Here is a 408,935-nt window from a genome sequence, read left to right as displayed (position 1 = left end):
GTGTCCGTGGCGGCGGCCGTCTTGGCGGCGGCGGTCTTGCGGGTGCGGCGGGGCTTGGTCTCGGCCACTGCCTCGGGGGCGGCGGTCTCGACGGCCGGCGCGGTCGCCGGTTCGGCGGCCTTGCGGGTGCGGCGGCGGGGCCTGGTCTCGACGACCTCCGCCGTCTCGGCCTGCGGGGCGACCTCGGCGTTCGCCACGACGGGGGTCGCGGTCTCGGCGGCCGGCGCGGTCGCCGGTTCGGCGGTCTTGCGGGTGCGGCGGCGGGGCTTGGTCTCCACCACCGCCTCCACCACTGCCTCGGGGGCGGCGGTCTCGACGGCCGGCGCGGTCGCCGGTCCGGCGGCCTTGCGGGTGCGGCGGCGGGGCCTGGTCTCGACGACCTCCGCCACCTCGGCCTGCGGGGCTGCCTCGGTCTGCTCGACCGTCACCGGCACGGCGGCCGGGGCGACGGGCGTCACCGGCGCGGCCACGGCCGCTGCGGAAGCGCCCGAACGGGTGCGTCGACGGCGGCGCGGGGTGCGCGGCTCCACCGCCTCGGCGGTCTCCTGGGCCGGAACCGCAGCCGTGGTCGCGGCCGTGGCCGCAGCAGCGGAGGCGCCCTCGGCCGACGGGGCACCGCCCCGGGTGCGGCGGCGCTGGCGCGGCGTACGGGTGCGCTCGGGACGCTCCTCCGTGCGCTCGTTGCGCTCGTTGCGCTCCGGACGACGGCCACGGGACGAGCGGCCGCCCGTCTCGCCCAGGTCCTCCATGACCTCCGCGTACAGACCCGCGCGGGTCCGCTCGGCACGGGGCAGGACGCCCTTGGTGCCCGCGGGGATGTCCAGCTCCTCGTAGAGGTGCGGGGAGGTGGAGTACGTCTCGACCGGATCGTTGAACTTCAGGTCGAGCGCCTTGTTGATCAGCTGCCAGCGCGGGATGTCGTCCCAGTCGACCAGCGTCACCGCCGTACCGGTCTTGCCCGCGCGGCCCGTGCGGCCCACCCGGTGGAGGTACGTCTTCTCGTCCTCCGGCGACTGGTAGTTGATGACGTGCGTCACGCCGTCCACGTCGATGCCGCGCGCGGCGACGTCGGTGCAGACCAGGACGTCGACCTTGCCGTTGCGGAACGCCCGCAGCGCCTGCTCGCGCGCGCCCTGGCCCAGGTCGCCGTGGACGGCGCCGGAGGCGAAGCCGCGCCGCTCCAGCTGCTCGGCGATGTCGGCCGCCGTGCGCTTGGTGCGGCAGAAGATCATCGCGAGCCCGCGGCCGTTGGCCTGCAGGATGCGCGAGACCATCTCGGGCTTGTCCATGGAGTGCGCGCGGTACACCCGCTGGGTGATGTTCGCGACGGTCGCGCCCTCGTCGTCCGGCGCGGTGGCGCGGATGTGCGTGGGCTGCGACATGTAGCGGCGGGCCAGGCCGATGACCGCGCCCGGCATGGTCGCCGAGAACAGCATGGTCTGGCGCTTCGCCGGAAGCATGTTGATGATCTTCTCGACGTCGGGCAGGAAGCCCAGGTCGAGCATCTCGTCCGCCTCGTCGAGCACGAGGGAGCGGATGTGGGACAGGTCGAGCTTCCGCTGGCCTGCCAGGTCGAGCAGGCGCCCGGGGGTGCCGACGATCACGTCGACGCCCTTCTTCAGGGCCTCCACCTGGGGCTCGTAGGCACGACCGCCGTAGATCGCGAGCACGCGGACGTTACGCACCTTGCCGGCCGTGAGCAGGTCGTTGGTGACCTGGGTGCACAGCTCGCGGGTCGGAACGACCACCAGTGCCTGCGGGGCGTCGGTGAGCTTCTCGGGCGCGGCGCGGCCCGCCTCGACGTCGGCCGGGACGGTGACCCGCTCCAGCAGCGGCAGACCGAAGCCCAGCGTCTTGCCCGTGCCGGTCTTGGCCTGGCCGATGACGTCGGAGCCGGAGAGCGCGACCGGAAGGGTCATCTCCTGGATGGGGAAGGGGGAAACGATGCCGACGGCTTCGAGGGCCTCGGCCGTCTCGGGAAGGATCCCGAGCTCTCGGAAAGTCGTAGTCAGGGTGCTGCCTCTTCTGTGAGACGCGGCATGAGGCGAACGAAGGGGGTCTTACCGTGCCGGTCCTGCCGACCGCCGCCTGTCAAGACCGCGGGCCGGGTGGCGCGGGACCACTGCCGTCGCTCGAGCGTCATACCGCTGAGGGTCCCCCATGCGATGCGCACGGAGGGCTGTCAGGTCGGAGCCGATCGGGCCACCGACCGGGCATCCTCATTCATGAGATGGCCCGCCGAGTCGGTACGGAAACACTGACTACTCAGCAGGCGCATTACCACTGTACCCCGGAATCGCGCAGGCGTGTTGGGCCGATTCACAAGGAGGGGGAGGTCACAGTGACTGGCCAGGACCTTCTTGAGGGTGTAGCGCGGGCTATTGTGCGCTTCATGGAGACGCCTGACAACGCCACTGCCACCGAAGAACCGACCGGGATCGCCGCCCAGGACTGGGCCGGGGCCTCCGCCGAGCCCCAGTACCGCGCGGCGGTCGTGGATCTGCTCGGCGCGCTCGCCTACGGGGAGCTGGCGGCCTTCGAGCGGCTCGCCGAGGACGCGAAGCTCGCGCCGACCCTGGCCGACAAGGCGGAGCTGGCGAAGATGGCGTCCGCCGAATTCCACCATTTCGAGCGGTTGCGGGACCGGCTGGCGGCGATCGACACCGAGCCGACGCAGGCGATGGAGCCGTTCGCCAAGGCGCTGGACGACTTCCACCGCCAGACGGCGCCGTCGGACTGGCTGGAGGGTCTGGTCAAGGCGTACGTCGGCGACTCGATCGCCAGCGACTTCTACCGTGAGGTCGCGGCCCGCCTGGACTCCGACACGCGCGCGCTGGTCCTGGCCGTGCTGGACGACACCGGGCACGGCAACTTCGCCGTGGAGAAGGTGCGCGCCGCGATCGAGGCGGACCCGAGGGTCGGCGGGCGGCTCGCGCTGTGGGCGCGCCGGCTGATGGGCGAGGCGCTGTCGCAGGCCCAGCGGGTGGTCGCGGAGCGCGACGCGCTGTCGACGATGCTGGTCGGCGGGGTCGCGGACGGGTTCGACCTCGCCGCGGTCGGCGAGATGTTCTCCCGGATCACCAAGGCCCACACCAAGCGCATGGCCGCTCTGGGGCTCGCCGCCTGACGGGCACCTCCGGCCGTGCGGGCCGAGGGCCGCACGGGACGGGGCCGGGGCGTATGCGGAAGGTCTCGCCCGGACCGCGGCGCCCTGGACACCCTCCCCCGTAGCCCTCCGACGGGGGGGAGACGCCCCCACCGCCATGACTCCCTCGGCTCCTCCTCCGCCGTGCGAGCGCACGCACCGGACGCCGGGGCCTCCGCCTCCGGGCGGACGCCGGCCTCTCCGGGCGCTCCCCAGGGGGTGAGGGCTCAGGAAGAGGGTGCAGAGGGTTCAGAAGAAGCGGCGGCGTGCATCACGTCGCCGCTGATCGGCGCAGGCGGTGGCCCGGGCGGATCAGCAGGGACAGGACGACGGCGTCGACCACGGCCGCGCCGATCAAGGTGCCCGGCGCGTGCCCCGGGCCGAGCGCCGCGTGGGTGAGCAGGGCGCCGAACAGGGCGCCCAGCACGCCGGTGACGACGACGACACGGCGCGAGGGGAGCCGGTCGGGCAGGCGCCGGGCCGCGGCCCAGGACAGGGCGAGTCCGAGCGCGACGGAGCCGAGAGCTTCCCAGAACACTGATCACCTCGCGGACGGCGGGGCGGGCAAATCGGTCGTAGGCCGTACTACCCGAAGCGGGCGGCGGGCAATCCTCCCCGGGGCCCATGGGACCCGGGAGCGACATCCGTCGCCCCCGCGGCCCACGCATCCACGCGCCGCAATCCGCCGCCATCCGCCGTCATCCGCGATCACCTGACGTCGCCCGGCGTCGGGAACCGGGTCGCGGCCCCTGTCGCAGGACGTACCCAGGACACGCGAAGGGCCCGGTGGGGGTGACACCCCCACCGGGCCCTTCCCGGTCGATACCGCTCGGTGCGCGCGCTCCGGTCCGTGCCGGAGCTCCGGCTCAGAGCGCTCCGAAGCCCACCCGGCGCACCGCGGGCTCACCGAGCTCCACGTATGCGATCCGCTCGGCCGGCACCAGGACCCTGCGGCCCTTCTCGTCCGTCAGGCTGAGCAGCTGCGCCTTGCCGGCCAGCGCGTCGGCCACCGCGCGCTCGACCTCCTCGGCGGACTGCCCGCTCTCCAGAACGATCTCCCGGGGCGCGTGCTGCACGCCGATCTTGACCTCCACGGCTATGTCCCTCCGAACGGTCAGCGTTGCGCGGTCAGCCGCGCCGTACGCAGCACACATTAGCCCGGAGAGGGGACACGTCATGGCCCACCCGGGCACGCCATGAGCGAACAGCCCTCGTGGCGAACGTCCGGGGAAGCCCGGCGGGCACCCGACGAGTGGCCGGAAGCCCGCCGGTGCCCCGTCAGCGCCTCGTCAGTGCCTCGTCAGTGCCCGTCCGTGCCGTGCAGCGGGAAGCCCGCGATGCCGCGCCAGGCGAGGGACGTCAACAGCTCCACCGCCTTCTCACGGGGGATGGTCGACTCGCTGGAGAGCCAGTACCGGGCGACCACCTGGGAGACGCCGCCCAGGCCCACGGCGAGCAGCATCGACTCGTCCTTGGACAGCCCGGTGTCCTCGGCGATCACGTCGGAGATGGCCTCCGCGCACTGCAGCGAGACCCGGTCGACCCGCTCGCGCACCGCGGGCTCGTTGGTCAGGTCCGACTCGAAGACCAGGCGGAACGCGCCGCCCTCGTCCTCCACATAGGCGAAGTAGGCGTCCATGGTCGCCGCCACGCGCAGCTTGTTGTCGCTGGTGGAGGCCAGCGCCGTACGGACCGCCAGGAGCAGCGACTCGCAGTGCTGGTCGAGCAGGGCCAGGTACAGCTCCAGCTTGCCGGGGAAGTGCTGGTAGAGCACGGGCTTGCTGACTCCCGCACGCTCCGCGATGTCGTCCATCGCGGCCGCGTGGTAGCCCTGGGCCACGAAGACTTCCTGGGCAGCGCCCAGAAGCTGATTGCGTCGGGCTCGGCGCGGCAGGCGCGTACCCCTAGGGCGCGCCGCCTCGGTCTGCTCGATGGCTGTCACGCCGCCTCCCAAAGTCGATCCATGTGCGCTGTGCGCCGCCCGCCATCGTACTTTTGGGTAACCCGGCTGTGCGCGGTGCGAGCGCAGAATTTCACGTACCGGACGCCCGTGGTAGCAGGAGATTCAACGTTAAACCGAACAAATCAGCGGTAGTCGTCCTCGTCCAGGGCGACGACGCGCGCCTGTTCGAGCGCGTCCGCCTCGTTCGCGGTGTCCGGATCGATGCGGGGCAGCGGGTCGTCCTCGTGGGGTCGCAGCTCCGTGTGCTGTTCGGCGGCGTCGGCCTCGGGGGTCTCCTCGTCCAGCCCCTCGGTCTCCACGTCGTCCGCGAGCTCCATGAGCTCCTCGAACGTCTCCGGTTCGGTCGGGTCGACGGTCATGTGCGGCCTTTCGTGTAAATGCCCATATGTACGAGCGTAGGAGGTACCTCTTCGGGGCGCTATGCGATCTGTGACGGCGAACACAGCGAGTGGCGCGTGATCGTCTCGTAACATTGCCCGCATGTCTTCGACCGAGCTGCCGGAATCGCCGACCGCCGCCGCGGCGGTGCCGCGGGTCAGCACCGTGCGGGTCGCCGAAGGCGAGCGCCTGCGCTCCGTGCCACTACCCGGTCTGACGCTCACCATGCGGTACCGGCCCTCGCGGCGCACCGGTCTGGCGCCCGCGCTGTACGTGCACGGACTCGGCGGCTCGTCGCAGAACTGGTCGGCGCTGATGCCGCTGCTGGAGGACGTGCTGGACGGCGAGGCGGTCGACCTGCCCGGCTTCGGCGACTCCCCGCCGCCCGACGACGGCAACTACTCGGTGACCGGACACGCGCGCGCGGTCATCCGGCTGCTGGACGCCTCCGGACGGGGCCCGGTCCACCTCATCGGCAACTCGCTGGGCGGTGCGGTCTCCACCCGGGTCGCGGCCGTGCGGCCCGACCTCGTGCGCACGCTGACGCTCATCGCGCCCGCGCTGCCCGAGATCCGCGCCCAGCGCAGCGCCTGGCCCACCGGACTGCTCGCGGTCCCCGGCGTCGCGCAGTTCTTCGCCCGGCTGACCAGGGACTGGACGCCGGAACAGCGGGTCAGGGGCGTGATCTCCCTCTGTTACGGAGACCCCGGGCGGGTCACCGACGAGGGCCTGCGCAACGCCGTGGAGGAGATGGAGCGGCGGCTGGCCCTTCCGTACTTCTGGGACGCCATGGCACGCTCGGCCCGCGGCATCATCGACTCCTACACGCTGGGCGGCCAGCACGGGCTGTGGCGTCAGGCGGAGCGGGTCCTCGCGCCGACCCTGCTCGTGTACGGGGGCCGGGACCGGCTCATCTCGTTCCGGGTGGCCCGCAAGGCGGCCGCGGCGTTCCGCGACTCGCGGCTGCTGACGCTTCCGGACGCCGGGCACGTCGCGATGATGGAGTACCCGGAGGCGGTCGCGCAGGCCGTCAGGGAACTGATCGACGACAAGGGCGGGAGCTGATACGGCGCGTGGGACGACATAGTCGCAAGGGCCCCGCCCCCCAGGCCGCCGAACGCCCGGCCGCACCGCCCGCCCCGGCCTCCCCGCCGGAGCCGGGGGCCACGTCCTTCGGGGAGGGCCCGGCAGGAGGTGACCGGCCCGGCACCGGACGACGCCGCCGGTCCGCCGGCACGGCGCAGGAGCAGTACCGGTCGGCCGGCGACCAGCAGACCGCGACCCCTCCCTACGGCACGCCCTACGCCCGGCCGTCGGCCGGTGCTCAGCCGTCGTCGTCCCCCCGGCCGCAGGTGCGCGGCGGCCACCCGGAACAGCGGGAGCAGGGCGGTGCCTGGGGCGAGGCCGGGCGGTACGGCGAGTGGCGCGGGACGCCCCGCGCCCCCTCCGCCCCGGGTACCGCCTCGGCCCAGGGCGTGTGGACGGCTCCCCGTCCGGCGCCGGGCGCGGGGCGGGCGGCCCGGATCCCCGGCCCCCGGCGCGAGTTCGTCGAGGCGTTCGACCAGGCCGCGCCCCACGCCCCCGACGGGTCCGACGCCCCCGACGCACCCGGCACGGCCGACGCACCCCGCACGGCCGCGAGGCGTTCCTCGCTCGGCACACGGGACCCCCGGCCGCAGGGCGCGGGCCCGAAGCCCCCCGGCGCCGACGCCCCCGCCGCGGCCCCCGGGCCCGGGCCCGAGGAGGAGGGAGCGCCCGGGCCGGCCGCCAGGGGCGGCAAGGGCCGGACCTTCACCGGCATCGCGGCCGCCGCGGTCACCACCGTCCTCGCCGTCGTCGTGGCCGGTCAGGTCACGGACACCGGACCGGACGCCTCCGGTGCCCGGTCCGCGGGCGAGGCCGCCGACCGCGACGGCGAGGACGACGCCGCGTCCCGTTCCGACGAGCGGGTCGCGCCGCCCCAGGCCGCGAAGCCGGCCGCCCCCCTGACCTACGACCAGCGGATGTCGCTCCAGGTGCCCCTGGACGCCGCCCTGCGCGGGTCCGGTGAGTTCCAGGCCGTACCCGGACTCGCCGCGGCGCCCGGCAAGGGCCGCAAGATCCGCTACCGGGTCGACGTCGAGAAGGGGCTCGCCCTCGACGGCGCGCTCTTCGCCGAAGCCGTCCAGAAGACCCTGAACGACGAGCGCAGTTGGGCGCACGGCGGCGCCATGACGTTCGAGCGGATCTCCAGCGGGGAGCCGGAGTTCGTCATCACCCTGGCCAGTCCGGCCACGACGGCCGTCTGGTGCGCCAAGTCCGATCTGGACACCACGGTCGACAACGTCTCGTGCGACTCGGCCGCCACCGAACGCGTGATGATCAACGCGTACCGCTGGGCGCAGGGCTCGGAGACGTACGGCGACAAGGCGATGTACACCTACCGGCAGATGCTCATCAACCACGAGGTCGGGCACCGGCTCGGACACAACCACGTGAGCTGCCGCACGCCGGGCGCGCTGGCGCCGGTGATGCAGCAGCAGACCAAGTCGCTGGAGGTCGACGGAATCAAGTGCCGTCCCAACCCCTGGGTGTTTCCCGGCGGTTGAGCCGGAGCGTCCGTCCGGCCGTCACCTCCGCGTTGACATCGGGCGGGCGTTCGTAGATATTTCTCGGCATGTCGCACCGCCCTCTCGCCTCCGAATGCGCCGCCATAGAGCTGGCGCTCATCGGCGTGACCGGGCACACCGTGGCCGACATTCTCTGTAGCTGACGCCTGCCCGAGCGCGCGTCGGCACCTTCCCGCCGTCATCGCCCGTATGCCCCGCACGAGGTCGGCCCGGCCTCGGCCCCGGCGCACGGACCGTCCGTGGACGGCCCGTTCGCCGCGGCGGTCCCCGTACACCCGCACACCGGTGTCCGGTCGTCCCGTGCGAAGGCATCCGAACCGCGCCCGGGTGTCCTTCCCGAGCTTCTCCCGCAGGCGCGGCATTCCCTGTGCGTACCCACTCGGGTGCGCGTCTTCCCGTTGTCGCTGCCTTCGCGGAACAGCTCGCCACCGCACCTGCCGCTTCCGATCGCAGTACACCGAGAGGTCTCCTCCCATGCGTCAACCGTCCGTCATATCGCGCCGCGCGGCCGCGGCCGCCATCAGCCTCGTCGTCGTCTCGGGCGCCGTCGCCTGCGGCCCCGAGGGCGCCGGCGCCGGGGGAGGCGGCGCCGCCGGCGCTGCGGGCAAGCCGCAGAAGGGCGGCACGCTCACGATCCTCAACAGTGAGGCGCAGAGCGACTTCGACCCGGCGCGGCTCTACACCTCGGGCGGCGGCAACGTCCCCTCGCTGGTCTTCCGCACGCTCACCACCCGCAACCGCGAGGACGGGGCGGAGGGGGCCAAGGTCGTCCCCGACCTGGCCACCGACACCGGCCGCCCCAACAAGGACGCCACGGAGTGGACGTTCACGCTCAAGGACGGCCTGAAGTACGAGGACGGCACGGCGATCACCACGGCCGACGTCAAGTACGGCATCGAGCGCTCCTTCGCCGCCGAACTCTCCGGCGGAGCCCCGTACCTGCGCGACTGGCTGATCGGAGGCGACACCTACGAAGGCCCGTACAAGGCCGGCGCCGACGGGAAGAAGGGCAAGGAGCTGGCGTCGATCGTCACGCCCGACCCGAGGACGATCGTCTTCAAGCTGAAGAAGCCCGAGGGCGAGTTCCCCTTCGTCGCCACCCAGACGCAGTTCGCGCCCGTGCCGAAGGCCAAGGACACCGGGGTGAAGTACGAGGAGCACCCCGTGTCCTCGGGCCCGTACAAGGTCGTCAGGAACGAGAACGACGGCGAGCGCCTGACGCTGGAGCGCAACCCGCACTGGTCGGAGAAGAACGACGAGGAGCGCAAGGCGTACCCGGACCGGATCGACGTCAGATCCGGCCTGGACGCGGCCGTCATCAACCAGCGGCTGTCGACCTCCTCCGGCGCCGACGCCGCGGCCGTCACCACGGACACCAACCTCGGCCCGGCCGAACTCGCCCAGATCGGCTCCGACAAGGCCCTCGCCGCCCGCGTCGGCACCGGCCACTTCGGCTACACCAACTACCTGGCCTTCAACCCGAAGGTGAAGCCGTTCGACGACATCAGGGTGCGCCAGGCGATCTCGTACGCCATCAACCGCACCAGCGTCGTCAACGCGGCCGGCGGTTCCGCGCTCGCCGAGCCCGCCACCACCTTCCTGCCCGCGCAGAAGTCCTTCGGGTACACCCCCTACGACCACTTCCCGGCCGGGAAGACCGGTGACCCGGCCAAGGCCAGGCAGCTGCTGAAGGAGGCGGGCCACCCGAACGGCCTCGCCATCACCCTGACGCACTCCACCGCCCAGAACCGCGAGACCAGCCCCGAGGTCGCGACCGCGGTCCAGGAGGCCCTCAAGCAGGCGGGCATCACGGTGAAGCTGGAGGGCCTGGAGAACAACGCCTACAACGAGAAGCGCCGCAGCGCCAAGGACGCGCCCGGCTTCTTCCTCTCCCGCTGGGGAGCGGACTGGCCGGCCGGCGGCCCGTTCCTGGCGCCGATCTTCGACGGACGGCAGATCGTCACCGACGGCTCCAACTACAACCACGCCCAGCTGAACGACCCCGCGGTCAACAAGGAGATCGACGAGATCAACAAGCTGACCGACCTGTCCGCCGCCGCCCAGCGGTGGGGCGCCCTCGACAAGAAGATCGGCGAGCAGGCTCTGGACGTGCCGCTCTTCCACCCCGTCTACAAGCGCCTGGTCGGCAAGGACGTCAAGAACGTCGTCATCAGTGACTGGACCGGTGTCCTCGACGTCTCGCAGGTCGCGGTCAAGTGACCACGCTGCAAGAAGCCCTGGCGCCCCCGGCGGGCCACGTGCCCGCCGGGGGCGCCGCCCGCCGGATATGGCGGCGGCTGCGGACCCGCCCCTCCGCGATCGCCGCGGCGGGCGTACTGACCCTGCTGGTGGTCCTGGCGGTGGCCGCGCCGCTCCTGGCGGCCGTCGCGGGCCAGGACCCGTACACGTACCACGACGACCTCGTCGACTCGGCCCGTGGCGGTGTGCCGGTCGGCCCGTTCGGCGGTGTCGGCGCCGACCACTGGCTCGGTGTGGAACCGGGCACCGGACGGGACCTGTTCGTCCGGCTGCTGTACGGAGCGCGGATCTCGCTGCTGGTGGCCGTCGGGGCGACGGCCGTCCAGGTCCTGATCGGTGTGGGCGTCGGGCTCCTCGCCGGGCTGGGCAACCGCTGGGTGGACGGCGTTCTCGGCAGGCTCACCGAGGTGATGCTCGCGCTGCCCATGCTGGTGCTGGCCATCGCGCTGACCGCCGTGGTGCCCCCGGACTTCCCCCGGCCCCTGCTGCTGATCCTGGTGATCGGGGTCCTCGGCTGGGGCGGTACGTCGAGGATCGTGCGGGCGCAGACCCTGACCCTCAAGTCCCTGGACTTCGTGGCCGCCGCGAGGCTGAGCGGCAACGGCCCGCTGCGGGTGGCACGGCGCGAGCTGCTGCCGTCGCTGGCCGCCCCGGTCATCACGTACGCGGCGATCCTGCTGCCGACGAACATCGTCGTCGAGGCGTCGCTCTCCTTCCTGGGCGTGGGGGTGAAGCCGCCGACGCCGTCGTGGGGGCAGATGCTCTCCACCGCGCAGATCTGGTTCCGGGCCGACCCGATGTACGTCCTCCTGCCGGCCGGGCTGCTGTTCGTCACCGTCCTCGCCTTCACGGTGCTCGGGGACGCGGTACGGACCGCACTCGACCCGCGGGAGGCGAGCCGGCTGCGCGTCGGCACGCGCAAGGAGTCGGGGACGCCCGGCAAGGAGCGGGGCGGGGCGCCGGGGGCCGGCTCCCCGACGGCGGCCGCCACCACGGACGGGAGGAGCGGGTCATGACGCGTTTCGTGCTGAAGCGGCTGGCCGGCGCGGTCCTCGTGCTGCTCGCGCTCTCGGCCCTGGTCTACGGGCTGTTCTATCTGGCGCCGGGCGACCCGGCCCAGCTGGCCTGCGGCGACCGCTGCACGCCGCAGCAGGTGGCGCAGGTGCGCGACCAGCTCGGACTGAACGATCCCGTGCTGACGCAGTACGGCCACTTCCTCCAGGGCGTCGTCGCCGGGCGCGACTACAGCTCGGGCATCGGCGCGCTGCACTGCGACGCGCCCTGCCTCGGGCTCTCGTACCAGACGGACCAGCAGGTCACCGACGTGATCGTGCAGCGGCTCCCGGCCACCGCCTCGCTCGCCCTCGGCGCTTTCGTCGTATGGCTGGTCGTCGGCGTCGGCACCGGGCTGCTGTCCGCGCTGCGGCGCGGCGGCCTCACCGAGCGGGCCCTGACCGTCCTCACGCTGGCCGCCACGGGCATGCCCGTCTTCATCCTGGGCCTGCTGCTGCTCATGGCCGTCTGCGCCTACCTGCAGTGGCTGCCCTTCCCGACCTACGTGCCGCTGACCGAGGACCCCGAGCAGTGGGCGTGGAACCTGCTGCTGCCGTGGCTGACGCTGGGGCTCTACGAGAGCGCCAAGTACGCCCGGCTGACCCGCAGCTCGACGCTGGAGACGCTCGCCGAGGACCACATCCGTACCTTCCGGGCGTACGGGGTGGGGGAGCGGGCCGTCGTCGCACGGCACGCGCTGCGGGGTGCCGTACCGCCCGTCATCGCGCTCAGCGCGTACGACCTGGGCACGGTGTTCGGCGGTGCCGTGCTCACCGAGTCGCTGTTCGGCATCCCCGGTCTCGGCAAGACGCTGATCGACGGGGTGCGAGTGATCGATCTGCCGGTGGTGGTGGGGGTGGTGCTGGTGACCGGCGCCGCCGTGGTGGTGGCCAATGTGGTCGCCGACCTGCTGTACGCCGCCGCCGACCGAAGGGTGGTACTGACGTGACGCCGCTGGTGGAGGTCGAGGACCTCGTCGTCCGGTTCCCGGCGGGGGACGGGGAACTGCGCGCCGTGGACGGACTCTCCTTCGAACTGGCACCCGGCCGCGCGCTGGGCCTCGTCGGCGAGTCCGGCAGCGGGAAGAGCACCGTCGCCGGCGCGCTGCTGGGCCTGCACCGGGGAACCGGGGCGCGGGTCGACGGCACGGTGGTGGTGGGCGGCACGGACGTCGGCGCGGCGGACCCCCGCCGGCTGCGGGAGCTGCGCGGCGGCATCGCCGCGATGGTCTTCCAGGACCCCCTGTCGTCCCTGGACCCGTACTACGCCGTCGGCGACCAGATCGCCGAGGTGTACCGGGTGCACACCGACGCCTCGCGCAAGGCCGCCCGGGCGCGCGCGGTCGAGGTGCTCGACCGGGTCGGCATCCCGGACGCGACCAGGCGCGCCCGCTCGCGTCCGCACGAGTTCAGCGGCGGCATGCGGCAGCGGGCCCTGATCGCGATGGCGCTCGCCTGCGAGCCGAGTCTGCTGATCGCCGACGAACCGACGACCGCCCTGGACGTCACCGTCCAGGCCCAGATCCTGGACCTGCTGCACACCCTGCGGCAGGAGACCGGCATGGGCCTGCTCCTGGTCACCCATGACGTGGGTGTCGCGGCGGAGAGCGTCGACGACGTCCTGGTGATGCGCGCGGGACGGGAGGTGGAGCGGGGGCCGGTGGGCGACCTGCTGTCCGCGCCGAAGGCGCCGTACACCCGGGAGCTCCTCGCGGCCGTGCCGCGCCTGGACGGCCCGCGCGCGGCCCGCGTCGTGGAGCGGGGAGCCGGGCCGGGGGCCGGGGAGCGGGAAGCGGCGGCCGGGCCGGCCGGCCCGGGACCGCTGCTGGAAGCCGTCGGGCTGCGGCGGGAGTTCGGCCGCGGCGGACAGCGCGTCACCGCGGTCGACGGGGTCTCCCTCACCGTCCGCGCGGGCGAGACGCTCGGCATCGTCGGGGAGAGCGGCAGCGGCAAGACCACGCTCGGGCGGATGCTCGTGCGCCTGCTCGACCCGACGGCGGGAGAGCTCCGCTACCGGGGTACGGAGATCGGCACGCTGTCCGACAGGGCGCTGCGCCCCCGGCGGCACGAGCTGCAGATGGTCTTCCAGGACCCGGTCTCCTCCCTCAACCCCCGCCGGTCGGTGGCCGAGTCCGTGGCCGACCCGCTCAGGGCGGCCGGCGTCCGGGACGAGGAGCGGATCACGGCCAGGGTGCGCGAGCTGCTGGGACGGGTCGGACTCGATCCCGACCGGGCCGACCGCTACCCGCACGAGTTCAGCGGCGGCCAGCGCCAGCGGATCGGCATCGCCCGCGCCCTGGCGGCCGAGCCGAAGCTCATCGTCTGCGACGAGCCGGTGTCCGCGCTCGACGTGACGACCCAGGCACAGGTCGTCGGGCTGCTCGCCGAACTCCAGCGCGAGCTCGGCCTCGCGCTGGTCTTCATCGCCCATGACCTCGCGGTGGTACGGCAGGTCAGCGACCGGGTGATGGTCATGCGGCGTGGCCGGGTCGTCGAGGAGGGCGGCGTGGACGAGGTGTACGGGTCGCCCCGGGACCCCTACACGCGCGAGCTGCTGGCCGCCGTACCGGCGCTCGATCCCGCGCTCGCGACCGCGCGCCGGTCCGCCCGCCGCGCGCTGGGCGCGCCCGGCAAGGAGCTGTCCGTCGTCTGAAGGGCCGACGGGCCGAGGAGCCGAGGGGCCGAGGGGCCGACGGTTGAGCGTTGAGGGGCCGAAAGGCTTCTGACGTGGCCACCCTTTAGCGCGATGAAACGTGATGGGGGGAGGAAAGTTACGTGCATTCACCCCTTCCGGTGGCGCGACGGACAACCGTCCGTCGCGCCACCGGCATATCCGCTTACGGTCGTCCCGCTGTGAGTCGCCGGACCAACGGTGGCCGCGCACAAGGGAGATCGGGGGTGTGCTCGTGCGGATCGGACTGCTCACCGACGGTGGTTACCCGTACGCGACGGGTGAATCCAGGCTCTGGTGCGACCGGCTCGTGCGCGGGCTCACCGGGCATGAGTTCGACATCTACGCCCTGAGCCGCACCGCTCAGCAGGAGGACGGCGGCTGGATCCAGCTCCCCCCGCAGGTCCGGCGCGTGCGCACGGCTCCCCTCTGGGCCCCCGGCGACGACGGCCGCAGCTACGGCCGGCGCGACCGCCGACGCTTCGCGGCGCACTTCATGGAGCTGGTCAGGGCCGTCACCGGCGCCGACGAGGCCGTCCCCGCCCCCACCGGCTCCGGGGGACACACCGGTGGGGCGCCCCGCGCGGGCGAGGCCGGTCCGACGGGCGCGGCGGCCTCGGCGGGGTTCGCCGAAGGGCTGTACGGCCTGGCCGGACTCGCCAGGGAGCGCGGCGGCCTGTACGCCGCCCTCCGCTCCGAAGTCGCCGTCCGCACCGTGGAAGCCGCCTGCCGTGCGCCCGGCGCACGCCGCGGCGTGCGGGATGCGACCGTCCCCGACTACCTGACCTTCGTCGACCGGCTGGAGCGCGCACTGCGCCCCCTCTCGCCGGACTGGTACGGCCCGGAGGGCCTCGGCGCGGTCGACCTCTGCCACGCCGCGTCCGGCGGCGCCGCGGCGCTGCCCGGCCTGCTGGCCAAACGCTTCTTCGGTGTTCCGCTGCTGGTCACGGAGTACGGCGTACAGCTGCGGGCGCACTACCTCGCGACCGACGCGCCCCGGGCCGCCCCCGTGCGCGCCCTGCTCGCCGCCTTCCAGGGGCGCCTCGCCGCCGAGGTGTACCGACAGGCCGCCGTGATCACCCCCGGCAACACCCACGCCCGCCGCTGGCAGGAGAGGTGCGGCGCCGACCGCGCCCGACTGCGCACCGTCTACCCCGGCATGGAGGCGGAACGGTTCGCGGCGGTCGGCGAGGGCGAGGACGGGGGAGAGCCCCACACCCTCGTGTGGGTGGGCCGCGTCGAGCCGGCCAAGGACCTCTTCGCCCTGCTCCACGCCTTCGCGGCGGTGCGCGAGGAGGAGCCGGCCGCGCGGCTCAGGATCGTCTGCGCCCCGGTCCACGAGCCGGAGGCCGCCGCCTACCTCACCCACTGCAAGGCGCTGTCCGCCCAGCTGTTCCCGGACGAGGCGGCCGACGCGCACGCCGTGGGCGACAACCCCGTCTCCTTCGAACAGATCGGCGGCCCGGAGGCACCCGATCTCGCCGAGGCCTACGCCTCGGCCGGCGTCGTCGTGCTCTCCAGCGTCGTCGAGGGCTTCCCCATCAGCCTGGTCGAGGCGATGTTCTGCGCCAGAGCCACCGTCTCCACGGACGTGGGCGCCGTCGTCGAGGTCATCGGCGGTACGGGACTGGTCGTGCCCCCGCGCAATCCGCGGGCGCTCGCCGATGCCTGCCTCGCGCTGATGCGCGACCCGGCGCGCAGACAGCGGCTGGGCGCCGCCGCGCGCGCCCGCGCGCTCGAACTCTTCACCGTCGAGCAGAACCTCACGGCATTTCACGGCATTTACCTGGAGCTCATCTCGCACGCTCCCGTGCGCCGCGACGCGGAGGGCGTCGACGCCGACGGCGGGCCCCGGCCCTTCGCGTACCCGGCCGAGGCCCGTGTCCCCGGCCACTGGACGGGCCGCGCCCCCACGCCCGGCTGGGCCCACCGGACAGCGGGCGCCTTCTCCGGAGCGGGAGGCGGCGGCGATGCCTGACGAAGGCAGGACCGCCCCGGTCCGCCCCGCCACCGGCTCCGCTGCCGCGTCCGGCACCCCCGCCCCCCGCCGGGGCCACGCGGATCCCGTCAAGGCGCTGCTGCACCGCCACCGGGAGCTGTGCCGACGGGCCGTCGACCCCCTGGAGATCGCCGCGGGTCTGGAGGCCCACGGTGTCACCGACCGCACCGCCGCCCGCTTCCGGCACCGTGACGTCTTCTCGCTCGCCGAGGAGCTCTACGCGCGTGTGCCGCGCGGCGACGGTCCGGCCGGCCCCCACGCCGCACCGGAAGAGCCGGCGCCGAAGGCCCGCTGGGTCCTGCCGGCCCTGCTGCCCGGCGCCGTGTGCGTCCTCGCCGCCGCCGCGTCGACGGCGGTCGACGGCCCGGCGCGGCTCGCGACCGGAGCCGCCGGCGTGCTCGGCCTCTGCCTCGCCCTGCGCGCCGCACTGCGCCACGGGCCGCTGAGCACCAGGCGCCGTACCGTGCCCGGCGCGCGGGTGTACGTCTGCCTGCTCCTGGTCCACTCCGTGTACGGCGACGGCCTGCTGGAGCGGCTCGTGGCGGGCGGCCCGGACGGCCCCTGGCCCCCGCAGACCGGTGCGCTGACCGGACTGGCGCTCGCGGTGGCCCCCGCCGCCTGGTGCGCCCGGCTGTTCGCCGACAGGGCCCGGCGCGGGCTCGTCGGCAGCCGAGGCCTGGCGGACTTCGCCGCCCGGACCAGGCCGCTGCTCCTCGGCGTCGTCGCCCTGCAACTGGCCGCTCTGGCCGGCCTCCTGGCGCTCGTGGGACTGGTGGGCCGGCTGCCCGTACCGTACGGCTCCGACGGCGCGGGCCCGGCTCCCGGCTCCGGTTCCGGCGGCGCGGGCCTCCTCGGGGCGCCGGGACCGCCGGGAGCGCTGTGGGCCGCCCTCGCCCTGGGCATCCTGCTCTTCGTCGCCCGGCTGCTCACCGTCCACGGCTTCCCGGAACCGGCCGCCGCCGCCCTCCTCGCCGCCTGCGCGGCCCAGACGCTGGCCCTCGCCTCCGTGCTCGCCGGCCGTGTGCCCGGCTGCGACTGGCTCGCCCGCCCCGTCCAGGCCGTCATCGACACCTGGGGCACCCCCGCAGTGCCCGCCCTCGTCTGCGGTGTCGCCGCCCTCGCCCTCCTGGCCCGCGCCGGCGCCGCCCTCACCCGGGCATCCGCCCACGCCACCCCCTGACCCCCTGCCGGGCGACGTACCCGCGGAGCCGACGCCGCAGGTGCACAGCCACATCATCAGCACTTCGCGATTCCCAAGGAGAAAACAGAGATGACCCCTCGATCCTCAGCAACGGCCGGTCGGCGCGAAGGGGCCGCGCGATGAGGGTGCTGCTGCTCGGTGCCAATGGGTTCCTCGGCCGTTTCGTCGCGGACCGGCTGCTCGCCGACCCGGCCGTGCACCTGACCGCCCTCGGACGCGGCGACGACGCCGACGTGCGCTTCGACCTCGCGGGCGGCAGCCCCGGCGCGCTCACCCGCTTCCTCGACGCCGTCCACCCCGGGGTCGTCATCAACTGCGCCGGAGCCACCCGTGGCGGCGCCCGCGAGCTGACCCGGCACAACACCGTGGCCGTCGCCACCGTCTGCGAGGCGCTGCGGCGCAGCGGCTGCGGGGCGCGCATGGTCCAGGTCGGGTGCGCCTCCGAGTACGGCCCCTCGCAACCGGGCTCCTCGACCGCCGAGGACGCGGTGCCGCGCCCCGGCGGCCCGTACGGCGTCTCCAAGCTGGCCGCCACCGAGCTCGTCCTCGGCTCCGGCCTGGACGCCGTCGTCCTGCGCGTCTTCTCCCCGGTCGGCCCCGGCACCCCGGCCGGGTCCCCGCTCGGGCGGCTCGCGGAGGCGATGCGCCGCGCCATGCAGTCCGGCGACGGCGAGCTGAAGCTCGGCGGGCTCGGGGTGCAGCGGGACTTCGTCGACGTACGGGACGTGGCCCGCGCCGTGCACGCCGCCTCCCTGTCGGCGGCCCAGGGCGTCGTCAACATCGGTACCGGACGCGCGGTACGGCTCAGGGACGCCGCCGCCGTCCTGGCCCGCGTCGCCGGGTACACCGGCGCCCTGCACGAGCTGGACGCGCCGCCGGCGCGGCCCGCCATCGGCGTCCAGCGCGGCGAGTCCCTGCCCGACCACCACGCGGTCGGCCCCTACCCCTACCCGGACGGCTGCGGCAGCTGGCAGCAGGCGGACGTCCGGACCGCGCGCGACCGGCTCGGCTGGCGGCCCCGGATCAACCTGGAGGAGTCCCTCGCGGACATCTGGATGGAGGCGGCGTGCCGTATCTGATCCGGCCGGGCACCGCGCCGGCGGCGACCGAGGCCGCCCGGCTCGGCTTCGGTGTCCCCGGCTACGCCCATCCCCTGGTCGCTCCCGTCGAATGGGCGGAGCTGACCCGCCCCGGCACGCCGCTCCACTGGGCCGTCCTCAACGTGGCCGACGGACCCGGCTACCGGCCTGACCCGCACTGCCTGGAAGCGGCGGGCAGGCTGAGCAACGCGGGTGTACGGGTCCTGGGCCATCTCGACCTGGCGCACGGGTCGCGGCCCTTCGGCGAGCTCGTCTTCGACGCGCGCCGCTACCTGGACTGGTACCGGGTGGACGGCTACCTGCTGGAGCGCTGCCCCTCCGACCGGGCGGGCCTGGCCGCCGTACGGCGCACGACCGCGGCGCTGCGGGCGCTCCTCGGCGAGGCGGGCGGCGGCCATCTGGTGCTGGGGCACGGCACCCATCCGCATCCGGGCTATCTGGAGACCGCCGACCAGCTGGTGACCTTCGCCGGGCCGTGGACCGATTACCGCTGGTCGCAGGTGGCGGAGTGGACGGCGGACCATCCGCCCGAGCGGTTCGCGCACCTGGTCCACGGGGTGCCGCGCAGCCATCTGCGGGAGGCGATGCGCATCGCCCGCTGGCAGGGCGCCGGAACGATCTTCTTCACCGACCGGACCGGACAGAGCGGCCCATTCGAGGCACTGCCCGGCTACTGGGACGAAATCGTCTCGCAGATCGGACCGGGTGTCTCGGAATGAGAAGGGGCGTGGCAGTGTTACGGAAGAACGACCGTACTGACTACCGACCAGCTGTATTGATGAGGTCTCCGTGTCGCTGCCACCCCTGGTCGAGCCGGCTGCCGAGCTCACCGTGGACGAGGTTCGCAGGTACTCCCGCCACCTGATCATCCCCGATGTCGGGATGGACGGGCAGAAGCGGCTGAAGAACGCCAAGGTGCTCTGTGTGGGCGCCGGTGGCCTGGGCTCGCCGGCGCTGATGTACTTGGCTGCGGCGGGTGTCGGGACGCTCGGCATCGTGGAGTTCGACGAGGTCGACGAGTCGAACCTGCAGCGCCAGATCATCCACAGCCAGTCGGACATCGGCCGCTCCAAGGCGGCGTCCGCACGCGACAGCGTTCTCGGCATCAACCCGTATGTGAACGTGATCCTTCACGAGGAGCGGCTCGAGGCCGACAACGTGATGGAGATCTTCGGCCAGTACGACCTGATCGTCGACGGCACGGACAACTTCGCCACGCGCTACCTCGTCAACGACGCGTGCGTGCTGCTGAACAAGCCGTACGTCTGGGGTTCGATCTACCGCTTCGACGGTCAGGCCTCGGTCTTCTGGTCCGAGTACGGTCCCTGCTACCGCTGCCTCTACCCGGAGCCCCCGCCGCCGGGCATGGTCCCCTCCTGCGCCGAGGGCGGCGTGCTGGGCGTACTGTGCGCGTCCATCGGTTCCATCCAGGTGACCGAGGCGATCAAGGTCCTGGCCGGTGTGGGCGACCCGCTGGTCGGCCGGCTGATGATCTACGACGCCCTGGAGATGCAGTACCGCCAGGTGAAGGTCCGCAAGGACCCGGACTGCGCCGTCTGCGGCGAGAACCCGACCGTCACCGAGCTCATCGACTACGAGGCCTTCTGCGGCGTCGTGTCCGAGGAGGCCCAGGAGGCGGCGCTCGGCTCCACGATCACTCCCAAGCAGCTCAAGGAGTGGATCGACGGGGACGAGAAGATCGAGATCATCGACGTCCGCGAGCAGAACGAGTACGAGATCGTCTCGATCCCGGGCGCCAAGCTGATCCCGAAGAACGAGTTCCTGATGGGCAACGCCCTCCAGGACCTCCCGCAGGACCGGCGCATCGTCCTGCACTGCAAGACGGGTGTCCGCAGTGCGGAGGTCCTCGCGGTGCTGAAGTCCGCGGGCTTCGCTGACGCGGTGCACGTCGGCGGCGGCGTCATCGGCTGGGTCAACCAGATCGAGCCGGAGAAGCCGGTCTACTAGCCCGCCTTCCGCGCAGCCTCCACGTGAGGAGGGGCCGGACCCGCCGGGTCCGGCCCCTCCTCACGTGCGTCCCCCGCTCTACGAGGAGCAGGCCGTGCCGCTCGGCGGGACCTTGCCGTCGAGCAGATAGCCGTCGACGGTGCCGGTCACACAGGACGACGTGCCGTACGCGCCGTGCCCCTCGCCCTCGTTGCTGATCAGCACGCCGACCCCGGCACCGAGCTCGTCCGCCATCCTGCGGGCTCCCTCGTACGGCGTGGCGGGGTCCCCCGTGGTGCCGATCACCAGCACGGGGCCCGCGCCGGGAGCGCTCGTCCCGGGGGTGACCGACTCGCCCTTCACGGGCCAGTCCGCGCACCAGCCCGCCGTGTCCCACGCCAGGAACTCGCCGAAGACCGGGGAGATCCGCCGGAACTCCGGCAGCAGCGCCCTCGCGTCGTCGGCCGTCGGCCGCTGCGCGCTGTCCGCGCACGAGATCGCGCGCTGGGAGTGGCTCTGCGTGCCGTAGTGCCCCTTCCCGTCCCGGTCGTTGTACATGTCGGCGAGCCGCAGCAGCCCGTCGCCCGTGCCCTGCTCCGCCTCCTCCAGTGCCGCGGTCAGCGTCGGCCAGCTGCTCTGCGAGTACAGCGGCATCACGATGCCGGCGAGGGCCAGGCTCTCGGTGAGCCTGCGGCCGCCCCCGGCCGGCAGGGGCTCGCGGTCGAGCCGCTTCAGCAGCCGCGCCACACGGGCGGTGCCGGCTTCGGCGCCCTCGCCGGTGGAGTCGAAGTAGTTGTTCAGCGCCCGCTGGAAGCCGGTGGTCTGGTTGCGGGCGTGACCCGCGGTGTCGGCGGTCGGGTCGACGACCGCGTCCAGGACGGTCCGCCCCACGCGCTCCGGGAACAGATGGGCGTAGACGCCGCCCAGCTGGGTGCCGTACGAGATGCCGAAGTAGTGGAGCTTCTCGTCCCCCAGTGCCTTGCGGACGAGGTCCATGTCCCGGGCGGCGGCGGTGGTCGCGACATGGGCGACCACCCTGCCGCTGCGGGTGGCGCAGCCCTTGCCGAAGGCCGCGCCGTCCGCGAGGAAGGCGGCCGTCTCGGCGGGCGTGTCCGGGGTGATGTCCACCGTCGTCTCGGCGGCGGCCGCCTCCGCGTCGTCACGGCAGACGATGCCCGAGCTCCGGGCGACCCCGCGCGGGTCGAACCCCACCAGGTCGTAACGGCTGTTGAGCTTCTCGTACGCACCGGCCGCCCGCGGCAGGACGCTCACGCCCGAGGCGCCCGGGCCGCCGAAGTCGAACAGCAGCGAGCCGAGGCGGCGGTCCTTGTCGCGCGCCTCCTTGCGGATCAGCGCGATGTCGATCGTCCCGCTCCCGGGCCGGTCGTGGTCGAGCGGCACCCGCACGGCCGCGCAGCGCCACTGCGAGCCGGGCTCCTCGCCGCCCTCCGGCGCGGTGCACCTCTGCCAGTCGAGCCCCTGCCCGGACCGGGACGCCGGCCCCGGACCGTCGCCGGACGCGTCCGGACCGCCGCTGTCGCAGCCCCCCAGCACCCCCGTGAGCAGCGCCGTCGCCGCGGCCAGTGCCCCCGTCCGTATGCGTATGGGCAAGCGCGTGGACATGAGGGCCCCCTGCATCCGTAGCGGACCGCCATCCTACGGAGTGCCCGGGAGCGCCCGTCGGCAGCACCGTCCGCCCGCACGGCCGGGCCCCGCGGGCAGAGGGATCCGGGAGACGGCCGGGGGCTACGGGCAGACGGTTCCGCCCGCCGGGACCTTGCCCTGGAGCAGGTAGGCGTCCACCGCGCGCTGCACACACGCGTCACCGCTGTTGTACGCGCCGTGGCCCTGGCCCTTGTACGTCAGCTCGACGCCGACCCCCGGACCCAGCGCGTCGGCCATCGCCCTGGCGCCCGCGTACGGGGTGGCGGGGTCGCCGGTGTTGCCGATGACGACGATGGGGGCCGCGCCCGGGGCGCTGACGTCGGGGTGGGCCCAGGTGCCCGGGACGGGCCAGGCGGAGCAGCCCAGCAGTCCCCAGCCGAGGAAGTCGCCGAAGACGGGGGACGCCTCGCGGAAGGCGGGCAGCCGCGCCCGGGTCTGCTCCACCGAGTAGCGCGCCTTGTCGTCGACGCAGTTGATGGCCGCGTTCGCCGACTGGCTGTTGCTGTACGTGCCGTTCTGTTCGCGTCCGTTCATGGAGTCCGACAGCGCGAGGAGCAGGCCGCCGTTGCCGCCGTCCGCCTCGTCGAGGCCCTGCTCCAGGTAGGGCCAGTACTCCTTGGAGTACAGGGCCTGGGCGATGCCGTTGGTCGCCTGTGTCTGGGTGAGCCTGCGCTCGCCGATGCCGTCGATGGGCCTCTTGTCGAGCTCGGCGAGCAGCCCGACGACGAACTCCTCGATCTCGGCGGGGGTGCTGCCCGGCAGCCGGCAGTCCTCGGCGCGGGCCACGCAGTCCTTCGCGAAGTTGCCGAGCGCCAGCTGGAAGCCCTTCGCCTGTCCGATCGAGCCCTGCTCGGCCGTCGCGGTGGGGTCGACGACCGCGTCGAAGACGGCCCGGCCCACCCGTTCGGGGAACAGATGGGCGTAGACGCCGCCCAGCTCGGTGCCGTAGGAGATGCCGAAGTAGTACAGCTTGTCGTCGCCGAGGACCTCTCGCATCAGGTCCATGTCGCGGGCCGCGTCGGCCGTTCCGACGTGCGGCAGGTCGGCGCCGGAGTTCTTCTCGCAGGCGTCGGCGAACTTCCGCAGCCCCTCCTGGTAGGTCTTCACCTCGGCGTTGTCGTCCGGTGTCGAGTCCAGCGCGAAGAACGCGTCGAGGGCGCGGTCGTCCTCGCACTCCACGGGCTGGCTGCGGCCGACCCCGCGCGGGTCGAAGCTGACCAGGTCGTAGCGGGAGCGGAGCTTCTCGTAGTCCTGGGCGAAGGACGGCAGGGCGGTGATGCCGGAACCCCCGGGCCCGCCGAAATTGAAGAGGAGGGAGCCGATCCGCTTGGCCGGATCGCCGGCCCGGGCGCGGATCAGGGCGAGCTCGATGGTCTCGCCGTCGGGCCGGGAGTAGTCGAGGGGGGCGTCCATGAACGCGCACTCCCAGGTGCCTCCGCCGGGCAGCGGGGAGGGGGAGGGGCCGCCGCCCTCCGCGACGGACGGGGCCATGCACTCGGACCACTCCAGTTCCTGCGCGGACAGGTCCTGGGCCCGGCCCCCGTCGCTGCCCTGCCCGCCGCCGCCGGAACAGCCGGCGACCACGAGGACGGCGGCGGTCGCGGCGGCGACCACGGCGGCCCGGCGCCGGGTGGCGGGTCGGTGGGCGGTACGCCGGACGGGGCGGCTGGTCGCAGGCATGTTCCCATGGTGCTCCCGACCCGCTCTCCCCGCCTGCGACGGCCGTCCATGCGGGTGGCCGCGCGGCGGCGGGGCCGGAGGCGGTGCCCCTCCGGCAGCCCCGGCCCCCCCGCCGGCCCGCGTGCGGGGCGTCGCGGTCCGGGCGGGACTTTCCGGGCGCTCCCTAGAGCGCGCCCTTGCGGGTCAGGTGGTTGAACGAGAACCACCCGGGCAGCACCGGCAGCCACAGCGTCAGCAGCCGGTACAGCAGCACCGCGGGCGTCGCGACCTCCAGCGGCAGCCCCACCGCCACCAGACCGAACGTCAGCGCGCCCTCGACCGCCCCGACACCGCCGGGCGTCGGCGCCGCCGAGCCCAGCGCGTTGCCGGCCAGGAACACCACGGCGAGGCTCGCGTAGCTCAGCTGCTGCTGCCCGCCGTCGAAGGCCCGGATGGACGCGTCGAGGCACAGCACGAACGCGCAGGTCAGCAGCAGCATGCCGCCGATCCCGGTGACCAGCTTCACCGGCCGCTGCAACACGTCCAGCATGCGCGGCACCACTCCCGCGAACAGCGAGCGCAGCCTGGTCGAGACGAACTTGCGCAGGAACGGGATGGCCGTGACGACCAGTACCAGCACCGCGACCGTCAGCAGACCGGCGATCACCGTGCGGGAAGGGGTGAACGACGAGGTCTTCTCCGTACCGGTCAGATAGCCGAAGGAGAGCAGCAGCAGGATGTGCGCCCCGAGCCCGAAGAGCTGCGAGGCGCCCACGCTCGCCACCGCCAGTCCCGGCCGTACGCCGGAGCGCTGGAGGAAGCGGGTGTTGAGCGCCACACCGCCGACCGCGGCCGGGGCGACCACCTTGACGAACGATCCGGCGACCTGCGCGACGACCGTGCGCAGGAACGACACCCGCTCCGGTACGAAGCCGAGCAGGCTCATCGCCGCCGCCACGTAGCTGACCGCCGAGAACAGCACGGCCGCCGCGACCCACGCCCAGTCCGCCTGGGCGATGGTCGACAGCGGGGTGCGGGCGATCTGCGAGAGCAGGAAGTACGCGGCGATGGCACCGGCGATCATGCTGATCAGCGTGCGCGGCCTGATCCGCTCCAGCCGCGCCGGTTCGACCGGCGCCTGCGGCCTGATCAGCAGCACCTGCCGGCGGATCTGGGAGAGCAGGTCCTCTTCGCGGGCCTCGTCCAGCGCCTCGTCCAGGGCCCGCTTCTCGGCCTGCTTCTCCGCGCGCACCGCCTTGCGGTCCGCCTTCTTCCCGGCCCTCGGGCTCTCCCCGTCCGCCGTGGGCGGGCCGTCCGTCGCGCCTTCGAGGCGGGCCTGCTTGGCGGCCTCGGACGCCGCGAGCACGGCCTCGCGCTCGCGCTGCGAGCGTTCACGCGCCAGCCTGCGCAGGGTCGCCCGGGTGGAGCGGCTGAGCGCGATCGGCTGGAGCAGCGGCAGGCAGTCGGCGACCGCGTCCGGACCGAGCTCGCGCACCGCGGCGGCCACCGCCCGCTCGGCCCCGGCCCGCAGGCCGAGCGTCGTCAGCAGCTGCGCGATGTCCATGCGCAGGACCAGGTCGCCGGCGGCGATCTCACCGCCCCGGAGATCTGTGATGATCACTTTGCCGGAACGATCCACCAGAAGCGCGTCACCGGTCAGCCTGCGGTGCGCGATACGCCGCGACTGGAGCGCCCGCACCTGCTGCCAGGCGCCCACGACCACCTCGTCGGTGATCTCCTCGTCGGTCAGCGAGTCCAGGGAACGCCCGCCCAGGTGCTCGTACACGAGCATCACGGCGTCCGGGCCGAGCTCGGAGGTGGCGATCAGCTTGGGCGCGTTGGCGCCGGCGGCGATCGCCGCGTACGCCAGGAGCGCCTCCTGCTCCAGGGCCTGGCGCAGCGACTGGAGGGAGCGCCGGGTGGTGATGCCCCGCAGCGTCAGCCGGCGCCACACCCGGTAGAAGAACCCCTGAGCCTGCTGCTCGCGGTCCACGACGGTGACGTCGAGCGGCGGACCCTCCTCCAGGGTGACCAGATAGCGGCGGCCCCGGTCGCCCTGCTCGGCCGCGTCCGGGACGCCCTCGGCCCGCATCGCCGTCACCGGGTGGAAACCGACATGGCGCAGACCGGCCAGCAGGTTCTGCCCGGTCGGGCGCACGTTGGGGGAGCCGACGGCGTACAGGGTCCCGTACGCCACGGTCCAGCCGATCAGCACCGTGAGAATGATCGAGAACGCCGTGGTGTAGCCGGCCACCAGCATGGCGAACGCGTCGAGCAGCAGGACCATCCACAGCACCACGCGCCAGCGCGGGCGGCGGGCCATGCCGACCGCCGTCATATAGGCGATGACGGGCGCCAGGTAGCCGTGCACCGGATCGGTCAGTCCGCCCCCGGACTGCGGCTGCGTCAGCGCGTCCTGGATGGTGCCGGGGGCGGCCTTGGCGACCCACAGGTCGGTGGCGAGGGTGACGCCGTGCGCGAGTACGGCGGCGAGCACGCCGTCCGCGATCCGCAGACCGTCGCGTTTGATCAGCCGCTCGATCGCGAAGGCGACCGGGACGAGCAGGACGGCGATGCTGGAGGCCAGTCCGGCGATCTTGACGAAGACGTCGGGGGCCTGGCCGGTCCCCTTGTTGATGTCCGCCTCCAGGCCGGAGGTGGTGGCATGGGCGAAGGCGGCGATGGCGATGACGACCGCGATGGCCAGGATGCCGATGAGCAGCCGCAGCAGATCGGACGGGCGGTGCACCCGGGCGGCCAGCAACGGCTCGTCACCGGAGACGCGCTCGGTGGTCTCCGCCCCGGTCACCCGTGCCGGGTCCGGACGGCCCGGCTCGTCCCGGTCCTCGGCGGCACCGGCACCCGCATCGAGCCCCGCCGGGGACTTCGCCCGCGCCCTGCCGGCGCTGACGCCGGGATGCGGGGAACCGGCCCCCGGGCCGTCGTCGGGCCCGGGCCCGGACCGCTGGGCGGGTTCCGGCGTGTGCGCGGGCTCGCGCGTGTGCTCCTGCTTCTCGTGCCCGCCCGCGGGCCGCTGTGGGCGCGACTCGGCGTCAGGAGTGCTCGCCACCTCGGAAGGCCGCACATCCTGCCCCTTCGTCGTCTCTGTCTCTTCTTGATCTCGTATCACCAGTCACCGCCCGGAAGATGGTGGCATGACCGGACGGCGCACGGAGGCATCAGGGTGCGCCGTGACGTCGCGCGGTGCGTGGGAGCGGCCGTCGGCCGCCCGGCGCACGTCCCCGGACGACCGGTCGTCGGGCGTTGTCGGTGCCGTGGTGCAGGATGGACCGGATGAGTGCTGAGGACCTTCCCGAGTACGCGGAACGGGTACTGGAAGTCGCCGAGCTGATCCCGCCCGGCCGGGTGATGACGTACGGGGACGTCGCCGAGTGGCTCGGTGAGGGCGGGCCCCGCCAGGTCGGCCGGGTCATGGCGCTCTACGGCGGCGCGGTGCCGTGGTGGCGCGTGGTGCGGGCCGACGGACAGCTGCTGCCCGGCCACGAGCTGCGCGCGCTCGGGCACTACCGGGAGGAAGCCACGCCGCTGCGGGAAGCCGCGCGCACCGCCGAGGGGCACCTGCCGCGCCTCGACATGAGGCGGGCCCGGTGGGACGGCGGCGAAGGCGGCGGAAGCGCCAGTGCGATGACTCACAGTTGACAGCTTGGTCCATCCGGGGCCCCGGCGGGCACTCTGGAGACGGTGACGGCCGATCCGGCGGTGTCCACGGTGTCCACGGTGTCCACGGCCGTCCCCGCGACGGCACGCGGCGCCGCGACCGCCGGGGGCGCGCCCGTCGGGCCCGCCCCGGGCGGGCACTGGCGTAGCGTCGTCGCCGCGGCACGAGCCGAACCCATACCCGTACCTGTACCCGCACCCTCACCACCAGCACACCACCAGGACCGGCGATCCACGTGAGCTCCTCCTCCACCACCCGGCGTATGCCGTACCAGGACCAGGTACGGCAGCGGACCCCGGGCGTGTACCGACTGGTGCGTACCCCGCCGACTCCCGCGCATCCCCCCCTCCTGGACGCATCGCAGCGCGCGGTGGTTGACCACGCGGGGGGACCGCTGCTGGTCCTCGCCGGACCCGGCACGGGCAAGACCACGACCCTGGTGGAGGCGGTCGCGGCGCGGATCGCACAGGGCACCGACCCCCAGCGGATCCTGGTCCTCACCTTCAGCCGCAAGGCGGCCGTGGAACTGCGGGACCGGATGGCGGGCCGGCTGGGGGGCGCGTCCGCCCCGCAGGCCACCACCTTCCACTCCTTCTGCTACGCCCTGATCCGGGCCCATCAGGACGCGGACCTGTTCGCCGAACCGCTCCGGCTCCTGTCCGGTCCCGAGCAGGACGTCGCCGTCCGGGAACTGCTGGCGGGCCAGCTCGACCTCGAACGGGACGGCCTGGCACGCGTGCACTGGCCGGACGAGCTGCGGGCCTGTCTGACGACGCGCGGCTTCGCCGACGAGGTGCGCGCGGTGCTCGCCCGCTCGCGCGAACTGGGACTCGGGCCCCGCGCCCTCGCGGACTTCGCCGCCCGCACCGGCCGCCGGGACTGGTCGGCGGCGGCCGGGTTCCTGGCCGAGTACCTCGACGTGCTCGACATGCAGGGCGTGCTGGACTACGCGGAGCTGGTGCACCGCGCGGTGCTCCTGGCGTCCGGGCCCGAGGTGGCGGACCGGCTGACCGCGCGGTACGACGCCGTGTTCGTCGACGAGTACCAGGACACCGACCCCGCCCAGGTCCGGCTGCTGCGGGCGCTGGCCGGCCACGGGCGGACGCTGTACGCCTTCGGCGACCCCGACCAGTCGATCTACGCCTTCCGCGGCGCGGACGTCAACGGCATCCTGGACTTCCCGGACACCTTCCGCCGCGCGGACGGCACGCCGGCCCCGGTCGCGGTCCTGTCCACCTCGCGGCGCTCGGGCGCCGGCCTCCTGTCCGCCACCCGTCTGATCACGGCGCGGATGCCCCTGTCCCGGCTCCCCGCCGACCGGGCGAGGGCCCACCGTGACCTCTCGGCCGTCCGGGACGGCGGCCAGGTGGAGGCGTACACCTTCCCGACCGCCTCCACCGAGGTCGACAACATCGCCGACATCCTGCGCCGCGCCCATCTGGAGGACGGCGTCCCGTGGAGCGACATGGCGGTCCTGGTCCGCGCGGGCGGGCGCACCATCCCCACCCTCCGCCGGGCCCTGACGTCCGCGGGCGTGCCCCTGGAGGTGGACGGCGACGACGTACCCCTGCGCCACGAACCGGCCGTCGCCCCGCTCCTGACCGCCCTGCGGGCCACCGCCACGGCCTCGGCGACCGCCACCGCCACCGCCACGGCCGCGCTCGCGGCTGTCGAGGGACGCGACGGCGACGGCACGGCGCACGAGGACGCCGGGAGGACCCGGGAGGGCGCGGGTGCCGATACCGGGGCCCCCGCCGAAACCGGAACCCCTGCTGAAGCAGGAACCCCTGTCGCAGCCGACGCCGACGCCGACGCCGACGCCGACACCGGTACCGACACGACGGCGGAGGCGGACGGGGCGGAGGCCGGGGCGGCGCACACGGACCGCTTCGGAGGTGCCGGGGAGCCGTCCGGAGCCGAGGGCCCGGCGGCCGCCGCCTGCTGGCTCGACACCGAGACCGCGTTCACCCTGCTCACCTCGCCGCTCGGCGGCATGGACACCGCCGACCTGCGGCGGCTCGGGCGCGCCCTGCGCGACGAGGAGCGGGCCGGGGGCAACAGGGTCCCCCCGCCGTCCGACATCCTGCTCGCCCGGGCCCTGGCCGAGCCCGAGCGGCTCGTCGCCCACGACCCCGCGTACGCCCGGGGCGCCCAGCGCCTCGGCGACCTGCTGCGCAGGACCCGCGAGCTCCTCGCCGCCGGCGGCACCGCGGAGGAGGCCCTGTGGCTGCTCTGGGACGGCACCCCCTGGCCCACCCGTCTGCACCGCACCGCCCTGCGCGGCGGCGCGGCCGGCCGCAACGCCGACCGGGACCTCGACGCGGTGTGCGCGCTCTTCGACACCGCCGCCCGCGCCGAGGAACGCACCGGCGGCCGGGGCGCCCTCAACTTCCTCGAGGAGCTCGACGCCCAGGACATCGCCGCCGACACCCTCTCCACGCGTCCCGTGCGCCCCGACGCCGTACGCCTGATGACCGCGCACCGCTCCAAGGGCCTCGAATGGAGCCTGGTCGTCGTCGCGGGCGTGCAGGAGGGCCTCTGGCCCGATCTGCGCCGCCGCGGCTCCCTCCTCGAAGCCGACCGCATCGGCCGTGACGGCCTCGCCGAGCCGCTCACCCCCGGCGCCCTGCTCGCGGAGGAGCGCCGGCTCTTCTACGTCGCCGCCACCCGCGCCCGCGACCGCCTCGTCGTCACCGCCGTCAAGGCACCCGCCGACGACGGCGACCAGCCCTCCCGCTTCCTCACCGAGCTCGGCACCGAACCCCGCGACATCACCGGCCGCCCCCGCCGCCCCCTCGCCGTCGCCCCGCTCGTCGCCGAACTGCGGGCGACGACCGTCGACCCCGCGGCGTCCCCCGCGCTGCGCGACGCCGCGGCCAGGCGCCTGGCCCGGCTCGCCGCGCTCACCGACGACGAGGGCCAGCCCCTCGTACCGGCCGCACACCCGTACCGCTGGTGGGGCCTGTACGACCCGACCCACTCGGCCGTCCCCCTGCGCGACCGGGACCACCCGGTCGCGCTCTCCGGCAGCGCCCTGGACCAGCTGGCCAACACCTGCGCCCTCCAGTGGTTCCTGGGCCGCGAGGTGAAGGCCGACGCGCCCGCGACCGCCGCCCAGGGCTTCGGCAACGTCGTGCACGTCCTCGCCGACGAGGTCGCCTCCGGCCGCACCCCGGCCGACCTCGCCGTCCTGATGGAGCGACTCGACTCCGTCTGGGACGCGCTCGCCTTCGACGCCCCCTGGAAGTCGGCGCAGGAGAAGGAGCACGCGCGCGTGGCGCTGGAACGCTTCCTGCGCTGGCATGTCATGGACCGCGGTGGCCGCACGCCCGCCGCCACCGAGCACGACTTCGACGTGACCCTCGAAGCGGGGGAGTACGCGGTACGGATCCGGGGCTCCATGGACCGCGTCGAGGCCGACGCGCAGGGCCGTGCGTACGTCGTCGACTTCAAGACCGGCAAGCAGACACCCACCAGGGACGAGGTCGCCCAGCACCCCCAGCTCGCCGTCTACCAGCTCGCCGTCCGTGAGGGAGCCGTCGACGAGGTGTTCGGGGGCCGCCGCCCCGAGCCCGGCGGCGCCGAGCTCGTGCAGCTGCGCCAGGGCGCCCCGAAGAAGGAGGGCGGCGAGGACCTGCCCCGCGTCCAGGCCCAGGAGCCCCTGGCGGGGGAGTGGGTCGGAGACCTCCTCGCCACCGCCGCCGGACGCGTGCTCGACGAACGGTTCACCCCGTCCGCCGGGCAGCACTGCGGGCACTGCGCGTTCCGGGCCTCGTGCAGCGCCCGGCCCGAGGGACGGCACATCGTCGAATGAGGATTGTCGGTGCGGCCGGTTAGCCTCTCTGGGGTGACCGCTCGCATCACCGACCCGGAGCAGCTCAAGGAGCTCCTCGGCATCCCGTTCACCTCGGAGCAGACGGCCTGCATCACCGCGCCGCCCGCCCCGCAGGTCATCGTGGCCGGAGCCGGCTCCGGCAAGACCACGGTGATGGCCGCCCGGGTGGTCTGGCTGGTCGGCACGGGACGGGTCGCACCGGAGCAGGTCCTCGGCCTGACGTTCACCAACAAGGCGGCCGGCGAGCTCGCCGAGCGCGTGCGCACCGCCCTCGTCCGGGCCGGTGTGACCGACCCCGACGTCATCGACCCGGACGATCCGCCCGGCGAGCCGCGCATCTCGACGTACCACGCCTTCGCCGGGCAGCTGCTCACCGACCACGGCCTGCGCATCGGCCTGGAGCCGACCTCACGGCTCCTCGCCGACGCCACCCGCTACCAGCTCGCGGCGCGCGTGCTGCGCGAGGCCCCCGGGCCCTACCCGGCGCTGACCAAGTCCTTCCCGACCCTGGTGGCGGACCTCCTCGCGCTCGACGCCGAGCTCGCCGAGCACCTGGTGAGCCCCGCCGACCTGCGGGCGTACGACTCCGCACTGCTCACCGCCCTGGAAGGCGCCCGCCTCAGCAACGCCGATCTGCGCAAGGTCCCCGAGGCCGCCGCCGCACGCCGGGAGCTCCTGGACCTGGTCGTCCGCTACCGGGACGCCAAGCGCCTGCGCGACCTGCTCGACTTCGGCGACCAGATCGCGCTCTCCGCCGAGCTCGCCCTCACCCGCCCCGAGGTGGGGGCGATCCTGCGGGACGAGTTCCGGGTGGTCCTCCTCGACGAGTACCAGGACACCTCCGTCGCCCAGCGGCTGCTGCTGTCCGGCCTGTTCGGCGGCGGCACCGGCCACCCGGTCACCGCCGTCGGCGACCCCTGCCAGGCGATCTACGGCTGGCGCGGCGCCTCCGTGGCCAACCTGGACGACTTCCCCGAGCACTTCCCGTACGGCGACGGCAGCCCCGCCACCCGCTTCTCGCTCAGCGAGAACCGCCGCAGCGGCGGCCGCCTCCTGGACCTCGCCAACGGACTCGCCGCACCCCTGCGGGCCATGCACGAGGGAGTGGAGGCCCTGCGCCCGGCGCCCGGCGCGGAGCGCGACGGCAGCGTGCGGATCGCCCTGGTGCCCACCCAGGCGGAGGAGATCGCCTGGCTCGCCGACTCGATCGCCCACCTCGTCCGGACCGGCAAGGAACCGGGCGAGATCGCCGTCCTGTGCCGGACGGCCACCGACTTCCCGGAGATCCAGGCCGCGCTGGTGGCCCGGGACGTCCCGGTCGAGGTCGTGGGCCTCTCCGGGCTGCTGCACCTGCCCGAGGTCGCCGACCTGGTCGCGGTCTGCGAGGTCCTCCAGGACCCGGGCGCCAACGCCTCCCTGGTCCGGCTGCTCACCGGCCCCCGCTGGCGCATCGGCCCCCGGGACCTGGCCCTGCTGGGCCGCCGGGCCCGGCTGCTCGTCCACCGTCCCCGCGGCGCCGAGGACGACGCCGACGCCGACGAGCGGCTGGCCGCCGCCGTCGAGGGCGTCGACCCGGCCGAGGTCGTCTCGCTGGCCGACGCCCTGGACACCTTCCTCGACGCGACCGGCCAGGACGACGGGCTGCCCTTCTCCGCGGAGGCCAGGGTCCGGTTCGCCCGGCTCGCCACCGAGCTGCGCGACCTGCGCCGCTCCCTGGCCGACCCCCTGATGGACGTACTGCACCGGGTCCTCGCCACCACCGGCCTGGAGGTCGAGCTCTCCGCCTCGCCGCACGCCCTGGCCGCCCGCCGCCGCGAGACGCTCGCCGGGTTCCTGGACGTCGCCGCCGGGTTCGCCTCGCTGGACGGGGAGGCCACCCTCCTCGCCTTCCTCGGCTTCCTGCGCACGGCCGCGCAGTACGAGAAGGGCCTGGACAACTCCCTGCCCGGCGGCGAGAACACCGTCAAGGTCCTCACCGCCCACAAGTCCAAGGGCCTCGAATGGGACGTGGTCGCGGTCCCCGGACTGGTCACCTCCCAGTTCCCGAGCACCAGGTCCCGCGAGTCCTGGACGGCCCAGCCCCAGGTCCTGCCGCACGCCCTGCGCGGTGACGCCCCCACCCTCCCCGCGATCGAGGGCGGCTGGGACGCCAAGGCCCTCAAGTCCTTCAAGGACGCCATGAAGGACCACCAGCACACGGAGGAGCTGCGCCTGGGGTACGTGACCTTCACCCGCCCGCGCTCGCTGCTCCTGGGCTCGGCCCACTGGTGGGGCCCGTCCCAGAAGCGCCCGCGCGGCCCCTCGCCGTTCCTGCACGCGCTGTACGAGCACTGCGCGGCGGGGTTCGGCGAGATCGAGGCATGGGCGGACGAACCGGAACCGGACGCGGAGAACCCCGCCCTCCAGGAGTCCCTCGCGGACCGGGCGTGGCCGCTGCCGCTGGACCCGGTCTCCCTGACGCGCCGCCGCGCGGCCGCCGAGAAGGTCCTCGCCCACCTGGAGTCCGCCCACCTGGAGTCCTCGCAGCCGGGGGCCGTGCCGGGGGAGGACGACGCGGACGCCCGCGTCCGTCCCGCCGCCCCGCACGGCCCGGCTGTCCTTGAGGACCCGGGCGGCCTTGCGGACCCGGATGTCCTCGAAGGCCCGGAGCCGGAGTACCCGGAGGATCACCCGGAGCCGCCGGAGGACCTGGCGGACTGGGACGACTGGCAGCCGGCTCCCCACCCGGACACCGCACCCGCCCCCGGCACCGACACCGCCCCCGGCACCGCGTCCGCACCCGACCCCGCGTCCGGGGCGCACTCCACGCCGTCCGGGAACGGGGCGGGCGACCTCCCGCACGTACCCGCCCCCCGCCGGCACGGGCAGACCGGGCAGACCGGGCAGCCCGCAGCGCATCCGCAGCCGCACCCGGCCGGGCCCGGCGGACCTACGGAAGGCCCCGTCGAACGCCTCACCCCCGAGGAGTCCCGCGCCGTCGCCTCCTGGGACCGGGACCTCGACGCCCTCGCCGGCGAGCTGCTCCGTACCCGCGCCACCACGCGTGAGGTGCTGCTGCCCGCCTCGCTCTCCGCCTCACAGCTGCTGCGCCTCGCCGCCGACCCCGACGGCTTCGCGCAGGAGCTCGCCCGGCCCATGCCGCGTCCGCCCCAGCCCGCGGCCCGGCGGGGAACCCGGTTCCACGCGTGGGTGGAGGCACGGTTCGAGGAACTGCCGCTGCCGATGCTCGGTCCCGACGAGCTCCCCGGCGGCGAGGCGTACGCCGACGAGCCCGAGATCGCCGACGAACGCGACCTCGCCGCGCTGAAGGAGGCGTTCGAGAACACCCCGTACGCCCACCGCACGCCCCACCGCGTCGAGGCGCCCTTCCAGCTGGTCCTCGCGGGCCGGGTGGTCCGGGGCCGGATCGACGCGGTGTACCGCGACGCCGGCACCGGCGCGTACGAGATCGTCGACTGGAAGACCCACCGCGCCCCGAACGCCGACCCGCTCCAGCTCGCGGTCTACCGCCTGGCCTGGGCCGAGCAGCACGGGCTGCCCCCGGAGGCGGTCACCGCCGCTTTCGTCTACGTCCGCACCGGCGAGGTCGTCCGTCCGCCCGGCCTCCCGGGGCGCGCCGAGCTGGAACGGATCCTGCTCCTCGGGACGGCCGACGAGCCCGCCCCCGACGCCGGATAGGCTCAGGAGTATGAGCGACACCCCGGACAGCGCCGTCCAGACCGTACGCACGTACATCGATCAGCACCGCGAGGCGTTCCTCGACGACCTCGCCGAGTGGCTGCGCATCCCGTCCGTGTCGGCTCAGCCCGACCACGCCCCGGACGTGCGGCGCAGTGCCGAGTGGCTTGCCGCGAAGCTGCGCGAGACCGGCTTCCCGGTCACCGAGACATGGGAGACCCCCGGTGCTCCGGCCGTCTTCGCCGAGTGGCCCTCCGGCGACCCGGACGCGCCCACCGTGCTCGTCTACGGCCACCACGACGTCCAGCCGGCCGCCCGCGAGGACGGCTGGGACACCGAGCCCTTCGAGCCGGTGATCCGCGGGAACCGGCTGTACGCGCGCGGAGCCGCCGACGACAAGGGGCAGGTGCTCTTCCACACCCTGGGGGTCCGCGCCCATCTGGCCCTCACCGGCCGCGGCGCCCCGGCCGTCAACCTCAAGCTGCTCGTCGAGGGCGAGGAGGAGTCCGGCTCCCCGCACTTCCGGGCACTGGTCGAGGAGCGCCGGGAGCGTCTCGCCGCCGACGTCGTGTTCGTCTCCGACACCGGCATGTGGTCCGAGACCACGCCCACCGTCTGCACCGGCATGCGCGGTCTCGCCGACTGCGAGATCGAGCTGTACGGCCCCGACCAGGACATCCACTCGGGTTCCTTCGGCGGCGCCGTCCCCAACCCGGCCATGGCGGCCGCCCGGCTGGCCGCCGCGCTGCACGACGAGAACGAACGCGTCACGATCCCCGGCTTCTACGACGACATCGTCGAGCTCACCGAGGCCGAGCGCGCGCTCATCGCGGAACTGCCCTTCGACGAGGCGTCCTGGCTGACCACCGCCAAGTCCCACGCCACCCTGGGCGAGGCCGGGTACTCCACCCTGGAGCGCGTCTGGGCCCGCCCGACCGCCGAGGTGAACGGCATCGGCGGCGGTTACCAGGGCCCCGGCGGCAAGACGATCGTTCCGTCCTCGGCCCGGTTGAAGCTGTCGTTCCGGCTGGTCGCGGGCCAGGACCCCGACAAGATCGAGCTCGCGGTACGGGAGTGGGTGGAGGCGCGCGTTCCGGCCGGCATCCGCCACCGGACCGTCTTCGGCGGCGCCACCCGCCCCTGCCTCACCCCGCTCGACCACCCGGCCCTCCGGTCGGTCGTCCGGGCGATGGGCCGGGCCTTCGACGGGGCGAGGATCCTCTTCACCCGTGAGGGAGGCTCGGGCCCGTCCGCCGACCTCCAGGACGTGCTGGCGGCGCCCGTACTGTTCCTCGGCATCTCCGTACCGTCCGACGGCTGGCACGCACCGAACGAGAAGGTCGAGCTGGACCTGCTGCTCAAGGGCGTGGAGACCACCGCCCACCTGTGGGGCGACCTGTCCGCCGCACTCCGCTGAAGAGACACCCAATGACCCGGGGGAGATGGAAGCACCAGTGAGCACCATCAGTAACGAGGCCGGCCACCGTCCGATCGGTCTGACCGCGCCGAGCGGCATCGACCGCGCCGCCCACCACCGTCTCGACGAGGCGTGGCTGGCGGCGGCGTGGAGCCACCCGACGACCCGGGTCTTCGTGGTCTCCGGCGGGCAGGTGCTGATCGACGAGCCGGCGGACAGCGCCGACGGGCGCACCGAGCTCGTGATGACGCCGGCCTTCGAGGCCCCCGTCACCGAGACCCACCGCTACTTCCTCGGCACGGACGCCGACGGCGTGAGCTACTTCGCGCTCCAGAAGGACGCGCTGCCGGGCCGCATGGACCAGTCCGCCCGCCCGGCGGGCCTGCGCGAGGCGGGGCTGCTGCTCTCGCCGCGGGACGCGGGCCTGATGGTCCACGCCGTCGCGCTGGAGAACTGGCAGCGGCTGCACCGCTTCTGCTCGCGCTGCGGCGAGCGCACGGTGATCGCGGCGGCGGGCCACATCCGCCGCTGCCCCGCCTGCGGCGCCGAGCACTACCCCCGTACCGATCCGGCGGTGATCATGCTGGTCACCGACGCGGAGGACCGCGCGCTGCTGGGGCGCCAGGTGCACTGGCCGGAGGGCCGCTTCTCGACCCTCGCGGGCTTCGTCGAACCGGGCGAGTCGATCGAGCAGTCGGTCGCGCGGGAGGTCTTCGAGGAGGCCGGTGTCACGGTCGGCGAGGTCGAGTACGTGGCCAGCCAGCCGTGGCCGTTCCCCTCCAGCCTCATGCTGGGCTTCATGGCGCGCGCCACCTCGTCGGAGATCGAGGTCGACGGGGACGAGATCGAGGAGGCCCGCTGGTTCTCCCGCGAAGAGCTGCGGGCCGCGTTCGAGTCCGGTGAGGTGCTTCCGCCCTACGGGATCTCGATCGCGGCCCGACTGATCGAGCTCTGGTACGGCAAGCCGCTGCCGAGGCCCGGCAACGTCACCTGACGGTCCTCGCCGTCAGGCGCCGATCTTCTGCTTGACCTGGGCCAGCGAGGGGTTGGTCAGCGTCGTTCCGTCGTGGAAGAGCACGGTCGGGACGGTCTGGTTGCCCCCGTTGGCCTTCTCCACGAACGCGGCCGACTCGGGGTCCTGCTCGATGTTGATCTCGGTGTACGCGATGCCCTCGCGCTCCATCTGGCTCTTCAGCCGACGGCAGTAGCCGCACCACGTGGTGCTGTACATCGTCACAGTTCCCTGCATCGTCTCTCGCGCTCCTTGGATTCGCCGGCGGGTGCGTTCTCGCACCTCCAGAACGTACGGGCCCGGCGCACCATTCCCGGAACAGTACGACTGCGCCGGGACGGCTGTGGACAACCCGCCCACCCACCTCCGGCGACCTGGCAGCATGGCAGGGTGACAGCAGCAACGCACTCCACTCTCTTCCCGCAGGTCCCCGAATCGGCCGACGCGGTGCTCGCCGGGCTCGACCCCGAGCAACGCGAGGTGGCGACGGCCCTGCACGGTCCGGTGTGCGTGCTGGCAGGCGCCGGCACGGGCAAGACACGCGCGATCACGCACCGCATCGCGTACGGCGTGCGCGCCGGGATAATCCCGCCCGCCGGTGTGCTGGCCGTCACCTTCACCAACCGTGCCGCCGGCGAGATGCGCGGCCGCCTCCGCCAGCTCGGCGCGGGCGGGGTCCAGGCCCGGACCTTCCACTCCGCCGCTCTGCGCCAGCTCCAGTTCTTCTGGCCGAAAGCAGTCGGTGGAGAGCTGCCCCGGCTCCTGGAGCGGAAGATCCAGCTCGTCGCCGAGGCGGCCGCGCGCTGCCGTATCCGGCTCGACCGCAACGAGCTCCGCGACACCACCAGCGAGATCGAGTGGGCCAAGGTCACCCAGACGGTGCCCGCCGACTACCCGGCCGCGGTCGCCAAGTCCGATCGGGACGCCCCGCGGGACCCGGCGGAAATCGGCCAGATCTATGCCATGTACGAGCAGCTCAAGCGCGACCGCGGGGTCATCGACTTCGAGGACGTCCTGCTGCTGACCGTCGGCATCCTCCAGGACCGGCACGACATCGCCGACCAGATCCGCCGCCAGTACCAGCACTTCGTCGTGGACGAGTACCAGGACGTCTCCCCGCTCCAGCAGCGGCTGCTCGATCTGTGGCTGGGCGACCGGGACAGCCTGTGCGTCGTCGGCGACGCGAGCCAGACGATCTACTCCTTCACCGGGGCGACCCCCGACCACCTGCTGAACTTCCGCACCCGCCATCCCAACGCCACCGTGGTGAAGCTGGTCCGCGACTACCGTTCGACGCCCCAGGTCGTCCACCTGGCCAACGGTCTGCTGGGCCAGGCCCGCGGCCGGGCCGCCGAGCACCGCCTGGAGCTGGTCTCCCAGCGCGACCCGGGCCCCGAGCCGGCCTACACGGAGTACGGCGACGAGCCGAGCGAGGCCGAGGGCACCGCCCGGCGCATCCGGGACCTGATCGCCGCGGGCGTCCCGGCCGGCGAGATCGCCGTGCTGTACCGGATCAACGCCCAGTCGGAGGTCTACGAGCAGGCGCTGGCCGACGCGGGCGTCCCCTACCAGCTGCGCGGCGCGGAGCGCTTCTTCGAGCGCCAGGAGGTCCGGGAGGCGGGCGCGGCCCTGCGCAGCGCTGCCCGCTTCGGGGACAACGACTCGCTGCTCGACGATGTCGTCGACCTGCCCTCCCAGGTCAGGGCCGTGCTGTCCACCAAGGGCTGGACCACCGAGCCGCCGGCCGGCTCGGGCGCGGTCCGCGACCGCTGGGAGTCCCTGGCGGCGCTGGTCCGCCTCGCCGAGGACTTCGCCCGGGCCAAGCCGGCGGCGACGCTCGGCGATCTGGTCGCGGAGCTGGACGAGCGGGCCGCCGCCCAGCACGCCCCCACCGTCCAGGGCGTCACCCTCGCCTCGCTCCACGCGGCGAAGGGCCTGGAGTGGGACGCCGTGTTCCTGGTCGGGCTCACCGAGGGCATGATGCCGATCACCTACGCCAAGACGGACGAGCAGGTGGAGGAGGAGCGCCGCCTGCTGTACGTGGGCGTCACCCGCGCCCGGCTCCACCTCTCCCTGTCGTGGGCGCTCTCGCGCGCTCCCGGGGGGCGTGCCTCCCGGCGCCCCACTCGTTTCCTCAACGGCCTGCGGCCGGGCTCCGCCGCTCCCGGGGCCCGCTCCGGCGCCGGTGGGGGCGGGGGCGTCGAACGGGGCGGCGGCTCCCGGCGGGGACGCCGTGGACCGGTCCAGTGCCGGGTGTGCGGTTCGACGCTGACCGACGCGGGCGAGATGAAGCTGATGCGCTGTGAGGGCTGCCCGTCCGACATGGACGAGGCGTTGTACGAGAGGCTGCGCGAGTGGCGCTCCGACCAGGCCAAGCAGCTCGGCCAGCCCGCCTACTGCGTCTTCACCGACAAGACCCTCATGGCGATCGCCGAGGCGGTCCCCTCCAGCGACGGCGAGCTCGCCTCCATCTCGGGCGTCGGTGCCCGCAAGCTGGACCGTTTCGGCACCGATGTCCTGGCCATCTGCGCAGGCCAGGAGGTCGGGGAGGACGGCGATGAGGACTGATGGAAACTCGTCGCGAAAATAGTTTGCGCCCGCCCGGGGAAGCCCCATAGGTTCTTAACCACGGAAACAGCGGCTTCTCCGAAGCCCTGTCCTCGTGCTGTACTTATCCGAATACGTGCGGGACCGGTTCCGGCCGGTCCCCTCCCGAGACGCCGAGAGGAGGCGATTCCAGTGATCAGCATCAACGCCAGCTTCATCAGCACCGCCAAAATGACCGATCCCTCGGTCGTCTCCGCCTGCTCGCTCGGTCTCTCCGGTTCGGCGTTCATCGGCAGCGGCATGTCCGGCCTCGTGGCCGAGCGGCCCGTGGCCCTCCTGACGGCTCTCCCCGTCCTGGAGCGCAATGAGCGACCGACCAAGGCACTGGAAGCAGGAGTAGCAGCGGCACAGGCCCATGCCTATGCCTTTGCGGCGACCGGTGCCGAAACGAAGCAGACGCAGCAGCACCACCTGATGTGGGCCTTCCGTGGGCTCGAACCCTGGAGCGATCCAGTCTGATCCGAGATCAGGCCGGCGCCTTCAGGGCCGCGGAACCCCACCCGGGATCCGCGGCCCTTCTGTTTTGCCCGAACGGGCTCAGCAGAGCGAAGGGGCCTCGGGACAAACAGGACCCGGTACCAGCCCACCGGCCAACAGGCCGGACCGACAAGACGAGGAAAAAAGAACCGTGCAACTCGAAGCGCACGCCCCGTCCGTACCGCTTTCCGGAACGATCTCCCCGCCCGGCCTCACGGAGGACTCCACCTTGACCCCCCTCACCGCGCTCACCGCGCTCGATGACGCCATCGAGAACCTCGGCGTACCCGTTCCCTGCCGTGCCTTCGACCCCGAGGTCTTCTTCGCCGAGTCGCCGGCCGACGTGGAGTACGCCAAGTCCCTCTGCCGCACCTGCCCGCTCATGGAGGCGTGCCTCGCCGGCGCCAAGGAGCGGCGTGAGCCGTGGGGCGTCTGGGGCGGTGAGCTCTTCGTCCAGGGCGTGGTCGTCGCCCGCAAGCGGCCGCGTGGTCGCCCGCGCAAGAACCCGGTCACGGCATGAACATCACCGGAACCATCGACCGCCCCCTCACGCACGATCCCCAGAAGCAGGCCCCGATGACCTCTTCCGCCAGCGAGCCGTCCGGCTCCGCTACCCCAGCTGTCACCACCATCGGCGCGAACGCCTCGCGTCAGAACAGGACCCGTGAGATGCAACTCATCCAAGAAGCCTTGGCTCGTGCCCATATGCACGAGCGCATGCGGGAAGCCGACGCGGAACGCCAGGCCGTGCGCCTGGTCGCCGCCCGGCGCATGCAGCGGCGCGCCGAGCGCGTGTCCCTGCGGGCCCGCCGCGCGCTCGCCATGGCCGTCATGCACTGAGGCGGTGTCCGCGACGTCACGCACCCTCCGGGTGGACGACGCCGCGCCGATACGCCCAGGCCGTAAGGCGCTGACCCACACAGAGTGGACCCTCGCGGGGGCCGGTCCGAACGGACCGGCCCCCGCGGTGCGCCTCGCGCGACCGAGACGCCGGCCGGAGTTATCGTCTGGTGGTGGACGAGCGGACTTCCGACCCCGCGCAGCCGGGCACGCAGAGCGTGGTGTGCGAGCGCTGCGGCACGACCGCCGAAAGCCTCCCCGTGACCTGGACCTGTTCCGTGGAGAACGGCGGCCGCCACTACTTCTGTGACGACTGCGCCCGCGCGCACCTCAGAGCCATCGAGAGCAGACTCGACTCCTCCTGGTGGTGACGGCCCGCACGCCGCGTGGTCAGCCCTTGGCGGGGGCCGCGTCCCCGTCGCCCCGGCCGCTGGCGACGCCCGCGTCGCCGATGCCGTCCGCGGCCTCCAGGCCGGAGCCGGCCTCCGCGTCCACGCCGACCGAGGCGCCGCCGCCCGCGACGCCCGCGCCAGCTGTGCCGGCCGTGCCCTGCGGCGCGCCGGGCCCACCGTCCTCGGGAAGGAACCCCGGCAGCCACGACTCGAGCTCCTCGCGCAGCCGCACGGTCGCGTTCAGCTGGCACAGCACCCCGATGGTGCTGAGGGTCACCCGGTGGATGAGCAGATAGGAGGGCGGCAGATTCAGCTGCTTGCCCAATTGATGGGCAGGCGAGCGGACATCCGCGATCCGGGCCGCCTGCGTACGTATCCACCCCCGGGTGAATGTGAAGACATCCACCTCGGCCGGCTCGATGATCGGTAGCAGATAGTCCAGTACGGCGTCCGGATCCAGGTCGATCGTGTCCTTGACGAACCCCTCCGCCCGGAGCAGCTCGTACACGGTCTCGGCCTCACCTTCCAGGGTCATCCGCAGACACGTGCCGATGGTCACCGGCAGACCGCCGGGCAGCCGGTCCACCGTGCCGAAGTCCAGCACGCCCAGCCGCCAGCCGGCTTCGCCGCCGCTCTCGTCCCCAGCTCCGCCTCGGCCGCCCTCGTCGCTCTCCCGTACCCGGTCCGCCTCCTGGGCCGGCAGCAGCCGGAAGTTGCCCGGATGCGGATCCGCGTGGAGCAGTCCCGTGCGGGCGGGGCCGGAGAAGAGGAACCGCGCCAGCAGCTGGCCCGCCCGGTCACGCTGCTCCGGCGTGCCGTTCGCGATGATCTCCGCGAGCGGTATCCCCTCGATCCACTCCGTCACCAGGATCTGATCCGCCCGGTGGACCACCCCCGGCACGACCACGTCAGGATCGTCCGCGAAGACCTCGGCGTGCTTCTGCTGCGCGCGTGCCTCCAACTCGTAGTCGAGCTCCTCCGACACCCGGTCGCGGAGTTCGGCGATGAGCGGCTTGATGTCCATGCCGGGGATCAGCGGCCCCAGCAGCCGGGCGAAGCGGCTCAGCTGGGTCAGGTCCGACAGCAGCGCCTCGCCCGCTCCCGGGTACTGCACCTTCACCGCGACCTCGCGCCCGTCGTGCCACACGGCCCGGTGCACCTGCCCGATCGACGCGGCCGCCGACGGCTTGTCCTCGAACTCCAGGAACAGCTCGCGCCATTCCTCGCCGAGCCGCTCCGCCAGCACCGAGTGGACCGTCCGCGTCGGCATCGGCGGCGCGGCCTCCTGCAGCTTCGTCAGCGCGGCCCGGTAGGGCCCGGCGACCTCCTCGGGCAGTGCCGATTCGAAGACGGACAGCGCCTGGCCGAGCTTCATCGCACCGCCCTTCAGCTCTCCCAGGACCTTGAACAGCTGGTCCGCGGTGCGCTGTTGGAGCTCGCGCGCGACGATCTCGGCGGACTTGCCCCCGATCCGCTTGCCCAGGCCCCACGTGGCGCGGCCGGCGAAGCCGAGCGGCAACGCGGCCAACTTGGCGGTACGGGTTACCGCCTTCCGGGGAAGATCAGACATGCGCCCCTCCAAATCCCAGACTGCCGTGCCGCGTTTGCCTTCGGCGTGAATCCTTCGGCGGCGGTTTCCCCGCCATTGTGTCCTGCCCCGTTCCTCCGGCCGAGGGGTGCTCCCCTTCGCCGCGCCCGGCAGCTCCGCACGGGCAGCCGGGATGGGCCGTAACGCGCTGCGTGTGCCAGTCGAGCAGAGGGAGCGCGGCCTCCCAGCGGGCCCCCGTGCTCGTCGGCAGGCCGCCGTCCAGGAACGACAGCGCGTGCGCCGCCGCGAGCCCCGCCACCATCGTCGCCAGCCCCGGATCACAAGGGGGCACGGCGCCGCGCCGGCCCGAGCGCCACTGCGCCACCATCCGCGGCCAGGCGGGATCGCGGTCGGCCCGCCCCATGTCAAGACAGCGCGCGCAGGCCGTGCCGCCCGGGAGGACCAGCGGGCCCACCACACCGGTGGCCTCGGCCACCCCCGCGTACAGATGGGGAGTGCCCGTGGCGACCCAGTCCTCGGCCGGCATCGGATCGGGGGCGTAGGCGGCCAGCCCGTCCCGAGGGGCCACCACGATCAACGACAGCCCGGGCTCCGACCCGGCCACCGCCCGGCCGGGGACCGTGCGGGGCGGCCGGCCCCCGGGGGCCGACCGCGCCACCAGCCGGCGGGCCGCCGTGTCGCGCCGCTCGCCCACCGCCGCCGCCGGCGGACCGCAGGGCGTCACGTCCCAGGGCTCCACCCGCCCGCTGTCGAGAACCTCCACCCTGCCCACCCCCGAGGCCGACAACAGCGCCGCGATGCCCGCCCCCACCCGGCCGGCGCCCCGCACCTGGACCCGCATGCCCCGACGAGCCGCCACGCGCCGCAGCGCACCGCCCGGCTCGCCGTGGACGACGGAGAGCGACGCCACGTCGGCCCGCAGCCGGTCGAGTGCTCCGGCCTCGTTCCGCAGCACCTCGACCGCCGGATCACCGGCCGCCGCGTCGTCCATCAGACCCGCGGCCTCCATCCGGGACAGCAGGGCCTCCAGCCGTCCCTCGGGCAGTCCGAGCGCGCGGGCCTCCTCCCGCAGCAGATCCAGGCCCCGCGTCCCGTCGAAAAGGTCGAGCAGGCTGCCCGTCGCCGTGTCGAGCGGGCCCAGCACCACCGCGTGGGCGGGTGTGACCCCGAATTGCACGAACTGGAGATCGCGCCAGGCACGCCGCAGTGCGGGCTTCACCTTCGGATGCATTTCCGCCCCCCGTGATCTTCGTCGACCGGCGTCGGTGTGCGCCGCTCTCCGTGGCCAGAATGCCGACGGCGGACGAAACCCGCGGAAAGTTGTCCACAGGGTCGGAGTATTAGTCATTCAAATGGCGCGAGCCCTGGAGCGTTCGTGCGTGAACCGTTCCGGTGGGAAGACTTCCCCCGCCGGCAGCGGGTAACGTCGGGGCGTGCCCGCCGACCCACAGCGCAGTCTGACAAGCGATCCGACCCGCGGTCCGGGGACGGGTGCGGTCGAGGTCCGAAGGAGCTCCCGGCGCCGCAGAACGGTCTCCGCCTACCGCGAGGGCGACCGCACCATCGTCCTCATCCCCGCCCGTATGTCGGAGGCGGAGGAGCGCCGCTGGGTGGGCGTGATGCTCGACAAGCTGGCAGCCCAGGAGAGCAGGCGCGTCCTCGGCGACAGCGCGCTGGCCGAGCGCGCCGAGCGTCTGTCCGCCCAGTACTTCGACGGCCGGGCCCGGCCGACTTCCGTGCGATGGGTGACCAACCAGAACACCCGGTGGGGCTCCTGCACCCCCATGGAGGGCAGCATCCGCCTGTCGCACCGGCTGCAGGGCATGCCGGAGTACGTCGTCGACTACGTGCTGCTGCACGAGCTGGCGCATCTGCTGGTGCCGGGTCACGGCCCCGGCTTCTGGCGGCTGCTGGAGGCGTACCCGCGCACCGAGCGCGCCCGCGGGTACCTCGAAGGGGTGGTCGCCGCGGGCCGCCTGCCGCACCTCTCCGCCGCCGACGACGACGAGTGACGTCCACCGATCCTGTACCGAATGTGTCCCGGCTTGGCTCGATGTCGTCCCCAGCCGTTAGCCTGGCGCGACGGATTCACCTTTCGGGATGGGGGACGGTCGTTACGCATGGCCAGGGAATTCCAACGCGGCCACAAGGCCAAGATCAGTGATCTGACACCGGGAACCGACCTGTACGTGGGTGTGCAGATCGCGGCTCCCGGTCTGACCTTCGACATCAGCTGCTTCGGTCTCGACGCCGACGAGCAGCTGTCGGACGACCGTTATTTCGTGTTCTTCAATCAGCCGAAGTCGCCCGAGGAGTCCATTCAGCTGCTCGGCGCGCAGGCCGGTGACACCGAGTCCTTCCGTGTCACGCTCGACCGCGTCCCGGCCGGCATCCACAAGCTCTCCTTCACCGCGACGATCGACGGCGCGGGCCAGATGTCCCAGGTGGGGCCGGGTTACCTCCGTATCGTCGCGGGCGGCGAGGAGGTCGCGCGGTACGCGTTCACCGGTGCCGAGTTCAGCACCGAGCGCGCGGTGATGCTCGGCGACTTCTACCTCAAGGACGTCTGGCGGTTCGCGGCCGTCGGGCAGGGCTTCGACGGTGGACTGGACGCACTGCTGAAGAACTTCGGCGGAGAGGTCGCGGAGGAGGAGCCGGCCGCCCAGCAGCCGCAGGCGCCGCCCGCCTTCGCACCGCCCGGCCAGCCGGCCGCTCCCGCCTTCGGTGTTCCGGCCGCCCCTCGGACGCCCCAGGCACCCGCACCGTCGTTCGGAGCGCCCGCCCCGGCCCCCGCGCCCGCCCCGTCGTTCGGAGCGCCCGCCCCGGCCCCCGCGCCCGCCCCGTCGTTCGGAGCGTCCGCCCCGGCCCCCGCGCAGCCGATGCACTCCGCGCCGACCATGGCCGCCCCGATGGCCCCGCCCGTCGCACCGTCGCCGTACGGACAGCCCCCGGCCCCCCAGCCGCCCCACCAGCCGCAGTACGGCCAGGTCCCCGGCCAGACGCCGCCGCCCGGCGCCCCTTCGCCGTACGGCCAGCCCGCCCCCTCCCCCTACGGCGGCCAGCAGCCGTACGGTCAGCATGCTCCCGGAGGCGGCCACCAGGGCGGCGTCCCGCGGACCGGCGCCGGGCTGGAGGCCGCGCTCAAGCAGTACCGCGAGACCGCCACCGGCCAGCGCTGGACCCCGCAGAACCAGCAGCTGATGCGGGTCGACCTCGCCATGGGCGGCGTCCCCGTCCTGGCCCGCCAGGGCAGCATGGTCATGTACCAGGGCAAGGTGGAGTTCGGTTACAAGGGCGCGGGCTTCGCCGGCCGGATCGTCGGCAACGCGACCGGCCAGGAGATGCAGCTGATGCGTTGCAGCGGCCGGGGACAGGTCTTCCTCGCCGAGGACGCGGCCCAGCTGCACCCCATCGAGCTCCAGGGCGACGCCATCTGTGTCTCCGCGGAGAACGTACTGGCCTTCGACGAGTCGCTGCAGTACGAGGTCCGCCGGATCGAGGGACACGGAATCCCCGGCGGCGCGCTGTTCACCATGCAGTTCCAGGGCACCGGCACGGTCGTCGTGAAGACCCACGGCATCCCCGTCGTCCTGCCGGTCACGCCGACCACGTTCGCCGACTGCAACGCCGTGGTCGCCTGGTCGGCCGCCTCCCAGGTGATCCTTTCCAGCCAGGTCCGGCTGCGCCGCAACGCGTATCCGGGCCATAGCGGGGAGACCGTCAACCTGCAGTTCCGGGGTGCCCCCGGCAACTTCGTCATCGTCCAGCCGTACGAGGTCTGAGGGAGCCCGAAGAATGAACCAGCAACTCGCGGGCTACGCCCCGACACCGGTCGCGGCCCGGATGGAGAACCATGGCCGCTCCATGCTCAAGGCCGCCATGGTCTCGGGGCAGGACCTGTACGCGCGCACCGGCTCGATGATCGCCTACGAGGGCTTCGTCCAGTACGAGCCCAACCCGCCCGCCGTCCGCCAGGTCGCCTCCCAGTGGGTGACCGGTGAGGGCGCGCCCCTGATGAAGTGCTCCGGCGACGGCCTGCTCTACCTCGCCGACTACGGCGCCGACGTCGTCGTCGTCAACCTCGACAACGACTCGCTCTCCATCAACGGCTCCAATGTGCTGGCCTTCGACGCCCACCTCCAGTGGGGCGTCGAGAAGGTGAAGGGCATGGCCAAGTTCGCCGGTCAGGGCCTGTGGAACGTGCAGATCTCCGGCACCGGGTGGATCGCCCTCACCTCGCGCGGGACCCCGATCGTCGTCGACTGCGGCCGTGGTGACGACGAGACGTACGTCGACCCCGACGCCCTCGTCGCCTGGTCGCCGTCGCTCAAGGTGAAGGGCAAGCGCAGCTTCAAGGCCTCCTCCCTGATCGGGCGGGGCAGCGGAGAGGCGTACCAGATGGCCTTCTCCGGACAGGGGATCGTCGTCGTACAGCCGAGCGAGGACAGTACCGACCGCCTGCGGATCCGGCACTGAGGGGGAGGGCAACACCATGCAGAGTCCGCTTTTCAGCCACACGGAACAGCAGACCCAGGACCGCTACGTGGTCCAGAACCCGCAGCTCCTGCGGGTCGCGCTGACCGGCCACGACGACGTCCTCGCCCGCAAGGGCGCCATGGTCGCGTACCAGGGGCTCATCGACTTCGACGGCGAGTACAAGACCGACGGCCAGCGCCGCGCCCGCGCGAACACGGGCGAGGGGCTGGAACTGATGCGCTGCTCCGGGCAGGGCACCGTCTATTTCGCCAACCTCGCCCAGTACATCCACGTGGTGGACGTCGACCAGGAGGGCATGACGGTCGACAGCGCCTATGTGCTGGCCCTCGACTCCACCCTGCACACCGAGGTCATCGCCGTGGACAGCCAGTACGGCATCTCCGGCTCCGGCAAGTACCAGCTCAACATCTCCGGCCGGGGCAAGGTCGCGCTGATGACCTCGGGCCAGCCGCTGATGATGCGTGTGACGCCCGACACGTACGTCAACGTCGATGCCGACGCGATCGTTGCCTGGTCCTCGTCGCTGCGGGTGCAGATGCAGGCCCAGACGCACTCCTCGAACGTCCGGCGGCGCCGCGGCACCACGGGAGAGGGCTGGGAGCTCAGCTTCCTGGGGCAGGGCTTCGCCCTGGTCCAGCCCAGCGAGGTCATGCCGCCGCAACACGCGGACCTGGGGCAGGGCGTGCGAGCCCAGTTCGGGGTGGGACAGAACGGCGCCCACGCCCAGAACCAGAACAACGCCTGGAACTGAGCCCTCCGCGCCCGCCTGCGGTCGGGTGGGGCGGCGGGCATGGCCGGGGGGCGGTCGCCATCGGCGCCCGCCCCCCGGCCGTTCACCGCCCGGCTACAGCGCCGCGCGGGCCGCGTCGACCAGCCGGACGACCGACGCGTCGGCGACGTCCGCCACCTCGTCGTACCCGAACCAGCGCAGGTCCAGCGACTCGTCGCTGATCGCCTCGACCGCGTCCGACGGCGCGAGCGCCACGTACTGGACGTCCAGATGCCAGTGGCAGGGCGCCGGGATCGCGTGCCGGTCCAGCCGCACAGGCCCTCCCGCCAGCAGCTCCAGCCCCGCGATGCCGGACTCCTCGGCCGCCTCGCGCAGCGCGGCCCTCTCCACGGTCGCGTCCCCGGGCTCGCAGTGGCCGCCCATCTGCAGCCACATGCCAAGCTTCCGGTGCAGCGTCAGCAGCACCCGGCCGCGCTCCGGGTCCACGACCAGCGCGCTCGCCGTCAGATGCCCGGCCTCGCACGCCTTCCACATGCCGTCGGGGTGCGTGTCCAGGTGCTCCAGGTACGTCCGGCGCAGCTCCGGCTGGTCCCCGTACCCCTTCAGTACGAGGACGGCGTCATCGTGCAGGCTCACTTGTCGGTGTCGTCCTCGTCATCGGCGCCGTCCGTGTCGGGCCCGGCCCCCTTCGGGCGGTCCTGGTTCCCGGCCGCCTCGCCCAGCATCTTGTCGAGCTCGGAGAAGTCCAGGTGCTCCCGGTGGACGAAGCCGTCCGGGTCGTCCAGGTCGGTCGCCGTCGGCAGCATGTCGGGGTGCTCCCACAGCGCGTCACGCCCGTCCATGCCGCGCGCGTCCGTGAGGGAGGCCCACAGCCGGGAGGCGTCCCGCAGCCGGCGCGGGCGCAGCTCCAGGCCGATCAGCGTCGCGAAGGTCTGCTCGGCGGGACCACCGGAGGCCCGGCGCCTGCGCAGCGTCTCGCGCAGTGCCCCCGCGGAGGTCAGACGGGCCTTGGCGGCCTCGTGGACCACCGCGTCGACCCAGCCCTCGACGAGGGCCAGGGCGGTCTCCAGACGGGCCAGCGCAGCCTTCTGCTCGGGCGTGTCCTCCGGCTGGAACATGCCCTGCTGGAGCGCCTCCTGCAACTGCTCCGGGTTGGACGGGTCGAGCTGCCCGACCGCGTCCTCCAGCTTGGAGGTGTCGACCTTGATGCCCCGCGCGTACCCCTCGACCGCGCCGAAGAGGTGCGAGCGCAGCCAGGGCACATGGGTGAAGAGCCGCTGGTGGGCCGCCTCGCGCAGCGCCAGGTACAGCCGCACCTCGTCCTTGGCCACGCCCAGGTCCTTGCCGAACGCCTCCACGTTCAGCGGGAGCAGCGCCGCCTTTCCGGCCGGGCCCAGCGGAAGCCCGATGTCGGTCGAGCCGACCACCTCGCCCGCCAGCGTGCCCACGGCCTGCCCGATCTGCTGGCCGAACATGGCTCCGCCCATCGAGCGCATCATGCCGATCAGCGGGCCCGCCATGGCCTGCATCTCCTCGGGCAGCACATCGCCCATGGCCGCGCCCACCCGCTCGGCGACCGGGTCGACCAGCTGCTGCCACGCGGGCAGCGTCGCCTCGACCCACTCCGCGCGGCTCCACGCCACGGAGGTGTTCGCCCCGGAGGGCAGTGAGGTCGCGCCGTCCAGCCACAGGTCGGCCAGCCGCACGGCCTCCTGCACGGCGGACCGCTCGGCCGGACCCACGCTGGCGTCCTTGGTGCCGTCGGAGGTGCCCTGGGCGACCGTCTGGCGGGCGATCTGCTTGGCCATGTCCCAGTTCACGGGACCGCCCTCGTAGCTGAGCATCTGGCCCAGCTGCTGGAAGGCCGCGCCCAGGTCGGTGGGGTTCAGCGAGCCGAACATGGCCGCGAACGGATTGTCCGCGCCGCCCGGCAGCCCGCCGAACCCGAAGGGGTCGCCACCCTGGCCACCACCGGCGGGTCCCTTCTTCTTGCCCTCGTCGCCGTTCTCCGGCTCCTCCGGCGGAAGGCCGAATCCGAATGGGGTGTCACTCACGGGTTTCCTCGGCTCGTAGGGCCGCCGGCTTCCTGCCGGCGGCGACTGCCCGACAACACCACCCAGGGTAGACATCCGGGCCGGATAAGGGCTCGGTGCTCCACTGGCTCGTGGCCTGCGGCAGGATGGACGCCACCTGGTACGTACGCGTCATACGCGTACGTACTGAAGACAACCGCTGGAGACGCCCGGTGAGTTCCCCAGATCCGCAGGTTCGCGCAGCGCGAAACCACTCGACCCAGTCAGTCGGCCGAGGACCCGTCGTCGCGGTCACCGGCGCCGCATCCGGCGTCGGCGACCTGCTGACCCGGCGCCTCGCCGCGTCCGAGGAGATCAAGCAGGTCATCGCCATCGACGAGCGCCGGGGCGAGGTCTCCGAGGCGCAGTGGCACATCCTCGACGTCCGTGATCCGGCCATCGCCGAGAAGCTGCGCGGCGCGGACGTCGTGGTGCACCTGGCGCTCGATCTCGATCTGGAGACCGACTCCGCCGCCCGCACCGCGTACAACGTCCGCGGCACCCAGACGGTGCTGACCGCGGCCGCCGCCGCGGGGGTCCACCGGGTCGTGCTGTGCACCTCCGCGATGGTCTACGGCGCGCTGCCGGAGAACGAGCTCCCGCTGTCCGAGGACGCCGAGCTGAAGGCGACCGCGGAGGCCACCGGTGTGGGCGACCTCCTGGAGATCGAGCGCCTGGCCCGCCGGGCCCCCCGCGCCCACCCGGGGCTGAACGTCACGGTGGTGCGGCCGGCCGTTCTGGTCGGCGGTACGGACACGGCGCTGACCCGCTACTTCGAGTCGCCCCGGCTGCTGGTGGTCGCGGGATCGCGGCCCGCCTGGCAGTTCTGCCACGTCGAGGACCTCGTCAGCGCGCTGGAGTACGCCGCGCTGGAGAAGGTCGAGGGGGAGCTGGCGGTCGGCTGCGACGGCTGGCTGGAGCAGGAGGAGGTCGAGGAGCTCAGCGGCATCCGCCGTATGGAGCTGCCCTCCGCGGTCGCGCTGGGCGCGGCGGCCCGGCTGCACCGGATCGGTCTCACCCCGTCCCCGGCCGGCGACCTGGCGTACACCATGCACCCGTGGGTGGTCAGCGTGGGCAGGCTGCACGACGCGGGCTGGCGCCCGCGCTGGACCAACGAGGAGGTCCTCGCCGCGCTCCTGGAGGAGGTCGAGGGACGCCATACGGTCGCGGGCCGCCGCCTGGGCCGCAAGGACGCCACCGCGGCGGGCGCGGCGGGGGCGACGGTCGCCCTCCTGGGCACGGCCGCCCTGGTGCGGCGCGTCCGCAAGCGCAGGGGCCTGTGAGCACGGCGTCCCGGGCGCCGTGAAGGCCGCCCGCGCACCGGCGCCACCGCTCTGTAGGAGGCTCCAACGCGCGCGGGCCCGGGCAGGGCGAAAGATCTATTCCGCGATGTCCGTCCCGTGCGGCACGATGGCTGTATGGCACCCATGTACGACCACCCCGGCGAGCACGGTGCGGACGACCCGATCCGGCTGCTGGCCATCCGCGACACCCCGCTCTCCCTCGACGAGGTCTTCCGGGCCGTCGGGGACGACGCCGCCGGCGGGACCGCGCTCTTCGTGGGCACCGTCCGCAACCATGACGCGGGGGCCGACGTCGACGCCCTCGGGTACTCGTGCCACCCCACGGCCGAGGCCGAGCTGCGCCGGGTGGCCGAGAAGGTCGTCGCGGACTTCCCCGTCCGGGCCCTGGCGGCCGTGCACCGCGTGGGCGATCTGGCGGTCGGCGACCTGGCGGTGGTCGTGGCGGTGTCGTGCCCGCACCGCGGTGAGGCCTTCGAGGCATGCCGGAAGCTGATCGACGATCTCAAGCACGAGGTGCCGATCTGGAAGCACCAGCGCTTCTCGGACGGCACGGAGGAGTGGGTCGGCGCCTGCTGAAACGGCTCGCGCGGGGCCCTCGGCGGCCACCACCCGGTGCCTGCCCAAGCGCCCGATTTGCGTAACCGCACCCCGGGCACGAGCGTTGAGACGGCGGATGGTTAATCTGCTGATCGGTCAGTTCGCTCACTCATGGGGACGGGAGGTCGCGATGGCAGTGCTCGCGTGGTTGCTGATCCCGCTCTTCGCCGCCATCGGCGCGGCGATATGGGGCGGCTGGGCCTCGAGAAGCCGGACCACGGAGGACGTGGCGGAGCTGGCGGGCTACGCACGCTTCCGCGACGCCATGGAGAAGTCCCGCACCGGCGGCGGCCCAGTCGGATGATCACCCCGTACGGACCGGCCCCACAGGTGCACTGACGGACCCGTCCCGTACTGTCGTTCCATGCCACGCCGCACCGCGACGATGCTCGCCTCCACCCTCGTTCTCATCGCGCTGCTCTGTGCCGGGGTCTTCATCAAGGTGCCCTACTCGGAGATGAGCCCGGGACCGACGGTCAACACGCTCGGCGAGGTGAGCGGCGAGCCGGTGCTTCAGATCTCCGGCCACCAGACCTACCCCACGACCGGTCATCTCAATATGACGACGGTCAGGGTCACCGGTGCGGACTACAGGATGAACCTCGCCGAGGCGGTCTACGGCTGGCTCGCCCACGACAGCGTGGTGGTCCCGCACGAGACGCTCTACCCGGACGGCCAGACCGAGGAGCAGTCCACCCAGGAGAACGCCGAGGAGTTCAGCCAGTCGCAGGAGAGCGCCAAGGTGGCGGCCCTCGACCAGTTGGGCATCCCGGTGACCTCACGCGTGATCGTCTCGTCCGTGCAGAAGGACAGCCCCGCCGAGGCGCTGCTGCACGCGGGCGATGTGATCAAGGCCGTGGACGGTACGGCGGTCAAGGCGCCGCAGGACGTGGCCAAGCTCGTCACCAAGCACCAGCCGGGTCAGGACGTGGTCTTCACCGTCGTCCCGGCCAAGGACGCGGCCACCGCCGAGAAGGCCGGCAAGGAGGCGACCGCCACCGAGCGGATCACCATCACCACCAAGCGGTCCGGCGAGGGCGGCCGCGCCATCGTCGGCATCCAGGCGGGGACGGACCACACCTTCCCGTTCACCGTCGACATCAAGCTGGCCGATGTGGGCGGACCGAGCGCGGGCCTGATGTTCTCCCTCGGTCTCGTCGACAAGCTGACCCCGGGGGACCTGACCGGCGGCAGGTTCGTCGCGGGCACCGGGACGATCGACGACACGGGCAAGGTCGGGCCGATCGGCGGTATCGCCATGAAGCTGGTCGGCGCGCGGAACGCCGGGGCCCGGTACTTCCTCACGCCCGCGGACAACTGCGCCTCGGCGGCGGCCGACACCCCGGACGGGCTCACCCTGATCAAGGTGAAGACGATCGACGACGCCGTGAAGGCGCTGGAGAAGGTGCGCGAGGGCGAGACGGCCGGCCTGCCGAGCTGCTCGACGGGCTGACGCCGCACGCCGGCCGGTGGGCCCCGGTCCCGCAGCGTCGCCCGCCGGGTGCGCCCGCGCCCTGTCCGCGGCCGTCCTCGGCCGTCGTACGCCCCGCCGGGCGTAGGACGTCGGACGGGCGCGTCCAGGGCCCGGGCACGGGGCCGGGCGCCCGGGCTCAGCCCTCGAAGGTCGCGGCCAGCGCGTCGGCGAGGCCCGGAACCAGGTCGGAGCCGGTGAGGACCTCGGTGGGGGAGTCCTTCTCCCGCAGCCGCAGCGCCGATTCGCGCGCGCCGTCACGCAGGACGGCGACCGTCATCCGGACCTCCTGGCGGTCCGGGTGGGCGGCCACCCACTTCGCCAGGCCGGCCTCGTCCAGCCCCTCGGGCACGGACGCCTCGGCCGACGGCGGCAGCATCAGGCGCTCCACCGTCATGGCGCACCCGGCCACCGCGTCGGGCCAGGCGACCGTGCCGAGGAACTCGTCCAGCGGCCGGTCGGAGGGGATCTCGTCCTGTTCGATCGGGGTGAGGGGGGCGGCGGCGTCCTCGCGGTCGAGGCCGAGCTGGGCGGCCAGGCCCGGCTCCTGGGTGCGCAGCCGCGCGGTGTCTACCAGGGCGAAGAGCCTGGCCGGCCGGTCCCAGCCGAGACCGGACGCGTACTCGTCGATTTCGAGCACCGCGCGCGTCAGCGGGCTCGCGGCCATCGGGGGACCTGAGGGGGAAACGTTGGACATGGGCAACATCCTGCCTCCTTTCGCCCCGGAGACGGGAACTAGGTAAAGCCTCAGTAAGTTGCATGAGTGGGCTCTACGATCGCTGGGCCTGCTTCAGGTGCTGCACAAGGCTGCACTCACTGCTTCCACACGACCGCGAACTTCGAGGGGCGCACGTTGGCTTTCCAGATGCCGGACCGCGGCGGAGGCCCGACCGGGCCACGGATCAGAGTCGGCCGGCCGTCCCGGCGGGCCCGCACGTTGCTCATGACGCTGGGCGTCCTGGCCGTCCTGGCCATGCTCTTCGTCATGTTCGCGGGCTTCTGGACGGACTGGCTCTGGTACCGCTCCGTCGAGTACTCGTCCGTCTTCACCACCACCCTGTGGACCAAGGTCGGGCTGTTCGCCGTCTTCGGTCTGCTGATGGCGCTGGCCGTCGGACTGAACATCTGGCTCGCGCACCGGCTGCGGCCGCCGCTGAGCGCGATGTCGCTGGAGCAGCAGAGCCTGGACCGCTACCGGATGAGTCTGGCGCCCTACAAGAAGTGGGTGCTCCTGGCGATCACGGCCCTCGTCGGGCTGATCGCCGGTGCCTCCGCGTCGGGGCAGTGGCGCACCTGGCTGATGTGGGTGAACGGCGTCCCCTTCGGCCAGAAGGACCCGCAGTTCAAGATGGACGTCGCGTTCTACGCGTTCGACCTGCCCTGGTACCGCTTCCTGCTGGGCTTCGGCTTCGCGGCCACCGTGCTGTCGCTGATCGCCGCCGCCCTGACGCACTACCTGTACGGCGGACTGCGCGTCACCAGCCCGGGCGCCCGGGCGACCGGCGCGGCCACCGGGCACCTGTCGGTGCTGCTGGGTGTCTTCGTCTCGCTGAAGGCGGTCGCCTACTGGCTCGACCGGTACGGCCTGGCCGTGAAGTCGAGCGACTTCAAGGCCACCGGAAACTGGACGGGCCTGCGGTACGTCGACGCCAACGCCTACCTCCCGGCCAAGACGATCCTCTTCTGCATCGCGGCGATCTGCGCCGTGCTGTTCTTCGCGACGCTCTGGCGCCGCACCTGGCAGCTGCCGGTGATCGGCTTCGGCCTGATGGTGCTGTCGGCGATCCTGATCGGCGGGCTCTACCCGGCGATCGTGCAGAAGTTCCAGGTCCAGCCGAACGAGCAGGCCAAGGAGGCGCCGTACATCGAGAAGAACATCGACGCCACGCGCAAGGCCTACGCCATCGACGGCACCAAGCCGGAGAACTACTCGGGCAAGTCCACGGTGAAGGCCAAGGACCAGCTGCGCAACGACGCCGACTCGGCGGCCAGCTACCGGCTGGTCGACCCGAACATCGTCTCGCCGACGTTCCAGCAGCTGGAGCAGAAGCGGAAGTACTACCAGTTCCCCACCACGCTCGATGTCGACCGGTACCAGGGCAAGGACACGGTCGTCGGTCTGCGTGAGCTCAACATCAAGGGCATCCCGAAGCGGAACTGGATCAACGACCACTTCACCTACACCCACGGCTATGGCGCGATCATGGCCACGGGCACCGGCACGGACGCCAACGGTTCGCCGATCTTCACCGAGTCCGGGCTGCCGACCACCGGCCAGGTCGGGAAGTACGAGCAGCGGATCTACTACGGCGAGAAGACCGAGCAGTACTCGATCGTGGGCGGCCCGCAGAAGGAGCTCGACTACGAGGAGAACGGCGAGAAGTCCACCAGCTACAAGGGCGACAGCGGGGTCAACCTCTCCAACGCCTTCAACCGGGCGGCCTACGCGGTGGCCTTCAGCGAGCCGCAGATCCTCTACTCCGGAGCCATCGGCGACGGTTCGCGCATCCTCTACAACCGCACGCCCAAGCAGCGCGTCGAGGCGGTCGCCCCGTGGCTGACCATCGACGGCGACGCCTACCCGGCGGTCGTCGACAACCGCATCCAGTGGATCGTCGACGCGTACACGACGACGAACGGCTACCCGTACGCGTCCCGCACGACGCTGGGCGACACCACCACGGACTCGCTGACCGCCGGCAACGACACGCGCGCCGTGGTCGCCCAGCAGAACCAGGTCAACTACATCCGCAACTCGGTGAAGGCCACCGTCGACGCGTATGACGGCACGGTGAAGCTGTACGAGTGGGACACCGAGGACCCGGTCCTCAAGACCTGGATGAAGGCGTTCCCCGGCACGGTCGAGTCGAAGGAATCGATCAAGCCGAGCCTCAAGCAGCACCTGCGCTACCCCCAGGACATGTTCAAGGTCCAGCGCGAGCTGCTCACCCGCTACCACGTCCAGGACGCCGCGCAGTTCTACAGCGGCAGTGACGCGTGGCAGGTGCCGGACGACCCGACCAACAAGGACGGCAACGCCGTTCCGCCCTATTACCTGAGCATGAAGATGCCCGGGGACAAGGCGCAGCAGTTCTCGCTGACGACGACGTTCACCCCCAACGGGCGGCCCAACCTGGGCGGCTTCATGGCGGTCGACGCCGACGCCAACAGCAAGGAGTACGGCCGGATAAGGCTCCTGAGAGTCACCTCCGACGTACCGGGGCCCGCGCAGGTGCAGAGCAAGCTCAACGGCCTGCCCTCCGTCGCCCAGTTCGTCCGGGACATGAAGGGCGCCGACTCCGACATCCAGTACGGCAACCTGCTCACCGTGCCGCTCGACGGCGGCTTCCTGTACGTCGAGCCGGTGTACGCGCAGGGCCGCAACGCGCTCTATCCGCTGCTCAAGAAGGTGGCGGTGTCCTACGTCGACGCCGATCAGCCGGAGGGCGACACGACCAAGGACACCACGGTGTTCGAGGACAACCTCGCCAAGGCACTGAACGCGGTCTTCGGGGTGGAGGGCCAGACGCCCACCACGCCGCCACCGCCGGGCGACACCACCAAGCCGCCGGCCACCGGTGAGGCGGCGCTGCAACAGGCGATCGCGGACGCGCAGAAGGCGTTCGCGGACGGCGAGGCGGCGATCAAGAAGGGCGACTGGACGGCGTACGGCAAGGCCCAGGCCGCCCTCGCGGAGGCGTTGCAGCGGGCCGCCGCGGCGGACGCCCAGAACAAGGCCCCCGCCCAGGGCGGTACCGGTACCGGCAGCGGCGACTCGGGCAGCTGAGCCGCACGCGGGGCGGGCCCGGGAGGGGTCCGCCCCGCGTTGTGGTACGGTTGGAACACAACGACGCGGGGTGGAGCAGCTCGGTAGCTCGCTGGGCTCATAACCCAGAGGTCGCAGGTTCAAATCCTGTCCCCGCTACTGAAGGCAAGGGCCCGGATCTTTCGAGATCCGGGCCTTTGTCGTGTCCGGGATGACCAAGGAAACCGTGGGGGGAAGAGGGTTCGGGCGGAGGGCAGTTGGGGTGAAACGTGTTTGACTTGTCTCCCTGTGGGCATGTCGACAAAACGCTGAAGTGACCTCACTGGCTGCGGTATACCAGGTGTACGCGGGTTGCGGGTGGTGCGACGATGGAATTTATGGGGGACAGGGCAACTCTGTTGGAGACAGGGCGGTTTGTGCACGGGCACACCGAGGGCGCCGTAACGGCGATGAGTGGCGTGACCATGGATGCCACCGCGATGGACGCCACCGCGATGGACGCTGCCACGATGGACGGCGTGGACGGCGGGGACACCGTCGAGACCGAGGCGCGGCACCGCAGCGCCGCCGAGAGCGGCGACACCGCGTCGATGAGCGTCCTCGGCGCGACACTGCTGCGCCGCGGCGACCTCGACGGGGCGGAACCCTATCTGCGCGCGGCCACGGCCGAGGGCGACCGTGCCGCGGCCAACAATCTGGGCGTACTGCTGCACCAGCGCGGGTACGCCGACGAGGCCGCCGGCTGGTGGCGTATCGCCGCCGTGGCCGGATCCGCGGCCGCCGCGCACGCACTGGGCCGCCACCACCGCGAGCGCGGTGACGAACCCGCCGCCGAGTACTGGCTGCGCCAGTCCGCGGAGCAGGGCCACGCCCTGGGCGCGTACGCCCTCGCCGACCTGCTGGAGCACCGCAGCGACGTCGGCGCCGAGCGCTGGCTGCGGGCCGCGGCCGAGCAGGGTCACCGTGAGGCGGCGTACCGCCTGGCGAGGGCCCTGGAGCGGCAGGCGCCGGAGGCCGGCCCGGACGCCGTGGCGGGCACCGACACGACGGGCGGGACGGACCTCGCCGACACGGCCGAGCAGTGGTACCGCCAGGCCGCCGCACGCGGGCACCGGCGCGCCGCGCTGCACCTCGGAGCGATCCTGGAGAAGCGCGGCGAGCTCAAGGAGGCGGGCCGCTGGTACCTCACGTCCGCCAAGGACGGCGAGGCCAGGGCCGCCTGCGCGCTCGGCTTCCTGCTGCGGGACGCGGGCGACGAGGAGAGCGCCGCCGTGTGGTGGCTGCGCGCCGCCCAGGACGGGGACGGCAACGCGGCGAACGCGCTGGGCGCCCTGCACGCCGCCCGCGGCGAGCACCAGACCGCCGAGCGCTGGTACCGCGCGGCCATGGACGCCGGGGACGTCAACGGCGCCTACAACCTCGGGCTGCTGTACGCGGCGCAGGACCGCACGGCCCAGGCCGACCAGTGGTACCGCCGCGCCGCCTACGCGGGGCACCGCGAGGCCGCCAACGCCCTGGCCGTCCTGCTCCTGCAGAACGGCGACCCGAACGGCGCCGAGCCCTGGTTCTCCAAGGCGGCCGAGGCGGGCAGCGTGGACGCCGCCTTCAACCTGGGCATCCTCTACGCGGGCCGGGACGACGACCGCGCGGCGCTGGTGTGGTACGAGCGCGCGGCGGCGGCCGGCCACACCGAGGCCGCGCTCCAGGTCGGCATCGCCCTGCTCCGCGACGGCGACGAGCAGGCGGCGGAGCGCCATCTGCGGTGCGCGGCGGGCGGCGGCAGCGCCGAGGCCGCCTACCGGCTGGCCACGGTCCTCGACGCGCGTCAGCCGCCGCCGGGGCCGCCCCCGCTCGGGGAGCCGCAGGCGCCGAAGACCGAGTGCGAGGAGTGGTACGAGCGGGCGGCCGAGCAGGGCCACCGCCGCGCCCAGGTCCGGGTCGGCATGCTCGCCGCAGCCCGCGGTGACATCGCCGACGCCGGGCGCTGGTACCGGGAGGCCGCGGAGGCGGGCAGCCGCAACGGCGCGTTCAACCTCGGTCTGCTGCTCGCCCGGGAGGGGAACGAGCGCGAGGCGTCGCTCTGGTGGACCAGGGCGGCCCGCGCGGGACACGGCCGGGCCGCGCTGCGCCTGGCGCTGCTCGCCGCCCGTCGGGGCGAGCTCACGGAGGGCCGGCGCTGGTGCGCCCGGGCCGTCGAGCTCGGCCCGGCCGAGGTGGCGGAGAGGGCGGCTCGCCTGAGCGAGGCGCTGCACCAGGAACTCACCGCGTGATCTGCCCTCCCACCTGCGGCGGGGAAGAGATTTGCTCTGGTCCATGTGGTCCCGTAAGGTGGTGTTCACCGACGCGGGGTGGAGCAGCTCGGTAGCTCGCTGGGCTCATAACCCAGAGGTCGCAGGTTCAAATCCTGTCCCCGCTACTGAAGACCTGAGGCCCGGATCCATCGAGGATCCGGGCCTCAGGTGTTTTCGTATCTCCACGCTTCCGTGTGACCGCGCCTTCCGCGCCTTCCGCGTCTTCGGTGCCTTGCGCGCGAGTACGGCTTCGCGGCCGGGCGTGCGGGTTGCGCGCGCGGAGGCGGGCGAAGGGCCCGATGGAGCGGCCGGGGCATGCGAAGAGCCCCCCGCGGGTGCGGGGGGCTATTCCTGGACCGGTTCCCGAATGCCCGAGGCCCGAAGGCTCAGGCGGTGACGCAGTTCGGGCAGATGCCGCGGTAGGTGACCTCCACGTCCGAGACCGTGAAGCCGAAGCGCTCCGCGTCCGGGAGGTCCGCCAGCGGGTTGCCCGACGGGTGCACATCGCGGATGGCGCCGCAGCGGGCGCAGACGAGGTGCTGGTGGGGCCGGTGGGCGTTCGGGTCGTAGCGCTTGGCGCGGCGGTCCGTGGACACCTCCAGGACCTCGCCCAGGGTCACCAGTTCACCCAGCGTGTTGTAGACCGTCGCCCGGGAGATCTCGGGAAGCCGCTCGACGGCGCGAGCGTGGACCTCGTCGGCCGTCAGGTGTACATGGTCCCCGTCGAGGACCTCGGCCACGACGCGCCGCTGCGCGGTCATCCGCCAGCCGCGTCCGCGCAGCCGTTCCAACAGGTCGCTCATGAAGACCAGCCTAACAGGGAGGGGACCCAGTCCCGAACGGGTGTGGCTTTGGATAGGGGCTTGACTTAGACAATGTCCATTGTAGGATCGGGATCGGCATTAGCCAAGGGACAGGACTTGCAGGAATTACGCAGGAGGCGCACGTGACGCAGGGACCGCTCACCACGGAGGCCGGGGCGCCGGTCGCCGACAACCAGAACAGCGAGACCGCGGGCCTCGGCGGTCCCGTTCTGGTGCAGGACCAGCTGCTGCTGGAGAAGCTCGCGCACTTCAACCGTGAGCGCATCCCGGAGCGGGTCGTCCACGCGCGTGGCGCGGCCGCTTACGGCACCTTCACGGTGACCGCCGATGTCACGCGGTACACCCGCGCGAACTTCCTCTCCGAGGTCGGCAAGCAGACGGAGACCTTCCTGCGCTTCTCGACCGTCGCGGGCAACCTCGGCTCGGCCGACGCGGTGCGCGACCCCCGGGGCTGGGCGCTGAAGTTCTACACCGAAGAGGGGAACTACGACCTCGTCGGCAACAACACCCCGGTGTTCTTCATCAAGGACGCCATCAAGTTCCCCGACTTCATCCACACGCAGAAGCGCGACCCGTACACGGGCTCGCAGGAAGCCGACAACGTGTGGGACTTCTGGGGGCTGTCCCCGGAGTCGACGCACCAGGTGACGTGGCTCTTCGGTGACCGCGGCATCCCGGCCACCTACCGTCACATGAACGGGTACGGCTCGCACACGTACCAGTGGAACAACGAGGCCGGCGAGGTCTTCTGGGTCAAGTACCACTTCAAGACCGACCAGGGGATCAAGAACCTGACCACCGACGAGGCCAACCGCCTCTCCGGTGTGGACCCGGACTCCCACCAGCGGGACCTGCGCGAGTCGATCGAGCGCGGTGAGTTCCCGTCCTGGACCGTCCAGGTGCAGATCATGCCGGCGGCCGAGGCGGCCAACTACCGCTTCAACCCGTTCGACCTCACCAAGGTGTGGCCGCACGAGGACTACCCGCCGATCGAGATCGGCAAGCTGGAGCTCAACCGCAACCCGGAGAACATCTTCGCCGAGGTCGAGCAGTCGATCTTCTCCCCGGCGCACTTCGTGCCCGGCATCGGCCCGTCGCCCGACAAGATGCTCCAGGGCCGTCTCTTCGCGTACGGCGACGCCCACCGCTACCGCGTCGGCATCAACGCCGACCACCTTCCGGTGAACCGTCCGCGTGCCACCGAGGCGCGGACCAACAGCCGGGACGGCTTCCTCTACGACGGCCGTCACAAGGGTGCGAAGAACTACGAGCCGAACAGCTTCGGCGGCCCGTTCCAGACGGACCGGCCGCTGTGGCAGTCCACTCCGGTCACCGGCGGCACGGGCAACCACGAGGCGCCGAGCCACGCCGAGGACAACGACTTCGTACAGGCGGGCAACCTCTACCGCCTGATGTCGGAGGACGAGAAGGGCCGCCTGATCGACAACCTGGCGGGCTTCATCTCCAAGGTCTCGCGTGACGACATAGCCGACCGCGCGATCAACAACTTCCGTCAGGCCGACGGAGACTTCGGCAAGCGGCTGGAGGCCGCGGTCCAGGCCCTGCGCGGCTGAAAGCACTGGATCGCTTGTCGTTGACGGAGGGCCGGATCCCCAGGGGGGTCCGGCCCTTCCGCGTGTCCTACCCGGCCATGGTGGCGGCCGGCCGTCGCACCGGAACCCAGCAGCGGATGATGTCGCGCACGGAGACGATGCCGACGGGGCCGTGGCCGTCGAGCACGATCAGATGGCGGAAGCCGCCGTGGGTCATCGCTCCCGCCGCGTCCTCCAGGGTCCAGCCCGGTGCCGCGAAGACGACGTCGGTGGTGGTGTGCGCGCCGGCCGTCTCGATGTCCGGGTTCTGGCCGGCGCCGACGGAGACGAGGATGTCGCGCTCGGTGAGTATGCCGAGCCCGCTGGTGTCACGGTCGAGGACGACGGCGGCGCCGACGCGGCGCGCCGCCATCAGCGCGGCCGCCTGGCGAAGGGTGTGCGCGGGTCCGATGGTGAGGACCACCGTGCTCATGGCGTCACGGACGAGCATGGACGGAGCCACCTCCTTGAGGAGTCCTGTGATCCCGTGACCCTCCGTGCGTCCCGACAGCGGACCGGACGGCCGCCGGTCTCCCGGATCGGCCACCCTGCAAACAGAAAGGATTCACAAGTTCACAAGTGGGGGTGCCTTCAGAGTGGCAGCCATTCGCGGTCTCAACAAGGGGCCGTGCGCAACAGGCGCACACTCGCCACGAGGCGAGCGGCGCCTGGTCGTCACCGTCAGTAGCGCTGGTTCAGATAACCGAGCAGCTCCTCGTGGAGCAGGCCGTTGGACGCCGCCGCGTTGCCGCTGTGCGGTCCGGGCTTCCCGTCCAGGCCGGTGAACGACCCGCCCGCCTCCTGCACCACGATGGCGGTCGCCGCCATGTCCCACAGCGACAGCTCCGGTTCGGCGCAGATGTCCACGGAACCCTCGGCGACCATCATGTACGGCCAGAAGTCCCCATAGGCGCGCGTCCGCCAGCACGCCCGCGAGAGGTCCAGGAAGCCGTCCAGCCGGCCCTGCTCCTCCCAGCCGGTGAGCGACGAGTACGAGAACGAGGCGTCCGACAGCTCGGACACCTTGGAGACCTGGAGCCGCGTCGCCGACGCCAGACTCCGGCCGGCGTAGGCGCCCAGCCCCTTGGCCGCCCACCAGCGGCGCCCCAGCGCGGGGGCCGACACCACGCCCACGACCGGCTGGAAGCCGCCTTCGCCCGCCTCCATCAGCGAGATCAGGGTCGCCCAGACGGGCACCCCGCGCACATAGTTCTTGGTGCCGTCGATGGGGTCGATCACCCATCGGCGCGGGCCCGTGCCCTCCACGCCGTACTCCTCGCCGAGGATCGCGTCACGCGGCCTGGCCCTGTGCAGATGGCCCCGGATCAGCTCCTCGGCGGCCTTGTCGGCCTCACTCACCGGCGTCATGTCCGGCTTGGTCTCGACCTTGAGGTCGAGAGCCCTGAACCGGTCCATCGTGGCGGCGTCGGCGGCATCCGCGAGAACGTGGGCAAGACGCAGATCATCGTGGTAGTCGGCCATGTGCCGCACTCTATCCCGGAGGATCGACGGGTTCCGCGGGGACTCTTGACAGTGCGTGGCGAGGCGTCAACTCTGAGCGCAGAGCCGGTTGGCCTGGAAGGCGGCCGCCTGGGAGGCGACGATGCCCACCGCGCGAGAAGCACTGCTGGACGCCGCTTCCGCGGCGCTCGCGGGACTGCCGTGGTCGGCTGTCCGGATGGTCGACGTCGCGTCGGCCGCGGGGCTGTCCCGGCAGACCCTCTACAACGAGTTCGGAAGCAAGGACGGCCTCGCCCGCGCCCTGGTGCGGCGTGAGGCCGACGCCTATCTGCGCGGGGTCGAGCACATCCTCGCGGACCGGCCGCACCGAACCGACCCGCTCGTCTCGGTCGCCGAGTGGACCGTCAGCCAGGCGCACGGCAGACCGCTGCTGCGCGCCCTGCTCACCGGCTGCTGGGGTGAACGGCTGCCCGCGCCCCGGCCCGCCCGGACGCCGGGCGCCGCACCCGGGCCGCCCCGCGCCCGCGCGCAGCGCCGGGCGGACGCCGGGCCGCCCGCCCCCGGTGAGCTCGCCGCGGAGGTATGGGAACGCTCGCGCGCCGCCCTGGAGCGGGGCGGCGCCCACGGGCGCAGCGTGCAGGAGACGTGCGCGCTGGCCCACCGCTGCGAGCTGGCCGTCCGGCTCGCCCTGTCCTATGTGGTCGCGCCCGGCGGCGAGGGCGTCGGCGTGCTGGTGCGTACCGCCTGCGGAGGCCCGGACGTCAGTGGGACGAGCCCGAGAGCTGGAGACCGATGACCCCCGCGATCACCAGCGCGATCGAGACCAGCTTCAGGGTGGACGCCACTTCGCCCAGGAAGACCATCCCGTAGATCGCCGTGCCCGACGCGCCGATGCCGGTCCACACCGCGTACGCCGGGCCGACGTCGAGTTTGCGCAGCGACAGCGTCAGCAGGCCGAAGCTCCCCAGCGCGAAGCAGGCGAAGGCGATCGTCGGCCACAGCCGGGTGAAGCCGTGCGAGAGCTTGAGGCAGACGGCGAAACCGGTTTCCAGCAGACCAGCGACCACGACCAGCAGCCACGCCATAGCCAGAGCCTCCCGCGTCGATGACTGCTTCGTCTCACTTGGTGCGATTATGCACTTACCAAGCGTGGCCACCCGCAAACGTGCGCGAGTCAGTCGCCCTCGCGCCGCTCACGGGTCGACAACAGCCGCCGCAGCGAATAGAGGCGGGCCGGATCCGCGTGCCCCTCGGCCACCCAGGCGTCCAGCGCGCAGTCCGGTTCGTCGTGGCTGCACGCGCGCGGGCAGTTCTCCGTGCCCTGCCGGAGGTCAGGGAAGGCGAGGATGACCCGGGACGGATCGACGTGGTGGAGCCCGAAGGACCGCACGCCCGGAGTGTCGATCACCCAGCCCCGCGCGCCGTCGAGCGGCAGCGCGAGGGCGGACGTGGTGGTGTGCCTGCCGCGCCCCGTCACCGCGTTGACGATGCCGGTGGAGCGCCGCCGCTCCTCCGGCACGAGCGCGTTCACCAGGGTCGTCTTGCCGACGCCCGAGTGGCCCACGAAGGCGGTGGTGCGGCCGCCGAGGTGCTCGCGCACCCGGTCGGCGGCATGCCCGTCGTACAGCTCCTCGCGGTTGGTCACCACGTACGGGATGTCCAGCGCGCCGTACAGCTCCAGCAGCTTCTCGGGCGGGGCGAGGTCCGACTTGGTGAGCACCAGCAGCGGCTCCAGGCCGCCGTCGAACGCCGCCACCAGGCAGCGGTCGATCAGCCGCGGCCGCGGCTCGGGGTCGGCCAGCGCCGTGACGATGGCCAGCTGGTCGGCGTTGGCGACGACCACCCGCTCGTAGGGGTCGTCGTCGTCGGCCGTGCGGCGCAGCACCGAACCGCGTTTCTCGATCCGGACGATGCGCGCCAGGGTGTCCTTCCTGCCGGACAGATCACCGACCAGGGACACCCGGTCCCCGACCACGGCGGCCTTGCGGCCCAGCTCGCGCGCCTTCATCGCCATGACCGTGCGGTCGTCGACCAGGCAGGTGAGGCGGCCGCGGTCCACCGTGAGGACCATCCCCTCGGAGGCGTCCTCGTGCTTCGGCCGGATACTGGTCCGAGGCCGGTTGCCCTTGGGGTTGGGACGGGAGCGGATGTCGTCCTCGTCGGGGTTCTTGCCGTAGCGGCGCATGTCGTCAGCCCTCGAGCATTCCGGTCCACATCTGCGGGAAGTCCGGCAGGGTCTTGGCGGTGGTCGCGACGTTCTCGATCCGTACGTCCTTGACGGCGAGGCCGATGATCGCGCCGGCCGTCGCCATCCGGTGGTCGTCGTACGTGTGGAAGACGCCCCCGCTCAGCGGGCGCGGGCGGATGTGCAGTCCGTCGGCCGTCTCCGTCACATCACCGCCCAGCTCGTTGATCTCCTTGGTCAGGGCCGCCAGGCGGTCCGTCTCGTGGAGCCTGAGGTGGGCCACGCCGCGCAGCGTGGACGGCGAGTCGGCGAGGGCGGCGACCGCCGCGATGCCGGGGGTCAGCTCGCCGACCTCGCCCAGGTCCACGTCGATGCCGTGGATGACGCCCGTGCCGGTGAAGGTCAGGCCGCGCTCGGTGAGCTCGCAGGCTCCACCCATCTCGGTGAAGATCTCGCGCAGCGCGTCACCTGGCTGGGTGGTGCGCTCGGGCCAGTCGGGGATGGTGACCCGTCCGCCGGTGACCAGCGCGGCCGCCAGGAACGGCTGGGCGTTGGACAGGTCCGGCTCGACGGTCAGGTCCCGGCCGAGGAGCGCGGAGGGGGAGACCCGCCAGACGTTCGGCTCGCCGCCGGTCTCCGGCTCGTCCACCTGCGCGCCCACCGAACGGAGCATGTCGACGGTCATCCGGATGTGCGGCATGGAGGGCAGCGTCGCACCCGTGTGGCGTACCTCGACACCCTGGTTGAAGCGCGGCGCCGAGAGCAACAGGGCGCTGACGAACTGCGACGACGACGAGGCGTCGATCTCGACGGGACCGCCGTCGAGGGCGCCGCTCCCGTGCACCGTCATGGGCAGCGAACTGCGGCCGTCGTCGTCGATCCGGGCGCCCAGGGCGCGCAGGGCGTCGATCACGCCGTCCAGGGGCCGCTCGTAGGAACGCGGGTCGCCGTCGAACCTGACCGGGCCGTCCACCAGCGTGGCGACCGGCGGCAGGAAGCGCATGACCGTGCCGGCGTTGCCGACGTCGATGGTGGCCGGGCCGTGCAGGCCGGCCGGGATGACGCGCCACGCCTCGCCGGAGCAGCCGGGGTCACCCGCGCCGGCGGAGCTCGACGACACCGTCTCCTCGATGCCGACACCGAGCGTGCGCAGCGCCGCCGCCATGAGCAGGGTGTCGCGGGAGCGCAGCGGGCGGCGCAGCCAGCCGGGCTCGGAGGCGAGGGCGGCGAGCACCAGGCCGCGATTGGTGACCGACTTGGATCCGGGCACGGTGACGGTCGCGTCGACGGGACCGCTCGCGTGCGGGGCGGGCCAGAGGTCGGGGTGCGCGGGGCTTTCGGTCATGCCCCTCACTCTAGACGGGCCTTTCGGGCAGCTCGGCTCAGAGACCGAGCAGCCAGCGGCCGCCACCGGTCAGCGAGCAGAGCGATACCGCGTGGAAGAGGAAGAGCCACAGGGGGGCCGGAACGTTCGTGAGCCGCGAGAGCTGGTCCGCGTCCGAGTCCGGCGCCCCGCCGTGGCGGCGCTTGGCCTGGAGCTCGAAAGCGGGGCGGACACCGCCGAGGAGCAGGAACCAGACGACGCTGTACGCGAAGGCGGCCTGCACGACCGGTTCGGTCAGCCAGGAGATCAGCAGAAAGGTGGCACCCGTCAGGATGACGGTGAGGGCCCCGTACGCGTTGCGGATCATGACCAGCATGACGATCAGGAGCGCCGTCGCCACCCACAGCAGGAGCGTGATCCGGTGCGCGGCGAGCAGCCACGCCCCGCCGAGGCCGAGCAGCGACGGCGCGGTGTAGCCCGCCGCCGCGGTGAGGATCATGCCGAGCCCCGTCGGCCTGCCCCTGCTGACGGTGAGGCCGCTGGTGTCGGAGTGCAGCCGGATGCCGTCGAGGCGGCGGCCGGTGAGCAGGGCGACCAGGCCGTGACCGCCTTCATGGGCGATGGTGATCGCGTTGCGTGCTGTCCGCCACACCGCGTGCGGCACGGTCACGGCGAGGGCGGCGACGGCCGTCGCCACGACGAGCCACACGTCCGGGGCGGGCTGGGTACCGAAGACGTCGGTGCTGGCCATTTCTCGGACGGCTCCTCAAACGGGTCGGGGGTCGTGGCAGTGTTGGCAGGTATGTGCGGACGTTATGCGGCGAGTCGCAGGCCCGAGGACCTGGCAGGACTCTTCCAGGTCGAGAAGTGGGAGCCGGAGGAGACCCTGGCCCCCGACTGGAACGTGGCCCCGACCAAAGAGGTGTACGCGGTACTGGAACGCCCTCTGAAAGACGCGGATTCACCACGTCCGGTTCGGCAGCTGCGCGCATTGAAGTGGGGACTCGTGCCCTCCTGGGCGAAGACGCCCGAGGGCGGCGCCCGCATGATCAACGCCCGGGCGGAGACCGTCCACGAGAAGCCGTCGTTCAGGAGGGCCTTCTCCGCGCGCCGCTGCATCCTGCCGGCCGACGGCTATTACGAGTGGGTGACCGGCGCGGGCGAGCGGCAGCTGGAGGAGCAGGGGAGGAAGAAGCGGCCCCGCAAACAGCCGTACTTCGTCCTGCCCGCCGACGGGTCGGTCTTCGCGATGGCCGGACTGTACGAGTTCTGGCGTGACCGCACGCTGCCCGACGACCACCCGGCCGCCTGGTGGGTGACCTGCTCCGTCATCACCACCGAGGCGGAGACCGGGCCGCTCGGGGTGGCACCCGCCGACGGCCCGCGGGCACTGGCGGACATCCACCCGCGGATGCCGCTGATGCTCCCCCCGGACCGCTGGGACGCCTGGCTGGACCCGGCCCGCACGGACCCCGACGACCTGCGGGGACTGCTGGCGCCGCCGCCGGAGGGCCTGATGCGGGCGTACCCGGTGGCCACCGCGGTGAGCAACGTCCGCAACAACGGTCCCGAACTGCTGAAGGAGCTCGCCGCGCCCGAGGAGGAGACCCTCTTCTGAGGCCGCGGGCGGCCGTCCGGGACCTCGTCGGGGCTCCCGGGCGGCCGTGGACGCCGTCCCCCCGCCGGATCACGCGCGGGCGGCCTGCCCGGGAGACGCGCCGGTGAGCCCGTCGGCCTCACGCGCGCGCGGGGGCGGCCGCGCGGGATCATGGCACCGTGAGCAGTCCCATGACCCACCGTGACCTCGTGCCGACCTCCGTCGGTGACGCCCGCGTCACCTGGTACGCCGCCGATCGCGAGCCTCGCCTCCTCCTGGCCCTCGGCCACGGCGCCGGCGGCGGCATCGAGGCGCGTGACCTCCAGGCCCTCGCCGCGGTCCTGCCCGCCTCCGGGGTGACCGTCGCGCTCGTCGAACAGCCCTGGCGGGTGGCCGGCCGGAAGCTCGCCCCGGCGCCCAGGACCCTCGACGAGGGCTGGCGGGACATCTGGCCCGCCCTGCGGGCGCCCGGGCTCCCCGTGGTGGCCGGCGGGCGCAGCGCCGGCGCCCGGGTCGCCTGCCGGACCGCCCGTGCCCTGGGCGCCCACGCCGTGCTGGCCCTGAGCTTCCCCCTGCACCCGCCGGGCCGGCCGGAGAGGTCGCGCGCCGACGAGCTGCTCGGCACCGGGGTGCCGACCCTGGTCGTCCAGGGCGGGAACGACCCGTTCGGCAGGCCGGCGGAGTTCCCGGCGGGCGACCACGAGCTGATCGAAGTGCCCTTCGGGGACCACGGCTTCGCCGTGCCGAAGAGGGCCACGTCCACCCAGGAGGAAGCACTCCGCGTGATCACCGACGGCGTCGGGAAGTGGCTCGGCGGACCGCGGGAATGCTGAGCGCGCGGTGTCTGTTGTGACGGGCGTCGACAGAGACGGTCGACAGGGAAGGTCGACAGAGAAGCCGGCGGTGACGTCATGCCGGTGCCGTCGGCAGGGAACACAGAAGCTCGCACCTGAGCCAGGAGAGGGAGTCCGTCGAATGAGTTCGACCATCTGCCCGGGTCGCTCGCACGCCGCCGCGCTGGACTGGACGGTACTGCCTGCGGCCGGCAACGCCCCTGTCCGGGCGGCGGGCGGAAAGAATCGGAAGGGACTGTCACCGGAAGGTCGACTATTCTCCGATTCGAGCGGGTCCGCACTCGGCCTCGCCACAGCGCTGGAGGAGGTGGGTCCGGTCACTGGGACCGACGCAGGGACCGACGACGGCCCCGAGGAGACGACGGTCGAGCGCAACGCGCGCTTCGAGCGCGACGCCCTCGGCTACCTCGACCAGATGTACTCGGCAGCGCTGCGCATGACGCGCAACCCCGCCGATGCCGAGGACCTGGTCCAGGAGACGTATGCCAAGGCGTACGGGTCCTTCCACCAGTTCCGCGAGGGTACGAACCTCAAGGCGTGGATGTACCGGATCCTCACGAACACCTTCATCAACTCGTACCGCAAGAAGCAGCGCGAGCCCCAGCGCAGCGCCGCCGAGGAGATCGAGGACTGGCAGCTGGCGCGTGCCGAGTCGCACATGTCCACCGGTCTGCGGTCGGCCGAGTCCCAGGCGCTGGACCATCTGCCCGACTCCGACGTGAAGGAAGCGCTCCAGGCGATTCCCGAGGAGTTCCGCATCGCCGTCTATCTGGCCGATGTCGAGGGGTTTGCGTACAAGGAGATCGCGGACATCATGGGTACACCCATCGGTACGGTGATGTCCCGACTGCACCGTGGCCGCCGTCAGTTGCGCGGCATGCTCGAGGACTACGCCCGCGATCGCGGACTCGTACCCGCGGGCGCCGGAGAGTCGTCGAACAACGGGAAAGGCTCGGGCTCATGAGCTGCGGAGAGCCGCACGAGACGGATTGCTCTGAGGTCCTGGATCATCTCTACGAGTTCCTGGACCACGAGATGCCCGACAGCGACTGCACCAAGTTCGAGGTCCACTTCGAGGAGTGCTCGCCCTGCCTGGAGAAGTACGGGCTGGAGCAGGCCGTGAAGAAGCTGGTCAAGAGGTGCTGCGGGCAGGATGACGTGCCGACCGACCTACGGGCCAAGGTCATGGGGCGGATCGAGTCCATCCGGTCGGGGCAGGTCGTGTCCGACCAGGACGTGACCGCCGCCACGCAGGAGTAGCACCCGCCGGCACACGCGGAAGGGGCGCGCCACGATCACCGTGGCGCGCCCCTTCGCGTCACCCGAATGTGCTAATCCCTCGCGAGCCGCCGTCATGCGGGGGCCGACTCGTTAGCCTTGGCGCTCTGTTCGGCCAGTGGAAGGGCGGCGGGAGGGCGGCACACCGTGGCGGGGATTCCGGCAGCGGCGCGCGTGTACATCGCCTGTGCCGCGCTGTGTGCCATCTGGTGCGTCCTTCCGGCCCTCGTCTCCGCCTGCGTGCTCCTGGCCGGTCCCCCGGACCGGCCCGGGTCCGTGGTCTCCGTGCTGTCCGTGCTGACAGGGCCGGCGGAACCGGCCGGTCCGGCGCCCTCGGCCGCCCCTCTACCGGCGTTGCTTCCCGCCACGGGGGCGGCCGCGACGATCGTCGGCCCGGTGATCCCCTGGGGTGCCCTCGCGCTCCTCGCGGTGCTCCACGCCGTCTGCGAGCGGCCCCCGCGGCGCCCTTTCCCCGGCCGGACGGCGGGCGGCCCCGTGCCCGCCGGTTCCGTGCCCGAGAGGTCCGACGCGGTCACAGCCGTATCGTTCTTCCCCGTGCTGCTGGCCGCCGCACTGCTCCTGCCGACCTCCGCCGCCGCCCTGGCGGCCGTGCCCGGCGCACTCCTCGCCCGTGTCGGACGGCGGCCGGCCGCGCCCCGGCGGATCTGGCGGGCCGCCCGTCTCGCCCTCGCCGTCTGGGTGGCCGCGCGGGCCGCGGCACTCACCGGAGGGACCCTCACGCTCGACGGCGGCGCCCCGGGAGCACCGGCGCCCGGCTTCCCCGCGCTGCTGCTGCCGGCCGGGGTCGCGGCGCTCGCCCTGTGCCTGGTGCTCACCGCCCTGGACGGCGGCATCCTGGCCACCGCCGAACGGGTGCCGGCGCGCGACGCCTGGCGGGGCCTGCTGACGCGCTCCCTCGCCCCGCACGCGCTGCACGGACTGGCCGGGCTGATGATGGCGGTGGTGTGGCGCAGCTCGTACGGCTGGCCGGCGGCGCTGCTCGTCCTGCTGCCCACGTACGTCTCGTGCCGGGTCTTCGGCCAGTACGACCGGGAGCGCGCCGCCCACCGGACGACGATCCGGGCGCTGGTCCAGGCCGTCGGCATCAAGGACGCGTACACCCGCGGCCACAGCGAGCGGGTGGGCCGCGCCTCGGAGCTGATCGCCCGCGAGCTCGGCATGGACGAGGACCGCCTGGAGGTCCTGCGGTTCGCCGGGACCCTGCACGACGTCGGCAAGCTGGGGGTGCCCACCCGGCTGCTGCGCAAGGACGGGCCGCTCACCCCCCAGGAACGGCGGACGATCGAGCTGCACCCGGAGTACGGGCACGAGATGGTGCGCGGCATCGGATTCCTCGGCGAGGCGCGCGCGGCGATCCTGCACCATCACGAACGGCTGGACGGCAGCGGCTATCCGTACGGGCTCAGAGGCGGCCAGATCCCCGAGTCCGCGCGCCTGGTCGCCGTGGCCGACGCCTTCGACGCCATGACCTCGACCCGTTCCTACCGGCGGGCCCGGCCCGTGGCCACCGCGGTGGAGGAGCTCAAGCGCTGTGCGGGCACCCAGTTCGACCCCCGGATGGTGGGCGCGCTGGCCCGCGCCCTGGACCGGCACGGCTGGCGGACCGGGGCCTCCTCCGACACCGCGCCCCCGGCCCCCGCCGGCCCCCGCCCGGTGGCGGGGCCCGGCGCGGGCGCCCCGGGCGCCGAAGCCCCCCGCGGAAACGTCCCTCCGGGCCGCCACCAGGACACCCACGCCCAGCACGCGCGCCGCGGCGGGACCCCGTGACGGCCCCGGCGGCGCCCCGGGCGCTGGGCGCGGCCGCCGTCCGCGCGGCCGCCGGAGCGCTCGCCGCCGCCGGACTCGGCTGGACCCTCTGGCACGGGATCGCCGAGCCGGGCAACGCGCTCGCCTTCGGAGTGCTCGTCGCGGTCGGCGAGCTCGCCCGCGGGGGCACCCCGCCCGGGGAGCGCGAACCCGCGCCGCTCGCCGCCGCGGGCACCCTCGCGTACGCCCTGCTCGGCGACTCCGGCGGGCAGCCCACCACCCACGGCGTGCTCCAGACCGTCGCCGTGGTCGTCGCCGGGACCCTCGCCGGGGCCGTGCCGCACATCGCCCGCGGCAGGGGCCCCGAGCTCGACCACCTGGCCCGCCGGGTGCTCACCGCAGGGTTCGCCGCCGTCTGCTTCCAGCCGCTGTACAACTCGGGCGTGTGGGAGCGGGCCGTCGGGGACGGGCCGCGCTTCGCGCTGCTCCTGCTCCTGCTCACCCTGCTGACCGCCCTCTGCGACGTGGTCCTCGCCGCCCTGACGCTGCACGCCCGCACCCGTCGTCCGTACGGCCCGCTGCTCCGCGACGAGTTGCGCGCCCTGCTCGGCGTCGGCTCCGCGGTCCGCGCCAGCGGAGCCGTGACCACGCTGGCCGTGGCCGTGGCGGGACTGTGGGCGCTGCCCGCCCTGTGCGGTCCCCTGCTCCTGGCCCAGCGGTCCCTGCGCCGGTACGCCGCCGCGCGCACCACCTGCCGGCAGACCGTCGCCTCCCTCGCGCGCGCCACCGAGATCGCCGGGTACACGCCCCCGGGCCACGCCCACCGGGTGGCCGTGCTCAGCCGGGAGGTCGGGCGTGACCTCGGTCTCTCCGAGCCCGACCTGACCGTCGTGGAGTACGCCGCCCTGATGCACGACATCGGGCAGCTCTCGCTGGTCGACCCCGTGCCCGACGGCGCGACCGCGCTCCTGCCCGCGGCCGAACAACGCCGGCTGGCGCTGCTGGGCGGCGCCGTCGTCCGCCGGACCGGCGTCCCGGCGGCCGTCGCCGTCGTCGTGGAGCGGCAGGCCGACCCGTACCGGGAGCAACCCCTGCCCGCCAGGATCGTCCGCACCGTCAACGCGTACGACGACCTGTGCGGGGAACGCGCATCGAAGGCGCTCGGCGCACTGGAGCAGCTTCGCCTCGGCACCGCCAGGGACCACCACCCGGCGGTGGTGGAATCCCTCGCCAGGGTCCTCTCCCGGGGCGGCGTTGCGGGGCCGGGGCCGGGGTAACCCATGGGTAATGAGCGGGCGTGCGACCGGGCATGGTTGGATGCGAACAAGAGGGTGTCCGGGGGCAGAGACCTTCAGCGACCGGCAGGCGGGAATCGTGAGGATCTTCGGGAAGGTACGGCATCGGCCCTCCGCTTCGTGGCGGCAGGCCACCGACCGCGCGTTCACGCTGATCGGGGACGGGCGGTACGAGGACGCGGGCGCGTTGCTGACGCGAGCGGCGGACCTGGAGCCCTGGCTCTCGGAGTCGTGGTTCAACCTGGCGCTGCTGCACAAGTTCCGGCACGACTGGGAACAGGCGCGCACGGCGGGCCTGCGGGCCGTCGCACTCCTCGACAGGGAGACCGGCGCGCCCGACTGGTGGAACGTGGGCATCGCGGCCACCGCGCTCCAGGACTGGCCGCTGGCCCGCCGGGCCTGGCAGGCCTACGGGCTGAAGGTGCCGGGGGCGGCGGCGGCCGGTGGTGAACCGGCGGGGATGGAGCTCGGCAGCGCCGCCGTACGGCTCTCGCCGGAGGGCGAGGCCGAGGTGGTGTGGGGCCGCAGGCTCGACCCGGCCCGGATAGAAGTGCTCTCCATCCCGCTGCCGTCGTCCGGGCGGCGCTGGGGCGAGGTCGTCCTGCACGACGGGGTGCCGCACGGCGAGCGGACGACCGCCGCCGGGCACAGCTTCCCCGTGTTCGACGAGATCGAGCTGTGGGCGCCGTCCCCCGTACCGACCTGGGTGGTGCTGCTGGAGGCGGCCACCGAGGCCGACCGGGACGCCCTGGAGCAGCTCGCCGCGGACGCCGGCTTCGCCGCCGAGGACTGGTCCTCGTCGGTGCGGCTGCTGTGCCGGGCCTGTTCGGAGTCGCGGATGCCCAGCGCCGAGGGCGAGGGCGAGCACCTGGACCCGCACGACCACAGCGAGCCGGGTCATCCGGGACCGCTCGGTCACCGTTCCCCGGGCGAGCTGTGGGTGCCGGAGCGCGAGTGCGGCATCGCGGCGCCCGCCGGGCTGGTGCGCGGTCTGCTCGACGGCTGGGTCGCGGACAGTCCCGACAGCCGCGAATGGCGGGACCTCGAAGAGGTCTGCTGACGCCCCGCCGCCGGTCCGTCCTGCCCGTAGGCTGTACGAGCACAACCCATCGGGTACTCAGGAAGGCGCAGAAGCGGACATGTCGCAGCAGGAGACGGACGAGCAGGTCAACGACGGCTTCGTCGTGGACACGGAGGACTGCGAGGAGCGCGAGCTCGCGCACCGCGAGCGCGGCACCTCCCACCCGATCACGGTCGTCGGCAATCCGGTGCTGCACAAGGAGTGCAAGGACGTCACCGAGTTCGACGACAAGCTCGCGCAGCTCATCGACGACATGTTCGCCAGCCAGCGGACGGCGGAGGGCGTGGGCCTGGCCGCCAACCAGATCGGCGTCGACCTCAAGGTGTTCGTCTACGACTGCCCGGACGACGAGGGCGTGCGGCACACCGGCTATGTGGTCAATCCGGTGCTGCGCGAGCTCCCGGCCGACCGCCGCGTGCTGGACGACTCCAACGAGGGGTGCCTGTCCGTCCCGACGGCCTACGCCGCGCTGGCCCGCCCCGACTACGCCGAAGTGCACGGCCAGGACGCCAAGGGCAACCCCATCAAGGTGCGGGGGACCGGCTACTTCGCCCGGTGCCTCCAGCACGAGACGGACCACCTGTACGGCTACCTGTACATCGACCGGCTCTCCAAGCGCGACCGCAAGGACGCCCTGAAGCAGATGGCCGAGGGGACCCCGCGCTACCCGATCGTCCCGAACGACTGATTCCGTGGCCGTGGCCCCGCCCTCCGGCGAGGGGGACGGGGCCCCGTCACCGCCACCGGTCCGACGAATGACGGTGGCACGGCCCTGTTGACGCGCGTCGACCCGGGCGGCCAGTCTCGGCACAGTCCCCCTCGCAGATGGAGGTCAGATGCTGAGATCAACCGCACGTCTTCTGGTGTCGTTTGTCATGGTCATGGCTGCTGCGTGCGCCGGTGTGGTCGCCACGGCGGGAACCGCGCAGGCCGACGGCTGCTACACCTGGTCGCGCACCCTCTCCCAGGGCGCGTCCGGAGCCGACGTCACCCAGTTGCAGATCCGGGTCGCCGGATACCCCGGCTACGGCGGGGTCCTCGCCGTCGACGGCGCCTACGGCCCGGCGACCACCGCCGCGGTCAAACGCTTCCAGTCGGCGTACGGCCTGGCCGCCGACGGCGTCGCCGGCAGCGCCACGTTCGCCAAGCTCTACGCGCTCCAGGACGACGACTGCACGCCGATCCACTTCGCCTACGCCGAGCTCAACGACTGCAACTCCACCTGGGCGGGCGGAGCCGTCAGTGCCGCCACCGCCAAGGCCAACGCCTTGCGCACGATGTGGAAGCTGGAGGCCGTGCGACACGCGCTGGGCGACCAGCCCATCACCGTGACCAGCGGTTTCCGCTCGGGGGCGTGCAACGACGCGGTCGGCGGGGCGTCGGGCAGCAGGCATCTGTACGGCGACGCGGCCGACCTCGGCGCGGGCCCGCACTCCCTGTGCAAGCTGGCCCAGACGGCCCGCAACCACGGCTTCAACGGCATCCTCGGGCCGGGCTATCCCGGACACGGCGACCATGCCCACGTCGACCACCGCGCGAGCCGCTTCTGGTCGGCCTCCAGCTGCGGGATCTGACGCCGGGCCGCGTCCCTCCGCCCGCCCGGCCGACCGGACCGCCCGACCGGACCGCCCGACCGGACCGCCCGGCGGACGGTCCGGCGGACGGTCCGGTCAGGCGGGGCGGGGCCGGGTCCGGCGACGGCCCATCCGGCGGCAGCCCGTCAGCACCGCCCAGCCGGCCGCCCCGCCCACCGCGTACCAGAGCAGGTCAGGGGCGTTGAACGAGGTCCCGAGCACCAGCCGGGCCGCGGTGCTGCGCAGGGCCAGCTCCGCCGGGACACCGGTCAGCTGGAACAGCTCCACCGCCCAGGAGAGGACCACCGCGACCCCGGCCGCCGCGGCCGGCCGCAGCCGGGGCGCGACCAGCACCACCAGCGCCAGGACCAGCACCGTGTAGAGCGCGTCCCCCGCGTACTTGGCGGCATCGCCCGCCGCCGCGGACCTGATCCCCAGGCCCGCGGCGACGGTCACGGCGGCGGCGGCACCGGCCGCCCACCGCGTACGGGCCATGTCAGAAGTCCTCGTCGAGGTCGACCGAGCCCTCCACCGCGACCTGGTACGCCGACGGCCGGCGCTCGAAGAAGTTGGTCAGCTCCTGGACGCCCTGGAGCTCCATGAACGCGAACGGGTTCTCCGAGCCGTACACCGGGGCGAAGCCCAGACGCTGGAGGCGCTGGTCGGCGACGCACTGGAGGTACTCGCGCATCGACTCGGTGTTCATGCCCGGCAGTCCGTCACCGCACAGGTCCCGGCCGAACTGCAGCTCCGCCTCGACGGCCTCCTTCAGCATGTCGGTCACCTGCCGCCGCAGCTCGTCGTCGAACAGCTCCGGCTCCTCCTTGCGGACGGTGTCCACGACCTCGAAGGCGAAGTTCATGTGCATCGTCTCGTCGCGGAACACCCAGTTGGTGCCGGTCGCCAGGCCGTGCAGCAGACCGCGCGAGCGGAACCAGTACACGTACGCGAAGGCGCCGTAGAAGAACAGCCCCTCGATGCACGCCGCGAAGCAGATCAGGTTCAGCAGGAAGCGGCGGCGGTCGGCCTGGGTCTCCAGACGCTCGATCTTCTCGACCGAGTCCATCCAGCGGAAGCAGAACTGCGCCTTCTCGCGGATCGACGGGATCTCCTCGACGGCGTCGAACGCGGCCGCGCGGTCGTCCGGGTCGGGCAGATAGGTGTCGAGCAGTGTCAGATAGAACTGGACGTGCACGGCCTCCTCGAACAGCTGACGGCTCAGGTACAGCCGTGCCTCGGGGGAGTTGATGTGCTTGTACAGCGTCAGCACCAGGTTGTTGGAGACGATCGAGTCACCGGTGGCGAAGAACGCGACCAGCCGGCCGATCATGTGCTGCTCGCCCGGCGTGAGCTTCGCGAGGTCGGCGACGTCGGAGTGGAGGTCGACCTCCTCCACCGTCCAGGTGTTCTTGATCGCGTCCCGGTAGCGCTCGTAGAAGTCCGGGTAGCGCATGGGGCGCAGGGTGAGCTCGAAGCCCGGGTCGAGAAGGTTCTTGTCACTCATGGTCACTGGCACGCCTCGCAGGACTCGGGGTTCTCAAGGGAGCAGGCGACGGCCTCTTCCGGCGTGGCCTGTACGGGGATCGGGGTCGCGGCCGCCGCGCGGGCGATCCGGGTCGCCGGGCGCGAACGCAGGTAGTACGTCGTCTTCAGGCCCTGCTTCCAGGCGTACGCGTACATCGAGGAGAGCTTGCCGATCGTCGGCGTCTCCAGGAACAGGTTCAGCGACTGCGACTGGTCCAGGAACGGGGTGCGCGCCGCCGCCATGTCGATCAGGCCGCGCTGCGGGATCTCCCACGCCGTGCGGTACAGCTCGCGGACGTCGGCCGGGATCCAGGTGAAGCCCTGTACCGAGCCGCTCGACTCGCGCAGCGCCTCACGGGTCTGCGCGTCCCAGACGCCGAGCTTCTTCAGCTCGGCCACCAGATAGGCGTTGACCTGGAGGAACTCGCCGCTCAGCGTCTCGCGCTTGAAGAGGTTGGAGACCTGCGGCTCGATGCACTCGTACACGCCCGCGATCGAGGCGATCGTCGCGGTCGGCGCGATGGCCAGCAACAGCGAGTTGCGCATGCCGACCGAGGCGACGCGCTCGCGCAGGGCCGCCCAGCGCTCCGGCCAGTTCAGCTCGACGCCGTAGTGGTCCGGGTGCAGGACACCGCGCGCCGCACGGGTCTTCTCCCAGGCCGGGAGCCTGCCGTTGCGCTCCGCGAGATCGCAGGACGCCTCGTACGCCGCGAGCATGATCCGCTCGGCGATGCGCGTCGAGAGGGCGCGTGCCTCGGCCGAGTCGAACGGCAGCCGCAGCTTGAAGAAAACGTCCTGGAGGCCCATGGCGCCCAGACCCACCGGCCGCCAGCGGGAGTTGGACCGGCCGGCCTGCTCGGTCGGGTAGAAGTTGATGTCGACGACCCGGTCGAGGAAGGTGACGGCCGTGCGGACGGTCTCGTCCAGCCGCTCCCAGTCGATCCCGCCGTCGGCGCCCTCCTCGACGAACGCGCCCAGGTTGACCGAGCCCAGGTTGCAGACCGCGGTCTCCCCGTCGTCCGTGACCTCCAGGATCTCGGTGCACAGATTGGACGAGTGGACCGTGTGGCCCGGCTCGGCGGTCTGGTTGGCCGTGCGGTTCGAGGCGTCCTTGAAGGTCATCCAGCCGTTGCCGGTCTGGGCCAGGGTCCGCATCATCCGGCCGTAGAGGTCGCGGGCCGGCATGGTCTTGCGGGCCAGCCCGGCGGCCTCGGCCGCGCGGTACGCGGCGTCGAACTCGTCGCCCCACAGGTCGACCAGCTCGGGTACGTCCGCCGGGGAGAACAGCGACCACTCGGCGTCAGCGTTGACGCGGCGCATGAACTCGTCCGGGACCCAGTGCGCCAGGTTGAGGTTGTGCGTACGCCGCGCGTCCTCGCCCGTGTTGTCGCGCAGCTCCAGGAACTCCTCGATGTCCGCGTGCCAGGTCTCCAGGTAGACCGCCGCCGCGCCCTTGCGCCGCCCGCCCTGGTTCACGGCCGCCACCGAGGCGTCCAGCGTCTTCATGAACGGCACGATGCCGTTGGAGTGGCCGTTGGTGCCCCGGATGAGCGAACCGCGGGCGCGGACGCGGGAGTACGACAGGCCGATGCCGCCCGCGTGCTTCGACAGGCGCGCCACCTGGTGGTAGCGGTCGTAGATCGAGTCCAGCTCGTCCAGCGGCGAGTCCAGCAGGTAGCAGGACGACATCTGTGGGTGGCGCGTGCCGGAGTTGAACAGCGTGGGGGAGGAGGGCAGGTAGTCGAGCCGGCTCATCAGGCCGTACAGCGCCCCGACCTCGTCGAGCGCGCGGACGCTGTCGTCCTCGGCGAGCCCTGCGGCCACCCGCAGCATGAAGTGCTGCGGGGTCTCGATCACCTTGCGGGTGATCGGGTGCCGCAGGAGGTAGCGGCTGTAGAGGGTGCGCAGTCCGAAGTAGCCGAAGCGGTCGTCGGCCGCCGGGTCGATCATCGCGTCCATCCGCTCCGCGTGGACGCGGACGAAACCGGCCGTACGGTCGGCGATCAGGCCCTCCCGGTGACCGACGGCGACCGACGCGGAGAACGACACCGAGCCCTGCCCCGCCGCCTCGGCGGCGATGGTGCGGGTGAGCAGCCGGGCCGCGAGGCGCGAGTACGAGGGGTCCTCGGAGATCAGACCGGCGGCCGCCTCGGTGGCGAGCTCACGCAGCTCGGCCTCGTCCGAACCGGCGTGCCGGCCGCGCAGCGCGGCGGCGGCGACCCGGCCGGGGTCGGTGTCGGGCAGATCGGCGGTGAGGTCGGTCAGGGTCCGCAGCAGGACGGTCCCGGGACCGTCGCCTTCCGCGGCCGTGGTTCCGGCTCCGACGGTCTCCGTGTCCGCGACTGCTGAGGCCGGATCGGCTGGCGCGATGGTCACGTGGGGGCTCTCCCTCGCTCGGCTCGGGGCCGGCGGGCGGGCAGGAGAGCGGGGCACCCGCGCGAACAGGGGGTGCGCACCGCGTCCTCCGGCCCACTCCGCGAGGCCCGGACGTCTGGGCACCCGGGCCGGACGGCTCGGGTGCGCTGCGGCAGGTCTTCGGACTCATAGGTGCGCAAAGGCGCACCTGTACACCGTTGCGGGACAGTTCCGGATTCGCACCGGATTCCCCTGCGACGACAGCGAGGTTGAGCATACATGTGGGGGGCTCCCCATGCCGCACCCCCCACATCTTGTGTGTCGGTCCGGGGTGACGACCCATGGCACATCCGGCCGGAGGAGGCCGGGCGGGGCTTCGGGAGGGCCGGGAGGGCCGGCAGGGGCGCGCCGGCCCGCCGCCCCGTGCGCTCGGTGCGGGCCCGCGCGGGGGCTCCCGGGCGCGGTGGCGGGCCGGACGCGCGGCCTTCCCGGCGTCGCGGCCGACCGTGGGCGGGCCCGGTGTGGCCGGCGCGGCTCCCCGGGGAGGCCGGCGGCTCCTGCACCGGATCCCCCCACGGGCCGCGGGGTCCGTCCGGCAGGAAGCACCCGGGTCGCGATCGGACCGGCCGTGACGGGACCGGCCGCGATCGGACCGGCCATGTGACGGGACCGGCCGTGCGTGCGCCGGCCGTGAGGGAACCCGCCGTGCGCGCCGGCCGTGAGCGGTCGGCCCGCGCCCCGGACGGGCACCGCGTGCCCTCGCGGCCCCGCCGCCCCGCCCGCGCGCCGGCGGCGAGGGCCGGGAGGGGCGGGAGACCGTACGGCCGGGTCAGCCGCCGGCACCCACCCCGTTGTCGGGGGCACCGTCGCCGACCGGCGGAAGGTCCCCCCGCTCGACGGGCCCGGCCGGCGCGGTGTGTTCGGGCAGGACCTCGTCCAGCTCACGGTCGTCCGCCCGGTGCGCCGACCCGGCGGCCGCGCGCAGGACGTCGCGGGAGACGGCGGAGGACTCGGCGGAGATCTGGACGCGCAGGCCGTTCTCGGTCAGGGCGTACTCGTGCGCGGCCCCGGAGGAGCGGTACCACCCCGGACCGTCCTTCTCGCAGGACCGGCTCACGGGCGGGATCGCGGGGCAGCTCCCGTCGTCCACCGTGCCGCGGTCGACGGAGACGGTGATCCGGCCGCCGCCCGTGGCGACATAGGTGCTCTGGAAGCCGTCATCGCCGAGGACGCCCACGGACTGCTTCGCCAACTCGAACCCGTCCGCCTCGATCACGTACACGTGCTCGGTCCTGGTCTGCGCGGCGGCTGCCCGCGCCTCCAGCGTCCCGCGGTCGGGAGCGGAGCCGCCGGCCGTCTCCGTGCCGCACGCGGCGGTCAGGGCGATGAGCGGCAGCAGGAGCAGCGGCAGGGGGCGTGTACGTGTCATGCGTACATCCTTTCGTGTGCGCACCGCGTACACGCCCCCGGGGGCTCAGCAGCAGCGGAAACCCTTCCGCGGATCGGCCTCACGGGCATCCGTGCGGCTGCGTTCGAAGGCGCGCCGCGTCATCACCTCGGCGGCCGGATCGCACGTCCGGGCGTGGGCGACGTACCGCTCGTAGGCGGTCTCGCCCGAGAACTCCCGGACGTACCAGCGCAGCCACCGCACGGCGCGCCCGGCGAGGGCCGTGGCGCTCACGACGGGTCGCCGCCCCGGCCGGACCCGGAGACGGCCTCCCGGCCGGTCTCGCCGGAAGCGCCGGTCTCGCCCGAAGCGCCGGTCGGGCCCGCGCCGCCCGCGCCCACGGCGGCGAGCTCGGCCTTCTCCTCGGGGGTGACGAGGAGTCCGGCCGGGGCGACGATGCGGGACCTGGTGTACGGCACCTCGGCGAGGCGCACGGACTCGGGGCTGCTGACGGCCTTGTAGCAGACGCGTGCCGCGTCGGCGATGACGACGATGATCAGCAGGGCGAACAGGGCCGACAGGACGCCGTCGACGGTCGAGTTGGTGACGACGGTGCGCATGTCGTCCATGGACTTGGCCGGTGCCAGCAGCGTCCCGGCGTCGATCCCGTCCTGGTACTTGTCGCGCTGGGCGAAGAATCCCACCCGCGGGTCGGCGGAGAAGATCTTCTGCCAGCTGGCGGTCAGGGTGACGGCCACGTCCCAGGCCAGCGGAACCGCCGTGACCCAGGCCCACTTGAGGCGCCCGGACTTCACCAGCAGGGTCGTGCAGACGGCGAGGGCGACCGCGGCGAGCAGCTGGTTGGCGATGCCGAACAGCGGGAAGAGCTGGTTGATGCCGCCCAGCGGGTCGTGGACGCCGACCCAGAGGAAGTAGCCCCACCCGCCGACGACGACCGCGCTGGCGAACCAGACGCCGGGCTTCCAGCTGACCCGGCGCATCGGCTTGTAGACGTTGCCCAGCATGTCCTGGAGCATGAAGCGCCCGACCCGGGTGCCCGCGTCCACGGTCGTGAGGATGAACAGCGCCTCGAACATGATGGCGAAGTGGTACCAGAAGGCCTTCATGGCGCCGCCGCCCACGACGGCCGAGAAGATCTCGGACATGCCGAGCGCGAAGGTCGGCGCACCGCCGGTCCGGGACAGGAGACTGGTCTCCTCGACGTCCTTGGCGGCCTGGGCCAGCTGGTCGGGGGAGATGGAGAAGCCGAGGTTGGCCACCGCCTGGGAGGCGGACTCCACGGTGGTCCCGATGACGCCGCCGGGGGAGTTGATGGCGAAGTAGAGGCCCGGGTCGATGATGCAGGCGGTGATCATCGCCATGATGGCGACGAACGACTCGGTCAGCATGGCGCCGTAGCCGATGAACCTGACCTGCGTCTCCTTCTGGATCATCTTCGGCGTGGTGCCGGAGGAGACCAGGGAGTGGAAGCCGGAGAGCGCGCCACAGGCGATGGTGATGAAGACGAACGGGAACATCGACCCGGCGAAGACGGGCCCGTCGCCGCGGCCGGCGAACTCGGTCACGGCGTCCATCTTCAGGGTGGGCAGCGCGATGAAGACGCCGAGCGCCAGCAGCACGATCGTGCCGACCTTCATGAAGGTCGACAGGTAGTCACGAGGGGCCAGCAGCATCCACACCGGCAGGACGGACGCGAGGAATCCGTAACCCACCATCCACACGACGAGCGTGCCGGGCTCCAGGGTGAAGGTGTCGGCGAGCGAGGACTCGGCGACCCAGCCGCCGGCGACGATCGCGAGCAGCAGCAGCGCGACACCGATGACGGAGACCTCGGTGACCCGGCCCGGGCGCAGGATGCGCAGGTAGAACCCCATGAACAGGGCGATCGGGATGGTCATGCCGATGGAGAAGACGCCCCACGGCGAGTGGGCCAGGGCGTTGACGATGACCAGGGCCAGCACGGCCAGCAGGATGATCATGATCACGAACACCGAGACGAGCGCCGCCGCGCCGCCGAACGGCCCTATCTCGTCACGCGCCATCTGGCCGAGCGAACGGCCGTCGCGGCGGGTCGAGAAGAACAGCGTGACCATGTCCTGGACCGCGCCGGCGAAGATGACGCCCGCCACCAGCCAGATGGTCCCCGGCAGATAGCCCATCTGGGCGGCGAGGACGGGACCGACCAGCGGGCCGGCGCCCGCGACCGCCGCGAAGTGGTGCCCGAAGAGCACCCGGCGGTCGGTGGGGTGGAAGTCGACACCGTTGTCGAGCCGTTCGGCCGGGGTGGCGCGGGTCTTGTCGACCTTCAGCACCCGGTTCGCGATGAAGCGCGAGTAGAAGCGGTAGGCGATGGCGTACGAGCCGAGCGCGGCGGCCAGCATCCAGGCCGCCGAGATCTCCTCGCCGCGTGAGAGCGCGAGGACCGCCCAGCCGACGGCGCCGATGATCGCGACGAGCGACCACACGGCGATCGACCGGGGGGAAAGCTTGGTTGGTGCGGTCGTGCCGGGTGGTGCTGACGGCTGCGTCATGGCGTGTCGCCCCCTCGTTGTCCCCTGTGTGACGTGCGGGAAATCTAGGGGAGCGTCCCGCTCCATGGAACCCCTGTCCGGATAACGGACCCATCTCGACCGGGCCGCCGGACACGGCGTTCGTGCGCCACCCGGTGGCGACGTCGCAGCGTACCCGGGGCGTGTGGCCCACGTCACCCGTTCGGTCACCCCCGAACGGGGGGGCGTGCGACGGCCCCGCGGGAAGGCGCTCCCGCGGGGCCGTCGTGAGTGCCGCCGTTCGGCGGCGCGACCTGGGGTCTTTCGCCCGGATCGAGCCGGGCTCGCGTGCCCCGGGCACCGCGCCTCGCCGCGTTGTCCTCGGTCACCGACGCTCCGCGTCGACTCCCTCCTCCGCCTTGCGATGCACGGCACCGGACCCCGCTCACCCGTCCGGCGCGATCCGGGCGAAAGACCCTAGCCGTTCGGCCGCTTCAGCCTGGCGACGAACTTGTAGCGGTCGCCGCGGTAGACCGAGCGCACCCACTCCACCGGCTCGCCGTTGTCGTCCAGGGAGTGGCGGGACAGCATCAGCATGGGCAGGCCCACGTCCGTGCCCAGGAGGCCCGCCTCGCGCGGGGTGGCGAGCGAGGTCTCGATCGTCTCCTCGGCCTCGGCGAGATGGACGTCGTACACCTCCGCCAGGGCGGTGTAGAGAGAGGTGTACTTGACCAGCGAACGGCGCAGCGCGGGGAAGCGCTTGGCCGAGAGGTGGGTCGTCTCGATGGCCATCGGCTCGCCGCTGGCGAGGCGCAGCCGCTCGATCCGCAGGACCCGCCCGCCGGCCGAGATGTCGAGGAGCCCGGCGAGCGTGTCGTCGGCCGTGACGTAACCGATGTCCAGCAGCTGCGAGGTGGGTTCCAGGCCCTGGGCGCGCATGTCCTCGGTGTACGAGGTGAGCTGGAGCGCCTGGGAGACCTTCGGCTTGGCCACGAAGGTGCCCTTGCCCTGGATGCGCTCCAGGCGCCCCTCGACGACGAGTTCCTGGAGCGCCTGGCGCACGGTCGTGCGGGAGGTGTCGAACTCGGCGGCGAGGGTACGCTCCGGCGGGACCGGCGTGCCGGGCGGCAGCGTCTCGGTCATGTCGAGCAAGTGTCGCTTGAGCCGGTAGTACTTGGGCACGCGAGCGGTACGGGTCGCCGTCCCGCTCTCGGTCTCGGTACCGCCCCCGTCCGTGGCCATGGCCCGCCTTCCCGACTCCTGTGCTGCTGCCGTCACCGGCTCCTCCGTCTGTCGCGGCTCACATGGTGGCACGGACCGGTCACGGGTCGTCGCCCCTCCTCAGGTGTCGGTCCGATAACGGACGCGACTGCCCTTCTTATACACCCTTGACACCCCTAAAGGTCTAGGCCAAGCTCCGGGTTACTGGTCTAAACCATTAAAGACCAGGTCCCAGTCCCACGAGCAGTACTGGTCGTATGGCTTCGCGGTGGGCAGGGGTTGCAGGCATCCCTGAGGAGGGTGGCGTGAAGCGCAAGCTCATCGCGGCGATAGGCGTCGCGGGCATGATGGTCGGCATTGCCGCATGTGGTACCGACGAGGGCGGCAACAAGGCCGGCGGCGACGCCAAGGAGCTCACCGTCTGGCTGACGGTCGACGCCCAGAACAACTGGCCGGACCTGGTGAAGGCGGCCGACGACGCGGTGACCAAGAAGCACCCCGGCATCAAGATCAAGCACGAGTACTACGGCTGGCCCGACAAGAACACCAAGCTCGACGCCGTCCTCGCCACGGACAAGGCGCCGGACGTGGTCGAGATGGGCAACACCGAGATGCTCGGCTACATGGTCAAGGGCGCCTTCGCGGAGGTCGACCCGAAGAAGTTCGAGCAGTCGGACCAGTGGCTGGACGGCCTCAAGGAGTCCGTCTCGTACGAGGGCAAGACCTACGGGGTCCCGTACTACGCCGGTGGCCGTGTCGGCACCTGGCGCAAGGACATCGCCGCCGAGGTCGGGGTGAAGGCCGCTCCGAAGACCTTCGCGGAGCTGACCGCCGCCCTGGACAAGATCCAGGCGAAGAAGGGCGACAAGTTCAGCGCCTGGTACCAGCCTTCGCCGGACTGGTACGCCGCGATGTCCTTCGTGTACGACGCCGGTGGCTCCATCGCCAAGAAGGACGGCGACACCTGGAAGGCCAACTTGTCGTCGCCCGAGTCCCTCAAGGGCCTCAACGCGTACAAGACGATCGTCGACAAGTACATGCACGGCGACAAGACCAAGGACGAGGCCGACCGTCCGGTCGTCTTCGGCCAGGGCAAGTCCGCCACGATCTTCAGCGCGGCCTGGGAGGGCGGCACGGCGGCCGACCCGAAGAACGACAAGGTCGGCAAGCTCGGCGAGAAGCTCGAGAACTTCGTGATGCCCGGCCCGTCCGGCAAGGCCCTCCCGGTCTTCCTCGGCGGTTCCGACCTGGCCGTCCCGGTCAAGTCCAAGGCGCAGGACGTCGCCGCCGAGTGGATCAACGCCTTCACGGGTGCCCAGGGCCAGAAGGGTCTGCTCGCCAAGGGCAACCTGCCCAACAACAAGACGGACCTGGCGACCCTGAAGAACGACCCGAAGACGGTCGTCCCGGCCACGGCGGCGGAGTCGAACTGGTTCGTCCCGATGGCGCCCGGCTGGGGCCAGGTCGAGAAGGCGCAGACCCTCAAGACCATGCTCCAGGAGATCGGTACCGGCAAGAAGACGGTCGAGGCCGCCGCGAAGGACGCGGACGCCGCGATCGACAAGGTCATCAACACCAAGTGACCTGACGGCAGGGCCCCGTCGCCCGACGACGGGGCCCTGCCGCCCGTACGAGAAGAGGGACCGCTGAGGAGCGCGCGATGAGTGCCGCAGACACAACCACTGCCAAGGTGCCGCCGAAGCGGCCATCGCCGACACCGGGAGCCGCGGCCGGTGACTCCGGAAGACCCGGCAGGAAATCCACCGCCGTCGGAGCGGGAGTGCCCTGGGCACTGCTCGCCCCCTGTTTGCTCGTCCTCCTGCTGGTCCTCGGCTACCCGCTGGTCCGGCTGGTCACTCTCTCCTTCCAGAAGTTCGGCCAGCCCCAGCTGTGGGGCTTCCAGGCGCCCGAGTCGGTCGGCTTCGACAACTTCAGCAAGATCCTCGGGGACGGCGAGTTCTGGGCCGTCGTCGTACGGACGGTGGTCTTCGCCGCGGGCGCGGTCGTCACGACCATGGTCCTCGGCATGCTGATCGCCCTGCTCCTCCAGCGGGTCTCCGGCTGGGTCAAGGCGCTGGTCAACGTCGCCCTGATCGCGAGCTGGGGCATGCCCATCATCGTCGCGACCGCCATCTTCAAGTGGCTGTTCGACACCGACTACGGCGTCCTGAACTGGCTGCTCAGCCAGTTGCCCGGGGTCGACATGGTCGGGCACAACTGGTTCGCGAGCGGCCCCCAGGGGCTCGCCGTGATCATGCTCCTGGTGGTCTGGGGCGCGGTGCCGTTCGTCGTCATCACCCTCAGCGCCGGTCTGACCCAGGTGCCCAAGGAGCTCGAAGAGGCCGCCCGGCTCGACGGCGCGGGCGCGTGGGGCGTCTTCCGCTTCGTCACCCTGCCGATCCTCAAGCCCATCATCGTGATGCTCACGACCCTGTCGGTGATCTGGGACATGGGTGTCTTCCCCCAGGTCTTCGTGATGCGCAACGGCCACCCCGAGGCCGAGTTCCAGCTGCTCACCACGTACTCGTACGACAAGGCGTTCGTGGTCAACGACTACGGCGGCGGCTCGGCGATCGCCCTGGTCACCGTGATCCTGCTGCTCGGCGTGGTCGCCGTCTACATGCGCCAGATGCTCAAGATCGGAGAAGTGGAGTGAGCGCAGCGAACGCACAGGGTGGAGTGAGCGCGGCGGACGCACAGGGCGGAGTGAGCGCGGCGGACGCGCAGGGTGGAGTGAGCGCGGCGGACGCACAGGGCGGAGTGAGCGCGGCGGACGCGCGGGGCGGGGTGGCCACGAAGGCCGCGGCACCCGCTGGCGTGGGCCGTTCCGGCGGGCCGCAGGCTCCCGGGAGCGCGGGCGGTACGGGGGCTCCCGTCAAGGCGGCCGGGCCGTCCCGGACGGCCGGGCCCCGCAGGAGCAAGCTCGGCTGGAATCTGCTGGGCATCCTCGTCTTCGTCGTCGCGGGCTTCCCGGTCTACTGGATGCTGAACACGGCGTTCAAGCCGGCCAAGGACGCCATCGACCCGGACCCGCACTTCTTTCCCCGGGTCTTCACCCTGGAGAACTTCGACCGCGCCTTCCAGGTTGCCGACTTCTGGGGCCCGGTGGGCCGCAGCCTCGTCGTCTCGCTGATCGTGGTCCTCATCGGGATCGTGGTCGGCATGCTGGCCGCGCTCGCCATCTCGCGGTTCGCCTTCCGGGGCCGCAAGATCGTGATCGTCGGCATCCTCGCGGTCCAGATGGTGCCGCTGGTCGCCATGATCATCCCGGTGTTCCTGCTGCTGAACGACCTCGGTCAGTACGACAAGCTCACCGGCCTCATCATCACGTACCTGACCTTCATCCTCCCCTTCACCGTGTGGACGCTGCGCGGCTTCATCGCCAACATCCCCAAGGAGCTGGAGGAGGCGGCGATGGTCGACGGCTGCACCCGCACCGGCGCCTTCGTCCGCGTGGTCTTCCCGCTGCTCGCCCCGGGCATGGTCGCCACCTCCGTCTACGGCTTCATCCAGGCGTGGAACGAGTACCTGTACGCGCTGATGCTGATGAGCCAGCAGAACCAGACGGCCACCGTCTGGCTGGGCAACTTCACCACCAAGAACGGCACCGAGTACGCCCCGATGATGGCCGGCGCCACCATGATGGCCGTCCCCATCGTGATCCTCTTCCTCCTTGTCCAGCGCAAGATGGCCGCGGGTCTGACGGCCGGCGCGGTGAAGGGATAGCGGCTCTCATGACGACTCTGGTACGCGGGTCGGACACCCTCACCCGCGACGCGCTCACCGTCCTCCAGCCCGGCTTCGTCGGCACGGTGGCCCCCGACTGGCTGCTGCGCCGCATCGGCGAGGGCCTCTCCTCGGTCGGCCTGTTCGGCCGCAACATCACCACCCCCGGCCAGCTGGCCGCGCTCACCGCCCAGTTGCGGGCCGAGCGGGACGACGTCCTGGTGGCGATCGACGAGGAGGGCGGTGACGTCACCCGGCTGGAGGTGCAGACCGGTTCCTCCTTCCCCGGCAACTACGCCCTCGGTTCGGTGGACGACACCGGGCTGACCGGCGCGGTCGCACGGGAGCTGGGACGCCGGCTCGCCGCGTGCGGTGTCGACCTCAACTGGGCGCCCTCCGCCGATGTCAACTCGAATCCGGGCAATCCGGTCATCGGTGTACGGTCCTTCGGCGCCGACCCGCACCTGGTGGCGCGGCACACCGCCGCGTACATCGAGGGGCTCCAGTCCGTGGGGGTCGCCGCGTGCACCAAGCACTTCCCGGGCCACGGCGACACCAATGTGGACTCGCACCTCGCGATGCCCCGCATCGATGTGGATCTGGACACACTGCACGCCCGTGAGCTGGTGCCTTTCCGCGCGGCCATCGCAGCGGGTTCCAAATCGGTGATGAGCGCGCATATCCTTCTCCCCGCGCTCGATCCCGAACGTCCGGCCACCCTGAGCCCGCAGATCCTCACCGGTCTGCTCCGTCAGGAGCTGGGCTATCAGGGCCTGATCGTCACGGACGCCGTGGAGATGCAGGCCATCGCTTCCGCCTACGGCATCGAGCGCGGCTCCGTCCTCGCGATCGCGGCGGGCGCCGACGCCCTGTGCGTCGGCGGCGGCCTGGCCGACGAGGTGACCGTACTGCGTCTGCGCGACGCGCTGGTGGAAGCGGTACGGACCGGTGAACTGTCCGAGGAGCGGCTGGCCGACGCGGCGGCGCGGGTACGCGCCCTGGCGTCCTGGACCCAGGCGCACCGGGCCAGGGGGGCCGAACCGGAGCCGGGCGCGGCTTCAGAGGAGGGGACCGCGCCCGGCACCGATATCGGCCTGGTGGCGGCGCGCCGCGCCGTGCGGGTGACGGCGGGGGAGCGGCCGTACGCGCCGATGACCAGCGCTCCCTACGTGGCCGCCTTCGCACCCGTGGCCAATATCGCCGTGGGGGACGAGACGCCCTGGGGCATCGGGGCGGAACTGGCCCGGATGCTTCCCGGCACGGTCACGGGCACCTACGCGGACGCCTCCGTGGAGCACGTCCTGCGGGAGGCCGGTGAGCGGCGGATCGTCGCGGTCGTCCGTGACGCCCACCGCCACCCCTGGATGACCCGGGCGCTGGACGGGCTGCTCGCGGCCCGGCCGGACACGGTGGTCGTCGAGATGGGCGTGGACCAGGCCCCGCCGCGCGGGGCCCTGCACATCGCGACGCACGGCGCGGCGCGGGTGTGCGCGGTGGCGGCGGCGGAGGTCATCACCGGGGCGTGAGGGCCCGGGTGCGACGGACCAGGCCGCCCGGGCCGCGGGACGCGCGCACGGCGCTCACATCGCGGTCGACGAGGGGGCCGGTACCCACTGGGTACCGGCCCCCTCTCGCCGTCTCGGATGTCCTGCCTCAGATGCCCTGCCAGGAGGGCTTGTTGGCGTAGGTGTGACGGAAGTAGTCGGCGAGCTTCAGCTTGGACGCGGCGGCCTCGTCTACCACGACCGTCGCGTGCGGGTGCAGCTGGAGCGCGGAGGCGGGCACCAGCGCGGCGACCGGGCCCTCGACCGTCTGGGCCACGGCCTCGGCCTTGCCCTCACCGGTGGCGAGCAGCACCAGGTGACGGGCCTCCAGGATGGTGCCGATGCCCTGGGTGATCACATGGTGCGGCACCTGGTCGATGTCGTCGTCGAAGAAGCGCGCGTTGTCCACCCGGGTCTGCTGGGTCAGCGTCTTGATCCGGGTGCGGGAGGCCAGCGAGGAGCACGGCTCGTTGAAGCCGATGTGGCCGTCGGTGCCGATGCCGAGGATCTGGAGGTCCACACCGCCGGCGTCCGCCAGCGCCTGGTCGTACGCCTCGCATGCGGCCTGGACGTCCTCGGCGGAGCCGTCGGGGCCCATGAAGGCGTCGGGCCCCAGGCCCAGCGGCTCGACGACCTGGCGCAGCACCGTGGACCGGTAGGACTCGGGGTGGCCGGCGGGCAGGCCGACGTACTCGTCGAGCTGGGCGATCCGGGCACGTGAGGCGTCCACGGCACCGGAGCGGACCCGGGCGGTCAGGGCGTCGTAGATGGGCAGCGGAGTAGAGCCGGTGGCCACGCCGAGCAGGGCGTCGGGCTTGCGGCGCAGAAGGCCGGCGATGCCCTCCGCGATGAGTTCGCCGCCCGCCTTGGCGTCCTGGACGATGACAACTTCCACGCTGGGCCTGCCGATCTTGAGTGGTCTCATGTGGTATAGACCAATCTAGCAGAACGGGGCTCTTCCGGGCCCCTACCGCTGGCGGCCGTGGGCGCTCCCTGTTCGACTGTGGGCATGAGCGAGCAGCCGGGCCGGATCATGTCGGGCGAGATGGCGGAGCAGCCTGCCGTGCTGCGCCGGATCCTGGAGCTGGGCGCGGCGCCGATCCGCGCGGTCGCGGACGCGATCGGCGCCCGCGAGCCGCGCTTCGTCCTGCTGACCGGGCGCGGCACCTCGGACCACGCCGCCCTGTACGCCAAGTACCTCCTGGAGATCCGGCTGGGCCTGCCGTGCGGCCTCACGTCCATGTCGACGACGACGGCCTACGGGGCCAGGTCCCGCCTGCGCGACGTCCTGGTCGTCGCCGTCAGCCAGTCCGGCGGCTCGCCCGACCTGGTCGCCTCGACAAGGGCGGCGCGCGAGGCGGGGGCGATCACGCTCGCCGTGACGAACAACGCCGACTCGCCCCTGGCCGCCGTGTCCGAGTTCCACATCGACATCCGCGCGGGCGCCGAGAAGGCGCTGCCCGCGACCAAGACCTACACCGCCTCGCTGCTGTCCCTCTACCTCCTCGTCGAGGGGCTGCGGGGCGGCGACGGCGCGGCGGCCGGGGCGCTGCCGGACCTGGCGGCCCGGGTGCTGGTGCGCCAGGACGAGGTGCGCGCGCTGGCCTCGCGCTACCGGTTCGCCGAGCGGATGGTGATCACCTCGCGCGGTTACGGCTACCCCACCGCCAAGGAGGCGGCGCTGAAGCTGATGGAGACCAGCTACATCCCGGCCCTCGCCTACTCGGGCGCCGACCTGCTGCACGGCCCGCTCGCCATGGTCGACAACATCTCGCCGGTCATCGCGGTCGTTCCGGACGGCAAGGGCGGCGAGGCGCTCCAGCCGGTCCTCGACCGGCTGCGGGGCCGTGGCGCCGACCTCTGCGTGGTGGGACCCGCGCTCCAGGCCGAGGCGGCGTCCGTGGGCTTCGCCCTGCCGACGGAGGGCGTCCCCGAGGAACTCCAGCCGATCCTGGAGATCCTCCCCCTCCAGCTCCTGGCGTACGAGGTCACCATCGCGCGCGGCCAGGACCCGGACGCCCCCCGTGCGCTGGCCAAGGTCACCGAGACGCATTAGGGGGTGTCCCGCCGGCCGCGACGCGCGGTCCCCGGGCGGGGGCCGGCGCGTTCCGCACGCCCCCCCGGGGCCGGGCGGAGCGGCCCGGAAAGACCCGCGGGCCGCGGCGCCAGGACGGGACCCTCAACCCGTCCGGCACCGCAGCCCGGAGTTGCCCGGCCGGCGGTGTGCGGTTCCGCGGCCGTGTGAGAGGTGCGGCGCAGTCAGGGCAGAGAGCGCCGGTACCTCGGTCCACCCTCCTGTGCGGGGAGGGCGGAGGCTTTACGCATTGATTGTGGACTAGACCATTCTGGTCTGTCCATCCGTGCGACGAGCCTACTTGCGGGCCCCATCCTCCACCACGGACCGCCGGCGCGCCAGGTCCAGGACCACCGGTACGCTCGCACATGTGCCCTCCATGAACGACCTCGTACGCCAGCACACCGCTCTGAGTGAGTCCGACCTCGAGTGGCTGCACCTGCTGGTCTCGGAGTGGCAGCTGCTCTCCGACCTCTCCTTCGCCGATCTCGTGCTGTGGGTCCCCACGCTCGACGGCACCCGCTATGTCTCGGTTGCCCAGATGCGCCCCAATACCGGGCCGACCTCCTACCAGGACGACATGGTGGGCCATCTCGTCCCGCGCGGCCGCCGTCCGCTGCTCGACGCGGCGCTCGACGAGGGCCGGATCGTGCGCGAGGGCGACCCGGAGTGGCGCGAGGAGGTCCCGGTACGGGTCGAGTCCATTCCCGTGCGCCGTGAGGGCCGCGTCCTCGGCGTCATCGCCCGCAACACCAACCTGCTCACCGTCCGCACCCCCAGCCGGCTGGAGCTCACCTACCTCCAGTCCGCGTCCGACCTCGCCCAGATGATCGCCGCGGGCACCTTCCCCTTCCCGGGGCAGCAGGTCGACATGGACGCCTCGCCGCGCGCCGGTGACGGACTGATCAGGCTCGACGCGGACGGCATCGTCCAGTACGCGTCCCCCAACGCCCTCTCCGCGTACCACCGTCTCGGTCTCGCCGCCGACCTGGTCGGTCAGCCGCTCGGTCAGATCACCGCCGAACTCGCACCCTCCCGGGGCCCGGTGGACGAGGCGCTGGCCAAGCTGGCCAGCGGCTACGCCCCGCGCGAGGCCGAGGTCGAGGGCAACGGCGGTGTCATCCAGCTGCGGGCCATCCCGCTCAAGCCCAAGGGCACCCGGATCGGTTCGCTGGTACTGCTCCGTGATGTCACCGAACTCCGGCGCCGCGAGCGGGAGTTGATTACCAAGGACGCCACCATCCGGGAGATCCACCACCGGGTGAAGAACAACCTCCAGACGGTCGCCGCCCTGCTGCGGCTCCAGGCCCGGCGGATGGACGGCGCCACCTCGGGGGGCCGGAGTGCCCGCGAGGCGCTCAACGAGGCGGTCCGCCGGGTCGGCTCGATCGCCATCGTGCACGAGACGCTCTCGCAGAACCTGGACGAGCGGGTGGAGTTCGACGAGATCGCCGACCGGGTGATCTCCATGGTCGCGGAGATCTCCCCCGGCAAGGTCACCTGCCGCCGCACCGGCCGCTTCGGCATCCTCGACGCCGAGGTCGCCACGCCGCTCTCCATGGTCCTGACCGAGATCCTGCAGAACGCGCTGGAACACGCGTTCGCGCAGGGTGAGCTGGGCGCCGTGGAGGTGTCGGTCGTCCGCGGCGAGTCGCGCGGCGCCGACGCCCGGCTGCTGATCACCATTCAGGACGACGGCCGGGGACTGCCCGAGGGGTTCGACCCGCAGCGCGCCGGAAATCTGGGCCTGCAGATCGTACGGACCCTGGTGGAAGGGGAGTTGGGCGGCACGTTCGACATGCAGCCGGCTCCCGGCCGGGGCACCCGGGTGGTCCTCGACGTCCCCGTGCAACCGCAGAAGTAGGGCCGCCCCGGTCCCCGGAGCGCCCTGCGGGGGTGGCGGACCCTCGGTCCGGCCGCTGCGGCACTCCCGAAAGCGCCCGGACACAGCAGCGAGCCCCGGACCGTGGAGACGGTCCGGGGCTCGAACGCTTTTGGGTTACTGCTGCGCGCTGCGGCTCGGGAGGCGGGTCATTGCGTACACGGTGTACGCGCCGCCAGGCTCAGGCTCGTAGCGGTGGCACTCGCTCAGGCGCTGGCGTTGCGCGCCCGGTTGCGGGCGGCGCGGCGCTTCATCGCGCGGCGCTCGTCCTCGCTGAGGCCACCCCAGACGCCGGAGTCCTGGCCGGACTCGAGCGCCCACTGCAGGCACTGCTCCATGACGGGGCAGCGTCGGCAGACAGCCTTGGCTTCCTCGATCTGCAGCAGCGCAGGACCGGTGTTGCCGATGGGGAAGAACAGCTCGGGGTCTTCCTCACGACAAACGGCGTTGTGACGCCAGTCCATGGCTGCTACCTCTCCTTGGTGTTGCATGCAAGTTGCTTGTGAATGTGAACGCTTTCACGAATCCCTCAACAAGTGAAGGGCCGACTGCCAGACAAGCTGGTGTGGTCCTTGAATGAGGAGGGGTTCTGGCTCTCATGGATGCCGGTTCTGCGGGCCGTCCCGATCGCCATGTAGAGATTCGCAAACCTCGGCGGCGGATACAACCCCTTCCGGAAAGTTTTTTTTGATTCCTCGGTGTCGGCTAGGTCACAGCCGTACTTCTATGGGGTGGACCCACGCCCATACGTTCGAGATAAAGGACTAACGGCCCTTCCACTCACACAATCACACGCAGTGCACGGCGAACGCCTGTGAACGTCACGCTGGTGCGCAGACCCAGGTGGTCTCCGTCCATCTGGAACGGGAGCGGCACCTTCGAATGCAAGGTGAAGTCCGTCAGATCGTGGAGGGACAGCGCGTGCTTGCCGCGCGGACCGCGCTCGGGGCTGGAAGTGAGCAGCTGGGTCGCGTAACGCGCCACCGCCGAGGTCGACAGCCGGCTCAGCGCGAGCATGTCGAGCGCGGTGTCGAAGGACGCCTCCGGTGACGCGTACACCGGACGATTGCCCAGGTAGGTCCAGGGGGCGGTGTTGCAGATTATCGACAGCAGGAGATCGTCGACCGGATCGGCCCCGGGACGCTCCAACGTGATCGTGCCGTGGCGGCGACGCGGCTCGTCCAGGAACTGGCGCACCACCTGACGCAGATAGAGCGCGTGGGTGGATCTCTTGCCCCGCTCCCGGTGCTGTTCGACCCGGCCGATCACGCCCGCGTCGAAACCGAAGCCGGCGCAGAAGGTGAACCAGCGCGCCGGGACCGACTCGTCCTCGCTGCCGGGCGTACCGGCCGCCAGGCCGAGACCGACCGTACGTTCACGGTGCTCGCGCAGGGCGTCCAGGATCGCGCCGGTCGCCTCCACGGCGTCGTTCGGCAGGCCGAGGGCCCGGGCGAACACATTGGTGGAACCGCCGGGGACGACCGCGAGGCGGGGCAGCCGCTCGGGGTCGGGACCGCCGTGGAGCAGACCGTTGACCACCTCGTTGACGGTGCCGTCGCCGCCGAGGGCGACGACCAGCTCGATGTCGTCCGATTCCGCGGCCCGCCGACCGAGATCACGGGCGTGGCCCCGGTACTCGGTCGTCACCGCCTCCAGCTTCATCTCGCTGGCCAGCGCGTGGATCAGGACATCGCGGGTGCGGGCACTGGTGGTGGTGGCTGCCGGGTTGACCACGAGGAGTGCGCGCATGGCGCCAGGTTACCTACCGCGCGGTACCCGGCCCAGAGGGCCCCGCGCCCCGTCCGGTCCGTGGACGGGCACCGGCCGCTACCCTGCAAGGGTGAGCAGTACTGAGCAGAAGATCGTCGAGATTTCCGTCACCGCCCCGCGTCCCGCCCGTCTGACGGCTGCCGCGGCCCTGTCGGGACTGGAGGCCCTCGCCCTGTTCGCCGGCGGCGGCTATGTGCTCGTGACCACCCTGACCGGCCGGCCCGACGGCCTCACGCAGGCGGTGACCGGCGGTGTGACGCTGCTCGCTCTCGGGCTGATCCCGCTGTTCGCCGCGCGGGGCCTGCTGCTGTCCCGCCGATGGAGCCGGGGCCCCGCGATCATCACCCACCTGATGGCCCTGCCGGTGGCCTGGACCCTGCTCCAGGCGACGAGCGTGGCGATCCCGGCCGGCATCGTCCTGGCGATCGTCGCGGTCATGGGGCTGGTGCTGCTGGTGAACCCGGCGACCACGGAGGCCCTGGGCATCCGGGGTCGCGCGGGCGGGGCGTAACGCCTACTCCTCCACCAGGAGCTTCTCGCGCAGCTGCGCGAGCGTGCGGGCCAGCAGACGCGAGACGTGCATCTGCGAGATGCCCACCTCCTGCGCGATCTGCGACTGGGTCATGTTGCCGAAGAACCGCAGCAGCAGGATCCGCTTCTCCCTCGGCGGCAGGTCCTCCAGCAGCGGCTTGAGCGACTCCCGGTACTCGACGCCCTCCAGCGCCTCGTCCTCCGCGCCCAGCGTGTCCGCGACCGCGGGGGACTCGTCGTCCGTGTCGGGGACGTCCAGGGAGAGCGTCGAGTACGCGTTGGCGGACTCCAGCCCCTCCAGGACCTCCTCCTCCGAGATCCCGAGCCGCTCCGCCAGCTCGTGCACGGTCGGTGAGCGGCCGTGCAGCTGGGAGAGCTCCGCCGTGGCGGTGGTGAGCGACAGGCGCAGCTCCTGGAGCCGGCGCGGGACGCGCACCGCCCAGCCCTTGTCCCGGAAGTGCCGCTTGATCTCGCCGACCACCGTGGGCGTGGCGTACGTCGAGAACTCGACACCGCGCTCCGGGTCGAACCGGTCCACCGACTTGATCAGACCGATCGTGGCGACCTGGGTCAGGTCGTCCAGGGGCTCGCCGCGGTTGCGGAAGCGGCGGGCCAGGTGCTCGACGAGCGGCAGGTGCATCCGTACCAGCTGGTTGCGGAGCTCCGCCCGCTCGGGCGAACCGTCCGGCAGCTCGCGCAGCTCGATGAACATCGCCCGCGCGCCGCTGCGGTCATGTGGGTCGTGGTGATGGGCCTGCTGCTTCTCGTGCTGATCCTGCTCGCTCATCTGGGCCGCCCGCTCTGCCTGCGCCTGCTCCGGCGCGTCCAAAAGGCCGTCCACCGGGTGCGGCCGCGCCTGCTGCTCCGGGATGCCCGCCGCCGCGCTCACAACCCGTGGGCCGCGCTCCTCGTCACGCACCGGACCGTCCCCGTCCCTCACGCCGGCCCGGGTCCCGCGCCGCGCTGTTTGTACAGGCTGATGGAGACCGTCCGGTCGTCGGCGACGGAGGACTCGACCTTCCCGGCCAGTGCCGACAGCACCGTCCAGGCGAAGGTGTCGCGCTCCGGGGCGCGGCCGTCGGTCGTGGGCGCCGACACCGTGACGTCCAGGGAGTCGTCGACCAGGCGGAACACACAGCTGAGGACGGAGCCGGGTACGGCCTGCTGCAACAGGATCGCGCACGCCTCGTCGACGGCGATGCGAAGGTCCTCGATCTCGTCGAGGGTGAAGTCCAAACGCGCCGCCAGGCCGGCCGTGGCCGTACGCAGCACGGACAGGTAGGCACCCGCAGCGGGCAGCCGGACTTCCACGAAGTCCTGGGTCCCGGGCTCGCCTGCGATCTGGGACACCCTCACCTCCAAGGTGGCACAAGCTCATTCGGGGCCCGGGGAGGGAATTCCCCCTCCGGGCCGTGCGGTACGCGGGTGTGCGTAGTCCGCGGTGACGCTATCGCGATCCATGGTGCCGTGTCGCAGGGCCCCCTGGTCCGGTGGCTGTCACTCATGGTAAGCACATGAGTACGCACAGTGGCTAGAGGTCTGAGGCGGCCAATCGCGAGAATCCGGCGGAGGGTTGACGTACCCAGCCGTCAGACGATCGAACCGTCCACGAAGCACCAACGCCAGCTCTCACCCGCCTCGAAGGTCCGCAGCACCGGGTGACCGGTGTCCTTGAAGTGCTTCGTGGCGTGCTGTCCGGCGGAGGAGTCGCAGCAGCCGACGTGGCCGCACGCCAGACACAGCCGCAGTTGTACGGGGTGCGTCCCGGCCACCAGGCACTCCGGGCAGGTGTCGGTCAGCGGCCCGGGCTCGGGGCGCGGCAGTTCGGCAACATGCGGACACTCGCTCATGATGGCCAGGTTACGACGGCCGTCGCCCGAAGACCGCCGGCGGACGGAGCGGAGGGACGATGGACGCACTGGAACTGGTGGGGCTGGTCGCGGCGAGCGCCGCGATCGCGGGGGCGGCCCAGCGGACGCCGGTGCCGGCGCCGCTGCTGCTGGTGGCGGCCGGACTGTTCGGCTCGTACCTGCCGGGGGTGCCGGACTACACGCTCGACCCGCACGTCGTGCTCCCGCTGGTCCTGCCGCCGCTGCTGTACACGGCCGCCGTCGACTCCTCGTACCTGGACCTGCGGGCCAACCTCCGGCCGGTCGCCCTGCTCTCCGTCGGCTACGTCCTCTTCGCGACCCTCGCCGTGGGCTGGCTCGCCTATCTGCTGGTGCCCGACCTGCCGCTGACCGCCGCGCTGGTGCTGGGCGCGGTGGTGGCGCCGCCGGACGCGGTGGCGGCCACGGCCATCGCCCGGCGGATCGGGCTGCCCGGGCGGATCACCACGATCCTCCAGGGCGAGTCCCTGGTGAACGACGCGACCGCGATCACCGCCTACAAGGTGGCGCTGGCCGCCGCGGTCGGCGAGGGCATCGGCTGGGCCGGGGGGATCGGCGAGTTCGCCGTCGCCGCGCTCGGCGGCATCGCCGCCGGACTGCTGCTGGCGGTGCCGATCCACTGGCTCCGCCTGCGGCTGGGCGAGCCCCTGCTCCGCAACACCCTCTCCCTGCTGATCCCCTTCGTCGCCTACGCGGCGGCCGAACGGTTCCACGCCTCCGGTGTGCTCGCGGTCGTGGTCGTCGGCCTCTACCTGGGACACCGCGCCTGGCAGGTGGATTTCGCCACCCGCCTCCAGGAGGAGGCCGTGTGGAAGATGGTCGCCTTCGTCCTGGAGTCGGCGGTCTTCGCCCTGATCGGGCTCCAGCTGCCCTACGTGGTGGGCGGTCTCGGCCGGTACGGCGTGGGGGAGGCCGCCTGGTACGCGCTGGGCGTCTTCGTCGCGGTCGTGGTGGTGCGGTTCCTCTGGGTGTATCCGGCCACCTACCTGCCGCGGCTCTCGCCGCGCGTCAGGCAGCGGGAGGGCGACCTGGACCGGTCGGCGCCGCTGATCGTCAGCTGGGCGGGGATGCGCGGGGTCGTCTCGATCGCCATCGCCTTCTCCATCCCGGTGGCCACCGACGGCGAGCCGTTCCCGGCCCGCAACCTCGTCCTCTTCCTGACCTTCACCACGGTGATCGCCACCCTGGTGGTGCACGGCCTCACCCTCCCGCCGCTGATCCGGTTGCTGAAGCTGCCGGGACGCGACGTCCGGGCCGAGACGCTCGCCGAGGCCCAGGCGCAGTCCCAGGCGTCCCTCGCCGCCGAGCGGCGGCTGGACGAGCTGCTGGCGGACGAGCGCAACGCGCTCCCGCAGCCGCTCGCCGACCGGCTGCGCACGGTCGTGGAGCGGCGGCGCAACGCCGTCTGGGAGCGGCTGGGCGCCGTCAACGAGATCACCGGCGAATCCGCGGACGACACCTACCGGCGGCTGGCGCGCGCGGTCATCGCGGAGGAGCGCGACGTGTTCGTACGGCTGCGCGACGAGCGCCGCATCGACGACGAGATGCTGCGCACCCTGCTGCGCAGGCTGGACCTGGAGGAGGCGGCCGCCTACCGGGAGGGTGGGTCCGGCTGACCGGTGATCACCGCGGCGAGGACGGTCCCGGGCGGGAAGGCGCCCTCCTCGGTGAGGGCGAGCAGGCCGTACAGCATTTTGGCGACATAGATGCGCTCGATGGCGAGTTCATGCCGCTGCTCGAATAGATCGGTGAAGTCCTCCAGCTCCGGCGTCGTCCGGGCGTAGCCGCCGAAGGTGAAGCGCTCGTCGAGGCTCCAGTCGCCCGCCGGCCCGCCGAAGGCGCGCTCCTGCAGGGCGCGCACCTCGGCGCCGATGAACCCGCCCTTCAGCACGGGGAAGCCCAGCGCCCGCTGTCCGGGCCCGAGCCCCGCCGCCAGGCCGGCGAGCGTGCCGCCGGTTCCGCACGCCACCGCGACCACGTCCGCCCGGCCCCGCAGCTCCTGCCCCAGCGCGGCGCAGCCCCGGGCGGCGAGGGCGTTGCTGCCGCCCTCCGGCACGACGAAGCTGCCCTCGGGCGCGTCGCGCAGGAGGGCGTCCAGCACCCGGGGGTCCCCCTTCGAGCGGTACGTCGTCCGGTCCACGAACAGCAGCCGCATCCCGTCCGCCGCGCACCGCGCCAGCGACGGGTTCAGCGGCCGGCCGGCCAGCTCGTCGCCGCGTACGACCCCGGTGGTCCCGAAGCCCAGCAGACGGCCCGCCGCGGCGGTGGCGCGCAGATGGTTGGAGTACGCGCCCCCGAAGGTCAGGATCGGCCGGCCGGCCGCGGCGGCCAGGTTCGGGCCGAGTTTGCGCCACTTGTTGCCGGGCAGGTCGGGATGGATCAGGTCGTCGCGTTTGAGCAGCAACTCGACCCCGTGCCGGGTGAAGCGCTCGTCGTCGACCGGCTCCAGGGGGGAGGGGAGCTGCGGTCCGAGGGAGGACAGGTCGAGCGCGTTCACCCGGCCATTGTCACCGCAGGCGCTTCTCGACCCGCGCGCGCATCGACGTCATGGAGAAGCCGCGGGGGTCGACCTTGCCCGGCTGCCACTCCAGGTGGCCGATGACCGACCGGGACGTCCAGCCGTGATGGCGGCAGATCGCCGCCGCGGCCCTCTCGATGGCCTCCAGCTGGGCCTCCGGCCAGGGGTCCTCGCCGTCGCCGAGGTTCTCGCACTCGAAACCGTAGAAGTACCGGTTGCCGTCCGTGTTCGACTCGTTGTCCTTGGGCAGGCCCTTCTCCGCGATCACGGCTCGCAGGACCTCGTCGTCGCCGGCCCCGGCGTGGTTGGCGCGGCCGTGGCCGACCAGATGGACCGTGCCGTCCTTGGCGATCATGCCGTGGCAGAGCGGCCCCGGCAGGGACTCGCGGCCGTCCCGGACGAGCCGGACGGTGCGCTCGGTGCCCGAGGTCGCGGTGTGGTGGATCATCACTCCGTGGACCGGGCCCCAGGGGCCCTTGTGATTGCGGTTGTGGGTGCGCCAGTCGCCGACCTCGACGACGGTCAGACCCTCGTCGCGCAGGGCGTCGATGAAACTGCTCGCGGACATGGGTGGGGCCATGGCCGCCTCCTTCTGGGTTGGGCGGGTGCGCCGGCGGTGGTGCCTGGAGGGCGAGCCGAAGGGCTCGTACGGCGCTTGTACCGGAGCGTGCGTCGCGGCGGCCATCGGCCCCGGAGCCGGGCGACTCGATCAGGACAACCTCGTGACACTGCTCCGCGCGGGTGGAAACCCTGTGACATGCCCCGAGGATCCTCGTTCAGTCCCACTCATTTGTGTAATGGCACCACTACGCCACGTGCTGAAAGGCTTCTCCGGCAGGCAGTCCTTGATCGAGAGGTACGTACATGTCGGTTGGTTCGGTTGGCGACGAGGTCCGCTCCGAGCAGGCGCGGCCGCAGCAGAGTCTTGGCACCGATGCCGCGCGGAACCTGGCGACCACCACCAAGTCGGCTCCGCAGATGCAGGAGATCACCTCACGGTGGCTGCTGCGGATGCTGCCGTGGGTGCAGGTGCAGGGCGGCACCTACCGGGTGAACCGGCGGCTGAGCTACGCGGTCGGGGACGGGCGGGTGACGTTCGTGCAGACCGGCGACCGGGTCGCGGTCATCCCCGCGGAGCTGGGAGAGCTGCCCGCCCTGCGCGGGTTCGCCGACGAGGCGGCCCTGGCGGAGCTGGCGCAGCGGTGCACCCAGCGGGAGTTCGCGGCGGGCCAGATCATCGCCACGGCCGGCGAGGAGACCGACCGGGTCTACCTGCTGGCACACGGCAGGGTCGAGCAGATCGGCACCGGCCCCTACGGTGACGAAGCGGTCCTCGGCGTCCTCGCCGACGGGGCGTACTTCGGTGAGGCGTCCCTGCTGGACCCGGACGCCAGGTGGAAGAGCACGGTGCGCGCGGCGACCGCGTGCACCGTGCTGCAGTTGACCCGGGCCGACGTGACCAACCTGGCGGAGCGGGCCGAGTCCCTCGCCGGGCACCTGGCGGGGGTGGCGGCGCTGCCGAGCCGGCGCACCAACCGGTACGGCGAGGCGGCCATCGACCTGTCCGCCGGCCATGTCGGGGAGGCCGTCGTCCCGCACACCTTCGTCGACTACGACGCCGCGCCGCGCGAGTACGAGCTGAGCGTCGCCCAGACCGTGCTGAAGGTCCACACCCGGGTCGCCGACCTCTACAACCAGCCGATGAACCAGACCGAGCAGCAGTTGCGGCTCACGGTCGAGGCGCTGCGCGAGCGCCAGGAGCACGAGCTGATCAACAACCGGGAGTTCGGCCTCCTCGCCAACTGCGACTACGGCCAGCGGCTCCAGCCGCACGACGGTGTGCCCGGCCCGGACGACATGGACGAACTGCTCTCCCGCCGCCGCGGCTCGAAGATGTTCCTGGCCCACCCCCGCGCCATCGCCGCCTTCGGGCGCGAGTGCAACCGGCGCGGACTGGTCCCGCAGAGCGTCGAGATCGGCGGCAACCAGATCCCCGCCTGGCGCGGAGTGCCGATCTTCCCGTCCAACAAGATCCCGATCACCGGGGCCCGCACCACCTCGATCATCTGCATGCGTACCGGCGAACAGGAGCAGGGTGTCATCGGCCTGCACCAGACCGGCCTCCCGGACGAGATCGAGCCGAGCCTCTCCGTCCGCTTCATGGGCATCGACGAGCAGGCCCTCATCTCCTACCTGGTCACGGCCTACTACTCGGCGGCGGTCCTCGTGCCGGACGCCCTCGGCGTGCTGGAGAACGTCGAGATCAGCCGCTGGCAGTGACACCCGGTGACGGGCCGGGGGCACCCCGCGCGGGGCGCCCCGGCCGTCCCCTTTCCGCGCAGAGGAAGTGACCGTGACCATGACCAGCACGGACGCAGTGACGGAGGGTCAGGGAGCGGCGGCGCTCCTCGACCGGACCCGCGGCGTCGTGGACCCCCGGCTGCGCTCCACCGTCGAGTCGTTGCCCGGCGCCATACGGCGGGTGGCGATGTACCACTTCGGCTGGGAGCAGGCCGACGGCACGCCGGCCACCGGACAGGCCGGTAAGGCGATCCGGCCCGCCCTCGTCCTCGCCGCCGTGCGGGCCCTGGGCGGCGACCCGGCCCTCGCCGTGGGGGCGGCCGCCGCCGTGGAGCTCGCCCACAACTTCACCCTGCTCCACGACGACATCGTCGACGAGGACGCCACCCGCCGGAACAGGCCCACCGCGTGGACCGTCTTCGGCATGCCGGACGCCCTCGTCACCGGCGACGCCATGCTCGCCCTCGCCCTGCGGCTGCTCGCCGAGGACGGGCACCCGGCCTCCGGCGCCGCGTCGGCCCGGCTGGCGACCTGTGTCATCGAGCTCTGTGCGGGCCAGCAGGCGGACTGCGCCTTCGAGGGGCGCGGTCCGCACGAGGTGTCGCTCGACGAGTGCCTCGCCATGGCGACCGCCAAGACCGGGGCGCTGCTGGGCTGCGCCTGCGCCCTGGGCGCGCTGTACGCGGGGGCGGGGGAGGCGGAGGTCGCGGCGATGGACGCGTTCGGCAGGGAGGCGGGCCTGGCGTTCCAGCTGATCGACGACCTGATCGGGATCTGGGGCGACCCGGAGCGGACGGGCAAGCCCGCCGGGGCCGACCTGGCCGCCCACAAGAAGTCGCTGCCGGTGGTCGCCGCGCTCGGGTCGGGCACGGCGGCCGGCGCCGAGCTGGCGGAGCTGTACGCACGGCCGGCCCTGGACGCGGAGGACATCCGGCGCGCGGCGGACGCCGTGGAGCGGGCGGGCGGACGCGACTGGGCGCAGGTCCAGGCGGCCGACCGGATGTCGCGCGCGGTGCACCAGCTCTCGCGTGCGGTGCCGGACCTTGCGGCGGCGGGCGATCTGCTGGCGCTGGCGGAGTTCGTCACCCGGCGTACCCGCTGATCCGCCGAGCCGCGCCGTAGGAAGCGGGCCGGGCCCGTCCGGTGGACCTCGCGGTCACCGGGCGGGCCCTTCCGTGCCCCCGGGGCCGGCGGGCCGGGCGGGCCCTTCCGCCATGCCCCCGGGGGCCGCGGGGACGATCCTTTCGACGACGGTCCGCACCACCGCGTCGAGATCGGCGCCGGGCAGCAGCCCGGGCAGGGTGAAGTGCTCCAGCAGCACCCCCGTCATCGCGAGGTAGAGCACGAGCACGGTGTCGGCGTCCCCGGGCAGCCCGGCGTCGAGGTGGAAGCGGGTGTTCTGTTCCAGGTCCTCGCGCATCACCCGGTGCAGCTCGGCCTGGAGCGCGGGGCGCCGGGTGCCCTCCAGGCGCAGCTCCTGCATCGCCAGGTACCCGGTGCGTTCCTCGGCCATCCGCCGTACCAGCCACTGCATGAGCTCGGTGACCAGTTCCCGGCTGGGCTCGGGCCGCATCGCCGTGTCCACCTGTGCGGGGTCGGGGATCATGCGGGCCTGGATGCGCGAGCCGGCCTGGGTGAACAGATCGTCCCGGCTGGCGAAGTAGTTGGAGGCGGTGCCTGGCGGGACCCCGGCCTCGGCGTCCACCGCCCGGAAGGTCAGCCCCCGCGCCCCTTCCCGCGCCAGTACGTCGATGGCGGCGTCGAGCAACGCCGTCCTGCGCTCCGGATTCCTCGCCATGACTGCCTCCCGGCCGTTCGGAAAGTGGCTCTTGCGTAACCACTACAGATGGAGCACTATAGCCGTCGTGGTTGCGGCCGGGATGCGTCGCGGCCACCCCCCTAGACCCCAAGAAAAAGGACAGATTTGCGCAAGCTCACGTACTTCGTCGCCTGCTCCATCGACGGCTTCATCGGTGACCCCGACGGAGACGCCTCCTCGATGTACAAGTTCGTCACCGAGGAGTTCCTGGAATTCCTGAAGGCCGAGTACCCGGAGACCGTCTCGGCCGAGGGCCGCCGGCACCTCGGTTTCGAGGGCCTGGCCAACCGGCGCTTCGACACCGTGATCCAGGGCCGCGGCAGCTACCAGATCGGCCTCGACGCCGGCCTCCCCAGCCCCTACGGCCACCTGCGCGAGCTGGTGGCGTCCCGCTCCATCGGGACGTCGCCGCACCCCAACGTCGAGATCGTCCACGACGACGTGGCCGGACGGGTCCGCGAGCTCAAGGCGGAGGACGGCGCCCTCGGCATCTGGCTCTGCGGCGGCTCGGGGATCGCCGGCGAGCTCATCGAGGAGATCGACGAGCTGGTGATCAAGACGTATCCGGAGGTCTACGGCTCCGGGATGCCGATGTTCGGTTCGGGCTTCGCCCTCACCGAGTTCACCCTGGACGCGGTGCGCGTCTTCGACAACGGCGTGATCGTCCGGTGGTACAGCAGGAAGAGGTGACCGCGCCGGGTGCCGGCCCGCGCAAACCGCCCTACCCTGGAGGCATGGGCAGCGAAGGCAGCGAAGGCACTGAGAAGCGCCGGACCGTCCGCCGCCCGCAGGCGGGCCGCGAGCCCGTGTGCCCCGCCTGTGGACAGCCCGTCGGTACGGCCATCCAGCGACACAAGGTCCTCGGCGCGTGGGTTCCGGTATGGCGCCCCCGTCCCTGCGCCAACCCCGCTTGCGCGCTCCACGCCGACGAGGCGCGGGACCGGGCGCGGGACGGTACGCGGGACGAGCCGGGCAAGAGCACCAAGACCGGTTGAAGTCCGGCCCGGGGGGTGACCGGCCGCACGGCGGAGCCGGTCATACCGCTACAGTCCGCGCCATGTCATCGGAGTCGACGGAAGTCTGGACCGGCTGGTACCGGGACCGCCGGGGTGCGGAAGCGATCGTCATCACGGCGGACGGGCGGCGCATCGCCACCCGCATCAGGGGCGTGGAGTACACGGGGGGCGCCGGTTTCGCCGCGCTGCGCGCGGCCGAGGAGAGCGGTGGCCTGCCGCTGGCGGGCTGCGTGCTGGAGTGGGACCTCCCGCTGCCGGTCGTCGTGGACGGCACGCCCCAACAAGCGGGCCTCAGTTGCCTGTTGGCGCTGGGCGAAGCGCTGTCCGACGGCTCACCCGAGCGGGTGGACCTGCAACTCACCCTGCACTGCGGGGGAGCGGCGTACGAGTCCGGTCTCGCCGGCGGCGACTTCGACCAGGCCCTCGACCGCATCCTGCGCCAGCTGCCGCCCGGCGCGAGCTTCGGCCGCAGGCTCCTGGAGGCCGCCTGACCCGACCCGGCCGCCTGAGGGCGGAGTGCGGGTGTGACCAGGACGGGCGAGGGCGCCCCGCTCGACGGCGGGGCGCCCGTTTCCGTACCGGCTCGCGCTCGGAGGGGCCGGTACGGCCGCGCTGGTGGGTCTCCGGTGCTCCGGAGGCCCGGTGGCGGGGCGCTCGGGAGACCCGGTCTGCCGGTGGTCCGGTCAGGAGACCTTGGCCACGGCGGCGGCGAGGCCGTTCTGCCACAGGGTGTTGACCCGTGCGCGCTCCTGGGCGTTGGGGGTGGCGTTCTGGCAGGAGGTGCCGGGGCCGCCGCCGGACATCAGCTCGCTGCACGGACCGGAGTAGTGGTCCGGAAGGCCGAGGACGTGACCCGTCTCATGGGCGGTGACGCGGGTCGAGTTGTACTGCTGGTTCTGCCGGTAGTCGAGGAAGATGTAGCCGCGGCCGTGCCCGTCGGTGCTGGCGTACGAACCGCGCGAGTCGTTGCCCTCGTAGTACTGGAAGTCGGGGCTGCTGCCCTCCTGCAGCTTCACGTTGCTGACCGAGCTGTTCCAGATCTGGGTGGAGCGGGCTATCTGGGTGCGGAAGCTCGGGGCGTTCGACGCCGAGTAGACGACGGTGACGGCCAGGGCGCCGGGGTTGGCGGCCCGCTTCTCGGCGACCGACTCCATGACGGCCTCGAAGAAGGCCTTGTTGGCCTTGGCCTCCTGCGAGGATCCGGCGTAGGCGGCGTAGCCGGCGGCGGCCTGGACCGACGCCGGGGCGGGTGCCGGGGCTGCCGCGGCGGTGGTGGCGGGTACGGCGGCGAGAGCGGCGGTGAGGCTGAGCGCGGCGGCCAGTACGGCCCTGCGGTGTCTCATGGGGGGCTCCTACTCGTCCTGAACGGTTGGGTAGACACGTTCGGTTGACGAGAGTGTCGAGGAGCCGACGCCCGTACGGATGATGTCAACCGCTGATAGGACGAGAGCATCATCGTTCCCAACTGCCTTTCTGTGTCTGGTGTGGCGCAAGGTGCGGCCCTACGCTCGGCACATGGAGCTGGAGGTGAGGCATCTGCGGGCGCTCTGCGCCATCGCCGATACGGGCAGCCTGCACAAGGCCGCACGCGAACTGGGCATGACCCAGCCGTCGTTGACGACCCAGCTCCAGCGCATCGAGCACGCGCTGGGCGCCGAGCTCTTCACCCGGGAGCGCACCGGATGCCGGCCCACCCCGCTGGGCCGCGCCGTACTGAGCCGTGCCCGCCCCCTGGTGGCCCAGATGGCCGTGCTCATCACCGAGACCAGGGCCGCCGCCGCGCGTGCGGACGGGGCCCGGCTGCGCATCGGCTCGACCGCCAGCCGGGCGCTGGCGGGATGGCTGCGCCGGCTGCGGCAGCGACTGCCGGGCACGGACATCTCCCTGCACATGGACGTCTCGGCCAACGCCCTGCTGCGGGCCCTCGCCACGGCGCAGCTCGACGTCGCCTTCGTGCACGAGGTGGAGGGCTTCCCGCTGCGGGTGCCGGAGGGGCTGGAGCGGCGCGTCCTGGTCGAACGGGAGCCCCAGTTCATCTCCATGTCGCGGGACCACCCGGCGGCCGCCGCGCCCGTCGTGGAGCTCGCGGACCTGGCCGCCGACCGCTGGATGGTCGACCCGACGGTGGACGGGGAGTGGGACGGCCTGCGCCGGGTGCTGGGGGCGGCCGGCATCGACCCGCCGCTGCTGCACGGCGACTACCACACGGCCGCCTCGCTGATCGTGGCCGGCGAGGTGGTGGCCCCCTGCCAGCCGACCTCGGGGCCGCGCGACGACATGGCGATCCGCCCGTTACGGGACGACCCGCTCGCCGTTCAGCTGCTCCTGTACCACCGTCCGGGGACGGACGTCGAGGCCGTCTTCACCGAACTGGCGGCGGCCTACCGGGAGGCGGCGCTGCGCACCTCGGCGTACCGGCACTGGCTGCTGCGGAACGGGAGCCCGCTGCTCTGCGCGGCGTGAGGGCGCGGGGCGGCGCCGTGCGCCGCCACCGGGGCGGGCCGGTGGCCCCGGTCGGACGCGCGCCCTGTGCCGGGGCGGGCGGACGGTTCCCGGGCGGGTGGCGCCTGTGCCCGGGGCCGGCGGGCGGTCCCCGGGCGGGGGCGGCGGGCCGTGACCGTACCGGCCGGGTCGGGGCCAGGCGTCCGTACGCGGGCAGCGCGACGTGCCGGCCGGTAGCGCTCCCGGCCGGCACGGGGGCCGGTTTCCAAGGGGACTCTGGCTAGGACTCGGTCACCGGCTGCTTGGGGGCGGTCTCGGCCGCCGCGGGCTCGCGGCTGGTTCCCGTGCCGGTCCCGCCGCGCCGTGCGGCGATCGCCGCGACGACGGTCAGGAGGGCCGAGACCCCGGCGACGACGATGATGACCCAGACGCCGCTGTGGTACCCGGACAGGGTGATCGCCTCCTCGTCGGTGGAGCCGCCGGTCGCCATCTGCGCGGTGACCACCGCCAGGACGACCGCCGCGCCGACCTGGTAACCGGTCTGGAGGATGCCGGCCGCCAGGCCCTGCTCCGACTCCGCGACACCCGACGTCGCCTGGACGTTGGCCGCCGTGAAGGCGAACGGGAAGCCCGCGCCGATGAGGATCATGCTCGGCAGGACCACCGCCCAGTACGAGGAGGTGTCACCGACGCGCAGGAAGAGGAAGAACGCGATGGTGTAGGCGAGCATGCCACCGAAGATCATCCAGGGGATGCCGATGCGTCCGAGGAGCTTGCCCGCCCGGGGCGCGAAGAACATGATCAGCAGGCCGATGGGCAGGAAGGCGAGCGCCATCTCCAGCGGCGACCAGCCCCGGTAGGTCTGCAGGTACAGACCGCCGATGAACTGGTAGCTCATATAGGTGCCGAGGATCGCCGCGGCGATCAGGCTCGCCCCCACCAGCCCCTTGTTGCGCAGCAGGCCCAGGCGGAGCAGCGGTTCGGCCGAGCGGCTCTCGATCACGGCGAACGCGGCCAGCAGGAGCACCGCGACGGCCGCGCCGCCCAGGGTCCGGCCCGAGAGCCAGCCCGCCGTGGGCGCCTCGACGATCACGTACACGAGCAGCAGCATGGCCGCGGTGACCGTGACGGCACCCGCCACGTCGTAGCTGCGCTTCCCGGTGCCGCGCGCGGGGTCGCGGGGGATCAGGAGCACGCCGCCGACGAGGGCCGCGATCGCCACCGGCACGGGAAGCATGAAGGTCCAGCGCCAGCTCAGCTCGGTGAGCAGACCGCCGACGATGACACCCGTGGAGTACCCGAAGGCTCCGCAGGCCGTGTAGATGCCCAGGGCGCGGTTGCGCTGGGGGCCCTCCGGGAACGCGGAGATGATGATGGACAGGGCGGACGGGGCGGTCATCGCGGCGCCCAGGCCCATCACGAAGCGGGAGACGATCACCAGGAAGCCGTCGGTCGAGACGCCTCCGAGCAGGGATCCGGCCGCCAGGATGGCCAGTCCGGCCAGGAACACCCGGCGCCTGCCGAGCAGGTCGGACATCCGGCCGCCCAGCAGCAGGAACCCGCCGAAGCCCAGTACGTACGCGCTCACGACCCACTGGGCGGAGGCGGTGGTCATGCCCAGATCGGCCTTGATCTGCGGTACCGCGATGCCCACCATGATGTTGTCGAGGGCGTCCAGGGAGAAGGCGCCGCAGACCACGACGAGCATGGCCCACGCCTTGAAGCCCCACGACGGGGTGGCGTCCTCCGTCCCCACCTTGGTCGACGTGCCGTCCCCCGGGACGTCGTCTGCGATAGCCATGAACTCTGCTCCTAGTCTTCGCTGGCCGTAGCCCTGCCGCTGATGAGGCTGATATGTCGGGGAGTCGTCGAGTCGTAGAGTCGTGGCATGAACGGCTTCTCCCCGCGACGGCCGGGGCCCGCCCTCTTCCGGCTGTTCGGCGTGCCGGGCCCGGTCCGCCGGGCCCGGCACGCTCCCCGGGGTAAGGGGAGGGCGGGACGCCGGGCGGCCGAGCCGGATCCACTTCCGTCGCGCGCGCACTCGCGAAAGCGAATCCGGGGTCGTCCGGGTCGCTGTCCAGGCTGTCGGGTGTCTGCTGTGTCCACGGGCATACGGGTCCTCGCAGGGGGCGGATCCGACCACTGGATCCCACCCCTGGATTTCCGTGTCGAGCATTACATAAATTAGTAGGTCCCGCCACCCATGGCAAGGAGAACGATGAGCCCGCGAGGACGACCCCGTACCTTCGATCGCGGCAAGGCGCTGCACGCCGCCATGGTCGTGTTCTGGGAGCGCGGCTTCGAAGCCGCCTCGATGTCCGACCTGACCCAGGCGATGGGTATCAACTCACCAAGCCTCTATGCGGCGTTCAAGAGCAAGGAGGACCTCTTCCGGGAGGCGATCGAGCTCTACGAGAACACCGAGGCCCAAGGCGCGCGCCGGGCCCTCGCCGAGGAGCCCACCGCGCGTGACGCGATCGAGGCGCTGCTCCGCGAGAGCGTCCTCAGCTTCACGGCCGAGGGCAAGCCGAGCGGCTGCATGATCGTGCTGGCCGCCACCAACTGCACGTCGGACCATGAGACGATCCGGGACTTCGCTCTGCGCTGCCGCAAACGGACCGAGGTCGCGATCCAGGCGCGTCTGGACCGGGGAGTGGCCGAGGGCGACCTCCGGCCGGGTACCGACACCCGTCGGGTCACGACCTTCTACGGCACCCTCCTGAACGGGCTGTCGGTACAGGCCCGCGACGGGTCCACCCGGGACCAGCTCCACGCCGTGGTGGACATGGCGATGGCCGCCTGGGACGCCCCGCAGCCGGTGGGATGAGGACGGCTTCCGCCCCGCGTACGCGACGGGCCGGCGCGGCGCCGGGCGGTGCGTGGGACGCACCGCCCGGCCCCGTCCGGCCCGCTGATGTCCGTCCCGCCGGCATCCGGCCGGCCGGGCCGCCCCCGTCCGCCGGCCCGGCCGGCGTTCACCGGCCCCTGTTCACCGCCACCCCGGTGACCGGCCGTCACCGGCCACCGGGGCGGGTGGCCCGGAGGCGAGGGCTCAGGACCCGGCCTTGATGCCCTTGATCCAGGAGGCGGTGTTCTCCGGGGTGCGCATCGCCTCCCACATCGCCCACGGGTCGTTGAAGTTGTCGACGAACGCGTCCCCGACCCGGTTGTCCTCGGTGGCCGCCATCATGACCTCCAGCAGATGCGGCTGGGGCGGCCCGACGTTCATGTTCGACCAGGCCACGACCGGACCGGCGACCTTCCACAGCTCGCTCTCCACCCGGCGGCAGAACGCCTCGTCGAACTGTTCCCCGCCCGCGATGAGTTCGGCCATGTCGAAGGCGTTGCGCGAGCCGAGGTTCGCGCCCTGGCCGGCCAGCGGGTCGTTGACGATCCAGGCGTCGCCGAGTGCCAGCGCGTAGCGTCCGCCGGACAGCTCCGCCCAGCCCTTGCGGACCGTCGGGGTGATGCCGCCCTGGAGCAGGTCGAGCGGGCGGGTCAGTCCGAACTCGCTTTCGTCGATCCGCTCCCGCAGGGGCGGGGCGTAGTCGGCCAGCAGCTTGAGCAGGGTGCGCTCGAATCCGGCCGGGTCCTCGTTGTAGTGCAGATAGGTCATCTGCTCCAGCGGGCCGCCCGGGATCGCCTCGATCACCATCCCGTGCACCGGGCCGTCGAAGGACAGCAGCCGGGTGGAGAAGATCTCACCCGCCTCGGGCACCAGCTGGAAGTGGATCCACGGCGGGTCGCTGGGCGCGATGCCCCGGAAGAGCCCGGCCGCCAGCAGCCGCTGCGGTTCGCTGTACGGCGATCGCGCGGCGTCGCGCGGGAAGAGCTCGCCGAAGGCGCGCCGGCCGGTCGCGACGACCACGAGGTCATGGCGGCGGGCCAGCCGGTCGATCACCGACACCTCGGGGGCGATCAGCTCCATGGAGCCGCCGCGGTCGAGGTAGTCGGAGATCAGGCGCGGCAGGTAGATGCGGAAGTCGACGCCCTGGCCCGGCTGCTGGAGCCGGCCGAAGAAGCCGACCGCCGGGTCGATGTCGGCGGCGATGTTCACGCCGTGCGTGTCGAGCCCGGGCTCTTCCCAGTGGGCGACTCCGAGCGAACGCTCCCGCTCCCTGGTGCGGCCAAAGCGGACCACCAGGTTGGACGGGCGTCCGGCAGCCAGCTCCTCGACGCTCCGCTCGGCATAGAGCGTGGTGGACACGCCGAGTTGCTGCAATCGCAGTGCTAAGTGCAGGCCCGATATCCCGGCACCCACAATGGCGATGTTCGGCATTGCGCTCCTTGGGTAGTCAAGGCGTTGCGGTGACGGGACCGCAACGGAAACCGGTTCGCGGTGCTACGCGAACCGCGGGATGACGTGCTCGGCGAAGCGTTCGAGGGAACGCCGTGCCTTTTCGATCGGAAGGCCGGGGGCCCGGCCGAAGAAGATCACCCGGTCCACGTCGCCGAGTGCCTTGACGCGCTCCTGGATTCCCTCGGCGATGACATCCGGGGGACCGACGAGGAACAATTCCCGGGGAAGATCGTCGGCAGAGGGGATCGGCGGGTTGCCGAACCACTCCATGAACGTGCTGAGCAGATAGTGGTAATGCTCCTTCACCTCCGCCCAGCCTTTTTCCGCGTCGTCGCAGACATAGATTCCCGGCGTCACGATCGCCGTCACCTCGAATGCCGCGGGGTCATGGCCGTTGGCGGCCAGTGTCGAACGGTAGAGGTCGATGATCTCCGGGGGCGTGCCCAGGTCCGGAAGGAAATGGCAGCCGTACCGGCCGGCCCGGATCGCCGCGGCCCTGCTTCCGCCGCCGACCCACAGCGGAAGGTCGGACTGGTGCGGCCGCGGGGTGACCGTCACCTCGTCGAAGGAGAAATGGCGCCCCTCGTGCGTGAACGGCTCACCGGTCCACGCCTTGCGCAGGATCTCGACCGTCTCGTCGGTGCGGGCGCCCCGCTCGGTGCGAGGGATTCCCAACGCCCGGAACTCCTGCTCGCGGTAGCCCGGCGCGATGCCGAGCTCCAGCCGCCCCGCGGTGAGCAGGTCGGTGACCGCGGCGTCCTCGGCGAGGCGCAGCGGGTGCTGGAGCGAGGCCAGCACCATGGCCGTACCCAGGCGGATCCGCTCCGTACGGGCGGCTATCGCGGCGAGCGGAGGGAAGACCGAGGGAAGGTAGCCGTCGGCTGTCAGATGGTGCTCGGACATCCACACCGACTCGAAACCGGCCGTCTCGGCCAGCGTGGCGAGCGACAGGGATTCCTCGTAGACCTCGGGCCACGGCTGCTTCCAGCGCGGCGGGTTGCGGAATTCCAGCCAGATACCGAACTTCACCCGATCCTCCTCGACATGGGAATCTCTTTCCGCCGTCGCCCGGACGGGCCCGGGCGAACGGTGTCGCGCATCGCCGTCAGGCGTCCTCCATCGCGTGGAACTTTCCGTGCACGAAGATCAGTGGAGGCCGTCGCCGCTGTCCGCCCGCGGCCAGCACTTCGCCGATCACCACCGTGTGGTCGCCGACTTCCCGCTGGTCCCGCAGGGCGCATTCCATCCATCCCAGGGAATCGAGCACGAGCGCCCCGGTGTGCTCGCCCGGCGACCTGGACAGGGCCTGGAGCGCCACCGACCGGATCTCCCGGCTCCGGGCGAACGATTTCGCTATGTCGTCACCGGCCACATCGAGGATCGACAGTGCCCATACCTTTGTCGCCAGCAGGTCCTCAAGGAAGAGCGAACCACGGCGCAGGCACACCGATACGAGCGGCGGATCCATCGAGACCGGCATCACCGAATTGACCGTCAGTGCATCGTGACGGCGTTCGCCCTGTTCCTCCGCGTAGGTGGTCGCGACACATACCCCGGTCGCGAAGTTGCGCATTGTGCCGCGCAGGTCGACTTGCACCTTCCGACCTCCGTAGTCGGTGTTTTTCCCGGGTGGTTCCGTGGCTCTCTGTCTCTTTCAGCGTATCGACGCAATTCACGGGGAACTCTCGCGTCCGCGCACACGGTGTGTGGAATTCGCGCACCCCGTGAGCCGCTCGGCCAGCGCCCCGCGACGGAGTTTGCCGGTGCTGGTCTTCGGCACCTCGTGCTTCTCGACCGGTTCCACGTGGCTCGCCTCCACCCCGAACCGCTCCCGGATCCGGCGTCGTATCTCCTCGGCCGTCGCAGCCGGCGACGCCCCGGGCCTGGGATGGAAGAACACCGCCAGCCGGCCGGGGCCGCCCGCGGTGGCGGGGACGGCGCAGGCGACGGTGAAGGACGGCTCGACCGAGGGGAGTTCCTCGACGGCGGCCTCGATCTCGTGCCCGTGGTGGTGCGCGCCGCCCACCTCGATGACGTCGTCGGCCCGCCCGGTCACCGTCACCAGGCCGTTCTCGATGAACGCCAGGTCGTCGGTGGTGAACCAGCCGTCGGGGGTGAACGCCCCGCGGTTGTGCGCGGGGTCGCCGAAGTAGCCGGGGGTGACCGGCGGTCCGGTGATCTCCAGCCGGCCGAGGGCCCCCTGGGGCCGCACCCGGCCGTGCTCGTCGACGATCCGTACCGACACCCCCGGGTGCGGGGCTCCGACGGGTACGAACCGGCCCGTCGCGGTCTCCGGCGAGAAGACGCAGTCGATCACTCCGGCGGAGGTCTCCGACATCCCCCAGCCCGGGTGGATCGCGGTGGGCCGCAGCCCGTGGGGCGCCAGTGCCTCCAGGAAGCGGCGGGCTACCCGGGCCTTGACCGCCTCGCCGCCGTTCATGATGTAGCGCAGCCGGCGCAGGTCCCAGGCCCGCCCGGGGGCCCGCTCCACCCGTTCCGCGATGAGGCCGAACGCGAAGTTCGGCGCCCAGGTGGTGTCGGAGCCGTACCGGCTCATCGCGTCGAGCCACCGCAGCGGCTCGTCGAGCACCCAGCGGGTGGGGGCGTGGACCTGGTGGCAGCCGAGGAAGACGTCCCGGACGTGGAACATCACCAGTCCGCCGACGTGCTCCAGCGGCATCCAGTTGAACGACCTGGTGCCGGGGGAGAGGCCGCGCGCCAGCGACGTCGCCAGTGACCTGCTCATGACGTTCCGATGGGTGAGCGTCACCGCCTTCGGCCGGCCGGAACTGCCGGCCGTCAGCATCAGCAGGGCCGGTTCGTCCGGGTCGGCCCGGTAGCGCGACCGGTCCGGCGCCGCGCCGCGCAGACCCTCCACCCCGCCGAGCCAGCGGCCGGTGAACGGCGTCCCGGCCGGCGGCTCGTCGGAGATCAGCCAGGCACCGTCCACGGTCTCCCAGACCCCCGTGAGCAGCTCGGCCACCGACGGGCCGTCCGGCGCGGGGGTGCCGCTCATCGGAACCGGCACGAACCCGCCCAGCACACAGGCCCAGAAGGCGGTGAACAGGTCCGGGGAGTGCGCCGGCCGCAGCACGACCCGGCCGCCCTCCGGCACCCCCGCCGCCCTGATGCCCGCCAGCACGTGCTCCGCCTCGGTCAGCAGTCCCGCGTAGCTCTGGCGGTGCTCCGCACCCTCCGCGTCCAGATGACGGATGTCGCCCGGGCCGCCGAGCCGGGCCGCGCGCACCAGGGCCTCCCCGAGCGTGGGCACGGTCAGCGGCGGCAGCGGGCCGCCGTGGAGCAGAGCGGGTGGAGCGGTGTCTCGGCCGGTCACGATGTCCCCTCGCCCGAACGGTGGAAGGTCAGTTGACGATGCCCAGGCTGAACGGGTTCTGCGGCGTCCCCCCGAGCAGATGCGCCCCCACGGACTGGAGCACCTGGTCCTGCGCGATGACATGCTGGCGGATCGTCGTCAGGTCGCGCAGCCAGCGGTCGAGCGGCGACGGCTGGTAGATGGCCACCGTCCCCACCAGCTCGTACAGGCGCGAGACGATGGAACGGGCGACACGGAACGCGTTGACCCGTGCCAGCACCGTCGCCACCCGGTCGTCCTCGTCCAGTTCGGCACCCGCCGACAGCAGGTCCCACTGGCGCCGCAGACTCCCGTACACCGCGTGCCGGGCCGCGCCCAGCTCCATCTCGGCCTCGGCGACGGTCATCTGCACCCGGTACGTCTCGGCCCACGGCTGGCGGGTGGCCCGCTCGACCCGCCCGTCGGCCAGCTCCCTGACATGGTCGAGCGCGGCGCGGGCGACCCCCAGCGGAACCCCCGGCATGTTGCGCAGGATCGCCTCGGGGGTGGCCAGCGGCCCCGTCCGCCGCGGATCGGCGAAGCTGAACGAGTGCTCCTGCGGGACGAACAGGTTCTCCGCCCGGTAGTCCCGGCTGCCGCTGCCCGCCAGGCCCGTGGTGTACCAGGTGTCGAGGATCTCGAACTCCGAGCGGGGCGCGAGCATGATCCGCCAGTGCGTCGGGTCGCCGGCCGGACTGCGCTCCGGCTCCCCGTCCTCGTACACGAAGCACCCGGCGACCACCCAGTCGGCGTGCGTGATGCCGCTGCCGAACTGCCACCGGCCGCTGACCCGGAACCCGCCCGGGACCCGCTCCGCCCGGCCCACCGGCAGGATCAGGCCCGCCGTGATCAGGTCCGGGTCGGCGAAGGTCGTCCGCGCGACGGACTCGTCGAGGAAACCCGCGTACAGCGGGGTGTCCATGCCGATCATCGAACACCACGCTGCGGAGGCGTCACCCCTGGCCAGCGTCTCGATGACCTGGGTCTGCTCCACGGAGTCGAGCTGCGGACCGCCCCAGGACCTGGGCACGCCCATACGGAACACACCGGCGCCGCGCAGCAGTTCCACGACGTCCGCCGGAAGGTGCCTGGCCTTCTCGATGTCGTCGGAGCGCTCGCGCAGCACGGGCACGAGCGCCTCCGCACGCGACAGGATGTCGTCCGCGGTGACAGGCTTCGTTCCGGTGGCACGGATGGTCTGCGTCATTTCCCACCTCTCAACATGGAAGTCCTCGCATCGGCCCGGCGGCCGGCGGCCACCGGACGGTGTCAGCGGTAACGGCCCGCCGCGATCGCGTTGTTCGGGTCGATGACGTTCTTGAGCTTCCTGGTCAGCGCCAGGGCGTTCGGATCGACGGCGAAGTCGTCCATCCGGTGGGCATGGTCGATGTCGAGCCGGTAGGGAAGGAATCCGGCCTCCCCGTACCACCGGTACATCAGCTCCAGCGCGCGGTGCGCCTGCCGCGCCCCCTCCCCGGAGTCACGGTCGAACTTCAGCGCCACGACGCAGTCGATGAGATCCGGCCCCAGCAGGTGCAGCGTGGCGCTGCACCTGACGCCGGTCTCCTCGCGCACCCGGCCGAGGAGACCGTCGGCGCGCTCGACCGCCCGCGCGTCGAACGGCAGCAGGGGCAGGAAGAAGAGGAAGCCGACCCGCTCGTCCACCTGGTCGGCCGACTGCCCCAGCTTCGCCTCGAACAGGGCGTCGGTCACGTCCGGATCGCCCGCGTACGCCCGCTCCACCAGGGCGGCCACCGCGTGGTCGGGGCGCGAGGTGTCCGTCGCCTCCTCGTGCGCCACGTCGGTGAACAGCCCCGAGCCGTGCGCCCCGGCGACGATCTCGGCCACCAGCGCGCCGACCGCACCGGGGGTGCCGTCCACGCAGATGTGCACCAGGAACTCGCCGTCGCGGCCGCCGTACGACGCCGCGGCCGCCGGGTCGTACACCCGCGGCACCCCGCGGGTGAGCCCCTGGCCCACCCAGCGCCGCAGCAGATCCGTGACCCTGCCCAGCTCGGCGGGGCGGAAGCCCAGCCGGACCAGCCGCAGCGCCTCGGGGCGCGGCAGCAGCCGGACGACGGCCGCCGTCACCACGCCGAGGTTCGACTGGAGGAACAGCGGCAGCGCGGAGGGCCCGAGCCCGTGCGGGTAGACGGGCGTCGTGCGGTCGGCATCCGGCCACCATCCGACGTGGACCAGCTCGCCGCCGGGCAGCGCCACCTCCAGTCCGATCAGGTCGTCCACCCGCTGCTGGCGCAGCCCGACGCCCCGGTCCAGCGCGTTGCCTATGACGCTGGTGGCCGCCGCGGAGACGGTGACGTTCACCATCCGGCCGGTGTCCGCGAGCCGCTGCGAGAGGACGCCCTGGGTCACCCCCGGCTCGATCACGGCCCAGCCGCCGTCCAGGTCCAGGGTCCGTATCCGGTCCAGGTCCCTGAGGTCGAGCACGACCACGTCGTCCTGGGCCGGCTCGTGCGAGCCCAGGCCCCAGTTCCGGCCGGTGCTGATCGCGTGCAGGGAACCGGCCTCGGGAGTGCGCCCGAAGGCCGCGACCACCTCACGCACCTGCTCGACGGTGGCGGGGCGCACGACCCCGTTCATCCGCCGGGACCGGAACACGCTGGTGTTCGGCCCGAGCAGACCCGGCCGCGCGCCCTCCTCCGGCAGCAGGACCCGGTCGGGCCCGACGATCCGGGCCGCCTCCTCCAGGGTCTTGCGCACCTCGGCGTCGTCGGGCGTCGGGCCGGCGTTCGTGGTGGCGCGTGTCTCGGACATGGTTCCTCCCACGGGTCGTACGGTCAGCGGATGTCCCCGGTGGGGACGGGCGGCGCGGCCGTCCGCGGCGCCCCGGTGGCGTGGTACCTGCCGTGCAGACTGATCAGTGGGGAGCGCCGCTCCTGAGCGCCTGTCGCCAGTACCTCACCGATCACCACAGTGTGGTCGCCGGCGTCGAACTCGTCACGCAGTACGCACTCCAGCCACCCCAGGCAGTCCAGCACCAGGGCTCCGGTGCTGGGTCCCGGCGCCGCCGTGAGCGAGGGGAGCGCCGCCATCCGGCTCTGCCGATCGCTTTCCAGGATCCGGGCCACCTCGTCCCCTCCGGTGTGGAGAATGGACACCGCCCACAGATTCGAGGACCGCAGAGCGGAGAGGAAATCGGAATTCCCCGGCAGGCAGATGCAGATCAGGGGAGGTTCCAGCGACACCGAGGTAAGGGAATTGACGGTGATCGCGTCGTGCCGCCGTCCGTCCGGCGTATCCGTGTACGTTGCCGCCACGCATACTCCGGTCGCGAACGAACGTATTACCTTGCCCAGTTCATGTCCCACTGCCGACCCCCGGCTGGATAGTGGACGGGCTTCACGGAATTCCGGGGCCGCCGAAAATGGCCCGGCCGCCGGCTGGTCATACCAAACTAATGTCCCGGTGGACCTGACGGTGCTCCGGGAGCGCATCCGTACTACGTGGTTCGCGCATGCGCGGCTGCCGAATTCGCCGCTCCGGCGGGAGGGGAGAGCGGCTCCGGCCGCGTCGTCGCGCCCCCGGTGCCGGCGGTGGCGGCGGGTTCGGGCCGCGCGATACGGGCGTTCCAGCCGCCTTCCGCCAGACGGCGCCGAACCGGGTCGGCGACGGCCGCCGCGACGCCGATGTCGGCGCCGAGAGCGGTGTCCCCGGCGGCTTCCGGGACGGGCCGGACCTCCATCTCCTCCACGCCGATCCCGAAGTCCGCCACCGCGTCGAGCAGCCGGGCCAGTTCACCCGGCCGGTCGCCGATGACCACCCGTACCGTGAGCGGCTGCGCGGGCCTGCCGCCCGGCCTGGCGCGGATGTCCTCCCAGCCGGTCCGGCCCCGGGCCAGCAGATCGGCGACGGCCGCCGTGTCCGGGGAGCCGGGGCCGCCGTCGAGGACGGCCAGCGAACGCAGCGCGCCCTCCACCGCGTCCAGGTCCTTCAGCAGATCACCGAGCACATCGGCCACGGCCGCGGCGTTGGAGCGCAGGATGTCCGACCACAGCAGGGCGTCGCCCCCGGCGATCCGGGTCACGTCCCGCAGCCCCTGCCCCACCAGGCGCAGGGCGTCCTTCGGCGCACCGGGCAGCCGCGCCGCCATGGCGGAGGCGACCAGGTGCGGTACGTGGGAGGTGAGCGCGACCGCCCGGTCATGGGCCTCGCTCTCCATCACCACCGGCACCGCACCGCACGCGGACACCAGCTCCAGGGTGCGGTTCAGGGTCGTGCGGGAGGTCTCCGGTCCCGGGGTCAGCACCCAGGAGCGGCCTTCGAAGAGGTCCGCGCTGGCACCCAGCGGGCCCGAGCGCTCCCGCCCCGCCAGCGGGTGCCCGCCGATGTAGCTGCCCGGGTCGACGGCGCCGGCCAGGATCGCCTGCCGGGTCACCGACTTCACGCTGGCCACATCGGTGTAGCTGCGGGCCAGCCCGCGTTCCTGCTGCTCGGTCAGGACCGAGCCGACCAGGCTGGGCGGCACCGCCAGGACCGCCAGGTCCACCGGCCCGGCGGGCGCGGCGACCGTACCGGCCCCCAGGGCGGCGGCGGTCCGCGCGGCCGTCCCGTCCAGGTCGCTCAGGTGCACGCCCACCCCGTGCCGGGTCAGCGCCAGCCCCACCGACGTGCCGATCAGGCCCGTGCCGACGACCGCGGCCGTGCGGATCACGTCTCCTCCAGCAGGTCCGGCTGCTCGTGCACGATCTCGTCCCACAGCAGCTGGAAGCTGAACCAGCCCAGCTGCGGGTCGCCGAACCCGTCACGCGCCGCCCTGGCCTGCTTGTCGTCCATGGGCCGCGGGGTGCCCGCCATGGACGCCAGCAGCTGGACCTTGGCGCAGCCCTCGTAGGTGAAGAACCAGTGCACCGCCTCGTCCACCGAACCGCCGACCGTGATCAGCCCGTGGTGGCGCAGCAGGATGGCACGCTTGTCACCGAGGTTCTCGGCGATGTCCTGGCCCTGTTCCAGGGAGATCGAGGGCCCCTCGTACGCGCTGTAGAGCACCTGGTCCCCGTAGAAGGCCGCCGACTCCTGGTCGAGGGGCTCCAGCAGCCGCCCGAGGGTGCCGAGCGCCCGCGAGTACGGGGTGTGGCCGTGCGCGGCGGCGGTGGCGTCCGGACGCAGCTCATGGATCCTGGAGTGGATGACGAACGCGCTCGGGTTCACCCGGTGGCGCCCCTCCACCACCTTGCCCTCGGTGTCGACGCAGATCAGGTCGCGCACCTTGACCCGGCTGAACGAGACGCCGAACGGGTTCACCCAGAACTGGTCCAGGTGCTCGGGGTCGCGCACCGAGATGTGCCCGGAGATGCCCTCCCCGAAGCCGTACTTGCCGAACAGGCGGAGTGCGGCGGTCAGCCGCTGCTTGCGGTGCCGGCGCGTCTCGTCCACCGAGCCGAACTCGGGCTCGGTGGGCAGCGGCAGCCCGGTGTTCGTGTCGGCCAGATAGCTGGCACGCTCTTCGACGGCGTGGTCGGACATCTGTGTTCCTTCCGTGGATCGGTACGGGTCGAGGCAGAGGTCGGGGAGGTGCGGACCGGGTCCGGCCCCTGGACGGGACGACGGCCGGGCCGGGACGTGCGGGAGCGGTTCCCGGGCCCCGCGACCTGGGTCCGGCGGCGCGTCGGGCCGTGGACCGCGCGGGACGCGTGCCGGTGCGCCCTGGCCTCGTACGGCGTGCCGGAGCGGTCGGGTGCCCGGCCCGGAAGGGGCGGCGGTGGCGGCGTCGCGGGGAGCCGGTGGATGAACCGGTGGTGCGTGCGGCAGGGGGTGCGAGGAGGGTCAGGCGGTCTGCATGACGTCGTCACCGTCGCGGACCGCGCCGGTCCCGGCGTGCCGGGAGACCGCCTCGGCGATGTCGTACGCCCGGTCCACCAGCGAGGGCACCCCGAACGTGAAGAACAGCGACCCGGAGGCCAGTTCGCCCAGTGCGTACAGCCGCGGCCACGTCCGCCCCCCGGCGACGAGCCGGCTGGTGGCCCGCTCCACGTGCACGCCGCCGCGTGGATGGCGGGCCGCCATGCCGGCGGCGACCAGCGAGCCGATCAGCCCTTCGGCCTTCGGCGGGATCCGGTGGGCCGGCGCGTTGACCGCGTTGACCACCACGTCCGCCGGACGGTCGCCGCCCGCGGTCCTGGCCAGGAAGCCCCCGCCCGGTTCGGCGGTGACGCGCTCGACGCCCCGGACGATCTCCAGCCGGCCGCCGTCGATCAGCTCCAGCAGCGCGGTGGCGCCGGCCGGGGGCATCGGGCAGCACAGGCTCATGATCGTGCGGTAGTGGTCCCTGATCAGCGCGGACCGGTCGGCCTCCGGGAGCAGCGGCCAGACGTCGGGCCCGGTGTCCGGCACCGCCCGCTGGAGGATGCGCAGCCCCAGGTCGCTGTCGTGCACGCCGGACAGATGGCGCCGCATCCGGCCGACCGGGTGCTCGGTCCCGGCGCCCGAGATCTCCTCGACGAGGGCGTCCCAGTCGGCGCCGGCGTCGGCGATCTCGGCCCGCATCACCTCCACCGTCTGCGGCAGGGTGCGGGTGCCGCCCCGGGCCGCCAGGTCCCTGAAGTGGGCCGGGGTGAAGTGGCGGAGCCGGTGTTCCACCGGCCGCTGCCGTACGGCGGGCAGGACCCCGCGCCGGGACAGCAGGGTGATCCGGCCGCGGTGCCCCCAGTTGGCGAGGGTGAGGACCACATCGGCCGCGGTGAGCCCGCTGCCGATGACGGCCACGTCCGCGTCGCGCGCGATCCCGTCCAGCCGGCACACCACCGGATACGGGTCGGGTACGAAGCCGGGCGCGCCCGTCAGCCCGTACGGATCCGCCGGCCGGCCGCCCCCCACGCACAGCACGGCGTAGTCGACGGTCCGGACGTCGCCCCGGTCGGTGCGCAGACGCAGCAGGTCCTCGGAGGGATCGGCCGCGACCACGCCCTCACGGACCTGTTCGATCCGGCAGCCCCGGCCCGCCAGCCGCGTCAGCGCGGTGCGGGCCGTCTGCTCCAGATAGTCCCCGTAGACCGCGCGGGGCAGGAAGGGGATGGCGGCGTACGGGTCCAGGTAGTCGGTGTCCGGGTCCCCCAGGACCCGGCTGCGGGTCCCGACCCAGTTCTCGAAGTGGTGCGTGTCGCCGAAGCACAGGGACATGTCGTCCGGCGGCACGTTGACCCGCAGGGTCGTGGAGTCCGGCTGGTACGCGCGACCGCGCCACAGGTGCGGGCCCGGCTCGAAGACCGTGACGGACTCCGGGACCTCCTCCCGCCGGCTCAGCGCGTCGAGCAGACTGACCGCCGACGCGCCCCCGCCGATGACACCTATTCTCGACGACCTGGACATACGAAAACCCCCGCCCGTAATGACGTCACGTCAATGGGAAGCTGACGAGCCGGTCCACCGGTGTGACGTCGGTCCGCTGAAAAAGAAATTGTTCAACTCGTAACCAGGAGCCGTTCGTTGTAGCCGGAGTTTGCTCGTCCAAGAGTGATCGGTCGCAGCGGGCGGGGTTCGTATGAACACGCATGGGCTCTGACAAGTCTGCGCATGGCGTCACGCATTTTGTCTTGTTCCGGCGGTAGGTCGGTGGGCCGGGTTCCGCTTACCCGTCGCGGTTCCCGGTTCGCCGATGACCGCTCGGTCTAGGAATCCCGTTGCGTGCGTTGCCTGCGCCACTCTCTCGGTGTGACGTGATAGCGCTCGCGAAAGAGCCTGCTGAAATGCGAGGCCCCGGGCAGTCCCCACCGCTCGGCGATATTCGCCACCGCAAGGTGGGAGAATCGGGGATTGCCGAGATCGTCGCGGCAGCGGTCGAGCCTCTCGTTGCGGATCCACCGCGCCGGACTGGCGTTCTCCTCCTGGAACAGCATCTGGAGATAGCGCAGCGACATGTTGTGCTGCCGGGCCAGCCTCGCGGGACTGAGGGCCGGGTCCCCGAGGTGCTCCCTGGCGTAGGCCTGGACCCGTTGCAGCAGGGCCCGGCGGGCCACCGCCGGAGGAGCGACGGCCCCCCGCAGGGAGTCGGAGCACATGGCCGAGATCAGGCTGGCCACACTGTCGCCCAGCCGGTCAGCATTGGCGGTGTTCAGATCGGTCATGTGATCTGCGAGACCTGCCAGAAAGTGCGCCAGCAGCATGCCTATGCCGTGCTGCCCCGACCACGCCGCCGCTTTCAGCGGGTGCTCCTCGCCGGGCACCAGACCGAGCAGCCGATGCTCGAACTTCACCGTGACCATACGGATCGGCTGACGCATCGTGAGGGTGAAGGGCCGGGAGCTGTCGAAGGCGATGAGGTCACCGGTGCGCGCGCTGGTCTCCTGACCGTCCTGGTCCACCCGCACCTCGCCCGCGATGACGCAGCACAGGTACAGAGGCGTCCAGTCGGCGCACCTGATCAGGTGCTCCGTGCACTCCACCGCGTGAGGATCCGCATCGATCAGAGCCACCTGCACGGCACCGAACTTGCCACTGACGATCAGCCCGTTGAATCCCTCGTCACTGCCCGGTACGACCCGCAGCGGTCCGCAGGCCAGATGGACGAGGTCGCCCCACGCGCGTAAGCGGCGGGCGGGGTGCGCCTCCTGGATGTCGAAGACCTCGACGAACGCGGGTCCGGTGGTGTCCGGTATGTCCAGGACGGGCAGTGTGCTCGGGTCCGGCCCCGGCGGGTGGAGGGTGCCCTGGGGCGGACCCGCCAGGTGCACCGGATCCTTCGGGTCGGCGGTGCGGGCCGGCCGTCCCGCCGGACCGGTCAGTTCGACGGCGGGTACACGTGCTTCAAGCCTCATGACGTTCCCCTATGCCTGGATGCCTGCTCGCTTCGGAATCAGGAGTCGCTGGACGCGCATTCGGTCTCGTGGCGCAACTGAGCACGAGGTGTGGTGTCGATGGAGGTCTTTCCGGGGTGCCCCGTCCGGTCCGCCCGGGCACACGGGGAAGCCGGCCTTCGGCGGTCATGCGTGCCCGCCGGACGCCGGCGGCTCCCTGGGCGGTCCGGTCCGTCCCGTCGTCCCGGGAGGGGGTGGGACCGGAGGCGCACGGGTGAACCGGCCGGCGTGCCGTGACGGCTCCCGGGCCCGGGGGGCGGGCCGGGAGCAGGGGTATCGCCCTCTCTACGCGCGATGCGGCCGGCCGGTCATGCGGGCACGGCCCCGCGCGGGGACTCGCTCGGGAGGATGCGCGGATTCGGGCGATACGCGGGGCTGCCGGCGGACTCTCTGGCCACTCGCCGGCCGCGGTCCCCTAGCGGGGCAATACATGGACCCCCCGTCCTGTGCTCTATGGAATCAAACGCACGTGCAGCACTCTAGAAACGCGAGCGAAAAACACTCAACCGGCCGACCAGGTCGACATATCTCTTTCGGCCAGTGGCGCCGTGCGGGCGAGCGGGCGGGAAACCGGCCCGCGACGGGTCTTGGGGGGCGCCCCGGCGGCCGTGCGGGGCCGGGGAGGCGTGGCGGGGACCCCCGGGCGGCCGACCGCATCCGGCCGGGGTAGGGCGCGCCGCCGGGCGGGCGGCGGTGCGAGGCGGCCGGCCGCCCGGCTCCGGCGGCCTTCCGGAGGCAGCGATCCACCGCTCGCCGCGCAGGCGGTCCCGCTCGTCACGCACACCGCCCCTGCCGTCCTCCGCCGGGCGGCGGACAGCGGCAGACGCTCGTACGTACGTGAACTCCCGTACCGGGATGAGTACGTCTACTCATCCCTGAGCGCGCCCCGGGGGCCACCGTAGAGCCCACGAAGCCCGACCGATCCCCACCGACCCGAAGGAACCCCGGATGCCCAATGCCTCCCGCCCGCGCCGCCTCCCGCGCCGGCTCCTCGCGCTCGCCACGGACAACTGGCTCGCACGGGGGTACCTCGTCGTGGCCGGGGCGGCGCTGGGATTCTTCCTGTACGCCGTGTTCGTGGCGTCGGACCCGGGCTTCGCCGGGATCTGGCCGCTTCTGGCGACGGCGCCGTTCAGCGTCGTCGCCCTTCTGGCGGCGACACCCGCGATGGACTCCTCGCCCGCCTGGCTGCACCCGCTGGTCTTCTCGGCCGGGGTGGCCCTGTCGGCGCTGATCAACGCCGTACTGCTCGGCGGGCTCGCCCGCTTGGCGCGTGGACGGGACGCCCGCCCGACCGCCTGAGGCGGATACCGGACCGGCCGCCTGAGGCGGATGCCGGACCGGCCGTCCGGGTGCGGGCCCGGAGGAGGGACTCGGGACAGGGCCCGGGGAGCCCGGCGACAAGGGCCCCGGAGACAAGAACGCACCCGGCCCGCGGGACGCCGAGGTCGTCGGCGGTCCTGCGGACCGGGTGCGGACAGCCGGGCGGTGCGACCCGCGCAGGGCGGGGCGGACGGCCGGGCGCAGATCAAGCCTTCTTGGTCTCCCAGAAGATCTTGTCGATCTGGGCGATGTAGTCCAGCGCCTTCTGGCCGGTCGCCGGGTCGGTCGACGCCTTGGCCGCGGACAGCGCCTTCAGCGTGTCGTTGACCAGCTGGTGCAGCTCCGGGTACTTCTCGAAGTGCGGGGGCTTGAAGTAGTCGCTCCAGAGCACCGAGACGTGGTGCTTGGCGAGCTCCGCGCGCTGCTCCTTGATGACCGTGGCGCGCGCCTGGAAGTGCGGGTCGTCGTTCGCGGCCATCTTGTCCTGGACGGCCTTGACCGACTCGGCCTCGATGCGGGCCTGGGCCGGGTCGTATACGCCGCAGGGCAGGTCGCAGTGAGCGCTGACCTTCACCTTCGGGGCAAACAGGCGGGAGAGCATTGAGCTGTCCTTCCTCGTGATCGTCTTCTCAGGTGGGACATTACTCCGTGAGAGATGGGATTTCGCGAGTGCCCCCTTGGGCTTAGGACAAAAGTCCGGGGTCACCATGGGACTCGTGGAGGAAGGGCCAGGAGGTACCGGGATGACGGACCAGGGGCGGGAGGCGCGGGTGCCGTTCGGGATCGCCGAGGTGGCGGGAGTCTCCATGGTCCCGACGCTCCGCCAGGGCGACCAGCTGCTGGTGCACTACGGGGCGGAGCTCAGGGCCGGGGACGTGGCCGTGCTGCGCCATCCGCTCCAGCAGGATCTGCTGATCGTGAAGCGGCTGGTCGAGCGGCGCGAAGGCGGCTGGTGGGTGCTCGGGGACAACCCGGACGACGAGGTGGTGGACAGCCGGGCGTTCGGCGCCGTGCCGCAGGAGCTGGTGCTCGGCCGGGTGCGGGCCCGCTACCGGGGTATCCGCCCGGGGCGTCAGCGCTCGGTCGGCGTGCTGCTGTCCTGGCTGCTGTCCGCCGTGCGGCCGGTGTCGGCCGACCGTTCCGTCTCCAGGCGCTTGCGCGCCCGGTAGGCCGCCACGTTGGCGCGCGTCGCGCACCGGTCCGAGCAGTAGCGGCGGGACCGGTTGGTCGAGGTGTCCAGGTAAGCGTTGCGGCAGGGCGACGCCTGGCACAGGCCGAGCCGGTCCGCGCCGAACTCGGTGAGGTGGAAGGCCAGCCCCATCGCGGCGATGGCGGCGTAGCCGGCGGTCGCGTTGGAGGGGTGGTCGGCGAGGTGCATGTGCCAGCGCGGCGAGCCCGTCTCGTCGAGGTGGTCGTGGCCGGAGATCTGCGGGCTCACCGGGAACTCCAGCAGCAGGGAGTTCAGCAGGTCGACCGCCTGGGTGTGGTCCCCCGAGTCGGCGGCGGCGAAGACCGCCCGCAGCCGCGCCCGCACCGAACGCAGCCGGGTCACATCCGCGTCGTTCGCGCGCCGTGCCATCTGCGAGGCCGCGCCGAACAGCTCGCGGACCGCCTCCACCGACGTGAGGGAGTCCTTGTTGCGCGCCGGTTCCTCGGTGTTCACCAGACGTACGGCATAGTCCGAGTAATAGGCCAGTTCCACTTGTAGTCCTTACGGCGGCGGTCTAGGGTCGAATGGCGCTGGAGTAAGAGACGAGTCTCTTACGAGGGTATTACGGACCGGAGGATCATGGTGGCTGGGACAGCGGCGGGAACCGACTGGCGGGCCTGGCAGGAGAGCTGGGACCGCCAGCAGGAGTGGTACATGCCGGACCGCGAGGAGCGGTTCCGGGTCATGCTGGACATGGTCGAGGCCCTGGTCGGCCCGGCCCCGAGGGTCCTCGACCTCGCGTGCGGTACGGGAAGTATCACGGACCGGCTCCTCAAGAGGTTCCCGGGCGCGGTCAGCACCGGCGTCGACCTCGACCCGGCCCTGCTCGCCATCGCGGAGGGGTACTTCGCCGGGGACGAGCGCGTCACCTTCGTACGGGCCGACCTCAAGGACCCCGCGTGGGTCCGGGCGCTGCCGTACGACTCGTACGACGCGGTCCTCACCGCCACCGCGCTGCACTGGCTGCACGAGGGGCCGCTCGCGACGCTCTACGGCGAGATCGGCGGTCTCGTGCGCGAGGGCGGGGTGTTCATGAACGCCGACCACATGAAGGACGGGTCCACGCCCCGCATCAACGCGGCGGAGCGGGCCCACCGGCACGCCGGTATGGACCGCGCCAGGGCCGCGGGGGCGCTCGACTGGGCGGACTGGTGGGAGCTGGCGGCCAAGGACCCGGTGCTGGCGGGGCCCACCGCCGAGCGGTTCGCGATCTACGGGGAGCACGCCGACGGGGACACGCCGTCCGCGCAGTGGCACGCGCGCACCCTGCGCGAGGCCGGGTTCGCCGAGGCCCGTCCGGTGTGGGCGTCGCCCTCGGACGCCCTGGTGCTGGCCCTCAAGTAGCCCGCGTACCGGAGGCCGCGCGAGGAAGGGGCGGTACGGAGGACCCGTACCGCCCCTTCCTCGTGCCCGCTCCGGGCCGGAGGCGCTCAGAGCACCTTCGACAGGAACGCCTTCGTCCGGTCGTGCTGGGGGTTGGTCAGGACGTCGCGCGGGTGACCCGACTCGACGACCACACCCTGGTCCATGAAGACCAGCGAGTCGCCGACCTCCCGGGCGAAGCCCATCTCGTGCGTCACGACGATCATCGTCATGCCGTCCTCGGCGAGACCCCGCATCACGTCCAGCACGTCGCCCACCAGCTCCGGGTCGAGGGCCGACGTCGGCTCGTCGAAGAGCATCAGCTTCGGCTCCATCGCCAGCGCACGGGCGATGGCGACCCGCTGCTGCTGACCGCCGGAGAGCTGCGAGGGGTAGTTGCCGGCCTTGTCGCCCAGCCCCACCCGGTCCAGCAGCTTGACGGCCCGCTCCCGGGCGACGGCCTTGGACTCGCGCTTGACCTGGACCGGCGCCTCCATGACGTTCTCCAGCGCGGTCATGTGCGGGAACAGGTTGAAGCGCTGGAAGACCATGCCGATGTCGCGGCGCTTGAGGGCGACCTCGCTGTCCTTCAGTTCGTACAGCTTGCCGGCCTTCTCGCGGTAGCCGACCAGGTCGCCGTCGACGTACAGCCGGCCGGCGTTGACCTTCTCCAGGTGGTTGATGCACCGCAGGAAGGTCGACTTGCCGGAGCCGGACGGGCCGATCAGGCAGAAGACCTCACGGGGCGCCACCTCCAGGTCGATGCCCTTGAGGATGTGCGCGTTGCCGAAGGACTTGTGCACGTCCTCGGCCTTGACCATGGCGGTCATCGGGCCACCTCCGGACGTCGCAGGGTCAGCAGATTCTTCTTGATCTTCTGCCAGGGGGTGAGGGGCAGCTCGCGCAGCGAGCCGCGGGCGTAACGGCGCTCCAGGTAGTACTGGCCGACGCTGAAGATGCTGGTCAGCGTCAGGTACCAGAAGGAGGCCACGAAGAGCATCTCCATCACGGCGTAGGTGCGGCCGGAGATGATCTGCGCACTGCGCAGCAGGTCCGGATAGGACACCACGGCCACCAGCGACGAGGTCTTCAGCATGTTGATGAACTCGTTGCCGGTCGGCGGGATGATCACTCGCATCGCCTGCGGCAGCACCACACGGCGCATGGTCTGCGTGCTGGTCATGCCCAGCGCGTGCGACGCCTCGGTCTGGCCCTGGTCGACCGACTGGATGCCGGCCCGGACGATCTCCGCCATGTAGGCGCCCTCGTTGAGGCCGAGGCCCAGCAGTGCCACGACCAGCGGGGTCATGACGTCCGTCATCTCGTCCTTGTAGATGAACGGGATCTCGAACACCGGGAAGATCAGCGCCAGGCTGTACCAGAGCAGCAGCTGGACGTAGACCGGCGTGCCGCGGAAGAGCCAGATGAAGAGCCAGGAGACGCCACCGGTCACCGGGTTCTTGGACATCCGCATCACGGCCAGCACGACGCCGAGCACCAGACCGATGAGCATCGACAGCACGCTGATCATCAGGGTGCGGCCCATGCCGGCGATGATGTCGCCGTTGGTGATGTAGTCGCCCACGGTCGCCCAGCGGACGTTGCCGTTGGCGAAGGCGAGCACCAGCCAGACCAGGACGGCCAGGACCAGGGCGCCGCTGATGTAGCGGCCGTAGTGGCGCACCGGGATCGCGCGGATCGGATCGGGCCGGTCCTTGGTGACGGTGGTGCCTTCGGAGGGCCCCTCCGGTGGGGTGTCGGAGGACGACGCCTTCTTTTCGAACTTCTCAGTCATGATGACTGCCCTTCGGAACGTGCGCGAGGATCACTTGCCGCCGTTGATGACGGCCTTGTCGATCGCGCTCTCCGAGGCGCCCCACTTGTCCAGGATCTTCTTGTAGGTGCCGTCCGCGATGATCGCGTCCACGGCTTCCTTGATGGCGTCACGCAGCTGGGTGTTGCCCTTGTCGACGGCGATGCCGAACGGTCCGGCGTCCACCGGCGCGCCGGCGATCTCGAAGGCGGTGCCGCCGTCGGCCGTCTTCGCGACGTGCGCGGCGACCGGGAAGTCGTTCAGGTCGGCGACGGCGCCGCCGGCCTTGACCCGCACCTGCGCCTCGGCGTCGGTGTCCGGGGTCTCGATGATCAGCTCGGGCTTGCCGTCCTTCTTGCACTTGGCGGACTGGGCCTTGGCGGCGTCCGCGTACGTCGTGCCGAGCTGGACCGCGACCTTCTTGCCGCACAGGTCGTCGAGGGTCTTGATGCCCTCCGGGTTGCCCTTCTTCACGAGGATGGCGGTGCCGGACTGGAAGTAGTCGACGAAGTCGACGCCCTTGCCGGTCTTCTTGCCCTCGTCGAGGCCCTGCTGGCGGTCCTTGTTGTCCGTCATGCCCGACATCACGATGTGGACGCGGCCGGAGTAGAGGGAGCCGATCAGGCCGTCGAACTTGCCGTTCTGGAAGTCGAACTTCACGCCGAGCTTCTCGCCGAGAGCCGCACCGATCTCGGGGTCGATGCCGACGACCTTGTTGCCCTCCATGGACTCCATGGGGGCGTAGGCCGCGTCCGTGCCGACCTTGATGACGCCGGACTTCTTGATCTCCTCCGGCAGCTTGGCGAACAGTGGGGCGCTGCTGCTCGCGCCGGCGCTGGAGCCCGCGTCCTTCTTTCCGGCCTCGGTCTGGTCACCGCAACCGGTCATCAGCATGGAGCCGGCGACCGCGATCGCGGCGACCGCGGCCATCCTGGACGTCCTGGACGTCCGGGTCTTCGCGGCGGTCGTACAGCGGGTGGTGCTTGCGGTCATGGTCGGGTTCCTCCGGCGGGTGAGGGAGATGCCAATCGGGTCGGGCACGCACCTTCGAGTGTCGCGACCTCGTGTGATTACGGCATCTTGCCATTCGGACTGGCCTGAATAGGGGGCCACTCATGTCAAAATCGGGTAACGGGTCACCCCCGAACCTCAAGAGGCCGGTACATCACGGCCGGACCTTCTGCGGGTTTGCCTTCTGCCGGCCGGAAAATCTCCGGCCCATCTCGTCATACGGACGCAATAGTGGCCGCAATCCGGATGCAGTGCGGACTTGTCCCGTTTTCGGGCCACGAGTCACGATGCGACGACGGAGTGTGAGCAAGGCTTGAGTGGGACGTGACATATGGACTCGTCGGCAGTGCCGTCCGTCCGGTAAGAAGGATCCTTACACCCCTCATCCGGGGCTCAGGGCGCGTGTGCGGCGCGCCCGCGCGTACGTACCTCCCCCTGCCAGGGCGGGCCAACCGCTTGGCGCAGGGCACGTGCGCGGTGCCGGCCCACCCCTCCTCAACCAGGAGTGGCCACCCTCAACTGATGAAGACTTAAGGGGTCAACAGAGATGGCAGCGGAGATCGTCAATCCTCGCAGCGACAGCGGTACGGACAGTGCTCCCGACGAGCCCTTCGATCCGGCCTTCGCCCTGCACCGGGGCGGGAAAATGGCCATTGCGGCCACGGTGCCCCTGAGGGACAGGGATGACCTGTCCCTCGCGTACACCCCCGGCGTCGCCAAGGTGTGCACCGCCATCGCCGAGCAGCCCGATCTGGTCCACGACTACACGTGGAAGTCCCAGGTCGTGGCCGTCGTCACCGACGGCACAGCGGTGCTCGGCCTCGGCGACATCGGCCCGGAGGCATCGCTTCCGGTCATGGAGGGGAAAGCGATCCTCTTCAAGCAGTTCGGTGGCGTGGACGCGGTGCCCATCGCGCTCGCCACGACCGACACGGACGAGATCGTGGAGACCGTCGTCCGCCTGGCACCCTCCTTCGGAGGGGTCAACCTGGAGGACATCTCGGCGCCCCGGTGCTTCGAGATCGAGCGCAGGCTCCAGGAGCGCCTCGACATCCCGGTCTTCCACGACGACCAGCACGGCACGGCCGTGGTGACACTGGCCGCCCTGCGCAACGCGGCCAAGCTGTCCGGGCGGAGCATGGGCGAGCTGCGCGCCGTCATCTCCGGCGCCGGGGCGGCCGGGGTCGCCATCGCCAAGTTCCTGCTGGAGGCGGGGCTCGGCGACGTGGCGGTCGCGGACCGCAAGGGCATCGTGAGCCGGGACCGCGAGGACCTGACGCCGGTCAAGCGCGAGCTTGCCGAGATCACCAACCGCGCGGGGCTCGCGGGCTCCCTGGAGACCGCCCTCGTCGGCGCGGACGTCTTCATCGGCGTCTCCGGCGGTACGGTCCCGGAGGCCGCGGTCGCGTCCATGGCGCCGGGCGCCTTCGTCTTCGCCATGGCGAACCCGAACCCGGAGGTCCACCCCGACGTCGCGCACAAGTACGCGGCCGTCGTGGCGACCGGAAGGTCGGACTACCCGAACCAGATCAACAACGTGCTGGCCTTCCCGGGGATCTTCGCCGGGGCGCTCCAGGTGCGTGCCTCCCGGATCACCGAGGGTATGAAGATCGCCGCGGCGAACGCGCTGGCGGACGTGGTGGGCGACCAGCTGGCCGCCGACTACGTGATCCCGTCGCCGTTCGACGAGCGGGTCGCCCCCGCGGTGACGGCCGCCGTGGCCGCCGCCGCGCGGGCGGAGGGCGTCGCGCGCCGCTGACGCGCCCCCGTGGTTCTCCGGGCCGCGCCGTGCTCCCCGCCGGGAGCGCGGCGCGGCCCTTCGCGTTGCCGGGTCCGGGTCGGGGTCGGGGTGGTGTGGCCGGAGTGGCCGGGGTCGCTGAGGTGACCGAACTGGGCAGCGTGGCCGGAGCGGCCCAAGTGGCTGGAGTGGGCGGCGCGGGACGGGGGCCGGCGGGGCCCGGGGTGGCCGGGCTGCCGGGGGCCGGGGCATGCGCCGATGAAAGGCGTGTCACATCCGTGCGTGGTTCCGCCGCGTCCCGCGCCCGCCCTATGGTCGGTCCATGTTCGCCGCATACGCCGCACGCATCGACCGCGATCAGCCCCTGAACGGCCTGGAACTGGGTGAACGCCCGGATCCCGAGGTCCGTCCCGGCTGGACCACCGTCACCGTCAAGGCCGCCTCCCTCAACCACCACGACCTGTGGTCGTTGCGGGGTGTCGGCCTCTCGGAGGACAAGCTCCCGATGATCCTCGGTTGTGACGCCGCGGGCATCGACGAGGACGGCAACGAGGTGGTGCTCCACTCCGTCATCGGTCAGACCGGGCACGGCGTCGGCCCGCGCGAGCCCCGCTCGATCCTCACCGAGCACTACCAGGGGACGTTCGCCGAGCGGGTGTCCGTACCCGCGTGGAACGTGCTGCCCAAGCCGAAGGAGCTCTCCTTCGAGGAGGCCGCCTGCTTGCCCACGGCGTGGCTGACCGCGTACCGGATGCTCTTCACCAACGCCGGTGTCCGCCCCGGCGACTCGGTCCTGGTGCAGGGCGCCGGAGGCGGGGTCGCGACCGCCGCGATCGTGCTGGGCCGGGCCGCCGGACTGCGCGTGTACGCCACCAGCCGTGACGAGGCGAAGCGCAAGCGCGCCGTCGAGCTGGGCGCCGTGGAGGCGTACGAGCCGGGGGCGCGGCTGCCGCAGCGGGTGGACGCGGTCATCGAGACCGTCGGCGCGGCCACCTGGTCCCACTCGGTGAAGTCCCTGAGGCCCGGCGGCACGCTGGTGATCTCCGGTGCGACGAGCGGCGACCGGCCCTCGCACGCCGAGCTGACCCGGATCTTCTTCCTGGAGCTGAAGGTCGTCGGCTCCACCATGGGTTCCAAGGACGAGCTGGAGGACCTGCTGTCCTTCTGCGCGGCGACCGGGGTGCGGCCGGTGATCGACGAGGTGCTGCCGCTGGACCGGGCCCGTGAGGGCTTCGAGAAGATCGCGTCCGGTGACCTCTTCGGCAAGATTGTCCTGACCAACTCTTGATGGGCCGTCAGACGGACTGATGGGATCTCCGGCACTGCCGATCCGCGCCGTGCCGGAGGTCGCCCATGCACCGCATCCGCTCCCGTGCCCGCAACAGCAACAGCAACAGCAACAGCAATCGCGTCCGCAACCGCGTCCGCGTCCGGTTCGCCGCCGGCCTGGTGTGTGCCGCCCTGCTGGCCCTGAGCACCCCCGCCCGGGCGGACGCCGGCGCCGGTGACATACCGCGGCTGACCGACGAGCACGGCCGCGTGCTGACGCTGCGCGGCTGGAACATCGAGGACAAGGCCCACCGCGGCGATCAGGCGCTCTCGGCGATCACCGAGAAGCATCTGCGCGACATGCGCGCCCAGGGCTTCGGCTTCGCCCGGCTGCTGGTCTTCTGGGACGACCTGGAGCCGCGCCCCGGCCGGTACAGCCAGGAGTATCTGCGCAAGGTGGAGCGGATCCTGGACTGGGCGCACCGGTACGACATCCGGGTCGTCATCGACGCCCACCAGGATGTCTTCGGCCCGGCGTTCGGGCACCGGGGCATTCCCGAGTGGGCGACCCGCACCGACGGTCTGCCCTTCACCCCGCACCCCGGCGACTGGTTCGCCGAGTACTTCGAACCGGCCGTCCAGCGCGCCTTCACCCATCTCTACGAGGACGAGGACCTGCGGCGGGCGCAGGAGCGGATGTGGCGGGTGCTCGCCGACCGCTTCGAGGACCACCCGGCGGTGCTCGGCTACGACCTGGTCAACGAACCGATGGGGGAGCTCGGGGACGGCGAGGACCTGCCCGCGGCCGCCCGCCGGATCGAGGCCGAGCAGCTGACGCCGATGTACAACCGCCTGGCGGACGCGATCCGCACGGTGGACGACGACACCTGGCTGTTCGTGGAGCCGACCCCGATCGTGGGCGAGGGGGTGCCGACCGGTCTGGGCCGGATCGAGGACCCGAAGGTGGTGTACGCCCCGCACTTCTACAACGCGGCGATGGAGGCGGGCGCGGACTACGAACCGGACGCGGGCTGGATCGAGTCGTACGAGGCCGCGGTCACCGTGTATCCGAGGGAGTACCGGGTGCCGGTGGTGGTGGGGGAGTGGGGGCCGCTCGACAGCTCCCTGCCGAACATGGGGCGTTTCTACCGCGAGGCGCTGGACTCGCTGGCCCGCTACAGCTCGGGGTGGGCGGGCTATGTGTGGTGCTACGGGGGCGGCTACTGCGCCGTGGACCGCTCGGGGGCGCTGCGTACGAACAAGGAGCTGACGGCCGCGCCGTACGCGCCGGCGGTCGCGGGGCGCGTCCGCGCCGAGAGCCGCACCCCGGACGGTGTCCCCGGCGATGGCCGGGACGCCTACCGGCTCGCCTGGACCGCCGGGCGGGGGGTCACCGAGCTGTCGCTGCCGCCGAGTGCGACCGGCTGGCGGGTCGAGGTGTCCGGGCGGGCGTGGCCCCGCACGCGGGTGGTGGCGCCGGGCGGTGCGGTACGCGTTCCGGTGCGCGCCGTGCCGGGGGCGGAGGTCACGCTGCGCGTCAACCGTGGTTGACGTGTGGCGGTCGTCAACGTAAGTTGACGTCATGACGGAAGCGACCGATCTCGCCGCGCGTGCGGGCGACCGTGACCCCCGGGTCGGACTGCGAGCCGTGGCCGCGCTGCGGCGGCTCCTCGAACAGCTGGAGGCCGTACAGGTCAGGAGCGCCCGTGCGCAGGGCTGGTCCTGGCAGGAGATCGCGGCCGAACTGGGTGTCAGCCGCCAGGCCGTGCACAAGAAACACGGGAGGCATTGATGTTCGAGCGGTTCACCAGGAGCGCCCGGGACGTGGTCACCGGGTCCGTCGTCCACGCGGAGCGCGAGGGCGCCGACCGCGTCACCGAGGAGCACATGCTGCTCGCCCTGCTCGACCAGGAGGGCACGCGGTCGTCGTTCGCCTTCTCCGTGCTCGGTGTCACCGAGCGGCGTTCCTCCGTGGAGGGCCTGCTGGCGGACGCCCGCCGTCGCGGGGGGCTGACCCGCGCGGACGAGGAGGCCCTCGCGGGCATCGGCATCGATGTGACGGAGGTCGTCTCCAGGGTCGAGGCGGTGCACGGGGAAGGGGTGCTGCGCGCCGGCCGGACGGCCCGGCGCCGGTGGTCGGGGCACCGGCCCCCCACCCGCGCGGCCAGGAAGGCGCTGGAGAGGTCGCTGCGGATCGCGGTGGGCCGGGGAGACCGCGCGATCGGTGACGAGCACATCCTGCTCGCCCTGGTGGCGAGCCCCGGCGTGGTGGCCGATGTCCTCGCCGACCACGGCGCGACCTACGCCACGCTGGAGCGGGCGATGTTCGGGGCCGGGGGCGAAGGGGTGGCCAAGGCCGGCTGACCGGGCCGGACGCGCCTCGCGCGCGGGCGCCCCGACGGTGACCCGTGGTCCGTGTCCCGTGTCCCGTGTCCCGGGATTCGTGATCCGTGACCGGTGTTACGTGACGGGTGACCGGTGACCCGTGCGCCGGGCGGCCGGACGGCCGGGCGGGCGTGCTCCGAGGGGCGGTCCGCTCGCGGGGTGCCGGGCCCGGATAGGCCGGCCGCAGCGCGCCGAGCCGGGCGCCGGGGCGGTTGCGGGCCGCCACCGGGCCGGGCGACGGGGCGGGGCCCGGCCGCCGAACCGGCCCGCGCCCCGCCCGCCCCTTACTTCTCCTCGCCCCGCAGCAGCGTGTCGAGGTGGACCGCGGCCGTGGAGAGGTGGCGCCGGGCCTCGGCCAGCTGGGTCCGCGTCACGCCGTGGTCCCGGGCCGCGTCGCGGACGTCGTCGCGGAAGCGGTCCAGCAGCCGCTCCAGGTCGCGTGCCGGGTCGTCCGTGCCTTCCACGTCCTCGGCCCACTCCGGGGCCCCGGCCGGATCCGGCTTCACGTACGGCGGCCAGGCGGACGTCGACGCCGCGCCGGCGACCAGCCCTCCCAGCCTGCTGGTCAGGTCCGACAGCCCCTCGCGGACCCCCGTCGGCCAGTCGCCCCGCGCGATGTGGTCCTGCACCTGCTCCTGGACCTGCCGGGCGACCCGCTGGATGTCCTGACGGGCCTTCTCCTGGGCCTCCCTGGCCTGCCGCCGGGCGGTCTGCGCGTCCTCACGGGCCCGGCGGGACTCGTCCTTCGCCCGTCGCGCCTGCTCCTTCCACTCCTGCTTCGCCTTGCGCAGCTCCTCCTTCGCGCTGCGCCACGCCTCGCCCTCCTCGCCGCCCTGCGGGCGCAGGCTCTCGCTCGCGGCCGCCCGCATCTCGCTGCGCAGCTTGCCCGCGGCGCCGCGTACGTCGTCGCGGATCTCGGCGGCGAGCCCGGAGACGGACTCGCGGATCTCCAGCTCCAGGTCGGCCAGCTCGCCGCTGCGTCCGGCCAGTTCGGCGCGTCCGGCGTCCGTGATCGAGTACACCTTGCGCCCGCCCTCGGTGGCGTGGGTGACCAGGCCCTCGGCCTCCAGCTTGGCCAGCCGGGGATAGACGGTGCCGGCCGAGGGCGCGTACAGCCCCTGGAAGCGTTCCTCCAGGAGGCGGATCACCTCGTAGCCGTGGCGGGGCGCCTCGTCGAGCAGCCCCAGGAGGTAGAGGCGCAGGCGGCCGTGGGCGAAGACGGGAGGCATGTCAGAGCACCTTTCCGGAGGGGGTTTCGGGGTCGGGCGCCGCTTCGGGGCCCGTTCCCCGGTGTGTTCCGGCTCCGCCGTCCGGGTCGGGCCTGCGCAGCAGGGCGATGGAGCCCGACACGGTCGTCGCCCGGAGCGTGCCGGTGCCCGCCCCGAGCGTGCCCGTGATCTTCTTGGTGCCCCACTGGCCGCTGACCCGCAGGTCCTCGAAGGCGCTGGAGACCGCGCCGCCGGCGGTGTTCGCCTCCACCCGCGCGTCCGTCCAGCGCGGCAGCCGGATCGCGACCTCGCCGGAGACGGTGGTGAGCCGGATGTCGGTCGGCCTCGGGACACCGGCCCCGGCCCCGTCGGCCTCGTCACCGTCCGGGTCCCCGGTGCGGGGCGCGGCGAGATCGACGACCATGTCGCCGCCGACCGACTCCGCCCGTACGGACCGGCCGGCGCCCTCCATCACGGTGAGGTCGCCCGACACGGACGTGAAGCGGAGGTCGCCGGTGACCGACTGCGCCTCCACGTCGCCCGAGACGGTCTCCGCGCGGACCGGACCGGAGAGGCCGACGAGCGTCGAGTCGCCCGTGACGCCGCGCACCTCCGTACGTCCCCTGATGCCGGAGATCACCGCTCCCGCGCCGATCACCCCGACCTCCACCGTGGCGGTGGCCGGGACGGCCAGGGAGACCACGGCGCTGCGACGCCGGTTCCTGGGGTCGAGCCACTTGAGCAGACCCGGCCAGGGCAGGTCCTCGTAGGCGACGGTGAGCGTCGAGCCCTCCTGGGTGACAAGGAGCGGGGGACCCTCGATCCGGGAGATCTCCAGCCGTGCCGGTCCCCCGTCGGTGCCCACGACGTTGACGGCCCCGTCGGCGACGCGCACATGGAGCGCCGTCACGGGGTCGTCGAGGGTGAGCTTCGTCGGCTCGGTGACGGACCACTCTGTCATGGTGCTGACCTCCCGGAACGACGGCGACACAACATATCGCGTCTTCTGAAGAACACGATATATCGCGGCCAGGGCAAGTCAAGGGGAAGGCCAAGGGGACATCTATGAACAAATTGGCCTAGCGTAAGGGGCATGACAGCCTCTTCCCCGGGGGCGCTGCTGCTGTGCCGTGCGGAGCCGGCGGCGGTACGCCCCGTCGCCCATCTGCTGCGCGAACGGCTGCTGCTCGCCCCGGCGGGCCGTGACTGGAGCGTGCTCGTCCCCGAGGGCGGGCCCTGGCAGGACGGCGGCGAACCGGTCGACCGGGTCGTCTCCGGCTGGGCGGCCGCCCTCGCGGTCGGCGCGCACTGGCCGGTGCTCGCACTGTGGTGGGACGTCCACCACGCCGGCTGCACGCTCGCCACCGGCTTCCGCCGCCCGGTGGGCTACACCTGGCTCGCCGACGGGACGCCCGTGGGGGAGCAGGAGGCGATGCACACCCTCGCGGACCGGCTCGGGCTCGACCCCGTCCTGGACGTCCAGGCCCTCTCCACCCTGACCAGGACCGATCCGGACGCCGACGCCGCGGCCCGGCTGCTCGGCCTGACGGCCCTCCTCACCGGCCAGGGCCTCGCCCTGCCGCCGGGCCTCGCCCCCGGCGAGCCGGCCGGCCGGCTCCGTACGACCGCCCACACCCATGGCGCCGACCGGGTCGACCGCGCCGACCGGCCCGGCGGGGCCGACGCGGTGGCGCCGCCCGGCCGGCCGGGCGCCGACCGTGGAGCCCGGAACGGTCCGGCGCGAGGGCTCGCGACCGCTCAGCTGGTGACGGGCGTCCCCCTGCTGGTGTGGGCGCTGACCCGCCGGAGCGCCGGCTGGGCCGCGGCGGGCACGCTGCTGATCGCCCACGGGGCGCTGGGCCTCGCCGTCGAACGCCCGGGTGGCCGGAACCCGGCGCCCTGATCCCGGGCGACGCCCGCCCGGCACCCGTCGTCCCGGCGCCCCGACCACCGCTTCTGCCCTTGCCGCGCCCTGACGCGCCCTGACGCGCCCTGCCGGGCCTGCCGCGCGGCCCCGCCGGGACTCCCCGGCCGACCGGCTCCCCGCCCGCTCGTCTGCTCGCCTACTCGTCCTCGTCGTCGTCGTCGAGCCGCGCCAGCCAGGTGGCCAGGCGCTCGACGGGAACCTCGAAGTCGGGGTTGAGGTCGACGAACGTACGCAGCTGCTCGGCGAGCCACTCGAAGGTGACCTCCTCCTCGCCGCGTCGCTTCTCCAGCTCCTCGATGCCACGGTCGGTGAAGTACAAGACATGCTCCTGGTGCCTACGGGGTCTTCCCCCTCAGATTACGGCTGCATGTGGTCTCCCCGATGACCGCTCCGTACCAGTAGCCTCGATCACCGGATCGATCGGCTTGGCGTGGGGGAGCGGGCGATGAACGGACAGATCCGCAGAATCGAGCTCGGCGACGGCGAGGTCGTGTACGCGCGCGTGAGCGCCGCCGACGGATACGGCTCGACCGACCGGGACGTCGGCACCGGCCTCGGCGAGCGGGCCGCGGCCAAGCTGGAGGAGCTCAACGAACTGATCCGCCGGGTCGGCGTGAACGTCCTGGACGCCGCCGCGGCGGTGAAGCCGGACACGGCCACGATCTCCTTCGGTGTGGAGCTCACGGTCAAGGCCGGCAAGGCGGTCGCCGTGCTCGCCGAGGGCGAGGCCACGGCGTCCCTCCAGGTGACCCTCGGCTGGCAGTTCGCCGACGGCCGCGAGCGCGGCGCGGACGGCGCCGGCCCACCGAACGCGAATGGCTGACGCGCACACCGACCTCGACGCCCTCGTCCGCGCCGCCACCGTCCGCTTCCTGCCCGCGCGCCCCGACGCCACCGCGATGTGGGGCAGCGGCTTCCTGGTGGCGCCCGGCTGGGTGCTGACCGCCGCCCACGTCCTCCTGCCGTACCTCGCCGACGACAGGAAGAGGACCTTCCGGGTGGCGGGCTCGCCGACCCACCACGGCATCGGACCCGTCGAGGCCCGCCTGGAGGCCTGGCTGGTCAAGGACGTCCACGCCGGCAGCGTGCCGCCGCAGCAGGACGTGGCGCTCGTCCGGCTGCTCGACGAGACGGTCGACCACGAATGCGTCTGGATCGGCGACCAGGCGGTGCCGCCGGTCGGGGAACGCCGCCATGTGTACGGATTCCGGCCGGAGCCGGACGACTCCCATCCGTACGAGCTGTGGACGAGCGACATCGTGGGCAACGTCCGGGACGGCCGCTGCTCGATCCGCTTCACACCCACCGCCGACTTCCCCCCGGGGGTCTCCGGCGGGCCCGTCCTCGACCCGGTCTCCGGAGCCGTCGTCGCCCTCACCAAGTCCGGCCGGGTCGACAAGGACGGCGGACGGGCCGTGCCCCTGCTCGCCCTGCGCGCCTTCGGCCCGCTGTACCGGGAGGTCCTGGCCGAGCACGACCGCTGGCACGCCGAGCGCGCGGACTCCACCCCCGGCAGCTGGCTCACCCTCCAGGAGCGGCTGCCCGGCCAGGCCCGCGCCGGCGGCGACGTCTGGTCGCCCGCCGACCGCGTCACCGCCCTGCGGCAGCTGGCCCAGCTGACGGACCCGCCGCCGAAGGGCGCCGTCGAGGCGCTGGTCGAGCACGTCACCAACGTGCGCCAGGAGCTCGCCTACCCTCCGCTCGCCTCCTGGCGCGACGGGCACGGGCTGCTGTACGACGGCGGCAGCCCCCTGCCCGCCATCGTGTTCCTGCACTATCTGCGGCTGGTGTCGCTCCTCGTCGAGAGGAGCGGGGGCGGGGACGCCGGGACGAGCGCCGCCGAAGAGCTCGAACGGTGGACCGCCAAGAGGGTCCACCGCGTATCGCCGTACCAGATGGGGCTGGTGACGGGGGCCCGGTTGCCGGCGTCCGTCCTCGCCGGTACCGCCGACGGCACCGGCGCGGACTCCGCCGGCCCCGGCGCGTCCGGCCTGGCCGGCGGACCCGGGAGGAGCTCCGCGTCCGACCGCGGCGGCGCGACCCTGGCGGGGGCCGCCGCCGAGGACCGGGTCGTCATCCCGTACCCCGGCCCCGGCGACGGCGTCCACATCGTCGTGGTCGAGATCGAACCCCTTCCGTACCGGACCGTGCACTGGCAGATCCGGATCGACGACGGCAGCGGGGACGACGAGATCTTCGACTCGGAGAAGGACCCGGACGGCGTCGAACCGGCCAAGCTGCTGCAGCGCCTGCGCGGGCCCCTCGACGAGGCCTTCCAGATCGCGGACGCCGCCAACAGCCACCCGGCCGCCTGCGAGGTGGTCCTGCCCGCGGACGCCTTCGACACCCCCGTGCACCGCTGGCAGCTCGCGGAGATGGCCCGGCTCGGCGACGAGGCGCACCTGCCGCTGGGCGCCCGCCGCCGCGTGGTGCTGCGCGACCTCTCCCGCAGGGGCCGCCCCGACGACGAGTGGGCCGGGCGCTGGGACGCCGTGATGGCCGCGGACCGGCTCTCCGCCGTGCGCACGCCCCCCGTCCAGCAGGCGCCCCGCCGCCAGCACCTCAAGGACATGGCCGCCGGCGCCGTCCCGGTGCTGTGCCGTCCCGCCGGGCGCGGACCGGGGCGCAAGGCCATGGAACTGGCGCTCGAAGCCGGACACGGCATCGCCCTGTGGCACATCGAGGGCCACCCGGGATCGGTCGCGTGCGGGGGCGACTGCGACGCCTTCCACCAGGCCGCGGCGGAACTGCTCACGGAGGCCGCGTCCGCCGGTGAGCTGCCCGACCTCCTGCGCCGTATCAGAGAGGGCATACACGAGCGCCGGGACCGGGGGCACTGGGCCGAAGCCGTCGCGGTGCTCTACGACGACCCCGGTCGGCCGGTGCCCGCGGGGCCCATGGGACTGTGGAGCTCACCAGCATGAAACGTACGGGCAGTTGGCCGGAAAAGGGCCTTGGGAAGCCGTACCAGGGGTACGTTCTCAGGGGCCCGTTGTGGGTGCGTCCTGCCCCCGTCGGCCAGTACGCGGGTCCCGACCGAGAGCCGACGAGGAGCAGGCCATGGACAGCTGGCTGATTTACCGGGGCCAGGGAGAGCCCGACCCCGAGCGGATCGGCCGCCTCCCGGACCCGCCGCGCTGGCGCAGGTTCAGCGGGGATCCGCTGCCCGACGCCGTGCCCCCCGTCGACCACAGCACCGAACGCCGGCTCGGGGAGCGCGCCCCGCTGCCCATCCAGGACGACGAGTCCCTCCAGCTCATCAACGCGGCCCTGTACCTGCGCCGGCCGCTCCTGGTGACCGGCGAGCCCGGTTCGGGCAAGAGTACCCTCGCCCACGCGGTCGCCCATGAACTGGGCCTCGGCCGGGTGCTGCAGTGGCCGGTCGTCAGCCGCAGCGAACTGCGCGACGGCCTGTACGCCTACGACGCCATCGGCCGGCTCCAGGACGCCCAGCTCTCCCGTGAACGGGCCTCCGGGACGGGCCCGGTACCGGACCGGGCCCGGGCGGGTGACCGCACGCGGCCGGACGGCGCCGATCCCGTCGGCGGCGCCGATCCCGCCGGTGCCGCCGAGGACAACGCCATCGGCCGGTACATCAGACTCGGCCCGCTCGGCACGGCCCTGCTCCCCAGCGTCCGGCCGCGCGTCCTGCTCATCGACGAGCTGGACAAGAGCGACATCGACCTGCCCAACGATCTCCTCAACGTGCTGGAGGAGGGCGAGTTCCGCATCCCGGAGCTGGAGCGGATCGCCGACCGCGAAGGGCAGCGGACCGTCCACGTCCTGGACGAGGACGGCCGCCGCGTACCGGTCACCGACGGACGCGTACGCTGCCACGCCTTCCCGTTCGTGGTGATGACGAGCAACGGCGAACGCGACTTCCCCGCCCCGCTGCTGCGGCGCTGTCTCCACCTCAAGCTGGAACCACCCCGCAACGAACGCCTCGCCGCCCTGGTCCAGGCCCACTTCGGCCCCGGCGCCGACGAGCTCCACCACGACCTGCTGCAGAGCTTCGTCGAGGGCGACGACGGCGGCGAGCTGCGTCTGACCGACCAGCTCCTCAACGCGATCTTCCTCACCCAGTTCGCGGCCCGCGAGGACCGCGTGCGGCGCGGGGAGATCGCCGACCTGCTGATGCGCCCCCTCGACCAGCAGCACCCCCGGCGGTGACCTGGCAGTGACCACCGTCTCCCCCCACGCCCCCGGCTTCCTGAGCGGACCGCTCACCGAACTGGTGGCGCGGCTGCGGGAGGCCGAACTCGGGCCCACCGCCGAGGAGGTCGCCGACGCGCTCTGGCTCGCCCAGTGGGTCACCCCCGCGGGCCCGCCCGTCTCCGCCCACCACACCGGCGCCGCTCTCCCGGACCCGCTGCCCGGCCCGTCCGGCGCCGACGGCCCGCCGCAGCCCCCGCCCCGGCGCCCGGGCCCCAGGGGCGGCCCGGCGCGGGAGGGCCGGGCCGGACTGTCCGCCCCCGGCTGCGCCGGAGCGCAGGGCGAGGCCGCGGACTCCGACGCCCGGGTGTGGGTGCCCACCGCCGACACCCTGCCCGACCCGCAGGCGCTGCAACGCGCGTTACGCCCGCTCCAGCGGTACCGCGCCCCCGGGGCGCCCGTCCGGCGGGTGATCGACGAACGGGCCACCGCCGACGCCGCCGCCGACAGCGGCCTCACCGTGCCGGTCCTGCGCCGCGAACGTCGCCGCGAGGCGCGCGTACAGCTGCTGATGGACGTGTCGTCCTCCACCGTCGTGTGGCACCAGACCCTCGACGAACTGCGCGGCGTGTGCGAGCGCGCCGGGGCCTTCCGCACCGTGGACCTGCTCTATCTGCACACGGCCCCGGACGGCAGGCCCGGCATCGCCACCACCGCGGCCCGCGGCACCGCGCCGCTGCACTCGCCCGCGCAGCTCGCCGATCCGACCGGCCGCCGGCTGACCCTGCTGCTCAGCGACTGCGCCGGGCCCCTGTGGCGCAGCGGCGAACTGCACCGGCTGCTGCACCGCTGGGCGGCCACCGCACCCGTGGCCGTCGTCCAGCCCCTGCCCCAGCGGATGTGGCGCAACGCCCACCTGCCCGCGTTCCCCGGCCTCCTGCGCAGACCGGAGGGCCCGGCGGCCCGGCTGGAGTTCACCGGCCGCGCGCTCCCGCCGCGCGGGGCCGCCGCCATTCCCGTCCTCGCGCCGAACCGGGTGGCCCTGGAGACCTGGGCCCGCCTGCTCTCGGCGCCCGGCCGGCTGACGCTGCCCGGCGCCGCCGGCTGGGCCGTCGCCGACCCGCCCCCCGCACGCCCGGCCGCGGCCGGCCCCACGACCCCGCCGACGGCCGCCGAGCGGGTCCGCGCCTTCCGCCGCCACGCCTCGCCCTCCGCCGTCCGGCTCGCCGAGTGCCTCTCCCTGGCCCCCCTGGTGCTGCCCGTCATGCAGCTCGTGCAGCGGGCGATGCTGACCGGCAGCGGACCCGACGTACTCGCCGAGGTGCTCCTGAGCGGGCTGCTCAAACGCAGCGACGACGAGACGGACGACGTCACGGAGCCCGTCTACGACTTCCTCCCCGGCGTCCAGGAGGAGCTGTGGACCCGCCTGGAACCCGGCGACGCCCACCTCGTCCTGAAGAACTGCTCCCAGTACCTGGAACGGCGCTTCGGCACCGGCGTACGGAACTTCCCCGCGATGGCCGCCGCCTACCTCGCGGGCACCGTCGAGCCGCAGAGCGGGCCCGACGACCCCCGGCTGCGCCGCTTCGCGGTGGTCTCCACCCAGGTGCTGCGCCACTTCCTCGCCCCGGCGCCCGCGGTCCCGGCCGCCCCCGACGCCGGGCCCGCGGATCTGGCGGCCCTGGCCCGCGAGAGCCTGGAGCGGTTCCGCAGCCAGGGCACGGCCCGCGACCTGGACGCCGCCGTCGACCTGCTCGCCGCCGCCGCCCACGGCGCCGGTGACCGCACCCGGCAGGCGGCCCTCCAGGACGAACTGGCGCAGGCCCTGCTGGAGCGATGGGAGGCCCGGCGCCTCGGGGAGGACCTGCGCGGGGCGCTGGCCGCGGCGGAACTGGCAGCACCCGACGAGCCGGGCGCCTACTGGACCCTGAGCCAGGTGCTGGACCGGATGGCCGACGAGGTGCGGGCGGCCGGGCCCGGGACGGACGCGGTGCCCGAGCGGTTCCGCCAGCAGGCGGCACGCGGCATCGACGGCGGCGGCACGGATCCCGAGGCGATCCGCTTCCTGCTGCTCGTGTACGCCGACGAGCGCCTGAGCCGGGCACCGGCCGGCGGGGGCGAGAACCACAACCGGATGCGGCTGAACCACGTCCACGTGCTCCTGATGCTGGCCACGGAGTACGGCGACTACGCGGCCCGGCTGCTCAGCCCGCCGCCCGAGGACCCGGAGCGGTGGTACGGCGCCATGGGCGGCCGCGCCGTGCGCGTACTGGACTCGCTCGTCGACGCCGACCCCACCCCCTCCCTGCTGCACATGCGCGGCGTGATGACCTTCCTGGTCGCCCGCAGCCACGCGCTGAGCGGGCACGCCGCACCGGAACAGGTCCGTTCGCTGGCCCGGCGGGCGAGCGAGGACCTGGCGGAGTCGCTCGCCCTGCTCGAAGCGGTGGAGCCGGCCGAGCGGGAGGAGCGCGGGACACCCGACGACGACCCCTGGGGCTGGACACCGGCGCCCAGGGACCTCTTCCTGGGCTGGACGCGGGCCGCCTCCGCGATCGAGCTCGCCGAGGACGCCGGGGACGGCCGGGAAGCGGGCCTGCGGGTGCTGGCGGCCCTGGAGGAGGCCCGCGCGATCGCCGAGCGGTACCTGCCCTGGCCGGACCGGGACGAACAGCTCGCCGACTGCCTGCTCCGCATCGGGCGGCTGCGCCTGTCGCTCCACGGGACCGGGGAGCTCGACGACATCGTCGAGCTCCTCGCGCGGGCGGTGCGGCTCACCCCGCTGGGCGCCCCCCGGCACGTCGAGACCCTGAGCACGTACGCGAGCACGGTGCTGCTGCGTGAACCGGCGCGGCCGCACGAGGTCGAGGCGGTGGTCCGCCTCCACCGCGAGGCGGTCGACGCCACCCCCGAGAGCTCGGCCGATCTGGCCGTGTACCGGCTCCAGCTGGGTCAGGCCCTGCTCAAACGGTTCCAGCTGCGCGGCGCCCTCACCGACCTCCACGAGGCGGACTGGATCCTGGGCGCCGTGGCGCGAGGCACCGACTCCCGGGAGCTGTCCGCGCTCGCCTGGATGTTCCGCGGCCTGGTCTCGCACGAACTGGGGCGGACGACCGGCGCCACCGTCCGGTACACCGAGGCGGGCGACCACTACCGGCGGGCGGTCGACGACGCGGTCGGGACGGGGAACACCACCCTCGCCGCGACGGCCACGCGCAGCCGCGCCAAGCTGCTGGAGCGCACCGCCGGGGCCCCCCGTGCCCTCGCCGAGTACCGCAAGGCGCTGCGGCTGCTGACGGAGGCGGGCGCGTCCGGCTCGGCCGAGACCGACGCGCTCCGGCGGGACATCGCGCGGCTGGAGGCGGAAGAGGCATGACCGCGCCCCGTGTGCCCGGTGACATACCGCTGCCCGAATTCCCCCGGCTCGCCGAGCTCACGGCCGGGGAGGCCGGGACGACCGGCCACGCCGTCCTGGACGCGCTGCTGGCCGGACTCAGGGAGCGGGCGGCCGCCGAGACCGTCGTCGCCTACTACGACGACGCGCCGTGACCGCCGCCGGCGTGCCGCTGTGGCCGCACCGCACCCTGGACACCTCGGCCCCGCCCGCCGTCCCGCTGCGGCAGTTCGTCCTCAAGGTACACAGCCGCTGCAACCTCGCCTGCACCTACTGCTACATCTACCAGGGCCCCGACAGCAGCTGGCGCGAACGCCCGGCCCGCGTCGACGCCCGCACGATGTGCCGGACCGCCCACCGCATCGCCGAGCACGCGGCGGCCCACCGGCTCGACCGGGTCCGGATCGACCTGCACGGCGGCGAGCCGCTGCTCGGCGGCCCGGACACGGTGCTCGCCTACGCCCGGGCCGTCCGCGACGCGCTGCCCGGCCACTGCGCCGCCGACATCTGCGTGCAGACCAACGGCACCCTCCTGACCGACGCCGCGCTGGACCGGCTGGCCGCCGCCGGGATACGCGTCGGCCTCAGTCTCGACGGCGGTACGAAGGCCCTCAACGCCCGCCGGGTCGACCACGGGGGCCGCCCCTCCTGGCCGGCCGCGGCCCGCGCCGCCCGGCTGCTGTCCGCCCGCCCCGCCCAGTACGCCGGGGTGCTGTGCACCGTCGACCCCGCCACCCGGCCCGCCGAGGTCTACGCCTCGCTGGCCGCGCTCGGCGCCCCCGGTATCGACTTCCTCCTCCCCCACGCCAACTGGGGCTCCCCGCCTCCCGGCGTGCGGCCCGCGCCACCGGGCCGCAGGCCGCGCCCGACTCCTTACGGGGACTGGCTGGCAGAGGCGTTCGACCTGTGGTGGGACTCCGGCCGGATGGTCACCAAGGTCCGGATCTTCGGCGAGATCCTGGCCCTGCTGCTGGGCGCCCCCAGCGCCACCGAATCCGTCGGCCTCTCGCCGATGACCGCCGTCGTGGTCGACACCGACGGCGCCGTCGAACAGGTCGACTCGCTGAAGTCGGCCTACCCGGGCGCCCCCGCCACCGGGCTCGACGTCTTCCACCACTCCTTCGACGAGGCCCTGCGCCACCCCGGCATCGCCGCCCGCCAGCTCGGCGCGGCCGGGCTCGCCGCCGACTGCCGTAGCTGCGCCCTCCTGGAGGTGTGCGGCGGCGGCAACTACGCCCACCGGTACGCCCCGGGCACCGGCTTCCTCCATCCCAGCGTCTACTGCGCGGACCTGGAACGCCTCGTACGGCACATGGCCGACCGGCTGTGTGAGATGGAAGACATCCGTCACTGTTCGCCAACTGCTCCTCCATGACCAGGATCTGACGCACAATCGAATGGCTTGCGTACAGAGCCGACCCTTTCAGTGAGGGAGACCTCCGCATGACCGAAGGCTCCGAGCACATCACGGTGGTCTTCGCCGCACAGAGCGAGCGCTGGGCCACCTGGGTCGAGGAGGAACTCGCTTCCGCCGGATTCCGCACCGGCCTCGTCCGCTGGGACCCGCTGCGCCGCCCCCCGGAGGGCTCCGCGCTCACCGAGCTGCTCGCCGTGCCCGGCCGCATCCTGCTGGTGCTGGACGACTGGTACCTGCGCTTCGACGCGGGCCGCTACCGCGCCTGGGCCGACGTGCTGCGCACGGTCCTGCCCGGACACGAAGGCCGCCTCGCCGCCCTCAGCGTCACCGACCGCCCGCTCCCCGAGGCCGTCAGGGACCTCGACCCGGTGGAGCTGCGCGGCGTGGGCGCCGAGGAGGCCCGGCGCCGGCTCCTCGCCCTGGTCGGGATCGACGCCCCCAGGGTCGTCTCCGGCGTCCGGCTCACCCGCCGGCGCAGCTTCCCCGACGACCCGCCGCCCGTCTGGAACGTCCCGCGCCGCAACCGCCGCTTCACCGGCCGCAGGGGCATCCTGGAGGAGCTGCGCACCTCCCTCACGGCGGACCGGGACGGCACCGCGATCGTCGCCGTCCACGGACCGGGAGGCGTCGGCAAGACCCAGCTCGCCATGGAGTACGCCCACCGGTACGCGGGCGAGTACGACCTCGTCTGGTGGGTCCGCGCCTCCACCACCAGCACCGCCCGGGAGAACTTCGCCGCCCTCGCCACCGAACTCGGACTCGGCGGCGGCGCCGAGCTCCGGCCCCTCATCGACGCCGTCCACCGGGTCCTGGGCACCGGCGACCGGCGCTGGCTGATCGTCCTCGACGGCGCCGAGGACCCCGAGCGGCTCGCGGACCTGCTGCCCGAGGGCCCCGGCCACGTACTGATCACCAGCCACCGCACCGCCTGGTCCGCCCACGGCGCCGACCTCCTGCGGGCCCCCCGCTTCCACCGCGACGAGAGCGTCGCCTACGCCTGCCGCCGTGCCACCCGCCTCACCGAGCAGGAGGCCGACCAGCTCGCCGACGCGCTGGAGGACCTGCCGCTGCTCGTCGACCAGATGGCCGCCTGGCTCGACGCCCACCCGATGAGCCCGGTGAGCGGCTACGTCGAGGAGATCCGCCACGGCAGCCCCAGCGTCTTCGGCGTCGTACCGTCCGGCGAGGACCCCCGCCCCTTCCAGGCCGTCTGGTCCATGGCCGTCAACACCCTCCACGAGGACGCCCCCGAAGCGCACGAACTGCTCAAGCTGCTCGCCTTCTTCTCGGCCGACATCGTGCCCGTACGCATGCTCCAGGCGGCCCGCTCCGCCGACCTGCCGCCGCACCTGGCCCGGATGGCCACCGAACCGAGCAGCTGGAACACCGCGCTGCGCAGGCTCTCCGAATCGACGGCCATGTGGCTGGAGTACGAGACCGGGCCCCGCGCGGACACCCTGACCGTCGGCACCCTGCGCATGCACCGGCTCTTCCACCGCTTCGTCCGCGACAGCCTGCCCGCCGCCGACCGCGCGACGGCGTCCCTCACGGCCTGCCGGGTGCTGGTCGCCGCCGACCCCCGCGAACCCACCCGGCCCCGGCACTGGGCGCGCTACGCCGAGCTCATCCCGCACCTCGTGCCCTCCGGCGCCCTGGAGTCCGACGACGACGACGTCCGGCGCCTCGTCCTCAACTGCGTGGAGTACCTGCGCACCCGCGGCGAGTACCACGACGGGCTCGCGCTCAGCCGGGCCGCGCTCGACCACTGGTCCGCCACCTCGGGACGCACCGACCGCCGGGTCCTGGAGGCCGGTCTCCAGCACGCCAACATGCTGCGCCGCCTCGGCCGTTACGCCGACGCCGAGACGGCCGGCCGCGCCGTCCTGGGCGACCTGGAGTCCGCCGGGGCCGACGGACACGGCGTCGAGACGCTGCGCGCCCTCAACGGCCTGGGCGGCACCCTGATGGCGCTGGCCCGCTACGACGAGGCCGGGGCCCTCTACCAGCGGGCCGCGAAGGACGCGGTCGAGCTGCTGGGCGAGCAGGTGCCCCTCACCCTGCGACTGCGCACCAACCTCGCCACGGCCACCGGCCTCCAGGGCCGCTACGAGGAGTCGCTCGCCGAGCACCGGCACGTCTTCAGGGAACGCGTCGGGCTCCTCGGCGAGCGGGACTCCCTCACCCTGCTGTCCGCCTTCCACACCTCCTGGACGCTGCGCCTGCTGGGCCGGTACGCGGACGCCCTCGCCATCCAGGTGCGCAACGTGCATCTGCACCGCCAGACCCTGGACCGGTCCCACTCCCAGACCCTGCTCGCCGAACACAACCTGGCGCTGTGCATGCGGCGCGAGGGCGACATCGACTCCGCGAAGGCGATGATGCGTTCGGTCCACGAGCGGCTGGTCCGCAGGAGGGGCAGCCGCCATCCCGAGACGCTGCTGGTCGCGACCGACTACGCCATGCTGCTGCGCGGGGCGGGGGAGACCGAGGAGGCCCGCGCCCTCGCCGAGCGGACGGCCCGGCTGTACGCGGCCGTGCTCGGCGAGAACCACCCGTACGCCATCGGCGCCCGGGACAACCGCGCGCTCATCCTGCGCGACCTGGGCCGGCCACGGGCGGCGCTGTCGCTGGCGGAGGAGACCATGGCCCGGATGGACGCCGTGCTCGGTCCCGCCCATCTGTGGAGCGTCGGCTGCGCGATGAACACCGCCGGGGCGCGGGCGGCGGCCGGGGACGTGGCGGGCGCGGTGGCGCTCGGCCGGGACGCCCTGGAGCGGGCCCGCGCCTGCGCCGGCGACTCCCATGTGCTGACGGTCAACGTGCAGGCGGGCCTCGCCCAGGACCTGCACGCCGCCGGCCGGCGGGACGAGGCCGGACGGCTGGGGCGGGACGCGCTGCGACGGCTCGCCGGAGTCCTCGGGGAGGACCATCCGCAGGTCGCCCATATGCGGGCCGGGTCGCGCCCGTACTGGGACTTCGAACCCCAGCCCTACTGACGCCCCGGCCCCGCGGGCGCCCCGGCCGGCGGACGGTTCCGGCCCGGCCCGTCCGGACACGCCGGAGGGCCCGGCTCCGCGTCACCGCGGGGCCGGGCCCTCCCGACGTACGTACCGCTCGGCCGGTCAGGCCTCGAAGACCTCGTTGACCAGCTGCTGCTGCTCCGCCTGGTGGCGCTTGGCCGAGCCGACCGCCGGGGACGAGCTGTGCGGCCGCGAGATGCGGCGCAGGCGCTCGGCACCGGGGATGTCGGCGCCGACGGCCAGGTCCAGGTGGTCGATCAGGTTGAGCGCGATGAACGGCCAGGCACCCTGGTTCGCCGGCTCCTCCTGGGCCCACAGGTACTTCTCGGCGTTCGGGTACTTGGAGATCTCCGCCTGGAGCTCGGCACCCGGCAGCGGGTACAGACGCTCCACACGGATGATCGCCGTGTCCGTGACGCCGCGCTTGGTCCGCTCCGCGTCCAGGTCGTAGTAGACCTTGCCCGCGCAGAAGACGACCTTGCGGACCGCGTTCGCGTCCACCGACTCGTCGCCGATCACCGGACGGAAGCCGCCGCTGGTGAACTCCTCCGCCTTCGAGGCCGCCGCCTTCAGACGCAGCATCGACTTCGGGGTGAAGACGATGAGCGGCTTGTGGTGCGGGTTGTGCACCTGCCAGCGCAGCAGGTGGAAGTAGTTCGACGGCAGGGTCGGCATGGCGACCGTCATGTTGTTCTGCGCGCACATCTGGAGGAAGCGCTCGGGGCGGGCGGACGAGTGGTCCGGGCCCTGGCCCTCGTAGCCGTGCGGCAGCAGCAGCGTGACGCCGGAGGTCTGGCCCCACTTCTGCTCGGCCGAGGAGATGAACTCGTCCACGACGGTCTGCGCGCCGTTGACGAAGTCACCGAACTGGGCCTCCCACATGACCAGCGACTCCGGGCGGGCCAGCGAGTAGCCGTACTCGAAGCCCATCGCCGCGTACTCGCTGAGCAGCGAGTCGTAGACGTTGAACCGGGCCTGGTCCTCGGAGAGGTACTGCAGCGGGGTGTGGTCCTCGCCCGTCTCCTGGTCCACCAGCACCGCGTGGCGCTGGCCGAAGGTGCCGCGGCGGGTGTCCTGGCCGGACAGCCGGACCGGGGTGCCCTCCATCAGCAGCGAACCGATGGCCAGGGTCTCGCCCATGCCCCAGTCGATCGTGCCGTCCTCGACGGAGGCCGCGCGACGCTGCATCTGCGGCATCAGACGCGGGTGGACCGTGATCCGCTCCGGGATGCTGACCTGGGACTCGGCGATCCGCTTCACGACCTCCTGGGAGACCGCGGTGGTGATGGCGACCGGGAACTCGGCCTGGGCCTCGGGGCTGTGCGCCGGGCCGGGCTGCGAGGTGGCCTCGCGGACCTCCGCGAAGACCTTCTCCAGCTGGCCCTGGAAGTCCTGGAGCGCCTGCTCCGCCTCTTCCAGCGTGATGTCGCCGCGACCGATGAGCGATTCGGTGTACAGCTTGCGCACCGAACGCTTCTTGTCGATCAGGTTGTACATCTGCGGGTTGGTGAACTGCGGGTTGTCGCCCTCGTTGTGACCGCGGCGGCGGTAGCAGATGAGGTCGATCACGACGTCCTTGTTGAACGTCTGGCGGAACTCGAAGGCGAGCCGCGCGACGCGGACCACGGCCTCCGGGTCGTCGCCGTTCACGTGGAAGATCGGCGCCTCGATCATGCGGGCCACGTCGGTCGCGTACATCGAGGAACGCGACGACTCCGGGGCGGCGGTGAAGCCGACCTGGTTGTTGATGACGATGTGGACCGTTCCGCCGGTGCGGTAGCCGCGCAGCTGCGACATGTTCAGCGTCTCGGCGACGACACCCTGGCCGGCGAAGGCCGCGTCACCGTGGAGGGCGACCGGCAGGACGGTGAAGTCCGTGCCGCCCTTGTTGATGACGTCCTGCTTGGCGCGGACGACACCCTCCAGGACCGGGTCGACCGCCTCCAGGTGCGAGGGGTTGGCGGTGAGCGAGACCTTGATCTGCTCGCCGTCCAGGCCGGTGAAGGTGCCCTCGGCGCCCAGGTGGTACTTCACGTCGCCGGAGCCGTGCATCGACTTCGGGTCGAGGTTGCCCTCGAACTCCCGGAAGATCTGCGCGTACGACTTGCCGACGATGTTCGCGAGGACGTTCAGACGGCCGCGGTGGGCCATGCCGATGACGACCTCGTCCAGGCGCGACTCGGCGGCCGAGTCGATGACCGCGTCGAGCAGCGGGATGACGGACTCGCCGCCCTCCAGCGAGAAACGCTTCTGGCCGACGTACTTCGTCTGGAGGAAGGTCTCGAACGCCTCGGCGGCGTTCAGACGGCGCAGGATGCGCAGCTGCTCCTCGCGCTCCGGCTTGGAGTGCGGGCGCTCGACCCGGTCCTGGATCCACTTGCGCTGCTTCGGGTCCTGGATGTGCATGAACTCGATGCCGGTGGTGCGGCAGTACGAGTCGCGCAGGACGCCGAGGATGTCGCGCAGCTTCATCATCGACTTGCCGCCGAAGCCGCCGACCGCGAACTCGCGCTCCAGGTCCCACAGGGTGAGGCCGTGCTCGGTGATGTCCAGGTCGGGGTGCTTGCGCTGGCGGTACTCCAGCGGGTCGGTGTCGGCCATGACGTGGCCGCGGACCCGGTAGGAGTGGATCAGCTCGAAGACGCGGGCGGCCTTGGTGACGTCGTCGTCGTGCGACGCGTCGATGTCCTTCAGCCAGCGGACCGGCTCGTAGGGGATCCGCAGCGCCTCGAAGATCTCGTCGTAGAAGCCCTCGTCGCCGAGGAGGAAGTTCGCGACGATGCGCAGGAACTCGCCCGACGCGGCGCCCTGGATGACCCGGTGGTCGTAGGTCGACGTCAGGGTCATCACCTTGGAGATGCCCAGCTTGTTCAGGGTGTCCTGCGAGGTGCCCTGGAACTCGGCGGGGTAGTCCATCGATCCGACGCCCATGATGACCGACTGTCCGGGCATCAGGCGCGGGACCGAGTGGACGGTGCCGAGGCCACCGGGGTTGGTCAGCGAGACGGTGACGCCGGTGAAGTCGTCCATCGTCAGCTTGTTGTTCCGGGCGCGGCGGACGATGTCCTCGTACGCCTGCCAGAACTCGAAGAAGTTGAGCGTCTCGGCCTTCTTGATGCCCGCGACGACCAGCTGACGGTCACCGTTCGGCTTCACCAGGTCGATGGCGAGGCCGAAGTTGACGTGCGGCGGCTTCACCAGGGTCGGCTTGCCGTCCTTCTCCGCGTAGGAGTGGTTCATCGACGGCATGGCCTTGATCGCCTGCACCATCGCGTACCCGATGAGGTGCGTGAAGGAGATCTTCCCGCCCCGGGCGCGCTTGAGGTGGTTGTTGATGACGATCCGGTTGTCGAAGAGCAGCTTCACCGGGACGGCGCGGACCGACGTGGCGGTCGGCACCTCCAGCGAGGCGTTCATGTTCTTCGCGACCGCGGCGGACGGGCCGCGCAGCGGCACCAGCTCGGGGGCGTCGGAGGCCTCGGTGGCGGGCGCGGCCTTGGCGGCCGGCTTCGCGGCGGCGGGCTTGGCCGCCGGGGCCTGTGCGGCCGGCTTCGCGGCCGGGGCCGGGGCCTGCGCGGCCGGCTCGCCTGCCGGGGCCGGGGCCGGGGCCTTGGCGGGAGCGGCGGCCTGCGCCGGGGCGGCAGGGGCCTTGGCCGGGGCGGCGGGCTGTGCGGTACCCGCAGCCCCCGCGGCTACGGCACCCTCGCCCGCGGGCTTGTCCGCCGAGCCGGACGCGCCCGGCTTGTAGTCGGCGAAGAAGTCCCACCAGGCACGATCGACCGAATTCGGGTCCTGGAGGTACTGCTGGTAGATCTCGTCGACGAGCCACTCATTGGGACCGAACGCGGCGGCAGGGTTCTGACCCTGCCCGTCTTGGTCGGTCGAGATGCTCGAGTTACTGGGGGACTGAGACGACACGGCGGCAACCGCCCTCTTCCGCTTCACAAGGTGATGGACAGCGGAAATAAAGGCTACGCCTCCCTGGCGTGGAGGTGCAGACCGGGCGTGCCATCGTCGCCTAAGTCACACCAGAAGCCGGGTTTCGCGGGAAGAAATGGCGGGAAACAAGCGTGGTTCAGCCGTGATCGGGTACGCCGGAGCGCGGCGACGGTCCCCGATGGACCGCGACCCTGATCACGTCCCGCGTACGTACGTCCCGGTGCGGGCGCCGGTTCCACCGGAGCGGCCGACGCCGTGCGGACATCGCCGTTCCGGTTCGAACCCTACGTCAAACGCGTGACTGAGAGATGCCCGGAAGAGTGACCTGTATGCGGCATCCACGTGCTGATTCGGCCACTCCGATGCGGCCCCCGTGCAGATCGACGGCCCAGCGGGCGATCGCCAGCCCCAGCCCCGTACCGCCGTCGCTGCCCGGCCCGTGCGGGGCCTGGACGCTGCCGCGGTTGAACCGTTCGAAGACCTTGTGCCGCTCCGACTCCGGGATCCCCGGGCCCTCGTCGACCACTTCCAGGTCCAGCGACTCCGGCAGCCGCCCGCGCCGCGCCCGTACCGTCACCCGCCCGTGCGGCGGCGAGTGCTTCACCGCGTTGTCGATGAGATTCGCCACCACCTGGTGCAGCCGCTCCGCGTCCGCGTGCGCGGTCAGCTCCGGCGGCGACACGTCCAGGTGCAGATGGACGTCCGTACGGGTGTGATGGCCCGAGCCCGAGCTCAGCGCCCGCTGCGCGGCGGCCAGGTTGGCCTCCTTCAGTACGCCCGAGAGATAGGGCCACACCTCGAAGCGCCGGGACTTCAGCGGGACGACGCCGTTGTCCAGCCGGGACAGGTCCAGCAGCGTCTCGACCAGCCGGCCCAGCCGCTCGGTCTGCTTCAGCGCGGTCCGCATGGTCTCCGGGTCGGCCGCCGAGACGCCGTCCACGACGTTCTCCAGCACCGCCCGCAGCGCCGCGATGGGCGTGCGCAGCTCGTGCGAGACATTGGCGACCAGCTCCTTGCGGTGCCGGTCCACCGCCTCCAGGTCGTCCGCCATGCGGTTGATGGTGGAGGCCAGGTCGCCCAGCTCGTCGCGGCGCCCCGCGCCGCTCACCCGGCGCGTGTAGTCGCCGTGCGAGATGGACTTGGCGACCGTGTTCATCTCGTCCAGCGGCGCGGTCAGGCCGTGGGCCACGAACTGGGTGATCAGCAGCGTGGCGATCACCGAGAACACCGTGATGAAGCGGAGCTCGGTCTCGGTGCGCAGCGCGACCATCAGCAGACCGGTCGTGATGAAGACCGAGACGACCACGAGGGTGCCCAGCTTGGTCTTGATCGAGATCGAGATCGACCGGAGCCTCGACCGCAGCGAGGTCATGGCGCGGGGGTCTCCAGCGCGTAGCCGACCCCGTGGACCGTGCGGATGCGCTCGGCGCCGATCTTCCGGCGCAGCGCCTTGATGTGGCTGTCCACGGTGCGGGTGCCGGAGGCGTCGGCCCAGTCCCACACCTCGGCGAGCAGCTGCTCGCGGGAGAGCACCGCGCGGGGCGTGTTCGCCAGGCAGACCAGCAGGTCGAACTCGGTCGGCGTGAGGTGCACGTCCTCACCGCGCACCCGTACCCGGCGCTGCGCGTGGTCGATCTCCAGCTCGCCCAGCCGCAGGATGCCGCTGCGCGGCGTCACGGCGGCCAGCGCCGCCCGCTCCACCCGGCGCAGCAGCACGTGCACCCGGGCCGCCAGCTCCCGCATCGAGAACGGCTTCGTCATGTAGTCGTCCGCGCCGACCCCGAGCCCGACCAGCATGTCGGTCTCGTCGTCCCGGGCGGTCAGCATCAGCACCGGGACCGGACGCTGCGCCTGTACCCGCCGGCACACCTCCAGGCCGTCGAAGCCCGGCAGCATCACGTCGAGGACCATCAGGTCGGGCTGCCATGCCTCGGCCGCGTCGACGGCCGCGGGGCCGTCCGTCGCCGTCTGGACGAGGAAGCCCTCGGCCCGGAGCCGGGCGGAGATGGCCTCGACGATGGTGGTGTCGTCCTCGACGACCAGCACCCGGCGCTGGGCACCCTGTGTGACCGCCGTCCCGGTGTGGCTGGTGTGTGTCTGCTCCATCGCCCCGCCCCTGTCGCGTCCCGCGCGAGCCGCGTGTAGATCCGTGTGTTCGGTCAGCAGCGTAAAGGCACCGACCGCGTCCCGGCTACGCAGGGCGAACGGCGAGGTGGACCACGTCCGGGACGCCCCGGGCAACCGGGATCTCTTCGGTTGTTACCCCGCTGAACCCGGCATTCCGCAATGACCTCTCGAAATCCGCGGAGGGCCGGGCGGACCAGACGGCGAGGATTCCGCCCGGGTGGAGGCGGGCCGCGCAGGCGGCCAGACCGGACGGCGAGTAGAGGCCGCCGTTGTCCTCGGTGACGGTCCAGTCCGGGCCGTTGTCGATGTCCAGGCAGAGCGCGTCGTAGCGGTCGGGCGAGGTGTGGAGGTACTCGATCAGGTCGGTGTGGAGCAGCGCCGTGCGGGGGTCCGCGAGGGCCCGGCCGGAGATCGCCGAGAGGGGGCCCTCGCGGTGCCAGTCGATGATCGCCTGCTCGCGCTCGACCACCGCGATACGGCCCCAGGGGCGGTTCTCGGCCGCCACCGCGTGGGCCAGCGAGAAGCCGACGCCGAGGCCGCCGATGAGGACGGCGGGGGCCGGCCGGCCGTCGAGGGCCTCGCGGGCCGCGTCGACCAGGAGCCGCTCGGAGCGGCCGTCGGACGTGTCCATCAGGAAGGTGCCGTTGGCGATGATCTCGAAGCGGTCGCCGCGCTGCCGCAGCACCACTTCGCCGTAGGGGCCAACACGCCGATCGAGCGTCAGAACCATGATCCTCAGCGTACGGCGGGGCCCGGGCCCGGGGGGCGTCTTCGGGATGTTTACCGAAGACGCCCGGTCCGGCCGGAAGGTTGTGCCGCGGGACGCACGTGTGAGGAACCTCACCGAGATGCGGGCCGGTGATCGTGTGGGGTAGGGCAAGGTTGATCGCGGGGTCGTCGACACGGAAGGGCCTTGGGGGCGGTGCATCGGCTGGAGGCGCGCGGGGCGCGCGGTGACATCGGGCCGGCGCACGGCGTTCCGCCCTCCGGGCCGGTCCCGGTGGAGGTGGCGCCGGGCGCCGAGGTGCCGGGGCCCGGCCCGGACGCGACCGCGGCCGCCGGACCGGCCCCGGCCGTGCCGGGAGGCCGGGCCGGGTGGCGCCGTTGGACGCGGCTGCTGCCCACGCCCACCGGTACGCCCTTCACCTTCGGCTACGCGCTCGTCCTGCTCGCCACCTCGCTCTTCGCCGAGTACGGCGATCCGGCCACGGTCTCCGCGCTGCTGCACGGCTCCAGTACGGATGTCGCCCATCTCGCCAGGACGCCGCTGCTGGTGCTGGTGGCCAGTGCGCTGTGGGTGGCGGGCGGGCTGTTCTCCCCGTACGCCATCGGCTTCGTCGTCGTCCTCACCGCCCTGGAGCGGCGCACGGGCGCGCGGCGGACGGCCGCGGTCTTCGTGCTCGGGCACGTGGTGGCGACGCTGGCCACCGAGATCCCGGTCGGGCTGTCGGTGCTGGCCGGGTACCTGCCGGGGAGCTCGCTGCACCGCCTCGACTACGGCATCAGCTTCGGGCTGATGGCGAGCGTCGGCGCGCTGGCCGGGCTGCTCGGCCCGGTGGGACGGGGCGTCGTGCTCGGCTCGGCGTCCGTGATGCTGGTCCAGGACCTGCTGGCGCTCGAGGACCCGCTCGCCGACTGGGGCCATCCGATGGCGCTGTTGATCGGGGTCGCGTGCTGGCCGCTCGTCCGGCTGCGCGCGAGCGGGAGGGGGCCGGGCGGGTGAGCGACACCCCGATACACGCCGAGACGTGGAGCAAATACGGGCAAAAGCGACTTTAGGGGCGCATTGTAAAGGCGTCCGAGTCGCTTCGCAACAGGAGATCCCCATGCCCCGACTGCAGCGCACCGCCGCGCGCCGCCTGGCTCTGACCGCCACCGTTCTCGCCGTCGCCTCCTTCGCGGCGGGCCCGGTGCAGGCCGATGACAGGCTGCCGTCCCATCACTGCGTGGTCAACGGCGCCGCGGTGCCCCCCGGCGAGACCGTTTTCGGTACGGCCGGCAACGACATCATCGAATGCGAGAACGATGTCGAGAACGTCATCGTCTGGGGCGGCGGGGGTGACGACAACATCCGCGTCAAGGGCCTCATCATCGACTCCCAGGTCCTCGGCGGGGACGGGAACGACACCATCCAGACCAGCCAGCTGCTCCCGCGCGAGGCATCCAGCACCCTGCGCGGCGGTACGGGCGACGACACCATCATCGTCCCGACGGTGATCGGTACCACCGAGCACGGCGCCACGGTCTACGGCGACCAGGGCAACGACAAGATCACCACCGGTAGCGTCTTCGGCTCGCCCGGCGACCACGCCCGCGGTGGCGGCCAGGTCTTCGGCAACGACGGCAGCGACCGCATCTACACCGGTGTCGTCGACTTCGGCGGCCGGGTGCTCGGCGGCAGCGAGAACGACCTCATCGAGGCCAAGGGCGTCGGCAACGAGACCGGCGGCACCATCCAGGGCGGCCCCGGCCAGGACACCATCCGCGCCACCGGCGACAAGGTGCTGCTCGCCGGCCCCGGCTGGGGCGTGGTGGACGGCGGCCTCGGCCAGGACACCTGCAAGGTCGAGCACGCCAGCCCGGACCGCGCCCGCAGCTCCATCTCCGGCTGCCCCTGACGGTACGCCGCCGCGCGCCCCTCGTCGGGATCGGGCCGGATCGAGCCCGGCGGGATCCGGACGAGGGGCCCGGGCGGTCACCGCACCGGGTGGCCCTCCGTCGACGGGACGGAGGGCCACCCGGCGTCATGTCCGCACGATTCCCGTCAAGGGCCCCTGGTGGTGCCAGCCCAGCGCCTCGTAGAGCGCCCGGCCCTCGACGGTCGCGCCCAGGACGCCCGTGCGCGCGCCCGCCTCGAAGCCCGCGTTCTCCAGGGTCCGTACGACGTGGCGGCCCAGGCCCTTGCGCTGGTGGCCGGGGCAGGTCTCGATCAGGTCCACCACCGCCGTACGGCCCGTCGGCGCCGTCTGGCCGCGTGCGGCGAGTGATCCGTCCGGCGCCGAGATCCGCACCCGCACGACCCCGTCGGAGGCGTCGACCTCCCGGGTGTACCCGGCGGGCAGCGCCGGGGGCCGGGTGGCGCGCAGCTCCGTGTACATCATGAATCCCGGATCGTCGGGGACGGTCCACCCGGGCGGGATCCAGTCCGCCGCCTCATCGGGCCCGGCGAGCACCTTGAGCCAGACGTCCGGCTCGGTGATCGACGCGCAGAGCTCGCGCACGGACCTCTCGTCCGGCTCCGGAAGGACGTGCCGCAGCACGTGCCGCGGCAGCCCGACGTCGATGCGGTAACCCCACGGCTCCTCGATGGGGGCGGGCGTGCCCCGGGACACGGCCCACCCCCGGACCCAGGCCGCTGTAATAGCTGAACTGTCCATGGGGTTATTACACACGCGGAACCGGCCGTTCGGAAGGGCCCCTTCGCGGTGATCGCCGAAGCGGCGCACCCGGGCCGGTGAGTGCCGCGCGTGCGCGGGGGCGGGCCACCCCTCGGGGAATGGGCGGGTGCCGGCGGGCGCTGACCGGGGCACATACGGCGAAGACGTGATCGCTCAGAGCGAACGCGATGGGGGAACACTCCCGGGCGCAGATGCATTGAGTCTGTACAGCTCAACTTCACTGCCTTAGGGGAGATCATGGCTTCGACGACCACACCGCTCACCCTGCCTGTGCTGCCGCTCGACAACGAGGTCGTGCTGCCCGGGATGGTGGTACCCCTCGACCTGTCCGACGCGGATGTACGGGCCGCGGTGGAGGCCGCCCAGGCCGCCGCGCGGTCGACGCCGGGCAAGCCGGCCGTGCTGCTCGTGCCGCGCGTCGACGGGACCTACGCCGCCACCGGCGTCCTCGGCACCGTCGAGCAGGTCGGCCGGCTCTCGGACGGCGACCCCGGCGCGCTCATCCGGGGCCGCGGCCGGGTGAGGATCGGCGCGGGCACCACCGGCCCCGGCGCGGCGCTGTGGGTCGAGGGCACCACCGTCGAGGAGAGCGTGCCCGATCCGCTGCCCGGCGCGGTCGCCGAGCTCGTCAAGGAGTACAAGGCGCTCGCCACCAGCTGGCTGAAGAAGCGCGGCGCCTGGCAGGTCGTGGACCGGGTCCAGCAGATCGACGGGGTCTCCGCCCTCGCCGACAACTCCGGCTACTCGCCCTTCCTGACCCTGGAGCAGAAGGTCGAGCTGCTGGAGACCGACGACCCGGTCGCCCGCCTCAGGCTCGCCACCGAGCAGCTCCGTGAGCACCTCGCCGAGCAGGACGTCGCCGAGTCCATCGCCAAGGACGTCCAGGAGGGCGTCGACAAGCAGCAGCGCGAGTTTCTGCTGCGCCGTCAGCTCGAAGCGGTGCGCAAGGAGCTGCGCGACCTCAACGGCGAGCAGGCGGGCGACGAGACCGACGACTACCGGGCCCGCGTCGAGGCCGCCGACCTGCCGGAGAAGGTGCGCGAAGCCGCCCTCAAGGAGGTCGACAAGCTGGAGCGGTCCAGCGACCAGAGCCCCGAGGGCTCCTGGATCCGCACCTGGCTCGACACGGTGCTGGAGCTGCCGTGGAACGAGCGCACCCAGGACGAGTACGACATCCGGGGCGCCAAGGCCGTCCTGGACGCCGAGCACGCGGGCCTCGACGACGTGAAGGAACGCATCACCGAGTACCTGGCCGTGCGCAAGCGGCGCTCCGACCGGGGCCTCGGCGTGGTCGGCGGGCGGCGCGGCGGCGCGGTCCTCGCGCTGGTCGGCCCTCCCGGCGTCGGCAAGACCTCGCTCGGCGAGTCCGTCGCCCACGCGATGGGGCGCTCCTTCGTCCGCGTGGCCCTCGGCGGGGTGCGCGACGAGGCGGAGATCCGCGGCCACCGGCGCACCTACGTCGGCGCGCTGCCCGGCCGGATCGTGCGGGCCATCAAGGAGGCCGGATCCATGAACCCGGTGGTCCTGCTCGACGAGATCGACAAGGTCGGCTCCGACTTCCGGGGCGACCCCGCGGCCGCCCTGCTCGAAGTGCTGGACCCGGCCCAGAACCACACGTTCCGCGATCACTACCTGGAGGTCGAACTCGACCTGTCGGACGTGGTGTTCCTCGCCACGGCGAACGTCCTCGAAGCGATCCCCGAGGCGCTGCTCGACCGCATGGAGGTGGTCCGGCTCGACGGGTACACCGAGGACGAGAAGGTCGTGATCGCCCGCGACCACCTGCTCCCGCGCCAGCTGGAGCGGGCCGGACTGGAGCCCGGCGAGGTCACCCTGGAGGAGTCGGCGCTGCGCAGCCTCGCGGGGGAGTACACCCGGGAGGCGGGCGTACGGAACCTGGAGCGGGCCGTGGCGCGGCTGCTGCGCAAGGTCGCCGCCCAGCACGAACTCGGCGAGCGCGAGCTGCCGGCCGTCCTCACGGACGCCGACCTGCGCGGACTCATCGGGCGCCCGCACCACGTGCCCGAGTCCGCCCAGGACCCGGCCGAGCGCCGCACCGCGGTGCCGGGCGTGGCCACGGGGCTCGCGGTCACCGGCGCGGGCGGCGACGTCCTGTTCGTCGAGGCGTCGCTGGCCGACCCGGAGACGGGCGGCGCGGGGCTGACGCTGACCGGCCAGCTCGGTGACGTGATGAAGGAGTCCGCGCAGATCGCGCTCAGCTTCCTGCGCTCGCACGGCGCCGAGCTGGAGCTCCCGGTCACCGGCCTCAAGGACCGGGGCGTGCACATCCACTTCCCGGCGGGCGCGGTCCCCAAGGACGGGCCGAGCGCGGGCATCACCATGACGACGGCCCTCGCCTCGCTGCTCAGCGGCCGCCAGGTCCGTACGGACGTGGCGATGACCGGTGAGGTGTCCCTGACCGGACGGGTGCTCCCGATCGGCGGGCTCAAGCAGAAGCTGCTGGCGGCCCACCGCGCGGGCGTCACCACGGTGGTGATCCCCAAGCGGAACGAGGCGGACCTGGACGACGTCCCGGCCGAGATCCTCGACAAGCTGGAGGTCCACCCGGTGGCGGACGTACGGCAGGTCCTGGAGATCGCCCTCTCGCCGGCGACGGCGGAGATCCCGGTGGCCGCCGCGGCCTGACCGGCGGACCGCGCGGACGCTCCGGCCCGCGACCGCGCCGCACGGCGCGGCCGCGGGCCGCTCGCGTACGGCGGCCGAAGCGCGCCGTACGCGAGCGCGCCCGCCCCCGGAGCCGCGGCCCGACCCGGCGGCGAGCACTCCTCCCGGGAGCCGTGGCCCACCGCCGGAGGCGAGACACCCCCAGGCCCGGGGCGGCGGGCCGCGCGGGTTCAGGACGCCGGTGCCGCCGCCCGGGTGTACAGCTCGCGGGCCCGCGCGTCGAACAGCACCGCCGTCGACTCGGTGTCCGTGTCACCGCCGCTCAGTACGCCGATCAGACGGCCCGGCCGCTTCGGGTCCCGCTGGTCCGCCAGCCAGGGGCTGCCACTCGTGCCGTCCCAGAAGCCGGCGCACTCCATCACCATGGAGCCCGCGAGGTCCGGGTCGGGCACCGTGTCGGTGGTGCAGGAGATGGGGCCGTTGGCCGGGTTGTGGTCCTGGTTCGGATAGCCGACGACCGTCACCCGGCGGCGCGGCCCCGACTCCCAGTCGGGCACCGCGGCCCCCACCACCCGCTGCACCTCGCGGCCCCGCCCGTCCGGTTCCAGGGTCAGGAAGGCGTAGTCACGGGCGTCGTCGGCGTCCTGCTCCCACGCCCGGTCCACCTCGACCGCGCGGACCCGCCAGGTGCCGTACGGCGCGGTGCCCTCGCCCGCCCCGTGGAACCCGGGCGCGAACGCGACGTCCCGTACGGCGCCCTCGTCCCCGTACACACAGTGCGCGGCCGTCGCCACCACGTTCCCCCGGGGGCTGTCCACGACGCTCGCCGTGCACCAGTGGCCGTCCGCGTCGAGCAGCACGCCGACCGACGGCAGCCCGCCGGACGGGGCGGCCGTGCGCTGCGGGGCCGGGCCCGTCGGCGGCGACGCGTCCGCCGCCCGGCCCGACGCCTCGCCCGCCCCTCCGCGCGGCGCCGGGCGCGAGAGCCCCGCGCATCCGGTCGCGCAGGTCAGCACGGCGACGGCGGCCCACACCCACAGCTTCCGACAGCGCATACGGCCCATCCTCGCCCACCCGCGCGGGTTCAGGAGTCGAGCCAGCCGCGCGACGTCGCCTGAGCGCCCGCCTGGAACCGCGTCCGGGCGTCGAGCGACTCCAGCAGCCGGCTGATCCGGCGGCGGGCCGTGTGGACGTGGACGCCCAGCCGGCGGGCGATCGCCTCGTCCTTGAGCCCGGCCGCCAGCAGCGCGAGCAGTTCCCGCTGCGGCCCGGGGGGCGCCACCCCCGGCGCGTCCGCGCCCCCGAACGGCGTCGCCCGCTCCCACACCGTGTCGAACAGCGGCACCAGCGCGTCGCGCAGCAGCGGGTCGCCGACCAGCAGGGCGGACACCGCGGTGCCGGCGGTGTCGGCGGGCGGCAGCAGGGTCAGGCGCCGGTCCACCGCGACCAGCCTGGTCGGCACACCGGTCGCGATCCGCAACCGCAGCCCCCGCTGGGCCAGAACGGTCAGCGCGCGCGCCCGCCCCGGCAGGGCGAGCCCCGTCCGGTCCACCACGGCCCGCACCTCGACGCCCCGTGCCAGCAGCGGTCCGACGTCCAGCCCCGGACGGCCCGGGCACCCGGTGGCCCCCAGCCCGGCCCGCGCCCAGGGGGGCCGGTCCAGGATCAGCACCTCGCGCCGGGCCCCCGCCAGCAGGTGGTCGGCCCGCTCGTCGATGGCCGCCCGGCCGGTCAGTACCTCGATACCGCGATCCGCGGCCGCGGCCACGGGAGAGCCCGCCGTCAGCCGCCCCGCGAGCTGGTCGGCGGCCATCCGCAGCCGCTCCAGCTCCGCCGACCTCTGGTGCAATTCCGCCTGGCGCCGGTGGATCAGCGTACGGATGGCCACGGCGGGTGCGGCCGGGTGCGGCAGGCCGTCCTCGTCCCCCGGATCGGGCGGCCGGGCGAAGCCGTGCTCGACGAGCCGGTCCAGCGCGGCGTCGAGCCGCTCCCTCGGCAGGCCGAGCTGCCGGGCCAATTGGTCGGTTCCTTCAGCCTGTTCCTTGAGCAGCGCTTCGTAGGCGCGTTCCTCGGTCCTGCCCAGGCCAAGAGTGGTCAGTTCCCCCTGGATCATGCGTCGGATTCTCACTCCGTCTTCACGGGACACACAAGTGGGGGTGTCCACTTCTCAACGCCCTTGTCTCATTGCCGCCTTGGATCCCCGCCTATTGCATGGGCATGACCACTGAACGTCTCACCTGCACGTGGGAGGGGTACGGACTGTGCGCGAACCCAGGACATACGCAGCGAGATCCGGCATGGGGACGGGGGCCGGAGCGGCGGCGCTGCTCGCCGCCGCGGGACTGCTGATCACCGCTGCCACGGCCCAGGCGGCGCCCGCGCCCGCCGCGGCGCCGCCGGCCGACGTCATCCCGGGGGCCGAGACGGCGACCCCCGCCCTGGTCGAGGGGATCCGCGAGGCGGCCGATGCCAAGGCGAGCCCGGCGGACGCGGCACTCGGCCATCTCGCCGCCAAGGAGGGCCGCTACAAGATCACCGATCCTGGGCGTGATCTCGCCCCCGTGCAGACCGTCGAACGGGGTGAGGACGAGACCGTACGGCTGCAGCAGAAGCACCGGGGCGTCCCGGTCCTCGGCGGTCAGTACGTGGTGCGGATGGAGGCCGAGGACGGCAAGCGGGTCGTCACCGGCACCTCGGGCAAGTACTTCACGGGCCTGCGGACCGGCACGGAGCCGTCCGTCGCCAAGGACGTGGCCGTGCGGCGCGCGGTCGCCGCGACCCTGGAGCGGCTCGGCGGCAAGCGGCTCACCAAGGCCGACGCGGTACGCCGGAAGGGCGCCCCCTCCGAGAACGCCGGGGCTCTGAGCGGCACCGCCGGGGGCCTGGTGGTGATCCCGCGCGGCGAGGGCGTCCTCACGTACCACGTGACCGTGCGCGGCACGGACCCGTCGACCGGTGAACCGGTGCTCCAGCAGGTGTACGTCGACGCCCGCGCCGGCTTCCCGGTCCTCCAGTTCAGCGGCATCAGGACGTTCACGCCGCCGAGGACCGCCCCGGCGGCCGGACCGGCCCCGGCGGGCCGGGCGGCGGCCGGCGACCCCGCCCCGCACCCGGGCACCACGGGCGGCGGCAAGCTCCTCGACGGGACCAGGGTCGACCTGAACGTCCGCCGCTCGGAGGCCCGTGGCCAGTACGTGCTGGCCGACCACGCCCGCATGGCCGACAGCAGCAGGAACAGCCTCAGCACCTGGGACGCGCGGGGCAAGGACGTCAACGACGTCGCGGGCGTCTGGCCCACCGGCATCGGGGAGTTCGGCTCCGCCACCGCGGAGTTCGGGACGGAGGCCACGGACTCGGGCGCGATCGACGCGCACTGGGCGGCCGGGCGGGTCTACGACTACTACAAGCAGCAGCACGGCCGCAGCGGCCTCGACGGGCGCGGCACGTCCGTCAACTCGCTCGTCGGCGTCACCGAGTCCGGCATGCCGTACGTGAACGCCTTCTGGGACGGCACCAAGATGGTGTACGGCTCCGGGGACAGGGAGTACAAGCCGCTCTCCGCCGACCTCGACGTCGTCGGCCACGAGATGACGCACGGGGTCGTCGAGAACACCGCCAACCTGGTGTACGCGGGTCAGTCCGGCGCCCTGAACGAGGCGATCGCCGACTACTTCGGCAACGCGATCGACATCACCGCCGCCGGCGTCTCCATGGACGACCGCGACTCCGGCCTGATCGGTGAGAACCTCTGCCGCACGGCCGCGCCGCGCGCGTGCGCCCTGCGCGACCTCAACGACGGAGCGACCACCTCGAAGAACTTCCTGGGCGTGGCCTTCGGCACCGACAACGGCGGCGTGCACCTCAACTCGACCGTCTTCTCCGGCGCGCTGTGGGACATGCGCCAGGACCTGGGCGGGGAGCTCGCCGACCGGATCGTCTACAAGGCGCTGTCCGAGTACCTGACCCCGCTCGACGGCTTCACCGACGCCCGCAACGCCGTGCTGTCCGCGGCAAAGGACCTGGGCGTCACGCCGCAGCAGCTCAACACCGCCAAGCGGTCCTTCAACGCCCACGGCGTCGTCGCGGGCTGGGAGGACGCGCTGGGCGTCGACTCCGACGAGCTGTTCGGCAAGCTGAACACCGGTGGGACCGGGGTCCAGGCGGGCGGAGGCTGGTGGACGGCCTCCCGGTCCAACGACGACGGCACGGAGCCGTACTCCGTCTACGCGGGCCGCGCCGACGGCACCGGAACGCCCAGGCTGATCAGCCCCAACGACGGCCGCTACCACGTCTCCCCGGCGACCGACGGCAGGACGGTGGTGTGGGCGGCGTACGGCGCGACCGGCGTCGACGTCCTGTCCCGCCCGCTCGCGGGCGGCCCCATCAAGAAGCTGTACACCTCCGACTCCGAGGTCTCCGGACTGCGGGTCGACAGCGGTGTGACCGTCTTCGAGGCGTCGGACGGCTTCGGCGGCCGTCACGTCGGCTTCCTGCGCCCGGGCGACACCCGTCCCACCTTCGTGGACGGCGGCCGCTTCGAGCTCGGTACGGCCCTGCCGTCGATCGCCCACGGCAGGCTCGCCTACGCCAAGCTCTACCCCGGCAAGGACGACTACCTGCTCGGCGTCGAGGTCTACGACCTCACGACCGGCCGGACGACCCTGACCGAGACCCTGGGCGCGGCGCAGGGGCTGGGGCAGACCGGCATCAACGCCCGGCACGTCTTCTGGCTCTCCGACGAGAACCTCGCCGACGACGGTCAGATGGCCGTCCGGCGCGCGGACCTCGACGGCACCGGCGCGTACGACATCAGCGGCGAGGCCAAGCCGGGTGCGCTGATCACCTTCGATCTGACGGTCTCCGAGACGGCGGTCACGGTCAACGCGGCCCTGCCGGACACGGCCTGGCGCAACGAGACCCTGGCCAAGAACTGGCAGCTGGCCACCGACGGCTCCCGCAAGGAGCGCGTCTCGTGCAACCGGGGCGAGCAGCTCTCCCCGGCGGCGGTCTCCGGGACCCAGGTGGTGTGGATCGACGGCACCACGGGCTGGACGAACCTGGTGACGCGGACCCGCCCGGCCGGCCTGTGCGGCTGACCCGCGACCGCGGGGAACCTGTGCGGCCGACCCGCGGACCGCGGTGAACAGGACCCCCGGCGCCCGTGCGCCGGGGGTCCCTCCGTCAGATCTCCCGCCAGTCGGAGTCGCCGCCCACCGCGTCGGTCAGTTCGAGTCCGGGATCGTCCCCGAGGGCCGACCAGTAGTCGTAGGCCACTTCCCAGTACGGCGCCGTCTGGAAGCACCAGCGGAGCCGGTAGCGGACGACGACGGGCGGCCGCCCCGGCTCCCGGACCGTGAGGGTGTTGCGCAGGAAGCGGTGCCGGTGGGTCACCCGCAACCCCGGACGGACCAGGAAGCGGTGTGAGCCGACGGTGATGTACTGCTCGTCACCGATGGCGACGAGTCCGATGACATGGCGTCCGACGCGGCTGCTGAGCAACACCCGCACGGCTGGTGGTTCCATCGGCCCTCCCTGTTCCCGGGTCCCCTGTGTGGCGGAGGGGTCCGCGGGCTGTCAAGGGGAGCGGCGCGAGGGCGGGAGCGCGCACCGGCGGACGGGCCGCCGCCCGGCCGGTGCGCGGGGCCGTTCAGCCCCTGGCGAGGGCCTGGACGCGGTCCAGGGCGCCGTTGAACCTGTTGTGGTCGCCGACGATCGGGCCCGACGAGGTGTACTGCCAGATCGTGTAGAAGCCCCAGCCGGCCGGGAGCTCGCCCACGGTGGTGTTGTAGCGGGCCACCCAGAGCGGGTTGGAGGCGCCGAAGCCGCTGTAGTTGCCGGTGCACTGGGTCCACCAGGTGGTGGCGGTGTAGATCACCGCGTCACGGCCGGTGCGGGCCTTGTAGCGGTTCAGGAAGTCACGGATCCAGGTCACCATCGCGGACTGGCTCTTGCCGTAGCAGGCCGCCCCGTAGGGGTTCCACTCGATGTCGAGGACGCCCGGCAGCGTCCTGCCGTCGCCGGACCAGCCGCCGCCGTTGTTGACGAAGTAGTCGGCCTGGGCCGTGCCGGTGGTGGTGTCGGGGGTGGCGAAGTGGTACGCGCCACGGATCATGCCGACGTTGTAGGAGCCGTTGTACTGCTGGGCGAAGTAGGGGTTCTTGTAGTACGTCCCCTCGGTCGCCTTCGCATAGGCCCACTTCACGCCGCTGGACCACAGCGACGACCAGTTGACGTTGCCCTGGTGGCTGGAGACGTCCACGCCTTCGGTCTGGATGACGCGGGTGTCGGCCGGCAGACCGCCGACCCCGTCGTGGGCGGCGACGCCCATGCCCATGTGGGCGCTTCCGCGGGCGGGCTTGTCGGCGGCGGTCGCCGTGCCCGGGAGGGTGAGGACGAGGGCCAGGACCGCGAGGAGGGTCGCGATCACGGCCGGGCGGCTGGTGCGGGTCGTTCCGGATCTGTGCACGGGCATTGCGTGCCTCCGAAAGGCCTCGGTGGGGGAGCTCGGGCGGACATGGTGGGGATCGACACCTGGAATGGTGTGCACATGTCATGTCGAACGCTACGCACGTAGACCCGCGTTGTGGAAGGGGGGTCATGTGGTGCCGGTGGTCTACGCCTGCGAAATACTGACGCGAGCTGCGGTGATGGCCGTCGCCGAAAGAAACTTTCAGGATTCGGAAAGCGCGCGAGGGGTGCTGACGTGCACGGAAGCGGTACGGGGAGTGAAGGCCGGCCTACGGAGGAATGTGGTGTGGACCACGAATTCCTGAGCCTGGAAAGGGAATTGGCGGTCTTCCTGCGCCGTGCTCGCGCCTCTTCCGGCGAAATGGCCCGCGAGGTCCACCCCGAGCTCGAACCCGCGGCGTACGGACTGCTCGTACGCCTGGAGGAGACCGGACACCAGCGCGCGACGGAGCTCGCCGGATACTTCGGCGTCGGCAAGGCGACCATGAGCCGCCAGCTGCGCGCCCTGGAGGACCTGGGCCTGGTCGCCCGCGAGCCGGACCCCGCCGACGGGCGCGCCTCCCTCGTCCGTCTCACCGACGAGGGCAGGACCCGCTTCCGCCGGGTGCGCGACGCGCGACGCGAGCGCTACGTCCGCAAGCTCGCCGGCTGGGACCGCGCCGAGGTCGCCGAACTGGCCCGGCTGCTGCACCAGCTGAACACCCGGGCCGAGAGCTAGGCCGTGTCCGGAACGTCCCGCCCGGCCCGCGGGCCGTCTCCCACGGGACCGGCCGGGGAGGCCGCCGCGTCCTCGCCGGCGCCCGCGCCCGCCCGTGGCCCCTGCGGACCCGGGCGGGGGCCCCGGCCGGACGCCGTCGAACCCGTCGAACCCGTCGGGCCCGGGGCTGCCGGGAGCGGGAGGTCATGGAGCTCCGCGTACACCGCCGTCGCGTCGTCGTGCTTCTTGCCCCGACGCAGGAAGACCCGGGCGGTGTCCGCCTCCTCCAGCTCGCGCACCCGGCCGATCAGCCCTCGCGGGCCCTCCTCCCGCAGCACCCGGAAGGTCTGGGTCCAGTCGCCCGCGCCGAAGACCTCCGTCCAGCGGGCGGCCCCGTCGGTCAGCGCCGCCAGGGCCCGGACCCGCGTGAGCGGCGTACGGCCCGTCACCGCGCGGGCGGCCACCGAGGGGTCGGCCGCTGCCGTGAAGAACCCGCCCTCCTTGTTGCGCACCGTGGCGTCGGCGACCGCGTTGCTCACCAGCGAACCGGGCGGCAGCCGGTCGAGCCGGTCGTCCAGGACGGCCCGCACCCCGCCGTCGGGCGCCTCCAGCAGCAGCGCCGAATCGGACAGCACCAGATGTTCCAGGGACCGCGCGTCCCAGCGCGCCAGGACCACTGTCGCCTGGGGTGTGCGTGCGTGAGAAAGGTCACATGTGTCGCGGTGGATGTCGGCGGTGCGCCGGATTGCCTCCGCCAGGATCTCGGCCAGGGGCAGGTCCGGCCGTGAACCGGACAGTTCGGTCAAGGCGCCGCCGAGCCGGGTGGTGAACCAGGGGACCGGATGCACACAACCCACATCGCCCTCCGGTGGGGTCACCCCGTCCAGCAGGACCACGACTCCGCCTTGGCCCGACGGGGGAAGGGCCACGGATGCCCAGTCCTCGTTGGGGCGTTGCCGGTCTCCCGGGACGGAGGCGATCGCGGTGTGCATGGAGCCCAGTCTGCATGAATTCTTCACAGCGCCCGCAAAGGCCGGGAATTGCCCTGTACCGGCAGCTCGGTCCGCGCGGTAAAGCGGAATTGAAGGATCCGGGAAGGTGCGGGCGGGCATCCTGCCAAAGCGGGGGCGGAAGTTCCAACCCGCCTCGCGGGCGGGCGCGGTTCGCTCGCCCGGGCGAGTTGTTCGCCAACTCCGGAGTGTTGTTCACTCGTTCGGGTGGCGGAGCGGCCGATGGATGCTCCCTTCCCAAAAGCGCTGGAATGGTCGGAAGCCGTGCCAGGGGTGGAGGTGCGCTCACATGTGACCGGCCGTCACCTCTGCCTCACGGACGGACGAGTTCAAGAATGTGAGCACCGGTGCAGAAGCGCAGTGACACTCCCGGCGACCCGCAGGCTCCGGGCGGCCGCGGCGTACGAGTCCGTACCCGCCTCGTCGCCGGTGTCGCACTCGTCGGCATCACCGTCATAGGGGCCGGCGCCCCCGCCGTGCTGAGCGCCTCCGGTGATCTGACCGACTCCCAGCGCCTGGTCACCTTCGCGCAGCTCAACCGGCAGGCCGTCACCCTCGCCCACTCCCTCGCGGACGAGCGAGACGAGGTCACCGCCTACATCGCCGCCGGGCGCGACGAGCAGGACGGCGACGCCAAGGACAAGCGGCAGGTCTCCGGCAGCCACAGCACCCGCGTGGACCGCCAGATCGACGAGATCGACGCCGAGGCCCCGCCCGAGCTCCGCCGTGAGCTCGCCGGCCTGCCCTCCATCAGGCGCGACGCCCTCACGGGCAAGGGCACCGCCTTGGACGCCTACCGCGCGTACACCGACGTCATCGCCAAGCTGCAGGCCCTCGCCGACGAGCTCGCCGACCGGATCCCGGCCCGCGCGAGCGGCGCCACCCGGGCCCCCGCCGAACTCGGCCAGGCCGTCGAGCAGGCCGCGGCCACCCGCACCCTGCTGCTGGCCGCCCTCGCCGTGCCCGGCCCGAAGAGCACCGGCACCGTCTACGACCCGGTCACCGGCCGATACGTCGAGAAGAGCGACGGCGACGACGAGGCCGACCGCCGGCGCGACGCGCTCAGCGCCGGGGCCCAGCAGGCCCGCGTACGGGAGCAGGCCGCCCTCGCCGACTTCGACCAGGCCGCCGAACCCGCCGCCCGCGACTCGCTCGCCGCCACGGTCACCGGCCCCGAGGTCAAGAGCGCCGAGAGCTACCTCGCCCGTCTCACCGACCAGCCCGAGCTCACCGAGGGCGACCGCAAGATCGACCCGGAGAAGCTCGAAGCCGCCCTCACCGCCCGGATCGAGCAGATGCGAGGCGTCGAGTCCGCCCTCGCCACCGGCCAGGTGGAGAGCATGGAGCGGCTGCGCGACGCCGACGTCACGGCGCTGGAGCTGCGCATCGCCCTGCTCGGCGGCTGCCTGCTCGTGGCGATCGGCGTCTCCACCGCCGTCGCCCGCACCCTCACCCGACCGCTCGCCGTGCTGCGCATCGGCGCCGCCCGGGTCGCCGCCGCGCCCGACACGGAGGAGCCGGTCCGCTTCACCGGCCGCAACGACGAGTTCGCACAGGTCGTACGGTCCCTCAACTCCCTGCACGCCCGCCTCCTCGACCTGGGCGAGCGCGCCCGGACGGCCGACACCGAGCGCGCCGACCTGACCGGCGCCCGCGAGGCCCTCACCGCCGAGCTGGCCGGCCAGCGCTCGGAGCTGCGGGCCCGCACGGACGAGCTCTCCGCCGAACTGGAGCGGATGCGTCACAGCGTCCACCACACGTTCGTCAACCTCTCCCTGCGCAGCCTCGGGCTCGTCGAACGGCAGCTCGCGGTCATCGAGAAGCTGGAGGAGCGCGAGCAGGACCCTGAGCGGCTGGCCACCCTCTTCAAGCTGGACCACATGGCCACGGTCATGCGCCGCCACAGCGAGAACCTGCTCGTCCTGGCCGGCCACGAGCACAACCACGCCCACCAGGGGCCGGTGCCGCTGGTCGACGTGGTGCGCGCGGCCGTCAGCGAGATCGAGCGGTACGACCGCGTCACCATCCAGTCGCTGCCGCCGCACTCCTACGTGGCCGGGTTCGCCGCCGACGACCTCAGCCACCTGCTGGCCGAGCTCCTGGAGAACGCCACCTCCTTCTCGCCGCCGGAGGCCCAGGTCCAGCTCTCCGGCTGGCTGCTGGAGAACGGCGAGGTGATGCTCTCCGTGCAGGACGAGGGCATCGGGATGACGGAGGGCCGGCTCACCGAGCTCAACGCCCGTCTTTCCGGGACCGGGCCGGATGACGACCAGGAGGGCGAGGGCCTCGGCCTGCGCGTCGCCGCCCTGCTCGCGGCGCGGCACGGCGTACGGGTCCAGTTGCGCGAGCAGAAGCAGGGAGGCGTGGCCGCGGTCGCCGTCCTGCCGGCGGCCCTGCTGCCCACCGCCCCGCCGGCCGCCGTGCCGGTGCCGGACGCGGGCCGGGCACCCGCCCTGAACCTGCCCGGCTCGGTCGCCGAGGCCAACTCCAACACCCTGCCCGGCCGTGTGCGGGAGCGTGCGCTCCCCGTGGCCGACCCGCTGGCCGACCCGCTGGCCGACCCGCTGGTGGAGGCTGCCGAGGAGGCGATCCGCGCGGCGGAGGCGGCTCCCACGGCCGAGACGGCCGAGGACGAGGCGGTTCCCACGGCCGCGATGGCCGAGGACGAGACGGCTCCGACGGCCGGGGCGGCCGAGGACGAGACGGCTCCCGTGACCGGGGCGGCCGAATCCCCGCACCCGTCCGAGACGCCCGCCGAGACCACCCTCCAGGTCCGCGCCCCGCAGCCCGCCCCCGAGACCGAGCGGGCGCCCGGCCCCGTCGGGGACGAGCCGGCCGGCCCCGCCCCCGAGCAGGCATCGGAACCCGAGGCCGAGCCCGAGCCGGAGCACGGGACGCGCGAGGAGGACCTGCCGGGGCCGACCGCCCCGGGCGCGTCCCGGATCCCCGACCAGGCGCGGGGCGCCGACACGGCCGCCGGGGACGCCGGGACCGGACCCGACGCCCACGAGCGGGCCGAGGAACAGCAGGGCCCGGCCCAGCCCACGTGGGAACGGGTCACCGACAAGGGGCTGCCCAAGCGCACGCCCCGCATCGTCCAGACCTCCGCGCCGCGTGCCGAGCGCAGCGGCGGGGTCGACGCCGAGGCTCTGCGCCGTCGGCTCGGCGGCTTCCACCAGGGAGCCAAGGACGGCCGCCGCGACGTCGAGGCCGAGATCGCGGAGACCACACAGCAGTTCGAAACGGTACGGACCGACGATACGGGGGATACAGTCGAGGAGGCACGCAGTTGACTGCGACGACCGGCACATTGGGACTGAGCAGCGAGGCACGGAACCTGCACTGGCTGCTGGGCAACCTCGTCGAGGAGGTGCCAGGGGTCCGCTCGGTCGCCGTCGTCTCGTCCGACGGACTGCTGCTGCTCTCCTCGGACCCCGAGCAGAACGCCGCGGCCGCGGGCACCGCCACCGACCGCCCGCGCTCCGACGGGCCGCGCAACTCCAGCGCGGACCTCGCCACCATCGTCTCGGGCATCGGCAGCCTCACCATCGGAGCCGCACGGCTGATGGACGGCGGCGGGGTCAAGCAGACCATGGTCGCCATGGACGAAGGCAGTGTCTTCGTGATGTCGATCAGTGACGGCTCGCTGCTCGGGGTCCATGCCGCCCCCGACTGCGACATGAGCGTCGTCGCCTACCACATGGCGCTCTTCGTCGGCCGGGCCGGACACGTCCTCACCCCCGAACTCCGCAGTGAGCTGCGCAAGTCGATGGAGAGCGCCCAGTGATGTCCGTCCCCGCCTCCGCCTCCGGGCGGCTGCCGGTCCGTGGCGAGGGGCGCCGGCCCGCCAGGGTCCGCCCGTACTCGCTCACCGGCGGCCGCACCCGCTTCGGACACATCCTGCTGGTCGAGACGTTCGTCGCCGCGCTGGAGGCCCCCGCCGAGCGCAGGGAGCTGGCCAACGGCGGCCTCGGCGCGCGCGTCATGCCCGAGATGCGGGCCATCGTCGAGATCTGCCGCCGTATGCGTACGGTCGCGGAGATCTCCGCGCTGCTGAAGATGCCGTTGGGAGTCGTCCGGGTGCTCATCAGCGACCTGGCCGACCAGGGAAGGATCCGTGTGTACGGGACCGGGCACGGCACCGGCCAGCCCGATCGCGCGCTGCTCGAAAGGGTGCTCAGTGGACTCCGCCGTCTCTGAAACGCTTGTCCTGCCCGAGGCGGAGGAGGACCCGCAGTCCTGGCAGCTCGACCACACCAGGGCTCCCCTCGCCACCAAGATCGTCGTCGCGGGTGGCTTCGGCGTGGGCAAGACGACCTTCGTCGGCGCCGTCTCCGAGATCACGCCGCTGCGGACCGAGGCGCTGATGACGCGGGCGAGCGAGGAGACCGACGACCTCTCCGCGACGCCCGACAAGCTCACCACCACCGTGGCGATGGACTTCGGCCGCATCACCCTCGCCGAGGACCTGGTGCTGTACGTCTTCGGCACGCCGGGACAGCAGCGCTTCTGGTTCATGTGGGACGACCTGGTGCGGGGCGCGATCGGTGCGGTCGTGATGGCCGACACGCGCCGGCTGACCGACTGCTTCCCGGCGCTGGACTACTTCGAGAGCTGTGGCCTGCCGTACATCGTGGCGGTGAACCACTTCGAGGGGACGGAGCTGTTCGAGCCCGAGGACGTCCGCGAGGCACTGACCGTGCCGCCGGACGTACCGATTGTGATCATGGACGCCCGCAAGCGGAGCACGGTGGTCGAGTCGCTGCTCGCGCTGGTCGCCCGTGCGCTCGAAGCCACCCCCGAATAACGAAAGAGACCCCTCGATGCGGAAGATACTCATCGTCGGAGCCGGCCAGTCCGGTCTCCAGCTCGCCCTCGGACTCCAGTCCCAGGGCTACGAGGTCACCCTGATGTCCAACCGCACGGCGGACGAGATCCGGTCCGGCCGGGTGATGTCCACGCAGTGCATGTTCGACACCGCCCTCCAGCACGAGCGCGACCTCGGCATCAACTTCTGGGAGAGCCAGGCCCCCCGCATCGAGGGCCTGGGCGTCTCCGTGGCGGCTCCCGACGGCTCCCGCCCGATCGACTGGGTCGGCAGGCTCGACGGTTACGCGCAGTCCGTGGACCAGCGCGTGAAGATGGCCGGCTGGATGGAGACGTTCGCCCGGCGCGGCGGCCGGCTGGTCATCCACGGGGCGGCCGTCTCCGACCTGGACTACTTCGCGCGCACCTACGACCTCGTGCTGATCTCGGCCGGCAAGGGCGAGCTCGTCTCGATGTTCGGCCGGGACGCGGCCCGCTCCCCCTTCACCGAGCCGCAGCGCGCCCTGGCCGTCGCCTATGTGCACGGCCTCGGCCCGCGCCCCGAGCACCCCGACTTCGACGCGGTCCGCTGCAACCTGGTGCCCGGCGTCGGCGAGCTGTTCGTCATGCCGACGCTCACCATCACCGGACGCGCGGACATCCTGTTCTGGGAGGGCGTCCCGGGCGGACCGCTCGACGCCTTCCGGGGCGTCAAGGACCCGGCGGAGCACCTCTCCCTCACCCTGAAGCTGATGAAGAGGTTCACCCCCTGGGAGTACGCGCGTGCCACCGGGGTCGAGCTGACCGACGCCAACGGCACCCTGGCCGGCCGCTACGCCCCGACCGTCCGCAACCCCGTCGGCCGGCTGCCCGGCGGCGGCCTGGTCCTGGGCGTGGCGGACGTCGTCGTCGCCAACGACCCGATCACCGGGCAGGGCTCCAACTCGGCGTCCAAGTGCGCCGCCTCGTACCTCGCGTCGATCGTGGAGAACGGCGACAAGCCGTTCGACGAGGCGTGGATGCGGCGGACCTTCGACGGTTACTGGCGGACCGCCCGGCACGTCACCAAGTGGACCAACGCCATGCTGGGCGTCCCGCCGGAGCACGTCCTCGACCTGATCGGTGCCGCCGGCCGGCTCCAGCCGGCGGCGGACCGGTTCGCCAACGGCTTCGACGACCCGGCGGACTTCGAGAACTTCTTCTTCGACCCGGAGAAGACGTCCGCCTACCTGGCGTCGATCACCCCGGCCTGAGACGGATCGTCCCCCTCGCCGGCGCCGGGGCCCTCCCGGTCCTCGCCGGGGGCCTTCGTGAAGCCGTCGTACCCCTCGTCGGAGCCCGCCGCCGCGTCGGACGGGAGCTCCGGCGGGGTGTACGACGCGAGGGGGCGGGCCGAGGGGTCCGGGCGGACCGCGCCCAGCAGCGGGTTGGCGGCGATCGGGGACACCTTCACCCGGGCGCCGGGGCGCGGGGCCTGGATCACCAGGCCCTCACCCAGGTAGATCGCCACATGGGTGGCCTTCGGGAAGTAGACCACGAGGTCGCCGGGGCGCAGCGAGCGCAGCGGCACCCTGGGCAGGGTGCGCCACTGCTCCTGGCTGGTGCGCGGGATCGTACGGCCCGCGCTCGCCCAGGCCCGGGACGTGAGGCCCGAGCAGTCGAAGGACTCCGGGCCCTCCGCTCCCCACACGTACGGTTTGCCGATCTGCCGGGCCGCGTAGGCGAGGGCCTCGTCGCCCTCCTCGGACGGGGTGCGCTCACCGTCGAGCCGGCCGGTGGCGAGCAGTTCGCTCTGCGCGCCCGCGGTCTGCGCGCTCTCCAGCCTGGCCAGCTCCCCGGCCTCGTCCGGGCTGAGCGAGGCGAGCGTCCTCTCCACCTCCTTCAGCCGGGCCGTGACATCGTCCCGTGCCTTCTTCTGCCGGGCGACCAGGACCCGTTCGCGGTCCAGTGCCCTGCGGGCCGCCGTCGCCAGCCGCTCCGCCCGCTGCTCGCCGCCCTCCAGCCGCGCCACGGACGCGGCCTGCTCGCGGGACGCACGCCGGACGAGGTGGCCCTCGTCCAGGGCGTGGTCGGGGTCGCGGGCGAGCAGGAGCTGCAGGGCCGGGGAGAAGTCGAGCCGGCCGCGGTACTGGGCCCGGGCGAGCCGCCCGGCGTCGATCCGGCCGCGCTCCAGCGCGTCCCGGACCTTCGCCAGCTCGACGGTCAGCTTCCTGGTTCCGGCCGTGTGGGCCTTCAGCTGCTCCTCGGCGGCGTTGTACGCCTCGCTCGCCTCCTCGGCCCGCTGGTAGAGCGTGCGCAGGCGGGCCAGCATCTCCGGGAGCGTCGTCGCTGCGGCCGGGGCGGCGGCGCTCTCCTCGGCCCCCCGCTCCTCCCCGTCCGCGGTCGCGGGCGCCGACGGCACGGCGGGCGCGGGGGCGGCGGTCGCGGGGACGGCGGGCACGGCCGCGAGGACCGTCGCGGCAGCCATCGCCGCCGTACGGACCGAGCGGCGCAGTCGGTCTGACACCTCATCACCTCCGAGGGGATGATGCGGCATCGGATGATACGACTAACGCCGGGTTGGTCGGATCGGCTCAACGAGGTCACCCGCCGGGGGCGACCCCGTCGAGCCGCCCGCGCGTCCGCGGGACACCTCGGCGCCCGCCGGTTCGGGCCGTCTCACTCCACCGGCAGGGCGTAGAACATCCGGTCGCGCCGCACGACCACGCTGCCGGTGGCGGCCAGGGCCGTGTACGGAGCGGCTGTCTCGTTCTCCGTCCGGGGCGACGGCGGCCCGGACGCGCCGGCGTTCTGGAACTTCCACAGCCGCCGGCCGTCGGCCGCGCCGAACGCGGTGACCTGTCCGCTGTCCGCCGCGAGCAGCGTGCGTCCGCTCGCGCTCGGCGTCACCCGCGGCAGGTCCTGCCCGGCGGGGGCCTCCGTGCCCCGCCGCCAGCGCGGCCTGCCGGTCGCCGCGTCCACCGCGTACACCGTCCGGAACCTGTTGGCGATGTACAGCGTCCCGTCGCGCAGCTCGCCGCGCCCGAAGGCGTACGGGGCCGTGCCCGCCGCCGCCGGCACCCCCGCCATCCGCCACAGTGCCCTGCGGCTGCGCGTGTCGTACGCGTACAGGTCGCCCCCGATCGCCGCGAACAGCCGTCCGGTCTCGTCCCCGACCGCCTCCGCACCCGGCAGCGCCGTGCCGAACGGCCGGAACCACTGGCGCGTGCCGGTGACCCGGTCGTACGAGTGGAAGATCGCCAGGCCCTTGGCGGCGGCGTTCTGCGCCGGGGTGATCGACCGGCGGTCCTGCCGGACGACGACGGCGTCGGGCCGGACGGCGATCACCGTGTACGCCGGGGTGTGGGGGGCCCGGCCGTCGGGGACGGGAGCCCGCCACAGTTCCTTGCGGCGCACCACGTCGAAGGCGAAGAGGAAGGTCCGGACGGTCTGCCGGGGCGGCGCCCCGGCCAGGGCCGTGGCGGTGAACCAGACGACCGGGCCGGCCTGGCCGGCGACGGCCGACAGCGACAGGCCGGGCGCGCCGGGGAACCCGTCCCGGTGACGGACCCGGTGCTCGACCCTGCCGGTCGTGGGCGAGAGCCACTGGAACTCCGTGGCCGCGGCGACGAACAGCAGGTCGGTGCCGGCCGGCAGGGCCCGCTCGGCGGAGCCGGACCCGGCGTGCTGCCAGAGCCGGCGGCCCGTCCCGAGGTCCACGGCCGTGGTGTGCGCGTCGGAGGTCAGGACCAGCGTCCGGCCCCTCCAGACGGTGGCGTTGAGCGCGCCGCCCGGGGTGGCCGGGTTCTCGTACGCCCAGCGCGGCTGCGGCGGCAGCCCGGGCGGCGCCGGCCGCCGGGGGGCCGGCGGCTTGGCGTCGGCACGGACGCCGTCGCCGCCGGACGTGAGCGCGAGGACTCCCGCGCCCCCGACGACGGCCCCCGCCGCCCCGGCGGCGACCCCGGTGAGCAGTGACCTCCGCGAGAGGCGCCCGGCGCCCGAAGCGGCCGGCGCCGTCGGAACGAGAGGGCCGCCCGGAGCGAACGGGACCGGCAGGGCCCCCGCCGGGGCCGTGGCAGGGGGGAGCGGTGGCGCGGGCGGGAGCGCGGGCCGGCGGGGAGGCGCCACCACGAGCTCCATGGCCGCCCGGTCGCCGGCCGGCCGGGGCCGGCCCGCCCGTACGGTCCGCGCGTCGGGCCCGGGGCCGCCGTCGTCGCCGGGGCCGGCCGGCGGGGTGTCCGTCCCCTCCGGCGCCGCCTCCCACGGCCCGCCCAGCTCCGCCGCCCTCGACGCCTGGCCGGAGAGGGCCGCCTCCAGCGGCCCGGGCAGCCAGCCGCCGCGGGCCAGCGCCGCCGCGCCCTCCAGGGCGAGCTCGGCCGCGACCGTACCGGCCGCCGGGCGCTCGTCCGGGGACTTGGCCAGACAGCGGGCGATCAGGGGGCGCAAGGACTCCGGTACGGAGCCCAGTTCGGGCTCGGCGCGCCCGATGTCCGGCGCGTCGGCGAACGGCTGCCTGCCGGTCGCCGCGTACGCCAGCAGCAGGCCCAGCACGAAGACGTCGGAGGGGCGGCCGGGCTGCTCGCCCGCCACCTGCTCGGGCGTCAGATAGCCCAGCCGCACGGACAGCCGGCCGCCCGGCCGGGCCTCCGCCGACTCCGCCGCCCCCAGCGCCCCGAACGCGACCAGTCGCGGCCCGTCCGCCGCGAGCAGGACGGTTCCCGGGGCCAGCCCGTGCAGGACGGCGCCGGTCGCGTGCACCCGTGACAGGGTCTCGGCGAGGCCCGCACCCAGTATCCGTACCGTCCGCGCGGGCAGCGGGCCCGCGAGGGAGACCGCCTCGCCCAGGGTGAGCGAGGGGACGTACGCGGTCGCCGTCCACAGCCCGCGCTCGTCGTCGGCGGCCCCCAGCGGCTCCGGCACCCAGCCCCCGGCGAGCCGCTCGGACGTGCGCGCCTCGGCCGCGAACCGGCGCCGGAAAGCGGGGAGCCGGGCGAGCGACGCTGGCGGCACGGCCACCACCGCGAGCTGCCCGCCGGCTCCCCGCGCCAGGTACCTGACCGCCCCGGCCGACTCGCGCAGAAGCGCCAGGACGGTGTACGGGCCGATACGGCGCGGGTCGTCCGGCCGCAGCGGCTGGATCGGCTGAAGCGGCGGCTCCATACGGATGCTCCCCCCTGGCGGCACGGTCGTCGTGATCCTACGACCCGCCGTCCGGCTTCGGCTTCGGCTTCGACCAGGGCCACCGGAGCTCCCGGCGCTCCCGGCCGCCGGGGGCGTACTCGTACTTCCAGCCCCGCTGCAGGCCCAGGCGCCTGGTGTACCCGGCGGGCACGCGGCGGTACGCGTACACGGTGGGCGGTCCGCCGTCGGCGGCCGGCACGGGTACCTCGTACCACTGGGGAGGGTGACCGGTGGGGCCGGTCAGCACCGGCAGGACGCGGCCGTCCAGCGGTCCGCCGGTGAAGAGGGTGTTCTCGCTTCGCACGCCCCCAGTCTCACAGGAGGTGCGCGGCCCCGCTCACGACGGGCAGGACCCGGCGGGCCAGGACCCCGACGGGACCCTGGTGCGTTTCGAGGGCCAGCAGGGACGACACGACGGCGGCCGTCTCCTCGTCGGTGGCCGCCGTCACCGTCAGCAGGGCCACCAGGTGGTCGACGAGCCAGGCGCGCAGCTCGGCGGCCGGGGGCCGCTTCTCCTCGTCCAGCCAGATGAGTGAGGCCGCCTCCACCGCCGCGATCCAGGTCCGCACCATCATCCGCAGCCGGGCGCCGGGCCGGGGGACGCCGAGGTGGACCAGGATCTGTTCCGCGGCGGCCCGGCGGACCTCGTCGACGATCGCGGTGGTGCGGGAGGTCTCGGCCACGCTCCCGCCGCGCAGCAGCGCGCTGAAACCGGCGTCGTGTCCGTCGACGAACGCGAGGTACCGGTCCAGGACGCGTGCGAGCCGTTCGGTGGGAGGGCCCGCGGCCGGTTCGGCGAAGCACAGCTCCAGCTCGTCGGCGGCCGACCGGAGGGCGGCCTCGTACAGCTCCTGCTTGCCGCCCGGGAAGTAGCGGTAGACGAGCGGCCGTGAGACCCCCGCGGCCTCGGCGACGTCGTCGAGGGAGACCCCGCCGGGCGCCGTGTGCGCGAAGAGCGAGAGGGCGACGCCGAGGAGCTGGGTGCGGCGCTCCTCGACGCTCAGCCGTCGGTACGCGGGTACAGCGGCACTGGTCATGTCCGCAGCGTAACTCCGCGAGGGGCGGCGCGGACCAGCGGAACTCAGGCCAGAAGTGCGGGCGGCTCCCGGCCCGGAACCGCGGGGGCTCCCCGGGCCGGAAGTCCGGGCGGCCGTCAGGCCAGCAGTCCGGAGCTCTTCCACAGCCTGCGCCCGGGACCGCGCAGGACGCCGATGTCGTCGAAGAAGTCCGTCAGGCGCCTGGCGCCGGACTGCATGACCTCGCGGCGGTGGCCGCTCGCCTTCACCTGGGCGACGGCCTCCCGCCGGTCCAGGCCGATGTTCTCGTACACCTGCGGGTTGACGAAGCAGACGGAGAAGACCCGGGCGGCCTCACCGCAGCTGAGCCGGGTGAACTCCTGCTCCCAGCGCGGCGCGGTCACCATCTGGCGGCGCAACTCCTCGCGTGCGTAGCGGACATGGCGCGCCTCCTCCACGACGTGGATGCGGGTCACCCCGCGCACCAGGGTCTGGACGCGCTCGTCGGGGAAGGTGAGGCGCTGCATCCAGTCGAGGATCTCCTCGCCGAGGAGCGTCGCCGCGAACGAACCGGGCGTCGTGGACACGGTCTTCAGGATGCGGGCCATGTTGTGGTAGACGCGTGGCACCGGGTAGGCCGGGGCCCCGCCCTTCTGGATCATCCTGGCGAACATCATCGAGTGGCGGCACTCGTCGGCGATCTCGGTGAGCGCGTACCGCACGTGGTTGCTGGTCACCGGCTTGTCGTAGATGTGCCGCACCAGCAGCTGCATCAGGATGATCTCGAACCAGATCCCGAGCGAGGCGAGCGACGCCGCCTCGTGCCGGGCCAGCTCCATCCGCTGTTCCTCTGACATCCTGCGCCACAGGGGCGTGTCGTAGAGCGACACCAGCTCCGGCGGCCAGAACCACTTCCCCTCCTCGACCGGGGCGTCCCAGTCGAGTTCCTTGTCGGGGTCGAAGGAGTGCTTGGCCGAGGATTCGAGCAGACGCTCGGCGACCTGTTCGCGGTCCCGGAGCGGGCCGAGCGCGTCGCGGAGCAGCTGGATGTCGCGTTCGGTCACGGTCGTCATGGCTGAGGGCACCTCGCGCAGTTGAGTTACCGGGGGTCACTCCTTATAAGACTGCGTGTCAGCAAGGCCGTCAATCCCTGGCGCGCGACTTGTTGACCCGATGTCTACCAACGTGTGAGCCTGCCCCTCAGTGGAACGTACGCGGGAACCCTGTGACCCGAAGGAGCCGTCTGTGTCGACGCACGACTTCTACACGAAGGACCCGGGAGACCGGTCCTGGCAGGTGCCGGCGAGCGGCGCGGCCCGTTTCAGCTGGGAATACGACGACGGCCGCGACCGGCTCCTGGCCCTCTACCAGAAGGGCAAGGACAAGCAGTGGGACGGCGCCAAGCGCATCGACTGGGACCTGGAGGTCGACCCGTACGACGCGCTGGGCACCCCCGACGAGGCGCTGACCCTGCACGGAACGCGCCACTGGGCGAAAATGACCGAGAAGGACAAGGGCGAACTGCGCAGGCACTACGCGTCCTGGCAGTTCAGCCAGTTCCTCCACGGTGAGCAGGGCGCGATGATCTGCGCGGCCCGGATCGTCGAGTCCGTCCCCGACCTGGACGCCAAGTTCTACTCCGCCACCCAGACCATGGACGAGGCCCGGCACGCCGAGATCTACGGCCGCTTCCTCCACGAGAAGATCGGCATGCTCTACCCCATCAACGACAACCTCCAGGGCCTGCTCGGCGACACCCTGCGCGACTCCCGCTGGGACATGCCCTACCTCGGCATGCAGGTGCTGATCGAGGGCCTGGCGCTCGCCGCCTTCGGCATGATCCGGGACACCACGGACAAGCCCCTGCCCCAGCAGATCCTCGCGTACGTGATGCAGGACGAGGCCCGCCACGTGGCCTTCGGGCGCATGGCGCTGCGCGACTACTACCAGCAGCTGTCCGACGCCGAACTGCGCGAACGCGAGGAGTTCGTCATCGAGGGCTGCTACCTGATGCGCGACCGGCTGCGCGGCATCGAGGTGCTGGAGAACTTCGGCATCCCGAAGAAGGAGGCGGAGCAGTACTCGGAGCAGTCGGAGTTCCTCCACCTCTTCCGCAAGCTGCTCTTCAGCCGGATCGTGCCGTGCGTCAAGGACATCGGCCTGTGGGGCGAGCGCCTCCAGAAGGCGTACCTGGACATGGGCGTCTTCGAGCTCGGCGACTCCAGCCTGGACCTCCTGATGACCCAGGACGAGGAGGTCGCCGAGCGGCTGGACCGCGAACGCTTCGCGGCGGAGGAGGCGGAGCGGGTCGCCGAGGTGACCGACGCGATCCAGGAGGGCGCCGCCTGATCCGGCGGCCACCCCCCACCCCCCGCCCGCGTACGCGGGCGGGGACGGTCCGTGAGCGTGACGTAGCCTGCGGGCATGACCACGCCATCTCAGCCGCCGCCCGGGCCGTACCCGCCGGGCTCCCAGCCGCCCGGCCCCTACGGGTCACCCCAGCCCGGGTATCCGCAGGCGGGATACCCCCGGTCCGGGCAGCCGGGGTACCACCCGCCGCAGTACCCGGGAGGCGGCGCGGGCCCGGGGCCGTACGGGGGGTGGGGGCAGCCCCCCCTGGGGCCGCCGCCGAAGAAGAAGCGCACGGGGCTGGTCATCGGCATCGTCGCCGGGTCCCTCGCGCTGGTCGCCGTCCTCGCCTGGGCCGGCAAGCAGGGGCTGGACGCGGCCTCCGGGGCCGGCGGCTCGTTCCCCGCGGCCGAGTTCCGGCTCACCACGCCCAAGACCCTGCTGTCCGGCGAGTACAAGCTCCTCACCGACACCTCCGAGGAGGACCGCAAGGAGGTCGAGGAGGAGGGCCGCAAGGACCCGAGCATCCGCGACGCCAAGGCCGTCATCGCCCAGTACGAGGGCAAGGGCGGCAGCGTGCTCGTCGTCTCCGGGTTCCACGGCCGGCTCAAGGACCCCGACGGCACGCGCCGGGCGATCCTCGACGGGGCGTCGACGGGGGAGGGGACGACGCTGGTCGTCCCGCCGAAGGACTTCGAGCCCGCGGGCGCCGGTGTGAAGGTGAGCTGTCAGGTCACCCGGTCCCAGGACGCCGGGACGACGAGCACCCTGCCGATGTGCGCCTGGGGCGACGGCAACACGGCGTCCTTCGTCGCGATCGTCACTCCCGAGATCGCCGAGCAGAAGCCGGAGGAGGTCGATCTGGCGGCGCTCGCCGACTCGACCGCGAAGGTCCGCGCGGAGATGCGCGCGCCGATCGGCTGACCGGTCACCCGTGCCCGGGCGGGAAATCCGTGCCCAGCGTGAACGAGTGCGGTGTCGGTCCGTGTTCGCGCAGGTGGAGGAGGCGTTCCTCGGCCTCCTCCACGGTCGGGCGGTGGCCCGCCGCCACCCACCACAGCGCGGCCATCGCCTCCGGGACCCGCTCGAACCACTCGTGCCGGCGCTTCAGCAGCTCCCGGTGCCGCCCCTGGTACATGAAGGACGTCAGCGCGTCCCGGTCCCGCCACACCGACATGTTGATGATCAGCCACTCGTCCTCGAAGACGGCGATGTCCGTGGCGTCGCCGCCCTCGCTCTCCAGGCGCCACAGGAAGCCGTCGGCCGCGTCGGCCGTGGCGTTCACCGGGTCGAGCGCGTCGACGAAGTCCTTCAACTCCGGCGAGTCCAGAGGGAAACTGAGGCGGGCTATGTTCACCTGGGCGAGTTCGTAGGACATGGCCGCACAGTAGTCACGGACCGGTTTCCGGGCCCACCGCGTCCCGGGGTACGAGACGGCGGGACCTCACCGGAACGGCCGGGCGGACGGGCTGTCGAAGACACGGCCTAGCGCTCCTCGCGCAGCGCCGCCTCCAGCACCGCCCTGGCGATGGGGGCCGCGCTGCCGCCGCCGCTGATGTTCTCCCGCCTCGCCGAGGCGTCCTCCACCACCACCGCCACCGCGAGCGCCGGCTGCGCCGCCCGGTCCGCCTGCACCCAGCCGATGAACCACGCGTAGGGCGTGCCCACGTTGCCGATGCCGTGCTGGGCCGTACCGGTCTTGCCGCCGACCTTCGCGCCGGCGATGGCCGCGTTGCTGCCCGAGCCCCGGTCGACGACGTCGAGCATCATCCGCTGCAGCCGCATCGCCGTCGAAGGCTCCATCGCCTGCTGGTACGACCGGCGCGTGGTCTGGGACACGACCGTGCCGTCCGCCGCGGTGGTGCGGTCCACCAGATACGGATGGGCCAGGTCCCCACCGTTGGCGACCGCCGCCGCGACCATCGCCATCTGCAGCGGTGTCGCCGTCGTGTCGTACTGGCCGATGGCGGACAGCGCCAGCTGGTCGTCGGTCATGTGCCGGTCGAAGTTGGAGGGGGCGACCCGGGACGGGATGCGCAGCGCGGTGTCGTTGAAGCCGAACTTCGCCACCGCGTCGAGCATCCCGGCCAGACCCACCTTCACCCCCAGATGGGCCATCACCGTGTTGCACGACCAGCGGATCGCGTACGCCAGCGACGCGTTGCCGCAGCCGGTCGCCTCGTTCGGCAGCAGGGTGCGGGTGCCCGGCAGCCGGAAGGGCTCGGGCGTGCCGGTCGGGGCGTCGACGTCCGTGACGATCCCCGCGTCGAGCGCCGCCGCGGCCGTCACGACCTTGAAGGTGGAGCCGGGCGGATACGTCTGCCGCAGCGCCCGGTTGAGCATGGGCTGGGCGGGTGCGGCGTTGAGGCGGGTCCACGCGCCGGTGACCGCGCTCCCGGTCCCGGAGAGGACGCCGGGGTCGTACGAAGGGCTGGAGACCAGCGCCAGGACGCGGCCGCTGGACGGTTCGATCGCGGCGACCGCGCCGCGTCTGCCGTCGAGCCCCTCGAAGGCGGCGCGCTGGAGCGACGCCCTGATGGTGGTGATCACCTTGCCGCCGGGCTGCCGGCCGCGGCTGACGTCGTTCCAGAAGGGGAAGGGGGAGAGCAGCGGATCCGTGCCCGACAGCAGGGCGTCCTCGGCGTCCTCGACGTGCGTGGTGCCGTACGTCTGGGAGGCGTAGCCGGTGACCGGCGCGTAGAGCGGGCCGTCCGTGTACGTCCGTTCGAACCGCAGGGGCTGGCGGCTGTCCCGGGAGCCGGTGACGGCTCGGCCCTCGACCACGATGTCGCCGCGTGGTTCGGCGTACCGGTTCATCACCACCCGGCGGTTGGCCGGGTTCTTGTCCAGCTCGTCGGCCTGGAAGACCTGGACGCGGGCCGCGTTCACCAGCAGGGCGACGAGCATCAGCAGGCACAGTACGGCGGCGCGCCGGATGCAGGGGATCACCGGGCGCCCTCCGCGACCGGCACCGCGGCACCGGCCCCCGGCGGTTCCGGTGCCGGGGCGCGGGCCGAGTCGCTGACCCGGATCAGCAGGGCCATCATGATCCAGTTGGTGACGACGGACGAACCGCCCTGGGCGAGGAAGGGCATGGCCATCCCGGTGAGCGGGATCAGCCCCGTCACCCCGCCCGCGATGACGAAGACCTGGAGCGCCAGGATGGAGGCGAGGCCGGTGGCGAGCAGCCGGCCGAAGGGGTCGCGCAGGGAGAGGCCGGCCCGGTAGCCGCGGGCCACGAGCAGCGCGTACAGCAGGAACACGGCGGTCAGGCCGGCCAGTCCGAGTTCCTCTCCCGCCGTGGCGAGGATGAAGTCGGACTTGGCCGCGAAGCCGATCAGCACGGAGTGGCCGAGTCCCAGGCCCGTGCCGAGCGTCCCGCCCGCCGCGAAGGCGAACAGCGACTGCGCCAGCTGGTCGGGTCCCTCGCCCGCCTCGATCGACGCGAACGGGTGGAGCCAGTCGTCGACCCGGTTGTTGACATGCGGTTCGAGGTTGCCGACGGCGACCGCGCCCACTCCGGCGAGCAGCAGCCCCACCGCGATCCAGCCGGTCCGGCCGGTCGACACGTACAGCATGATCACGAAGAGGCCGAAGAAGAGGAGCGAGGTCCCGAGGTCGCGCTCCAGGACCAGCACGCCGACGCTGATCACCCAGATGGCGACGATCGGGCCGAGCACCCGGCCGGTGGGGAGCTGGAGCCGCCGGATCCGCCGGCCGGTGCAGGCGAGGGCGTTGTGGTTGGCCGCGAGGTACGCGGCGAAGAAGACGGCCAGCAGGATCTTGGCGAACTCGCCCGGCTGGAAGGAGAGTCCGCCGAGCCGGATCCAGATCTTCGCGCCGTTCACGGCGGGGAAGAAGATCGGCACGATCATGAGGACGAGCGCGGTGGCGACGGAGACGTACGCGTACCGCTGGAGGACCCGGTGGTCGCGCAGGAGGAGGACCGTGGCGATGAAGAGCGCGATCCCGAGCGTGGACCACACCAGCTGGGCCGGGGCGGCACGGTCCAGCGGGGTCTCCAGGTCGAGCCGGTAGATGAGGACGAGGCCGAGACCGTTGAGCAGGATCGCGATCGGCAGCAGCAGGGGGTCCGCGTAGGGGGCGCGGAGACGGACCGCGAGGTGGGCCAGCAGGGAGAGCAGGCCGAGCCCGGCGCCGTAACCGGCGGCGTCGGGAGGGACGGCGCCGTCGCGGGCGAGCCCGACGGCGACGTAGCCGTAGACGGAGATGAGGACGGCGCCGACGAGGAGCGAGAGTTCCACGCCGCGGCGCTTGGGGAGGCGCACCCCGGGCGGCGGGTCGTCGGCCCTCGTTACGGCGGTCATGGCCGCAACGTAGCAAGATGCGGGTCGTATGTCCTTTATGTCATAGGGTGCCGTTCCGCATGTCCCGGCCGTGGCGCGTCAGCCGGCGGCCGGGCGCGAGCCGTCCGTGGTGCCCGGGCCGTCCGTGGTCCCCGTGGCGCCCGGGCCGGTGCCGGGCGGGGGAGCGAGGCCGATGGCCTCCGGCAGGGTCAGCCGCGCCTCGGCCCCTCCGTCCGCCGCGTTGGAGAAGGTCAGCTCCGCCCCGATCACCGCCGACTGGCCCACCGCGATCGTCAGCCCGAGACCGTGCCCCTTGCCCCCGCTCTCCGTGCGGAACCGCTGCGGTCCGTGCTCCAGCAGGTAGTCCGGGTAGCCCGCACCGTGGTCCCGGACCGTCACCACCGGTCCGTCCACGGTCAGGACGACCGGAGCCCGTCCGTGCTTGTGCGCGTTGCCCACGAGATTGCCCAGCACCCGCTCCAGGCGCCGCTTGTCCGTCTCGACCCGGGCGTCCCGCACCACCCGTACGCGCGTGTCGGTCCCCGACCCCCGCACCACCCGCCCGGCCAGCGGGCCCAGCTCGTGCACGTCCAGGTCGACCTGTTCGGTCCGGGCGTCCAGCCGGGAGATCTCCAGCAGGTCCTCGGTCAGCGCGCGCATCGCCTTCACCCGGTCCCGCACCAGCTCCGACGGGCGGCCCGAGGGCAGCAGCTCCGCCGCCGCGGACAGGCCCGTCAGCGGCGTCCGCAGCTCGTGCGCCACGTCGGCGGTGAACCGCTGCTCGCTCAGCAGCTTGTCCTGGAGCGAGGACGCCATGGTGTCCAGCGCCCCGGAGACCGTGGCCACCTCGTCCTGGGGGCGCGAGGGGTCCCTGGTGCGGGGGTCGTTGACGCGCGCGTCGAGGTCCCCCGCGCTGATGCGCCGCGCCACCTGGGCCGTCAGGTGCAGCCGCCGGGTGACCCGGGTGACCGCGAACGCGCCCACCAGCAGCGTCGCCCCGATCGCCAGGACGGAGGAGCCGACGATCGCCTTGTCCAGGCCGCTGATGGTCTCCGCGCTCTGCGAGTAGTCCACGCGCACGGCCAGCGCGCGGCCGTCGGCGGGCCCGGCCGCCCACATGGTGGGCCGCCCCTCGTGCCGGGAGACCAGGGTGCCGCGCTCGCCCCGGGCGGCCAGGGCGCGCAGGGACGACGGCATGCCCTCCGGGTCGACGCCCGCGAACCGGGGCAGCGGTTCGCCCGCCTCGTAGGCGCGGGTGACCTCCTCCAGCCGGGACAGTGCCGTCTCCCGGGCCGCTTCCACGGTCTGCCGGGTCACCGACACGTGCACCAGCGCCCCGAGCAGCGCGGCCAGCGCGCAGCACATGACCGTGATGAAGACCGCGGCCTTCCAGGTCAGGGTCGCCGTCCAGGCGGGGGGACGCGGCAGGTGCGCCCGGCCCGGCCGTCCGGCCCGCCTCACCGGGCACCCGCCCGGGGGGACGGGGAGGCGGCGGGAGGCGCCGCCGGCCCGGGCGGTGACGTCCCGTCGTCGGGGGCGAAGGGGCCGGTCGCGGCGGGGTCGGCCGCGGAGGGGTCGGTCATGGAGGGGTCGGGCGCCGAGGCCGGGTCGGGCGGCGGGGGAACCGGCTTGACCCGGATGATCTCGTCCCGGGTCGGCAGCATCGTCCGCTGGTGGTCGTCCCAGGACCACGCCGTGCGGTACTCGTAGCCCGGGATGCCCGCGGAGACCACCCGCAGGACGAGGTCACGGCCGGCCAGCTCCACCCGGACGACCTGGTCGACGGTCGACATGATCCGGGTCAGGCCGCCCTTCTCCGGCATGTAGCAGCGCACTCCCACCTGCTGGTCGGGCATCCGGATGCCGACGATCAGTTCGTCCTTCCCGTCCCCGGTCAGATCCCGGTAGTGGGGCGCGAGCACCGGGCACGCCTTGGGCCTGCTCCCGCACGCGCGGATCCGTTCCGCCGTCTCGGCGTAGAGGGCGTCCCCGCCGCTGTACTGGTCGGGGTGCGCGGCGACCTCGGCCTGTACGACCGCGACCGGGTCGACCCCGTGGACGTCACCGCCCGGGGCCCTGACGCCGGGCACGCGCTCGGAGTCGCTCTCGCCGTAGTCGATGGGGGGCGCGGTGACGGGCGGCAGCTCGGGCCAGAGCCGGACGGGGCCGATCGCCGTGGGGGTGGGGCCCGCGCTCTCCAGCTCGCCGGCGTTCCCGCAGCCCGTCAGCAGTGCGCCGGCCGCCACGACCGGCGGCAGGAGGGCGGCGGCGCGCAGGAGGGGGCGGCGATGCGGGCTCACGGTCGTCCTGGCTCCTGTCTGCGTCGCTCCCCGGGACGGATGGAGCGGTTGATACCGGTGCGCCAGTAAACCTTATTCGGAGGGAAGTCCCTTTTGTCGATTTATCGATCCGGGTGGGGCGGAGCCGGCGGGGGCCGCCGGCCGGAGTGCGCCGGGGCGTCCGCCGCGGCCTACGCGCCCCGGGCCGCCAGCTGCTCCGCCTGCGCGCGCGTCACCCGCTGCTCCGCCCCGCAGAGGGCGCACTGGGTCGCGTACTTCGTCGAGACCGTGAACAGCGGCACGAAGAACAGCGTGAACCTGGTGACCTTCTTCCGGAGCGGATGCGCCGCCGAGCGGCCGCACCGGCCGCAGACCAGGGTCGGCACCGCCAGCTGGTGCAGATACGCCCTGGTACCGAAGACGATCATCCGGGGACCTGCCCTTCGCCGTGCCCCAGCGCTCGTCGGCACAGCGCCAGCAGCTTCTCGTCGTGGTGGATGTCATGGTCCCCGGAACTGCCCTCCGACGCGTTGTGCCGCCGCGGCCTCGCCAGTTCGGCCCGCAGCAGCGGGGCCGCCGCCTCCGCCGCCCCCGGCCCCATCTCGGCGAAGCACTCCGCGATCTCCACCCGGGTGTGCCTGCTCTCCTTCCACGCCGCCATCAGCACCGGCAGCGCCTCCTGTACGTCTCCGGTGACCCGGCACAGCGCCACCCCCGCGTCCACCCGCAGCCACATCTCGCGGGCCGACAGACACGCCCGGAGCTCCGGAGCGGCGGCGGCCGCCGCCCCGCCGATGGCGCCGAGCGCCCACGCGGGCTCCCGCCGGTCGTGGATGTCCGGCGCCAGCAGCAGCGCGCGCAGCTTCGCCAGCGCGGCCCCGGCGTCGCCCTCGACGGCCCACAGGGCGCGCGCCGCCGCCGTCGCGACCCGCACCGCGTCGTGGTCCAGCAGACCGCGCAGCTCCGGTGCGGCGTCCCCGGCCGGGGGACCGAACGCGGCCACCGCCCGCAGCGCCGACTCCCGCACCCACTCCTGGCGGTAGGCGGGAGCACCGCGCAGCACCCGCAGTACCTCGGGCAGCGCCTCGACGGCCCTCAGATGCGCCAGGCCCAGCAGCAGCGGCCCCGCCTGGTCGGCGAGCTCGTCGTCCAGCGGGAGACCCCCGAGCCGCCGCCGCAGCGCCGGTGCGAGCGGGGCGCCCGCGTCCGCCAGGTGCGGTATGGCGTAGGCGAGCTGCACGTTCAGATCGGGCTGCTCCAGCGCGCGGGCCAGCGCCGGGACGGCCCGCGCGTCACCGGCCCGGGTGAGGGCCAGCAGCGCACTGCCCACCCCGAACCGGCCGCCCAGCCGCTCGGGCGCCCAGGGGGCCGGGTCCGCCGTCACCTTGGCGGCCAGCGCGTCGGCGGCCGGGCGGGCCAGACAGAAGAGGTTCTCCAGCCAGGCCGCCGCTGCCTCCCGCAGCCGCGGCTCGGGGTCGGCCAGCTGCGCCCCGACGAGCCGCACCACCTCGTCGTACGAGCCCCGCCAGGTCCGGACCAGTCCGCCGCACATCCAGACGGCGTCGGCCCGCTGGCCCCAGTCCGGGCTGCGCAGCTGCGCCGTGACGAGCGCGATCCGGTCGTCCACCCGGTCGTCCAGGGCGCCGTGCAGCGTGCGCAGCAGGTCGTCCGCCCAGGCCGAGCTGCGGCCCGCCGTCTGCTCCTCGCGCAGCTCCCGCAACTGCCCCACCAGCGTCGGCGCGGGCCGGGCGCCGTCCGGCGGATCGCGCAGCTCCACCGCGTCCAGCGCGTCGCCGGGCTCGCCCGGGCCGGCGAGCTCCCTGGTGTCGCGGGGATCCCGCGCGCCCAGGAAGTCCGTCGGGGCGGGGGCCCGGGGGTTCTCCCGCAGCTCCGCCAGCAGCCCGGTCACGGTCGTCACCACGTCCGAGGGCAGCCGCCCGGGCGCGCACCGCGCCAGCTGGGCGAGGGCGGCCAGCCGCAGCCCCGGGTCCTGCGCCGCGTGCGTGAGCCAGCCGAGCCAGTCCACCGTCTCGTCGCGCAGCGACTCGTACCGCAGGGCGATCCGGCCCACGGCCTCGACCAGCGCCAGCCGTACCTCCGTGTCCGGCTCGACCGTCAGCCGCTCCCGCAGCAGCACCAGGACCCGCGCGGGCTCGCCGTGCAGCAGGGCCAGCGCTCCCGCCGTCGCGATCCGCACCTCCGGGTCGTCGTCGCAGACCAGTCCCAGGAACACGTCGGCCCCGGCGGCGACGGCGGCCGCGGCCATCGCGTAGTTGGCCGCGTCCTCGAACTCCTCGCCGTCCGGGTCCAGCTCGTCCATCTCGTCGTCGCCGCCGAGGTCGATACCGCCGATGCTGGTCAGCAGCTCGATGATGCACCCGCGGTCCGGCACCTCCCGGGTGGCGACCAGCTCCAGCAGGAAGGGGATGCAGGCGAGCGTCGAGTCGTACACATCCCCCTGGTGGTGCACCGCGCCGTACATCCCGTCCAGCGCGATCTCGCGCTCCGCCGGGTCCGTGGAGGCGAGCCCGCGCAGCATCGCGGGCACATCGTCGGCCGGACCGTAGGCATGACCCAGCGAGGCCCAGTCGACCTCGTCGATCCCCGTGAACATGCCATCCCTCCCCGCGAACACTGCACTTGGGGGCAATAGTGCACCACACGGGCGATGAGCATGACCCGCCAATCGGACAGGGCTCACCGGCCCCCACGGGCCCCGCTCCGGCTCTCCGCCACGGTGTCCGTGGCCGTCAGGGCGTCCGGCGGCCCCCCGGGCGTGTCCGGATCCGGCGGGCGCCCGCTCCCTCCGGGCGCGCCCGGGGCCCGAGCTCCGGGCGCGTCCGCGGGCCCGGGACCGTCTCGTGCCCGTCCGGTCCCCGACCTATGCCTCGTCCTTGAGGCGCAGCACCGTCGTCACCGCGTGCCGGGTGGTTCCCGCCGCGACCTCCACGGTCAGTACCGGCGGTACGGAGCGGTAGACGACCTCGCCGAGGCCGGGCGCCATCGCCGTGGCCTCCGCCCCCGGCGCGGCGGCCCCGAGCGCGGCGCCCGCCCGGGCCCGCAGCGGGCGCGGCAGCGGGCTGGAGACCACGGGCGTGTCGTCGTCCGGCAGCACCAGGACCAGTGCCGTCGGCCGGGTCCGGGCGCCGGTGAACCCCACGACCACCGCGTCCCTGGTGTCGGTGTGGCGGAGCTTGCGCCAGGCGCGGGAGCCCGCCCGGTAGGGCTGGTCGAGCCGTTTGACCACCAGGCCCTCGACGCCGGTGGCGGGCAGCGTCTCGTACCAGGTCGCCGCCGTCTCCGGGTCGGTCGTCATCGGGACGGCCTGGAGGGGCGGCCCCAGCTCGCCGAGGAGCCCGACCAGCCGCTCGCGCCGCGCGGCGTAGCGCACCGGGCGGAGATCCGTGCCGTCCGCGGCCAGTACGTCGAAGGCCGCGTACGAGGCGGGCAGCCGGCGCGCCAGGCCGGGCGCCCGCCCCGGGGTGGCGGCCGCCCGGGTCTGCACCGCGGCGAAGTCGGTCCGGCCCCCGGTCCAGACGACCACCTCGCCGTCCAGGACCGTGCCGTCCGGCAACGCGCGCGCGGCGGCGGCCAGATCGGGGAACGCGGACGTGACGATCCGCCCCGAGCGTGCCTGGAGCACCACCGTGTCACCGAGCCGGAAGATCACCATCCGGTGACCGTCGAACTTCGGCTCGTACGCCAGCCCCGCCTCGCGCGGCAGCGTGCCGACCGCTTCGGCGAGCGCCACCCTGACCGGCGGTGTCACCGGCGGCGGGGCGGGCGAAGCCGCCGAACGGGACGAGGAGCCGGACGAGGGTGACGGCGAGGACGGTGGCGGCGGGTGCCCGGGTGGTGGCCGGCGGGGGGTCATGGCAGCCGGCCCGCCCGGTCCGGGGCGAGCAGGGGGGCGAGCAGGTCCCCGTACCGCTGGAGCCGCGGGGCGAGGTCCCCCAGCCGGAAGACCATCAGGTCCGGGTCGTCGCACTCCTCGACCTCGTCCCAGGTCACAGGGGTGGAGGCGGTCGGCTCGCGACGGGCGCGCAGGGTGTAGGGGGCGGCCGTCGTCTTGGCGGCGGCGTTCTGGCTGTGGTCGACGAAGACCTTGCCGGGGCGCAGGGCCCGGTTCATCCGGTGGACGACCAGGGCGGGCAGCTCCGCCTCGGCCGCCACGGCGAGCTCCTTCGCGTACGCCGAGACGCGTCCTGAGGGGGTGGGCTCCAGCGGTACGTAGAGGTGCATGCCCTTGGAGCCGGAGGTCTTGGCGTACGCCTCCAGGCCGTCGGAGGCGAGCCGTTCGCGCAGCCAGGCGGCGACGTGGCAGCACTCCGCGATGGTGGCCGGCGGCCCCGGGTCGAGGTCGAGGACCAGCCGGTCGGCCTCGGCGGGGGCCTCGGACCGCCACTGCGGGGTGTGGAACTCCACCAGCAGGTTCGCGGCCCACATCAGCGAGGCCAGGTCCTCGACCAGCACCTGGCGGGCGTTCGTGTCCTCCGTTCGGGGGACCGACACGGTTTTCACCCAGCCGGGTGTGCCGGGCGGGGGGTTCTTGGTGAAGAAGAGCTGCCCGTCGGGGCCGTCCGGATAGCGGAGGAAGGACAGCGGGCGGTCGTGGAGGTGGGGGAGGAGGGCTTCGGCGACGGTGGCGTAGTAGTGCAGGATCTCGCCCTTGGTGGTCCCGGTGGCAGGGTGGATGACCTTGTCCAGGTTGCTGAGCGCCAGGCGCCGCCCCGCCACCTCCGTGATCGGCGTCATACGATGAGAATCCCACGATTCCGGAGCGAAAGGGATGAACCGTGCGATCCATCTGGAACGGTGCGATTTCTTTCGGTCTGGTCAGCATCCCGATCAAGCTGGTGAACGCGACCGAGAACCGGTCCATCTCCTTCCGGCAGATCCATCAGGCGGACGGCGGCCGGATCCGCTACCGCAAGGTGTGCGAGCTCGACGGCGAGGAGGTCGGGACCGCGGAGATCGGCAAGGCGTACGAGGAGGCCGACGGGGCGCTGATCCCGATCACCGACGAGGACCTCGCCAGGCTGCCCCTGCCCACCGCCAAGACGATCGAGATCGTGGCCTTCGTGCCGGCCGGCGAGATCGATCCCCTCCAGATCGACACCGCGTACTACCTCTCGGCGAGCGGGGTGCCGGCCGCGAAGCCCTACACGCTGCTGCGGGAGGCGCTCAAGCGCAGCGAGCGGGTGGCGATCTGCAAGTTCGCGCTGCGCGGGAGGGAGCGGCTCGGCATGCTGCGGGTCGTGGACGACGTCATCGCCATGCACGGACTGTTGTGGCCGGACGAGATCCGCCACCCCGAGGGAGTCGCCCCCGACACCTCGGTGACGGTACGGGACGCCGAACTGGACCTGGCCGAGGCCCTGATGGACACCCTGGGGGAGGTGGACCTGGACTCCCTGCACGACGACTACCGGGAGGCCGTGGAGGAGATGATCGCCGCGAAGGCGGAGGGCGGCCCGGCGATGGCACCGGAGCCGCAGGAGGAGCGGGGCGGGCAGGTGATCGACCTGATGGCGGCGCTGGAGAGCAGTGTCAGGGCGGCGCGGGAGGCGCGCGGCGAGGACGCGTCCCGGGGCGCGGGTGCCGAGGTCACCGACCTGTCGGCCCGCAAGAAGCCCGCGCGCGCCCCGGCGGCGCCCAAGGAGAGCGGCGGGAAGAAGTCCACGGCGAGGACGGCGGCGAAGAAGACGGCCGCACCGGCCCGGAAGTCCACGTCCAAGACGGCGGCGAGTGGCGGCGGGGAGGCGGGGAAGAAGGCCGCCGGCAAGTCCGCCACGAAGTCCACGGCCAGGTCGACGGCCAAGCCGGACCGGTCGGCGGGCGGGACGGCGTCCCGGTCGACGGCGAAGAAGACCGCGTCGAAGGCGGCGGAGAAGAAGACGGCCGCCTCACGCAAGCGTTCCGCCTGACGCCTGACGCCTGACGCCTGACGCCTGACGCCTGACGTCGTGTTCGGCGACCGGGTGTCCGGCGCCGGACATCCGGCGGTCGGTGGCGGTTCGGCGGACCCCGCCGGCCGGGCCTTCCGGTCGGTCCTTCCGGCCGGGCCTGCGCGAGCCCAGGTCCGCCGCCCCCGGTGGGGTGTCGGGGCCGGGCCGGCAGGGTCGCCGGGACGGACTCCGGCCAGGCCGGGTCCGGCGGGGACCGTCGTCGGGACCGCGTGCGTCAGCTGCGTGCGGCCCAGGTGGCCGGTGTACGCCTGCAGTGCCCCCGGGGCCCCGGGGCCCCGGAGCCCCGGAGCCCCGGAGCCCCGGAGGGCCGGAGGGCCGGCGGTCCCGCACCGCCCCCGGCCGCCGAGGCCGTCGCCCCGGGGCGCGGGCGGCACCGGCGGGCTCACGCCTCGGACTCGAACTCCGCCAGCAGCGCGTCCAGTTCGTCGTCCCCGCTACGCAGGGCCGTGACCCTGGCCGCCAGCTCCGCGAGCGTCAGCTGTTCCAGGAACAGGTCGATCGGCACGTCGACGCCGAACTCGTCGCGCATGCGCCCCACCAGGTGCACGGCCGTGAGCGAGTCGCCGCCCGCCTCGAAGTACGTCCGGTCCAGGGCGCCGGGCACGTCGTCCAGCCCGAGCGCCTCGCGCAGGACCTCTCCCACCGCCGCCTCGACGTCGGGGACGGGCCCGGCCCCGGTCCCGTCCCCGTCGGCCGCGCCGGGGGTGTCCGGTGCGTAACGGCCCCCGGTCCGGTCCGGCCCGGCCTCCGCGGCCCCGGCCGTGGCGAGCGCGGACGGCTCCTGGCCCGAGGGCCGTGCCCGGTCCCGTACGAGCGACAGGGCGCCGTGGCTCTCGCCCGCGAAGGGGTACGCCGGCAGGTTCACCCGCCGTACCGCGCCCGCCGGGGCCGTCCCGGCGTCCGGGCCGACCCGAGGCCACACGACGTCCTCGCCGGCCAGCCACGCCTCGCCCAGCGGGTCCGCGTCGCGCGTCCCGGCCGCGAGCTTGGCCGCCGCCTCCGCCGCGTCGCGGGCCACCACGTAGGAGCGGACCGGCAGCGCGCCGCGGCCGGTGCGCAGCGTGTGCGCCACATCGGCCAGGCGCGGCGCGTCGTCCGCCCGCAGGGCGGCCGCCAGCGCCGCCTCCACCGCCCCCAGCTGCTCCGGCGTGCTCGCCGACAGCGGCAGTACGAGGGGTCCCTGGTCCCCGTCGGGCACCGGTCGCCCGGGTGCCTCGGCCAGCACCAGATGCACGTTCGTGCCGCCGATCCCCACCGAGGTCACGCCCGCCAGCCGGGGCCCGCCGTCCTCGGGCGCCGGCCACGGCACCGTCCGGTCGACCAGCGTGAAGGGCGCCGCCGAGGGCGAGGTGACGTTCACGGTGGGGGCGAGCGTGCCGTGTTGCAGCATCAGCACCGCCTTGATGAGCGCGGCGACGCCGGCCGCCGCGTCCAGGTGTCCGATGTTCGACTTCACCGACCCGATGCGCAGGCCAGGGGCGTCCCCGAAGGCGGCCTTGGCGGCGGCCAGTTCGATCCGGTCGCCGAGCTCCGTGCCCGTACCGTGCGCCTCCAGGTACTGCGCCCGGGCCGGGTCCAGCCCGGCCGCCGACCACGCCTCGACGATCGCCGCCGTCTGCTGGTCCACGCCCGGCGCGGTGAAGCCGACCTTCGTCGCGCCGTCGTTCGTCACCGCCGTTCCCCGGATCACCGCCCGCACCGGATCGCCGTCCGCGAGGGCGTCCTCCAGCCGCCGCAGCACGACCACGCCGACGCCGTTGCCGGGCACGGTCCCGCCCGCCTTCTCGTCGAAGGGGCGGCACCGGCCGTCCGGCGAGAAGATCCCGCCCTCGTAGTGGACGTAACCCCGCCTGCGTACGGAGTCGACCGCCGCCCCGCCCGCCAGCGCCGTGTCGCACTCGCCGAGCAGCAGCGCCTGGACCGCCAGGTGCACGGCCGTCAGCGAGGTCGAGCAGGCCGTCTGGACCGTCAGGCTCGGCCCGTCCAGGCCCAGCCGGTACGACACCCAGGGCGCCAGGAACTCCCGGTCGGTGAGGATCCGCACCTGCATGGCCCCCACCCGCGCGGCCAGCCCCGGGTCGGTCGCGGCGGCCAGCATGTGCTCGGTGAGCGAACCGCCCACGTACACGCCCGTACGGGCGGGGCCGTGCAGGGGGTCGTACCCGGCGTCCTCCAGCGCCCCCCACGCCGTCTCCAGCAGCAGCCTGTGCTGCGGGTCGAGAGCGGCGGCCTCGGTCCGGTTGAAGCCGAACAGTCCGGCCTCGAACCGGTCCGCGCCGGCCAGATGGCCCTTGACCGGCACATGGTCGGGGTGCCCGACCTCGTGCTCGTCGGCGCCGTCGGCCAGCAGCTCGTCGGCGGAGAACCCGGTGAGGGAGCACACCCCGTCGCGGAGGTTCGCCCAGTAGGCGGCGAGGTCGGGAGCGCCGGGGAAGCGCCCGCTCATCCCCACGATCGCTATCGCACCCTCGGGAACGTCGGTCATCGTCCAATGCCTTTCCGATTGCTGCGGAGCCGCTGTGCGGCGGCGGCCTGCCGGGCGCGGCGGTCGCCGCCCCGCCGGGCGGCCGCCGTTCCTCCCGGTCCGTCCGCCGGTCCTTCCGGCCCTTCCGGCGCCGGACCGGGGCGGTCGAGGTGCGCGGCGAGCGCCGCGACCGTGGGGTACCGGAACAGATCGACGAGCGACAGGGCGTCCTCGTCGTACCGCTCGCGCAGCGCCGCCAGGACCGCGAGCAGCCGTACCGAATTGCCGCCCAGGTCGAAGAAGTTGTCGTGCGCGCCGACCCGGTCGAGGGTCAGCACCCGCGCCCACACCCGTGCGACGTGGTTCTCGGTGCCGCTGTCCGGCGCGCTGTACGTCTGCGCCAGCCGGGGCCGCACCGAGGGGGGTCCGGGCAGCCGCGCGCGGTCGACCTTGCCGGACCGGTTGAGCGGCAGCGCGTCCAGCCGGACGAAGACGTCCGGCACCATGTACCCGGGCAGCCGCTCGGCGAGCCGGGCGCGCAGCGTCCCGTCGGACGCGTCGCCGACGACGTACGCCACCAGCCGCCGGTCGTGCACGGCGGCCGCCGCGTGCGCGACGCCGGGCACGCCCGTCAGCACCGCCTCGACCTCGCCCAGCTCGATCCGGAAGCCGCGCAGCTTCACCTGCGCGTCGGTGCGGCCCAGATAGTGCAGGACCCCCCGGGCGTCGAACCGTCCCAGGTCGCCCGTGCGGTACATCCGGGTCCCGGGCGGGCCGTACGGGTCGGCCACGAACCGCTCGGCGGTCATGCCCGGCTGCCCGGTGTACCCGCGCGCCAGGGACGCCCCGGCGACGTAGATCTCGCCCGCCACCCCGACCGGGACGGGCCGCAGACGCGCGTCCAGCACACAGACGCGGGCGCCGGGCACCGCCTGCCCGATCACCACGGGCTCGCCCGGCCGCAGATCGGCGGTCGTGGCGTAGACGGTCGCCTCGCTGGGCCCGTAGGCGTTGACGATCCGCCGCCCCGGCGCGCTCAGCCGCCCGACCAGCTCCGCCGGGCACGCCTCGCCGCCGACGGCGAGGGTACGCAGCGCGGGCAGGGCGCCGCCCGCGCCGTCGGGCAGCAGCATCGCGGCCGACGGCGGCAGGAACACATAGGTGATCGCCGCGTCCCGCAACCGCTCGAACAGGGCCTCCCCGAGCCGCTCGTCCTCCAGGGCGATGTGCAGCTCGGCGCCCGCGACCCAGGGGAAGAAGAGGTCCGAGACGGCCACGTCGAACCCCGACGAGACGAACTGCAGCACCCGGTCGTCGCCCGTCACGGGAAAGGCGGGCCGCACGGCGACCGCCAGGTTGACCAGTGCCCGGTGCTCCACGGTCACGCCCTTGGGCACCCCGGTCGATCCCGAGGTGTACAGGACGTACGCGGCGTCCCGGGGCCCGGGCGCCGGACCGTCGGCCGGGTGGGGGCCGCCCGATCCGGCCGGCTGGTCCACCCGCAGGCGCGGGACACCCAGGTCCCGGTCCGTGCCCGCCGCCGTCAGCAGCAGCGAGGTGCCGGAATCCTCCACCATGTGGACCAGCCGGGCCTCGGGGTGGGCCGGGTCGAGCGGCACGTACGCCCCGCCCGCCCGCAGCACCGCCAGGGCCGCGATCCCCATGTCGGCCGAACGGGGCAGCAGCAGGCCGACCCGCACGCCCGGCCGCACCCCCGCCGCCCGCAGCCGCCCCGCCAGGGCGTCGGCGCGCGACAGCAGTTCGCGGTACGTCAGGCGGACCGCGCCGCACACCAGGGCGACGGCGTCGGGCCGCTCGGCGGCCCGGTCCGCCACCAGGTCCGGGACCAGACGGTCCGCCGGCGCGGCCTCGGCCGTACGGTCCGCCGCCGCCAGCACCCGGGCCCGCTCGTCCGCCGCCACCGCGTCGATGTGCGAGAGGGGCACGTCGGGCCGGGCCAGCGCCCCGTCGAGCAGCGTCCGGAAGCTCTCCGCCCAGCCGCCGACCGTCGCCGCGTCGAAGAGCCCGGCACGGTGGATGAACTGCGCCGACAGGTCCTCGCCCCACCGCTCCACGTGCAGGTGCAGGTCGAACTTGGCCGTGTCCAGGTCCAGCGGGGACCGCGACACCTCGGCGTCCGCCAGCCGCAGCCCCAGGTCCGTGTCGTCGTCGTACGCGAACACCACCTGCACCACCGGGTCGTGGCTGGTCTCGCGGGCGGGCGCCACCGCGTCCACCACCGCCTCGAACGGTGCGTCCTCGTGCGGCCGGGCGGCCACCAGCCTCTCCCGCAGCCGCCCGATCAGCTCGCCGTACGACGGGTCGCCGCCCAGGTCCACGCGGAGCGCGAGCGTGTTGGTCAGCATCCCGACCATGTCCTGGAGCTCCGCCCGGTCCCGTCCCGACACCGGGAAGCCGATCACCAGGTCCTCGCTGCCCGACAGCCGCCCGAGGAAGGCCGCGTAGGCGGCGAACAGCGCCATGAACGGCGTCGCGCCGCGCGCCCCGGCCACCCCGGCCAGCCGTTCGCGCACCCGGGCGCCCAGTGCGAACCGGTGCGTCCCGCCTGCGGTGGAACGGACCGCGGGGCGCGGCCGGTCCAGCGGCAGCGCCACCGTCGCGGGCGCGCCGCGCAACTGCCCCGCCCAGTGCTCCACCGCGCGGTCGTACGCGCCGGACGCCATCCGCTCCCGCTGCCAGGCCGCGTAGTCCGGGTACTGGAGGGGCAGGTCCGGCGGCTCGTACGGCACGCCCCGCAGCCTCGCCGCGTAACCGGCCGACAGGTCCCGCAGGATCACCTGGAGCGACCAGCCGTCGCAGACCAGGTGGTGGGCGACGAGCAGCACGCGGTGGGCGCCGTCGTCCGTCGCGTACACCCTCGCCCGCAGCAGTGGCCCGGCCGCCGTGTCGAACGGCCGCGCCGCCTCGGCGCGCATCCGCGCCTCGGCCGCCTCCGCCGGAAGGCCCGACTCCCGCCGGACGTCCGCCCGGCCGGCGGCGGACACGATCTGCACGGGCGACCCGTCCGGGCCGGTGCGGAAGACCGTACGCAGTGCCTCGTGCCGTGCCACCAGCGCGTCCATGGCACCGTGGAAGGCACCCATGTCGAACGGACCGCGCACGAGGAAGGCGGCGGGCACGTGGTACTGCGCCGAGCCCGGGTCCAGCTGGTCCAGCACCAGGAGACGGCTCTGCGCGTCGGAGAGCGGGAACTCGTACTCCTCGTCCTCCCCGGCGGCCCCGTACTCCTCGTCCTCCCCGGCGGCCTCGGCCGCGTCGGTGTTCTCGATGGTCCCGGTGGTCCCGGTGGTCCCGGTGTCCTTGACGTCCGTCACTCGTGTTCCCCCCGCAGTACGTCTTCGAGGACCGCGGCGACAGCGGCCGCCGGCCCCGGATCGAGCACATCACCGTGGCGGCAGTCCAGTTCGTGGACGTCCACGGCCGACGCCCAGGGCCGCCAGGCCGCGGCCTTCGCCTCCGTCGTGGCCTCCGGGGCGCGCGTCGCCGAGAAGAGGACCAGCGGCCCGTCGTACGCCGAGGGCCGCCAGGACCGGGCCAGCCGCACATGGTGCGCGCACCCGTCCGCCACGGCCGCCAGCCGGGTGTCGTCGAAGCCGGCGAGCACACCGCCGCCGTCCCGTACGCGTGCGAACACCTCGGCACGCCCCGGCGGCGGCCCGGCGCCCTCGGGCCCCCCGTCGTTGCCGTCTCCGGCGTCGGCGACGCCCTGGTGGAGCAGGATGCGCAGCGCCTCCCGCTCCACCCGTGCCGGATCGAGCGGCCGCCGGGCCACCTCGGCCGGCTTCGGCATGGCGTCCAGGACGGCGAGCAGCCCCACCTCCTCGCCCGCCCGGCGCAGCAGGACGGCCATCTCATGGGCGAGCGGCCCTCCGAAGGAACGCCCCAGGAGCAGGTACGGCCCGTGCGGCCGCACCTCGCGCACCCGGCGCACGTACTGCTCCGCCAGCGCCGTCATCGTGGGCGGCAGCGCGGTGTCACCGAGCAGGGCGGGCGACTGGAGGGCGTGGACCGGCCGGCCGGGGGACAGATGGGGCAGCAGCGCGCCGTAGGCCCAGCCCAGACCGAAGCCCGGATGCACACAGAACAACGGCGTCCCGCCGCCGCCCGCGCGCAGCGTGACCAGCGGTGCGAAGCCATGGGCCTCTTCCTCGCGCCCGGCGCCGCGACCGAGCCGGGCCGCGAGCCGGGCCGGTGTCGGAGCCTCGAACAGGACGGCGACCGGCACCGGCGTCCCGAGCGCCTCCTCGATCCTGGACGTCAGCCGCAGGGCGAGCAGGGAGTGGCCGCCGAGCGCGAAGAAGTCGCTGTCGGGCCCGGCCCCGGGAGCGCCGAGCGTCTCGGCGAACAGGGCGCACAGGGTGGCCTCGCGCCCCGGCCTGGGCACCCGCCCGCCGAGCGCCGGCGGAGCCGGGTCGGGCAGCGCCGCCCGGTCCACCTTGCCGTGCGCGTTGAGCGGTACGGCGTCGACGCGCGCCCACAGGGAGGGCAGCAGGTGCGCCGGCAGCACGCGCGCCGCCTCCTCGCGTACGGCGCCCAGGCCGGCGCCCGCGGCGAGGACCAGATGCGCGGCGAGCACCTTGCCGCCCGCCCGCGGACGGGCGGTCACGACCGCGCGCACGACGCCGGGGCACCGGGCCAGGGCGGCCTCCACCTCGGCGGGCTCGACGCGGTGGCCGCGCACCTTGACCTGGCCGTCGGCCCGGCCAGCGAACTCCAGGACGCCGCTGCCCGCAACCCGCCGCACCAGGTCACCGGTGCGGTACATCCGGCTGCCCGGCGGGCCGTACGGGTCGGCGACGAACCGCTCGGCCGTCAGGCCGGGGCGCCTCAGGTACCCGTGCGCCAGGCCGGCCCCGGCCACGTACAGCTCCCCGACGGTGCCGTCCGGGACGGGGCGCAGCCCGGCGTCCAGGACGTGGGCGCGGGTGTTGTCCAGGGGCAGGCCGATGCCCTCGGCCCCCGCGGTCGCGAAGACCGTCGTCTCGGTGGGCCCGTAGCCGATGACGACGGAGGTGCCCGGGCAGTGCGCCCGTACGCGGCGTACGGCTTCGGCGTCGACGACGTCGCCGCCCGTCCAGACCTCCCGCGTCGTCCCGAGGACCCCGGGCGCCCGGTCGGCGACGAGCCGGAACAGCTCCGCCGTCAGCCAGAGCCCGGTGACGCCCTCGTCGGACAGCACCCGCCCGAGGACCTCAGGCGTCGACGGGCCGGCGGGGGCGACCACGACGGCCCCGCCGTTGAGGAGGGGCACCCACACCTCGTAGGTGGCGGCGTCGAAGGTGTGGGGGCTGTGGAACAGCACCCTTCGGTGGGCGCCGCCGCGCAGGAGGCCGTCCGACGCGAGCTCGACGACCGCCCGGTGCGGGACGACGACCCCCTTGGGCTCGCCCGTCGAGCCGGACGTGAACATGAGGTACGCGGCGCTGTCGGGGTGCGCGACGACGCCGCCCCCGGCCCCCGCCACGGGGACCCCGGCGGGCTCGTCGTCCCGCAGGCGCAGTTCGCGGACCCCCTCCGGCAGCGGTCCCGCGCCCCCGTCCGGGGTCAGTGCCAGGCGCGCGCCCGACGACGACAGAAGCCGCCGTACCCGCTCCACGGGCTGGGACGCGTCCAGGGGGAGATAGCAGGCACCCGCCTTCAGCGTGGCCAGCTGGGCCACCAGCAGCGGCAGGGAGCGCGGCAGCAGCAGCGCCACCGTGTCCCCGGGGCGCACCCCCGAGGCGAGCAGGCGGGCGGCCAGCGCGTCGGAGCCGGCCGCCAGTTCCGCGTACGTCAGCTGCCGCCCGGGAGCGCGGACGGCCACCGCGTCCGGGGTGCGGGCGGCCCACTCGGCGAACCGCCCGGTGATGGTGGCCGCCGAGCCGTCCGGGCGCGGCACGGCCGGGCCCGCGGCCGCCGCCAGCAGCGCCGCCCGCTCCCCGGGCGGCAGCACCTCCAGCCGCCCCACCGGCCGCTCCCCGTCCCGCGCCAGCTCCTCGAACGCCCGCACCAGCCGGGCCGCCATCGCGTCCGGCGCGATGCCCCGGCGGCAGCTCAGCCGCAGCAGCATCCGCTCCCCCGTGACGACCGCCACGGTCACCGGATAGTGCGTCGCGTCCCCGGCCTCCACCAGCCGTACGGCGTCGGCCGGCGAGGACTGCGCGCGGGGAAAGTTCTCGAACGCCAGGACCGTGTCGAACAGTTCCCCCGCGCCCGCGTCCCGCTGCACCCGCGCCAGCCGCACATGGTGGTGGGGCGACAGCCGCAGCTGCTCCTCCTGGAGGCGGGCCAGCAGCCCGCCGACCGGCTCGTCGGCCCGCAGCCGCACCCGTACCGGCAGCGTGTTGATGAACAGGCCCACCATCTCCTCCACGCCCGGGAGATCGTGCGGCCGGCCCGATACGACCGCGCCGAACACCACGTCCCGCGCGCCGGTCGTGCGGCCCAGGACCAGCGCCCAGGCCGCCTGGACCACGGTGTTGAGGGTGACCCCGCACGCGGCGGCGCGTCGCACCAGCGCGGCGGTGAGCGCGGCGGACAGCTCGACGTCCAGCACGTCGGGCTCGCCCTCCCCGCCGCCGGGCGCCGCCCGGTGACCGCTCCCGAGCAGCGGCGGACGCTCCAGACCCGCCAGGGCCCGCCGCCACTCGGCCTCGGCCGGCCCGGTCTCCTGCCGTCGCAGCCACGCCAGGTAGTGCCGGTAGGGCGCGGGAGCGGGCAGCGGGCGGTCCGCGCACAGCGCCGCCAGGTCCCGGGCCAGCACCGGCAGCGACCAGCCGTCCAGCAGGATGTGATGGAACGTCAGGACCAGGTCGGCGCCGGTCGCGTCGTGCACCAGCGTGCCCCGCACCAGCGGAGGCCGGGCCATGTCGAAGCGGCGCGCCCGGTCCTCGGCCATCAGCTCCCGGACGTCGGCCCCCTCGGCCCGCCCGGTCTCCCGCCACTCCACGGCGGCCTCGCGCGGGACGAGCTGCACCGGCTGTTCCAGGCGCCGGTGCCGGAAGCAGGCCCGCAGGTTCGGGTGCCGCTCCAGCAGCGCCGCCACCGCCTCCCGTACGGGCGCCCCGGGCGCGACGCGGAAGCGCGCCTGCACGACGTAGGGATCGGGCCCCTCGCCGTCCCGCAGCGCGTGGAAGTACAGGCCCTCCTGCGCCGGGGAGAGCGGCAGTACGTCGGCGAGCCGCCCCGTACTGCCCGTGCCCCCCGTGCCCGCGGTGGTCATTCCCGTGCTCACAGGTCGCCCTCCAGCATGGCCAGCTGGTCCTGCGACAGGTCCACGAGGTCGAAGTCCGACGCGGTGTACCCGCCCGTCCCCTCCCGGGCCGCGTGCGCCACCAGCACCTCGACGGCCTCGCGCCACAGCTGTGCCAGCCGTCGTGCCGCGGTCTCGGCCGGTGTCCCTTCCGGGTACGACCATCCGGCGACCAGGCCCCGGTCCAGCACCACCGCGTCGATCTCGACCGCGTGCGCCAGCGGCACCGCGTCCGCCGCCGCCCCGAGCAGCTCACCGCCCGCCGCGTCGCCCCCCGTCAGCCGCCCGAGGTAGTTGAAGCGCACATCGGGCACGGGCAGCCCGGCCAGCTTCCCGGCCGTCTCCGGGTTCAGGTACCGCAGCAGACCCCACCCCAGACCACCGGACGGGACCGCGCGCAGCTGCTCCTTGATCCGCTTGAGGGCCTCGCCGGCGTCCGGCGCCGAGGGATCCCAGAAGCCGCCGCCCGCGACGGGTCCGCCGTCGAGCCGCACCGGGTACTGGGTGGTGAACCAGCCCACGGTCCGCGAGACGTCCACGTCGTCGGCGAGCGGCTCACGCCCGTGCCCCTCCAGGTGCACCAGCAGGCCGCGTCCCCGCCCGCTCCCGCGCCACCGCTCGACGGCCGCCGTCAGCGCGGTCAGCAGGACCGCGTCCACACCGCAGTTGAAGGCCGTGGGCACGCGGCCGAGCACCGCCTCGGTCACCTCGGCGCCGAACGCGACCGTGAACGTCCCCCGCCGCGCCCCCGCCCCGGGCCGCCCGCCGACGGTGTCCGGTCCGTCCGCCGGTCCGCCCGCGAGCCGGGCGTCGGGCCCCGCCAGCGCCCGCGCCCACCAGTCCGGTTCCACGTCCGCGCGCTCCGGTCGCAGGGCCTCCTCGCGCAGCAGCGCGGCCCACCGCCGCAGCGGCGTCCCGCCCACGGCCCGGCCCCCGTCGCCCTCCCTGGGCTCCTCGCCCGACAGCGCGGCCGCCAGCTCCGGGCCCAGCACCCGCCAGGACACCCCGTCCACGGCCAGATGGTGGACGGTCAGCAGCAGCCGGCCCTCCCGACCGGCCCCGGCGTCCTGCCACACCGCCCGCAGCATCTCGCCCCGGAACGGATCCATCCGGTCGTCCGGCGGCGGCTCCCGCAGCACCGGTACCGTCACCGAGCCGGCCGGCCTGACCTCCAGCTCGTCGCCCAGCAGCCGCATCCGCAGCGCTCCGTGCCGGTCCACCAGCCCCTGCACCGCGCCGGCCACCAGCGACGCGTCCGCACCCGCCGGGACCGGGAACACCATCGACTGGGTGAACGCGGCCGTGTCACCGCCCTGTTCACGCCACCAGTGCATGATCGGCGTCAGCGGCACCCGCCCCGCGTCCTCCTGCGCGCCGGCGCCCGTCGGGGCGGCGTCGCGCGCCACCAGCGCCAGCCCCGCCGGGGTGCGGGCGGTGAACACGTCCCGCGGCGTCAGCGCCAGGCCGGCCGAGGCCGTCGCCCGGCCGGCCAGCTGGATCGCCATGATGCTGTCGCCGCCCAGCCGGAAGAAGTCGTCGTCCGCGCCGACCGACGGCACCCCCAGCACCTCGGCGAAGAGCGCGCTCAGCGCCGCCTCGCGCGGTGAGGCGGGCGCCCGGCCCTCGGGCACCTCCGGGGCGGGCAGCGCGGCCCGGTCCAGCTTGCCGTTCGGGCCCAGCGGCAGCGCGTCCAGCACCACCACGTCGGACGGCACCATGTGCGCGGGCAGCAGCGCCGCCGTGTGCGCGAGCAGCGCCCGCACCTCCACCGGCCCGCCGGGCACCGCGTAGCCGACCAGCCGCCTTCGGCCGGGGACGTCCTCCCGTACGACCGCCACCGCGTCCCGTACCGACGGGTGCGCGGCCAGCGCGGCGGCCACCTCGCCCGGCTCGACCCGCAGACCGCGGAGCTTCACCTGGTCGTCGGCCCGCCCCAGGCAGTCCAGGCCACCGTCCTCCCGGCACCGCGCCAGGTCGCCCGTCCGGTACATCCGCGACCCGGGCGGCCCGTACGGATCGGCGATGAACCGTTCGGCGGTCGGCCCGGGGCGTCCCAGGTAGCCGCGCGCCAGCCCCTCGCCCGCCAGGTACAGCTCGCCGCGCACCCCGACGGGCACCGGCCGCAGCCGCTCGTCCAGGACGTACGCGCGCGTGCCCGGCACCGGCGTACCGATCGGGGGCGGCGAGCCGTCCGCGACCAGGGGCCCGGCCAGGGTGGCGCCCACCGTCGACTCGGTCGGACCGTACGCGTTGTACAGCCGCCGCCCGCTCACCGCCCACCGGGCCACGAGCTCCGGCGGGCAGGCCTCCGCGCCCACGGCCAGCGCGCGCAGCGCCGGGTACACCCCGTCGGGCACGCTCGTGAGGACCGACGGCGGCAGCAGCGCGAAGGTGATCCGCCCACGGTCCAGCAGCCCCCCGAGCGCGGACCCGGCCGACGTGCCCGGGGGCGCCACGACCAGCGTGGCACCGGCCGCGAAAGCCAGCGCCATCTCCCCGACCGAGATGTCGAACGCCGGGGACCCCAGCTGGAGCACCCGGTCCGCGGGCCCCAGGCCGAACCGCTCGCCGTAACCGCGGGCGAACGCCGCGACACCGGCGTGCGTGACGGTGACGCCCTTGGGCCGTCCGGTCGTCCCCGAGGTGTGGATGACGTAGGCGGCGCTCCGGGCGCCGAGCTCCCGGCGCTCCAGCGGCGGGCCGCCGTAGCAGCGCTCGTCGAGGATGAGCAGCGGTATGTCGCCGGGCAGGTCCGTGCCCGCCTCGGCGACGATCAGCACCGGTGCCGCCGCGGCCAGTACGGACCGCACGTGACCGGCCGGGTAGCCCGGGTCCACCGGCAGATGGGCGGCGCCCGCCCGCTGCACCGCGAGCGCGGCCACCACCGACGCGGGCGAGCGGCCCAGCGCCAGCGCCACGAGCCGCTCCGGCCCCGCCCCGCGCTCCACGAGCAGCGCGGCCAGCCGGTCCACCCGGTCGGCGAGCTCCGCGTACGTCAGCGACAGGTCGCCGCACTCCAGCGCCACCGCGTCCGGGGCGGCCGCCGCCCGGCGCGCCACCATGTCCGGCAGGGACAGCGGCGCGGGCGCCGCGGGCCCGGCCGCCTCGGCCGGCAGCCGTGCCCGCTCCGCCTCCGGCACCAGGCTGTGCGCGCGCAGCGGTACGTCGGGCTCCGCGGTGAAGCGGCGCAGCAGCTCCACGTACGCCTGCGCCCAGCGGCCCACCACCGCCGGCGAGAACAGCTCCGTACGGACCTCGAAGCTGCCCTCCATGCCGTCCTCGGCGTCCCGCACGATGCCGACGAGGTCGTGCTCGCCGCCCGTGTGGATCCGCTCGGGCTCGGCGAACTCGCGCAGCGAGCGCACACTGCGCTGCTGCGACAGGTGCATGAACACCCACTGGAACAGGGGCGAACGGCCCGCGCTGCGCTCGGGCGCGGCCGCCGAGACGATCCGCCCCACGGGTACGTCGGCGTTCGCCATCACCTCGGGGAAGTCCGCCACGAACCGCGCCAGCACCTCACCGAACGAGTCGTCCGGCCCGAACCGCCAGCGGGTCGGCACGGCGTTCATGACGTACCCGATCACCCGCTCGAGGCCCTTGGCGGACCGGTTGGCGGTCGGCGTGCCGAGCACCAGGTCGTCCGCGCCCGACAGCCGGTGCGCCAGCGCCGCGAAGGCCGCCATCAGCACGACGTACACGGAGGCGCCCCGCCGGCGGGCCAGCGCCCGCACCGCGTCGGCGGTCTCCCGGTCGATCAGGAACGGCACCTGGGCGATGCCCGAGCCGTTCCCCGCGGGCGCGCCCGGCACGGTCAGCGCCCCCGGCGGCCGCTCCAGATAGCGTCGCCAGAAGGCGAGCCGCGCCTCGAACACCCCCGACCGGTCCAGCTCGTCCTGCCACGAGGCGAAATCGGCGTACTGGACCGGCGGGCGGGACAGCCGGGGCGTGTCCCCGTCCCGCACCGCCCGGTACGCCTCGGCGAACTCGCTCTGCAGCACGTCGAAGGACCACCAGTCGGTGATGATGTGGTGCAGGCTCAGCATCAGCGTGGAGCGCCGGTCGTCGACCGTGACGAACCGGGCCCGGATCAGCCGGTCCCGCGCCAGGTCGAACGGCCGCCGGCGGAACGCGTCGAACGCCTCGGCGATCCCCAGTCCCGTCCCGCGCAGGTCCTCGCGCTCCAGCGGGAACGGCCCGTCGTCGGGGAAGTCCAGCCACAGGTCCCCGGCCTCGCCGCTGATCCTGGCGCGCAGGATGTCGTGGTGCTCCCGCACCAGCGTCAGGGCCGCCGTCAGCTGCCCGGGGTCGACGGGCCCGTCGAAGTGGTAGGCCGAGCAGAGGTTGAGGGCCGGGGTGCCCGGATACAGCGAGTCGTACACCCACAGGTCCTCCTGGGCGGGGCTGAGCCGCACCGGACCCTTCCCGTCCCTGGGCGGTACGACGGCGGGGACCGTACCGGCCCGGCCGGCCTCCACCAGGCGGCGCATCAGCCGCACCCGTTGCTCGGAGCCGAGGGCGCTGAACCGGTCGGCGGGGGAAGCGGTGGTCATCGGACATCCTTCTGGAGTTCGGCCAGCCGGTGCAGCCCGGCCAGCACCTCTTCCCGGCCGAGGCCGAAGTCGATGAAGCACGCCACCTCGTCGACGCCGAGGTCCACGAGGTCGGCGAGCATCGTGCGGCAGGTCTCGGCCGAGCCGAGGAGTGACCCCCAGGTCAGATACCTGCGGAAGGCGAAGTCGGCCATCATGGCGGTCTGTTCGTCCGTCAGCTCCGCGGTGCGCCGGTCCGCGGACCGGTTGGCCGAGGTCTGGCGGACGTACGACCTGAGGTACGTCTTCAGGGGCGCCTCGGCCAGTCGCCGGGCCTCCTCGTCGTCCGCGCCGACGAAGGTGTGCGCCATCAGCGTGACCCGGCCGTGCGGGCCGGTGCCGCCCTGGTCGGGGGCGGCGGCGCAGGCGGCCCGGTAGCGGGCGATGTGGGCGGCGAGCCCGTCGCGGCCCTGCCCCACGGTCGCCCCGAGGACACCGGTGCGCAGCCGGCCGGCCGCCTCCCAGGTCTCCGGGCTGCCGGACGTGGTCAGCCACAGGGGCAGCGTGCCCTGCACCGGACGGGGCTGGGGCCGCACCCGGACCATCTCGCCGGTGCCGTCGGGGAATTCCGCGGCCTCGCCCGCCCAGAGCCGCCGCAGCAGCGGAATGTCGTCCAGCATCCGCTCCCGCCGGCCGGCGTAGCTGCCGGGGGAGAGGACGAAGTCGGCGGAGTGCCAGCCGGTCGCCGCCGACAGGCCGATCCGGCCGTGCGACAGGTTGTCGACGACTGCCCAGTCCTCGGCCACCCGCAGCGGGTGGTGCAGCGGCAGCACCACGCTGCCGGCCCGGATGCCGATCCGCTCGGTGGCCACGGCCAGCGCGGCGCTGAGCACGGGCGGGCTGGGGAAGACCTGCCCGACCTGCTGGAAGTGCCGCTCCGGTGTCCAGAGGGCGTGGAACCCGAGCCGGTCGGCGGTACGGGCGATGTCGAGGATGTCGTCGTACGTCCGCTCGTGCCGGGTCGCACCGGCGTCGGCGCCGAAGAACATCACGCTGAGGTCCACGGCACCTCCTCCCGCTCCTGCGTCTGCTCCTGCTTCCGGGGGTTCCCGGCCGGGGTGAGCGGGGCCGGGGGGCCCTGCGTGACCGGCATGGCCTGCGGGGCACGCGGGCCCGCCGGGGGATCCACGGCCGGGGTGCTCCGGGCCGCGGCCTTCCGGGTGCTCCGGCGCGGCACGCGGGCCCGCCGGGGGATCGGGGCGCCGGCGGCGCCGTCCGCGCCGCCGGCCCCGGACTCCAGCGCGGCGGCCAGCCCGGCGACCGTCGGCGTGGCGAAGAGCTGGGCGGCCGTGACGGTGCCGACGCCGGACGTGGTCAGCCGGGCCGCGACCCGCACCGCCCGCAGCGAGTTCCCGCCGAGCAGGAAGAAGTCGTCATGGACGCCGATCCGCTCGACACCGAGCACGTCCGCCCAGACGCGGGCGACGCGCCGCTCCAGCGGGCCGGGCGGGCCGAGTGGCGCGGGCAGGGCGGCCGGCGCGCCCGCCGCCGCCTCCCGGGCCGCACCGGCCACCGCGCCTCCCGGGTGCGGCGGTCGCGGCAGGTCGAGCCCGGAGACGCGGACGCCGGGGTCGGCGACCGCCGCCTCCAGCGTCCGTACGAGCGCCTCCGCGAGCCACTCCACCGTCTCCCGCTCCAGGGCGCCCGTGCGGTACTCCAGGGTGATCACCACATCGTCCGGCCTCCCGTCCGCGGTGTGGCGGTCGGCCACGTCGATCAGCAGCTCGAACCGGGCGGCTCCGGTCCGCACCACCTCGACCTCGGTCCCGGCACCCGGCAGGTCCACCCGTGCCCGGGCGTTGTTCTGCAGGGCGAGCACGACGTCCGTGAACGGCTGCCGGCCCGGCCGCCGGGCCGGGTTCACCGCCTCCACGACCGCCTCGAACGGCACGTCCTGGTGGGCGAGGGCCGCCAGGTCGGTGTCGCGCACCCGGGCCAGGAGGTCGCGCAGGGCGGGGTCGCCCGACGCGTCGGTGCGCAGCGCCAGCATGTTGACGAAGAATCCGACCACGTCGTCCGCCGACCCGTCGGTGCCGCGCGCGGCGACGGGGGCGGCGACGACCGTGTCCTCGCCCGCCCCGGCCCGCGCGAGCACGGCGGCCAGCGCGGTGTGCAGCACCATGAAGAGGGTGGCCCCGTGTGCGCGGCCCAGCTCCAGCAGCCGCGCGTGGGCCGCGCCGTCCAGCCGCCGTACGACGGTGCCGGCCGCCGCCGACCCGGTGTCCCCGGCCCGCAGGGGCAGCGCGGGCACCCGCGCGCCGGACAGCGTCCGGCGCCAGTGGGCGAGCTGCCGCTCCCGAAGCCCCGCGAGCCGTTCACGTCTTCGCCGCCCGAGCTCGGCGTACCCGGCGGGGACGGGCGTCCGCTCCCGCCCCGCGTAGGCCCGTGACAGGTCCCCGAACAGCGGTGACAGGGACCAGCCGTCGGCCGCGATGTGGTGCACGACCAGCAGCAGGGCATGCTCGTCGGGCCGCTCGCGGACGGTGAACAGCACGGCGTGCACCGGTAGTTCGCCACTCAGGTCGAACCGGTGCCGGGCGGCCTCGGAGATGCTTCTCTCCAGATCGGCGGCGGCCACCACCGACCGCGTCAGCCGGGGGCGGGCCGCCCCACCCGTCAGCACCCGCCGCACCGGCTCCCCGTCGACCTCGTCGAAGAGCGTGCGCAGCGCCTCGTGCCGGGTGACGACCTCGTCGAGCGCGGCGCCGAGCGCGTCCGCGTCCACGTCGCCGCGCAGCCGGACGAGCAGGGGCATGGTGTACGCGACGCCCGCGTCGATCCGGTCGAGGAACCAGAGCCGGCGCTGGGCGTCCGACAGCTCGTCGGCCCCCGCCCCGCCGCCGCCCGTGGTCCCGCCGGCGGCTTCCGCCTCCGGGGCGGGGGCGGCTCCCGCGGCCCCGGTGGCCCGCGCGGCGGCGACCCTGGGGGCCAGCCCGCCCGGGGTCGGCGCCTCGAAGAGCGTCCGTACGCCGATCTCGGCACCGAGCGCCGTACGGACGCGTCCCAGCAGCCGGGCGGCGAGCAGGGACTGCCCGCCCAGGGCGAAGAAGTCGTCGTCGACACCCACCGACGCCACGCCCAGCACCTCCGAGAACAGCCCGCACAGCGCCCTCTCCAGCGCGCCGGACGGCTCCGCGCCGAGGGCGCCGCCGCTGCCGCGCACCGCCCGGGGCGCGGGCAGGGCCGACCGGTCCAGCTTCCCGTTGCCCGTCAACGGCAGCGCGTCCAGCGTCACGAAGGCGCCCGGCATCAGGTGGGCGGCCAGCACGCTCCTCGCGTACCGGCGGAGCTCGCCCTCGTCGTACCCCGGGCGCCCCACCACATAGGCGACGAGCCGCAGTTCGCCCGCGTGGTCCTCGCGGGCCACCACCGCGACCCGGCGGACGTCCGCGTGCCGCGCCAGCACCGCCTCGACCTCACCCGGCTCCACGCGAAAGCCCCGGATCTTGACCTGGGCGTCGGACCGCCCGACGAACTCCAGCACCCCGTCCGGGCGCCGCCGCACCAGGTCCCCGGTGCGGTACATCCGTGTCCCCGGCCCGCCGTACGGGTCGGCGACGAACCGCTCCGCGCTCACGCCCGGCTGCCCCGCGTACCCGTCGGCGATGCCCGCCCCGGCCGCGTACAGCTCCCCGGTCGTTCCGTCCGGGACCGGCCGCAGCCGTGCGTCGAGGACGTGGACCCGCTTGCCGGCCAGCGGCCTTCCGATGGGCACGGGACGCCCCTCGCGCACGTCCTCGGGCGTGATGGCGTGGACCGTCAGGAAGACCATGCCCTCCACGGGCCCGTATCCGTTGGACAGGCGCACCGACGGCCACCGCTCCAGGGCCCGGCGCACATGGCCCGGGGAGAGCGCCTCACCACCGACGACGATCTCGCGCACCCCCTCCAGGGCGTGCGGATACTCGTCCACGATCACGTTGAAGAGGCTGCCGGACAGATACATCGACGTGACACCGTGCTCGGCGACCAGCCGGCCCATCACCACCGGGTCCGGCCGCTGCCCCGGGTGCAGCACGCACGTCCCGCCGCTGAGCAGCGGACCCCACAGCTCCATCGCGAAGGCGTCCCACGAGACCGGGGAACACTGCAGCCACACCGCGCCCGCGCCGAACCGGGCGAAGTCCTGCCCCGTCACGGTGGCGGTCACGGAGTGATGGGACGCCACGATGCCCTTGGGCCGCCCGGTGGAACCCGAGGTGAACATCACGCACGCGGCGTGCGACGCGTCGACAACCCCGGAGCGCTCCCCGTTCCCGCCCTTGTTCCCGCCCGCCCGTCCCGCCGCGCCCGTGTCCCCGTCCCCGTCCCCGTCCCCGCCCCCGTCCTCGACCAGGACCGTCCGGCCGGGGCCGTCCCAGGGCGCGCCGCGCCGCGCCACCACGACATCGGCGCCCGCGTCGGCGGCCATCGCCCGCAGCCGTCCGGCGGGGAACTCGGGGTCGAGCATCACATGGGCGGCGCCCGCCTTCAGCACCCCGAGCTGGGCGACCACCATCTCCGTGGACCGCTCCACGTACACCCCGACGCGCGCCCCGCGCCCCACCCCGCTCCGGAGCAGCAGAGCGGCGAACCGGGCGGCGCGCGCGTCGAGTTCGCGGTACGTCAGCCGTTCGTCCCCGTACACGAGGGCGGTGGCGTCCGGCGTACGGCGGGCCTGCTCCTCGAACAGCTCGTGCACACACCGGCCCATGTCAGGATCCGCCGCCGCGTATGGACGCCGGGCGCAGGTCCGTCCAGTGCTCCTCGACGTACGCGAGGGCCTCGGGCCGCGGGCTCGCGGCGAGGGCGACGGTCCACCCCCGCGGTACGTCGATCCCCTCGGGCCAGAGCGAGTGCTGTGCCTCGTCGTTGACCAGCACGAGGTAGCGCCCGTCCTCGTCCTCGAACGGATTCGTCCTCACATCACCCATGCCACTCATTCCCCCTTCAGGTCGGGAAGCAGTACGTCGATGTCGCGCACGGAGCGCCGGGCCAGCCCCCACAGCGCCACGGCGATTCCGCACACACCGGCGATGAGCAGCATGGCGGCCATGCCGCTGCCCGGTCCGTCGCCCAGCACCGGCCCGAGCAGCACGAAGACCCCCGTGCCGGCGGCCGCCTGCGGTTCGAAGACGTGGTCGGCGAGCGGTCCGGACACGGCGGTGGCCAGCGGTACGGAGAGCTGCGACAGGAACACGACCGCACCGAAGACCCGGCCGTGCCACTCCTGCGGCACCTTGGTCTGGACGAGGGACTGCATCGCCCCGTTGACCACGGGCATGATCAGCGCGCCGATCAGGATGGCGACGCACCACCCCACGACACCACCGGCCAGGGCCATCGCCACCTGGGCCGACAGACACATGCCGATGATGCCGGCCATCATCCCGCGGCCCCGGTCCCGAGGCCCGCCCCAGACCGCCATGAGCAGCCCGCCCGCCACCCCGCCGATCCCGATGGCGGTGTTGACGCTCGCGAGTGCGGCGGCGTCGTTGCCGGTCCGGGCGAGGACCATGGGCTGCACGGCCGCGAACCCGAAGACCATCACCAGGTTGACCGCGCAGAACGTCAGCATGAGGTCGCGCAGGCCGGGTTGGGCGAAGAGGTAGCGCAGGCCCTCGCCGGCCTCGCGCAGGATGCGCTTGCGGGGCCCCGCGGAGCCCTTCGGCACCACGTCGCCCTTGAAGCGCACGACCCGGATGGTGACGAGGGCGATGGCGAAGCTCACCACATCGGCGACGAGGATGACCCCGATGCCGGACAGGGCGACCAGCAGCCCGCCGAGCGCGGGACCGCCCACGTCGGCGGCGCTCTTGGCGCCGGCCAGCATCCCGTTGGCCCGCTGCAGCTGGTCCTTGCGCACCAGCATCGGCACCGCCGAGGCCATGGCGGGGAACTGGAACGCGGCACTCACGCCGAGCAGGGCCACGGCGGGATAGATCTGCCAGGTGCCGAGCCCGCCCCCGGCGAAGTGCAGCGCGCACAGCGCTCCCAGGACGATCAGGCCGCTCGCGTCGGCCAGTTGCAGCGCCACGCGCTTGGTGCACCGGTCGATCAGGGCACCGGCCACCGGGCTCAGCAGGACCTGGGGCAGCAGCGCGCACAGGGAGAGGGCGGTGACGGCGGTGGCCCGTTCACCCGCGGACCACGCCTCGATGATGAAGGCGAACCGGAGGACGGAGTTGCCGACGAGCGACACGACCTGTCCGGCCCATATGAGCGAGAAACCCCCCATCCCTGCGAAGCGGCCAGGGCGGTGAGCTTGTGGCTCGGTGCCGCCCTCCACACGTAAGGACTTGCGCATGAAGACCCCGACGTCCGTAGCGGATCAGCGGGGTTGAATCTCGCACACAAGTCCGGTTCGATCAACCGTTTCAGCCAGGGAGGGGAACAGCCGTCCAAGGGCTCTCCGGATCGCTCACCAGGGCACGATGAGCCTGGAGGACGGGGGCGCACCGGCCGCCGGACCCCTCGCGGCCGGGTTGCGGACAGCGCGCGGGGACGCGCCCGGCGGGGAACTCCTCGCACCCCACCCCCGGACGCCGCCGCGCGCCACCCCCGTACGCCGCCGGGGCAGCACCCCGGCGCGTACGCCCGCGCCAGCCGCCGGCCGTCCTCGGACGCGGGGGTATTCCGGGCCTGCCGGCACTGGCCCCTCGTGCTCCTCGCCCTCGGCTCAGGTGGGGCGAAAAGGCACCGGGAACGGGAAACCGCAGGTCACCGCGGTGGCCGGGGTCGCAGCCACCGTGGCGGCGCGCGCCCGCGGGGAAACCTGGGGATCCTGGGTGCAGGAGCGCTGCCCAGCCCCTTACCGACGGATCCAGGTGGTGAGGCCGTGGACGGGACCGGCGAGACCGGCCGGGGACCGGCCGATCCATGCGTCGATCCCCTGGGCGAACCGTTCCTGCGGACGCGGTACGCCGTGCCGACGCGGCCGGCCGTCTTCCTGCGGCGCGAGCGGCTGGCCAGGCACCTCGACGAGGCGTCCCTGACACCGTTGACCATGGTCAACGGCTGCGCCGGGGCGGGCAAGACCCTGCTGGTCGCCGACTGGGCGGCAGGGCTTGAGCGGCCCGTCACCTGGCTCACCACCGACATGGTGGGGCAGGGGCCCGGCATGTTCTGGGCGTACCTGCTCCAGGCCCTGCGCACCTCCGGTACGCCGGTGTCCGCCCACGTCGGCCGTCCCGAGGAGGCGAACCGCGTGGACCACGCGCTGCTGGCGCGGCTCGCCGCCGACCTGAACGGCCGGGACCGGCCCGCGATCGTCGTGCTCGACGAGTACGACCGGGCCACCGCCCCGGAGCTGTCGGAGCAACTGCAGTTCGTCCTGCACCACGCGGGGCAGGGGCTGCGTCTGGTCCTCGTCACCCGCACCGAACCGCTGCTGCCGCTGCACCGCTACCGGGCCGCCGGGGACATGACGGAGATCAGGGACGCGGAACTGGCCTTCACGCCCGAGGAGGCCGCGGTGCTGCTGGACCTGCACGGGCTGCGCCTCGCCATGCCCGCCGCCCGCGCCCTCGTGGACCGCACCCGCGGATGGGCCGCCGGTGTGCGGTTGTGCGCCCTGGCCGCCCGGGAGAGCCCGGACCCCGAGAGGTACCTCAAGGAGTTCGAGGCGGACCGCGGCACGGTGGCCGACTTCCTGCTGGCGGAGGTGCTCAAGCGGCAGACACCCCAGACGCAGGATCTCCTGCTGCGCGTCAGCGTGCTGGAGCGCTTCTGTCCCGATCTGGCGGACGCGCTGACCGGGCGCGGCGACGCCGGGCCCCTGCTGGCCGGGCTGCACCGCGCGAACGCGTTCGTGGAGCACCTCGGGCACGCCTGGTACCGGCTCCATCCGCTGTTCGGGGACATCCTCCGCGCCCACCTGCGGGAGCGTTGTCCGGGGCTGGAGCCCGAACTCCACCGGCGGGCGGCCCGGTGGCTGCGGCGCCACGGATCCCTCTCGGAGACACTCGCGCACGGCGCCGCCGCCGCCGACTGGGAGTTCACCGCCGGCGCCCTCGTCGACGACCTCGCGATCGGTCAGCTCTTCACCGGCCGGCACTCCGGCGATCTGACCGGACTCTTCTCCCGCATGGGGCCCGAGGCCGGCGGTCGCGCGACGGAGCTCGTCCGCGCGGCCCGTGACCTGTCCCGCAACGACCTCGACCGGGGCCTGACCCATCTGGCCCGCGCCGAGGCGAGCCTGGCCGGGGCGGGCCCGGCCGGGGACACGCCCGCCGTGGCGGCCGCCCGGTTGAGCTGCGCCCTGCTGGAAGCCCTGGCGGCCCGGCTGACCGGGGCGCCCGGGAGGGCGGAGCGTGCCGCGGAGGCGGCCGGGGGACTGCGCGAGGAGGTGCCCGCCGACCTGCTGGACAGGCACCCCGAGCTCATCGCCCTGCTGGAGACCCATCTGGGCTCGGCGTGGCTGTGGGCCGGGAGCTTCGACCAGGCGCGCGCCGTCCTGTCCGCGGTGGCCGCGGGCCCGGGCGGGACCGCGACGGCGCTGGTGCGCGCGGAGTCCCTGGGCCACCTGGCGCTGATCGACTACCTCGACGGCTGGCTCGGCAGGGCGGAACGCAAGGCACTGGCGGCGCTGGGCGAGACGGAACGGTTCACCCCGTGCCCGGCCGGCTCCGACATCGGCCGGCTGGTCCTGGCCGCCGTGGCCGTCGAGCGCGACGAGCTGGAGCAGGCCCGGTCCCTCCTCGACACGGCGGCCGACCCGCACGCCCTGCCCCGGGACCCGGTGACGGTGGCGGGCCGGGCCCTCGCCACGGCACGGCTGCTGCTCGCCCGCGGAGACGTACGGGCGGCCGTCGCGGCCGCGGAACCGGCCGTCGTCACGGAGACCGCCTCCCCCTGGGCACAGGGCCACACGGCCCTGGTCGCCTCGGCCGCGCAGCTGGCCGCGGGCCACCCGGACGCGGCCGCCGAGCTGCTGCGGGCGGTACCCGAAGGCCAGGCGGCGTGCGCCGTGGGCGCCGCGCGGGCGCACCTCGCCGCGGGGGACCCCGCCACCGCGACCGACCTGCTCGACGGCGTGCGCACCGGGGGCCGCACCGGCCCCGCCGTCACCGTCCGGGCCCTGCTCCTCCGGGCGCGGGCCGCCGACACGGCGGGAGACCCCGCCGGCGCCCGCGTACTGGTCGCCCAGGCCCTCCAGGAGGCCCGGCGCGAGCGGCTGCGGCTCCCCTTCCTCGAAGCCGGCCCCTGGCTGCGGCCGCTGCTCGGCACCGGGCCCCTGCGGGAGCTCGCCCGGGGCTGGCTCGTCCCCGGTCCGCCCGGCCACGGCGAGCCGCCCCGGCCGGCCGGGACCCCTCCGCCCCCGGTGCCCGTCGAGGAGCTCAGCGGACGCGAGCGCGATGTGCTGCGGCGGCTGGCCCTGGCCATGTCGACGGAGGAGATCGCCGCCGACCTGTACGTGTCGGTGAACACGGTCAAGACGCATCTGAAGAGCGCCTACCGGAAGCTGGCGGTGAACCGCCGCAACGACGCGGTGCGCCGGGCGCGCGAACTGCGGCTGCTGTGACCGTTCGCCCGTGACGGGTGAGGCGCCGGAGGGACCTTTCCGCTGCGATGGAACCGGCGGCGGGGCACGCCCCGGCCGCCGCCCGGCCGTCCACACCGACGTCCCGGGCCGACCCGGCGAGGTGGACACCGTGGCGCGATGGCGGGCACTGATCGTCCTCGGCACCGCCCAGTTCCTGATGGTCCTGGACACGTCCGTCATGAACGTCTCCATCAGCAGACTGGTCGAGGACTTCGACACCGAGGTCACCGCCATCCAGGCCGTCATCACCCTGTACGCGCTGGTCATGGCGGCGTTCATGCTCGTCGGCGGCCGGCTGGGAGACATCCTCGGACGGCGGCGCATGTTCTTCCTCGGGCTCGTCGTCTACGCCGTCGGGTCCGCCCTGACCGCGATGGCGCCCACCCTGTGGGTCCTCGCGGTGGGCTGGTCGGTCATCGAGGGACTGGGGGCCGCGATGGTCCTGCCGTCCATGGCGGCCCTCGTCGCCGAGAACTACCCGGGGCGGGAGCGGGCCGTCGCCTACGGGGTCGTCGGCGGACTGGCCGGTGCGGGGATCGCGGTCGGCCCGCTGCTGGGCGGCTGGGTGACGACGTACCTCACCTGGCGGCTGGTCTTCGCCGGCGAGGTGGTCGTCGTCGTGGCCGTCCTGTGCTTCCACCGCGCGGTCGCGACGGCCCCCCGGACCGGGCCGCGCCCCCGGCTGGACGGCGTGGGAGCGGCCCTCTCGGCGGCCGCGCTGGGGCTGGGCGTGTTCGGGGTGCTGCAGAGCGGTACCTGGGGGTGGGTACAGCCCCGCAACCCGCCCTTCACCGTTCTCGGCTTCGCCCCGACCCTGTTCGTCGTCGGAGCCGGAGTGGCCCTGCTGGCCGTCTTCGCGCGCTGGGAGCGACGGCGGGAGAGCCACGGCACCGACCCCCTGGTGCACCTGTCCCTGCTCCGTGTCCCCGCGCTGCGCGCCGGCCTGCTGACGCTGGTCAGCCAGAACCTCATCCTGCTGGGCCTGTTCTTCACCATTCCGCTGTACCTCCAGGTGGTGCAGGGCTTCGACGCCTTCCAGACCGGCCTGCGGCTGCTCCCGGTGTCCGTCACCATGCTGGTCGCCTCCACGGCCGGCTCCCGCCTGGGCCGGGCGGTGGGGCCGCGCAGGGTGGTCCGGATCGCCCTGGGGACCCTGGCGGCGTCCGTCGTGTGGCTGCTGGCCACCATCGACCCGGTCATCGACGACGCGCAGTTCGCCGCGGCCATGGCCCTGATGGGCGTGGGCATGGGCCTGCTCGCCTCGCAGCTGGGCAACGTCGTCCAGTCGAGCGTCGGCGAGGAGGAGCGCAGCGAGACCGGTGGACTGCAGTTCACCGCCCAGAACCTGGGGTCGGCGCTGGGCACCGCGCTCATCGGATCGCTGCTCATCGGTGCCCTGGCCCACGCCTTCACCACCCATGTCGAGGACGACCCGCGGCTGTCGGAGGAAGCCCGCACGCAGACCGGCGTCGCCCTCGAAGCCGGGATCTCCTTCGTGCCCACCACGCAGGTGCGCTCGGCGGCCGAACGCGCGGGGCTGCCGCCCGCCGAGGTCGACGCGGTCGTGGACTCCTACGCGTCGGCGCAGCTGGACGGGTTGAAGGCGGCGATCCTCGCCACCGGCGGGATCACGCTCGCCGGCTTCCTGGTCACCCCGCACCTGCCCACCGGGCGGGGGAGCGGAAAGCGGCCCGCCGGCTCCGACGCCCCCGCCGGGCCACCGGGCCCGGCCCGCTGAGGCAGCGGAGCGCCGCGATGCGCCGCACCGGCAAGAGCGCGCCCCGGACGCGCAGGGCGGAACGCCGGGCCCACGCCGACTACACCGGCGGCGTCTACGGCTCCATGCTCGCGGCTTCCGTGATCGTGGGCGCGGGCCACCTCGGATCGTTCCCGCGCGTGGAACTCGTGCTGCTGCTGGTCCTCACCGGCGCGGTGTTCTGGGTCGCCCATGTGCACGCCCAGCTGTTCGGGGCACGCCTGTCGCAGGAGCCCCTGGAGCGCCGGACCGTGCTGCGCGCGTTCCGCGACGAGTGGCCGATCCTCAAGGCCGCGATCCCCCCGGCGCTCGCCGTCGCCGTCAGCCCTCTGCTGGGTCTCGGGGTGGGCGGCTCCCTCTGGCTCGCGCTCGCCGTGGCCGTGGCCGGGCAGGTGGGCTGGTCGATGGCCGCGGCGCGGCGGGCCGGCGCCTCCCCGCGTCTGATGGCCGTCACGGCGTCGGTGAACCTGGTCCTTGGTCTGCTGATCACCCTGTTCAAGATCATCCTGACGCACTGAGTCTGACGCACTGAAGGGGACTGCCGTGCCGGGAGTGCCGGATCACCTGTACCGGGTGAGGGCGGGTGCCGCGCCGAGGCGGACGATCGCAGCAGAGGGTGCCCACCATCTGCCCCAGGCAGCCCAGGCGCCCAGGCGACCCCGGGGAAGAGCAGCTCATGCGCTATGAGATCCGCGTCGACGGGCACATGTCGGAGACGCTGTCCAAGGCATTCCCTGAGCTGGACCACGTGGTGATGTCCGGCCAGACCGTCCTGTACGGACCCGTCGTCGACGAGGCACATCTGTACGGGCTGCTGGCACGCTGCCGTTCGCTGGGGTTGCGGGTGGTGGAGATGCGCCAGATGCCGGAGTGATCCGGCCGCGCGGCCGCCCCGACGAGCGCCCTCAGAACCCCGCCCCGCCTGCGACGCCCCCCTGCCCCCCTGCCCCCCTGCCCCCCCTTGCCCCCCCCCTTGCCCCCTTCCCGTCCCGTTCTCGGCCTTGACTCTCTCGGCCTTGACCTCGGTCCCTGACCTCGTTCTCGTCAGAGGCTCTCCGCCCGGACCCTGCCCGCACGGACGGCGGCGCCCAGCGCCTCGAAGTCCTGTGTGTTCCGGTCGGCGTACGCCTGCGCGAACGTGACGAGAGCACGGTCGAAGCGGTCGCTCCCGCCCAGATAGGCGCTGATGGCGACGGGATCGCCCGAGCGGGCGTGGGCCCGCGCCAGGGAGGCCCCGCAGAGCCGTCCGAAGAGGGAGAGGAGGGCCGGATCCATGGTCTCCGGCCGCGCGATGCCCTTCCAGTCCCACAGCTGGCGTACGTAGAAGTCCCGGCCCTGCCCGTCGAGGCCGACCATGTGGGTCCAGCCCAGGAAGATGTCGCCGGCCGTCTGCATCAGCCGCTGACCGGCCACCACCCGGCGGCCCTGGTTGTCGTAGCGCTCACCGTCCGTGTGGGCGGCGAGCACCGATTCCTGGGCCTCCTTGGCCTGGAGCAGGAGGGGATCGTCGTCATCCCTGCCGACCAGGAGCAGAATCCAGCAACGGGTGCCGACGCTGCCGACGCCCACCACCTTGCGGGCCATGTCCACGAGGCGGTAGCGGCTCAGCAGATGCCGGCGCTCGGAGGGCAGGGTCCGCGCGTACCCCTCCAGGACCGTCCGGAGCTCGTTCTGCTGTCCGCCCCGCTTCCAGTTCCCCGGCGCGTCGGGCAGCAGATCCCGCAGCGGGGTGATCAGCGGCGGGTCAGGTGCGATCAGCCGGCCCTCGGGCGTGACATGGGTGAGCTTCGCGAAGGACTGGAGGTGGGTGCGGGTACGGGCCCGTGCCGTCGCCTCGGCGGTGCGGCGTCTGGCCTTCCGGTCCATCGACGAGGCCAGGAGCTCCCGCAGGTGGTCGGCGTCGTCCTGCGCGTACCAGATGTCCAGGGTGCGCATGCCGGCGAACTCCCGCATCCGTTCCCGGTAGGCGCGCACGCAGGTCCGCACCGCGTCGTTCTGCTCCTCGACGGGGAAGCCGTTGGCGCGGGCCGCGATGACGAAGCTGGTCGCCAGCCGTTTGACGTCCCACTCGAACGGCCCCGGCAGGGTCTCGTCGAAGTCGTTGATGTCGAACACGAGATGGCGCTCGGGCGAGGCCAGCAGCCGGAAGTTCAGCAGATGGGCGTCGCCGCAGAGCTGCACCGTCAGACCGGTGTCCGGCAGGGACCCGAGGTCCGCCGCCATGATCGACGCCGCGCCCCGGTAGAAGCGGAACGGGGACTCCAGCATCCGGCTGTAGCGGATCGGCACCAGCTCCGCCACCCGCGTGGCCGACTGCCGCTCCAGCACCTCGACCGGGTCGGGCCGTCGCCGTCCCGCCACGAACCCGCCGTGGCCGGCACGCGGGGCCCGCTTGCGCGCGTTCCTTCCGTACGCCGCTCTCTCGTCCGGTGTCGGTGAGGCCGTCGACGTGTTCGGTGTGTTCATGGCCGGACCTCCTGGGTCGCCGTTCTCCTCACGGGAAGCCCCGCCGAGGCGCCGCCGCCCGTACCGCCACCGCGCACCCGCTCGGCCCGGCCCGCGAGCCGCGGCCCGCCGGACGGGGGAGCGGGCGGCGGTGCACCCGGAGAGGCGCGGGCCGAAGGGCGTCCGTCCCGGTGTGCGGCCGGCCGCGAGAGCACGGGGTGCGCCTCCCGGGCGGGCGGCGGCCCCGGAGCGGACGTACGCGGCCCCGGTCGGACGTACGAGGGGCTCTCCGGGGGCTCGGGGCCTCGGGGCCCGGGGACGGCCACGATCGGGTCGCCGGCCACGGGCACCGTCGTGCGGGCGCCCGCTCCGGTCCCGGGGCGGCGGACGGCACGACGGTGCGGCGCGCACGGGCTCGCCGGGCCCGCCGGGCCGGACGGTCGTGGCCGCGGCCGGTGACCTGCCCGGTACCGGGCGCCCGGCACCGGGCAGCCGGGGGATCGCTCATCTCGTGTCTCTGTCGTCTCGGTCCGCCGGTCGACGGCGGACGCGTCCGATTCCACCTCACCGCCCCGGCGCCGTCGGCGGATCACCCGCTGGGGGTGACCCCGCGACCGGCGGCGCGCGGGACGCTTGTGCCGGTGAGGCGCCCTTACCGCCCCTTCCTCGGGGCGGGCGCGCGAGCCGCACACGAGGAGGAGCCATGGCCATGCCGCGTGGTTCGGCACCGCCCAGCGGGCCGGAGTCCGTACCCGGCCCGCCCACCGGTCCGGCGGGCGACCCCGCCGGGACGCTGGCGATCGTCGGGCGCTCGTGGCTGTGGATCCTGGGGGCGGCGGTCGCGACGCTCGCGCCGGGCGTCCTGATACTGGTCTGGCCGGACGAGACCCTGCACGTACTGGCCGTCCTCCTCGGTCTGAACCTCCTCGTGACCGGCTGCTTCCGGTTCGTCTCGTCCTTCGCCCGCCGGGAGCACGCCGATCGGCTCGCCGGGCTGCTGGTCGCGGTGCTGTTCGTGCTGGCGGGGGTGCTGTGCCTGCGGCACCCCCTGCAGACCGTCACGGCGCTCTCCCTGCTCGTCGGGATCGTCTGGCTGGTCTCCGGCGTGGTCACCCTCCACTCGGGCCTGGCCACCGCGGACCTGCCGCACCGCGGACTCGTCATCGCCGCCGGAGTGCTCGGCATCGTCGCGGGGATCGTCGTGCTGGCCCTGCCGGCCGAATCGGCCCACGCGCTGATCCGGCTGCTCGGCCTGTGGCTGGTCCTGCTCGGCCTGTTCGAGCTGGTGCTCGCCCTCGCCTGGCGGGCCGCACTGCGCGGGTCCCGTGCCCCGGCCCCGCCCGGACCCGGCACGGCCGCCTGACACCAGTCCGGCACGGCGCCCGGGCGGCCCGGGGCCCGCTGCCACGGTCACCCGGCGGCGGCGAGCCGACGACAGCCGGGGCGGAACCCACGACCGAGGAGTACCCATGGTCCCGAACAGCGCCTCCGGGCCCTCCCCCTCCGGTGGAACCCCGGAAACCGGCCGTGTCATGACGGCCGCGGACCACGCCGAGTACGAGCGCCTGAGCCGGGCCGCGAAAGTGCGCCACCGGCGGGTACGCCAGGCCGGCTCCGCCCTCCTGCTGCTGCTGGCCCTGCTGCTCGCGCCCCTGGCCGTGGTCGCGGCCTGGGTGCACGACGAGGTCTCCGACACCGACCGGTACGTGGCGACGGTCGCGCCGCTCGGGTCCGATCCGGCCGTCCAGCAGGCCGTGATCAACCGGCTGACCGACCGCGTGGTGGCCGAGGTGGACGTCAAGGCGGTCACCGACGCGCTCGGCAAGGCGCTCGCCGACGCCGGGGCACCACCGCGCGCGGTGGAAGGGGCCGGGGCGCTCGAAGGGCCGCTGCGCTCCGCGGTCACGTCCGTCGTCGACCGGGTCGTCAGCCGGGTCGTCACCAGCGACGTCTTCGAGCAGGCGTGGGAGGGCGCCAACCGGCGGGCCCACGCCGCCGTGGTGAACATGCTCACCGGAGCGGGGGAGGGCGCCCTGCGCGCCTCGGGCGACACCATCGAGCTGGACATCGGAACGGTCGTCGACGAGGTGAAGCAGCGCCTCGTCGACGAGGGCTTCGAGAAGGCCGCCGCCATCCCGGACTCCGACCGGACGATCACGCTGTTCGAGACCGAGAACCTGGGCAAGGCGCAGGACGCGATGCGGCTCCTGGACATCATGGGCACCTGGCTGCCGGCGCTGACCGTCGTCATCGCCGCCCTCGCGGTGTGGACCGCTCCCGCGCACCGGGTGATGCTCCTGGTCGCGGCCGCCGGAGTCGGCGTGATGATGGTGGTGCTGCTCGTCGCGCTGGCCGTCGTACGACGCGTCTACCTCGACGCGATCCCCCCGGCGACCCTGCCGCCGGACGCCGCCGCGGCGATCTTCGACACGTTCGTGCGCTTCCTGCGCGACAGCACGCGCACCTTCCTGGTGGTGGCCGTCGTCACGGCGCTCGCCGCCTACCTGTACGGCCCCGGACGCGTGGCCCGTGGAGTGCGGACCCTCGCCCGGAGGGGCACCACGGCCACCGGACGGGCGCTGCACCGCGCCGGCGTGCACACCGGCGCGACCGGCCACTGGCTGGACGGCCACCGGCCGTGGACCACCGGAGTGGTCATCGGGGCGGGCGTCCTGGCCCTCGTGCTGTGGAACCACCCCACGGTCGGCTCGGTGGCGCTCGTCCTCGGCCTGGTCCTGGTCGTGCTGGCCGTCGTGGCGGTGCTCGCCGCCGCGACCGGACCCGGCCCTGCCGCCACCCCCGCCGGCGCCCCGGGGCGATCACCGGTCCCATGAGCCATGGCCACCGGTTCCGTGCGCCGACCCACGCTCACCCGCTTCGGGTGAGGCCGCCCGGACGCTGCCATGGGCACGCTGGACACGGCACACACTGCCCGCCGGGCCACCCGCCCGCAAGGAGGAGAGACATGAGCTCACAGACGTACCTCGCGTACGACTACCCGCTGCTGAGCGCCTTCTGGACCATGCTGGTGTTCTTTCTCTGGATCCTGTGGTTCATCCTGCTCTTCCGGATCATCGGCGACATCTTCCGGGACGACTCCATCGGCGGCTGGGCCAAGGCGGGCTGGCTCGTCTTCGTCGTCTTCCTGCCCTTCCTCGGCGTGTTCGTCTATGTGATCGCCCGTGGGAAGAACATGGGCCACCGGGAGATCGCCCAGGCGCGCGCCCAGCAGGAGGCGTTCGACAGCTATATCCGGGAGACCGCCAAGGGCGGCGGAGGACGGACCAGCAGCGTCGACGAACTCGCCAGGCTGTCCGAGATCCGGGCCCGTGGTGACATCACGGAGGAGGAGTTCCGCCGAGCGAAGGAGCTGGTCCTGACCGGTTCGGGTGCCGGGGATCAACCGCCCCGCGTCCACCCGGACTCCGGCCGTTGATCACCGCCGGACGACCGTCCGCCGGACGACTCACATCGAAAGAAGCCCAATGATGACCGCCACACACCCGTCACACGTCCATACGGCCAAGCAGGAGTGGGCCACCGGGCTGATGGTCTTCGGAGCCGTCATGCTCATGATCGCCGGGGTACTCGGCATCATGCGGGGCCTCGCGGCGATCGTGGAGGACGACGTCTTCCTCACGACGGAGAACTACATCTTCGAGTTCGATCTCACCGGCTGGGGCTGGATCCACCTCGTCCTCGGCGCGCTCGCCGTCATCGTCAGCGTCGGTCTGTTCCGTACCTCGACGTGGGCGAGGGTCGCCGGCGTGGGCATCGCCGGACTCGTCATCATCGCCAACTTCCTCTCCCTGCCGTACTACCCGGTCTGGTCGGTCGTGATGATCGCCCTTTCGGGATTCATCATCTGGGCCCTGTGCGTGGCGCCCAAGGACGACCACTACGCCTCGACCGGACGCTCGGCGGGCGGCATCTGACGACGGACGGGCCCGCACGGACGGGTCCGGACCGTCCCCGAGACAGCGGGAGGGGTCCCATGGAACGAGGACTCCCGGCGGCCGACGACGGTGGTCACGCGGGGTGGGCGCGCCTGGCGCTGCTCCTCCTGCTGGCGAGCGTGCTGGTGCCCCTCCTCGTCGCCGGTCTGCGCAGCGTGCTGTGGGTGCTGGTCGGCGTGGCCGGACTGGCGGCGGCCGTCGTCGGGGTGTGGTGGGCGCTGGCGCACACCGGGGTGACCCGCGTGGCCGGAGGCGCCCTGACCGTCCTCGCGCCGCTCGCGGTCCTGGCGCTCTACGCCGCGTACGGGATGCTGGGAACGGCCCTCCTCTCCCTGGCCCTGTGGGGGCTGGCCGTCGCGGCGGCCCGGGTCGCCTCGGCACCGGCCTACCCCTCCTCCCCGGCCGGGCGCGGGCGGCCTCCCGCCGCGCCGCCGCGCCACCCCTGGATCCTGATGAACCCGCGCTCCGGCGGGGGCAAGGTGGACCGCTTCCACCTGAGGGACCGCGCCGTGGCGGCGGGCGCCCGTGTCGACCTGCTCGGCGCCGGGCACCAGGACGTCGCCGCGCTGGCCGCGCGGGCCGTGGACGAGGGAGCCGACCTGCTGGGCGTGGCGGGCGGCGACGGCACGCAGGCCCTCGTCGCGGAGGTGGCGGCGCGGCACCACCTGCCCTTCGTGGTGATCCCCGCGGGGACCCGCAACCACTTCGCCCTCGACCTCGGCCTGGACCGCGACGACCCGGCGGCCGCCCTGGAAGCCCTGACCGACGGGGTGGAGCTGCGGGTGGATCTGGGATTCGCGGCCGACCGGGTGTTCGTCAACAACGCCTCCTTCGGCACCTACGCGGCCGTCGTCAGCGACCCCGCCTACCGCGACGACAAGGTACGTACGGCCCTGCAGGCCCTGCCCGGGCTCCTCACCGGCACCGACGCCCCCCGGCTCCGGGTGCGCGCGGGCACCCGGCGGGCCGACGGTCTTCAGGCACTGCTCGTCAGCAACAACCCCTACCGCCGGGCCGTCGACTCGCCCCGCCCCGGCCGCAGGGAGCGCCTGGACTCGGGGCAGCTGGGCGTACTGGGCGTCCATGTCGGCAACACCGCCCAGGCGGCGCGGATGGTGCGCGGTTCCCGTTCCCCGGACCTCACGCGGTTCACCGCCGAGGAAGTCGTCGTCGAGGCGGAGACGGACACCGTCCCGGTCGGCATCGACGGGGAACACGTGCTGCTGCCGACACCGGTCGTCTGCCGCGTCGTACCCGGCGCGCTGCGGGTGTACGTCCCCCGCCACCGCCCCGGCGCCCCGGCGGGCAGACCGGCGGCCGACTGGCCACGCGTCCTGCGGCTCGCGGTGCCCCGCCGGTGGCGCCGCCGACGTCACGGCGCCGGCACGTGAGGCGATCGGGCCGGCACGACGTCTGCCGCACACTCACCCCTCGGGGGGCGACCGGAGACTCCGGACCCGGACCGGAGCGGTCAGACCTCGATCACAGTGACGCATCCCCGCACAGGGCGGTGGGAACAGCAGGGCGGGGGAGTGCGCTCCCCGGACGCGACAAAGGCCCTGACCTGCATTTCTGCTGGTCAGGGCCCCTATGACACTTCCTGCGAAGTGCCCCCGGCAGGATTCGAACCTGCGCACACGGCTCCGGAGGCCGTTGCTCTATCCCCTGAGCTACGGGGGCGTGCGCCGCGTTCGGCGGCGACGGGTTGAACACTACCAGCTCCGGATGGGTGCCTGTGAACAGGTATTTCGCCGGGCCGTCGCGCCCCGTGTCGTCCGCGTGGGGCGGAAGTGGGGAAACGCCGGACGCGGGGCCGGATCGCGACCTACTCTCGAGTTGTGTCAGGCGTGTCCGGCCGAGTGCTCGTTGTCGACGACAACCGCGTCATTCGGCAGCTGATCAGGGTCAACCTTGAGCTGGAGGGCTTCGAGGTCGTGACCGCTGCCGACGGTGCCGAGTGTCTGGAAGTCGTGCATCAGGTCCGCCCCGACGTGATCACGCTCGACGTCGTCATGCCCCGCCTCGACGGGCTGCGCACGGTCGAGCGGCTGCGTGCGGATTCCCGAACCGGCCAGGTGCCCGTCGCGATCATCAGCGCCTGCTCGCAGCCGGAGGTCGAGTCCGGTCTCGCGGCCGGGGTGGACGCCTTCCTCGCGAAGCCTTTCGAGCCCGCCGAGCTGGTCCGCCTGGTCCGGCGGCTGACCCGCGGGGAGGGCCCGCCGTCCCTGGACGGCAGACATGGCGCCGGGTGGGCCGGCAGCGCCCGCGGTTGACCGTTTGGCGAAACCGGTCGCGTACCGCCCCCCTTCCTCCCATACGCTTGTCCCGTGACCCCCGCAGATCTCTCCCTCACCGTGCTGCGCGCCGTGCGCCGCGCGGTGGACGAGGGTGTGCTGCGGGCGGACCCGCCCGAGCGGATCAAGGTCGAGCGCCCCCGGGCCGGCGGCCGCGGGGACTGGGCCACCAGCGCCGCGCTCCAGCTCGCCCGCACGGCCGCCCTCCCGCCCCGCCGGGTGGCCGAGATACTCCAGGCCCGGCTCGACGGAGCCCCCGGCGTCGAGCGCGTCGAGATCACCGGCCCCGGGTTCCTGAACTTCACCCTGCACGCCGCCTCCCACGCCGAGCTGGTCCGGCGGGTACTGCGGGAGGGCCTGCGGTACGGACACGGCCGCAGCCTCGCGGCCGCCGACCCCGTCACCTTCGCGCCCGGCCGCGACCCGCGCGCCGTCGTCGTCACCGAGACGGTCGTCGCCCTGCTCCGCGCCCAGGGGGCCCGCGCCGGCACAGCCCCGGGAGGCGCCAGGGAGCTGCGGCCGCTGCCCGCCCCCGGCCTGTCCGGCGCGGGCGCCGACGCCGTCCGCTGGGCCTTCCTGCGGCCCGGCCCGCACGACCGGGCCCTGGACCCCGCGAGCCTCCTCGCCCAGACCGAGGCCAACCCGCTGTTCACCGTGCGTTACGCGCACTCCCGCGCCCGCGCCCTCGTCCGTAACGCCGCGCAGCTGGGATTCGGCGCCGCGTACGACACGGATGTCGACGCACCGGCTCTTCTCACCGCTCTCGGCGATCACCCCGCCGTGCTCGAAGCCGCCGCACGCCACAGCGCCCCCGACCGGGTCGCCCGGCAGCTGGAGGCCCTCGCCGACGCCCTCCTCGGGTTCCAGCACACCGTGCTGCCCCGTGGTGACGAGAAACCCTCGGCCGCCCACCGTTCCCGGCTCGCTCTCGCCGAAGCCGCCGGGACGGTGCTGGCCGGTGGCCTCGCCCTGCTCGGCATCAGCGCCCCTGACTACCTGTGAGAGAAGAATGAGCCGTTCCGCACACCCCGCCGGGCCCCGTCACGCCGACGTCCTCCCCGAGGGTCACTACAGCGCCCCGCCCGCCGACCTGAACAAGCTCGACGAGAAGGTCTGGTCCCGCACCGTCGGACGCGACCAGGACGGTGTCGCGACCGTCGGCGGGATCACGGTGACCCGGCTCGCCGAGGAGTTCGGCACCCCCGCGTACTTCCTCGACGAGGCCGATTTCCGCGCCCGCTGCCGCGCGTGGGCCGACGCGTTCGGCAAGGACGCCGACGTGTTCTACGCCGGAAAGGCGTTCCTGAGCCGGGCCGTCGTGCGCTGGCTCCACGAGGAGGGCCTGAACCTCGACGTGTGCTCCGGGGGCGAGCTGACCACGGCGCTCGACGCCGGCATGCCCGCCGAGCGCATCGCCTTCCACGGCAACAACAAGTCCCTGGCCGAGATCGAGAAGGCGGTACGCGTCGGGGTCGGCCGCATCGTCCTCGACTCCTTCCAGGAGATCGCCCGCGTCGCGCACGTCGCCCAGGCGCAGGGCAGGCGCCAGCGGGTGCAGATCCGCGTGACCGTCGGTGTCGAGGCCCATACCCACGAGTTCATCGCCACCGCGCACGAGGACCAGAAGTTCGGCATCGCGCTGGGCGGGGGACAGGCCGCCGAGGCCGTGCGCCGCGCGCTGAAGCTCGACGGACTGGAGCTCATCGGCATCCACTCGCACATCGGATCCCAGATCTTCGACATGGCCGGCTTCGAGGTCTCCGCCCGGCGGGTCGTGCAGCTGCTCGCCGAGGTGCGCGACGAGCACGGCGTCGAGCTCCCCGAGATCGACCTGGGCGGCGGCCTGGGCATCGCGTACACCTCCGAGGACGACCCGCGCGAGCCGCACGAGATCGCCAAGGCGCTCAGCGACATCGTCACCCGGGAGTGCGGGGCGGCCGGGCTGCGCACACCGCGCATCTCCGTCGAGCCCGGCCGCGCCATCGTCGGGCCCACCGCCTTCACCCTCTACGAGGTCGGCACGGTCAAGCCGCTCGAAGGTCTGCGGACGTACGTGAGTGTCGACGGCGGCATGTCGGACAACATCCGCACCGCCCTGTACGACGCCGAGTACTCCGTCGCCCTGGTCTCCCGCACCTCCGACGCCGAGTCAATGCTCAGTCGCGTCGTGGGCAAGCACTGCGAGAGCGGCGACATCGTCGTACGCGACGCCTTCCTGCCCGCCGACCTGGCACCCGGTGACCTCATCGCCGTACCGGCCACCGGGGCGTACTGCCGCTCCATGGCCAGCAACTACAACCACGCACTTCGCCCGCCCGTCGTCGCGGTCAAGGACGGCGAGGCGCGCGTGATCGTCCGACGCGAGACAGAGGAAGATCTCCTGCGTCTCGATGTCGGCTGATGAAATAGATATCTCAGGATCCGGACGGGGGGCAAAAACTCCCGTTCGGTGAGTGAGACTGGTTCGCATTCAAGCTGTGAGAAGGAAACGAGGTCGGATGATGCGTACGCGTCCGCTGAAGGTGGCGCTGCTGGGCTGTGGAGTGGTCGGCTCAGAGGTGGCGCGCATCATGACGACGCACGCCGACGACCTCGCCGCGCGCATCGGCGCCCCGGTCGAGCTCGCCGGTGTGGCCGTCCGCCGGCCCTCCAAGGTCCGTGAGGGCATTCCGCAGGAGCTCATCACCACCGACGCGACCGCCCTCGTGCAGCGGGGCGACATCGACGTGGTCATCGAGGTCATCGGCGGCGTCGAGCCCGCCCGCACCCTCATCACCACCGCCTTCGAGCACGGCGCCTCCGTCGTCTCCGCCAACAAGGCGCTGCTCGCCGAGGACGGCTCGACGCTCTACGCGGCCGCCGAGAAGCACGGCAAGGACCTGTACTACGAGGCCGCCGTCGCCGGTGCGATCCCGCTGATCAGGCCGCTGCGCGAGTCGCTGGCCGGCGACAAGGTCAACCGTGTCCTCGGGATCGTCAACGGCACGACGAACTTCGTCCTCGACAAGATGGACAGCACCGGCGCCGGCTACTCCGAGGCGCTCGACGAGGCCACCGCCCTCGGCTACGCCGAGGCCGACCCGACCGCCGACGTCGAGGGCTTCGACGCGGCCGCCAAGGCCGCCATCCTCGCCGGGATCGCCTTCCACACCCGTGTGCGCCTCGACGACGTGTACCGCGAGGGCATGACCGAGGTCACCGCCGCCGACTTCGCGTCCGCCAAGCGCATCGGCTGCACCATCAAGCTGCTCGCCATCTGCGAGCGGGCCGCCGACGGCGAGTCCGTCACCGCGCGGGTCCACCCCGCGATGATTCCGCTCAGCCATCCGCTCGCCTCCGTCCGCGGTGCCTACAACGCCGTGTTCGTCGAGGCGGAGGCGGCCGGACAGCTGATGTTCTACGGTCCGGGCGCCGGCGGTTCGCCGACCGCGTCCGCCGTCCTCGGCGACCTCGTCGCCGTCTGCCGAAACCGCCTCAACGACGCGACGGGACCCGGCGAGTCCGCGTACACCCAGCTGCCCGTGAGCCCCATGGGCGACGTGGTGACGCGGTACCACATCAGCCTGGACGTGGCCGACAAACCGGGCGTGCTCGCCCAGGTCGCGACGGTCTTCGCCGAGCACGGCGTGTCCATCGACACGGTGCGCCAGCAGAGCCGACAGGACGGAGGCGGCGAGGCGTCCCTCGTCGTCGTCACCCACCGCGCGCCCGACGCAGCCCTCTCCGGGACCGTCGAAGCGCTGCGCAAGCTCGACACCGTGCGCGGTGTCGCCAGCATCATGCGTGTTGAAGGGGAGTAAGGACCCATGACCAGGACCCATCAGTGGCGCGGCATCATCGAGGAATACCGGGACCGCCTTCCGGTCACGGAAAAGACGCCGGTCGTCACGCTCCGTGAGGGTGGCACTCCTCTCGTCCCGGCTCAGGTCCTCTCCGAGCGCACGGGCTGCGAGGTGCACCTGAAGGTCGAGGGTGCCAACCCGACCGGCTCCTTCAAGGACCGGGGCATGACCATGGCCATCACCCGGGCCAAGGAGGAGGGCGCCAAGGCCGTCATCTGCGCCTCCACCGGCAACACCTCCGCCTCGGCCGCCGCCTACGCGGTGCGCGCGGGCATGGTCAGCGCCGTGCTCGTCCCGCAGGGCAAGATCGCGCTCGGCAAGATGGGCCAGGCCCTGGTGCACGGCGCGAAGATCCTCCAGGTGGACGGCAACTTCGACGACTGCCTCACCCTCGCCCGCGCGCTCTCCGACAACTACCCGGTGGCGCTGGTCAATTCGGTCAATCCGGTACGTATCGAGGGACAGAAGACCGCGGCGTTCGAGATCGTCGACATGCTGGGCGACGCCCCGGACATCCATGTCCTGCCCGTCGGCAACGCCGGGAACATCACGGCGTACTGGAAGGGCTACACGGAGTACGCGCGCGATGGCGTCGCGTCCCGCACGCCCCGCATGTGGGGCTTCCAGGCGGCCGGCTCCGCGCCGATCGTGCGCGGCGAGGTCGTCAAGGACCCGTCGACCATCGCCACCGCGATCCGGATCGGCAACCCGGCCTCGTGGCAGTACGCGCTGGCCGCGCGCGACGAGTCGGGCGGGTTCATCGACGAGGTGACGGACCGTGAGATCCTGCGCGCCTACCGGCTGTTGGCCGCGCAGGAGGGCGTGTTCGTCGAGCCCGCCTCCGCCGCGTCCGTCGCCGGTCTGCTCAAGGCCGCCGAGCAGGGCAAGGTCGACCCGGGCCAGCGGATCGTCTGCACCGTGACGGGCAACGGTCTGAAGGACCCGGACTGGGCGGTGGCGGGAGCGCCCCAGCCGGTCACCGTCCCGGTCGACGCGGCCACCGCCGCCGAGCGGCTCGGCCTCGCGTAGACCCACCGCCGCCGAGCGGCCCGGCCTCGCGTAGACCCACCGCCGCCGAGCGGCCCGGCCTCGCGCAGAGCCACGCCGGAGGGGCCCCGGAGGTGACCCGAGAGGGTCCTGAAGGGGTCCTGAAGGGCCTGGGCAACGCGGCTGGGGCATACCCGGGCCCGAGCGACCGCCGGGCCGCCCACGGGGCGCCCCGGCGGCGGCGGTGAGACGGCGGTCCAGCGGCCTCCGGGCCCCTCGGACGCGTCCGGGGGGCACCGGTCCGCGCCCGGCGACGGGCGGAGGGGCGGAGCGCGCCGCCCGCACACGGCGGGGTGCGCGAACAGGCGGGGAGGGGCGGGCGTGCGGGCGGGGGCGGCATGGCGGAGAATGGCGCAAAACCGCAACCCGCACAGCTCTGTACCCAGGAGCACATGGCCCCTCGCGACACGCATCGTGCGCCTCCTGTGCGCCCTATGTCGCCACAGAACCTTCCTTCGATAGGCTGTACCGAACCCGCCCCGCCGCATATGCCGCGGTGCCGTTGCCGTTGATGCCATTCGGCCCACGGGTGTTCGCACTTCTCTTGAAAACCTCGTAGTCAGAACCAAGGAGAGTCATCGAGCGATGGCCGGTCCAGCGTTCCGCGCCGCCGCCGTACGGGTGCGCGTTCCCGCCACCAGCGCCAACCTCGGCCCGGGCTTCGACGCCTTCGGCCTGTCGTTGGGGCTGTATGACGACGTGGTCGTCCGGGTCGCCGACTCAGGGCTGCACATCGACATCGCCGGCGAGAGTGCGGACACCCTCCCCCGCGACGAGGGCCATCTGCTCGTACGCTCCCTGCGCACGGCCTTCGACCTGCTCGGGGGACAGCCGCGCGGCCTTGAGGTCGTCTGCGCCAACCGCATCCCCCACGGACGCGGGCTCGGCTCCTCCTCGGCCGCCATCTGCGCGGGCATCGTCGCCGCCAGGGCGGTCACCATAGGCGGCGACGCCCGGCTCGACGACGCGGCGCTGCTGGAGCTCGCCACCGAGATCGAGGGACACCCCGACAATGTCGCGGCCTGCCTGCTCGGCGGCTTCACCCTCGCCTGGACCGAGGGCGGCGCCGCACGGGCGATCAGGATGGACCCCGCCCGTTCCATCGTTCCGGTGGTCTTCGTCCCCGGCAAACCCGTCCTGACCGAGACCGCCCGCGGCCTTCTGCCGCGTTCCGTCCCCCATGTGGACGCCGCCGCCAACGCCGGCCGTGCCGCGCTGCTCGTCGAGGCCCTGACCAGGCGCCCCGAGCTGCTGCTGGCCGCCACCGAGGACCGGCTGCACCAGGAGTACCGCGCTCCCGCCATGCCCCAGAGCATCGAGCTCGTGAACCGGCTGCGCGCCGACGGCATCCCCGCGGTCATCTCCGGCGCGGGCCCCACGGTGCTGGCGCTGACCGAGGACGGCGCGGCCGAGAAGGCCGCGCTGCTGGCGGGCGAGGGGTGGGCGGCCAACCGGCTCGCCCTCGACGTGTCGGGCGCGAGCGTACTGCCGCTCGCCCCGTAGGACAGGGATTGCCGGTGTTGGAGAGGGGGAATGTTTGTTGGAGCCGGTAGTGTTAACCTCAAGTCTGCACCCGACGTCTTTGTGGCGCGGTGCTTCGTGTCCCCGTCCGGGACCACCATTCTTCCGGGAGCCTCCCCAACTGCCTGAGCAGCCTGCCTGAGCAGTTTCGAGCACGCTCCGGAACCGGCGCGCGACATCCCTCGTTCTTCCCGTGAGTTCCCGCGAGCGGGCCGAGCAGGGGGCCTCGGGCCGACCCAAGCACGTTTTTTCTTCTCCGCCGTACCCGGCGGGACCACCGCCCCGATCCGGTCCACACATCAGGGACCGCGGTCGGACAGCACAACCGGTCGCCGAGCCAGAAGGCCGACGTCCGCTCCAGGGAAGGACCCTTCGTGAGCGACACCACCGATCTGATGGGCGTGACTGCCGACAACAGCGTCGACACCGCCGCGCCCGCCGCAGGTGCTGCCACTGGCACCACCTCACGGCGCCGCCGCTCCGGCACCGGCCTCGAGGGCATGGTCCTGGCCGAGCTGCAGCAGGTCGCGTCCGGCCTCGGCATCAGGGGCACCGCGCGGATGCGCAAGAGCCAGCTGATCGAGGTCATCAAGGAGGCGCAGGCCGGCGGCGGCGCGTCCGCGGCGAAGAGCGCCGACGCGGCAGGTGCCGAGACCAAGCCCAAGCGGCGCGCCACCTCCAAGGCCCGTACGGGTGAGGAGGGCGCCGACAAGGCGACCGACAAGGCCGCCGAGCGGGCTCCGAAGGCCGAGAAGGCCGTCGCGCAGCAGCAGATCGACATCCCCGGTCAGCCCGCCAGCGACGACCAGCCCGTCGGCGAGCGCCGCCGCCGCCGCGCGACCGCGCCCGCCGGCAGCCCCGAGGGGGAGGTCCGCTCGGACGTCAAGACGGAGGCCCGCGCCGACGTCCGTACCGAGACCAGGACCGACACGCAGTCCGACGCCAAGGGCGAGGGCGCTCTCGACAGCGCCGACGGCCGTGGCCGCCGTGACCGCGGCGAGCGGGGCGGCGAGCGCGGCGGCGAGCGCGGCGACCGCCGTGACCGCCAGCGTGACCGCCGCGACCGCGGCGGCAAGGGCGACGACCAGCAGGCCGGCGGCGGCCAGCGCCAGCAGCGCCAGGGCGGCCAGCCGAGCCAGACCGGTCCCCAGGACGACTTCGACGACGAGGCCGGTGGCCGTCGCGGCCGCCGCGGCCGTTACCGCGACCGCCGTGGCCGTCGTGGCCGCGACGAGTTCGCGAGCGGCGAGCCGCAGGTCTCCGACGACGACGTCCTGATCCCCGTCGCGGGCATCCTGGACATCCTCGACAACTACGCGTTCATCCGGACCTCCGGTTACCTGCCGGGTCCGAACGACGTGTACGTGTCGCTGGCCCAGGTCCGCAAGAACGGCCTGCGCAAGGGTGACCACGTCACCGGCGCCGTGCGCCAGCCGAAGGAGGGCGAGCGCCGCGAGAAGTTCAACGCGCTGGTCCGGCTGGACTCGGCGAACGGCATGGCCGCCGAATCGGGCCGTGGCCGCCCCGAGTTCAACAAGCTGACCCCGCTCTACCCGCAGGACCGGCTCCGTCTGGAGACCGACCCGGGCGTGCTGACCACGCGGATCATCGACCTCGTGTCGCCGATCGGCAAGGGCCAGCGCGGTCTGATCGTGGCCCCGCCGAAGACCGGCAAGACCATGATCATGCAGGCGATCGCCAACGCGATCACCACGAACAACCCCGAGTGCCACCTGATGGTCGTCCTGGTCGACGAGCGTCCGGAAGAGGTCACCGACATGCAGCGGTCGGTCAAGGGCGAGGTCATCTCCTCGACCTTCGACCGCCCGGCCGAGGACCACACCACCGTCGCCGAGCTGGCCATCGAGCGCGCCAAGCGTCTCGTGGAGCTGGGTCACGACGTGGTCGTGCTGCTCGACTCGATCACCCGTCTGGGCCGCGCGTACAACCTCGCGGCGCCCGCCTCCGGCCGCATCCTGTCCGGTGGTGTCGACTCGACCGCGCTCTACCCGCCGAAGCGCTTCTTCGGTGCCGCGCGCAACATCGAGGACGGCGGCTCGCTGACCATCCTGGCCACCGCGCTGGTCGACACCGGCTCGCGCATGGACGAGGTGATCTTCGAGGAGTTCAAGGGCACCGGCAACATGGAGCTCAAGCTCGACCGGAAGCTCGCCGACAAGCGGATCTTCCCGGCGGTGGACGTCGACGCGTCCGGCACCCGCAAGGAAGAGATCCTGCTCGGCAGCGACGAGCTCGCCGTCACCTGGAAGCTGCGCCGCGTGCTGCACGCCCTCGACCAGCAGCAGGCGATCGAGCTGCTGCTCGACAAGATGAAGCAGACGAAGTCCAACGGCGAGTTCCTGCTGCAGATCCAGAAGACGACCCCGTCGGCCGGAAACAACAACGACTGACGACTCGTCACATTCTGCGGCTTTTGGCACAAGGCCCGCTCCGTTACGCAAGTGACGGAGCGGGCCTTGTGTTTGTACGATCGGTCAGCCGTCCCCCACGCGGTCCCCCACTTCACCTCGAAGCCTCTTCCGACTGGAGACACGCGTGCGCGTTACGCGCCATGGCGGGCCCGTCAACCGGGTTCGCAGACTCATAGCCGCCTCCGTGGCCACCCTCGCCCTCGCGGCCGGTGCCTTCACGACGACGGCCCACGCGGCCGACGACAACCCCACCGACAAGTTGCGGGCGCCCAAGGGGTACGAGACGGTCTCGCGGCCGTCGCAGCAGCAGCGGATCATCGGCGGCACGGACGCCGCCTTCAGCAAGGCGCCGTACATGGTGCAGCTGATGTACAACTTCTACGACGACGGCTACCTGTACTTCAACTGCGGTGGCACGCTCGTCGCCCCCAACAAGGTTCTGACGGCGGCCCATTGCATCCGCCCCACCTCGGCGGAGAACCTCGACTACGTCACCGACGGCCTGGTCCTCGGCGGTACGTCGAAGATCGGCGGCGGTCCCGAGGACGAGGGCACGGCGTCCGCCGTGAGCCGCGTCTGGGTCCACCCGAACTGGAACCCGGACACCCTGCAGAACGACATCGCGGTGATGACGCTCGCGAAGCCGATGCCGTACACCCCGCTGCCGATGGCCGGGCCGGACGACCTCGCGTCGTACACGCCGGGAACCCAGGGCCTGACCCTCGGCTGGGGCCTCACCTCGGGCACCGGCGACCAGGTCGCCGCCAACCTCCAGCAGGTCCTGCTGCCGATCAACGGCGACGAGGCGTGCACCGCCAACCTCGGCCAGTTCGGCTACGACGCGAGCGGCCCGATGATCTGCGCGGGCCAGCCGGGCACCGGCGACGACGCCACCGGCAAGACCACCTGCCCCGGCGACTCCGGCGGCCCGCTGATCGTCAAGGGCAAGATCGTCGGGATCGTCTCCTGGGGCATCGGCAACCAGTCCACCGGTGAACAGTGCAACATGGCCGGCTTCTACGAGGCCTTCACCAAGGTCGCCACGTTCAAGGGCGCCGCTCAGGCGCGCGTCGACGACGCCGACCTGAGCCGGGACGGCCGCGCCGACCTGTTCGCCCGTACGACCACGGGCGAGGACTGGAGCTTCAACTCCAACGGCATCGGCTTCACGGGCAAGTACGCCGTCTCCGGCACGTACTCCGGCTACAACGTCGTCGTCCAGACCGACCTCGACCGTGACGGGCACCAGGACTTCGTGGGCCGCCAGACCTCCAACGGCGAGCTCCACTGGATCCGCCGCACGGAGGCGAACGCCACGTACACCGCGGTCCGTCTGGCCACCGGGTTCGGCGGCTACAAGGCGATCATCGCCCCCGGCGACGTCACCGGTGACGGCAGGCCCGACGTGGTCGGCGTCTCCGGCACCGGCGTCCCGGTCGTCCTGCCGGGCAACGGCAACGGCACCGTCGGCACTCTCGCGGTGGTCGGCTCCGGCTACGACCGCTTCAACGCGATCCGGGGCCACGGCGACTTCACGGGCGACGGCAAGGCGGACCTGGTGGCGCACGAGCCGGCCTCCGGCGCGCTGTACCTGATCCCGGGCACCGGGACCGCCTCGGCGCCGTTCGGCGAGCCGGTGCGCGTCGCGGAGAACTGGAAGGTCTACAACGTGATCGCCGCGCTGGGCGACGTGTCCGGCGACGGCATCGCCGACCTGGTCACCCGTACCGCCGACGGCAACCTCCAGCTGCACCGGGGCACCGGCCTGGCCGACACGGGCATGCTGCGGGCGCCGGTCCAGGCCGGCACCGGCTTCGGCGGCTTCAACCTCTTCGGCTGAGCCACGGCCTCCTCGTCCGGCCCCGCCGGGGCCCCATCGGGCTCCGGAGAGGTTGGTCACAGGCCGCCCCGTCTCCACAGGGCGCCTGCCCAGCCATGAACACGCAGGTGGGAAGGGCTTCAGAGCCTTGGCCGCCCGCTGTGCCCACCGCGCGCCGCGCGGTGGGCACAGCGCGTTCTTAAGGCGTTTTAAAGACGCCGTGCAACCCTTTGGGCCGCTTCACCGTCTGACAAGCGCCGGACAACCACCGACAAAACATGCCTGATCGCCACGCCGGGGGGTAGGGGCGTCAGCAAGGACTGAGGAGACCATGGCCGAGCAGGGCAGGAGCAGCCGAATACGCGGCACCGGACGCCGCCGCAGGGAGCCGGCCAAGCGACACCGGGGACTCGCCTTCGCCGCCTGGTCGGCCGCCGCGCTGGTGGTGGCCGGCGGTTCCGGACTCGGCTACGCCTACTTCACGCTCAACGGCAACATCGAGAGCGTCGACATCAACTCCCAGCTGCGCGACGACGATCGCCCGCAGGACACCGACGACGGCTCCATGGACATCCTGGTGCTCGGCTCCGACTCCCGCGCGGGGGCCAACGGCGCATACGGCAGGGACGAGGGCGCCGCCCGCTCCGACACGGCGATGATGGTCCACCTCTACGAGGGCCACAAGAAGGCCAGTGTCGTCTCCATCCCGCGCGACACCCTGATGGACCGCCCCCGGTGCACCACCCCGTCCGGCGAGGCCGTCCCCGCCCAGCGCGAGGCGATGTTCAACACGGCGTTCGAGGCCGGTGGCCCGGCCTGCGCGGTCAAGACAGTCGAGCAGATGTCCGGCATCCGTATGGACCACTACATACAGGTCGACTTCGCCGGGTTCAGGAAGCTGATCGACGACCTCGGCGGTGTCGGGATCACCACCACCAGGGCGATCGACGACAAGAGCAGCCACCTCCGGCTGCCCGCGGGCACGCACACCCTCGACGGCGAGCAGTCGCTGGCACTCGTCCGCACCCGCAAGGCCGTCGGCGACGGCAGTGACCTGGGCCGGATACAGCTTCAGCAGGCCTTCATGAAGGCGTTCATCGACCAGGTCAAGAGCGTCGGCGTCCTCAGCAGCCCCAAGAAGCTCTGGGACCTCGCCGACACCGCCACCAAGACGATCACCCCCGACTCCGAGCTCGACTCGGTCAAGGAGCTCGCCGGCTTCGCGGGCGGCCTGAAGGACCTCGGCGCCCAGGACGTGCACATGATCACGCTGCCGGTGCGCTACGACCCCGCCGACCCCAACCGGGTCGTGCCGCTCCAGGCCAGGTCACAGCAGGTCTGGACGGCCCTCAAGCAGGACCGGCCGATCCCCGCGGACGCGACCGCCGACACCGCCACGGGCCAGGCCGAGGGCGTCGTGAAGTAGGCCGGAATAGATCCGGCGACACCCCGGTTTTGGGAGATACGGCCGGTCCTGGCAGACTGGTACGTCGGCCCCGGTTCACGCACCCGCATCCCGCCCGTGCGACCCGGAGCCCTCCCGAAACTAGGAGACACCTTGAAGCGCGACATCCACCCCGAGTACGCCGAGACGCAGGTCAGCTGCACCTGTGGCGCGTCGTTCACCACCCGTAGCACGATCGACGGCGGCACCATCCGTGCCGAGGTCTGCTCCGAGTGCCACCCGTTCTACACGGGCAAGCAGAAGATCCTCGACACCGGTGGCCGCGTGGCCCGCTTCGAGGCCCGCTTCGGCAAGGCTGCCGCCGCCAGCAAGTAGCGAGCCACTGCGCCGGTCTACGGCCGCCCCGGGTGCGGGGTGGCCGAGACCGGCGCTTTGCCGTCTCCCGCTTTCCCGCCGGGGGATCCGGGCACCACGCGGCTCGGTGCCGACGTCGCAGCCCCGGGAACACACAGTCGTACGAAACCAGGAGCCCCCGATGTTCGAGGCGGTCGAGGAACTGATCGGCGAGCACGCCGATCTGGAGAAGAAGCTCGCCGACCCGTCGGTCCACGCGGACCAGGCGAACGCGCGCAAGCTGAACAAGCGCTACGCGGAGCTGACCCCGATCGTCGCCACGTACCGCTCCTGGAAGCAGACCGGCGACGACATGGAGACCGCCCGCGAACTCGCCGCCGACGACCCGGACTTCGCCGCCGAGGTCAAGGAGCTGGACAAGCAGCGCGAGGCCCTCACGGACAAGCTGCGGCTGCTGCTCGTGCCCCGCGACCCCAGCGACGACAAGGACGTCATCCTGGAGATCAAGGCGGGCGCCGGCGGCGACGAGTCCGCCCTGTTCGCCGGCGACCTGCTGCGCATGTACCTGCGGTACGCGGAGCGCGTCGGCTGGAAGACCGAGCTCATCGACGCCACCGAGTCCGAGCTCGGCGGCTACAAGGACGTCCAGGTCGCCGTGAAGACCAAGGGCGGCCAGGGTGCCACCGAGCCCGGCCAGGGCGTCTGGGCGCGACTGAAGTACGAGGGCGGGGTGCATCGCGTGCAGCGCGTGCCCGCCACCGAGTCCCAGGGCCGCATCCACACCTCCGCCGCCGGTGTCCTCGTGACGCCCGAGGCCGAGGAGATCGACGTCGAGATCCACGCCAACGACCTGCGCATCGACGTCTACCGGTCCTCCGGGCCCGGCGGCCAGTCCGTCAACACGACCGACTCCGCCGTCCGCATCACCCACCTGCCGACCGGCATCGTGGCCTCCTGCCAGAACGAGAAGAGCCAGCTCCAGAACAAGGAGCAGGCCATGCGTATCCTGCGCTCCAGGCTGCTCGCCGCAGCCCAGGAGGAGGCGGAGAAGGAAGCCGCGGACGCCCGCCGCAGCCAGGTGCGAACGGTCGACCGGTCCGAGAAGATCCGTACGTACAACTTCCCGGAAAACCGGATCTCGGACCACCGCGTCGGCTTCAAGGCGTACAACTTGGACCAGGTGCTCGACGGTGAGCTCGACGCCGTGATCCAGGCGTGTGTCGACGCCGACTCCGCCGCGAAGCTCGCCGCCGCCTGACCCGCCCCGCCCACACCCGACCCGCTCAGCCCGGAGGACCAGCGTGCAGCAACATTTTGGGGGGCGACCCCCAAGCCCCCGCAGTGTGCTGCTTGCGGAGGTGGCCCAGGCCACCCAACGCCTGGCCGACGCCGGCGTGCCGTCACCGCGCTTCGACGCGGAGGAGCTCGCCGCGTTCGTGCACGGCGTCAAGCGGGGTGAACTGCACAACGTCAAGGACGCGGACTTCGACGCCCGCTACTGGGAGGCCGTCGCGCGCCGGGAGGCCCGCGAGCCGCTCCAGCACATCACCGGACGCGCGTTCTTCCGCTACCTGGAGCTCCAGGTGGGCCCCGGCGTCTTCGTGCCGCGCCCCGAGACCGAGTCGGTCGTCGGGTGGGCCATAGACGCCGTACGCGCCATGGACGTCGTCGAGCCGCTCATCGTGGACCTGTGCTCCGGCTCCGGCGCCATCGCCCTCGCCATGGCCCAGGAGGTGCCGCGCTCGCGCGTGCACGCCGTGGAGCTGTCCGAGGACGCCCTGGTGTGGACGCGGAAGAACGCCGAGGGGTCCAGGGTCACCGTCCACCGGGGCGACGCGCTGGCGGCCCTCCCCGAGCTCGACGGCCAGGTGGACCTGGTCATCTCCAACCCGCCGTACATCCCGCTCACCGAGTGGGAGTACGTCGCGCCCGAGGCCCGCGACCACGACCCGGAGATGGCCCTCTTCTCCGGCGAGGACGGCCTCGACACCATCCGCGGCATCGAACGCACCGCCCACCGGCTGCTGCGCCCCGGCGGCCTCGTCGTCGTCGAGCACGCCGACACCCAGGGCGGCCAGGTGCCGTGGATCTTCAACGAGGAGGCCGGCTGGACGGACGCCGCCGACCACCCCGACCTGAACAAGCGCCCGCGCTTCGCGACCGCGCGCAAGGCGACGCCATGACCAAGCATGTGACCACGCATGTGTACGAGGAGGCCCGTTAAATGGCTCGGCGATACGACTGCAACGACGCGACCGACCGCACGACCGGCCTGCGTGAGGCCGCGTCCGCCGTCCGTCGCGGCGAGCTCGTCGTGCTGCCCACCGACACCGTGTACGGGATCGGTGCGGACGCCTTCGGCTCGGAGGCCGTCGCCGACCTGCTGGCGGCCAAGGGACGCGGCCGCAACATGCCGACCCCGGTCCTCATCGGCTCCCCGAACACCCTGCACGGCCTCGTGACGGACTTCTCGGAGCAGGCGTGGGAGCTCGTCGACGCCTTCTGGCCCGGCGCGCTGACCCTGGTCGCCAAGCACCAGCCGTCCCTGCAGTGGGACCTCGGGGACACCCGCGGCACCGTCGCGATCCGGATGCCGCTGCACCCGGTCGCCATCGAGCTGCTCACCGAGGTCGGCCCGATGGCCGTATCGTCCGCCAACCTGACCGGACACCCCTCTCCCGAGGACTGCGACGCCGCGCAGGAGATGCTCGGCGACTCGGTCTCCGTGTACCTGGACGGCGGGCCGACCCCGGGCATCGTCCCGTCGTCGATCGTCGACGTCACGGGCAAGGTTCCGGTCCTCCTGCGCCAGGGCGCGCTCGGCGCGGACGAGCTCCGCAAGGTCGTACCCGACCTCGAGGTGGCCAATTGACCGCCCCTGAGGGGCGTGGCATAGGTGCGGCCGCCACCGGCGACACGTTCAGAATCCTCCACGTCAGCACCGGCAACGTCTGCCGCTCACCGATCACCGAGCGGCTGACCCGCCATGCCCTGGCCGACCGCCTGGGGGAGCACCTCGGCGGCGGCCTGATCGTGGAGAGCGCCGGCACCTGGGGCCATGAGGGCGCGCCCATGGAGGCCAACGCCGCCACGGTCCTCGCCGACTTCGGGGCGGACGCCACCGGGTTCGTGGGCCGTGAGCTCCTCGACGAGCACGTGATCCGCGCGGACCTGGTGCTGACGGCGACCCGCGACCACCGGGCGCAGGTCATCTCCATGGGCCATTCGGCGGGCCTGCGCACCTTCACGCTGAAGGAGTTCACCCGGCTGGTACGGGCGATAGACCCGGCCACGCTGCCCGACCCGCTGGGCGAGGGCGTCGTCGAGCGCGCCCGCGCGCTGGTGCGCGCGGCCGCGGCGCTGCGCGGGTGGCTGCTGGCCCCCAGCCCGGACGCGGACGAGGTGAACGATCCGTACGGTGCGCCGATCACCTTCTTCCGCTCGATCGGCGACGAGATCAACCAGGCGCTGGACCCCGTGGTGACCGCCCTGACGGGCGTCGAGACGAAGCACTGAGCCGTGCCGGTGGGCTCGCGGCGGGTTGAACCGCGACCGCCGGGCGGGCGCGGGCACGCGGGCCTACATTGGAGCTGACGGGGTCCCGCCCACGCGCCTGGAGCCAGAGATGCCGGTCACCGCTGCTGCCGACGATGTGCGCGTCCACGCCTACCGGGCGGACGCCGACGCCCTGCGACGGCAGGACCCCGAGATCGCCGACGTGCTCGCCGGGGAAGTGCGGCGGCAGGCGGACAGCCTCCAGCTGATCGCCGCCGAGAACTTCACCTCGCCGGCCGTGCTCGCCGCGCTCGGATCGCCGCTCGCCAACAAGTACGCCGAGGGGTACCCCGGCGCGCGGCACCACGGCGGGTGCGAGCTGGTGGACGCCGCCGAGCGTATCGCCGTCGAACGGGCCACCGCGCTGTTCGGGGCCGCCCACGCCAACGTCCAGCCCCACTCCGGCTCCTCGGCCGTCCTCGCGGCGTACGCGGCCATGCTGAGGCCCGGGGACACGGTGCTGGCGATGGGGCTGCCCCACGGCGGTCATCTCACCCACGGCTCCCCGGCCAACTTCTCCGGCCGCTGGTTCGACTTCGTCGCCTACGGCGTGGACGCCGAGTCCGGTCTCATCGACTACGACCAGGTGCGCGCCCTGGCGCACCGGCACCGGCCGAAGGCCATCGTCTGCGGTTCGATCGCCTACCCCCGGCACATCGACTACGCGGAGTTCCGCGAGATCGCCGACGAGACCGGCGCCTGTCTGATCGCCGACGCGGCCCATCCCATCGGCCTGGTCGCCGGGGGAGCGGCGCCCAGCCCGGTCCCGTACGCGGACGTGGTGTGCGCCACGACGCACAAGGTGCTGCGCGGACCGCGTGGCGGGATGATCCTGTGCGGCGAGGAGCTCGCGGGGCGCATCGACCGGGCGGTGTTCCCCTTCACGCAGGGCGGCGCCCAGATGCACACCATCGCCGCGAAGGCCGTCGCGTTCGGCGAGGCGGCGACGACGGAGTTCGCCGCGTACACCCATCAGGTGGTGGTCAACGCCCGCACGCTCGCGGCCGCGCTCGCCGACGAGGGCTTCGCGATCACCACGGGCGGCACCGACACCCATCTGATCACGGCCGACCCCGGCCCCCTGGGGGTCGAGGGACGCACCGCCCGGGGGCTGCTGGCCGCGGCGGGCATCGTGCTGGACACCTGCGCCCTGCCGTACGGGGACGGGCGCGGGATCCGGTTCGGCACGGCCGCGGTGACCACCCAGGGCATGGGACCGGCGGAGATGGCGCGGATCGCCGCCCTGTTCGCGGCCGCGCTGCGCGAGGACGCCGCGGCGACCCGTACGGTTCGCGCCCGAGTACGTGAACTGACCGAGCGATTTCCACCGTATAGGGGGTAGAAGCGCGTCGGTGGAACCGTCCGGGGCACCCGGGTGTCCACCAGCACATGGGCACCAGAGCTAGGGTGTGGGGCTGAGATGGCCAGCTATTCCTGTGGGGCAGCCCGTGCGTGATTATCTGCTGACGCTCTGTGTCACGGCTGCGGTGACCTATCTGCTGACCGGCCCGGTGCGGAAGTTCGCCATCGCGGCCGGGGCGATGCCGCAGATCCGGGCGCGAGACGTCCACCGAGAACCGACGCCGCGGCTCGGCGGCATCGCCATGTTCTTCGGACTGTGCGCGGGACTGCTCGTCGCGGACCACCTGCCGAACCTGAACAGCGTCTTCGCGCTGTCCAACGAGCCCCGTGCGCTGCTCTCCGGGGCCGCCCTGATCTGGCTGATCGGCGTCCTCGACGACAAGTTCGAGATCGACGCGCTGATCAAGCTCGGCGGGCAGATGATCGCCGCGGGCGTGATGGTGATGCAGGGTCTGACCATCCTGTGGCTGCCCATCCCCGGCATCGGCACGGTCGCCCTGACCCAGTGGCAGGGCACGCTCCTCACGGTGGCGCTGGTCGTGATCACGATCAACGCGGTGAACTTCGTCGACGGCCTGGACGGTCTCGCGGCCGGGATGGTGTGCATCGCCGCCACGGCGTTCTTCCTGTACGCGTACCGGATCTGGTACGGCTACACGATCGAGGCCGCCGCGCCCGCGACGCTCTTCGCGGTGATCCTGATGGGCATGTGCCTGGGCTTCCTGCCGCACAACATGCACCCCGCCCGGATCTTCATGGGCGACTCCGGCTCGATGCTGATCGGTCTGGTGCTGGCGGCGGCCGCGATCTCGATCACCGGCCAGGTCGACCCGGACGCGCTCAAGATCTTCGAGGGCTCCACGCGCCAGGCCACCCATGCGGCGCTGCCGGTCTTCATCCCGCTGCTGCTGCCGCTGACGATCATCGCGATCCCGGTGGCCGACCTGGTCCTGGCGATCGTGCGCCGCACCTGGCACGGCCAGTCGCCGTTCGCGGCCGACCGCGGGCACCTGCACCACCGGCTGCTGGAGATCGGGCACTCGCACAGCCGGGCGGTCCTGATCATGTACTTCTGGTCGGCGCTCATCGCCTTCGGCACCCTGGCCTACTCGGTGCACTCGGCGTCGATGTGGATCGTGCTGGTGATCGTGGCGCTGAGCGCGATCGGTCTGGTGCTCCTGCTGCTGCCCCGGTTCACGCCGCGCGCCCCGCGCTGGGCGGAGTCGTTCGTGCCGCCGCGCTACCGCCGCAGGAAGACCGTGCCGGGGACGGCCGCGGCGCTCCCGTACGAGGGGCCGTCGAGGGAGGAGCGCGTTCCGGTGCCGGCCGGTGTCAACGGAGCGACAGCGATCGGCGCTCGTTCACACCTTCCCGACCGGCGGAAGGCCGGAACGCCGAGTTGACGAAGGGCTCAGCGGCGGCCATTACCAGACAAAACGGCGAGCCGCACTGCACACACGGGCGCAGTCACTCTCATGTGTGAGAGTCAGCACACGCCCGGGTAAAGACCTCATCAAATAGTTTGTGATACGGTTCACGAGACCCGGCGACAGAGTCGAAGAACCCCAGTGCGACGGTTCATCGACCCCGAGACTCGCCTCGGACCGGGCTTACGCTCGTCCATGACGACACCACTTTGCCCCCACCAGCAAGCGGAGATGCCGCCATGCCGTCCAACGACGTCCGCCTCCTCCTGCACACCGCCGTACCCACGCTCGCCACCGGCGTCATCGCCACCGTGGTCAGCGGTGTGGTCGCCGGTGGCAAGGGAGCGATCGGAGCCGTCGTCGGCACGCTGGTGGTCGTCCTCTTCATGGGGATCGGGCTGGTGGTGCTCCAGCGCACGGCCAAGTCGCTGCCGCAGCTGTTCCAGGCCATGGGGCTGATGCTCTATACGGTCCAGCTGCTGGTGCTGTTCATCTTCCTGGCCCTGCTCAAGGACACCACCGCGTTCGACTTCAAGGCGTTCGCCTTCACCCTTCTCGCCACCACCGTCGTGTGGGTCGCCGCCCAGGCGCGCGCCTACATGAAGGCCAAGATCCTTTACGTGGAACCCTCTTCCGGCTCGGGTGACAAGCCCGCCAGGAAAGGGTCCTCGTCGTGAGGGGTAGGGCCGGGATAAATGGCCGTTCGAGATCCTGCTATCGTCCGGTGCCAACTGCGGCACTGCGGGCGCGGGCATCCGAGCTGACGCCTGACCCAGCGCGAGGCTCGAAGCCGAACCGCCGCCCCCTTATCCGTAAGACCAGTCCAGTGCCGACCCGCGGCTGCGTGCCGCGCCGACACAACGAGGTTGCCGTACCTATGCGCCACGCTGAAGGAGCCCGCGGTGAGTGCTGACCAGACGCTTGCCTTTGACGCGAGCTGCCACATCTTCACCGGATGCGGGTTCCCAGCTCCGGGCCTGCACACGTTCCTTTACGAGCCCATCTTCACCGCCGGTGGCTTCGAGTTCACGAAGCCGATGCTGCTGGCGCTGCTGAGCTCGATCGTGGTCGTCGCGTTCTTCTGGGCCGCGTTCGCCAAGCCCAAGCTGGTCCCGGGCAAGCTCCAGATGGTCGGCGAGGCCGGGTACGACTTCGTCCGCCGCGGCATCGTCTACGAGATCATCGGCAAGAAGGACGGCGAGAAGTACGTCCCCTTCATGGTGTCGCTGTTCTTCTTCGTGTGGATCATGAACCTCTGGTCCATCATCCCGCTCGCGCAGTTCCCGGTCACCTCGCTGATCGCCTTCCCGGCCGGTCTCGCACTGGTCGTGTACGTGATGTGGGTCAGCCTGACCTTCAAGAAGCACGGCTTCGTGGGCGGCTGGAAGAACATCCTCGGCTACGACAAGTCCCTCGGCGCGATCCTGCCGCTGATCATGCTGCTCGAGTTCTTCTCGAACCTGATCATCCGGCCCTTCACGCACGCGGTCCGACTGTTCGCGAACATGTTCGCGGGTCACCTGCTGATCGTGATGTTCTCGCTGGCGACCTGGTACCTGATGAACGGCCTCGGCTTCGTCTACGCCGGCGCCTCGTTCGTGATGGTCATCATCATGACGGCCTTCGAGCTCTTCATCCAGGCCGTCCAGGCGTACGTCTTCGTGCTCCTGGCCAGCAGCTACGTGCAGGGCGCGCTCTCCGAGCACCACTGAGCGCGCTTCGGCCCAGCCCACCCCCTACCAACAGACGTCCGGTGGCCAACCCCCACCGGGTCCTTGAAAGAGAAGGAAGAACCGGCATGTCCGCTCTCGAGACTCTCGCCGCTGTCAACGGAAACGTCGCCTCCATCGGCTACGGCCTGGCCGCGATCGGCCCCGGCGTCGGCGTCGGCATCATCTTCGGTAACGGCACCCAGGCCCTCGCCCGTCAGCCCGAGGCGGCCGGCCTGATCCGTACCAACCAGATCATGGGTTTCGCCTTCTGTGAGGCGCTCGCCCTCATCGGCATCGTCATGGGCTTCGTCTACAAGTAAGCCGGACCGACAGCCCAACCCCTTTCACGGAAGGCACTGATGTGAACGCTCTGTTCCTTGCGGCGGCGGAGGAGCCTCAGAATCCTCTGCTCCCGCATCTCGACGAGCTCGTCATCGGCCTGATCGCCTTCGTCATCGTCTTCGGCTTCCTCGCCAAGAAGCTCCTCCCGAACATCAACAACGTTCTGGAGCAGCGTCGCGAGGCCATCGAGGGTGGTATCGAGAAGGCCGAGTCGGCCCAGATCGAAGCCCAGAGTGTGCTGGAGCAGTACAAGGCCCAGCTTGCCGAGGCCCGCCACGAGGCCGCGCGTCTCCGCCAGGAGGCGTCGGAGCAGGGCACCGCGATCATCCAGGAGATGAAGGCGGAAGGCCAGCGCCAGCGCGAGGAAATCATCGCCGCCGGCCACGCCCAGATCGAGGCCGACCGCAAGGCCGCGGCGCTCTCGCTGCGTCAGGACGTCGGCAAGCTCGCCGTCGACCTGGCCGGCAAGCTGGTCGGCGAGTCCCTCGAGGACGCCGCCCGCCAGAGCCGCACCATCGACCGCTTCCTCGACGAGCTCGAGGAGAAGGCCGAGGCCACCCGATGAACGGAGCGAGCCGCGAGGCGCTGGCTGCCGCGCGCGAGCGTCTCGACGCACTGACCGACAGCACGTCGGTCGACGCGGCGAAGCTCGCCGAGGAGCTGGCCGCCGTCACCGCGCTGCTCGACCGCGAGGTGTCGCTGCGTCGGGTCCTGACCGACCCGGCGCAGGCCGGCGAGGCCAAGGCCGAGCTCGCCGCGCGACTGCTGAGCGGTCAGGTGGGTGGCGAGACCGCCGACCTGGTCTCCGGCATGGTCCGGTCCCGCTGGTCGCAGTCGCGCGACCTGGTCGACACGCTCGAGGAGCTGGCGGCCACCGCCGACCTCACGGCGGCCCAGCAGGCCGGTGCCCTCGACGACGTGGAGGACGAGCTGTTCCGGTTCGGCCGGATCGTCGCGTCCAACCCCGAGCTGCGGGCCGCGCTGACCAACCGGTCGGCCACGGCCTCCGCCAAGGGCGAGCTGGTTCGCAGCCTGCTCGGTGGCAAGGCCGACGGGGTCACGGTGCGACTGATCGTCCGTCTCGTGACACGCCCGCGGGGACGTAGCCTGGAAGCGGGCCTCGAGTCCCTGTCCAAGCTCGCCGCGGCGCGCCGGGACCGGATGGTCGCGGTCGTCGTCTCGGCCGTGCCGCTCAGCGACCGGCAGAAGCAGCGCCTCGGCGCCGCCCTGGCGTCGCTGTACGGACGCCAGATGCACCTGAACCTGGATGTGGACCCGGCGGTCGTCGGCGGGATCTCGGTGCGCGTGGGTGACGAGGTCATCGACGGGACCATCGCGGACCGTCTCGAAGAGGCGGCTCGGCGCCTGGCCGGCTGACGCTGCGGCGTCGGACGGTCAAGACAACAAGCATCACCAGCGGCCCGGTTGGGCCGTGCAGAACTTGCAGAAGATTCCTGGGGGTCGCCCCCAGACCCCCAAAGAAACTTCGGGCCCAACAAGGAGAGCAGGGAACCCAGATGGCGGAGCTCACGATCCGGCCGGAGGAGATCCGGGACGCGCTGGAGAACTTTGTCCAGTCGTACCAGCCGGACGCGGCCTCGCGCGAGGAGGTCGGTACGGTCAGCGTTGCCGGCGACGGCATCGCGAAGGTCGAGGGCCTTCCCTCGGCCATGGCGAACGAGCTGCTGAAGTTCGAGGACGGAACCCTCGGTCTCGCCCTCAACCTCGAGGAGCGCGAGATCGGTGCGGTCGTCCTCGGCGAGTTCAGCGGCATCGAGGAGGGGCAGCCGGTCACCCGTACCGGTGAGGTCCTCTCCGTCGGCGTCGGCGAGGGATACCTGGGTCGCGTCGTCGACCCGCTCGGCAACCCGATCGACGGCCTCGGCGAGATCGCGACCGAGGGCCGCCGCGCCCTCGAGCTGCAGGCCCCGGGCGTCATGGCCCGTAAGTCGGTGCACGAGCCGATGCAGACCGGCTACAAGGCCGTCGACGCGATGGTGCCGATCGGCCGTGGCCAGCGTCAGCTGATCATCGGCGACCGCCAGACCGGCAAGACCGCCCTGGCCGTCGACACGATCATCAACCAGCGTGACAACTGGCGCACCGGCGACCCGAAGAAGCAGGTCCGCTGCATCTACGTCGCCATCGGCCAGAAGGGCTCCACCATCGCGTCCGTGCGCGGCGCGCTGGAGGAGGCCGGCGCCCTCGAGTACACGACGATCGTCGCCGCCCCGGCGTCCGACCCGGCCGGCTTCAAGTACCTGGCGCCGTACACCGGCTCGGCCATCGGCCAGCACTGGATGTACGACGGCAAGCACGTCCTCATCATCTTCGACGACCTCTCGAAGCAGGCCGACGCCTACCGCGCCGTGTCGCTGCTGCTGCGCCGCCCGCCGGGCCGCGAGGCCTACCCGGGTGACGTCTTCTACCTGCACTCGCGTCTGCTGGAGCGCTGCGCCAAGCTCTCCGACGACATGGGCGCCGGTTCGATGACGGGCCTGCCGATCGTCGAGACCAAGGCGAACGACGTGTCGGCGTTCATCCCGACCAACGTCATCTCCATCACCGACGGCCAGTGCTTCCTGGAGTCCGACCTGTTCAACGCCGGCCAGCGTCCGGCCCTGAACGTCGGTATCTCGGTCTCCCGTGTGGGTGGTTCCGCCCAGCACAAGGCCATGAAGCAGGTCTCCGGCCGTCTGCGCGTGGACCTCGCCCAGTACCGCGAGCTGGAGGCGTTCGCCGCCTTCGGTTCCGACCTGGACGCGGCCTCCAAGGCGCAGATGGAGCGCGGCAAGCGCATGGTCGAGCTGCTGAAGCAGGGCCAGTACCAGCCGATGCCCGTCGAGGAGCAGGTCGTCTCCGTCTGGGCCGGTACCACCGGCAAGATGGACGACGTCCCGGTCGAGGACATCCGCCGCTTCGAGGCCGAGCTGCTGGAGTACCTGCGCCGTGAGCGCAAGGACCTCCTGACCGGCATCGCCGAGGGCGGCAAGATGTCGGACGACACCCTCACCTCCGTCGCCGACGCGATCGCCGCCTTCAAGCAGCAGTTCGAAACCTCGGACGGCAAGCTTCTGGGCGAGGACGCTCCGGTCAGCACGGCCAAGTAACGACGGAAGGGACCTGACTCATGGGAGCGCAGCTCCGGGTCTACAAGCGTCGTATCAAGTCCGTCACCGCGACCAAGAAGATCACCAAGGCGATGGAGATGATCGCCGCCTCGCGCATCGTCAAGGCGCAGCGCCAGGTGGCGGCCTCGACGCCGTACGCGACCGAGCTCACCCGTGCGGTGACCGCGGTGGCGACGGGGTCGACGACGAAGCACGCCCTGACCACCGAGGCGGAGAAGCCGACCCGCGCCGCGATCCTGCTCATCACGAGCGACCGCGGTCTGGCCGGCGGCTACTCCTCGAACGCCATCAAGGCGGCGGAGGAGCTCACCGGGCGCCTCCGCGCCGAGGGCAAGGAGGTCGACGCGTACATCGTCGGCCGCAAGGGTGTGTCGTACTACGGCTTCCGTGAGCGCAAGGTCACGGACTCGTGGACGGGCTTCACCGACAACCCGACGTACGCGGACGCCAAGGCTGTCGCGGCGCCGCTGATCGCGGCGATCGAGAAGGACACGGCCGAGGGTGGTGTGGACGAGCTCCACATCGTCTTCACCGAGTTCATCTCGATGCTCACGCAGACCCCCGTGCAGAGCCGGCTGCTGCCGCTCAGCCTGGAAAAGGCTGCGGAGGAGTCGGGGACGAAGGGCGAGATCCTTCCGCTGTTCGACTTCGAGCCGTCGGCTGAGGACGTCCTCGACGCCCTCCTGCCGCGCTACGTCGAGAGCCGGATCTACAACGCGCTGCTCCAGGCGGCTGCTTCCAAGCACGCCGCCACCCGCCGCGCGATGAAGTCGGCGACCGACAACGCCGGGGAGCTCATCAAGAGCCTCTCCCGGCTTGCCAACGCGGCCCGCCAGGCCGAAATCACCCAGGAAATCAGCGAGATCGTCGGTGGCGCCAGCGCCCTGGCCGACGCGACCGCGGGGAGTGACAGGTAAATGACGACGTCTATCGAGCAGACCGGGACGGCCGCAGCCACGGGCCGCGTCGCCCGTGTCATCGGCCCGGTCGTCGACGTGGAGTTCCCCGTCGACGCGATGCCGGAGATCTACAACGCGCTTCACGTCGAGGTGGCCGACCCGGCCGAGGACGGGAAGCTGAAGACGCTGACCCTCGAGGTCGCCCAGCACCTCGGTGAGGGTGTGGTCCGCGCGATCTCGATGCAGCCCACCGACGGTCTGGTCCGCCAGGCCGCGGTGGTCGACACCGGCGACGGCATCACCGTCCCGGTCGGCGACTTCACCAAGGGCAAGGTGTTCAACACCCTCGGTGAGGTGCTGAACAAGCCCGAGGAGAACGCCAACATCGGCGAGCGCTGGGCGATCCACCGCAAGGCCCCCGGCTTCGACCAGCTCGAGTCCAAGACCGAGATGTTCGAGACCGGCGTCAAGGTCATCGACCTTCTCACCCCGTACGTCAAGGGTGGAAAGATCGGCCTGTTCGGCGGTGCCGGTGTCGGCAAGACCGTTCTGATCCAGGAAATGATCTACCGCGTCGCCAACAACCACGACGGTGTGTCGGTGTTCGCGGGCGTCGGTGAGCGTACCCGTGAGGGCAACGACCTCATCGACGAGATGAGCGAGTCGGGCGTCATCGACAAGACGGCGCTCGTCTTCGGCCAGATGGACGAGCCCCCGGGCACCCGTCTGCGCGTCGCCCTGGCCGGTCTGACCATGGCGGAGTACTTCCGCGATGTCCAGAAGCAGGACGTGCTGTTCTTCATCGACAACATCTTCCGGTACACCCAGGCCGGTTCCGAGGTGTCGACCCTGCTCGGCCGTATGCCCTCCGCGGTGGGCTACCAGCCGAACCTGGCCGACGAGATGGGTCTCCTCCAGGAGCGCATCACCTCGACGCGTGGCCACTCGATCACCTCGATGCAGGCGATCTACGTCCCCGCGGACGACCTGACCGACCCGGCTCCGGCCACCACCTTCGCCCACCTCGACGCGACGACGGTTCTCTCCCGTCCGATCTCGGAGAAGGGCATCTACCCGGCCGTGGACCCGCTGGACTCCACGTCCCGGATCCTGGACCCGCGCTACATCGCGCAGGAGCACTACGACGCCGCCACGCGCGTCAAGGGGATCCTGCAGAAGTACAAGGACCTCCAGGACATCATCGCGATTCTCGGTATCGACGAGCTGGGCGAGGAGGACAAGCTCGTTGTCCACCGTGCCCGTCGCGTGGAGCGCTTCCTGTCCCAGAACACCCACGTCGCCAAGCAGTTCACCGGCGTGGACGGTTCGGACGTGCCGCTCGACGAGTCGATCGCCGCGTTCAACGCGATCTGCGACGGTGAGTACGACCACTTCCCCGAGCAGGCGTTCTTCATGTGCGGTGGCATCGAGGACCTCAAGGCCAACGCCAAGGAGCTCGGCGTCTCCTGAGCCCCGTGCTCCCCGAAGGGGGCGGGTCCGTCCCGCCCCCTTCTCCACGCCCCTTAGAATTGACCCAACACCCGGCACATCCGCCGGGTGGTGACCCGAGGAGCCACCCTTGGCTGCTGAGCTGCACGTCGAGCTGGTCGCCGCGGACCGGAGTGTCTGGTCCGGCGAGGCCACCCTGGTCATCGCGCGCACCACGTCCGGCGACATCGGCGTCATGCCCGGCCACCAGCCGCTGCTGGGTGTGCTGGAGTCGGGCCCGGTGACCATCCGTACGAGTGAGGGCGCCACCGTCGTCGCGGCGGTGCACGGCGGTTTCATCTCGTTCGCGGACAACAAGCTGTCCCTGCTCGCGGAGATCGCCGAGCTCGCGGACGAGATCGACGCCCAGCGCGCGGAGCGTGCGCTGGAGCGCGCGAAGTCGGATTCGGACGCCGCCGCCGAGCGGCGCGCCGATGTACGGCTGCGCGCGGTAGCGGTGCGCTAGCGCACCGCGCCGACAGTTGTGCCCTCAGCCGCGGCCGGTCTGGAATCATCCAGACCGTGCCGCGGCTGAGGCGATGCGGGTGCAGGTGTTTTTCCGTTACGGGACGATGCGAGGAGGTCGGTGGAGATGTTCCTCGCTCTGCTTGTGAGCGCTCTGGTCGTCGCACTGGTGGTGATCGGGCTCTTCGTCTTCGGACTGCGGCGACGGCTGATCCAGCGGTCGGGCGGTACGTTCGACTGCAGCCTGCGCTGGAACGTTCCGGAGGACGGTGACACCTCCGGCAAGGGCTGGGTGTACGGCGTCGCCCGTTACAGCGGCGACCGCGTCGCCTGGTTCCGTGTCTTCTCCTATTCGCCCAGGCCCCGCCGCATCCTGGAGCGCTCCGGCATCGAGGTGCTGGCGCGCCGGATGCCCGACGGCGAGGAGGAGCTGGCGCTGCTCTCGGACGCCGTGATCCTGGGGTGCCTGCACCACGGGACCCGTCTTGAGCTGGCGATGAGCGAGGACGCGCTCACCGGTTTCCTCGCGTGGCTGGAGGCGGCGCCGCCCGGCCAGCGGGTCAACGTGGCCTGAGGCCGGCTCCCGGTGTCGCGCCCCGCGCGTGCCCTGCCGTACGACGCCCCCGGAGCGGTGCCGCCGGCCGAGAAGTACGACATCCCCCTGGTCAGGGCGGGCGAATGCCATGTGTGGATCGCCCAGGCCGTGTCCGTGCCGGCCCTGCTGGACCTGCTCGACGAGGGGGAGCGCGCCCGCCATGACGGGTTTCTGCGGGACGGCCCCCGCGCTCTGTACCTGACCGCACACGCGCTGCTGCGCCGGCTGGTCGCCGCCCAGCTGGGGAGCGATCCCCGCGAGGTGCGGTTCACCCATGTGTGCAAGCACTGCGACGATCCCCGGCCGCACGGCAAGCCGGGCCTCGCGGGCGCCGATCTGGAGTTCTCGCTGTCGCACTCGGGGGACCGGGTGGCGGTCGCGCTGTCCCTCGCCGGGCCCGTCGGTGTCGACGTCGAGCGGGTCGCCGACTACCCCGATCTTCCCCTGGCCGTGCTCGGACCGTCGGAGCGCGGCGAGCTCGACCGGGTCCCGGCGTCCGGACGGGCCGCGGCGTTCACCCGTTACTGGGCACGGAAGGAAGCGGTGCTCAAGGCCACCGGGGACGGGCTGATGACCGACCCGGCGCTGCTGACGGTGAGCCCGCCGGGCGCCCCGGCCGCGCTGCTCGCATGGCCCGGACGCGCAGAGCCGCACCTTCCGGTGCGGCTCTGCGATCTCGACGTGCCCGACGGGTCCGGTCCCGATGGGGGGACCGGTGCCGGTGACGGCTACCGGGCCGCGGTGGCCGTCCTCGGCACCGGGTGTGCGCCGGTGGCGCACGCGGTGGCACACAGCGGGGACGGCGCGTTGCGCCGCCCCCGCTGAGCCGGACGGTCCGTTGGGAGCCGGACCGTCCGCGGCGGACTATCCGAGGCCGTTGTGGATGGCGCTCACGAGCTCGCCGTTGCTGGTGTCACCACTGAACTCCCAGAAGAACGCGCCGCCCAGTCCCTGGGTCTTCGCCCAGCTCATCTTGGACGTCACGGTGGCCGGGGTGTCGTAGCTCCACCAGTTGGTGCCGCAGTGCGCGTACGCCGTGCCCGCGACCGTGCCGTTGGCGGGGCAGGACGCCTTGAGGACCTTGTAGTCCTCGATGCCCGCCTCGTACGTGCCCGCCGCCGGGCCCGTCGCGGTGCCGCCCGGCTCCTTCTGGGTGACGCCGGTCCAGCCGCGGCCGTAGAAGCCGATGCCCAGCAGCAGCTTGTTGGCCGGGACGCCCTTGGCCTTGAACTTGGCGATCGCCTCGGCGGAGTTGAAGCCCTGCTGGGGGATGCCGGCGTACGAGGTCAGCGGCGAGTGCGGAGCGGTCGGACCGTTCTTCGCCCAGGCGCCGAAGAAGTCGTACGTCATGACGTTGTACCAGTCGAGGTACTGGGCGGCGCCGCCGTAGTCGGCGGCGTCGATCTTGCCGCCGGCGGAGGCGTCCGCCGTGGTGGCCGCGGTGATGAGGTTGTTCGGGCCGAACTTGGCACGCATCGCCTGCATCATGTTCTTGATGGCGGCGGGACCACTGGTGTCACAGGTCAGACCGCAGGAGTTGGGGTACTCCCAGTCGAGGTCGATGCCGTCGAAGACATCGGCCCAGCGCGGGTCCTCGACCAGGTCGTAGCAGGACTGCGCGAAGGCGGTCGGGTTCTTGACCGCGTCCGGGAAGCCGCCGGACCAGGTCCAGCCGCCGAACGACCACAGCACCTTGATGTGCGGGTACTGGGCCTTCAGCTTGCGCAGCTGGTTGAAGTTGCCGCGCAGCGGCTGGTCCCAGGTGTCGGCCTTGCCGTCGACGGACTGGTCGGCGGTGTAGGCCTTGTCGTAGTCGGCGTAGGCGTCACCGATGGTGCACTTGCCGCCCTGGACGTTGCCGAAGGCGTAGTTGATGTGCGTGATCTTCGCGGCCGAACCGGACGTCACCAGGTTCTTGACGTGGTAGTTGCGGCCGTAGACGCCCCAGTTGGTGAAGTAGCCGAGCTTGACCGAGGAGCCGGGGCCGGGGCCGGGGCCCGGGCCGGGGTCGCCGCCGGTGGTGCGCACGGCGCGGGCGCCGCTGACCGGGCCGGTCTGGCCGGCGGTGTCACGGGCCTGGACGGAGTACGAGTAGTCGGTCCCGGCGGTCAGGGCGGTGTCCGAGTACGTCAGGCCGGTGACGGTGGCGACCTTGGCCCCGTCGCGCAGGACGTCGTAGTTCTTGACGCCCTTGTCGTCGGTGGCCGCGGCCCAGGACAGCTTCACCGAGGTGTCGGTGATGTCGGAGGCGGTGGGCGTACCGGGCGCGGTGGGCGCGGTGTCGCCGGGGACGCTGCCGCCGTCACAGGAGTTGCCGTTGAGCTTGCAGCCGGAGGGGGAGCCGGTGCCGCTGCCGTTGAACCCGAAGGAGACGGAGGCGCCGGGGGCGAGAGTGCCGTTCCAGCCGAGGTTCTTGGCGGTCCAGTGGGTGCCGGTGCTGGTGACGGTGGCGTCCCAGGCGGAGGTGACGGAGGTGCCGGAGGGGAAGTCCCACTCGACGGTCCAGTTGGAGAGGGTGGTGGTGCCGGTGTTCTTCACCGTCCACCTGCCCTCGAAGCCGGAGCCCCAGTCGGACGCCTTGGTGTAGGCGGCGGTGGCGGACTCCGCGGCCTCGGCGGGGGTGGCCAGGCCGACCATGGCGGCCAGCGGGAGCAGCAGGGCGGTGACGCCGGCTGCTGCTCTGGACCTGAATCTGCTTCTGCGCGGGGGCGCTTCGGTGCTCAACGGTGCTCCTCACGTTGCGGATGGGCGGGGCAGGGGTTGTCCGTGAACAAGTGCGCGCGTGCCGTGAGATTAGGGAGGTCTGGACCAATCGTCAATAGGTCCAGACCAAAGGAGAGTTGGCGTGAACCCACTGCCCGCCTCTCGCCGGGCGCCCCCTCGGCACGTCGGCGTCACCCCGCACCGAGCTCCTCGGGCTCCCCGGTTTCAGGGCCTTGACCAGCGCCTTCACCGGCTCGCGGCCGACTCGCCGGCCACTCTCCGGGACCGCTCCCACCCGCGCCCCCCGGCGTCCGTACGGGGTCCCGCCGGAGCGCGCCCGGAGCCCGCAGGGGCCTTCGGCCGATCTCCGCCGGTGCCCGCCGGTGCCCGTCGGCGCCCCACCCGGTGTGCCGGCGCGGTGGCCGGCGCCCGTAGCCCTGCCCCGGCCCCCGCCTTCCGGCCTGCGGGCCCCGGCGCTCAGACCCCCAGTTCCTGGGCCAGCACCGCCGCCTGCACCCGGCTGCGCAGCTCCAGCTTCCCCAACAGCCGGCTCACATGGGTCTTCACCGTCGCTTCCGCCATGCCCAGGCGTACCGCGATCTCCGCGTTCGACAGCCCCTGCCCCAGACACGAGAACACCTCCCGCTCCCGCCGGGTCAGCGCGTCGAGCACCGCCGTGCCGGGTGCGTCCGGGGCCCGCGCCGGCCGCGGCGAGGCGAACTCGGCGATCAGCCGGCGCGTGACGGCCGGGGCGATCAGCCCCTCGCCGCGCGCCACCGTCCGTACCGCTTCCAGCAGGTCCCCGGCCTCGGTGTTCTTCAGGAGGAAGCCCGCTGCGCCCGCGCGCAGCGCGCCGAAGACGTACTCGTCCAGATCGAAGGTCGTCAGGACGAGCACATCGGCGATGCCCTGCCCCACCACCTCGCGCGTCGCGGAGACCCCGTCGAGCCTGGGCATCTGAATGTCCATCAGGACGAGATCGGGACGCAGCTCGCGGGCCAGCCGCACCGCCTCCTCGCCGTCCCCGGCCTCCCCGACGACCTCGATGTCGGCCGCGCTGCCGAGGATGAGGACCAGCCCGGCGCGTACCGCGCTCTGGTCCTCGGCGACCAGGACGCGTACGCGCCTGCCTGTGTCTGTCATGCCGACGGCTCCTTGTCGTCCTCCGCCACGGGCAGCACCGCCCGGACGCGCCAGATCTTCGCGGGACCCCCCGGCGGCCCATCGGCCGGCCCCGCCTCGAACTCCCCGCCCAGCAGGGCGATCCGCTCCCGCATCCCCACCAGCCCGGCGCCCGAGCCGGGTGCCCGGGGGCCCGGCCCGCGGCCGAACGGGCTGGTCACCTGGACCGTCACGGCGTCCTGGGTGTGCGTCAGGGCGACGGTGACCAGCCCCTCGTCCGCGTGCTTGAGCGCGTTGGTCAGCGACTCCTGCACGATCCGGTAGGCCGCCAGCTCGACCGGCGCCGGCAGCGCGGCGCCCGGCTCGCGCTCATCGGTCAGTACGAAGGCCAGACCGGCGGCCGAGCCGTTGGCCCCGGCCTGGCGCACCAGGGCGTCCAGGCCCGCCAGGGTCGGAGCGGCGGCCGGTCCGTCCTGGCCGCCGCTGTCACGCAGCAGGCCGATCAGCCGGCGCATCTCGGCCAGCCCCTCGACGCTGTTCTCGCGGATGACCCCGAGGGCGTCCAGCGAGGTCTTCGGAGTGTTGAGCGAGAGCGCGGCGGTGGAGTGGATGGCGATCGCGGAGAGGTGGTTGGCGACCATGTCGTGCAGCTCGCGGGCCATCCGGGCGCGTTCCGCGGTCACCGCCTGCACCCGGTCCATCTCGGCCAGCAGGGCGGTCTGCTCGGCCCGCAGCCGGGCGGCGTCGGCGGCCTGCCGGTGGTTGCGGACGATCGCCCCGGTGACGGCGGGGAAGAACGAGACCAGCGCCGTCACCACGCCGATCAGCAGCGCGACCGGCTCCCGGATCCAGGCCAGGGAGCCGATCGTGACACCGATCGTGATCATCGCGGTGGTGACCGGAATGCGACGGGCGGAGGCGGGCGGTCCGTAGACGACGGCGGCGTACACGAGGTCCGCGAACATCAGGACCGTCGCCAGACTGCCGTAGGTGAACTGGTCCGCGACGATCGCCACCGTGCCGATGACCAGGGCGGCCCGGGGCATGGTCCTGCGCACCAGTTCCAGCGCGGCGGTCACCGTGAGCGGCACGAGCACCAGCCAGGACGCCGTGAGCGGCGCACGGGTCTGGCTGGTGAGCCCGAGTCCCCACAGCAGCAGGCCGCCGGCCAGTCCGGCTGCGGCGATCAGCACGTCGTCGCGAGGGGGGCGGGGGAGGGTCACGGTCCCATCCAACACGGTCGGCGCGGCGCCGGCCTCGACTTGCGGGCTGAGCCTCGCCTCCATCGAACGATGCAGTCGCCCCGCGTACTTTCGTCTTGCGCGACGACGATTCGCGGCCCGGCTCCGCACAGGCTGGAGGCATACCGAAGGGAGAGCGCCGTGATCGTCGCGCTGATCGTCATCTGTGAGGTCGGATTCTGGGTGCTGCTGGCCGCCGGTCTCGCCACCCGCTACCTGTGGGGAAGACCCCGCGCGGGCGCGGCGCTGCTCCTGTGCGAGCCGCTGCTGGAACTCGTGCTGCTGGTCGCCACCGTGCTGGACCTCAAGAACGGCGCGGCCCCCAGCTGGACGCACGGACTGGCCGCGCTGTACATCGGCTACACGGCCGGCCACGGCCACCGCACCGTCACCTGGCTCGACGGCCACGCCGCGCACCGTTTCGGCGGCGCGCCGCCGCCGGCGAAGCCGCCGCGCTACGGCATGGCCCGGGCCCGGCACGAGGGCCGGATCTGGCTGGGCACCCTGACGGGTGCGGCGGTCGCGACGGGTCTGCTGATGGCGGCGATCCGGTACGTGGGCGACGCGAGCCGGACCGGTCCGCTGGAGGACTGGATGCACGGGGCGTGGCGGGCGGCCGCCATCCACGGCGTGATCGCGCTCACGTACGCCGTGTGGCCGAAGAAGGCCCCTGAGACCAAGGAGCGGGAACCGGTCAGGATCGAGCGGTAGCCCCCGCGCGGATCGGCCCGAAGGGCGGGCGGACCCCCTTCGGGCGGACCCCCTTCGGGCGGACCCCGATGTTTTCCGGGCCTGCCCCTAGCGCTCCCCGCCCGGCACCCACAGGACGTCCCCGACCTCCTTGTTCGCCGTCCTCGCGAGGATGAACAGCAGGTCGGAGAGCCGGTTCAGATAGGTCGCCGTCAGGGCGTTCATCGTGTCGCCGTGCACCTCGATCGCGGCCCACGTCGAGCGCTCCGCCCGTCGTACGACGGTGCACGCCTGGTGCAGCAGGGCCGCGCCCGGGGTGCCGCCCGGGAGGATGAAGGAGCGCAGCTTCTCCAGCTCCTCCAGGAAGCGGTCGCAGTCCGCCTCCAGCTTGTCGACGTAGGACTGCTCCACCCGCAGCGGCGGGTACTCCGGGTTCTCGACCACCGGCGTCGCCAGGTCCGCGCCCACGTCGAACAGGTCGTTCTGGACGCGGACCAGGACCTTGACGACCGCCTCGTCGAGCCGGCCCAGCGCGATGGCCGTGCCGATGACGGCGTTGGCCTCGTTGGCGTCGGCGTACGCGGAGATCCGCAGGTCCGTCTTGGCGGTCCGGCTCATGTCGCCGAGCGCCGTGGTGCCCTTGTCGCCGGTGCGGGTGTAGATACGCGTCAGGTTGACCATGCGGTCAGCGTAGTGAAGGGGGAGTCCGCCGGGACAGGCCGGGCTCGCGCGCCGCCCGCGCCTCCCCGCGCGCCGGCCAGGTCCGGCGCGCGTCCGCGCCGTGCTCCGCCCCCGCGCTCCTACGCCCCGGCCTTGCGGTGCACCCGGGTGCCGACCGTCAGGGCGAGCGCCGTGAAGGCGGCGGCGACCAGTACGCCGTACAGCATGGCCGTGCTCGCGTAGTCGCCGACGTACCCGGCCCGTACCGCGTCCACCAGGTAGCGGAACGGCATGAAGTGGGACAGCACGTCCAGCCAGACCGGCGCCAGCGCCATCGGCAGCATCAGTCCGGACAGCAGCATGGACGGCATCGTCAGCGCGTTGACGACCGGCCCGAACTCATGCGCCTTGGAGACCTTCAGGGCGAGCGCGTACGAGAGCGAGGCGAGCGCCATGGTGAGCACGCCGACGAACGCGAACCCGATCAGGATCCCGCCGAGCGGCGCCCGCAGCCCCATGGCCACGGCCGCGACGACGAGCAGGACCGCCTGGAAGACGAAGAGGGCGGCGTCGCGCAGGACCCGCCCGAGCAGCAGCGCGAGCCTGCTGACCGGCGTGACCCGCATCCGCTCGACGACCCCCATCTGCTTCTCGATGATGATCGCGAATCCGGAGAACGACGCTCCGAAGAGGGCCAGCTGGAGCAGCAGCCCGGGCACGAGGATCTGCCAGGAGTCGCCCTGCGTGCCGAGCGGCAGACCGGTCAGCAGCGGGCCGAAGAAGAGCAGGTAGAGCAGCGGCATCAGGACGCCGAAGAGCATCTGGAACCGGGAGCGCAGGGTCTGGCGCGCGTACCGCCCGAAGACGAGCGCGGTGTCGTGGAAGAACATCGGGAACTCCTTGGTACCGCCCGGCCGTGCGGGCCGGGGCGGGTTCAGACCGCTACGGGTGCGGTGTCGACGGGCGCGGGGCCGCGCCCGGTGATGGCCAGGAAGGCGTCCTGGAGCGTCGCGTGGGGGGACCCGGCGTACCGCTCCTTGAGCGCGGCCGGCGTGCCCTCGGCGATGACCGCGCCCTTGTCGACGACGACGAGCCGGTCGGAGAGCTCGTCGGCCTCGTCGAGGTAGTGGGTGGTGAGGAAGACGGTCGTGCCGTACTCGTCGCGCAGCCGCCGCACCAGCTGCCACAGGTCGGCGCGGCTGCCCGGGTCGAGTCCGGTGGTGGGTTCGTCGAGGAAGAGCACCTCGGGGCGGTGGGTGAGGCCCATCGCGAGGTCGAGGCGCCGCCGCTGACCGCCCGAGAGCGCGGCGCACGGCCGGTCGAGCAGTTCGGTCAGGTCCAGGTCGCGGGCCAGCTCGCCGGCCCGGGCTGCGGCCTCGGCCCTGCTCAGGTGGTAGAGCCGGCCCTGGGTGATGAGCTCCTCGCGCACCGGGACGCTGAGGTCGACGCCGCCGGACTGGGCGACGTATCCGATCTTCCGCCGTACGCCGACCGGATCGCCGATCAGGTCGCAGCCCGCCACGGTGGCCGCGCCGCCGGTCGGCGGGAGCAGCGTGGTGAGCATCCGCAGGGTGGTCGTCTTGCCCGCGCCGTTGGGCCCGAGGAAGCCCAGGATCTCGCCCGCCGCCACGGTCATGTCGATGCCGCGCACGGCTTCGACGGGGCCGCCGGGAGTGCGGAAGGTATGGGCCAGTCCGGCCGTGCTGATGATTGCCATGCCCCCAGAAAAACAGAGCGACTTAAATTTTGCAACGACACCAAGTTTCCATCGGGCCCAAGAAAGTTAGGATGGGGGCATGACCGAGGGACTCAGAGAGCGCAAGAAGCGGCAGACCAGGCAGCTCATCTCCGACGTGGCCACCGGCCTGTTCCTGGAGCGCGGCTTCGACGCGGTGACCGTCGCCGAGGTGGCCAAGGCCGCGGACGTCTCCGTGAACACCGTCTACAACTACTTCCCGGCCAAGGAGGACCTCTTCCTCGACCGGGGCGAGGACGTCGTGGACCGGCTCTCCCGTCAGGTGCGCGGCCGCCGGGCCGGCGAGTCGGCGGCCGACGCCGTCCTGCGCGAGCTGCGCGCCGCCGTCGTGAGCCTCTCGCCCTCCATCGGCCTCTTCGGCGGCTGGGCCGACTTCATGCGGGTCATCGTCGACGCGCCCACCCTGCGCTCCCGCCTCTGGGCCATCCAGCAGGAAGCCCTGCACGACCTCACCGCGACCCTCGCCGCCGAGACCGGCGCGGCCGAGGGCGACCCCATGCCCACCCTCGTCGCCGGGCAGCTCTCCTGGGTGCACAGCACCCTGATGGGCTGGATCGGCTCGGCGATGGCCGAGGGCCGCGAGATCGGCGAGGTGGCCCGGGAGGCCCTCGGGGTCCTCGACGAGATGGAGGAGCTGCTCGCGCCGAAAGTGCTCACCTACGCCGTGCGGATCGTATGACCGGGCTCACCTGACGGCGCGTATCAGTGTGATGTCCGTCATCTGAGACGTGACGCGCATCTCTTCACCGCCACAGCGCCGTCGCCGGGCGCTAACCTCCGCCGGAGAGCTGAAAAGTTGGGCGTACCCCCACGCCGCCGGGCGGAGGGGGAAGGTGTCTTAAGGGGTGGATCGTGGCCAGGAAGCTCGCCGTCATCGGTGCCGGACTCATGGGTTCCGGAATCGCGCAGGTCTCGGCCCAGGCGGGCTGGGACGTCGTGCTGCGGGACGTCACCGACGAGGCCCTGACCCGAGGTACGGACGGCATCAAGGCGTCGTACGACAAGTTCGTCGCCAAGGGCAGACTCGAAGCCGCCGACGCCGAAGCCGCGTTGGGCCGCATCACCACGACCACCGACCTCGACGCGGTCGCCGACGCCGACATCGTCGTCGAGGCGGTCTTCGAGAAGCTCGAGGTCAAGCACGAGATCTTCCGTACGCTCGACAAGCTCGTACGGGACGACGCGGTCCTCGCCTCCAACACCTCCGCCATCCCGATCACCAAGATCGCCGCGGTGACGCAGCGGCCGGAGCGGGTCGTCGGCGCGCACTTCTTCTCCCCGGTCCCGATGATGCAGCTCTGCGAGCTGGTGCGCGGCTACAAGACGAGTGACGAAACCCTCGCCCGGACCCGCGAGTTCGCCGAGTCCGTCGGCAAGACCTGTATCGTCGTCAACCGCGACGTCGCCGGGTTCGTCACCACGCGCCTCATCTCGGCCCTGGTCGTCGAGGCCGCGAAGCTGTACGAATCGGGCGTCGCCTCCGCCGAGGACATCGACATCGCCTGCAAGTTGGGCTTCGGTCACGCGATGGGCCCACTGGCCACCGCGGACCTCACCGGCGTCGACATCCTGCTGCACGCCACCAGCAACATCTACACCGAGTCCCAGGACGAGAAGTTCGCCCCGCCGGAGCTGATGCGCCGGATGGTGGACGCGGGTGACATCGGTCGCAAGAGCGGGCAGGGCTTCTACAAGCACTGAGCCGTTCCGAGCCGTCCGTCATCACTCCTCGGGGTGAATTCGGTATCGGTTCGCTTACAGCTGGCAACTTCCGGACCGGTCGGGCAGTCAGTTGTTGCATAGAAAGACGTGACGACAAAGCACTCTCGGGGAGCGCATATGCACATCAGGGGCGACCACGCCGAGCTGGTCGTCGGGGGCCGCCTCGACGTCCGCAGCGCGGCGGACGCCCGTACGGTCCTGCACTCGGCCGTCGACGACGGAGCCGGCGACCTGGTGCTGGACCTGACCGGTCTCGACTCCTGGGACGCCACCGGACTGGGCGTCATCATGGGCGCCCACCGGCGGGCGGGCCGGTGCGGCCGCAGGCTGGTACTGCGGGGCGTACCGCCCCAGATGCAGCGCCTGCTGGTGGCCACCCGGCTGCACCGCATCCTCGCCATCGAGGGCGGCATCGCAGCCGAAACGTTGCCCCGGGTGTGACAGCGGCCCCGGCCCCCTCCCGTTGGGCCCGGACGACCCCGGCACCCGCGCCGTAGGGGTCCGGGCGAATCGCCCCACTCGCACAATCCTCACGAGACTGTGACGTCCTGGGCGCACGGCACCCCGGCTGTTCATGGATACTGTCCGGAAGTCTAGGGTTCGGTCGCCTGCCGATTGACGAACCCATACGGCGGGCACCGGACCGGAAGCGACAGCGGGCGTGCAGACAGGCCGGGAGGGGCTTTCGCACGTAGCGCTTTTGGGGGGCTTTGGACCATGGACCCGATGAACCGGGGACCGGAAGAGTACGGCCACGACAACGACGACAGCGGCGAGGCCTCCGGCCGGCCGCACGCCTCGCGGGACGACGCGACGCCCGACCTCGGGCAGGCGGCCGCCACGACACCCCCGCCCGTGCGCACCGCGCAGCTCGTCTCGGGCGACTTCCTGCTCACGGTCAACCCGGTGGACGGCAGCGAGATCGAGCCCTGCCCGCCCGGCCGCCGGCCCGACACACCTGTCCGGCACACCCCCGAGGAGCGCGCGGAGCTGGCCCGTGCCGCCGGTCCGCCGGTCCCGCCGGGACCCGCGGCCCCGCCGCTGCCCCTGCTGGAGCGCGACGAGGAGCGCGAGCGACTGGTGCGCTTCCTCGCCCGCGGCCGCTCCGTACGGCTGGCCGGGCCCGCCGGCTCGGGCCGCACCGCCCTGCTCGACGCGGTCGCGGCGGACTGCGCCGAGCTTGCCCCCGACGGGGTCGTCCGGCTCAACGGCCGCCAGCGCACGCCCGGCGAACTGCTCCACGAACTCCTCGCCACCGTCCACCGCGCGCCCGCGTACCGCCCCGACCGGGCGGAACTGCTCGGCCTGGTCCGCGACATCGGCGCCGTCGTGGTCCTCGACGACCTGGAGTTCGGCGGGTCCGCGCTGGACGAACTGCTCGACGCCACCCCCGAGTGCGCCTTCCTGATCGCCGTCACCCCCGACGTCGCCGCACCCTCGGCCGGCTCGCACCTCGAAGAGATCGTCCTCTCCGGACTGGGACGCGGCTCCGCGCTGGAGCTGCTGGAGCGGGTCGTCGACCGGCCGCTCACCGACGACGAGGCCAACTGGGCCGGGGACCTCTGGTTCGAGTCCGAGGGGCTGCCCCTGCGCTTCGTCCAGGCCGGAGCCCTGCTGCGCCAGCGCGACCTGCTGCGCACGGGCCCCGCCCCGGCCGACGACGGCGACCCCGACCCCGACAGCGTGTTCACGGACGGCCGCGACGTACCGCTGCCGAGCCTCGGCGACGGGGCCGCACCCGCCGGGCTGCTCGCCTCCCGGCTCTCCGAGTCCGCCCGCGAGACCCTGCGCTTCGCCGTGGCACTCGGCGGCGAGGTGCCGCACCAGGCGCACCTGCCGGCCCTCGTGGGGGACACCCACGCGGACGCCGCCCTCGGCGAGCTGCTCACCTGCTCCCTGCTGACACCGGTCGGCACCCGGTACCGGCTCGCCACCGGCATCACCGCCCAGCTGCTGGAGGCCGGGTACGGCGAGGGCGCCGACGCCCGCGCCCACACCGTCGCACGGCACTACGCCTGGTGGACCGGGCATCCCTCGGTCACGGCCGAGCGGGCCTGCGCCGAGGCGGACGCCGTGCTCGCCGCGATGACCGCGCTGCTGCCGGCCACCGGGGGCTCCGACGCCGAGGCCGGCCACGCCAGCGCGGCCGTCCTGCTGGCCCGCAGCGCGGCGCCCGCCTTCGCGGCCGGCCTGCACTGGGGCGCCTGGGAACGGGCGCTGCGCACCGGTCAGGAGGCGGCCCGGATCGCCGGAGAGGTCGCCGAAGAGGCGTACTTCCACCACGAGCTGGGCGTCCTCGCCCTGTGCGCCGGCAACCTCGACCGCGCCCGCGCCGAGCTGGAGGCGTCGATCGGCATGCGCGGGGCGCTCGCCGACAAGCGCGGCACGGTGGCGGGACGCAGGGCGCTCGCCCTCGTCGCCGACCGCGAGCGCGGACCCCTGCTCGGCGGACGTACGGCCGCCGGTGAGGAGGTCCCCGCCGCACGGTACGAGGAGTCCGCCTCGCCGCCCGGCGGCGTATCGTCCTCACGCTCGCCGGCCAAGACCTCCGGGGCCTCCGCCCTGCCGTACATCCCCGGCCTCTCCCGGCCGCCCGCCGAGGCCGCCCCGGCGGTCGTCACCGGCCAGGAACCGCCGGTCGCCCGGAGCGCCCCGACGACCCGGCGCGCCATCCTCAGCGGGGCCCGGCGCAACCTGGTCGCCGCGGGGGCGGGCGCGCTGCTGGCGGCCGTGCTCGGCACGGTGGTGACGCTGGGCGCGACCTCGGGCAGCGAGGACGCCGAAGGCGGTTCCGACCGGGTCACCTCCGACCAGTCGGCCAACGAGGACGGCGGCGACGGCGGCATGGTCGCGGACGAACCGGGCCAGCACTCCACCCGGCGCCCCGGCGACGGCGGTGGTTCCACCGGGGGCTCCGGCGCCACGGGCGGCTCCGGCGGCCCCGGCTCCTCCGCCCGCCCCGGCGAGACCGGCTCGGCCGGCACCCCCTCGGAGCCGGGCGGCGACCCGTCGACGACCGGCGGCACGAGCACCGGCGGCACCTCGCCGACGACCGGCGGCAGCTCCACCACGACCGGCAGCGGCTCACCGACGACGGGCGGCAGTTCGTCGCCGACCACGGGGGGCAGCGGTTCGCCCACGACCGGGGGCAGTTCGTCACCGACCACCGGGGGCAGCGGTTCGCCCACGACGGGCGGCAGTTCGTCGCCGACCACGGGCGGTTCGCCGACGACCGGCGGGACCGACACCGGAGGCTCCACCACCACCGGTGGTTCGCCGACGACCGGCGGGACCGACACCGGAGGCTCCACCACCACCGGTGGTTCGCCGACGACCGGCGGGACCGACACCGGCGGCACCACCACGGGCGGTGCCGGGGGAGGCACCACCGGCGGCGGCGACCCCGTCACCTCCAGTGCGGCGGCGCCCAGCGAATCGGCGTCCTGAGACCGACGGCACACGCGTACGGCCCCGGGCGGTGGCAACCGCCCGGGGCCGTACGCATCGCATTGCGTGCACATGGCGCGTTCCCGCCCTCTCATGGGCGGGGAACCGGTCAGAACAGCCGCAGCTTGTCGTCCTCGATGCCGCGCAGTGCGTTGTAGTCCAGCACCACGCACCCGATGCCCCGGTCCGTCGCCAGGACCCGGGCCTGCGGCTTGATCTCCTGCGCGGCGAAGACGCCCTTCACCGGCGCCAGGTGGGGGTCCCGGTTCAGCAGCTCCAGATAGCGGGTGAGCTGCTCCACACCGTCGATCTCGCCGCGGCGCTTGATCTCCACGGCCACCGTCGCGCCGTCCGAGTCCCGGCACAGGATGTCCACCGGCCCGATGGCGGTGGGGTACTCGCGGCGGATCAGCGTGTATCCGGCGCCCAGTGTCTCGATCCGGTCGGCGAGCAGCTCCTGGAGGTGCGCTTCCACGCCGTCCTTGATCAGGCCGGGGTCCACGCCCAGCTCGTGCGAGGAGTCATGGAGGACCTCCTCCATCGTGATGATCAGTTTTTCGCCCGCCTTGTTCACGACCGTCCACACACTGCCGTCCCCCTCCTTGAGCGTGCAGGGGGGCGACATCCAGTTGAGCGGTTTGTACGCCCGGTCGTCTGCGTGGATGGAGACGCTGCCGTCTGCCTTGACCAGGATCAGACGGGGGGCGGAGGGCAGGTGGGCGGTGAGCCGGCCCGCGTAGTCCACGGAGCAGCGGGCGATGACGAGACGCATGGTCGGCAACGCTACTCGACACATACGCTTCCGCGCGATTCGGCCCTAAACCCCCGTTCGTCGTTGGCCGGTTGTGTCCCAATCTCCTGGTGCGGTCCGGACAGCGCGCTTACGGTGGAAGCAGGAGGTTGTCGCTCGTGCACTCTGCGTGTCGTACGAGCGTTCTCCTTCCCTGCCCGTAAGGCCCCGCGGTTCGGGGTCGCGAGAGGAGAACCCATGTCGCTCGACGTCTCACCGGCGCTGTTGGAACAGGCCGAGCGAGGCGAGGTCGACGAAGCCGACTTCGTCGACTGCGTCCGGACCTCCCTGCCCTTCGCATGGGAGATGATCAGTTCGCTGGTGGCTCAGCTGAAGGTGGACGGTGGTGCCTTCGCCGACAACCAGACGCCGCCGCCGAACGAGCAGGCGCGCGGCCAGCTGCTGCGCGCGCTCGCGAGTGACGCGATCCGGGGTGCGCTGCAGCGGCACTTCGGTGTCCGTCTGGCATTCCAGAACTGCCACCGCGTCGCGGTGTTCCCGCTGGACTCCTCGGTGGACGAGCGGCTGGCCCGCTTCACTTCCGTCCGTGGCCAGCTGCTGAACCAGTCGCCCGAACTGCGCGACTGCTGAAAAGCCTTGCGCTGCCGCTCCGCATCGGGGGAGATGCGACTGGTGCCGGAGCGGCAGCTCTCCCGTGCCCGTTCACCGGGCCGATCGGGCGCGGACCGGGCGCCCGCGGGCCGATCGGCCACCGGTCGGCGGCGGGGCGGCGGAGCCTGCTTCGGGACGGTGTCCCGGGCGGAGGTCAGCCGAGCAGGGGCAGCACCTCGGCGCCGAGCCGTCGTACGTTCTCCTCCGTGGCCGCGAGGTCGCCCGATCCCTCGACGAGCAGCGCGAAGCGGGTGATGCCGGTCCGCTCGGCGGTCGACGCGAGCCGGTCCGCCGCTCGGCGGGCCGTGCCCACCGGATGCAGCCCGCAGAGCAACTCGGTGTACGCCAGCGGGTCGCGCATGGTCCGACGGCGCCCGTCGACCGTCACATGCGCCTCAAGTCCCCTCGCCAGCCAGCCGGGCATCGCCTTGATCAGGGTCTCCCTCGCGTCCGCCCCGTGGTCCGCGATCTGGGCCACCCCGGCCGACACATGGTCCGCGCCGGTCCGCGCGACCAGGTCCGGCGGGTGGCCGGCCGCCAGCGCCTCGGTCCGCCACAGGCCGACCATGGCGGCCTTCTCCTCGTCGCCGCAGTGCATGCCGAGGAGCATCGGCAGACCGCGCCGCGCGGCCAGCTTCACACTCCGCGGCGAGGTGCAGGCGAGGATCGTCTCGGGTACGGGATCCCCGTCGATGAGCTCGTCGGGCCTGGGGACGACGGCGACTTCGCGGAACCGGTGGCGTCCGCCCCCGGCCGCCACCCGCGGCTCGCGCAGCCAGCGCAGCAACAGGTCCAGGGATTCCGGGAAGCCCTCCTCGTACGCCTCAAGCCCGGTGCCGAAGACCTCCAGATCGACCCACGGACCGCCCCGGCCCACGCCGAGAGTGAACCGTCCGCCGGAGGTGAGGTGCAGCAGCGCGGCCTGCTCGCCCAGCGCCACCGGGTGGGTGGTCGGCAGTACGCTGACCGCCGTTCCCACCCGGATCCGGCGGGTGCGGCCCAGCAGCAGGGCGGCCAGTGTCACGGCCGACGGGCACACGCCGTACGGCATGAAGTGGTGCTCGGCCAGCCAGACCGAGTCGAGCCCGGACTCCTCGGCGGCCTCGGCGGACCGCACCGCTCGGTGCAGCGTCTCCGCCTGGCCCTGGCCCGGAAACTGGGCCGACAGTACAAAAGCTCCCACGCGCATCGCCTCATGCCTCCTTGACCGGCCGGCGCGGCTCCCCCACTGGCAACAACGCCTGACACGTGCCAAAGGCACGGCCGCACGCGAAGTTGTTGCGATTTTCCGGTAACTCCCCCACGGGGGTGTGACCAGGACCGCCGCGTTGCGCCGTGCGGGGCGGGTACCCCCGGCGACGGCCCGTAGGCTGGAGGGAACTGTTCGCGTGCGTCCCCGTGAGGTGTTCCGTGTCTCCGCGCCGTAACCGCCCCCGTGGCGGCGAGAAGCCGACCGAGACCCCCGTTGAGGCCGGGGACCGGTACGGCGGCTTCCAGCGGACCGAGTCCTGGCAGGGCGAGGAGTGGTCCGTGCGGCACGTCGCGGGCGCGAGCGCCGCGGGCAAGCGGTACCGCTGCCCGGGCTGCGACCAGGAGATCCCCTCGGGCCTTCCGCACGTGGTGGCGTGGCCGGAGTTCGGCGGGGTGGACGACCGGAGGCACTGGCACAAGGCGTGCTGGAACGCGAAGGACCGCCGCACCTCTCGGGTGCAGCGGTCCCGTAACGCGCCGCGGTACTAGGGAGTGTCAGGAGAGTGTCGGCCCCGCCCTTCGGGCGGACGACGCCATTTCGAAGGTACTCCCTAGACGTCGCGCTTGCCGAGCGCGAGGAAAGCGCCCGCCAGCGCCACCGCCGTCACGCCCAGCATGATCCACAGCGGGTCCCAGCCGGACGGGCCGGAGTCGGCCACCGCGGTGTTGTACAGCACGCCCATCTGGCTGGGGATCGAGTACTCGAAGAGCGCCTGGCGCAGGTCCTGGAGCGACTCCGCGAACATGAACATCGCGAGCACCAGCGGCAGCAGCACGACACCGATCATGATCGTGATCGCGCCGGCCGAGTGGCGCAGCAGCGAGCCGACGGCCAGCGACAGCAGGCCCAGCGTGGCCACGTACAGGCCGACGCCGACCGTGGCGCGGAACCAGTCCTCGCCGGACGACGTACCCGAGTCGACCATCGAGGTCTGGATCATGCCGACGAGCGTCGTGATCACCGTGGTCAGCACGAAGACGAGCAGGAAGAAGACGATCGACTTCGCGGCGAGCACCCGTCCCCGGCTGGGGCAGGCGGTCAGCGTCGTACGGATCATGCCCGTGCCGTACTCCGACGAGATCGTCAGCACGCCCAGCGTGATCACGCAGATCGAGCCGAGCAGCACGCCGAAGAACCCGAGCCCGAGAGCGGACTCGTCGCCGAGATCCGCACCCGACGCGGAGACCGCGACGGCGGAGAGCACACCGATGCCGATCATCAGCACGACCATCACGCCGAGCGTCCAGATCGTGGAGCGCACCGAACGGATCTTGGTCCACTCGGAGGCGAGCGCGTCCCCGAGGTGGGCGCGGCGGACCGGGATCGTCGAGGTGTACGACGGCTGCTGGTACCCGCCCTGCTGGTACGGGGGCTGCTGCTGGTACGGGGTGGTCATCGGGCGTCCTCGGAGTCGCTCTTGGTCAGGTCGGCGGGGGCGACGGGCGGCGCGGCGGGCGCGGTGTGGGCGCCGGGGGCCGGAACGCCGGCCGGGGGCATCGGGGGCGCGGCGGGACCGGCCGGGGCGGCGTCCTGGGGCGCGTACGGGTTCTGTCCGGGCGGCGGCGGGGCGTACCAGCCCTGCTGCGGGACCTCGGGGACGGCCTGCTGCGGCGGGGCGTACCCCATCGGCGGCTGCTCCACGAACCCGGAGCGCTGGTCGGTCGTCGAGCGGTAGTCCACGGCGCCCTGCGTCATCCGCATGTACGCCTCCTCCAGCGACGCCTGGTGCGGCGACAGCTCCCACAGCCGGACGTCCGCGGCGTGCGCCAGATCGCTGATCCGGGGGAGCGGGAGACCGGTGATCCGCAGGGCGCCGTCCGGCTCGGACATGACCTGGCCGCCCGCCTCCGTCAGCGCCGCCGTGAGCTTCTCGCGCTGCTGCGGCTCGGTCTGGGGCGTGCGCACCCGCGCGAAGTCCGCGGAATTGGCGGAGATGAAGTCCTTGACGCTCATGTCGGCCAGCAGCTGGCCCCGGCCGATCACTATCAGGTGCTCGGCGGTGAGGGCCATCTCGCTCATGAGGTGCGAGGAGACGAAGACCGTCCGCCCCTCGGCGGCCAGCGCCTTCATCAGGTTGCGCACCCAGAGGATGCCCTCCGGGTCCAGGCCGTTGACCGGCTCGTCGAAGAGGAGCACCTGCGGGTCGCCGAGCAGCGCCGCCGCGATGCCGAGCCGCTGCCCCATGCCCAGCGAGAAGCCGTTGGACCGCCTCTTCGCCACGTCCTGGAGGCCGACGACACCGAGCACCTCGTCGACCCGGCGGGCCGGGATGCCGGCCAGCTGGGCCAGCGACAGCAGGTGGTTGCGCGCGCTGCGCCCGCCGTGCACGGCCTTGGCGTCGAGCAGCGCGCCGACCTGGCGGGGCGCGTTCGGCAGCTGCCGGAAGGGGTGGCCGCCGATCGTGACATGCCCCGCCGTCGGCCGGTCGAGGCCGAGGATCATGCGCATCGTTGTCGACTTGCCCGAGCCGTTGGGCCCCAGGAATCCGGTGACGGTGCCGGGCCGCACCTGGAAGGAAAGGTTGTACACGGCCGTCTTGGCGCCATAGCGCTTCGTCAGGCCGACTGCCTCGATCATGCTCTCCAGCCCCATCGACAGTTCAGGTCGTCGGGGCAGCGGCGCAATGGCTCAAGGCCCCCCGTTAGAGGTAAGAGCTTATCCAGCGCTTGACGGTTCCCACGAAATCCCCAACCGTGATCGAGGCGTTACGCGTCCCGCTTCCGCAGGACGACGCAGCCGCCCAGCAGCGCCGCGGCCACCCACAGCACCATGATGCCGAGCCCGCCCCAGGGCCCGTACGGGGCCTCGCCGCTGTTCATCGCGCCGGGCACCACCTGCATGATCCGGGCGCCCGCCTGGTCGGGAAAGTACCGCGCCACCTCCTTCGCCCTGGGCACCGCCGACAGGATCCGGGAGATCAGGAAGAAGAACGGCACCAGGATGCCCAGCGAGAGCGTCGACGAGCGCAGCATCGCCGCCACACCCATCGAGAAGACGGCGATCAGGCCCATGTAGAGCCCTCCGCCGATGACGGCGCGCAGGACGTTGTCCGCGCCGATGTCCGTGCGGTATCCGCCGAGCAGGGCCTGGCCGAGGAAGAAGGAGAGGAAGCTGGTCGCCAGCCCCACCACCAGCGCCAGCGCCCCGGCCACCGCGATCTTGCCGAGCAGGAACGTGACGCGCCGGGGCACCGCCGCCAGGGACGTACGGATCATGCCCGAGCTGTACTCCGTACCGACGACCAGCACTCCGAAGACGACCATGGCCAGCTGGCCGAGCACCATCCCGGAGAAGCTGATCAGGGTCGGGTCGAAGGTGGCCTGCTCGATGGGGGACATGTCGGCGAAGGTGGCCTTCACCAGCGCGCAGAGCGCGGCGCCCAGCGCGACGGTGACCACCAGCGCGCTCGCCAGCGTCCAGGTCGTCGACGAGACCGTACGGATCTTGGTCCACTCCGACCGGAGGACCGCCGGTACCGATGCCACCGTTCAGGCCCCTTCCGATGTCCCGGCCGGCGGGGGCGTGGGCCCCGGGGAGCGCCCGCCGCCGTCCGGCCCGCGCCCGCCGCCCCACCGCGGACCGCCACCCGGGCCCACGGTGCCCTCGCCCCACCGCGGGGCGCCCCTGCCGTGCGCGTGGTACTCGACGGCGGTCTCCGTCATCCGCATGAACGCCTCCTCCAGCGAGGCGCGCTGGGCACTGAGCTCGTGCAGGACGAGCCCGTGGCGTCCGGCCAGCTCACCGATCTCCTCGGTGCGGGCGCCGTCGATCTCCAGGGCCCCGCCGTCCGCCTCCGTCACCGGCAGCCCCTCGGCGCGCAGCACGTCCCGCAGCCGCTCGTGCTGCGGCGAGCGCAGCCGTACACAGCTGCGCGAGTTCCGCCGGATGAAGTCCGTCATGGAGGTGTCGGCCAGGAGCCGGCCTTGACCGATCACGATCAAATGATCCGCCGTCAGCGCCATTTCGCTCATCAGATGACTGGAAACGAAGATCGTTCTGCCTTCGGCGGCCAAGGACTTCATCAGATTGCGGATCCAGTGAATTCCCTCGGGGTCCAGACCATTGACGGGTTCGTCGAACATCAGGATTTCCGGATCACCCAGCAGCGCACAGGCGATTCCCAGCCGCTGGCCCATACCCATCGAGAAACCCTTCGGCTTCTTCTTCGCGACCGGCGCCAGACCGACAAGATCGAGAACCTCCGCCACCCGCCGCTCGGGAATGCGGTTGGACTGGGCCAGACAGAGGAGATTGTTGTAGGCGCTGCGCCCGCCGTGCATCGCCTTGGCGTCCAGCAGCGCCCCTACGTACTTCAGCGGCTCCGCCAGATCCCGGTAGTGCCTGCCGTCGATCCGGACCGTGCCGCTGGTCGGGTTGTCCAGGTCGAGCATCATCCGCATGGTCGTCGACTTGCCCGCGCCGTTGGGCCCCAGAAAGCCCGTCACCACACCCGGTCTCACCCGGAAGGAGAGGTGATCGACCGCCGTCCTGGCGCCGAAGCGCTTGGTGAGCCCCTCAAGCTCGATCATCCGACCACGCTACGGGCGCACTGAGCCCCCCGCCACCGGAGTGACGGGGGGCCGTGTGGAACACCTGACTGCCTGCGCGGTGCCTCGACGGGAGGGCGGAGCCCCGGCCCGGCAGGGACGCCACAGGATCGCGGGCGCCGCGGTCTCAGCGGGACTGCTGCGCCGGGACACCACGGGTGGCGGGCTCGTCGTCCACCGGGGAGCCGGCCGCGGCGACAGCGGCACCGGTCAGCGTCGCCAGCATCTCGCGGACGTTGGTCAGCTGCGCGTTGATGGAGTCGCGACGGTTCGTCAGCGCCGCCAGCTCGCGCTCCGATTCGCTGCGGATGCGGTCCGCCTTCGCGTTCGCGTCGGCCACGATGTCCTCGGCCTGACGCTGCGCGGTCTCCACCGTCTGACGGGCCCGGCGCTCCGCGTCGGTGCGCAGCTTCTCCGCCTCCAGGCGCAGCTGCTCCGCCCGGTGCTCGATCTCCGCCAGGCGCTTCTCCGCCTTGGCCTGACGCGACGCCAGGTCCCGCTCGGACTGCTCCCGGCGCTTGGCCAGGTTGGTCTCGAAGTCCGCGGCGGCCTGGGCGGCCTTCGCGCGGGTCTCCTCGAACAGCGCGTCCGCTTCCTCACGCTTCGACTGCGCGTCCTTCTGCGCCTCGGCGCGCAGCGAGTTCGCCTCGCCCTGGGCCTTCTCTACGATACGGACGCCCTCGTCCTCGGCCTTCGACTTGCGCTCGGCGGCGAACGACTCGGCGTCGTTGCGCACCTGCTGGGCCGAGGACTCCGCGAGCTCGCGGTGCTGCTCGGCGGCGCGACGGGCCTCCTCACGCAGGTCCTTCGCCTCCTCCTCGGCGAGACGGAGGATCTTCTCGACACGCGCGCCGAGACCGGCGTACGACGGCTCGGCGTCGCTGACCTGGGCCTGAGCGTTCTGAGTCTCGAGGTGGAGCTCCTCGATGCGCTTTTCCAGAGAGGTGATTCGGGCCAGAGCACTGTCACGGTCGGCGACGAGCTTGGTAATGCGGTCGTCCACCTGACCGCGGTCGTAACCACGCCGCACGAGCTCGAAGCCGAAGGGGGAGGATGTGTCGCTCATGGGGTTCCTGTCGAATGAGACCGGTGAGGTGATAGGGGGAATCCTAGGGGCCGAGGCGGCGTGTCATCGAGCGGATGCCCGTTTGATCTGGAGAATGTCCAGTCTTTTGAGTGGCTTAGTCCGTGGATGACTTGCCACTCGAACGGGTAACCCCTGCTGCCGCACCTGCCTTGACTCCGCCCTCCTTGGTACCCCCCGCAGGCGCCTCGAAAGACTCAAGCGCCTCAAGTACATCCTGAACGCGTGAGATCTCCGCCTGAATGTCCTCACGCCTGCGCACCAGCACGTCCAGCTCGCGCCGGCCCTCGGAGATCATCCGCTCGGCCTCGGCCTCGGCGTCCGCCTTGATCTTCTCCGCCTCGCGGGTCAGCCCGGCCTTCTTCTGCTCGGCCTCCTTGAGCAGGCCCTCCGCCTTCCGCACCGCGGCGATACGGACCTTGCTCGCCTCCGAGTTCGCGTCCGCGAGCAGGTCCTTGGCCTTGGTCTCGGCCTCCGCCCGCTGTTCGGTCGCCGCCTTCACGAGCTTGTCCACCCGCTCGCCGGCCGTCTTCATCTGCTCGGCGCTCTCCCGCCGGGCCCGCTCGTGCAGCTCCTCGATCTCCGCCTCGGTCCGGGTGCGCAGCTCCTCCATGCGCTCCCTTATGGCGGTCGCGTCACCCCGCGCCCCGATCAGCAGCTCGTCCGCGTCCGTACGGGCCTTCTCCACCAGAGTGTTGCCCTCGACGGTCGCCTCGGAGACGATCCGCTCGGCCTCCTTGCGGGCCGCGCCCACCATCGTGTCGGCCTGCGACTCCGCCTCGGCGGTCGCCCGCAGCGCCTCCTCCTGCGCCTTCGCGATGAGCTGGTCGGCCTGCTCGGCCGCGTCCGCGCGCCGCTTGGCAGCCGCCTCGCGCGCCTCGTCGACCGTCCGGTCCGCCTCGTCCCGCGCCTCGGCGCGGATCCGCTCGGCCTCCGCCTCCGTCTCGGCACGGTGGCGTTCGGCCTCCGTACGGATCCGTTCCGCCGCCTGCTGCGCCGAACCGACCGTCTCGGCCGCCTCCGCGCGCAGCCGCTCCGCCTCACCGGTCGCCTCGGCGACGAGCCGGTCGGCCCGCTCGGCCGCCTCGGCCGCGATCCGCTCGGCCTCGCTGGTCGCCTCGCCGATGAGCTGGTCGGCCTGCGACGCCGCGTCGGCACGCCGCTTGTCGGCCGCCTTGCGCGCCTCGTCCAGTACCTGCTCGCCGTCGGAGCGGGCGGCCGCGCGCAGCCGCTCGGCCTCCGCCTCGCCGTCCGCCTTGACCTGCTCCGCCTCGGCGCGCAGCCGGGTGGAGTCCCGCTCCGCGGTGGCGAGCATCCCGGCCGCCTCGGCCGCGATCCGCTCGGCCTCGCTCGTCGCCTCACCGACCAGCCGGTCGGCCTGCGAAGCGGCCTCCGAGCGGATGCGGTTGGCGTCCTCGCGGGCCTCCGCCCGGCTGCGCGCCGCGTCCTGCTCCGCCGAGGCCAGCGAGTCGGACGCCTCGGTCCGCAGCCGCTGGGCGTACTCGGCGCTGTCCGCCCGCAGCCGCTCGGCCTCCGCGATCGCGTCGGTGACGGTCCGCTCGGCGAGCTCCTTGGCCGCGTCGGACTCCTCCTGGGCCCGGGCCCGGATCCGCCCCGCGTCCTCGGCGGCCCGCTCCCGTTCGGCGTACGCGTCGGAACGGACCCGGTCCGCCTCCTCCTGCGCCTCGCTCTTCGTGCGCTCCGCGGAGTGCTCGGCAGCCGACCGCAGTCCGGCGATCTCCTCCTCGGCCTGCTCCTGGAGCCCCGAGACCGCGTCCCGCACCTGCTGGGCGGTCTGCTCGGCGGCCGACACCATCTCGGTCGCCCGCCGGTCGGCCTCCTCCACCAGCCGCTGCGCCTCGGCCTGCGCCTCCTCGACCCGCTTGCGGGCGGAGGCGAGCAGTTCCTCGCTCTGCTCCCTGGCCCGCTCCCGCTCCTGGTCCGCCTCGGACCGGGCGGCGCCCAGCGTCTCCTCGGCCTCGCGGCGGCGCCGGTTGGCCTCCTCGCGCGCGGCGGTCAGCTCCTCGGCGGCCTCCGCGGTCACCCGCTCGGCGGCCGCCGCGGCCTCGGCGCGCATCCGGTCGGCGCTGTCCTGCGCCTCCGACTTGAGGCGCTCCGCCTCGGCCGCCGCTTCGGAACGGAGCCGCACGGCCGCGTTCTCCGCCTCCGCGCGGGAGGACGAGGCGTCCGCCGCCGCCTCCGTGCGCAGCCGCTCGGCCTCCTGCTCGGCCTGGGCCTGGAGGGTGCGCAGCCGCTCGGCGGCCTCGCCGCGCAGCCGCTCGGTCTCCTCCGCGGCCTCGCGCCGCATCCGCTCGCCCTCGGCGCGCGCCCCGGTCAGCTCCCGCTCGGCGGCCGCCAGCCGCGCCTCGGCCTCGGAGTGCAGCCGGGTCAGTTCGTCGGCGGCCTCGGCCTGGCGGGCCGCGATGCCCCGCTCGGTCTCCTCGCGCAGCGCGGCGGCGGCCTGCTCGGCCGCGGCCTTCACCGACTCGGCCTGCTCCTCGGCCTCCGTGCCCAGCCGCTCGGCCTCCGCACGGGTGCGCTCCAGGGTCTCCTCGGCCTGCTTGCGCAGGGAGGTCGCCCGCTCGATCGCCTCGGTGCGCACCCGCTCGCTCTCGGCGGCGGCGCCCGACCGCAGCTCGTCGGCGTCCGCCTTGGCCTTGGTCAGCAGCTCCTCGGCGGTCTTCGCCGCCTCCTCGATCTGCTGGACGGCCTCGCGCCGCGCCTCGCCGCGGATCCGCTCACCCTCGTCGATCGCCTCGGCCCGCAGCTGCTCGGCCTCGCCGCGCAGGCGACGGGCCTCCTCCTGGAGCTCGACGGTCTTGGCGCGGTACTCCTCGGTGTCGTCCTTCGCCGCGCCCTTGAGCTGCTCCGCGGTGTCGGCGGCCTCGCCACGCAGCCGGTCGGCCTCCGACTCGGCCTCGCGGCGGATCCGCTCGGCCTCCTCGGCCGCCTTGCGGGTGGTCGCCCGGGCGTCCTCGGACGCCTTGGTCAGGACCTCCTCGGCGGTGCGGGCGGCCTTGGCGAGCTGTGCCGCGGAATCCTCCGCGGCGGCCGTACGGGCCTTCTCGCTGGCCTCCGCGACCAGCTTCTCGGCCGTCGCGCGGGCGTCGGCGAGGGCCTGCTCGGCCTCCGACTTGAGCGCCTCGGACTCCTTGGTCGCCTCGGCGACCAGCCGGGCGATCTCCGACTTGGCGGTGCGGCTGCGCTGCTCGTTCTCCGACTCGGCGCCGGCCAGCCGCTTGGCGGCGGCGTCCCTGGCCTCGGCGAGGACCTTGTCGGCCTCCGCGCGGGCCTCCCGCAGCCGCTCCTCGGCCTCGTTCATGCGCTGCTCGGCCGCCCGGCTGAGCTCCGCGGCCTGCTGACGCGCCTGGTCCGACTCGGCGGTCGTGGCGCTGCGCAGCTGCTCGGCGTGGCTGGTGGCCTCCTGCGCCTGGGTGGAGGCCGCGTTCAGCAGCCGCTCGGCGTCCTTGCGGGCGCGCAGCAGGATGGCCTCGGCCTCGGCGCGGGCCGTCTCGGTCTCCGAACCGAGCCGCTGGCGGGCCTCCTCGGCGACCCGGGCGGCCTCGGCGCGGGCGGCGGCCACGGCCTGCTCTGCCTCGGCGCGGGACTCCTCCATGAGGCGGCGGGCCTGCGCCTCGCTGCGGGCGCGCAGCTGCTCCGCCCACGCGACGTTCTCGTTGACGTGCGCCTCGACGGTCTGCCGGCGCTCGGACAGCTCCTGGTCCAGGCGCTGGCGCCGCTGCACCGCCTCCGTGTGCAACTCCGCCTGCAGGCGCGCCTGGTGCTCGGCGTGCTCCTGGAGGATCCGCTGCGTCTGGGCCCGGGCCTCGCGCAGCTCGCGCTCGGCGTCGGAGCGCAGCTGATCGGCCTGGACCTGGGCGTTGCGCAGCATCTGCTCGGCCTGGTAGCCCATGTCGGCGCTGTCGTAGGCGGGCCGGGTCGCGATGGTGCGACGCGCCTCGTGGAGCTTGGCGCGCAAGACCTCGACCTGGTAACCGAGGTCCTCGGCGTGCTGGACGGCCTTCTCCCGCTCGGTCTTCAGCCGGTCCATCTCGGCTTCGAACCGCGAAAGGTGGTCGTCAGCCCGGTGGCTCTCCTGGCGTTCGTAGCCCCGCACTGCGCGGTCCCATCCGTCCCCTGGTCGCAACTCTCTTTGTACGAGCACCGTTCGCCCGGCGAACGGCCCCCCGGGGAATGGTGTCAGATCGCAGACCCCGGGGTCGACGCCGAAGCGTGTCCCCGACCCGGCCCCGGCCCGGAGCCGCCCACTCTACCGGGCCGAGAATCCTGAGGTCAGTGCTCCGTTGCGGACGGATCGGCGGAGGTGACGAGTTCGGTCAGAACGCCGTGGCAGTCCTTGGGGTGCAGGAAGGTGATCCGGGACCCCATCGAACCGATGCGCGGCTGCTCGTAGAGGACGCGCACGCCCTTGCCGCGGATGTCCTCGGCGTCCCCGTCCACGTCCGCCGTTCCGAAGGCGATGTGGTGGACGCCCTCGCCGTTCTTGGCCAGCCACTTCCCGACCGCGGAGTCCTCGCGGGTGGGCTCCAGCAGCTGGAGGTAGGAGGCTCCGCCGTCCGAGGTCTCGTTGATCTTGAGCATGGCTTCCCGGACGCCCTGCTCCTCGTTGACCTCGGTGTGGAAGACCTCGAACCCGTACGTGGCACGGTAGAACTCAACGGTCTTGTCGAGGTCGAAACAGGCGATTCCGATGTGGTCGATTCGCGTCAGCATGGCACCAGTGCAGCGCCCGGAGAGGTGGTTACGCAACGTGCGCGCGATCACACCGACTGCCCGGTGACCCGGCCCGTACCGCTCAGTACATTGGCGGTAAACCCTCGTTCACTCCCAATCCAAGGGGCCGTGCCTCATGTCTGGAACGACCGGTACCACCTCAGTCATCGTCGCGGGCGCACGCACGCCCATGGGCCGGCTGCTCGGCTCGCTGAAGTCCTTCTCGGGCGCCGAGCTCGGCGGTTTCGCGATCAAGGCCGCGCTGGACCGGGCCGGGATCGGCGGCGACCAGGTGCAGTACGTGATCATGGGCCAGGTGCTCCAGGCGGGGGCCGGGCAGATCCCCGCCCGCCAGGCCGCCGTCAAGGCCGGCATCCCCATGAACGTCCCCGCGCTGACCATCAACAAGGTGTGTCTGTCCGGCCTGGACGCGATCGCGCTGGCCGACCAGCTGATCCGCGCGGGTGAGTTCGACGTCGTGGTGGCCGGCGGCCAGGAGTCCATGACCAACGCCCCGCACCTGCTGCCGAAGTCCCGTGAGGGCTACAAGTACGGCGCGATCGAGATGCTCGACGCCATGGCGTACGACGGGCTCACCGACGCCTTCGAGAACATCGCCATGGGCGAGTCCACCGAGAAGCACAACACCCGCCTCGGCATCGCCCGCCCCGCGCAGGACGAGATCGCCGCCCTCTCCCACCAGCGGGCCGCGGCCGCCCAGAAGAACGGCATCTTCGAGGCCGAGATCACGCCCGTGGAGATCCCGCAGCGCAAGGGCGAGCCGGTCGTCTTCGCCAAGGACGAGGGCATTCGCGGCGAGACGACCGTCGAGTCGCTCGGCAAGCTGCGCCCCGCCTTCGCCAAGGACGGCACGATCACGGCCGGCACGTCGTCGCAGATCTCGGACGGCGCCGCGGCCGTCGTCGTGATGAGCAAGGCGAAGGCCCAGGAGCTGGGTCTGGAGTGGATCGCGGAGATCGGCGCCCACGGCAACGTGGCGGGCCCGGACAACTCGCTCCAGTCGCAGCCGTCCAACGCCATCCAGCACGCCCTCAGGAAGGAGGGCCTCCAGGTCTCCGACCTCGACCTGATCGAGATCAACGAGGCCTTCGCGGCGGTCGCCGTGCAGTCGATGAAGGACCTCGGGGTGACCCCCGAAAAGGTGAACGTCAACGGCGGCGCCATCGCCCTGGGGCACCCCATCGGTATGTCCGGCGCCCGGGTGGTGCTCCACCTGGCGCTGGAGCTCAAGCGGCGCGGCGGCGGCGTCGGCGCGGCCGCGCTGTGCGGCGGCGGCGGGCAGGGCGACGCGCTGATCGTCCGCGTGCCCGGCGCCTCGGCCAAGTAGCCAAGTAAAGGAGCTCTGTACGAGATGGTGGACGTCCCCGCACTGGTCGCCCAGGCACGGGAGGGCCGGCCGCGCGCCGTGGCCCGGCTGATCTCGCTCGTGGAGGGGGCGTCCCCGCAGCTCCGTGAGGTGATGGCGGCGCTGGCCCCGCTGGCGGGGGGCGCCTACGTGGTGGGTCTCACCGGTTCGCCCGGTGTCGGCAAGTCGACTTCCACGTCGGCGCTGGTCACGGCCTACCGCAAGGCCGGCAAGCGGGTCGGCGTCCTGGCCGTCGACCCCTCCTCGCCGTTCAGCGGGGGAGCGCTGCTCGGCGACCGGGTCCGGATGTCCGAGCACGCCTCGGACCCGGGCGTCTACATCCGTTCGATGGCCACCCGGGGTCATCTGGGCGGCCTGGCGTGGGCCGCCCCGCAGGCGATCCGGGTGCTGGACGCCGCCGGGTGCGAGGTGATCCTCGTCGAGACGGTCGGCGTGGGCCAGTCGGAGGTCGAGATCGCCTCGCAGGCCGACACCTCCGTCGTCCTGCTCGCGCCCGGTATGGGCGACGGCATCCAGGCCGCCAAGGCGGGCATCCTGGAGATCGGCGACGTGTACGTGGTCAACAAGGCCGACCGCGACGGCGCCGACGCGACGGCCCGGGAGCTCAACCACATGCTGGGCCTGGGCGAGTCCCGCGGCCCGGGCGACTGGCGCCCGCCCATCGTGAAGACGGTCGCGGCCCGGGGCGAGGGCATCGACGAGGTCGTCGAGGCGCTGGAGAAGCACCGCGCCTGGATGGAGGAGCACGGGGTCCTGGCGCGGCGGCGCCGCTCGCGTGCCGCGGGCGAGGTCGAGACCATCGCGGTCACGGCCCTGCGCGAGCGCATCGGCGACCTCCACGGCGACCGTCGCCTCGACACCCTGGCCGAGCGGATCGTGGGCGGCGAGCTGGACCCGTACGCGGCGGCGGACGAACTGGTGGCGGGCCTGACCGGCCGTTAGGCCGCGTCCGGGCCCCCCGGGCGGGGCTCCGGGCGCGGCACGGGGCCGCGCGCCCGGATCCCGCCCCGAAGGGCCCGGGAATCCGCGGGGCTCCGGCCCGCCCGGGCCGGCGCCCCGCGGCCGCTGACGGGTTCGTCAGTCGTCCTGGTGCCGGGTGACCTTGGAGGTCGTGGCGTCCACGTCCCACTCCTGGGTGGTGCCGTCCTTCGTCACCACTTCCATCTCCCAGGACGCGCGGCCGCCGTCCTCGTCGTCCTCCAGGTCGAGCGAGACCACCGTGCCGCGGTCGGCGACCGCCTTCAGCGCCCGTTCGGCGGTGACCCGGGTGACCTTCGGGGCACCCTTGGCGTCGTCCCGGTCGTCCGCGTCGTCGTCCCTGCCGCCGTCGTCGCCGCCGTCCGCCGCCAGGGCCGTCACGGCCGTGTGGCGCGGCTCCTGGGGGGCCTGCCCGGCGGACGAGGCGGCGACCGCGGCGGTGCCGCCCGCCAGCAGGGCCGCGGCGGTGACCGTGGCGATGACGAGGTTGCGCTTCATGGAAAGGCCTCCCGAGAGGTGGTGTCGTCCAGGTACGGCACCCACCCTGCGCCGGGCCCGCTGAACGCAGCCTGAAGCCGGCTGAAGCCCCTTTCAGGTTCCGTTTGGGACCCTGAACGCATGCGCCTGTTGATCGTGGAGGACGAGAGGCGGCTCGCCCTGTCCCTCGCCGCCGGCCTGCGGGCCGAGGGATACGCCGTGGACGTCGTGCACGACGGGCTCGAAGGGCTGCACCGGGCCGGCACCGGTTCGTACGACCTCGTGGTCCTGGACATCATGCTGCCCGGCATGAACGGCTACCGGGTCTGCGGCGCCCTCAGGGCCGCCGGGCACGACGTGCCGATCCTGATGCTCACCGCGAAGGACGGCGAGTACGACGAGGCCGAGGGCCTCGACACCGGCGCCGACGACTACCTCACCAAGCCGTTCTCCTACGTCGTCCTCGTGGCCCGGGTCAAGGCCCTGCTGCGCCGCCGCGGGCGCACCGCCTCGCCCGTGCTGCGGGCCGGGGCGCTCACCGTCGACACCGCCGCCCGCCGGGTCCGCATCGGCGAGGAGGAGGTGACGCTCACGGCGAAGGAGTTCGCCGTGCTGGAACAGCTCGCCACCCGCGCCGGTGACGTCGTGTCCAAGGCCGAGATCCTGGAGCACGTCTGGGACTTCGCCTACGAGGGCGACCCGAACATCGTCGAGGTGTACGTGAGCGCCCTGCGGCGCAAGCTCGGCCCCGCGACCATCCGGACCGTACGCGGCGCCGGCTACCGCCTGGAGGACCGGTGAGGCACCCGCTGCGTTCCGTGCGCGCCCGGACCGCGCTGGGCGCCACCCTCGTCGTCGCCCTGGCGCTCGCCGCCGCCGGGGCGGCCCTCCTCGCCGTACTGCGCGGCAACCTGGTCGACCAGGCCGGACTGCAGGCCAACGTCACCGCCCGCTCGGTCGCCGCCCAGATCGCCAACGGGACGCCCTTCGCCGAGCTGGACCTGCCCGACGACACCGAGGAGCACCCGGTCCAGGTCGTCGACTCCGACGGCCGCGTCGTGGCCGTCGGGGAGAACGTCGACGCCATCGAGGGCACCGGCAGCCGGTCCACGAAGGCCGTCCCCACGGCCTCCCGGCCGGAGGACGGCGGGGAGGGCACGGGCGAGGTCTCCGAGGACGTCGTCTACTCGACCGGTGACGTCACCGTCGAGGGCGAGACCAGCGCGTACCGCTTCGCCGCCGTCGAGGCCGCCGCACCGGGGGGCCAGGAGGCCACCGTCCACGCCGGCGCGCCGCTCGCCGCCGAGGCCGCCACCTTCTCCGGCGTGCGCGACGCGATGCTCGCCGCCCTGCCGGCCCTGCTCCTCGTGGTCGCGGTCGTCACCTGGCTGGTGACCCGCCGCGCGCTCAAGCCCGTCGAGGGCATCCGGCAGGAGATGGCCGCCATCACGGCGTCCGAGGACCTTTCGCGCCGGGTCCCGGAACCGGGGACCCACGACGAGATCGCCCGGCTCGCCCGCACCACCAACGAGACGCTCGCGGCGCTGGAGGCGTCCGTCGCACGGCAGCGGCGCTTCGTCGCCGACGCCTCCCACGAGCTGCGCAGTCCCATCGCGAGCCTGCGCACCCAGCTGGAGGTCGGCTCGGCCCATCCGGAGCTGCTGGACGTGCCGGGGGCGGTCGCCGACACCGTACGGCTCCAGCAGCTCGCCGCCGACCTGCTGCTCCTCGCCCGGCTCGACGCGGGGGAGAAGCCCGGACGGGCACGCTTCGCCCTGGCCGCGCTCGTGCGTGAGGAGGTCGCCCAGCGCACCGCGGACCGCCTCCCGACGCGCGTCGACACCGAGGACGGCGAGGAGGCGGAGGTCAGCGGTTCACGCGGGCAGGTGGCACGTGTGCTGGCCAATCTGCTGGACAACGCGCAGCGGCACGCGGAGAGCCGGGTCACCGTGACGGTGCGCCGCGAGCGCGACCACGCCGTGCTCACCGTGGCCGACGACGGCGCCGGGGTGCCGGAGGGCGAACGGGAGAGGATCTTCGAGAGGTTCGTCCGCCTCGACGACGCCCGCAGCCGGGACGAGGGCGGCGCCGGACTGGGCCTCGCCATCGCCCGTGATGTGGCCGCGCGTCACGGCGGCACCCTCAGGGCGGGCCGGTCCCCGTCGGGCGGTGCGCTGTTCGAGCTGCGCCTCCCGTCGGGCGGGTGAACCGCCACGCGCCAGGGGCGCCCCGCGGCGCCCCGGCGCGAGCGCGGCCCGGGATCAGGGCTTGCCGCGCAGTCCGCGCAGCTTCTCGGCGACCGGCTGGAGAGACTCCCGCAGGTTGCCCAGGGCCTCGGGGGACAGCAGGTCGATGAAGGCTCTGCGCACCGACTCGACGTGGTGCGGCGCGACCTTGTGCATGGTCTCCATGCCGTGGTCGGTGAGGACCGCGTACAGTCCGCGCCGGTCGGACTCGCAGTTCTCCCGGCGGACCAGCCCCGCGTTCTCCATGCGGGTGATCTGGTGGGAGAGGCGGCTCTTCGACTGGAGGGTGGCCGCCGCGAGGTCGCTCATGCGCAGCCGCCGTTCGGGTGACTCCGAGAGGTTCACGAGGATCTCGTAGTCGTTGTTGGTCAGGCCGAACGGCTGGAGGTCTTTCTCCAGCTGGTACGTCAGAAGCCTGTTGACGTCCAGATACGTGCGCCAGGCGCACTGCTCGGCATCGGTCAGCCAGGGTGTGGCCGTCTCGGTCTCCATGTATGGATTCTACCTAAGAAGTTGAAAACTGGACGAAACTGAGGTCTGTGACGCCGGGCACCCCGGTCCCCCGTCCTCGGCGTCGCACAGGTGTGCAGACGTTCGAGGACGTCACACTCCGCAGACTACCGCTCACAGCCCGAAGCGACGCTGGAGGTCACCGAGCTGTCCGGGAAGACGCGGTGTGGATCCGTGCTGACCCTGGCCGGAACCGGACGCCTGGCCGTGCGCGCCCGAACCGCCCGGAATCCCCGCTTCCTGCGGCACCGGGCCCGTCGCCCGGTCGGGCATCAACGCCTCCGTCGACTGCAGCAGCACCGTCCCCGCCCCGACGAACTCGAACTGGTGCTCCTCGCCCGAAGCGCCGCCCAGACCCGTCAGCGACCGCAACCCGCCCAGCACACCCGACATGTACCCGTGGTCGTAGTGATGGCACGGCGACGGGCAGTCCGCCCAGCCCACCAGCGCCTGCGGGTCCACCCGGACCGGCGGCTCCATGAAGGCCACCGGACCGTTCGACGCGGCCACGAACTTCCCCGTCCCGATCAGGGTCAGGAAGCCCGGCACGATCGACTGCTTCAGAGCCAGCGACGGCTGGTAGGCCAGCAGGTTCCCCGCCCGGATCGTCAGATTGCCCTCGTCCAGGTCGAACGAGTTGACGTCGAAGGCCCGGTCGGCGAGCAGCATCTTCCCGCTGCCCTCCGCCACCACCCAGTCACTCGCGTGCAGCGGCGAGTGGAAGCTCGTCCGCACCAGCCGCTCCAGCCGGCCGTGACCGATGCCGTTGAAGTCGATCCGCCCGTAATAGGCGATCATCTTGCCCTTCTGGAGGAACCACTGGGAGCCCTTGAGCTCCACACAGAAGGTGTACGGATTGACGTTGTCGTCGCTCGGCAGCGACAGGGGATCGAAGACCACCGGTGTGCTCACAGCTTCTCCTCCGACGCCTGGACGTACACCGCACCGCTGCCGCTCAGCTCCAGCTGGAACGCCTCGCCCGAGCCGCGCCCCACCATGTCGCGCCAGCCCAGCGCGGTGGACAGCCTGTTGCGCACATCGCCGTGGTGCGCCACGTACGCCTGCGGGTCCACGTGCACCGCCCGCCCCGGGGCGACCGGCAGTTCGATCACGCCGCCGTGAGCCATCACGGCGACCGCGCCGTGCCCCTTGAGCGTCGTGGTGAACAGACCCTGCCCGGTGACCTGACCGCGCACCATGCCCATGACCCCGCCCTGCGAACCCATGAACATCGTGCCCTGCTGCAGCGTCCCGTCGAAGGCCAGCAGCCGGTCCGCCTCCACGAACAGGGTGTCGCCGGACAACTGGATCACCTGGACGTGATGGCCGCCGTGCCCGAACATCACCGTGCCGCTGCCCTCGACCGTCATCAGCGGGGTCGCCTCGTCCGCCACCCGGCGGCCGATCATCGACATCACACCGCCCTGGCCGCCGGCCAGGTTCGGCGTGAAAGTGACGTCACCGCGATACGCGAGCATCGCGCCGCGCTGGCTGAACATCTTCTGGCCGGGGACCACCGTCGCCTCGACCACCTTCGAATTGATCTCACGGAACGGCATCAGACACTCCCCCCGAGGTTCTTCCCCGGAGCCGCCGCCCGGGATCCGCTGCACCCGCTGTCCCCGCCACCCGGAGCCGCGCCCGACACCGCCGGCCGCGGGCCGGTGGCCGCGCACGCGCCGCTCGGTGTCCGTGGTTCGCTTCTCCGCCCGCGCGGCGCGGAGGTGCGGTTCGTCGTCGTCCGCGGGCCGGTGGCCGCGCTCGCGCCGCTCACAGGTCACCGCCGGTGGTGTTGCGCTCGCTCGGCTGCACATACACGAGCCCGTCGCCCTCGAAGCGGATCTGGAAGGCCTCGCCGCCACCCTCACCGAGGAACGTGCGGAACGTCACACCGGACTGGAAGCTCTGCTGGAGGTTGCCCTGATGGGCGATGTAGGCGCCGGGATCCACCGAGAGCGGGTACTGCGGCGTCACCCGCAGCAGCACCGCCGGGCCGTCCGACATGATCGCCGCCTGGCCGGTGCCCTCTACGGTCGTGGTGAACAGGCCGTTGCCCGTCGCGCCGCCCCGCAGACCGGTGAAGTTCGTGCCGGTGCGCAGCCCGCCGTCCGCGCAGAGCAGGTTGCTCGCCTCCACGTACAGCTTGTCGCCGTGCAGGGACACCAGGTTGATCTCGGACGCGCGGTCGGCGAAGTAGCAGGTCCCCTGCCCCTTCACCTCCATCAGCTCCATCTGTTCGCCGGTGAGGCGGCGGGTGACCATCCCGCGCAGGCCCTCGCCGCCGCCGGACATCTTCTTGAAGGCCATCCGGCCGTCGTACGCGACCATCGAGCCGTTCTTCGCTCGGACGGCGTCGCCGGTCATGTCGACGGCGAGCACCCTGCTGCCTTGGAGTCGGAACATTGCCACGCCCAGACGGTAACGGGTGTCCCGGGCACCGGCAGCCACCGTGAGGAGGATCCCCACCCTGATAACGGATGGGCAAAGCCGCCTGTCACAATGAGAGGCGCTTGTGCATCCGTTCACAAGATCGATGCCCAGGTCTGTCAGATCGACGACTCCCGACGCCGAAGGTGCTGCCTCGTGGACATCAAGACCGCCTCCTCCCTCCACCGCCTGCGACTCGTCTCCGCCCCGGAGGCAGTCTCCTTCCTGCTGCTGCTGGTCTGCTCGGTGCTCAAGCGCACGACGGAGTTCAACGCCGTCCCGGTGATGGGAGCCGTCCACGGCATCCTCTTCGTGCTGTACGTGCTCTTCTGGCTGGACGCCTGGAACCGCACCAAGTGGGAGCTGCGGACCGCGGCCCTCTACTTCGTCCTCTCCGTCCTGCCCTTCGGCGGCTTCTTCGCCGACCGCAGGCTCAAGCGCGCCGCCGATGACGCCGTCATCGCCTCCCGCGCCCGCCGCGAGGGCACGGTGAGCGCGTGATCGTCGCCTTCTCCGTCACCCCGCTCGGCGTCGGCGAGGAGGTCGGCGAGTACGTCGCCGACGCCGTCCGCGTCGTGCGCGAGTCCGGTCTGCCCCACCGCACCGACGCCATGTTCACCTCCATCGAGGGCGAGTGGGACGAGGTCATGGACGTCGTCAAGCGCGCCGTAGCCGCCGTCGAGGCCCGCGCGCCGCGCGTCTCCGTCGTCCTGAAGGCCGACATCAGGCCCGGCGTCACCGACGGTCTGACCGCCAAGGTCGAGACGGTGGAGCGCCACCTCTCCTCCTGAGCGGCCCCCGCCCCGCCACGACGGCCCCGGGTCCTCCACGGACCGGGGCCGTCGCCATGGCCGGGCCCAGCGGTGCGGAGGACCGAACCGCGAGACAGGGCTGACCAGCATGTGACCAGTCGGTAAGGTCGACGGCGTGCCGAAGCCGCTCAGTCTCCCGTTCGACCCCATCGCCCGCGCCGACGAACTGTGGCAGCGCCGCTGGGGCCCCGTGCCCTCGATGGCCGCCATCACCTCGATCATGCGCGCGCACCAGATCCTGCTGGCGGAGGTCGACGCCGTCGTCAAGCCGTACGGCCTGACCTTCGCACGGTACGAGGCGCTGGTGCTGCTCACCTTCTCCAAGGAGGGCGAACTGCCGATGTCCAAGATCGGCGAGCGGCTGATGGTCCACCCGACCTCCGTGACCAACACCGTCGACCGGCTGGTCAGGTCCGGCCTGGTGGACAAGCGGCCCAACCCGAACGACGGACGCGGCACCCTCGCCTCCATCACGGACAAGGGCCGGGAGGTCGTCGAAGCGGCGACCTCCGACCTGATGGCGATGGACTTCGGCCTGGGCGCGTACGACGCCGAGGAGTGCGGCGAGATCTTCGCGATGCTCCGGCCGCTTCGGGTGGCGGCGCACGACTTCGACGCCGAATAGCCGAACAGCCGAGCACCCGAACGGCGGAACGGCGGACGAACGGCGGGGCCGCCCGGGGGGTGGGCCGCCCGAAGATCGCCCGGAACGGGCGGTTACGCTCGATGCCATGAAATCCAGCGTGCTGACCCGCTACCGGGTGATGGCCTATGTCACCGCTGTCATGCTGCTCGTGCTGTGTGCGTGCATGGTGGCCAAGTACGGGTTCGACACGGGCGAGGATCTGACCTTCGCCGTCTCCCAGACCCACGGCGTCCTCTACATCATCTACCTGATCTTCGCCTTCGACCTCGGCTCCAAGGCCCGCTGGCCGTTCGGCAAGCTGCTGTGGATCCTGGTCTCCGGGACCATTCCGACCGCCGCCTTCTTCGTCGAGCGCAAGGTCGTGCGCGAGGTCCGGCCGCTGATCACGGACGCCGCGCCGGCCACCGCAAGGGTCTGACCCGCCGCACAGGCCCGAGCGGGTGCCGGGCCCGGCTCGCGCCGGGCCGGTGCGGCCGCTCCCCGCGGAGCCGGCTTCCACCGCCGTACACCGGGTGTACGGCGGTTGCCCATCGACATTTACTAGGACGTCCTAGTAAATTCGGGGTATGGACGCTGACGCCATCGAGGAAGGCCGCCGACGCTGGCAGGCCCGCTATGACGCCGCCCGCAAGCGCGACGCCGACTTCACCACGCTCTCCGGCGACCCCGTGGAGCCCGTGTACGGGCCCCGGCCCGGCGACACGTACGACGGTTTCGAACGGATCGGCTGGCCGGGGGAGTACCCCTTCACCCGCGGCCTGTACCCGACCGGCTACCGGGGCCGTACCTGGACCATCCGCCAGTTCGCCGGCTTCGGCAACGCCGAGCAGACCAACGAGCGCTACAAGATGATCCTGGCGGCGGGCGGCGGCGGACTGTCCGTCGCCTTCGACATGCCGACCCTCATGGGGCGCGACTCCGACGACCCGCGCTCGCTCGGCGAGGTCGGCCACTGCGGCGTCGCCATCGACTCCGCCGCCGACATGGAGGTCCTCTTCCGGGACATCCCCCTCGGCGACGTCACGACCTCGATGACGATCTCCGGGCCCGCCGTCCCGGTCTTCTGCATGTACCTGGTGGCCGCCGAGCGCCAGGGCGTGGACCCGGCCGTCCTCAACGGCACCCTCCAGACCGACATCTTCAAGGAGTACATCGCCCAGAAGGAGTGGCTCTTCCAGCCCGAGCCGCACCTGCGCCTCATCGGCGACCTGATGGAGCACTGCGCGGCGGGCATCCCGGCGTACAAGCCGCTCTCGGTCTCCGGCTACCACATCCGCGAGGCGGGCGCGACGGCCGCGCAGGAGCTCGCGTACACCCTCGCCGACGGCTTCGGCTACGTCGAGCTCGGCCTGAGCCGCGGCCTGGACGTCGACACGTTCGCGCCGGGGCTGTCCTTCTTCTTCGACGCGCACCTCGACTTCTTCGAGGAGATCGCCAAGTTCCGCGCCGCCCGCCGCATCTGGGCCCGCTGGATGAAGGAGGTGTACGGGGCGAGGACCGACAAGGCCCAGTGGCTGCGCTTCCACACCCAGACCGCCGGTGTCTCGCTCACGGCCCAGCAGCCCTACAACAACGTGGTGCGCACCGCAGTCGAGGCGCTGTCCGCCGTGCTCGGCGGCACCAACTCCCTGCACACCAACGCCCTCGACGAGACCCTCGCGCTCCCGTCCGAGCAGGCCGCCGAGATCGCGCTGCGCACCCAGCAGGTGCTGATGGAGGAGACCGGCGTCGCCAACGTCGCGGACCCGCTGGGCGGTTCCTGGTACGTCGAGCAGCTCACCGACCGCATCGAGGCCGACGCCGAGAAGATCTTCGACCAGATCAAGGAGCGGGGCCTGCGGGCCCACTCCGACGGGCGGCACCCGATCGGCCCGATCACCTCCGGGATCCTGCGCGGCATCGAGGACGGCTGGTTCACCGGCGAGATCGCCGAGTCCGCCTTCCGCTACCAGCAGGCCCTGGAGAAGGGGGACAAGCGGGTCGTGGGGGTCAACGCCCACCACGGGTCCGTCACCGGTGACCTGGAGATCCTCCGGGTCAGCCACGAGGTGGAGCGCGAGCAGGTACGCGTCCTGGCCGAGCGCAGGTCCCGGCGGGACGACGCCCTGGTGAGGTCGTCCCTGGAGAAGATGCTCACCGCCGCCCGGGACGGCTCGAACATGATCGGGCCGATGCTCGACGCGGTCCGCGCGGAGGCCACCCTCGGCGAGATCTGCGACGCCCTGCGCGACGAATGGGGCACCTACACGGAGCCGCCCGGCTTCTGACGCACGTCGGCCGCCCGGCTTCCGGGCGGCCGCGCCCACGGCCGGCCGGCATACGGTGCCGGCCGGCCGTGGCCTCGTACCCGCGACCGTGGCCCGCGCGCGAGAACCGCGCGAAAACACAGTGGAACCGTCGGCCGGGCAGCCCGCATGCTGGGCGGATGCAGATCAGAGAAGCCACCGCGGACGACTGGCCCGCCATCTGGCCGTTCTTCCGCTCCATCGTCGCCGCGGGCGACACGTTCACCTACCCGCTCGACCTCGACGAGGAGCGGGGCCGCGACTGGTGGCTGCTGGCCGGGCCGAACCGCACCGTGGTGGCCGTCGACGACGGCGGCGTCATCCTGGGCACGGCCAAGATGAACAACAACCAGATGGGCAACGGGGCCCACATGGCCAGCGCCAGCTACATGGTCGACCCGGCGCACGGCGGGCGGGGCGTCGGCCGGGCACTGGTCGAGTACACCCTGGACTGGGCGCGCGCCGCGGGCTTCCGGGGCATCCAGTTCAACGCCGTGGTGGAGACGAACAAGCACGCGGTGCGGCTGTACGAATCGCTCGGCTTCCGCGTGATCGGCACGGTCCCGGACGGTTTCCGCCATCCGCGCGAGGGCTATGTGGGGCTGCACATCATGCACCGCCCGCTCTGAGGCGCGCCCGTACACCCGCTCCGGCACCGCCCGCTCCCGCGACGGCGCGGCCGTCCCGGTCTCAGCTCCGGGTCGCCGCGTCCAGCCCGCCCAGCAGCAGCACCGTGAAGCGCTGCACCCAGTCGCTGTCCACGGGCTCGGCACTGACCAGGGCGCGGTGGACCACCGCTCCGGCTATCACGTCGAAGATCAGGTCGTCGGTGCCGGCGGCCGCGCCGGGCTCCGTGCCGAGCGGCAGCTCGCCCCGCGCCTGGGCCCGCTGGCGGCCCAGCAGGACGAGCCGCTTCTGCCGGTCCACGATCGAGGCGCGGATGCGCCGCCGCAGCGGCTCGTCACGGGTGGACTCGGCGACGACCGCCATGAGGGCGGTCCTGGCCTCGGGCCGTTCCAGCAGGGCGGCGAACTGCCGCACCACGCCTTCGATGTCGGCCGTCAGGCTGCCCCGGTCGGGCAGTTCGAGCTCGTCGAAGAGGACCGCGACAGCGTCGACGACCAGTTCGTTCTTGCTCGCCCAGCGCCGGTACAGGGTGGTCTTGGCGACCCCGGCGCGGGTGGCGACGTCCCCCATCGTCAGCTTGGACCAGCCCAGGTCGACCAGCGCCGCCCGGGTCGCCTCCAGGATCGCGGTGTCGGCCTCGGCGCTGCGGGGGCGTCCGGTACGACTTCGCGGACTGGTACGGCTGCACATGACGCCCGACCATACCGGCCAGTAGGTGGGGTGCCCCCCGTCCGTTCGTGTGAGCCAGTTCACCGCCGCCCGCGCCCCCCGGCCGTCCGCTTGCAGTTACGCTACGAGGCGTAGCGAAAGGCTTTTGAGCGGCCCCAGCGACAACCACAGGCGCCCGGGTGGGGACCCGGTGCCGAAACACATTGCTGGATCGCGTACGTCCGTACGTCCCGCATTCCGGCGGGGGACGCCGGACGGGCGCGGTTCGGCCATGGCTTCTGCCATCGCTTACCGGTTACACGCGCGGAAGGGGGAGGATGTACTCATGCAGCCTAGGAACATGTCCATGAGCGGCGTTGTCGATCTCGCCGCGGTGAAGGCGGCCGGTGAGGCCAGGGCGAAGGCCGAGCAGGCCCGCGCGGAAGCCGCCCGGCAGGGCGGCGCCGGTGCCGTGCCCCCTTCCGCCCTGGTGATCGATGTCGACGAGGCGGGCTTCGAGCGCGATGTCCTCCAGCGCTCCGCCGAGGTGCCGGTCGTCATCGACTTCTGGGCCGAGTGGTGCGAGCCGTGCAAGCAGCTCGGCCCGCTGCTGGAGCGGCTGGCCGTCGAGTACAACGGCCGGTTCGTTCTCGCCAAGATCGACGTCGATGCCAACCAGATGCTGATGCAGCAGTTCGGGATCCAGGGGATCCCGGCCGTCTTCGCGGTGGTCGCCGGTCAGGCGCTGCCGCTCTTCCAGGGTGCCGCGCCCGAGGCGCAGATCCGGCAGACCCTCGACCAGCTGATCCAGGTGGGCGAGGAGCGCTTCGGACTGACCGGCATCCTGGTCGACGCCGACGCGCAGGGCCCCGAGGGCGAGGGCGAGGGGACACCCGCGGCGGTGCCCGCCGGTCCCCACGACGCCCTGCTGGAGGCGGCCGCGCGTGCGCTGGACGCCAACGACTTCGCGGGTGCGGTCCAGGCGTACAAGAACGTCCTGGTCGACGACCCGGCGAACACGGAGGCGAATCTGGGTCTGGCCCAGGCCCAGCTGCTGGGGCGGGTCCAGGGCATGGACCCGCAGCAGGTCCGCAAGAACGCGGCCGAGAACCCGGCGGACGTCGCGGCCCAGCTCGCCGCGGCCGACCTGGACCTGGTCGGCGGTCATGTGGAGGACGCGTTCACCCGGCTCGTCGACACGGTGCGGCGGACGGCGGGCGAGGAGCGGGACCAGGCGCGGCTGCGCCTTCTGGAGCTCTTCGAGGTGATCGGGCCGGACGACCCCCGGGTGAGCTCGGCCCGCTCGGCCCTGGCCCGCGTGCTGTTCTGAGCACCGCCGCGACCGGCGCCCGGCCGGATGCCACGACCGGTTCTCCGGTGGCTGGGCCCGCGGGGGCGCGGGCCGGCGGCCCGGCCGGCGCACGGTGCGCGGCCGGTTGGCCGTGAAGGAGCAGCGCCCTGTGGCGCCGGTCGCCGATTTGGCGACAGAGTGACAAAAGGCGGCCGCGCTTTGCCAAATCTTGGTAAACGCGGCCGCTGTTACTGGCAGTAAATAAACACCCTCCTTATGTCCGGCTTTAGCCGTTGATATCTCTTTCTTTCGGGCGTTACGGCGGCACCCTGAGTGCCCGGGCGGCGGCAGGCCGTCGTGGCGTGGTTATCGACCCGTTACTAGCGAGTAACGAACCCCCTTGTGCCTCGGCCGGTAATGGACCACGATCGGCGACGCTCGGTCCAATACCGCACCAGCCCGGCAACCAGCCGCGCCCGGAGGCATTGGTTCCCCACCGAGTGGGCCGACGGCAGTGGCGTCGGCCGTGGACAGGGGGGTTCCCGCCGAATCCGGCAGGGCCTGTCCGGCAGGGTTGCGCGAAGGCGTGGCCAGTGGTTGTCGCTCGGGGGTGATCGCCGGTGATTCGGACGCGGCTCGCGCCTGTTTCCACGGGCGCTCTCCTTCCCGAGGACGTAGCACTTCTCCCATCCCAGGACGGGCCCTGGGCCCATCCGGAGATGTACGTCCGAGAAGGAGGAAATCTATGAAGTCCCAGATCCGCGGTGGGACCAGATGGAAGCGGTTCGCCGTCGTCATGGTGCCGAGCGTGGCCGCGACGGCCGTGATCGGTGTCAGCCTGGCGCAGGGCGCGCTCGCCGCGTCGTTCAGCGTCTCCGGCCAGGAGTTCAAGGTCAGGGCCGGGCACCTGGAAGGTACTGGCTTCGCCCAGTACGGCGGCGTCGACATGGGCTACAAGAATGTCGGCGGCGGTGAGGAGAAGGTGGCGCACCCCGTCGCGATCTCCGCGTTCAAGCACGCCGAGATCAACGACATGTGCCAGTCCGTGGTGACCGATGTGCCGTTCGTCGGCAAGATCACCATGCGTCTGGAGGCGGGTGGCGGCAAGCAGCCCGTCGTCGCGGAGAACCTGTACCTCGACGTCACGGAGCTCGAGGCCGACGCCACGTTCAAGGACATCGAGATCGGTGTCGCGGCCAAGGACACCGACGACCCGAAGACGGGCAAGGGCCCGGCGGTCAAGGACAAGATCCTGGAGAACGGCTTCGCCCAGCAGGCGCCCAACGCCACGCTGGACAACGTCAAGCAGAAGGCCTGGGCCACCACGGCCGCGACCTTCAAGCTCAGCGGTCTGAAGCTGAACCTCCACAAGGGCGATGGCCCGAAGGTCGAGTGCTACTGACCGCACCGCGTGCGGGTGGGTGAGGAAGCAGAGGCGCCCTCGCCCACCCCATCCCTTCTCCACACAGCACGACCAGTTCCAGGGAGCTGTTTTCCATGAGCGCCGTGTCTTCGGGGCAGAACGAGCACCACCTGAGCGTCCTCCGGCGCCGATTCCGCGAGTGGCGAGGACACCGGCCGTTCTGGGCGGGACTGTTGACCCTGCTCGGTGGCATCCCCATCGCCTACTTCCCGTACGCGAGCTTCCAGCTCGGCCAGTTGACGCTCTCCATGGCGACGACCGCGGGGGCGGCGTCGCTCATCATCGGCGTACTGCTGATGTCGCTGGGACTGACGATGTGGTTCCAGTACCTCGTGCGGGTCTTCGCGGGAGTCGCCGCGATCCTGCTGGCCCTGGTCTCCATCCCCGTGGCCAATCTGGGCGGCTTCTTCATCGGCTTCCTGCTCGCCCTCACCGGCGGCGCCCTCTCGATCTCCTGGGCCCCCGGCAAGGACGCGCCGGCGGCTGCCGCGCAGGGCGGTGCCGCACCCGGGGACGGGGCCGGCGCGGGCTACGTGCCGGAGCAGCGCGAGGTCGCGGAGAGGCAGGACGCGAAGGACGTGCGGGCGAGCCATCCGAACATCGAAGCCAACGGCGGGAGGAACAGTGCGGGGTGACGAAACACAGTCGGCGACGGCTGGGGACGACGCCACTCTGGCAAGACGAGGGCCGCGTCACGCGGCCCCGAGGAAGTCGCTGCTGACCAAGCTCCAGGCGCCGGCGGGCAAGGCGATAGCCCTGGCCGCGATGCCCACCGCCGTCCTCGTCGGACTCGGTCTGACGCCCAGGCTGGCGCTCGCCGACGAGAAGGACATCCCCTACGCGCCGGGCCCCTGCGTGACCCGCTCCGACGAGCCGTCGGAGTCGGCCGAGCCGTCCGCGTCGGACTCCCCGAAGCCGTCGACGAGCGCGAGCGCGCCGGCCGGCCGGGGCGGCGGGGACGACGCCGAGAACACCGAGAACACCGAGAACGCCGAGAACGCCGACAAGGAACCGGCGCCCGGCGCGAGCCCGTCCGCGAGCGGGACGGCGGGACGGCAGGCCGCACAGCCGAAGGCACCGGCCACCACCTCGCCTGCGGCCACGCCCACGCCGACCGGAACCAGGAACCCCCTGGACCCGCTGGGTGTCGGCGACGCGCTGAAGGACCTCTTCGACGGTCCGGACGACGAGCCGACGGCCACCCCGTCGACCAGCGCCCCGGCGCCCGCCCAGCCGTCCACGAAGCCGCCCGCCCAGCCGTCGGCGAAGCCGTCGGCCCGGCCGTCCACGAAGCCGGCGGACGACGAGGCCGACAGGACCAAGGACGCGATCAAGGACGCCGCCGAACGGGTCGGCGCCAAGGTCGAGGAACTGCCCGAGGACGTCAAGGGACTCGACCCCAAGAAGGACGAGGACATCCCGGACGGCGCCAAGCCGAACTTCCCCTGCCCCACCCCGGACCCGCAGGCGCTCGCCGACGCGAAGCTGGAGCCGGGTCTCCCGCTGCTGCCGGACGAGCCGTGGAAGCTGGAGAGCAGCCGGCTCACCCTGCGCGGGCTCGACTACCACGGCATCGTCGAGGTGCAGACGGGCAGCGGCAAGGTCAAGAAGGTCCTGAAGTTCACCGCGTCATCGGTGGACATCGTGAACCTGCACCAGCTCACGGTGCACTCCGAGGGGCGTACGGGACACGTCGCGTCCCGTCCCGGCTCGACGTCCACGATCACCGGCGGCACGGTGACGATGTACACGGAGGAGCTGAAGGGCAACCTCTTCGGCATCATCCCGATCACCTTCAGCCCCGAGACCCCGCCGCCGGTGAACGTCTCCTACGCGTTCTTCACCAACGTGAAGGTGACCCAGGCGGGCCAGTTCGGTGGCGACCTCACCGTCCCGGGCCTGCACAACTACATCGAGGGCTGACCGGCCGGCCTCACGGCGGAGCTTGCGGGAGCCGCGTGACGCGATGGCCTCCTCCCCGACCGGGGGAGGAGGCCATCGCGCTGCTGTCACACCGGGCGGCGCCCCTCTCGGCGAGGGGCGCCGCCCGCGGTCGTGCCGAGGGGACCGCGCGTCAGCCGCGGGCCTCGCCGCCCAGGTGGTGGACCCGGACCATGTTCGTGGTGCCCGGGACGCCGGGGGGCGAGCCGGCGGTGATGACCATGGTGTCGCCCGCGTTGTGGCGCTGGAGCTTGAGCAGCTCGGCGTCCACCAGGTCGACCATCGCGTCCGTGTTGTCCACGTGCGGGACGACGAAGGACTCGACGCCCCAGCTCAGGGTGAGCTGGTTGCGGGTCGCGGCCTCGGTCGTGAAGGCGAGGATCGGCTGCTGGGCGCGGTAGCGGGAGAGCCGGCGGGCCGTGTCGCCGGACTTGGTGAAGGCGATGAGGGCCTTGCCGTCCAGGAAGTCGGCGATCTCGGCGGCCGCGCGGGCCACCGAACCGCCCTGGGTGCGCGGCTTCTTGCCGGGCACGAGCGGCTGGAGGCCCTTGGAGAGCAGTTCCTCCTCGGCCGCGGCGACGATCTTCGACATCGTCTTCACGGTCTCGATCGGGTAGGCGCCCACCGACGACTCGGCCGACAGCATGACCGCGTCGGCGCCGTCCAGGATCGCGTTGGCGACGTCGGACGCCTCGGCGCGCGTCGGGCGGGAATTGGTGATCATCGACTCCATCATCTGGGTCGCGACGATCACCGGCTTGGCGTTGCGGCGGCACAGTTCGATGAGCCGCTTCTGCACCATCGGGACCCGCTCCAGCGGGTACTCGACGGCCAGGTCGCCGCGGGCGACCATCACGCCGTCGAACGCCATGACCACGTCGGCCATGTTCTCGACGGCCTGCGGCTTCTCCACCTTGGCGATGACCGGGACCCGGCGGCCCACCTCGTCCATCACCTTGTGGACGTCCTTGACGTCGTTGGCGTCGCGGACGAACGACAGCGCGACCAGGTCGCAGCCCATGTTCAGGGCGAAGCGCAGGTCCTCGACGTCCTTCTCGGACAGGGCCGGGACGTTGACCGCCGTACCCGGCAGGTTGATGCCCTTGTGGTCGGAGATGACTCCGCCCTCGACGACGATCGTCTTGACCCGCGTCCCGTCGACCTCGACGACGCGCAGCTCGACGTTGCCGTCGTTGATCAGGACCTGGTCGCCCTTGGAGACGTCCCCGGGCAGGCCCTTGTAGGTGGTGCCACAGATGGACTTGTCGCCGGGGACGTCCTCCGTGGTGATCGTGAACTCGTCACCGCGGACCAGTTCGACCGGCCCCTCGGCGAACGTTTCCAGACGGATCTTGGGGCCCTGGAGGTCGGCGAGGACGCCCACCGCGTGGCCGGTGTCCTCGGACGCCTTGCGGACGCGGTGGTACCGCTCCTCGTGCTCAGCGTGGGATCCGTGGCTCATGTTGAAACGGGCCACGTTCATGCCCGACTCGATGAGCGCTTTCAGCTGCTCGTAGGAGTCGACGGCGGGGCCCAGTGTGCAGACGATTTTGGAACGGCGCATAAGGCGGATCCTATCGGTTTGTTTCACTGCGGAATATTCCGTCTGGTGGAAAGTACAAATGGGCGGGGGGTCGCTCAGGCGTTTACCAGCGAGTAGGTCTGCTGGGCGATTTCCAGTTCCTCGTCCGTGGGCACCACCGCCACCGCGACACAGGCGTACTCGGGCGAGATCAGCCGCGGTTCGTCGGAACGTACGGCGTTGAGATCGGCGTCCACCGCCAGGCCCAGCTCCTCCAGGCCCGCGACGGCGGCCTCCCGGACCGGAGCCGCGTTCTCGCCGACTCCCGCGGTGAACGCCACCGCGTCCACCCGCCCGAGAACGGCGTAATAGGCCCCGATGTACTTCTTCAGCCGGTGGATGTAAATGTCGAAGGCCAGCTGCGCCCGCTGGTCGCCCTCATCGATCCGGCGCCGGATCTCGCGCATGTCATTGTCACCGCAAAGCCCCACCAATCCGCTCTTCTTGTTCAGCAGATCGTCGATCTCGTCGGCCGACATTCCGGCCACCCGCATGAGGTGGAAGGTGACCGCGGCGTCGACGTCCCCGGACCGGGTACCCATGACCAGCCCCTCCAAGGGGGTCAGGCCCATCGAGGTGTCCACGCAGCGGCCGCCCCGTACCGCCGAGGCGGACGCCCCGTTGCCCAGGTGCAGCACGATCACGTTCACCTCGGACGGGTCCTTGCCGAGCAGGGCCGCCGTACGGCGCGAGACATACGCGTGCGACGTGCCGTGGAACCCGTAACGGCGGATGCGATGGGCGTCGGCCGTGACGGTGTCGATCGCGTACCGGGCGGCGTACTCCGGCATCGACGTGTGGAACGCCGTGTCGAAGACGGCCACCTGCGGAAGGTCGGGACGCAGCGCCCGGGCGGTGCGGATTCCGGTGATGTTGGCCGGGTTGTGCAGGGGCGCCACCGGCACCAGCCGCTCGATCTCCTTCATCACCTCGTCGGTGATGACCGTCGGCTCGGAGAACTTCAGCCCGCCGTGCACCACGCGGTGCCCGACCGCGCCCAGTTCGGGGGAGTCCAGGCCGAGACCGTCGGCGGCGAGCTCCTCGGCGACGGCGTTCAGCGCGGCCGCGTGGTCGGCCATCGGGGCCGTACGCTCCCGCCGGCCCGCCCCCTCGCCGGTCAGCGGGGTGTGCACCAGGCGGGAGGTCTCCTCGCCGATCCTCTCGACGAGGCCGACCGCCAGGCGCGCGCTGTCGCGCATGTCGAGGAGCTGGTACTTCACCGACGACGAGCCGGAGTTGAGGACGAGTACACGGGTCGACTGGGTCACGGAAGCGGGGCCTTCTGCTGCGGGGGCGGTCGTGGGGTGCGTCGGGGCGGCGTCGCTCATGCGGACGTGGCCTGGGACTGGATCGCGGTGATGGCGACCGTGTTGACGATGTCGCTGACCAGCGCGCCGCGCGACAGGTCGTTCACGGGCTTGCGCAGGCCCTGCAGCACCGGCCCGACGGCCACGGCACCGGCCGAGCGCTGGACGGCCTTGTACGTGTTGTTGCCGGTGTTCAGGTCCGGGAAGATCAGCACGGTCGCCTGGCCGGCCACCTCCGAGTCCGGCAGCTTCGTCGCGGCGACGGACGGCTCGACGGCCGCGTCGTACTGGATCGGGCCCTCGACGCGCAGATCGGGCCGGGCCCCGCGGACCAGCTTGGTCGCCGCGCGGACCTTGTCGACGTCCGCGCCGGAGCCGGAGGACCCCGTGGAGTACGACAGCATCGCGATCCGCGGGTCGACGCCGAAGCGGGCGGCGGTCGCGGCCGACTGGACCGCGATGTCCGCGAGCTGCTCGGCGTTCGGGTCCGGGTTGACCGCGCAGTCGCCGTAGACCAGCACCCGGTCGGCCAGGCACATGAAGAAGACGGAGGAGACGATCGAGGCGTCCGGCTTGGTCTTGATGATCTCGAACGCGGGGCGGATCGTCGCGGCGGTGGAGTGCACCGAGCCGGAGACCATGCCGTCGGCCAGCCCCTCCTGGACCATCAGGGTGCCGAAGTAGTTGACGTCCGACACCACGTCGAAGGCGAGCTCCACGCTGACGCCCTTGTGGGCGCGCAGCTCGGCGTACCGCTCGGCGAACCGCTGGCGCAGCTCGGAGGTGGCCGGGTCGATCAGCTGGGCGCCCGACAGGTCCACGCCCAGGTCCGCGGCCTTCTTGCGGATCACCTCGACATCGCCGAGCAGCGTCAGGTCGCAGACGTCGCGGCGGACCAGGACGTCGGCCGCGCGCAGCACCCGCTCCTCCGTGCCCTCCGGCAGCACCACCCGGCGGCGGTCGGCGCGTGCCTGCTCCAGCAGGTCGTGCTCGAACATCATCGGCGTGACGCGGCCGCTGCGCGCCACGGAGAGCCGCTTCAGCAGGTCCGAGGTGTCGACATGGCGCTCGAAGAGCCCGAGGGCGGTCTCCGCCTTGCGCGGGGTCGCCGCGTTGAGCCTGCCCTCCAGCGAGAAGAGCTCCGCGGCGGTCGGGAAGCTGTTGCCGCTCACCGAGATCACGGGCGTGCCGGGCGCGAGGCGGGCGGCGAGGGTGAGGATCTCGTCGCTGGGCCGTTCGTTCAGCGTGAGCAGGACGCCGGCGATCGGCGGCGTACCGGCCGAGTGCGCGGCCAGCGCGCCCACCACCAGGTCGGCGCGGTCGCCGGGGGTGACGACCAGGCAACCAGGGGTCAGGGCGTTGAGGAAGTTGGGCAGCATCGCGCCGCCGAACACGAAGTCGAGGGCGTCCCGGGCCAGGCCCGCGTCGTCGCCCAGCACGACCGTGGCGCCGAGCGCCTGGGTGATCTGGGCGACCGTCGGGGCGGACAGCGCCGGCTCGTCGGGCAGCACGAAGCTGGGTACCGGCAGGCGCGCCGCGAGACGCTCGGAGATGGTCTCGCGGTCCTCGGCGGCGACCCGGTTCACGACCATCGCCAGGACGTCGCAGCCCAGGCTCTCGTACGCGCGGAAGGCGTTGCGGGCCTCGGCCCGTACCGACTCGGCGACCTGGCCCTTGCCGCCCACCACGGGTATCACCGGGGCGCCGAACTCGTTGGCCAGCCGCGCGTTGAGCGCCAGCTCGTCGGGCAGCTGGGTGTCGGCGAAGTCCGTGCCGAGCACCAGTACCACCTCGTACTCCCGCGTCACCCGGTGGAAGCGCTCGACCAGCCGCGAGACCAGCTCGTCCGTGCCCTTCTCGGCCTGGAGGGCGGAGGCCTCGTGGTAGTCCATGCCGTACACCGAGGAGGGGTCCTGGGAGAGGCGGTAGCGCACGCGCAGCAGGTCGAAGAGGCGGTCGGGGCCGTCGTGCACAAGCGGCCGGAACACCCCCACCCGGTCCACCTGGCGGGTGAGGAGTTCCATGACTCCCAGCTCCACCACCTGGCGGCCGTCCCCGCGGTCGATCCCGGTCACGTACACGCTGCGCGCCACGCGTGCTCTCCTGTCGAGTGAGTGTGCGATCAAAAAACATCGTTGGGGTCGTAATACCCTCTTGACAATACCTCTGCGTGTGGCTAATACGCAGGCCGGACGTCCGGCCCGCGCACGCCCCCGCGGACCTGCGCGGACACCTCCCGCGCGGCCGCCCGGGCAGCGGGTGCACACCGGCGCGCGGGGTGGGGCGCACCGGCGTGGCACGGGAGCGAAGCCCTTCGGCGTAGCCTTCACGGGCGCCCGCACATGCCTGCCGTGGGACAATTCGGTAAGGCTCACCCGCACGTCACCCGTACCCCGACCGAGCAGGAGACAAGAGCACGATGCGCATCGGAGTTCTCACCGCAGGCGGCGACTGCCCCGGCCTGAACGCCGTGATCCGGTCGGTCGTGCACCGGGCACTCACAGGACACGGCGACGAAGTCATCGGCTTCGAGGACGGGTTCAAGGGGCTGCTCGACGGCCACTATCGGCCGCTCGACCTCAACGCGGTGAGCGGCATCCTGGCCCGTGGCGGCACCATCCTGGGCTCCGCCCGGCTGGAGCGGGCGCGGCTGCGGGAAGCCGCCGAGAACTGCGACGAGTTGCAGAAGCGGTACGGGATCGACGTCCTCATCCCGATCGGCGGCGAGGGCACCCTGACCGCCGCCCGGATGCTGTCGGACGCGGGGATGCCCGTCGTCGGCGTACCGAAGACGATCGACAACGACATCTCCGCCACCGACCGCACCTTCGGCTTCGACACCGCGGTGATGGTCGCCACCGAGGCCATAGACCGTCTCAAGACCACCGCCGAGTCCCACCAGCGGGTCATGGTCGTCGAGGTGATGGGCCGGCACGCGGGCTGGATCGCGCTGGAGTCCGGCATGGCCGGCGGCGCCCACGGCATCTGCCTGCCGGAGCGCCCCTTCGCGATCGACGACCTGGTCAAGATGGTCGAGGAGCGGTTCTCGCGCGGCAAGAAGTTCGCGGTGATCTGCGTCGCCGAGGGCGCGCACCCGGCCGAGGGCTCCATGGAGTACGCCAAGGGTGCCATCGACCAGTTCGGTCACGAGCGCTTCCAGGGCATCGGCAACCGGCTCGCCGTCGAGCTGGAGCGGCGCCTGGGCAAGGAGGCCCGCCCGGTCATCCTCGGCCACGTCCAGCGCGGCGGCGTCCCCACCGCGTACGACAGGGTGCTCGCCACCCGGTTCGGCTGGCACGCGGTGGAGGCGGCCCACCGCGGGGAGTTCGGCCGGATGACGGCGCTGCGCGGGACGGACGTGCAGATGGTGCCGATCGCCGAAGCGGTCACGCGGCTGAAGACGGTGCCCGAGAAGCGGATGTACGAGGCCGAGTCGGTCTTCTGACCGACGGGGCCCCTGACCACCGGGCCCCCTGACGGACGGGGCCCTGCCGACCATCGGCCCTCTTGACCACCGGGTCCTCTTGACCACCGGAGCCGGGTAGGGCCCCCGGCCCCCGGCTCTGGCACCGCCCCCCTGGCTCTGGCGGCCGGCCCCGGCCCGACCGGGATCCGGGACGGGTACGGCTCCCCGGACGGGTCCCCCGTCCCCTGCCCCGCGGCCCGTCCCGGGGCCCGCCGCCCCCGCCGTGGCGCGGATGCCGGACGGCGCTCCGCGCGAGCCGTGCCGCTGCAACGCAGCGCAGCGCCGTGCCGTGCAATGCGGTGCCGGGACGTGCCGTGTCCGGGACGCCCGGGCGCCCCCCCGGGCCCGGCACCCGGCCGCCCCCCGGCTCCGCCTCCGGTATCCGGAGGGACGGGACGCGAGCGGCCTTGATCGCCCCCGTGGTCGACCAAGGCCGTTCTGCCTCCCCGCCGCGGCCATTCCGGCCCCCACCGGAATTGCCGGATTCCACTCTTGAGTTGATTGGCCGTCTGAACAAGGCTTACGCCTGTCCCGGACATGTCCCGACCCTGTCCGAGCGGCGGTCCGGGGCCAGACCGGCGGGGCGGGGAGAGGGAGGGCGCATGGCCGATGGGGAGAAGGCCCCCGATCCGCGGGAGGCATGCGACCCCGGCGAATTCATCGCCCGGTTACAGGCCCTCAAGGACTGGTCGGGGCTGACCTACCGGGATCTGTCGGCCCGCGCCGCGGCGGTGGGCGACGTGCTGCCCCGTTCGACGGTCGCCAACATGCTGACGCGCACCACCGTGCCGCGCGAGGAACTGCTGACCGCGTTCGTGCGGGCCTGCGGCGTCGGGCCGGAGGCACTCGACAGCTGGCTGGCCGTCCGCAAGGAGCTCGCCGTCCGCGGCCGCGCCGAGCCGGCCCCGGGACGGTGCGCGGGGCCGGAGCAGCCCGACCGGGAAGCAGACGGGCGACCGGGCGGGGAACCGGGCGACCTCCTGGGCCGGGTCGGTGGGACCCCACCGGGCGGCGCGGCGGACCACGGGCCCGGCGCCGGGCCGGCCGACGACGGCGCGGTCGACGGGAGCCTCTGGTGGGGCGCCCGCCCGCTCGTCCCCCTGATCTGCGTGCTCGCCCTCGTGGTCGCCGTCACCACCGTGCTGAGCTTCATGCGGGGCGGCGGCGAGCGGCACCCTGAGTCAGCTGAGTCAGCGGAGCCGGTAGGGCCCGGCGCGGGACCGGTCCGCATACGTGCCGTCCACTCCGGCCTCTGCCTCAACGAGCGCCCCGGGGAGCGCAACGGGCAGGTGTACCAGGTGCCCTGCGCGGAGGCGGACACGCCGCGCTACTCCCTCGTCCAGCTCGCCGGCGGCCTATGGCGGCTGAGGACGGACCACCCCGACTTCGGGCCCGGCTGCTCCGGGATACCCGTGGACGCCGGCGAACCGGTCGGCGCGCCCCTGGTGGACCAGGAGTGCGGCAAGCGGGGCCCGCGCGAGGAGTTCCGCATAGACCCCTACGGCGACACCCGGGTGAGGGGGTACCGGATGCGCTCGGTCCACTCCGGTCTGTGCGTGGAGGTACGGGCCGGGGACGACGAGCCGTGGACCGACGTCGTCCAGAACCCGTGCGCCGACGAGGCCGGGGGCCAGCTGTTCAGCTTCGACCCCCGCCCGCGCTGAACCCTCCGCCCCGGGCGGGCCGGATCAGTCCCGGGCCAGGGCCCAGAAGTGGTCCACGATCCGCTCCAGATAGGCCCGGCCCGAGTCGCCGCCGCTGTCCCCGGTGGCGCCCCAGCTGGAGGTCGCGACCATACGGGTCTGGTAGTCGGTGTGCAGCTGCTGGAGGACGTCCTCCAGGTGGTCGCGCCGCATCGGCACGAGCTTGGACGCCGGGCGTACGTACGCCTGCCAGCGGGTCGTCGCCGCGCTCCGCAGCAGGTCCGCCAGCTCGTCGTCGCGGCCGGTCGCCGTCAGCAGTTCGCGCGGCCCGAGGCCCAGCGCCTCGGCCAGCGCGGCGGTCTGCCGCTCGTTGCCGCGCCAGCGCCCGGACTCCTCCATCCGCAGGTACGTCCTGGCGTCGACCCCGACCCGGCGGGCCAGGTCGTCGGGCGCGAGGGCGCGGGCGATCCGGTGCTCCCGCAGCGTCATGGCGGAGGCCAGCAGCTCGGCCGGGGAGCACCACAGCACACCGGCGAGCGCCGTCAGCTCCCTGGGCCCGGGCACCGCGTGACCGCGTTCCCAGGCGATCACGGTCTCCGGTGGGACGGGGAGCCCGTACTGCGCGTGCAGACCGTACGCGACATGACCGGGCGCCATCCCCAGAGCCTCGCGCAGACGGCGGGCGGCAAGGGCGTCGAAGGGGGCTGAGCGGGGAGCGGGGTGCACGGGCACACGGTAGGAGCACAGGGTCACTTCTGGCTACGGTGCGTTCAGACAAGACCGAATGCCGGAGGAACGTCCATATTCGCCCCTGCCTGTGGGTAATCTACCGTGTCGCGGTGATCCAGCGGTACTGCAGTTCCGGCCGCCCGACCTGCCCGTACTGGGGGCTGCGGACCGCGCGGCCGACGGTGACCAGGTGTTCCAGATAGCGGCGCGCGGTGATCCGCGAGATACCGACGGTGGTGCCGGCCTCGGCGGCGGTGAGCCCTTCCGGCGAGGCGCGCAGGGTGCGGGTGACCGCCGCCAGGGTGGGGGCGCTGAGCCCCTTGGGGAGGGCGGCCGGCTGCGGCGTGCGGAGGGTGGCCAGCGCCCGGTCCACCTCCTCCTGGCCCGACGCCTCCCCGGCGGCCGCGTGGAACTCGGCGTACCGGCTGAGCCTGTCCCGCAGGGTGGCGAAGGTGAACGGCTTCAGTACGTACTGGACGACCCCGAGCGAGACGCCCTCGCGGACGACCCCCAGGTCGCGGGCGGAGGTGACCGCGATGACGTCGGCGGCGTGGCCGGCGGCCCGCAGTGACCGCAGCAGATGCAGCCCGTGCCCGTCCGGCAGGTACAGGTCGAGGAGGATCAGGTCGACGGCCGTCCGTTCCAGCAGCCGGACGGCCGAGGCGCGCGAGTGCGCGACGCCCACCACGGTGAACCCGGGCACCCGGCCCGCGTAGAGGGCGTGGGCGTCCGCCGCGACCGGGTCGTCCTCCACGACCAGGACCCTGATGGCCGGGCCGGCCGGAGGCCCGCTCGCGGCGCTCACGCGGGCACCGCCGCACCGAGCGGCAGCCGCACGGTGAACTCGGCCCCGCCGTCCGGACCCCGGCCCAGCTCGACGACGCCCCGCCCCCGGTGCGCCGCCTGCCGCACCAGGGCGAGACCCAGGCCGCGCCCGGCCCCGCGCGTGGACCAGCCGCGCTCGAAGACCGCGTCCGAGTCCTCCGGGTCCACCCCCGGACCGCTGTCGGCGACCCGCAGCAGCAGCTTGCCCCCGTCCGTCCGGGCGGTGACGGTGACCCGCGACCCGGCCGTGCCCCGGGCCGCGTCCAGGGCGTTGTCGATCAGGTTGCCCAGCATGGTCACCAGGTCGCGCGGGGGCAGCGTCGGCGGCAGCACGCCGTCGTCTATGCGGCTGTCCTCGGTCAGCACCAGCTCCACGCCCCGCTCGTTGGCCTGCGCCGCCTTGCCCAGCAGCAGGGCGGCCAGGACCGGTTCGGCCACCGCGTCGACGACGCGGTCCGTCAGGGCCTGGGCCAGTTCCAGCTCGGCCGTGGCGAAGCCGACCGCTTCGTCGACGCGGCCCAGTTCTATCAGGGACACCACGGTGTGCAGGCGGTTGGCCGCCTCGTGGGCCTGCGAGCGCAGCGCCTGCGTGAAGCCGCGCTCGGAGTCGAGCTCGCCCGAGAGCGCCTGGAGCTCGGTGCGGTCCCGCAGCGTCACCACCGTGCCGCGCCGCTCGCCGCCGACCACCGGACGGGTGGAGACGACCAGGACCCGCTCGGCCGTCAGGTGCAGCTCGTCCACCCGTGGTCCGCCGGAGAGCAGGGCGCCGGTCAGGGACGCCGGCAGCCCGAGGGCGGAGACATGGCGGCCGACCGCGTCCTCGTCCAGCCCGAGCAGTTCCCGCGCCCCGTCATTGACCAGGGCGATCCGCCGCTGCCCGTCCAGCATCAGCAGTCCCTCGCGCACCGCGTGCAGCGCGGCCTCGTGGTAGTCGTGCATCCGGCTCAGCTCCGCGGCGTTCATCCCGTGGGTGTGCCGCCGCAGCCGGGCGTTGATCACGTACGTACCGAGGCCGCCCAGCGCCACCGCCGCGCCCGCCATCCCCAGCAGCGCGGTCAGCTGCGCGCGGATCTGTTCGCTGATCCGGTCGATGGTGATGCCCGCGCTCACCAGTGCCGTGACCCGGCCGTCCTGGAGCACCGGGGTCACCGTCCGCACCGAGGAGCCGAGCACGCCCCGGTGTGTCTCGGAGTACGTCTCGCCGCGCTGCGCCGCGTCGATGTGCCCGAGGTACTTCCTGCCGATCTGGCCCGGTTCGGGGTGTGTCCAGCGCGTTCCGTCCGGGGACATCACCACGACGAAGGTGACGCCCGAGTCGCCGACGAGGGAGGCGGCGTACGGCTGGAGCAGGGCGGTCGGGTCGTCCGATGCGGCCGCGGCGGCCACCGTGGGGGACCTGGCGACGGCCGTCGCGGTCGCCGTCGCCTGGCGGCGCGCGGTCTCCTCCGCCTGGGACCGGTCGGTCAGGTACGCGAAGACCGCGCACCCGGCCACCACCGCCGCGATCAGCACGATCTGCATCGCGAAGAGCTGGCCCGCGAGGCTGCGCGGGCGGGCGTGGGGGCGGGGGAGACGCATGGCTCAAGTCTGCCTGGCTGATTTCGCGTGAACGAAAGGTACGCAACGGTGACCGGCGTCACAGGTGTGGTGGATAGTCGCGGGGATCCACCGGGACGTGGAGCAACTCGACGAGGAGGAACCCGTGGCCGCACGACGGGACCGCACCCACTATCTGTACATCGCCGTCATCGCGGCGGTGGTGCTCGGCATCGTCGTGGGCTTCGCCGCCCCCGGGGTGGCTGTCGAGCTCAAGCCCCTGGGCACGGGGTTCGTCAACCTGATCAAGATGATGATCTCGCCGATCATCTTCTGCACGATCGTGCTGGGCGTCGGCTCGGTGCGCAAGGCCGCCAAGGTCGGCGCCGTCGGTGGTCTGGCGCTGGGCTACTTCATGGTCATGTCGACCGTCGCACTCGGCATCGGCCTGCTCGTCGGCAACCTGCTGGAGCCCGGGTCGAGCCTGCACCTGACCAAGGAAGCCGCCGCCGTGGGCGAGAAGCAGGCGGCCGGTGCCAGCGAGGGCACCGTGGACTTCCTGCTCGGGATCATCCCCAAGACGATGGTCTCCGCCTTCACCGAGGGCGAGGTCCTCCAGACCCTGCTGATCGCGCTGCTGGCGGGCTTCGCGCTCCAGGCGATGGGACGGGCGGGCGAGCCGGTCCTGCGCGGTGTCGGACACATCCAGCGGCTGGTCTTCCGCATCCTCGCGATGATCATGTGGGCCGCCCCGGTCGGAGCGTTCGGCGCGATCGCCGCCGTGGTCGGCGAGACCGGCGTGGACGCCCTGAAGTCCCTCGCCGTCATCATGATCGGCTTCTACATCACCTGTGCGCTCTTCGTCTTCCTCGTCCTGGGCGCCCTGCTGCGGCTGGTGGCGGGTGTGAACATCTTCGCGCTGCTGAAGTACCTGGGCCGCGAGTTCCTGCTGATCCTGTCCACCTCCTCGTCCGAGTCCGCGCTGCCCCGCCTGATCGCGAAGATGGAGCACCTGGGTGTCAGCAAGCCCGTCGTCGGCATCACCGTCCCGACCGGCTACTCCTTCAACCTCGACGGCACCGCGATCTACCTGACGATGGCCTCGCTGTTCGTCGCCGAGGCGATGGGCAACCCGCTCTCGGTCGGCGAGCAGATCTCGCTCCTCGTCTTCATGATCATCGCCTCGAAGGGCGCGGCCGGCGTGACCGGCGCCGGCCTGGCGACGCTCGCCGGCGGCCTGCAGTCGCACCGGCCCGAACTGGTCGACGGCGTCGGCCTGATCGTCGGCATCGACCGCTTCATGAGCGAGGCGCGCGCCCTCACCAACTTCGCGGGCAACGCGGTCGCCACCGTTCTGGTCGGCACCTGGACCAAGGAGATCGACAAGGCCCGGGTGGGCGAAGTCCTCGCCGGCCGCGTGCCGTTCGACGAGAAGACGCTGGTGGACGACCACGCGCCGGCGGACGGGCCGGACGACGTGCCCGAGCAGCGCGGCGAGGCGGAGGTCCCGGTCAAGGTGTGACCCGACGCCGTACGTCCGGCCCGGTCGGGGGCCGGACGCACGGCACCGCCGCGGCTCCGCCCGGTCGTCCTCGTGACGGCCGGGCGGAGCCGTTCTCGCCGGACGGGGCCTTTCCGTCCGGCGCGGCCGTCCCCGCCCGGGGGAACCCCGATGGCCGGACCGCCCGCGGTGGCCGAGGGTGGGAAGCGCGGCCCGGCGTACCGCGGCGCGACGCGTCCGGAGCACAGGAGCGTGCCGCGGCACCGGCAGAAGGGAAGAGGCAGATGCCGAAGTATCTCGTCCAGGCCAGCTACACCGCCCAGGGCACCAAGGGCCTGCTGGCCGAGGGCGGCTCGGGCCGACGCGCCGCCGTGGAGAACGTGGTGAAGTCGTGCGGCGGCACGCTCGAATGGATGTACTTCGCCTTCGGCGACGACGACCTCTACTGCGTCATCGACATGCCCGACGACGTCTCGATGCTCGCCACCGCCATCACGGTCCGCGCGACCGGGGCGGTGGAGTCGCGGGCGATCCCGCTGGTCAGTCCGGAGGACATCGACGAGGCCGCCCGGAAGTCGGTCGACTTCAGACCGCCGGGGGCCTGACCGCCCGGGGCGGGCACGGCCGTGAGGAGGGCCTGATGGCGGGGCACCCCCAGGGCGGGGGCAGGGCGTCCGCCACGGCGGCCGTCGCGAGCGCCGTCATCGCTCTCGTGTCGACGGTGGCGTCGGTGTTCTCCGCGTACGCGGCCATCAGTGCCGCCCGTTCCCTGGCCGACGCGCAGAGGCAGGACGACGCCCGCGAGGAGATATCGGGCTACGTGGTGCGCATGAGCGAGTTGGACCGCGAGGGCGGTTCCGGCCGCCGCAACGAGATCGGGGTGCTGGGCAAGCAGGTGGACAGCCTGGTCGCCAGGTACGGCCAGGAGAAGCTGGGCCTGAGCGCGACGACCTACCGCCTCGTGGGGCTGTTCGTGACCCTGTCGACCACGGACCTGGAGCTCGCCTCGCGCATGGCCCACCGGGCCCTGGAGCTCGCCGGCGCGCGGGTGCCGGACGGTGCGGGCGGATCGTGGACGGCCGACCCCCTGGAAGCGCTCCAGGCGCACCGGGTGCTGGCCGACATCGCCGCGCAGAATCTGGATTCCACCACGATGGCGAAGCACTACCGGGCCGCTCTCGTCATCTCGGCGGACGAGGGCGGGCGCAACCGCTATGTGGACCGGGAGGCGCCCCGGTACACCCGGGTGTACTGGACCCTGAGCGCGATGATGGTCGCCGAGGTCCGGCCGCCTCCGACGGCGCGGGACTGCGCCGAGGTGCACCGGCTCGCCGCCTGGGCGAAGGACGACCTCAAGGCCCTCGAATCGGCGCCCGAGGTCGGCCGCCGGGCGGTCCGGATCGAGCGGAACGTGTGCAAGGCAGCGGTCGATCTCGAAGCGATGAAGCGGTCCTTCACGCGGGGGTGAGGAGCTGCCCCCGGGAGGCCGCCCGGTTCCGGCGGGCGGCCTCCCCGGGGTGGACGGGCCGGAAAGGGGGCCGCCGGGCCGCCGTCCGGGCGCGCGCGGCGGGGCGCTCACGCGGCAGGGAGGCCCCCGGGCCCGACGGTGGCGGCCGGCGGCAGCGATCCGACGAGCTCCGTCGCCCGGCCGGCCGGCATCCCCGCCGCGATCAGCATCGTGGCGGCCGCGGACCGGCCCGCCCGGTCCGCGGCGAGCGCCCCCGCGTTCACGGCCTCCATCAGCCCGAACAGCACCTGTTCATGCACGTACGCGAGGGCAGCGGCCGGCAGCGGTGAGTGGAACACGCCCTCGTCCAGGCCCCGTTGGAGCACATCCGCGCATGCCTCACGCACCGGCGCCAGGCGCTCCAGGATGCCCTCCATCGTGACGCTGCGCTGCGCCATGGCGACCAGGAGCCGGTAGCCGTCGGCGATCTCCCACACGGCGAGGGTGGCGCGGGCGAGCGCCTCGGCGGGATCGTCCACTCCCTCACGGCCGCTCGCGTGCGCCCGGGCGACCGAGTCGACCGCGTGGTCCACGAGCGCGGCGATCAGGGCGTCGCGGCTGGGGAAGTGCGCGTACACCGTCCGCCGCACCACGCCCGCCGCCCGGGCGATCTGGTCCATGGACGCGTCGGGATCGCGCAGCAGCTCGGAGAGTGCCACCTGCTCGATGCGGCGCCGGTTCGCGTCGGCTCTTCCAGAAGTCACGCCCTCATTTTGCACACACCTGTGCAGTCGCGTAAATTGCACAGCGTTGTGTAGTTGCACATTCGTGTGCAGATCGTGGATGGAAGGGGTGGCTGGGCTGTGCGCCTCGTCATGAACGAACCGGTCGAGAGAATGGACCGGCCCTACGCGAGGCGCTGGTGGGCGCTGCTCGTGCTCTGCCTGAGCCTGCTGATCATCGTCATGGCGAACACCGCGCTGACGGTCGCCGCGCCCGACATGACCCAGGACCTCGGGCTCACCAGCTCCGACCTCCAGTGGGTCATCGACGGCTACACCGTCCCGTACGCCGCGCTGATGCTGCTCCTCGGCGCGATAGGCGACAAGTACAGCCGGCGAGGGGCGCTCGTCCTCGGCCTCGTGGTCTTCGGCGCGGGTTCGGTGGCCGGGTCACTCGTCGACAGCGCGTCCGGCGTCATCGCCGCCCGCGCCGTGATGGGCTTCGGCGCGGCGATGATCATGCCCGCGACGCTCTCCCTGCTCGCCGCGACCTTCCCCCGCGCCGAGCGCGCCAAGGCCATCGTGCTGTGGACCGCCACCGCGGGCCTCGCCATCGCCGCCGGGCCCCTGGTCGCGGGAGCCCTGCTGGAGGACCACGGCTGGGCGTCGACGTTCCTGATCAACGTGCCGGTCGCCGTACTCGCGATCATCGGCACCTTCGTCCTCGTGCCGCCGTCGAAGGCGGCCCACCACGGCCGGATCGACTACGTCGGCGGGCTGCTCTCGGTCGTCTGGGTCGGCACGCTCGTCTACATGATCATCCAGGGGCCGCACTTCGGCTGGGACGCCAAGGCGATCGGCGCGGCCGTCGTCGCGGGCGTGGCCCTCGTCGCCTTCGTTGCCTGGGAGCTGCGCCACCCGCGCCCCGTGCTGGACGTGCGCCGCTTCCTCGACCGCGGCTTCGCCGGGTCGAACCTCGCCGTCGCGCTCTTCTTCCTCGCCGTCTTCGGCGCCTTCTACTACCTGACCCAGCACCTCCAGTTCGTGCTCGGCTACAACCCGCTGGACACCGGCGTCCGCATGCTCCCGCTGGCCGGCGCCGTGTTCGTCGGCTCCGCGCTGACCGGGTTCCTCACACCGCGCCTCGGCATGAAGGTCACCGTCTCCGCCGGGATGGCGGCCGGTACGGTCGCGCTGGCGCTGCTCACCCGCGTCGACGCCGGCTCCGGGTACGGGGACTTCGTCGCCCCCCTGATCGTCCTGGGCCTGGCGATCGGCCTGGCGCTGTCGCCGTGCACCGACGCCATCATGGGCGCCTTCCCCGAGGCCGAACTGGGCGTCGGAGGCGCCGTCAACGACACCTCGCTGGAGCTGGGCGGCTCGCTCGGCATCGCCCTCCTCGGCTCGGTGCTGGCCTCCTCGTACTCCTCCCGCCTCGTCGACGCCACCGAGGGCAGCAAGCTGCCCGCCTCCGCGCTGGAGACCGCGCAGGACTCGGTGGGCGCCGGATACGCCGTGGCCCAGGGCATCGGCGACAAGGCCGAGGGGCTGCTGGAGCAGGCCGCCCGGCACCCCGAGCAGGCCGCCCAGCTCAAGGCCCAGGCCGGGCAGCTCGCCCAGGGCGCGCGCCAGATGTCGGACGCCGTCGGTTCCGCCTTCTCCGACGCGGTCGCCCACACCAGCCTGATCGGCGCGGTGATCCTGGGCGTGGGAACGGTGCTGGTGGCGGTGCTCCTGCCGCGCCGGGCACGGGTCTCCCCGCCGGAGGCCGAGGCCGAGGCCGAGGCGCCGGAGCTCGTCCGCCCCGCCCCCTGAACGGCTCGGTCCGTGACGCGCTGCCGGGGGGCTGCGCGTCACGGACCCGAGCGGGGTCCGGTCGGGTCCGCTCGACCCGCTCCACGGAACCCCACCGGGCCCGCACCTCGCACACGAGGGCGGGCCCGGTGGGGTTCCGCGCGGTGGGACGGACCTCGATCAAAGAGCCGGAGACGAGCCCGGTACCGCCCGCCCCCGGCATCCCCGACGTGCCGCGCATGGCCTACCGGCCGGGTCCGACCGTCTCGGCGACGGCCTGGTCCAGCCAGGCGGAGGTGTGCCGGAAGGTGAAGCCCAGCGCCCTGGCGCGGGAGTCGTCCATGGCGTACGCGCGGGTGAAGGCGTACGGGGAGAGGGGACCGGCGTCCACCACACGGAACTCGGCCCTGCCGCCGATGGCCCGCTCGACGGCCGCGCAGAGGTCGGAGGTCGTGAGCGGGCCGGGGGAGTGGGCGTTCACCGGCCCGGTGAAGTCCTGCTCGGCCGCCCAGGCGAGGAAGTCGGCGATCTCCTCGACGTAGACATAGGTCGCCGGGTGGTTCACGGGCGGTACGGCGATGGGCTCGCCCGCCCGGATCCGGTCGGCGTAGTGGGCGACCCGGCCGGTGAAGTCGTCGTCGCCGCCGAGCACATGGGCGACGCGGACCGAGGCGTACGGGAGGACCGGGTCCTGCGCGAGGACGGCCTCGGCCTGCCGCTTGCCCTCCCCGTAGTGGGCGTCCCGGAAGCCGGGATCGTCCCAGGGAAGCGTCAGGTCCACCATGACGGTACGCGGGTCCACGGCCCCCTCGCGCACGGGCGTCGGCGAGTCCTCGTGCTCGTAGACCTCGACCGTGGACGTCATGATGTAGCGCCGGGTCCGCGGGCCGAACACGCGGCGCGCGATCGCCGCCTGGCGCGGGGTGTAGCAGACCTGGTCGATGACGACGTCGAAGCGCAGCGGTCCGAGCGCCGCTTCCAGGGCCGCCTCGTCGTCGCGGTCGGCGACGACATGGGCCGACCCGGCGGGCGGTACGGAGGAGCCGCGATTGAGCACGGTGACGCGGTGACCGGCCGTCAGAAGCCGTTCTATGAGCCGCTTTCCGAAATAGCGGCTCCCGCCGATGAGGCATATATCAAGCATGGGACCAGTGTTACGTTGGCGAGCCGCAGCCTGAAGGGGGAACCATGGGAGTTCCGGCCACCGCACCGAAAGAACGACGGCATGTGCCGAATGCCGCCGACGAAACGACGGCGTCCCCCTTCGACCCGGTCGACCGGCAGATCCTGGAGCTCGTCCAGACCGACGGACGCATCAGACTGAGCGAGCTCGGCCGGCGGGTCCGGCTCAGCCCGGCGGCCGTCGCCGAGCGGGTGCGCCGCCTGGAGTCCTGCGGTGCCATCACGGGCTACGGAGCGCACGTCAGCGCCGCCCGGCTCGGCTTCGGCGTCCGGGCCTTCATCCGGGTCGACCCGCACGGCGGCTACACCCTCAAGCACCCCAGGACCCTGGAGCTGCTGGCCCGTCCCGAGATCCTGGAGGCCCACCACGTGGTGGGCGAGGACTGCTGGATCCTGAAAGTGGCGGTGCGGGACACCGTCCACCTGGAGGACGTGCTGGAGCAGACGTCGGCGCTGGGCCGCACGACGACGTCGATCGTGCTGTCGTCCCCGGTGGAGCGCAAGCCGCTGCTGCCCTGACCCGCCCCGCGGCGTCCCGGGCCCTTGTCCTGTCGCCGCCGCCGGCCCTTGCCTTGACGCCGACGTCAAGGATTACGGTCGGGTGCATGCGAATAGGCGAGCTCGCCGAGCGCGCGGGGACGACCACGCGCGCTCTGCGCTACTACGAGTCCCGCGGTCTGCTGCCCGCCCGGCGGGCGGTCAACGGTTACCGCACGTACGACGAGGACGACCTGCGGCTGCTGCGGCAGATCCGCACCCTCCAGGACTTCGGGTTCGACCTGGAGGAGACGCGTCCCTTCGTGGACTGTCTGCGCGCCGGGCATCCGGCCGGGGACTCCTGCCCCGCCTCGCTCGCCGTCTACCGGCGCAAGCTCGACGAGCTGGACGGTCTGATCGGCCAGCTCGCCGCGGTCCGCGCGCAGGTGGGCGCCCAGCTCGCCCTGGCCGAGGCGGCCCGTGCCGCCGAGGCCCCCGCACCACGCTGCCAATTCGGAGGTACGACGGAATGATCCACGCACAGGGAGTGCCCGAGGTGACCGACGCGGACTTCGCGCGGGAGGTACTGGCGGCGGACCGCCCGGTCCTGGTCGAATTCACCGCCGACTGGTGCGGCCCCTGCCGTCAGCTGGCCCCGGTGCTGAGCGCGATAGCGGCCGAGGAGGCGGACCGGGTGAAGGTCGTCCAGCTCGACGTGGACACCAACCCCGGGATCACGGCCCGGTACGCCGTGCTGTCGACACCCACCCTGATGGTGTTCCGCGACGGGGAGCCGGTGCGCTCGATGGTGGGGGCCAGGCCCAGACGCCGGCTCCTCCAGGAGCTGGAGGACGTACTGGCGCCGATGCCGTAGCCGCTGGGCGCGCCGGCCGCTGAGCGATACAAAAATGCCCCGGTCCGAATTGACGGCCGGGGTGTTTCATCGCGTATATTTGATGTTTCCGTATGCGCATAGCAATGCGTGCAAGGAGAGCACGCAGGAAGGCACGCGGAGAAGTTCAATAAACGCACAGTATCGCGTCAGGAGTCGAATTGTCAACCGAAGAGTTTCGGAAAGAGCAGCGGTTCATCGGCGAGCTCTACACGCGACTCGACGACCTGCGGGACCAGGCCGAGAGCGCGGTGCGGGCGGCGCTCAAGGCCGGCGGGACCGGGTACCAGGCGCGCAAGGAGCGCGACGTGCTGGTGGCCGAGCAGTCCGGACTGCTCGCCTCCTACGACGCGGGGGAGAACGGCCTCTGCTTCGGACGGCTCGCGTTCCGTGACGGGCGGGACCACCACATCGGGCGGCTCGGGATGCGGCGGGACGACCCCGAGCGCACCCCGCTCGTGGTCGACTGGCGCGCCGACGTCGCCAGGCCCTTCTACCTCGCCACCGGGTACGAGCCCATGGGCCTCACCCGTCGCCGCCACATCACCACCAAGGGCCGCGAGGTCACCGCCCTGCACGACGAGATCCTCGACCTGGGCGACACCACCCGCAGCGGACACGAGAACCCCGACGCCGACGCCGTGCTGCTCGCCGCGCTCGACGCCGCCCGCACCGGGCGGATGACCGACATCGTGCAGACCATCCAGGCCGCACAGGACCGCGTCATCCGCGCCCCGCACCAGGGCGTGCTGGTCGTCGAGGGCGGCCCGGGCACCGGCAAGACCGCCGTCGCGCTGCACCGCGCCGCGTACCTGCTCTACGCGCACCGTGAGCTGCTCGCCCGCCGCGCGGTGCTCATCGTCGGCCCCAACCCGGCCTTCCTCGGCTACATCGGCGAAGTCCTGCCCGCCCTCGGCGAGACCGGCGTCCTGCTGGCCACCATGGGCGAGCTGTACCCCGGTGTGCACGCCACCGGCACCGACAGCCCCGAGGCGGCCGAGATCAAGGGCCGGGCCGCCATGGCCGACGTCCTCGCCCAGGTGGTGCGCGACCACCAGACCGTGCCGCCCACCGAGGCGCCCCTGGAGATCGACCACGACGACTACGGCACCCTGTTCCTGGACCGGAACATGGCCGAGGACGCCCGCTGGGACGCCCGGGGCACCGGCCTGCCCCACAACCTGGCGCGGCCGCGCTTCGCGTTCCGGATCATCGACGCGCTCACCGACCAGCTCGTCGAGCGGCTGGGCGCCGACCCGTTCGGAGGACCCAACCTCCTCGACCCCTCCGACATCGTGCAGATGGGCAAGGAGATCGCCGCCAGCTCCGAGGTGCACGCCGCGATCGAGACCCTGTGGCCCGCGCTCGAACCGCAGCGGCTCGTCGCCGGGTTCCTCGCGGCGCCGGACGGGTACCTGCCCGACGGCGAGGCGGAGTTCGTGCGCCGCGACACCGGCCCGTGGACCCCCTCCGACGTCCCCCTCCTCGACGAGGCCGCCGAACTCCTCGGCGCGGACGACACCGCGGCCCGTGCCGCGGCGGTCCGCGAGCGCAACCAGCGGATCGCCTACGCCCAGGGTGTCCTCGACGTCTCCTACGCCTCCCGGACCTACGAGTTCGAGGACGAGGAGTCGGAGGTGCTGCTGGCCCACGACATCATCGACGCGGAGCGGTTCGCCGAGCGCCACGAGGAGGCCGACCACCGCAGCGCCGCCGAACGCGCCGCCGCCGACCGCACCTGGGCCTTCGGGCACGTCATCGTCGACGAGGCGCAGGAGCTGTCCGCCATGGCCTGGCGCCTGCTGATGCGCCGCGTCCCGACCCACTCCATGACCCTGGTCGGCGACCCCGCCCAGACCGGCGACGCGGCGGGATGCGGCTCCTGGCAGGAGATCCTGGAGCCGTACGTGGGCGAGCGCTGGGAGCATGTGCGGCTCGGCGTCAACTACCGCACCCCCGCCGAGATCATGGAGGTCGCGGCCGAGGTGCGCCGGGCCGACGACCCCTCCTTCGTCCCGCCCCGCTCGGTGCGCTCCACGGGGGTGCCGCCCTGGGACGTCACCACCGGCGACCTGGCCGCCGAGGTGGCCGCGGCCGTCACCCGGGAACACCCCGCCGACGGGCGGCTCGCGGTCATCGCCCCCGCCGCGCACCTCCCGGCGCTCGCCCGGGCCCTCCCGGGCGCCGCCCACGGCCCCACCCCCGACCTCACCCGGCCGGTGGTGCTGCTGGACCCCCGGCAGGCGAAGGGCCTGGAGTTCGACACGGTGCTGGTCGCCGACCCGGAGGCCATCGCGGCCGGCGGGCCGCACGGCGTCAACGACCTCTACGTGGCGTTGACCCGCGCGACCCAGCGGCTCGGCATCATCCGCCTGGCGGGCTGAACCCCGGCAGGACGTCCAGGACCCTCAGGCCGGCCTGAACCACACCGTCGCCAGCGGCGGCAGCGTCAGCCGCACCGCACCCGGCTCAGCCTTCACCGGATCGGCGTTGCGGACGTCGCTGCCGCCGTACCGGGCGTCGTCGGTGTTCAGGACCTCCGCCCAGGCGGCGGTCCCCTCCGGTGCCCACAGCCGGTAGTCGTGGCGCACCACCGGCGAGAAGTTGCTCACCGCCAGCAGCGGGGAGCCCTGGGCGTCGTACCGCAGGAACGCGAGGACGTTGTCCTCGCCCGCGTCCCCGAGCGACCACTGGAAACCCTCGGGGACGGTGTCCCGCTCCCACAACGCCGGCGTGGCCGCGTACACCGCGTTCAGGTCCCGCACCAGGTCCCTGATGCCCCGGTGGTCGCCCGCCGAGTGGTACGCGTCCTCCGTCAGCCACCACTCCGGCCCGTGCGCCTCCGACCACTCGGCGCCCTGTGCGAACTCCTGTCCCATGAACAGCAGTTGCTTGCCCGGGTGTGCCCACATGAAGCCCAGGTACGCCCGGTGGTTGGCGCGCCGCTGCCACCAGTCGCCCGGCATCTTGGTGACCAGGGCCTGCTTGCCGTGCACCACCTCGTCGTGCGAGATCGGCAGGACGTAGTTCTCGCTGTACGCGTACACCATCGAGAACGTCATCTCGTTGTGGTGGTACTTGCGGTGCACCGGCTCCTTGGACATGTACACCAGCGAGTCGTGCATCCAGCCCATGTTCCACTTCAGCCCGAAGCCGAGACCGCCGCTGTCCGTGGGCCGGGTGACGCCCTCCCAGGCCGTGGACTCCTCGGCGATCGTCACCACGCCCGGGCAGCGGCGGTAGACGGTGGCGTTCATCTCCTGGAGGAAGGCCACCGCGTCGAAGTTCTCCCGGCCGCCGTACTCGTTCGGGGCCCACTCGCCGCTCTCGCGCGAGTAGTCCAGGTAGAGCATCGAGGCGACCGCGTCGACCCGCAGGCCGTCGATGTGGAACTCCTGGCACCAGTAGACGGCGTTCGCCACGAGGAAGTTGCGCACCTCGGTCCGGCCGTAGTCGAACTCCAGCGTGCCCCAGTCGGGGTGCTCCGCCCGGCGCGGGTCGGGGTGCTCGTACAGCGGCGTGCCGTCGAAGCGGGCCAGCGCCCAGTCGTCCTTCGGGAAGTGCGCCGGGACCCAGTCGACGAGCACCCCGATGCCCGCCCGGTGCAGCGAGTCGACCAGGAACCGGAAGTCGTCGGGGGTGCCCAAGCGGGCGGTCGGCGCGTAGTAGGAGGTGACCTGGTACCCCCACGAGGGGCTGTACGGGTGCTCGGACACCGGCATCAGCTCGACGTGCGTGAAGCCGAGCTCCTTCACGTACGCGGGCAGCTGTTCGGCGAGCTCCCGGTAGCCCAGCCCCGGCCGCCAGGACGCCAGGTGGAGCTCGTACACCGAGAACGGCGCCTCGTGGACGGGCCGGTCGCCGCGGTGGGCCATCCACTCCTGGTCCCGCCACTCGTAGGCGGAGGCGGTGACGACGGAGGCGGTCTCGGGCGGGCACTGGGTGCGGCGGGCCATCGGGTCGGCGCGCAGCGAGTGGTGGCCGTCGGGCCCCACGACCTCGAACTTGTACAGGGTGCCCTCGCCGAGGCCCGGGACGAACAGCTCCCAGACACCGCTGCGGCCCAGGGAACGCAGGGGCAGCCCCGTCCCGTCCCAGTAGCTGAACTCGCCGGCCAGCCGCACCCCGCGCGCGTTCGGCGCCCACACGGTGAAACGGGTGCCCGCGACGCCCTGGTGGGTCATCGGGTGCGCGCCGAGCGCCGTCCACAGCTCCTCGTGGCGGCCCTCGCCGATCAGGTGCAGGTCCAGCTCCCCGAGCGTGGGCAGGAAGCGGTACGGATCCTCCGTCTCGGTCTCGTGGCCGTCCGCGTACGTCACCAGGAGGCGGTAGCGCGGTACCTCGTCCAGCGGCAGCACCCCGGAGAACAGGCCGTCGCCGTCGTCGTGCAGCTCGGCCCGCACCCCCTCGGCTAGCACGGTCACGGCCTGTGCGCAGGGGCGCAGGGCCCGGAAGGCCACACCCTGCGCGACCCGGTGCGCGCCCAGCAGCCCGTGCGGGTCGTGGTGTTCGCCGGCGAGCAGCCGCCACCGGTCTGCTGCGTCGACCGGGTGCGCGGGAACGCCCTCGCCGCTCCGGCGGGGCCGGGGCGGAGTGCCGGCCGGCGGCACCGGGAGCGCGGCGGCCTCCGGTGCGGGGGCCTGCGCGGCCCGGGCCGGCTGTGCGGACTTCACGGCCGGGACCTTCGGCGTCTTGGCGGCCTCGGGGGCTTGCGCGGTCGCCGGGTTACGGGTCGGTCGGCGGGGGGTCACGGGGAAATGCCTCCTCAGGGAGCGTTCACGTCGGAGGGCTGTTCGGCCAGACGGCGGATCGCCGCCATCGGCACGGACAGCCAGTCGGGGCGGTGCCGGGCCTCGTAGAGCACCTCGTACACGGCCTTGTCCGTCTCGTAGGCACGCAGCAGCGCCGGTTCGGCGCGCGGATCGGTGCCGGAAGCGTCGGCGTACCCGGTGCAGTACGCGTCCCTGCACCGCTGCGCCCAGTCCGGGTTCCAGGGGCGGTACCAGCGGGCCGCGTAGTCGAAGGAGCGCAGCATGCCGGCCACGTCCCGGACCGGAGGCTGCGGCCGGCAGCGCTCGGCGAGCGGCTTCGCGGGTTCGCCCTCGAAGTCGATGACCGACCATTCGCCGTCGCGGGTGCGCAGGGTCTGGCCCAGGTGGAGGTCGCCGTGCACCCGTTGGGCCCGCCAGGTGCCGTTGCTCCGTCCGGGTTCACCGACCGCCTCGAAGGCGGCGCGCAGTCCGGGGACGTACGGCATGAGCGCGGGCACCGCCTGGGCGGCGGCGTCCAGGCGCCGGCTCATCCCCAGCGCCAGGCTCTCGGTCTGCGGCCGGCCCAGGGTGACCGTCGGCAGGGCGTCCGCCAGCGCGGTGTGCACCTCGGCGGTGGCCCGGCCCAGCGCCCGCGCCTCGGTGGTGAAGTCGCGCCCGGACGAGAGCGCGTCGAGGGCGAGCTGCCAGCCGTCCTGCGAGCCGCGCAGATACGGCTGGAGGACGCCCAGGGTGCTCGCGCCCTCCGGGCGGCCGTTGCCGGTCTCGTACCAGGCTACGGGCGCCGGCACCCGGGTGCATCCCGCCCTGGACAGCGCGAGGGGCAGCTCCAGGTCGGGGTTGGCCCCCGGGTAGACGCGCCGGTAGATCTTCAGGATGTACGCGTCGCCGTACACCAGGGACGAGTTGGACTGCTCGGCGTCCAGGACGCGCGGGGGCAGTCCCTCGGGGATGTGCACCGTGCGGGAGAACCGCAGCGGGCCGAGCGGTCCGGGTGTGCGCAATCGTTCCAGCAGAAGTGCGGCAAGGCGCGGATCGCTCAGACCCTCGTAGACGGTACGGCCCGCCAGCGGGCCCTCCGTCACCCGGCCGATCAGCGCGGGAGCCAGCTGCGGCGGCAGTGTCGTCCGCACGCCCAGCAGCAGCTGGTAGCAGTCGGCGGGCGGCGCGGACGCCAGGCCCGGCTGCTGGACCCGGACGAGCAGATGGAGCAGGCCCGGGCCTGCCGTGCCGATGGGCAGCAGCTCGGTCGCCGAGACGAGCGCGAACCCCGTGACGGGGCGGCCCTTCCCGGCGAACCAGCGCTGCCGTGGCAGCCATTCGTGGAGCAACGGGCCGAGCGACGGCACCAGGGCGACGGGGGCCCGGGCTGTGGATGCGGTCTCCGACATGGCAGCGCGTCCTTTCCCCGGGCACTACAGAATGCACAGAATGTGCAGAGTGTCCCGGAATGCGGCAAGTGCTGTCCGGCTGTGCGGGACGTGTCGGGCGGGGATGGTCCGGATAGACCCGAATCGACGTATGAGGGGGAGAGTGCCCAGGGCGAGGCGGCAGAAACGCCTCGCCCCCGGCTCCTCAGCGCTTCTTGGGCCTGACGCTCTTCACGGCGTCCTTGCGGAGCCGGAACCAGTAGAAACCGTGACCCGCGAGGGTGAGCAGATACGGCCATTCGCCGATCGCGGGGAAGCGGACCCCGCCGATCAGCTCCACCGGATGCAGCTCGTTGAACTGCCGCAGGTCCAGCTCCGTCGGCTGTGGGAAGCGCGAGAAGTTGTGCACGCACATCACCAGGTCGTCGCCGTACTCCCGGAGGAAGGCGAGGACCGCCGGGTTCGACGAGGGCAGCTCGGTGTACGAGCCCAGGCCGAAGGCGGGGTTCTGCTTGCGGATCTCGATCATGCGCCGCGTCCAGTGCAGCAGCGACGACGGGGAGGCCATCGAGGCCTCGACGTTGGTGACCTGGTAGCCGTAGACCGGGTCCATGATCGTCGGGAGGTAGAGCCGGCCCGGGTCGCACGAGGAGAAGCCCGCGTTGCGGTCGGGCGTCCACTGCATCGGGGTGCGCACGGCGTCCCGGTCGCCCAGCCAGATGTTGTCACCCATGCCGATCTCGTCGCCGTAGTACAGGATCGGCGAGCCGGGCAGGGACAGCAGCAGCGCGGTGAACAGCTCGATCTGGTTGCGGTCGTTGTCCAGCAGCGAGGCGAGCCGGCGCCGGATCCCGATGTTGGCACGCATCCGGGGATCCTTGGCGTACTCCGCGTACATGTAGTCGCGCTCTTCGTCGGTGACCATCTCCAGCGTCAGCTCGTCGTGGTTGCGCAGGAAGATGCCCCACTGGCAGCCCGCCGGGATCGCCGGGGTCTTGGCCAGGATTTCGGAGACGGGGTAGCGCGACTCCCGGCGGACCGCCATGAAGATGCGCGGCATCACGGGGAAGTGGAAGGCCATGTGGCACTCGTCGCCACCGGCCGGGAAGTCGCCGAAGTAGTCGACGACGTCCTCGGGCCACTGGTTGGCCTCGGCGAGCAGCACCGTGTCCGGGTACTGCGCGTCGATCTCCTTGCGCACCCGCTTGAGGAAGGAGTGCGTCGCCGGGAGGTTCTCGCAGTTGGTGCCCTCCTCCTGGTACAGGTAGGGCACGGCGTCCAGGCGGAAGCCGTCGATGCCCAGGTCCAGCCAGAAGCGCAGGGCGGACATGATCTCCTGCTGCACGGCGGGGTTCTCGTAGTTGAGGTCGGGCTGGTGGGAGAAGAACCGGTGCCAGTAGTACTGCTTGCGCACCGGGTCGAAGGTCCAGTTGGACGTCTCGGTGTCGACGAAGATGATCCGGGCGTCCTGGTACTGCTTGTCGTCGTCGGCCCAGACGTAGTAGTCGCCGTACGGGCCGTCCGGGTCGTTGCGCGATTCCTGGAACCACGGGTGCTGGTCGCTGGTGTGGTTCATCACGAAGTCGATGATGACCCGCATGCCGCGCTGGTGCGCGGCGTCCACGAACTCGACGAAGTCGGCGAGGTCGCCGAACTCCGGCAGGACCGACGTGTAGTCCGCGACGTCGTAACCACCGTCCCGCAGAGGGGACTTGAAGAACGGCGGCAGCCAGAGGCAGTCGACTCCGAGCCACTGGAGGTAGTCCAGTTTGGAGGTGATGCCCTTGAGGTCGCCCACGCCGTCGCCGTTGCTGTCCTGGAAGGACCGGACGAGTACCTCGTAGAAGACGGCGCGCTTGAACCAGTCGGGATCCCGGTCCTTGGCGGGAGTGTCCTCGAAGGTGTCGTGGACGGGCTCGTTGACGATCATGATGTGGGTGACCCTCCGATCGGCGGGGACGGTCGCAGGACCAGGATGTGCGCGGGCGTGACGCCAGGCTCTAGGCGCACATAGTTGGCCCTGCCCCAGTGATAGGTCTCGCCGGTGAGCTCATCGCGCACCGGCACGGTCTCGTGCCAGTCCAGCCCGAGCTCCGGCATGTCCAACGAGACCGTAGCCTCCTGGGTATGGTGCGGGTCGAGGTTGACGACCATCAGAAGGATGTTCGAACCGGAGCGTTTGCTGTACGCGATGACCGCGTCGTTGTCCGCGTGGTGGAACCGCACCGAGCGCAGCCGCCGCAGCGCGGCGTTGCGGCGTCTGATCCGGTTGAGCCTGGTGATCAGCGGAGTGATCGTCCGCCCCTCGCGTTCCGCCGACTCCCAGTCGCGCGGCCGGAGTTGGTACTTCTCCGAGTCCAGGTACTCCTCGCTGCCCGCCCGCAGGGGCGTGTTCTCGCACAGCTCGTACCCGGCGTACATGCCCCACGAGGGCGACATCGTGGCGGCCAGCACCGCACGCACCTCGAACGCCGGACGGCCACCCTCCTGGAGGTAGGCGTGCAGGATGTCGGGCGTGTTCACGAAGAAGTTCGGCCGCATGACGGCGGCCGTGTCGCCGGACAGCTCGGTGAGGTACTCGGTCAGCTCCTGCTTGGTGTTGCGCCACGTGAAGTACGTGTACGACTGCTGGAAGCCGATCGCCCCCAGGGTGTGCATCATCGCCGGACGGGTGAACGCCTCCGCCAGGAAGATCACGTCCGGGTCGGTCCGGTTGACGGTCGAGATCACCTTCTCCCAGAACACCACCGGTTTGGTGTGCGGATTGTCGACCCGGAAGATGCGCACACCATGGGCCATCCAGTGCCGCAGCACCCGCAGGGTCTCCCGCACGATGCCGCGCATGTCCTGGTCGAACGCGATCGGGTAGATGTCCTGGTACTTCTTGGGCGGGTTCTCCGCGTACGCGATGGAGCCGTCCGCGCGGTGGTGGAACCACGCCGGGCGCCCGGCCACCCAGGGGTGGTCGGGCGAGCACTGGAGCGCGAAGTCCAGGGCGACCTCCAGACGCAGCTCCCGGGCGCGCGCCACGAAGGCGTCGAAGTCCTCCAGGGTCCCCAGGTCGGGGTGGACCGCGTCGTGGCCCCCCTCGGCGGAGCCGATCGCCCACGGCACGCCCACGTCGTCGGGCTCCGGCGCGAGGCTGTTGTTGCGGCCCTTGCGGTGCGTGGTGCCGATCGGGTGGATCGGCGGCAGGTACACCACGTCGAAGCCCATCGCGGCGATGGCGGGCAGCCGCTCGGCGGCCGTGCGCAGGGTGCCGGAGACGAGCCGGCCGTCCTCGTACCTCGCCCCCTCCGAACGCGGGAACATCTCGTACCACGACCCGAAGAGCGCCCGCTCGCGCTCGACGAGCAGCGGCAGGGGCCTGGACGAGGAGACCAGTTCGCGCAGCGGATGACGGGACAGCGCCTCGTCCGCGTCCGCGGCGAGGGCGGCGGCGAGCCGCTCCCCGGCGGGCAGCCGCACGTCCCTCAGCGCGTCCACGGCGGCGAGCACCGCCTCCCGGCCCTCGTTCTTCGGTACCCCCTCGGCGGCCCGCTCGTACAGCGCGGCGCCCTCCGCCAGCACCAGCTCCGTGTCGATGTCCGCCGGGATCTTGATCCCCGCGTGGTGGCGCCAGGTGGCCACCGGATCGCTCCACGCCTCGACGGTGTACGACCACCGGCCCTCGCTGGAGGGCGTCACATCGGCGCCCCAGCGGTCGGTGCCGGGGGCGAGCTCGCGCATCGGGGTGAACGGGCCGGGCCGGCCGGCCGGGTCCGTCAGGACGACGTTGGCGGCCACCGCGTCATGGCCTTCGCGGAAGACGGTGGCGGTGATCCGGAAGGTCTCGCCGGCCACCGCCTTGGCGGGCTTTCTGCCGCAGTCGACCAGTGGACGGACGTCCAGAACGGGAATGCGGCCAATCAGCGAATTCACGGCATCACCTGAGGGTTGCGTACGGATATCGCTCTTTGTAGCTGCTCCGTTGACGAGTGGCGGGGCGCAGGCATCACCGCTCCTGTCCGGGTTCACTCGGGTGGGCGGGTACCGCAGGAGCCTTCCCATACTCTTCGTGTGGGCAATCCGACGGATTGTTAACTACCAGGACGTAGGCCGAACGGCGAGAACCGGCCCCGTTCGATGGAAATCGGGGCCGGTCGTCGCGCCGGGAGTGTCAAGGCACCCGACCGGGCCCCGGACGGGTGCGGCGGCGGCCGTCCGCCACCCTCCGACGGGGCCCCCACCAGGGGTGACCGGAGGTCAGACGCCGCGCGCCGCCTGCTCCTCCGGGTCGGCCGCCCACACCTGCCACGGCTGGCGCGTCACCCACTCGTCCACGGGCGCCGGAGCGAGTGAGAGCACCCCGGCCGACAGGCCGTCGTCGCCCGCCAGCAGCATCGGGTCGCCGCCGCACGCCATGTAGTGGTAGACGCCCGCCACACCCGCCGCGGCGGCCCCGCCCAGCATCTGCGCCACCTCCCGTTCGAACACCGAGGGGGCCAGGGACCGGTAGCGCACCTCACGCCCCAGACCATGGCCGAATTCCCTCGCCAGTTCATGCCCCGTCAGGGTCCGCATTCCGCCGATGTCGAAGGTGCGGCCCTCCACGCCGTCCGCCGTCAGCGCCGCGTGCACCGCCTCGGCGAGGTCCCGGTGCGAGATCCACGCCGTCGGCGTGTCCGCGGGCAGGGGGTAGGCGAGGACGCCGTCGTTCACCAGGGCGGGCCCGTTCCACGGACTGAAGAGGTTGTCCAGGTAGACCGGCGGGCGCAGCACGACCAGCGGTACGCCGCTGTCGCGCAGCAGCTCCTCGGTGAGCCGGCGCGTCTCGAAGGCGGCCAGACCGGTCGGATGCGCCGGAATGCGGGTGTTGGCGTTGTAGACCAGCCGCTGGAGCCCCGCCTCGCGCGCCGCCGCCGCGATGTTCCGCGCGTACCCGCGTACCCGCTCCGGCTCGTATACGAGCGGCATCACCACCGCGGCATGGGTGGCGCCCGTGAAGAGCAGCCGTACGTCCTCGGCATCGCCCAGGTCGCCCGCGGCGAACGAGACCCCCCGCAGCGGCGGCCGGTCGCCCTCCGGGCGGCGCGTCAGCGTGCGCACCCGGTGGCCGCGCTCCGCCAGGAGACGGGCGACGGCACTCCCCTGGAATCCCGCCGCTCCCACGACCGCTACCCGCATCGGAATCTGCTCGGACATATGCCTGAAGGGCCCTTCGATAGGGTGTGACTGCTGCCAGGACGGCACCTCTCAGGCTGGCGGCGGCGGCTTCGGCCGATCAATTAACAAACCGGGGCGGGGGTTGAAGGATCGTCCATGGATACCGTGGGTACCGAGAAAGACGACCTCCTCAGCGAGCTGCTGAAACCACTGCGCCTGACCGGGGTGTTCGACAGCCGCTGGTACGTCAGCGCCCCGTGGGCCATCGAGGGCGACACCGAACACGGTTGCGCCGTCCTCCATTACGTGGTGGAGGGCGACTGCTGGATCACCGCCGCCGGGCAGGCCCCCAGGGAGCTGCGCGCGGGCGACCTCGCCCTCTTCCCGGCCGGCGCGGCACACCGGCTCTCCGACCACCCGGACCGGCAGGGCGTACCGCTCAAGGCCGTCCTGCCCGAGCGGCAGCCCGGCACCTCCGGCGAGATCCGCATCGACGGCGCGGGGCCCGTGAGCCGGCTGCTGTGCGCCGGACTGCACTACGACGCCGGAGCGGCGAACGGCCTGTACAAGGCGCTGCCCTGGGTGCTCGTCCTCGGCGGCGACCAGGTCGAGCGCGAACCGCTGCTGCGCGACACCCTGCGGCTGCTCGCCGCCACGGACCGGCCGGTCGGGCCCGGCGACCGGCTGATCACCCTGCGCGCCTTCGAGATGGCCATGGTGCTCGCCCTGCGCCCGCTGCTGAGCAAGCTCAGCGAGAACCCCGACTGCCTGCCGGTGCTCCACCACCCGGGGGTCAGCCGTGCCATGGTGGTGATCTCGACCCGGTTCGCCGAGCCGTGGACCATCGAGTCGCTGGCCCGCGAGGCGGGCATGTCCCGGTCGGCGTTCACCGCGGCCTTCCGCGAACTCGTCGGGGAGGCCCCGGCCCGCCATCTGACCGGCCGGCGCATGCAGGAGGCGGCCCGGCTCCTCGGCGAGACATCGCTGCCCCAGTCCGCCGTGCCGCAGCGGGTCGGCTATCAGAGCGCGGTCGGCTTCCATCTCGCCTTCCGCAAATGGTTCGGAGTGACGCCGGGGGAGTACCGCACCAGCGCGTGCAGTGCAGCCTGACGGCGATAACAGGCCGACTGGCGAGTTCTTAAGGACGACTGGACGGTCCTTCATTGCCCTGGGCGCACACGCCCGACAGGCTTCTGCACCGGCATGCCGTTCCGCAGGAGGAGCAAGGGTGACGAGGTCAGGTCAGGAGTACCGGGAGTCGCTGCCCGACGGCCGCGAGATCCGGCTCGACGGCGAGCGGATCGAGGACGTCACCCGGCACCCCGGCATCCGCGGCACCGCCGGGTCCCTCGCGATGCCGTACGGCCTCGCCCATGACTCCGAGCGCACCCCGGTGCCCACCCGGGGCGGCGTCCACCCGGCGTACGCCGTGCCCCGCGCCCACGAGGACCTCGTCGCCCGCCGCCGGGCGTCCGCGGTGTGGGCCGAGGCGGGCTCCGGCTTCCTCGGCCGCACGCCCGACTGCGCGGCGAGCGGCGCCGCGGTGCCGGGCGTACGCTCGCCGGGCACCCCGGCCGAGGAGCGCGTCACGCCGCTCAAGCCGGTGGGGGACGCGCTCGGTTCACAACGCGCCGGGCGCCACGAGCGGTACGAGCGCTTCTCCCGCGGAGGCCCGCCCGTCCGTCCGCCGCAGCAGGCGTGGGAGGGCGACGGCGCCGCGTGCGGGAGCCCGGCACCGGCCTGTCCCGACGGCTCCGGCCTGGAGGCGATCCGGTGACCGCGCCCCGGCGACGCGGGGCGGGCGCGGCGCCGGTGCTGCCGGCCGCCACCCCGCTGCGGCTCGCCATGGACACGGCACTCGTCGACGTCGCGCCGCCGTCGAGCGGCGAGGGCCCCGGGCCCGCCGGCCCCTCCGGGACCGCCGGCACCCGCCTCATCGCCTTCCGCGCCCCGGGCCGCCGCAGCAGCCTCCTCCTCGGAGTCGCCGCCGGAGCCGCGCCCGAGGGGACGGGACCGGCCGCGGGCCTCGTCAGCACCGGCCGGCGGTCCGGCTCCGTGCCGGGCCTCACCGCCCCGGCGGCCGTCGACACCACCCGTACGGACGCGTCGGGCGCCGCCACCGCGACGGCAGGGACCGCGGTGGCCGGGACCGCCGGACGCAAGGCGGCGCCGCGCACCGGCGCCGCCTTCGCGGCGGTCGCCGCCCTGCTCTCGGCACGACAGTCCCAGAGCCCGCCCGCCCCCGCACCGGCGCCGCCGCGCCAGGAGCGGCCGGGCGACCCGCGGTGACCGCCCGACCCGGCGGCCCGCGTCACTCCTGAACCGACCGCCCTAGGGGGGCATCCCGTTGACCCTGTACGACCTTGTCGCGCCCGGCACCGCCGGCTGCGCGGAACCGCGCTACCGGATAGCCGACATACGCGCGGCCGACCCGCTCGGCGCGGACGCGGTGCTCGCCGCGCTGCCCGCGATGAACCGGGACGCCGACGTCCCCGCGCTCACCGTCGCCCTGCGCGCCCTCGTCCCCGACCTCGACCGCGTCGCCGGGTGGAGCGTCGTCGAGGCCCTCGCCGCCATGCGCGACATCGGGATGCTGCTCGGCTCGCTCAAACGGCACGGCACCGAACCGGTCGCCGCCGTCCCCGACGTCCTGCCCGTGCTGGAGGCCCTGGCCCGCCGCACCGACATGGTGCCCCGCGACACCGTGCACCACTACACCACCTGGAACCCCCTCGGACGGCGCCAGCGCATGTACACCGGCGAGCAGATCGAGGCCCACCTCCAGGAAGCCGTCCGGATGGTCTTCCCCTGCCTCGTCGCCGCCCTGGACACCTGCGGGGAACTGGCCCGCCTCGAACCGTACGACCCGGGCTTCGCCGTCGCGCTCGACCGTACCGCCCAGCACGTGCAGACCATGGTCGACTCGATCGACTTCACCGTCGCCCACGTCCCGCCCGCCTTCTTCGCCCGGACCCTGCGCCCGTACTTCGAGGAGATCGACGTCGACGGCCGCGACTACCTCGGCCCCGCCGCCGCCCAGGTGCCGCTCTGGCTGATCGACCTGACCCTCTGGCAGAGCGACCGCTCCACCCCCGAGTACGACGACTTCCTCACCGAGACGGCCCGCTACAGCCTGCCGCCGTGGCGCGCCTTCCACGCCGCCCACCGCGCGGGCACCTCGGCCGTCGGCAAACTGTCGGCCGCCCTCAGCTGGGAGACCGTGCACCGCATGCCGCCCCGGCTCACCGCCTCCGCCGTCTCCCTCGCCCGGGTCCTGCGCGTCCTCAAGACGTTCCGGGCCCGCCACATGGGCATCGCCCGCAAGGCGTACAGCGACGACCTGCGCCTGTACGACGAGGGCAGCGGCGGCGCACCCCTCGCGCTTCTGCGCGCGGTGCTCGACCTGACCAGGGACAACGAGACGCTGGTGCGCCGTGCCACGCAGCGGCCGCGCACCGGCGCTGCCTGAGAGGACACGGACATGACCCCGCACATCCTCATCGCGGGCGGCGGCATCGCCGGGCTGACCGCCGCGCTCAGCCTGCACGCCGTCGGCTACGAACGGATCACCGTCGTCGAGGCGGCCCGCCGGATCCGCCCCATCGGCGCCGGGCTCAACCTGATGCCCGACGCGGTGCGCGAACTCGACGCGCTGGGGATCCTCGACCGGCTGGAGACCCACGCCGTACGGACCCGTGAGCTGCGCTACTACCACCGCGGCGGCGGCCTGATCTGCCGAGAGGAGCGCGGCCTGCGGGCCGGCTACCGCTGGCCCCAGCTCTCCCTGCACCGCGGCCACCTCCAGCAGGTGCTGGCCGAGGCGGTACGCCGACGGCTGGGCGCCGACGCCATCGTGGGGGGCGTACGGGTGAACTGCCTGGCCGTCCTCCCGGACGGCCGGACCCGGGTCCAGCTCCAGCACCGCGACGGCGCGACCCGGGGCCTGGCCTCCTTCGAGCCGGACGTCCTGATCGGAGCCGACGGCATCCGCTCGGCGGTCCGCGCCGCCCTCAACCCCGGCGAGGGCGAGCCGCCCTGGAACGGTCACCTGGTGTGGCGGGGAGTGTCCCGGATGGAGGCCCGCAGGGCCGCCCCGTTCATGCTCGTCGCGGGCGACGACCGGCACAAGGCCGTCGTCTACCCGCTGACCGAGCCGTCCCCCGGCCGCCGGGAGGTCCTCGTCAACTGGGCGCTGACCATGCCCGCCGACGCCCTCGACGACCCCGGGGACCACGGGCGCGGCGACTGGGACCGCCGCGTCCCGGTCGGCCGGTTCCTGCACCACTACGCCGGCTGGCGGTTCGACGGCGTCAGCGTCCCCGACGTGCTGCGCGCGACCGACGCCGCCTTCGAGTACCCGATGGTGGACCGGGAGCCGCTGGCCCGCTGGAGCCACGGCCGCACCACCCTGATCGGTGACGCGGCCCACGCGATGTACCCGGTCGGCTCCAACGGAGCCACCCAGTCCGTCGTCGACGCCCGCGCCCTCGCCCACGCCATGGCGACACACCCCGGTCCGGCCGAGGCGCTGCGGGCGTACGAGGAGGCGCGCAGGCCCGCCATGACGGAGCTTCAGCTGGCGAACCGCGGCCTCGGACCGGAGGCCGTCATCAATCTGGCCCACCAGCGTGCGCCCGGCGGGTTCCTCGACATCGACGACGTCATACCGCCGCGGGAACGCCGGGAGATCGCGGCCCGGTACGCCGGGACCGGCGCATTCGACCCGGCGACGGTCAACCTCGGCTCGCCGTACGAGGTACCGGTGGGCGCCGCGCTCCCCTGAGTGCGCCGTGGTTGAGGGGGCCGGGTGCCACTAACGTCGAAGGGTGAAGGCGGGCGCGCACCGTTGCGCGTCCGCCCCGATCGGCATCTCCCCTGCGAAGGTGGAACACGTGAAGGCAATCCGTCGATTCACCGTGCGCCCCGTCCTCCCCGAACCACTTCGACCACTCAGCGACCTCTCGCGCAACCTGCGCTGGTCCTGGCACGCCGAGACCCGTGAGCTCTTCCGCTCCGTCGACCCCGAGGGGTGGCGGGCCGCGGGGGGCGACCCCGTCCGGCTCCTCGGCTCCGTCTCCGCCGGCCGGCTCGCCGAGCTGGCCGGGGACGAGAACTTCATGGGCCGGCTCACCGCCGCCTCCGACGACCTGGAGGACTACCTGCGCGGCAGCAGGTGGTACCAGGACCAGGACGCCCAAGGCGCGCGGCTGCCCGCCGCCGTCGCCTACTTCTCGCCCGAATTCGGGGTCACCGCGGCCCTGCCCCAGTACTCCGGCGGCCTCGGCATCCTCGCCGGCGACCACCTCAAGGCCGCCTCCGACCTCGGCGTACCGCTGATCGGGGTCGGGCTGCTCTACCGGCACGGCTACTTCCGCCAGTCGCTCTCCCGCGACGGGTGGCAACAGGAGCACTACCCGCTCCTCGACCCCAACGAGCTCCCCGTCGCCCTGCTGCGCCGGCCAGGCGGCAGCCCCGTGCGGATCACGCTCGCCCTGCCCGGCGGCCGCTGCCTGTACGCCCACGTCTGGGTGGCGCAGGTGGGCCGTGTGCCGCTGCTGATGCTCGACTCGGACGTCGAGGAGAACGGGCCCGGCGAGCGCGATGTGACCGACCGGCTGTACGGCGGGGGCAGCGAACACCGGCTGCTGCAGGAGATGCTCCTGGGGATAGGAGGTGTCCGGGCGGTACGGGCCTACTGCGCGGTCACCGGCCACCCCGAGCCCGAGGTGTTCCACACCAACGAGGGGCACGCCGGTTTCCTCGGCCTGGAACGCATCCAGGAGCTGAGCACGGACGGCGTCGGCTTCGACGCCGCACTGGAGGCGGTCAGGGCGGGCACCGTCTTCACCACCCACACCCCGGTGCCCGCCGGCATCGACCGCTTCGACCGCGAACTCGTCGCCCGCCACTTCGGCGACGGCGCGGAGCTGCCGGGCGTGGACGTCGGACGGATCCTCCAGCTCGGGCTGGAGACCTACCCCGGCGGCGAACCCGGCCTCTTCAACATGGCCGTGATGGGCCTGCGCCTGGCCCAGCGGGCCAACGGCGTGTCCACCCTGCACGGCGCCGTCAGCCGGTGCATGTTCGCCGGCCTGTGGCCCGGGTTCGACCCCGACGAGGTGCCGATCACCTCCATCACCAACGGTGTCCACGCCCCCACCTGGGTCGCTCCGGAGGTCCTGCGCCTCGGCGCGGGGGCCGACGGCCCCGGGCCCGCCCGGGACGCGCTCGGCGCCGACGGCCCTGAGCGCTGGAACGCCGTCGCCGACTCCGACCTCTGGGAGCTGCGCCGCTCCCTGCGCGAACAGCTGGTGGGCGAGGTGCGCACCCGGCTGCGCGCCTCCTGGCGGCAGCGAGGCGCCGGCTCCGCCGAGCTCGGCTGGATCGACGGGGTGCTGGACCCCGACATCCTCACCATCGGATTCGCCCGCCGGGTCCCCTCGTACAAGCGCCTCACCCTGATGCTGCGCGACCGCGACCGGCTCATGGACATGCTGCTGCACCCGACCCGGCCGGTGCAGATCGTCGTCGCGGGCAAGGCGCACCCGGCCGACGACGGCGGCAAGCGGCTGGTGCAGGAGCTGGTCCGGTTCTCCGACGACCCGCGCGTGCGCCACCGGATCGTCTTCCTGCCGGACTACGGCATGGGAATGGCCCAGAAGCTCTATCCCGGCTGCGACGTGTGGCTCAACAACCCGCTGCGGCCGCTGGAGGCCTGCGGGACCAGCGGGATGAAGGCCGCGCTCAACGGCTGCCTCAACCTGTCGGTCCTCGACGGCTGGTGGGACGAGTGGTACGAGCCGGACTTCGGCTGGGCCATCCCGACCGCGGACGGCCCCACCACCGACGAGGACCGGCGCGACGAGCTGGAGGCGAACGCGCTGTACGACCTGATCGAGCAGCGGGTCGCCCCCCGCTTCTACGACCGGGGCGGCGACGGGCTGCCCGGGCGGTGGATCGAGATGGTCCGCCGCACGCTCACCCACCTCGGCCCCAAGGTCCTCGCCGGGCGGATGGTGCGCGAGTACGTGGAGCTGCTGTACGCCCCCGCCGCCCGCGCCCACCGGTCCCTGGACACCGGCGCGGCCCGGGAGCTGGCCGCCTGGAAGAGCCGGGTGCGCACGGCCTGGCCCGGTGTGGCGGTGGACCACGTCGAGGTGGACGAGGCCAACTGCGTCGCGGAGCTCGGTTCCACCCTGGCCCTGCGGGTGCGGGTCGCCCTCGGCGACCTCCAGCCCGAGGACGTGGACGTGCAGGCGGTCGCCGGACGGGTCGACACCCATGACTCGCTCGCCGACGGCCAGGCGTTCCCGCTGAAGCCGGCGGGCGGCCCCGACCAGCAGGGGCGCTGGATCTACGAGGGGCCGCTCACCCTCGACCGCACCGGCCCGTTCGGCTACACCGTCCGCATACTGCCGTCCCACCGGCTGCTCGCGGCCGGCACGGACCTGGGGCTGGTCGCGCTGCCGACGGAGAGCACCGGAGAGGGAGCCGGGGTCCTGATGCGGTGACCGTCCGGCATCCGGCGCACCCGCCCCGTCGCCCCCTCACACGGGGGGTGGCGGGGCGGGGGACGTCGTGGGGGAGGAGCCGGGACCGGCCACGACCGCGCGGTCGGCCAGGCGGCCGTCGCGGAAGCACAGCCGGTACACCGGCAGGACCGTGAACTCGCCCGTCCGGTAGTACAGGCACTCGTCCATCCCCGGCGGCTCCGCCGGCGCCGTCCGGGGCGGGCCGTCGAGCGAGTGGGGCGGCAGCCGGGTCTCCACGTCCGCGCGGGCGTCCCCCACCCGGATGCGGTCGTAGGTGGCGCGGTCCATGGCCGAGTGCGTCTGCGTCCAGTAACCGAACCCCGCCATCAGGACGACCAGCCCGGTCAGCAGCGCGAGCGGGATCAGGATCGCCTGCGCCAGACCACGCCGCACCCGGCGGGTCGCGCGGCTGAGTTCACGGCTGGCGGTGGGAGCTTCCGCCGACAGTGGCGACAGTGGCGACAGCGGCGACAGCGCGGGCGGCGGAGCCGGCGCGGGTGCCGCGCCGGCGGCTCCGACGGGCAGCGACGCGGTCACCGTGAACCCGCCGTCCTCCGCCGGGCCGTGGGTGAGCGTGCCGCCCGCGAGCCGGACCCGCTCGTCGAGTCCCACCAGCCCGGTACCGCCCGAGACGGGGGCGGGCCGGGGGCCGGCGGGGCACGGGGCGTTGGTGACGGTGGCGGTCAGGGTCCCGGCCTCCCGTACGACACGGGCGGTGACCGGGGCGCCCGGGGCGTGCTTGGCGGCGTTGGTCAGCGCCTCCTGCACCACCCGGTGCACCGCCCGGTCGGTCATCGGCGGCAGCGGGCCGTCCGCGTCCCCGGTCTCGTCGGTCAGCTCCACCGCCATGCCGGAGGCCCGCGCCCGGTCGACGACCTGGCGCACGGTCTCCCCGGCCGGCGCGGTGGGCGCGGCGTCCTCGCCGGCGCGCAGCACCCCGATGATGTCCCGCAGCCGGGCGGTGGCCTCGGCGGCCGCCCGGCGCAGCTCGTCCGCCGCGGCCCGCTGGGCGGGGTCCGCCGAACCGGCGACCTGGAGGGCCGCGGCCCGTACCGCGATCAGCGCCAGGTCGTGACCGAGCGAGTCGTGCATGTCGCCCGCGATCCTGGACCGCTCGCGCAGCCGTGCCCGGTCGGCCGCCGCCCGCTGTTCGCGCTCCATCCGCTCGGCCAGCTCCCAGCCGGTGCGTACCAGTTGCGCGTACTGGCGTACGTACCGCCCGGCCAGCCAGGGCGCCACCACGGTCAGCGCCAGGGTGATCACCAGGCTGAACCACACCCACAGCCGGGAACCGCCGGCCAGCGTCACCAGCAGACCGGCCGCGGCCACCGCCCCGAACAGCCACAGCGCCGGACGGGTGTGCTCCGAACGCCGGCCGGCCAGATACCCGAAGGCGGCGAGCGCGAGAACGTACGACGCGGTGAACAGCTCCGGCGAGGTGGCGAGCGACGCCGCCGCCACCAGGGCGAGCGGGACCAGCGGCCGGCTCCGGCACAGGGCCGCGCACACGCCGAGGAGTGCCACCCCGGCGCCGACCCGCGGCCAGCTGCCTCCGTCGTTCGGATCGGACCGGAGCAGGACCGGGACGCTCAGGAAGGCCCACAGGGCCAGGTCGCACAGGTGGTGCCGGAGTCGTTCGCGCCGCATGCCCCTACCTTGCCCGACGGCCCCCGGGCGGGGCCTCCGGCGAAAGCAGGGGGTGCGGTCAGGCCGCCGGGTCGACCAGCCCCGCCTCGTACGCCAGGATCGCCAGCTGCACGCGGTTCTTCAGGCCCAGCCGGGCCAGCACGGCGCTGACGTGCGCCTTGACGGTTCCCTCGACGATGTACAGCCGCGCCGCGATCTCGCCGTTGGCCAGCCCGGCTCCGACGAGCGCCACGACCTCGCGCTCCCGTCCGGTCAGCGGCGCCAGCCGCTCCTTCGCCTCGGCGGCCCGCGACAGCCGCCCGGTGCCGAGGTGGTTGATGACGCGGTGGGCCACGTCGGGGGAGAGGAACGCGGCGCCCCCGGCCACCGCCCGGACGCCCGCGATCAGTTCGTAGGGGTCGCCGGACTTGAGCAGGAACCCGCTCACGCCCGAGCCGAGCGCCCGGACGATGTACTCGTCCTCGGAGAAGGTCGTCAGCATGACGAGCGCGGTCTCCGGGGCCGTACGCCGCAGCTCCTCGGCGGCCTGGAGACCGTCCAGCCGCGGCATGCGGATGTCGAGCAGGGCCACGGCCGGCCGGTGCCTGCGGACGAGCTCGACGGCCTCGTGACCGTCGCCCGCCTCCGCGACGACCTCGATGCCGGGGGCGGCGGTGAGGATCGCCTTCACGCCCGCGCGGATCATCGTCTCGTCGTCGGCCAGCAGCACCCTGATCATCCGTTCACGATACGTGGAGCCGCCCGGTGGGAACCGGAGTTCCCGCCGGGCGGCCGTCGTGCTGTGGTGCTGTGCTGCTGTGCTGCGCCGTGCCGGGTCGCCGGGCGACCGGCGGACCTACGGGAAGGTCAGCTTGAAGCCGCTGATGTACCCGGTGTCCTGCGCCGCCTTGTCCTGCGCGCGCAGCTTCCACGAGCCGTTGGCCACCTCGGAGGAGGCGTTGACCGTGTAGGTCGCCTGTACGTTGTCCGCCGAGTCGGAGGAGCTGAACGGCTTCAGGTTGTACACCGACCCGTCCGGGGCCACCAGGTCCACGACCAGGTCACCGCGCCAGGTGTGGATGATGTCCACGTCGACCTTGAGGGCCGAGGGGGCGTTGCCGGTGACGCCGGTGACGTTGACGGCCGAGGTGACCGCGGCGCCGTTGTCCGGGATGGCGACGTCCGCGGTGTTCTCGAAGACCTTGCCGGTGCCCGGGTCGCCGCCGCCGGGGCGGGTTCCGACGTTGATGCCGGCCCACGCGTTCTCGACGGCCTTCACCTCGGCGCTGGCCGCGCCGTAGAGCTCGGTGGCCACGGCCACGGTGCCGGTGCGGGCGCCCGCGTAGTTGGTGGTGGAGTTGAACTTGGTGGTGAGCGCCTTGAACCAGATCAGCGCGGCCTTGTCACGGCCGATGCCGGTGACGGGCAGACCGTCGGAGGTCGGCGAGTCGTAGTTGACGCCGTTGACGGTCTTGGCGCCGCTGCCCTCGGAGAGCAGGTAGAACCAGTGGTTCGCCGGCCCGGAGGAGTAGTGCACGTCGATGCTGCCGATACCGGAGTACCAGGCGTCCTTGGACGAGCCGTCCTTGCTGGGCTTGTCCATGTAGCGCAGCGGGGTGCCGTTGCCGCGGATGTCGATCTTCTCGCCGACCAGGTAGTCGCCGACGTCCTGCGGGTTGTTGGCGTGGAACTCGACGGCGGCCGCGAAGATGTCGGAGGTCGCCTCGTTCAGGCCGCCCGACTCACCGCTGTAGACGAGCTTGGCGGTGTTGGAGGTGACGCCGTGCGTCATCTCGTGCGCGGCGACGTCGATGGACGTCAGCGGCTTGGTGTTGCCGCTGCCGTCGCCGTACGTCATGCAGAAGCAGCTGTCCTGCCAGAACGCGTTGACGTACGCGTTGCCGTAGTGGACCCGGGAGTAGGCACCGACGCCGTCGCCCCTGATGCCCGAACGGCCGTGCACGTTCTTGTAGTAGTCCCAGGTGAGCGCGGCACCGTAGTGGGCGTCGGCGCCGGCGGTCTCCGCGTTCTGCGGCGTACCGTCACCCCAGATGTCGTCGGAGCCGGAGAAGAGCGTCCCGGTGCCGGAGGTGCCGCGGTTGAGGTTGTACGTCTTGTGGTTGCCGCGGGCCGTGTCGGTCAGGCTGTACGAGGGCGCCGTGCCCAGCGTCACCTGGCCGCTGTACTGCGTGTTCCCGGTGCCCGTCTCGACGGCCTGCCACTCGTAGAGCTTCTTGCCGGTGGTGGCGTCGGTGACGACGTGCAGCTCGTTGGGGGTGCCGTCGTGCTGGAGTCCGCCCACGACCGTCTCGTACGCGAGGACCGGCTTGCCCTGCGCCAGCCAGACCACCTTGCGCGGGGCGCGGTCGGCGGCGGCCTTCTTGGAGCCCTCCGCCTCGGCGGCGGTCAGCGCCTGCCGCTCGGCCGCGGCCGGGGCGACGTCCGCGGTGGTGTCGACGTTCTTGAGCTCCGCCCGGGACGCCTTGGTGACGCCCTCGGTCGCCCCCGCCCTGCTCTCGGCGACCACGAGGTCGCCGCCCAGCACCGGCAGGCCGGCGTAGGTGCGCTCGTAGCGGGTGTGGGTGGTGCCGTCGCGGTCCTGGACCACGTCGCGCACGACGAGCTTCTCCTGGGCGCCCAGGCCGAGCTCCTTGGCGGTGTCCGCCTTCGAAGCGTCGGCCGCGCGTATCAGCGCGGCACGCTGGGCGGGGGAGAGGTCGGCGGGCAGCGCACCCGGGTCGGCCTTGCCGGTGGCCTGGGCCTTCGGGGCGATCCCCCAGCCGTCGTCGGCGGTGGCGGAGCCGGTCTGCACGCTCACGGCGAGCATGGCGGCGGCGGCGATAAGAGCGCCTGTCGCGGTGGCGCGACGGCTTGGCGTGGGTCTCACGCAGACTCCTTTTGCGAGGGGGGTACCGGCAGCTGGGTAAGCCGTCCGGGCGGAGCAAACAGAGCTGGTGGAACAAGTGGTGCGCGGAACGGGGGAAGAGTGGCAGTCGGGGCGGGCTCCTGTCAGGAGCGCGTCAACAAGTTGGCCAAAATTCGTCCGTTGCCCGAAAAGCCGTGTTCGTTAAGCGGACGTTTCGTCGAGCATCACCGCGGTGTCGCCGACCGTTCGCCCGGGGCCCGGATCCCGGGCGCGCGGCGGCCACCGACGGCACCGGCCGTATGTGAACGCCGTGTTGAGCAGGCCATACACGACCGCTCCGACGGACCGCCCGGCCGATGGCTCGTTCCGGACCCCGCGCCGCGAGCGGTCAGCCCACCAGGCTGTCGCGCCAGGCGCGGTGCAGATCGGCGAAGCGCCCGGTGGCGGCGATCAGGCCGTCCGGGGAACCGTCCTCGACGACGCGGCCGTCCGCCATCACCAGGACCCGGTCCGCGATCTCCACCGTCGACAGCCGGTGGGCGATCACCACCGCCGTCCGCCCGTGCAGCACCGTGTCCATGGCCCGCTGCACCGCCCGTTCACCGGGGATGTCCAGCGAACTGGTCGCCTCGTCCAGGATCAGCACCGCCGGGTCGGCCAGCAGGGCCCGGGCGAACGCCACCAGTTGCCGCTGCCCGGCGGAGATCCGGCCGCCCCGCTTGCGCACGTCGGTGTCGTAGCCGTCCGGGAGGCCGGCGATGAAGTCGTGCGCGCCGATCGCCTTCGCGGCCCGCTCGATCTCCTCCCGGGTCGCCTCCGGCCGCCCGATCGCGATGTTCTCCGCGACCGTCCCGGAGAACAGGAACGCCTCCTGCGTCACCATCACCACCCCGCGCCGCAGCTCCGGGGTCGCCAGGTCGCGCAGGTCCACCCCGTCGAGCAGGATCCGCCCCTCGGTCGGGTCGTAGAACCGGGCCAGCAGCTTGGCGAGCGTCGACTTGCCCGCCCCCGTCGAGCCCACCACCGCGACGGTCTGCCCGGCCGGGATCGTCAGAGCGAACCGCGGCAGCACCTCGCCCCCGGTGCGGTACGCGAACCGGACGCCGTCGAACACCACCTCCCTGCCAGGGCTCCCCGACGGGCGCGGCGGGAGCTCACGGGACTCGACGGCCTCCGGCACGGTCGGCGTCTGGGCCAGCAGCCCCGCGATCTTCTCCAGCGAGGCCGCCGCCGACTGGTACGAGTTGAGGAACATCCCGAGCCGGTCGATCGGGTCGTACAGCCGCCGCATGTACAGCACCGCGGCGGCGAGCACCCCGAGCGCCAGCGTGCCCCCGGCCACCCGGTACGCCCCCCACAGGACCATCCCCGCGACCGCCGTGTTGGCGACCAGCCGGGAACCGACGACGTACCGTGCCATTTCGAGGATGGCGTCGCCGTTGCTGCGCTCGTGGCGGTGGTTGAGCAGGCCGAACCGCGCGTCGTTGGCACGTTCACGGCGGAACGCCCGCACCGGGCGGATGCCGTTCATCGTCTCGGCGAACTTCACGATGACGGACGCGATCGCCGTCGAGCGCGCGCTGAAGGCGACGGCCGCGCGCCGCTGGTAGAGCCGTACGAACAGGTACAGCGGTACGAACGACGCCACCGCCACCGCCCCGATGCCCAGGTCCAGCCAGAGCAGCATCGCGGAGATGTACACGAACGACAGGACGACACCGATCAGCTCCTGGAGCCCCTCGCTGAGCAGCTCGCGCAGCGACTCGACGTCGGTGGTCGACCGGGAGATCAGCCGGCCGGAGGTGTACCGCTCGTGGAAGTCCACGCTCAGCGCCTGGGCGTGCCGGAAGATGCGCCCCCGCAGATCGAGCAGCACGTCCTGGTTGACCCGCGCCGAGGCACGGATGAAGGCGTAGTGGAGCAGGCCCGCGCCCGTCGCGCACAGGGCGTACCCCAGGGCGACGGCGATCAGCGGCCCGTGGTCGCCGCGCCGCAGTGCGGGCACGCCCCGGTCGATGGCGTACGCCACGAGCAGCGGTCCCGCCTGCACCGCGGCCTGCTGGAGCAGCAGGAGCAGCGCGGCGAGCGCCACCCGGGCGCGACGAGGCCCCAGGAGCGAGCGCAGCAGTGCCCCGGTCGCCCCCTCGGGCACGGGCAGCGCGTCCCGGTCGAACGGGTCGGCCCCGCCGGCCGCCGGGCCCACGGCCCCGTCCGGCGGTCCGCCGTCCGCGCCGGCCGGTGAGCCCGTGCCGGTCCGCGTGTCCTGGTGCTTCGTCATCGCGCATCGCCCTTCGTACCGGCGCCCGACATCAGCCAGGCGTACTCGGCGCTCTCCCGCAGCAGTTCCTGGTGCGTGCCCACCGCCGCGATCCGGCCCCCCGACAGCAGCGCGACCCGGTCGGCGAGCATCACCGTGGACGGGCGGTGCGCCACCACCAGCGCCGTCGTCTGCCGCAGGACCTCGCGCAGCGCCCCCTCCACGAGGGCCTCGGTGTGCACGTCGAGGGCCGACAGCGGGTCGTCGAGCACCAGGAAGCGGGGCTGCCCGACGACCGCCCTGGCCAGGGCGAGCCGCTGGCGCTGGCCGCCCGACAGGCTCAGCCCCTGCTCGCCCACCTGGGTGTCGACGCCCTGCGGCAGGTCGCGTACGAACCCGGCCTGGGCGATGCCGAGGGCGCGGCGCAGCGCGGTGCCGTCCGCCCCCTCGGCGCCCATCAGCACGTTCTCGCCCACGCTCGCCGAGAACAGCGTCGGCTCCTCGAAGGCCATCGACACCAGTGCGCGCAGCCGGGGGCGGGGCATCGCGGTGATGTCCTCACCGTCCAGCAGGATGCGTCCGCCGGTCGCCTCGTGCAGGCGGGGGACCAGGGCGGTGAGGGTGGTCTTGCCCGATCCGGTCGCGCCGACCAGGGCCATGGTCTCGCCCGGACGGATGTGCAGATCGACGCCGGCCAGCACGGGGGCCGCGTCGGCGGGCGCGTCGGGGTAGCGGAACTCGACGCCCTCGAACCGCACTCCGCCCTCCTGCGGGCGGGCCCCCGAACCCTCCGGTCCGCCGGAACCCTCCGGTCCGCCCCCGCCGGGCGGCCTCGCGAGGACACCGGCCGTGCCCGTCGCCGCGGTCACGGCCGCCGACTCCTCGGTGTGTTCGTCCAGTACTTCGAAGAATCGTTCCGTCGCCGTCGCCGCCTCCTGGCTCATCGCCAGCAGGAAGCCGATCGACTCGACCGGCCACCGCAGGGCCAGCGCCGTCGACAGGAAGGCCACCAGCGTGCCCGCGGACAGCTCGCCGTCCGCGACCCGCACCGTGCCCAGCACCAGGGCGCCGCCGATCGCCAGCTCCGGGACGATCGTGATGACCGCCCAGATGCCGGCCAGCAGCCTGGCCTTGACCAGCTCCGTGCCGCGCAGCCGCTCGGCGAGCGAGCGGAACGCCAGCGCCTGGCTGCGGTGCCGCCCGAAGCCCTTGACGACGCGGATGCCCAGCACGCTCTCCTCGACGACCGTCGTCAGATCCCCCACCTGGTCCTGCGCCCGCCGCGCCACCACGGAGTACCGGGTCTCGAAGAGGGAGCAGACGACGATCAGCGGCACGACCGGTACCAGGAGCGCCAGCCCCAGCGTCCGGTCCTGCATGAGCAGCAGCACGCAACCCGCCAGGATGGTCACCCCGTTGACGAGGAGGAACGTCATCGGGAACGCCATGAACATCCGCAGCAGCGACAGGTCCGTGGTGGCCCGCGACAGCAGCTGCCCCGACGCCCACCGGTCGTGGAAGGCCACCGGAAGCCGCTGGAGGTGCCGGTACAGATCGGCCCGCATCGCCGCCTCGACCCCGGCCAGCGGCCGTGCCACCAGCCACCGCCGCAGCCCGAAGAGCAGCGCCTCCGCCACCCCGAGCAGCAGCAGGACCAGCCCGCCGAACCACACCTCACCGGGGTCGCGGCGGCTGACCGGGCCGTCCACGATCCATTTCAGTACGAGCGGGATGACCAGGCTCAGACAGGACGCCACGACGGCGACCAGGGCCGCGGTCCCCACCCGCGCCCGTACGGGACGCAGGTAGGGCCACAGCCGCAGCAGTGAGCGAACGGCCGAACGGTCCTTGGTGGTTGCATGTTCTTGCGGCATCAGGAGCGAGCCTACGATTCGGCGCGGACATCGCTCATGTGGTTTTCGGCCGTCCGGCCGGGGCCGCACGGGCGCGTCAGCCGATCGGCCGACGCCGCTCCGGGCGGCACGGGCGATGCCCGCACGCTCCCGGCCGGCAGGCCCGTACCCATGCGGTGACGGCGCCCGGCCCCCGGCGGGCGAGCTCCTGTACCGGACCACCGCGCGGGAGGCGCTCCGCGCCCGGGGGCCGCTCGCCTTCCGGTGCGGCCCCGCCGCGCGCCGCGCCCCCGGGCTACCCCCTCACCCGCAGCAGCAGCACCGAGCGGGCGGCCACGGTCACCTCCTCGCCGCCCCGGTGCACCGTCCCCGGGGCCTCGGACTGGTCCTCCAGCGAGGTGTCCACGACCAGTTCGTACGACTCTCCCCACGGCGGCCCCGGCAGGCGGAAGGCCACCGGTTCGCCCGCCGCGTGGAGGATCGCCAGGAAGCTGTCGTCCGCGATCCGCTCGCCCCGCTCGTCACGGCCCGGGATGTCCCGCCCGGACAGGTAGAACCCGAGCGTCGCGGTCGGCGCGTACCAGTCCCCCTCCGTCATCTCCGCGCCCCCGGCGGTGAACCAGGCCAGGTCCCGCAGTCCGTCCACGCCCTGCGGGCGCCCGGAGAAGAAGGCGCGGCGGCGCAGCACCGGATGGCGGTGCCGCAGCGCCAGCAGACGCGAGGTCAGCTCCGACAGCCCCCGCGGCCCCGGGCTCTCCAGGAGCGACCAGTCCAGCCAGCCGATCTCGTTGTCCTGGCAGTAGGCGTTGTTGTTGCCGCCCTGCGTGCGGCCCATCTCGTCGCCGGAGACCAGCATCGGGACCCCCGCCGACAGCAGCAGCGTGGTGAGCAGGTTGCGCACCTGCCGGCGGCGCAGCGCGTTGATCCCCGGATCGTCGGTCTCGCCCTCCGCGCCGCAGTTCCACGACCGGTTGTCGTTGGTGCCGTCCCGGTTGCCCTCGCCGTTGGCCTCGTTGTGCTTGCGCTCGTACGACACCAGGTCGCGCAGGGTGAATCCGTCGTGCGCGGTGATGAAGTTGATGGAGGCGTAAGGCCGCCGCCCGCCCCAGGCGTACAGGTCGCTGGAGCCCGACAGCCGGTACCCCAGATCCCTCACGTCGGGCAGGGCGCCGCGCCAGAAGTCGCGCACGGCGTCGCGGTAACGGTCGTTCCACTCCGTCCACAGCGGCGGGAAGGCGCCCACCTGGTAGCCGCCGCTGCCCACGTCCCAGGGCTCGGCGATCAGCTTGACCCTGCGCAGCACCGGGTCCTGGGCGATCACCGCGAGGAACGGGGACAGCATGTCGACGTCGTGCATCGAACGGGCCAGGGCCGCCGCCAGGTCGAAGCGGAAGCCGTCGACGCCCATCTCGGTGACCCAGTAGCGCAGGGAGTCGGTGATCAGCCGCAGCACGTGCGGCTGGACCACGTGCAGCGTGTTGCCGCACCCGGTGTAGTCGGTGTACCGGCGGGCGTCGGACTGGAGCCGGTAGTAGCCGCGGTTGTCGATGCCCCGCAGCGACAGCATGGGCCCCAGCTCGCTTGCCTCCGCCGTGTGGTTGTACACCACGTCGAGGATGACCTCGATGCCCGCGGCGTGCAGCGCCTGCACCATCCGTTTGAACTCGCCGACCTGCTGGCCGGCCGTCCCCGAGGCGCTGTAACCGGCGTGCGGGGCGAAGTAGCCGATCGAGTTGTAGCCCCAGTAGTTCCTCAGCCCGCGCCGCAGCAGGTGGTCCTCGTGCGCGAACTGGTGCACCGGCAGCAGCTCGACCGCCGTCACCCCGAGCCGGACCAGATGCTCGACGGCCGCCGGATGGGCGAGCCCCGCGTAGGTGCCGCGCAGCTCCGGGGGGATGCCGGGGTGCCGCCGGGTGAAGCCGCGCACGTGCAGCTCGTAGATGACGGAGTCGGCCCACGGCGTCTTCGGCCGCCGGTCGTCCGCCCACTCGTCGTCGGGCGCGTCGTCGTGGACCACCACGCCCTTGGGGACGTACGGGGCGGAGTCCCTGGTGTCCCGGACGGTGTCGGCGACATGCTGTTCGGGCCAGTCGCGTACGTGCCCGTACACCTCGGGCGGCAGCGAGAAGTCGCCGTCCACCGCCCGCGCGTACGGGTCCAGCAGCAGTTTGGCCGGGTTCCAGCGGGCCCCCGTCCACGGGTCCCAGCGGCCGTGCACCCGGTAGCCGTACCGCTGCCCCGGCCGCACGCCCGGTACGAAGCCGTGCCAGATCTCGTGCGTCAGCTCCGTCAGCGGCAGCCGCCGCTCCAGGAGCTCGCCGCCCGGGCCGTCGTCCTCCTCGAAGAGGCACAGCTCGACCGACTCGGCCCCGCCCGCCCACAGGGCGAAGTTGGTGCCGGCGACCCCGTCGGGGCCGACCCGGAACCGCGCGCCCAGGGGCGTCGGCGCTCCGGGCCACACCTGGGGACCGGGCGTGTCGGGCTCCCTCGGTCGCCCGTACGGCCCTGTCCGCTCCGCCGTCGGGGCGATCCGCTCTTCGCGTACGGCGTCCACGGCGTGACGCACCGCACGCCGCACCGCCTCCTGCTCGGCTGCGCTCGACACCTGCGGGCCTCCCGCGGCTCGTCCGGCTCCGTGTTGCGCGCGCGGGCCGCGGCGTCCCGGCCGAGGCTCCCCGCACATGGTCCTCCCACCTGTTCTGCCCGGAGTCTCCCGCTCCCAACATGACCCGTACTGACGTTTCCCCTGGAGGGGGGCAGTCGTTGGGCGCATCGTGAGACACGTACTGAATCGGGCAGGGCTCGGCATCGCCGTGGCCGTGGCATGGGCGGGACTGATGGCGGGCCTGGCCGGGTGTGCCGGCGAGGGCGGATTCGGCCTGGACATCGGGGGCAAGGGGCGCTCGCCCGGCGACACCATCCGGGTGACGCCGGAGGACGGCGAGAAGGGCGTCCCGCCCGACACCCCGCTCGAGGTGAGGGTGCCCGGCGGACGGCTGGAGCGGGTCCGGGTGCGGAAGGTCGAGGACGCCCAGCCGTCCGACGTGCCCGGCTCGATCTCCGGCGACGGCCTGCGCTGGCGTCCGGCGAAGGGCGCCCGGCTGACCCTGGCGGCCAAGTACACCGTCGACGCGGTGGCCCTCGACGGCCACGGCCGCCGTTCGGCCCGGCACACCACCTTCACCACCGCGGTCCCCGAGCACCGCTTCATCGGCTACTTCAAACCGGAGAACCGCTCCACCGTCGGAAGCGGCATGATCGTCTCCTTCGGATTCAACCGGGCCATCGAGAACCGGGCGGCCGTCGAGCGGGCGATCCGCGTCACCTCCCGGCCGCCGGTGGAGGTCGTGGGCCACTGGTTCGGCAAGGAGCGGCTGGACTTCCGGCCGCGCGAGTACTGGAAACCGGGCACCAGGGTCACCGTCGATCTGAGGCTGCGGGATGTCGAGGCCGCGCCGGGGGTATATGGCATCCAGCACAAGTCCGTCGAGTTCACCGTGGGCCGCTCGCAGGTCTCGCTGGTCGACGCGGAGGCGCACACCATGGAGGTACGGCGTGACGGAGAGGTCCTGGCCAAGCTCCCGATCACGGCGGGGGCGCCGAAGACCACCACCTACAACGGGAGGATGGTGGTCACCGAGCTCTTCGACGTGACCCGGATGAACGGGGCGACGGTCGGTTTCAAGAAGAAGGACGGCAAGGGCGAGTACGACATCAAGGACGTGCCCCACGCGATGCGCCTGACCGAGTCGGGGACCTTCCTGCACGGCAACTACTGGGTGGACTCCTCGACGTTCGGGTCGGCCAACGTCAGCCACGGCTGTGTGGGCCTGCGCGACGTGAAGGGCGGCAGCCCGGAGTCCCCGGCGGGCTGGTTCTTCGACCGGACGCTCATCGGGGACGTCGTGGAGGTCGTCAACTCCCGTGACCGGAAGGTCGCTCCCGACAACGGGCTCGGTGGCTGGAACATGGAGTGGAAGGAGTGGCAGGCCGGCTCCGCCCTCCGCTGATCCCGCACCGGCCCGGCAGGCCCGCAGCCGTTCCCCTCACTTGGAACTGAACGGTGACATTGGCGGCCGCTCGGCAGCGCTCGCAGTGTGATTATCTAGCGCGATATGTGCGCGTGGGGCGCGCGGGGGTGCGGGCCGTGGCAGTGCCAGGCCGGTGCGAGGGGAGTGGACCATCGTGAACGGGCAGCCGATATCGGGGGCATCGGCCGGAGCGGGCGGCAGGCGCGGGGGTACCGGGCCGCTGGCTCTGGTACTGGGAGCCTTGCTGCTGCTGGTGACGGCGTGCGGGGGCGGGGGCTCCGGCAGCGGCAAGGGCGAGCAGGACAGGAAGGACGGGGGGAAGGTGGAGAACGCGGCCTCGCAGGCCGTGGTGACCATCGCCCCCAAGGACGGTGCCGCGGCGGTCGCCACCAGCGGCGCCCTCAGGATCACCGCCGAGAAGGGCAGGCTGACCACCGTCACCGTCGCCGACTCCAAGGGCAACGCGGTCGAGGGCAAGGTCGCGGCCGGCGGCGCGAGCTGGGAGCCGGTGGGTCACCTCGCGGGCGGTACGAAGTACAAGGTGCACGCGATCGCGACGGACGCCGAGGGCCGCGAGTCCGCCAAGGACACCACGTTCACCACGCTTGTGCCGAAGAACACCTTCATCGGCCACTACACGCCCGAGGACGGCTCGACCGTCGGCGTGGGCATGCCGGTCTCGATCAACTTCACCCGCGGCATCACCAACCCGAAGGCCGTGGAGAACGCCATCAAGGTGACGGCCGAGCCGGCCGTGCGGATCGAGGGCCACTGGTTCGGCAACGACCGCCTCGACTTCCGCCCGGAGAAGTACTGGGCGGCCGGCACCAAGGTGACCGTGCAGCTGAACCTGGACGGCGTCGAGGGCCGCCCCGGTGTCTACGGCAAGCAGGCCAAGACGGTGAAGTTCACCATCGGCCGCAGCCAGGTCTCCACCGTGGACGCCGAGGAGAAGACCATGAAGGTCGTGCGCGACGGCAAGCAGATCAAGAACATCCCGATCACCGCGGGCGCGCCGTCCACCACGACGTACAACGGCGAGATGGTCATCAGCGAGAAGTACAAGGTGACCCGGATGAACGGCGCCACCGTGGGCTTCGGCGGCGAGTACGACATCAAGGACGTCCCGCACGCCATGCGGCTGTCCACCTCGGGCACCTTCGTGCACGGCAACTACTGGGCGTCCGCCGGAACGTTCGGCTCGGCCAACGTCAGCCACGGCTGCGTCGGTCTGCGCGACGCCCGCGGCGCCGGTGACGGCTCCACCCCGGCGGCCTGGTTCTACGACAGCTCGATCATCGGCGACGTGGTGATCGTGAAGAACTCCAAGGACAAGAAGATCAAGCCGGACAACGGTCTCAACGGCTGGAACATGCCGTGGTCGGAGTGGATCGCCTGAGAAGTCTGCGGTAAGTGCCGGGGTCAGGGCGAGACCTTCCCGACACGACCGAGGACGGCGACCGGCGCGGGCCCGCCGCCGTGGGGACATACCGGGGGATACCCCCAGACCTCCCACGGCGCCGGGCCCGCCTCTGTTAACGGAGGCTAACCTGCCCCGTATGACAGTCACTCTCGAAGTCTCCGAAGGTGTCGGCACCCTCCGCCTGGACCGCCCGCCGATGAACGCGCTGGACATCGCCACCCAGGACCGGCTGCGCGAGCTCGCCGAGGAGGCGGCCCGCCGTGACGACGTGCGGGCCGTCGTGCTGTACGGCGGCGAGAAGGTGTTCGCGGCGGGCGCGGACATCAAGGAGATGCAGGCGATGGACCACGCCGCCATGGTGGTGCGCTCCAAGGCCCTCCAGGACGCGTTCACCGCCGTCGCCCGCATCCCCAAGCCCGTCGTCGCGGCCGTCACCGGCTACGCGCTGGGCGGCGGCTGCGAACTCGCGCTCTGCGCCGACTTCCGCATCGCGGGCGACAACGCCAGGCTGGGCCAGCCGGAGATCCTGCTGGGCCTGATCCCCGGCGCGGGCGGCACCCAGCGCCTGGCCCGTCTGGTCGGCCCCTCCAAGGCCAAGGACCTGATCTTCACCGGCCGCCATGTGAAGGCCGAGGAGGCGCTGGCCATCGGGCTGGTCGACCGGGTCGTCCCGGCCGCCGAGGTGTACGAGCAGGCGCACGCCTGGGCCGCGAGGCTCGCACAGGGGCCGGCGCTCGCCCTGCGGGCCGCCAAGGAAGCCGTCGACGCGGGCCTGGAGACGGACATCGACACCGGTCTGACCATCGAGCGGACCTGGTTCGCCGGCCTGTTCGCCACGGAGGACCGGGAGCGCGGCATGCGCAGCTTCGTGGAGGAGGGTCCGGGGAAGGCCAAGTTCCTCTAGGGCCTTTCGTTCGCGTTCCGTCCGGCCCGGGTCGCCCCGGTGTCCACCATGCGGGTGGTTCGGCGCCGCCCCGAGGCGGCCCGGGGTGGCGCCGAACGGCGTCACCGGGGCGTGTGTGCCGCTCATTCGTATGGGTAACGCACCCCAGGTCAGGCCGGGCCGAGCGACTCCGGCCTGCCGGAGTCATATGCCGGACGAGCCCCCGGAATGCTTCATTCTGGGGGAACGATTCCCTCGGAACGGCCACGCGGAGCCCGTCGGGCAGCCATCATGGGGGGCATGGCCGGGCTGGAAGGTGTAGAGCAACCGCGGCAGCGCGGCGGCGCTACCGCCGCGCGGTGGGTGCTCTCCGCGGACGACGAACAGGCGCTCAAGGCGCTGGAGTTGTTCGGCGACCCGACGGAGGAGGAGGTGCGGCTGCCCTCCCGGCCCGAATCCGCCGCCACCGCCCGCCGGCTGACGCAGTGCGTGGTCCTGCGCCAGTGGGCGCTCACCCCGCAGATCGCCGAGCACGCGATCCTGCTCGTCTCCGAGCTCGTCGGCAACGCGGTCCGGCACACCGGGGCGCGCGTCTTCGGCCTGCGCATGCTGCGCCGCCGGGGCTGGATCCGGATCGAGGTGCGCGACCCCTCCCGCGGTCTGCCCTGCCTCATGCCGGTGCACGAGCTGGACACCAGCGGGCGCGGGCTCTTCCTGGTGGACAAGCTCTCCGACCGGTGGGGCGTGGACCTGCTGCCGCGCGGCAAGACCACCTGGTTCGAGATGCGTGTCTGCGACCGCTGACGCGGCCGGGTCGCGAGGAGAGCGGGGGCGGGGCCCGCGCCGCCGCTCCGTACGCACTCCGCCCCGCGGCGGCGTCCCGCCGCGCATGACGCAGAAGCCCCCTGGGGCCGGGATGCGGCGCCGTCGGGGGCTTCTGTGAAGAGCGCCGTGGAGGAAAAGGGGTGTCTCCACGACCGCTGTCGACGACCTGGCCCGGGTCAATGGGGGTCGTGGCATCGACTATGGCAGACAGGGGGCCTTGCCGCCAAAAGAACTTATGGCGACGTACATGATGAAAACGGGCGTCCGAGTCGTGAATCGCAGGTGAGGTGGGCCACGAGCCTCATAAAGCATGAATAAATATGGGCTCTGCCGGTTGTTTCATCGCCTTATCGCTTTGCGCTCGGGTCTGTCGGCATCTTCCGCTGACACGCCGCCGATCGGGTGAGGATCCCCGATCCGTCGGCGCGCCGCCGGGATTCTTGGCCCCATGATCACCACGCATCCGCGGCGCCGGGCCGTCGCCCTCGCCCTGTCCGTCGCCGCCCTGCTCGCGCCCGCCGCCTCCACGCGGGCCGCGTCCCCGGACGCCGTCCCCGCCGCCGCTCCGGCGCTCACCACGAAGGCCCGGGCCGCCGCCTGCCCGGTCGTCACCGACCGGCTGTACGCGGCGGCGGACCGCCGGGTCGATCCCGGCCGGATCACCCCCGCTCCCGTCTGGCGGACGGACTGCAAGCAGCTCTACCGCGCCGACAACCGCGCACCCGCCGTGATCTTCCAGGAGGGCTTCCACCCCAAGGCGCCGCTGGACGGCCAGTACGACATCGAGCGGTACGTGCTGGTGAACCAGCCCTCGCCGTTCGTTTCGACCACCTACGACCACGACCTCTACAAGAAGTGGAAGAGCGGCTACAACTACTACGTCGACGCTCCCGGCGGTGTGGACGTGAACGGGACCATCGGCGACACGCACAAGTACGCCGACCAGGAGGAGGTCGCCTTCCCCGGCGGTATCGCCCGCGAGCACATCGTCGGTGTCTGCCCGGTCGACACGGTGCGGAAGACCGAGATCATGGCCGGGTGCGAGGACAACCCGTACTACGAGCCCTGGCGCGGCTGACGGTCCGGGGGGCCTCCGGCCGGCCCGCCGGGGACAGCGCCTGCGGCCGGCCGGCGGCCCGCCGTCCGGGAGCCGCCCCCGGCCCGCCCCGTCCCGGCCCCCGGGGCAGGCCCCGGCCCCCTTGCCGATAATCTGACCGCCATCAGTAACGCACCAAGAATGGGGTGGACCAGTGGCGGACATCGAGTCGGCGCGCAAGGCCTTCGAGCGGTTCGACGTGGACGGCGACGGGTTTATCACTGCCGCCGAGTACAAGAGCGTCATGGCCCAGCTGGGCGACTTCAACGTCACCGAGACGGTTGCTCAGGCCGTCATCAACTCCAAGGACGGCAACGGCGACGGTCTGCTCTCCTTCGACGAGTTCTGGGCGCAGCTCAGCAAGGCCTGAGCCCGCTGAGCCTCGCTGCTCCCGAACGGCGCCGACCGGACACCCGGGCGGCGCCGTCCGCGTACCCACCATGCCGCCTGCGCGGGTGAAGTGTGCCGAAGTGGCTTGACTTGCCCGCCCGTTGCCTTTCCAGGAGGATCGTCCGGTGACGCTCCCCGGCCCTCCCACCCCCAGCAGCCCCCGCACCCCTCCCCCCACTCCTCCCGGCCGGGACGCGCGGGCCCGGCCCGCCGGCCCGCCCCACTGGAAGCGGACCGCGCTGCTCGCCGGCGGGGCGCTCACGGCCGGGTTCATCGCCCTGTACGGCGCGGCCCTGGCCGCGCGCGGCACCGGCGAGCTGCACATTCCCGCCGCCGGCACGACCACCGCGCTGCGGGCCCTGGTCTTCGCCGCCCTCGCCGTGCACCTGGGCGAGTCGGCCGGTCTCCGGCTGGCGGGACCCGGGCCGCTGCCCCGGGCCTGGGCGCTGGGCGCCTCGGTCACGGGGGCCGTCGCGTCGGCGGGGCAGATCGTCGTGCTGGCCGTGGTGAGCGGACTGGACCTCGCCACCACCTACGGCACCCGGGACGGCCGGCTGCTGCTGGTCATGGCCAACGGGTTCGCCCTGGCCGCCGCCTGTGTCGCCTTCCGCCGTCCGCTCTGGGCGCCGGCCCCGCTGGCCCTGGTGATCGGCGCGGAGGCGCTGCGCGCGCACCCCGAGCCGTACACCCCCGAGATCGGCACCGCCCTCACCGTCGTCCATCTGATCGCCGCCTCGCTGTGGGCGGGCGCCCTGCTGTACGCGCTGCGCACGATGTGGCTGCGCCGGGGCGGCCGGGAGGTGCTGCTGCGGTACGCGCGGCTGGCCGCCTGGCTGTACGCGGCGCTCGCGGTCACCGGCACCTGCTCCGCGCTGCGGCGGCTGCCCGCGGACGTGATCACGGCGAGCGCCTACGGCAGGGTGCTGATCGCCAAGCTGGCCCTGGTGCTGGTGGCGAGCGCCTTCGCGGTGGCCGCACGGCGCCGGCTGCGCCGCGGCGGGGACACGGCCGCACCGGCCCGCGCCGAGCTGGCGGTGCTGGCGGTGGTGGTCGTCGTCTCCGCGGCCCTGACGGTGGTGCCCGACCCCCACTGGGTCAGCACGCGCCTGGGCGTGCGCTGACCCCGTGGGGGTCGGTGTCCGCCGCACGGCGCTCCGGCCCCGCGCAAGGGGTACCCGGTCGCTCCCGAGGACCTCAGCACTCGATGATGTTCACCGCGAGACCGCCGCGCGCGGTCTCCTTGTACTTCACGCTCATGTCCGCGCCGGTCTCCTTCATGGTCTTGATGACCTTGTCCAGGGAGACCTTGTGGCTGCCGTCGCCGCGCATCGCCATCCGGGCGGCCGTGACGGCCTTCACCGCGGCCATGCCGTTGCGCTCGATGCACGGGATCTGCACCAGTCCGCCGACCGGGTCGCAGGTCAGGCCCAGGTTGTGTTCCATGCCGATCTCGGCGGCGTTCTCCACCTGCTCCGGGCTGCCGCCCAGGACCTCGGCCAGCGCCCCGGCCGCCATGGAGCACGCCGAGCCGACCTCTCCCTGGCAGCCGACCTCGGCGCCGGAGATCGAGGCGTTCTCCTTGAAGAGCAGGCCGATCGCGCCCGCCGCGAGCAGGAAGCGGACCACGCCCTCCTCCTTCTCCGCCGCGGAGGCCGAGCCGGCCGCGAAGTTCACGTAGTAGTGCAGCACCGCCGGGATGATGCCCGCCGCGCCGTTGGTCGGGGCGGTCACCACCCGCCCGCCCGCGGCGTTCTCCTCGTTCACCGCCATGGCGTAGAGGGTGATCCACTCCATCGCCAGCGCCTGCGGGTCGCCCTCGGAACGCAGCTTGCGCGCGGTGTTCGCGGCCCGGCGGCGGACCTTCAGCCCACCCGGCAGGATGCCCTCGCGGGACATGCCGCGCGATACACAGGCCTCCATGACCCGCCAGATCTCCAGGAGCCCCTCGCGGATCTCCTCCTCGGTGCGCCAGGCCTTCTCGTTCTCCAGCATCATCGCGGAGATCGACAGTCCGCTCTCCCGCGCCAGCCGCAGCAGCTCGTCGCCGGTGCGGAAGGGGTACTTCAGCACGGTGTCGTCGAGCTTGATCCGGTCCTCGCCGACCGCGTCCTCGTCCACGACGAAGCCGCCGCCGACCGAGTAGTACGTCTTCTCCAGCAGGGTCGCGCCGTCGGCGTCGTAGGCCCACAGGGTCATGCCGTTGGCGTGGTACGGCAGCGCCTTGCGGCGGTGCAGGACCAGGTCCTCGTCGAAGTCGAAGTCGATCTCGTGCATGCCCAGCAGGTTGATGCGCCCGCCGGTCCTGATCCGCTCGACCTTCTCGTCCGCCGTCTCGACGTCCACCGTGCGCGGAGAGTCGCCCTCCAGGCCCAGCAGGACCGCCTTCGGGGTGCCGTGGCCGTGGCCGGTGGCGCCCAGGGAGCCGTACAGCTCGGCGCGTATCGAGACGGTGTGGGCCAGCAGGCCCTCGTTCTTCAGACGGCGCGCGAACATCCGGGCGGCCCGCATGGGGCCGACCGTGTGGGAGCTGGACGGGCCGATGCCGATCGAGAACAGGTCGAAGACCGAGATGGCCACGGGAGACTCCTTGGGTTGGTAGACGTCGCTGTCTGCCGGGGTGGTGCAGGGGCAACGCGATGGGGCAAGAGGCGGGGCACCGCACTCACTGTCCAGTGTGCGCGGTGCCCCGCAGTTCAGTCTGTTACGTACCTAACGGACGAAGGTGTCCGTAGTGCTGCTTGAAGGTTACAGACCAGGGTAAAGCGGGTGCTTCGCCGCGAGGGCGGTGACCCGTGCCTTCAGCGCGTCGGCGTCGTAGGACGGCTTCAGCGTCTCGGCGATGATGTCGGCGACCTCGGTGAAGTCCTCCGTGCCGAAACCGCGGGTCGCCAGGGCCGGCGTGCCGATCCGCAGGCCCGAGGTGACCATCGGGGGCCGCGGGTCGTTCGGGACGGCGTTGCGGTTGACCGTGATGCCGACCTCGTGGAGGCGGTCCTCGGCCTGCTGGCCGTCGAGCTCGCTGTTGCGCAGGTCGACCAGGACCAGGTGCACGTCGGTGCCGCCGGAGAGCACGGACACCCCGTGCTCGGTGACGTCCGCCTGGACCAGGCGCTCGGCCAGGATGCGGGCGCCGTCCAGGGTGCGCTGCTGGCGCTCCTTGAACTCCTCCGAGGCCGCGATCTTGAAGGAGACGGCCTTGGCCGCGATCACGTGCTCCAGGGGGCCGCCCTGGAAACCGGGGAAGACCGAGGAGTTCAGCTTCTTCGCGAACTCCTTCTTCGCGAGGATGATGCCGCCGCGCGGGCCGCCGAGCGTCTTGTGGGTCGTGGAGGTGACCACGTCCGCGTACTCGACCGGGTTGGGGTGCAGACCGGCCGCCACGAGACCCGCGAAGTGGGCCATGTCGACCCACAGGTGCGCGCCGACCTCGTCGGCGATCCGCCGGAACGCCGCGAAGTCCAGCCGGCGCGGGTACGCCGACCAGCCGGCGATGATCACCTTGGGCCGGTTCTCCTTGGCCAGGCGCTCGACCTCGGCCATGTCGACCAGGCCGGCGTCGTCCACGTGGTAGGCGACCACGTTGAACTGCTTGCCGGAGAAGTTCAGGCGCATGCCGTGCGTCAGGTGACCGCCGTGGGCGAGGTCGAGGCCCAGGATCGTGTCACCGGGCTGGGCGATCGCGAACAGCGCGGCCTGGTTCGCGGACGCGCCGGAGTGCGGCTGCACGTTCGCGTACTCCGCGCCGAACAGGTCCTTGACGCGGTCGATGGCGAACTGCTCGGCCACGTCGACGTGCTCGCAGCCGCCGTAGTAGCGGCGGCCGGGGTAGCCCTCGGCGTACTTGTTGGTGAGGACGGAGCCCTGGGCCTCCATGACCGCGACCGGAGCGAAGTTCTCCGAGGCGATCATTTCCAGGGTGGACTGCTGACGGTGGAGCTCGGCGTCGACGGCGGCGGCGACGTCCGGGTCCAGCTCATGGAGAGGGGTGTTCAGAAGCGACATCAGGCGGTCCCTACGGGTCTCTTGGTCAGCTGGCGAAGTCGGTGTACTCGTCGGCGGAGAGCAGGTCCTCCGGCTCGCCGGAAACGCGCACCTTGAACAGCCAGCCGCCCTCGAACGGGGCGGAGTTCACCAGCGACGGGTCGTCCACGACGTCCTGGTTGGCCGCGACGACCTCACCGGTCACCGGGGAGTACAGATCGCTGACGGACTTGGTCGACTCCAGCTCACCACAGGTCTCGCCCGCGGTCACGGTGGCGCCGACCTCGGGGAGCTGCACGTACACGACGTCGCCGAGGGCGTTCGCCGCGTGCTCCGTGATACCGACCGTCGACACGCCGTCCTCGGCGGCCGACAGCCACTCGTGCTCCTTGCTGTAGCGCAGCTGCTGGGGGTTGCTCATGACCTGAATTCTCCTGTACGCGGGGGAGTGCTGGTGAACGGGGCTGTTGTGCGGGGGGTCACGTCCGGGGACCGGAACGTCACTTCTGGCGCTTGTAGAACGGCAGCGCCACGACCTCGTACGGCTCGTGGGTACCGCGGATGTCCACCCCGACACCCGGGGTGCCGGGCGCGGCGTGCGCCGCGTCCACGTACGCCATGGCGATCGGCCTGCCCAGCGTGGGGGAGGGCGCGCCGGAGGTGACCTCGCCGATCACCCGGCCGTCCGCGACCACCTGCATGCCCGCGCGCGGCACCCGGCGCCCCTCGGCGATCAGGCCGACCAGCTTGCGCGGAGGGCTGGCGACGGCGCGCTCGGCGGCGGCCTCCAGGGCCGCACGGCCGACGAAATCACCCTCCTTCTCGAACTTGACCACCCGGCCGAGCCCCGCGTCGAAGGGGGTCAGCCCCGTGGTCAGCTCGTGCCCGTACAGCGGCATGCCCGCCTCCAGGCGCAGCGTGTCGCGGCAGGAGAGCCCGCAGGGGATCAGGCCGACGTCCCGGCCCGCCTCGGTCAGCGCCTGCCAGAGCCGCTCGGCGTGGAGCGGCTCGACGAAGAGCTCGAAGCCGTCCTCGCCGGTGTAGCCGGTGCGGGCGATGAGGGCGGGCACGCCCGCGACGGTGCCCGGCAGGCCGGCGTAGTACTTCAGACCGTCGAGGTCCGCGTCGGTGAGCGACTTCAGGATGCCGGGGGACTCCGGGCCCTGGACGGCGAGCAGCGCGTACGCGTCGCGGTCGTCGCGGACGACGGCGTCGAAGCCGGCGGCCCGCTCGGTCAGGGCGTCGAGCACCGTCTGGGCGTTGCCCGCGTTCGCGACGACCATGTACTCCGGGGCGCCGGACTCGCCCAGCCGGTAGACGATCAGGTCGTCGAGGATCCCGCCGTCCTCCTGGCAGATCATGGTGTAGCGGGCCCGGCCGGGGCCGATCGAGCCGATGTTGCCCACCAGGGCGTGGTCGAGGAGGGCCGCCGCCTGCGGGCCGGTGACGGTGATCTCACCCATGTGGGACAGGTCGAAGAGGCCCGCCCTGGTGCGTACGGCGTTGTGCTCGTCCCGCTCGCTCGCGTACCGGAGCGGCATGTCCCAGCCGGCGAAGTCGGTCATGGTCGCGCCCAGCGAACGATGCAGGGCGTCGAGGGCGGTCAGACGGGGGGCAGTGCTCATGGATGTGGCTCCCGGGTCCCAGGACATGGCTGGCGAGGACGATCCTCCCCATCTGTCATCGGAACCTGAGAGGTTCGCCGAGAGTGCCCGGGCGGGCTCGGCTTGCACCTTGGGTGGAGCCGCCGCGGCGGCTCGCTTTTCAGATCTGCCTCATCCACGCGGTACGGGGCCTGAGAGATTCAAGGGAGGGACTTGCTCCTTCGGCGCCCGGGGCGTGCCCCGGGACTCTCCCGCGCGGATTCAAGCGGCCGGTATGAGGTTGTGGGCCAGTCGCACGACTGTGCTGCTCTTGGCGCGCACATCATTGCACGAGGGGTGTCCCCGGCAAATCGCTTGTGCCTCATTACCCTTTCTTTACACTTCTTGGGCAAGGGTCGGGGAAGCCGAGCCCGAGCAGGGGGAGAAGCGATGACGTTGCAGCGGACCGGTGTCTACGCCACGACCGCGGGAGTGCCCGCCCGGCCCGCCCGGCCCCGCCTGCGCGCCCGGCGGCGCGCCGCCGCCCCGGTCCTGCGGGACCTGCGGGAGCGGGCCGGGCGCTGCCCCCGGACGCTGTCCTTCGCCGCCGGTGACCTGGTGGTCGTCTCCGGACTGCCCGGAAGCGGCAAGTCCACCCTGATCCGCCGGGCCGCCGCGGGCCTCGGCATCGACTCCCAGGACGCCCGCGAGCGCTGGGACGCGCGGATGCCGGCCTTCCTGCCGTACGCGGTCTACCGCCCCCTGGTCCGCGTCTCGCACTACGCGGGGCTGTGGCGCCGGCTGCGCTCCGGGGCGAGCCTCGTCGTCCACGACTGCGGCACACAGGCCTGGGTGCGCCGCTGGCTGGCCCGCGAGGCCCGGCGCCGCGGCCGCGCCCTGCACCTGGTCCTGCTGGACGTCACGGCCCACGAGGCCCGGGCGGGGCAGCGGGAGCGGGGGCGGGGCGTCTCGGGGTACGCCTTCGCCCGGCACCGCAGAGCGGTGGGCAGACTGGTGCGGGACGCCGAGCAGGGCGTCCTGCCGGGCGGCTGCGCCTCCGCGGTGCTCCTGGACCGCCCCGCGGCCGGCGTCCTGACGCGCATCGGCTTTCCGTAGTCCGGCGCGTTAGGGTGCTGCGGCAAGCACAGGGGGTGCCGCGCGGCGAAGCGGGCCGGGCGGCGCGGAGGGAGGAGGACCAGTGGACGCAGTGGTCACCGCATGGCCGGGCAACGAGCTCGAAGAGGTCCTGACCGCCTCGCTCGGCAACCCCGGATCCGGCGCACGGCTCGTCGAGGTGCTGGGCCGCAGCCGCGTCTGGGTCCCCCTGCCCAACGGCGGCGGGCCCGACAGCCCCAGCCTGGACCTGCCCACCCTGGAGATCGACGGCCTGCCCTACGTACCGGTCTTCAGCTCCCGGCAGCAGTTCGAGCACTGCGTGGGCGCCCATACGCCCTTCACCGTCGCCCCGGCCGTCGAGTTCGCCCGCGGGCTCCCGCCGCAGCTGGGCATCGCCGTGAACCCCGGCGGCGCCGTCGGGGCCCCGCTGCCGCCGCCCGCCGTGGCCGAGCTGTGCCGGGCCGGCCGCACCCCGCTGGACGGGGCGGCGAGCGGCGCCCGTGTGCGGCTCTTCGAGCCCGACTGGCAGGACGACCCGGTGGACTTCCTGGCGGCCGCGGCGGAGGAGTTCCAGGCCGCCGGCACGGTCCTCACCGCCCGCCGCGCCCTCGCGAGCATCGAGGGCGGGAGCCCGACGCTGTTCATCGGCGTCCAGCTCTCCTCCTGGGAGGGCGTCGACCGTGACGTACCGATGGACGCCCTCGGCCGGGCGCTCGGCCGGGGCGGTCCTGCCCAGGTGCCGTGGCCGGTCAACCTGGTCCTGCTCGACATCGCGCAGGATCCGGTGGGCGACTGGATGCTGGCGAAGGTACGGCCGTTCTACCAGCGGTAGGACGTACGGGGAACGAGTCCGTGGCGGGCCCGGCCGCTTAAGCTGGTCCGGTGGACGTAAGAGGGGCGGGGACCAGGGTGAGTGCGTCAGGCACCGGGGCGGCCGGACAGGTCGAGCACAAGCTGCGCCAGGTGACCCCCGGGCGGTACGACGCGTACGAGGCGTTGCTGCACGCCCTCGCCGACGGCCCGGTGTGGATGCTGCTCTGGCACGGCCAGGCCGGTTCGCCCGACGCGCAGTACGGGAACATGGAGGTCGACGGCCTGGGCTACGCCCCCTGCGTCACCTCCGCCCAGGAGCTCGCCGCCTCCGGCTGGAACCGCGCCCACGAGGTGATCACCGGCCGCGACATCGCCCGCGCCCTCTACCCGGACCGCTGGGGCATCTGGCTCAATCCGCACGCCCCCGGCGGCGGCGTCGGCATCCCGTGGCCCGACCTGCGCCGGATCGCCACCGGTCTCGACCGGATGCCCGCCGGGCCGCTGCGGCTGTCCGAACCGGCGATCCAGATCCCGCAGTTCTACGCCCAGCTCACGCAGAACGCCCACCGCACGCCCGCCGTCCGGGCGCTGCGCCGCGCCTGGGTGCAGCCGGCCCTCGGCTCCCCGTACCTCGCCATCGGCCTTGACCTGTACGACACCGGCCAGGCGTCCGTCGACGCGGTGCGCGCGATGATGCAGCAGTCGATCGGGGCCGTCCCCGACGGCCTGCCCGTCTCGACGGTCGCGATGTCCGACGAGTACGACCCGGTGACGATGTGGCTGCGGGCCAACACCCGGCCCTTCTACGACCGGGAGGCGCACGCCACGGCCCCGGTCGTGCCCGCCGCCGGGTACGGGTACCCGCCGGCCCGCGGCGCGTACTGACCGGGCGCGTACCGGCAGGGCGCCTGACGCCCGGCGGGTGACGTCCGGCCGCCGGGGGGACCGCCCGGCCCGGCGCCGCGCCTCCTGACGCCGCGCGGTGCGAGCCCGTCCCGCCCCTCCGTCGGGTTCCGGCCACCGCCACCCCATGGCGCGCCCCCCCGCGCCCCGTGCTCTCCGCTGTCCCGCGGGCCTTCCACGCACGCGGGCCTTCCTCCGCACGCGCGCCCCCCGGCGGCGCCCGAGGGATCGTCGAGCCCGCCGACCGCGCGGGCCGGCGCCGCCACCGATGCCCGTGCGCTGCGTGAACCGTCGGTGGGCACAGTGACTTGACCGCCCTGGTGGCGTTTTCGTGCCAGGTGCCCGGGTCTGATGTCACCTGATGAGACAAGTACGGCACATCTACGCGCGTACCCCTTAGGACGCAACTGCCCCACGTCCGGCCCGCGTTCACGGACGTTCGGATAACGGAACTCCCCAGACAGCATCACGTTTGCGCATCCATTCCCCGTCAAGTCTGGTAACGGATCGCAACCGCGTTGAAGACTCCCGCTCCAAGGGGTGGATTCGCCCCTGCGTGCGACTGAGTACGACGGACGGAACACGCCGCCACGAGCGGCAAGTGCGGGCCGGCCACCGCCGGTTGAGAGGGGTCCCTGCCAGATGACGGCACCACTGCACGAGCCGACTGCGGAAGCCGCCCCGAGCGCCGCCGCGGAAGCGGCAGGCGTCTCCGAGGGAAAGCAGGTGCAGGGCCGCTCTCCCGGCCGTATCGCCTGGGAGCGCCTCAAGAGCGACAAACTGGCTCTCGCCGGTGGCGCCGTGGTGCTCTTCCTGATCGTGGTGGCGCTCCTCGCGCCGGTGATCACCGCGCTCGTCGGCCAGTCGCCCGACGAGCACCACGAAGACCTCATCGACCCGCTCTTCTCGACCCCCATCGGGTCCTTCGGCGGCGTCAGCGGTGAGCACTGGTTCGGCATCGAGCCGGTCAACGGCCGCGACGTGTTCGCCCGCATCGTCTACGGTGCCCGGATCTCCCTGCTGGTCGGCTTCCTGTCGGCCGTCGTCGCCGTCGTCCTCGGCACCGTCCTCGGCATCCTCGCGGGCTTCTTCGGCGGATGGGTGGACGCCACCATCAGCCGTGTGATGGACATGCTGCTGTCGTTCCCGCAGCTGCTCTTCATCATCGCGCTGGTCTCCGTCATGCCGAACGAACTGCTCGGTCTCACCGGCACCAGCGTGCGCGTGATGGTGATGATCCTCGTGATCGGCTTCTTCGGCTGGCCGTACATCGGCCGTGTGGTGCGCGGCCAGACCCTCTCGCTGCGCGAGCGGGAGTACGTGGAGGCGGCCCGCAGTCTCGGAGCGGGACGCACCTACATCCTCGTCAAGGAGCTGCTCCCCAACCTCGTCGCGCCGATCGTCGTGTACACGACGATGATGATCCCCACCAACATCCTCACGGAGGCCGCGCTCAGCTTCCTCGGTGTGGGCGTCAAGCCGCCCACCGCCTCCTGGGGGGACATGCTCTCCGACGCGGTGGACTACTTCGACGCGGACCCGATGTTCATGGTGATCCCGGGTCTGGCCATCTTCATCACCGTGCTCTCCTTCAACCTCTTCGGCGACGGCGTACGCGATGCGCTCGACCCGAAGGGCTCGCGCTGAACTGCCGTACCCCCAAGCCCTGTTATCCGCAGGCCGCTACTCACACGGAGGATCCGAGATCGTGACTACCCAACCCACTTCAGGGCGGCGCAAGCAGGCCGTGGCAGCTGCTGCCGTGGTCGCGGCGCTGCTGACCACGGCAGCGTGCGGCGGCGGTGGCGGCAATGGTGACAAGAAGGGCGCGGCCGGCTTCGACGCGGCCAACAACAAGGTCGCCAACGCGTCGGACAAGAAGGGCGGCACGCTGAAGTTCGCCGGCGCCCAGGACGCCGACTCGTGGGACACCACGCGCGGCTACTACGGCTTCGCCTGGAACTTCATGCGCTACTACAGCCGCCAGCTGGTCACCTTCAAGACCGAGCCGGGCAAGGCCGGTACGGAGCTCACCCCCGACCTCGCCACGGCACGGGCCGAGATCTCGCCCGACGGCAAGACGTACAAGTACACCCTGCGTGAGGGCTCGACCTGGGAGGACGGCAAGCCGATCACCTCCCAGGACATCAAGTACGGCATCGAGCGCCAGTGGGCACAGGACGTGCTCTCCGGCGGTCCGGTCTACCTCCGGGACATCCTCGACCCGAAGAAGGAGTACCCCGGCCCGTACAAGGACACCGCGCCGGACAAGCTGGGCCTGAAGGCCATCGAGACGCCGGACGCGAAGACCATCATCTTCAAGCTCCCCTCGCCCAACAGCGACTTCGAGGACATCCTCGCGCTCACCTCGTCCTCGCCGGTGCGCCAGGACATGGACACCAAGTCGAAGTACGGCCTCAAGCCGTTCTCCTCGGGCCCGTACAAGTTCGCGTCGTACACGCCGAACAAGTCGCTGGAGCTGGTCCGCAACACCAACTGGAAGCAGTCCTCGGACCCGGTCCGCAAGGCGCTCCCGGACAAGATCTCGCTGACGCTGTTCTCCAACGCCAACGAGATGGACAACCGCCTGATCAACGGCGACTACCACCTCGACATCAACCAGACCGGCATGTCCCCGCAGGGCCGCACCAAGGCGCTGAAGGAGCACAAGGGCAATCTGGACAACCCGGTCTCCGGCTTCATCCGCTACGCGGTCTTCCCGCAGACGGTCGAGCCGTTCAACAACATCGAGTGCCGCAAGGCCGTCATCTACGGCTCCGACCACAAGTCGCTGCAGACCGCGCGCGGCGGCCCGGTGGCCGGCGGCGACATCGGCACCAACATGCTGCCGCCGTCCGTGCCGGGCTCCGAGGGCCAGAAGTACGACCCGTGGGAGCTGACGAAGAACGACGGCGCGGCGGACGTCACCAAGGCGAAGGCCGCCCTGAAGGCCTGCGGCAAGCCGAACGGCTTCAAGACCACCATCGCGGTCCGCAACAACAAGCCGGTCGAGGTGGCCACCGCCGAGTCGATGCAGGCGTCGCTGAAGAAGGTCGGCATCGAGGTCGACATCGACAAGTACGACGGCTCGCAGACCTCCGGCATCATCGGCAACCCGTCGGTCGTCAAGAGCAAGAACTACGGCATCATCATCATGGGCTGGGGCCCGGACTTCCCGTCCGTGCAGGGCTACGGCCAGCCGCTGTGGGACAGCTCCTACATCCTCGAGAGCGGCAACAACAACTTCGGGATGATCAAGAACCCGGCGATCGACAAGGCCTTCGACGACTACGCCGTCGAGCTGGACGACGCGAAGAAGGAACAGCTCGCCAAGGACATCAACCACAAGGTGATGGAGGGCGCGCACTACCTGCCCTTCGTCTTCGAGAAGTTCGTCAACTGGCGCTCGCCCCAGCTCACCAACGTCTACACGACGGACGCGTACAGCGGTCAGTACGACTTCACCAGCCTGGGTCTGAAGTAATCACCACCGGCACACCCGCCACACGGTACGAAAGGCAGGTGAAGGCCGGAGCGGTCTGACCGCGGGCCACCGGACGACCTCCGGCGGCCCGCGGCCCCCGCTGGGCCGAGAGCAGTGCTCGCATACCTCATCAGGCGGCTCTTCGCCGCCGCAGTGATGCTGGTGGTCATCATCCTGGTGGTCTTCGGCATCTTCTTCCTCATCCCCTCGTGGACGGGCGTCGACCCGGCCACGATGTACGTCGGCAAGCAGTCCGACGCCGCGGCCGTCGAGGCGGTCCGGCAGAAGCTGCAACTGGGCGAACCCATCTACGTCCAGGCGCTGGAGTTCTTCAAGGGCCTGTTCGTGGGACGTACGTACTCCTCCGGCGGCGACGTGACGCACTGCGCGTCCCCCTGCTTCGGCTACTCGTTCCGCAGCGAGCAGGCCATCTGGCCGCTGATCACGGACCGCCTGCCGGTGACCCTGACGCTGGCGCTCGGCGCGGCCGTGCTCTGGCTGCTGCTCGGCGTCTCCGCGGGCGTGCTCTCCGCGCTGAAGCGGGGCTCCCTGTGGGACCGCTCGGTGATGACGATCGCGCTCTCCGGCGTGTCGCTGCCGATCTACTTCACCGCCATGATCTCGCTGGCGGTCTTCACCTACGGCCTCGGTGTGATCGACGGCCAGTACATGGCGATCGGCGAGGGTGTCGGCGGCTGGCTCCAGGGCATGATCCTGCCCTGGGTGACCCTCGCCTTCCTGTACGCGGCGATGTACGCGCGCATCACCCGGGCCACCATGCTGGAGGTGATGGGCGAGGACTACATCCGTACCGCCCGCGCCAAGGGCCTGAGGGAACCGGTCGTGATCGGCAAGCACGCGATGCGCTCGACCATGACGCCGATCCTGACCATGCTCGGCATGGACCTCGGCGCCCTGATCGGCGGAGCCATCCTCACCGAGACCGCCTTCAACCTGCCGGGTCTCGGCCAGGCCGTCCTCAAGGCGATCGGCGAGCGGGATCTGCCGATCATCGTCGGTGTCACCCTCATCACCTCCCTCGCGGTGATCGTCGCGAACCTCGTCGTGGACATCCTGTACGCCGCGATCGACCCCCGAGTGAGGCTCGCATGACAGAGATCGGCAAGACCGGAGCAGCGGTCGGCGAACCGGTGTCCGCCGCGTCCGCCCCTTCCTCCGCGCCCTCCGCGCCCTCCGCGCCCTCCGCGTTTCTGGACGTCCGCGACCTGAAGGTCCACTTCCCCACCGACGACGGGCTGGTGAAGTCGGTCGACGGGCTCAGCTTCACGCTGGAGAAGGGCAAGACCCTCGGCATCGTGGGTGAGTCCGGCTCCGGCAAGTCGGTGACGTCGCTCGGCATCATGGGCCTGCACACCGCCGGCCAGTACGGCAGGCGCAAGGCACAGATATCCGGCGAGATCTGGCTGGACGGCCAGGAGCTGCTCTCGGCCGACCCGGACAAGGTGCGCGAGCTGCGCGGCCGCGAGATGGCGATGATCTTCCAGGATCCGCTGTCGGCGCTGCACCCGTACTACACGATCGGCAAGCAGATCGTGGAGGCGTACCGGATCCACAACGACGTGGACAAGAAGACCGCGCGCCGCCGGGCCGTCGAGATGCTCGACCGGGTCGGCATCCCGCAGCCCGACAAGCGTGTGGACAGCTACCCGCACGAGTTCTCCGGCGGTATGCGCCAGCGCGCGATGATCGCGATGGCGCTGGTCAACAACCCCGAACTGCTCATCGCGGACGAGCCGACCACCGCGCTCGACGTCACCGTCCAGGCGCAGATCCTCGACCTGATCCGGGACCTGCAGAAGGAGTTCGGCTCGGCGGTCATCATCATCACCCACGACCTGGGCGTCGTCGCAGAACTCGCCGACGACCTGCTGGTGATGTACGGCGGGCGCTGTGTCGAGCGCGGGCCGGCCGAGGAGGTCTTCTACCAGCCTCGGCACCCGTACACCTGGGGCCTGCTCGGCTCCATGCCGCGGCTCGACCGTGACCAGACCGAGCGCCTCATCCCGGTCAAGGGGTCCCCGCCGTCACTGATCAACATCCCGTCGGGCTGCGCGTTCAACCCGCGCTGCCCGTACGCCGACGTGCCCAAGGACAACATCACCCGCACGGTCCGTCCCGAGCTCGGTGAGGTCGGCAGCGGGCACTGGGCCGCCTGCCACATGACGCCGGAGCAGCGGGACCGGATCTGGACCGAAGAGATTGCGCCCAAGCTGTGAGCGAGAACGCGAAGGACACAGCCGTGAGCATTCCCGCACAGAGCGGCGGCGGCAGCGGTACGGGTGCCCCGGAGCCCGAGATCCTGCTGAAGGTGACCGGCCTGCAGAAGCACTTCCCCATCCGCGAGGGCCTGCTGAGGCACCGGACCGGAGCGGTGAAGGCCGTCGACGGCATCGACTTCGAGGTGCGCGCGGGGGAGACCCTGGGCGTCGTCGGCGAGTCCGGCTGCGGCAAGTCGACCATGGGCCGGCTGATCACCCGGCTGCTCGAACCGACGGGCGGCACGATCGAGTTCGAGGGCCGCGACATCACCCATCTCGGCGTGGGCGCCATGCGCCCGATGCGCCGCGATGTGCAGATGATCTTCCAGGACCCGTACTCCTCGCTGAACCCGCGCCACACCATCGGGACGATCGTCAGTGCTCCCTTCCGGCTCCAGGGCGTCAAGCCCGAGGGCGGCCTGAAGAAGGAGGTCCAGCGGCTGCTGTCGGTCGTGGGCCTCAACCCGGAGCACTACAACCGCTACCCGCACGAGTTCTCGGGCGGTCAGCGCCAGCGCATCGGCATCGCCCGGGCGCTCGCGCTCAACCCGAGGCTCGTCGTCGCGGACGAGCCGGTCTCGGCGCTGGACGTGTCGATCCAGGCGCAGGTGGTGAACCTGCTCGACGACCTCCAGCAGGAGCTCGGTCTCACGTATGTGATCATCGCGCACGACCTCTCGGTCGTCCGGCACGTCTCGGACCGGATCGCGGTGATGTACCTCGGCAAGATCGTCGAGCTGGCGGACCGCAAGTCGCTGTACGAGGCGCCGATGCACCCGTACACCAAGGCCCTCATGTCGGCGGTGCCGATCCCGGACCCGAGGCGGCGGACGGCCAAGAGCGAGCGCATCCTGCTCAAGGGCGACGTACCGTCGCCGATCTCCCCGCCGAGCGGCTGCCGCTTCCACACGCGCTGCTGGAAGGCGACGGAGATCTGCAAGACGCAGGAGCCACCGCTGCTGGAGCTGCGGCCGGGGCAGCGGGTCGCCTGCCACCACCCGGAGAACGCCCCGGACCAGGCGCCCGGCGAGGAGGTCCTGGCGTCGGCGCGGGAGGCCATCGAGGTCGTGGAGGTGACGGCGAAGTCGGTGGAGTCGGCGCAGTCGGCGCAGTCGGCGGAGAAGGCCGAACCGGCGACCGCCGCGGACCTCCCGGCCGGGGACTCCCGGGCCGCCGAGGAGACCGACGCGGCCGAGGAGACCGACGCGGCCCCCGGGAACGACGGCGGGCCGAAGAAGAAGGTGTGAGCCCGGTCCGCGGACCGGCCGTCGACGCCCCGGAGCCCTCATGGGCCCGGGGCGTCGCCCTTTCCGCCCTGCCGCGGGCGGCACGGGCGGCGCGGGCACGGGAGGCGCGGGAGGCGCGGGAGATGCCGGTGGGCGGGCCGTGCGGGGCACGGGGCGCAGGGCGGGGCGCGGGGCGCGGGGCGGGAGCGCGCCGGGGACGCTGCACAATTGGCCGGTGCTCCAGGATCTGTTCACGCCCTCCGTTCAACACGCGCTCGACATCGTCGGGATCTTCGTCTTCGCGATCTCCGGCGCGCTGCTCGCCGTGCGCAAGAACTTCGACGTCTTCGGCATCGCCGTCCTCGCCGAGGTCACCGCGCTCGGCGGGGGCCTGCTCAGGGACCTGATCATCGGCGCCGTTCCGCCCGCAGCCTTCACCGATCTCGGGTACTTCCTGACGCCCCTGGTCGCCACGGCCCTCGTCTTCTTCCTGCACCCCCAGGTCGAGCGCACCCAGACCGCCGTCAACGTCTTCGACGCCGCCGGGCTCGGCCTCTTCTGCGTCACCGGCACGACGAAGGCGTACGAGTACGGCCTCGGCCTCACCTCCTCGGCCGCGCTGGGTCTCGCCACCGCCGTCGGGGGCGGTGTCCTGCGGGACGTGCTGGCCAACGAGGTGCCCTCGCTGCTGCGCTGGGACCGGGACCTGTACGCCGTGCCCGCCATGGTCGGCGCCATCATGGTGGCGCTGTGCATCCGGTTCGAGATGCTCAACCCGTTCACCAGCGGGATCGCGGTGATGACCGCGTTCGTCCTGCGTCTGCTCGCGATGCGCTTCCACTGGCGGGCGCCCCGGGCCTGGAACCGGCGCTCGGCCGCCACCGAGGAGCAGCTCCCCGGGAAAGCTACCGCTCAGTAATTTTCTGTTGTACGGTCGCCCCATGGACAGCGAGTTCGACCGCGACACGGCGGTGACCCTGCGCGAATCCGGCGTGTACGACGCCGAGCTCTCCGCCGGATGGACGATCATCCAGGCCGTCAACGGCGGCTATCTCCTGGCCCTGCTGGGCCGCGCCCTCGGGGACGCACTGCCGCATCCCGACCCGTTCACGATCTCGGCGCACTACCTGACGCCCTCCGTGCCGGGCCCCGCGGTGATCCGGACCGAGACGGTCCGCACCGGCCGCACGCTCTCCACCGGACAGGCGTCGCTCTTCCAGTACGCCGAGGACGGCAGTGAGGTGGAGCGCATCCGCGTGCTCGCCTCCTACGGCGACCTCGACGCGCTTCCCGACGACGTCCGTACGACGGCCAAGCCCCCGGCCATTCCGCCGATCGAGCACTGCCTCGGCGCGTCGGACGGCCCGGCGCGCATCCCCGGCTCCTCGGCCATCACCGAGCGGCTCGACATCAAGCTCGACCCGGCGACCGTCGGCTGGGCCGTCGGCGCGCCCTCCGGCAAGGGCGAGATGCGCGGCTGGTTCGGCCTGGCCGACGGCCGCGACCCCGACCCGCTGTCCCTGCTGCTCACCGTCGACGCGCTGCCGCCGACCTCGTTCGAGCTCGGCCTCAGCGGCTGGACGCCGACCGTCGAACTCACCGCCCACATCCGGTGCCGCCCGGCCCCCGGCCCGCTCCGGGTCGCCATCACCACCCGCAACCTGGCCGGCGGCTTCCTGGAGGAGGACGCCGAGGTCTGGGACAGCGCGGACCGCCTGGTCGCCCAGTCCCGTCAGCTGGCCCGCGCGCCCCGGGGCTGAACCGGCCGCGTTAGCTTGGCCGGGTGAAGTCCGACCGGCTGCTGTCGATCCTCCTGCTGCTCCAGACCCGTGGACTCGTCCCGGCCGCGGAGCTCGCCGAGCGCCTCGAAGTCTCCGTACGCACCATCTACCGGGACGTCGAGGCGCTCTCCGCGTCCGGGGTGCCGGTCTACGCCGAACGCGGGCGGCACGGCGGGATCGCGCTGCTGCCCGGCTTCCGTACGGATGTGACGGGGCTGACCGCCGACGAGTCGCGCGCCCTGTTCGTTCTCGCCGCCGAGGGCGCCCACGCCGCGCTCGGGCTCGACCGGGCGCTGGGCTCCGCCCTGCGCAAGGTCATGGCCGCACTGCCCGAACCCCACCGTCCGGCCGCCGAGCTGACGAGCCGGCGCATCCTGGTGGACCCCGACCGCTGGATGCGGGGGCCGGGCCCCGCGGTCGACCTGGACACCCTGCACGACGCGGTCTTCGCCGACCGGCGGCTGAGGCTGTGCTACCGGCACAGCGGCACCGAGGGGCCGAGGGCGTACACCGTGGACCCGTACGGCCTGGTGGCCAAGGCCGGCGTCTGGTACCTCGTGGCCGACCACCGGGGTGCGCCCCGGCTCTTCCGGGCCGACCGGGTCGGGAGGGCGACGGTCACGGACGATCCCGTGCGGCGGCGCCCAGGCGTGGAACTGGCCGACGTCTGGGAGGTGCTGCGGCGCCGGGTCGAGCACCGTCCGGCGGGCCTGCGGGTGACGGCCCGGGTGCGCGCCTCCCGTCTGGACCTCTTCCTGCGCCTCCATGGCGGCCTGCTCGTCACCGCCCCCGAACCCGAGGGCGGGGCGGCGGGCGCGCCGGAAGCGGGGGCCCGAGGAGGACCCGGGGGCGGCCCGGTGGACGCCGGCGGATGGACCCGGGTGGAGCTGGCCCTCCCCGATGTGCGCCACGCCCGGGGCCTGTTGGCCCTCGGGGCCCACCTGGAGATCCTCGACCCGCCCGAGGCGCGGGCGGAGCTGGCGGCGATGGCCGCGGCCGTCGTGGAGCTGTACGGCCTCAGTCCAGCCAGTGGCGACGGCCCAAGCTGACCAGTCGCATCCGGCGGCGGGCGTTGCGGGCCACCCGTTCGCGCTCGACGGGATCGGGCCCGGCCGCGAGGAACGCGGAGGCCGTCATCACCATGTGGTCGACGTACAGCCCGGCGAGCATCAGCAGGTCGTCGCGGTCCCAGCCCTCGCTGTCCGGGTGGCGGCCCAGCTCCTCGGCCACCTCCCGGGCGAACCGGTCGAGTTGGCCGCCGATCGCCTCGCGCACGCTCTGTACGCCTCCGTGCCGTTCCCGTGCGATGAAACGGACATGGGCGGGGTACTCGCGTACCAGACCGGCGATCAACTCCACGGTTCCGGTGATGCGTTCGTCCGCGTCGCCGGTCGCCGCCAGGGTGGTGCGGATGGTGCCGTGGAGGCTTCCCAGAGCCTCGTCGACCAGGGCGACCCCCAGGTCCGCGGTATCGCGGAAGTGCCGGTAGAAGGCGGTCGGCGCGATGCCGACGGCGCGGGTCACCTCGCGCAGGCCCAGGCTGCTGAGGCTCTGCTCCTCCAGCAGGCGCAGTGCCGCGTCCAGCAGGGCCTGACGGGTCTTCTGCTTCTGGGCCTGACGGATTCCGGCGGTGTGACTCATGACATTCAGTAAACAACCGTTCTCCGGATTCTTCCAGCATGAGGACGGCTAGACTGGGCAGTCAGTAAACAACTGTTTCCTCAATGAGGGAGGTCGCCCGATGCTCTTCATCGTCGCCGCCCTGCTTCTGCTGGGCGTTGCCCTCGGGACCGTGGCCCATGTGCCGGTTCCCGTCAGCCTGATCGGCGCCGCCGTCATCGGCGCGTGGCTGCTGATCTTCGCCACCCGTGAGCGATTCGGCCGCAAGCGGCACCACCACTGAGGTTCGGAGGAGTCCTGTCATGGAACCCACCACATCCACCCGGCGCCACACGGCCCGTACCGCCGGGCCGCACCTCCCGCGGCACGGCACCGCCCCGGGCCACACGTCCCGCGGCACAGGACCGCACCGCGGCACCGGCCCCCGCCGGAGCGCCGACCCGCGCGACACGGCCGACCCACGCGACACGGCCGGTCGGCGCCCGGCCGAAGCGCCCGGCGCGACGGGTGAGACCGGCCGGCCCGCCGCGACCGGAGCCCCGGACGCCGATGGCCGGCCCGCCGGCGAGCGCCCGGTCGGCCGCCGGGACACCGACGGCATGGCCGTCGCCTCGTTCGTGCTCGGCCTGGTGGGCCTGCTGGTCATGAACATCGTCCTGGGCCCGGTCGCCATCGGACTGGCCGCCATCGCCCTGCGGCGCGGCACCGCGCGCCGTGGCCGCGCCCTGCTCGGCCTCGGCCTGGGCGTCGCCGACCTCGTCGTGCTGGCCGTTCTGGTCTCCGTGGACCACACCTGGTCCTGGAGCATCACCTGACCCGGACGGCGCTCGCGCCCCGCCGGGCAGGGCCGGCCCGGTGGCCGTCGGCGGTGCGCGGGACACGGCGGCCACGGCCGGTGCCGCGGGGGCGCAAGGACCCGCACGGCACGGCGGGCGGGTCGCCGGGTCACCGCCCCGCCGGGAGACCTTCCCGGTGCTCGTAGAATCAGGGCACCATGGCTTACCTCGACCACGCCGCGACCACTCCGATGCTCCCGGAGGCGATCGAGGCGATGACCGCCCAGCTCGCCGTCACCGGCAACGCGTCCTCACTGCACGCCGCCGGGCGACGCGCCCGCCGTGCCGTCGAGGAGGCCCGGGAGACCCTCGCCGAAGCGCTCGGCGCACGCCCCAGCGAGGTCGTCCTCACCTCGGGCGGCACCGAGGCGGACAACCTGGCCGTCAAGGGCCTCTACTGGGCCCGCAGGGACGCCGACCCGCGCCGCGTGCGGGTGCTGGCCAGCCCCGTGGAGCATCACGCCGTCCTCGACGCCGTGCACTGGCTGGGCGACCACGAGGGCGCGACCGTCGAGTACCTGCCCGTCGACCCGTTCGGGCGCGTGCACCCCGACGCGCTCCGCACCGCCATCGCGCGGGACCCGGGGAGCGTGGCCCTGGCCACCGTCATGTGGGCCAACAACGAGATCGGCACCGTCATGCCGATCCATGAACTCGCCGCCGTCGCGCGGGAGTACGACGTGCCGCTGCACGCCGACGCCGTCCAGGCCGTCGGCCAGCTCCCGGTCGCCTTCGCCGGCTCGGGGCTCGCCGCCATGACCGTCTCGGGCCACAAGACCGGCGGCCCCTACGGCATCGGGGCGCTGCTGCTGGGCCGCGAGTACACCCCCGTACCGGTGCTGCACGGAGGCGGACAGGAACGCCATGTGCGCTCCGGCACCCTCGACGTCCCGGCAGTCGCGGCGTTCGCCGTCGCGGCGCGGCTGGCCGCGGAGCGCCGCGAGGAGTTCGTACGCGATGTGGGAGCCCTGCGCGACCGGCTGATCGACGCCGTCCGCGACGCCGTTCCGGACGCCGTCCTCGGCGGGGACCCCGAGCACCGGCTCCCCGCCAACGCCCACTTCGCCTTCCCCGGCTGCGAGGGCGACTCGCTCCTCCTGCTGCTGGACGCCCAGGGCATCGAGTGCTCGACCGGCTCCGCCTGCACGGCCGGGATCGCCCAGCCCAGCCACGTCCTGCTGGCCACCGGCACCGACCCCGACCTGGCGCGCGGCACCCTGCGCTTCTCGCTCGGCCACACCTCCACGGCCGCGGACGTCGAGGCCGTCGCCAAGGCCATCGGCCCGGCCGTCGAACGCGCCAGGACGGCCGGGCTCACCTGAAGTCCTGCCCGGTCCCACCAGTGCCGGTGCCCGGGCCGGCACCGGCGGCCGCTCCCGCGCCCCGGTGCCGCCCGCCGCCGGTCAGCTCTCCGCCGCCTTCGGCGAGGGCACCGAGACGGACCGTACGAGATTCATGTACCGGTCCCAGTCCCAGTGCGGTCCCGGGTCCGTGTGGTCCGTGCCCTCGACCTCGACGTGGCCGATGATGTGCTCCCGGTCCACGGGTATGCCGTACCGCGCGCATATGCCCGCCGTCAGCCGGGCCGACGCCGCGTACATCGCCGGTGTGAAGTCCTGCGGACGGTCCACGAAGCCCTCGTGCTCGATGCCGATGCTGCGCTCGTTCATGTCCCGGTCGCCCGCGTGGAAGGCCACGTCCAGTTCGCGGATCATCTGCGCGATGTGCCCGTCCTTGCGTACGACGTAGTGCGTCGCCGCCCCGTGCCCCGGGTTCTTGAAGACCTTCAGCGCGGTCGGGTAGCTGCCCTGCACGACGTGGATGACGACCCGGTCGATGGTGTAGTCGTCCGGACGGTCCGCCCGCCGCCAGTTCGCGCGTGCCGCCGCCGACCACTCGGCGCCCCGGTGGTCCAGCTCCCCCTCCACCCGCTTCTTCTCCATGCCCGGCAGCCGCCACCAGACACGGCGGACCTCGTCCCGGACCACCACGGCCGTGCCCACCACGGCCGCCCCGCCGCCGATCAGCACCGCGCGCCGGCCTATGCCGCGGCTCTTCCCGCTCCGGCCGCCCCGGCCCGTGTGACTTCCCATGTGATCGTGAACGCGTACTCACGCGACTGCGGTTCCCGCGGGCCCGTACTCTGGTAGGGCTATGACTCAGACTCCCCAGCGCCCCCTCCGTGTGCTCGCCGCCATGTCGGGCGGTGTGGACTCCGCCGTCGCCGCCGCCCGTGCCGCCGAAGCCGGGCACGACGTCACCGGGGTACACCTGGCCCTCTCCGCCAACCCGCAGTCGTTCCGTACCGGTGCGCGCGGCTGCTGCACCATCGAGGACTCGCGCGACGCGCGCCGCGCGGCCGATGTGATCGGCATCCCGTTCTACGTGTGGGACCTGGCCGAGCGGTTCCGCGAGGACGTCGTCGACGACTTCGTCGCCGAGTACGAGGCGGGTCGCACCCCCAACCCGTGCCTGCGCTGCAACGAGAAGATCAAGTTCGCCGCGCTGCTGGACAAGGCGCTGGCCCTCGGCTTCGACGCCGTCTGCACCGGCCACTACGCCACCGTGGTCCTCCGGGAGGACGGCTCGCGCGAGCTGCACCGCGCCTCGGACATGGCCAAGGACCAGTCGTACGTCCTCGGCGTCCTGGACGAGAAGCAGCTCGCCCACGCGATGTTCCCGCTGGGCGACACCCTCACCACCAAGGACGAGATCCGCGCCGAGGCCGAGGCCCGCGGCCTGGCCGTCGCCAAGAAGCCCGACAGCCACGACATCTGCTTCATCGCCGACGGCGACACCCAGGGCTTCCTCGCCTCCCGCCTGGGCCGGGCCGAGGGCGACATCGTCGACGAGGCCGGCCGGAAGGTCGGCACCCACGAGGGCGCGTACGGCTTCACCATCGGGCAGCGCAAGGGACTGCGCATCGGCCACCCGGCCGCGGACGGCAAGCCGCGCTACGTCCTGGACATCTCCCCCGTGAACAACACGGTCACCGTCGGCCCCGTCGAGGCGCTCGACGTCACCGCCCTCACCGCGATCAAGCCCCGCTGGTGCGGCACGGCGCCGTCCGGCCCGGGCACGTACACCGCGCAGCTGAGGGCCCACGGCGGCGAGACGGAGGTGACCGCCGCCCTGGAGGACGGCGAACTGCGCGTCACCTTCACCGAGCCGGTACGCGGTGTGGCGCCCGGCCAGGCGATCGTGCTGTACGACGGCACACGCGTGGTCGGCTCGGCGACGATCGCGACGACGCGGCGGGCGGCCGCGGCCGCGGTCTGACCGGGACCGCCCGGCCCCCGGGCCGGGCGGCCCCCGCCCGCGTCGCTCGTACGTGACGGGGGTGCCGTCCTTCGAGGGCATCCGGCCCCCGGTCCTGTCCGGTGTCCGGTTCCCATGACCCGTGCCGATACGGACCGGCGTCCGCGCCGGAACGCATCGCTCCGGAGCGGGAATCGCTCAGTCCTCTTCCGCGACGGTCTCGGCCGCGTAGAAGCAGAAGTGCCCCGTGATGGCGGCGACCTCCGGCTTCGGCTCCGGGTACGCCCACACGACGTCGAGCCCGTCGGCGGCGTCCTTCACGGACCAGTAGGAGGCCGCGCCCTTGAACGGGCAGTGCGTCCGGGTCGCGGACTCGGTCAGCAGCTCCGTCCTGACGTCGTCGGGCGGCAGGTAGTACCGGACCGGGCAGCCCGCCTCCCGCAGTACCAGGGGGCGCCGGCTCTCGGCGATCAGACGCCCTTCAAGGACGACCCGTACATGCTCGGTGCCGGGCTCGACGGTGATGCGGTGTCCTGTGGCCATACCCTGCTTCAACGACGCCGGCCGCCGGCCGATTCCCCGTACCGTGGGCGCATGAACATCTGTGTCTTCCTCTCCGCGGCCGACCTCGACGAGCGCTACACCGGACCCGCCCGGGAGTTCGCCGAACTGCTCGGCAAGGGCGGTCACACCCTGGTCTGGGGCGGCTCCGACGTCGGTCTGATGAAGGTCGTGGCGGACGGCGTCCAGGAGGCGGGGGGCCGGCTCGTCGGCGTCTCGGTCGACTTCCTGGCCGCCAAGGCCCGGCCCGGCGCGGACGAGATGATCGTCACCAAGGACCTCGCCGAACGCAAGGCGCAGCTGCTGGCCAGGTCCGACGCGATCGTCATCATGGTCGGCGGGACCGGCACCCTCGACGAGGCCACCGAGATCCTGGAGCTGAAGAAGCACGGCCTCACCACCAAGCCGGTGGTGCTGCTCAACACGGCGGGCTTCTACGACGGCCTGAAGCAGCAGTTCCGGCGCATGGAGACGGAAGGCTTCCTGCCGGTTCCCCTCACCGAGCTCGTCTTCTTCGCGGAGGACGGCGTGGCGGCGCTGGCCTACCTTGAGGAGAGCATGGGCGTCCGGTAGGCCGCCAGGAGTGCGAGCATGGCCCGTATGGCTACTCACATGATCACCGGGGCGGGCTCCGGCATCGGCGCGGCCGTCGCGCGCCGCCTGCACGAGCGGGGCGACGAACTCGTGCTGCTGGCCCGCGACGCGGGCCGCGCCAAGGAGCTCGCCGGCGCGTTTCCCGGCGCCCGTACGCTCGTCGGCGACCTCGCCAACCCCGACCGGCTCTCCTGGGCCTTCTCCCACCAGCCCCTGCCGGACCGGATCGACTCGCTGGTGCACAGCGCCGGCGTGGTCGACCTCGGCCCCGTCGGCGAGCTGACCACCAGGGCCTGGCGCGGCCAGCTGGAGGTCAACCTCATCGCCCCGGCCGAGCTGACCCGGCTCTTCCTGCCCCAACTGCGGACCGCGCGGGGGCACGTCGTCTTCGTCAACTCCGGCGCCGGCCTCAACGCACACGCGGAGTGGTCCGCCTACGCCGCCTCCAAGCACGGTCTGAAGGCGCTCGCCGACTCGCTGCGCGCGGAGGAGCACGGCAACGGCGTACGCGTCACCTCGGTCTACCCGGGGCGCACGGCCAGCCCGATGCAGGCGAAGGTCCACTCCCAGGAGGGCAAGGAGTACGACGCGTCCCGCTGGATCGATCCGGAGTCGGTCGCCACGGCGATCCTCGCCTCCATCGACCTGCCGCGTGACGCCGAGGTCAACGACCTGACGGTACGGCCGGGACACTGAGGTCCCGGCCGGGTCGCCCCGTGCCGGCACGTACGCTTCCCGGGTGAGCGAGAAGAACGAGTTCAGCTGGGGCCCCGCCACCGGTGTCGGGTCGATGCCGGGCGGCGACGCGCGCGAGGCCGCCAAGACCGTCGCAGGTTCCTTCGAGGACTTCCCCCACCTTCCGGAGCTGCCCGCACGCGGACCGGGCGCCGACATGACCGGGCGGACCATCGGACTGCTCGTCGACATGTACGGGCACGTCGAGCCGAGCGGCTGGCGGGTCGGCGACCGCCCCGGCCGCGACACCCGGCGAGCCAGGTCCTGGCTGGGGGAGGACCTCGACGCCCTGGAGGAGTACACCCAGGGGTACGAGGGCCCGCTGAAGGTCCAGGCCGTCGGCCCGTGGACGCTGGCCGCCGCGCTGGAGCTGCGGGGCGGCGAGGCCGCGCTGGGCGACCCGGGGGCCTGCCGGGACCTGACGGCGTCGCTGGCCGAGGGGGTGCGTGAACACCTCTCGGAGGTACGGCGCCGGGTGCCGGGGGCGCGGGTGGTGCTCCAGCTCGACGAGCCGTCCCTCACCGCCGTGCTGCGCGGGCAGGTCAGGACGGCGAGCGGTTACCGGACCCACCGTGCCGTGGACCGTCAGGTGGTGGAGAGCGCGCTGCGGGACGTGATCGCGGTGAACGAGGGCCACGGGCCGGTGATCGTGCACTCGTGCGCGCCGGACGTGCCGTTCGCCCTGCTGCGCCGGGCCGGCGTGGCGGGCATCTCGTTCGATTTCGGCCTGCTCACCGAGCGTGACGAGGAAGCGATCGGTGAGGCGGTGGAAGGCGGTACGAAGCTCTTCGCGGGCGTCGTCGGCTCCACCGACGGCCCGTTGTCGGACCCTGCCGGTAGCGTCATGGGTGTCAGGACGCTGTGGCGCAGGCTGGGGCTGAATCCGGGGACTCTCGCCGAGTCCGTGGTGATCACTCCGACGTGCGGGCTGGCGGGCGCTTCGCCCGCGTATGCCCGTGCGGCGCTCGCCCACGCCGGCCGGGCGGCGAGATCGCTCGCGGAGAACCCAGAGTAACGGAGGAATGACGGTGGCTGTCGAACAGCATGACGTGGTGCCCGCGGAGGCACGGGAGAAGCACGCGCAGCTGGCCGAGCAGGTCGAGGAGCACCGCTTCCGGTACTACGTGAAGGACCGGCCGATCGTCAGCGACGGCGAGTTCGACAGGCTGCTGCGCGAGCTGGAGGCGCTGGAGGAGGAGCACCCCGAGCTGCGCACCCCCGACTCGCCGACGCAGAAGGTGGCCGGGGCGTACGCGACGGAGTTCACCGCGGTCGAGCACCGCGAGCGGATGCTCTCGCTGGACAACGCCTTCGACGACGAGGAGCTGGCGGCCTGGGCGGACCGGGTCGCCAAGGAGGTCGGCACCTCGGCGTACCGCTTCCTGTGCGAGCTGAAGGTCGACGGCCTCGCCGTCAACCTGACGTACGAGAAGGGGCGGCTGACGCGTGCCGCGACCCGGGGCGACGGCCGGACCGGTGAGGACATCACGCCCAACGTCCGCACCATCGCCGACGTCCCCGCCCGGCTGAAGGGCGACCGGATCCCCGACCTCGTCGAGATCCGCGGCGAGGTCTACTTCCCGATGGAGCGGTTCGAGGAGCTGAACGCCCGTCTGGTCGAGGCGGGTGACAAGCCCTTCGCCAACCCGCGCAACGCGGCGGCGGGCTCGCTGCGGCAGAAGGACCCGAAGGTGACCGCCACCCGGCCGCTGCACATGGTGGTCCACGGCATCGGTGCCCGTGACGGGTTCGACATCGACCGCCTCTCCCAGGCGTACGAACTGCTGCGCGAGTGGGGCCTGCCGACCGCCCGGCACAACAAGGTCGTCGACGACCTCGACGGCGTGCGCGGCTTCATCACGTACTTCGGTGAGAACCGGCACTCGGTGGAGCACGAGATCGACGGTGTGGTCGTCAAGCTCGACGACATCCCGCTCCAGGGCCGGCTCGGGTCCACCTCGCGGGCGCCCCGCTGGGCGATCGCCTGGAAGTACGCGCCGGAGGAGGTCAACACCAGGCTGGTCAACATCCGTGTGGGTGTCGGCCGGACCGGCAGGGTGACGCCGTACGCGCAGGTGGAGCCGGTCACGGTCGCCGGTTCGGAGGTCGAGTTCGCCACCCTCCACAACCAGGAGGTGGTGAAGGCCAAGGGCGTGCTCATCGGTGACACGGTGGTGCTGCGCAAGGCGGGTGACGTCATTCCGGAGATCCTCGGGCCGGTCGCGGACCTGCGGGACGGCAGCGAGCGGGAGTTCGTCATGCCGGCCGAGTGCCCCGAGTGCGGTACGGCGCTGCGGCCGATGAAGGAGGGCGACATCGACCTCCGCTGCCCCAACGGCCGCACGTGCCCCGCCCAGTTGCGGGAGCGGCTGTTCTATCTGGCCGGGCGCAAGGCCCTCGACATCGAGAACTTCGGCTATGTCGCGGCGGCCGCGCTGACCAAGCCGCTGGAGCCGGCCGACGCGCCGCTGGTCGACGAGGGCGATCTCTTCGACCTCACCATCGAGCAGCTGCTGCCCATCAAGGCGTACGTCCTCGACCAGGACAGTGGTCTGCCCAAGCGGGACCCGAAAACGGGCGAGGAGAAGGTCGCGACGGTCTTCGCCAACCAGCAGGGCGAGCCCCGGAAGAACGCCCTCGCGATGCTGGAGAACATCGCGGCGGCGAAGGAGCGGCCGCTGGCCCGGATCCTCACCGGTCTGTCGATCCGGCACGTGGGACCGGTGGCCGCGGAGGCGCTGGCCCGCGAGTTCCGCTCGATCGACCGCATCGAGCAGGCCACCGAGGAGGAGCTGGCGGCCGTCGAGGGCGTGGGGCCGACCATCGCGGCCTCCCTCAAGCAGTGGTTCGAGGAGGACTGGCACCGGGAGATCCTGCGCAAGTGGCGGGCGGCCGGGGTCCGGACGGAGGACGAGGGCGGCGGCGAGGACGAGGGGCCCCGCCCGCTGGAGGGGGTCACCGTGGTCGTCACCGGAACGCTGCAGAATCACACACGGGATGGCGCAAAAGAAGCGCTGCAAAGCCGCGGAGCGAAAGTGACCGGTTCCGTTTCGAAGAAAACCGGGTTTGTTGTTGTGGGTGACAACCCGGGATCCAAGTACGACAAGGCGATGCAGTTGAAGGTTCCGGTTCTGAATGAGGACGGCTTTGCCGTGCTGCTCGAACAGGGTGTGGAGGCTGCGCGGGAAGTGGCGGTTCCGGTCGAACAGTAGGGCGAGAAAAGGCAGTCGAAGGTCACCCGTTCAGCGCATACCAGATGGATAAGGGTGGCCGGGTCGCATTCGGGCAAGAGCTGTAGAGCGCTGCCCGTCGGAGCCCTTCGCGGCCTACTGTTGAGACGTGCGCCTGTCGTGCGCGGCCGCAGGGTGTGATTCCGGTCGTGGTGGCATGACAACGGGCCATCGTGGCAACGGCACAGCCGGCTGTGAGAGGGACGGAATGAAACCGACCGAGAGTGCCGCCCCGGTCTTGTGGCCGCGTGCGCACGCGGCCTTCGCGGGCATCGCATCCAGGCTCCCCTCCGTCGTCGTGGCCGTCGCGGGCCTGCTGCTCGCGACCGGGATCTGCCGCGCCGTGCGCGACGGCCACGCCCTCTTCCCCGCCGGCGCCGCGGGCTGGTCGCTCGCCGTGCTCACCGGCATCATCGTCGGCCACCTGGTCGCCCTGGGCCGCGACCGCTGGTGGGGCGGCACGGGCTCCGGCGCCGCCCTCACCCTCGCCGTCCTGCTGCTGTACGGCTGGGTGCCGGCCGGGCTGGTCAGCCTCGCCGTCGTCGTCCTGGTGGGCGCCGCCCGGCGGCACCGCTGGCGCCAGGGGCTGCTGCACGGCGCCGCGGACATCCTCGGGATAGGGGCGGCCGCCCTGGTCCTCGCCGCGTTCGGAGAGGTCCCCTCCGTCGAACAGCCGTGGCGGCCCCTCGAATGGGGCATCGCGGCCGTACCGGAGGTCGCGCTCGCGGCCGCCGCCTATCTGGTGGTGACCCGGCTGCTGCTGTGGTACACCCTGGCGCCGCAGAGCGGCCGGCTGCCCACCGCGGCCCGCACGGCGCTGCTGAGGCAGGGGCTCGTCGCCGTCGCTCTCCTCGGCATCGCGCCGCTCATCTGCGTCGTCGCGGTCTCCCTGCCGGTACTGCTGCCGCTCTTCGCCGTACCGCTGATCGCCCTCGACTCCACGCTCTGGATCGCCCGCGCCCGCGCCGAGGAGCAGCTGCGCGACCCCCTCACCGGCCTGCCCAACCGCCAGTGGCTCCTGGAGCGCACCTGGTCCGCGCTGGAGGAGGCCGAGGGCGAGGGCGCCCGGGCAGCGCTCGTCCTGATCGACCTGGACCGGTTCCGCTCGGTCAACGACACGCTCGGCCATCTCGCGGGCGACCGCCTGCTGCTCCAAATCGCCGACCGGCTCCGACTCGCCCTGCCCCGCGGGGCGGAGGCCGCACGGCTGGGCGGTGACGAGTTCGCCGTCCTGCTGCCGACGGCCGACTCCACCACCAGCGCGCAGCGGATCGCCCGGCACCTGGTGGCGGAGCTCTCCTCCCCCCTCGACCTCGACGGACTCACCCTCGTCCTGGAGGCCAGCGCGGGCGTCGCCGTCTTCCCGGACCACGCGGGCGACGCGGAAGGGCTGCTCCAGCGCGCGGACGTCGCGATGTACCAGGCCAAGCGCGACCGCACCGGCGTCGAGGTGTACGAGTCCAAGCGGGACTCCAACACCCCCGACCGGCTCGGCCTCCTCGGCGATCTGCGCCGCGCCCTGGACGCCGGCGACGTGGAGCTGCACTACCAGCCCAAGGTCCAGTTCGACGGCCGGGTGGCCGGCCTGGAGGCGCTGGTCCGCTGGGTCCACCCGGAGCGCGGCCGGGTCCCCCCGGACGAGTTCATCGCCATCGCCGAGTCCTCGGGCCTGATGCCGCACCTCACGGAGTACGTGCTGGAGACGGCCCTGGGCCAGGTGGCGAAGTGGCGCGCGCAGGGTCTGGAGGTGCCGGTCGCGGTGAACGTCTCCCCGCGCGACGTCCACACCCCGGGCTTCGCGGGCGCGGTCGCCGCGCGGCTGGCCCGCCACGGGGTCCCGCCGGGCTCGCTCCAGCTGGAGATAACGGAACACGTCCTGCTGGAGGACCCGCAGCGCGCCGCGGACACCCTCGCCGGGCTGACCGGCCACGGCGTGAAGATGTCCCTCGACGACTTCGGCACCGGGTACTCCTCCCTGGTCCACCTGCGTCGGCTGCCGGTGAGCGAGCTGAAGATCGACCGCTCGTTCGTCGCCCGCCTCGCCATCGACAACGAGGACGCCGAGATCGTCCGCTGCACGGTCGACCTGGCCCACTCGCTGGGCCTGCTCGTGGTCGCCGAGGGCGTGGAGGACGACGAGACCTGGGAGCGCCTGCGCGACCTGGGCTGTGACGCGGTCCAGGGCTGGCTGGTCGCCGCCGCGATGCCGCCGAGCGAGACGACGGCGTGGCTGCGGGCGCGCGGCGAGCACGGCTGGCACCGCCCCACGGCGGAGCTCCCGCCCGCCCCCACGGACGCGGAACGCCCTTCGCGCGTCGTGAACTGACCGGGCGGCCGGCACGGGGCGGACCGGGGCGTGGGGCCCGCCCGGGAGCCGGGCCTCCAGGAGCCGGGCCTCGCCTCCGGGTGCCGGCCCGCCCGCGTTGCCGTGCCCACGAGCCGCCGGGGCCCCAGCCCCGCTGCCGGACCGCCGGGGCGGGGTGCGCCGCGCCGCGCCGTGTCCGGGTGTGTCACCGGCCGGTCCGCGCCCGCTTTCCGGGACCCGACCCCCCCGTCCCGAGTCGCGCCGCGGTACCCGGCGCGCCCCCCTAGCCCGCCGTCAGGGCCTTCCGGCCCCGGTTCCCGGGCGGGTCGCGGCCCGGTCCGGGCCGGGAAACGCGCGCCTCCCGGCCCGCCCCGCGCAAACCGTTTCACCGGCACGGGCGGCCGACCCATAGGATTGGGCCAAAACCATCACACTCACCCCTGAGGATCGCTGCATGCCTGGCATCACGCGCGAGGAGGTCGCCCACCTCGCACGGCTGGCGCGTCTGGAGCTGAAGGGCGAAGAGCTCGATCACTTCGCCGGTCAGCTCGACGACATCATCGGCGCGGTCGCCCGCGTCTCCGAGGTCGCCGACCAAGACGTACCGCCGACCTCCCACCCGCTGCCGCTGACCAACGTCATGCGCGCGGACGAGGTCCGTCCGTCGCTCACCCCCGAGCAGGCGCTCTCCGGCGCCCCGGCACAGGAGCAGCAGCGTTTCAAGGTGCCGCAGATCCTGGGGGAGGACTAATCACCATGACGGACATCATCAAGCTCACCGCCGCCGAGATCGCGGCCGCGATCGCCTCCGGCGAGCTCACCGCGGTCGAGGTCACCGAGGCCCATCTGGCCCGGATCGAGGCCGTCGACGAGAAGGTGCACGCCTTCCTCCACGTCGACCGTGAGGGCGCCCTCGCGCAGGCCCGCGCCGTCGACGAGAAGCGCGAGCGCGGCGAGGAGCTCGGTCCTCTCGCGGGCGTGCCGCTCGCGCTCAAGGACATCTTCACCACCCGGGACATGCCGACCACCGTCGGTTCGAAGATCCTCGAGGGCTGGCGTCCGCCGTACGACGCGACGCTGACCAAGAAGCTCAAGGACGCCGACGTCGTCATCCTCGGCAAGACCAACATGGACGAGTTCGCCATGGGGTCCTCCACCGAGAACAGCGCCTACGGCCCGACCGGCAACCCCTGGGACCTCGCCAAGATCCCCGGCGGGTCCGGCGGCGGCTCGTCCGCCGCGCTCGCGTCCTTCGAGGCCCCGCTCGCCATCGGCACGGACACCGGCGGTTCCATCCGCCAGCCCGCCGCCGTCACCGGCACGGTCGGCGTCAAGCCGACGTACGGCGGCGTCTCCCGCTACGGCATGGTGGCGTTCTCGTCCTCCCTCGACCAGGGCGGGCCCTGCGCCCGTACGGTCCTGGACGCCGCGCTGCTGCACGAGGTCATCGCCGGGCACGACCCGCTCGACTCGACCTCCATCGACGCGCCGGTTCCGCCGGTCGTCGAGGCCGCGAGGAACGGGTCCGTCGAGGGCATGCGCGTCGGCGTCGTGAAGCAGTTCCGCGGCGACGGCTACCAGGCCGGCGTGCTCCAGCGCTTCGACGAGTCCGTCGAACTGCTCAAGGAGCTGGGCGCCGAGATCGTCGAACTGGACTGCCCGTCCTTCGACCTCGCGCTCTCCGCGTACTACCTGATCGCGCCGTCCGAGTGCTCCTCGAACCTGGCCCGCTTCGACGCCATGCGCTACGGCCTGCGGGTCGGCGACGACGGCACGCGGTCCGCCGAGGAGGTCACCGCCCTCACCCGTGAGGCCGGCTTCGGCGACGAGGTCAAGCGGCGCATCATGCTCGGCACGTACGCGCTCAGCTCCGGCTACTACGACGCGTACTACGGTTCGGCGCAGAAGGTCCGCACCCTCATCACCCGGGACTTCGAGAAGGCTTTCGAGCAGGTGGACGTGATCGTCTCCCCGACGACACCCACCACCGCCTTCCCGATCGGCGAGCGCGCCGACGACCCGATGGCGATGTACCTGGCCGACCTGTGCACCATCCCGACCAACCTGGCGGGCAACGCGGCCATGTCGCTGCCCTGCGGCCTCGCGCCGGAGGACGACCTGCCGGTCGGACTGCAGATCATCGCCCCCGCCATGAAGGACGACCGCCTCTACAAGGTGGGCGCGGCCGTCGAGGCCGCCTTCGTGGCACGCTGGGGCCACCCGCTGCTGGAGGAGGCTCCTTCACTGTGAGTGACGTACGCGCGGCCGCCCGGCCGCGGACGACGAAAGCCGCACCTCTGCGCCCCTCGGGCGGAGACGGGGGCCCTTCCCAGGCGTCGGCCCTGGGGGAGAACGGGGAGGCACCGTGAGCGCACTGACCAAGGCCAAGGGCTTCAAGAAGTCCAAGACCGGCACCTACCTGTCCATCGGCACCACCGCTTTCGGTGTGCTCAGCGTGGTCAAGCAGGCCCGCAAGGCCCGTACCGAGAGCGACACGCTTCTGCTGCTGGACGCGTTCGTGTCCGCCGCGGCGATCGTCACCGGTCTGGCCATCCTGGTGCGTGAAGTGAAGCGCATCGGTGACGACGACGTCCTGTTCGGCTGAGAGGGAAAGTTTCATCGTGACCGTCACTGAGCTGGTGTCGTACGAGGACGCCCTCGCCGCCTACGACCCCGTCATGGGGCTCGAGGTGCACGTCGAACTCGGCACCAGGACCAAGATGTTCTGCGGCTGCTCGACCGAGCTGGGCGCCGAGCCCAACGCGCAGACCTGCCCGACCTGCCTCGGCATGCCCGGATCGCTCCCGGTCGTCAACGCGATCGGCGTCGAGTCCGCCATCAAGATCGGCCTCGCCCTCAACTGCGAGATCGCCGAATGGTGCCGCTTCGCCCGGAAGAACTACTTCTATCCGGACATGCCGAAGAACTTCCAGACCTCGCAGTATGACGAGCCGATCGCCTTCAACGGCTATCTGGACGTCCAGCTGGAGGACGGCGAGACCTTCCGCGTGGAGATCGAGCGCGCCCACATGGAGGAGGACACCGGCAAGTCGACGCACGTCGGCGGCGCCACCGGCCGTATCCACGGCGCGTCCCACTCCCTGCTCGACTACAACCGGGCCGGCATCCCGCTGATCGAGATCGTCACCAAGCCCATCGAGGGCGCCGGTGCGCGAGCTCCCGAGGTCGCCAAGGCGTACGTCGCCGAACTGCGCGAGCTCATCAAGGCCCTCGGTGTCTCCGAGGCCCGGATGGAGCAGGGCCAGATGCGGTGCGACGTGAACCTGTCGCTGCGCCCGCACGGCCGGGAGAAGTTCGGTACGCGCTCCGAGACGAAGAACGTGAACTCGCTGCGTTCCGTCGAGCGCGCGGCCCGCTTCGAGATCCAGCGCCACGCCGCCGTGCTGAACGGCGGCGGCACGATCATCCAGGAGACCCGTCACTTCCACGAGGACGACGGCTCCACGACGTCGGGCCGCGTCAAGGAGGAGGCCGAGGACTACCGGTACTTCCCGGAGCCCGACCTCGTCCCCGTGGCGCCGTCCCGCGAGTGGGTCGAGGAGCTGCGCGCCACGCTGCCCGAGCTGCCGCGCGTGCGCCGCAACCGGCTGCGCGAGGAGTGGGGCGTCTCCGAGCACGACATGCAGTCCATCCTCAACGCGGGCGCGGTCGACCTGATCGTCGCCACGACCGAGGCGGGCGCCCCGGCCGACCAGGCCCGTAAGTGGTGGATGGGTGAGCTGGCCCGCAACGCCAACGAGACCGGGACGTCCCTGGACGAGCTGGCCATCACTCCGGCCCAGGTCGCGCGGGTGGCCGCGCTGGTCGCGTCGGGCGACCTCAACGACAAGCTGGCCCGTCAGGTCATCGAGGGCGTCCTCGCGGGTGAGGGCGACCCGGACACCGTCGTCGAGAAGCGCGGCCTGAAGGTCGTCTCCGACGAGGGCGCGCTGGGCACGGCCGTCGACGAGGCGATCGCCGCCAACGCCGCCATCGCGGACAAGATCCGTGGCGGCAAGGTGGCCGCGGCCGGCGCCCTGGTCGGCGCGGTCATGAAGGCGACCCGGGGCCAGGCGGACGCGGCCCGCGTGCGCGAGCTGATCCTGGAGAAGCTGGGCGTCACCGAGGGCTGACAGGGGCCCGTCCCGAAGAGGCCGGGTGAGTCCGGGGGCCGGCACCCCCGGCCGCCACCCGGCGTCTGCGCGGCACCTCTCCTGCGGCCTGTCCCGCGCGCCGGGCGCGCCCCGCGGGGCACGACGAGGCCCCCGTACTCACCGAGTACGGGGGCCTCGTCGTGCCCCGCGGGCGGTGCGGAAGTCCCGCCGGGCATCCCGGAAGTCCCGCCGCGGACCCCGGAGGGGGCCGGCCGGATGGTGCGCCGGTGCCAATGGTCCGGGCGGCTACCACCGGAGGCGTCGTTACGGAGGACGGGGCCAACCGCTTGGACTTCCCGGGCCACCTGTTGGACGTTCACCTCTCCGTTCATCCAGGGTCTTCCCCGGGAATGGTGGTCTCACTACCGTCGCGCCCGTACCACTCAATGGCTCGAAGGCGAACCATTGGTCGCGACTGGGAGGTCACGCGTGTCACCGGAGATTTCGCGCAGGAGGATGCTCGCGCTGGGCGGAGGCGCTCTGGGCGCCGCCGCGGCCGGATCGCTGCTGCCGCCCTCGCTCCAGGCGGCCATGGCCGCCGGTCCCCCCAAGGGCGGCATGGACGCGATCCGCCATGTGGTGGTCCTGATGCAGGAGAATCGTTCCTTCGATCACTACTTCGGCACCCTGCGCGGGGTGCGCGGGTTCGGCGACCGCAACGCCGTCGAACTGCCCTCCGGGAAGCCGGTGTTCGAACAGCCGGGACCGCTGCGCACCGTGCTCCCCTTCCCCATCCGGGACGCGGCCGAGGCGCAGAAGAAGGACCTCCAGTACATAGGCGACCTCGACCACTCCTGGGGCGGCGGCGCCAAGGCGTGGCGCGACGGGTGGATGGACGGCTGGGTCTCGGCCAAGACCGCCGCCACGATGGCGTACTACGACCGGCGCGACCTGCCGCTGCACTACGAGCTCGCCGACACCTTCACCGTCTGCGACGCGTACCACTCGTCGATCCACACCTCCACCAGCCCCAACCGCAACCACCTGTGGTCCGGCTGGACCGGCTTCGAGGCCGACGGCAGCCGGGCCGTGACCAACGCCGCGTACGCCGAGGGCACCCACCCCGGCTACCCCTGGCCCACCTACGCCGAGCGCCTGGAGAAGGCCGGGCGGAGCTGGCAGACGTACACGGAGTGGGAGAACTTCACCGACAACAACATCGAGTTCTTCACCACCTTCAAGAAGATCGCGCGCAAGGCGCTGGCCCGCACCGGCGGCCACACCTTCATGGAGTCCTTCTACGCCCGGGTGCGCGACACCGACGACGCCGCCGAGCGCGCCGGGCTCCTGGCCCTGCTGGAGGAGGGCGTCGCGACCCTCACCGCGCAGGAGCGCTCGCTCTTCGAGCGCGGGCTGAGGCGGGTCGAGCCCGGGCGGCTCGCCGACCGCTTCCGGGCCGATGTGGCCGCCGGCACGCTGCCGGAGGTGTCCTACCTGGTGCCCTCGGCCGTCGACTCGGAGCACCCCGGGTCCTCGTCGCCGATCGCCTCGGCCACCCTCGTCTACAAGGTGCTGGACGCGCTCGGCGCCCATCCGGACGTCTGGCGCCACACCGTCGTCCTGATCAACTACGACGAGAACGACGGCTTCTTCGACCACGTCCCGCCGCCCGTGCCGCCCGCCGACGACACCGACGAGCGGTGGAAGGGCCTGCCGACCGGCCTCGGCATCCGGGTGCCGCTGCTCGTCGTCTCGCCCTGGTCGGTCGGCGGGTACGTCTGCTCCGAGGTCTTCGACCACACCTCGGTGATCCGGTTCCTGGAGCGGTGGACCGGTGTCCGGGAACCCAACATCACCCCCTGGCGGCGCACGGTCACCGGCGATCTCACCTCGGCCTTCGACTTCCGCCGCGGCCACCGGCAGCCGGAGGTCGAGCAGCCCGGGCCCGTCCCGCCGTTCACCGGGCGCTGGCGCCCCCAGCCGCCGCTGGAGCAGCGCATGCCCGTGCAGGAACCCGGTTCCCGCCCGGCCAGGCCGCTGCCCTACCAGCCGGACGCGTCCGCCAGGATCGCCGACGGGACCGCCACCCTCGCCCTCAGCAACACCGGCCGGGCCTCCGCCCACTTCGCCCTCTACCCGTACGCCGGTGAGTTCGCCGCCCCGCAGCACCGGGACGTCAAGGGCAGGGCGGCGTGGACCGTGCCCCTCAGCGGTGGGGCGTACCGCTTCACCGTCACCGGGCCCAACGGCTTCCGCCGCGAGTTCGAGGGCGCCGCCTCGGGCGGGGCCGACGTCTCCTCGTACCTCGACCCCCACGACCGCGACCTGCACCTCACCCTGCGCAACGGCGGCGACAAGCCGGTCACCTTCACCCTGCGGCCGCTCGGGTACGTCGACGAGGCCGACCTCGAGGACTGGACCCGCAGGATCACCGTCAAGCCCGGCCGCAGCCGTACCGTTGTCCACTCGGCCGCCGACGCGCACGGCTGGTACGACGTGGAGGTCACCGCCCCGGACGGCTTCCGGCGCCGGCTGATGGGCCACATCGAGAACGGGCGCGCGAGCGTCTCCGGCTGACGTACCGCAGGCGTACGGGTGCCGGCGGCGCGAGCGTCCCGGCACCCGCGGGCCCGGCGCCGGAAAGGCGTCCCGGCACCCGCGGGCCCGGCCGCCGGCAAGGCGTCCCGGCACCCGCGGGCCCGGCCGCCGGCAAGGCGTCCCGCCCGCGTCCCGCCCCGGCCCCGCCGGCCGTGGAAGGATCACCGTGGAGCGCGCGAGCGGCAAGGGACGGCTCGCGCCGTGACGGTGGAGGATCACACTCATGTTCGCGATACCCCTGGGTGAGGAAGGCGCCGAGCTGCGCCCGCTGGAGCCCTGGCAGGCCGAGGAGTATCTGGCCCACATCGACCGGGGCCGGGAGTTCATCGGCCGCTTCATCGCCCTGGCGGACGTGTCCGCCGACCTGGCGTCGGCACGGTCCTTCCTCCAGCTGTACGCCGACAAGGCGGCCGCCGACACGGGCCGCATCTACGGGATCCGGCTCGACGGCACCCTCGTCGGCGGTGTGCTCTTCCGGGTCATGGACACCGCCCAGGGCACCTGTGAGGTCGGCTGCTGGCTGGAGCCGGCCGCGGCGGGGCGCGGACTGGTGACCCGCGCGGCGCGGGTCATCATCGACTGGGCGGTGCGGGAGCGCGGCATCCACCGCGTGGAGTGGCAGGTCGCCTCCGGCAACACCGCGAGCATCAGGGTCGCCCAGCGGCTCGGGATGACCAAGGAGGGCGTCCTGCGGGAGAGCGTCCTCTACCGGGGCGTACGCCACGACACGGAGATCTGGTCGGTGCTCGCCCCCGAGTGGACCGCCCGGCACCGGACTCCCGCCTCCTGATCCGCGCCGCCCGCCCGCCATCCGTGCCGGCCGCCATCCGCGCCGCCCGCCCGCCGGGGGCCGGGCCCTCCCGCTCCCGCGGGCCCGGCCTCGCGACCGGGAGCCCGGATGTCTCTCAGGCGCCTCTCGGACAGGGCACCTGGCGTGCCCGCATGAACCGTACGACGACGAACACCGAAGCCGCCGTCCGCGACGAGCACATCGAGTACCGGACCGAGTACGGAACCGAGTTCGAGACCGGTGAGGAGAGCGGGCCGGCGGACGGCCCGGGGGACCCGCACGACCCGGACGTCCCCGCGGGGGACGCCGGACCCCGTGCGGGCGTCGACAGCGGCACCGGGAGCGGGCGGGCGCCGCGTCGACGGGCATCGGGGCGGGCGCCGCGGCCGTCGTCTCCGCAGCCCTCGGCATCGCCTCCCTCACCGGCAGCTGGGTGGGACGCGTGGCCGCCGAGCGCGAGACGCTCGTGGGCCAGATCAACACCTCCCGGACCGGCAGCGCCGCCCAGCAGATCTCGGAGCTCTACGGCGACGCCTGGCACACCACCGCCCTCGTCAACGGGATCTTCGCCCTCCTCGCCCTGATCACCGGCCTGACCGTGCTGGCCGGGCCCGGGCGCCCCGCCTGGGTCAGGGCCGTCTCGCTGGCCGGCGCCGTACCGGGCGGCCTCGGTCTGCTCCTGTCCGCCGGCCTGTACTTCGACCTGCTGCTTCCCCTGCCGGCGACCGGCACCTGAGCCGTCCAGGCCGGTGGCCTAAGGCACCGGGGCCCGGTGCCTTAGGCCACCGGCCGGCCCCCCGCCGTCCCCCTAAGGCCCCCGCGGCCGTGAACATGCGGCACTCGCCCCATGCGCCCCCACCCCCTGGGAAACGAAAGTGAAGGCACCACAGAACGACATCACTTACCAGGGAGACCTGATGCTCGCCTACGAACTCCACCGCGCCCACCACGCCGAACTGGTCCGCGAAGCCGAGGCCCAGCGCCTCGTCGGCCTCGCCCGCGCGGCCCGCAAGGCCCGCCGCACCGCCTCCCGCGGATCCGGCGACAACGCCCCGGAAGGGCGGGTGAGGACCCACCGCAGCCGCTTCACGCAGGCCGCGTGACCCCCGCGCCATGATCGTCGTGCCGACGCCGGGTGCCGCGCCGGCCACGCGCTGTGCGATGCTCGGCGACGTGGAGACCAGGTCAGTCAGCCCGGTGTTCGTCGGCAGGGCCGACGAGATGACCGCGCTCACCGAAGCACTCGCCCGCGCCGGCGCGGGGGAACCGCAGGCGTTGCTCGTCGGCGGCGAGGCCGGCGTGGGCAAGACGCGCCTCATCGAGGAGTTCCTCGACGAGGCGTGCGGCCGGGGCGCGGTCGTCGCCGTCGGCGGGTGCGTCGAAATCGGCGCGGACGGGCTGCCGTTCGCGCCGTTCTCCACCGCCCTGCGCGCCCTGCGCCGCAAGCTCCCGGACGAACTGGCCGCCGCCGCGCAGGGCCAGGAGGGCGAACTCGCCCGCCTGCTGCCCGAGCTGGGCGACGCGGGCGGCCACGAACCGTACAACGAGGACAGCACCGCCCGGCTCTTCGAGCTCACCGTGCGCCTGCTGGAGCGCGTCGCCGCCGACCGCACGGTCGTCCTCGCCCTGGAGGACCTGCACTGGGCCGACGCCTCCACCCGGCACCTGCTCGCGTACCTGTTCCGTACGCTGCGCAGCGGCCGGCTCGTCGTGGTCGCCACCTACCGCGCCGACGACATCCACCGCCGGCACCCGCTGCGACCGCTGCTGGCCGAGCTGGACCGGCTGCGCACCGTCCGGCGCATCGAGCTGTCCCGGTTCAACCGCACCGAGGTGCACCACCAGTTGACCGGCATCCTGGCCGCCGAGCCCGCCGCCGCCATGGTCGACGACATCTTCGCGCGCTCCGACGGCAACGCCTTCTTCGTCGAGGAACTGGTCGTCTGCCAGGAGGACGGCTGTTCCTCCGGAGCGCTGAGCGACTCCCTGCGCGATCTGCTGCTCGTCCGCGTCGAACGGCTCCCCGAGGACGCCCAGCGGGTCGCCAGGATCGTCGCGGAAGGCGGCTCCACCGTCGAGTACGACCTCCTCGCGGCCGTCGCCCGGCTGTCCGAGGACGACCTCATCGAGGCGCTGCGGGCCGCCGTCAACGCCAACATCCTGCTGGCCGTGCCCGACGGCGACGGCTACCGCTTCCGCCACTCCCTGGTCCGCGAGGCCGTCAGCGACGACCTGCTGCCCGGGGAGCGCTCGCGCCTCAACCGGCGGTACGCCGAAGCGCTGGAGGCCGACCCCGCGCTCGTCCGCGCCGACGAGCGGGCGACCCGGCTGGCCAGCTACTGGTACCACGCCCACAACGCGGCCAAGGCGCTGCCCGTCGTCCTGAGGGCCGCCGTCGCGACCCGCAAGCGCCACGCCTACGCCGAGCAGTTGCGGCTGCTGGAACGGGCCATGGAGCTGTGGGACGAGGCGCCCGACGAGGTGCGCAAATCCCTGCGGCCCATCGACTACGCGGAGGCGTACCCGGCGTGCGGCTGCGATCCGGAGACCACCCCGCTGCGCTATCTCGACCTGCTCGCCGAGGCGGCCGTCGCGGCCCGGCTGTGCGGCGAGCGCGAACGGGCCCTGAAGATAGCCAGGACGGCCCTGCGTCTGATCGACGCCGAGGAGCACGAGCACGCCGCCGGCGCGGACGGGGCCGGGGGCGACCCCCAGCGCGCCGCCTGGTTCTGGACCGAACGCTCCCGGCTCGTCTCCAGCCTCGGGCGCGGTGACGGCTGGCCGGAGATCGCCGCCGCCCAGGACCTCGTGCGCGGACTGCCGCCGTCGGCCGTCCACGCCCAGGTGCTCGCCGTCGCGGCCGGCTGGGGCATGCTGCACGCCCCCGGCCCCGAGAGCCTCGCCGCCGCGGAGCGGGCCGTGGAGTACGCCCGCCTCGTCAAGGCCGAGCAGATCGAGCTGAACGCCCGGCTCACCCTCGGCGGCCTCATGGTCGACGCGGGGGACATCGAGGCCGGTCTCGCCGAGATGTACGCGGTCCGGCGCAGGACCCTGGACCTGTGCCTGGTCAGCGAGGCGGGCCGGGCCCACACCAACCTCGCCTCCAGCCTGGAGGGCGTCGGGCGCTCCCGCGAGGCCGTGGAGGTCGGCGTCGCCGGGGTCGCGTACTCCCGCAGCCGCGGCCTGCTCGACAACGAGGGCTGGGTCCTGGGCAACGTCGTCGAGTCGCAGGTCTCCCTGGGGCACTGGGACGAGGCGTGCGAGGGCGCCCGGCGCCTCCAGCGCGTCGCCTACAGCTCCAAGCCGCGCGGCGCGGCGCACCTGAGGCTGGCCCAGCTGGCCGGCCTGCGCGGCGAGCTGGACTCGGCCGCCGAGCACGCGGCGCTCGCCCACGAGGCGTACGGCAAGCACGATCCGATGATGCAGTACCTGCTGCCGCTCGCCCACGTCGAGATGACCATCGCCGCGGCCCGGGGCCGTCTCACCGACGTCCGCGCCGCCGTCGCCGAAGCGGCCGAGGCGGGCATCCCGCCCGGCATCCACCGCTACGCCTGGCCGATGCTGCTCACCGCCGCCGCCGCGGAGGCCGACGCGCGCGGGCTGCCGGCCGCCGCCGAGGGACGGGCCGAGGCGCTGGAGCTCATCGGCTCCGTCGCCAGGACGCTCGCCACGCCCGTACCGGTGTGGCACGGCCACGCCCTGTTCGTCGCCGCCGAGCTGGCCCGGGCCGAGGACCGGGCGAGCGCCGACCGGTGGGCGGAGGTGGTCACCGCCTTCGGGCCCGTCGAGCGCCCCTACGAGCTGGCCAGGGCCCGCCACCGCTGGGCGGACGCGCTGCTCGTCGAGGGCGGCCGGCGCGACCAGGCGGCCGCGCTGCTGCGCGAGGCCCACCTCGTCGCCGTCCACCTGGGCGCCCGGCCGCTGCGCGAGGAGGTGGAGCTGCTCGCGGGGCGGGCCAGGCTCTCGCTGCTGGCCCCGGTCGCCGCCGGCCCGGAGCCGGTCACCGAGGGCTTCGGGCTGACCCCGCGCGAGCAGGACGTACTGCACCTGGTCGCCGCGGGACGCACCAACCGCCAGATCGCCGAGAAGCTGTTCATCTCGCCGAAGACGGCCAGCGTGCACGTCTCGAACATCCTGGCCAAGCTGGGCGTCTCCGGCCGCGGGGAGGCGGCGGCCCTGGCGCACCGCCTCCACCTGCTTCCGGAGGCGACGGCCTGACCGTCCGCCCCGGCTGGTGCGGAGCGGTCGGCCGGAGCCCTCGGCGGGTCCTTCGCCGGGTTCGGTGCGCGCTGCCGCCCGTCAGCTCACCTCAAGCCGGAGGATCCTGTCGTCCCCGGCCTCGGGGGTGCCCCGGCCGTCCGTCTCGCCGGTGACGAGCCACAGCGTGTTCCCGCCCGCGGCCAGGACCGTCCGCAGCCGTCCGTAGGTCCCTTCCAGGAACGGCTGGGGCTGTGCCGAGGGTGCCTCGCCCGCCAGCGGGACGCGCCACAGCCGCTCGCCCTTGAGCCCCGCCATCCAGATCGATCCCCGGGCGTAGGCGATGCCGCTCGGCGAGGAGTCGTCGGTCTTCCACTGGGCCACCGGGTCGACGAACCCGGCCCTGCCGCCCTTGCCCTCGACCTCCGGCCAGCCGTAGTTCCCGCCCGGCTCGACGAGATTCAGCTCGTCCCAGGTGTCCTGCCCGAACTCGGCGGCCCACAGCCGCTTCTCGGAATCCCAGGCCAGCCCCTGCACATTGCGGTGTCCGGAGGAGTAGACGACGGAATCGGCCGAGGGGTTGCCGTCTGCGGGCTGCCCGTCCGGGGTCATCCGCAGGATCTTCCCGGCCAGTGACGTCTTGTCCTGGGCCAGCCCCGTCTCACCCGTCTCGCCCGTACCCGCGTACAGCATCCGGTCCGGGCCGAAGGCGATCCGGCCGCCGTTGTGGATGGTGCCCTTGGGGATGCCCCGCAGCACCGTGTCGGGCGCCCCCAGCTGCTGCCCGGCCGGTTTCCGCTCGTCGTACAGCAGACGGGCGATGCGGTTGTCCGACTCCGTGGTGAAGTACGCGTACACCAGACGGTCCGAGGCGTACGAGGGGGACACGGCCAGCCCCATCAGGCCGCCCTCGCCCCCCGGCGCCACCCCGGGCACCGAGCCGATCGGGGTCTGCTCGCCGCTCTCCGCGTCGATCCGGGTGATCGTGCCCTCGTCACGCGAGGACACCAGCAGGTCCCCGTCGGGCAGGGCGGCCAGCCCCCACGGCGACTTCAACCCCTGGGCCAGGGTCGACGCCACCTTCACCGACCCCTTCGCGGGCGGCGCCGACGGCGAGGGCGCCGCGGAGGTGGCGGCCCCCGACGGCGCGGACGGCGCGGACGACGGGGCGGCGGCGCTCTTGCCGTCCGCGGCCGGGGCTCCGGCGCCCGGTGAGCAACCGGCCGCCAGCACCAGCGCGGCAGCGGCCAACACGGCCGTCACAGCAGGACGTTGCACAGTTCTGATCCCTTCGAGCGGGCTGCGTGAGCTGCATGACTACCTCTGACACACCGCTCCTGTCGACCAGGGTCCCGCACATCGCCGCCGCCCGCCGGTGATCGGCCCCAGGGCCCCCGCCCGCATGGTTGCCGTACGGCTACCGCCGGCGGCAGCCGTACGGCCCGCGGTCAGTCCCAGGACCCCTGGGCCCGCGGCAGCTGCGCGATCTCCGCCAGGTCCTCGGCCGTGAGCACCAGGTCGGCCGCCCTCGCGTTCTCCACCGCCCACCGCTCCTGCTTGGTCCCCGGCACCGGCACCACATGCCGTCCCCGCCCCAGTGCCCACGCCAGCGCCACCTGCGCCGGAGTCACCCCCGCCGCCTCCCCGCCGTGCGCCTCGGCCACCCGCCGCAGCCCCGCGACCACCGGCTGGTTCGCCGCCATCATCTCGGCGGTGAAGCGGGGGTGGCGCGCCCGCAGGTCCTCCGGCTCGAAGCCGCCCCCGGGCGTCAGCGTGCCGGTGAGGAAGCCGTTGCCCAGCGGCATCGCGGCCAGGAAACCCACGCCCCGCGAGTCGCACCACGGCAGCAGCCGCTCCAGGGACTCCGGAGACCACACCGACAGCTCCGCCTGCACGGCGCTCACCGGGAACACCTGCTGCACCCGCTCCAGCTGCCGGATCGTTCCGTCGTACAGGTGCGCCCCCGAGCGGCGCGAGGCGCGCACCCCCATCGCGCACAGCCCGAGCGCCCGGACCTTCCCCGCCCGCACCAGGTCCGCCATCGCGCCCCAGGTCTCCTCGACCGGTATCTCCGGATCGGCCCGGTGCAGCTGGTAGAGGTCGATCACATCCGTCTGCAGCCGCCGCAGCGACGCGTCGCAGGCCCGCCGCACGTACCCCGGCCGGCCGTTGGCCACGATGTGCTGCTCCCCGACGAGCAGCCCGCACTTCGTCGACACGAAGGCGTCCGCCCTCCGCTCCCTGAGCACCCGGCCCAGCAGCAGCTCGTTGGTGAAGGGTCCGTACATGTCGGCCGTGTCGAGCAGGGTCACGCCGGCGTCGAGCGCTGCGTGCACGGCGCGGACCGAACGGTCGCCACGCTGCTGCGAAGCGGTGTAGGCCCAGCTCATCGGCATGCAGCCGAGGCCGATCGCACCTACTTCGAGCGCCGTCGCCCCGATTGTCCTGCGCTCCAACTCCCCGTACCCCTCCCTGTTCCGCTCCCCAAACTAACCAATGGCACATGGACCGCTTCGCATAGCCTCCTGACCATGACTTCCGATGTGTGGCTCCCCATTCCGGCCGACGAGATCGAGGGGCTTCCCGACCCCTCCGCCACCGCCCTGGACTACCGCTTCTGGGACGGTGGCGAGGACTATCCGGCCGACCCCGCGGACTGCGTCTTCTACGTCGTCCCGTACATGAAGGGGTCCGAGATCGCGGTGCGCCCGATGGCCGCCATGACGTCCCTGCGCGTCGTGCAGACCCTGTCGGCCGGCACGGACCACGTGACCCCCGGTCTCGACGCGCTCCCGTCCGGCGTGGCGCTGTGCAACGCCAAGGGCGTCCACGAGGCCAGCACCGCCGAGCTCACGCTCGCCCTGATCCTCGCCTCGCTGCGGGGCCTTCCCGGCTTCGTGCGCGGCCAGGACGCCGAGGAGTGGCGGGCCGGTTTCTACCCCGCGCTCGCCGACAGGTCCGTACTGATCGTCGGGTACGGATCGATCGGCGCCGCGATAGAGGACCGGCTCGCGCCCTTCGAGTGCGCCCGCATCGCGCGGGTCGCCCGCACGGCGCGCACCACGGCGCGCGGCCCCGTCCACGCGCTGACCGATCTCCCCGTGCTGCTTCCGCAGGCCGATGTGGTGGTCCTGTCCACGCCCCTCACGACCGCGACCCGCCACCTCGCGGACGCGGACTTCCTGGCCAGGATGAAGGACGGCGCCCTGCTGGTGAACGTGGCGCGCGGCCCGGTGGTCGACACCGAGGCGCTGCTCGCGGAGACCGAGGGCGGTCGGATCACGGCCGCCCTCGATGTCACCGACCCCGAGCCGCTGCCCGCCGGGCACCCGCTGTGGCACGCGCCCGGCGTTCTCATCAGCCCCCATGTAGGAGGCTCGACATCCGCGTTCCTGCCCCGCGCGAAGCGGCTGATCGCGGGACAGGTCGCCCGGTTCGCGGCGCGCGAACCGTTGCGGAACGTGGTCCTCACCACGGGTTGAGACACGCTCCGCATCGGCGTGCGTGCGCAGAGTACCGCTAACCCGCCGGTTCGTCACGGAGCGTAGATCACCCCTGTCCCTGCGTGACGAGACTGGTGTATCGTCCCGACTTGGGGGGACGCGTCGGGTACGGGACGACGCAGGGGAGCGACGTGATTGCCGATCAGAATCCGAGGGGGGCGACGGGCGATGCACGGGCGATGGACCAACGAACCGACGCGGCGGGACCGTCGGCTGCGATCGCGGGGCGCCTCGCGGCCCGCTCCGAACACGGCGGGCCCGCCGACCGGGCCGCCCGGCGGCCCGCCCGAGGGCCGGCCGGACCCGACGCGCGGACCGAAGGCCCAGGCGCGGCCCGACCGCACGCACACCGCACACGACGAGGCGTTCCGGTGAGCGCCCCGGGCGCCGTCATCGAGCGGCGGCCCGTCTCCGGGGGCGAGGCCGGGGAGACGGCCGGCGGGGGCAGCCTGCTCTGCCAGATCCTGCTCGCGCTGGGCTGCGGAGGATATGCCGCCGGGGCCGCCGTCGGCTGGGGTTCCCCCGCGATGGCCACGATCATGGGCGACTTCGGTCTCAGCGCCGCGGCGTTGATCGCCTGCGTCTCCTGCTTCGCCTACGCGCGCTCCGGCGGCAGCGGTTCCAGGCCGGCCTGGCTGCTGTTCGCCTTCTCCTCCGCCATGGCGGCCGGGGGGAACGCCGTCTGGGGGTGGTACGAGGTCGTGCTCGACCGCGAGGTGCCCAGTCCCTCGGTCGCCGACCTGTTCTTCCTGCTCTTCGCGCCCCCCGCCATCGTGGGGCTGCTCGTTCTCGCCAAGCGGCCCGCCACCCGGGCCGGCTGGGTCTGCCTCGCGCTGGACTCGTGGCTCATCGGCGGCTCGCTGCTGACCCTCTCCTGGAGCCTCGCCCTCGCCCACACCACGAAGTTCGAGGGGGAGAGCGTCTCGCGGGCCGCGCTCTCGCTCGCCTACCCGCTGCTCGACATCGTGCTGGTCAGCATGGTCCTCGCGCTGCACTTCCGCCGATCCCAGGTCAACCGCTCCGCCGTGCACACCGCCATCGCCGCCCTCGCCCTGACCGTCCTGTGCGACGCCCTGTTCACCTCGCCGCTGCTGCGCGAGCACTACCGCTCGGGCCAGCTGCTCGACGCGGGCTGGTTCGCCGGCTCCCTCCTCCTCGCGTACGCCCCGTGGGGGGCGCGCCGGGCGGTCGAGGCCGCCGCGCCGCCCCGTGGGCCGCGCCACCCCAGCCGCCCTGTCGCCGGCTCGCTCGCAGCCCTCACGCCGTACCTCGCGGCCGCCGTCTGCACCCTCGGCATCCTGTACAACGTCATCGAGGGCCGCCGAGTGGACCGCGTAGTTGTCTTCACCGGCTGTACGGTCGTGCTCGCCCTGGTCGTGCGCCAGGGCATCATGCTCCTCGACAACATCGCCCTCACCCACGAGCTGGCCCAGAAGGAGAACCACTTCCGGTCCCTGGTGCAGGGCTCCAGCGACGTCATCATGATCGCCGCGCCCACCGGGGTCCTGCGGTACGTGAGCCCGGCGGCCTCCGGGGTGTACGGCCGGGAGGCCGACGAACTGATCGGCTCCGAGCTGGCCTCCCTCATCCACCCCGAGGACCTGGGCGGTGTCGTCCACGAGGTGCGACGGTTCCTGGCCGCCCCGCCCGCCGAGGAGCCCACCACCCGCATCGAGTGCCGGTTCAGGTCCGGCACGGGGGAGTGGCTCAACGTCGAGTCCACCGTCAACCGCCACCAGGGCGGGCTGATCTTCAACAGCCGGGACGTCACCGAACGGGTCCGGCTCCAGGCCCAGCTCCAGCACAACGCCGAACACGACCCCCTCACCGACCTGCCCAACCGCGCCCTGTTCACCAAGCGGGTCCGCCAGGCCCTCGGCGGCCGGCGGGCGGGTGACGCGGGCACCGCGGTCCTCTTCATCGACCTCGACGGCTTCAAGGGCATCAACGACCGCCATGGCCACCAGGCGGGCGACGAGCTGCTGATCCAGGCCGCCCGGCGCCTCCAGGAGTCGGTCCGGGCCGGGGACACCGCGGCCAGGCTCGGCGGTGACGAGTTCGCCGCGCTGATCCTCGGGGACGGCATCCGGGGCCAGGCCGCCCGCGACGCGCAGGTCCAGGAGATCGCCGAACGGCTGCGCCTCACGCTGTCCCAGCCGTACCGCGTGGAGGGCAAGGAGGTCCGGGTCGCCGCCTCCATCGGCGTCGCTTTCGCGGAACCGGGCATCAACGCCGGGGACCTCCTGCGCAACGCGGACCTCGCCATGTACCGCGCCAAGGCGGGCGGCAAGAACCGGGTGGAGCTGTACGCCCCGCAGATGCAGGCCGACGTCGTCCGGCGCACGGAAGTGGCCACCCGGCTGCGCAGCGCCCTGGACGACGGCGAGTTCGCCCTGCTCCACCAGCCCGTGGTGAACCTCGGCAGTGGCCGGATCACCGCTGTCGCCGCCCAGGCGCGCTGGCGTTCCGCCCAGGGCATCCTGTTCACCCCCGCCGAGTTCCTCCGGGGCGCGGAGGAGAGCGAGCGCTCCGCCGACCTGGGCCGCTGGCTCCTGGAGGAGGCCGTCGCACAGGCCGCCGAACGCAGCCGGCTCGGTCATGAGGCGCCCGTCAGCGTCCGCCTCCCGGCCCGCCGGCTGCTGGACCAGTCCATGCCGCTCGGCACCATCGAGGCCCTGCTGGCCAAATTCGAGCTGCCGTCGGGCCTCCTGATCATCGAGCTGGCCGACAGCGATCCGCGCATCTCCTTCGACGAGCTGGAGCAGCGCCTCGCCGACCTCCGGCGGATCGGCGTGCGGATCGCGCTGGACGGCTTCGGCAGCGGGTACGCCGCGATCAACGCCTTGCGCAGGCTCCCCGTCGACATGCTCAAGCTGGACCGGGGCCTGGTCGAGGGTGTCGTCGAGTCCGCCCGGCTCCACAAGATCACCGCCGGACTCCTGAGGATCGCCTGCGATCTCGGCATGCAGTCCGTGGCCGACGGTGTCGACGTACCGGAACAGGTTCTCGCCCTGCGCGCCATGGGGTGCACCCACGGGCAGGGCATGGCCTTCTCCGGGCCGCTCGACGAGTACCGGCTGCGCCGTGCGCTGGTCAGGGACGAGTTCCCGGTGCCCGAAGGAGTCGCCCTGCCGGTGCTGACCGGCGGCTCCCTTCCCCCGATGCGCTCACATAATGAGACTCGCGTCCCACCCACTTGACACTGACAGTGCGCCGGGTGGAGGGTCATTGCCATGCGCACCCGAATTCTCGTACTTGGAAAGCGCGTCGGCTGAGCAGGGCCTGAGCATGGCCCTGCTGGACTCACTCCGACGCGCTCCCCTCGCTTGCCTCACGGCACGAGGGGTTTTTTGTTGCACTGGCACCTGCCAAACCCGCTAAACCCTCGCGAAAACCCTCAGCTTCGAGAAGAGAATGCCGATGACCGAGCAGGCCACCGGGGCCCACCACCCCCAGCCGCGGGCCCGTAACGGCGGACAGCCCTCCGCCACCGTTGAAC

Annotated in this window: 339 protein-coding genes, 3 tRNA genes, 1 pseudogene and 2 riboswitches (1 of these 345 cut by a window edge); of the genes and pseudogenes, 202 read left to right on the top strand and 141 right to left on the bottom strand. The window is 72.7% G+C overall.

Going from position 1 to position 408,935, the window contains the following annotated elements; all coding sequences use genetic code 11:
- Positions 1-1,919 (bottom strand): DEAD/DEAH box helicase (locus PUR26_RS33745; protein WP_329878546.1); only part of this gene is annotated, 1,919 nt, incomplete at its 3' end.
- 473 nt (positions 1,920-2,392) lie between these two features.
- Here PUR26_RS33745 and PUR26_RS33740 point away from each other — a divergent pair.
- Positions 2,393-3,127, top strand: coding sequence for a ferritin-like fold-containing protein (locus PUR26_RS33740; protein WP_329878544.1), 735 nt, complete (start codon positions 2,393-2,395; stop codon positions 3,125-3,127).
- A gap of 289 nt (positions 3,128-3,416) precedes the next feature.
- On the opposite strand, the gene PUR26_RS33735 is transcribed toward PUR26_RS33740, so the two are convergent.
- From PUR26_RS33735 to PUR26_RS33720, 4 genes are all read right to left on the bottom strand, one after another.
- Complete coding sequence (locus tag PUR26_RS33735) at positions 3,417-3,683, bottom strand: hypothetical protein (RefSeq protein WP_329878542.1); 267 nt, start codon at positions 3,681-3,683, stop codon at positions 3,417-3,419.
- 328 nt (positions 3,684-4,011) lie between these two features.
- A complete protein-coding gene (locus tag PUR26_RS33730; RefSeq protein ID WP_329878540.1) occupies positions 4,012-4,239 on the bottom strand; it encodes a DUF3107 domain-containing protein in 228 nt (75 codons plus the stop codon).
- Positions 4,240-4,445: 206 nt separating this feature from the next.
- A complete protein-coding gene (locus PUR26_RS33725) occupies positions 4,446-5,087 on the bottom strand; it encodes a TetR/AcrR family transcriptional regulator (RefSeq protein ID WP_329878538.1) in 642 nt (213 codons plus the stop codon).
- A 143-nt stretch (positions 5,088-5,230) separates the two neighbouring features.
- Positions 5,231-5,467, bottom strand: a complete 237-nt coding sequence (locus tag PUR26_RS33720; protein WP_329878536.1) for a hypothetical protein — start codon at positions 5,465-5,467, stop codon at positions 5,231-5,233.
- A gap of 121 nt (positions 5,468-5,588) precedes the next feature.
- Between PUR26_RS33720 and PUR26_RS33715 the strand changes: the two genes are divergently transcribed.
- The 12 genes from PUR26_RS33715 (at position 5,589) to moeZ (ending at position 20,345) form a co-directional block, all read left to right on the top strand.
- Complete coding sequence (locus PUR26_RS33715) at positions 5,589-6,551, top strand: alpha/beta fold hydrolase (RefSeq protein ID WP_329878534.1); 963 nt, start codon at positions 5,589-5,591, stop codon at positions 6,549-6,551.
- Positions 6,552-6,559: 8 nt separating this feature from the next.
- Entirely contained in the window at positions 6,560-8,074 is a 1,515-nt protein-coding gene (locus PUR26_RS33710) for a DUF3152 domain-containing protein (protein WP_329878532.1), read from the top strand.
- Positions 8,075-8,142: 68 nt separating this feature from the next.
- A complete protein-coding gene (locus tag PUR26_RS33705; RefSeq protein ID WP_329878530.1) occupies positions 8,143-8,238 on the top strand; it encodes an Ms4533A family Cys-rich leader peptide in 96 nt (31 codons plus the stop codon).
- A 331-nt stretch (positions 8,239-8,569) separates the two neighbouring features.
- Entirely contained in the window at positions 8,570-10,315 is a 1,746-nt protein-coding gene (locus tag PUR26_RS33700) for an ABC transporter substrate-binding protein (protein ID WP_329878529.1), read from the top strand.
- Positions 10,312-11,370: an ABC transporter permease gene (locus tag PUR26_RS33695; RefSeq protein ID WP_329878527.1), complete on the top strand. Its 1,059-nt coding sequence runs from the start codon at positions 10,312-10,314 to the stop codon at positions 11,368-11,370. The genes PUR26_RS33700 and PUR26_RS33695 overlap by 4 nt, the downstream gene beginning before the upstream one ends.
- The gene (locus PUR26_RS33690; protein WP_329878525.1) at positions 11,367-12,356 is read left to right on the top strand and encodes an ABC transporter permease; all 990 of its coding nucleotides are present in this window, start codon (positions 11,367-11,369) and stop codon (positions 12,354-12,356) included. The genes PUR26_RS33695 and PUR26_RS33690 overlap by 4 nt, the downstream gene beginning before the upstream one ends.
- Entirely contained in the window at positions 12,353-14,059 is a 1,707-nt protein-coding gene (locus tag PUR26_RS33685) for an ABC transporter ATP-binding protein (RefSeq protein WP_329878523.1), read from the top strand. Before PUR26_RS33690 ends, PUR26_RS33685 begins: the two co-directional genes overlap by 4 nt.
- 253 nt (positions 14,060-14,312) lie before the next feature.
- Positions 14,313-16,055, top strand: coding sequence for a DUF3492 domain-containing protein (locus tag PUR26_RS33680; protein WP_329878611.1), 1,743 nt, complete (start codon positions 14,313-14,315; stop codon positions 16,053-16,055).
- Positions 16,048-17,256 (top strand): hypothetical protein, encoded by a 1,209-nt coding sequence (locus PUR26_RS33675; protein WP_329878521.1) that lies wholly within the window; start codon positions 16,048-16,050, stop codon positions 17,254-17,256. Before PUR26_RS33680 ends, PUR26_RS33675 begins: the two co-directional genes overlap by 8 nt.
- Positions 17,257-17,396: 140 nt before the next feature.
- A complete protein-coding gene (locus PUR26_RS33670) occupies positions 17,397-18,356 on the top strand; it encodes an NAD-dependent epimerase/dehydratase family protein (RefSeq protein WP_329878519.1) in 960 nt (319 codons plus the stop codon).
- Positions 18,344-19,096, top strand: a complete 753-nt coding sequence (locus PUR26_RS33665; RefSeq protein WP_329878517.1) for a spherulation-specific family 4 protein — start codon at positions 18,344-18,346, stop codon at positions 19,094-19,096. Before PUR26_RS33670 ends, PUR26_RS33665 begins: the two co-directional genes overlap by 13 nt.
- Before the next feature lie 70 nt (positions 19,097-19,166).
- Complete coding sequence (gene moeZ, locus PUR26_RS33660) at positions 19,167-20,345, top strand: adenylyltransferase/sulfurtransferase MoeZ (protein WP_329878515.1); 1,179 nt, start codon at positions 19,167-19,169, stop codon at positions 20,343-20,345.
- Positions 20,346-20,423: 78 nt separating this feature from the next.
- Here the strand turns inward: moeZ and PUR26_RS33655 are convergent, their stop codons facing one another.
- The 3 genes from PUR26_RS33655 to PUR26_RS33645 form a co-directional block, all read right to left on the bottom strand.
- The gene (locus PUR26_RS33655; RefSeq protein WP_329878513.1) at positions 20,424-21,947 is read right to left on the bottom strand and encodes an alpha/beta hydrolase; all 1,524 of its coding nucleotides are present in this window, start codon (positions 21,945-21,947) and stop codon (positions 20,424-20,426) included.
- Positions 21,948-22,070: 123 nt separating this feature from the next.
- Positions 22,071-23,669: an alpha/beta hydrolase gene (locus PUR26_RS33650; protein WP_329878511.1), complete on the bottom strand. Its 1,599-nt coding sequence runs from the start codon at positions 23,667-23,669 to the stop codon at positions 22,071-22,073.
- A 163-nt stretch (positions 23,670-23,832) separates the two neighbouring features.
- Positions 23,833-26,457 (bottom strand): lysylphosphatidylglycerol synthase transmembrane domain-containing protein, encoded by a 2,625-nt coding sequence (locus tag PUR26_RS33645; protein WP_443077255.1) that lies wholly within the window; start codon positions 26,455-26,457, stop codon positions 23,833-23,835.
- A gap of 485 nt (positions 26,458-26,942) precedes the next feature.
- Here PUR26_RS33645 and PUR26_RS33640 point away from each other — a divergent pair, with 485 nt between their 5' ends.
- The 5 genes from PUR26_RS33640 (at position 26,943) to nudC (ending at position 37,251) form a co-directional block, all read left to right on the top strand.
- Positions 26,943-27,308, top strand: coding sequence for an MGMT family protein (locus PUR26_RS33640; protein WP_443077249.1), 366 nt, complete (start codon positions 26,943-26,945; stop codon positions 27,306-27,308).
- Between the two features lie 254 nt (positions 27,309-27,562).
- Positions 27,563-31,141, top strand: coding sequence for an ATP-dependent helicase (locus tag PUR26_RS33635; protein ID WP_329878505.1), 3,579 nt, complete (start codon positions 27,563-27,565; stop codon positions 31,139-31,141).
- Positions 31,142-31,174: 33 nt separating this feature from the next.
- Positions 31,175-34,840, top strand: a complete 3,666-nt coding sequence (locus tag PUR26_RS33630; protein ID WP_329878503.1) for a UvrD-helicase domain-containing protein — start codon at positions 31,175-31,177, stop codon at positions 34,838-34,840.
- 10 nt (positions 34,841-34,850) lie between these two features.
- Positions 34,851-36,257 carry a dipeptidase gene (locus PUR26_RS33625; protein ID WP_329878502.1) on the top strand — a complete coding sequence of 469 codons (1,407 nt, stop codon included), beginning with the start codon at positions 34,851-34,853 and terminating at the stop codon, positions 36,255-36,257.
- Positions 36,258-36,294: 37 nt separating this feature from the next.
- On the top strand, positions 36,295-37,251 hold the full coding sequence (gene nudC, locus PUR26_RS33620; RefSeq protein WP_329878501.1) for an NAD(+) diphosphatase: 957 nt from the start codon (positions 36,295-36,297) through the stop codon (positions 37,249-37,251).
- 12 nt (positions 37,252-37,263) lie between these two features.
- Here nudC and PUR26_RS33615 read toward each other — a convergent pair whose 3' ends face one another.
- Positions 37,264-37,506: a mycoredoxin gene (locus PUR26_RS33615; protein ID WP_329878499.1), complete on the bottom strand. Its 243-nt coding sequence runs from the start codon at positions 37,504-37,506 to the stop codon at positions 37,264-37,266.
- Positions 37,507-37,659: 153 nt separating this feature from the next.
- Here PUR26_RS33615 and PUR26_RS33610 point away from each other — a divergent pair, with 153 nt between their 5' ends.
- The 5 genes from PUR26_RS33610 (at position 37,660) to PUR26_RS33590 (ending at position 41,564) form a co-directional block, all read left to right on the top strand.
- Positions 37,660-39,837 (top strand): ATP-dependent DNA helicase UvrD2, encoded by a 2,178-nt coding sequence (locus tag PUR26_RS33610; protein WP_329878497.1) that lies wholly within the window; start codon positions 37,660-37,662, stop codon positions 39,835-39,837.
- 171 nt (positions 39,838-40,008) lie between these two features.
- Positions 40,009-40,335, top strand: a complete 327-nt coding sequence (locus PUR26_RS33605; RefSeq protein ID WP_329878495.1) for a hypothetical protein — start codon at positions 40,009-40,011, stop codon at positions 40,333-40,335.
- 169 nt (positions 40,336-40,504) lie between these two features.
- On the top strand, positions 40,505-40,873 hold the full coding sequence (locus PUR26_RS33600) for a WhiB family transcriptional regulator (protein ID WP_329878493.1): 369 nt from the start codon (positions 40,505-40,507) through the stop codon (positions 40,871-40,873).
- Positions 40,870-41,193, top strand: coding sequence for a hypothetical protein (locus tag PUR26_RS33595; RefSeq protein ID WP_329878491.1), 324 nt, complete (start codon positions 40,870-40,872; stop codon positions 41,191-41,193). Before PUR26_RS33600 ends, PUR26_RS33595 begins: the two co-directional genes overlap by 4 nt.
- 173 nt (positions 41,194-41,366) lie before the next feature.
- Positions 41,367-41,564: a hypothetical protein gene (locus tag PUR26_RS33590; RefSeq protein ID WP_329878489.1), complete on the top strand. Its 198-nt coding sequence runs from the start codon at positions 41,367-41,369 to the stop codon at positions 41,562-41,564.
- A gap of 19 nt (positions 41,565-41,583) precedes the next feature.
- Here the strand turns inward: PUR26_RS33590 and PUR26_RS33585 are convergent, their stop codons facing one another.
- Both PUR26_RS33585 and PUR26_RS33580 read right to left on the bottom strand, forming a co-directional pair.
- Positions 41,584-43,155, bottom strand: a complete 1,572-nt coding sequence (locus tag PUR26_RS33585; protein WP_329878487.1) for an ABC1 kinase family protein — start codon at positions 43,153-43,155, stop codon at positions 41,584-41,586.
- On the bottom strand, positions 43,148-44,365 hold the full coding sequence (locus PUR26_RS33580; RefSeq protein WP_329878485.1) for a TOMM precursor leader peptide-binding protein: 1,218 nt from the start codon (positions 44,363-44,365) through the stop codon (positions 43,148-43,150). The genes PUR26_RS33585 and PUR26_RS33580 overlap by 8 nt, the downstream gene beginning before the upstream one ends.
- A gap of 202 nt (positions 44,366-44,567) precedes the next feature.
- Between PUR26_RS33580 and PUR26_RS33575 the strand changes: the two genes are divergently transcribed.
- The 4 genes from PUR26_RS33575 to PUR26_RS33560 all read left to right on the top strand — a co-directional run bounded on the left by PUR26_RS33575 (position 44,568) and on the right by PUR26_RS33560 (position 48,382).
- The gene (locus PUR26_RS33575; RefSeq protein WP_329878483.1) at positions 44,568-45,146 is read left to right on the top strand and encodes a M48 metallopeptidase family protein; all 579 of its coding nucleotides are present in this window, start codon (positions 44,568-44,570) and stop codon (positions 45,144-45,146) included.
- Between the two features lie 108 nt (positions 45,147-45,254).
- Positions 45,255-46,916, top strand: a complete 1,662-nt coding sequence (locus tag PUR26_RS33570) for a TerD family protein (RefSeq protein WP_329878481.1) — start codon at positions 45,255-45,257, stop codon at positions 46,914-46,916.
- Between the two features lie 13 nt (positions 46,917-46,929).
- Positions 46,930-47,610 (top strand): AIM24 family protein, encoded by a 681-nt coding sequence (locus tag PUR26_RS33565; protein WP_329878479.1) that lies wholly within the window; start codon positions 46,930-46,932, stop codon positions 47,608-47,610.
- A 16-nt stretch (positions 47,611-47,626) separates the two neighbouring features.
- On the top strand, positions 47,627-48,382 hold the full coding sequence (locus PUR26_RS33560; protein ID WP_329878477.1) for an AIM24 family protein: 756 nt from the start codon (positions 47,627-47,629) through the stop codon (positions 48,380-48,382).
- Positions 48,383-48,475: 93 nt separating this feature from the next.
- Here the strand turns inward: PUR26_RS33560 and PUR26_RS33555 are convergent, their stop codons facing one another.
- Positions 48,476-48,997, bottom strand: coding sequence for an NUDIX hydrolase (locus PUR26_RS33555; RefSeq protein ID WP_329878475.1), 522 nt, complete (start codon positions 48,995-48,997; stop codon positions 48,476-48,478).
- On the bottom strand, positions 48,994-50,415 hold the full coding sequence (locus PUR26_RS33550; RefSeq protein WP_329878473.1) for a zinc-dependent metalloprotease: 1,422 nt from the start codon (positions 50,413-50,415) through the stop codon (positions 48,994-48,996). The genes PUR26_RS33555 and PUR26_RS33550 overlap by 4 nt, the downstream gene beginning before the upstream one ends.
- Positions 50,416-50,606: 191 nt before the next feature.
- Here PUR26_RS33550 and PUR26_RS33545 point away from each other — a divergent pair, with 191 nt between their 5' ends.
- From PUR26_RS33545 to PUR26_RS33530, 4 genes are all read left to right on the top strand, one after another.
- On the top strand, positions 50,607-51,716 hold the full coding sequence (locus PUR26_RS33545; RefSeq protein WP_329878471.1) for an SDR family oxidoreductase: 1,110 nt from the start codon (positions 50,607-50,609) through the stop codon (positions 51,714-51,716).
- Between the two features lie 135 nt (positions 51,717-51,851).
- On the top strand, positions 51,852-52,313 hold the full coding sequence (locus PUR26_RS33540) for a molybdenum cofactor biosynthesis protein MoaE (RefSeq protein ID WP_329878469.1): 462 nt from the start codon (positions 51,852-51,854) through the stop codon (positions 52,311-52,313).
- A 151-nt stretch (positions 52,314-52,464) separates the two neighbouring features.
- Positions 52,465-52,638 carry a hypothetical protein gene (locus PUR26_RS33535; RefSeq protein WP_329878467.1) on the top strand — a complete coding sequence of 58 codons (174 nt, stop codon included), beginning with the start codon at positions 52,465-52,467 and terminating at the stop codon, positions 52,636-52,638.
- A gap of 60 nt (positions 52,639-52,698) precedes the next feature.
- Positions 52,699-53,787: a YlbL family protein gene (locus PUR26_RS33530; RefSeq protein WP_329878465.1), complete on the top strand. Its 1,089-nt coding sequence runs from the start codon at positions 52,699-52,701 to the stop codon at positions 53,785-53,787.
- Between the two features lie 157 nt (positions 53,788-53,944).
- Here the strand turns inward: PUR26_RS33530 and PUR26_RS33525 are convergent, their stop codons facing one another.
- Positions 53,945-54,502, bottom strand: a complete 558-nt coding sequence (locus tag PUR26_RS33525) for a PPA1309 family protein (RefSeq protein ID WP_329878463.1) — start codon at positions 54,500-54,502, stop codon at positions 53,945-53,947.
- 168 nt (positions 54,503-54,670) lie between these two features.
- Here PUR26_RS33525 and PUR26_RS33520 point away from each other — a divergent pair, with 168 nt between their 5' ends.
- The 4 genes from PUR26_RS33520 (at position 54,671) to PUR26_RS33505 (ending at position 59,987) form a co-directional block, all read left to right on the top strand.
- Positions 54,671-57,592 carry a UPF0182 family membrane protein gene (locus PUR26_RS33520; RefSeq protein ID WP_329878609.1) on the top strand — a complete coding sequence of 974 codons (2,922 nt, stop codon included), beginning with the start codon at positions 54,671-54,673 and terminating at the stop codon, positions 57,590-57,592.
- Between the two features lie 64 nt (positions 57,593-57,656).
- Positions 57,657-57,730, top strand: a tRNA-Met gene (locus tag PUR26_RS33515).
- A 209-nt stretch (positions 57,731-57,939) separates the two neighbouring features.
- On the top strand, positions 57,940-59,841 hold the full coding sequence (locus PUR26_RS33510) for a tetratricopeptide repeat protein (RefSeq protein WP_329878461.1): 1,902 nt from the start codon (positions 57,940-57,942) through the stop codon (positions 59,839-59,841).
- Positions 59,842-59,913: 72 nt separating this feature from the next.
- Positions 59,914-59,987 (top strand) — tRNA-Met (locus tag PUR26_RS33505).
- Positions 59,988-60,248: 261 nt separating this feature from the next.
- On the opposite strand, the gene PUR26_RS33500 is transcribed toward PUR26_RS33505, so the two are convergent.
- Positions 60,249-60,665, bottom strand: coding sequence for a Fur family transcriptional regulator (locus tag PUR26_RS33500; RefSeq protein WP_329878459.1), 417 nt, complete (start codon positions 60,663-60,665; stop codon positions 60,249-60,251).
- 125 nt (positions 60,666-60,790) lie between these two features.
- Here PUR26_RS33500 and PUR26_RS33495 point away from each other — a divergent pair, with 125 nt between their 5' ends.
- Positions 60,791-62,260: a catalase gene (locus tag PUR26_RS33495; RefSeq protein ID WP_329878607.1), complete on the top strand. Its 1,470-nt coding sequence runs from the start codon at positions 60,791-60,793 to the stop codon at positions 62,258-62,260.
- A gap of 67 nt (positions 62,261-62,327) precedes the next feature.
- Here the strand turns inward: PUR26_RS33495 and PUR26_RS33490 are convergent, their stop codons facing one another.
- The gene (locus tag PUR26_RS33490; protein ID WP_329878457.1) at positions 62,328-62,729 is read right to left on the bottom strand and encodes a CBS domain-containing protein; all 402 of its coding nucleotides are present in this window, start codon (positions 62,727-62,729) and stop codon (positions 62,328-62,330) included.
- A gap of 230 nt (positions 62,730-62,959) precedes the next feature.
- Positions 62,960-63,760 carry a histidinol-phosphatase gene (gene hisN, locus PUR26_RS33485; protein ID WP_329878455.1) on the bottom strand — a complete coding sequence of 267 codons (801 nt, stop codon included), beginning with the start codon at positions 63,758-63,760 and terminating at the stop codon, positions 62,960-62,962.
- 121 nt (positions 63,761-63,881) lie between these two features.
- Between hisN and PUR26_RS33480 the strand changes: the two genes are divergently transcribed.
- Positions 63,882-64,535, top strand: a complete 654-nt coding sequence (locus PUR26_RS33480; protein ID WP_329878453.1) for a TetR/AcrR family transcriptional regulator — start codon at positions 63,882-63,884, stop codon at positions 64,533-64,535.
- On the opposite strand, the gene PUR26_RS33475 is transcribed toward PUR26_RS33480, so the two are convergent.
- From PUR26_RS33475 to PUR26_RS33460, 4 genes are all read right to left on the bottom strand, one after another.
- Positions 64,501-64,824 (bottom strand): DMT family transporter, encoded by a 324-nt coding sequence (locus PUR26_RS33475; protein ID WP_329878451.1) that lies wholly within the window; start codon positions 64,822-64,824, stop codon positions 64,501-64,503. The genes PUR26_RS33480 and PUR26_RS33475 overlap by 35 nt on opposite strands.
- An 89-nt stretch (positions 64,825-64,913) precedes the next feature.
- Entirely contained in the window at positions 64,914-65,924 is a 1,011-nt protein-coding gene (gene rsgA, locus PUR26_RS33470) for a ribosome small subunit-dependent GTPase A (RefSeq protein WP_329878449.1), read from the bottom strand.
- Positions 65,925-65,928: 4 nt separating this feature from the next.
- On the bottom strand, positions 65,929-67,269 hold the full coding sequence (aroA, locus tag PUR26_RS33465; RefSeq protein WP_329878447.1) for a 3-phosphoshikimate 1-carboxyvinyltransferase: 1,341 nt from the start codon (positions 67,267-67,269) through the stop codon (positions 65,929-65,931).
- A gap of 37 nt (positions 67,270-67,306) precedes the next feature.
- The gene (locus PUR26_RS33460; RefSeq protein WP_329878445.1) at positions 67,307-67,999 is read right to left on the bottom strand and encodes a M50 family metallopeptidase; all 693 of its coding nucleotides are present in this window, start codon (positions 67,997-67,999) and stop codon (positions 67,307-67,309) included.
- Between the two features lie 51 nt (positions 68,000-68,050).
- Here PUR26_RS33460 and PUR26_RS33455 point away from each other — a divergent pair, with 51 nt between their 5' ends.
- The 9 genes from PUR26_RS33455 to PUR26_RS33415 all read left to right on the top strand — a co-directional run bounded on the left by PUR26_RS33455 (position 68,051) and on the right by PUR26_RS33415 (position 76,694).
- Entirely contained in the window at positions 68,051-68,866 is an 816-nt protein-coding gene (locus tag PUR26_RS33455) for an SOS response-associated peptidase (RefSeq protein ID WP_329878443.1), read from the top strand.
- A 170-nt stretch (positions 68,867-69,036) separates the two neighbouring features.
- Positions 69,037-69,678, top strand: coding sequence for an alpha/beta hydrolase family protein (locus PUR26_RS33450; protein ID WP_329878605.1), 642 nt, complete (start codon positions 69,037-69,039; stop codon positions 69,676-69,678).
- Positions 69,679-70,006: 328 nt separating this feature from the next.
- Positions 70,007-70,663 (top strand): sigma-70 family RNA polymerase sigma factor, encoded by a 657-nt coding sequence (locus PUR26_RS33445; protein WP_329878441.1) that lies wholly within the window; start codon positions 70,007-70,009, stop codon positions 70,661-70,663.
- Complete coding sequence (rsrA, locus tag PUR26_RS33440) at positions 70,660-70,959, top strand: mycothiol system anti-sigma-R factor (RefSeq protein WP_329878439.1); 300 nt, start codon at positions 70,660-70,662, stop codon at positions 70,957-70,959. The genes PUR26_RS33445 and rsrA overlap by 4 nt, the downstream gene beginning before the upstream one ends.
- Positions 70,960-71,331: 372 nt before the next feature.
- Positions 71,332-72,765 carry an HD-GYP domain-containing protein gene (locus PUR26_RS33435; protein WP_329878603.1) on the top strand — a complete coding sequence of 478 codons (1,434 nt, stop codon included), beginning with the start codon at positions 71,332-71,334 and terminating at the stop codon, positions 72,763-72,765.
- Positions 72,762-74,021, top strand: coding sequence for an HD-GYP domain-containing protein (locus tag PUR26_RS33430; protein ID WP_443077248.1), 1,260 nt, complete (start codon positions 72,762-72,764; stop codon positions 74,019-74,021). The genes PUR26_RS33435 and PUR26_RS33430 overlap by 4 nt, the downstream gene beginning before the upstream one ends.
- Before the next feature lie 97 nt (positions 74,022-74,118).
- On the top strand, positions 74,119-75,099 hold the full coding sequence (locus PUR26_RS33425) for a tetratricopeptide repeat protein (RefSeq protein ID WP_329878437.1): 981 nt from the start codon (positions 74,119-74,121) through the stop codon (positions 75,097-75,099).
- Positions 75,100-75,178: 79 nt separating this feature from the next.
- On the top strand, positions 75,179-75,808 hold the full coding sequence (gene def, locus PUR26_RS33420; protein WP_329878435.1) for a peptide deformylase: 630 nt from the start codon (positions 75,179-75,181) through the stop codon (positions 75,806-75,808).
- A gap of 148 nt (positions 75,809-75,956) precedes the next feature.
- Positions 75,957-76,694 carry a D-Ala-D-Ala carboxypeptidase family metallohydrolase gene (locus PUR26_RS33415; RefSeq protein WP_329878433.1) on the top strand — a complete coding sequence of 246 codons (738 nt, stop codon included), beginning with the start codon at positions 75,957-75,959 and terminating at the stop codon, positions 76,692-76,694.
- A gap of 96 nt (positions 76,695-76,790) precedes the next feature.
- On the opposite strand, the gene PUR26_RS33410 is transcribed toward PUR26_RS33415, so the two are convergent.
- From PUR26_RS33410 to PUR26_RS33380, 7 genes are all read right to left on the bottom strand, one after another.
- The gene (locus tag PUR26_RS33410) at positions 76,791-77,189 is read right to left on the bottom strand and encodes a DUF2809 domain-containing protein (protein WP_329878432.1); all 399 of its coding nucleotides are present in this window, start codon (positions 77,187-77,189) and stop codon (positions 76,791-76,793) included.
- 1 nt (position 77,190) lies between these two features.
- Complete coding sequence (locus tag PUR26_RS33405; protein ID WP_329878430.1) at positions 77,191-78,198, bottom strand: ribonucleotide-diphosphate reductase subunit beta; 1,008 nt, start codon at positions 78,196-78,198, stop codon at positions 77,191-77,193.
- Positions 78,199-78,200: 2 nt separating this feature from the next.
- Entirely contained in the window at positions 78,201-80,594 is a 2,394-nt protein-coding gene (locus PUR26_RS33400) for a ribonucleoside-diphosphate reductase subunit alpha (protein WP_329878429.1), read from the bottom strand.
- Positions 80,595-80,727: 133 nt separating this feature from the next.
- Positions 80,728-80,891, bottom strand: a riboswitch (cobalamin riboswitch).
- 511 nt (positions 80,892-81,402) lie between these two features.
- Entirely contained in the window at positions 81,403-82,002 is a 600-nt protein-coding gene (locus tag PUR26_RS33395; RefSeq protein ID WP_329878427.1) for a hypothetical protein, read from the bottom strand.
- A gap of 45 nt (positions 82,003-82,047) precedes the next feature.
- Positions 82,048-82,254, bottom strand: coding sequence for a YbdD/YjiX family protein (locus tag PUR26_RS33390; protein WP_329878425.1), 207 nt, complete (start codon positions 82,252-82,254; stop codon positions 82,048-82,050).
- Positions 82,251-84,512, bottom strand: a complete 2,262-nt coding sequence (locus PUR26_RS33385; protein WP_329878423.1) for a carbon starvation CstA family protein — start codon at positions 84,510-84,512, stop codon at positions 82,251-82,253. The genes PUR26_RS33390 and PUR26_RS33385 overlap by 4 nt, the downstream gene beginning before the upstream one ends.
- 435 nt (positions 84,513-84,947) lie before the next feature.
- Positions 84,948-85,712 carry a GntR family transcriptional regulator gene (locus PUR26_RS33380; protein ID WP_329878599.1) on the bottom strand — a complete coding sequence of 255 codons (765 nt, stop codon included), beginning with the start codon at positions 85,710-85,712 and terminating at the stop codon, positions 84,948-84,950.
- Between the two features lie 284 nt (positions 85,713-85,996).
- Here PUR26_RS33380 and PUR26_RS33375 point away from each other — a divergent pair, with 284 nt between their 5' ends.
- From PUR26_RS33375 to PUR26_RS33360, 4 genes are all read left to right on the top strand, one after another.
- Positions 85,997-87,274 carry an extracellular solute-binding protein gene (locus PUR26_RS33375; RefSeq protein WP_329878421.1) on the top strand — a complete coding sequence of 426 codons (1,278 nt, stop codon included), beginning with the start codon at positions 85,997-85,999 and terminating at the stop codon, positions 87,272-87,274.
- Positions 87,275-87,351: 77 nt separating this feature from the next.
- Positions 87,352-88,347, top strand: coding sequence for a carbohydrate ABC transporter permease (locus PUR26_RS33370; protein ID WP_329878419.1), 996 nt, complete (start codon positions 87,352-87,354; stop codon positions 88,345-88,347).
- 278 nt (positions 88,348-88,625) lie between these two features.
- Entirely contained in the window at positions 88,626-89,417 is a 792-nt protein-coding gene (locus PUR26_RS33365) for a carbohydrate ABC transporter permease (protein WP_329878597.1), read from the top strand.
- Between the two features lie 8 nt (positions 89,418-89,425).
- Complete coding sequence (locus tag PUR26_RS33360) at positions 89,426-90,943, top strand: glycoside hydrolase family 3 protein (RefSeq protein WP_329878416.1); 1,518 nt, start codon at positions 89,426-89,428, stop codon at positions 90,941-90,943.
- A gap of 127 nt (positions 90,944-91,070) precedes the next feature.
- On the opposite strand, the gene nagB is transcribed toward PUR26_RS33360, so the two are convergent.
- Positions 91,071-91,856, bottom strand: coding sequence for a glucosamine-6-phosphate deaminase (gene nagB, locus PUR26_RS33355; protein ID WP_329878595.1), 786 nt, complete (start codon positions 91,854-91,856; stop codon positions 91,071-91,073).
- A gap of 114 nt (positions 91,857-91,970) precedes the next feature.
- Between nagB and PUR26_RS33350 the strand changes: the two genes are divergently transcribed.
- A complete protein-coding gene (locus tag PUR26_RS33350) occupies positions 91,971-93,017 on the top strand; it encodes an SIS domain-containing protein (protein ID WP_329878414.1) in 1,047 nt (348 codons plus the stop codon).
- A 397-nt stretch (positions 93,018-93,414) separates the two neighbouring features.
- Positions 93,415-94,899 (top strand): histidine kinase N-terminal domain-containing protein, encoded by a 1,485-nt coding sequence (locus tag PUR26_RS33345; protein WP_329878593.1) that lies wholly within the window; start codon positions 93,415-93,417, stop codon positions 94,897-94,899.
- Positions 94,900-95,123: 224 nt separating this feature from the next.
- Here the strand turns inward: PUR26_RS33345 and PUR26_RS33340 are convergent, their stop codons facing one another.
- Positions 95,124-95,381 carry a WhiB family transcriptional regulator gene (locus PUR26_RS33340; protein ID WP_003953983.1) on the bottom strand — a complete coding sequence of 86 codons (258 nt, stop codon included), beginning with the start codon at positions 95,379-95,381 and terminating at the stop codon, positions 95,124-95,126.
- A gap of 316 nt (positions 95,382-95,697) precedes the next feature.
- On the bottom strand, positions 95,698-96,666 hold the full coding sequence (locus tag PUR26_RS33335) for a diacylglycerol/lipid kinase family protein (RefSeq protein ID WP_329878411.1): 969 nt from the start codon (positions 96,664-96,666) through the stop codon (positions 95,698-95,700).
- 91 nt (positions 96,667-96,757) lie between these two features.
- Between PUR26_RS33335 and PUR26_RS33330 the strand changes: the two genes are divergently transcribed.
- On the top strand, positions 96,758-97,198 hold the full coding sequence (locus tag PUR26_RS33330) for a hypothetical protein (protein ID WP_329878409.1): 441 nt from the start codon (positions 96,758-96,760) through the stop codon (positions 97,196-97,198).
- A gap of 3 nt (positions 97,199-97,201) precedes the next feature.
- On the opposite strand, the gene PUR26_RS33325 is transcribed toward PUR26_RS33330, so the two are convergent.
- From PUR26_RS33325 to PUR26_RS33315, 3 genes are all read right to left on the bottom strand, one after another.
- Complete coding sequence (locus PUR26_RS33325; RefSeq protein ID WP_329878407.1) at positions 97,202-98,137, bottom strand: RNA polymerase sigma factor SigF; 936 nt, start codon at positions 98,135-98,137, stop codon at positions 97,202-97,204.
- A 17-nt stretch (positions 98,138-98,154) separates the two neighbouring features.
- Positions 98,155-98,568: an anti-sigma regulatory factor gene (locus PUR26_RS33320; protein WP_019889334.1), complete on the bottom strand. Its 414-nt coding sequence runs from the start codon at positions 98,566-98,568 to the stop codon at positions 98,155-98,157.
- A gap of 239 nt (positions 98,569-98,807) precedes the next feature.
- Positions 98,808-99,068, bottom strand: a complete 261-nt coding sequence (locus PUR26_RS33315) for a UBP-type zinc finger domain-containing protein (RefSeq protein ID WP_329878401.1) — start codon at positions 99,066-99,068, stop codon at positions 98,808-98,810.
- A 59-nt stretch (positions 99,069-99,127) separates the two neighbouring features.
- Between PUR26_RS33315 and PUR26_RS33310 the strand changes: the two genes are divergently transcribed.
- Positions 99,128-100,723: a Na+/H+ antiporter gene (locus PUR26_RS33310; protein ID WP_329878399.1), complete on the top strand. Its 1,596-nt coding sequence runs from the start codon at positions 99,128-99,130 to the stop codon at positions 100,721-100,723.
- Here PUR26_RS33310 and PUR26_RS33305 read toward each other — a convergent pair.
- A complete protein-coding gene (locus PUR26_RS33305) occupies positions 100,699-101,604 on the bottom strand; it encodes a 1-aminocyclopropane-1-carboxylate deaminase/D-cysteine desulfhydrase (protein ID WP_329878397.1) in 906 nt (301 codons plus the stop codon). The genes PUR26_RS33310 and PUR26_RS33305 overlap by 25 nt on opposite strands.
- Positions 101,605-101,614: 10 nt before the next feature.
- Complete coding sequence (locus PUR26_RS33300; protein ID WP_329878395.1) at positions 101,615-102,205, bottom strand: N-acetylmuramoyl-L-alanine amidase; 591 nt, start codon at positions 102,203-102,205, stop codon at positions 101,615-101,617.
- Between the two features lie 284 nt (positions 102,206-102,489).
- On the opposite strand from PUR26_RS33300, the gene PUR26_RS33295 reads away from it, so the two are divergent.
- Together PUR26_RS33295 and PUR26_RS33290 are read left to right on the top strand one after the other, a co-directional pair.
- Positions 102,490-103,905, top strand: a complete 1,416-nt coding sequence (locus PUR26_RS33295) for a family 2B encapsulin nanocompartment shell protein (protein ID WP_329878393.1) — start codon at positions 102,490-102,492, stop codon at positions 103,903-103,905.
- Positions 103,906-103,984: 79 nt separating this feature from the next.
- Positions 103,985-105,028: a family 2 encapsulin nanocompartment cargo protein polyprenyl transferase gene (locus PUR26_RS33290; RefSeq protein ID WP_329878591.1), complete on the top strand. Its 1,044-nt coding sequence runs from the start codon at positions 103,985-103,987 to the stop codon at positions 105,026-105,028.
- 54 nt (positions 105,029-105,082) lie between these two features.
- On the opposite strand, the gene PUR26_RS33285 is transcribed toward PUR26_RS33290, so the two are convergent.
- Positions 105,083-105,724: a TetR/AcrR family transcriptional regulator gene (locus PUR26_RS33285; protein WP_329878391.1), complete on the bottom strand. Its 642-nt coding sequence runs from the start codon at positions 105,722-105,724 to the stop codon at positions 105,083-105,085.
- Positions 105,725-105,850: 126 nt separating this feature from the next.
- On the opposite strand from PUR26_RS33285, the gene PUR26_RS33280 reads away from it, so the two are divergent.
- From PUR26_RS33280 to PUR26_RS33270, 3 genes are all read left to right on the top strand, one after another.
- The gene (locus PUR26_RS33280; protein ID WP_329878389.1) at positions 105,851-106,435 is read left to right on the top strand and encodes a dihydrofolate reductase family protein; all 585 of its coding nucleotides are present in this window, start codon (positions 105,851-105,853) and stop codon (positions 106,433-106,435) included.
- A gap of 44 nt (positions 106,436-106,479) precedes the next feature.
- Positions 106,480-106,740 carry a hypothetical protein gene (locus PUR26_RS33275; protein ID WP_329878387.1) on the top strand — a complete coding sequence of 87 codons (261 nt, stop codon included), beginning with the start codon at positions 106,480-106,482 and terminating at the stop codon, positions 106,738-106,740.
- A 62-nt stretch (positions 106,741-106,802) separates the two neighbouring features.
- Complete coding sequence (locus PUR26_RS33270; RefSeq protein ID WP_329878385.1) at positions 106,803-107,252, top strand: DUF6304 family protein; 450 nt, start codon at positions 106,803-106,805, stop codon at positions 107,250-107,252.
- 192 nt (positions 107,253-107,444) lie between these two features.
- Here PUR26_RS33270 and snpA read toward each other — a convergent pair whose 3' ends face one another.
- Positions 107,445-108,104: a snapalysin gene (gene snpA, locus PUR26_RS33265; protein ID WP_329878384.1), complete on the bottom strand. Its 660-nt coding sequence runs from the start codon at positions 108,102-108,104 to the stop codon at positions 107,445-107,447.
- 172 nt (positions 108,105-108,276) lie between these two features.
- On the opposite strand from snpA, the gene PUR26_RS33260 reads away from it, so the two are divergent.
- Complete coding sequence (locus PUR26_RS33260; RefSeq protein ID WP_329878382.1) at positions 108,277-109,224, top strand: LysR family transcriptional regulator; 948 nt, start codon at positions 108,277-108,279, stop codon at positions 109,222-109,224.
- A gap of 259 nt (positions 109,225-109,483) precedes the next feature.
- On the opposite strand, the gene PUR26_RS33255 is transcribed toward PUR26_RS33260, so the two are convergent.
- On the bottom strand, positions 109,484-111,004 hold the full coding sequence (locus PUR26_RS33255) for an MFS transporter (RefSeq protein WP_329878380.1): 1,521 nt from the start codon (positions 111,002-111,004) through the stop codon (positions 109,484-109,486).
- 417 nt (positions 111,005-111,421) lie between these two features.
- Between PUR26_RS33255 and PUR26_RS33250 the strand changes: the two genes are divergently transcribed.
- Complete coding sequence (locus PUR26_RS33250; RefSeq protein ID WP_329878378.1) at positions 111,422-112,030, top strand: TetR/AcrR family transcriptional regulator; 609 nt, start codon at positions 111,422-111,424, stop codon at positions 112,028-112,030.
- A gap of 225 nt (positions 112,031-112,255) precedes the next feature.
- Here PUR26_RS33250 and PUR26_RS33245 read toward each other — a convergent pair whose 3' ends face one another.
- The 11 genes from PUR26_RS33245 to PUR26_RS33195 form a co-directional block, all read right to left on the bottom strand.
- Positions 112,256-113,482 (bottom strand): styrene monooxygenase/indole monooxygenase family protein, encoded by a 1,227-nt coding sequence (locus PUR26_RS33245; protein ID WP_329878376.1) that lies wholly within the window; start codon positions 113,480-113,482, stop codon positions 112,256-112,258.
- Positions 113,483-113,545: 63 nt separating this feature from the next.
- Positions 113,546-114,532: an LLM class flavin-dependent oxidoreductase gene (locus PUR26_RS33240; protein WP_329878374.1), complete on the bottom strand. Its 987-nt coding sequence runs from the start codon at positions 114,530-114,532 to the stop codon at positions 113,546-113,548.
- A gap of 76 nt (positions 114,533-114,608) precedes the next feature.
- Entirely contained in the window at positions 114,609-115,100 is a 492-nt protein-coding gene (locus tag PUR26_RS33235; protein ID WP_329878372.1) for a flavin reductase family protein, read from the bottom strand.
- Positions 115,101-115,175: 75 nt separating this feature from the next.
- Complete coding sequence (locus PUR26_RS33230; RefSeq protein WP_329878370.1) at positions 115,176-116,837, bottom strand: AMP-binding protein; 1,662 nt, start codon at positions 116,835-116,837, stop codon at positions 115,176-115,178.
- Between the two features lie 28 nt (positions 116,838-116,865).
- Complete coding sequence (locus PUR26_RS33225) at positions 116,866-118,062, bottom strand: acyl-CoA dehydrogenase family protein (RefSeq protein WP_329878368.1); 1,197 nt, start codon at positions 118,060-118,062, stop codon at positions 116,866-116,868.
- 62 nt (positions 118,063-118,124) lie between these two features.
- Complete coding sequence (locus PUR26_RS33220) at positions 118,125-119,630, bottom strand: FAD-binding oxidoreductase (RefSeq protein WP_329878366.1); 1,506 nt, start codon at positions 119,628-119,630, stop codon at positions 118,125-118,127.
- A 23-nt stretch (positions 119,631-119,653) separates the two neighbouring features.
- Positions 119,654-120,310 (bottom strand): flavin reductase family protein, encoded by a 657-nt coding sequence (locus tag PUR26_RS33215; RefSeq protein WP_329878364.1) that lies wholly within the window; start codon positions 120,308-120,310, stop codon positions 119,654-119,656.
- Positions 120,311-120,315: 5 nt separating this feature from the next.
- Positions 120,316-121,524 carry a prephenate dehydrogenase gene (locus PUR26_RS33210; protein WP_443077254.1) on the bottom strand — a complete coding sequence of 403 codons (1,209 nt, stop codon included), beginning with the start codon at positions 121,522-121,524 and terminating at the stop codon, positions 120,316-120,318.
- Positions 121,524-122,339, bottom strand: coding sequence for a class II aldolase/adducin family protein (locus tag PUR26_RS33205; protein ID WP_329878360.1), 816 nt, complete (start codon positions 122,337-122,339; stop codon positions 121,524-121,526). The genes PUR26_RS33210 and PUR26_RS33205 overlap by 1 nt, the downstream gene beginning before the upstream one ends.
- A gap of 300 nt (positions 122,340-122,639) precedes the next feature.
- Positions 122,640-124,181, bottom strand: a complete 1,542-nt coding sequence (locus PUR26_RS33200; RefSeq protein WP_329878358.1) for an FAD/NAD(P)-binding protein — start codon at positions 124,179-124,181, stop codon at positions 122,640-122,642.
- Between the two features lie 299 nt (positions 124,182-124,480).
- Positions 124,481-125,626 (bottom strand): helix-turn-helix domain-containing protein, encoded by a 1,146-nt coding sequence (locus PUR26_RS33195; RefSeq protein ID WP_329878356.1) that lies wholly within the window; start codon positions 125,624-125,626, stop codon positions 124,481-124,483.
- Positions 125,627-126,613: 987 nt separating this feature from the next.
- Between PUR26_RS33195 and PUR26_RS33190 the strand changes: the two genes are divergently transcribed.
- Positions 126,614-126,967 carry an SCO4225 family membrane protein gene (locus tag PUR26_RS33190; protein WP_329878354.1) on the top strand — a complete coding sequence of 118 codons (354 nt, stop codon included), beginning with the start codon at positions 126,614-126,616 and terminating at the stop codon, positions 126,965-126,967.
- A 226-nt stretch (positions 126,968-127,193) separates the two neighbouring features.
- Here the strand turns inward: PUR26_RS33190 and sodN are convergent, their stop codons facing one another.
- Positions 127,194-127,589, bottom strand: a complete 396-nt coding sequence (gene sodN / locus PUR26_RS33185) for a superoxide dismutase, Ni (RefSeq protein WP_019075224.1) — start codon at positions 127,587-127,589, stop codon at positions 127,194-127,196.
- 142 nt (positions 127,590-127,731) lie between these two features.
- On the opposite strand from sodN, the gene sodX reads away from it, so the two are divergent.
- Positions 127,732-128,157: a nickel-type superoxide dismutase maturation protease gene (gene sodX / locus PUR26_RS33180; RefSeq protein WP_329878349.1), complete on the top strand. Its 426-nt coding sequence runs from the start codon at positions 127,732-127,734 to the stop codon at positions 128,155-128,157.
- Here sodX and PUR26_RS33175 read toward each other — a convergent pair.
- Complete coding sequence (locus PUR26_RS33175) at positions 128,061-128,690, bottom strand: CGNR zinc finger domain-containing protein (RefSeq protein WP_329878347.1); 630 nt, start codon at positions 128,688-128,690, stop codon at positions 128,061-128,063. The two genes, sodX and PUR26_RS33175, sit on opposite strands and share 97 nt — an antisense overlap.
- Positions 128,691-128,777: 87 nt before the next feature.
- Between PUR26_RS33175 and PUR26_RS33170 the strand changes: the two genes are divergently transcribed.
- Positions 128,778-129,542: a class I SAM-dependent methyltransferase gene (locus PUR26_RS33170; RefSeq protein WP_329878345.1), complete on the top strand. Its 765-nt coding sequence runs from the start codon at positions 128,778-128,780 to the stop codon at positions 129,540-129,542.
- An 86-nt stretch (positions 129,543-129,628) separates the two neighbouring features.
- Here the strand turns inward: PUR26_RS33170 and PUR26_RS33165 are convergent, their stop codons facing one another.
- Genes PUR26_RS33165 through PUR26_RS33155 form a run of 3 tightly spaced genes read right to left on the bottom strand, consistent with a single transcriptional unit; the run spans position 129,629 to position 132,366 of the window.
- Positions 129,629-130,381, bottom strand: coding sequence for an amino acid ABC transporter ATP-binding protein (locus PUR26_RS33165; RefSeq protein ID WP_329878588.1), 753 nt, complete (start codon positions 130,379-130,381; stop codon positions 129,629-129,631).
- Between the two features lie 5 nt (positions 130,382-130,386).
- On the bottom strand, positions 130,387-131,355 hold the full coding sequence (locus tag PUR26_RS33160; protein WP_329878343.1) for an amino acid ABC transporter permease: 969 nt from the start codon (positions 131,353-131,355) through the stop codon (positions 130,387-130,389).
- 30 nt (positions 131,356-131,385) lie between these two features.
- A complete protein-coding gene (locus PUR26_RS33155; RefSeq protein WP_329878341.1) occupies positions 131,386-132,366 on the bottom strand; it encodes an ABC transporter substrate-binding protein in 981 nt (326 codons plus the stop codon).
- Positions 132,367-132,931: 565 nt separating this feature from the next.
- Between PUR26_RS33155 and PUR26_RS33150 the strand changes: the two genes are divergently transcribed.
- From PUR26_RS33150 to PUR26_RS33130, 5 genes are all read left to right on the top strand, one after another.
- Positions 132,932-134,143, top strand: coding sequence for an NAD(P)-dependent malic enzyme (locus tag PUR26_RS33150; protein ID WP_329878339.1), 1,212 nt, complete (start codon positions 132,932-132,934; stop codon positions 134,141-134,143).
- A 301-nt stretch (positions 134,144-134,444) separates the two neighbouring features.
- On the top strand, positions 134,445-135,410 hold the full coding sequence (locus tag PUR26_RS33145; protein ID WP_329878337.1) for a zinc-binding dehydrogenase: 966 nt from the start codon (positions 134,445-134,447) through the stop codon (positions 135,408-135,410).
- A 65-nt stretch (positions 135,411-135,475) separates the two neighbouring features.
- A complete protein-coding gene (locus PUR26_RS33140) occupies positions 135,476-136,942 on the top strand; it encodes a glycoside hydrolase family 5 protein (protein WP_329878335.1) in 1,467 nt (488 codons plus the stop codon).
- 31 nt (positions 136,943-136,973) lie between these two features.
- Complete coding sequence (locus PUR26_RS33135; RefSeq protein WP_329878333.1) at positions 136,974-137,183, top strand: helix-turn-helix domain-containing protein; 210 nt, start codon at positions 136,974-136,976, stop codon at positions 137,181-137,183.
- A complete protein-coding gene (locus tag PUR26_RS33130; RefSeq protein WP_329878331.1) occupies positions 137,183-137,755 on the top strand; it encodes a Clp protease N-terminal domain-containing protein in 573 nt (190 codons plus the stop codon). Before PUR26_RS33135 ends, PUR26_RS33130 begins: the two co-directional genes overlap by 1 nt.
- A 305-nt stretch (positions 137,756-138,060) precedes the next feature.
- On the opposite strand, the gene PUR26_RS33125 is transcribed toward PUR26_RS33130, so the two are convergent.
- Together PUR26_RS33125 and PUR26_RS33120 are read right to left on the bottom strand one after the other, a co-directional pair.
- Positions 138,061-139,005, bottom strand: a complete 945-nt coding sequence (locus tag PUR26_RS33125; protein WP_329878329.1) for a PadR family transcriptional regulator — start codon at positions 139,003-139,005, stop codon at positions 138,061-138,063.
- Position 139,006: 1 nt separating this feature from the next.
- Positions 139,007-139,945: a DUF4097 family beta strand repeat-containing protein gene (locus PUR26_RS33120; protein WP_329878327.1), complete on the bottom strand. Its 939-nt coding sequence runs from the start codon at positions 139,943-139,945 to the stop codon at positions 139,007-139,009.
- 132 nt (positions 139,946-140,077) lie between these two features.
- On the opposite strand from PUR26_RS33120, the gene PUR26_RS33115 reads away from it, so the two are divergent.
- A complete protein-coding gene (locus tag PUR26_RS33115; RefSeq protein WP_329878325.1) occupies positions 140,078-140,887 on the top strand; it encodes a hypothetical protein in 810 nt (269 codons plus the stop codon).
- Between the two features lie 160 nt (positions 140,888-141,047).
- Here the strand turns inward: PUR26_RS33115 and PUR26_RS33110 are convergent, their stop codons facing one another.
- On the bottom strand, positions 141,048-141,230 hold the full coding sequence (locus PUR26_RS33110; protein ID WP_329878323.1) for a DUF6104 family protein: 183 nt from the start codon (positions 141,228-141,230) through the stop codon (positions 141,048-141,050).
- 126 nt (positions 141,231-141,356) lie between these two features.
- On the opposite strand from PUR26_RS33110, the gene PUR26_RS33105 reads away from it, so the two are divergent.
- The 7 genes from PUR26_RS33105 to fxsT all read left to right on the top strand — a co-directional run bounded on the left by PUR26_RS33105 (position 141,357) and on the right by fxsT (position 152,870).
- Positions 141,357-141,734 carry a CU044_2847 family protein gene (locus PUR26_RS33105; RefSeq protein ID WP_329878321.1) on the top strand — a complete coding sequence of 126 codons (378 nt, stop codon included), beginning with the start codon at positions 141,357-141,359 and terminating at the stop codon, positions 141,732-141,734.
- Entirely contained in the window at positions 141,727-143,835 is a 2,109-nt protein-coding gene (locus tag PUR26_RS33100; RefSeq protein ID WP_329878319.1) for a VMAP-C domain-containing protein, read from the top strand. The genes PUR26_RS33105 and PUR26_RS33100 overlap by 8 nt, the downstream gene beginning before the upstream one ends.
- Before the next feature lie 136 nt (positions 143,836-143,971).
- Positions 143,972-145,081 (top strand): AAA family ATPase, encoded by a 1,110-nt coding sequence (locus PUR26_RS33095; protein ID WP_329878317.1) that lies wholly within the window; start codon positions 143,972-143,974, stop codon positions 145,079-145,081.
- A gap of 7 nt (positions 145,082-145,088) precedes the next feature.
- Positions 145,089-148,439 carry an SAV_2336 N-terminal domain-related protein gene (locus tag PUR26_RS33090; protein WP_329878315.1) on the top strand — a complete coding sequence of 1,117 codons (3,351 nt, stop codon included), beginning with the start codon at positions 145,089-145,091 and terminating at the stop codon, positions 148,437-148,439.
- A complete protein-coding gene (locus tag PUR26_RS33085; RefSeq protein ID WP_329878313.1) occupies positions 148,436-148,612 on the top strand; it encodes a hypothetical protein in 177 nt (58 codons plus the stop codon). Before PUR26_RS33090 ends, PUR26_RS33085 begins: the two co-directional genes overlap by 4 nt.
- Positions 148,609-149,832, top strand: a complete 1,224-nt coding sequence (locus PUR26_RS33080; protein ID WP_443077245.1) for an FxsB family cyclophane-forming radical SAM/SPASM peptide maturase — start codon at positions 148,609-148,611, stop codon at positions 149,830-149,832. The genes PUR26_RS33085 and PUR26_RS33080 overlap by 4 nt, the downstream gene beginning before the upstream one ends.
- Before the next feature lie 68 nt (positions 149,833-149,900).
- Positions 149,901-152,870: an FxSxx-COOH system tetratricopeptide repeat protein gene (fxsT, locus tag PUR26_RS33075; RefSeq protein WP_329878311.1), complete on the top strand. Its 2,970-nt coding sequence runs from the start codon at positions 149,901-149,903 to the stop codon at positions 152,868-152,870.
- Between the two features lie 126 nt (positions 152,871-152,996).
- Here the strand turns inward: fxsT and PUR26_RS33070 are convergent, their stop codons facing one another.
- From PUR26_RS33070 to PUR26_RS33055, 4 genes are all read right to left on the bottom strand, one after another.
- Positions 152,997-156,812, bottom strand: coding sequence for a multifunctional oxoglutarate decarboxylase/oxoglutarate dehydrogenase thiamine pyrophosphate-binding subunit/dihydrolipoyllysine-residue succinyltransferase subunit (locus PUR26_RS33070; protein ID WP_329878310.1), 3,816 nt, complete (start codon positions 156,810-156,812; stop codon positions 152,997-152,999).
- Positions 156,813-157,122: 310 nt separating this feature from the next.
- Positions 157,123-158,205 carry a HAMP domain-containing sensor histidine kinase gene (locus PUR26_RS33065; RefSeq protein ID WP_329878308.1) on the bottom strand — a complete coding sequence of 361 codons (1,083 nt, stop codon included), beginning with the start codon at positions 158,203-158,205 and terminating at the stop codon, positions 157,123-157,125.
- Positions 158,202-158,939: a response regulator transcription factor gene (locus PUR26_RS33060; protein ID WP_329878306.1), complete on the bottom strand. Its 738-nt coding sequence runs from the start codon at positions 158,937-158,939 to the stop codon at positions 158,202-158,204. The genes PUR26_RS33065 and PUR26_RS33060 overlap by 4 nt, the downstream gene beginning before the upstream one ends.
- A gap of 85 nt (positions 158,940-159,024) precedes the next feature.
- A complete protein-coding gene (locus tag PUR26_RS33055) occupies positions 159,025-159,690 on the bottom strand; it encodes a spermidine synthase (protein ID WP_329878304.1) in 666 nt (221 codons plus the stop codon).
- 183 nt (positions 159,691-159,873) lie between these two features.
- Here PUR26_RS33055 and PUR26_RS33050 point away from each other — a divergent pair, with 183 nt between their 5' ends.
- Both PUR26_RS33050 and PUR26_RS33045 read left to right on the top strand, forming a co-directional pair.
- On the top strand, positions 159,874-160,683 hold the full coding sequence (locus PUR26_RS33050) for a rhomboid-like protein (protein WP_329878303.1): 810 nt from the start codon (positions 159,874-159,876) through the stop codon (positions 160,681-160,683).
- Positions 160,684-160,786: 103 nt separating this feature from the next.
- Positions 160,787-161,578, top strand: coding sequence for a hypothetical protein (locus PUR26_RS33045; protein ID WP_329878301.1), 792 nt, complete (start codon positions 160,787-160,789; stop codon positions 161,576-161,578).
- 126 nt (positions 161,579-161,704) lie between these two features.
- On the opposite strand, the gene PUR26_RS33040 is transcribed toward PUR26_RS33045, so the two are convergent.
- Positions 161,705-162,337 carry a GNAT family N-acetyltransferase gene (locus PUR26_RS33040; RefSeq protein WP_329878299.1) on the bottom strand — a complete coding sequence of 211 codons (633 nt, stop codon included), beginning with the start codon at positions 162,335-162,337 and terminating at the stop codon, positions 161,705-161,707.
- Positions 162,338-162,595: 258 nt separating this feature from the next.
- On the opposite strand from PUR26_RS33040, the gene lon reads away from it, so the two are divergent.
- Positions 162,596-165,004, top strand: a complete 2,409-nt coding sequence (gene lon, locus PUR26_RS33035) for an endopeptidase La (protein ID WP_329878297.1) — start codon at positions 162,596-162,598, stop codon at positions 165,002-165,004.
- Positions 165,005-165,213: 209 nt separating this feature from the next.
- Here the strand turns inward: lon and PUR26_RS33030 are convergent, their stop codons facing one another.
- Positions 165,214-166,038 (bottom strand): trypsin-like serine peptidase, encoded by an 825-nt coding sequence (locus tag PUR26_RS33030; protein WP_329878295.1) that lies wholly within the window; start codon positions 166,036-166,038, stop codon positions 165,214-165,216.
- Positions 166,039-166,067: 29 nt separating this feature from the next.
- The gene (locus PUR26_RS33025) at positions 166,068-167,096 is read right to left on the bottom strand and encodes a helix-turn-helix domain-containing protein (protein ID WP_329878293.1); all 1,029 of its coding nucleotides are present in this window, start codon (positions 167,094-167,096) and stop codon (positions 166,068-166,070) included.
- Positions 167,097-167,280: 184 nt separating this feature from the next.
- Between PUR26_RS33025 and PUR26_RS33020 the strand changes: the two genes are divergently transcribed.
- On the top strand, positions 167,281-170,079 hold the full coding sequence (locus tag PUR26_RS33020; RefSeq protein WP_329878291.1) for a M4 family metallopeptidase: 2,799 nt from the start codon (positions 167,281-167,283) through the stop codon (positions 170,077-170,079).
- An 85-nt stretch (positions 170,080-170,164) separates the two neighbouring features.
- Here the strand turns inward: PUR26_RS33020 and PUR26_RS33015 are convergent, their stop codons facing one another.
- The gene (locus PUR26_RS33015) at positions 170,165-170,506 is read right to left on the bottom strand and encodes a hypothetical protein (protein WP_329878289.1); all 342 of its coding nucleotides are present in this window, start codon (positions 170,504-170,506) and stop codon (positions 170,165-170,167) included.
- Between the two features lie 124 nt (positions 170,507-170,630).
- Positions 170,631-171,455 carry a lysozyme gene (locus tag PUR26_RS33010; RefSeq protein WP_329878287.1) on the bottom strand — a complete coding sequence of 275 codons (825 nt, stop codon included), beginning with the start codon at positions 171,453-171,455 and terminating at the stop codon, positions 170,631-170,633.
- A 231-nt stretch (positions 171,456-171,686) separates the two neighbouring features.
- Between PUR26_RS33010 and PUR26_RS33005 the strand changes: the two genes are divergently transcribed.
- Complete coding sequence (locus tag PUR26_RS33005; protein WP_329878285.1) at positions 171,687-172,169, top strand: MarR family winged helix-turn-helix transcriptional regulator; 483 nt, start codon at positions 171,687-171,689, stop codon at positions 172,167-172,169.
- Positions 172,170-172,357: 188 nt separating this feature from the next.
- On the opposite strand, the pseudogene PUR26_RS33000 reads toward PUR26_RS33005, so the two are convergent.
- A pseudogene (locus PUR26_RS33000) lies at positions 172,358-173,140 on the bottom strand (hypothetical protein); the annotation flags it as partial.
- 365 nt (positions 173,141-173,505) lie between these two features.
- Here PUR26_RS33000 and PUR26_RS32995 point away from each other — a divergent pair.
- The 5 genes from PUR26_RS32995 to PUR26_RS32975 are packed head-to-tail and all read left to right on the top strand — an operon-like array spanning position 173,506 to position 179,217.
- Positions 173,506-176,451 carry a nitrate- and nitrite sensing domain-containing protein gene (locus PUR26_RS32995; protein ID WP_329878283.1) on the top strand — a complete coding sequence of 982 codons (2,946 nt, stop codon included), beginning with the start codon at positions 173,506-173,508 and terminating at the stop codon, positions 176,449-176,451.
- A complete protein-coding gene (locus PUR26_RS32990; RefSeq protein ID WP_329878281.1) occupies positions 176,448-176,945 on the top strand; it encodes a roadblock/LC7 domain-containing protein in 498 nt (165 codons plus the stop codon). The genes PUR26_RS32995 and PUR26_RS32990 overlap by 4 nt, the downstream gene beginning before the upstream one ends.
- Complete coding sequence (locus tag PUR26_RS32985; protein ID WP_329878279.1) at positions 176,945-177,358, top strand: DUF742 domain-containing protein; 414 nt, start codon at positions 176,945-176,947, stop codon at positions 177,356-177,358. The genes PUR26_RS32990 and PUR26_RS32985 overlap by 1 nt, the downstream gene beginning before the upstream one ends.
- A complete protein-coding gene (locus PUR26_RS32980; RefSeq protein WP_329878277.1) occupies positions 177,339-177,965 on the top strand; it encodes a GTP-binding protein in 627 nt (208 codons plus the stop codon). The genes PUR26_RS32985 and PUR26_RS32980 overlap by 20 nt, the downstream gene beginning before the upstream one ends.
- Before the next feature lie 16 nt (positions 177,966-177,981).
- Positions 177,982-179,217 (top strand): styrene monooxygenase/indole monooxygenase family protein, encoded by a 1,236-nt coding sequence (locus PUR26_RS32975; RefSeq protein ID WP_329878275.1) that lies wholly within the window; start codon positions 177,982-177,984, stop codon positions 179,215-179,217.
- On the opposite strand, the gene PUR26_RS32970 is transcribed toward PUR26_RS32975, so the two are convergent.
- The 5 genes from PUR26_RS32970 to PUR26_RS32950 all read right to left on the bottom strand — a co-directional run bounded on the left by PUR26_RS32970 (position 179,190) and on the right by PUR26_RS32950 (position 185,213).
- Positions 179,190-180,470 carry a C40 family peptidase gene (locus PUR26_RS32970; protein ID WP_329878273.1) on the bottom strand — a complete coding sequence of 427 codons (1,281 nt, stop codon included), beginning with the start codon at positions 180,468-180,470 and terminating at the stop codon, positions 179,190-179,192. The genes PUR26_RS32975 and PUR26_RS32970 overlap by 28 nt on opposite strands.
- A 152-nt stretch (positions 180,471-180,622) precedes the next feature.
- Positions 180,623-183,082 carry an outer membrane protein assembly factor BamB family protein gene (locus tag PUR26_RS32965; RefSeq protein ID WP_443077253.1) on the bottom strand — a complete coding sequence of 820 codons (2,460 nt, stop codon included), beginning with the start codon at positions 183,080-183,082 and terminating at the stop codon, positions 180,623-180,625.
- 58 nt (positions 183,083-183,140) lie between these two features.
- Positions 183,141-183,428, bottom strand: coding sequence for a hypothetical protein (locus tag PUR26_RS32960; protein WP_329878270.1), 288 nt, complete (start codon positions 183,426-183,428; stop codon positions 183,141-183,143).
- A gap of 10 nt (positions 183,429-183,438) precedes the next feature.
- Positions 183,439-184,161: a TetR/AcrR family transcriptional regulator gene (locus tag PUR26_RS32955; protein ID WP_329878268.1), complete on the bottom strand. Its 723-nt coding sequence runs from the start codon at positions 184,159-184,161 to the stop codon at positions 183,439-183,441.
- Between the two features lie 116 nt (positions 184,162-184,277).
- On the bottom strand, positions 184,278-185,213 hold the full coding sequence (locus tag PUR26_RS32950; protein ID WP_329878266.1) for an AurF N-oxygenase family protein: 936 nt from the start codon (positions 185,211-185,213) through the stop codon (positions 184,278-184,280).
- Between the two features lie 172 nt (positions 185,214-185,385).
- On the opposite strand from PUR26_RS32950, the gene PUR26_RS32945 reads away from it, so the two are divergent.
- The gene (locus PUR26_RS32945) at positions 185,386-186,489 is read left to right on the top strand and encodes a ferritin-like domain-containing protein (protein WP_329878264.1); all 1,104 of its coding nucleotides are present in this window, start codon (positions 185,386-185,388) and stop codon (positions 186,487-186,489) included.
- A gap of 75 nt (positions 186,490-186,564) precedes the next feature.
- A complete protein-coding gene (locus PUR26_RS32940; RefSeq protein ID WP_329878262.1) occupies positions 186,565-187,413 on the top strand; it encodes a hypothetical protein in 849 nt (282 codons plus the stop codon).
- A 4-nt stretch (positions 187,414-187,417) separates the two neighbouring features.
- Here the strand turns inward: PUR26_RS32940 and PUR26_RS32935 are convergent, their stop codons facing one another.
- From PUR26_RS32935 to ligD, 9 genes are all read right to left on the bottom strand, one after another.
- Positions 187,418-187,867: a DUF3291 domain-containing protein gene (locus tag PUR26_RS32935; RefSeq protein ID WP_329878260.1), complete on the bottom strand. Its 450-nt coding sequence runs from the start codon at positions 187,865-187,867 to the stop codon at positions 187,418-187,420.
- Positions 187,868-187,974: 107 nt separating this feature from the next.
- The gene (locus PUR26_RS32930; RefSeq protein ID WP_329878258.1) at positions 187,975-189,438 is read right to left on the bottom strand and encodes a penicillin-binding transpeptidase domain-containing protein; all 1,464 of its coding nucleotides are present in this window, start codon (positions 189,436-189,438) and stop codon (positions 187,975-187,977) included.
- Positions 189,435-190,817, bottom strand: a complete 1,383-nt coding sequence (locus tag PUR26_RS32925) for an FtsW/RodA/SpoVE family cell cycle protein (RefSeq protein WP_329878256.1) — start codon at positions 190,815-190,817, stop codon at positions 189,435-189,437. The genes PUR26_RS32930 and PUR26_RS32925 overlap by 4 nt, the downstream gene beginning before the upstream one ends.
- A 78-nt stretch (positions 190,818-190,895) precedes the next feature.
- Complete coding sequence (locus PUR26_RS32920; RefSeq protein ID WP_329878254.1) at positions 190,896-192,257, bottom strand: HAMP domain-containing sensor histidine kinase; 1,362 nt, start codon at positions 192,255-192,257, stop codon at positions 190,896-190,898.
- Complete coding sequence (locus PUR26_RS32915; protein WP_329878252.1) at positions 192,254-193,096, bottom strand: hypothetical protein; 843 nt, start codon at positions 193,094-193,096, stop codon at positions 192,254-192,256. Before PUR26_RS32915 ends, PUR26_RS32920 begins: the two co-directional genes overlap by 4 nt.
- Positions 193,097-193,266: 170 nt before the next feature.
- A complete protein-coding gene (locus PUR26_RS32910) occupies positions 193,267-193,503 on the bottom strand; it encodes a zinc-ribbon domain-containing protein (RefSeq protein ID WP_329878250.1) in 237 nt (78 codons plus the stop codon).
- Positions 193,500-195,689: a HEAT repeat domain-containing protein gene (locus PUR26_RS32905; RefSeq protein ID WP_329878248.1), complete on the bottom strand. Its 2,190-nt coding sequence runs from the start codon at positions 195,687-195,689 to the stop codon at positions 193,500-193,502. The genes PUR26_RS32910 and PUR26_RS32905 overlap by 4 nt, the downstream gene beginning before the upstream one ends.
- A 267-nt stretch (positions 195,690-195,956) precedes the next feature.
- Complete coding sequence (locus PUR26_RS32900; protein ID WP_329878246.1) at positions 195,957-196,826, bottom strand: ATP-dependent DNA ligase; 870 nt, start codon at positions 196,824-196,826, stop codon at positions 195,957-195,959.
- Between the two features lie 119 nt (positions 196,827-196,945).
- Positions 196,946-197,830 carry a non-homologous end-joining DNA ligase gene (gene ligD, locus PUR26_RS32895; RefSeq protein WP_329878243.1) on the bottom strand — a complete coding sequence of 295 codons (885 nt, stop codon included), beginning with the start codon at positions 197,828-197,830 and terminating at the stop codon, positions 196,946-196,948.
- A 41-nt stretch (positions 197,831-197,871) separates the two neighbouring features.
- Between ligD and ku the strand changes: the two genes are divergently transcribed.
- A complete protein-coding gene (ku, locus tag PUR26_RS32890; protein ID WP_329878241.1) occupies positions 197,872-199,002 on the top strand; it encodes a non-homologous end joining protein Ku in 1,131 nt (376 codons plus the stop codon).
- Positions 199,003-199,426: 424 nt separating this feature from the next.
- Here the strand turns inward: ku and PUR26_RS32885 are convergent, their stop codons facing one another.
- The 8 genes from PUR26_RS32885 to PUR26_RS32850 are packed head-to-tail and all read right to left on the bottom strand — an operon-like array spanning position 199,427 to position 219,569.
- On the bottom strand, positions 199,427-201,529 hold the full coding sequence (locus tag PUR26_RS32885) for a beta-ketoacyl synthase N-terminal-like domain-containing protein (RefSeq protein ID WP_329878239.1): 2,103 nt from the start codon (positions 201,527-201,529) through the stop codon (positions 199,427-199,429).
- A complete protein-coding gene (locus PUR26_RS32880) occupies positions 201,526-204,843 on the bottom strand; it encodes a non-ribosomal peptide synthetase (protein ID WP_329878236.1) in 3,318 nt (1,105 codons plus the stop codon). Before PUR26_RS32880 ends, PUR26_RS32885 begins: the two co-directional genes overlap by 4 nt.
- Entirely contained in the window at positions 204,840-208,742 is a 3,903-nt protein-coding gene (locus tag PUR26_RS32875; protein WP_329878234.1) for an amino acid adenylation domain-containing protein, read from the bottom strand. The genes PUR26_RS32880 and PUR26_RS32875 overlap by 4 nt, the downstream gene beginning before the upstream one ends.
- Positions 208,739-213,313: a non-ribosomal peptide synthetase gene (locus PUR26_RS32870; protein ID WP_329878232.1), complete on the bottom strand. Its 4,575-nt coding sequence runs from the start codon at positions 213,311-213,313 to the stop codon at positions 208,739-208,741. Before PUR26_RS32870 ends, PUR26_RS32875 begins: the two co-directional genes overlap by 4 nt.
- Positions 213,310-214,356: a MupA/Atu3671 family FMN-dependent luciferase-like monooxygenase gene (locus tag PUR26_RS32865; protein WP_329878230.1), complete on the bottom strand. Its 1,047-nt coding sequence runs from the start codon at positions 214,354-214,356 to the stop codon at positions 213,310-213,312. The genes PUR26_RS32870 and PUR26_RS32865 overlap by 4 nt, the downstream gene beginning before the upstream one ends.
- Positions 214,341-218,045, bottom strand: a complete 3,705-nt coding sequence (locus tag PUR26_RS32860) for an amino acid adenylation domain-containing protein (RefSeq protein WP_329878228.1) — start codon at positions 218,043-218,045, stop codon at positions 214,341-214,343. The genes PUR26_RS32865 and PUR26_RS32860 overlap by 16 nt, the downstream gene beginning before the upstream one ends.
- A gap of 1 nt (position 218,046) precedes the next feature.
- The gene (locus PUR26_RS32855; protein ID WP_329878226.1) at positions 218,047-218,265 is read right to left on the bottom strand and encodes an MbtH family protein; all 219 of its coding nucleotides are present in this window, start codon (positions 218,263-218,265) and stop codon (positions 218,047-218,049) included.
- A 5-nt stretch (positions 218,266-218,270) separates the two neighbouring features.
- On the bottom strand, positions 218,271-219,569 hold the full coding sequence (locus tag PUR26_RS32850; protein WP_329878224.1) for an MFS transporter: 1,299 nt from the start codon (positions 219,567-219,569) through the stop codon (positions 218,271-218,273).
- Positions 219,570-220,169: 600 nt separating this feature from the next.
- Here PUR26_RS32850 and PUR26_RS32845 point away from each other — a divergent pair.
- The 4 genes from PUR26_RS32845 (at position 220,170) to PUR26_RS32830 (ending at position 225,505) form a co-directional block, all read left to right on the top strand.
- On the top strand, positions 220,170-222,854 hold the full coding sequence (locus PUR26_RS32845) for a helix-turn-helix transcriptional regulator (protein ID WP_329878222.1): 2,685 nt from the start codon (positions 220,170-220,172) through the stop codon (positions 222,852-222,854).
- Between the two features lie 130 nt (positions 222,855-222,984).
- Positions 222,985-224,613, top strand: coding sequence for an MFS transporter (locus PUR26_RS32840; RefSeq protein WP_329878220.1), 1,629 nt, complete (start codon positions 222,985-222,987; stop codon positions 224,611-224,613).
- A 17-nt stretch (positions 224,614-224,630) separates the two neighbouring features.
- On the top strand, positions 224,631-225,149 hold the full coding sequence (locus PUR26_RS32835; RefSeq protein WP_329878218.1) for a hypothetical protein: 519 nt from the start codon (positions 224,631-224,633) through the stop codon (positions 225,147-225,149).
- 158 nt (positions 225,150-225,307) lie between these two features.
- Complete coding sequence (locus PUR26_RS32830; protein ID WP_329878216.1) at positions 225,308-225,505, top strand: hypothetical protein; 198 nt, start codon at positions 225,308-225,310, stop codon at positions 225,503-225,505.
- A 170-nt stretch (positions 225,506-225,675) separates the two neighbouring features.
- On the opposite strand, the gene PUR26_RS32825 is transcribed toward PUR26_RS32830, so the two are convergent.
- Complete coding sequence (locus PUR26_RS32825; RefSeq protein WP_329878214.1) at positions 225,676-227,097, bottom strand: DUF2252 domain-containing protein; 1,422 nt, start codon at positions 227,095-227,097, stop codon at positions 225,676-225,678.
- A gap of 682 nt (positions 227,098-227,779) precedes the next feature.
- On the opposite strand from PUR26_RS32825, the gene PUR26_RS32820 reads away from it, so the two are divergent.
- The 5 genes from PUR26_RS32820 to PUR26_RS32800 all read left to right on the top strand — a co-directional run bounded on the left by PUR26_RS32820 (position 227,780) and on the right by PUR26_RS32800 (position 232,423).
- Positions 227,780-228,439 (top strand): HdeD family acid-resistance protein, encoded by a 660-nt coding sequence (locus tag PUR26_RS32820; protein WP_329878213.1) that lies wholly within the window; start codon positions 227,780-227,782, stop codon positions 228,437-228,439.
- A gap of 106 nt (positions 228,440-228,545) precedes the next feature.
- Complete coding sequence (locus PUR26_RS32815) at positions 228,546-229,910, top strand: hypothetical protein (protein WP_329878211.1); 1,365 nt, start codon at positions 228,546-228,548, stop codon at positions 229,908-229,910.
- A 131-nt stretch (positions 229,911-230,041) separates the two neighbouring features.
- Positions 230,042-230,512, top strand: a complete 471-nt coding sequence (locus PUR26_RS32810; RefSeq protein ID WP_329878209.1) for an SHOCT domain-containing protein — start codon at positions 230,042-230,044, stop codon at positions 230,510-230,512.
- Between the two features lie 52 nt (positions 230,513-230,564).
- Positions 230,565-231,011, top strand: coding sequence for a DUF7144 family membrane protein (locus PUR26_RS32805; protein WP_329878207.1), 447 nt, complete (start codon positions 230,565-230,567; stop codon positions 231,009-231,011).
- Between the two features lie 59 nt (positions 231,012-231,070).
- A complete protein-coding gene (locus tag PUR26_RS32800; RefSeq protein ID WP_329878205.1) occupies positions 231,071-232,423 on the top strand; it encodes a diacylglycerol/lipid kinase family protein in 1,353 nt (450 codons plus the stop codon).
- Between the two features lie 217 nt (positions 232,424-232,640).
- Here PUR26_RS32800 and PUR26_RS32795 read toward each other — a convergent pair.
- Positions 232,641-232,712 (bottom strand) — tRNA-Arg (locus PUR26_RS32795).
- A gap of 167 nt (positions 232,713-232,879) precedes the next feature.
- Here PUR26_RS32795 and PUR26_RS32790 point away from each other — a divergent pair.
- From PUR26_RS32790 to PUR26_RS32660, 27 genes are all read left to right on the top strand, one after another.
- Entirely contained in the window at positions 232,880-233,305 is a 426-nt protein-coding gene (locus tag PUR26_RS32790; protein WP_329878584.1) for a response regulator, read from the top strand.
- Positions 233,306-233,359: 54 nt separating this feature from the next.
- Complete coding sequence (gene nrtL / locus PUR26_RS32785) at positions 233,360-234,328, top strand: ArgS-related anticodon-binding protein NrtL (protein WP_329878203.1); 969 nt, start codon at positions 233,360-233,362, stop codon at positions 234,326-234,328.
- 7 nt (positions 234,329-234,335) lie between these two features.
- Positions 234,336-235,727: a diaminopimelate decarboxylase gene (gene lysA, locus PUR26_RS32780; RefSeq protein WP_329878201.1), complete on the top strand. Its 1,392-nt coding sequence runs from the start codon at positions 234,336-234,338 to the stop codon at positions 235,725-235,727.
- A 97-nt stretch (positions 235,728-235,824) separates the two neighbouring features.
- A complete protein-coding gene (locus PUR26_RS32775; protein WP_329878199.1) occupies positions 235,825-237,126 on the top strand; it encodes a homoserine dehydrogenase in 1,302 nt (433 codons plus the stop codon).
- Between the two features lie 6 nt (positions 237,127-237,132).
- The gene (gene thrC / locus PUR26_RS32770) at positions 237,133-238,197 is read left to right on the top strand and encodes a threonine synthase (RefSeq protein WP_329878197.1); all 1,065 of its coding nucleotides are present in this window, start codon (positions 237,133-237,135) and stop codon (positions 238,195-238,197) included.
- Positions 238,198-238,800: 603 nt separating this feature from the next.
- Entirely contained in the window at positions 238,801-239,718 is a 918-nt protein-coding gene (thrB, locus tag PUR26_RS32765) for a homoserine kinase (protein WP_329878195.1), read from the top strand.
- Positions 239,719-240,110: 392 nt separating this feature from the next.
- Positions 240,111-242,147: a transcription termination factor Rho gene (gene rho, locus PUR26_RS32760; RefSeq protein WP_329878193.1), complete on the top strand. Its 2,037-nt coding sequence runs from the start codon at positions 240,111-240,113 to the stop codon at positions 242,145-242,147.
- A 205-nt stretch (positions 242,148-242,352) separates the two neighbouring features.
- Positions 242,353-244,008, top strand: coding sequence for a trypsin-like serine protease (locus tag PUR26_RS32755; protein WP_329878191.1), 1,656 nt, complete (start codon positions 242,353-242,355; stop codon positions 244,006-244,008).
- 310 nt (positions 244,009-244,318) lie between these two features.
- Positions 244,319-245,413: an LCP family protein gene (locus PUR26_RS32750; RefSeq protein WP_329878189.1), complete on the top strand. Its 1,095-nt coding sequence runs from the start codon at positions 244,319-244,321 to the stop codon at positions 245,411-245,413.
- Between the two features lie 132 nt (positions 245,414-245,545).
- Positions 245,546-245,767 carry a 50S ribosomal protein L31 gene (gene rpmE / locus PUR26_RS32745; protein ID WP_329878187.1) on the top strand — a complete coding sequence of 74 codons (222 nt, stop codon included), beginning with the start codon at positions 245,546-245,548 and terminating at the stop codon, positions 245,765-245,767.
- Positions 245,768-245,927: 160 nt separating this feature from the next.
- Positions 245,928-247,004, top strand: coding sequence for a peptide chain release factor 1 (gene prfA / locus PUR26_RS32740; protein WP_329878185.1), 1,077 nt, complete (start codon positions 245,928-245,930; stop codon positions 247,002-247,004).
- Between the two features lie 43 nt (positions 247,005-247,047).
- Positions 247,048-247,929 carry a peptide chain release factor N(5)-glutamine methyltransferase gene (gene prmC / locus PUR26_RS32735; RefSeq protein WP_329878183.1) on the top strand — a complete coding sequence of 294 codons (882 nt, stop codon included), beginning with the start codon at positions 247,048-247,050 and terminating at the stop codon, positions 247,927-247,929.
- A gap of 41 nt (positions 247,930-247,970) precedes the next feature.
- A complete protein-coding gene (locus PUR26_RS32730; RefSeq protein WP_329878181.1) occupies positions 247,971-248,618 on the top strand; it encodes an L-threonylcarbamoyladenylate synthase in 648 nt (215 codons plus the stop codon).
- Entirely contained in the window at positions 248,615-249,262 is a 648-nt protein-coding gene (locus tag PUR26_RS32725; protein WP_329878179.1) for an arsenate reductase/protein-tyrosine-phosphatase family protein, read from the top strand. The genes PUR26_RS32730 and PUR26_RS32725 overlap by 4 nt, the downstream gene beginning before the upstream one ends.
- A gap of 109 nt (positions 249,263-249,371) precedes the next feature.
- Complete coding sequence (glyA, locus tag PUR26_RS32720; RefSeq protein ID WP_329878177.1) at positions 249,372-250,643, top strand: serine hydroxymethyltransferase; 1,272 nt, start codon at positions 249,372-249,374, stop codon at positions 250,641-250,643.
- A gap of 106 nt (positions 250,644-250,749) precedes the next feature.
- Positions 250,750-252,066, top strand: a complete 1,317-nt coding sequence (locus tag PUR26_RS32715) for an MraY family glycosyltransferase (RefSeq protein ID WP_329878175.1) — start codon at positions 250,750-250,752, stop codon at positions 252,064-252,066.
- A 263-nt stretch (positions 252,067-252,329) separates the two neighbouring features.
- Positions 252,330-252,767 (top strand): hypothetical protein, encoded by a 438-nt coding sequence (locus PUR26_RS32710; protein WP_329878173.1) that lies wholly within the window; start codon positions 252,330-252,332, stop codon positions 252,765-252,767.
- A 225-nt stretch (positions 252,768-252,992) separates the two neighbouring features.
- The gene (atpB, locus tag PUR26_RS32705; RefSeq protein ID WP_329878171.1) at positions 252,993-253,802 is read left to right on the top strand and encodes a F0F1 ATP synthase subunit A; all 810 of its coding nucleotides are present in this window, start codon (positions 252,993-252,995) and stop codon (positions 253,800-253,802) included.
- Positions 253,803-253,888: 86 nt separating this feature from the next.
- A complete protein-coding gene (gene atpE / locus PUR26_RS32700) occupies positions 253,889-254,122 on the top strand; it encodes an ATP synthase F0 subunit C (protein WP_010474382.1) in 234 nt (77 codons plus the stop codon).
- A gap of 41 nt (positions 254,123-254,163) precedes the next feature.
- The gene (locus tag PUR26_RS32695) at positions 254,164-254,709 is read left to right on the top strand and encodes a F0F1 ATP synthase subunit B (protein WP_329878167.1); all 546 of its coding nucleotides are present in this window, start codon (positions 254,164-254,166) and stop codon (positions 254,707-254,709) included.
- Positions 254,706-255,521: a F0F1 ATP synthase subunit delta gene (locus PUR26_RS32690; RefSeq protein ID WP_329878165.1), complete on the top strand. Its 816-nt coding sequence runs from the start codon at positions 254,706-254,708 to the stop codon at positions 255,519-255,521. The genes PUR26_RS32695 and PUR26_RS32690 overlap by 4 nt, the downstream gene beginning before the upstream one ends.
- 140 nt (positions 255,522-255,661) lie before the next feature.
- Positions 255,662-257,254 (top strand): F0F1 ATP synthase subunit alpha, encoded by a 1,593-nt coding sequence (gene atpA, locus PUR26_RS32685; RefSeq protein WP_329878163.1) that lies wholly within the window; start codon positions 255,662-255,664, stop codon positions 257,252-257,254.
- A gap of 20 nt (positions 257,255-257,274) precedes the next feature.
- Positions 257,275-258,192, top strand: coding sequence for a F0F1 ATP synthase subunit gamma (locus PUR26_RS32680; RefSeq protein WP_329878161.1), 918 nt, complete (start codon positions 257,275-257,277; stop codon positions 258,190-258,192).
- On the top strand, positions 258,193-259,644 hold the full coding sequence (gene atpD / locus PUR26_RS32675) for a F0F1 ATP synthase subunit beta (RefSeq protein ID WP_329878159.1): 1,452 nt from the start codon (positions 258,193-258,195) through the stop codon (positions 259,642-259,644).
- 109 nt (positions 259,645-259,753) lie between these two features.
- Positions 259,754-260,128 (top strand): F0F1 ATP synthase subunit epsilon, encoded by a 375-nt coding sequence (locus PUR26_RS32670; protein WP_329878157.1) that lies wholly within the window; start codon positions 259,754-259,756, stop codon positions 260,126-260,128.
- Between the two features lie 126 nt (positions 260,129-260,254).
- Complete coding sequence (locus PUR26_RS32665) at positions 260,255-260,701, top strand: DUF2550 domain-containing protein (protein ID WP_329878155.1); 447 nt, start codon at positions 260,255-260,257, stop codon at positions 260,699-260,701.
- 12 nt (positions 260,702-260,713) lie between these two features.
- Complete coding sequence (locus tag PUR26_RS32660) at positions 260,714-261,547, top strand: 4'-phosphopantetheinyl transferase family protein (protein ID WP_329878153.1); 834 nt, start codon at positions 260,714-260,716, stop codon at positions 261,545-261,547.
- Positions 261,548-261,586: 39 nt separating this feature from the next.
- On the opposite strand, the gene PUR26_RS32655 is transcribed toward PUR26_RS32660, so the two are convergent.
- The 3 genes from PUR26_RS32655 to PUR26_RS32645 form a co-directional block, all read right to left on the bottom strand.
- Positions 261,587-263,446, bottom strand: coding sequence for a glycoside hydrolase family 18 chitinase (locus tag PUR26_RS32655; protein WP_329878151.1), 1,860 nt, complete (start codon positions 263,444-263,446; stop codon positions 261,587-261,589).
- A gap of 456 nt (positions 263,447-263,902) precedes the next feature.
- The gene (locus PUR26_RS32650) at positions 263,903-264,568 is read right to left on the bottom strand and encodes a response regulator transcription factor (protein WP_329878150.1); all 666 of its coding nucleotides are present in this window, start codon (positions 264,566-264,568) and stop codon (positions 263,903-263,905) included.
- Entirely contained in the window at positions 264,565-265,770 is a 1,206-nt protein-coding gene (locus tag PUR26_RS32645; RefSeq protein ID WP_329878148.1) for a sensor histidine kinase, read from the bottom strand. The genes PUR26_RS32650 and PUR26_RS32645 overlap by 4 nt, the downstream gene beginning before the upstream one ends.
- 159 nt (positions 265,771-265,929) lie before the next feature.
- On the opposite strand from PUR26_RS32645, the gene PUR26_RS32640 reads away from it, so the two are divergent.
- Positions 265,930-266,499 carry a hypothetical protein gene (locus PUR26_RS32640; protein ID WP_329878146.1) on the top strand — a complete coding sequence of 190 codons (570 nt, stop codon included), beginning with the start codon at positions 265,930-265,932 and terminating at the stop codon, positions 266,497-266,499.
- Between the two features lie 87 nt (positions 266,500-266,586).
- Here PUR26_RS32640 and PUR26_RS32635 read toward each other — a convergent pair whose 3' ends face one another.
- From PUR26_RS32635 to PUR26_RS32625, 3 genes are all read right to left on the bottom strand, one after another.
- On the bottom strand, positions 266,587-267,159 hold the full coding sequence (locus PUR26_RS32635; RefSeq protein WP_329878144.1) for a cob(I)yrinic acid a,c-diamide adenosyltransferase: 573 nt from the start codon (positions 267,157-267,159) through the stop codon (positions 266,587-266,589).
- Between the two features lie 119 nt (positions 267,160-267,278).
- The gene (locus PUR26_RS32630) at positions 267,279-268,028 is read right to left on the bottom strand and encodes an ABC transporter permease (RefSeq protein ID WP_329878142.1); all 750 of its coding nucleotides are present in this window, start codon (positions 268,026-268,028) and stop codon (positions 267,279-267,281) included.
- A 44-nt stretch (positions 268,029-268,072) separates the two neighbouring features.
- Positions 268,073-268,855, bottom strand: a complete 783-nt coding sequence (locus PUR26_RS32625; protein WP_329878140.1) for an ABC transporter ATP-binding protein — start codon at positions 268,853-268,855, stop codon at positions 268,073-268,075.
- 79 nt (positions 268,856-268,934) lie between these two features.
- On the opposite strand from PUR26_RS32625, the gene PUR26_RS32620 reads away from it, so the two are divergent.
- The 4 genes from PUR26_RS32620 (at position 268,935) to PUR26_RS32605 (ending at position 274,063) form a co-directional block, all read left to right on the top strand.
- Positions 268,935-269,573, top strand: coding sequence for a TetR/AcrR family transcriptional regulator (locus PUR26_RS32620; protein WP_329878138.1), 639 nt, complete (start codon positions 268,935-268,937; stop codon positions 269,571-269,573).
- 173 nt (positions 269,574-269,746) lie between these two features.
- A complete protein-coding gene (locus tag PUR26_RS32615) occupies positions 269,747-270,595 on the top strand; it encodes a 3-hydroxyacyl-CoA dehydrogenase family protein (protein WP_329878136.1) in 849 nt (282 codons plus the stop codon).
- A 138-nt stretch (positions 270,596-270,733) separates the two neighbouring features.
- Positions 270,734-271,057 carry an STAS domain-containing protein gene (locus PUR26_RS32610; RefSeq protein WP_031073773.1) on the top strand — a complete coding sequence of 108 codons (324 nt, stop codon included), beginning with the start codon at positions 270,734-270,736 and terminating at the stop codon, positions 271,055-271,057.
- Between the two features lie 276 nt (positions 271,058-271,333).
- Entirely contained in the window at positions 271,334-274,063 is a 2,730-nt protein-coding gene (locus tag PUR26_RS32605; RefSeq protein WP_329878128.1) for an ATP-binding protein, read from the top strand.
- A gap of 109 nt (positions 274,064-274,172) precedes the next feature.
- On the opposite strand, the gene nucS is transcribed toward PUR26_RS32605, so the two are convergent.
- Positions 274,173-274,835, bottom strand: a complete 663-nt coding sequence (gene nucS, locus PUR26_RS32600; RefSeq protein ID WP_329878126.1) for an endonuclease NucS — start codon at positions 274,833-274,835, stop codon at positions 274,173-274,175.
- 216 nt (positions 274,836-275,051) lie between these two features.
- On the opposite strand from nucS, the gene PUR26_RS32595 reads away from it, so the two are divergent.
- The gene (locus PUR26_RS32595; RefSeq protein WP_329878124.1) at positions 275,052-275,444 is read left to right on the top strand and encodes an SCO5389 family protein; all 393 of its coding nucleotides are present in this window, start codon (positions 275,052-275,054) and stop codon (positions 275,442-275,444) included.
- Between the two features lie 175 nt (positions 275,445-275,619).
- On the opposite strand, the gene PUR26_RS32590 is transcribed toward PUR26_RS32595, so the two are convergent.
- The gene (locus PUR26_RS32590; protein WP_329878122.1) at positions 275,620-276,654 is read right to left on the bottom strand and encodes an LLM class flavin-dependent oxidoreductase; all 1,035 of its coding nucleotides are present in this window, start codon (positions 276,652-276,654) and stop codon (positions 275,620-275,622) included.
- 221 nt (positions 276,655-276,875) lie between these two features.
- Between PUR26_RS32590 and PUR26_RS32585 the strand changes: the two genes are divergently transcribed.
- Positions 276,876-277,205 (top strand): ATP/GTP-binding protein, encoded by a 330-nt coding sequence (locus PUR26_RS32585; protein ID WP_329878120.1) that lies wholly within the window; start codon positions 276,876-276,878, stop codon positions 277,203-277,205.
- Positions 277,206-277,267: 62 nt separating this feature from the next.
- On the opposite strand, the gene PUR26_RS32580 is transcribed toward PUR26_RS32585, so the two are convergent.
- The 7 genes from PUR26_RS32580 to mce form a co-directional block, all read right to left on the bottom strand.
- Positions 277,268-278,113: an ABC transporter permease subunit gene (locus PUR26_RS32580; RefSeq protein ID WP_329878118.1), complete on the bottom strand. Its 846-nt coding sequence runs from the start codon at positions 278,111-278,113 to the stop codon at positions 277,268-277,270.
- The gene (locus tag PUR26_RS32575; protein ID WP_329878116.1) at positions 278,110-279,294 is read right to left on the bottom strand and encodes an ABC transporter ATP-binding protein; all 1,185 of its coding nucleotides are present in this window, start codon (positions 279,292-279,294) and stop codon (positions 278,110-278,112) included. Before PUR26_RS32575 ends, PUR26_RS32580 begins: the two co-directional genes overlap by 4 nt.
- 128 nt (positions 279,295-279,422) lie before the next feature.
- Complete coding sequence (locus PUR26_RS32570) at positions 279,423-280,202, bottom strand: ABC transporter permease (RefSeq protein ID WP_329878114.1); 780 nt, start codon at positions 280,200-280,202, stop codon at positions 279,423-279,425.
- A 3-nt stretch (positions 280,203-280,205) separates the two neighbouring features.
- Positions 280,206-281,246, bottom strand: coding sequence for an ABC transporter ATP-binding protein (locus PUR26_RS32565; protein WP_329878112.1), 1,041 nt, complete (start codon positions 281,244-281,246; stop codon positions 280,206-280,208).
- A 145-nt stretch (positions 281,247-281,391) separates the two neighbouring features.
- A complete protein-coding gene (locus tag PUR26_RS32560; protein WP_329878110.1) occupies positions 281,392-282,330 on the bottom strand; it encodes a cellulose-binding protein in 939 nt (312 codons plus the stop codon).
- A 115-nt stretch (positions 282,331-282,445) separates the two neighbouring features.
- Positions 282,446-286,465, bottom strand: coding sequence for a polarized growth protein Scy (gene scy, locus PUR26_RS32555; protein ID WP_329878108.1), 4,020 nt, complete (start codon positions 286,463-286,465; stop codon positions 282,446-282,448).
- 176 nt (positions 286,466-286,641) lie between these two features.
- Positions 286,642-287,082 carry a methylmalonyl-CoA epimerase gene (gene mce, locus PUR26_RS32550; protein ID WP_329878106.1) on the bottom strand — a complete coding sequence of 147 codons (441 nt, stop codon included), beginning with the start codon at positions 287,080-287,082 and terminating at the stop codon, positions 286,642-286,644.
- A 136-nt stretch (positions 287,083-287,218) separates the two neighbouring features.
- On the opposite strand from mce, the gene PUR26_RS32545 reads away from it, so the two are divergent.
- On the top strand, positions 287,219-288,430 hold the full coding sequence (locus PUR26_RS32545) for an acetyl-CoA C-acetyltransferase (protein ID WP_329878104.1): 1,212 nt from the start codon (positions 287,219-287,221) through the stop codon (positions 288,428-288,430).
- A 24-nt stretch (positions 288,431-288,454) separates the two neighbouring features.
- Entirely contained in the window at positions 288,455-289,411 is a 957-nt protein-coding gene (meaB, locus tag PUR26_RS32540; protein WP_329878102.1) for a methylmalonyl Co-A mutase-associated GTPase MeaB, read from the top strand.
- A 135-nt stretch (positions 289,412-289,546) separates the two neighbouring features.
- Here the strand turns inward: meaB and PUR26_RS32535 are convergent, their stop codons facing one another.
- Positions 289,547-289,945 carry a PepSY domain-containing protein gene (locus tag PUR26_RS32535; protein WP_329878100.1) on the bottom strand — a complete coding sequence of 133 codons (399 nt, stop codon included), beginning with the start codon at positions 289,943-289,945 and terminating at the stop codon, positions 289,547-289,549.
- A 120-nt stretch (positions 289,946-290,065) separates the two neighbouring features.
- Here PUR26_RS32535 and PUR26_RS32530 point away from each other — a divergent pair, with 120 nt between their 5' ends.
- Together PUR26_RS32530 and PUR26_RS32525 are read left to right on the top strand one after the other, a co-directional pair.
- Positions 290,066-290,725 (top strand): response regulator transcription factor, encoded by a 660-nt coding sequence (locus PUR26_RS32530; RefSeq protein WP_329878098.1) that lies wholly within the window; start codon positions 290,066-290,068, stop codon positions 290,723-290,725.
- 8 nt (positions 290,726-290,733) lie between these two features.
- Positions 290,734-292,131 carry a sensor histidine kinase gene (locus PUR26_RS32525; protein WP_329878582.1) on the top strand — a complete coding sequence of 466 codons (1,398 nt, stop codon included), beginning with the start codon at positions 290,734-290,736 and terminating at the stop codon, positions 292,129-292,131.
- Between the two features lie 54 nt (positions 292,132-292,185).
- Here the strand turns inward: PUR26_RS32525 and PUR26_RS32520 are convergent, their stop codons facing one another.
- From PUR26_RS32520 to PUR26_RS32505, 4 genes are all read right to left on the bottom strand, one after another.
- Complete coding sequence (locus tag PUR26_RS32520) at positions 292,186-292,662, bottom strand: MarR family winged helix-turn-helix transcriptional regulator (RefSeq protein WP_329878096.1); 477 nt, start codon at positions 292,660-292,662, stop codon at positions 292,186-292,188.
- Between the two features lie 132 nt (positions 292,663-292,794).
- Complete coding sequence (locus tag PUR26_RS32515) at positions 292,795-293,592, bottom strand: AIM24 family protein (RefSeq protein ID WP_329878094.1); 798 nt, start codon at positions 293,590-293,592, stop codon at positions 292,795-292,797.
- A complete protein-coding gene (locus PUR26_RS32510; protein ID WP_329878092.1) occupies positions 293,589-294,239 on the bottom strand; it encodes an AIM24 family protein in 651 nt (216 codons plus the stop codon). Before PUR26_RS32510 ends, PUR26_RS32515 begins: the two co-directional genes overlap by 4 nt.
- Before the next feature lie 211 nt (positions 294,240-294,450).
- Positions 294,451-295,083: an AIM24 family protein gene (locus PUR26_RS32505; RefSeq protein WP_329878580.1), complete on the bottom strand. Its 633-nt coding sequence runs from the start codon at positions 295,081-295,083 to the stop codon at positions 294,451-294,453.
- Positions 295,084-295,263: 180 nt separating this feature from the next.
- Here PUR26_RS32505 and PUR26_RS32500 point away from each other — a divergent pair, with 180 nt between their 5' ends.
- The 6 genes from PUR26_RS32500 (at position 295,264) to PUR26_RS32475 (ending at position 299,479) form a co-directional block, all read left to right on the top strand.
- Positions 295,264-295,608: a DUF3817 domain-containing protein gene (locus tag PUR26_RS32500; RefSeq protein WP_329878090.1), complete on the top strand. Its 345-nt coding sequence runs from the start codon at positions 295,264-295,266 to the stop codon at positions 295,606-295,608.
- Positions 295,605-295,898 (top strand): MTH1187 family thiamine-binding protein, encoded by a 294-nt coding sequence (locus tag PUR26_RS32495; protein ID WP_329878088.1) that lies wholly within the window; start codon positions 295,605-295,607, stop codon positions 295,896-295,898. The genes PUR26_RS32500 and PUR26_RS32495 overlap by 4 nt, the downstream gene beginning before the upstream one ends.
- Before the next feature lie 136 nt (positions 295,899-296,034).
- Complete coding sequence (locus PUR26_RS32490; RefSeq protein ID WP_329878086.1) at positions 296,035-296,544, top strand: MarR family winged helix-turn-helix transcriptional regulator; 510 nt, start codon at positions 296,035-296,037, stop codon at positions 296,542-296,544.
- Positions 296,545-296,650: 106 nt separating this feature from the next.
- On the top strand, positions 296,651-296,983 hold the full coding sequence (locus PUR26_RS32485; protein WP_329878084.1) for a DUF3817 domain-containing protein: 333 nt from the start codon (positions 296,651-296,653) through the stop codon (positions 296,981-296,983).
- Positions 296,984-297,131: 148 nt separating this feature from the next.
- Complete coding sequence (locus tag PUR26_RS32480; protein ID WP_329878082.1) at positions 297,132-298,832, top strand: acyl-CoA mutase large subunit family protein; 1,701 nt, start codon at positions 297,132-297,134, stop codon at positions 298,830-298,832.
- 158 nt (positions 298,833-298,990) lie between these two features.
- Complete coding sequence (locus PUR26_RS32475) at positions 298,991-299,479, top strand: GNAT family N-acetyltransferase (RefSeq protein ID WP_329878080.1); 489 nt, start codon at positions 298,991-298,993, stop codon at positions 299,477-299,479.
- Positions 299,480-299,540: 61 nt separating this feature from the next.
- On the opposite strand, the gene PUR26_RS32470 is transcribed toward PUR26_RS32475, so the two are convergent.
- Positions 299,541-300,167 (bottom strand): TetR/AcrR family transcriptional regulator, encoded by a 627-nt coding sequence (locus PUR26_RS32470; RefSeq protein ID WP_329878078.1) that lies wholly within the window; start codon positions 300,165-300,167, stop codon positions 299,541-299,543.
- 304 nt (positions 300,168-300,471) lie between these two features.
- Between PUR26_RS32470 and PUR26_RS32465 the strand changes: the two genes are divergently transcribed.
- The 4 genes from PUR26_RS32465 to PUR26_RS32450 all read left to right on the top strand — a co-directional run bounded on the left by PUR26_RS32465 (position 300,472) and on the right by PUR26_RS32450 (position 304,762).
- On the top strand, positions 300,472-301,455 hold the full coding sequence (locus PUR26_RS32465) for a tetratricopeptide repeat protein (RefSeq protein ID WP_329878076.1): 984 nt from the start codon (positions 300,472-300,474) through the stop codon (positions 301,453-301,455).
- Positions 301,456-302,161: 706 nt separating this feature from the next.
- Positions 302,162-302,818, top strand: coding sequence for a DUF6230 family protein (locus PUR26_RS32460; protein WP_329878074.1), 657 nt, complete (start codon positions 302,162-302,164; stop codon positions 302,816-302,818).
- A gap of 95 nt (positions 302,819-302,913) precedes the next feature.
- On the top strand, positions 302,914-303,474 hold the full coding sequence (locus tag PUR26_RS32455; protein WP_329878072.1) for a DUF6114 domain-containing protein: 561 nt from the start codon (positions 302,914-302,916) through the stop codon (positions 303,472-303,474).
- Positions 303,464-304,762, top strand: coding sequence for a hypothetical protein (locus PUR26_RS32450; RefSeq protein WP_329878070.1), 1,299 nt, complete (start codon positions 303,464-303,466; stop codon positions 304,760-304,762). Before PUR26_RS32455 ends, PUR26_RS32450 begins: the two co-directional genes overlap by 11 nt.
- A gap of 151 nt (positions 304,763-304,913) precedes the next feature.
- On the opposite strand, the gene pyk is transcribed toward PUR26_RS32450, so the two are convergent.
- The 3 genes from pyk to pta all read right to left on the bottom strand — a co-directional run bounded on the left by pyk (position 304,914) and on the right by pta (position 309,762).
- Positions 304,914-306,344 carry a pyruvate kinase gene (pyk, locus tag PUR26_RS32445; protein ID WP_329878068.1) on the bottom strand — a complete coding sequence of 477 codons (1,431 nt, stop codon included), beginning with the start codon at positions 306,342-306,344 and terminating at the stop codon, positions 304,914-304,916.
- Between the two features lie 74 nt (positions 306,345-306,418).
- Positions 306,419-307,630 carry an acetate kinase gene (locus PUR26_RS32440; RefSeq protein ID WP_443077243.1) on the bottom strand — a complete coding sequence of 404 codons (1,212 nt, stop codon included), beginning with the start codon at positions 307,628-307,630 and terminating at the stop codon, positions 306,419-306,421.
- Between the two features lie 56 nt (positions 307,631-307,686).
- Positions 307,687-309,762 (bottom strand): phosphate acetyltransferase, encoded by a 2,076-nt coding sequence (gene pta / locus PUR26_RS32435; protein WP_329878064.1) that lies wholly within the window; start codon positions 309,760-309,762, stop codon positions 307,687-307,689.
- Positions 309,763-310,088: 326 nt separating this feature from the next.
- Here pta and PUR26_RS32430 point away from each other — a divergent pair, with 326 nt between their 5' ends.
- Positions 310,089-311,114, top strand: coding sequence for an ATP-dependent 6-phosphofructokinase (locus PUR26_RS32430; protein ID WP_329878062.1), 1,026 nt, complete (start codon positions 310,089-310,091; stop codon positions 311,112-311,114).
- Between the two features lie 623 nt (positions 311,115-311,737).
- Positions 311,738-312,799: a helix-turn-helix domain-containing protein gene (locus tag PUR26_RS32425; protein ID WP_329878060.1), complete on the top strand. Its 1,062-nt coding sequence runs from the start codon at positions 311,738-311,740 to the stop codon at positions 312,797-312,799.
- A 24-nt stretch (positions 312,800-312,823) separates the two neighbouring features.
- Here PUR26_RS32425 and PUR26_RS32420 read toward each other — a convergent pair whose 3' ends face one another.
- The 3 genes from PUR26_RS32420 to PUR26_RS32410 form a co-directional block, all read right to left on the bottom strand.
- Positions 312,824-313,504 (bottom strand): helix-turn-helix domain-containing protein, encoded by a 681-nt coding sequence (locus PUR26_RS32420; protein ID WP_329878058.1) that lies wholly within the window; start codon positions 313,502-313,504, stop codon positions 312,824-312,826.
- Positions 313,505-313,604: 100 nt separating this feature from the next.
- Positions 313,605-314,312 carry a response regulator gene (locus PUR26_RS32415; protein WP_329878056.1) on the bottom strand — a complete coding sequence of 236 codons (708 nt, stop codon included), beginning with the start codon at positions 314,310-314,312 and terminating at the stop codon, positions 313,605-313,607.
- Positions 314,309-315,910 carry a sensor histidine kinase gene (locus PUR26_RS32410; protein ID WP_329878054.1) on the bottom strand — a complete coding sequence of 534 codons (1,602 nt, stop codon included), beginning with the start codon at positions 315,908-315,910 and terminating at the stop codon, positions 314,309-314,311. Before PUR26_RS32410 ends, PUR26_RS32415 begins: the two co-directional genes overlap by 4 nt.
- Positions 315,911-316,034: 124 nt before the next feature.
- Between PUR26_RS32410 and PUR26_RS32405 the strand changes: the two genes are divergently transcribed.
- The 3 genes from PUR26_RS32405 to PUR26_RS32395 all read left to right on the top strand — a co-directional run bounded on the left by PUR26_RS32405 (position 316,035) and on the right by PUR26_RS32395 (position 318,837).
- The gene (locus tag PUR26_RS32405; protein WP_329878052.1) at positions 316,035-317,390 is read left to right on the top strand and encodes a cation:dicarboxylate symporter family transporter; all 1,356 of its coding nucleotides are present in this window, start codon (positions 316,035-316,037) and stop codon (positions 317,388-317,390) included.
- A gap of 263 nt (positions 317,391-317,653) precedes the next feature.
- Positions 317,654-317,974, top strand: coding sequence for a GYD domain-containing protein (locus tag PUR26_RS32400; protein ID WP_329878050.1), 321 nt, complete (start codon positions 317,654-317,656; stop codon positions 317,972-317,974).
- Between the two features lie 35 nt (positions 317,975-318,009).
- Positions 318,010-318,837 (top strand): hypothetical protein, encoded by an 828-nt coding sequence (locus tag PUR26_RS32395; protein WP_329878048.1) that lies wholly within the window; start codon positions 318,010-318,012, stop codon positions 318,835-318,837.
- Between the two features lie 107 nt (positions 318,838-318,944).
- Here the strand turns inward: PUR26_RS32395 and PUR26_RS32390 are convergent, their stop codons facing one another.
- A complete protein-coding gene (locus PUR26_RS32390) occupies positions 318,945-319,580 on the bottom strand; it encodes a TetR/AcrR family transcriptional regulator (protein ID WP_329878046.1) in 636 nt (211 codons plus the stop codon).
- Positions 319,581-319,679: 99 nt separating this feature from the next.
- Here PUR26_RS32390 and PUR26_RS32385 point away from each other — a divergent pair, with 99 nt between their 5' ends.
- On the top strand, positions 319,680-321,353 hold the full coding sequence (locus tag PUR26_RS32385; protein WP_329878044.1) for an MFS transporter: 1,674 nt from the start codon (positions 319,680-319,682) through the stop codon (positions 321,351-321,353).
- Between the two features lie 223 nt (positions 321,354-321,576).
- On the opposite strand, the gene PUR26_RS32380 is transcribed toward PUR26_RS32385, so the two are convergent.
- Entirely contained in the window at positions 321,577-322,476 is a 900-nt protein-coding gene (locus PUR26_RS32380) for an NAD-dependent epimerase/dehydratase family protein (protein WP_329878042.1), read from the bottom strand.
- A 44-nt stretch (positions 322,477-322,520) separates the two neighbouring features.
- Here PUR26_RS32380 and PUR26_RS32375 point away from each other — a divergent pair, with 44 nt between their 5' ends.
- The 4 genes from PUR26_RS32375 (at position 322,521) to PUR26_RS32360 (ending at position 326,267) form a co-directional block, all read left to right on the top strand.
- Complete coding sequence (locus PUR26_RS32375) at positions 322,521-323,033, top strand: Lrp/AsnC family transcriptional regulator (protein ID WP_329878040.1); 513 nt, start codon at positions 322,521-322,523, stop codon at positions 323,031-323,033.
- Between the two features lie 86 nt (positions 323,034-323,119).
- The gene (locus tag PUR26_RS32370) at positions 323,120-323,524 is read left to right on the top strand and encodes a MerR family transcriptional regulator (protein WP_329878038.1); all 405 of its coding nucleotides are present in this window, start codon (positions 323,120-323,122) and stop codon (positions 323,522-323,524) included.
- Positions 323,521-323,865 carry a thioredoxin gene (trxA, locus tag PUR26_RS32365; protein ID WP_329878036.1) on the top strand — a complete coding sequence of 115 codons (345 nt, stop codon included), beginning with the start codon at positions 323,521-323,523 and terminating at the stop codon, positions 323,863-323,865. Before PUR26_RS32370 ends, trxA begins: the two co-directional genes overlap by 4 nt.
- Positions 323,866-324,044: 179 nt before the next feature.
- Positions 324,045-326,267 carry a HelD family protein gene (locus tag PUR26_RS32360; RefSeq protein WP_329878034.1) on the top strand — a complete coding sequence of 741 codons (2,223 nt, stop codon included), beginning with the start codon at positions 324,045-324,047 and terminating at the stop codon, positions 326,265-326,267.
- Between the two features lie 24 nt (positions 326,268-326,291).
- Here PUR26_RS32360 and glgB read toward each other — a convergent pair whose 3' ends face one another.
- The 5 genes from glgB to PUR26_RS32335 all read right to left on the bottom strand — a co-directional run bounded on the left by glgB (position 326,292) and on the right by PUR26_RS32335 (position 335,206).
- Positions 326,292-328,634 carry a 1,4-alpha-glucan branching enzyme gene (gene glgB, locus PUR26_RS32355; protein WP_329878032.1) on the bottom strand — a complete coding sequence of 781 codons (2,343 nt, stop codon included), beginning with the start codon at positions 328,632-328,634 and terminating at the stop codon, positions 326,292-326,294.
- 14 nt (positions 328,635-328,648) lie between these two features.
- Positions 328,649-330,043 (bottom strand): maltokinase N-terminal cap-like domain-containing protein, encoded by a 1,395-nt coding sequence (locus tag PUR26_RS32350; RefSeq protein ID WP_329878030.1) that lies wholly within the window; start codon positions 330,041-330,043, stop codon positions 328,649-328,651.
- 184 nt (positions 330,044-330,227) lie between these two features.
- A complete protein-coding gene (treS, locus tag PUR26_RS32345; protein WP_329878028.1) occupies positions 330,228-331,952 on the bottom strand; it encodes a maltose alpha-D-glucosyltransferase in 1,725 nt (574 codons plus the stop codon).
- The gene (locus tag PUR26_RS32340) at positions 331,949-333,934 is read right to left on the bottom strand and encodes an alpha-1,4-glucan--maltose-1-phosphate maltosyltransferase (RefSeq protein ID WP_329878578.1); all 1,986 of its coding nucleotides are present in this window, start codon (positions 333,932-333,934) and stop codon (positions 331,949-331,951) included. The genes treS and PUR26_RS32340 overlap by 4 nt, the downstream gene beginning before the upstream one ends.
- Before the next feature lie 333 nt (positions 333,935-334,267).
- On the bottom strand, positions 334,268-335,206 hold the full coding sequence (locus PUR26_RS32335; protein ID WP_329878026.1) for an SDR family oxidoreductase: 939 nt from the start codon (positions 335,204-335,206) through the stop codon (positions 334,268-334,270).
- A 117-nt stretch (positions 335,207-335,323) separates the two neighbouring features.
- On the opposite strand from PUR26_RS32335, the gene PUR26_RS32330 reads away from it, so the two are divergent.
- The 6 genes from PUR26_RS32330 (at position 335,324) to glgP (ending at position 342,678) form a co-directional block, all read left to right on the top strand.
- Complete coding sequence (locus PUR26_RS32330) at positions 335,324-336,277, top strand: AraC family transcriptional regulator (protein ID WP_329878024.1); 954 nt, start codon at positions 335,324-335,326, stop codon at positions 336,275-336,277.
- 118 nt (positions 336,278-336,395) lie between these two features.
- Positions 336,396-336,944, top strand: a complete 549-nt coding sequence (locus PUR26_RS32325) for a 4-hydroxyphenylacetate 3-hydroxylase N-terminal domain-containing protein (RefSeq protein WP_329878022.1) — start codon at positions 336,396-336,398, stop codon at positions 336,942-336,944.
- Positions 336,941-337,456 (top strand): hypothetical protein, encoded by a 516-nt coding sequence (locus tag PUR26_RS32320; protein WP_329878020.1) that lies wholly within the window; start codon positions 336,941-336,943, stop codon positions 337,454-337,456. Before PUR26_RS32325 ends, PUR26_RS32320 begins: the two co-directional genes overlap by 4 nt.
- A gap of 58 nt (positions 337,457-337,514) precedes the next feature.
- The gene (locus PUR26_RS32315; protein ID WP_329878018.1) at positions 337,515-338,636 is read left to right on the top strand and encodes a monodechloroaminopyrrolnitrin synthase PrnB family protein; all 1,122 of its coding nucleotides are present in this window, start codon (positions 337,515-337,517) and stop codon (positions 338,634-338,636) included.
- Positions 338,637-338,648: 12 nt separating this feature from the next.
- Positions 338,649-339,950 (top strand): FAD-dependent monooxygenase, encoded by a 1,302-nt coding sequence (locus tag PUR26_RS32310; RefSeq protein WP_329878016.1) that lies wholly within the window; start codon positions 338,649-338,651, stop codon positions 339,948-339,950.
- A gap of 109 nt (positions 339,951-340,059) precedes the next feature.
- On the top strand, positions 340,060-342,678 hold the full coding sequence (gene glgP, locus PUR26_RS32305) for an alpha-glucan family phosphorylase (RefSeq protein ID WP_329878014.1): 2,619 nt from the start codon (positions 340,060-340,062) through the stop codon (positions 342,676-342,678).
- 36 nt (positions 342,679-342,714) lie between these two features.
- Here the strand turns inward: glgP and PUR26_RS32300 are convergent, their stop codons facing one another.
- The 6 genes from PUR26_RS32300 to glgX form a co-directional block, all read right to left on the bottom strand.
- On the bottom strand, positions 342,715-344,346 hold the full coding sequence (locus PUR26_RS32300; protein ID WP_329878012.1) for a sensor histidine kinase: 1,632 nt from the start codon (positions 344,344-344,346) through the stop codon (positions 342,715-342,717).
- A gap of 58 nt (positions 344,347-344,404) precedes the next feature.
- Entirely contained in the window at positions 344,405-345,064 is a 660-nt protein-coding gene (locus tag PUR26_RS32295; protein WP_329878010.1) for a response regulator transcription factor, read from the bottom strand.
- A 117-nt stretch (positions 345,065-345,181) separates the two neighbouring features.
- The gene (locus PUR26_RS32290) at positions 345,182-347,212 is read right to left on the bottom strand and encodes a M4 family metallopeptidase (RefSeq protein WP_329878008.1); all 2,031 of its coding nucleotides are present in this window, start codon (positions 347,210-347,212) and stop codon (positions 345,182-345,184) included.
- Positions 347,213-347,579: 367 nt separating this feature from the next.
- Positions 347,580-349,469, bottom strand: coding sequence for an ABC transporter ATP-binding protein (locus PUR26_RS32285; RefSeq protein WP_329878006.1), 1,890 nt, complete (start codon positions 349,467-349,469; stop codon positions 347,580-347,582).
- Positions 349,466-351,322 carry an ABC transporter ATP-binding protein gene (locus tag PUR26_RS32280; protein WP_329878004.1) on the bottom strand — a complete coding sequence of 619 codons (1,857 nt, stop codon included), beginning with the start codon at positions 351,320-351,322 and terminating at the stop codon, positions 349,466-349,468. Before PUR26_RS32280 ends, PUR26_RS32285 begins: the two co-directional genes overlap by 4 nt.
- A gap of 274 nt (positions 351,323-351,596) precedes the next feature.
- Complete coding sequence (glgX, locus tag PUR26_RS32275) at positions 351,597-353,906, bottom strand: glycogen debranching protein GlgX (RefSeq protein WP_443077242.1); 2,310 nt, start codon at positions 353,904-353,906, stop codon at positions 351,597-351,599.
- A 169-nt stretch (positions 353,907-354,075) separates the two neighbouring features.
- Between glgX and PUR26_RS32270 the strand changes: the two genes are divergently transcribed.
- From PUR26_RS32270 to PUR26_RS32240, 7 genes are all read left to right on the top strand, one after another.
- Complete coding sequence (locus tag PUR26_RS32270) at positions 354,076-355,311, top strand: L,D-transpeptidase (RefSeq protein WP_329878000.1); 1,236 nt, start codon at positions 354,076-354,078, stop codon at positions 355,309-355,311.
- Between the two features lie 175 nt (positions 355,312-355,486).
- Positions 355,487-356,731, top strand: a complete 1,245-nt coding sequence (locus PUR26_RS32265) for a L,D-transpeptidase (RefSeq protein WP_329877998.1) — start codon at positions 355,487-355,489, stop codon at positions 356,729-356,731.
- A gap of 160 nt (positions 356,732-356,891) precedes the next feature.
- Entirely contained in the window at positions 356,892-357,659 is a 768-nt protein-coding gene (locus PUR26_RS32260; protein ID WP_329877996.1) for an enoyl-CoA hydratase/isomerase family protein, read from the top strand.
- A gap of 279 nt (positions 357,660-357,938) precedes the next feature.
- Positions 357,939-358,442, top strand: coding sequence for an ATP-binding protein (locus PUR26_RS32255; protein ID WP_329877994.1), 504 nt, complete (start codon positions 357,939-357,941; stop codon positions 358,440-358,442).
- Positions 358,443-358,911: 469 nt separating this feature from the next.
- Positions 358,912-359,541: an ADP-ribosyltransferase gene (locus PUR26_RS32250; RefSeq protein ID WP_329877992.1), complete on the top strand. Its 630-nt coding sequence runs from the start codon at positions 358,912-358,914 to the stop codon at positions 359,539-359,541.
- Positions 359,542-359,713: 172 nt separating this feature from the next.
- Entirely contained in the window at positions 359,714-359,929 is a 216-nt protein-coding gene (locus tag PUR26_RS32245) for an EF-hand domain-containing protein (protein WP_329877990.1), read from the top strand.
- Positions 359,930-360,074: 145 nt separating this feature from the next.
- Positions 360,075-361,070: a CopD family protein gene (locus tag PUR26_RS32240; protein ID WP_443077241.1), complete on the top strand. Its 996-nt coding sequence runs from the start codon at positions 360,075-360,077 to the stop codon at positions 361,068-361,070.
- A gap of 73 nt (positions 361,071-361,143) precedes the next feature.
- Here PUR26_RS32240 and PUR26_RS32235 read toward each other — a convergent pair whose 3' ends face one another.
- The 4 genes from PUR26_RS32235 to gcvT form a co-directional block, all read right to left on the bottom strand.
- A complete protein-coding gene (locus PUR26_RS32235; RefSeq protein ID WP_329877988.1) occupies positions 361,144-362,526 on the bottom strand; it encodes an L-serine ammonia-lyase in 1,383 nt (460 codons plus the stop codon).
- A 168-nt stretch (positions 362,527-362,694) separates the two neighbouring features.
- Positions 362,695-363,951: a serine hydroxymethyltransferase gene (gene glyA / locus PUR26_RS32230; RefSeq protein ID WP_329877986.1), complete on the bottom strand. Its 1,257-nt coding sequence runs from the start codon at positions 363,949-363,951 to the stop codon at positions 362,695-362,697.
- 25 nt (positions 363,952-363,976) lie between these two features.
- Positions 363,977-364,351, bottom strand: a complete 375-nt coding sequence (gene gcvH / locus PUR26_RS32225; RefSeq protein WP_329877984.1) for a glycine cleavage system protein GcvH — start codon at positions 364,349-364,351, stop codon at positions 363,977-363,979.
- Positions 364,352-364,430: 79 nt separating this feature from the next.
- Entirely contained in the window at positions 364,431-365,555 is a 1,125-nt protein-coding gene (gene gcvT / locus PUR26_RS32220) for a glycine cleavage system aminomethyltransferase GcvT (RefSeq protein ID WP_329877982.1), read from the bottom strand.
- A 149-nt stretch (positions 365,556-365,704) separates the two neighbouring features.
- Positions 365,705-365,798: riboswitch (glycine riboswitch) on the bottom strand.
- Positions 365,799-365,963: 165 nt separating this feature from the next.
- Between gcvT and PUR26_RS32215 the strand changes: the two genes are divergently transcribed.
- The 11 genes from PUR26_RS32215 (at position 365,964) to PUR26_RS32165 (ending at position 378,164) form a co-directional block, all read left to right on the top strand.
- The gene (locus PUR26_RS32215; RefSeq protein ID WP_329877980.1) at positions 365,964-366,629 is read left to right on the top strand and encodes an AAA family ATPase; all 666 of its coding nucleotides are present in this window, start codon (positions 365,964-365,966) and stop codon (positions 366,627-366,629) included.
- Positions 366,630-366,720: 91 nt separating this feature from the next.
- Complete coding sequence (locus PUR26_RS32210) at positions 366,721-367,461, top strand: enhanced serine sensitivity protein SseB (RefSeq protein ID WP_329878574.1); 741 nt, start codon at positions 366,721-366,723, stop codon at positions 367,459-367,461.
- A gap of 77 nt (positions 367,462-367,538) precedes the next feature.
- On the top strand, positions 367,539-368,327 hold the full coding sequence (locus PUR26_RS32205) for an enhanced serine sensitivity protein SseB C-terminal domain-containing protein (RefSeq protein WP_329877978.1): 789 nt from the start codon (positions 367,539-367,541) through the stop codon (positions 368,325-368,327).
- Between the two features lie 660 nt (positions 368,328-368,987).
- Entirely contained in the window at positions 368,988-369,992 is a 1,005-nt protein-coding gene (locus PUR26_RS32200; protein ID WP_329877976.1) for an ABC transporter permease, read from the top strand.
- Between the two features lie 61 nt (positions 369,993-370,053).
- Positions 370,054-371,829 (top strand): ABC transporter substrate-binding protein, encoded by a 1,776-nt coding sequence (locus tag PUR26_RS32195; RefSeq protein ID WP_329877975.1) that lies wholly within the window; start codon positions 370,054-370,056, stop codon positions 371,827-371,829.
- Positions 371,830-371,943: 114 nt separating this feature from the next.
- Positions 371,944-372,942: an ABC transporter permease gene (locus tag PUR26_RS32190; RefSeq protein WP_329877973.1), complete on the top strand. Its 999-nt coding sequence runs from the start codon at positions 371,944-371,946 to the stop codon at positions 372,940-372,942.
- The gene (locus tag PUR26_RS32185) at positions 372,939-374,066 is read left to right on the top strand and encodes an ABC transporter ATP-binding protein (protein WP_329877971.1); all 1,128 of its coding nucleotides are present in this window, start codon (positions 372,939-372,941) and stop codon (positions 374,064-374,066) included. Before PUR26_RS32190 ends, PUR26_RS32185 begins: the two co-directional genes overlap by 4 nt.
- A gap of 23 nt (positions 374,067-374,089) precedes the next feature.
- Positions 374,090-375,355, top strand: a complete 1,266-nt coding sequence (locus PUR26_RS32180; RefSeq protein ID WP_329877969.1) for an ABC transporter ATP-binding protein — start codon at positions 374,090-374,092, stop codon at positions 375,353-375,355.
- 214 nt (positions 375,356-375,569) lie between these two features.
- Positions 375,570-376,253, top strand: a complete 684-nt coding sequence (locus PUR26_RS32175; RefSeq protein ID WP_329877967.1) for a trimeric intracellular cation channel family protein — start codon at positions 375,570-375,572, stop codon at positions 376,251-376,253.
- A gap of 22 nt (positions 376,254-376,275) precedes the next feature.
- Complete coding sequence (locus PUR26_RS32170) at positions 376,276-377,094, top strand: thioesterase family protein (RefSeq protein WP_329877965.1); 819 nt, start codon at positions 376,276-376,278, stop codon at positions 377,092-377,094.
- 23 nt (positions 377,095-377,117) lie between these two features.
- Positions 377,118-378,164, top strand: coding sequence for a helix-turn-helix transcriptional regulator (locus tag PUR26_RS32165; protein ID WP_329877963.1), 1,047 nt, complete (start codon positions 377,118-377,120; stop codon positions 378,162-378,164).
- Here the strand turns inward: PUR26_RS32165 and PUR26_RS32160 are convergent.
- Positions 378,133-378,756: a TetR family transcriptional regulator gene (locus PUR26_RS32160; protein ID WP_329877962.1), complete on the bottom strand. Its 624-nt coding sequence runs from the start codon at positions 378,754-378,756 to the stop codon at positions 378,133-378,135. The two genes, PUR26_RS32165 and PUR26_RS32160, sit on opposite strands and share 32 nt — an antisense overlap.
- A 100-nt stretch (positions 378,757-378,856) precedes the next feature.
- Between PUR26_RS32160 and PUR26_RS32155 the strand changes: the two genes are divergently transcribed.
- The 3 genes from PUR26_RS32155 (at position 378,857) to PUR26_RS32145 (ending at position 380,893) form a co-directional block, all read left to right on the top strand.
- Positions 378,857-379,018 (top strand): hypothetical protein, encoded by a 162-nt coding sequence (locus PUR26_RS32155; protein ID WP_329877961.1) that lies wholly within the window; start codon positions 378,857-378,859, stop codon positions 379,016-379,018.
- Positions 379,019-379,334: 316 nt separating this feature from the next.
- Positions 379,335-379,550: a DUF4190 domain-containing protein gene (locus PUR26_RS32150; protein ID WP_329878572.1), complete on the top strand. Its 216-nt coding sequence runs from the start codon at positions 379,335-379,337 to the stop codon at positions 379,548-379,550.
- A gap of 179 nt (positions 379,551-379,729) precedes the next feature.
- Positions 379,730-380,893 (top strand): cysteine desulfurase family protein, encoded by a 1,164-nt coding sequence (locus PUR26_RS32145; RefSeq protein ID WP_329877960.1) that lies wholly within the window; start codon positions 379,730-379,732, stop codon positions 380,891-380,893.
- Positions 380,894-380,974: 81 nt separating this feature from the next.
- Here PUR26_RS32145 and PUR26_RS32140 read toward each other — a convergent pair whose 3' ends face one another.
- Entirely contained in the window at positions 380,975-381,664 is a 690-nt protein-coding gene (locus PUR26_RS32140; RefSeq protein WP_329877959.1) for an N-acetylmuramoyl-L-alanine amidase, read from the bottom strand.
- A gap of 61 nt (positions 381,665-381,725) precedes the next feature.
- On the opposite strand from PUR26_RS32140, the gene mnmA reads away from it, so the two are divergent.
- Positions 381,726-382,850 (top strand): tRNA 2-thiouridine(34) synthase MnmA, encoded by a 1,125-nt coding sequence (gene mnmA, locus PUR26_RS32135; RefSeq protein ID WP_329877958.1) that lies wholly within the window; start codon positions 381,726-381,728, stop codon positions 382,848-382,850.
- Between the two features lie 177 nt (positions 382,851-383,027).
- On the opposite strand, the gene PUR26_RS32130 is transcribed toward mnmA, so the two are convergent.
- Positions 383,028-383,372, bottom strand: coding sequence for a DUF427 domain-containing protein (locus PUR26_RS32130; RefSeq protein WP_329877957.1), 345 nt, complete (start codon positions 383,370-383,372; stop codon positions 383,028-383,030).
- Positions 383,373-383,423: 51 nt separating this feature from the next.
- Between PUR26_RS32130 and PUR26_RS32125 the strand changes: the two genes are divergently transcribed.
- The 14 genes from PUR26_RS32125 (at position 383,424) to PUR26_RS32060 (ending at position 401,954) form a co-directional block, all read left to right on the top strand.
- Positions 383,424-383,963, top strand: coding sequence for a TIGR00730 family Rossman fold protein (locus PUR26_RS32125; protein WP_329877956.1), 540 nt, complete (start codon positions 383,424-383,426; stop codon positions 383,961-383,963).
- An 18-nt stretch (positions 383,964-383,981) separates the two neighbouring features.
- Positions 383,982-384,680 carry an SDR family oxidoreductase gene (locus PUR26_RS32120; protein WP_329877955.1) on the top strand — a complete coding sequence of 233 codons (699 nt, stop codon included), beginning with the start codon at positions 383,982-383,984 and terminating at the stop codon, positions 384,678-384,680.
- 43 nt (positions 384,681-384,723) lie between these two features.
- Positions 384,724-385,734, top strand: coding sequence for a methionine synthase (locus PUR26_RS32115; protein ID WP_329877954.1), 1,011 nt, complete (start codon positions 384,724-384,726; stop codon positions 385,732-385,734).
- Between the two features lie 7 nt (positions 385,735-385,741).
- Positions 385,742-387,931, top strand: a complete 2,190-nt coding sequence (gene ligA, locus PUR26_RS32110) for an NAD-dependent DNA ligase LigA (protein WP_329877953.1) — start codon at positions 385,742-385,744, stop codon at positions 387,929-387,931.
- Between the two features lie 226 nt (positions 387,932-388,157).
- Positions 388,158-390,275 carry a putative bifunctional diguanylate cyclase/phosphodiesterase gene (locus tag PUR26_RS32105; protein ID WP_329877952.1) on the top strand — a complete coding sequence of 706 codons (2,118 nt, stop codon included), beginning with the start codon at positions 388,158-388,160 and terminating at the stop codon, positions 390,273-390,275.
- A gap of 433 nt (positions 390,276-390,708) precedes the next feature.
- Complete coding sequence (gatC, locus tag PUR26_RS32100) at positions 390,709-391,005, top strand: Asp-tRNA(Asn)/Glu-tRNA(Gln) amidotransferase subunit GatC (protein WP_015036350.1); 297 nt, start codon at positions 390,709-390,711, stop codon at positions 391,003-391,005.
- A gap of 5 nt (positions 391,006-391,010) precedes the next feature.
- Positions 391,011-392,504 (top strand): Asp-tRNA(Asn)/Glu-tRNA(Gln) amidotransferase subunit GatA, encoded by a 1,494-nt coding sequence (gene gatA / locus PUR26_RS32095; RefSeq protein WP_329877951.1) that lies wholly within the window; start codon positions 391,011-391,013, stop codon positions 392,502-392,504.
- A 115-nt stretch (positions 392,505-392,619) separates the two neighbouring features.
- Positions 392,620-392,859 carry a hypothetical protein gene (locus PUR26_RS32090; RefSeq protein WP_329877950.1) on the top strand — a complete coding sequence of 80 codons (240 nt, stop codon included), beginning with the start codon at positions 392,620-392,622 and terminating at the stop codon, positions 392,857-392,859.
- 16 nt (positions 392,860-392,875) lie between these two features.
- Positions 392,876-394,387 (top strand): Asp-tRNA(Asn)/Glu-tRNA(Gln) amidotransferase subunit GatB, encoded by a 1,512-nt coding sequence (gene gatB / locus PUR26_RS32085; protein WP_329877949.1) that lies wholly within the window; start codon positions 392,876-392,878, stop codon positions 394,385-394,387.
- A 477-nt stretch (positions 394,388-394,864) separates the two neighbouring features.
- Positions 394,865-396,925, top strand: coding sequence for a phosphocholine-specific phospholipase C (locus PUR26_RS32080; protein WP_443077252.1), 2,061 nt, complete (start codon positions 394,865-394,867; stop codon positions 396,923-396,925).
- A 244-nt stretch (positions 396,926-397,169) separates the two neighbouring features.
- On the top strand, positions 397,170-397,736 hold the full coding sequence (locus tag PUR26_RS32075) for a GNAT family N-acetyltransferase (protein ID WP_329877946.1): 567 nt from the start codon (positions 397,170-397,172) through the stop codon (positions 397,734-397,736).
- A 442-nt stretch (positions 397,737-398,178) separates the two neighbouring features.
- A complete protein-coding gene (locus tag PUR26_RS32070) occupies positions 398,179-398,472 on the top strand; it encodes a hypothetical protein (RefSeq protein ID WP_443077239.1) in 294 nt (97 codons plus the stop codon).
- A gap of 139 nt (positions 398,473-398,611) precedes the next feature.
- A complete protein-coding gene (locus tag PUR26_RS32065; RefSeq protein WP_329877944.1) occupies positions 398,612-398,839 on the top strand; it encodes a hypothetical protein in 228 nt (75 codons plus the stop codon).
- Between the two features lie 58 nt (positions 398,840-398,897).
- A complete protein-coding gene (locus tag PUR26_RS32060; protein WP_443077250.1) occupies positions 398,898-401,954 on the top strand; it encodes a helix-turn-helix transcriptional regulator in 3,057 nt (1,018 codons plus the stop codon).
- An 81-nt stretch (positions 401,955-402,035) separates the two neighbouring features.
- Here PUR26_RS32060 and PUR26_RS32055 read toward each other — a convergent pair whose 3' ends face one another.
- Both PUR26_RS32055 and PUR26_RS32050 read right to left on the bottom strand, forming a co-directional pair.
- Positions 402,036-403,196, bottom strand: coding sequence for a PQQ-dependent sugar dehydrogenase (locus PUR26_RS32055; RefSeq protein ID WP_329877942.1), 1,161 nt, complete (start codon positions 403,194-403,196; stop codon positions 402,036-402,038).
- 185 nt (positions 403,197-403,381) lie between these two features.
- Positions 403,382-404,389: an aldo/keto reductase gene (locus tag PUR26_RS32050; protein ID WP_329877940.1), complete on the bottom strand. Its 1,008-nt coding sequence runs from the start codon at positions 404,387-404,389 to the stop codon at positions 403,382-403,384.
- 75 nt (positions 404,390-404,464) lie between these two features.
- Between PUR26_RS32050 and PUR26_RS32045 the strand changes: the two genes are divergently transcribed.
- The 3 genes from PUR26_RS32045 to PUR26_RS32035 all read left to right on the top strand — a co-directional run.
- Positions 404,465-405,415: a 2-hydroxyacid dehydrogenase gene (locus PUR26_RS32045; protein ID WP_329877938.1), complete on the top strand. Its 951-nt coding sequence runs from the start codon at positions 404,465-404,467 to the stop codon at positions 405,413-405,415.
- 392 nt (positions 405,416-405,807) lie between these two features.
- A complete protein-coding gene (locus PUR26_RS32040) occupies positions 405,808-408,636 on the top strand; it encodes a putative bifunctional diguanylate cyclase/phosphodiesterase (protein WP_329877936.1) in 2,829 nt (942 codons plus the stop codon).
- A gap of 220 nt (positions 408,637-408,856) precedes the next feature.
- On the top strand, positions 408,857-408,935 hold the 5' portion of the coding sequence (locus PUR26_RS32035) for an acetolactate synthase large subunit (protein ID WP_329877934.1). Its footprint extends 1,769 nt past the window's final position; only the first 79 of its 1,848 coding nucleotides appear in the window; it begins with the start codon at positions 408,857-408,859; its stop codon lies off the right edge, out of view.

The sequence above is a fragment of the Streptomyces sp. SP18CS02 genome (assembly GCF_036322365.1).
Lineage (GTDB): Bacteria > Actinomycetota > Actinomycetes > Streptomycetales > Streptomycetaceae > Streptomyces.
This window is presented reverse-complemented; position numbering and strand designations above follow the sequence as displayed.

Bases quoted from the DNA above. Each gene is read 5' to 3' on its own strand.
- PUR26_RS32160 (WP_329877962.1), bottom strand. From the start codon at position 378,756: ATGAGTCACACCGCCGGAATCCGTCAGGCCCAGAAGCAGAAGACCCGT.
- PUR26_RS32820 (WP_329878213.1), top strand. From the start codon at position 227,780: ATGGCCATGCCGCGTGGTTCGGCACCGCCCAGCGGGCCGGAGTCCGTA.
- PUR26_RS32285 (WP_329878006.1), bottom strand. From the start codon at position 349,469: ATGACGAAGCACCAGGACACGCGGACCGGCACGGGCTCACCGGCCGGC.
- pyk (WP_329878068.1), bottom strand. From the start codon at position 306,344: ATGCGCCGTTCCAAAATCGTCTGCACACTGGGCCCCGCCGTCGACTCC.
- PUR26_RS33690 (WP_329878525.1), top strand. From the start codon at position 11,367: ATGACGCGTTTCGTGCTGAAGCGGCTGGCCGGCGCGGTCCTCGTGCTG.
- PUR26_RS33525 (WP_329878463.1), bottom strand. From the start codon at position 54,502: ATGTCCAACGTTTCCCCCTCAGGTCCCCCGATGGCCGCGAGCCCGCTG.
- PUR26_RS32635 (WP_329878144.1), bottom strand. From the start codon at position 267,159: ATGGTCAACCTGACGCGTATCTACACCCGCACCGGCGACAAGGGCACC.
- PUR26_RS33155 (WP_329878341.1), bottom strand. From the start codon at position 132,366: ATGACCGCAAGCACCACCCGCTGTACGACCGCCGCGAAGACCCGGACG.
- PUR26_RS32370 (WP_329878038.1), top strand. From the start codon at position 323,120: ATGCGAATAGGCGAGCTCGCCGAGCGCGCGGGGACGACCACGCGCGCT.
- PUR26_RS33315 (WP_329878401.1), bottom strand. From the start codon at position 99,068: ATGAGCGAGTGTCCGCATGTTGCCGAACTGCCGCGCCCCGAGCCCGGG.
- PUR26_RS32925 (WP_329878256.1), bottom strand. From the start codon at position 190,817: ATGACCGCCGTAACGAGGGCCGACGACCCGCCGCCCGGGGTGCGCCTC.
- PUR26_RS33275 (WP_329878387.1), top strand. From the start codon at position 106,480: ATGGGCAGCGAAGGCAGCGAAGGCACTGAGAAGCGCCGGACCGTCCGC.
- PUR26_RS32380 (WP_329878042.1), bottom strand. From the start codon at position 322,476: ATGCTTGATATATGCCTCATCGGCGGGAGCCGCTATTTCGGAAAGCGG.
- PUR26_RS32855 (WP_329878226.1), bottom strand. From the start codon at position 218,265: ATGGGTGATGTGAGGACGAATCCGTTCGAGGACGAGGACGGGCGCTAC.
- PUR26_RS33255 (WP_329878380.1), bottom strand. From the start codon at position 111,004: ATGGCTATCGCAGACGACGTCCCGGGGGACGGCACGTCGACCAAGGTG.
- PUR26_RS33595 (WP_329878491.1), top strand. From the start codon at position 40,870: ATGAACATCACCGGAACCATCGACCGCCCCCTCACGCACGATCCCCAG.
- PUR26_RS33345 (WP_329878593.1), top strand. From the start codon at position 93,415: ATGAACGACCTCGTACGCCAGCACACCGCTCTGAGTGAGTCCGACCTC.
- PUR26_RS32940 (WP_329878262.1), top strand. From the start codon at position 186,565: ATGACCACGCCATCTCAGCCGCCGCCCGGGCCGTACCCGCCGGGCTCC.
- PUR26_RS32630 (WP_329878142.1), bottom strand. From the start codon at position 268,028: ATGTTCTTCCACGACACCGCGCTCGTCTTCGGGCGGTACGCGCGCCAG.
- PUR26_RS32620 (WP_329878138.1), top strand. From the start codon at position 268,935: ATGACCGAGGGACTCAGAGAGCGCAAGAAGCGGCAGACCAGGCAGCTC.
- PUR26_RS32815 (WP_329878211.1), top strand. From the start codon at position 228,546: ATGGTCCCGAACAGCGCCTCCGGGCCCTCCCCCTCCGGTGGAACCCCG.
- PUR26_RS33370 (WP_329878419.1), top strand. From the start codon at position 87,352: ATGAGTGCCGCAGACACAACCACTGCCAAGGTGCCGCCGAAGCGGCCA.
- PUR26_RS32410 (WP_329878054.1), bottom strand. From the start codon at position 315,910: ATGCGTCTCCCCCGCCCCCACGCCCGCCCGCGCAGCCTCGCGGGCCAG.
- PUR26_RS33105 (WP_329878321.1), top strand. From the start codon at position 141,357: ATGAACGGACAGATCCGCAGAATCGAGCTCGGCGACGGCGAGGTCGTG.
- PUR26_RS33030 (WP_329878295.1), bottom strand. From the start codon at position 166,038: ATGCGCTGTCGGAAGCTGTGGGTGTGGGCCGCCGTCGCCGTGCTGACC.
- PUR26_RS33450 (WP_329878605.1), top strand. From the start codon at position 69,037: ATGACCCACCGTGACCTCGTGCCGACCTCCGTCGGTGACGCCCGCGTC.
- PUR26_RS32800 (WP_329878205.1), top strand. From the start codon at position 231,071: ATGGAACGAGGACTCCCGGCGGCCGACGACGGTGGTCACGCGGGGTGG.
- PUR26_RS32580 (WP_329878118.1), bottom strand. From the start codon at position 278,113: ATGACCACCCCGTACCAGCAGCAGCCCCCGTACCAGCAGGGCGGGTAC.
- PUR26_RS32075 (WP_329877946.1), top strand. From the start codon at position 397,170: ATGTTCGCGATACCCCTGGGTGAGGAAGGCGCCGAGCTGCGCCCGCTG.
- aroA (WP_329878447.1), bottom strand. From the start codon at position 67,269: ATGACCGAAAGCCCCGCGCACCCCGACCTCTGGCCCGCCCCGCACGCG.
- PUR26_RS33100 (WP_329878319.1), top strand. From the start codon at position 141,727: ATGGCTGACGCGCACACCGACCTCGACGCCCTCGTCCGCGCCGCCACC.
- PUR26_RS32060 (WP_443077250.1), top strand. From the start codon at position 398,898: ATGCTCGGCGACGTGGAGACCAGGTCAGTCAGCCCGGTGTTCGTCGGC.
- PUR26_RS33145 (WP_329878337.1), top strand. From the start codon at position 134,445: ATGTTCGCCGCATACGCCGCACGCATCGACCGCGATCAGCCCCTGAAC.
- PUR26_RS32260 (WP_329877996.1), top strand. From the start codon at position 356,892: ATGACAGTCACTCTCGAAGTCTCCGAAGGTGTCGGCACCCTCCGCCTG.
- PUR26_RS32505 (WP_329878580.1), bottom strand. From the start codon at position 295,083: ATGTTCCGACTCCAAGGCAGCAGGGTGCTCGCCGTCGACATGACCGGC.
- PUR26_RS32255 (WP_329877994.1), top strand. From the start codon at position 357,939: ATGGCCGGGCTGGAAGGTGTAGAGCAACCGCGGCAGCGCGGCGGCGCT.
- PUR26_RS32935 (WP_329878260.1), bottom strand. From the start codon at position 187,867: ATGTCCTACGAACTCGCCCAGGTGAACATAGCCCGCCTCAGTTTCCCT.
- PUR26_RS33395 (WP_329878427.1), bottom strand. From the start codon at position 82,002: ATGACACGTACACGCCCCCTGCCGCTGCTCCTGCTGCCGCTCATCGCC.
- PUR26_RS32545 (WP_329878104.1), top strand. From the start codon at position 287,219: ATGTCTGGAACGACCGGTACCACCTCAGTCATCGTCGCGGGCGCACGC.
- PUR26_RS33585 (WP_329878487.1), bottom strand. From the start codon at position 43,155: ATGTCTGATCTTCCCCGGAAGGCGGTAACCCGTACCGCCAAGTTGGCC.
- trxA (WP_329878036.1), top strand. From the start codon at position 323,521: ATGATCCACGCACAGGGAGTGCCCGAGGTGACCGACGCGGACTTCGCG.
- PUR26_RS33010 (WP_329878287.1), bottom strand. From the start codon at position 171,455: ATGCCCGTGCACAGATCCGGAACGACCCGCACCAGCCGCCCGGCCGTG.
- PUR26_RS32530 (WP_329878098.1), top strand. From the start codon at position 290,066: ATGCGCCTGTTGATCGTGGAGGACGAGAGGCGGCTCGCCCTGTCCCTC.
- meaB (WP_329878102.1), top strand. From the start codon at position 288,455: ATGGTGGACGTCCCCGCACTGGTCGCCCAGGCACGGGAGGGCCGGCCG.
- PUR26_RS33095 (WP_329878317.1), top strand. From the start codon at position 143,972: ATGGACAGCTGGCTGATTTACCGGGGCCAGGGAGAGCCCGACCCCGAG.
- PUR26_RS32480 (WP_329878082.1), top strand. From the start codon at position 297,132: ATGGACGCTGACGCCATCGAGGAAGGCCGCCGACGCTGGCAGGCCCGC.
- PUR26_RS32665 (WP_329878155.1), top strand. From the start codon at position 260,255: ATGTTCCTCGCTCTGCTTGTGAGCGCTCTGGTCGTCGCACTGGTGGTG.
- PUR26_RS32465 (WP_329878076.1), top strand. From the start codon at position 300,472: ATGCAGCCTAGGAACATGTCCATGAGCGGCGTTGTCGATCTCGCCGCG.
- ligA (WP_329877953.1), top strand. From the start codon at position 385,742: ATGACGGTGGCTGTCGAACAGCATGACGTGGTGCCCGCGGAGGCACGG.
- PUR26_RS32950 (WP_329878266.1), bottom strand. From the start codon at position 185,213: ATGACGACCGTGACCGAACGCGACATCCAGCTGCTCCGCGACGCGCTC.
- PUR26_RS33045 (WP_329878301.1), top strand. From the start codon at position 160,787: ATGCCCCGACTGCAGCGCACCGCCGCGCGCCGCCTGGCTCTGACCGCC.
- PUR26_RS33020 (WP_329878291.1), top strand. From the start codon at position 167,281: ATGGGGACGGGGGCCGGAGCGGCGGCGCTGCTCGCCGCCGCGGGACTG.
- PUR26_RS32830 (WP_329878216.1), top strand. From the start codon at position 225,308: ATGCGCTATGAGATCCGCGTCGACGGGCACATGTCGGAGACGCTGTCC.
- gatC (WP_015036350.1), top strand. From the start codon at position 390,709: ATGCCTGGCATCACGCGCGAGGAGGTCGCCCACCTCGCACGGCTGGCG.
- PUR26_RS33060 (WP_329878306.1), bottom strand. From the start codon at position 158,939: ATGGAGCAGACACACACCAGCCACACCGGGACGGCGGTCACACAGGGT.
- PUR26_RS32860 (WP_329878228.1), bottom strand. From the start codon at position 218,045: ATGGGCCGGTGTGTGCACGAGCTGTTCGAGGAGCAGGCCCGCCGTACG.
- sodN (WP_019075224.1), bottom strand. From the start codon at position 127,589: ATGCTCTCCCGCCTGTTTGCCCCGAAGGTGAAGGTCAGCGCTCACTGC.
- PUR26_RS32835 (WP_329878218.1), top strand. From the start codon at position 224,631: ATGCGCCGCACCGGCAAGAGCGCGCCCCGGACGCGCAGGGCGGAACGC.
- PUR26_RS32565 (WP_329878112.1), bottom strand. From the start codon at position 281,246: ATGATCGAGCTTGAGGGGCTCACCAAGCGCTTCGGCGCCAGGACGGCG.
- PUR26_RS33385 (WP_329878423.1), bottom strand. From the start codon at position 84,512: ATGACGCAGCCGTCAGCACCACCCGGCACGACCGCACCAACCAAGCTT.
- lon (WP_329878297.1), top strand. From the start codon at position 162,596: ATGGCTTCGACGACCACACCGCTCACCCTGCCTGTGCTGCCGCTCGAC.
- PUR26_RS32955 (WP_329878268.1), bottom strand. From the start codon at position 184,161: ATGACCAGTGCCGCTGTACCCGCGTACCGACGGCTGAGCGTCGAGGAG.
- PUR26_RS32610 (WP_031073773.1), top strand. From the start codon at position 270,734: ATGCACATCAGGGGCGACCACGCCGAGCTGGTCGTCGGGGGCCGCCTC.
- PUR26_RS32910 (WP_329878250.1), bottom strand. From the start codon at position 193,503: ATGATCGTCTTCGGTACCAGGGCGTATCTGCACCAGCTGGCGGTGCCG.
- PUR26_RS32710 (WP_329878173.1), top strand. From the start codon at position 252,330: ATGCCGTCCAACGACGTCCGCCTCCTCCTGCACACCGCCGTACCCACG.
- PUR26_RS33415 (WP_329878433.1), top strand. From the start codon at position 75,957: ATGCTGAGATCAACCGCACGTCTTCTGGTGTCGTTTGTCATGGTCATG.
- thrB (WP_329878195.1), top strand. From the start codon at position 238,801: ATGGCCGGTCCAGCGTTCCGCGCCGCCGCCGTACGGGTGCGCGTTCCC.
- PUR26_RS33640 (WP_443077249.1), top strand. From the start codon at position 26,943: ATGAGTGCTGAGGACCTTCCCGAGTACGCGGAACGGGTACTGGAAGTC.
- PUR26_RS33150 (WP_329878339.1), top strand. From the start codon at position 132,932: ATGGCAGCGGAGATCGTCAATCCTCGCAGCGACAGCGGTACGGACAGT.
- PUR26_RS33650 (WP_329878511.1), bottom strand. From the start codon at position 23,669: ATGCCTGCGACCAGCCGCCCCGTCCGGCGTACCGCCCACCGACCCGCC.
- mnmA (WP_329877958.1), top strand. From the start codon at position 381,726: ATGACTCAGACTCCCCAGCGCCCCCTCCGTGTGCTCGCCGCCATGTCG.
- PUR26_RS33520 (WP_329878609.1), top strand. From the start codon at position 54,671: ATGCCGGACCGCGGCGGAGGCCCGACCGGGCCACGGATCAGAGTCGGC.
- PUR26_RS33720 (WP_329878536.1), bottom strand. From the start codon at position 5,467: ATGACCGTCGACCCGACCGAACCGGAGACGTTCGAGGAGCTCATGGAG.
- PUR26_RS32200 (WP_329877976.1), top strand. From the start codon at position 368,988: ATGACGGCACCACTGCACGAGCCGACTGCGGAAGCCGCCCCGAGCGCC.
- PUR26_RS33085 (WP_329878313.1), top strand. From the start codon at position 148,436: ATGACCGCGCCCCGTGTGCCCGGTGACATACCGCTGCCCGAATTCCCC.
- gcvT (WP_329877982.1), bottom strand. From the start codon at position 365,555: ATGAGCACTGCCCCCCGTCTGACCGCCCTCGACGCCCTGCATCGTTCG.
- PUR26_RS32975 (WP_329878275.1), top strand. From the start codon at position 177,982: ATGCGGAAGATACTCATCGTCGGAGCCGGCCAGTCCGGTCTCCAGCTC.
- PUR26_RS33455 (WP_329878443.1), top strand. From the start codon at position 68,051: ATGTGCGGACGTTATGCGGCGAGTCGCAGGCCCGAGGACCTGGCAGGA.
- PUR26_RS32145 (WP_329877960.1), top strand. From the start codon at position 379,730: ATGGCTTACCTCGACCACGCCGCGACCACTCCGATGCTCCCGGAGGCG.
- PUR26_RS32520 (WP_329878096.1), bottom strand. From the start codon at position 292,662: ATGGAGACCGAGACGGCCACACCCTGGCTGACCGATGCCGAGCAGTGC.
- PUR26_RS33270 (WP_329878385.1), top strand. From the start codon at position 106,803: ATGTCATCGGAGTCGACGGAAGTCTGGACCGGCTGGTACCGGGACCGC.
- snpA (WP_329878384.1), bottom strand. From the start codon at position 108,104: ATGAGACACCGCAGGGCCGTACTGGCCGCCGCGCTCAGCCTCACCGCC.
- PUR26_RS33300 (WP_329878395.1), bottom strand. From the start codon at position 102,205: ATGGCCCCACCCATGTCCGCGAGCAGTTTCATCGACGCCCTGCGCGAC.
- PUR26_RS33125 (WP_329878329.1), bottom strand. From the start codon at position 139,005: ATGCCTCCCGTCTTCGCCCACGGCCGCCTGCGCCTCTACCTCCTGGGG.
- PUR26_RS33205 (WP_329878360.1), bottom strand. From the start codon at position 122,339: ATGTCCGACCACGCCGTCGAAGAGCGTGCCAGCTATCTGGCCGACACG.
- ligD (WP_329878243.1), bottom strand. From the start codon at position 197,830: ATGACGCCGATCACGGAGGTGGCGGGGCGGCGCCTGGCGCTCAGCAAC.
- PUR26_RS33115 (WP_329878325.1), top strand. From the start codon at position 140,078: ATGACAGCCTCTTCCCCGGGGGCGCTGCTGCTGTGCCGTGCGGAGCCG.
- glyA (WP_329877986.1), bottom strand. From the start codon at position 363,951: ATGTCGCTTCTGAACACCCCTCTCCATGAGCTGGACCCGGACGTCGCC.
- PUR26_RS33310 (WP_329878399.1), top strand. From the start codon at position 99,128: ATGGACGCACTGGAACTGGTGGGGCTGGTCGCGGCGAGCGCCGCGATC.
- PUR26_RS33535 (WP_329878467.1), top strand. From the start codon at position 52,465: ATGGCAGTGCTCGCGTGGTTGCTGATCCCGCTCTTCGCCGCCATCGGC.
- PUR26_RS33405 (WP_329878430.1), bottom strand. From the start codon at position 78,198: ATGAGTGACAAGAACCTTCTCGACCCGGGCTTCGAGCTCACCCTGCGC.
- PUR26_RS33580 (WP_329878485.1), bottom strand. From the start codon at position 44,365: ATGCATCCGAAGGTGAAGCCCGCACTGCGGCGTGCCTGGCGCGATCTC.
- PUR26_RS32470 (WP_329878078.1), bottom strand. From the start codon at position 300,167: ATGTGCAGCCGTACCAGTCCGCGAAGTCGTACCGGACGCCCCCGCAGC.
- PUR26_RS33130 (WP_329878331.1), top strand. From the start codon at position 137,183: ATGTTCGAGCGGTTCACCAGGAGCGCCCGGGACGTGGTCACCGGGTCC.
- PUR26_RS32850 (WP_329878224.1), bottom strand. From the start codon at position 219,569: ATGGGGGGTTTCTCGCTCATATGGGCCGGACAGGTCGTGTCGCTCGTC.
- PUR26_RS32120 (WP_329877955.1), top strand. From the start codon at position 383,982: ATGGCCCGTATGGCTACTCACATGATCACCGGGGCGGGCTCCGGCATC.
- thrC (WP_329878197.1), top strand. From the start codon at position 237,133: ATGACCAGGACCCATCAGTGGCGCGGCATCATCGAGGAATACCGGGAC.
- PUR26_RS32625 (WP_329878140.1), bottom strand. From the start codon at position 268,855: ATGGCAATCATCAGCACGGCCGGACTGGCCCATACCTTCCGCACTCCC.
- PUR26_RS32080 (WP_443077252.1), top strand. From the start codon at position 394,865: ATGCTCGCGCTGGGCGGAGGCGCTCTGGGCGCCGCCGCGGCCGGATCG.
- PUR26_RS33475 (WP_329878451.1), bottom strand. From the start codon at position 64,824: ATGGCGTGGCTGCTGGTCGTGGTCGCTGGTCTGCTGGAAACCGGTTTC.
- PUR26_RS32455 (WP_329878072.1), top strand. From the start codon at position 302,914: ATGAGCGCCGTGTCTTCGGGGCAGAACGAGCACCACCTGAGCGTCCTC.
- PUR26_RS32825 (WP_329878214.1), bottom strand. From the start codon at position 227,097: ATGAACACACCGAACACGTCGACGGCCTCACCGACACCGGACGAGAGA.
- PUR26_RS33350 (WP_329878414.1), top strand. From the start codon at position 91,971: ATGAGCGAGCAGCCGGGCCGGATCATGTCGGGCGAGATGGCGGAGCAG.
- PUR26_RS32460 (WP_329878074.1), top strand. From the start codon at position 302,162: ATGAAGTCCCAGATCCGCGGTGGGACCAGATGGAAGCGGTTCGCCGTC.
- atpE (WP_010474382.1), top strand. From the start codon at position 253,889: ATGTCCGCTCTCGAGACTCTCGCCGCTGTCAACGGAAACGTCGCCTCC.
- PUR26_RS32595 (WP_329878124.1), top strand. From the start codon at position 275,052: ATGTCGCTCGACGTCTCACCGGCGCTGTTGGAACAGGCCGAGCGAGGC.
- PUR26_RS33055 (WP_329878304.1), bottom strand. From the start codon at position 159,690: ATGGTTCTGACGCTCGATCGGCGTGTTGGCCCCTACGGCGAAGTGGTG.
- PUR26_RS32045 (WP_329877938.1), top strand. From the start codon at position 404,465: ATGACTTCCGATGTGTGGCTCCCCATTCCGGCCGACGAGATCGAGGGG.
- PUR26_RS33490 (WP_329878457.1), bottom strand. From the start codon at position 62,729: ATGCTCGTCCGTGACGCCATGAGCACGGTGGTCCTCACCATCGGACCC.
- PUR26_RS32170 (WP_329877965.1), top strand. From the start codon at position 376,276: ATGGACAGCGAGTTCGACCGCGACACGGCGGTGACCCTGCGCGAATCC.
- PUR26_RS33675 (WP_329878521.1), top strand. From the start codon at position 16,048: ATGCCTGACGAAGGCAGGACCGCCCCGGTCCGCCCCGCCACCGGCTCC.
- PUR26_RS33135 (WP_329878333.1), top strand. From the start codon at position 136,974: ATGACGGAAGCGACCGATCTCGCCGCGCGTGCGGGCGACCGTGACCCC.
- PUR26_RS33615 (WP_329878499.1), bottom strand. From the start codon at position 37,506: ATGCAGGGAACTGTGACGATGTACAGCACCACGTGGTGCGGCTACTGC.
- PUR26_RS32375 (WP_329878040.1), top strand. From the start codon at position 322,521: ATGGGAGTTCCGGCCACCGCACCGAAAGAACGACGGCATGTGCCGAAT.
- PUR26_RS33025 (WP_329878293.1), bottom strand. From the start codon at position 167,096: ATGATCCAGGGGGAACTGACCACTCTTGGCCTGGGCAGGACCGAGGAA.
- mce (WP_329878106.1), bottom strand. From the start codon at position 287,082: ATGCTGACGCGAATCGACCACATCGGAATCGCCTGTTTCGACCTCGAC.
- PUR26_RS32575 (WP_329878116.1), bottom strand. From the start codon at position 279,294: ATGATCGAGGCAGTCGGCCTGACGAAGCGCTATGGCGCCAAGACGGCC.
- PUR26_RS33530 (WP_329878465.1), top strand. From the start codon at position 52,699: ATGCCACGCCGCACCGCGACGATGCTCGCCTCCACCCTCGTTCTCATC.
- PUR26_RS33715 (WP_329878534.1), top strand. From the start codon at position 5,589: ATGTCTTCGACCGAGCTGCCGGAATCGCCGACCGCCGCCGCGGCGGTG.
- PUR26_RS33565 (WP_329878479.1), top strand. From the start codon at position 46,930: ATGAACCAGCAACTCGCGGGCTACGCCCCGACACCGGTCGCGGCCCGG.
- PUR26_RS33160 (WP_329878343.1), bottom strand. From the start codon at position 131,355: ATGACTGAGAAGTTCGAAAAGAAGGCGTCGTCCTCCGACACCCCACCG.
- PUR26_RS32985 (WP_329878279.1), top strand. From the start codon at position 176,945: ATGTCCGTCCCCGCCTCCGCCTCCGGGCGGCTGCCGGTCCGTGGCGAG.
- PUR26_RS32775 (WP_329878199.1), top strand. From the start codon at position 235,825: ATGATGCGTACGCGTCCGCTGAAGGTGGCGCTGCTGGGCTGTGGAGTG.
- PUR26_RS33655 (WP_329878513.1), bottom strand. From the start codon at position 21,947: ATGTCCACGCGCTTGCCCATACGCATACGGACGGGGGCACTGGCCGCG.
- PUR26_RS32280 (WP_329878004.1), bottom strand. From the start codon at position 351,322: ATGCCGCAAGAACATGCAACCACCAAGGACCGTTCGGCCGTTCGCTCA.
- PUR26_RS33040 (WP_329878299.1), bottom strand. From the start codon at position 162,337: ATGGACAGTTCAGCTATTACAGCGGCCTGGGTCCGGGGGTGGGCCGTG.
- PUR26_RS32510 (WP_329878092.1), bottom strand. From the start codon at position 294,239: ATGCCGTTCCGTGAGATCAATTCGAAGGTGGTCGAGGCGACGGTGGTC.
- PUR26_RS33460 (WP_329878445.1), bottom strand. From the start codon at position 67,999: ATGGCCAGCACCGACGTCTTCGGTACCCAGCCCGCCCCGGACGTGTGG.
- PUR26_RS33340 (WP_003953983.1), bottom strand. From the start codon at position 95,381: ATGGACTGGCGTCACAACGCCGTTTGTCGTGAGGAAGACCCCGAGCTG.
- PUR26_RS33335 (WP_329878411.1), bottom strand. From the start codon at position 96,666: ATGCGCGCACTCCTCGTGGTCAACCCGGCAGCCACCACCACCAGTGCC.
- PUR26_RS33570 (WP_329878481.1), top strand. From the start codon at position 45,255: ATGGCCAGGGAATTCCAACGCGGCCACAAGGCCAAGATCAGTGATCTG.
- PUR26_RS33560 (WP_329878477.1), top strand. From the start codon at position 47,627: ATGCAGAGTCCGCTTTTCAGCCACACGGAACAGCAGACCCAGGACCGC.
- PUR26_RS33190 (WP_329878354.1), top strand. From the start codon at position 126,614: ATGCCCAATGCCTCCCGCCCGCGCCGCCTCCCGCGCCGGCTCCTCGCG.
- glyA (WP_329878177.1), top strand. From the start codon at position 249,372: ATGCCGGTCACCGCTGCTGCCGACGATGTGCGCGTCCACGCCTACCGG.
- PUR26_RS32350 (WP_329878030.1), bottom strand. From the start codon at position 330,043: ATGTCGGAGACCGCATCCACAGCCCGGGCCCCCGTCGCCCTGGTGCCG.
- PUR26_RS33480 (WP_329878453.1), top strand. From the start codon at position 63,882: ATGCCCACCGCGCGAGAAGCACTGCTGGACGCCGCTTCCGCGGCGCTC.
- PUR26_RS32430 (WP_329878062.1), top strand. From the start codon at position 310,089: ATGCGCATCGGAGTTCTCACCGCAGGCGGCGACTGCCCCGGCCTGAAC.
- PUR26_RS32295 (WP_329878010.1), bottom strand. From the start codon at position 345,064: ATGATCAGGGTGCTGCTGGCCGACGACGAGACGATGATCCGCGCGGGC.
- PUR26_RS33140 (WP_329878335.1), top strand. From the start codon at position 135,476: ATGCACCGCATCCGCTCCCGTGCCCGCAACAGCAACAGCAACAGCAAC.
- PUR26_RS33705 (WP_329878530.1), top strand. From the start codon at position 8,143: ATGTCGCACCGCCCTCTCGCCTCCGAATGCGCCGCCATAGAGCTGGCG.
- PUR26_RS33220 (WP_329878366.1), bottom strand. From the start codon at position 119,630: ATGTCCGAGACACGCGCCACCACGAACGCCGGCCCGACGCCCGACGAC.
- PUR26_RS33700 (WP_329878529.1), top strand. From the start codon at position 8,570: ATGCGTCAACCGTCCGTCATATCGCGCCGCGCGGCCGCGGCCGCCATC.
- rsrA (WP_329878439.1), top strand. From the start codon at position 70,660: ATGAGCTGCGGAGAGCCGCACGAGACGGATTGCTCTGAGGTCCTGGAT.
- PUR26_RS32650 (WP_329878150.1), bottom strand. From the start codon at position 264,568: ATGACAGACACAGGCAGGCGCGTACGCGTCCTGGTCGCCGAGGACCAG.
- PUR26_RS33540 (WP_329878469.1), top strand. From the start codon at position 51,852: ATGGCACCCATGTACGACCACCCCGGCGAGCACGGTGCGGACGACCCG.
- PUR26_RS32155 (WP_329877961.1), top strand. From the start codon at position 378,857: ATGCTCTTCATCGTCGCCGCCCTGCTTCTGCTGGGCGTTGCCCTCGGG.
- PUR26_RS33065 (WP_329878308.1), bottom strand. From the start codon at position 158,205: ATGACCTCGCTGCGGTCGAGGCTCCGGTCGATCTCGATCTCGATCAAG.
- PUR26_RS32485 (WP_329878084.1), top strand. From the start codon at position 296,651: ATGAAATCCAGCGTGCTGACCCGCTACCGGGTGATGGCCTATGTCACC.
- PUR26_RS33290 (WP_329878591.1), top strand. From the start codon at position 103,985: ATGACCAGCACGGACGCAGTGACGGAGGGTCAGGGAGCGGCGGCGCTC.
- prfA (WP_329878185.1), top strand. From the start codon at position 245,928: ATGTTCGAGGCGGTCGAGGAACTGATCGGCGAGCACGCCGATCTGGAG.
- PUR26_RS32300 (WP_329878012.1), bottom strand. From the start codon at position 344,346: ATGCGGCGCGAACGACTCCGGCACCACCTGTGCGACCTGGCCCTGTGG.
- PUR26_RS33295 (WP_329878393.1), top strand. From the start codon at position 102,490: ATGTCGGTTGGTTCGGTTGGCGACGAGGTCCGCTCCGAGCAGGCGCGG.
- rsgA (WP_329878449.1), bottom strand. From the start codon at position 65,924: ATGCGCCGCTACGGCAAGAACCCCGACGAGGACGACATCCGCTCCCGT.
- PUR26_RS33360 (WP_329878416.1), top strand. From the start codon at position 89,426: ATGACGACTCTGGTACGCGGGTCGGACACCCTCACCCGCGACGCGCTC.
- PUR26_RS33245 (WP_329878376.1), bottom strand. From the start codon at position 113,482: ATGCCGAACATCGCCATTGTGGGTGCCGGGATATCGGGCCTGCACTTA.
- PUR26_RS32185 (WP_329877971.1), top strand. From the start codon at position 372,939: ATGACAGAGATCGGCAAGACCGGAGCAGCGGTCGGCGAACCGGTGTCC.
- PUR26_RS32750 (WP_329878189.1), top strand. From the start codon at position 244,319: ATGGCCGAGCAGGGCAGGAGCAGCCGAATACGCGGCACCGGACGCCGC.
- PUR26_RS33015 (WP_329878289.1), bottom strand. From the start codon at position 170,506: ATGGAACCACCAGCCGTGCGGGTGTTGCTCAGCAGCCGCGTCGGACGC.
- PUR26_RS32475 (WP_329878080.1), top strand. From the start codon at position 298,991: ATGCAGATCAGAGAAGCCACCGCGGACGACTGGCCCGCCATCTGGCCG.
- PUR26_RS32400 (WP_329878050.1), top strand. From the start codon at position 317,654: ATGCCGAAGTATCTCGTCCAGGCCAGCTACACCGCCCAGGGCACCAAG.
- PUR26_RS33195 (WP_329878356.1), bottom strand. From the start codon at position 125,626: ATGAGGCTTGAAGCACGTGTACCCGCCGTCGAACTGACCGGTCCGGCG.
- PUR26_RS32130 (WP_329877957.1), bottom strand. From the start codon at position 383,372: ATGGCCACAGGACACCGCATCACCGTCGAGCCCGGCACCGAGCATGTA.
- atpA (WP_329878163.1), top strand. From the start codon at position 255,662: ATGGCGGAGCTCACGATCCGGCCGGAGGAGATCCGGGACGCGCTGGAG.
- PUR26_RS32310 (WP_329878016.1), top strand. From the start codon at position 338,649: ATGACCCCGCACATCCTCATCGCGGGCGGCGGCATCGCCGGGCTGACC.
- PUR26_RS33500 (WP_329878459.1), bottom strand. From the start codon at position 60,665: ATGAGCGACCTGTTGGAACGGCTGCGCGGACGCGGCTGGCGGATGACC.
- PUR26_RS32885 (WP_329878239.1), bottom strand. From the start codon at position 201,529: ATGACCGACGTTCCCGAGGGTGCGATAGCGATCGTGGGGATGAGCGGG.
- PUR26_RS32250 (WP_329877992.1), top strand. From the start codon at position 358,912: ATGATCACCACGCATCCGCGGCGCCGGGCCGTCGCCCTCGCCCTGTCC.
- PUR26_RS32730 (WP_329878181.1), top strand. From the start codon at position 247,971: ATGGCTCGGCGATACGACTGCAACGACGCGACCGACCGCACGACCGGC.
- PUR26_RS32805 (WP_329878207.1), top strand. From the start codon at position 230,565: ATGACCGCCACACACCCGTCACACGTCCATACGGCCAAGCAGGAGTGG.
- PUR26_RS32215 (WP_329877980.1), top strand. From the start codon at position 365,964: ATGACGTTGCAGCGGACCGGTGTCTACGCCACGACCGCGGGAGTGCCC.
- PUR26_RS33285 (WP_329878391.1), bottom strand. From the start codon at position 105,724: ATGGCGAGGAATCCGGAGCGCAGGACGGCGTTGCTCGACGCCGCCATC.
- PUR26_RS32335 (WP_329878026.1), bottom strand. From the start codon at position 335,206: ATGTCCGAGCAGATTCCGATGCGGGTAGCGGTCGTGGGAGCGGCGGGA.
- PUR26_RS32125 (WP_329877956.1), top strand. From the start codon at position 383,424: ATGAACATCTGTGTCTTCCTCTCCGCGGCCGACCTCGACGAGCGCTAC.
- PUR26_RS32605 (WP_329878128.1), top strand. From the start codon at position 271,334: ATGGACCCGATGAACCGGGGACCGGAAGAGTACGGCCACGACAACGAC.
- nucS (WP_329878126.1), bottom strand. From the start codon at position 274,835: ATGCGTCTCGTCATCGCCCGCTGCTCCGTGGACTACGCGGGCCGGCTC.
- PUR26_RS33380 (WP_329878599.1), bottom strand. From the start codon at position 85,712: ATGGCCACGGACGGGGGCGGTACCGAGACCGAGAGCGGGACGGCGACC.
- sodX (WP_329878349.1), top strand. From the start codon at position 127,732: ATGACGGACCAGGGGCGGGAGGCGCGGGTGCCGTTCGGGATCGCCGAG.
- PUR26_RS33120 (WP_329878327.1), bottom strand. From the start codon at position 139,945: ATGACAGAGTGGTCCGTCACCGAGCCGACGAAGCTCACCCTCGACGAC.
- PUR26_RS32870 (WP_329878232.1), bottom strand. From the start codon at position 213,313: ATGACCACCGCTTCCCCCGCCGACCGGTTCAGCGCCCTCGGCTCCGAG.
- hisN (WP_329878455.1), bottom strand. From the start codon at position 63,760: ATGGCCGACTACCACGATGATCTGCGTCTTGCCCACGTTCTCGCGGAT.
- PUR26_RS32560 (WP_329878110.1), bottom strand. From the start codon at position 282,330: ATGAGCGACACATCCTCCCCCTTCGGCTTCGAGCTCGTGCGGCGTGGT.
- PUR26_RS33165 (WP_329878588.1), bottom strand. From the start codon at position 130,381: ATGGTCAAGGCCGAGGACGTGCACAAGTCCTTCGGCAACGCGCACATC.
- PUR26_RS32330 (WP_329878024.1), top strand. From the start codon at position 335,324: ATGGATACCGTGGGTACCGAGAAAGACGACCTCCTCAGCGAGCTGCTG.
- PUR26_RS32905 (WP_329878248.1), bottom strand. From the start codon at position 195,689: ATGTTCACGGGGATCGACGAGGTCGACTGGGCCTCGCTGGGTCATGCC.
- treS (WP_329878028.1), bottom strand. From the start codon at position 331,952: ATGATCGTCAACGAGCCCGTCCACGACACCTTCGAGGACACTCCCGCC.
- PUR26_RS32690 (WP_329878165.1), top strand. From the start codon at position 254,706: ATGAACGGAGCGAGCCGCGAGGCGCTGGCTGCCGCGCGCGAGCGTCTC.
- PUR26_RS33510 (WP_329878461.1), top strand. From the start codon at position 57,940: ATGGAATTTATGGGGGACAGGGCAACTCTGTTGGAGACAGGGCGGTTT.
- def (WP_329878435.1), top strand. From the start codon at position 75,179: ATGTCGCAGCAGGAGACGGACGAGCAGGTCAACGACGGCTTCGTCGTG.
- fxsT (WP_329878311.1), top strand. From the start codon at position 149,901: ATGACCGAAGGCTCCGAGCACATCACGGTGGTCTTCGCCGCACAGAGC.
- PUR26_RS32140 (WP_329877959.1), bottom strand. From the start codon at position 381,664: ATGGGAAGTCACACGGGCCGGGGCGGCCGGAGCGGGAAGAGCCGCGGC.
- PUR26_RS32680 (WP_329878161.1), top strand. From the start codon at position 257,275: ATGGGAGCGCAGCTCCGGGTCTACAAGCGTCGTATCAAGTCCGTCACC.
- PUR26_RS33625 (WP_329878502.1), top strand. From the start codon at position 34,851: ATGAGCGACACCCCGGACAGCGCCGTCCAGACCGTACGCACGTACATC.
- PUR26_RS33250 (WP_329878378.1), top strand. From the start codon at position 111,422: ATGAGCCCGCGAGGACGACCCCGTACCTTCGATCGCGGCAAGGCGCTG.
- PUR26_RS32105 (WP_329877952.1), top strand. From the start codon at position 388,158: ATGAAACCGACCGAGAGTGCCGCCCCGGTCTTGTGGCCGCGTGCGCAC.
- PUR26_RS32395 (WP_329878048.1), top strand. From the start codon at position 318,010: ATGGCGGGGCACCCCCAGGGCGGGGGCAGGGCGTCCGCCACGGCGGCC.
- gatA (WP_329877951.1), top strand. From the start codon at position 391,011: ATGACGGACATCATCAAGCTCACCGCCGCCGAGATCGCGGCCGCGATC.
- PUR26_RS32425 (WP_329878060.1), top strand. From the start codon at position 311,738: ATGGCCGATGGGGAGAAGGCCCCCGATCCGCGGGAGGCATGCGACCCC.
- PUR26_RS32590 (WP_329878122.1), bottom strand. From the start codon at position 276,654: ATGCGCGTGGGAGCTTTTGTACTGTCGGCCCAGTTTCCGGGCCAGGGC.
- PUR26_RS33410 (WP_329878432.1), bottom strand. From the start codon at position 77,189: ATGGCCCGTACGCGGTGGGCGGCCGGTGCCGCCGCCGCCGTGACCGTC.
- PUR26_RS33215 (WP_329878364.1), bottom strand. From the start codon at position 120,310: ATGCGCTCCCGGAGCACCGTCAGGTCCACCGGGACATTAGTTTGGTAT.
- PUR26_RS32150 (WP_329878572.1), top strand. From the start codon at position 379,335: ATGGCCGTCGCCTCGTTCGTGCTCGGCCTGGTGGGCCTGCTGGTCATG.
- PUR26_RS33260 (WP_329878382.1), top strand. From the start codon at position 108,277: ATGGAGCTGGAGGTGAGGCATCTGCGGGCGCTCTGCGCCATCGCCGAT.
- PUR26_RS33670 (WP_329878519.1), top strand. From the start codon at position 17,397: ATGAGGGTGCTGCTGCTCGGTGCCAATGGGTTCCTCGGCCGTTTCGTC.
- gcvH (WP_329877984.1), bottom strand. From the start codon at position 364,351: ATGAGCAACCCCCAGCAGCTGCGCTACAGCAAGGAGCACGAGTGGCTG.
- lysA (WP_329878201.1), top strand. From the start codon at position 234,336: ATGAGCCGTTCCGCACACCCCGCCGGGCCCCGTCACGCCGACGTCCTC.
- PUR26_RS32535 (WP_329878100.1), bottom strand. From the start codon at position 289,945: ATGAAGCGCAACCTCGTCATCGCCACGGTCACCGCCGCGGCCCTGCTG.
- PUR26_RS32810 (WP_329878209.1), top strand. From the start codon at position 230,042: ATGAGCTCACAGACGTACCTCGCGTACGACTACCCGCTGCTGAGCGCC.
- PUR26_RS33200 (WP_329878358.1), bottom strand. From the start codon at position 124,181: ATGTCCAGGTCGTCGAGAATAGGTGTCATCGGCGGGGGCGCGTCGGCG.
- PUR26_RS33225 (WP_329878368.1), bottom strand. From the start codon at position 118,062: ATGACGCAGACCATCCGTGCCACCGGAACGAAGCCTGTCACCGCGGAC.
- atpD (WP_329878159.1), top strand. From the start codon at position 258,193: ATGACGACGTCTATCGAGCAGACCGGGACGGCCGCAGCCACGGGCCGC.
- PUR26_RS33740 (WP_329878544.1), top strand. From the start codon at position 2,393: ATGGAGACGCCTGACAACGCCACTGCCACCGAAGAACCGACCGGGATC.
- PUR26_RS33170 (WP_329878345.1), top strand. From the start codon at position 128,778: ATGGTGGCTGGGACAGCGGCGGGAACCGACTGGCGGGCCTGGCAGGAG.